Genomic DNA, 433,138 nt, shown 5'->3' with positions numbered 1-433,138 from the left:
GCCGACCCGGATGCGGGCGAGGCGGTATTTACGGCCGAGACTGTCACCGACGGCAACTACGGTACGTTCAAGATAGGTACAGACGGTACCTGGAGCTATGCGCTGAACAACGGTTCGGCGGAGGTGCAGGCACTGACCGAGGCCAGTGATCCTCTTAATCGCGAGTTTACCGTCACTACTGCCGACGGCACCGAGCACACGGTGACCGTGACGATTAAAGGGGCTGGTGATGCTCCTGAATTTATCAGCGGGACGAACAACTCCCACGGTTTGGATGATCAAGGTCAGGCTGATGTGGACAGCTACCACTTTACGGTGGATGAAAATGTCGCGAGTGCCGAGATCGGCCAGGTTTCAGCCTTCGATCCGGATGCTGGCGACAAGTCGAGTTATACCCTGACCAATCATACTGATCTGTTTGAAATTGACAATGAGAGCGGAGTGATCAGCCTGAAAAGCGGTGTTTCGCTGGATCATGAAACTCTAGATAGTTACGAGTTGACTATTGAGGTCAGTGATAAAGATGGTCTTAAAGATACCGCAACCGTTAATATTGCTGTTGGTGACGTCAACGAAGCGCCTGTGGTGGATCTTGATGGTTCTAATACCGAAGTAACCTTTGTCGACTCTCGCGGTGGTTATAATAATGCTGTGGGTATCTATACCCTCGACGAAAATGGTAATCCGACCGAGCCGAAAATCATTCTGACAGATGCTCATGGCGGGCAGGACGGTGATGTCTTGGCGACGTTGAACGAAACGGGTCAGGAGGTGCGTTTCTTCCTGATCGCCGATGGTCATGATTACTTTGATGCAAACTCTAATGCTGTATTGTCATTTGATATCAGCGGGGCGTTTCCGAAGCTGTTGGTCGATGGTGTTCCTGCGACCAAAGCGGTTTACTTCAGTGATGCCCAATTCAACACTTCTCCTGAGAATGCTTATGACCATTTCCGCGAAGTAACTGACGCTAACGGTACCACCATAGGTATCGAAGATCTGCCGCTGGAATGGCAACAGTTGTTACTCGATGGGAAGCATGGTGGTTTTGACGATGTGATCATCCGAACCGAAACGGTAAATAACGATGTAAATTATGAAACTCGTTATACCGAGAATGGTGAGAGCATTTCCATCGCTGATACAGATGTGACTGTTTCCGATGTTGATGGTGATAATATCCAGTCGATGCGCATTACCTTGACTAACCCTCAGGGCGGCGACAAGCTGGAGGTAGGTGATTTGCCTCAGGGCATTACCGGTACGGTCACGACCATCGACGGTAAGCTGGTTGTTTTGTTGAACGGTGATGCTTCGCCTCAGGATTATCAGGAAGCCCTGAAGGTGGTGCATTACAGTAATACTAGTGAAGCCCCTAATACGGCAGACCGTATGATAGAGGTAGTCGCTTCGGACGGACAGCTTGAGAGTGCCCCGGCAATAACGACTATATCTGTTGTTGCCGTCAATGATGCCCCTGAATTTATTAGCGGAACCAATAATACCCAGGGTTTGGACGATCAAGGCCAGGCTGATGCTGACAGCTACCGTTTCACAATAAGTGAGAATGAAGCAGGAGTCGAAATTGGCCGGGTTGCGGCTTTTGATCCTGATGCGGGGGACAAGTCGAGCTATACACTGACCAACCATACGGATCTGTTTGAAATCAACAGTGAGACAGGGATGATCAGCCTCAAAGATGGTGTTTCTTTGGATCATGAAGCTCTTGATAGCTACACCTTAAATGTTGAGGTCAGTGATGTCGACGGCCTGAAAGACACGGCGACAGTTGAAGTGTCTGTTAGTGATGTCAATGAAGCGCCAGATGCGGTTCAAGATCAGGGCATTACAATTGAGACGAAAACCCTGGATGAAACCAATTGGGATACAAGTGGCGATATTAAAGTTGACTACTATGTGATTGATACTACAACTGGTGAGAAAGTTGCAGATGCAACGAAAGCGGACTTCACTGGTGAAGGTTCTCATGAGTATGGTGTTAGTTCCGAATTGGATAATACTCAGTCAAATCCACCGGAAAACTGGACTAAGCAGTTAGCACATGTCGATGGTAAAAGTGAAGCGATGAGCTTTAGCTTTGAAGGCAACCAGCTCTCCAATCATGTTGATGTTTCTATTGGAAACCTATGGAAAGCCTGGGAGCACGAGCAGGGAGTATGGAAGGCATATTACCAAGGAAGCTTGGTTGCGACTGGTGTCTTTGATCGTAGCGATCTTGGTCCTGCAGAATCGGGCGGCAACGATCACCGTGTCTTAGGCATTGATACCGGAAATCAGTATTTTGACAATATTGAGTTTTCAGCGATTGAATACGGTGATGGTGTTCAGGGCTCGGATAGTTCGGATTATTTCATTACCAAAGTTGAAGCAAAACTAACAACGTTCGATCAGTCGTTTCAGACCCATGAAACAGGTTCGTTGGCAATTGATGTACTCGGTAATGATACCGATCCTGAAAATGACCAACTGACAATTATTGATTATCCGAAAGAGAGTTACGTCACTCTGCAGGATGGCAAGCTGGTATTTGATGCGGCCGAGTACATGAAGACACTAGCGGCTGATGAGCAGGATTTGAAAGCCGGTGAAGTCAGAAATGTAGAGTTTGAATATACCATTGAAGACGATCATGGTTTAACCGACACGGCCAAAGTGACAGTAACCTTGATTGGCGAAACTATTGCGCTTAATGACGGTAATGCAATATTGCATGAGTCTGGCTTGGCAACGGACAGTAGTGAGCATGTCGAAGGTCAGCTAACTGCTGATCTGGGCTCGGCTGAAACGGCAGAGTACCACTTTGATGCTGATCAGAGTTTTAACGGATTGACCAGCGGCGGCCAGGAATTACATTACGAAGTTAGCAGCGATGGTCATACCCTAAAAGGTTATGTTGGGGAAGGTGGCAATCGTGTTGAAGTGCTGGATGCTACTATTGATGGCGGTACAGGTAGTTACGATATTGAGCTGCTTACACCGCTTGATCATCAGCAGCAGGGACAGGATGAATTAACTCTTGATCTGAATGTTACCCTGACTGCGGGAGCCCAGACTGATAGTGCCGTATTGCATGTGGGTGTTGTTGATACCGTGCCAGAAGCGACGTCACAACATCATACGATTTCTGATATTCAGCCGCAGTCTAACTCCGTAGTGATAGCTCTGGATCTGTCCGATTCGATGGGCGATAAGGTTACCGGGCCGAATGGAGAGGAGATAACCCGCTGGCAACTGGCCCAAGACTCAATCAAGGCGATGTTTGAGAAATATGATGAACAGGGAGACGTGCAGTTCAAGATCACTACTTTTGCAGGTCGTCCGGAGAGTCAAACCTCGGACTGGATCAGTTCCACTGCCGAACTTGAAGGCTTCTTTAATGGGGTTTCTCCTTTTGGTCCGACTCCTTACTATAAGGCGTTGGATCAGTTGGGTGAGCTCTTGGACGACGTGAACAGTCAGCAGGTGATGGCAGGCTCAGACAGTCAGTTCTACTTTATTTCCGACGGTAAACCAACGGACTTCAGATATGATGACTGGACAAGGTTTCAGGATAATCGCAATACAATGATGGCAGGGCTTGACCCTGAGGATGTAGGCGGCCAAGTCCGTTACGATAATCTGTTGCGCGGTTATCCGCCGACTGAGGCAGAGCAGAAGCTTATGCTGGAAAGTGCAATGGAGAAGGAACTGACTGATCATAACCAACCGTTTGATAATATTTGGTCTCTTGGGGTCGGCAGTGGTGCATCACTCGAATATCTAACACCGCTGGCTACCGATAAAGGTTCGGCTATCGCCGTAGAAGATGATGCAAAGTTTGCTGACGTTCTTATTACTTCAGTTCCCGGTCAGCTTCAGGATGCAATTAGCTCTGTACATGGCGCAGAAGCGCAATGGGTAGAAACACTTCGCGTTGGAGATGATACTTATCAGTTTGATAAGGAATCTGGTACGGTTTCGAAACTAAATGCTGATGGTTCTAAGTTACAAATGTCTGATACGTCTCTACTTTCAGTGGAAACAGATTCAGGTCGCTTGGTTATGAACTTTGAGACTGGTAAGTATGACTATCAGGCGAAGAATGTTACTGGTAACCAGCAGGATACGTTTGATGTAACACTGATCGATGCAGATGGTGACGAGGTTGATAGCCAGATAGTTATTGATGTGCTGGATCGCGCTCCTGAATTTATCAGTCCGGACGATGCCAACCAGCAACACGGCACTGATGCTTCCGGAATGCCAACAGACGATAGCTTCAGCTTCGATGTTGCTGAGTTAGAGTCCGGCGTGATGGTGGGTAAAGTCGACGCTTTTGACCCTGATAGTGACGATAAACTGAGCTATGCGTTGGCTAGCGGTGATGCTGATAAGTTCGAGATTAACTCGAGTACTGGTGAGATCTGGCTGAAAGAAGGTGTTGAGCTTGACTATGATCAGCAGCAACAGTACCAGCTGAAAGTTGAGGTGAGCGATGGCAGCGATAGGGATTTTGCGGATGTAACGGTAAATGTTAGTGAAAACCACGCACCCGAAAGCCTGCCTGTTCACGGCTATGCCGAGGTTCAGGAGCAGCCAATCAACAAGATCACGGTGGTGTTTGATTCTTCATCGAGCATGGTATACACCTTTGATGGTACTAAAACAGGTTCAGATACTCCTGAGCTGAGACTTGAGTCTCGCGCTTACCTGGCGGCTGAAGCATTGCATGACATGGTCAGCAAAATGATCGATGAAGGCGGGTCATCCAATACATATATTCGACTGGTTCAGTTTGGTGGTATCACAGAAAAACAAGGCTGGTATGATCTTGCTACTGTCCAGTATTTAAGTAAGCCGCCGGAGCTGGGCGATCGCGATCCGATGGATTTGAGCTATCGGAACGAGCTAAATACTTATATGAATCGTTGGTGCTGGACTGAAGATAAAGGGCTGAATACCGACTACGCCAAGGCGATGGAAAGTGTGATGCAACCTGACGATGATAATGTGAGTAACGAAGATTTTAATTCCAGGATTAATTACCCGTGGCAGCCTGATGAAGATGAAAATGGAGATCCCATTTGGAGTTTTGACGTGGTTGAGCTTCCCGTCGAGAGTGTAGACACCATCTTTTTCATGTCCGACGGTGCGCCTAACCCCAAAGAGGGCTCGGTAGCTGAGGGCGATCTTAATGAGCGTTGGCAGCAATATGTTGCGGACAACAACGCAAAGGTCTATGGCATAGGTATCGCGACCGAAGGCAATGAAAAGGTGGATGAAGCATTACACCAGATCAGCGATGAAGTGGTATATGTTGGTTCGGGAGATGATCTATCCCACTACCTGAATCATTTTTCGCCAGAGCCTGTGGCCGGTCAGTTGCTGGCAGGCAGCCATGATGCGGACTCTGACGCCTTGACGGTATCTATTGATGCCAATGACTTCTCCTTGCTTGGTGCAGATCTGCATGGCGCTGATGTCAACGGACCGTTGGTAACTGATACTCAGCTTATTGAAGGTAAGCTGAATGTAACAACTGTATTCGGAACATTGGAAGTGGCTGCCAATGGTAGTTACAGCTTTACTCAGAGTGAGACTTCACCGTTGACTGACGGACAGCAGGCTGATCTTAAGTTTTTGTTTGAAGTTCAGGATGGCAAGGGCGGCGTCAGCGACAACGTCTTCACACTGACGTTGACTGGCGGAACCGGTGGTGATAGCAAGCCGATAGAGATCGAGCAGAATGCACAAAGCGGTGATGAGCAGGCTAATATTCTGACTGGCACCGATAATGACGACATTCTGCTGGGGCAAGGTGGTGAGGATACCCTCGATGGTGGTGTCGGCAATGATATTCTAGTTGGCGGCAGCGGTGACGATACCCTGATAGGTGGGTTGGGTGATGATATTCTGACTGGCGGTGAAGGCAGTGATATATTTACCTGGCATACCTCATCGCTGGGAGATACAACGCAGAATGATGTGATCACTGATTTTCAGTTGGATACCGATAAGCTTGATTTGAAAGATATTTTGCCTGACATTGCAGAAGAGAATCTAGATATGAATGCATTGCTTGGTCATCTCGAAGCGGGTGTGAACGAAGATGGTAACGTTAATCTGACGATAACCGAGGATTCAGGTCAACAGCAAAATATTCTGTTGGATAATGTGGATCTCTCGGCGTTGAGTTTAGATACTGGTGCATCTTCAAGTGATATTGTTAATCAGCTATTCCAGCATCAGGCGTTTAAAACCGATTAATCTTTGTTATTTATAGTTGAAAGCCAAATAGGCATGATAGAAGCCAGCAATCACTGATTGCTGGCTTTCTTTTTGGTTATTTTCAATCGGCAGATAGCAGATAATAGTTGTATCAGAGGGCATAAAAAAGCCGCAAGAAGCGGCTTTCGGTACCTGGCGTTGCAGGACAGAGTGTTAAAACGGATACCAGAATAGCTGCACTGACTGGTAGCGGTTTACAAACCCTAGAATGAGTACCGAGGCAATAATGGCCAACACCATAAAGTCAGCTTTTGCCATTGGTTTGAGGCTATACCATGAGCGCTTATTGTTGCGGCCAAAGCCACGTAATGTCATCGCACTGGAAATGACGTCAGCGCGATCCAGGCTTGAGAAAATCAGTGGGCCTAGGATCTTAGCGACATTTTTAATGCGAGTCAGTACAGGAGCATTTTTTGAGATATCGACCCCGCGTGCCTGCTGGGCATGCATAATATTCACGAAATCTTTCGTTACTTCCGGCAGGTAGCGTAATGTCAGGCTTACAGCATAGGCAATGCGGTAGGGTACTCCAAGCTTGTTCAGGCTGGCTGAAAACTCGGTAGGGTGGGTCGTAAATACAAACACCAGGGCTATCGGGAACATGCTGAAATATTTAAGTGTTACAGTCAGCAGGTAGAACAGCGTTTCTGTGGTGATGGAGTAATCCCCGGCCATGGCCACAAGTACTGTTTTGCTACCCATATACTCTACGCCTTGCTGCGGAGCGATCAGGTACATAAACAAGGCATTCATCAGCAAGACCGATGTCGTGCCTATCATCAGTGGCTTGTAGGTTACAAACGGGACTCTGCTAAGTTTCAGCAAGCCAAAACCAACCAGGATTAAACCGCAAATGACTCGGAGATCAAACGTAATGAGCACCATGGTCACCCAGCCCATGAACAAGATGAACTTGGTGATACCGTTAAGTGCATGCAAAGGTGAGCCAGTATCGGCATAGCTGATACCGAATTTGATTTTATTTGTTTTCATGCGGTTTTATTTGCCTCATGGTTGATGAAGCAACGGATAAAGTTGTCGATACGTTCGATACCCAGCTCTTTTGCCATAGTATAAAGGCTGGTTACCGTTAAATTGGCCTGTTCTAGCAATTCAGGTTGGCTGAAAATGGTATGGACAGGCTGATCGGCCAACAACTGACTATCAGCAATGACAACCGCGCGGTCGGTATATTCCAGTACCAAATGCATGTCATGCGAAATGATTAGGATAGTGAGTCCCAGCTTCTGGTTTAGCTCGCGGACGAAGGTCATCATTGCCGTGTAATGGTGGTAGTCCTGACCGGCCGTAGGCTCATCGAGAATAAGCAGTTCAGGCTCCAGTACTAAGATAGTGGCAATAGTAACTCGCTTTTTCTGGCCGTAGCTTAAGGCTTCAATTGGCCAGTGACGATATTTGCCCAAGCCGCAAAGCTCCAGTATTTCGTGAACTCTTTTTTCGACTATCTGTTCCGGTACTCCACGGTTGCGAAGCCCCGAGGCTATTTCATCAAAGATCATATGATGAGAGATCATATGATTAGGGTTTTGCAATACTACCCCAATATGCTGGCTACGCTCGAAGATAGAATTTTCGCTAAGATCACGGCCATCAAACGCAATGCTGCCATTGTCAGGATCGAGTACTCCCATGATCAAGCGGGTAATGGTTGACTTGCCGGAGCCGTTCTTTCCTAAAATCGAAACGAACTCACCTTTATTGACGGTAAAACTGACATTATCCAATGTCTTGCGTTGACCGTCGTATGAATAGCTAAGGTTGTTAACCGTGAGCAGGGGAGCGGTCGTGTTACTCTTGTTAGTGACTTCCTCTTGCTGATACCAGTTAAGTAGCTGTGGTTTGAAACTATTCATATCAAGTGTTGATAGGTGAGCGGGTCTATCTGCCGCTGTTACTTCGCATCCAGCAGCTTTCAGTGCTGAAAGATAGAGAGGCTCTCTGATCCCATGCTGGGTTAGTAACGGGCTGGCCAGCAATTCGTCTGGTGTCATGTCGGCGACAATCTCACCGCGTTCCATCAAGATAACTCGGTCGACATTGCGATGAAGCACGTCCTCGAGGCGGTGCTCGATAATAATGACCGTTTTGCCGGTCTCTTGCTGCAGCTGATCGATGATCTCGATGGTTGCTTTGCCAGTTTTTGGATCGAGGCTTGCCAGTGGTTCATCAAACAGCAGGATATCGACGTCATCCACCATGACACCAGCCAGAGATACTCGTTGCTTCTGACCACCGCTGAGATCGAACGGAGATAGGTGAAGCATTTGGTCCAAATCTACCATTTCCGCTGTCTGTTTGACGATACTGTGCATCTCGCCTTGGTCGACCATCTGGTTTTCAAGTGCAAAGGCGATATCCTCACCAATACTTAAGCCAACAAACTGGCCATCGGTATCTTGGAGAACAGTGCCAACTATATTGGAACATTGGTGAAGATCTATGCTGCGGGTATCATGTCCATTGATAGACAGGTGACCGGTTATATCACCTTTGACAGCAAATGGGATGAGTCTGTTAAGGCACTGGCCAAGTGTCGATTTACCGCTACCGCTAGGGCCAACGATGACAACCTTCTCACCCTTCTCGATCGTCAGATTGATATTTTTTAGGGTTGGCTTTTCTAACGCCCAATATTTGAACGAGAAATTAGAAAACTCAATTGTCATGCTTTAATAAGCCTCTTTCAGGTTGTAGCTTTGCTGTTTTCGCTTGGCAACGGCAGTCAGAATAAAATGGCCGACGACGGCAATGAGGAGTGTGTTTCCGGCAGCAATGATCGTGAGCTGAGCCAGAACTTTGGTAAACGGTTCAGCATAAAGGACGGCATCAAGGAAAGCTGAGCACCCATACCCGAGTACATTACCAGCAAAGGCAAGAACAACGAATAGGGTAAAATCTAGTTTGGAAAATTGGCCTTTTTCCAGTCGCTCTTTGGTAATTTTCGGGTACAGGCCTATCAGCATGCCGACAATGCCGGAACCCAGTACCCAGGTGATCCATACGCCCCAGCCGGCAAATAAATCAGTCACCCAGTGGCCGATGAAGCCGACCAGGAAGCCGACGAGCGGTCCAAATAGCACGCTGAATAAAGCCAGTACGGCCATCGCAGGCTTTAGTGTAGTGTTAGCAAAAACCGGGATACCAAACATAGGCAAGCCGCCTATACCGTATAACGCAGCGCCGATGGCAATAAGAACCACAGTCTTGGCAGAAAGATTCATGACATAACCTTTAATTTACTCTTTATGGGTATTTTCATTACCATGTCCACCTGAAAAGCTCTTATAGAGACAGACGGCCGCGATGCCAATCAACAGGAACAAAAAAACTGTGTTGGGCCTGCGCGTAAATATCCTTTTCATGAGCAAGAGCGGTTATGTGGGTAGACATAAGCGATGGCGATGATACATGAAGCCTACTAGGAAAGGAAAGCCTTACATCTAGACGTCTAAATGTTGAGCGTATTGTCGGCTTCTAAGTCGGGTTCGTTATTTGTAGGAGAAGGTTTCCGTATTGTGTATAGATAACGTGACAGGTTAATCGCAGAAATGATACATATTTTGCTTTATGCCATAAACAGGCCTGTATCTGTGATCTTTTTATTGGATGTAATAAGCTAAAATTGTACTGATTATTAGACATTGGTGTTGTTGTGATTCTAGCACATTATTTTATATGCTGTTTATATAAACCTCAGATATAAAAAGAAATAATCATCGTTTATTTGAAAATCATCCATAGTAACCCGGATTGTATCTATTCCTTATTAGTGCCATCAGTGATACTTTGCTATTAAGAACATACTCATTACAGTTACTGAAAGTCGATTTTTTTGCTGAATAGATAACCGTCTGGATATATTGAATTTTATACTTTATTTTTTTGCATAGATGGTAAATACTGCTGTACAGCATGATTGAGTTTCAAACTTGCAAAAAACAGTATTAGAGCCCATTTTGTCAAGCTATAACTTGGAAGGAATTTTGCGCTGATACACAGAAACAGCATCAGTTCAGATTTCAAGTTAGGGTAAAATTGGGTAAGATCAGTAATAGCTATCCCGCCAATTCCGGCTGGGTGCAGAGCCAAATCATATTGGAGATACAGCTTGATTAATGTATTCCTTGTAGATGATCACGAACTGGTTCGCACAGGGATCCGACGTCTTCTTGAAGATGTCCGTGGTATTAAAGTGGTAGGGGAAGCCGACAGTGGTGAGGAAGCCGTAAAATGGTGCCGTGGAGAGCATGCGGACATCATTCTTATGGATATGAATATGCCTGGGATCGGTGGACTTGAAGCGACGCGCAAGATTTTACGCTTTAATCCCGATGTCAAAATTATCGTATTAACAATTCATACCGAGAACCCGTTTCCGACGAAAGTTATGCAGGCGGGAGCTGCTGGTTATCTGACCAAAGGTGCCGGCCCGGATGAGATGGTTAATGCGATTCGTATGGTCAATAGTGGCCAGCGCTATATATCCCCTGAAATTGCACAACAAATGGCACTAAGCCAGTTTGCACCAGATTCTGAGAACCCTTTCAAAGATCTTTCTGAGCGTGAATTGCAGATCATGATGATGATCACCAAAGGCCAGAAAGTCACTGAGATTTCTGAGCAACTGAATCTAAGCCCTAAAACGGTTAACAGTTATCGCTATCGTTTGTTCAACAAACTGGACATCAACGGCGATGTTGAGCTGACCCACCTTGCAATTCGTCATGGAATGTTAGACACAGAGACGTTGTAGTGTCCGAACCTATTGACGAAAAAAGCTTTGATTCAATAAGCTTTCTGAAAACCGTTACTCATCAGCCCGGCGTATATAGAATGTACGATGGGGCTGATGAGGTCATCTATGTCGGTAAAGCCAAAGATCTGAAAAAGCGTTTGTCTAGTTATTTCCGAACCAATGTCGCGGGAGAGAAAACCCGCGCCTTGGTGAAGAATATACGCAAAGTGGATGTCACCGTGACTCACACCGAGACAGAAGCGCTGATCCTCGAACACAACTACATTAAATTGTATTTGCCCAAGTACAATGTTCTGCTGCGCGATGATAAGTCCTATCCTTATATTTTTCTCAGCGCCAGTGCCCATCCTCGTTTAACGATTCACCGCGGTGTGAAGAAACGCAAAGGGGAGTACTTTGGTCCTTACCCTGACTCAGGGGCTGTACGCGAAAGCCTTCACTTGCTGCAAAAAATATTTCCCATTCGTCAGTGTGAAGACTCCGTTTATGCCAACCGTAGCCGCCCGTGCCTGATGTATCAGATTGGGCGCTGTCTTGGCCCGTGCGTCAAGGGGCTAGTCAGCGAGGATGACTATAAAGAGCAGGTGAATTTTGTCCGTTTGTTTTTGCAGGGCAAAGATCGCCAGGTCATTGCCTCTATGGTTGAAAAAATGGAGTTGGCAAGTCAGCAGCTGGCCTTTGAAAAAGCAGCGGCTTATCGTGATCAAATTCAAGCATTGCGTCGGGTTCAGGAGCAGCAGTTTGTCAGTAATGACAGCGATGATGATATGGATGTTATCGGTATTGCCCACGAGCGGGGAATGGCCTGTGTCCATGCGTTGTATATTCGTCAGGGGAAGATCCTTGGCAGTCGTAGTTATTTCCCCAAAATGCCTAGCGATGCAGAGCTGACAGAAGTACTGTCTAGTTTTATCAGCCAGTTCTACCTCAATCAGGCTGAAGGCCGAGTTATTCCCGCTGTAATTTTGCTCGGTGCCGATTTAGGCGAAGAGAAAACCTTGATCGCAGGCACGCTGACAGAGCTGGCAGGCCGTAAAGTCGAGTTAAAAACACAGTCTCGCGGTAATCGTGCCCGCTATCAGAAGCTAGCACAAACTAACGCCAATACTGCACTCACCAGTAAGCTAAATCATAAAATGACGATTCAGCAGCGCTTTTCGGCATTGAGTAAAGCTCTGGAACTAACCACTCTCGATCGGATGGAATGTTTCGATATCAGCCATACCATGGGTGAGAAAACAGTCGCGTCGTGTGTGGTGTTCAATCAGGATGGACCGTTAAAGCAAGAGTACCGACGTTATAACATAACCGGAATTACAGGTGGCGATGATTATGCCGCTATGGCACAGGTTCTTGCGCGAAGGTATGGAAAACAATTAGATCCAGATAAGATTCCCGACATTATTTTTATTGATGGGGGTAGAGGTCAGCTCTCAAGAGCGTATGATGTAGTTAATCCGTTAATGAAAGAGTGGCCTAAGCGATCAATGTTAGTGGGTGTTGCAAAGGGAACTTCACGTAAACCCGGGCTGGAAACCCTACTTCTAGTAACGGGGGAAGAATTCTCTATGCCGTCGGATTCACCGGCTTTGCACCTGATTCAACATATTCGTGATGAAAGTCATAATCACGCAATTAGCGGTCACCGTGCTCAGCGGGCAAAAGTTAGAAAACGTAGTGCATTGGAAGATGTTGAAGGCATCGGTCCGAAGCGCCGGCAGGCACTATTGAAGTATATGGGTGGTCTACAAGAACTAAAAAGAGCCAGCAGAGAAGAAATCGCCAAGGTTCCCGGTATTAGTAAGTCCTTGGCTGAGAAAATTTATGACGCATTGCAACATAGCTAGCTTTGCGGCATCCTAATGAAGTCAATCATAAGAACTAAGAATTATGCGTTTAACGATTCCAAACATCCTCAGCTTCATCCGGCTATTGCTTATCCCATTTTTTGTGGTCACATTCTATCTGCCTTACACCTGGGCACCGTTTGCAACCGCACTTATCTTCTTTGTTGCCGGATTAACTGACTGGTTTGATGGTTACCTTGCTCGCAAGCTTAACCAGACAACCCGCTTTGGAGCCTTCATTGACCCGGTTGCCGACAAGGTGATGGTGGCAACTGCTATGGTATTGGTTGTCGAGGATTATCATTCTCTTTGGGTAACGATTCCTGCTGTGACAATGATTGGTCGTGAGATTATTATTTCTGCATTGCGTGAGTGGATGGCTGAGCTAGGCAAGCGCTCTAGCGTTGCAGTATCCTGGGTTGGCAAGGTGAAAACCGGTTCACAGATGTTTTCTCTACTTGTTTTGCTATGGCACCCAACCGAGTGGTTAGTCTGGGTCGGCTATATTGCTCTATATGTCGCAATGGTGCTGACATACTGGTCGATGTATATCTACTTGAAGGCAGCAAAAGACGATTTGCTGAATTCAGAAGATATCTGATTGAATGTGAAAATATTGTAGAAAAGCGGCTTTTAGAGCCGCTTTTTTGTATTTTGGTGGAAATTAAAGCAAACAGTTCCACTTTCTAACTTTTTCCGTGACAGTTTCCGTGGGTTCTGTAGAATAGCGACCATACCAAACAGGCTAGTCCTTAACGGTATAAATAATAAGCAACAACAAAATAAGGCGCGTTGGCAGAGTGGCTATGCAGCGGATTGCAAATCCGTGTACCTCGGTTCGACTCCGGGACGCGCCTCCATTTCATTTTGATGAAATGTTATTAGACCAGCCTAGAGCTGGTTTTTTTGTATCGGCTATTTGGCAAAGCTCCCTCAGCCTTTTTCCCTTCTATCGATTCCATGGAGTTGCTACTAAATATCTAGATCATTTCTTCGGTCGGCATCGATATATGGATGCTACTGAAGAGCTTAACGGATACATGATCTTAAGTCTTCAGCAACAGTTAAAAGGAATATAGCCTTACCATTTACTGTTTTATATGAGATGGGCGTCAAATTTAAAAGTGATACTTTGAAACTGAATTTGGAACACTATGGTCATTTCAATATGTTGCTAGTGAGTCTAACATTACAGAACCAGCAGTTATTTTAGCATTTAATTTGCATCCATCAATTAAAGTGATTTCATAACTAATTTCATGCTCTTCAGTCATTCCATTCACTTCAAAGTAGTCTTTCTTAACATGAAATCCAACAACTTTTCTTAAGTTTTCACCGTCATTGAAAAATATAATGCTGCTATTAACGTCTTTAATGGTTTTTAATAGCCTGCATACGTTTTCAATTGAATCCACTGTAAATGTTAGCATTGTTAACTCTTCTTGTTTATATGGTCTTATTTTGTGTCTATTTTTATTAGATAAATGATTTCAACATTTAGCGATATCCTTATCAATATAAAAGAAAGTGCATGATGAATTAATTTATACTTTTGTGTGTATAAGTTGTTAATATCTAATGTTTTTTTGTGCGTACTGGTTTGTATGTGATTGTACTTGCTTGTAGTGAGTGCGATAAATCACGGTTTTGTCGCAAACTTACTCAATGTTTTCTGATTACAGAACTTTTTCCTACGTTGCGATCACATTAGCCGGCGTAGAGCTTTGGCCGATGATTCAAAATGGGCAGCTCAGCGACCTATCTGAATTGGTATAAGCTTTACGCCCTAAACAATGCTAGTTGGTATCATTTTTGGTATACACAATCAATTGGTCGATATTTTGCAACGAACTTGTGAATTAAAGGTTATTTATTTACTAAATTACCCTCTATACACTATGGCTATTACAGCATTTGCGTGAATCGTATAGCGAAGCAATAATCCGACAGATAACAATAGATGCACTAAGCATATGGAAGCACACGGAGCCACAATGCAGCAGCCCTACAAGACATTGATTGAGCAACTACAACATCAAATTGATGATAAGCGGATTATCACTGATCCAACCTTAACGCTGGCCTATGGCACAGATGCCAGCTTCTATCGCCTAGTGCCCAAACTGATATTACAGCTTGATACGTTAGATGAGGTCGTTTTTGCTATAAAGTCATGCTATGACCTGAATATTCCTGTTACTTTTCGAGCGGCAGGGACGAGCTTGTCAGGACAGGCGCTGTCAGATTCTGTACTCATTACCCTGACGAATAACTGGCGTCACCACAAGGTCATTAACGATGGCGAGCAAATTTGGTTGCAGCCGGGTGTGATTGGTGCGGAGGCCAATAAATTCCTTACCCCGTATGGTCGCAAAATCGGACCTGATCCAGCTTCAATCAATACTTGCAAAATTGGTGGTATTGCGGCGAACAATGCCTCCGGGATGTGTTGCGGTACCGCGCAAAATAGCTATAAGACGCTGGCCGGAATGACCATTGTTTTGGCTGACGGTACTATTCTCGACACGCTTGATGCCGAAAATGTCGCACAGTTTAAACAAAGCCATCATGAGCTGTTGTCCGATTTATCCAATTTGGCCCAGCATTGCCACAATACTCCTGAACTTGCTGATAAAATCAGGCATAAGTACCGCCTGAAAAACACCACGGGGTACAGCCTCAACTCGTTGGTCGATTACGACGATCCGATCGATATTTTGCAGCATCTGCTGATCGGATCGGAAGGAACGTTAGGTTTTATTGCCGATATCACTTACAACACTGTCGTAGACCATGCCTTTAAGGCATCGGGGCTATTTGTATTTGCTGATATCGAGAAAACTTGTCTGGCTGTTAGTGAACTGAGCAAGACAAATGTTGCAGCCGTTGAACTGATGGACAGCCGCTCCTTAGCCTCTGTTGCTGATGAGCCTGGCATGCCTGAGTTTATCGCCCAGTTGGGGGCTAATGGCAATACCGAGGCGGCAGCATTATTGATAGAGCTCCATGCTGAAAATGCAGAGGAACTATCGCAGCAGAGTGAATCGCTGATGTCTCTCATCAACGCGTTCTCGCCAATTGAGCAGATTGCTTTTAGCCGTGATGCGAAAGTGTGCGCTCAGCTATGGGGGATCCGAAAAGGGCTCTTTCCTGCTGTGGGTGCCGTGCGTGAAACGGGCACGACGGTCATTATTGAAGATGTTGCCTTTCCAATCGAGCAACTTGCACCTGCTGTCCGTGAACTGCAGGAACTGTTCATTAAATATCACTACCACGAAGCGATTATATTTGGCCATGCGTTGGCTGGTAACCTGCACTTTGTATTTACCCAGGCATTTGATACTGAGGCAGAAGTAGAACGCTATAGTGCTTTTATGGATGCAGTGGCTCAGTTAGTCGCGGTTGATTACCAAGGCTCGCTGAAAGCGGAGCACGGAACCGGGCGGAATATGGCGCCGTTTGTTGAGCTAGAGTGGGGGGCTGAAGGTTATGCCCTGATGCAGCAAATCAAGCGTATTTTTGACAGTACCGGGATCCTGAATCCGGGTGTGATTCTGAATGATGATCACCAGTCTCATGTCAAAGATCTCAAAGAGATGCCGGCTGCCGATACCTTGATTGATAAGTGTATTGAGTGTGGGTTCTGTGAGCCAGTCTGCCCGTCACGTAACCTCTCTTTGACCCCGCGTCAGCGCAATACGATCTATCGTGAGATCAGCCGACTACGCCGTACTAATGAAGATCCGGCACGATTGGCTGACATGGTGAAGTCATTCAAGTACCAGGGCATTGATACTTGCGCGGCGACAGGGCTCTGTGCTGATCGCTGTCCTGTCGGCATCAATACTGGCGACCTGATGCGCAAGCTGCGTGAGAACCACTCCGGGATGGCGAAGAGTATTGCACGCTGGACGGCAAATAATTTTGACGGCATTACGGCGGTTACTCGAGTTGGTTTGAGCGCAGCAAACGGGATGCATTCGGTCTTGGGTAGTAAGAATATGCAGGCGCTAACTAAAGCTGCACATAAGCTATCAGGACAGACGATACCGCTTTGGACACCTCACATGCCAAGATCGGCGGGTAAGATGCCAAAGCCAGAGGCATTGGTCATCCATTCGGTGTCTAAGCAGAAGGTTGTCTACTTCCCAAGCTGTGCATCAAGAAATATGGGGACTGAGAAGAAAGCCATTGATCCACGTCCTCTTGCAGAGGTGACGATTTCGCTGCTGGCAAAAGCTGGGTATGAAGTCGTTCTTCCTGAAGACTTAAATAGCCAATGTTGCGGTATGCCATACAAGAGTAAGGGCTTTGTTGATACGGCGAATAGCAAAGCGAAGCAGCTTGAAGAGGCATTGTGGGCTGCATCTGAGCAGGGAACACTGCCAGTGCTAATGGATACCAGCCCTTGTGCAAGCTTGAGTAAAGATACCCTTCGTAGTGATATCACTATCTACGAACCGTTCAAGTTCGTGGCAGAATACGTCATGCCACGCCTTGATATTACTCCGCAGGAAGCCCCGGTGATGCTGCATATTACCTGTACATCACGTAGGAAAGGCTTGGCTGGTGTTATGCAGCAAGTGACTGAGGCTTGTGCCAAGCAGGTTGTTATTCCGGAAGATATTCAATGCTGCGGTTTTGCAGGTGACAAAGGCTTTACGACGCCGGAGTTAAATGAATCTGCATTGTCACCATTAAAAGCACAAGTGCCTGAGAATTGCCATGAAGGGTATTCGAATAGCCGTACCTGTGAGATTGGTCTGTCTGAGCATAGCGGGATTGAGTATCGTTCTATTTTGTATTTGGTTGATAAAGTGAGCCAGGTGCGTACTAACCGAAGTAATCAACTTTAATTACTAGTATTTAATTCTTACCCTAAAGAGCAAGTTGAATTGACAACTTGCTCTTTTTTATTACCGTTTTCCCCGATTATTTTATATCGCCAATGACAAGTCTTCTGTGTTAACAAGTGCTTTAATAACTCCTTTGGGGTATTTTTTGTATTTGTGTTCTTATGTTTTCTTTTATACTTTTTATTCATGATTTGTTTTATTTTTCTATATCGGCATGACGGTAATCGCGATTTATGACAGGTTGTTAGTGTTGCTATCTTTCAAATTTTTATATGTGTACTGCCTATATTTGAGATTGTTTTGTAAACTTACAACAATATTGTTCGTTATAATTGGTTTAATATCTTCTACTGCTTATTTAAAATAAAAAAGTGTACGTTTTATGTGTCTTTATAGTGGCTGTTTATGAAACACATTGTGTCAATTATCCGTTTAATGTGAATTTCTACTGATGTGGCTTGTTTTTAAGTGGTTGTATTTTATCGCTTTTGGTTTTTGTGCGTGGTGGGGTTTGGTTTTTGTTACCGGCTTTGTTGGTTTTTGGTTAACTTCTTGTCATGTTGCGAGTGGCTTTATTTTAAAAGCTCATTAGAATGTCTTTCCCATAATTATAATACTGTCAGTCAACAACAATATATATTTAACGTGTAGTTTACACGTCAAATTGATAGCAAGGTCCAAATTATAATACACATGCTGTTTAATATGGCGATAACTGGGCCTAATACATGGAGTAGATTTTAAATGACGTCCCTATTTTTATCGGTGATACCAATTGTTATTCTTATTTGGATGATGACAAAGAAAAATGGTATACCATCACATATTGCCCTGCCTATTACGGCTTTAATGGTTGGAGCACTGCAACTCTTTTACTTTGGTACCGACACTACCTTAATTAGCGCCAATGTTATTGCTGGTATGCTGTCGGCCATCACTCCTATTTCTATTGTTGCCGGTGCGATTTTACTTAATCGAATGATTTACCTTTCTGGTTCGGAAGATGTCATTCGTCGGTGGCTAGAAGGTATCAGTCGTAACCAAGTAGCACAGTTAATGATCATTGGCTGGGCGTTTGCGTTCATGATTGAAGGTGCATCTGGTTTTGGTACACCGGCTGCTATTGCTGCGCCTATTTTAGTCGGCCTTGGTTTCAATCCGTTAAAAGTGGCTATGCTGGCATTGGTAATGAACTCCGTACCGGTTTCGTTCGGTGCTGTGGGAACACCAACATGGTTTGGTTTCTCAAACCTGGGGCTGGATGATGCTACTTTGCTTGAAACGGGCAAGATCACTGCGTTGATTCACCTAGTTGCTGCATTCATTATCCCTCCAATGGCGCTTCGATTTATTGTCAGCTGGAGTGATATTCGCCGTAACTACCTGTTCGTATTAATCAGTACGCTATCTTGCACTGTGCCCTATTTCTTGCTGGCACAATGGAACTATGAGTTTCCTGCATTAGTGGGTGGTGCTACCGGTTTGGTGCTGTCAGTCATTGTTGCCCGAAGTGGTTTTGGCCTGGTAAAAACACAGCCAACTTCTGATGCCAAAGCATCGTCGCCAGTGGCGGCACGTGATGTATTCAAGGCAATGACACCTACTATTTTGCTCATTGTGATCTTGATTGTTACCCGTATAAAGCAGTTTGGTATCAAATCAATGTTGACGGACAGTACTGAGATGTTCAGCATTTCATTTGGTCCATTGGGTGATTTTAGCATTAGCCAGGCACTGATCTTTAAGCTGAGCCATATTTTGGGAACCGATGTTTCATGGGCATACAAAACACTTTATGTGCCTGCGCTAATCCCGTTCCTATTGGTTGTTCTGATTTCAATTCCACTATTTAGACTGCCAACAAGCGTGGTTAAGCAGATGTTTGCTGAAACCGGCATCCGCATTAAAATGCCGTTTGTTGCCCTTGTCGGGGCGTTGATTATGGTCAAGCTGATGATGACGGGCGGAGAGAATTCACCCATTATGACAACTGGTCAGGCGTTTTCGGATCTGATGGGAACCAGTTGGCAATATGTGGCGGCATATCTGGGAGCGTTGGGGGCTTTCTTCTCTGGCTCTGCAACAGTATCAAACCTTACCTTTGGTGCAATTCAGCAAACTATTGCTATCAATGTCGGCTTGCCACAGACAACTATTCTAGCGCTGCAATCTGTTGGTGGTGCGATGGGTAATATGGTCTGTATCAACAATATTATCGCTGTATCGACAATTTTAGGCATTGCTAACAAAGAAGGCTTTATTATCAAGCGAACCGTCGTACCTATGGTGGTTTACGGTATTGGTGCTGCGATAATGAGTACGCTTATTTAGGGGGAGAATGGTGCCACTTAAGTGAATAAAAGCAGTAAATAAATAATGTGGCCAGTAATGGCCACATTTTTTAAGCAATTAAAACTTATCTTCATGAAGGCGATAACATTGATAGAGGTGCTCGATGAATAGCTTGATCTTCGCGGGTTGGTGACGGGTGTAAGGATAGATGGCATAGATACCCAGACACTTCGCGACCTGATGCTGCAATACTTCAATTAGCCTTCCTTCTTGTAAGTCTTCGGCAACCAGAACTTTAGGCACATATACCAGTCCTTGGCCAATCAGTGCGGCACGTCTTAAGGCCGAGGCGTTATTGGTGCTGAAATTTCCTGCTACTTTGACGGTAAAAGGCGAAGAATCGCCTTTAAAAAGCCATTCTGTGGCACCGGTTTCCTGGTAGGAATATGCAAGGCAATTGTGATCCACAAGATCTTGATATGACGTCGGCTCACTCATGCGGTCAAAATAGGACGGTGCGCCACAGATCACCCAGTGGGCATCGACTAGTCGACGGGCAATAAAGCTAGAATCAGGTAAGACGCCGGTACGAATGGCAAGATCATAGCCTTCTTCAACGATATCAACAAAACGGTTGTCCAGATCCATATGAATCGTGATATCGGGGTATTTTTCGCTAAACTCGGCAATGGCCTGAGGCAAAATAAGCTCGCCTGAAATAGTCGGCACCGTAATACGTATACTGCCGGAAAGACTCTCACCCAGTCCGCTCATTGCGTCCTCGGCATTTATAACCGAGAGGTAAACCTCCCGTGCATGGCTGAAAAAAACTTCACCGGCTTCAGTCAAAGTGAGTTTGCGGGTGGTTCGATAAAGGAGCTGTACCCCAAGCTCCTCTTCAAGCCGGGTGATACGTTTGCTGACAACAGACTTGGTCAGGCCAACCTGCTCCGCAGCTTTGCTGAAAGAGCCTTGCTCGATAAGGTGAAAGAAAATTAGGAAGTCGTCGGTGTTTCGCATTATTAGTATACTTTTTGCAACAATTTCTAGTGTTGTTGAATTATAGCAATTAAATGTCTGACATTTAGCAAATGAATGAATTTGGGTAAGTGTTTTGCTTTGTTGATCACGTTACTGATGATTGGCTTAAAAAGCGGTGTTGCTGGAGGATAATAGGCTTACCAAACGGCAAGCCTTTTTTAGGACTAGGCAGTATTCCCCTCAGTGATTAACCATTTACAAACTGTTGCAATGGAACACGATCAGCCAATAGGCGCTTATATACCTGGTTACCAATCACACCGCCGATAATGCCGGCAAAGGCCGCAGCAACCACTGCCATAAATAGAGTTAGTGGATCATTGAAGGCGATAGATGCGAGTAGACCTGGAATTGGAGCGGCACTACCTGGGGCATCATTGACGATGCCGAAGTACGCGGCGATAGTTCCTGCCAGCGCACCACCGAGGAAGTTCGACATAAAGATAGGAACCGGGTTACGGGTAACGATATGGGCCTGAGTGAGGGGCTCAAGCATAACGCTAACCGTGTTGCTGGATTTTCCTAGCTTGAGGGTATGGAATATATAACCGTTGGTGAATGAGCCACCAACACACGCAATGGCCGCAATACCCATAGGCAAGCCGGTTAAGCCAAGCATGGCTGTTAATGCCATTGAGCTTAACGGGGATGTACAAACCATCTTGATTAATCCGCCAAGCAAGAATCCCATCGCCAGTGGTGATAGCAATGTAGCCTCTGTGATCATGTTGGCCAGGGTGCCCATCAGCATATCAAGGCCAGGGCTGATGAAGATACCCAGTAATCTTGCGAGCGGTGCCAAGGTCAGAACACCGACAATTACGTCGACACCTTCTGGTAAATATTTCTTAAACAATGGTGTTGCGAAAGAGAATAGGTAACCGGCGATAAATCCTTCGAGGATTCCCAGGTTGGCCATTGCCAAACCTGTGACGATCGCAAATACAGGTTGTACACCCATTCGCAGCATCACTAACGTTGCTGCTGCAACGCCGCCCATGCCACCGACCATGTTGCCGAAGTCAGCGAGATAACCGATACCGAGCAGGTTTCCCATTACATATTTATGGATAGCTTCGACCAGAAATGTGGCGATTGCCGCATCAGCCAGACCACTCATCGCTGCGCTGCCATTTGGCGCCTTGAAACTAAACACAGAGAACAAACCTAAAGCTGCTAACAGGGCAGCAATACCCAGAATAATTTCCATCTTATTTCCTTATCATTGTTTTTGAGGCGAACGCACGCAGAGCTACGCCCAAAGTAATAACTAAACGAGTGAAAGATAAAGCAGGAATTAACCGGGATCGGGTACTGTGATATTGAGATGGAAGTTGAGTTTTGCTGGAGAGAGCAGATAGTTCATGCTGTACAGACTGTCAGCGTGATATCTACCTCAGGGGTGGGGATGGCCCATACAAGCCGATAACTTTTTCTTTGCCAGTAAATGAATGTCCATAATGATCACCATTGCCGAGACGTTGTATAAGTTAATTTTTGATTCCTAACGATTAACCTAACATAACTCTGTTGTATGATTTTTGAACTGCTTCATGTTCTGTTGTGAAAGCGAGTTTATATCTATAAGCGGTGTCACACTGTATTCAAAAAAGTTACTAGGCCAGCGAAGTGTTGTTTTAATACGGGTGTATAAAAAGAGGAAACCAATCGACGACTTTAACCGATATAAAGCCTCGTGTGTTAGCCAGTGAAATAACACTTGGCATCGCCACTCACAATATGTTATTTTTCTGCGCAATCTCAGGGGGTAGTATAACTGAGACATATGCGTTGTGATGAATTCAAGCTGATTGTGTCACAACGTGCCGTAGGTACTGGCGAACCTATCGTCAGTAGAAGGGCATTAATAGCGCGGACCTGCCAGAAAGAGAGCAGGAGCATATTGAAGGAACCCAACAGTGAATATTCTAACATTGAAAACCCACCTCAGCTTTGTCTTACCAAACTGCAGTATTATTACTGAGCCTTGATATTTCTTATCTAAATTATTTCAGCTTTTTGCTGTAAACCTTTTATCTCATTAGTTTTTTTGCTAATGAAACCTTTGTGTTTACCGGCAGGAAAAAAATACCTGATACCCGATTTCTCATCGTATTGGTTACGCAATATTTTGCTAACTATATGGTATGCCATGAATAATGGTACGGATAATATCGCAGGTATGATCTGCCGAGCGTCATGATTTATATGACGTGTTAATTTTTGGATGACACCCATGAGTAATGTGTTTGATTTAGACGATATCAAGCTAGCCTCAAATGTACCTGTAGTACACGAGTTGTACGATTTGACACCTGATGAACTTCTGTTGAGTCAGGAGCATTATGAGTCGGAAGTTCGCTCATATCCGAGACGGCTGCCACTTGCTATTAAGAAAGCATCTGGTGCTCTGGTTGAAGATAGCCGCGGTCAGCTATTTCTTGATTGTTTGGCTGGAGCCGGAACGCTGGCGCTGGGCTACAACCACCCAGAAATCAACCAGGCAATAATCGAACAGTTAAACCAGGGCCTGCCGTACCAGACTCTGGATATTACAACACCGACTAAAGACAAATTTATCAAAGAAGTGATGAACTTCTTGCCTGATGATTTTGCCGCCAATGCCCGTATTCAGTTTTGTGGCCCTTCCGGTGCAGATGCCGTAGAAGCGGCAATCAAGCTGGCCAAGCAGACAACCGGTCGTAACGTCATGGCTGCTTTCCATGGTGCCTACCATGGTATGACGAATGGTACGATGGCATTGATGGGCAATTTGGGAACCAAAGAACGTCGTCAGGGTTTGATGTCTGATGTCCATTTCCTGCCGTTTCCCTATCGCCTGCGCTGCCCGTTTGGCCTGAAAGGTAATGAAGGGGCTAAACAGAGCATCCGTTATATCGAACGTATGCTCAGCGATGACGAGAGCGGCGTACAAAAGCCGGCTGCAATCATCGTCGAGCCCGTGCAAGGTGAAGGGGGAGTGATCCCTGCACCAGCGTTCTGGCTGCAAGAGCTACGCCGAATCACTAAGGAACACGGAATTCTACTCATCCTTGATGAGATCCAGTGTGGTATCGGTAAAACCGGCCACCGTTTCGCGTTTGAAGAATCAGGAATTACACCGGATATTCTTTGTCTGTCGAAGGCTATCGGCGGCGGCTTACCGATGTCAGTGTTGCTGTTTGATAAGTCGATTGATACCTGGCGTCCGGGTGAGCATACCGGTACGTTCCGAGGCAACCAGCTTGCCATGGCGACTGGTGCCAAGGCGCTGGAAATCATTCGTCGTGATTGTCTGGTTGAGCATGCTGAGAAAGCGGGTCAATATTTTCGTGAAGGCTTAGAGCGTATTGCCGATTATACCGACTGTATCGCCGAAGTTCGCGGTAAGGGCTTGATGCTGGGTGTTGAAATCGTTAAGCCAAACAACCAGAAGAATAAGTTCGGTGAGCCAGAAGCCGATCCTGAAATGACTATAAACATTCAGCGCGCAGCGCTGGAGCGTGGTTTGATCATTGAAAAAGGTGGACGTCAGGGCTCGGTATTACGTTTTCTGCCGCCACTGATCATCAGTTATGAGCAAATTGATTTTGCCTTGGATGCGTTGAGCAAGGCTATTCTTGCGACGGCGGGCCCGGCAAAGATTGCAGAAGCGAGTACTGAATCGGATCAAGAGTTGTGGCGCTCTTATTTCATCCGTACCGGTGAAGGTGGTGCGGACGAACTTGAAGTGGCACTGAACCAGACGACTCAGGTACTGAAGCAAGTCTTCGAAGCGGCCGATGCGCCGTATTCCGGCCTGGAGCCTCTGGTACTGAAAAACCTAATCAACAATATTGATTTGGATGACCAGCAGCTACCACTGGAAACCGTGATTGAGCAGACAGGGGAATTGATCGCCAAGAACTCTATCATGGTCCAACATCCTAACTGTATTGCGCATTTGCATACCCCACCTTTATTGCCTGCAGTAGCAGCCGAAGCCTTTATCAGTTCTTTGAATCAGTCAATGGATTCGTGGGATCAGGCGAGTTCTGCAACTTATGTTGAGCAGAAGGTCGTAGATTGGCTGTGTGGCGTATATGAGTTAGGCGAGCAGGCTGACGGCGTGTTCACCAGTGGCGGTACTCAGAGCAACCTTATGGGATTGTTATTGGCTCGTGACTGGGCGGCAGATACTATTTCTGGCCATAATATCCAGAAGAATGGCTTGCCGGAGTACGCAGGAAAGCTACGAATTCTTTGCTCGAAGAAATCTCATTTTACCGTACAAAAATCAGCATCGTTGCTGGGGCTTGGTGAACATGCCGTCGAATGTGTGGATACCAATCCGGACGGTACAATTAAGCTGGCTTCGTTGGTCACGACCATTGATGCTATGAAAAATGACGGCTTGATGCCATTTGCCCTTGTTGGAACCGCGGGTACGACCGATCACGGTGCGATTGATGATTTAGCCGGGTTAGCCGATGTTGCCCAGCAACATAACCTGTGGCTGCATGTCGATGGAGCCTATGGTGGCGCACTGATCCTTAGCCGACATAAAACCCGATTGCATGGTATAGAACGTGCTGACTCGCTCAGTGTCGATTTCCATAAGTTGTTCTATCAACCAATCAGCTGTGGTGCGGTATTGTTGAAAGACAAAGAGAATTTCAAGTACTTGCTCCACCATGCTGATTACCTGAACCGTGAAGATGATCTGCTTCCTAACTTGGTCGATAAGTCGATTGCAACGACGAAACGTTTTGATGCATTGAAAGTGCTGATGACGATGCAGTGTGTGGGCACTCAGGCGCTTGGCGCAATGTATGATCACCTACTGGGCCAGACACAGCAAGTTGCCGACCTGATCAATCAGTCTGCTGATTTTGAACTACTGGCGGATCCGGCTTTGTCGACCGTACTGTTCCGCTGTGTTGGCGATCACACTGTTGATATCGATCAGCTTAACAAGCAGCTTCGTATTGAAGCCTTGGTGAAAGGGGTGGCCGTGCTGGGCGAAACGGTCGTGGATGGCAAGGTCGCGCTCAAGTTCACGATCTTAAATCCGTGTCTGACAATGGCTGACTTCGAATCTTTACTAAATGCTATTAACCAGCTTGCACTATCGCTGGTTAATTAATTGATTTATTAACAGTAAGTGCTGTCTTGAACTTGCTGAAAAGCCGTTCAACCAGCACTGTTGTTCTGATTATTAACGGAAGAAAAAACGATGGCAATTCTACAAATTGGTGCTGGTGGTGTTGGTTGGGTTATTGCGCATAAAGCTGCTCAAAATAACAATGTACTGGGCGATATCACCATTGCATCTCGCACTGTTTCTAAGTGTGAAAAGATCATTGAATCGATTCAGAAAAAAAACAACCTGAAAGATCCTTCAAAGAAGCTGGAGTCGCGTGCCGTTGACGCCGATGATGTCGATGCACTGGTTGCACTGATCAAAGAAGTAGAACCTGATCTGGTCATTAATGCTGGTCCTCCGTGGGTTAACATGACCATCATGGAAGCGTGTTATCAGGCTAAGGTCTCTTACCTCGATACATCTGTTGCTGTAGACTTATGCTCAGAAGGCCAGCAGGTACCGCAAGCGTACGATTGGCAGTGGGGCTACCGCGAGAAATTCAAAGAAGCAGGTATCACAGGTATTCTTGGTGCCGGTTTCGATCCGGGTGTAGTAAGCGTATTTGCCGCTTATGCCGTTAAGCACCTGTTCGATGAGATTGACAGCATTGATGTAATGGATGTTAATGCTGGTGATCACGGTAAGAAGTTCGCGACCAACTTCGACCCAGAAACCAACATGCTAGAAATTCAGGGGGATTCTTTCTACTGGGAGAACGGTGAGTGGAAACAGGTACCGTGTCACACCCGTATGATGGAATTCGATTTCCCGAATTGTGGCAGCCACAAAGTTTACTCAATGGCGCACGATGAAGTGCGTTCAATGCAGGAGTTCATTCCTGCTAAACGTATTGAATTCTGGATGGGCTTTGGTGATAAATACCTTAACTACTTCAACTGCATGCGCGATATTGGTCTGCTGAGCCCAGAACCCGTTACGCTACAAGACGGTACAGTGGTAGAGCCGCTAAAAGTGCTTAAGGCAATTTTGCCAGATCCGACATCACTGGCACCGGGCTACACAGGTTTAACTTGTATCGGTACTTGGGTGCAGGGTAAGAAAGATGGCAAAGAGCGTAGTGTCTTCATTTATAACAATGCTGATCACGAAGTGGCTTACGAAGATGTTGAGCATCAGGCAATCTCATACACAACGGGTGTACCGGCTATTTCTGCTGCACTTCAGTATTTCCGCGGTACGTGGGCTGAAGCGGGTGTATTCAACATGGAACAGCTAGATCCAGATCCGTTCCTGGAAACTATGCCGGGCATTGGATTGGATTGGCATGTTCAGGAGCTGGAAGTAGGGCAGCCTCTGATCAACATCCTGAAATAATGCTGTAACCCCCTCCCAGCCTCCCCCTTGAAAAGGGGGAGGAGCATTAAAGGCTGCCACAATTGTTGCACTGATTGCTCTTGGTTCCTTTTCACTTGAAAAGGGGGAGGAGCATTAAAGGCAGCCATAATTGTTGTACTGATTGCTCTTGGTTCCTTTTCGCGTGAAAAGGGTAAAGGAGTATTAAAAGCAGCCATGGTTGTTGTCGCAAGTGCTCTTGGTTCCCTCCTCTTTTCAAGGGGAGGGTTAGGGTGGGGTTCAGGCACTGGAATTACAATGATGAAGCTGGTATTTCGATACCAGCTTTCTTTAGTTTTATGGGATCTGCAACATACGGACCGAACGATGAACAAGACTGAGTTAAAAACTCCCTTCTTCATGATTGATGAAGAAAAGCTGATCGCCAACCTTGAGAAAGCCAAGCTGCTGAAAGAGCTGTCAGGTGTGAAACTGGTATTGGCCTTGAAATGCTTCTCTACCTGGGGGGTATTTGACATTATCCAGCCCTACCTGGACGGTACAACTAGTAGCGGCCCGTATGAAGTCAAACTCGGCTACGAAACCTTTGGTGGTGAAACACACGCTTATAGCGTTGGATATAGCGAAGATGACGTCAAAGAAGTCGCTGAAATTTGCGATAAGATGATTTTCAATTCACAAAGCCAACTAGCAGCCTATCGCCATATTGTTGATGGTAAAGCTGCGTTAGGGTTGCGTTTGAACCCTGGTGTCAGTTATGCCGGGCAGGATTTAGCAAACCCTGCACGTCAATTCTCTCGTTTGGGTGTTCAGGCTGATCATATCGACCCTGCAGTGTTTGATACGTTAGATGGCGTGATGTTCCATATGAACTGCGAGAATAAAGATGTCGATGCATTTGTTGCGTTGCTTGATGCCATTTCAAAGCAGTTTGGCCAATATTTGGATAAGCTTGAGTGGGTGAGCCTTGGCGGTGGCGTATTCTTCACTTGGCCGGGTTATGAGATTGAGAAATTGGCGTTGGCGCTGAAAACATTTTCAGAGAAGCACAAAGTACAGCTTTATCTGGAGCCGGGTGAAGCAATCATCACTAAGACGACGGATCTAGTCGTTTCAGTGGTTGATATCGTTGAAAACGAAGTAAAGACTGCGATTGTTGACAGTGCGACTGAAGCCCACCGTCTTGATACCTTGATCTATGACGAGCCGGCATCTATCGCGGAAGCTAGCGAGAACGGAAAACATCAATATGTAATTGGTAGTTGTTCGTGTCTGGCTGGTGATCAGTTCTGTGTGACACAATTTGAACAGCCACTTAAAATAGGTCAGCGACTTCATATTCTGGACAGCGCTGGTTACACCATGGTGAAATTGAACTGGTTTAACGGATTGAAGATGCCTTCGATATATTGCCAGCGACAAAGTGGTGAAATCGAGAAATTAAATGAATTTGGCTACGATGATTTTAAGCGCTCGCTGTCACAGTGGCGTGTCAGTTAGTCAATGCTTGTGTTTCTATGAGTAAAGGTCGCATTGCGGCCTTTATCATTTGTGGTCATGCGATTATTTTACAGGTTAGCTATGTTGTCTAATTGAGCAGTTTTGGTGTGGTTTATCGCTGCTTTTGCTGCTTTTTAACCAGTTAAATAAAAATCGACAATTTTTCATTGACTCATTATTTAAAATCAGTAAATTACACCACGTACCGCAGCGGGGAGACCTGTTAAGCGGTAAGTCGAAAGACATTTGGCGCGTTGGCAGAGTGGCTATGCAGCGGATTGCAAATCCGTGTACCTCGGTTCGACTCCGGGACGCGCCTCCATTCTTTTAGAGAATGAAATGCGACACTAGCTCAGCTGGTAGAATGCAATCTTGCCAAGGTTGAGGTTATGCCTAGCTCCTCGAAGATCGGGAGTCTCATGTGTCGTTCCAAATAATTTGCAATATTGATTGTTCATAACCGAAGGTCAGTATTTAGATGGTGTTTAACTTTTCAGTTAGCGCATCGCAATCAAGAATTGCGTGCCCTGGTGGTGGAATTGGTAGACACAAGGGATTTAAAATCCCTCGACGTTCGCGTTGTGCCGGTTCAAGTCCGGCCCGGGGCACCATCTCCTTTTAGCCTTACCATAGAGGCAAAAGCAGAAATCAAATATGGCGCGTTGGCAGAGTGGCTATGCAGCGGATTGCAAATCCGTGGACCTCGGTTCGACTCCGGGACGCGCCTCCATATTGACGGCAAAGCCCCAGCAGAAATGCTGGGGCTTTTTTGTTTTATTCTAAATCCGGGTAAACAGAGAACAAAAGTGAATAAGGGGGACTCATATACCTTCTTGGTCTCAAATCAAGCTATACCTAGAGCCTTTTAGAATAGATGTGTGTTATACGAATCAAAACGGTGTTTGTTTTGAATCGGTTCAGAGGCCAATACGCTTCTCATTCGAATTGGGTTGCTTGTCGTTGTGTCTATTACATGTATTTGGTTGCCCAATGCATTTGAGTACAATATATCATTATCGAACTGGGTTGTGCCGGTCCACTGCCATCTTTGAGTTAGAGAAGGATAATCTTCACATGGTGCAAGGCGAAGCTGATTGTTGCTTGAATCCAAACAAAGTTCTGGATTTGAAACAAGGATATATTGCTTGCTTGGCGAATAGATAAATGATTGATTGATGTTGTTATTGCCACACTCTTCGAACGACAGTTTTCTATTGCTTTTAACTGTCACACAGCTAGCTTCCGAGTCACTACGTGAAAGAGCTGACAGATTTACTGTTTGAGCTCCTAAATATACAGGGTGATCCCAATTAACATCGATCGTAAAACTATCTTGATTGTCAATTAGATTGTATGCCTTTCCGTCTACCCTTATGCCTGAAGCATATCTTGCCCCCAAAACCCATCTGTTATGGCCAAGAAGTTCAATGCCTCGGGCATTTGAGCTTACCGTAATGACTGATGTGCCTTTGGTATCGTCTGTTCCAACAAACTGAGCTGTAAAATCTGGTCGGAATCCGTTTTTGTAAACAGAATCAAGTTTGTTGCGGTAGTCATAAGGGTTTTCTTCTTCGTCTGCACGTTTGATCATACATTCACCGTTAGACGTCAAAGAACACCATCCTTGCTCTCCAGCGTCGGCTCCTAGTCTGTCATTGTTATAGCTGACGGTAAGACTGGTGTTGCTAACACTAGTATCAAGAGTCGCAATACTTCCGCTTTTTATATGAATCGACTCAGAGACATTTACGCTAACGCTGTCAATTGGTGATTTTGGTAGCCTTTTAATTCCGAGTGTAACTTGAGTTTGCTTTTCCTTAGTTATATCTAGTTCTTGTTGCTGTTGTCTCTTCGGGAGCCAGTCGGCCATGCTTGAAGTGCCTGACGTTAGGCGATTATTGTCGATAGACACGGTCTGGGTTACTTTGTCCATATACTGAGCCATCGTGAAGAACCAGAATCGAGATATACCTTTTCTAATCTCCTCAACGTTATGGGCTACGTAAGATGTATCAAAGTTGATGCCGGACCCTTGATTTAAGGTCACATCGACGTACTTTTCTCTGTGACCAAAAGATGTAATTGGGCTCTGAGAGTACATAGAAACTGTGTAGATCAAGTCACTGGTTCCATAACCGGTTCGAAAACGTCGATGAATGGTTCGAACTAATCTTCCTTCTTGGTACTCGTGTGTCGTCTCTGGGGAGGTGAGTGCTATTGCCGAGCGTCTTGTCCGGACTAATGGCGCGGGATTTTCGGTAAGAATGTTGCTGTAAATATAGTTTTCGTCTTATTTATCAAAGGTATATATTTTTTCTTTATTGGGATCTAATGGATTTATCGCGATAACTATTGGAGAATTAAACCCAAGCCCTAAGTGCTCTGCGGTTATAGATGCTCTTTTATCTTCTTGCACCTCTCTTAAGTCAAAAACGGCTAACTCTTTACACTCTCGAATATTGAAGTTAGTGTCAGCTACAGTCAAAAGACATTCTGGTTTAAACACATCGTATACCGCAAAGTCGTCAGCTATCTCAGATGCAAACGAGGGGACTCCTAGGGATCCTATAATTAAAGCTATAGCTGTCGGTCTTGTTTTTATCATTTGGAATATCTCATTGGTTGTATTACGAGTTGTTATTAATTTATTCGTTAATAGGTGAGTTAATAATGTTGAACTAATCAATGAGTTGATGTCAATTTATATTTTTGTAAGTTAGATTTCGCTCCCACAGGAAGATCGTATTAATCAATTATGGACAAGCCATCGGTTATTTCGGGAATGCTCGGATAAGTTATATTTTTTTCGTGGTAAAGGTTCTTTTTGTACTCGACTAAGAGTAAGAAGGAATAATTAATGCGAGATTATAAAAGTTTATCTCATACGTGATTGGATTGTAGACACAGAATAGTATTTATTTTCAAGAAAAGACAGAAAGTAATATTTGGTGCGATTAGAAAGCACAACGGCAAGGGTGGACTCGAATATAGGAATTTGATGGAAGATTTTACACATCTTGGCTTTATCTTTGCTTTTGTTTTAAATCAATAGGTTAGGTTGCTTGGTGGTGGTGGGTAATTAATTAATTATTAATTAATTATTTTTTATTGCGGTAATTCGCTTGTAGGATGGGATGTTAGCCTCTCACAAAAAATAATAATGCTCTGAGGTGAAACTATTAGATAAACAGTTGCGGGTAGAGGTTAAAGTATCCGTTTTCTCGTACCTATATCTATACCGATAGACTATAAGATTGAGTTTAAAATGAAACGAAATACGAATTATATATGGCTGATGATAGCAGCTCTTACCATACTACTGTCAGGCTGTAATACGGATGAAAATAATAATTTTACTTCACAGTCGGCTAATAACACCAAGCTTGTGAGTGTGCAGTTAATGGCTGGAAGTATAACTGCGTTTGGAACAACGGGGCTCACCTTGCCGAAAGGAAATACAATAACGTTAAACGCTTTTGCTCGATATGACGATGGCAGTAGCGTAGATATTACAGATGAGGTGGTTTTACATACAAATAGTGATCATGTTTCTATAGCAAGTGGTAGTCAGGTAACAGGCGTTTCGCAGGGGGACTTGGAAATTTGGGCTACTTTTCAGGGTGTTTATAGTCAAAGCTTGAATCTGACTGTTAGTGATTCGGAGTTGGAGCGTATAATTATTACACCTTCAAATGATGAGGCTAATTTAGGTTGGAATTATATAATTGCTGGTAATTCTCTGCAATTGGTCGCGAAAGGTGTGTATGCGGATGGAACGTTAGCCGATATTACTAATAAAGTGAAATGGCGCACAAACGAAGATGTTGGTGTGACAATAACATCAAGTGGTTTGCTGGTCACATCTGCTGATGATATGCCAGCTGATAGTATGACGCTGCTCCCCTTTGTTGATGCCGTCGTTGGTGATATCGCCAGTAACCCGTTACCGGTAAGTATTCGCCGTGCCGTATTAACAGATATTAAATTGATGTCGAAAAAAGTAGCAACCAGAGATCAATCAGATTTTAGTTTGGCTATTGGTAATACTTTTGAATTTATTGCCTTAGGTATTTATGATGATGGTTCGAAAGCCGATATCACGAACCGTGTGATATCGCATTCTTACAATGCGGGTAACGGCGTCGGTTATCTACTTAACGTTTCGAAGAAAGGCCTTGTAAAAGCAAAAGAAACTGAAGGTGTTAATCGCATTACAGTATCGCTACTTGGTGTTGTGAGTAATTCTCTGACGTTTACGATTACATCGCCAGAATTGACTGCTTTTACAGTAACTCCTCACTCCACTTCTATCGCTGACCCAGTTCGTATTATTAAGAACACGGAACAGCAGTTTGTTGTAACTGGTACTTACAGTGACGGGACGGTAGCAGACATTACTAACCGTGTTAGTTGGGGCTTGGATTTTGCTGAAAATGGAATTGTATCACTGTCTACGACTGGTTTAGTCAGAGGTTTAATCACGGGCGCTGCTCAAATGCATGTAACGTTAGACGATGATATCAAAGCGAGTGATGATATTGGGGCGATAACGGTTTCTATCAAGGTGATTGCACCAACGCTGCAATCAATAGCTATCACTAATAATGATGGACATGAACTTGATGAGCTGAGTTTAGCTGTTAATGAGCGTCAGAAGTTAAAGGTGATAGCTACTTATGATGATGGTAGTACCCTAGATATCACTGATGTTGTTTTTTGGGGGACGACTTCTCATCATATCAGTTACATTCATCCGTATCGCGGTTGGGTAACAGCTTATCATGTTGGTGCTGATACAATTGAAGTGGATTATGGTGCGTTCAGAGACGAATTATTTGTTGAGGTAACTGCTGCTCCTTAGCAATTAATCCGGATTGGTATTACATCTCCATACATCGCAGGATGGTCTTGCTTACACTCCCATACTTAGCTGTCGAATAGAAATGGCATACTTGCTGTAGTTTGTTCGAAGAAGAATGGTGTTATGAGAAAAGTACTTGTCCGTTCCATGGTAATGGCAGCCATGCTAACCGCTGTATCTGGCTGTAATTCGTATTCTGCCCTGCAACCAAATAGCAGTAGTTATTTATCTGCACAGACGCTGGCGCTTGGAATCAATCAGGTGCCAGCAGCCCTTGCCGAAACGTATAGCCATCAACTTGGCTTCAATCGCTATACCAAGGTTAAGGCGCCCAACGGTAAAGCAATTCATATCATTGCACAGGACAAGCTTTCAGATAATCAGATTGTCAGGGCTCGTTCTGTGCTGGAGCATTTTCTTACACCTTATCCCGGCTCCGAATATGGTGCAGATAAAACAGCGGTTGCCAATATGATGACCGAAAACAATGCGACTTTACTGCTACTGAATGGGAGTGATGATGGTTCTAATCGAGCTGCTGAGCTTGATGGTCAGCCTCTGTATCAAAGCGAAATTCAGGTCGAAGGCCACCGTTGGTATATAGAGCAAAACTACGAGCATCGAGATGCGACTTTTGAGGAAATACTGCACTTGGTGCACGATACAGGTATCGGTGTTGATCAATATGAGCTCTTCTATGGGGCTTTGCCTGCCTATCAAGCAGAGATACGTAATGCACAGGTGTCGGCATTAGCGAGTAACCTTTGGGGAGTTGGCTCGCAAGCGTGGATCCAAGAGCTATGTGCCGAAAACAGCCTGTCCCAGGAGTATTTAGCCGCTGTTGTCGATTCCTATTATGGCCTGTGGGGAGCGTGGTCAGAAAGCAGTAGCTACGGCATGTGGGGGCTGTATGTTGCAAAAAATCGTTCTGAAATTATGTCAGAAGACAAATTGGGTGCGCAGTTAATGGACAACAAATTTTTTCATCCATATCTTACGTATAACGCAAGGATGGATGAGGGATTTAGCGGTGATTTCAGTTTGCGGATTGACCCGAGCAAACCTTATACCCATCACTCACAATATTTGAAAGATGTAACATTAACTGGAAGCCATGATTCTAATGTGGTTGTTAATGAACTTGATAATAACATTACGGGTAATCACGGATTCAATAAAGTCATATTCTCTGGTGAATTTGCTCAATATCGTATTTCGAGAAAACAAGAGGGCAACGTTGTTATATCTGATCTGGTTGATAACCGTGATGGGGTGAACACGCTGAATAAAATAGAACAGCTTGTTTTTGCAGATAAGATTTTGTCTTTGTAGTGCGAATTTATTACAGAATTCGGCCTTCATCTTCGTGTACTGCACATAGCGACTACTATTAAGGTAATCTCGGCTGGCTCCGTACCATGCAATAGAATGCTAAAAAATGGTGGAAATAGTCGGTGTGGTGTCGAAATGATGGAGAATCTTAAATGAGAAAAACACATATTATTCTAGCTGCTATGGCAATTGCATTTTCGTCAGCTTCATTGGCTGATCTCAGAGTATCGAGTATGTCAAACGGCGCTTGGGTAAAAGTGACAGACAATGGTCAGCCAGCCGCTAATGCCACGGTATCGTTGGTTAATGTTCCTCAGGTACGGCAAACATTCCAGACTGATGAAAATGGACGGGTCTTCCTGCCGATATCATTAAATAACTCGAGATCTATCAAATTCAAGGCCGTGACAGAAGAAGGAAATGTATACAGTCGCTTTGCATTCCACAGTGACAAAAATCGCTAACACCAACATAGTCATTTCTATTAGATTAGTGTCGGCATAAAGCGCGCTTTAATGTCGGCACTATTTCTTTTTTAGCTATTCGTGATGAATTAGGTATCAGTAGCGAATTCCCTCAACTTTAGTACCATTTTATAACTAACCAGATGATATCTTCAGGCAAAATCACCCTGATGTTAATTGGCACTCTATACTGCAAGGCAATGGATGTTTGTGGGAAGGGAAAAACCGTAGTTATGAAGACCATCATTGATTCGCGTTCACGTGTTAATAATATATTTAAGCCTTGGTTTCAACGAATGAGGTATCGTTCCCAAGAGAAAAGAATAATATTTATATTTGGCTGCCAACGTTCTGGCACTACATTATTAACTCATGTTTTTGATAGGATGCCATATTCTTGTGTTTTCGGTGAATATAGTCCGCTTAGTAGCAAAGACCCTTACCAACTTCGCTTAAATCATCTTGATGAAGTTAAAGCTATTATTGACTCATCACCAGCCCCGCTTATTGTGTGTAAACCACTGGTTGAGAGCCAACGCGCTTTGGAAATCTTGGAATATTTTGATAATGCGCAGGCAATTTGGCTCTATCGAGATTACATGGATGTCGCTAGCTCAAATTTAGTGAAATTTGGTCCTGATGAAGGTGCCAGAGAGAATATCAGACCTGTATGTGACTCTGAATTTGCGAATAGCGCTTCGAAAAATTGGCTGGCGGATAATGTATCGATAGAGTCGCAAAAAATGATAGAGCAATGTTATCACCCAAGTATGAATCCGGCGGATGCGGCGGCTTTGTTTTGGTACCTTCGAAACGAGCACTACTTTACTCAACAATTGGACTCTCATCCAAGAGTACATCTACTTAAATATGAACAGCTTGTCAGCCAGCCATCTGAATCATTAGCAAGACTTTTTGAGCTGATAGATATACCTTTTTCGCTGCCACAAAACATTATCAAAGATGTGCATACAGAGTCAGTCCGGAAGGGAAAGACATTGGAATTATCTCCAGACGTGTCAGTTCTCGCGAATAAGATGCTCGACAGGCTGTTAGGCATGAGCCAAGAGACTAATAAAATAGCGAGTTGATGGTTAGGTAAGTAAATGAAAAATTCCAGACCGTTTTGCCTTCCAGTCAATACCTGTTGGATAAACGCTTTTACCCGTACAGGCTGTTTGTCTTTATCTCGGTTACGAGCACACGCACTGAAAGACTTCCTGAAGGTTTTGGTTCCAGCGTGTGACAAACTTCTCCTGAATGTGGTCTCTTAGCCATTGTAGACCGGCATCGTCGTCCTGGTGTTTGTGCCACCACATTGAAACTGAGCCTCGGGGATTTCTATCGGGCTGTGGGTGACGGATAGCTTACCGCTTGCAACATGCTTGTAGGTTGCTGCTGCCGGCAAGATAGCGACGAGATCACTGGCGGCTATTCGGAATGTGCGTTGGGCAACTTTAGGGTCAAAGATATCAGGTTTAATGGCACGATTGAGGTTATGCAAAGGATCCCGGATCTGATCCCAGAGATTTTTGGCGTAAGTTGTTGGCTGGATATTACGTCCGTCTTTGAAGAGAGCACATTGGTTAAAGCGGGTTATCCGAGGTGCGGGTATCGTAATGGGGAAGCCTCTGTAAAGAGACTTCCCCATTTTTATAATTAAATACTCTCAACCCATTGATTAATGGCTGTATCAGCATCCAAGAGCGGGGTTATCTCTTGCAGCTCTTCCATATAAAGGGGAGGGCGCAGTTCTGCACTATTTAGACGTCCCTGACGTTTCATCAACGCCTTTACCGGAATCGGGTTTGCGGCACAGAATAGGCTACTGCCAGCTTGTTGCCATAAAGTTTTGAAGTCTGGTTCAGACTGGTTAGGGTCGGTATCAAAATCAAGGCTTTGCTGTACATAGCGTGCAGTGGCTTCTGGCCAGGCATTGGCAGCGACAGAGACCAATCCGCAGGCACCGGCTGCAATAAAGTCCACAAGCAGGCCATCATCACCACAGAAAAATTGAAGAGACGGAGCGGCAGTGTAATAGCTGCCGAAAGCCTCGACACTGCCACTTGCTTCTTTCACAGCCCATGTATTGGGGTGCTCAGCCAGTAAACCCAACACCTGATCGTCGAGTGCAACCCCGGTACGTGAAGGTACGTTATAGATCATGCACGGCCAGCTGCTGGCATCGAGCAGGCTGTTGAACCACTTCAATTGGCTCGCGGCTCCTGGTTTGGCGTAGAGCGGAACCGGAACTAGCAGTGCATCGATAGGGTAGTCTTTAAGAAAGTCCAACCATAGCATTTGCTGTTGTAGCTGGAAGCCGCCAACCCCGACCATAAGCGGAACAGAAAGCGACATTGAACAGATATGGCGGATCACGTCCTGTTGTTCGTTGTGTGTCATTGCCAATGCTTCGCCGGTGCTGCCGAGCAGCAAGATCCCGTTTCCTGCGCTTTCCTGCTCTTTGGCCAGCTGGCTAAGTGTTGTAAAATCAATAGACTCATCGGGCAGAAACGGAGTGATGAGGGCCGTCCATAACGTAGTCTGTTGTAAGCGTTCATTCCCTGCAACGGGAGTAGAATTGTGATTAGGCATCTCTCATCCGAATTTATTTATATCCGTGTAAGAGAGCTTGGTATTGCGAGGACGCCGAGGGCAATTAGCCATGAGAAAGGCGATAAAACACAAACACCAGAAGCTCTCCACCATAGGTGACAGCCCTGAGGATTCAGCCTCAGCAACCGATAAGTGTTACTTCCAAAAGCAATCTTACCTCGGCGTTAATCCCCCTTATCTGCGGTCACGGGTATTTGGATACCTCGCACAGACTCCCTGGTTAACGCACCTCTTCTGATCCCACCAATTAGGGATAACTTGATTCAACCATCTAACATGGCGATGTGTCAATAATGTTGTGAATATTTATGCAGGGAGATTTTCGAAGTTTTCATTCTTGGGGAGGAGGCGAGCTAGCAATACTGAAATTAAGAGGGCGCTACAAAATTTGTAGCGCCCAAATAAATCAAGCTATGGACGTGTTGGAGTGATAGTTAATGGCTCTAACGTTGATACTGCATTGCCACCTGCAGCCGGATGGTCAACATAAGAGGTGTCTTGCTGAAGCGTATAGTACACATCGACAAAATCATCATCGTTAACCAATAGTCCATCAGGGATTGCAGCAATGATCTTTCCTGTAATTTGAGGAATGATTGCGTAAGCTTGAACCTCCGGATCCGGGATCATTTTGAGCACTTCTTCAGCCACTTTCACAAGAAGCTTGGCCAGCTCTTTGTAGTCTGTACCGTCATCTTGTTCCATTAGGATCATGTCGGCAGCGCCCCAGCGATAACGAGACCAATGGATAACAATCTGGTTAGGGTAGTAATCTTTGTTATCGTAATCCAGATATGGCATTTCAACTAAATCGATCGTTGGCTTATCTCGGCTCGGATTAACCCCTGTCACGATTGCGTATACTTCAGCTTTGCCTGAAATCCACGGCTCTTCGTCATCTGATAAACGAATCTTCTTAATGGCTGTCGTTGAAATCGGTGCGGCAGGTTGGCTGCTAACACTGGTTTTAAACTGGGTTTGCTGTGTCTCTGCGCCGTAGCTGCGTAATTCCGTAGACTGGCCGAGTTTACTCATTTCAGCTTGCATGACCTGCAGCCCAGCCTTCAGCTCCTTGGCGCTATTGTTGTCAACAACAAAGACTGGTACATCAGGCATTTGCTGTACATCAAGCTGATGAAGCTGACCATAGACATCATAAGCTTCGATATATAGCCATGACTCGTCATCACCCTTAGGCTCAAAAGCAAACAAAGGACTTTTGCCATCTTTCCATTTTTGTACCATGGACTTGTCTGCAAGCCTTAGCTCAAGCAATTCATTGGTGTAGTTAGAGACACCTTTCATCGTCCTGATATTGGTGTCGGCTTTGTACATTTGTTGCGTAAAGGTTGATTGTGGTTCTTCAGTCAATAGTGTTGATAATGAAATACTTAGATTTTGATCGGAGATTTGTGATTTAAGAGTTTGTTCAATATCTGCGTAACTAACACTTAGCTGTTTGGCTAGGCTCTGTTTGTGCTGCGCAATGACTTCGGCATTTTGAGTCGGTGATTGATTGTCAGTCTTCTCATCTGACTGGCACCCTGCAACTGTCAAAGCTAACAATAAGCATATTGGTGTTATTTTTTTCATTGTATGCCTCTAAGGATTTTAAATTGTTAGTAGAGCTAAGGCTCTATAGCTAATAGTCCACCATGGCATACGGTGTTTCAATATAATTTCACGAACAGAGCGAAATATTGCCAGCAAGATCAAATATAATAAGCGATATAATAAAAATTGTTCAGTAAATCGGCGTTTTCGTATTCGGTTTATAGTCTGCCGTTAATTGTAATGACTCCTCATTAAAGTACGGTTGAAGTGCGTCTAATCTTGCTGTTCCTCTCAAATGCGGAGGGTAGATCATGTACATATTGATCTTTTGCAGGGGGTAATGCGGTAATATCTGGATTAAACGACCTGTTTTTAAGGCATCAGAAACTTGTGAGATAGGTTGTATTGTTATGCCTGCTCCTTCTAAGGCTGCATTGAGCATAGCTTGTCCACTGTTAATGCTTAGCCGTGATGATATTTCTGGAATGTAGATCTTTTCACCATCAATAAAACGCCATTGTTGGCTATTTTTGATCGGTGTATTTTGGAGGCACTGATGAGCGGCTAATTCTCGTGGGTGTTGTGGTATACCGAATTGTTCTAGATAACGTGGTGAGGCGCAAGCAATCAAAGAGTAGCTTTTTATTTTTTTCGCGATAAGGGATTCATAGCCTTGCGTGTGGTTACTAAAAATAATGTCATAACCACCTTCTAACAAATCGATAGACTGATTGCTTAGGCATATATCGATATTTATTTTGGGGTAATCATTTTGGAACCTTGCGATTATTGGAGCAAGTATACTGATTCCAAAATTGACACCCGCTGCAATGGTTAATTTACCACATGGTTCGTTTAGGGTGCGATGGACATCTTCCTCGGCAGCACGCAGTTCCGCAAGAATGTTTTTGCATCGGTGATAATACTGTTCGCCAGCAGGCGTCAGGCTCTGATGACGAGTGGATTTGTTCAGTAACTTGGTACCCAGCAATGTTTCGAGTCCCCGAACATGTTTGCCTACCATTTGGGCGCTGAGATTCTTCTCTTCGGCAACAGATGCAAACGACCCGCACTCTACAGCCCGTACAAAAACCTCAATACTCGTCAATCGGTCCATTATATCCTCCGTCTACTCTTTTCTTTTGCTTGATTAGAAACTGTCAGTTTCGTTTGTCTGCGTTATTTACCTATTTATTACTTATAAATCCGTGAGTATTATCACACTTTATATTCGCCCGTACATAGGCGTGAGTATTGGAATATTGTGATGAATATGAACAACTTTGCTTCAACTGTCCCGAGTGAAATTGCTTTGGGCGGTATCTATGTCCCCCCCCTGTTGGTCGCCGCATTGATTTGCTTAATACTAACATCGCTCACAGTACGCTTGCTGAACAAGTTGCGTTGGCATCGCTTTTTTGTGGTACCGCCTTTGGTCGAGTTGGCTCTGGCAGTCATTTACACTGTGCTAGTTGGCACATTCTTTATTCCATCGTAATAGTTTGTAGTGAGTATGCATGTGTTAAAACGTTTATTTTTGACAGCGGTTCTTGTGTTGGGCGCGATAGCCTCAATTGGTTGGAAGTATCAGAACTACCTCGAAAATCCTTGGACACGGGATGGGCAGGTTCGGGCGCAGGTCATTCAGATCACCCCTCGTGTTACAGGGCCGATAGTTTCATTGCAAGTTAACGACAACTCGATGGTCTCGGTAGGTGAAACATTATTTGAGATTGACCCGCGTACTTATCAAGTAGCTCTCGATCAGGCTAAAGCGAGCCTGGCGCAATCACAGGTCGGTTTGGCAAAAGCACAGGACGAAGCCAGACGCCGCCAGGCGCTACATAAACGCGATCCGGGTTCAGTGTCGGTATCAACGTTAATTAACCTGAAAAAGGCGGTGGAGAGCGCAAAGGCTGGGGTAAAAGTTGCCCGTACAACTGTTGCTCAGGCTGCATTAAATCTGGAGTTTACCCAAGTAAAGGCACCAACTGATGGGTTTGTGACTAACTTAACCTTACGCAATGGCAGCCAGGTTGTTGCTAATAAACCATCGATAGGATTGATTGATAGAAATAGCTTTTGGATTGAAGCCTTTTTCAAAGAGACTGATATTCGAGATGTTGGTTATGGCGAGACTGCTATTGTGACGTTGATGGCGTACCCAGATCAACCGCTAGAAGGAAAGGTAGAAAGTATTGGTTACGGTATCGCACACAAGGACGGGAGCACGGGCGTTGAGTTGCTGCCAAATGTTAATCCAAATTTTCAATGGATTCGACTCGCACAGCGGATACCTGTTCGAATCAAGCTTGATTCGGTTCCCGATAATATACAGCTACGGGTAGGGACATCAGCCTCCGTGATGATAATCAAGCACCCTCATGTTGAACATCAGTTAAACGGGGAAATCGATGGTTAGCGAACGTTGCAAGTTGCCGTTAAAAGTTGCTACGGCGCTGAGTCTGGCAATTGTTGGGGCCTTGTGGCTGGGGTGGGATAAGCCATATTGGGCCGGCTTTGCCGTTGTTGTGATGTCAGTGACAGAAACAACAGGACACTCTTTGCGAAAGGGGCGTCATCGATTGGTTGGAACATTGATTGGTGTTATATCCGCATTCCTTTTTGTCGGCCTTTTTGCTCAAGAGCCATTTATCTTCTTGCTTACTTTTACTTCATTTGCTGCTTGTTGTGTCTACCTGATGGCTAACCCCCGTACAGGTTATATTTGGACAATGACGCTAATAGTATGCACCTTGATTATCGTCATGGGGCATTTTTCCGCGGAGCTTACTTTTACTGTCGCCGTACTTCGTTTGCAGGAGACCATACTGGGGATTGTTTGTTTTACTTTGGTTTTTAGCTTGTTGTGGCCAGCATCCAGCAGGAAGGTATTGCACTCTACACTACTAAGCTTCTTTGTTGCCCAGCAGCGTAATATCGAGAAGACGGTCGCTGGCTTAGAGGGACGGGGAGAGCGAGGTCAGGGCCTTGGCTTTGGTGACGGGCTGAAGTTCTTGATTCGACTTGAGGATCTGCTTCCGGCAGCGATAGTTGATAGTTATCACATATCGAGTGAGGCTAAAACCTGGCAACTCTTCTTGGCGCAGAGTCGCGAATGGGCGTTACTTTGCGGCCACCTGTCAGAGGCGAGTGAATTGTTAGAACCTGCGATGGTAAATTCTGAACAGCAGGAGATTCAGGCACTGTTGATTCGGATTTCGTGTCGCTTTGCAAGTGCTGAAGCTGCACTTTGTGGGACAGTAACCAATGATAATCCGATACCGGAGGTGATCACGCTACGAGATAAAGCGATTTATGATCCCCAACACCATAGCGCGCTGCTGCAACTCGAACAGGTGCTAAATGCATTAGATCTGTTGAGCTGTAATATGCTAAAGACACTATGTGCAGCATTGACCCTTGATACTCTTGAAACTTTAGAGATGGCAGTGATTTCGAATCCGCACTCTCAATTTGCGGGGTTAGATCTTGAGCAGCTGTGCCAGGCGCTAAGAGCCTGGGTTATTATCTGGATTTGTATTGGGTTGTGGCTCTTTGTGCCATGGACTGGAGGATCAACAGTTGCGTTGATGGGGGTTATTCTTGGAAGTGCAATCGTATCAATGCCATTTTGCGATGTGAAAATGGTCTTTCGCAATATGGTTGGTTGGTCCTGCGTTATTTTGTTGCAGTATGTATTTTTGATGCCGCTCTTTTCCGAAGTTTGGCAATTGGCCGCATTCTATTTTTTGAACTGTTTGGCGATTTGGTATTGGTTCTCGAAACCTCAGCAAGTATTGTCCCGGATGTTAGGGACACAACTGTTGATTGTGATGACAATGGGCGCGATAAAATTACAGCCAGTGTATGATTTTCAAGGGGCATTATTGCAACTGTTCTTAATGAGTGTCGTGGTGTTGATCGTTTATTTCGTCAATTATACGTTGTTTTCCAGTCTTCCTGAGCGAGTCTTTTTACGTCATATTAAATGGTTATATTATCTGTTTGCTTGGCAATTGCGTCGGCTTAACTTTAAAGATAAAAAGGAGCATTGGTTTTCGCGTTGTATTGGGCTGATCTTTTTGGGGCAGAGCCCACTCCGATCTGTGATGCTGATGGAGCAGGCAATAGCTAGGATTGATTGGTCAAGGTACCCTGAGGTTGATAGAGAGCAGGTTACCGGAATTATCTCTAGGCTGTATGCCTTAACTTTACGATTAATTTCACTGCATGATGGTTATGTGGGCTGGGAACCAAAGAGTATTCCCCCGCAAGTGGCAACACTACTTGCAGACATTGTAACAAGCTTGTCTGATGTCATCGAATGTACTGGTGACATTGAATCTCTTCAACTGCATGAAGATAAGCTTGATCAACTGCAGGTTCATTTGCAGCAATGCGTTAAGAATGTTAATTCGGATTCTGTGTTATTGCTGTCTTTGAATACGGAACAAGTGTTGTACCTTTTTCGGGTATTAGCCGCAATTAAGCTGATCATTAGAGATATAAAACGACTAGATAAGCAAGTATCATCTGCAAAGCTCAGTGAGTTAGAGTATAACTATTTTTCACTTTAGCTTAAAAAAGTGGTAGTTCTGATATTATTTATTCCATTATATATTTAATATGAAAATTAGTTATTATTACAAATGCCATGAAACATTGCTTGTTTGCCAATGCTTATTTTTGAAAGTGTTACCTTGGGGTAATATGACCCGTTCATTGGAAAAGTTAAAGGTTTTACCAGATCTTACGTGCGTCATTATGACAAACAGTTTTATGTCCAAAAATATAAATCAGTGTGCCGCTAGCAAATCTTAGAGTCTGCTTAATCAGTAGTTCCATGTCAGCGGTAACCTGTAGTGTATTGTGTAATAGAACGCTATGTCTGAATATTGCATGTAGATAGCTTGGTTATACACGTATAAAACCTACTCCAACTGAGTGTAAAACAGCTTGCTGGGGACGTTTTTTAAGCGCTTGAGTAAAAAGACTAAAACTAGTAATTGACTCATCACAATAATCGAGTAAAGTACGCCTCGTTCTCAGGACGACACGTCCCAGAGAAAACAAATTTGCGATATGGAATCTAAAAGATTTTAGTTTCGGTATCTAGGATGGTGTCTAACTTAAATCAGTTACGAGCACCGCAATCAAGAATTGCGTGCCCTGGTGGTGGAATTGGTAGACACAAGGGATTTAAAATCCCTCGACGTTCGCGTTGTGCCGGTTCAAGTCCGGCCCGGGGCACCATCTATTCGCTCTGTAGAGCAAAAAAATATGGCGCGTTGGCAGAGTGGCTATGCAGCGGATTGCAAATCCGTGGACCTCGGTTCGACTCCGGGACGCGCCTCCATACAAAAGAAAGCCCAGCAGAACTGCTGGGCTTTTTTCGTTTGAGTTCGGTAAATGTTAAATTCGATTTTCTTACAGGTAGGCCACGTTCTAGCAGTTCGTTGTATTATTACCTATTTTCGAAATCCGTATTTGAAACTGTTCCGTATCTTGCTGAGTTACACATTCCCATTTCATTTTTTCGCACAGAGTTGATATTAGGTATAGTCCGATACCATAGCCATAATCACCGACTCCATTTTCAGGGTTAGCTTGCTTGGCTACTGGGTTGCTGACGGTTAAGCCAGTCTTAGGCTGAAAATCAATTCTGATCTTGCCGTCAGTACTATATTGCAGTGCATTTCTTATCAGGTTACGTACCACTATCTGCACCAGTACTGGGTTCGCTTCAATAAATTCCTCGTGCTCAAACAGGCTGAAAGTCACATCTTTATTAGCCGCTAAATATAGGTTGTTCTCAATTTCCAGTTGGATGATTTCATTTAGGTTGAGCCGCTGAGTGTTAAACGGGGCAAAATCATCAGACCATAACCACAGCAATACTTCGCTGGTGGCACACATATTGGTATTGGCTCGCTCAATCTTGTTGAGCTTATTGGCGAGCTTAGGATCTAGCTGCGATTTGGTTTTGTGGATTAACTCTAATGAAGCCTTGGTAATAGCCAGAGGCGTTCTTAGCTCGTGGCTTAAAACGCGTAGAAACTGTTTTTCTTTATCATTACGCTGATTGATTTCTGTTATTGAGTGACGTATTTGTTCTGCCGCTTCATTCAACTCATTAAAGCGAAAATCAGGAATGGGATCTACGCTTTTGGTGGTCTTGCTTTGTGACGAAATCTGATGGTTCCATTCGTGTAATGCTTTGATCGGCTTTATCACCGACCAGCCTAAGTTGCGTATTACCCCGATACTGAGTACGACAATAGCTAAAGCCAATAGTGATGCTATTTCGCCAATGCTCAGGCCGACCATTTCATTGTCGTGATCTTCATAATCAGTGTGCAGAATGAAAAGCAGTTGGTCCTCGCTGGAATTGTAGTAAGGCATTAAGTAGAAGAACTGATCATCCTGAGATTGGTAATACAGCTCTTTCTCCTTCCATGTCTGATTTCCAAAGGCTTGTTGGATAGGTTGGGGCAGAGCATCGTAGGTGGGATATACCGTGATAGATGCATTGCTGGCAGCAGGTGTGCCGTGTTCAATGTAGCATTCCGCCTCTAATACCATGAAGTAGTGGACGGAATCATCGAGACCCCAGTCGTAAACCACAGTGATCATGTAATAAAACACCAGCAAGATGGCTGAGACCAACAGGGCAATTTGCAGTGAGATATATCGGCTAATACTACGGTTTAACATTGAGCTTGATCCTCTGGTGCCGCTATCATCACTCCGCGTCCCCGAACTGTAGTAATAAGCGGGCTAACCTCTGGCGAATCGACCACTTTACGTAATCTGTAAATCAACATCTTGAGTGCGTCCTTGGAAGGCGCTTCGCCACCCCAGATGTGGTCTTCAATGTCGATTTTAGAAACAACAGCAGGACTGTGTTTGACGAGGATTTCAAGCAACTGCCATTCCGCTGCGCTTAGCGCCAATAGTTGACCTGCTCGGTAAGCTTGGCGTTCTCTTAGATCGAGAACTAAATCGGATATTTTTATCTTACTGCTCGGTGGCTGAGTTCGATGTGCCAGGACTTTGATGCGTGCAGTGAGCTCAGCTAGTTCGAAAGGTTTGACGAGATAATCATCGGCCCCTTTTTCGAAGCCAATGAGTTTATCTTCGAGCGTGTTGCGTGCAGTAAGCATCAGGCAAGGTGTTTGAATGTGCATGCTACGCAGGTTTTCCAGCAGCGTGAAGCCGTCCATTTTGGGCATCATTACGTCAGAGACAATGACTTGATAAGCATTTTCTTCGAGAAGGTTGAGTGCCATGGAGCCGTTATAAGCGATATCACATTCAATGGCTTCAGCGTTAAGATATTCAATTATCAGCTCTGCCAAGTCCATATCATCTTCTACAAGTAACATCTGCATTATTGTGGCTCCGTTTGATTAGATTACGGGTTGGTCGTTGGTAACACAGTGAATACCGCCCCCGGCGTTGGCAATATCGGAGGTCTCGATTAGGAAAACATCCCGGCCCGGATAGAAAGACTCAAGCTGGGTTTTAAGGCTCGCATTGTACTGTGTCTGTTCATCAGCCATAGCGGCAACAAACCCGTTACCGACCAACCAGTTAGGGTTGCCATCATAGCGCAGTACGTTGAGCCCGGCAGCCTCAGCATCGTTAACCAATAGGTCGTCAGTTTTGCTGTCATCAAGAACCGTTACGACGAGTGTGTTGTTATTTACAAATCTTGCCGTGCCGTCAATGTGGCCAGTGGTCCCTTCGCCGGGGTAGTGGCCGAAAGCCCAGATGATCGTGTGAACCCCCAGTTTTTCTTTCAGGATTGCTTCATGCTCTTGCTGAGTCATACCGGGGTTGCGGTTGTCCTGACAGTCCCAGTTGATCACTAGAATACCTTTTCCGTTAACCTCGACATTACCTTTTTCCAGTATGTAATCAAGATATTGTTCAGATTTGACATTGAGCTGTTTGGCGACATAGTCAGGAATGAGGTTATCTTTGGTATAACCTACATCGCCGCCGAAGTTGCCGCCCCAGGCGTTGAATCCCCAGTTTTGAACCCAGGTTCTGTTGCCGTCAGTGACATAGATGGGCCCATTATCACGCATCCAGGCGTTGTCGATGGGGACGACATGCCACTCGAGGTTTGCTTCTGCAACACCAAGGCTGGCCATTAGCTGCTGAGCTTGTTTTTTTTCTTCTTCGGTGCGAGTCAGCATGTGCACTGGCTGATACTTCTGGATAACAGAAACGACTCGTGCAAATGCCGGGCGCATATTGGTTTCCCATTGATCCGGGTACTGCATCCAAACTGCTGCTTGCGGCTCCCACTCAGCCGGAACACGTATGTTCGTCATTTTAGCTGAAGTGGCCGCGGAATTTGATGCTGGGGTTGTTGAGTCGGCTGAACAAGCCACTAAACCCGCTGTAGCACACAAGATAGCAATATTGAGAAGTTTGCGAGGAGAACTGAACATAAGCCTTTCCTTTTGTTTTATACCCAATGGACAATGCCATCTTAAGAAAGGCCGGGTAACGGGAAGGTAACGCTGAGCTGGATTTAACTGGCTTGGTAATTCATACGTGATGAATCTCTATTTTATAGAGCCAGTTAATATAACTGGTTGTAAATAAAAACCGCTCGTAACAAAAACGAACGGTTTTTTATATTAGCTATTATTCCTAGCGTATATTATCTGTTTCAAAAAGGTGTACTTAGCACTTTTCAATCGCAACTGGGATCCCGTGGCGGGCAGTTGAGCCAAATGTACTATCACGATACAAGCTGGCACCTTTACGGGTTGGATCGACGGCGTTGAAAGCATTGACCGCCATGCCGCCTCTTCTTTCTGAAATTCCCGCCAGAGTTTTGTCGTCTATGGTGATGTCGCTTGCGCCAAAGGCGGTATGGCCATATCCGAGCGGTACTGCAATACAGCCCTTCGCAACGGTACTGTCTGCCTGAACGGTTCCTTCAATTGAAGCGCCTTTGGGGGAGGTTAATCGTGCCTTGTCACCCGTCTTCAGCCCATATTTTTTCGCATCTGTTTCATTCATCTGAATAAAGTTAGATTCGCCTAAGGCTGTGATGCTCTTGAGTGTTACTGAATACGGGCTGCGTAGCTGATGCTTGAACGTCGAGAAGTAGAACGGGTATTCAGTCTCGTTCCAGAGCTCCCGAATAGCAGTTCCGTCCCAGAATCGTTGCTTATCAAATACTGGTAAGCCATCAAGGTATTCTCCAGAATGGAAGTTGGTAATATGTGCAAGTCCTTCGTTGTATATTTGGAACTGAGCATCCCACCTCATCATTTCGTTGAAGAATTCACCCTCGTATCGGTTGTCTATTGGGTAATAACGGCCGCCCCTGGTAAACAGGAACATGGTCGGTCCAATCTCCTCTGTTTTTAATCGCTTCGTTAGCAGGGGAAAAATGCGGTCAACGCTGGTAAAACTAACGTCATCTTTTGTCGGGGTAGGCAGTACCTCATCACTGTGTGCGAGGTTGGCCAGTACAGGAATGTAATAGTCTTCAGGAATGTGGATTGCTTTTACGTTACCTCTTGTATCCTTAAAAGCATTTTCACCAAAGCCATTCAGTTTGAGCTGTTTCGCAATATCAGTCAGGAATTGCTCCATGCATACTCGGTTGCCCTCGGCATTGAGCGGTGTTCTCGGGGTAATAATCGGGAAGGACACAACATCGCCCATTAACTCACTTCCCCATTGCCGGGAAGCTCCCCATTGTTCATATTGAGCCAGATCCGGGACAAAATAATCCGCGTAGATATTGGTCTCATTGAAGTAAGGGTCGGATGCGATGATCAGGCCCAGTTGTTTAGGGTCTTTGATAGACTCTTCTACCTGGTCTTTCAGACCTGAGCAGGCATAGAGAGGATTATTAGCCCACGCAATCCAGGCCTTAAACTGGAATGGGTTGCTATTGGCATGGGCAACGAGCAATTCTCCGGCATTGTCCTGAACAAAGGTTTCATTCCATGGCAGATCTGATGGGAACGGATTGATCCCTTTCTTAACTTTTTCTTTGTACTCATTGCTTTGACGATAGTCACCCGAACGTTCGGCGTTAAAGCCGCTGATATGTGCATGCTCAAAGGCCATCATGTCGTAGAGCGGTGAGGTGTTCTCAAAGCCCATGCTGCCGGTGTGCAGCATACCGCCCTTGGCGTTATGTGCACCGACAAGAGTGGCGAGCATGATCATGGCGAAGCCGAACTGGCCACCATCACTGGCATTACAACCTGTATTGGTCTCGATAGATACGCGACGACCGTGGGAGCTAAACTCTTTGGCAAGTTCGGCGATCTTGGCTTCAGATATCTGGCATTCGGCGGCGTAATCAGCCATTGAATATTTGTTAACGCGTTTTGCCAGTAGCGAGAAGGCGGTTTCAACCTGAATAGCCTGGCCGCCCTCCGTTGTTATTGTTCCACTAAACTTGATGTCACAGGGTTCTGTACTGTCTGACGTTGTCAGCTGCTGGCTCTTGGCATCAACCACCATCTTGGTTTCAGCATTGCCTTTACCGCAGACTTCGGCAGTCAGGAATTTGCGATACAAAGAGTGCTTTTTATCGGTAACAACCAGATACGGGGCGTTGGTATAGTTTATTTCGCCAACTTTGTAAGCTCCTTCCTGGCTACATGACGCCAGATACGATGTGTTATATCGCTCGGTGTTGATGATGTACTGCATCATGGCGTGCATTAAGGCGGTATCGCCACCAGAGCGAATAGGCACCCACTCACAATTATCTGGTGTCGATGAGGTGGTGAGCGAGCGGAGAATCGGATCGACAACCACATACCGGAAGTTAGGGTTTTGTGTCCGAGCATCTGCCAAACGTTTAGAGGCAGAGTTCAGGCTGATACCGCTAAGGCCGGGATTGGTGCCAATGAAAATCGCAAATTCACAGTGCTCAAAATCCGTAGTCGGAAGGGCGCCACTGTTGGCTCCGTCTTCTACACCGAGCGCACATCCTGCAACCTGCTGGTGGCCGCAGTATGAGTCTTTGTTGCCAAGGTTTGGTGTACCCCAAGACGCTTCTGAGAAACGTTTATAAAACGCCCACCGAGCCGGGTCTTCTGAACAGCCTGTCATTAGCAACTGGTTCTTCTTTGGACCAAAGTCCGGATAGTCTGGATTAGCCACGGTTTTGTCGTCGTGGATATCAGCCAGACCTTCTACATGGCCTTCACCAAATAGATTGCCACCTGCGACGACTTCGCTGATAAGCTGCTCATAGGAGATGGATTGCCAGCGGTTTTCGCCTCGTTTCCCCACTCGTTTCAGGCACTGAGTGACGCGGCGTGAGTCGGTAACGGCATCAGGGACAGCGTTGCCCCTGCCACAGAGTGTTGCTCGGTTTTCGTTACCCTGTTCACCGACCAATTGTTGCATCGCGTCCTGCGGTGGCACTTCCATAGCAACCGGATTGCCTGATTGGGTGGACAAAGCATAGGGGTTGCCACAAACACGCAGGATTTTATCTGTCTTGTTGTCGATACGAATGCGAGCACCGCAAACGTTGTAGCAGCCAAAGCATTTGGTAAATGCGAAGCGTTGGTTTGGGTTGTTGGTGAGTTTGCCATCTGGTCCCAGAATGAATTCTGGCTCTGCACTTAACGGTGAGTAACGGCTGATATCCTGGCTATTATTGTTAGCGGCCGCTGTCGCTGTACCTGCCATTGTGCCAGTGATTGCTGCGGCAGCACCGGTTTTTAGAAATTGTCTACGATCCATAATTAACGCTGCCATGTAAGTTCTGAATTTAGGTTATACGGCTGATCACTTTCTTTATCCGTTAGGCCAATGTAGAAAACGTTAGGCTGGGTATTTTTGTCTGATTGCAGAACTAACGCTTCATGCTCCTTGAGCAATTTGGATACGCTACTGTCGGGGTCTTTTAGATCCCCAAACACGCGAGCGCCCCCGGTACATGTTTCCACACAGGCGGGCAGGAAGCCCTTTGAGGTCCGCTGAATGCAGAAGTTACATTTGTCGACGGTTCCTGTTTTGCTGTTTGTGAAACGCACGCCGTCATAAGGGCAGGTGTAGACACAGAAATTGCAGTCGATACAGCCTGTGGAATCTACAACAACAATGCCGTCTTCCTTACGCTTAAACGTTGCACCTGTCGGACATACTTTGGTGCATACCGGGTTATCACACTGGTTGCAAAGTAACGGGAGACTGAGTACGTATTCTTTGCCATTAATCTCAGTGCTACTTTGAAGAACCTGGGTTCGATGTTCACTAGGTTCATTACCGTTTTCATGGCCGCAGGCTGTGACACAGGCTTTGCATCCGTTGCAGCGGCGCAGGTCGATCACCATCGCCAGTTTCTTGCTTTCTAGTTCTGTATTGCTGGCTACTACTGATGCAATGACGGGGGAGGCTGATACCAGTGATACGGTGGTACCGCCAGCGAGTAGCTTAATCGCTTTACGTCTATCCATTTTTAATCACCTTATTGTTTTTCTTTATTTACTGTCTTGTACCAGCGATTGTGATGCTGCTTTGCCCAGTTCTCATCGCACTTACCAGTGATCATGTTGCTTAAACCGCCTTCAGAAATGACGGTTGCCATGAATATATGAACAATGGCGAAAGCACCGATAGCCATAGCGGAGATAATATGAAGAGAAATAACAATCGGGGCATTTTCATGGGATGGCGCGACTTCTGGAAAAAAGAGCATAAGACCAGTAGAGGAGAGAACGACAAAGTTAATTGTAAATACCCAGAACCAGAGTTTCTCGCCGCCGTTAGCAAAGCCAGCTTCCGGGTGCTGTTTTGCTCCAAAATTAATGTAGCCACCCGCTTTTTTAAACCAGTCAATATCGTACTTTTTAAATAATTGTTTTTTCCACCACATAAGAATCATGGTGAAAGCACCAATCATAAATGGAAATACGGCAATTTCATGTAGTGTTGCTGATATCTTGACGGCCGTTGCCCAATTGCTACTACCTGGCTCGAAGATTACTTTTCCTGCACCGATTATTACTCCGGTTAATATCAAGATTAAACAAGGTATTGCACCTAGCCAATGTATAACAACACTTCGAGTTGACCAGCGTTGAATAAGCCTGCCACTAAAGCCGTTGTCTAGTTTGGACGTTCCGTTAACTAAGACAAAGAGTCCCATTAACAATGCGACACCCACGACACTGCCGACTAATAACCATGAAATGATAGATTGATTCGACAATATATCTAACCATATAGAAGATTGTTCCATGTTAAACCTTCACTCTTTCGTTTTATTTTGAAGTATTTGTTGTGATGTGTTTGAAAATATTGGCTTTTTAGTTTCATCTCTATTTCGAAAGCTTTTATCTGCGCCCTCTGATTTGAATGTATTGATACTGACAGCTTTCAACAGAGAATATCTAAATTACCAATGGTAACTTGTGTTTCGCTGTGATGTTACTACTGGTAAGTTGTGAAAAATGTGATTTTTCTAGTGTTTTTGTGATGAAATGCAATTGACTATGGCTAGTTGACTAATTTATTAGTTATTCTTTGATTAAAATCATATTGCGGGGTGGAGGTGGTAGGAGTGTGTTGAAATTTTAGTTTTCAAAATAGTTGCATGGTCGAATCAGCTGTAGAGTTGCTATGATGATGGCGGTTTATAGTAAGGCTATTTGCAGAGTGTCGCCTTTAAATGTTTTACTTAATAAGTATTTGATAAACCGCTTCATTTAAGTATGTCAATGCAACGTCTTTAGGGACTTGACCTGAAATCGCAGCATCACCTACCGATTCAATGAGCCCATAAACAGAGATTAGTTTTAAGCGATTTCGATGGTTTTCATCCGAAAGCGGTAGCTGAAAGATATCGGAATATGCTTTCACAAAGAAATCTTGAATATTTTTGGTTAGTTCAGCATTGTTCGGATAACACTTCAGCGCCGCAACGGTAAGCCCGTATATTTCAGAGTTTACCTGCATGCATTCAAAATAGGATTCACAAAGAATGGAAACAGTATCGGTGACTGACTGACTGCTCGATTCCTTCGCTGTTTGTATCGATTCAATTAAGCGGTTGTCAATGTCTTGGTAGATTTGCTTTAGTAAGTTTTCTTTTGTCTCGAAGTGGTTGTAAGCAACTGGTTTTGTTACACCAGCTTGTTCAGCCACTGTGGCTAACGTTAATGCTTCTGCGCCACGATCTTTAATAATCGAAACGGCTATTGATAAGAGCTGCTCTCTCCTTGCTGCTTTATCCATACGCTTTGACATGCTTTCCCCTAAAATATTTGATGATAGTGAGGTAAGCTCAGTTAACTTACTGATAATAATTATACTTTTCGATATCGGTGCTGACAAGAGTATCTTTGCTTTATGTCGGAATGGAGAGCACAGGCCAGTTACGATGATAATCAACTCTCGGAGTTTATCGTCAAAAGATTGAACGCTTTAGCCTTGGTTTTCTGCACATCCTTACATCACAACTTCTTGCTCTCATGAATGAATTTAATCGATTGCCTTAGCGTATATCGGGTTTGGTAGTGCATGCTTTAGTGGTATGCCATAGAATGCGTACCACTTATGAGATGATGTAAATAGACACGATGAAATTGTTTCCATTAAAGGAAGAGGCTTGCTAGGAATGTCATTTTATCTAGAGTATTTTGGAAGTTCATTTGGAAAGACATACACGATAGCTCTCGTAGTTCTTAACCTTTGCTTTTTCATTTGGAATTGTAGAAAAATTTGGGGGGCATTTAGTGATGAGTTTAGCGTGGACGGGATAATCACTTGGTCTGAGTATGGATGGTTTGCAAATAATGGGAATTTTAGAAAAGAAGGTTCTATTACATATAGATATGTAGTTGATGGAAAGTCATATGATGGAGAATACTCTATACCCTATAAGATTAGAAGGTATGGAGATGGAGGAAAAAGTGTAGTTGAAAAATACCCTAAGGGATCATCGATTCGAGTCTATTACTCAATTAAGAACCCAGGTAATCATGAAACGGAGGAACTAACCTGTTTCCTTGATAAAGCCATTCATGAGCTATTCTTTGTTGTACCTTTCTGGATTGCTGTTTTTACTGCGCCTGCAATGTTCTTCTATTACCTTGCTACATTTAGTTATTAGTCTTGAAGCTGATGAATACAAATAATTTAAAACCCTCGATATTTGTATTGTGTCAACTTGTCTCAGGACGGGACAAAGCGAGGGGTACTCATAAACAGATATGACTTAAATTCGAATCAGGATCGATAATTATAGTTTCCTGAGAATGTAAGGAGAGGGGGAGTTCTCCTTACATATTTCTAATATTTATTAGATTGCCTGTGATCTAAGCAACCTCTCTGATTGCCGATGAGCAACGAGGTCTTTTAGTTAACCCAAATAGATCCTTGGGGTTGTCCAACTGAGGTATAAGCTCAATTTGCTCGCCAACGCCAAGTTGTACCGCTAAATCGTAGACATAGCGGAGGACGGAGAAGTCTTCCAAGGCAAAACCGACTGAGTCAAAAATTGTAATTTGCTCTTCAGTATCACGCCCTTGCTCTAAGCCTGCAATTACCTTCCAGATTGGATTGACCTTATGCTCTGCAGGTAGCTGCTGAATATCACCTTCAACCCGAGTTTGCGGCTCGTGTTCGACAAAAATCTTACCCGCTTTGAGCACATCGAAGTGGATCTCTGTCTTACCCGGGCAGTCACCGCCAATACCGTTGATGTGCATACCGGGTTCAATCATATCTGGGGTCAGTATGGTTGCGTATGCTTTGTCTGCAGTGACAGTCGTGACGATATCAGCACCTTCGACGCAGGCTTTTGCCGATGAGGCTTTGATCACCGTAAGTTCAGGGTAGTCTTTTAGGTGTTCAGCCACCTTGTCCATTGCCTGATGGTCGATATCGAAAATACGGAGCTCTTTGATCCCGATAATAGTGTGAAATGCGATTGCCTGAAACTCGCTTTGAGCGCCACAGCCAATCATTCCCATCGATGTAGCATGTGGTTTGGCAAGTGCCTGGGCAGCCATTACCGATGTAACTGATGTTCGTAAGGCCGTGGAGAGTGTCAGTTCTGAAAGCAAGCGCGGGTATCCCGTCGATACATCGGAAAGTGCACCAAAAGCCATAACCGTAGACATACCAACATTGGGATTCGAGGGATGTCCATTGACATATTTAAATCCGTAGTTGACTCCGTCTGCAACCGGCATGAGCTCAATCACACCAATATCACTATGGGCTGCAGTTCGAGACGACTTATCAAATTCTTCCCAGCGGCAAAAATCATCTTTCATATAGCCCAGAAGTTCAGTCATAAACTCTTCTGTACCGTGCTGATCGACCATTGAACCTAACGTATTCACATCAAGAAATAACGTCATCCCTAACTCCATAAAAAAACAACAGGTTATTGAATGAGGAAAATTTTACTGCTCAATTGAGCCAACAAAAAGACACACTTATGTACAAAACTCCTGATAAAATTGACATAATGAGAGGCTAAAGTGGCGATATGTCAATTAAGAGCTAATGGGAAGTGTGCTGATGAACAATATGGATGATACCGACAGGAAACTACTGTCTTTACTGAGAAAAAATGCGCGTATGCCCGTGGTTAGTCTTGCTAAAGAACTACGTGTATCACGAGCTACGGTTCAAAATCGGATCAGCAAACTTGAGAGGGAAAGCATTATTCTTGGTTATACGGTGAAGTTAAAAGAAAACGCCTATCAGAATGTTGTAAAGGTGATTATGAGTATTTCCGTGGTGGCAAAAGATGAAAACAAAGTGCTGGAACAGCTTCACCGTTTCCCTGAAATCTTATCTCTCCACCATACGAATGGCCATTGGGATCTAATCGCTGAGATACAAGCCGAAAATTTGACTTTATTAGGATCGCTACTAGGACGAATACGCTCAATTGAAGGGATCGTTCAGACAGAAGCCAATTTGCTACTGGATTCTATTTTTTAACTTTATGGTGTGGGATGGATTGTGCGAGCTTAGAATGATGGTTAAGTAACTAAATCGATATGTATAGTGTTGGTTTTTTTATGCTGAAAATCTGCAAAAATGTTAATTTGTTCGCTGCTCGATACTTACCTAATTATATGTAATTACAGACAGTTACTTATCTTGTTTGGAAAATTTATGATATATTCATTCATCTTGGTTATGCGATTGATGTAGTTAATGGGATGTCCTTGTTGCTAAACGATATTCCAATAGATCAGCATTTGTCTGAATCACACATCTACAGAATTCATGTTACGCTTGTTCATTGATTAATAGTCAACCAGAGGCTTAATAAAAGCACGTTGACATACTGGTTGAGTTCAACGTCACTCAAGATGCCTTGAATGATTGTAAAGTTATTATCTGAGTGCATAGCTAATCTTATTTTAAATACTCCATGGAGTAACAATGATTCGCTTTGCCGATTTTCGTATACGTCCCAAGCTGGTGGGACTGCTGGTTATCACGGGTGTTATCCCTATGGTGGTAGCGGTGTATTTCAGTAGTCGCCTCGCTGCTGATGCCCTGATTCAAAAATCGTTTGATGGTTTGACAACAATTCAGTCGATTAGAAAGGGAAATATTGAAGATTTTTTCAATGAGCGTTTGGCGGATATCAGTGTACTCGCTGATTCTGAACGCGTTACTGAATTAATACAGCGCTTAAACCAATATGAGAGAGGTGCTGATACTCTGCCTACAGGTTCGTTGAATGTTCAATCTCATGAATACACTCAGTTAACCGAAAGTTATACTCCCCACTTTGAAGACTATGTTGAAGCTTACGGCTACAGCGATCTCTATATTCTTGATGCCGATCACGGCCATGTTATGTTCTCCCTCTCTGATACCAACATTCTGGGAACTAATTTAACCAATGGAATATATCGCCGAAGTGGATTGGCAGACGCATGGCGAAAAGTAACAAGCTCCGGAAAAGTTGCTTTTATAGACTTTTTACCTTACGGGCCTCTCGCTGGTTCTGAAACCTCCTTTATCGCACAGCCACTTTCTGATCAGCACGGAAAAATGAGCGGGGTTTTGGTGCTGCAATTGTCTCCAGAGCTTATTACTCGCATCGTCGATTCTCGTATTGGGATGGGGCAGACTGGTGAATCCTACTTAATTGGTGTCAATAAGCAGGATGGCTCTTATGAGTTCCGTAGCAACATGGAAACCATGGGGAACGGACGTCATGTGGTTGGCTATTCGGTAGATCCACCTCTTGATTATTGGCACAAAGCGGTAGAGACCGGTGTCGGCGGCGGGTTTGATACCTACAAGGATAGCGCTGGTGTGTCAGTACTGGTGAGCTATAACAAGGTCAACGCGCCGGGCGTTGATTGGTACCTTATTTCCAAAATGAATGAAAACGAGGTGATTCAGCCAACTCAGAGAATTTATCAGATCATGGTTGTTATTGGTGGTTTGTTGGTAGCATTGATTGCCCTTGCCGCTGTGTTCCTTTCTCGGGCTATCACACAGCCATTAATAGAGGGGATGCGTTTTGCACAAGCAATCGCGAAAGGTGAATTAACGACAAGCCTTACGCTGCCTCAGAAAGATGAGTTGGGGGATTTGGCCAAGGCCTTGAATAACATGGCGAATAATCTTCAAGAGCAGCATTGGCTTAAATCAGGAAAAGAGGCGCTTGATGACCAATTGCGTGGCGATTTGGAAACGGCTGATCTCGCAACCCGGTTCATTACCTTTTTTAGCAAACATATGGGCGCACAGTTGGGTGCTTTATATTTGTTGAATGAAGATGTTCTTGAGTTGCAGGCAAGCTATGCGTTTACTGACCGCCGGGGTAACTTCAACCGTATCAATTTGGGTGAGGGTATGGTCGGTCAGGCTGCCTTTGAAAATGAAATTATCACGTTTTCCAATATTGCAGATAATGTTCCTGCTATCAATTACGGTGCCGGGGAAGTGGCTCCGCAGCACTTCATGGCGATCCCTGTCACCATTGATAATAAGTTAATTGGGGCAGTTTTGCTTGGAACGTCAGAGCAATTTACCAAGCGGCACAAAGACTTTGTCGAACAGGTGATCCTCAACACCGGCATTATGTTCAATGCTGCTAACAACCGTCAGGTGATCCGCGAGCTATTAGAAAAAGCCCAGCGCCAGCAAGAAGAATTGCGGGTGGCCAATGAAGAACTGGAAGAGCAAACTTTTGCACTTAAGAAATCCGAAGAGGTGTTGCAAACCCAGCAGGAAGAGCTGCGAGTGAGTAACGAGGAGCTTGAAGAGCAGGCAAAAGTACTCAAAGAGTCTGAAGCGGAATTGCAGGCGCAGCAGGAAGAATTGCGAGTTACCAACGAAGAATTAGAAGAACGCACCAAGGCGCTAGAAGAGCAAAAAGGAGAAATGTCCTCCAAAAATGAAAAGTTAGTACAGGCGCAAGAGGTAGTCAAAGAAAAAGCCCGTGAGCTTGAAGTGGCAAGTAAATATAAGTCTGAGTTTTTGGCTAATATGTCCCATGAGCTGAGGACACCACTAAATAGTATTCTTATTCTTTCTCAGCTGTTTGCTAATAATAAAGACGGTAACTTGACGGATAAGCAGGTCGAATCTGCCAATGCAATTAACTCCTCAGGTTCTGATCTTCTCTCACTAATTAATGAGATTTTAGATCTGTCTAAAATCGAAGCAGGTAAGGTTGACCTCTTTATTGAAGAGGTGGGCATCGATAGTCTGATCAAAGATCTTAATCGGATTTACAAAGATATAGCCAAAGAGAAAGGCGTCCCGTTTGAGTTGAATATTGCTCAAAATGTGGCGAAATCGTTGCGTACTGACTCGCAGCGGCTACAGCAAATCTTACGTAATCTCCTGACTAATGCCTTTAAGTTTACACATGAAGGGGCTGTGCAGTTGGCGATTTCCCGTCCGGAACCACAGATGTGTAAGTCGCTTAATGCTGATCCAGATTCTCTGATCCAGTTCTCCGTTATAGATGATGGAATAGGGATAGCGAAAGAGAAACAAATTGCAATTTTCCAAGCGTTTCAGCAGGCCGACGGCAGTACCAGCCGTAACTACGGAGGCACTGGTTTGGGGCTGTCGATCACTAAAGAGCTGACGCATTTGCTGGGTGGAACTATCAACCTAGAAAGCCAAGAGGGGAAAGGGAGTATATTCTCCATTGTGCTGCCACTTTCGCATGAAGGTAAAGTTACCCATTCTGATGAGGTGTTATCTGACCTAGAAGCCATCATCGATACCGCCCCAGAAACTCAGCGAGCACAGCTCCCTAAGCGTTTAGCGCCTGAAGAGATGCCTGAGCCACATGATCCGGTGTCGTTATCACCTGTTAATGGAGGGGGGATGTTGCAAATGCCTCCTGTGGAAAGTGAATTCGTTGACGATGACCGTAAAGAGATAACATCTGATGTAAAGAGCCTGCTAATCATTGAAGATGACTGTGCTTTTGCCAAGATCATGCGTGATTTTGGCAGGGAGCGAGGCTTCAAGTGCATTGTTGCAGAAGATGGAGAGTCGGGGCTGCATTTTGCTGACTACTACAAGCCCAGTGCCATTATTCTCGATATAGGGTTGCCCGGCATTGATGGCTGGACAGTGATGGAACGTCTCAAGGACAACTCCGATCTGCGTCATATTCCGGTGCATTTCATGTCTGCCAATGACAGTACGCTGGATGCGATGCGAATGGGGGCTATTGGCTATCTGACCAAGCCTGTCGACATAAGCAAGATGGAAAAGGCCTTCGGAAAAATTGAAGACATTATCTCAAAACCGGTAAGTCGTTTGCTCGTTGTCGAAGACGATGATGTACAGCGCGAAAGTATCAAGGAGTTGATAGGTGACGGAGATGTCAGTATTACCGCGGTAGGCTCAGGCAAGGAAGCATTGCTGGAGTTGGAAAACGGTATGTATGACTGCATGGTGTTGGATCTGGGGCTTGGCGATATGTCTGGGTTTGAGCTGCTTGAGTGTATTCGTAAGAGCGAAACAGCCGCCCGTGTGCCGATCATCATCTATACAGGCAGAGATTTGACCCGTGATGAAGAGAAAGAGCTGAATCGCTATGCGGAGAGTATCATCATCAAAGGAGTGAAATCGCCAGAACGCTTGCTCGATGAGTCTGCGCTATTTCTGCATAGGGTTGAAGCTAACCTGCCGGAAGAACAGCGGGATATGCTCAAGATGATCCATGACAAGGAAGCCGTTTTGAACGGTAAAACGATGCTGTTGGTGGATGACGATATGCGTAATGTCTTTGCTCTTTCCAGTGTACTGGAAGAGAAGGGTATGGAGGTGCTGATTGCCAGAAATGGACTCGAGTGTCTCGATAAGCTCAAGGAGGAGAGCAATATCGACGGTATCTTGATGGATATAATGATGCCTAAGATGGATGGTTATGAAGCGATGCGCGAAATTCGCAAACAACGAGAGTTTGCTAAGTTGCCGATTATTGCGTTAACGGCCAAGGCGATGAAAGGTGACCGCAGTAAATGTATCGAGGCTGGCGCAAGCGATTATCTTGCCAAACCGGTAGATACCGACAAGCTGCTTTCTATGTTAAGGGTTTGGTTGTACTAATGTCTAACACAATAACTATTTCAGACGAGCAGTTGGAGATTCAGCTGTTGCTAGAAGCTATATTTCGTAAATATGGTTATGATTTCAGGAATTATGCTTTTGCCCACACGAAGCGAAGGTTGGAAAATAGGCGAGCAAACGAGGGGCTGAGAAGTTTTTCTGAGATGCAGCACCGAGTGATCCGAGAGGAGCCGTTTTTTAATAAGGTATTGCTAGACTTGTCCATCAATGTGACCGAAATGTTTAGGGACCCTTGGTTTTATCAGAAAGTACGCGACACCGTAATTCCTCATCTAAAAACGTATCCTTTTATTAAGGTATGGCATGCCGGGTGTTCATCAGGGCAAGAAGTCTATTCAATGGGCATTCTGTTGGAAGAAGAGGGCGTGAAGGACAGAGTTCAGATCTACGCGACAGATTTCAATGAGCGGATCCTCGAAAAGGCGAAGTTGGGTATTTACCCTATGGATCTTGTTAGGGAGTACACGGTCAACTACCAGAAATCCGGTGGCGTTGGCTCCTTCTCAGACTACTATACTGCCGACTACGACAATGTGGCGATGAATAGTTCTCTTAAGGATAAGGTGTTGTTCTCGCCCCATAACCTGGTAACGGACGGTGTGTTCGGAGAGATGAATATCATTTTTTGTCGGAACGTATTGATTTACTTCAACAGAGAGTTGCAGAACCGAGTACTTCAGTTGTTTTGCGATAGCTTATGTGCTGGTGGCTTTCTTTGCCTGGGCTCGAAGGAGAGTCTCAGGTTTTCTGATGTCGCAGATAAGTTTGAAGTAGTCTCTGAGCGAGAGAAGATATACCGCAAAAAACGGACACTATAGGGAAAAGGCAAATGGGCATAAACAGGCAATATCGGGCAGTTGTCATTGGTGTTTCAGCCGGTGGTTTGTCTGCACTAGATAAAATATTACCTGTTCTTAAGGGCTCATTCTCACTCCCTGTCTTGGTTGTTCAACATGTTAGCCCAACCTCTGAAAATTATCTTCCTATCCATTTCAGTCATCGCTGTTTGTTGGAAGTAAAAGAAGCTGAGGATAAAGAGTTGATAGAGGGGGGGGTTATTTATTTTGCACCGCCCAACTATCATTTGCTGGTTGAGCTCAACAGATCAATCGCGCTATCTACGGAAGAGCGAGTGAATTTCTCTCGCCCATCCATAGATGTGCTATTTGAAACTGCAGCAGATGCCTATTTAAATGAGTTAGTAGGGGTCGTACTGACCGGAGCCAACTCAGACGGTGCTGCCGGAATGGCCAAAATTAAGCAGTTTGGCGGGTTGGCTGTCGTTCAGTCTCCTGAAACAGCGGAGGCTGAAGCAATGCCAAGAGCGGCAATTGATGCAGTAGACGTTGACTACATTCTGCCTTTAAAAGAGATAGGTTGCTTTTTAAACACACTTTGTAAAATTGAATGATTATGGCTATTCCAAAGATACTGATTGTTGATGATAGACCAGAAAACCTGCTAGCGCTTGAGGGGCTGCTTGATAAGTTCCATATCGAGCTGATTAAAGCCAACTCAGGCGAAGAAGCCTTGGCACATACCTTGGATCATGACTTTGCGTTGATTCTTCTCGATGTTCAGATGCCGGGAATGGATGGCTATGAAGTTGCCGAGTTGATGCGGGGGAATAGAAAAAATAAGCACATCCCGATTATCTTCGTGACTGCTGCTTCTAAAGCCTCTTCTCATATTTTTAAAGGATATGAATCAGGTGCGGTCGACTATTTGCTTAAGCCTCTTGTTCCCCTCGTCTTTCAAAGTAAAGTCGGTGTGTTTATCGAGTTGTTTGAGCAAAAAGAAGCCTTACGAGAAAAAACACAGGAATTTGACCGTAAGTTGGTTGAACTTGAAGAACTGCAACAGCAGTTGGAGGAAACTAACGAGCAGCTATTGATGCTGTCGACGACTGATGGTTTGACGGGGTTATTAAATCGACGGCGTTTTGATGAAGTATTTAGTGAAGAGTGGAAGCGGGGGATAAGATCCCAAAGTTCTCTTTCTTTGATCATATTAGATATTGATGACTTTAAAGCCTATAACGATACCTACGGACACCAGGTTGGCGATGATTGCCTCAGAGAAGTGACACGTACGCTATCTAACATACCATTACGTGAGATGGACAAGCTGGCTCGAATCGGTGGTGAAGAGTTTGCCATTATACTGCCCGAAACCGATACTGAGGGGGCGATGCAGGCAGCAAAGCGTGTTAGGACGAGTATCGATAGGCTGGCTATCCCTCACAGCTCTTCATCTTCACATCAGCACCTTACGATTAGCGTTGGTGTCTCTACCGTGATCCCTAAGGCAGATCTTTCTTCACGCAAGCTGATGGAGGCCGCGGACATGGCCTTATATGAAGCGAAGCATAGTGGCCGGAATTGCTGTTGCAGTATGGCGGTAACTAATATGGTTGTGAATTCGTAGTCAGCAAAAGCTCTAGTTATCAAGATTAGGGCTTTAGTTCTTAGCTTGAATTCTATATCTCCATTTGTCGTCCACTTTGCAGCTCGTCTTGCTTATAATTCATTAGTATTCTGATTTACAGGCTGCTAGTTTATTGTTTTATAATCAATTTTTTGTGGTTTTTGGTCGTTCGAAAATTTTGAACAACTAAAGCTATTTTTTACGCTATCTTCATTTTGTTGCTATCTCTATAGTTACTTCAACAGCAAAAGCAATGAACCTCGTAAGGATAGCAATATGTCTAATGTTCTCGTTCTTAAATCAAGTATTCTCGGTGATTACTCTCAATCTAATGGCTTAATTGATCATCTGGTGAGCTCGATAGCGGGCAGTGTCTCTTCAGTAACAGAACGCGATTTAGCTGCACAGCCGCTACCGGTACTGGATGGTGAAATTGCGGGTGGTTTGCGCGGTGGTGTTGATTTATCACAGCGCCAGAAAGAAACACTAGACCAATCTGATCAGCTTATTGAAGAGCTGAAAGCTCATGACACCATTGTGATTGCGGCGCCAATGTATAACTTTCATATTCCGACTCAGCTAAAAAACTGGATTGATTTGGTCGCTCGAGCTGGCGTTACCTTTAGTTATACCGAAACCGGCCCTGTTGGCCTCATCACAGGAAAAAAAGCGGTAGTCGTTACAACTCGTGGCGGTATGCACAAAGATGGTCCGACTGATGTGATGATCCCATATTTAAAAACGGTGCTTGGTTTTATCGGCATTACCGATGTCGAAGTGGTTTATAGCGAAGCGTTGGCGATGGGACCTGAAATGGCCGAAAAAGCAATTGCTGGAGCAAAAGCTGACTTGGAAGACCTTTCCTTTGATGAAGCAAAAATTGATCAGGTAAAAGTAACCCAGCCAGAACAAACACCCGTTTGGAAGAAGCTACTAAGTAAGCTGGGGCTGAGCTAAAGATATCAAGCTCAGATATTGATAGATATCGTATTTATAATCTGCAAGACAAGTGGTGCTGGATTCTATTACGGTATCGAACGATAACTAGGCTAACTACATGCCTAATTATATATACGTTCAACTTACGTTTAGCTAATACACGTTAATCTTAGTCACAAGTTATTATTTCTTCTATGCATTATGCACTTTATCGCTTCGCATATAGAAATTAATGATAGCTACAATAATATAATTATGGGGAAAATAAGATGAAAAAAACAAATATTGTACTGTCGTCTGTAATGATTGCATTCTCTTCAATGTCATTTGCTGATATTAGTGTTTCTGATACACAAAATGGCGCTTGGATAAAAGTTACAGACAATGGTCAGCCGTCTGCAAATGCTGTCGTTTCAATTGAGAATCAGCCTCAAGTTAGAAGCACATTCCAGACTGATGACAGTGGTCGTGTATTTATTCCGCTTTCTTTAAATAGCTCTAGATCCATTAAGTACAAAGCGGTAACTGAAGATGGTAATGAATTTAACCGCTATGCATTCCATGGTGTTCAGAAGCGTTAATAAAAGACGATCTCGTTGTTATCAAAATCGCCTTTTCACGGAAGAGAAGGCTAGTTACGGCATTGCGAAAAAATATCCATTCCCGCGTTATACACTTCTGTTTCTACATCCATGATGCCTAGCATTGAATGAAAGATGTTGTCTTGAGAATAACTGTTTTGTGTTGCGGCTTGTTTAAGGCAATTAGTGTTAATATTTTTACTTTGCTTAAAGCCGTCAGAGAACCATGTCATCATCGGCACCTTAGTTTGATGATCAGGGGCAAGGCTATATGGCGTGCCGTGTAAGTACAAACCATTTTCGCCCAAAGACTCACCGTGATCGGAGATATAAAACAGTGCAGTATTATACTTACTTTCAAGTTTCTTTAGCTTGGCGATAGTTTGACTAATCACGAAGTCGGTGTACAAAATGGTATTGTCGTAGGTATTGACGATTTCATCCTGGCTACAGTTTTCGATATCGCTACGTGGGCAGTCAGGAGTGAAGAAGCGTTTCTGTTTTGGGTAGCGCTGATAGTAGGTTGGTCCGTGGCTTCCTATCAGGTGCATCGTAAGCATACGGTTACCTTGCATAGCTTCTATATCATCGTCGATGTTTTCCAGTAGTGCCATGTCATAGCAAGTATTTCCGTTACAAAGGTCATTCTTTACGTTGCGCTGTATTTCCTGCAGTGGGATATGCTTGGCGACATCTTTGTCTCCGCCGTCATTTTCTTTCCAGAGCAATGAAATGCCAGCCCGTTGCATGATGTCTAGAAAGTTATCCTGACTATTGGCAACTTGCTTGTCATAGTTGCGTTTTGGCATTGCCGAATACATGCAAGGAACGGAGACGGCTGTGGCTGTTCCGCACGAGCTGACGTCTTGAAAGGAGATCATGTCAAGATCGCGGGTATATTGGTTGGTTGGACGGTTATAGCCGTTAAGTTCGTAGTTCTTCGCTCGTGCTGTTTCGCCCAGCACAAAAACGAACAGGGTTGGTTTGAATTGTGCTGCAGCCATAGCTCTATCACTTTGCTTTGCGTCCAAACCAATTTGTTGGTATTCGATTGGTTCAGAGAAGTAGGTATTATTGATGTACTTAACCGCACTGTATACATAGTGGGTTGGAATGATCATTTTCTTTAGGTAACTATTGTTACGTCCTACTGAGCTATAGTCTTTATAGAAGAAAAAGGCGATAACCGCGATAATAAACAGTGATGCGATCATCGAGAGTGTTTTCATTAACACTAACCGAACTGGCCCTTTGTCATTTTTGATCTCAATTTTCCAAATGGCTAGCGCGGGGAGAATGCCCATCAAGGTTGTCCAGAGCAGGGAATAGTCACTGAGATATGATGTTGCTTCACTTGTGTCTGTTTCAAAGATATTCTCGATCATACCGTAGTCAAAAATTACACCATAGTTGTACATAGCGTAACTGACCATACTCGATATAATAAGGAGCAGGGTAAAGAAAGGACGTGAGAAATAGGGCCAGCTGAATAAGCTAAAGATAAAGTTGAAGGCCGCAAAAAAGAACAGAGGGATCGACAATACGAATCCGATCTTCACGCTTTCCAGTTTACTTAAAATGGAATTGAGTTCCGATAATATAGGAAAGTTCACTACGAGTGAAAAATAAAGTGCCAATATTAACGGTAAACTAATAAAGGAAATTTCTTTAAAGTACAATAAACGTTTAATTTTATTCATATTAATATTCAAACAATCTTCATAAGGTTTAAAGTAAAATAACGGTCCAAATCAGTGCTGCGAGAGCGAGTGTGATGAATACTGCCGCTGAACCAATGTCTTTTGCTCGTCCGCTTAACTCATGCCATTCAGAGCCTGTTCGATCCACGACGGCTTCAATCGCTGAATTAATAAGCTCGACAATTACCACTAATACGAGGCTGCCAATAAGTGCTATTTGTTCATATTTATCAACTGGTAATGAGAAAGTAACCATTGAAAGCAAGATCAGTAAGATGACTTCTTGACGAAAGGCTGCTTCGTATTTCCATGCTGCTTGAAGGCCTTTCATCGAATAACCGCTAGCATGAATAATACGGGTTATCCCTGTTGTTCCTGGTTTCATATTAATCTCAGTGTTTGTTATGCAGTCCATGGCGAAAACATCTATTCGCTAACAAAATGATTCTATAAACTGCGATGTGAATAAAAAGTGAAAATAGTAATCTGATACCTAACAAATTCTGTGGGTATTAAATGTGATAATGAATAATCAATAAATATGCAGTGTGTAAGCAGATGTCTGCGGATATTAGAAATGTATGCGCATGTAATGAGTGAAATTATTTATGAACTTAAATAACTAATAAATGTCTATTGTTAATGCTGCTAATTTTCAGCCCAACCTTTTGCAATTCACATATTCATATTAAGAAAACCTCATGTGCAACTAAGTGTTTATTTATTATGAAAGTATTGAGGTTATTTAAATCTAATTCACGGAATTATTACTCCCATCACTGTTTGTAAGGTATCGCTCTCTATATATTCACAGGCCTGTTGTTGAATTGTAATTTATGGAGAAGCAGATGATGGAACAGCAACGCCAGCAAGCTCAGCTCGACTTTGTAAGAAGCGGGCAGAATATTGAAATCGGTACCATGCAAGGGTTGCCGTTCACTTTGGAACAGCTCAAAGCAACGACTTCAGAATCAGACTATGTGGTAGAAACGTTCAATTCCGGCTTAACTGCCGTCGTTTACCACCTTAAGTTTGGTGAGCAGCATTGGACCTTAAAACAAAAAAGAGCGGAGAGTCTAGTAAAAAACGTAGATGGCCAGACTTCTTTTTTAAATGAAGTTCAGCGCCGCCGGGATCTTACTCTTGCAAAGAAAAAAGCTCCTGAAAGCTTCAGGCATATCATTGATACTCAATTTGCTTCTTATACTGACGGGATCATCCTGTCCCCGTGGATTGAGGGAGAGCTTCTGACTAATTTGACAGGCGATGTTTTCCGTCAGATCTTCACAACCATCGTTAACCTCGAGCTTAATGGTTTGTTTGAATGGGACTTTTGCCCTGGTAATATCTTGCTTGACAGTCAAGGAGAGATAAAGCTATTTGATTTTGGTTACATGTACACGTTTGATCCTCTAGTGCACTTTAATAGCAACGGGCAAGCTACACCGCTTTTTCATGGTATAGAGCGTTTTGAAACTCGCTTTCTATTCGATTATCTATTGAAAAATCCAGTTAATCTACTTTCTGGTGCTTTGTTCGATTTATACCGTGTCGAGAAACAATGTGCCTTGGCGGCTTACCAGCACAAGCTGCAACAGCTTGTTGAGCTCGATGCCGATCAGACAGTGATCATCCGTCAGGAAACCATTAATCAGCGTTGGCAGCATGCTCTTGCGGATGATGAAGCTTTGCAGGAGCTCTATCTGATTGAAAGCTACCGTTCAAATGTTCTAGATCTATTGGATGACTTGCATGGTAAATCTTGTAGTCTATATACGCTCAAGAAGGCTGATTTGGTGTTGCAGTTGGTTGAAAACCATTTTGAACAGTTGAAGGCAAACAATGCTTTCTTCTTTGGTGACGAAGAACTAGAGAAGAGCGAGCTACTTGCTAAGTTTTCTCTTTTTCGCAAGGATGCAGAAAAGTATCAATTAGGCGCAGTGGAAGATTAAATGGGTTAGAAAGCGAGAAGGATAGGCAGAAGGCGTATTTCGATTTTATTTCTTAGCAACCATGGCCTGATTCTTTCCGTTGTGTTTGGCTTGGTAGAGAGCTTGATCTGCTCGCATCAGGAGTTGTGTGACAGAATCGCTCAGGCCCGTTAACGCAGCGACTCCCATACTGATAGTAAATCCGCATTGGCTGCTGTTGGTCGTGATTTTCAGTTTAGCTATATCTTTGCCTAGGCGCTGCGCAATATGCTCGGCTTGTTCAAGATTGGTGTCTGGTAGTAGCAGAACAAATTCTTCTCCGCCCCAGCGTCCGATGATGTCACTTTGGCGGATATTGTTGCGGCAGGTAGCGGCGAAGAGCTTCAGGACTTCGTCACCTATATGGTGTCCGTGTTGATCATTGATGGACTTGAAGTCATCGATGTCGATTAGCACACAACATAATGGCAATGAGTGGACTTGGTGGTTGCGAAACTGTCGTTCAAGCAGCTCGGACATAGTGCGGCGGTTGACTAGCTCGGTAAGGCCATCATAATTGGCTCTGTGCTCAAGCTGCTCGCGTAGCTGATGCTGCTTGGTAATGTCCATTGTTGTTACTTGTATCACACGCTCACCATTCCAAGTAACCGGCCGGGATAGCAGGCCTAACCAGACAGTAGTCCCGTCGATTCGGTAGCATTTTGCTTCTTTTTTTATTGAAGACTTCTGGCCGGACAATAGTAAGTGGTTGTCATTATGTGCTGATTCATGAAACGTGGGATCGAATAATGGCATGATTGAGTCAATGGCAATCAATTCCCGCTCATCATTAAAGCCGAGAGTCTGCGCGTAAGCTTGATTGCAAAACAATGGTTTGAAGTTACGGTGGACAAGGATCCCTTGTATTGAGCCGTCGACAAGCTCACGGTATCGTCTTTCGCTGGCTTGAAGCTTTTTTAACGTTTCGACATGGTTGCTTAGGTCCACGACTGTGGTCTGCATGGCTGGTTCACCTTGCCAATCAACCACATGATCTACGGTTAAAACAATAAATTCGTTTCCTTCGTTGTCGATATTTCGATAGGTATTAATACCGGGCTTATTATGTCCGGACATGATCGCATCGTAGGTTTGGATTGCACTGTTGCGCTGGTGGGGGGCGATGAGGTACAACAAGCTGTCGAGATCTAGCACCCCATCACCAGATTTATGACCGAAGAACTGTGCATAGTTATCATCGGCATATAAGGGTTTGAAGTTCCTGTGGATCACGACCCCATAGTGGGCGTTAATCAGAAATTTATTATTAAATGTGGGAATAATGTGTACTCACATATCTGCTCAGCTAGCGGATATTCTTTATCTAGCTATCTCTATAATATTTAGAATCCCATTCATTGAAATAAAGTTCAAGTCGATGGACCTAGTAAATCCAATAATTTGAAGACCGTCATGAGATTTTATTAAATGTCGCCTGTGGTTCTGGATGACAGTGTATGAGAATCAGTGGTTTTACTGTTTTGCATCACAATGTTAGTTGGTAATCCAAACTGGATAGTCACTTATATTAGTAATGTGAAATAAATATTATATCAGCTCAAGGTTTTTATTTTTTTGTATCTCTCCCATCTTTAATAAGAACCTGATTTAGATGGGTCGGATAACTGCAATTAACGATTGGGATTGTTTCCTTTACATGTTTTTTTCTTCAGTATTACAAGAATTAGCAGAGGCCTATCTATTATTGAAATAATAAGAAGAAAGAGGATAGCTATCCTCTTTCAAACAGTTATATCATGGTAATTATGTTCAGAATTTATAGTCTACTGATAATATTACTTGTTGTGAGTAATCGATCTTCGTGTCGTTTTCATTGTAGTTTTGGTCTATGTAACGATAGGTGAGATCTGTTGACCAGTTTTCATTGACCTCATATATCGCACCGACTTGACCGCCCCAGGCAAAATCAGTTGAACTTGTTTTTTGAATTTTGCTGTCAGCAAAGCCCGCAGAAACACCGGCATAGATATCCACACGTTTCGACACTGGGTGGAGATAGTCGTACGACGCGAGTAGCAGATCTTGCGAAGACTTATCTATGTAACTATATGTACCCATTAGGCGATGGTGGTCGTTGATGATAGCACCACCACGTAATTGGTATGTACCATCCTCGCCATTTTGAGCAGATTTGCCTTCGATGTTGTCTTCCTGATAACCGACACCTGCACCAACAAACCACTCGGTGCTTGTTGCGTATACCGGAGATACCGCAACAGTGACCAATGCTAGGGTTGAGAGAATCGATAACTTCCTCATCAGTGAAGCTCCTAATTGTGCCGAGGCTCCAATAACAAATTGAAGCCTTCATCGGCTTCGAGTGAACTATTATTATGGCCTGAAAAGGAGATCCTTGCAGCTTCTAGGCTGGCCAACGAAATTCATAGAGCTGATAACAATTAGAGCTCTAAGTGATGTACGCCAACCGATCAGACTTCAGTTCATCATACCGATGTATGATGGTTTTTTGCTTAGTACCAACTTACTTTTATTGGTATTAAATGTGTTATTTTTTGTACCTTATTCATTCTAAACTGAATATCATGTCACTCAATAGCCCATAAGGTGAGCAATGTTATGACTGGTCAAGACGCGAAGCCGATGCATTCAATGCTGGTAGAGAGGTTTTTAAGTGAATTGAAACAGGCATCGACGCAAGGTGCGATATTGGATTTAGCCTGTGGTAGTGGCCGTAATGGACTGTATTTGGCCCGGCAGGGAATACCTGTAGTATTTGCTGACCAAGACAGTGAAAAGCTCAGCCAGATAGAGCAGGCTATTCAGGACGAGCAACTTGCAGCGAGAACGTGGTTGGTTGATTTTGAAACAGGACAACCACTTGCGGGTAGACAGTTTGGGGCCATCATGGTATTTCGCTATCTACATCGACCATTGTTTGAAGCAATCAAAGCTAGCATTGCTTACTCAGGGCTCGTCATCTATGAGACTTTTAATATAGGGCAGAGAGCCTATGGTAGGCCCCATAACCCTGATTTCTTGTTACAGGATAATGAACTGGTTGATGAGTTTGGAGATTGGCAGATCCTTCACCAGTTTGAAGGTGTAGTCAGCCAGCCGAACAGTTCTATTTCGCAGATTGTCGTGCGCCGGTGATATCACTAGAATCATGGTGAACAGTAGTGATAATAACGATGCTGGTTAACTGCCATCACGAAAGTTTTTGGCTATCCGACTAAAATATCCTTCCATATCTTTGATGGAGGCAACAGTGGAATGTTCGATCTTGTTTCGTGAAACGTTGAAATTATGGACGAGATTCTTCCCAGTTGCCTCCATAAAGTCGTTAGTCTCCATTTTGGCCAGGTGGCTTTGTAGTGCGGCGTGATCAAGTTCAGCTTTTGCCTGGCAGCTTGTTTTTTGAGCCAGCTTATCGAATGATTTGCTAATGTGTTGCCATTTGTCGTGTGCCTCCATGGCGGCGAGATGGGCTTGGAGAGCAGCGTCATCAGTTTTACCTGCAAGGTGATTGGAAGCTTCGCCAAGTTTATCGTTGATTTCCGAGAGCCGTGCCTTGGCGTGTTGCCACAATTGTTTGGTCTCTTCCGATAATTTTTCTGATTTGTCGTCAATGGCCTTGGTGATCTCACGAATTTTCTCGCGGGAGCCATCAATTTTATCACTTAGCTGGTTTTTCATAGTAACTCCACCCATTCACCGATACGTTTCTTGTGACCGATATAGACCTAAGCATCTTGAGCTAGCTTGGGTATAAGTATATACCCAAGCTTTGTCAGCGCTCTTCTATTTGATCTCTGAACGGGAGCCTGTTTGGCTATTCCATAGGGTTATTTGCAGCCTGCAAGGCAGTTCTTCTCATCAAGTTTGGCTTGATAGAGTGATATGTCCGTGCGTTTAATTAGCACTGCGATTCTCTGTATTATTTTTAGACAGCCTCTGTTCAGAAAAAGCTCGTATCATAATGATTATATTATGTACTAACTTTCTGCATTGGAATTGCAAATGTATAGCAGCGAAAAGGTTAAGCGGTTAGCTCGGGAAATATCTGAGAATGTGAAGAAAAAGCATTTGAGAAAACGCCTTCAATCGCCTTAGTTATATGCGATTTTCAAAGGTGTATCTGCAAAGAGGTATGTCTACAAAAAAAGCCAACAGCATGCTGTTGGCTTTTTTGATGAGATTGCTTTCTGGCTAGGCAGATTCGCAGGCAAGGTTGGTTTGCTTGCTGCGTTCTTGTTGCATTTTGGCCAGGAAGTAAATGTTGACGCAAGCAATAAAACCATTCGTTACAACAACTGGCATTGCATCAATCATGAATCCGTAAGTGGTGAACAGCACACAGCCAACGAAGTTTAGAACACGTAGCCATACGATGTCTTTCATCATTAGCGAGATTGCTACCATCAATGAAGATGCATAACCCAATAGTTCAACTGTGTTAAATTCCATAGTGTTTACCCTCTAGTTTTGCCAATCACCTCATCATGAGTCTGCTATCAATCAATGATTGATATAAAGGGGGAGATTCCTTGCCCCGAATGGTCTTGTATAAATTATGTTGTAATTATAACAACCATAAATGTGATGTTGAACCATCAAAATGAGGGAAAGGGAGCGTTAGCGATTACGCAAACGTTTTACCTGTTGTTTTATTACTCACACCAACACAGTTGTAACAATATGTTATGCTTGTTGTTTCTTACTGTTTAAATATGTGTGTCATTGCACTGCCGGTGGAATGGCCGATAAAGATAAGTACCGCGTATTATTTAGCATAGTCACGGCTGTGAAAAAGGTGTTACCGCTAATTCACTGTTTACTAAGCGTATAACCTTGCTGAAACCAAGATCTATACGAACTGTTAAAACGCGCAGTTTGTTAGGTAAAGGCGCAAATGAGCTGTTACGTTGTAACCTTTTTGATTCTGCATATATCTTGAGTAGCAGGATTGAATATGAAACAACGGTTAGGTTAACGGTTTGAAATTATTGGTTGTTTCTTCGTCATAATATCCGAGAAAACGGTGTGCAGATCTTTAGTGGTGGCTTCTTCATCAAGAACCAGTTTTGATTTGATATGTTCAAGGTGGGTTTTGACTAGATTCAATACCCTAGTTTTATCGCCAGACTCAATTGCATTAAGCAGACTATTGTGCTCCTCGAAAGAGCATTGACTTCGAGAACCGGCTTCATATAGGGCAATAACTAATGATGTCTGCGATACGATACTACGCTGAAAAGAAAGCAGTGGAGAGTTATTTGCCATATCGCCAAGTCGGATATGGAACTCACAGGACAAACGAATCCCGCGACCGAGATCTCCCTGCTCAAAAGCCTGATGCTCTTCAATGATAAGCTGACGTAGAGACTCAATTTGCTCGCTGGTGGCGTGTTCAACAGCTAGCTCGGTAATCGCTAGCTCAAGTACTTCCCGTGCTTTTAGTATTTGTTTGGCTTCTTCGACACTTGGTGAGGCTACAATAGCGCCACGGTTTGGTCTGATATTGACGATTTTCTCAACTGACAGACGCAGCAAGGCACGACGAATAATAGTACGGCTCACACCAAAAATCTCACCGAGTGCTTCTTCATTAAGCTTAGTATTCGATGGTAGACGCTGTTCTAGAATGGCATCAAAAATGTGTCCGTAGACGACGTCATCTTGTGTGAGACCCGTTTGAGCAGAGGCTGTTGTTTTCAGCCTTGGTTGTTTTATTTCAGACATTCTAACTACATTTCTCCTAGATGCTCACTCAGCAACGGTATATAGCGTATGAGAATATAAAATCATCATCGCCATTGCTCACTTGTTTTTTCTACAAGTTCGAGAATCAACGGCTAAAAGGTGAGTGAGTTGCTTTACTGTCACTATCGAGACAAGAAAGAAAGCACAATGGCTTTCTTTCTTGTTGAAGCGATGGTGCATACATCAGTATTACTTGTTCTTGATGCTATTTTCTTTAGCCTTGAGTGGCTGATCTCCTATGGTGGTTTTCCCCGGGCAAACTCTCTTAACCGGGCACTTTGGGCAGCCCCAAATGGCGGCGTAGGGACACAATGCACTTTCCTTGTTTTTTCTTGCCATGTTTACCTCTGTCACTTACTCACATTGGATGGGCCTTTTATCGGCCTCTGAGTTCCGCGATAAGCAAACGTTGGGTTAGCTTATCTTGGACACTGGTTGGCTTATCTAAACCAATTCGTTTCAACAATGGCTGTATTGTGTTATCAGGCCTTGGTGTTGTGATGGCATGCAGTATGCATTTGATTTTTCCAGCAGGTGTTGCTGTTTTTGCCTTAAGTGATTTTAGTGCTTTACCAAGCTGAAGCTCCTCGGCTGTGAAGCTACAGCCAAACGGGAATGGGCCGAATATATTTTGCTGGGTATATTTTTGGTAAAAACTCTGGATAGCCTGAGGAGTGTTGTTGCCAAACTCTACTGGGATTGTATAGTCTTTTGCGACTTTCCCTGCGGCTTTTGCTTGCTCAAGTAACTGTTGTTGGAAACGGGAATCTGCGATTTTGATTAGCTCTGTGTATACAACATGATCGGGTTTACCGCGCAAATCAGCAATACCGTATTCGGTAATGACAATATCTCGCAGCTGACGGGGAATGGTTGTGTGCCCATAGTTAAACATGATGTTCGACTTCAGCTTACCGTTGCGCACGGTACAACTGCGGAGCTTCATGATCGAACGTGAATCTGGTAATTGATGGGACTGCGCGACAAAGTTGTATTGACCACCCACCCCGCTGACTACCTGGCCATTTTCTAGCGCATCGGAAATCGCCGAGCCGTTTAGTGTGACCATCATTGCGGAGTTAACGAAACGCGCATGCTTGCGCTGGGCCTGCTTGAGTTTCTGGCTGCCAATGAAATGATCATAAAGATCATTGACATAGTTAACACTGGTCATGCAGAACTTCTTATGATCCTCGTCACTCATCTCATTCAGTGCATCGTAAAAATCTTTCGGACCAATGAAGAAGGCACCATGCATAACGGCACCACCGGTAAGCTTGTCGCCTAGGCAGAGTTTGGTGATCCACTGTAGCGCTTCTGTATCGCCCAAGTCGGCCTTCATTGTTTGCTGCTGAGCCTGCAGCTGTCCGTCGATAAATTCAACCGATTGACGGAATACACCAATACGTTTCAGGTAGCTCACATCCTGAGCGGTTAATTGCTGTTTAATTGCATCGTGTTCAAGCAATGTTAGTAAAGTAGAAACCGTGACATCCGTGGTTATTTTCTTTCTGTTGAGTAATGTCTGAACTGTCAGATCTTCAAACACTTCACGTTTTAATATCCCGGCCTCGTAGAGGCTGACAAAGCCATCGACCATCAGTTCACTGCAACCATACAGGCCTTCTTCAAATGTTCCGCGATCACCGACATGACGGCAAACTGGGAACTTTTCAGACACTTTCAGTTCATCCATGATTTGGTTGTATACACGGTTATTTTGGTGTCGAAGCAACGCGCTGTAGACGAGGGCGCTACTGAGAGAGCCTATCCCTATCTGTAGTGTTCCACCATCTTTTATTAGCGTACTCGCGTAAAAACCTATCATATGGTCTTCAGGTGAAATACTGGCGTGAGGGGCTGCAAATAAGGAGTAATCCTGATGTCCGGGTTTTAGATTCTGGTCGAGCACAAAATCAAAAACATTATCAGCCACTTCAGCATGGTTTTGCATGAAAGGCATGTTTGTATTTACTTCAGCCACCATTGCGACAGGAGTGCCATTGTCTTGCATCTCTTTCATAACCGGGGCAAAGTCTAGGGCCAGATCCGAATTACTGCCCAAACTATAGGTTGTCACTCCGTCAATGGTACGTTTGGCTACAAGCTGGGTAACGACATTGACGCCTTTGTCTAACAAATCACGGACTGCATGGGTGTAGTTGGTACTGGTGTAGTTCTGCTGTTGTGGGCTGTTCATAAAGCTGCCCGCTTTGAAGAAAAACTCACTGATGGTGATATTGGCAGGTACCGCTCCTTTTCTTAGGTCCATGATATAATCAATATCAGGGACACCATCGAACTCTCGCTCGACAAACGGTTTTAGAAAATTCCGCTCTAGTTTGCTTTTCCCTACCGGTTTTTCCAGTGTAATCCCGGTCTCGATGCGAAGGGTAATACTTGGATCGGCCTTGGCTCGCTGATACAACGCATTGATAAATGCAACAGATTTTCCTATTGCCAGCGGCGCTCCTAGTACAATTTCTTTACCAACAACATCAATAATATGATCAACCAACTTATCGGCATCAGAAAATGCTGTGGCTGGCGTTCTTTCCTCTGATGAGGAAGTAGTGGCAAGGTGGGTAGTAATACTGGTATCAACTAACTCTAGTACTGACATTTTGCATTCCTTGTTCGATATTTTTATTTGAGATAAGTATTTCTTATTATTATCGAGTAGTATTTTTAGCCTTAAGAATAGAGTCGTCACTCTAGTTTTATAATTTGAGGTTAGTTTTATTTCAATAAATTGAACTCAGTCACAGTGAACATATTTCGCCAAAAAAAAACACAAATGGGTAGAGAATTCTAATTTCAAGAGGGGGTGGCGTTAAGATGTTGAAAATTAAGAAAGGTTTTTGAGCTTAACAAATTGTGATCTTGCTATCAGTTAATTGAATGGATTAGAAAGAATGATCTAATTCTTATTGCTAAGCTTTGTTTTGGTTATAAATTTAATTTAAGACCCAACGAGATATTAATAGGGAATGAGTTATGATTAATCCAGTAAAAATGATAGGTAATATAAAATCAGTGGCTGATTTGGGTGAAACGTCACTGAAAAATGTCGTGTTTGCTAGCTTGGGTGTATACAGTAAAGGCATTGAGCAGGTTGGAATGGCCCAGCATTTAGTTACCAAACGTTTTAATGGTTTGGTTGAGAAAGGGCAAGAGGTTGAAACTGAAACAATGGATCGTGTTAAAATGACTCAGGCAGCCATTTTGAAACGTTCTGAATCTCAGTTTAACTATACTTTGAATAAAACGTGTGGACTTGACCGTAATCGCCTGTCTGATTTTGAAGAAAAGGTTGATCGACTGCAGCTTGCCGTAGAAAAACTGGCCAAAGAAGTAAAGTAGCAACTCGTGAGTGTTTTAGGTTCACCGATTATTGTTTTAGGTTCACCGATCATTGTTTGAGGCAGATTGGCCGCCTAGCAAGTTAGATAAGGAACATCATATGCCAAGTTTGTCTCTTCTTGACTTCAGTTTTATTGCCTTTGAAACGGCGAAAACACCAATGCATGTCACTGGGTTAGTGATTTTGGATCCACCAGAAGAACAGGTGACAACATTTGCCCAAGACTTATATAGTCACTTTTTGCAACAAACAGAGACTGTTGCCCCGTTTAACTGGAAGCTAAATTGGCCGCTGACAGGTAAGCCTCGTTGGGATGCCTTGCCTAACGTTAATGTTGAGGAGCATTTACGGATCACAATGTTGCCATCACCGGGAACGGAGCAGCAACTTCAGCAAGTCGTTGGCCGTTTGCATAGCCAAGTGTTAGATCGTAGCCGCCCTATGTGGGAACTTTGGGTGATCGGTGGGCTTGAGAATAATCGCGTAGCCATTGTAATGAAAATTCACCATTCAATGGCGGATGGTGTACGAGCGAGCCGTATTTTTACCGATAGCTGCTCACCTGAAATTGAAAACTCGTTTACCAAACCATTCTGGCAATGTGACTTGCGTAAGAGTAAATCTCAGCGTCGCGCAGAAACACACCTGACAGATATGGTGATGAAAACAGCGATGGCAGCATCGAAACAGATTTCACTGATCCCATCGATGTTTCGGCTTGGCAGCAAGTTGGCACTGAAGGCTGTGAAGCTTGCTGATTGTGATTTAAAAGTGCCGTTCACTGCTCCCAAGACACCGTTTAACCAGAGTCCGAAACGAAGCCGGGCTGTCAGTCTGGGCAATTTCTCCATTGGGAAGCTGAAGCATATCAGCCATATTACTGGCGCTTCCATGAATGACGTTTTATTTACAGTGAGTGATATCGCACTGAATCGTTATCTGGTCGATCGCGCCATGCCGTTGAGAAAGCCTCTGGTTGCAATGATGCCGATTAATCTGCGTAGAAAAGGCGATGCTGAATCCAAAGGCAACAAGATGTCGGTTGGGCATGTCGAATTGGGCAAACCCCACCTAAGCGCCTTGGAAAGGCTTGAAGCAATCCAGCATGCTACGCTTGATCTCAAGAAAGAAGCATTGAATATTTCACCTGATGCATATGTGAACTACTCATTGCTGGTCAATGGTGTGTCGCTGTTTAGCGGCAAGTTTGGTTTGAATAACTTTATTCCGCCAGTGAGTAACCTGCTTATCTCAAATGTTCCCGGTGCGAAAGAGAAACTCTATTTCATGGGAGCAAAAGTCCAAGAGCAATATCCGGTCTCGTTGCTCATGCCAGGACAAACACTGAATATTACTTTCTTTAGTAATGCCGATACAATGTACTACTCACTGGTGGCTTGTAATCAGTCGCTGCCTGGCTTCGAAGTTATTGCGGAGTATATGACAGAAGCGTTGGAAGACATCGAAGCCGAAGTGATGAGCGCTGCTGCATCGGCCGTTGCAGAGCAGTTTGAGTACCGAGAAGATGAGACTCTTGCGGTTGAGACTGCAGTAGAAGCTGCTCATTATTCATTAACGCCAGAAGATGAAGAATTCGAGCGTTTGTTTACTGAAAAACAGAAGAAAGTCGAAGAGCTAGAAAAACAATTGGCAAAACTTACTGAGATGCTTTCAGCAACCGTTGACGTTGACCCTCAGGCAGTAGCGAAAAACCAGGATAGTATTGAAGAGCCAGAAAATAAGAAAGCAGTGAATACACACTAATTACTGATTTTTCATAACAACAAAGGGCCATATAGCGATATGTTATATGGCCCTTTTGTTATTATATAGTGGTTCGTAACTTTTGATGAGTCGATACCGGCACAATGTTTTTAGTAACGTTATTATTCTTGTCTAGTAGCCCGAAAGGACTCTTATCGTACGTAATATTATTTGTTTAATTCATTACCATTCCCTATTTACCCCTTGTTGTTCTAATAGGTTCGGTTATGAATGTAAGTAAAGTTGCGTTGGCTATTTCGGCTGCCTTTATCATCTCTGGGTGTGGCAGCGACAGCAATGAAAATGGAAAAGTGGCACCTAAGCCTACTTTTCCTCCGGCAATTGAAAGCGAGTTGTTGTCTGTCACTGTCATCGATGGTTACCTTGAAGGATCCACGGTTTGGTTGGATAAAAAAGAGAACCAGAACTTCCTTCCTGATGGTGATGAGCCACGGGCTGTTACCAATAAACAGGGCGTTGCAGTTTTCAATGATATTGCCCCTGATAGTTTTGATAAGTATGTATTGGTGGCAAAAGCAACGGCGGGCAAGACGATTGATCACGATAATGGCAAGCCCGTAGCAGGTTCGTTTTATTTGACTGCCCCGTTGATGACCAGTGAAACGGCGCTATTACGCTCTTCTCAAGAGTCCAAATCGTATTCAAGCGTTATTACCCCTCTGACAACCCTTGTCGAAATGAAATTGAGACAGCCAGCATCCTCTGCCAGTGAGGCATCTATTATTGCAGCAAGTAAGCAGGTTGCTGAAGAGCTAGGCCTTAACGCCGATAATGCGCACATTGTGCTATCTGACTTTAAAAAGCTCTCATCTGCTGATGCTACCAAAGCTGAGCAGGCGGCAGTATCACTTGTTGTTTCTGGAGCCATGCCTGCGACAGTTGATGAGCTGTCTACACAGTTTGATTCCGTGTTGACTCACGCCAGTACAGTTAACAGTAGAGTGAAAGATGCTGCTGCCGACGAGTTGGTTATCCATGATGCCGATGCTGCTGATGGTACACGGGTAGTCAAAAAAACAGATAGCGATGGCGATGGTTTGATTGATGCGTTAGATGCATTTCCTGAGGATGACAGTGAGTGGTACGACACTGATGGTGATGGAAAAGGCAATAACGCTGATACCGATGATGATGGTGATGGCGTCGATGATGAAAAGGATACCTTCCCGCTAGAATCTTCCGAAGACACAGATACTGATACCGATAGTATCGGCAATAATGAAGATAGCGATGATGATAACGATGGTGTCTTAGATATTGATGATGCCTTCCCGTATGATCCTACTGAAGATAGCGATACTGATAAGGATGATATTGGAAATAATAAAGACACCGATGATGATGGCGACGGGGTGGATGATGCCCATGACCGTTTCCCTCTGAATGAAAATGAATCGGTAGATACTGATAATGATGGTATCGGCAATAACAGTGACGACGATGATGATGGCGATGGCTATGCAGATAACAAGGATAATGAGCCGCTGAGCAAGCTTGTTATCCCTGAAACGTTCAATGCCTGTCTTGAAACTCTGCCTGATTACCCAGAAGGTACAGCAGCACGCCCCGATGGATCAAATAGTCTGTTATACACTATTTCAAAGCTAAACAACGGCCAGACAGAGCGTAGTCAGTCAACACAAACAGAGCGTTATGTCGGTCAGCGCGTCGGATTGCCAGATGGTAACCTAGCGGAAAGAACTATTGATGTAACCCAGATTGTCACTCAAACACCGGGGGCACAAGCAGGAGTCTGGAATCCCGGCTTTGAACTATCTTACGTCGATGCTGATAACCAACAATATCTTGGCTATGAAGATGTATTCCGCCGCTGGTGGGGGATCAACCTTGCGACCAATGCGCCCAATGATATGAGGTTGAAGGAGAAGACAACGAGCTGGGTGGACCGCATTGACCATCGTTCTCCAGAAGCCGCAATAAGGCATGAGAAAATTTCTTCTGTCTATGTCGGAAAAGAAATCATTGATACTTTATTTGGACTTCGCGAAGCCTGTGTCGTACAGCATGATTCCGAGTTTAAGTGGAATGATGCTGGCAAATATTCAGTTGAAAGCGCTAAGCGTTATCTGGATAAAAACCGGATAGTGGTTAGAGAGGAGAAGGATAACCTTGAATATAACCTCAATAGCGAGGGGGAGCCAGAGAGTGAACCAAACTGGGGGTATACTGATTCTGTTAAAGTGCTGAACGGCATGATTCATCATGGGGTATTGTATGGCCAGGATCCTGTAACTAGCCATATTCCAGCAGATCAGCCTGTTACGATGGGACAGTGTTTGGCTGATCTCCCTGATGCCAATTATGAACGGAAGAAAAATGATAGCCTACTATTCGATATGTACCGCTCTAGTAGCAAAGTAGATGCGAACAGTAAAGAGGTTGAGACAACAGAGCAATATGGAACGTACGAACTCGTCCCGTTGGTAGACTCAGGGATATCTTGGCAAGGATATGAAGGTTTAGTTGAAAGTTTGCTAAAAGGTACATTCACAAGTGGTTATGCGTTCAGTGAACGGTATTTCGAGTATGCTAATGGAATGATGGCGGGCTTTGAAGGCCGTGAGAATGGCACTGATAATATCGCCTGGGGTCATAAAAACACCTTGAGTCAGCAGCGCTCAGTTGAGGGTTCTTATTTCATGCCGGAAGTTCATTATCATGATGCAAGTTTGCTAAACTCGACAGAGCAAAAAGCCAGCTTTAAGCAGGTGCAATATGTTGTTTTTGCAGGTGTAGAACAAGTTGTTGACTTCGCGTTAGATAGAGCTGTTCCAGCATGTAAATACTACTCTCGTTTGGAAACCACCTTCTATCAGGCTGATGGCTCGCCACTGTTGGATGAAGCTAACAATCCGATTAAGGATTTTATTGATGAGACGGTATGGCGGGATAACAAAGGGATAATTAATCGTGATCGTAAGACTCAAAAATGGGATTATGAACATTGGTATCGCAAGCCTGCAGTGAAGCAGTAATAATCGCATTCATGAAAAAAGGCCGCTAAGCGGCCTTTATTATTGAAGAAAATCAGAATCGCTTTATGCGTAAGTTGCCGCCAGATCAGCAACTTTATCGACATACTGCTGCATTGCCGTTTCTGCATCCATACCCTTCAAGCCTTCCCATGCTTCATATTTGGCAGCCCCTTTGAAATCAAACATACCTGGACGCTTGCCATGCACATCCCCATCTGTTGCTTGCTTGTACAGAGAGTACAGTGCCAGCAATTCTTCGTTTGACGGGCGCTTGGTTAGCTTTTTAACGTCCAATTGAGCTTGTTCAAAGTTTTCTTTTAGTTCAGCCATGATTTTATCCTTAAATTATAGTTACCTAGCCACACCCTTGAGACGAGTGTTTGTTGGATTACAGATGAATACCTTTCAGCAGTGCGGAGAATGCAATGAGCTCTGCCGAAGAGGCTTTTTCGCTTCTTTGTTCTTTCCCCTGATCACTTTCTTTGGAATCAGGGAACATTCGGAAACTGCTGTTCATTACGATTTCAGCCAGTTTCGGAAATAGTGCGTGTACCAAGGAGCCAAAAATACCGAGGTTGGTGGCAATACGTTTTGGCTTGTCGATAATTGCCGTTGCCAGCAGATCGGCGGCTTCTTCCGGTGTCAGCGTTGGTACTGACTTATATATCTTGGTGGGTGCAATCATCGGCGTTGCTACCAGCGGCATGTTGATGGTTGTGAAATTCACATTGAGATCTGAATATTCAGAAGCCGCACAGCGCGTGAATGCGTCCAGTGCCGCTTTTGAAGCAACATAAGCGGAGAAACGTGGTGCATTGGTCAATACCCCGATAGAAGAGATGTTGATGATGTGGCCGCCACCTTGCGCTTCCATACTTGGAAGTAGGCCTAAGGTCAGCTTCAATGAGCCGAAGTAGTTCAGTTGCATTGTTCGCTCGAAATCGTGGAAGCGATCGATTGAATTGGCAATTGAGCGGCGAATAGATCGTCCGGCATTATTGATAAGAATATCGACCTTACCATGAACGTCCAGCACATCTTTCACCAGCTGTTCAACCTGATCGATAGCGGAAAGATCACACTGGAACGTGTGCGCAACGCCACCACGTTTCTCTACTTCTAGCTTGGTGTTTGCTAGTTTCTCTTCATCGCGTGCTACCAGAATCATTTCAGCACCGTTTTCAGCCAGTTTGAATGCGGTAGCCTGTCCGATCCCTGAACTTGCGCCAGTGATCATGATGATCTTGTCGTTGACTCTTGCGCTCAGGCTACGATCGCCAGAGATCGCAGGATCAAGGTGGCGTTCCCAGTAATCCCAGATTGCAGGCGCATAGGTCGGTAGGCGAGGGCATTCAATACCGGAGCCTTTAAGTGCCATTTGTGTTTCACGGCAGTCAAATTCGGTCGGGTAAGTGAAGAATTTAAGTACTTCTGCCGGAATACCCAGGTCTTTCAACGTGACATCAGTAATTTGCTTAACTGTTGGTAGAGACATGATGGCATTTTTGACCTGATTCGGAACCAAGCCGAATAATCTGGCATCGAGTCGAAGCGCCATACGAGGGGCATGGCCAGCTTCGGCAAAAATATTCATTACTTCGCCAGAGCGGTAAGGTTTTGGGTCGGTAAGGTGGAAACAACGACCGTCAAGCTCATCTTTGTGGGCGATATGATCCAGCGCATCGACAACATAGTCGACCGGGACAATATTCAGGCTACCGCCTTCAAGGCCAATTGTTGGCACCCAAGCCGGTAGAATAGCGCGAACTCGCTGGATCATTTTAAACAGGTAATACGGACCATCAACACGATCGGCAACACCTGTTTTTGAATCACCGACAACCATACCCGGGCGGTAAATTCTGTATGGAATGGTGCAATGTTCGCGTACGGTCTTTTCTGCAAGATGCTTGGTTGAGAAATAGGGGTGATCGAGGTTTTCTGCCTCATCAAACATATCTTCGCGGAAATGGCCCTGATACAGCCCAGCGGCAGCAATTGAGCTGATGTGGTGGAAGCAGCCAGCATCCAATGCTTCGGCGGCTTCTATCGCATTTTGTGTTCCTTCAATGTTGACCGCTTCTTGTGCTTCGGCGGTCGCATTTAGATCGTAAATTGCTGCAAGGTGGAAAAAGTGCTGAATTTTCCCTTTTAATGCAACGGCAGTGCTTTCTGTCAAGCCGAGTTGAGGCTGTGTCAGGTCACCCATTATTGGCATGATGCGGTCTGTCGGAACATCCCATTCCATCATACAGGCTGTCAGTTTTTCTTGGGCCTTTTCATTCCGGCAGAGGATATAAATAGTTCCTTCGCGCTTGAGCAGTTTGGTGATGAGATTACGGCCTAAAAAACCAGTTCCACCTGTTAGAAAATATGCCATTCGCTCTCCTTAATTGACGGGCAATATTCTTTATTCCTTTAAGAAATATACGTTACACTGGTCAGAGTAGTTGTCTTTAATTAATGTTTAAATTTATTAAATAGATCACCTTTTTATTTTGCAAAAAGGTTCGTCTTTCAAATTAACTAAGGAAACAAATCCAAAATAGTTAAAATAATCTATGATTGAAAGTGTGATAAATAATCAATATCAATGACTGGGTATTTATAAACTGGCTGGCAAATCATCGCGACTAACTCGAGAGGATATTATGTATGATTTCATAATTGTGGGGGCAGGCTCGGCAGGGTGTGTACTTGCTAATAGATTGTCTTCAGATCCGACTATTAAGGTTTGCCTTGTTGAAGCTGGACCGAAAGACTCCAGTGTAATGGTTCATGTACCGCTTGGCATCATAGGTATGATGCACTCCAAGAAAATGAACTGGCGTTACTACACGGAACAAGAGCCTAATCTCAATAATCGACAGCTTTTTTGGCCGCGAGGTAAAACGTTGGGAGGTAGCAGTGCCTCCAATGCAATGTGTTACATACGTGGGCATGCCTGTGATTACGATGAATGGGCATCGCTAGGCAATAAGGGCTGGAGCTTCCAGGATGTATTGCCATACTTTAAAAAGTCCCAGAGTCAGGAGCGGGGAGGGGACAGCTACCATGGCGCTAAGGGGCCACTAAATGTTTCTGATTTAAGGATAAAAAATCCGCTTTCGGAGGCGTTTATCAAGGCAGCCAAACAGGCTGGTCATAAGTATGTCGAGGATTTTAACGGCGCTGAACAAGAAGGTGTGGGCTACTATCAGGTTACGCAAAAAAATGGTCAGCGATGCAGCACCGCTGTCGGCTATCTAAGGCCGGCAGAGCAAAGAGATAACCTAACCGTAATTACAGGCGCACTGACAACGCGAGTTCTGTTTGAAGGGACGAAAGCGACGGGGATTGAGTACCTTAAAGATGGAGAGAAGCATACGCTACGAAGCAATAGGGAGGTGTTGCTCAGTGGCGGCGCAATTAATAGTCCACAGTTGTTACTTCTTTCCGGTATCGGAAATAAAGAACAATTAAATCAACACAATATCCCTGTTGTGTGTGATCTTCCCGGTGTCGGGGAGAATATGCAGGATCACCTTGATGTGCTGGCTGTAACCCGTGAGCGTACCTTTCACTCAGTTGGAATTTCACCCATAGCCTTGTTACGATCTCTAAAAGGGCTCGTCGATTATGTGTTGTTTAGGAAAGGAAATTTCACCAGTAATATCGCTGAGGCTGGCGGTTTTGTGAAAAGCTCGCCGGACTTATCAGTACCGGATGTTCAGTTTCATTTTTCCCCTTGTTTTCTTGATAATCACGGCCTGAATTTATGGCAGACAGTCAGGCATGGTTACTCACTTCATGCTTGTAATCTGCGCCCTAAAAGTCGTGGGCGGTTAGCTCTAAGGGATAATGATCCGACCACGCCAGTGATCATCAAGGCGAACTATCTCGATAACGAAGATGACATTCGTATTATGGTGAGAGGTATTAAGCTGTCCCGTGAGATCTTAAAGCAGCCTGCGTTTGACCGCTTTCGCGGTGTTGAGGTATTTCCGGGCAAGGACGTCCAATCTGACGAGGAGCTTGAAGCATTTATCCGCCGCAAAGCGGAGTCCATTTATCACCCGGTAGGTACCTGCAAAATGGGGGGAGATAAAATGGCTGTCGTTGATTCTCGGCTAAGAGTGCGAGGTGTTACAGGTTTACGAGTGGTAGACGCTTCAATCATGCCGACGTTAATTGGCGGTAATACTAATGCACCAACAATAATGATTGCAGAGAAGGCGTCAGATATGATTTTGGAAGACTATATAAAGAAGTCTCTAAATGAAGAGCTACTAGCCGTAGAGGAGATATAATTATTCATCATCATAATTTCAGGCTGTAAATATATAGCCTGAAATTATTTTTTGATTAAATAGAAATTAGAGTGATTTTTCTAATTTTTATTGCCATACTTGTTTTGCATTTTTATGGTTATATTTTTTCTCCTTCGTTTATTCTACATAATTAACACTTCCTATTTCTCAATATAAAAAAACAGACTCTTCTCTAGTGGAATCGCTTGATTTCATTTTTTAGCTAATCAATGATGGTTAATAAAGATGGCTTAACAAAGGTGAAGTATGATTTCTAGGAATAACCTGAGTCAGAAATTTCAGACACTAATGGATGAGCTATCGTCAAAAGTGTCTGAAAATAGGGTGGTGGCTAAGGAGAAGCTTGGCGACTTCATCGAACACGGCCTACCGCCAGTTCAGAGTGAGGCAGTCATTGCCACATTGAATGGCATATTAGGGGATTACCTGGTTCAGCGTGATAGTCGCTTAAAACAGGAGATGGCCATTCGAGATCAGCAACAGACCTTGAGCCTTGAAGCCGACACGCTAAGCCAACAATTGCCTGAGTGTAATGATCGTATCGTTGTGTGTGTTCATGGCTGGTGTATGAATGATGTCCAGTGGAAGCGGAAGGATCATGATCATGGCCGTAGTCTGGCAAAATATGGTTATACCCCGATCTACCTACGCTACAATACCGGCCTGCATATTTCCGCTAACGGTGAGGAATTTGCATTAATGTTGGAACAGCTTATTGCCGCTTGGCCGTGCAAAGTGAAGGAGCTGGTGATAATTGGCCACAGTATGGGGGGGCTGGTCACCCGCAGTGCTTGTTATTATGCCCAGCTACATGAACTCAGCTGGTTGTCCACTCTTCGGACCTTTATTACCCTTGGTACTCCGCATAATGGTGCGCCATTAGCCCAGTTGGCCTGTTGGATTGATAACAGGGTTGCCGAAGCTCCATATTTGAAGATGCTAACCAAATTGTCTGAATTCCGTAGTAGCGGAACGAAGGATTTGAGCAGGGGCTTTGTCCGCCATGGAGACTGGGATCTAGGGGAAGGAGATGCCCATACTGTGTTGGCACGTCCGCTGCTGCCCCAAGGAGTGGTTTGTTGTGCGGTTGCGACTTGCCTCGGACAAAACCCAAATGATGAGAATAACCTGAAGCTGGGTGATGGCTTGGTACCGGTTTCCAGTGCGTTAGGTGAATCAACTGCTGAGCAGCGCGCTTTGAATTACCCCGAGGAAAACAAGTGGGTTGGAGTGGGTATTAACCATCTGGATTTGTTGACACACCCGCAGGTCACGGGAAAAGTCGAGCAGTGGGTATTGTCGAATTCGGCCGAAAATCATGATGAACTAACCTAGATATTCACATCACTGGCGCCTCGTTCAATGGGGCGCTGAATGACTCTTTCCGCATCTTCATTCCGGCTGGTTATAATATTTATATATGGATATTGTTATATATAGGTGGTCATATATACTGGCGGTAGTTTAATAATTATCGAGAAGATCATGAAGAAGAACATTCTCTTTCTTTGTACGGGAAATTCTGCCCGATCACAGCTTGCCGAAGCATTAATGCGTCATATGGCGAGCGATCAGTATCAGGTGATGAGTGCTGGTATGAAGCCGGAAGATGTCGATCCGCGAGTCCATCAAGTATTGGCTGAGCGCGGTGTATGTGCTGATAATTTGCAGAGTTTGTCAGCTATTGATATTCATGATCAACATTTCGATGTTGTGATTACCTTGTGCGATAAAGCCAGCAATGAATGTGCTCTGTTTGCGGATTCTGATGCCCTTATTCATTGGGACTTTAAAGATCCCAAGCCAATGGAAGGGGTCGAAGGTTTTCGTGACACCTTTGATGGCCTACAAACTCGAATTGCATTGTTCTTAATGCTTAACGGGGAAAACCAGCATAATGTTGTCGGACCGGTTGAGCTCTTCAAAATTATGAGCGATCCGCTGCGACTTCGAATTTTAATGCTAATTGAGGATGAGCAGGCACTTACCGTTGGAGATCTCACCAAGATACTGGACGTGAGCCAGCCGAAAGTCTCTCGTCACCTTGCCCTTCTGCGAGATGGCGGAGTACTTCAGGATCAACGTGAGGGGCTATGGATTTTCTATCGTTTGGCAGAGCAACTTCCGGTATGGATTCGTCATACGTTAGCAACGGTAAGAAACGGCAACCCAGGTATGATCAATCAGGAAAAACTAAAATTAACTCAAATCAAAGATCGAAAGAAACCTGGATTTAGCTTAAAAACACACAGCCAGATTGGTGCTTGAATCATCAAACAGTTATCTATTCAATGATTAGGAATGCAATATGTCTAATGCACATCCATTTTGGACGTTACCTTTAGCTGGTGGCGCGAAATTACTACTTACACCGTGCCCAGGAACCAAAGGGGCTAATCTGCAAGATTCACTGATGCAATTAAAAGATGCCGGAGCAACGGCTGTACTAACAGCATTAGAAATGGGTGACCTACCGGATGAAGGCTTGAATCAGTTGGCGGAGCAATGCAAAGCTTTAGAGCTGAAGTGGTTTCATCTACCAATTGAGGATGATTGTGCGCCTGGCGATGAATTTAATGCGAGTTGGCCACAGGCAAACAAAGCGGCACAGGTCATGCTTGATAATGGCGAGGTGCTAGTCGTTCACTGTATGGGGGGCTCGGGCCGAACAGGCTTGATAGCGGCTCGTATTATGCTTGATCGCGGTATCGGGCTAGATAGTGCGATTGAACAAATTCAGGCATTGCGTCCGGGCGCCTTTACGCGTCAGGCACATATCGACTATATCAAGCAGTATAAGTAATCAGCCACATACTGCTTTCTACTACTTCCCTATCTCAGCCCCACCTTGGTGGGGCTTGTTATCTCCCCATGCAGGCCTACCACATATTCCCCTTTGAGGCATTGGTAAGTCGTCGGTGCCATTTAGATTGCTGATCTTGGTATTTCTTCTAAAAAAGATCTAGCCAGCGGAACTAGATGTGGCTACTATATTTGAAAAGTCATATATATGATTTACCATATATTGCTTGTAGCGGTATCAAACTAGTACTCTCAAAAAAGGACAATAACAATGGCAATTAAAGTCGGTATCAATGGTTTTGGTCGTATTGGCCGTCTGGCGTTACGTGCTGCTTATGATTGGGCTGAAATCGAATTTGTTCAGATCAATGATGTTGCTGGTGATGCCCATACACTGGGACACCTGCTAGAGTTTGACTCGGTACAAGGTCGTTGGCATCACGAGGTGAAAACCGACGGCAACTCTATTGTAATTGGTGATCACAGTATCCGTTGTACCAAAGAGCGTGATATTGATGCGGTAGATTGGTCTGGTTGTGACGTGGTGCTGGAGGCGACAGGCGTTCATCGTAAAACATCATTATTGCAGAAATACCTCGATCAGGGCGTTAAGCGTGTTGTCGTTTCTGCTCCAGTAAAAGAGGAGGGAGTGCTGAATGTGGTTGTCGGTGTTAACGATCATCTGTTTGATGCTGAAAAACATCGCATAGTTACGGCCGCGTCCTGTACCACAAACTGTATCGCACCCGTGGTTAAGGTGATCCACGAGAAATTGGGTATCGAGCAGTCTTCATTTACTACCATTCATGACCTGACAAATACCCAGACAATTCTGGATGCGCCGCATAAAGATCTGCGTCGAGCTCGCGCATGCGGGATGAGTCTGATCCCTACAACAACCGGTTCTGCCACGGCAATCGTTGAAATTTTCCCCGAGCTAAAAGGCAAGATTAACGGTCATGCGGTACGTGTGCCGCTGGCTAATGCATCATTGACGGATATTATCTTTGATGTGAGCCGCGATACAACTGCCGAAGAAGTTAATAAATTATTAAAAGAGGCAGCAGAAGGTGAGTTGGCTGGCGTTCTTGGTTTTGAAGACCGCCCGCTGGTATCGATTGATTACAAAGGTGATCAGCGCTCAACAGTCGTCGATGCATTGTCGACTATGGTCGTAAACAACCGCATGGTTAAAGTTTATGCTTGGTATGATAACGAGATGGGTTACGCAACCCGTACCTCTGAGCTGATCCGTAAAGTCGGACTGGCATAACTGCTTTTTACTTGAAGATAAACGACCACACCAAGAAGAGAAATGGACATGATAGTTGCTTTTTCAAATCTGTCTAAAGATGTTCGTCAGTATATGTTGGTGACGTTCAATTACTGGAACTTCACCGTGACAGACGGTGCCTTGAGAATGTTGGTCGTCCTGCATTTTCATCAGTTGGGCTATAGTCCTTTGCAGATAGCATCATTGTTTTTGTTCTATGAGTTTTTTGGTGTGGTAACTAACTTGGTTGGTGGCTGGTTGGGGGCAAAGCTAGGTCTGAACCGGACCATGAATATCGGCTTGGCGATGCAGGTAGTGGCATTGTTTATGTTGGCCGTTCCAAGTGCCTACTTAACCGTTCCTTGGGTTATGTTGGCACAGGCATTATCAGGAATTGCCAAAGATTTAAATAAGATGAGTGCTAAAAGTGCCATTAAAACGTTGGTACCCAATAACCAGCAAGGTGCACTCTATAAGTGGATTGCGATATTAACTGGTTCCAAGAATGCGCTGAAAGGAGCCGGATTTTTTATCGGAGGCCTCCTGCTTGCGACAATTGGTTTTAAAGGTGCAGTGATTGCGATGGCCTCTGTCTTGTTTGTCGTGTTGTTTATGAGCCTGGCATGGCTTGAAAAGGGCATGGGGAAGGCCAAGAAAAAAGTGAAGTTTACTCACCTCTTTTCTAAGAGCAGCAGCATTAATATCTTGTCAGCAGCGCGTATGTTCCTGTTTGGTGCCCGAGATGTCTGGTTTGTTGTTGCCTTACCTATCTATATGGGGCAGGTGTTTGGTTGGGATCATACCTGGGTTGGTGGTTTCCTTGCACTCTGGGTGATTGCTTATGGTTTTGTTCAGGGTCTTGCTCCGCGGATCACCGGTAGGGCCAAAGGTGTTGTCCCTGACGGTAAAGCCGCGTTGAACTGGGCCGTTTTGCTATCCGTGATTACTGCGCTCGTTGCGTTTGGAATACAAACAGGATGGCAGCCTGAGATTACGATTGTTGCTGGGTTGCTTATTTTTGGCGCTGTTTTTGCGGTGAACTCATCATTGCATTCATACTTAATTGTGAGTTATGCCAAAGATGATGGTGTTTCGCTGGATGTCGGCTTCTATTATATGGCGAATGCGATGGGGCGCCTTATCGGTACTATTCTGTCAGGATGGCTGTATCAAATATCAGGTTTAGCCGCTTGTTTATGGGTCTCCTTTGCGTTTCTTGCAATAACGACATTAATCTCAATCCGGCTTCCTGCTCATCCTAAAGATCAGGTTGTTAACTAACCTGATTGTGAACAATAAGGGTTTTTGGCTAAAGTGTTTTTTCATACCTTAGGGGACGGCATGCCTCTTGACTATGCCCTGTAATTCCATAGGGGGATAAAGTGATACCAATCAATATTCTTAGATAATGGCATCAACACTTGTATAGTTTCCTTTAATAAACAGAACCCATGTTGTAAAGTCTCAGGCGTTTCGCATATATAACTAGGAAATATTCTTAGTCTTGCATTATCGTTCAGAGTGTTCTTAAACAAGTGATGAATAAAACAATAGAGAAATCTTTACAAAATTTACATGGAAATCAGTTGTTTGACCAAATCACTAATCTCCTGTTTGAACACTTATCACCCAAGCATTGCTTTATTGGTTGCTTTGATGATTCTCAGAATTATGCGAATACCCTCTCATATCGCGATGCGGGCAAGCTAAAAGATAACTTTACTTATTCGCTATTGGGGACGCCCTGTCAGGAGGTCAAGACGACGAGTCTATCTTGTTGTTACCCTTCTGATGTTATAGCCCTTTTTCCCCAGGATGTAGCGTTACAGGAATTAGATGCCGAAGCTTACTTGGGAGTGCCTGTTTTTGCCCAGAGCTGTGAGCCTGTTGGTATCATTGTCTGTTTGTTTGAAGAGCATTATGAACATTCAGAGGAATCGAAGGCCTGGTGTGATGAGCTCAGCTATTTTCTTGGTATGGAATTGAAGTATTCAGCATTATTGTCGAAACAAGAGAAACTACAGTGGGAGCTGGAGGAAGGCCAACGCGTTGCAAAGGTGGGCAGTTGGCACTGGGACTTAACATCACGCGCAATTACCTGGAGCCAAGAGGTTTACCGTATTTATGGTATTGAGGATACATCGGTAGTGCCGTCGCTCGAGCTGCTGTCTGAATTTATTCACCCGGAAGATAGAGAGTGGGTAATCAGTACCCTTAATAGTTCTATTGAATCGGAGTCAATTAGCTACAATCTAGTTCACCGGGTACAGTTAGCAGACGGTTCAATCAAGTATTTACGGAAACGCGCTGATGTCACACGTGATAGAAACGGTAAACCGTTGTTGATGCGTGGTACCGTTCATGATGTTACCGATGTCTATCAGATTTCAGCAAAACTGACCAAAACATCTCATAAACTAAATACGACATTCAACTCTGTTGAGGAAGGAATTTGGGAGTACGATCTCGTTACCGGCGAGTTTTTTACCTCTCCTAAATTTTGGAGCATTCTTGACCGGGAAAAACCGCAAAATGGTAGGGATTTTTCTGAGTGGCTAGACTGTATCCATTCTGAGGATCGTATCGAAGGGCTGAATTTTTTCCAGCGCTTTATCCAGCAAAATTTTACCAGTGTATTCCAGTTCGAATTTCGCTTGAGCGAAGAGCATTATCCGCAGTTTGATGATGGCAATGAGCGCTGGTTAAAACTAAAAGGCAGTGTGATTGCAAAGGACGCCAAAGGCTGTCCAATTCGTATTGCCGGTATTCAGCGAGATATCACGAATACTGTTGAAGCAAGGCGACAGCTAAGTCGCGCTCAGGTTGTCTTTGATAATACTTCTGAATGTATTTTGATCACTGATAAAGCCAACAAGATTATTTCCGTAAATCGAGCCTTCGAACAAACGACAGGTTATCGGGAAAAAGAGTTGTTGGGTTTAACGCCGAACGTACTGTCTTCGGGCCTTCATGACAAAGAATATTATCAGTCGCTTTGGTATAGCTTGAATACAAGTGGCCACTGGAAGGGAGAAGTTTGGAACAAACGGAAAAATGGCGAGATATATCCTGAAGAGATATCGATCAACGTGATTCGGGACAGCAATGATGAGGTTATCAACTATGTTGCTGTATTTCGAGATATTAGCCATTGGAAAAAAGCGGAAGAGCAGCTAACTTTTTTTGCTTATTATGATCCCCTTACCGGTTTGGTCAATCGTCGCAGCTTTATCCACCGTGTAGAGCAGTTAATTAATTCGGTGCATAAGAATAGCCACGTTTTCTCTCTGTTGTTTATTGATATGGATGACTTTAAGTCGATTAATGATCTGTATGGTCATGACTTTGGTGACCGGGTTCTGACACATATTGCCGATCGGTTGAAGAAATTATTCCATGAAAAAGACAATATATGTCGTTATGGTGGCGATGAGTTTTGTATTTTGCTGCCGAATATCGCAGCCTCAGACGCTAAAGAACGCGCTCAGGATATCGTTACGGCAATATCCAAGCCGCTGTACATAGAGGGCATAGAGATCAATACCACCGTCAGCATTGGTATATCAGCCTTTCCTGATAGTGGCTTGACTCACCATGCATTGTTAAAAAATGCAGATTATGCCATGTATAACATGAAGGGGCAGGGGCGGAACGGGTTTTGTGAATATGACGGCGAACTTCAGTCAGAGTACATTCAAAAACTTAAGTTACGCGATCGCCTGAAAAAAGCGATTGCCGAAGAAGCGCTAACGGTGCATTACCAGCCAATTGTGAATGCTCAGACTGGTGAGATAAATAAGCTTGAAGCTCTTGTGCGCTGGCATGATGACGTAGAGGGCGATATTTCTCCGGTAGCCTTTATACCTATTGCTGAAAAGTATGGCCTTATCAAGCAAGTGGGAGCGTTTGTCTTACATCAGGCCTGCCGAGATTTGAAAAAGCTGCATGATGCTGGTCATACTAGGTTGAGTATATCTGTTAACCGCTCGGTGAAAGAGTTCATTAACAGTAGTGATGAGCTACAAGTTTGGGAGGTGATCGAGCAATACGGGCTACCTGATAAATCTATAATTGTTGAGATTACAGAATCGACAGCCTCTCAGGAAAGCAGTGACATCCAAAGTTTGCTGGGCTACTTCAAACAGCGGGATATTCAGGTTGCTTTAGATGACTTTGGCACCGGCTATTCTTCGCTGAGTGCTGTGGTTGAATTACGTCCTGATATTATCAAAATTGACAGGGGCTTCATTAAAGAGCTCGGATCGAGCCAAGACAGCCTGACATTAGTTTCTCTGATCATCGACCTCAGCCATAAGCTTGGCATTAAAGTGGTCGCCGAAGGGGTCGAAACCAAGGCACAGCTAGATATCCTTCGTGAGTTAAAGTGCAAGTATGTTCAGGGCTTTTATTTTAGCAAGCCGGTTCCCCTCGATACATTTATGGCACAGCTGAAAACCCGCTAACTTTATTTGCGGAAACGATGGTGAGTTCATACTATACCCAAGCTACCCTGAAGTAGCTGATAGTTAGGATATAAATTACATGCAGGCAATTTGTTTTGACTTTGATGGCACCCTGGTTGACTCGGAGGTGTTCCATGCTAACAATTGGTCGAGTTATCTGGCTAAGCTTGGTAAAGAAATGCCATCGGCACTATTTTTGAGCGAATACGCAGGTGTTACCTGGGATAAAGTTGCCGTTGCATTAAAAGCGCGTTTTTCATTGGATCTTTCAATTGAGCAAATGCTTGTCCAGATGGAGCTACGTACGCGAGAAGCTTTGCAGCAAGGAACAATCCCTGCAAAGGTTGGGGCGGAAGAAATACTGCATAAATTGCATGGGCATTTGCCTTTAGCTGTAGTGACTGGTGCACCAAGAGTGTATGTCGAAGGGATTTTACATCGCCACGGCTGGCTTGATCTATTTGATTATGTTTTCTGTGGTGAAGATGTCGACAAGAACAAACCCGAACCAGATATTTACCATTATGCCTGTGAGACATTGGGCTTCCATGCCTCACAGGTGATCGCCATTGAGGACAGTTTCACAGGTGTGCAATCGGCCTATTCGGCGGGGTTGAAAGTTGTGTTGATCAATGAAGAGCAGCATGATTGGCTTATCACGCCTGACTACCATTTCGAGACAATGGTGCAAGCCCATTCAACGGTGGCTGATTTAATACATCTACCTCGCCATGCTGCGAAAGAATTCGAGGCCGTATACGGTTAGAGTTAGCGACAATTCGTATAGAATGGTGTTGTAGGCAAAATTTACAGGTTTAATTATGCAAAATGATGAGATCATGACTGGCGATATGCTGGTTGAAACGGTAGAAAATCAGCTAGCTGAAGGTAATCCTATCAAAGTTAAGGAAACCCTCATGCGCTTGGTAATGACGGGTACGCCAAGAGAAGAAGCTATTCAGATGATTGCTTGTGCATTGTCTGTTGAGGTATTTGACGTTGCAAAAAACGAAGGCAGCTTTGATTTGAAGCGTTATAGTGAAAACCTGAATGCATTGCCAGATATGCCTTGGGATTTTGAAGACTAATTAGTTGCGCTCTTTCATTTTCATAAAAGCCGCTTTTGCGGCTTTTTTTATATCCTCCAAACTGTGCTCCATGGCACAAAAATATCAATTAAATGTTTATTTTCTGTGATCTCCTGTTGCTATTTTGACTGGTGCTGGGGTTTTATTACATGTATACAATTCTGCTATCAAAGACCGAAATTCTGAATATTCCTCTATCTGAGGTGCTTCAAAATATTGAATTTACCCGTTATTTGCATGTTATTTCATATTTCTAGCTAGTCACTATGACTGCTTGCTGATGTCTTGGTGGTGATAACAACTGGTTTGTCTTTAAATTTTAGATTAGTGGTCTGGTTTGGGCTTTAAAGTTGAACTAATGTTGTGTGAGCTAAGTCAAAAACAGATTATTGTGCCACAGCAGAACAAAATACTAGATTCATTTGTTGTAAATAGGTTAAAAATTGGTGGCACATTCCAAGAGTTTTTCTTTATTGTGTATATAACTTTTAAACAAGGCAGCAAGGATACAAAGATGATTATTGGTGTACCTAAGGAAATTAAAGTTCATGAGTACCGTGTGGGTATGGTTCCAGCTTCAGTAAGCGAAGCAGTTGCACATGGCCATACTGTGTATGTTGAGACATTAGCGGGTACAGGTATCGGCTTCAGTGATCAGGATTTCATTGATGCAGGTGCTCAAATTCTTCCGACAGCAGAAGCTGTTTTTGCTGAATCAGAAATGATCGTTAAAGTTAAGGAGCCGCAGGCTGTTGAGCGTGCGATGCTTCGTGAAGGTCAAATCCTGTTTACCTACCTTCACCTTGCCCCAGATCCAGAGCAGACCATAGATCTGGTGAATAGCAAAGCAGTATGTATTGCATACGAAACAGTAACTGATGACAAAGGTCGCCTACCACTATTGGCTCCAATGTCAGAAGTAGCAGGTCGTATGTCTATTCAGGCTGGTGCGTTTGCTCTTGAGAAATCAAAAGGCGGCCGCGGTATGCTGCTTGCTGGTGTTCCGGGTGTTGAGCCAGCAAAAGTTGTAATCATCGGTGGTGGTGTAGTCGGTGCAAACGCAGCACAAATGGCAGTTGGCCTACGTGCAAACGTTGTTGTACTTGACCGTAATATCGACGTATTACGTAATCTAGATGCGCAGTTTGGCGGTTCTGTTCAGTGCGTATACTCAACTAAAGATGCTATCGAAAAGCACGTACTTGAAGCTGACCTTGTTATTGGTGGTGTACTGGTCGCTGGTGCTGCTGCACCGAAGCTGGTTACTGCTGAAATGATTAAGAACATGAAGCCAGGTGCTGCGATTGTTGATGTTGCAATCGACCAGGGCGGCTGTGTAGAAACTTCACACGCGACTACTCACAGTGATCCTACTTATATTGTTGATGATGTTGTTCATTACTGTGTAGCGAACATGCCTGGTGCAGTTGCGCGTACATCTACGTTCGCACTAAACAACGTAACGCTACCGTATATCCTGAAGCTAGCCGATAAAGGTTACAAAGCTGCGCTACAGGAAGACAAGCATCTACTAAACGGTCTAAACGTATACCGTGGTCAGATCACTTGTGATGAAGTTGCAGTTGCTCTGGATCTTCCATACGTATCAGCTGAAGAAGTACTTGCTTAATCACAGTAAGTTTTAAAAGTAATTCTAGAATCCCTGCTCAAGCAGGGATTTTTTTTGCCCCAAATGGCCCTTAACACGTACTAAAAGCTATCAACAGGAGGATGGTCTAGTATCAAAAGAAATGAGTATGCTGTAACAACTCAGCATATAGGCATGGATAGCACGTGTCTCGGCGAGGAATGTTGAGGGAGGGGAGGTGGCTACTGTATGAATGTAATCGCTTTAGTCATTTTTGCCTTTGTGCAAATTCTTTTCATCCCGTTGGCCGTTTTGGGATTGATACTGATAATTTATAAACAGGTTTATGTCAGTTGGCAATTAGGTGTCTCGTCGACAGCCGTTGAAGTTATTAACGGTCGCTGGATCATGCATATTTTTGGCTTGAGAGAAGATCGGGTTTCTCTGCAGCTTCATCGAGCACTACCGAATAATTCTGTATTAGGGTTGTGGTTGATCTTTTTTCCAAGTTACCTTCGTTACAGGATTTGCGGACGTACCTATGGCTATCCGGTGATCCCGCAACAGGAAGAGGAAGGTCTGTCGCATCTTGTAACGGCTCGTACCCTCTATTTTGACTTACTTATTGATAAGTACCGAAACAGTATTGAGCAGTTTGTCTGTTTGGGGGCTGGCTTTGATACGCGATGCTTCAGTCGACTTAAGTCTTGTCAGGTCCATTGTTTTGAACTGGATAAGGAAAAGACTCAACAACTTAAAATTGCTAGCCTCAGTAAAGCTGGTATCGATGCAAGCCATGTTACTTTTGTTCCTGTCGACTTTGCGAAACCGCATTGGTATGAAAAACTTAAACAGGCAGGATATGATTCGGCCAAGAGGACAATGTTTTTGTGGGAAGGTGTTACTCTCTATCTTAATGAAAAATCGGTTAGAACTTCGCTGCGAGAAATCCGACGACATTCCGCTATAGGTAGTGTTGTCCTTTGTGATATTTATGCAAAGAGTTTTGTTGAGGGAGAATATGCCTCCGGAATGAAATCGCCCCAAGTTGTGATGAAAGCCTCTGGTGAACAGTTTGGTTTTGGGCTGGAATTAAGTGGTGATGCTAAGTTGGAGCTCACTTATTTTATGGCAAGCGAAGGCCTACGGCTTCAAGACACTTATCTGATGGGGGCGAGAACAAAGAACGGTATATTTATGGCAGTACTTGAGGCGACAACTATACCTAGCGAGCTAATCCTGTAGTCAAGGAATTCTTACTGAAATAAGTATTTTTGGATAACTTTGGTATAAGAGGTATTAGTTGAATCATGGAATGAGATTTATCGATGTGGTGAATATGTCTTCCTACATTATTTTTTACAGTAAAGTACTGTTAAGAGATAAGGGCTGTTAATAAATATAACAGCCGCTAGTGATATTATATACAAGTGATCTCAAGATGCTCGTTGATATTACGCGTGTGCGTAAATAACACTACCACCTTTAATGGTATCAATAATTTGTCGAGATAAACCTGTTGGTAGGGCAGGACAACCCCAGCTACGCCCTAGGTACCCATTTCGCTTGATGAATGATTCTGTAGCGTATTTCGCCCCATGGATTACGATATAGCGTCGACGCGCATTGTCGTTTACACCGTGAGTCAGGCCATCAAGTTTTAATGAGTAACCATTACCGCCGTAGTATGTTGTATCTGTTAGGTACGTCCCTAAAGATGTCTGCCGAGAGTTAACTGTGTTTGAGAAGCGTTTGGCTTCTCTGCCACCGCTGTTTACACCATGCGAAACATATGTGTTGTAAACCAGCTTGTTTCTTTTCAAATCAATAACAAAAAAGCGTTTCTCTGTCGAAGGCTTACTGTAATCAATGATTGTAAGTAACTGTTTTTTTCTTCCTTTGGTATTATAGTAGGCGTTATAGCCTTCTTTAAATACTTGATAATCAATAATTCCTTTTAAATTTGCTTCTTCATATACATGGTTAATGACGACATCAGGGTTATTAACTTTACTATATGAGTTACTGTGAGTATTACTAGCAGATACTTGCAGCGGCAAATAGAAAAAAACCAAGATGAAAAGGTAAATTGCCTTCTTCATTGTTCTTCTTAAACACTCTATTGTTTGATTTATGACTAAGATGGCGAGACTTTACCATAAAATAATATAAAGTTTAGGCTTGAATTAACTAGGTAATGACAAGCATGAGTGCAAAAAAATCCGGTTTTATTTAGGTGGGAAAGAACGTTTATTTTTAATTACATAATGTTAGGTATGAACTTTATTATTATCACCCTATCTATGTCATGTTTGTGCAAAATATCCTAAAGATGAGAATGTTATTATTGATTACTTTATAATTCCCTGTTTTATAGACATAATATATAAAACCTTGTTTGGAAAGAATGAATTATCACCACTTGAACTGTTTGTCTGTTTTTTGAGCACAATATCGCATTTTTTCTGGCTGCTAGATAGGGCGTCAAAAAAACGATAAGCACGCCGGTGCATCATGTGACGTGATTTTGACGCTTGTTTTTGTGTGGCGCTGAAGTCTAACTGGTCGAAAAATGGTCAATTCAAATAAAAAAGCGCGGGAAACACCCCGCGCTAAGCTATAAAGCTAACAAGTGCTTAAATTTTGCACACTGTAGACCAGGTGCTATCGCTTCCGGGAACAGAATTTGTCCACCAAATTGCTTCGTATACAACGCCATTGTGAATAATTTTATCACCTTGGTTTGCGTGACTTGGGGTTCCAGCCCAATCTGCCTGTGGCCAGTTAGGGTAGGTGTTCAGCCCCGCTGTTACACATTGACCGCCATCACCACCGCCATTTCCGCCACCCGCTGAAATATCACCGATTGGCAAGCTTGGCTGTTCGAACTTAAAGGCATAATCCTTACCGCTCACGTTCACGCTGTAGTTTGCCGGACCTGAGATCGGTAGGTAGTAGACCATGTCTAGCTCATAGGTACCGCCTGCTGGCAGGCTCTTCCAGCTCGGTAGGCTAAAGGATACACGGTGCATTACACCATCAAGGCCACCAATGTTGTTGGCGCGGCTATGACCTGACGCTATGACCTTTAAACCGCCGCCTGATTGATCTTTTGCATTATCAGGAGCTGAAACCGGAATATCAAACTGGAATTCGGTTCCACCTGGTATCTCATAGCCGGTGTTGTTGGTGAAGGTAACCTTCGGATTGATTGGGTAGTTCTGGTCACCAACTTTAAAGCCACCAACTGCGACTGCAATATCAAGGGCTTCAGTCGGAATTGCTCCGGTAGCTATTTTGTTGCCATAGGGTGTTGCTGATTTGAACTTGTTGTAGATTGCCTTGGTCATGGTGTTACCCATATGGTATTCGCCATTTCCGGTTTTACAGGCATTTTCTGTTGCATCTATAGAGGTACGGTTTCCATTGGCGTCTAGCATATAACAGCTATAGTCACCTGCCAGTTCCCAGAACATGATGCCACCGATTTCTTGGTTCATCACATAGTCAGCTTTGGTGTTGATAGATTGTTCGTCCTCAGTTGATAGGAAAACCTTTTTTTCGGGGTTCCACAGCCATGGAGCAACCGCAACAGAATCATAATTACGGGTGTAGGTGCCTGTTAGTGGGTGGGTTGACGGTGTCAATCCGTATGCAGCGGTGTAAGAGCCGTAAATACCCTGAGCAAGGTTCATTGCGTGCCACATAGGGTTAGAGCCTGCCCCCATCTCGTTACCTGCCGCGCCTTTGTCATGCCATAGGTTATCAATACCCATTGCGCCATTACCGCAGTTATTTTTCTGTCCTTCGCCAGTTCCTGGGAGGCATTCAGCTTGATTAGGCAGTGGAGCAAGTCCCCATAATCCATTCTCGCCGCCATTTACACCTTGCCAGCCACGGGTATAGTACGGAACACCGATATTTATTCGACCAGCAGGCATCGAACCACGGAAATAGTGGTATGCCCAGTCAGTATTCAGGTAACCAATGCCACCGTACTGTGCTGTGTTATAGACGTCCCACATCGCAAGCTCTGAGTCTTTGCCAGTATCAAACAGCGCCGCGTTATGGCCGACATGTTCGTTCCAGGCGCCATGTAAGTCATAAGACATGATGTTGACGTAATCGAGGTATTTGGTGACATCAAAAGCCTCCATACCACGTAGCAAGTAACCAGAGGATGGGGCGGCAATGGTTAACATGTAGTGAGTACCGTCTTGTGCTGAGGCTTGGTCTATTTTCTGACGAAGCACTTTCATTAGCTCCTGGTAAGAAGCCCACAGGTACTGGCGTCGTGGTTCCATGAATGCTTTATCATCTGGGTTGCCGGCACCGGCCATTGACGTTGGGTATTCATAGTCAATATCAAGACCGTCAAACTTATATTGGCGCATCATTGCTACGGCAGAGTCGACAAATTTCTGGATCCCTGCGTGATTGATGCTGCCGTCGGCATTTGTGGTCATAGTATAGAAGCCACCATCAGCAACACGATTGCCATCGGCCCCGAAGTGACCGCCAGTTTCAGCCCAGCCACCAATAGAAATCAGGGTTTTTACATCATGCTTGGCTTTCGCTGTTGCGAGTGCTCCGAAGTGGCCTTTGAAGCCGAGCGAAGGATCAATCTCAACGCCATTCCATTCCATACCGACTGCCGGGTTGGTTGGATCGTTGACGTTGCCAATATTGACTTTGCCATCGGCGCCAATACTGACGAATGCATAGTTGATGTGCGTTAGCTGCTCCCAGGGGATATCTTTAACTAGGTAAGAGGTTTGCGGGTCATCACCGGCGCGCCAGCTGGTAAAGTAACCAATAACACGACGTGGGTGATCGGCACCCATTAGTTCACGGCCTTGATCGTCATAAACAGTACAGTATGGGACAGTGATTCCTTCTGTTTGGTAGAGTCCGTCAGGGCGACAGTCTTTGGCTACGCTGCCGCCATTTACGATTAACTGTACCGTTGGAGACTCAGAAGTTGCGCCAAGGTTGTCAGTTGCACGGGCATGAATACTGAGCGTACCAGCCTGCGTAGGCGTATAGACTAAGGAGAAAGGTGCTGCTGCCGAAGTTCCTACCAAGGTACCGTTGACGAAAAAGTCGACTTTATCAACAGTGCCGTCTGAATCAGTTGCCTGAGATGACAGTGTGACTGCTGTGCCAGCATTAACAGAGGTCGCGGAAATTGCCAGATCGACGAACGGTGCCGTATTGCCAGTGCTGCCTTCCTTGACAGTAACAGAGGTTGCAGACTCTGCAATTGCGCCATTATTATCAAATGCCTTGGCTGTTATTGTGTGACTACCAGCTGTCGCGGTCCAGTTTGTCATATAAGGCGCACTGGAAACGGTCGCGATAAGAGACAGGCCAACATAAAATTCGACTTTATCAATGGTGCCGTCAGTATCTGAGGCGTTAGCCGACACGGAAACCGTTTCACCAGCGGTAATATTGGCACTGCCTGAAGGTGAAGTTAGTGATACTGTTGGTGCTATGTTGCCGTTGGGGCTGCAGTCGTCGACGAAACTCCATTCGCCAGTGTTGGCTGTCGGGTTATTTCCCTGGCTCCACCAGTTGGCTTTATAAACCTTGTTAGTCTCCTGAACCTGAGTTCCGCCACTGTAGGCTTTAGTACTGTCCCATGCTTCAATTGTGCTGCAGTCCATTGCCGCCTGGGCGTTGAAGGCGAGTATGCATGAAACAGTGAGGGCACTTAACCTGAAAGTGTGCTTTATCACCTTTCCGTGTTTCAAATGATTCATTTTATCATCCTTAAGTCGTTGTTATATTATCGGTAATAATTAAAAATTCGGCGTATTTGCTCTTTAGATTCGCCGTGAAATAACTATAGAAAAATAACCTCGAAAGGAATCTATTATTGTCGATTTTTACATGGCAAATCGCAAAAAAATGCTGATGGTGTGTAAATAAAACAAGCTTGTTTTGCACCGAGAAGCAATTGCCGGAGGCGATTTGCAGCAATGGGTTAATATGGTTATAGCGAATGAATTTGCTGATTGGGTAAAGTTGGTAAAGTTGACGGAAGGTAGTGCAGTGTCATTTGATTTAGTTCCTTGCCTTTATCAACAAATACTCAAAGAGATGAAGGCTGAAACGTATTTAATGTTAATGAATTAAGCCGGCAAAAAGAAAGGCTCAGCGATGCTGAGCCTTTCTTTTACTACAAGTGTCAGTCCTGAGCCGTTATGACTGGTTGATGCTTGCTTTGAAGCGCTCACGTGTTGCTTCGTCAGCCTGGGAATACCAGTAGTTAAGCATATTCTCAGCAACATTTTTACCTTGTTGCTGGGTATCACCGACAGGGGCGATAGCTGGCAATGTGGTGATTGCTACAGCGGACTTAAGTGCGGCAGGCTTGTCTGTTAGGTTGTACTGCGCAATTTCCTTTTCTAGATCACGTCCGAACTGTAAACCGTGCTTCATGAGTTTATCTTGCTGAAAATCAATCGACTTCCCTTGGCCATCTGTAAGCGTCAGAGCAGGACTTTTGTTGAATCTCTGGGTATCTTGCGCCGTGCGAAGTTTTGGTAGTTCAAGGTGGTAAGTTGAATCTTGACCAGAAAACTTCATGATGACTACATCAGATTTGAACAGCTGGTGTTCTCCATTTTCACGGTAGCTATCTTGGTAACGGAACGCGACTTGGTTTTCTCCGTTGCTCAATAAAACGGGGTCGTTTCCGTCGGCTTCAAGGCCGTTGACTAGAACGAGCTCCGCGCTGTAGGGAAGTTCTAGTTTGACATTTGCAAGAGCAGAAAAACTTAACCCGCATGCGGCTAAGGCTAGAATGGCAGTACGAAATTTCATGTCGGTTCCTTGATGGTTCTATAATGACAGCAGTTTGGCGCTCACGGCCTGAATATAACCTGAATGCTGTAGCGTATAGCGCAAAGATTAATGTATAACTGATACAAAATTAAATAGGAAGTTGAAAAGTATATGGATATCACGCTTCTTCAAGTTATTTTGTTGTTGGTTACAGGTTTTTTGGCTGGCATTATCAATACGCTGGCTGGAGGAGGATCAAATCTGACGCTGCCGGCACTGATGGTCATGGGAATGCCTGCTGAGGTTGCCAATGCGACTAACCGGGTAGGAGTCGTGATCCAGGGACTGACTGCTGTCGTCGGATTTCGTAAGCACGGTAAATTAGACACATCTGACACTGTGCCCATTTTGATCCCGTCTGTCGTCGGTGGCTTGCTTGGGGCCGCGGGGGCTGCTTATGCCCCGCCAGAGTGGATAAAGCCGCTACTGCTTGGCACCATGTTGGCAATGGCTTTTATTATTCTGGTTAAGCCTTCTATTGTTGCACCCGAGCCGGGTACGCTTAGCCGAAAAGTGATGGAGACACCTAGCTCCTGGTGGGGATTAGGTCTTGCTGGTTTCTATGGCGGCTTTGTACAGGCTGGCGTTGGTTTTGTACTACTTGCGGCTCTCGCCGGTACGCTTCGCTATGATCTGGTTAGAGCTAACGCGTTAAAAATGTTGTGTACGTTAGTTTTTACCATCGTTGCGCTGGGACTTTTTGTTGCTGAAGGGCTGGTGATGTGGGTACCGGGGCTGATTCTGGCTTTCGGGACAATGTTTGGTGCAAACTTAGCTGTTAAAATGGCGATCAAAGCCAAACCTGAAACATTGAAATGGTTTTTGTTTATTATGACGTTATGCGGCTGTATTGCCGCCAGCCTGAGCTAGGAAAGAAAGCCAGACTTTAACGCCTGGCTTTCTAACGTCTACTATTTCACGTAGCAGGCGAAGCCTTTTAGGTAGAAACCTTCAGGATAGGCACTATCCAGAGGGTGATCAGCCGCTTGGCTGAAGCGTTCTATAAACTGGACTTCACGTTTTGCATCAAGAGCGGCATCAGCAATAATTTTCTGGAACAGGTTATTGTCCATCAAACCTGAGCAGGAGTAAGTCAGAAGCGTACCGCCAGGCTTGAGGATTTGCATCGCCAGCATATTGATATCTTTGTAACCACGACATGCGCCAACCAGCTGAGATTTAGATTCAGCAAATTTTGGCGGATCCATGATAACCACATCAAACTGTTCGCCGCGTTCACGGTATTCTCGCAGCAATTTGAATACGTCAGCATTCACAAACTCTGCATTTTCAACAGGAAGGTTGTTCATTTCTGCGTTGAGTCGAGCTGTATCCAGCGCTGGCTGAGATACATCGACATTGATTACTTCGCTCGCACCGCCTTTAAGCGCATATAGGCCAAAACCACCGGTATAACAGAAGCAGTTAAGTACACGCTTGCCATCAACATATTTGACAGCGGCCTGGCGGCTATCACGTTGGTCGAGGTAGAAACCTGTCTTGTGGCCTCCCGCGATATCAACATTGATCTTAACGCCATTCTCTTCGATGGTAACGAATTTTGGTGGTTCTTCGCCAGAAAGTACTCCAGTTCGTTGCTTCAGGCCTTCTTTCTTACGTACAGAAACATCAGAACGCTCGTAGACATTGCAGTCAGGATAGCAAATGTTCAGTGCTTCAATTAACGCTTCCTTCTGTGCTTCTGCACCGGCGCTTAATAGTTGGCATACTAAATAGTTCTGATAGCGATCGATGGTGATCCCTGGAAGACCGTCAGATTCAGCTGCGATTAGGCGGTAACCCGTAAGGCCGTCACGCTGTGCCAGAATATCTCGTAGACCTTGCGCGTTGTTTAAGCGGTTAACGAAGAAATCTACATCCACAGCTTCGTTTTTATTGAATGTCCATATCCGAACACGGATTTGAGATTGTGGAGAATATGCACCACGAGCCAACCATTCGCCCTTATGGTCGAAAATCTCAACGGTTTCACCAAGAGAAGGTTTACCTTCCATTCGTTGAATACCACGTGAAAAGACCCAAGGATGGCGGCGGCGAAGTGATTTTTCTCGGCCTTTTACCAGATAAATTGAAACAGTCATGACTTGCCCAGTAAGGAGTTCGGAATGGTCGCGTATTATGTTGTCCGTAAAGTGGAAAAGCAAATTTATCTTATGGCTAGCGGCAGGGTAAATGTACTTGATATGTATTGGTCGCGGCAAATATTTAGGTAGCTGTAAACAAAAAGGGGGCGCATAGCTGCGCACCCTGAGATCGCCACAGAGTATTAATTTAAGCTTTAAGACCACTCATTAATGATTCAAGCTCTTCGGCTTGTCGGTTCAATCGTTCTATTTGATTGGCCGACTGGGTTATCACGTTACAAATCTGGCTTGACTGGGAGCGAACTTGCTCGACGCTGGTCGCGATATTGTCAGCGACAGCTCCTTGCTGCTCAGCGGCGGCTGCGATCTCGGTACTGCGGTCAGAGATGAGCTGGTTACGTTCGGTGATCTGATTGATTTCACTGTCAACAGAGTCCATGAGCTGTTCGCTGCTACTGGCATTCTCAACCGTGTTCTTCATCACCCCCATGAGCTGTTGGCTGTTTTGCTGCAGGGATTCGATCATTTGCTGGATTTCGACTGTAGCGCTTTGTGTTCGGCCCGCCAGCGTTCGAACTTCATCGGCAACGACTGCGAAGCCTCGACCTTGCTCGCCGGCACGAGCAGCTTCGATGGCTGCGTTAAGTGCGAGTAGGTTGGTTTGTTCTGATATGCCATTGATGGTTGTCACAACATCATCGATTTTCGCCGCATTGCTATCCAGTTCAGTGACGGCATCAGATGCCTGACTGATATCGGAGCTTAGCCCTGAAATGGCTGAACGAGTTTGATTTACCTGAGCTCGGCCGTTTTCAGAGACTTGTTGAGCTTCTCGTGTTTGCTCCGAGGTTTCATGAGCATGGGTTGCCACTTCACGGATTGATGTCGCCATTTCTTCGGTGGCACTGGCCAGAGAGTCCAAGTGCTGCTGCTGTTCAGAAGAAAGTGACTCACTTTCATGACTACGCTGACGTAGATCGCTGCTGATTTGCTGCATCAAGGCGGTTGCCTGCTGTGTTGCCTGAACCAGTTTTTGTTCTCTTTTGCTAACACGGTCAATTGTGATTGCGAGAGTGCTAAATTCGTCACGGACTTTGAAGAAATTGAGGCGATTGGTTAAATCACCATCAGCGAGCGCTTGCAAAGCTTTGTTGGTCGTGAACATAGCACCGCCAATGAAGCTCATGATGTAGTACACAGCAACCAGAACAACAATCAGTATAATGGCTATTATGCTGATTTGAGCGGGAGATAGGTAGTTGAAAAGGTTAGGTATGCCATTGGTGGTGATTGAGTAATTCATACCCGGTACCACAGTCGACAGTTCGGCACTGCCGATTTGGAGATCGGTTTTGGCGAGCAAGGTGGAAGCATCAGATTGGCTAACCTTGTACTCAGACAACAATGCAGCGGTTGAGTTTAGTTGATTAGTCGTGATTTCAATACGTTGTTCACCTGCGGCATCAACTAAAATTGCACTGATACTTAGAACTGCAACGATTGGAAGCAGGAAGAGAATATAAAATTTTTCTTGTATTGTTATATGAATGAGATACTTATCGATCCATCGAAAGGCAACTTCTTTCATTAGGGCATCCTATGTTTAGCTGGTGGTATACCGCGGCTTATTGATAAAGCGCATACTAAGCATTTATCGGGATAGTTAGGAAATTCTTGAGGTGATCCATGTCGCAAATTTGTGTAAAAGCTATGATCAAGGGAATGGTGCAGGGAGTTGGATTTAGGTTTCATACTGCACATGAAGGGCTAAAGTGCGGGCTTACGGGTTATGCGAAGAATTTACCCGATGGCAGTGTTGAGGTATTGGCCTGCGGCCACGAAGAAAAGGTGAGCCAGTTATTGCATTGGTTGAATACAGGTCCGAGAACCTCAAGAGTGGACAGCGTGGAAGCTGAAGAGATTGAGTAGCGTCATATTGATGGCTTTGAAATTATGTAGAGCTAGAACCTAGAACCTAGAACTGAAAGCTCTGGCTCTAGGTGCCAGGATCTAGTCACCAGCATTATTGGTTTAGATGCATTTAACTGGCTTGGGTAGCCCAGCTAGCTTGGTGGCTTGCTTTGCCGGCCCTTTAGGAAAAAGCTTATACAGGTAGCGTGAGCTGCCCTTTTCTTCGCCGTATTTTTTAGCCATCGCTTTAACTAGCATGCGAATGGCCGGAGAGGTATTAAACTCTTTGTAGAAATCACGTACGAAGTGAACTACTTCCCAATGTGCTTCGCTAAGCTCAATTCCTTCTTCGTCAGCAAGAAGGGGAACAAGCTCAACTGACCAGTCATCAATATTTTTCAGATAGCCATGAGCGTCTGTTTCGATTTGTTTGCCTTCAAATTCAAGCATGGTGTGCCTCGATATTTTGAACGGGGCAAGAATAGTGATTAAGGCATAAGGCTGCAAGTAAAAGTATCAATTGGTGAGCTGAGATAATAAAAAAGCGCCTTTCAAGGCGCTTTTTTTCAACGAATTAATCGCAATGATTAATCATCACCACCCATGATACCGAGGATCTGAAGCAGACTCAGGAATAGGTTGTAGATAGATACATACAGGGTCACTGTTGCAGAGATGTAGTTCGTTTCACCACCACGAACGATGTTCTGGGTGGTCAGCAATATTGCTGCCGATGAGAATAGTACGAACATACCGCTAATAGCTAGTGAAAGCATTGGCATCTGCAGGAAGATATTAGCAATAACTGCCACCACAATAGCAACGAAGCCAGCAAGGATCATTCCGCCAAGGAACGATAGATCACGCTTGGTTGTTAATGCGTAAGCCGAACATGCCATAAAGGTTAATGCTGTACCGCCTAGTGCAGGAATAATGGCATGGCCCATACCAGCACCGATGTACATGTTCAGAATCGGTCCAAGGGTATACCCCATGAAGCCAGTAAGAGCGAACGTAAAGACGATACCTAAACCGCTGTCACGGTTCTTTTCCGTCAGGAACATCAGGCCGTAAAAGCCAACTAAAGTAATAATCAGGCCTGGGTGCGGAAGGTTCATTGCCATCGCGGAGCCTGCAACTACAGCTGACCAAACAAGGGTTAGCGATAGAAGAAAATATGTATTGCGTAGAACTTTGTTAGTTGAAAGTACGCTTTCGTAAGCTGAGCCACGATTGACAATACGATCGTTCATAAAACACTCCCCTCAGGGTTAGTTATGGTGATAGCTGATATGACATATATTGGGGTATTCGCTTATAAATGCAAGTCATCAATACACATTTAAGGGAATACTTATTGCTATACGCCTGCTGTAAGTAGTTGACACAGATAATACTTAACAATTCATTATCTTGGTTCTCTAAGTTGTAAATTAATGTTTCAACTCCTAGTTGGCTCACATAATTGGTAAATAGTACTGTGTGAGCTGGCGGTTTTGGCAGCGTTTGGAGTAGAGGAGAGTTGGGTTGTCGGATTTAGGTCACAAGGTTTGCTGTTGGTATTAACTTTATGTTGATTGAGCAGGGGAGATTGATCCCCCCTTGATATTTTGTGGCGGAGGTTATCGAATTGGTGGAGCGTACTGAATACCGCCATCACGCCAAAGTGCATTCACATCACGTCTTACCTTGAGCGGGGAGCTCATACCGACAGTGCGCTCAAAACTTTCGCTGTAGTTACCGACTTGCTTGATCACCTGGAAACTCCAGTCATCATTTAGGCCGAGTCCTTTTCCTTTCGGGCCGTCTAATCCAATGAGGCGACGAATATTTGGATCATTCGAGTTTTTCATATCATCAACGCTGATAGAGGAGACCCCTAAATCTTCGGCATGTAACATGGTATAGAGGGTCCACTTGACGATGTTGAACCATTGATCATCCCCTTGGCGAACCGCTGGTCCAAGTGGCTCTTTGGAAATAAGTTCGGGTAGTACAATAACAGAGTCTGGATCATCCATGCCTAACCGGTGTGCATAAAGTGCTGACTGATCGGTAGTCATCACATCACACTGGCCGGTCTTGAAACCGTTAACGGTTTTGTCTTCTGTATCAAATACGACTGGCGTGTACTTCATCTCGCGAAAGCGGAAATAGTCGGCAAGGTTCAGTTCTGTTGTCGTACCAGACTGGACACACACCGATTTACCATCAAGCTCTGTAGCACTGGAAATACCAAGATTTTTCTTAACCATAAAACCTTGCCCATCATAGTAATTCACGCCAGCAAAAATTACTCCCAACGCGGTATCACGGTGGAGGGTCCAAGTTGTATTTCGGACTAACAGGTCAACTTCACCTGATTGAAGGGCAGTAAAACGTTCTTTTGTGGTTAGCGGGATATATTTTACTTTTGTTTTATCGCCAATCGTGGCTGCGGCAACGGCCTGACAGAACTCTACATCTAATCCTTCCCACTCGCCGTTTGCATTAGGGTTAGAAAAACCGGGTAAGCCAGTGCTCACCCCGCATTGGACGTAGCCTTGTTTTTTTACCTTATCAAGGGTGCCTCCAGATTGTTCGGTGGTAGTTTTGTTACTGGAAAGTTGTTTCTCGAGGCTGGCAATTTTGTCTTCTAAAGCGCTAGCATCGACGTTTCCTGCAGCTGTTGTGAGCTGTTCAGGTTCAACTTGTTCTAGTTGTTTTTCGAGGGTCTGGATTTTAGCTTCTAGCGATTTGATCAGTTCTTTGTCCTGAGCACTATTACTGTCGCAGCCTGTGAGTATTAGTGCCAGAATCGAAATGGCCAGAGATAACTTTAGTGTTTGCTTCATAGTTATGTCCCGTCGTTCCAAATGAGGATAAAACAAAATTACGAGAATTATTTCTTATGTAGGTTCAATAAATCTATGCAATTCGTATCAATATTCAGTATAGGAATAGATTGTAAATCTTCTAGTAATCGACTTTTATTTCAGTTCTGGACAATGGGGGGGGTAAGAAATCGGGGGAGGAGGAAGTAGCTGGTGGCTAGCCGTTCGAATAGGCCACGTCGTCAAGGAAGGACGCGGCCCATTTAAGAGGGGTTTAGTTAGTTGCTATCACACAGGTCGTATACAGCAAAGCAAGAGGCCGATATTCATCCCGTTGTCCGCTACGAAGGTTTAAGGTTTCGATTTCACCTGAGTAAACACTAATCGTATTGCTCCAGTAACTGGACTTGATTGGCCAGTTGTTACGGAGAAGAAAATGTTGCCCGCGGGTCTGGAGCTCTTTTAGTTCTGCTGACGTTGGCAATCTTAGCCCGTATCGTTGACACCAGTTTTTAGCCGTTGCGAAGTTTACCTTTGACCAATATTCCCCGTGTTCACGAACGAACATCGGTGGCATCTCCTGAGTAGAGTTGATGTTTCTTGGTAAATGGTACTTTAGGTTGTTAAAGGTAAAAGAGTAGATGATGGAGTTTAATACAACCCTGTTTTCAACCAGAGTGCTCTTGGTAGTGCTCTCTTTGCTCTTTTTTACCTTTCGTTCTTGGGCTGGCTGAGATGGCTTCTTCTCTTGTGGCCGAGAAGAGCGGCTCGTGCTTACTTGGCCGGGAATAGTGACTTGTGAACGAGTTTGGCGAATAAACGTTTCACCAAGTTTATGGCGAGCAAGCTGATCTTTGGCTGTTCGTGCTTGTTCATGGTTCTGAAAGGGACCAATTAAGCAGCGGGACTTGCCGTTGTCGGGGATTAGGTAACTATTTCCCTGAAACAGTTTGTTGATCGTTGTTGTGGCAGTTTGATTGGGCAAAGACTGACCATAATGGCATTGTACCCAAAAGCTGCTGTCACCATGTTTGGGTTTACGTCCCCATAATCCGTTGCCAATGTCACACTGAGGGTTAAGGTACCGCCAACCAGATTCAACTTTCTCTACCCTGCAAGTTGTCGAGTTTGGGTCAGATGCATAGCTGTTAGATGAAAAAAGGGGAGCAAGGGCGAGTAAAAGCCAGAGTGGAGGCCGTATTTTTTTCTGACAGATCATGGTGCTTATAACTCGCAGTAAAAGTATTTCATTTCTATGGAATCATAGAAAATGTCATATTTAAGTGAAATATCAAATAAAAGTATAGGCATACGGCGTTTTTTTTCCGAATTTGAGGTCTAGAGCCAATAATTTACTTAGTCAGTGGTTGTCGAGTGGAATAGAGTACTGCGGTGATTGTTTTTTATTGTGTGATATTTCAGCAATATTAAGTCGTTAACTGCCATAATATCAACTGTTTGTGCTCACTTTGATCTGTTGTCATTTTTTTGTCAAAAAAGACTTTACAGGAAATTCTGAAATCCGTATTATTCACCGCACTTACGGAGAGATGGCTGAGTGGTTGAAAGCACCGGTCTTGAAAACCGGCATACGTTTGTAGCGTATCTAGGGTTCAAATCCCTATCTCTCCGCCACATTCTAGATGTTTGATTTGTTTTGAGCATCATACAGAATTGGAGCGGTAGTTCAGTTGGTTAGAATACCGGCCTGTCACGCCGGGGGTCGCGGGTTCGAGTCCCGTCCGCTCCGCCAACACAACGAAGCCTCAGCAGAAATGCTGGGGCTTTTTTGTATGTGTTGAATTTATGTGCGCCCTGCACTCGATGAGTTCTCGAACAAGCCTTGCTTGGACGCAAACAGGAGAGCTTTATATTGCTATCAGGGTTTTGCTTGTTTATAGCATCAATCATTGGATGTGCGTAATGCTGAAACTACGGATTCATAGTCAGGTAGCTGGTTTATATCTTCTACAATTTGACTATGAGTGATTAAACCGTGTTCATTTAAGCAGAATACAGCACGAGCTGTGAAACCAGAGAGCATCGGATTATCAATCTTAATGCCGAAATCCAATGAAAATTCACTTGAACTGAAACAAGAAGCGGCAGTGATATAATCGAGCCCTTCTCTTTGACAGAACCTGTTAAGAGTGAAAGGAGTATCAACCGAAATACAGATAACCTCAACATCTTTCATCCTATAAGCAAGGCGATTAAACTCCCGAACACTTTCGGCACAAATAGGCATATCGACAGATAGAAAGGAAAATAATATACACTTCTTTCCATAAAGATCAGAATGAGTGATTGTATCGAAATCATCCTTAGTTAATGTGAATTTTTTTGTTACTTGCCCTACATTAGGAAAATCACCCAACACATTAATGGTACTATCGTGAACATTATTATTCATTACAAACACACAGAGTTATACTTTAGTTATACTGTCACTACCCTCAAGCATACCTTTTAGCAGAGGACGACTTTATCGTCACAAACTTTAAAAGACATCTTAACGTCATTAGCCAGCTTTAATATATAGCCAATAGTTTCATAACTATATTGTCCGTTGCATTCAAAACAGTCAACTTTAGGTTCTAAATCTAAAACACGATGTGTTTCTGCTCCATCATCAAAGAGAAAACCGTTTTCAGGTTGCTTGGTTTCACTAATTAATATTGGCAATATTTTATTAATGGAGTCGACCGTAAAAGTTATCATTTATCATCCCCTGGATAATATCGGGCTGACATTGTCAGCCCGGAAGTTAAAATTAAGCTGAGGTTAAGTTAAAAGAATCCTAGAGGGCTTTCACTATAGCTTACTAATAAGTTCTTGGTATTCTGATAATGATCCAGCATCATTTTGTGTGTCTCTCTACCAATACCAGATTTTTTGTAACCACCGAAAGCGGCATGAGCTGGGTATGCATGGTAACAGTTAATCCATACACGACCAGCCTCAATGCGGCGGCCCATGCGATAGGCTTTGTTAGTGTCACGTGTCCACACGCCAGCGCCTAAGCCGTACTCAGTATCATTTGCTATGGCTAATGCTTCTGCTTCATCTTTGAAGGTTGTCACGGCAATTACTGGACCGAAAATTTCCTCCTGGAAGATACGCATCTTGTTATGACCTTTCAAGATAGTCGGTTTGATATAAAAACCTTCATCTTCATTAATCGCTTCGCCGCCAGCAAGAACTTCAGCACCTTCAGCCTTGCCAATTTCAATGTAGCTTAAAATCTTGTCAAACTGCTCTTTCGATACTTGGGAGCCAACTTGAGTATCAGTGTCTAGCGGGTTACCTTGCTTGACGGTTTTAAGACGCTCTAACAAGCGATCCATAAACTTCTCGTACATTGATTCTTGAATTAATACGCGAGATGGACAAGTACATACTTCGCCTTGGTTAAAGAAGGCAAGTAACACCGCTTCCAAACATTTGTCTAAGTAGCTGTCTTCATGTTGAAAGATATCTTCAAAGAAGATATTCGGTGATTTTCCGCCCAGTTCAACTGTCGACGGGATCAAATTATCAGCAGCGCATTTTAAGATATGGTTACCGACTTCAGTAGAACCGGTAAAGGCAAGCTTCGCAATTCGCTTGCTTGTTGCCAATGCATTACCTGCTTCTTTGCCGTAGCCGTTAACGATGTTGAGAACACCTGCTGGTAACAGGTCATCGATGATTTCCATCATCAGCAAAATAGAGACAGGTGTCTGCTCTGCTGGTTTAAGGACGACACAACAGCCAGCAGCCATTGCTGGTGCCAATTTCCATGCAGCCATCAATAAAGGAAAGTTCCATGGGATAATTTGGCCGACAACGCCTACAGGTTCTGGAAAATGATAAGATGCAGTTGTACTGTCGAGTTCAGCGGCACTGCCTTCCTGGGCACGAATACAGCCAGCAAAATAACGGAAGTGATCCACAACTAAAGGTAAATCTGCGGCCAAAGTTTCACGTACTGGCTTGCCGTTTTCCCAACATTCGGCAATAGCAAGGTACTCACTATGTGCTTCAATACGATCGGCAATTTTCAGCAAGATATTTGAACGATCGGTAACACTTGTATTAGCCCAAGCTTCTTTTGCGTTATGTGCGGCATCTAATGCCAACTCAATATCAGCAGCATCAGAACGAGCGACTTTACAAATCAACTGTCCATTAGCTGGTGAGTGATTGTTAAAATACTCACCGTTTACAGGTGAAACCCACTGTCCATTAATATAGTTGTCATATTTTTCTTTATATTTAACCGTGGACTGTTCTGTACCAGGGATTGGATATAGCATTATTTATCCTACACATATTAGTTATATGATTTTTATGCACTTGTATGTTTAGTCAGCAGGGTGAATAGCGATGATTGTCGAGACCATCAGGTTATGCCTGCAAATAAGAGGCTGAAAAACTGCTTAACTAATATATCTTAAATAAACAAGTGCATAATTTACCTACAAGCTTTTAACTTGCTGATGATTAGATTACAAGTAAGGAAGCTTCTTATCTAGTAAACTATCATTAAGTATAATAGTTGATAAAAATCAACCAGTTACAGTTGAGTAATTACTCTACAAATGTTGATTGCTAATATCAGGGTTCTTTTTTCGTAAGGGTATAAGAAGAAAGCATAAAAGATAAACGACAAGTAATGTCTATAGCTAATAATCAACATTGTGAGTGTGAAATAAAATGCATTTGGTGGTTTATTGGTTTAGTTTTAACATGTTAACTGGCTGCGTTGAAAAGGCTATGTAGCGCAGATATTATGTGACATAATAATAAGATATATGTATGATGTGTTGACTTATAATAAAATGCTTATATCGATCTCACTCACATTGATACCTTGTGCGATTTTTAATAAGTACGAATAGTGAAAGTTAAGTGAGATTACTTGATGTGGGTTTTTAATCCTAATAACAAGATGCAATTGAGCAATAGTTTGTCAGGAGCATCAAGAAGCATTAAGTCGACAGAGAGTCGGATACTGAGGTTGTTGCTTGATAATCAGGATAAAGCAGTCAGGAAGGACGAGCTTATTGCTGAGACGTGGAGTGACAGAGTTGTATCTGATTCAAGCTTGACGCAGGCAATCGCCCAGCTTCGATTGGCTCTGGGAGACAACGGTAAAGAGCAAAAAATCATTAAAACGCTTCCCAAAGAAGGTTATCAGCTAATTTCTGGAAGTGTTTGTTTTGAAACCAGTTATTTAACAAAACGCCAAGAAATAATATGTGATAATGTCGCTGAAGCAGACGACAATACGGCTAAGAATAACGTTAGGCCCCCTCAGGAAAAAGTTCAGACTGGATACAAATATCAGCGCTTGTTAATTCAAAGCAAAAGAATCGCAGTAAAAGCGCTGGCCTTCACTGTGTTTATAGTATCAACTCTAATTTTCATCTGGGCCGCCTCGATATACATGCAAACACAGGCGGTTTCAAAGCGGCCTTGGTCCGTCGAGATTAGTGATGGCATCAGCTTCTACATCGAGGATAGCCGGGCAAGCGAGATGCTATACAAAGAGTTGGTTGGAAAAATAAGGAAGAATATTTCCAGGGTGTTTATATCGAAAAATCATGAGCAGTTTTATGTTGCATGTGTATACACTCCAGATCAGTACCAAGACCGGCAGATCCTGAATCTGACGTTCACCATTAATTACACTACAGATCAAATTAGGAAGCATATAAATGAGAGTTGCCAGTAAACTGCTCATCAGTTATGCCATTTGCGCATTTATAGTTTTTGTCAGTATTGTATACAAAAGCAATAATAATCGACCTGATTTTTTGTATGGTAATGATCAGCCAATTATTTATGCTGATGGCATTACTTTTTTCGAAGGTGGTTATGATGCTTTTAAGGAACTTCATACAATCGAACTGCATCCGCTCGGTTTTCATACGATGAGATCGAGTATCACATCAATGAACGATATGGAGATCTTCAAAAAAGCCTATTCCGTTTACTTTTTCAACGACTCATTATTTTCAGTAAAATTCACTGATAAAGATGACGACTATACGTCAGACCAAGAACCTGATCTTACTGAGTCGCACCTCATAGAGTATCCTCAAAAGGAATTCTTTCAGATTGTTTTCCAGAATAAAGAACTGTTCTGTTATTCAAGCATGCTGACCGACTCGGTTCAGTGCGTAAAGTTGATTACCTGAAAGGGCATTTAAATGAAGATTATCAATAAGTTCCTTGTCGGTTATGCAATTTGTGCATCTGTCGTTCTCGTCGGAATACTATTTAGAAATCACTTGAGCCATCCACTGTTCATGGTGGGTAACCATGATCCTATTGTCTATGGTCATGGTACTAAATTTTCTGAGCACAGTGTTTATAGATATAGAAAGCTTCATACTATTGAACATGGTGTTTTAGGGCTTTATCAAATGAAAACCACTATCATGTCTATTGATGAACAGAAAACATTTAAAAAAACCTATGATGTTCATTTTTGGGATGATGAGGTGTTTTCAATTAAATTGACAAGCAAGGACAAAGACTTTACGGGTGAGGATGAACCAGATTATTCCGAAGCGCATATACTTGAATATCCTCAAGAGCAGTTCTTTCAGATTATCTTTCAGGATCGCGAGCTGATGTGTTACTCGAGCCTGCTTACTAATTCAGTAAAGTGTATTAAACTGTTTACTTGATCACCAACTTCGTTAATTCTATTTTCACTGGCATGTAAACCTACCGTTTATTCCCTGAAGATTAAATCAATTCATCCGTAGCTTGCAATGAACACCAATCGCATTAGAGTCATTACTCTACTTTATATTGTTGTTTAGTAGTGTGATTTTAACTTAAGTCTTTTTAGGTATGTTTATTAGGCCAAAGAAAAAATACCAGATAATATTTCACTGACGTGTATTAAAGAACGCAATCTATAAGCAGTACTTTAATTTCTATTTATTATAATAAATGACAGTGAAACCATGACTAAAATTTATCTAGCCGGCCCTGAAGTCTTTTTGCAAAATGCCACTGAAATTGGTGAATATAAGAAAAAGCTTTGTGGACTTTATGGATTTGAAGGGCTCTACCCGCTGGACAATGTTCTTGAACTTAACGCTAATAATCCACAGGAAAATGGGCTCATGATTGCAAGAGCCAATGAAAAGCTTATCCAAGAGGCGGACGCAATCATCGCTAACATTACCCCTTTTAGAGGTTGCAGTTGTGATGTCGGTACAGCCTATGAAATGGGATTAGCCCGAGGATTAGGCAAACCTGTGTTTGCTTATTCTAATGACGAGCGTTTTTTCCTGCAACGCAATATTGAAGAACTTCCTGGTGTTAATCGCCTGTCTGATGAACTATTTGTTGACCATCAACAAATGACACTGGAAAACTTTGGATTGATCGACAATCTGATGCTTGATGGTTCCGTTGAGGCACCTATTATTCGTCATCAGTTGGTTGATAAAGCTCAAAAGTACAGCGAATTACTAGGTTTTGAACAGTGCCTGAAGCAACTTCAGAAATATCTCGAATAAGCGAGCTGCTCTAATTTCACCTGAGAATCTTGGCTGGAGTACTTGTGAATATTAGCTGACAATTCGTTATCGGCTAATATCGTTATGATCCGGGACTTAAAAACACCATTGGGGTTATATGCTTAGCTTAGTCATAGCGGTGATGGGCGCGAATCCTGAATATCTTAGCTGTAGTTTTATGATTGAAGAAGGTCTGAGCTTGCCAATCTGAGTTTCATGTTATGAGAGATGCTATTCGTGGTGGTTTGTCGGGATCTGCAAGGCTATCGTTACCAACTAATACTCTCTGTGGGTAATTAGGGTTAGCTATTGTATCTTGCACTAGATTCTAGGGGCAGATATGGTTTCTGTTATTGCGTACTCAACCGTACCGGATAGTTAAAGAAAAGCCTGAGTCATTTAACTCAGGCTTTGATTTGGATATGAAGCGGTTTGCTATCGGGTAACATCGATATTGACAGTAGCTACGTTTGATAACGTGCCATTTTCATCCATTACTTGGTATGTGAATGAATTATCAGTATCTCGGAACGCACGGTAGGTGAATGTTCCGTCACCATTATCACTCAACGAGCCATAACGAGAGTTTGGTTGGCTGACAATGGTAACCGCGCTAGGATCAATTGGAGATGATCCAGTCTTATCATTTGCAAGAACATTGATGACGATAGGCCGACGGTAAGAACCAGAAACGTAATCATCTACTGCTTCTGGGGCTTCTACCGGTGTGGATGTATCATCAACGTGACCGCCATTGAGGAATGGCTGAACGGGAGGAAGATTTTTCGCTGACCGTCCGGAGGCACCTATAGCTGGTATTTCAAGCCATTTTTCAATAGCTCGACTTGAACCATCGTCCTGTACAGTATATTCATCTCCTATTGCGCCAGATGGAACGAATATCTGTGGCCGGTCAAAGGGGGCTTTTTCCCAGCGAACTCGGTCGTCTGTTAATGACTTCAAGAACGCGACAAGATCAGATTTTTCGTTTTCGGTTAACTCAAGTGAGCGAATATCTGGATCAAGGTTAGAGGTTGTGCTGTTACCGTCAAACCCTGTTGAATCCGATGAGCTATCACTGGTGCGGTTACCTCCGCGGTTATAAAAGTTAACAACTTGCTCTAGTGATGCCATGCCACCATTGTGCATATATGGGCCTGTTAGCTCAACATTACGGAGTCCCGGTACTTTAAACGCGCCAAAAGTAGCATCCCTCTCATACGGATCAACAGGTTTTCCAGGATCGACTTCAAAGGTGGCTGGATCAACTTCGAAGTTATCTGGTGCATCTATTCCTGCTTTCATCTCTTTTGCTTGAATAGTAAATGAAAGAGGGTTGCCCCATTGGTCTTTACCGCCGACCCCGAGATCCTCTTTAGTCGGACGAACACCAATGTTATAGAAGCCGTTATCATATAGGGCTACATCTCCGTCTCCCATCAACATTCGTTCAACGAGTCCTTCCTCCTCCTCTTCGCCAATTAAATGTGTGGCTGCTTTAGAGAGCTCTGGGCCGCTGTGACAGTTTGCACAATTTCCTTTACCAATAAAAATTCCCATACCGCGTAGTTCGGCTGCGTTTAGGGCTGATGTATCACCGTCCATAAATCGGTCAAACCGTGAATCATCAGAAATTAGTGTACTTTCATACATTTGAATAGCTAGTCCCCAAAATAGACTGAAGTTATTTTCCATGTGGCTATAACCATCAACGAGCTGTGAACTCATCCAGTACTCTTTGTTGAATGCGTCCATAATCATGGTTCGATAATCCGCTATCAGACCATTTGCCGGGAAAGCACTCATAGAACCAAGCTGGCTGTCTGAACGATCTACTTGTTGCAGACCCAATGGTTTCAAACCTAGCAGTTTTCTGCCGACATTTTTAAATGTCTTTCCACCACAGGCCATTTCGAAATCACTTGTTACAGGCCCAACGGCTTGGGAGGCGGCGCTTGAATTGATCAGGTTGACCGTTTTGGGGGAGAGTTTATTTGTTTTAGCGTTATAGTGTAAAACGTGTGCATTTTTATTCCTACGCCCAAAAGGGTCAACACCATTGAAGGTGTTGTTGGCTCGGCCGTCCCAAAAATTGCGAAAGTTAAAGATTGCATTGATAACTGTCGGTGTATTTCTTGGTTCAACTTTTCGCGTTGCTATGTGTGTAACGTTGAAGATATCGTGTTCGGTGGTACATTTTTCTTTACCGTCATTAAACTCGGGAGGGTAGTCATTACCTGAAAGGTCGATAAATGTAGAAGCGAAGACTCCTTGAGACGAGGTAACATCATTAGTATCAAACAGAACGTTTGAATCTCGATCGTCGGGGTTTTCATATTTTCTGAAAGGGAAATCAAACGCGCTGAGGGTGTAGTTAGGCCCACCTTTTCCACCGGATAGGGTAGAGTCAAATATCTCTCTAAGCGTTTCATCAGTATGATTCAACCCGGGGCTTAATTGATTTTTTACTCGGCTATCTGCACCTGCACTAAAGTGGCAGCTACCGCAACTTTGCCCTTGGCTACCAACTTGCATGTCCCAAAATAGTGCTTTACCAAGTTTGATCGCTGCTTTTTTATTTTTAATAAATTCCTCTAATCCTGGAACTGGTGCTGGTTGTATCCCCTTTAAAGAGCTTATTGGGAAGGGTTCGCCTGCTGGTTCTACTTCAGCATAAACAGGGCTACCTGAGAGCCCAATTATATACCCTGCTGTTACTATCGCACTAAGGCGTAAAGTTAAATGATTTCTTTTATATTTCATAGTTTACTCCTAGCTTCCATTCATGACTAAAAATGTGATCGAGTAACAATTCATCACTCGCAATTAAATTATGACAAGTTTGTTTGTTCTCATTTATTACTATTGTGATAAACGTAATTTCTATATGTGTTGGGGCGGGTAGTATTTAGCTTTAATGGTTTCACAATTCCGATATATTTATAATTAATTGTTTTTCTATGATTATTTGTAGGGTGGTGATGTGGTGTGCAAATTTGATGGATATTGTTAAATATGAGAAGTAAACTATTTTACGGTCTTCTGGTTCTGAATTGATTTAATTTGGTTTTTTTATTTGAGATTTTTTATAACAATGCAGATTTCAACTTTGGACTGGTGATTGAATTGTATTTTACTAAACGCTGATATGATAAATTGAAAAGCCCGATACTTTTTTACCGGGCTTTGTATTACTCTAGCTGTAAGTTCTTTTATAGGTTAGCGAGATACCTTAATCTCTACCATTGCTGGGTTAGAGTATAAGCCGTCTTTATCTTTAATCTGATAAGTAAAGCTTGTATCGGTATTTCGCATAGGGCGGTAGGTCACCTTACCGTCACCATGGTTTGTCAGAACGCCGTAACGCATATCAGGTGCTTTGACAATTTTGACTGATGTATAGTCGAGTGGAGCGCTACCTGCTTTGTCATTGGCCATCAGGTTGATGGTAATCTCATGAGGGTAGGTAGCTTCGGCATAGTCATCGTATGCTTCAGGCTCGTCAGCGCTTTCTTCCAAGAATCCTTTTAGAGGTGGAAGGTTTTCTGCATAACGACCGTCTTTACCAACACTAGGCACTTCTACCCACTGCACAAGTGCCTTACCTGTTCCATCATCCTGTACACTATACTCATCGCCAACGTGGCCGACAGGGATGAACAGTTGAGGGTGATCAAACGGTGCCTTTTCCCAGCGAACACGTTCATCAGTCAATGACTTTAGGAAGGCAACTAGCGCTTTCTTATCGTCATCATCAAGGTTAGGTAGTGGACCTAGGTTAAACACCAGATTTGATGCCGTACCACCATGGCCTGAACTATCTCCGATAGGATTGTTTGGATCCTTTCTGCGGTTACCACCACGGAAGTAGAAGTCGATGACTTCATCCAGTGTTGCTAGGCTACCGTTGTGCATATAAGGCCCAGTTAGCTCGATGTTGTGTAACAGTGGGATCTTAAATGCGCCGTCAATAGCTGTTCTTGCCGTTGGATCGACAGGCCCACTGATAAGGTCACCATCCGGAGCTTCACCATTTTGTGCCTGACGAGTAAATGACAGTGGATAGCCAAAGTTACTTTGTCCACCAAGGCCGAGATCATCAACTGTAGGCCTTACACCGATATTCATGAAACCTCTATCGCGGAATGCTTGAGCAAATGTCGGACCAACAGGCCCCTGGCTGACAACAGAATCAGTATTTCCAGTTAAGTGCAGGGTTGCTTGACTAAATGCCGGACCACCATGACAACCTATGCATCGGCCTGCATTTGGTCCACCAAAACTACTGAAGATTTGTTGACCTTGAAGCTCGAGATCGGTGAGGTCCTCACCCTTTTCAAATCTCGAATGTCCAAGAGACACCAGCGTACTTTCGTACATCTGGATAGCCAACCCCCAGAATAGCGAGAAATTTTGTTCAATCTGGGTATAGCCGTCTTCATCATGGCGTGGACTCATCCAATACTCTTCGTGGAAGGCATCTCGGATAAGCGTGCGATAGTCTGTTTTTAGTCCTTTACCTGGGTAGGCACTCAAATAACCTAATGCACTGTCATTTGGGTGAACTTCTTGCAAGCCTAAAGGAACCAAGCGGAGGAGTTTTTTAGCCATTGTTTTAAACGGCTTGCCATCACAGGTCATTTCAAAGTTACTGCCTGGAGGCCCTACAGCCTGAGAGGCAAGACTGGAGTTAATTAGATGTGTTTTTTTCGGGACAGTTTTACCGTATTTCCTATCGTAGTACATAACATAGGCCCCTTCGTTATGAGGGCCAAATGGGTCAACGCCATTAAATATATTGTTTGCTCGTCCATCCCAGAAGTTCCGGAAATTATAGACGGAGTTAATTACTGTTGGTGTATTACGTGGTTCCACACGCCTGGTATTCATGCCGTTAACATGGAATATATCTGTTAGGTTTTCACAATTCTCTTTGCCATCTTCGAACTCAGCGCCGTAATTGCTGCCATTGAGATCAATGAACTTAGCCAAAGATACACCTTGTGAAGAAATAACATCATCTGTTTCATAGGTAATATCAGAGTCTCGATCTCTGGGAATATCAAGTTGGAATAGCGGGAAGTCTTCTTTGGTCAGTTCATAGTTTGGCCCGCCCTTGCCTCCTGATGGCAGCTCGGGATATCCGTCATAGTTAAATTTATCTTGGTTCTCTACCTTAGTACTTAGTACTCCTGGACTTATTTGGTTTTTAGCCCGGATATCAGCACCCGCTGAGAAGTGGCAGCTGCCGCAGCTCTGACCTTGACTACCTGTTTGCATATCCCAGAAAAAGGCTTTTCCGAGCTTTATCGCAGCATCATAATCTTTGATATATTCTTCGATGCCGGGTACTGGGGGAAGGTTATCGGGTAGATAACTACTTGGCTTTTCGGGTGAAGCCGCCACAGCTTGTTGAATTGAAGCCGCAAGCAGGCCCGTTGCTGCGATAAATACGCCTAGCCGCGCGTGTTTTCGCACATTCTTATTTTCCATTGTTTGCTCCTGGAAATCCCCAATGGGTTGCTTAAAGTGTTTATAGTTAGATTTAAATATCTTTTGCTATTTAATAATGAACGGAATTGAGATGGTTGTTGTTATTAAATGTGGGAATTATGGGAGAAGGAAGAATGCAGAAATTAAAATATTATAGACTTTTATTAATAATGGTTAATAAATTTGAAATAGAAGACAATGTATTGTTGTTGAGCCATTATTGTTATAAGTCATTAATGCTAAAGATAATTAAAAACAAGATGGTGTATTAGTAGTAAGAGGATAAATAAAAAGTTACTGACACTAGCACTATCATAGTAGAAATTTCATTAATAAAAAAAGACATTATGACTAGGATTAGGTAACTAAATATTAGCTTAAGTGAAGCTAAATTCTACCTTATGCTTGTGTGAACTTTTTCTCTAATACTTGCGTATTCGCTGGTTTAGTAATAAAAGACAGAACGATAGCAATGGTCGCTACAACTAGACCAGAGCAAGACCAACGATAACGGTTACAAAGGGTTTTGTTGGTGGTTCTTGATGTGCAATCAGACTTGAGATAATTGGGGAAATATAATGGCTATATGCCTAAGTTTGAGCCCCCATTACTAGTGAATGGGGGGATATCTATGTGAGAGGTTTGGCTAGTGTCGCTGGCAACGAGTGCTGCCAGCTCGTTATCAAAAACGGTCAGTTGGTTAAGATGCTGTAGATTTTATCCTTCAATTGAGCCCGCTCTAGTTTTAGTTGGAAAAAATGAGAATCTTCAGTTGGGACACTATTTCCTTCTAACCCTCGTATTCTGTGGTCGAGTTTGTGGTACCTGTCTGACATCGCTTTAAAATTTTCGTCAGCCATTTTCAGCTGCTGGATTTTGTTCTGCATTTCAGGAAACTCAATGAAGAGTGCGTGATTTTCACCTAACATCTTAATACTCCATACGTTTTGTGTGTGAAGTTCTGCTTTTCTTTGATTGCCTTATGAACATACCAAGCTCGTTAACATCTGGGATGAATGAGCTAAGTTGCACATTTACTACCAAGCAAAGAATGATATTCCGTCCTACTAGTGCAAATCACGTAAATTTCTTTCTGGTTGGTATTACTAATAGGGTTTGTATTAATAATAGAAGGAAAAAGCGTTATTGAGGCAATCGAAGGCACTAAAAAAGGCCAAGTGACGTTGTCACTTGGCCTTTTTGCGATTTGAGTCAGGTTACTGGATGAAGCTGATATAGGCCTGCAAGACAATCAGGTTGGCAATATCAATAAAGAAAGCACCTACAATAGGTACAACCATGAAGGCCTGAGGTGATGGGCCGTTCCTTGATACCAGTGATCCCATGTTCATAACAGCTGTTGGCGTTGCGCCCATACCGAAGCCACAGTGGCCTCCAGCGATGATAGCTGCATCATAGCTCTTGCCCATAAGTCTGAAGGTGATGAAGTAGGCAAAAATCGCCAAGGTAACCGTTTGTACGGTTAGGATCAGCAACATTGGTAACGCAAGTTCGAGTAGTTCCCAAAGCTGTAGGCTCATCAATGCCATTGCTAAGAACAGAGACAAGGATATAGTACCTAGGGCGTCGACTGTTTCTTTGTTAACTTTGTAGACTTTTGTTGTTTCACATAGGTTAGTTATGAATACACCAATAAATAGCGCATAGACAAAGTCAGGGATGCGTAACCAGCTAATGCCACAACTATCAACAAGCTCTTTGACATGAGCTGCACCTGTTACGCATATAAGCAAAATGAAGAGGACTTCAATAGAGTTCTTTGCAGTAATGCGATCTTCTTCTTGATCACTGTATGTGACTAGCTCAGGATGTTTGATGTGATGATTCTCACCATCACCGAACTCAGATTTTAACTTGTGCTTATTGATCAGCCGTTGTGCAACAGGGCCGCCGATAATTCCACCCATTATCAGACCAAATGTTGCCGCTGCCATCGATAGCTCAAGCGTTTGCAGGCCAAAGTTACTCGAAAAAGTTTGAGACCATGCCGCACCTGTACCGTGCCCACCTGAGAGAGTAATTGAACCGACGATAAGGCCAAGAAGAGGATCAAGCCCCAATAGCGAACTTAGGCTGACACCAACTGCATTTTGAATCGTGATATATAGTGTGGCAATACCCAAAAACAGAAATACGCGCGATCCGCCTTTTGCTAGCAGTTTAAAACTTGCGGCTAGTCCAACAGTTGCGAAGAACATCTGCATCAAGGTGTCTTTGATGCTTAGCTTAAATGTAACATCGATACCCTGCTGATGGAGCACTGTAATAAGTACAGCGACAATAAGGCCACCAACAATGGGCTCTGGAATATTATACTTTCGTAGAACCTTAACTTTGCTATTAATAAAGTAGCCAAGAAAAAGCACGATAATTGCAATGAGCAGAGATTCTAGCTCGTTTATTTGAATTATTGAGTTCATGATTATGTCTTTTCATACTTTTTTTAGGCAGCAATTTTAACCCTTAAAAAGCCCCTTGCCTATATTGCAACTAGGGCTTCGATAGTGTAGGGCCACCATGTGGTAAACTGTGTTAATTGTAATAATAAATAAGGTCCTTATATCCAACTTGCTCTTGTTGTGTGTGTTTTGTTTGTATTTGTTTTTTGGCTTGTGATTATTAGTTCGGAGGTGTAAATAGTTTAATATGTTTGGTAGTTTAATGGGGTGGACGAATTTGATAATTACTGGCTGATTAAAACTCTTTATATACAATCACTTACATTGTTTCCTCTGTGTGAGGTCATTATCGGTGGCTAAACTTTAACCAAGCTGGTCATGTGAGAGTTTTGTTGATGGGTCTGTTTGATATATGAAAGAAGTATATATATTTCAAGGTGGTTGAAATGTGGTCTTTTGGGTTGTTTTTTCACCGGTGTTTTTTTTGAATCAGCGTTGAAAATATTTTAATAGATCGCAATATCGTTCCATTTATGCTGGTGTAGCTTGTTTTTCAAACTACTTTATTGTTCGAAAAACAATCAAAAAGTAAATGTTTTAATAAAATGACATTCGATTTTCAGGCGTAAAGTGAGGCTAAGAGGAAAAATCACAGAATACAGCGCTAAAGCGGTTTGTGTCAGAACCGATGTATATTAGCGCGATTGTGCTTTAGTTAAAAAACTTTTAAGAAGAGCGCTTTTTAAGCTTCAGCTCTTTTCTTAGTTGTTTGATGTAGTCGATGCGATCTGGGTTGGCTGGTGCTGAGTCAACTTTTAATTGATCAACTACCTGAGCTTCGTTTTCTGTAACACATCGCCCATTGATACGGACATGCAGTGACTTGGTATCTATGGTTGCTTGTTTTGATGCATCTTCTTGAGCTTTTGCGATGGCATCACGGGCGATACTCTGGTTTGTCGGCTCCTGCACTGCATATTGACGTCTAAATGTCGTTTTTGTTGCAGATTGAGGCTGCTTGTCTCGCTGTTTAATGAAATTATCTAAATGCTCACTAAAACTCATATGGCTACCTTAAGGCTATCGGTGTTCTTTGGCTCTATAATCCTGATTATATGCTTGAACATGTAAAGCAACAAATGCTATTCCCGATTATATATTTTTGTAAACTCGCCCACTGGCCTCACTCTGAATCATGCACCTTGAGGTCGTTTGGGTATATATCTGGCGCAGTAAGGTATTGCTGTTCGAACTCCTCCAATGGCATTGGAGCTCCAAAGTAAAAGCCTTGAAATTCCTCTACGCCAATACTGGCTAAAAACTGCTCTTGAGCTTCCGTTTCCACGCCTTCGGCCACGACGACCATATTAAGGTTATGTGCTAGTTCAACGATAGAGCGGGTAATGGTAATGTTATCTTTGTTCTTAGGAAGATCTTTGACAAACTCACGATCAACTTTCAGGATATGAACCGGGAAGCGGCTTAGGTAGGCTAATGATGAATATCCGGTCCCGAAATCATCGATAGCAATTTTAACCCCAAGTGCTTCCAGCCCCATCAGTTTGTTCAGCGCTGTTTTCACATCTGCCATGATCACGCTCTCAGTGATTTCAAGCTCGAGGCATTGTGGATCACAGCCGGTATCTACTATTGCTTTACTGACTGTTTCAACAATATTGGAGTTAAGTAACTGGCGTGCAGAAATATTGAGAGCGAAGTGGAATTGATAGTTTTCTTGCTGCCACTTCTTAAGCTGTCGGCATGCCTGCTGGATAAGGTATTCACCGGCTTCGATAATTAGTCCTGAGTGTTCAAGAATGGGGATAATATCAAGTGGTGATTGAATCTGGCCGTCCTCATCCTCCCAGCGAAGTAATGCCTCGACGCCACAGATATCATGAGTGATAGCATTCACTTTGGGTTGATAGTAAAGCTGATATCGTTGAGTGCCTATTGACTTCCTCAACTCAGATTCAAGCTGTATACGTTTGATACTGTCTAAGCCCATTTGTTGGGTAAAAAAGCAGAATCTGTTTCGATTTTCTTCTTTGGCGCGATATAAGGCAATGTCTGCATTCTTGAATAAGGTCTCCATGTTATTGCTATCATCAGGAAATAGGCTGATCCCCATACTGGCAGTGATAAAGAGTTCTTTGTTGTCGATACAAAGGGGTTCACTGATATGATTAATAATACGGTTAGCCATATTGACTATGTTTGCTGGCTCTACACCTTGCTTGATGATAATGGCGAACTCATCTCCACTTAATCGAGCCAGAAGATCACCCTCACGAAGTGAGCTGTTAATACGTTTAGAGATCGCTAGCAGGACTTTGTCCCCGGTATCATGGCTTAGAGAGTCATTAATCTTTTTGAAATGATCGAGATCGATCGTCAGTAATGCAATGCTGCTAAGATCTCGTTTGGCCTCTTCGATAGCCTTCTCGAGAAATTGTTGGAGTAGCGTTCTGTTAGGAAGTTCGGTAAGCAAATCGTAATGAGCAAGTTTGTGTAGTTTGCTTTCAAACAGTACGCGTTCAGTGATGTCTTTACCCATCGATATATAGTGACTTATCTTGCCCCGGTTATTTCTGATCGGAGAGATGGTTTTTTCTTCATAAAGAATACTATCGTCATCTTGCCTTCGTGCAAGAACTCGGTGGATAGTCTGGCCGTCTTTTAATTGTTCCTGAACTTTCCGCACATCTTTTTCATTATCAAGCGTTCGCTTAAGTAGGGTGGAAGACTGTGCGCCAATGATATCTTTGGATCTCACTCCCGTAAATTTTTCGAACGCCTGATTGACATATTCTATGATGCCGCGGTGGTTGGTAATGATAATAGAGTCATTACTTTGCTCCAATGCGCGAGACATACTTTTAAGCTTTTCCTCGCGCTCAATCCAGTAAGTTACATCTCTGAAGTTCAGCAATAATTCACTGCTGGAGCTATAGGTTGTTTCGGTAGCGATAAACTCAACATGTCGGGTCTTCAAACTATTCAGCTGGATGCGTATTTTAACCGGATTATGGTTGTTTTTTGCTTTATTCTCACGAACATCATTCACCAATTGCTTCATTTGTTCACGGTTTTTATGTCCGTTGATGAGTTTAAGCAGGTTTTTACCTTTGGCAGATTGCACATTTATATTGAGTATATGGCCCGCGGCTTTATTGATCGTATTGATAGTCATATCCGAGCTAATGGTAATTAACCCGTCTGGAGCGTGTTCAAGTACGGTTGAGTACTTAAGTGCCACATCCTCAATGTCTTGCTTTAGGCTCTTTTCGTGTCTCAGCATTTGTAACAGATGCCAGGCGAGAACAATGCAGCCAGATACCAGGGTCATGACTAAGAGGGTAAATATGGCAAATTTGACCATTCGTTGTTGAGAAAAGGCCAGCTCGAATACCGCTTCGTTGATATTTATCCGAGAGATAATAGTCCATGGAAGATCTGTACCATCAAAGGGTAGTGTAAAAAGCTCATCTCCTAGGAATTTGTTACCTGAAAAAAAACGGGTGAATGTATAAAGATATTCACCTTGTCTAACTTGGCCGTTTTCACTGAATTTGATTTTTTTCCACAGGGAAGGATGTGTCTGGAAGAAATCTTGGTCCTGTGTTTTTTGTCGCGATGGCATAAACTGCCAAGCGCTATCAGATGTAGGGCCAAGTAGCCAGTTCCCCTCGTTGTTGACTAGCCAGTTTTGGCCATCATTCCAGTTATATTGATTATCTAACTCAGCGAGGTAGTCATGCCCTAGATAGTTTAGCGAAATGAGCCAGCTCTCTCCGTTGACGGTAAAGTGACTTATGAAGCGCAACATAGGTTTGATCGGGGTTTCTATTTGGCCGTTTTCCATGTTCAAGTCAAATTGCGAAGTATAAAAAGTACCGGGGCTGATCTTGAGTGATTCCTGAACATAGGGGCGGTTGCTTTTATCCTGAAGCTGGTCTTTTGGAACTCGGTACGCCTGGCCATCTTTCATGTTGATGCGAATAACTTCAAGGCCCTGAACATTGATGAGTCGAATCTGATCATAATAAGCGCGGGTTTGAGTCATCCGTTTGAATGTATTGGCAAGGCTCTCTTGTTGTTGGGCTGAACTGTGTGAACTGATATTGAGCTCATTGGCTTTTTGGGTCAAATAACGTAGATCGTCAATAATGGGCGCAAAGTGGAGCCTGGTGATATGCAGCGCTGACTGGTGAAGGTTACGCTCTCTTTCCTGAATACGTTGCTCAAGCTGAGTGACATCTCCGTGGTAGATGTAAAATGCGGCCGCTGCCGTTATTGACAATAACGGAAATAGCAGGGCTAAAAATCGGAGAAAAGCTAGCTTCATATATCATCCATGATGTCATTTCACGCCTATCTGTTAACAGTATAGTGTTGTAATGAAAAAAGTCGCATATGAGACGGTGTGTTTCCCCATTTTTTGGGATGAAATATTTTGCAACGGTATGTTCCTAAGTGCCTGATAACGTTATAGGAGCGACTCTTGTAAAAAAGAAGTTGTTGATAAGTTAGTTACTACTGCAGTCACTATAAAATAGTGATTCTGGTTAACCTTAGGAGGAAATACTCCAATTTGGTCGCCAGATTATTGACTGCAAATAAAAGGAAACCCTTATATAAAATAAGGGTAAGTTATCAGGGCGGGTAACATTGACTCTTATGATATTGACTCATAATAATAAGTTTATATTGTTCCGAATTCTTATATGAGTCTGGGTGCATCTTTTTGCTTGTATATTTTGTGCCAAGTTAAAGTTTCTGAAATAAATAAGTGTACACCTTGGAACTTTTCACCTATTTTTCACCCTAATGATGCTATTAGGGTATATCTTTGGCGTGTCTAATGCAGGTGTGGTGTGAATAATAAACAAACAGGATTTGTTCGTCTTATATATGCAACGAAATATTCGTGGCTGGGATTGTGTGCTGCCTGGCGTTGCGAAGCAGCTTTTAGGCAAGAATTGGTGGCATTTTGCGTATTGTTACCTGCTGCGCTGTTGTTACCGGTAAGCGGGCTTGAGAAATTAATATTAATTGGCTCTGTGATCGCGGTTATTGTGGTCGAGTTACTGAATTCAGCCATTGAGGCTGTTGTTGATCGTATTGGTCTGGAAAAACATGAACTTTCCGGACAAGCAAAAGATATGGGATCAGCCGCTGTATTGCTGACTCTTATAATGGCGATATTAACTTGGGTGTATATCGTTTATTCAAACTTAGTTCTTTCGTAGCAAGTTTACTTACAGGAAGTAAAAATGACAGATATTGTCAAAAAACGATTGGGTATTCTCTATCCTATCGGTGCCGCCTTATTAATTTTCCTTTTTATTCTCTCCATATCTCGTGTTGGCTTAAGTTTATGGCACAGTGATCGTGTTACGGAAGCGAATGGATGGTTTAATATATTTCTAAGCGGGATACGCATCGATATTGCGACGCTGAGTTACCTGCTTATTTTACCCGGGTTATTGACTTGTCTTTTTGCCGGTAATGGATTGCTTGGCAGAGCATGGTTGTTTGTTCTGCGAGTTTGGTTGTTACTGGGTTTATGGCTGTTGGTATACATGGAACTGGCGACGCCTTCTTTCATTATGGAGTATGATGTTCGTCCTAATCGTCTGTTTGTTGAATACCTGGTGTACCCCAAAGAAGTATTTGGCATGCTCTGGAGCGGGTACAAACTCGAGCTGTTCATCGGTGCTGTTGTTAGTTTAGCGACAGTATTTTTTGGCTGGAAGTTGACTCGCCATTTGGTGACAGGTCTCGTATTTCCGCGTTGGTATTGGCGGATCCCTTTAGCTCTATTGGTTGTTGCAATGGGCGTTATGGGGGCAAGGTCAACCCTTGGTCACAGGCCGCTAAACCCAGCGATGGTCGCATTTTCAACCGATCCACTAATGAATGATCTGGTTCTCAATTCATCGTACTCTATGGTGTTTGCTGTAAAGCAAATGTCAGCCGAAGACAGTGCAAGCAAGTATTACGATAAAATGGATAACGACGAGGTTATCTCACTTGTGCGCCAGTCAACAGGGCGAGAGAGTCAAGATTTCGTTTCGAGCGATATCCCAACAATGGCCTATCATCCGGCAACATATACGGGCAAGCCAAAGAATCTTGTTATCTTGTTACAGGAGAGCCTTGGGGCAAGGTATGTCGGTGGTCTCGGGGGGATGCCGTTAACGCCGAACCTTGACGAGTTGATGCAAGAAGGCTGGAACTTCACCCGTATGTACTCGACCGGGACACGTTCAATACGTGGTATCGAGGCAGTTATTACTGGTTTTTCTCCAACGCCTTCGCGTGCAGTGGTCAAACTTGGTAAGAGCCAAACTGGCTTTTTCACAATTGCGGGTCTATTGCGGAGTAAGGGATACCATACCCAATTTATCTATGGGGGGGAAAGCCACTTCGATAATATGAAGAGCTTCTTCCTGGGCAACGGCTTTGAGGATATGCAGGACTTTCCGACATTCAAGAACCCTTCATTTGTTGGTTCTTGGGGGGCGTCAGATGAAGATTTGTATCAAAAGGCCCATGAGCAGTTTTCGAAGTTGAATACCTCAGATAAGCCATTTTTCAGCTTGGTCTTCACATCTTCCAATCATAGCCCGTTCGAATATCCCGATGGACGTATAACGCCCTACAACGAGCCAAAGCAAACGCGTGAAAATGCGGCAAAATACTCCGACTATGCATTGGGAGAGTTCTTCAAGCAGGCAAAGCAATCCTCTTATTGGGATGATACCGTGTTTGTAGTGGTAGCAGACCACGATTCACGTGCCTATGGCAGTCAATTAGTGCCTATTGATAGCTTTCATATTCCTGCCGTTATTTTAGGCGAAGGGATTGATGCTAAAGAGGATTCACGTTTGGCTAGTCAGATTGATATTCCTCCGACGTTGTTGTCACTTATTGGTGTTGATAGTTATAACCCGATGATAGGGCATGACCTGACACAAAACATTGATAGTAAAAATTTGCGGGCGATGATGCAGTTCTATAAAAACTTCGCATGGATGGACAATAACAATGATGTCGTTATTTTCCAGCCGGATAGGGATCCGAAAGGGTTCTCATATAATGCGAATACAACAGATTTAGTTGAACAGGAACAGCCTCAGCCTATGGTTAAGATGGCCCACGCGAATGCGCTCTGGGGTAGCCTTGCCTATCAGAATAGCTTCTATAAGCCTTTGGCTGAAAAATAGCACCTCAACACGTGGCAAAGCAGCTTTATCTGCTTTGCCACGCATTTTTATCGTTTTAATCCTCATTTCTTAAGCAATTCACAAACAGCCTCGCCGACACCTGCTGCAGATTGCGGGTTCTGGCCTGTCACGAGTCGACCGTCGATAACTACGTTGGCAGTCCAGGCTGGTTGCTCGATATAGTGCGCTCCATTGATTATCAGCTCGTCCTGTAGCGAGAAGGGCACAATGTCCGTTAGCTGCACGGCGTCTTCCTCTGCATTGCTAAAAGCGGCAACACGTTTATCACTAATAAGCAGAGAATCGTCTGAAAGCTTAAGGTTGAGAAGGGCGGCAGGACCATGACAAATAGCCGCGACAATACCACCTTGTTCGTAGATGGCTGCTGCTTTGTCCTGAACATCGGGATCATCGGGGAAATCCCACATGGTTCCGTGTCCTCCGGCAAAGACGATTGCCTGATAGTGACTCGGATCAATGTCATCCAGCGATGGGCTATTTTTTAAGAGAAGGGTTAGTTCTGGTGTCGCCATAAAGCGAACATTCAGATTGTCATCTTCATCCCAGCTCCGTGGGTCGACAGGTGTTTCGCCGCCCTGTATCGAGACGATGTCGACGTCGATACCACGATCGACAATAGCGTAGTAGGGGTGAGTGAGCTCTGATAGCCAGAAACCGGTCTTTTCATCTGTATCACCCATTTGGGAGTGACTGGTCAATACAATTAATGCTCTTGCCATGCTCCAGGTTCCTCTTCATGAATTGTGAAGCCTTGTTGGTGCTATTACGAAGTTTATACCCAAACGACTTCAAGGTGTTTGGGTGCTACCAATTGGTGCCTCACCAAAGGCAATCTGCTTATACGAAAAGATCGGGTTACTAACTGATGTCCATCGTGTTCAGGGTAACTTTGATATTAAACTGCAGGGGGAATATTTGCATAGTAAAAAGCCCCGAACCAGAGCTTTTCAATAAGCAGGTTCAGGGCTTTGCTTTATTTAACTCTCGTAAGAAGAGAAGATCAATTTACCTCAATCGGTCCACCAAACGATGTTACTGGCGGTACTTCACCAGTGAATTTCTCGAAGCTAACCAGACAGGTATTGGCACTGGTTGCCTGAGCCAGCTCAGACGACGGGATATCCTGAGTCAGGGTGTTTGGATCACCGTAAGTACAGATGGCTCCGACTTTTTCATTAAGCGGGCCATACCAAGCACCTTCTTCTATACGGATCACGCCGCGCGCATAGCTATCTGTTAGAACCGCACCGGCAAGAAGCTGGCCACGGTCATTAAATACGCGAACAATATCACCATCTTTAATGCCTTTGGCTGCTGCATCTTTCGGGTTGATGTAAACAGGTTCACGACCTTTCACGGCATAGGTTGAACGGTATTCTTCCGACTCACACATTTGGGAGTGAAGGCGCTTGTCCGGGTGACAAGATTGCATCCAGAACGGATGTTTGTCAGAACCCGGACCACCGTGAGAGCGTTCGCTTTTTTCGAACCACATTGGGTGGCCCTGACAATGTTCGTAACCGAACCGGTCGATTTTTCGGCTTGAGATCTCAATGAACCCTGATGGCGTTCCTAACGCGTTGATCTCTGGATCTTCGCGGAAGTCAGCATGACGAACCCACGGTTTGCCTTCACCAAAATCAAGTACACCTTTTTTCCAGAACTCATCAAACTCCGGCATGTCGAATGACGCCTTGTTCGCATCACGACAGTCTGAGTACAGCGAGCGTACCCATTCCATTTCATCCATACCACGGGTGTATTCCTTGTGGCGGCCGAAACGGCGAGACAGCTCGGTAAAGATTTCAAAGTCAGTTTTAGACTGATACAGCGGATCGACTAATTTTTGCATCGCAATCAGACCGCGGCCACTGTATGAGCCGTAAATGTCGATATCGTTACGCTCGAATTGGGTACAAGCTGGTAGCACGATATCAGAGAAGCGACAGGTTGCTGTCCAGGCGAAATCAACCGTCACGACCGTTTGCAGCTTCTGGAACGCTTGCTTCATACGGTTACGATCCTGGTGGTGGTGCCAAGGGTTGTTACCACTGATCACCATCATCTTGTAGTCAGGCAGGATGACCTTTGAACCGTTGTATTTGATTTCTTTCCCCGGCTCTAGCAGGCAATCGACCCAGCGAGCTACTGGGATGGTACGGCTGTAGCCATTAAAGTCGTTGTTATCCCATTTGGGTTTCTGGCCTTGGTCGAGATTACGCGGGAAACCACCCGGTGCAGCAAAGCCAGTTGAAGGCACACCGATTGAACTGTAATGGTGGCCGTATGATACACCGCCACCAGGCAGACCAATCTGGCCAACCATCGCTGCAATAACGGCACCCATCCAATATGGCTGCTCACCATGCTCCTGGCGCTGGATACACCAGCCAAACAGGATTTGGGTGCGACCGTTAACCAACATACGGGCAAATTCACGGATCTTGTCGGCATCCACACCACAGATCTCGGCAGCCCACTCAGGCGTTTTCTCGATGTTGTCTTTGGTCTTACCCATGAAGTAAGGCACAAATTCATCAAACCCGAGGCAATAAGTTTTAACAAACGCTTTATCGTAAAGATCTTCGGTGTACAGGGTGTGTGCAACTGCAAGCATGAATGCAACGTCAGTTTGCGGGTTAATGTACATATGGTCGTTACCTAGGTAACGCTGCGTTTTGTTCTTGACCGGGTCAACAGAAAGTACGTTGATGTCGCCGTTGGCAACTTTCTCTTTCAGTTTCTCAAGGTAGGCATAAGACTCGTGTGTTTCACAGTTCCAGCCAACCTGCAGGTTTTTAACCGGATCGGTTGCCCATAGTACGATGTTCTTGCTGTGATCAAGGATCTCAGACCAAGAGGTACCCTGCGCGTATACTTCGGTCGAGCCTAAGATATACGGAAGAATCGTTTGGCCTGCACCGGTCGAGTAATCGCCCACTTTGGTAATGAAGTTGCCGTGCATACCAACGGCGCGTTGCATGTGGCTGGTACAGCTGTGGAACTGACCAGTCTGGCGCCAGCCTGTTTGACCCGCGTGTAGTGCCCATGGACCGTAATCTTTTTGAACGCGTTCAAGCTCACGATAAAAAAGATCTAGTGCTTCATCCCAAGTCACGCGAATGAAACGGTTGTTACCGCGGGTTTCACCGCTGTATTTATGCTTTTTCAGCCAGTCTAGGCGTACCATTGGATAACGGACGCGTGATGGGCTATAGATAATCCCCTTAATACCGTTCATCATGTCGGTTGGGTGCTTATCAAGCTCCAGCGGTTTTATTTCCTGAACCTTGCCCGCATAGATATGGGCACGGAATGCTCCCCAGTGCGAGCCAGACATTTTCCAGGTACCGGTAGTTTCCGCAGCGGTAGCTTTTGCCGAAGCCAGCAGGCTCGGACCGATGACAGAGACGGCACTTGTGGTCGCAAGACCCTTAAGAAAACTTCTTCTGCTAACAGACATACTTAAAATACTCCATCAATCGCTTAGTGGTTGCCGTCAGAAAAATCTGATGAATGCTTTTGTAGATACTTCAGTACCAGCGATTTGCTGTCGGTATCGAAGTTAACGAATGCCATCATGCCGTTGAACATGCCAGGCCAAGTGTTGGCATCAAAGTGCGCTTCATCTGGCTGGGTGTGACACACTGAACAGTTAGTCTGGTAAGATTGTTTAGCCTGCTCCCAGATTGGCTGTACATCGTCAAGGAGGGCTTCTTTCTTCATCCAAAGCTTGGCGGTAACACGTTGCCAAGGCAGGCCAGTGAGGTCATCTTCTTTGCGCTCGAATTTTTCGACGATCTGATCGTTAGTTGCAGACTCTTTCAACAGAGAGGCAACCGCGATATTCATACCAAAGTCTTCCTGAATAACTCGGCCAAAGCCCTTGTCTTTACGCCAGCCAGAGACTTCAATTTGAATTGCATCGCCAGATTGGTCGATGACTTTCACTGAAGATGCTGGATTGAGTAGGCCGGCTTCCGTTGATAGGCTTTTTTCTTGATAAAGAGGTAGATGGCGAACACTGACGTATTCTTCGCCATTGGTAAATTTGGTGTTAGAAGCCAATTGTTCAAGCTGAGAAATCATGCCGCCAGTGCTGTCCATATTTTCTGGAAGGTGGTGGGCGATGCCTTTGTGGCAATCAAGACAGCTTTGATCACGCTCTTTTGCTTGTTTCATCTGGATACGTGCGGTCGGAGACATTTTCGTGAAGTCCATACCGTCGTAGTCGTGGCAGTTGCGACATTCCAAAGATTTGTTTGAGCTAAAGCGATCCCATTCGTGTTGAGCTAGGACAATTCGTCGGTCTTCAAATTTTTCTGGGGTATCAATAAAGCCGGCAAAGTGGGCAAACACTTCTTTACTTGCTTGGATCTTACGAGCGACTTTTGATGTCCAATCGTGAGGTACGTGACAATCAGGGCAAGTTGCACGAACACCTGAACGGTTCTGGTCGTGGATCGTACCTTCGTATTCAGGTGCGATATTTTCAGCGTGGCAGCCGACACAGAATTCTTCGGTATTGGTTGCTTCTAGTGCAGTATTAAATCCACCCCAAAAAATAATACCGGCGAGAAATCCGCCTAGTGTCAGTACTCCGAGACTGATATGGATACTTGGACGGGATAATGTCCGCCAAGTTTTAGTTAGAAATGATTTCATATTGGGTTCTCTTATTGTTGATTCTGGTTAATGTCGTGAAGGGATCAGCCGCCGTGACCTGGAGGACCAAGGAAAAAGATCTGCATCATCCAAACGAAGAATCCGTATCCACCCACAGTCATGACACTGAGAACCGGGAAGAGAACGACTGTAATTAAAAAGAAAGTTCGCCATTCAAGCTTTTGCTTGTCCTGGCTTGCTGTGCTAATGCCATTGTTCATAGAGCTACCTGTATAATTATTAGTTGAACAAAAAACAAAGAAGAGATTTTACAATTCTATTTTTAATTAGATCATAAAATATATTCGCAGTGATTCAATTAGCCCGGGCGTATTAATATATTTAATTGCTGGGTTTTTTGATCTTCAACGGAAAGATGAATAAGAATAAAATGGTTGTGTTTATATATGGTTTCTTATTAATAAATGTTAATAACATTATAAAATATAATCGACCTGCTAAATGTTTGTGGTTTGTTACTGTTGTTAAGAGGGTGTTGCAGTAGGGTTGTTTCTTACTGGTTGTAAACGGTGTTTATAACCTTGTGATTATGCATTAACGATATTAGTGATTTAACATATATTTCCAATTACCATAAAGGGCAGGGAATTATTAATAAGTGTTAATATGCATATTATGGAAAGAATAACAGATAATACATAGAATTAATGGTAATAAATCTCATTTGTTTTATTGGTTGGTGAAGTTTATTTCCTAATAAATAAAAAACCAGCCACAATTGTGACTGGTCGAAATAATATTGTATGCCGCCTATCGTGATATTAATGAGTCACTTCAAATGCCAGTGCTTTCTTTTCAACTCGACGAAAGGCGATTGTTAGAATTCCGTTTATGACTAAATAGAAAAGGCCTGCCACGCCAAAAACAACGAGTGTGTCATAAGTTTGAGCATTGATACGCTGAGCGTAGCCCATGATGTCCATGATGGTGATTGTGCTCGCAAGTGATGTACCCTTGAACAATAAAATCACTTCATTGGAGTAGGCCGGTACTGCACGACGGATAGCATAAGGCAGTAACACACTTAGCGTTGCTTTCTTATCCATACCTAACGCTTGGCAAGCGTGCCATTGTCCAGCCGGAATGGCATTAAAGGCACCTCGGAATAGTTGTGTGCTGTAGGCCGCTGTATTTAGCGCCAGTGCTAACATTGCACAGAACCAAGGCTGGCTAAGCCAGAGCCAGAAAACACTCTCACGTACCGCTTCAAATTGCCCTGGTCCATAATAGATAAGGAAAATCTGTACCAGTAATGGCGTGCCAGTAAATAGGGTGATTAACCCCCGGCTTAGCCAATGAACAATAGGGGTACGCAAGATCAATGTTACTGTCATCAACAGAGCCAGGGTACATCCAACCAATAATGATACCGCGGTTAGTTCGATACTGGTGACAAGGCCTTCGAACAGCTGCCAGACATGTTGTTGGTTCATGCTGAGGCTCCTTGTGCGTTGCCTAGTCCCTGGGAACTGAACTTTTTATCCATGCGCTTGACAACGCGTTGAGTGATCAGAGTGATCACCAGATAGATAGCTGCGGCACAGGCGTACCAAGTAAAACTTTCATGGGTTGCGGCAGCCGTTAACTGGGCTTGTTTTAGCAAGTCAGTAACACCAATCAGAGATACCAGCGCCGTATCCTTGAGCAGAACCAACCATTGGTTGGTCAGCCCGGGCAGTGCGTGACGAACTGCTTGAGGAAGAACGACACGGATAAAAGCACGTTGCTTGCTTATCCCCAGAGCACTGGCTGCTTCCCGCTGCCCATTCGGTACTGCTTTTAATGCGCCCCGTAATGTTTGTGCCGCATAGGCTGCGAAAATGAGCGAAAGGGCAATGACACCAGACAGAAATGGGCTGACTTCCACATAATCGCCGGTCAGAATGAACAGTACCTGAGTCGAGCCAAAGAATATAAACAAAACGACCAGTAGCTCCGGAAGGCCTCGCAGGATAGTAACCAGTGCTGTCGTTGGCCAAGAAAGCACACGATAGCGAGACATTTCGCCGCCGGCAAAGAATACAGCCAATACGAGTCCTACCAACAGACTGGCAAAAGCCAGCTGTATCGTCAGCCAGCCAGCCTCTGCCAGGGTAAGCGCATAACCTGATAACGCCATATTACTTACCGAAGTACTTGTCGAAGATTACCTGGTACTTACCGTTAGCTTTAACTGTTTTCAGTGCTGCGTTCAGTTTGTCTACCAGCTCTTGATTGTTCTTGTTTACGGCAATACCAAAACCATTGCCAAAATACTTGGCGTTGGTTACTTGATCGCCAACGTAAGTTAGTTTGTTGTTTTTCTCGAACCATTCAGTAACAACTGCCGTGTCACCAAATACAGAGTCGATACGGCCGTTTTGCATGTCAATAAACGCGTCTTGGTAACTAGCATAAGGAACCGCAGTAACACCATTCATTTGCTCTGTCAGGTAACTTTGATGAGTAGAGCCGTTTTGAACACCTATGCGTTTGCCGTCCAAGGCTTTTTTGCTAGCGAGTTTGCCCTCAATGGCGACAAATGCCGCTGAGTTTTCATAGTAGGCATCGGTAAAGTTAACTTGTTGCAAACGCTGCTCGGTAATATCAATACCAGAAATGGCTGCATCGTAACGACGGAATTTGAGAGCCGGGATCAGGCTGTCAAAAGGCTGATTATGGAAAGAACATTTCGCTTTGATCTCTTCACAAAGAGCGTTCGCTAGATCGACGTCAAAACCCTGAATTTGATTATTTTGATCTACATATTCAAAAGGGGCGTAAGTCGCTTCCATTGCAAACTTGATTTCTTCCTGTGCTGCAACCTGGGTTGAGGCCAGGCCGATTAGGGAAGCTAGTAAGATCTTTTTCATCGCGATACTCCGTGCGTAACTGTGCCCTGCATCGTTGATAGAAATGATGCAGAAGAAATTGGGTTGTCAGGTTATAAGGGTCAAGCTTTAAGACTTAAATCAGTGTGTCAGGTATTCGGCAAATTCCGGGGTAACAGGTTTGACGAAAGCCTCTTTGGTGCCATGTTCGATAATTCGACCTTGTTCAAGGTATAAAACATGGCTGGCAATTTTTCGTGCGAAATCGACCTCATGAGTCACGACGACCTGAGTAATCCCGGTCTCACTGAGTTCATTGATGATTTTGACGACCTGATTGGTTATCTCTGGATCCAGAGCAGCCGTAGGTTCATCGAAAAGCAAAACATCCGGTTTCATCATTAAAGCACGAGCAATTGCCACTCGCTGTTGCTGGCCGCCTGACAGCTGCAGTGGCCAGGCATTGATTTTATCGGCCAGCTGAAGGGTAGAGAGGATCGTCAACGCTTCCTGCTTTGCCGCTTCTTTATGCATTCCCGCCACTTTGACAGGTGCTTCAATCAGGTTTTCCAGTACTGTCAAATGAGGCCATAGGTTGTATTGCTGAAATACCATGCCAACTTTGCGACGTAATTTCAGTCCGTCTTTTTCTTGAACGGCTGAACGGAAGTCGAAGTTTTCATTGGCAATATGTAGTTCACCGCTGCTGGCGGTTTCAAGAAGATTCAGGATGCGTAGCAATGAGCTTTTACCGGCACCGCTAGGACCGAGTAATACCAAAGTATCGCCCTTGTCACAGCTGAAGTTCACATCGTGAAGAACCTGTGTGGTTCCGTAGAATTTGTTGATACTGCTTACTTGAATACTCATGCTGACATACTGCATTAATTGTCACTGGTTTTTTATATTACCCAAAGTGAGATCTTATGCAAGAAAAATGTATAAATAATCCAATGTGTTATATGTTTGTTTATTAAATGTTCATTCCGCGGTGTTTGTGACTGATAAAGCCAGTCTATTACAGAAGGCATGTTAAACAGAAACAAGCTGGGAGGAGAGGGTAGGAAGATGGGCGTGAGATTTTAGTCATTTTCGACAGTAAGGGGGCAATGTCTAGAGGCTGGTATAACAAGGCCACCCGAAGGTGGCCTAGAAGGATAAGACGAACAGGTATGGAATTTTATGCAGTTTGAGCGTGTTGTACTACTTGGCGACGAGCTTGTACAACCAGTGCATAGCCAATCAGAGCAATAAAGGCAGTCACGAACATAGAGGTGGTGACTGTGATCAACCCATGGCCAGAGAATGCCGACACGATGCCGCTTGCTGCGAAGCACACCATTGTCTGCAGGAAGTTAAGTAGCCCGGCAGCCGTTGCACTACAGCTTTTAAAGTCTTCCAATGCTTTGCTGATGATGATCGGGTAGATAGCACCGTTAGCAACTGCCAGCAGGCAGAAAGGCAGCAAGATTGGCCAGATGGTTGTTGGCTCAGTATTGACAGAAATCAGGAACATAACTGTTACGCTGGTAACAAACAGCTTAAGAATCCAAGGTAAAATTTGCTGGCTATCAAATTTGTTCAGCAAAGAACGGCAGCCATAACCACCAATAATAAACGCGACGGTTTGCGGTGCGTAACTTAGGCCGATATCAGCACCTGAATAGCCCATTGCCGACATTACAAACGGTGAGCCAGTTAGATAGGCGAAGAAAGCTGCAGAGCAGGCTGCAAAAATCATCATATTACCAATGAATTTTTTTGAGCTTAAGATTTGCTGGTAATCACGACGCAGCTGAACAGTCACTTTTTCCTGTTTCTTGTCCAAATTGGCGCTTTCAGGTTCTTTAAGTGTCATTATGGACAAAATTGCACCAAAACCAACAAGTGCGACAAAAATGCTGCGCCAGCCAAATTGGCCTTCAAGCAAGGCTCCCGCAAGAGGAGCAAGTGCTGGAGAAAGCGCAACAAGAGGCATAATGGTTGCAAATACGCGCTCAGAGACCTTGCCTTCATAGCGGTCAATAACCACAGCCTGCCAGATAACTGTTGCACTGCAGGCACCTAATGCCTGGGCAAAACGAGCCACTAGCATGAATTCGACATTAGGAGCAAAAGCACACAGTACCGATGCTGCACTGAACAAGATCATTCCCCCCATCAACACTTTAATGCGGCCGATACGGTCGGAGAGCGGGCCGTAGATCAGTTGGCCTAACGCCATACCCAATAGGAAAACACTTAGCGATAAACCTATAAGTGACTGTGATGTATCGAAATCTGACCGCATTGTTTCAAAAGCAGGCAGGTACATATCTGTTGCAAGATAACCAAGCATACTTAGACATGCAAACCATAATAGAGTGATTTTTGAAGGTTGTTTGTTCATAAAAGGAAACTTCATATGTATTACATTTGCGGCAAGTTTAATCTTGCTTTTCGTTGCTGTGAAACGGTAATATTTCAACATTGCTTTCAAAAAATTTGATTTGATATGTTTTCATACAACGATTTGCAAGTTATTGATGTTGTTGCCAGAAGAGGAAGTTTTTCGGCTGCGGCAGAGGAGTTGCATAAGGTTCCAAGTGCAATAAGTTACACGGTTCGGCTTATTGAAGAGCGTCTTGCTGTTGATTTATTTGTTAGATTGCACCGACAAGTACAGCTTACCCCCGCTGGTGAGTTTTTTGTCGAGGAGGCGCGGGATCTGCTCAAGCGGATGGAACAGATGAAATCGCAAACCCAGCGGGTTGCGAATGGTTGGTCGCAGAGTGTGTCGGTTGCACTTGATACTGTTGTGAGGGAAAGCCGGGTTAATACCCTGGTCAGAGATTTTTACCGTGAGTTTCCCGACGTTGAGCTGCACTTGTCGATGGAGGTATTTAACGGAGTGTGGGATGCATTGGCCGATGGCCGTGCAGATCTTGTTATTGGGGCAACGGCAGCGGTGCCGGTTAGTGGTTCGTTTGATTATCGGGACATGGGGACGCTGTACTGGAAGTTTGTTACTGCCCCCGATCATCCGTTGGCTGCTGCGGATAATGATATTGAACCCGAAGAACTCATGAAATACCCGGCAATATGTATTGAGGATACCTCCCGGGTGCTGCCCAAACGTGTTACCTGGGTGATGGATAACCAGCGTCGACTCATGGTGCCAAACTGGTACAGTGCCATTCAGTGCCTGAAAGCCGGGCTTGGGGTGAGTGTTGTTCCGGAGCATATGGCACAGCCTAGGATTGATGCCGGTGAACTGGTTGAGAAGCAGTTGGCAAATAAACCGCCGGTGAGCCCATGTTGTTTGGCCTGGAACAAGGAGAGCCGAAATCCAGCTATTGATTGGCTGCTTGAATATTTGGGTGACAGTGAGCAGCTTCACCGCGAATGGATGCGATAAGGTAGCCAAGAAAGCTCGCAGGATTTATCGTGCGAGCTTTCAAAATTTTGGTGAGAATATTATTCGCCTGTTGGCTCTTGTTGGCCTTCTTCTGTCGCGCGTTGATGCTCTTCCTGCTGTGATTCGGCATCTTGGTTTTGCGCCGCTTCGGCTTCCATCTTGGCACGGTCGGCTTTTGAGATGTAGCGAGGCTTGTTACTGCGATGAAGCTTCGCGCTTGTCTTCTTCTGCCTTTTTTTCAGGGCCTCGTTAATTTTTTTCTTACGGTTCATAGTTTCAGTGTTCGCTTGTCAATGTTAGGCGGTGATTGTAGCGGTATCTTGATTGAAGACAAGTAGAACGGTGGTTTATTCTTGTTTATACCCAAACTCCCTCAGTCAACTTACCCTATGGGAGTGAGTCCGGCATCTTGAAGAAGCGTGGGTATCGTCAGTTAGCTTGCTTGTTTAAGTGTTTGATAACCAGCAAAAATCCTGGTGCTGGTGGTGATCCAGCAAAGGGTGCCAAATATCCATGCGATAGTGGCAAAGTGCTGTGGCAGCAGACAAAATAGGATAAAACAGCTGATGGTCTCGGTGCCTTCGGTTAAACCGCCTATGTAGTACAGTGATTTTTGTTTATATACCGGACTTTCGATATTGCGTTTGCTTGCCATAATAGCAAAGGCCAGAAAGCTCGATCCCGTCCCAATAAATGAAAAGATCAAGAAGGCACCGGCAACCGCATTGGCATCGGGATTGGCGAGCACAAACCCAAATGGCACCATTGAGTAAAATAGGAAATCGAGGGTAATATCCAAAAAACCGCCGCAATCGGAGATCCCCTGTCGCCGCGCCACTGCACCGTCGAGGCCGTCGAATATCCGGTTAAGGAGTATAAAAGCAAGCGCCCAGAGGTATTCCTGCAATATCAGAGAAGGCAATGCAAGCATTCCGATAGCAAAACCAGCCAGTGTTATTTGGTTAGCCGTAATTCCCAACTTGTCTGGCAGGGCTGAAAATGTCTGTAAAGGCCATCGAATTACTTTGATGGCGTAGCGATCTAACATAGGAGTCCTCTTCCTTCTTGGGGGGATTCAGCCCATGGCCAGCGAAGTACACTGCCACCATCGGGAATATCGTCATCGTCATGGGTTACCATCAATGCAGGAACTTGTTGCTGTCTGATCTGTTCGAACACAAAGTCTCTAAATTCGCTGCGCAGGGCTTTGTCGAGCTTGCTAAATGGCTCATCAAGCAAAACCGTATGAGGCTCAGACAATAACATACGCATTAAGCTAATACGGGCGCGTTGCCCTCCCGATATTTCAGTCGGCATTTTGCCGGCTAACTCGCGCAGTCCAATTTGTTGCAGTGTTGCAATGGCCTTCTCTTTGCGAGCCGTACCTCGAATCGTTTTAGGTAAACCGAATGCAAGGTTTTCCCATATATTTAAGTGCGGAAACAAGAGGTCATCTTGGAATAAAATGCCGATACGCCGCTGGTCGGGGGCCATTTCAATCATACTTAGTCCATTAAGGCTAATGGTTCCCTCGAGTAAAAAGACAGGACTCAGGTGACCAGCGATGGCGCTGAGCAATGTTGATTTACCGCAGCCACTTGGCCCCATCAAAGTGAGAACATTACCAGGTTCAACAGTGAAGTTGACCGGCTGAAACAAGTGTTGTTCATTATTACTTAAAGTGAGGTTTTCCACAGATAATGTCATCTGGGCTTTCTCTCCGTTGTTGCTGAGTTCGTCGGGTAAAGCGAGCAGAGTAGCGATTTGCTGCGATAGCCATAGTGAAGAAAATAAAGGGCAAAACGCCCTGAAGCAGACCATATATCGCGCTGACGCGGCGATCCTGACCACTGCCAAGTGCCACGGCTTCTGTGGTTAGGGTCGATATACGGCCGGCACCAAGCATCTGGGTCGGTAAATACTGGGCGAGACTGACACTAATCCCGACAGCAAAGCCAAGCCAAATGGCCGGTAGCAAAAGCGGGCGTTTTACCCGCCACCAAGTTTGCCAGCCGTTTAGCCCTAGACTGCGTGCAGATTGGTCAAGACGAATGTCATAGTTTCGCCATGGGCCGTCCAACGCTAAGTATAAATACGGGAAGACGAAAAATAGATGGCTCCATGCAACCCAAAACCAATACCATTGCCCGGGAATGAAAAATGTTGTGATTTGAATACCAAACAACAGTGATAGCTGAGGCAGCACCATTGGCAGCGCAATTAGCCAGCTGGGTATTCCTCGCTGATACTGTTGGCGGTATTCGAGACAGGCAACGGCCAATATTAGAGAGCAAAGACTGCTAGTCAGAGCAAGGCTGATACTGTTGGCGGCAAGCTCAAAAAGTGACAAAGACTCTTGTTGCCAGAAGCGAAGACTATATCGACTAGGTAGCAAGTCTGGGAATCGCCAACGTTGGGCAAAAGACCAAAGTACCAATACAGGAATAACTAGAATTGGTATCAAGATAAAAGGGGCGTAGCTCGGAAAGTGCCGTTTAGGTCGCAGCAAGGCCATATTAGTGCTGTCGTTCGACCTTACTCTGCTTGGGCCATTAATTTGCCACTGGCGGCAGTATTGGAGCAGATACCACTCTGCAACACGGATGATCCCAAGGCTCAGTAAGGCGATCGCTAACAATACGATTGCACCGACCGCCGCCCGTGGTAGTAGTGTCAGCTCAGGTTCATTGAACCATTGCCAGACAAGAATCGAGAATGTTGGCGGCCTGGTTGGTCCCAGAATTAACGAGACGTCGACAACAGAAAGGCCATAGGCGGCCACCGCAAAGATTGGTAGTCGCATTCCCGGCAACCATTGGGGCAAGATGACCTTCAGCCAGCTTTCATTGTGATTATATCCCAGCCCGGAAGCAACGGCTTGAAGGCTATTCACCTTAATCTGCTGAAGAACAGAAATGCTCATTAGTAACAGAAATGGGGTTTCTTTTATGGCGAGAGCAAGCAAGAGACCAATGCCATATTGATCTTTTATCAAGCTGAATAAGCCATTGGTATCAAATCCAATTGATTCAAGCAGGCGGTAAAACCAGCCTGCGGGGGAAAACGTGAATGCGAAGCCGATGGCAAAGGCGACGTGCGGCATCGCTAGCATGGGCGAGAGGGAGTGCTCTACATGCTGCCAGCGGGGGCTATTCCAGTATTGTTTTAGGATCAGGAAGCAAAATAAAATCGCTACTCCTGTACTGCCAAGGCCTGTGAATAAAGTAAGCCATATGGACTGAGTCAGCCCGGGCCATTGGGCAACAGCGGCAAAAGCAGAAAGATTCGGTGTTGTTAGTCCTAAAGATGGTAGCCACGAAAACGCAGGAATAATGATACCCAAAATGCCTGGCACGAATGGCAGAGCGCAGAGGGCGAGGGTGAAAAGGTACAGCAAACGAATCATAAAAAACCTAGTGAATGGGTATTAGCACCGAAATATCAGGGCCAATACCCATACAATGTTAGCTACCGTAGCGCTTTTGCCACTCAAGTTCCAGCGCCGTAAGCCAGCTCGGGTGAGGCTCGGGAATGGACTTAAACAGCGAGAAGCCTTGAGAACCTCCATCTGCGAGCGCGCTCTGCTTCAAAACAGAAGGATCGCCCCAAATCGAAGAGTCCGCTTTGCGGACCTGTGCTTCAGGGCCCATCAGGAAGTTAATCGCAACCAAGGCCCCTTCTTTCGCCGACGCATTCCATGGAACGGCCAAAAAGTGAATATTAGACAGTGCCCCTTGGTTGAAGGCATAAGTTTGCGCGGATTCTACCAGATTACCGTGCTCTATGGCCGCATTTGCCGCATTGGGGTTAAAGGTAATTGCCAGCAACAGCTGTCTGTCATCCAGCAACTGGATTGTTTCGCTGGTGCCGGACGGGAAGCGTTTTCCTTCCTGCCACGATACCGGATGTAGCTGATCCAGATATTGCCATAGCGGTGCGGTAACTTGGTCAAATTTGGTTTTATCGGCTTTGGTATCAAGAGGCAGGTACAGTGCATCTTTATTGTCAGTTAGCTCGATAAGTGCGGCTTTCAGGAAGCTGCTGCCGTGAAATTCCGGCGGCTGCGGGTAACTCACCTTACCCGGAAAAGCTTTTGCCAAGCTCAACAGTTCGGTGAAATTTTGTGGAGGATTATTCAGTGTTTTCTTGTCGTGAATAAATACCAGCTGACCGACGCCCCAAGGTGCTTCAAGGCCATTCGTCGGCTCGGTAAAGTCTTCGTCTATAGGCAGAGACTTATCAACAAACTCCCAGTTTGGTAGTTGCTTGGTGAACGGTCCGTAGAGGAGGTTGCTTTGCTTCATCGAACGGAAGTTTTCACCATTGATCCAAACCATATCGACACTGCCGCCAGTATTTTTGCCTGCGGTCTTCTCCGCCAGCAAACGCTGGGTCGTTTCGGCAATATCGGCAACCTTCACGTGCTTGAGTGTCACACCGTATTGTGACTGAAGCTGACGGCCTGCCCAGCGCAGGTAGTCATTGATTTCCTGGCTGCCACCCCAAGCGTTAAAGTACACGGTTTGTCCCCGAGCTTTAGCAACAGTTTGCTGCCAATTGTCAGCCGCCGACACCTCTGTCTCGGCTTGAATGGTGGTCAGGCTCGAGGCTAGCGAAATAGCTACACCCAACAGTAATTTTTTCATGTGATCAAATATCCCTTTCTTCTTTTAATTCGGTATTGGAAGGCTTAGTACTTCCCTCTGGGCTGCGGTTCTCTTTGCGCATCCAGCCGTGATATTTCTCAACCCAGGCGAGCAGGCCTTTAGGGGCATTCGCCTGCTTCCAGACGCCCGCGGTATATTTTGCCGCCTCACTCATTGTCGGGTAGGGGTGAACAGTACCCAGGATCTTGTTCAGCCCTAAACCATGGCGCATCGCAAGGGTAAATTCAGCCAGCAGTTCGCCTGCATTGCTGCCGACGACGGTTGCCCCGAGGATTTTGTCTTTTCCTTTTGGCGTAATAACTTTAATGAATCCACGATCTTCACCATCTGTGATGGCGCGGTCAAGATCATCGATCCCATAAGTGATGACCTCATAATCAATACCTTGTGTTTTGGCTTCTTTCTCATTGATCCCGACCCGGGCAACTTCCGGCGATGTATAGGTTGCCGCTGGTAATACCGAGTAGTCCGTTTTGAATTTCTTGAATTGACCGAACAGGCCATTGACTGCGGCATACCATGCTTGATGTGCGGCGGCATGGGTAAGTTGAAATGGCCCGGCCACATCACCAACCGCGAAAATATTCGGGTATTCGGTCTGCAAGTACTCATTTACTTTTACTGTGCCACGCTCTGTCGTGGTAATGCCTAGCTCTTCAAGGCCAAATCCTTGCACGTTGGCGACACGGCCCAGTGCCAGCATCACGGCATCAAACTCGACAATAACTTGTTTCTCATCGCCGACATCAAGGTATGCCCGCTGAATATGGGTTCCGTCTTGTTCGGTGACAGATTCGAAGCGCATAGCCCGGTGGTTCAGTTTTATGTCTACCCCGTCATTATGCAGGCTTTGCCTTACAAGTTCGGAAGCTTCGTTATCTTCGCGGATCAACAGCTGCTCAGCCATTTCAACTAATGTTACATCACTGCCCAAACGGCTGAAACTTTGTGCCAGTTCACAACCGATTGGCCCGCCCCCGAGTACCAGTAGGCGCTTAGGTTGTGTTGTGAGCGACCAGATAGAATCGGATGTCAGGTAGTTGACCGTATTAAGTCCCGGGATTGCCGGCACTAACGGGCGTGCACCTGTGGCGATAACGATATTTCTGGTGGTGATCCGATCGCCATTGACTTCCACTTCCCACGGCGACAGGATTTTTGCGTCCCCTGCAATGCAGTTGACACCGAGTTTAGAGTAACGCTCTACTGAATCATGGGGCTCAATCTTGGCAATGACATTATGCACCCGTGCCATGACTTGTTTGAAATCGACTTCGGGCTTGCTGGTTGTAATACCAAATTCTTGAGCACGAGATATTTCCGCCATTGTATGAGCGGCCCGAATGATAGCCTTAGAGGGAACACAGCCAGCATTCAAACAATCGCCGCCCATTTTATGGCGCTCGATAAGCGTAACTTTAGCTTTTACCGCTGCCGCAATATAAGAGCTGACCAGTCCGCCTGCTCCTGCACCAATAACAACCATGTTCTGGTCGAATTGTGTCGGACGCTGCCAGCTAGCATATACGCGGCGCTGGTTGACTATGTTGATTATGAACTTGGCCACAAGGGGAAATATCCCCAGCAGGGCCAGAGAAATCAGAACCGGAGCCGAGATAATGCCGCTTAGTGAGTCAATTTCACCGAGTTGGGTACCTGCATTGATATATACCATGGTGCCGGCCAGCATCCCGACTTGGCTAACGAGGTAGAACATCCGTGTGCTAATCGGGGTTAGGCCCATTAGCAGGTTGATCACGAAGAACGGGAAGACTGGGATCAGGCGCAACGTGAACAGATAAATAGGACCATCTTTGGCTATCCCTGCATTAATTGGTGCCAAGCGGTGGCCAAATTTATTCTGCACCCAGTCACGTAAAATAAATCGGCTGAACAGGAAGGCCAAGGTTGCTCCGATTGTGCTGGCAAAAGACACTAGCAACAGGCTCCACCAAAAACCGAATAAGGCAGCACCCAATAGCGTCATAATCGCGGCGCCCGGAAGCGACAGAGCAGTCACGATGACATACAGAACAAAAAATACCGTGCTTGATAAGAACGGTTGCTGGGCAATGGTATCTTGCAGTGCAATTTGCTGGGCTTTTGCTTGTTCGAGGGTGAGGTATTGCCCAAGGTCAAAGGTGAACCATAGCCCGATAAGGCTGGCTATTGCTCCGAGTAATAGCAGTTTTTTTCTATCCATGATTTTACCTTTCATTATCGTCCGATGGGGAGGTAAATGATTTCTGTTGGGGCTTTGGTATTTCGTGAGGTTGAATAGGCAGTGAACAAAAATCTTGTTTCGGCACATCCAGTGCAGTGTTAAATTTTGCCGACAGATTTTGGAAAGCAATTAAAGCCGTTAGCTCAACGATAGCATCATCGTTATACCACTGCTTTAACTGCGTAATCATGGCCTCATCTACTTTCTGGCCAGTGATGGTGATAGCTTCGACATAGGCAAGAACTGCTTGCTCTTGCTGATCAAAAAGATCACTGAATTGCCAGTTGGCCAATGCTTTGATTTTCTCTACCGAGTCGCAACGCTCGGCTAGTTTCATACCATTGGCATCAACACAAAACTCGCAGTCATTGAGTTGTGATACACGAACACAGACTAAAGAACGTACAGTGGGCGTAACTGGTGACGATTTGCGATCCAGATAGCCAAAAAAACCGGCAACCAGCCAGAAAAGGGTAGGGCGGCGGCCCCAAAGTAGTGCTGGGTTCAGCACGTTGCCATAATGACGTTTTTGTAGCCAAAGAAGTGGCTGGATAAGAAAAGAATAGTGTTGCTTGGCTGGAATACGCACATGAGCCCCTTAATGATGCCTGTCTGCTGTAATATTATGCTACAGCGAGTATATCAATCTAATAGATACAATGTTCGAATAAAATACTAGATTGGTATGAGACAGAGACCGAATAAAAGGCAATAAAATTTCAGAAAAGCAAAAAAAATCTTTAGTTTCGATTAGTTGAGTGAAATATAAACAGCTCGGTTTTTCTGTTGTTTGACCATATCAGGCACCTCTGGCTGCTGTAGCAAGATATAACCCGATGCAAGTAGTGGCATTACTGCTAGCGCCATTGTTTTACCGATATGGTAATTGCGGTACCAGTATTTTCTTGAGCGAATTTTTAGTAATACACCCCATAGCAGCAGTATTATATTGAAACCAATCGTAAGGCTAAGCGTGTCATCTAGGGCATCTAACGGTGCAAATTGTCGGTATACCATAAACAGGGCCACAGTGGGCGGGATCAGGCTGATTACCACCAGAGCACGCATGAGCTTTGGCCACTTGCAAAACTTGTCTTTGAACATCTGGTCAGCTTGTCCAGGAAAAGGCTTGGAACAGTGCATGACAACCTCCTGCTTGAATGACAGCTCAATTCTACTTGTGGCGACTTTGAAGAAAAGTATATTGATTGATTTGTGAACAGCTTTGTGAGAAGTATCAATATTTGACGTTCTATGACAATAAATTGTCATCTGATGGGCAATAAAGTGATAATAAAAAGATATATGCACATAGAGCTATGCGCGTATATTTATTTCAATTGGGTGAGTATATTCGCGCAATAATAAATCGCGCAATAATAAAAAAGAGGTGCCTAAGCACCTCTCTTAATATGCATTACTAATTTAGGATGACGGTAGTTCAGATAGTAACTCAGAACGACGTCGTTGAGTGATTACCGACCAATGCTGGCCACTAACAGCGCCTTCCAAAGCCCATAATAACTCGATATTAACTGACTCTTGGTGGGTTTGCTGCAAGGCCTTGTAGGCATTCAGCGCGCCAGCTTCAAAGAGTTCGTCAACTGTGGTAATGCCGGCTTTTTTCAGCATGCGTTCATTGGCTAAGCGTAGGTTCGGCAAATCCTTAATACGATTTGGACCTGATTTGCTCTTGGTTTCTTTATCTTGCTTGGCGGCAGTGAAGGAACGCTTGGCTTGGCAAAGAATTTTATCAGGGGCATTCCACCATTCTTGCGGAATAGCGTAATGCTTAGTAACTACAGGAAAGCCGCGCTTTTTATACACATAAGGTGTAAGCCCAGCTAATTTAAATTCTTCTTCATTTTCAGCATTTGCGCGTAGATGCAACTTATCGTTTACAACTAGTGCAAACATTGTTTCACCCGCGAATATACCAAAACCGCCAAACATTGAGCGAGACTTCACATTCTCGAAACAACTGAATAATCGTAGTGATTCTTTAAGTACTGGTTTGTCCATGCTTCTTCTCGGTGAAAAATATCTTGAGTCACCTAACAACAGAGCGAGGATTTCAGATTAGCAAATTTCACAAAAAAGCTATGTCAGGAAAATGTCAGGATTCATGACATCACTTCTTGCTATATCCATCGGCAACCCCGCTACCATAAGAGACTTAGTTATAGCTAAACTAACTACTTTTAGGCCGGAAGCTTTGCGTCCCATCCTTTCGGATGGTTTGCCTTGTTCGTGACTTATTTAGCATATCTCAGATAGTATTTTTGAACTTGCTCCCAATTTTAAAAGTGTGATCTTACTTCAAATAATAGGTTGATTTTTTTGATTATCTGATGACTAGATGCCTTAAAATATTTACAACAAAAAAACCGATATCTAGTATCGGTTTTTCGTGGCGACTTGACTGTTTAGGCGTTCAAGTCTTTCACTGATTTACGAACAACAAGCTCTGGTGCCATTTCAAAGATACGGCGTTCATGCTCTTTATCTTTGACTCGTTCCATTAGGATCTCAATTGCCGTTTTGCCCAAGCGACGCTTAGGCTGGTGGATTGTAGTCAGAGGCGGAGAGAAATAGGGGGCCAAATCGATATTATCGTAGCCGATAAGTGAGATATCGTCAGGAACACGTAAACCAGCCTGCTCGAAAGTGCTAATTAATGCCATCGCCATAATGTCGTTGAAACAGAAGATGGCTGTTGGGCGATCTTCCATAGCGATGAATTTATTGGCCGCGATAACCGCGGACTCACACTCAAAGTCGCCGTCGAGCAACCACTCTTCGTTGACACTAAGCTGCGCTTCATCCATCGCTTTATAAAAGCCTTTCAGGCGCTCACGGCAAGTTGATTTGTCAGGGTGACCAGACAGACAACCGATTTTTTTGTGACCGTGCTCTATAAAGTATTTAGTTGCAACATAGCCGCCAAGTTCAGCATTATCCTGAATCTTATCGGTTTGCGGGCTTTCCGGGCCCCAGTCCATGATAACCATCGGTAGATCTTTTTTGCGCTCAAGCAGTTCCAGTAGCTTTTCGTCTAAGTCTGAGCACATTACCAGTAGGCCATCAACCCGCTTTTCAGCGAGCATGCGCAAGTAATCGCATTGCTTGGCGAGATTACCTTCGGTATTACACAGGATCAGTGTGTAACCTTCGCCGTAGCAATACTCTTCCACCCCATGCACAACTTCCGCAAAGAATGGGTTGGTAGATTTAGTGACTAGCATACCGATTGTACGGGTAGTGTTGCACTTTAGACTTCGTGCAACAGCACTTGGCGCATAATTCAATTCGTCTACGGCCGCTAATACTTTTTTCTGTGTTGCTTCTGCAACAAAGCGTGTTTTGTTGATCACGTGGGAAACTGTTGTGGTTGATACACCAGCCATACGTGCAACATCTTTAATCGTTGCCATATTTATTCTTCTAATAATTTAAGTTCAGAGGTCAGAGGCGACCATTTCATAATCACTTGTAATAAAAGTACCAAACAGAGTAATAATCTGACTCTATTCAGATTATTATTCTGTTTGGTACCGCGTCTAAAACGCCAAAAAGCCGCTTCATTTACGGGCGGCTTTTTTCTCTCGTCTTCTACTAGACGTTGCATTGTGTAATCGCTTGCGCTCACATTCTACTGAGTGTAGCGCACAGTGCAACGTTTCTGTGTCTCAACCCTAAAATTCTTGATAGATATCAACAAACTCAATGCAATTTTATATCAATTAGGTGCATATTAATCATCATATAATTTTTGAAAACCTTGCAGGTGAGGCATAAGCCTGAATGTAGCCGTCATCGATAGTAATTAGACGATAAGTATATTTGCTGCCAAGTTAAGGTTATAGGTCGTCATTATAACTTGATAGGAAAATATTGGAGAAACGTAGCATGAATCAAGTAAAGCAAGAGCGCCTTCAAAAACGTCTCGGTCCTGAAATTAAAGAATTTCGTGAATCTTGCCTTACCCTGCAATTAGCAACTGTGGATGCTGAGGGTAAACCTAATGTGAGCTATGCGCCGTTTGCTCTGTTGGAAGACGGCTATTATGTGTTGATAAGTCAAATTGCCAAACATGCTCGCAATTTGCTTGAGAATCAGCAAGTTTCTTTGATGATGATCGAGGACGAAGGGGGAGCAAAGGAAATTTACGCGCGTAAGCGTCTGACATTTGAGGCAAATGTTGCTGTGGTTGAACGAGATAGTGCGCGTTGGTTTAACGCGGTTACAGAGTTAAAAGTACGCTTTGGAGAGATTGTCGGTGGTCTGAGTGGGCTGGAAGATTTCACCTTGTTCTGTCTTGAGCCGACCCACGGTTTGTTTGTAAAGGGCTTTGGTCAGGCTTTTCAGGTCAGCGGTGATGATTTGGTCGATTTTATCCATTTGCAGGAAGGGCACAAACTACTCAAAGATGGCAGTGAAACTATAAAACCGACTGAAGAGCTGTAATTGTCGCACCCAAGCAACTTCACTCTGAACCTTGAAGTGGCGAGGGTATCGTCAGGCCTTTGTTCGTTTAGGTCGTTATTGCGGACTCTAGCGGAAAGGCTTGATCCGGATCATCGTAATACGAGGGCTCGCTTGCTGTACGAAAAATTCGTGTGATAATTATTGTATTAACGTCAGAGATATCGGGTTACATTTATGTCCAGTGATAATAAAAGTGGTGTGCGCTTTGCGTATATTGCAAGTTTTCTAACGCCATTAACCTTTATGATTTCAGGCATTGTTGCCGTAATTTATTCGGCTTATAAGCTGAATAAGGGCACCGATGAACTGACATATAGTCACTACTACACCATTATTCGTACCTTCTTTTTATTCTTTACTTTTTTTGTGGTGTTAGGTGTGACGGCTGCAACGACAAGCGGCATGGTAGCCGGTGCGGAATACTGGGTGCGGAGTGATTTTCTCGATAAGGCGCTTAGTGCAATCCCGATTGTCGGCCTTATTATCGCCGCGATGGCCATTGTGAAATGGTTCTTCAAGCATATCCAGGGGATGAAACTGCTTAGCCAGAACAAAGCGATAGAGCTATAACCATACTTGCGAGGTTGATTAAATCCGAAACGAGTGATTGTTTCGGATTTTTTTTGTCAGATCATTCTTGTTGAAATAAGCTGTTCCAAACAGTACGGGGCTATATTTAAATTAGAATGAATTATGAACCAGTAGATGAGGAGGGGATCTCATGGCTGCAGAGTCAACTGGTCCCAGTAAAGCGAGGACTCAACAGACTCATCGCTCTTTGAGTCAAGGTAAACACATGAGTATGCATGAAGGGATCGCACCATGGTGTGATTGCTGTGTTTGCGAAGCTGAGCCATATTGGGTAGAGGTGGCCGAAGAGTTGGGAATTAATCTGAGCGATTATGAGGATGATTATAAATAATTTCTTTCTGTGTAAAAAACTCTCCGCATCAGATTTGTTGCGGTGAGATATAGTCTTGGTGGTACAAGCTGCCACCCACATTGTTCAGGTTGCTTTTTATAATCATCGATTTTAATTTAGAAAGTATGATGCTGATAACTCTGTTCGCTTACCTTCTATGTTGTTGCTGTAAATATTTTATTTACGGCCGCTTCCGTGTATCTATCACATAGCAAATCAATCACAAAGCTATCGCACGATTACCTAGGCCGTTGATGTTTACATCCACGGCCTTTTTCTATTTATAAGGATATGATTTATGAAACAGCCGACACTCCAGCTCTTCAATACGCTGAATAGGACATTGAGTCCGTTCCATACGATTGACCCAAAGAAGGTTGGGCTTTATGCATGTGGCCCAACAGTTTATGACTATGCACATATCGGTAATTTACGTACCTACTTATTCGTAGATATTTTAAAGCGTGTGCTACAAATTAACGGGTATCAGGTTAATCATGTAATGAATATAACTGATGTGGGTCATTTGGTTTCAGATGGTGACAGCGGTGAAGATAAGATGGAAAAAGGGGCACGGAAACAACACCTGTCGGCCTGGGATATTGCCACATTTTTTGAAGATGCCTTCTTCGCAGATCTAGAACGGCTTAACATTATCCAGCCTTCCATCACTTGCCGTGCAACCGACCATATCCAAGAGCAAATTTATTTTATTCAGTCGCTTGAAGAAAAAGGCTATACCTACCAAACCAGCGATGGTCTTTATTTTGATACTGAAAAACTATTTGATTACGGGAAACTTGCCCGACTAGACAAACACGGTTTGGAAGCGGGGATTCGTGTCGATATGGCAGAGAAAAGGCATCCAACGGACTTTGCTCTATGGAAATTCAGTGGCCGACAGAAAAGGCAAATGGAGTGGTCAAGTCCATGGGGAGATGGCTTCCCTGGGTGGCATATTGAATGTTCGGCGATGGCAGAGAAGTACTTAGGAGAAATCTTTGATATACATATCGGTGGTGAAGATCATATTCCTGTCCACCATACCAATGAAATAGCCCAATGCCAGGCCAAGAATGGACAGGTACAGGCAAATTTTTGGATGCATGGTTACTTCTTGAACCTTAACAATGAGAAGCTCTCTAAGTCTGGCGTATCGCTGCGTTTAGAAAGTCTAATTGACCAAGGTTATGAGCCTCTGGCTTATCGCTATTTAACCTTAACCAGCCACTATCGTAGTCATCTCAGCTTTACATGGGAAGGGTTGGCTGGTGCACAGAAAGCACTCCGTCGATTAAGAGAGAGAATCACAGTTATGCCTGCTGGTGGTGCTGTCGACGATCAGCTCAAAGCTGAGTTTCTTGCTCGTATCAACCGTGATTTGAATATGCCGCAAGCGTTAGCTTTAGCATGGAAGGTTATCGATAGTGAAATAGAACCAGCCAACAAAAAAGCAACGCTGCTCTATTTCGATCAAATATTTGGCCTCGACCTTGGTAGGGAAGAGCAAGTAACAATTCCCACTCAAGTTCAGCACCTTGCTGAGCAGCGTAAACGAATGAAGCAGCAAGGTCGATACAGTGAAGCCGATGCAATTCGCGAGCAAATTCTAGCTTTGGGGTATCAAGTAAACGATAGTGTGGATCAGTCGTGTGCTATCAAGCCGCGTTAATGAAGCGTTATAAAAAGCCGCCATTAAAGAAGCATGGCGGCTTGTATCAGGCTATTTGGACTTAAAAGAGTATTCTGGATGGCGCTTATTCAGTTCACTTCTTAACATCCCGTTATGACCTACGGTAACGTGACAAGAGACACACTGGATAGGATCCCCTGACGCTAACTGGTTTTTATAGTGAGCATGTGTTTGTAGCGATTTGGGGTTTTCAGCGTCTTTTCTATCCAATAGCTCCTGATGACAGCTTAAACAGCCGCTGTCAAAAACAAATCGTTCTCGTTCCTCCCTGCGAGCTATCCAGTCAATTTCATCTGTATTAGTGAAGTTTTCGACAAAGACGTCGTTAATTCCATGTTTGGTTTTATCCAGCATGTAACTAACAACTGAATCTTGCGGAAGGTGGCAATCGACGCACTGAGCCACAAATCCATGGCTGTTGTTACCTCCATGTACATCAAGCTTAAAGGTATTCGCCATAGGTTCCATCGAATGACAGGAACCGCAAAACGCTGCATCACCAGTGCTATGGGCGATTTCCGCTGTAACAAGGCTGGCACCTGTACCAAGTAATCCACCTATAGCCAGCAGGATCACAATAAACCATTTTTTATTCATAGTGTCTCCTTATGGCACTTTACCCATCCAAGAGGTAGTGGTGTGGCAGTCTGCACAAAGGTTTGTGGAAGGTTCGTGTTCTGCGTGGCACTCATAGCAATCGAGAGATAACCCGTCATGGAAAGAGTTGTGTGGGTTCGTGTGATTGGGATCCATAAACTGAAGCCGATCAGCTACCTTCTTTGCACTGCCATGGCATGACAGACAGCTTTCTGATTCTAGCGGCTCAAACTCTTCTGGATCATTACCCTGATGGCACATGACACAATCGAACTTTAGCTTTTGATGATGAGGTTTTAAGGTGTACTCATCGGCCAATGATTTCCAGTCAGGCTCAGCATCGGCGTACACCCAAGAAGCAGTTACTGTCAGCAGTAACGTCAACATTGCAGTTAGGATGTTTTTCATAAGCATTACTTTTTTTCGAATGAGGGGTGGCTTTCGCCACCCAGTTTGAGGCTTATGCCCAAGGTATTGTTTTTGCTGCATTTTCGCCAGCAACTATACCGAACGTACCGCAGTCGATGGTTGAGCATGCCGTCAAACGGATATAGCCGTAGGTTCCAGCCGATGCTTCTCCACACACGAATGCACCTTTAATCGGTTCACCAGTTACCACATCGATCGCTTCTGCACGTGGAGAGATCATTGCTCCCCCCTGTGCATAGTTGTAGCGAGGGTTAAGTTGCATTGCATAGTAAGGAGCCTGAGAGATAGAAGATGCGCCTTTTAGCACGCCTTTTGGTTTATGGAACTCGTCTTGATCCTGTGCCATATTTTTGTTGTATTTATCAACATTGGCTTTCAGTAGGTTGGTATTCATTTTGAAGTTATCTGCCAGCGCCTCTAAAGTGTCGAACTTCCAGATAGTACCGTTAATACCGTTTTTGCCATCTAGAGATAGGTGGAAACGCTGCTGGTCATGGTAATGCTCTGCACCTTTTTGGTCATAAATCAGTACCGTGTGTTCACCATCAATGTGGCGGCGTTCTTCCAGAATTGCCATACCAATGGCTTGACGGTCATTGTTGTTGTACTCATCAACAAAACGCTCTCCAGTGCGAGGGTTTACCAGGATACCCCAGCGAATGTCCTCTGTCGGAATAGGGAAAGCAAAACGAAACAGGGTCATATGGATTGGTTTAAACCCTGCACTGATCATCGCTTTGATTGCGCCACCCGTGGCACCAGGTTGAGTGGTTGACGCTGCGTTATACATAGTGCCGACTTCGTCACCACGGAACTTACGGTCTTGGTTATAGCCACCTGTAGCCATAACCAGGCCACGTTTGACTTTGTAGTATTTTACTTTACCCGAGCTGTTGAGCTCTGGATTATCATTGTCACCCAGATCATCATGTTTTCTGCTAAAGCGATATTTCTCGCGGACTTTAACGCCAATGACTCGACCTTCATCATTTCTCAATATTTCGTCAAGTAGGATCTTTTTGCGAATCTCAACATTTGTCAGTTGAGTCTTACAGTAGCCTTGTAGCTTTTTGATGACCTCGGTACCACCGCCCTGGGGCCATACGCAGCGAGCTCTTGAGTGACCGCCTAACTTCTTGACGCCAGTTCCGCCACCGATCGACATGTCATACTCAACACCATGATCTTTAAGGAAGTTGTAAAGCTTTAACGTCCCCTTTGCGGCTACTTCGGTCAGTTCTCTATGGTTGTAGCCTTTTGCTTCTCGTTCTATATCTTTTAGCAGCAACTCCCATGAATCATCGGTTATCCCGATATTTTTTTGAAGATCAGAACCAACAACTGCCATGTTCAGACCAGAGATCAGAGATGAACCACCCAGCCGTGACATTTTATCTGCGACAACGACTTTTGCGCTAGCATCGGTTTCCGCTGCACGAATAGCGGCAATCATTCCGGCCATGCCAGAGCCAATGACCAGCACATCCATTTCGTCATCCCACTGGATATCATTAGGATCAGTGGCAGCAAAAGCTGCTGACGAAAGGCCAAGGGCAGATACCGGGGCCATGGCTGCTGCACTCAACCCCAGTTTTAAGAAATTACGACGTGAACTATTCTCAGACATGACTTTTGCTCCATGTACACTGCTGCGTACTTTTGTTCTTAAGAAGATATGGAGCATTGTGCGCAGGCAGGGTCTTTACCTCTATAGTGGTAAACCGCAGTTTCTCCTGATGATTGATCTACAGCAAAAAAGCTTTCTATCAATATGAGAGGCTAAACACAGATTTGAACAAACGGTTGCTAAGGCTACGCTATTGAAAACAAAACTTCTGGTACTCGCAGTAAGCTTGTTTCTCAGTTTCTCTACTTTTGCCGAACAGAAATTGGTGAGAATTGGTGTGCTCGCATTTAACGGGCCTGCATATACGTTAAAGCGCTGGCAGCCAACTATCGACTACCTTAATTATGCATTGCCGGAATATCACTTTGTGATAGTCCCTGCTGACATTCCGACTCTCGATAATTTGGTAAGCAGTGGCCTGATTGATTTCACGTTAACTAACGGCATTAAGTTCCTGATGTATAAATACAATCACCAAGCCGTGAAAATGCTTAACCTTAACCCATTCCATGGGGAAGCCAAACACGCTATCGGTTCCGCTCTTATTGCACGTGCGGATGAGCCAGAAATTGCAAACCTTAAAGCGCTGCGTAACCGTTCAATTATATCGGTGAGCGAGAATGCCTTTGGTGGCTTTAAGGTTATGCTTAGGGAGTTTTTATCAGAAGGGGTGGAGAAGGGAGATCTCAAAAAACTGTCGTTTATTGGTTACCCGCAGCAAAACTTGTTAACTGAAGTGCTAAAAGGTGAAGCGGACTTTGCTATCGCCCCGACTTGCTTATTAGAAAGAAAAGAACGGGATGGCACTATCCCCGCGAATGCATTAAAAGTGATGCGTCGGCAGACTCCGGAATCTGCATTTACTTGCCATACATCCAGTCAACTCTACCCAAACTGGACACTCGCGCGCATGAAGCACGTACCTGCAGACTATGCTAACCATATTGCCAGAATACTACTCACGATTCCTCCGGCGAGCCAAATTGCAGTTTCTGGCCTCTATGGTGGTTGGTCTGTGCCAATTGATGACAGCGCTATCTATCAGTTAATGGATGATATTGGACTGAGTATCCAGCCTTCGTACCTGATCCGTATCTGGATGCAATATCGTGGCTGGTTCATGGTTTCCATTGGTTTGTTATTACTGTTTGTCTGTTATCACCTGCGTGTTAACTACCTTGTTCATGTCCGTTCCGCCCAACTTCGCAAAGAGATTGAGCAACACAAGCAAACCGCTAACCAGTTAGAGAAAGAGACGAATCAACTCTACAAAGCACAGCGTATCTTATTAAGTGGCGAGTTGGCCTCTGGTGTAGCCCATGAACTTAATCAACCGTTAATGGCAATCAGTACGTATGCTACAGGCTGTAGAAAGAGAGTCGAACGCTCAGAGCTCAACCAGCAGCAGCTCTTGACGGCGCTGGAGAAAATTGAGCAGCAGACACTGAATGCCAGCGAAATCATCCAGCGAATGCGCAACTTTATGAAAATCCATAGTCATGAAAAAGAGCATATCTCAATTGAGTCACTGCTTAACAATACATTGCTGACTTTTCAGCACACCCTTAAACGCCAGAATATTCACCTGATCACAGATATCCACGATACGCATATTTATATCGATCCTGTATTGATCCAGCAAGTGATTGCCAACCTGATTCAAAATAGTATCGATGCGTTAAAAGCATCTCCTCATGACAAGAAGAAGATTGCCATACGTGTCAATTATGATGAGCAGGCCTTAAGTATTGAGCTTTCAGATAATGGTTGTGGTATTTCTGATGAGCAGCTAAAGCAGTTGTTTATGCCTTTCCAAAGCAGTAAAACTGAAGGGCTGGGGCTTGGTATGGTGATATGTAAGCGGATTATCGAGTCACACAATGGCACTATTGACGCACAACAACAAACACTGGGGACGCGTTTCTTGATAACTTTGCCGTTAATAACAGAAGAGGAATAACTATGTCTTGTCCGGTTTATTTGGTCGACGATGACCTTGCCATTATCGATTCGGTATCTTGGTTATTGGAAGGGGAAGGATTCGATGTACATGCGTTTCAAAATGCTGAGAGCTTCTTAAGCCAAGTCGAAATGGCTAATCCCGGTGTCATGTTGTTGGATATTAATATGCCAGGTATTGATGGTCTGGAGCTGCAAAAAAAGATATGCGAACAACAAACATGTTTGGTTGTTGTATTTCTTACCGGGCACGCTAATGTGGAAATCACCAAACTGGCGTTTAAACGTGGTGCCAATGACTTACTGCAAAAGCCTGTTAATGGCGAGGAGCTTTGCAATGCGATCGTACAGGCACAGGATCTGGCCCTTAGCCTTTCAACGTCAAGGCAGAGTAGTGCCGATTTGGAAGCGAAGGTCGCCTCACTGACAGAGCGAGAGAAAGACCTTATTCCACTCATTATTCAGGGAAAAACAAATAAAGTTATTGCCGATGAACTGTGTATAGCATTACGAACGGCCGAAATTCATCGCCATAATTTATTTAAGAAGATGGGGGTGTCGTCGGGTATTCAACTTGCCTTCGAAGGGCAAAGGATCCTTGACCTATTAAGCTAGAACAGTCTCGTGGGTTGTATGGGCGTTTTATAATTACCGAATTTTAAACAGCCTTGCGTAACCTGTCAGGTTCTTCAGGCATATGGGCCAGATCCTGACAGATTACTACGGGAGACTTTATATTACTGAATAGCCTTTACCAGGCTACTGAGTTCTTCGACTAGCTGCTCAGTCTTAGGATCTTGAGCTTTCATTGCTACCAACATATCTTTTTGTAGTTGATCTTGCATCGCCATCAGCTCTTTATCGGCAATGATTGCCTGGCGTTGTTCTGCCATTTTTTGCTTAGCTGCGGCAAATTCTGTTATTAGCTCACTACGCTCTTCTTCGCTAAGAGAAGCATCTTTTACTTGCTCTTGGATCTCTTGTGCCTTGGCGATGAACTCTTCTGGTTCATAACCAATTTCATCGGCTTTTTTCTTGAATTCCCCTTCGAGTTGCTTGGCCTGTTCTGCCAGTTCAGGGTTTTCTTGTAGGGTTTGCTGTCTGATGCTCGTTAGGTCGCGTTGTATCGCATTTATACGATTTACCGTCTCTTTTTGCGCGGAAGGAGAATTTGCTGTTACGTTACTGGCGTTTACCTGCGGAGCCAATAGCATCATAGATAAAAGAACCAGAGGCAAAGACATTTTAATAAACCAGCTCTTCATTGACGGGGATTGTTTCATTAGCGTTTCGATATTATGCATTGCTGATATCTCTTTGTGGTCTGTGTTGCACTAATCTATCGAAGCTGAGAACGGCAAATGTCAGTTAAATGTCATGAAAGCTGTGCGTTAGCTGAACAGGAAGCGGGAAGGAAATAGACGAGGAATGTCGGTAGAAAAAAGCCGGCAATCCATTTGCCGGCAACATGAGATAGCGAGTTCAGCCTTGGTGATGGCTGATTGGATTATTGTTCTTCGCCCGCAAGAAATGCGGAGTCTAACTGACAGAATGCCACCAGCAGATTGACTGCTGCAGTATAAAAACCAAACTTGTCGCGTGAACTACATGCCTGAGCAAACGCCGGTAACCAGTTTAGTAGCATTGACTCGATGAACTTATGCTGCGCCTGCATTACATCTTCCGCTTTTTGCTCGTTTTCTTGGTGGTTGGCAAGAATGATCAGGTTACCCATGAAATCCAGCTCGACAGCAACGTGATCGGCAGGCTCATTGAATTCTTTACGCTGGGCAATATTATAGTCAGCCATCAGCTTGTTCATGTCTTGCGCGGGCTTATCGTTGAGTAGACCGCTTTCACCTACATACATAGATGCGTAGGGAAGGGCGCCAGTTTTAGGTGTGCTTAGGAACAGGCCACAAAAATCAGCGGCAAGTTCAAGCTGCGCATCTTCGCGGGTTTGTAGGTTATTCAAGGCTTCGCGAAAAGCTTCGACTGGCTGTTTCAATTCCGGTGTCATACCGAGGCCAGATAAGAAGGTGAGCATCTCATCGCCATGGTACTCTGCTATATCGTCTTCTGTCAGTTCTCGAGAGAGAAGAGAAGACATCCACCAATAAATTTCTGCACGTTGTTCGTTGAAAGCAATAAACTCTTGCATGGGTACTCCAGAGTAAAGCGTACCGGCTTATAAGGTTTTTATCCTGCCGGCTTGCATAAAACATATTCAGATAGAACATTGGGTTAATCAATTATTATATGTGAATAGGCTCTTTTGGGGGGAATAAAAGGCAATGAAAACGAGGACATTACCCTTTTTTTCCTCAATATTGCCAGAGACGTATTCGTCTCTGGCAATCAATTGGTTCGTAAGCTTATGCCAGATCCATCGCCGGGAATAACGGGTTAATATCCGTTACTTGTTCCGGACCGTTGAAGCCAGTTACTGCCGGTACTTTGCCGGTATATTTTTCAATCTCAACCAGTGCAGAAGCCGCCGATGTTGCCTGGGCCAGTTTTGATGAGCCGACATCCTGAGTCAGAACGTTTGGATCGCCGTAAGTACAGATAGTTCCGGCCTTACCACCTTCTAGCGGGCTATACCATGCACCTTCGTGGATACGACAAACACCTGATTTGTAGTCGTCAGTAACAACGGCACCGGCAAGAACTTCACCGCGGTCGTTGAATACGCGTACGATGTCGCCAGATTTGATACCACGTTTTTTGGCATCTTGGGTGCTGATGTATACCGGTTCACGGTCTGCTACTGAGTAAGTTGCACGGTGATCTGTAGACGAACAAAGCTGTGAGTGCAGACGGTGGTTAGGGTGCGTACTTTGCAGGTTCAACGGGAACTTGTTTGAACGAGGACCGCCGTGGCTGCGCTCATTCTTCTCGAACCACATTGGGTGACCCTGACAATCGTCGTAACCCATATCTGCAATCGTCTTACAGTAGATTTCGATCAGGCCAGAAGCAGTACCCAATGGCTCCAGATCTGGTTCCTTTCGGAATGATTCGTGACGGATCCAGTCTTTGCCTTCTGGGAATTCAATGAAACCTTCGCCTTCCCAGAACTTCTTGAAGTTAGGCATGCGCACACCAATGCCACGACCTTGAAGACGTGCACCGTTATAGATTTGCTCAATCCATTCCATCTGAGTTTTACCGCCAGTGAATGCTTCTTCACGGTCATAACGGCGGCATAATTCACGGAAGATATCGAAATCGTCTTTTGCTTCGAACATTGGCTCAACCACTTTAGGCATAGCAATAATACCTGCGTTTGAGTGGTTACCGTATTGCTCGATATCGTCGCGCTCGTGCGTGGTTGTTGCAGGAAGAACGATATCGGCAAAACGACATGTTGCCGTCCATTGGTGTTCAACAGAAACAACGGTTTCCAGTTTACGCCATACCTTGATCATCTTGTTACGATCTTGGTGGTGGGTGAACGGGTTGTTGCCACAGAATACAGCCATTTTCATCTCAGGGAATTTCACATCGTGACCGTTCCACTGGATCGTTTTTCCTGGGTTCTCAATACAGTCAACAAAACGTGCTACCGGGATGTAGGTTGAGTAACCGTTGAATGAACCATTGTGAATAGGGTCAACACCTGTCACACCGCTAAAGCCTGACATTAGAGGGCCGTTTGAGGTGGTAGAACCGGCATCATTGTAGTGCCAGCCGAAGCCGAAGCCGCCGCCAGGTAGGCCGATCTGGCCTAGCATTGCTGCAACCACAACAAGCATCCACGCGTACTGCTCACCGTGCTGCATGCGCTGTAGACACCAGCCGCCGATGATCTGAGTACGGCCGGAAGCCATTTGGCGAGCCAAGGCACGAATCTCATCAGCTTCAATGCCACAGATTTTTTCTGCCCACTCAGGTGTCTTCTCTACGCCGTCTTTCTCACCGGTTAGGTAAGGAACGAATTTAGCAAAGCCTGTCGTGTAGTCTGCAATGAAATCCTTGTTGTACAGATTTTCGGTATACAGAGTATGGGCGATAGCTAGCATCAACGGTACATCGGTCTGCGGGTTAACTGCGATTTGCTCACCGCCAACCGCTTTCTGAGTCTCAGAACGAACCGGGTCAATGTAGATCACCTTGATTTCGTTGTTCTTCACTTTTTCAGCCAGTTGCTGATAGTAGGCATACGGACTGTGATCCGGTACTAGCCAGCCAACCTGTAGGTTTTTAATTGGGTCAGAGCCCCAGATAACGATAGTGTCAGAATTCTCAAGAACAAGCGGCCAGGATGTCTGCTGCTCGTATACTTCCATTGCACCCGCAACGTAAGGAAGAACAACCTGCGCGGCACCTGTGGAGTAGTCCCCCATTTTACCAAGGTAAGTACCGTGAAGGCCAAGTGCTCGGCTCATCATGGTACCGGCCGAGTGTAGTTTACCCACTGACTGCCAGCCTGTGTGGCCGCCATATAGTGCACTAGGGCCATAGTTGTTCTGTACACGCTCCATTTCGTGGTAGAAGAAATCTAGCGCCTGAGACCATGGCACACGTACGAAGCGGTTATCGCCACGCTGAGATGTGTCAGATTTGAAACCGTGCTTCAGCCAGTCGATACGTACCATTGGGTACTTTACACGTGCCGGGTTGTAAACTACCTCACGAACACCGTTGATCATTGTTGTTGGGTGTTGGTCTTTCTCGAAAGGAACCGTATCTACCCAAACGCCGTTCTCAACTTTAGCGCGGAAAGCTCCCCAGTGAGATCCAGAAAGTACATTACCGGTGAAGCTTGCTTTGGTGTCTGCAGCAGCCATTGCCTTGCGTGGTGCTAGTAGGCTAGTACCTACGACAGTCGCTGCACTTGCCGCAACCATTCCAGACAGGAAGCGACGGCGTGAAACGCCTTTATTTAGAATTTGAGTCGCCATAGAGGAAATCCTTAAATTAAAATTCTTTTGCAAAGGGCGGGGTAGGGAGTGATTGTGTTGATCAACCCCGCCTCTCAGGAATTAGTGTGCGCCAGCGCCACCGGTGTCTTTACCGTGGTTCTGTAGGTACTTCAGCAGAGTACGTTCTTCGGTCTTGCTAAGACGGTAATAGGCACTCATTGCATTAAGGCCGGAGATCCAACCGTTGGCTGTGAAGTGCGCTGGGTCTGGAGCGGCGTGGCATGCATTGCAAGTTGATCCGTAGATGTCTTCTGCGTAGTTCCAGATTGGCTTGATATTGTCGATCATGTCAGCTGTTGTGATCCAAGCCTCAACAGAAACGTGCTGCCATACAATGTCAGTTGCGCTGTCAGTTTGCTCTTCGATTAGCTGTTCAGTTGCCTTCACATCACCACGGATAGTTGCCTTGAAAACACGTTTACCCATGTATTCAGTCATTACGCGGCCTTTACCTGCTTTCTCTAGCCAGCCGTCAACCTTGATTTTCAGCATGTCATCTTTACGCTCAAGCACCGTTACTTCTGATGCAGGAAGTAGCTTACCTTCAGCTTTACCGTTGGCATCTGCGGTGGCGTATAGATCTTTCTCACCCAGAGAATATAGGGTCTTAGATGCTGCACCTTGTGTGTTTGCTGTTGATTGCAACTCTTCGAAATCTTTCTGGAAGCCACCAGCCATGTTAGGAAGTTCGTGGGCAATACCTTTGTGACATTCGATACAGTTCATGTCAGCGGCTGCCGCTTTTTTCATTTCCATTGCTGCTTTTGCAGACTGCTTGCTGTGATCCATATCGTCATAAGAGTGACAGCTCTTACAAGTTTTAGAGTTCTGGCCGCTCATACGAGCCCAGACGGCTTGAGCCATTCCTAGACGTTCATCTTCGAATTTTTCAGGGGTGTCAATCTTACCGGTCACGAAGTGGTGGTAGAGATCTTTAGCCGCTTCTAGTTTGCGGAAAACTTTGCCTGGGAAGTCTTTTGGCTGGTGACAGTCTGTACAAACAGCTTGTACGCCTGAAGCATTTTTGAAGTGAACAGATTCTTTGTATTCTTCGTAGTTCTGTTCCATGGTGTGGCAAGAGGTACAAAATTCGATAGTCGAGGTGACTTCAAAGCCCTTGTGGACCACAAATGTGCCCGCAAGTGTAATACCGATACCGACTAACACCAACGCAAGGATTGGATACTTGCTGCTTGGTTTAATCAACTTTTGCCAAAGTTTTTTCATAGTGGAAGATTCCATAAAAGAATGAGTGTCTACCGTAAATAACGGTGACGTATAATTTTTTATGGTTTAATCTTAATTCCGCGATATGAATAAGGATATGGGTGGCGGTTAACAGAATAGTCGGCTTTATGACAAATTGTTAATAACCGCGTGTTGTGCTACCGTTTTAAAGACTGCCGAAAATAAATAAAGAGATAAAAATGAGTCATCACGTACTTGTTGTAGAAGATGAGATTGTTACCCGTACAAAGCTTGTTGGGTATTTTGAAAATGAGGGTTATAAAGTCAGCCAAGCCGAGAGCGGTGATCAAATGCGTGAGATCATGGCGACTGAAAAAATTGACTTGGTAATGCTTGATATTAATTTGCCTGGTGAAGATGGCTTGCTATTAACCCGAGAGCTGAGAAGTCGCTCCGAGGTTGGTATTATTTTGGTAACTGGCCGTACCGACAGTATTGATCGTATTGTTGGTTTGGAAATGGGTGCAGATGATTACGTAACCAAACCATTTGAGTTGCGTGAGTTGCTGGTACGCGTGAAAAACTTGTTGTGGCGCATGTCTTTAGTAGAAAAAGCGCGCGATGAGACCATGGTTGAATTGCAGGAAGACAGCATTATTCGCTTTGGTGACTGGCAGTTCGATATCAATAAGCGAGCACTGACCCATAACGGCGTTCCAGTAAAATTGACCAAGGCCGAATACGAGTTGTTAGTAGCGTTCTCCTCTCATCCAAATGTTGTTCTTAGCCGTGAACGTATATTAAACATGCTTAGCCACAGAGTTGAAGCTCCCAATGATCGTACCATTGATGTACTAATTAGAAGAATGCGCTCGAAGATGGAAATCGATCCTAAGAACCCACAGATTTTTGTCACTGTTCATGGTGAAGGTTACATGTTTGCTGGTGATTAATTAGTACATATATTTACAATAACTATTCAAATGCTTGCTGTGATTAACTGACATATTTTGAAATAATTAAGCCGACATACGGGGTATGTCGGCTTTTTTATTGGGAGCTTATTGATGTTTTTATTGATCTCGCTCAATGGATGTTAATTGTTGTTAACAAGTTGGTTGTGAACTATTTGTATTTTTTATTGAGGCTGTTGATGTTTGTGTGGCTTATATTTTAAGAATTGATACCCCAATAGTGAATTTTTAAATAAATTTATATGTCATTAGTTGAAATAAATTCAGATTTTTTCACTTTTTGACGTGATGATATTTTGTCTTGCAGAGCTTAGGGAAAGCATTTTATTGATGACAGGCTAAACAATAGACAGTTGAGTGGTTAAAATGTGGGCGATCATGCCTGTTGATAAAAAAAGCCGGTGTGTATTACCGACTCTTTTTTTAATTTCAGCACTAACTATTAAGTAAGGCGGTCATCGTTCGCTTAAAATTTTCTCGGTTAATGAAATTATTTCCGGATAACTAACCTCACTTTGAGGCGCTAGTGCTTTTTGCTCGCACAGAACGTCTTGTAAAATTTTGTCAGTGGTCAGTGGGTTCGCCAGTACTACCCTTAAAACGGTTGTAATTTTTCTGTCCCATTTATCTGGGGTGATCCGTGTGCGAGATACAAACGATTTACCTGATTCACGTTGTCTTTTTTGAATGAATTTGGTCAGATCGTTAAGTGCATCCAGTAGTCGTTCTCTTTGCGCCGGCGTGGCGATTTTTAGTGCACGCTGAGTTGCTTCAGGAACGTAACGATATGTCAGCAGACATAACTCGGGTTCAGAGATCAGTTCGAAATCAGGATGCGAGTTGATTAACTGCGCAAAGTACTTGGCCTTCTCGATGCTGTTATTAATCAGCAATTCATAGCCCGGACGGCTAATAATATTCATGCTGGCAAATAGCAGCATTGCCATACCGCTTCGTGAGCCTTCCAACGTGTGGCTACCAAGGTCTTTTGAACCTTTACGAAGTATGTATTCGGCATGATGCTCAATGGCTGTCATCAATGCCGGATTTTTGAAAATGACCATGCCTGCACCCATTGGAACATAGAGTTGCTTATGGGCGTCAATGGTAACTGAGTCTGCGCGCTCGACTCCTTTTAGGAGTGAGCGATATCTGTTCGACATCAATGTTGCACCACCCCAGGCGGCATCAACATGGAAATGGCAACCGTGCTCTTGGGCAATATCAGCAAGTTGGTCGAGCGGGTCGATATTGCCTGTTTCGGTTGTGCCTGCCACGCCAACAATTGCAAAGGGTTTGATGTTGCGGGCCTTGAGCGAAGCAAGCGTTTTGTTCAGTTCATCTAGGCAGATTCGGTTATTATCGTCTGTCTTGACCGAAATGACGTTTTCGCGGCCAATACCTAAGACATCAGCTGCTTTTTTCAATGAATAGTGACCACGTTCTGACACCAATATCGCCAGATCATCGTAACCGTAGTGTTTCATGGCGCGGTACAGTCCTTCTTGTGCTACCCCACGGAATTTACCATCAGGCTTTAGGACATTGTTGCGGGCAACCCACAAGGCTGTGATATTGGCAACAGTACCACCGGAGCAAAATGCCCCGAGGGAATGGTTGGCGCTGTGCATCCACTGTTGGTAAAACACTTCTTCTTCATTGAAGATCAGGTTATGCAGCATCCCCAGTACTTGGCGTTCAAGTGGGGTGAATGCTTTCGATGTTTCAATTTTGACCAGGTTCTGGTTCAAACCAATCATGATCTTTGACAACGGCATCAAAAAGTACGGTAGTGCCGATGTCATATGACCAATAAAGCTCGGCGCAGAGGTGTGTACTGACTGAGCCACGAGCTTGTCTAATAAGAAATGTGTGTGTTCAGAGACGAAAGCCGGATTTTCCGGGATATCGGCCGATAAGAAATCTTTCTCGATTTCAGCAAGCGGCTTTTCTCGGGCCGCAATGTGCGTCTGTAGAAACGCATTGAGGTTTTCCGATATTTCTTTCTCAATTCGACCTAGTGTCGAATCAGGTGCCTCTGGCACTGTAAATATGCGATGCAGCGACTCTTCGGAAGCATCGGCTTGTCTGTTATCAACTGCCATATTTAGCTGTTACTTAAGGTGAAAGTTGGCAAATTGTTGCTAATTTAATGCAATTTGCGACGCTTGTCTCGAAAAACTTGACTACAAATCACTGTTCAACATAACAGTTTTCCGAGAATGAGGACCAAAAACTGGCTGTATTTGACCAGCTTATAGTGCATGTCAGAACTTATAGTTGATACCCGCACTGAAGAGTAGGGCATCTTCGTCATAGAAGTTAATATTGGAATTGCTCTCATTATAACCAGCTAACGATACGAGCCCCCAATTTTCCCAACCAAACGGTTCCTGGTACTCATAGGCGAGGAATACACCCCAACGATTGTCTTTCTGACGTTCACCAAAGATGGGATTGGTCTCATCAAATTCTGCCAAATCATAGCTCAGTGTCAATGCGAGGCTGGAACTCGGTAGCAGTTGAATGATACCGATTTCTGCTCCGTATGTATTATTGGCCATAGCATCACCATCTGCGGCAAGACGTGTATAACTCACGGCACTTCGCAGCATTTGATCTTGGGTGATAAGTTTGAGGTAGCTAAGTTGGGAGAAAAAAATGTCCCCTTCGCGTATTAACAAAGCTTGGTCTTCAGCACTAAGGTTGTGTTGGCCACTCTTCTCTGTATCTATTTCTTGCTTGCCGCCTGATAGCTCTACAGAGAAATTGGACCCCAGAATACGATTATATTGCAGGCGTAGGCCTTTAATGGTGCTATCCGTTTCGGTGCGCGACTGATTGGTCACGAAGGGATCTTCCCAGGTATCGCTCGAGAGCAGACCGGGTACATAACTGACGCTAATTTGACCGTTGTCGGGGATACGTTGCCGATAGCCCAATTCGACATGAAAACGTCCCAACGCTATATCCGAACGACTGGTACCAAAGTACACCTGTTTGTCAGCTTGCTGAAAGGTGTAGCTAACCGTACCTAGCGGGCTTAAGAAGCCCTTGCTTTGAGCTCTTCCGTTGTTGGTGAGATCCGCCGTGACGTTGTTATCGGTATTAAACTGCGACGTTGTCTCTGTATAGCCTGCCAGAAATGAAATATCGCCACCGAAACCTGGTGTCCACTCTTTGCCTTGGTTGGCAAATGCTGTTGTAGAGACAATACTGGCGACTAGACAGAGTCTTAAAGGCTTCATGAGTTTGCTCCTTGCAAAAGCCACAAGATTTTAAGGTCATGACTTTATTGATAAAAAAGCCACTTATACGCCAATCTAGAATACGCTATGTCATTGAAAGGTTAAATAACTAATTTGAAATGAAAACTTCATCGAGGGAGTAATTGTTGTTAATGAGTACAATCTTAACACCGAGAAAACCATAGCAATCCCGGTGGTTAACGTTGGAGGTTATTTACAGTCAATGGCAGCAATAGCTGTCATTTTTTCATTGTATGCATTTAAAGGTTTGTCGATATTACCCGGATGAGTAAGCAGATCTGCGAATGCACTACGTAATTCATAGTTTTTCTCATGCGGTTTGCTCTGACGATCGTCAAAAGATTTTTTAGCAAAGTGGCCAAGCTCGTTATCCTGTTGGGCAAGGGCCTTTACGTCTTGTTGTGTCAATTTTAGCCATGTTTCAATGGGCTGTTCGAGATCAAGCTGATCTTTGTCATTGGCCAAGTACCAATCAACGGCTTCGCGATTTAGCTCAAAATGGTGTTTGCGACCCTCAAGGAACCATTGGCCAACTTCTTCAAGGTTTTGATCTTTCTTAACAGCTAGGTCAACCAGGCTTTGATACCAAGATAGAGAAGCATCAACATACTGATGGTATTTATCACTTTCACAACTGGTGGGTGCCGCGAGTACAGACGACGGGAGTAGAGCGAGAGAGAGTAAAATAGCAGGTAACTTCATTGCCTTTCCTTGAGTGCGACTTTTGTTAATTATATTTACTTTGTGCATCTGATTGTAACGATATGATAGAGATAAGGAAAAGGATTCTTTACGAGAATGAATCACGGTTTGCAAAGTTTCTGTCCAAACCTTGAATTATGTATCTTGGCCATAAAAACGATAGAGGCTCCGAAGAGCCTCTATGAAATTATGTTTAACGAATAGTTGCTACTGGCTTTGTTTTTGCTTTTTCATGGCTACAGAGATGCAATATGCTGCTCCCCCCCATGTAATGCCCAAACCAAACAACATCATGATAATTGCACCGAATGTCATAGTTATGCCTCCTGATGAGATTGTGGTTTAGATGCCAAGTTGATAAGAACAGCAACAACAAACATTGCAGCTACCAGTCCCCAGCCTAGCATCAGCAGATCTGACATTGCGTAGCCACCGTAACCATCGTTGAAAGTGTTCACCAAGTTTGTTGTCAGAATAATAGCCAGCATTGCAGGGCTCAGGAAGCGGATACATACTTCAAACCATTTGCCGATACTGAACTCAGAGATGTTGTTCACATAACTGCGTACATCAGCAACCTTGAATAGCCAACCAATAACCGCCAGTTCAATCAAGCAGCTTGTTAGCAGCGCAACGTTGTTGATGAAGTAATCTACCAGGTCAAGCAGCAGTAGACCGCCGTTGGTTGCAAAGGCCATCGAAACAACAAAACCGGTACCACACACGATTGAAGCCGCTTTCTTACGTGACCAGTTTAGTTTGTCGATAATGGCTGCTGTTACGGCTTCGATAATCGAAATGTGCGAGCTTAAACCTGCTACAACAAGTGCAAGGAAGAACAGTGGGCCCAGAATATACGGAGCTGGTAACAAGTTAATTGCCGCTGGTATGGTTACAAATGCCAGACCGACCCCGGCAGACACCACTTCAGTGATCGGTTTGGCTTGCTCTTGAGCCATGTAGCCAAGTACACCAAAGATCAGAACACCCGCAGTGATTGAAAAACCACAGTTGATCAATACAGTCATGAATGCGTTGTTGTTGATATCTGATTTTTCTGGCAAATAGCTAGAGTAAGCAATCATGATGGCAAAACCGACACTCAGGGTGAAGAAGATTTGACCGTAGGCTGCAGACCATACCTTGGCATCCAGAATTTTGCTGAAATCAGGTTGGAATAGATAGTTAAGTCCGTCTAGCGCACCAGGTAAAAAGACGATGCGGGTAATCAAGCCAATAACCATTAGGAACAGCAATGGCATCATGATCTTGCTTGCTCGCTCAATACCACCTTTTACACCAGTAAAGATAGCTGCGAACGTGATTGCCCAGGCAATTGCCATTGGAATTGCAATATGAAGTTGTAGGCTACCCAGTTTACTCGGTGAGTTGTCACCCAGCTTTAGATACTCGCCAAAGAAGAAAGCATTGGTATCACTACCCCAGCTTTGATTGAAGGAATAGCTTAGATAAGAAATTGCCCAACCGATAACTGCAACGTAATAAACAGCAATAATCGCAGCAATAAATACCTGAAACCACCCCAGCCACTCTAACTTACCGCCCATTTTAGAGAATGCACGGGGTGCAGCACCACGAAGTTTATGACCAAGACTGAATTCCATAATCATAAATGGAATACCGGCAGTTAACATGGCGAAAAGGTATGGAATAAAAAATGCGCCGCCGCCGTTCTCGTAAGCCATGTAAGGGAAACGCCAGATGTTTCCCAGGCCTATTGCTGACCCTACTGCTGCTAGGATAAATCCTGCGCGAGAGCCCCATTGTTCGCGTTTCATAAACATCTCCTTATGTACTGCAATACTCTATGAAACAAGTAATTCAAAGTTAATTATTCTAGGTTTTCACTTCCTGAAACGTGGGATCTGGATTGAAAAACCACGTTAATAGCTTGAGATTAACCATAGAAAAAATGTAAAGCAATAGACTATAGGTTTGTTAATGACGTGGTGCCTTAGTGTTAACTCTTGCGTTTTCTGCGAACTGCTACACAAAGATGTAGGAAGGTGGAACTCTAGGCAGATGAATAAACTGCCTATTAAAGCTTGGCTAGGTGTAAATATTATTTTTTCCGGTTGATGATATTGACTGATAAATCAGCAAAATATAGCGGTTAAAGGAGGGAAGGTTCTAGAAGGCCAGATAATCCAGCCTTTAGAACAAATACTCAGAAAGAAAATGTAATGCCGACATTCGTTTGAAACTGAGTAAGCCATTCCGAATCAATACTGATAAGGCAAGTTTGAGCCCCTGTTGGGAGCTGGCAGATAGCAGAAGTATCGCCGTCAATGAGATTGGCAAGCCATCGAGCCTCAAAAACAAGTCGCGTGCTACTGTTGATGTGATATTCGATACCGCCCAGGAGCCCTGCGGAGAACAACAGATCATCCTTTGACCACTCTGCATCAACGATAGTACCGCCGAGACTAGCTCCAAAGAAAGAATCCCAGAGGGTAAAGGTGTTATATCGAATAGCACTTTGAAGGTGAACATAAGTGAATGAGCCGTCACCCTGAATATCTGTATATTCATTGGGCTGGTGGCTAACAAACAGTCCTACACGCCCTAAGTCCATATCTGTTTCTAAAGCCAATGCAATGTGGGGATCACTTTCAGTTCGGATTTCAATACCGTTTTCATCAGTGATCCGGTCAGAAAAACTGTAGCCGACATAAGGGGTAAGGTAGATAGTATTCTCAGCAAATACGGGGGTTGAAACGAAAGTTACAAAGGCAGCGCCAATGAGAGTTGCAATTATCGATAGCTTCATTATTTGACTCAACTCCTCTGATTCAATGTATATCTAATTGTGACAGTAATCTGAAAATGCTGCTTTTTAATTAGTCATAAGCTTGAACTGCCCCTAAACTAAAGTTAAGGCTATGTTAAAACATTGCAGTTAGTAGGGATACAGGTATGGAATTTGATTTAAAACTAGCTCTTTTCAGTGTTACAGTCGTGATGACAGTTATACTGAGTTTCGGAATCATCGCAATTACTGCGTAACAGGTTAATAATTTGGTGTTTTTCATAGTGATGTTCCGGTTCAGTTAAACTAAGGATGGTACACTGTCGACAGTGAATTCTCGTGTTCTTAGATGTGAGTGGACTATGGTGAATCATCTGCCGTTTAGTTTAAGTGATTTCGATCTACAACTTGTTAACACCTTCTCGTCGCAGTTGCTGAGTGCAAAAAAGAAGAAGATTGCGCTAGTTGTACAAGGGGGAGGGCAGCGGGGCATTTTTACCGCGGGCGTTTTCGATGCATTCCTTGACGCTGAATTTGACCCTTTTGAGCTGTATGTCGGGACATCTGCTGGAGCCTTGAATCTTTCCTCTTATATTAGTCGTCAGCCCCAGTTCGGCTATCAGTTTATTGCCAATTACACTACTGACAATGAATTCTTCAATTTATATAAATATTTGAGTAAACAAAAGTCGATGAACTTAGACTGGGCGTTGCAAACCGTTGCGCCCGGTGGGTCACTGCAGCTTGATATCGCAACGGCTCGTCAGGTATTAAGACACAGAGCCGCACTGGCTTGTGCAACCCGTAAAGACACTCTTCAGGATATTTATCTGCCAATGTTCCAGAGTGACTGGCGTGAAGTACTTCGGGCATCTTGCGCGATTCCTGTTATTTATAATCAACCTGTTAATTTGCGTGATCTTGAATGGGTGGATGGAGGTGTCAGTGCCGCGGTGCCAGTCAAAGAAGCGTGGCAACGTGGAGCTGATCTTATTGTCGTTGTGCGAACCGAGCCGGTGCAGACGTTGGATGGGGAAACCAGTCCCTTTAATGATTGGCGGGAAAAAATTGAAACGGTTTTGCCTGACTATATTGAGAAGCTGAGCCTGAATGAATCGCTGGACAAGGTCAAAGCAATCCGAAGCGATCTTACCCAGCGTCTTGAGCAATGGAAGTTATGGAATGACAAACCGTCGGGTAAACCCGAGATTCATTCACCTCAACTTCAGCCGCTGGATCCTAATGGTGATAGTAGCCAAATTATCACGCCACGAAGCAGCAACTGGAGATTATTGTCAGCAGACAACATTGAGCGTTTTTTATCAATAGCCGGAAAAGGGAAAAGTGCTGAGATCATTGAAATGCTTAACCGTTACTATCGAACTTACGATGAACTCAACGGTTTTTTGCTTAACCCGCCCGATGGCCTGAAAGTGATCCAAATTACGCCGGAGCGGCCGCTACGAAGCCGAGCTTTGCTAAGTGATAAAGATGATCTTGAGATGGACTACCGGGAAGGAAAGGTTGTGGGGCGCCACTTCATTGAACACTTTGCGGAAATTCTCAATGAAACGACGGCACTAACACCAAAGCATTAATCTCTACAGAATCTAGCCTTGGGAAGCAGAACAAAAAAAGGAACGCCGCGGCGTTCCTTTTCATTCGGTTCAGAAAGGTCTGATTATGCCAGAACCTTCTGTAGCCAAGGCCAGCCTTGTTTCTTGCGGCTTAGCGTGTTTTCCATCATTAGAAAATCATTTTCTGCAAACTGATCAAGGATCGCATTCCACTCGCCTTTGTACAGTAGGCGTGTGGTGCTGGTTGTGATGTCAGTCAGCATAAGTGCGGCCATTGCCAGGCCTTCTTCGTCACAGCGACGCTGTAGGTCAGCATTTAGCTCGTCGATCATGCTATCTACTTGCTCAAGTGTTGCAAGTTCGATTTGGCCGACAACAACGTCACGATCGTTAAATGGGTAAGCCTTCAGATCTTTATCAACCAGTTGAGCCGCTGATAGACCTTGGATGTCAGTTTTCGCGATAAGAAGTTCTTTGATGAACAGGTCCAGATCTTCAACACCAGCAAGAGGAGCAAGTTCTGCAACTGCATCCTTGTCTTTTTGTGTGCATGTTGGAGAAGCGAAACCAACAGTATCACTTAGAATTGCAGACATCATTAGTGTTGCAAGTTCACGTGTGACTTCAGTGTTTTCCATCTTGAATAGATTGAACATGATGGTACAAGTACAACCTACAGGCCAGATCCATGCTTCTAATGGGTTAACCGTCATCACATCGCCTAGGCGGTGGTGGTCAACAATACCGACGATTTCTGCATCGGCAATATCGTCAGGTGCTTGCGCAAGATCTGAGTAGTCAACAAGCCAAACTTTTTCGCCAGCAACGCCTGTGCACATTTCTGGTTGATCAACACCTGCTTGAGCTAGGATGTGCTGAGTTTCGCGGTTAAGTTCGCCTTGACGGACCGCTTTAGCTTCTAGGCCACGTGCTTTAAGAAGCTCTGCAGCAACTAGTGCTGAACAGATGCTATCGCTATCAGGGTTTTTGTGCCCAACTACTTGAATCATGTTGTTTCCTTTACTGCGTCGAGTACAGCTTCACATGCTGTAAGACTGAATAAAATAGATCTTCCTGAGAGCGATGCTCAAGATCAGGACAGAAATAGTAAACCGGGCAATTTTAGAGCTTTTAAAATAAATAACAATTGAAGTTGCGTAAAAAAGGTGAGGTTGCTTAAATCCCCGCCTAATTCACGATGCTGTAGGCTGTTTTGGCTCATATCGGTGATTTTGTCCTGACAAAGTATTTCACGACATTTTGTACCATTTATGTAATAGCCAGGCTTTAAATAGTTGTCACAATCTAATTCTCTGTCATCAAAGTTAATTGTGACTGTTCCAGCAAAGAGTGCGCAGGGGCACACCCTAATATCAGATGATTATGATGAACGCCCGGCTTTTGCCGGGCGCTTTCGTATTTGGTGATGAAGTGTATTATTTACAGTATGTTACCAATGGTTAGTTTTGGGTTCTTGCTATACCATCTGGCACATAGCAATAAGAAATTAAGTCAATCATTGATAAAGGGAGAGTAAAGTGCAGTTAGCTTATTTCGTTGAAAACATGTTATGTCGGCAGCACCAGTTTGCCTTGCCCCTTGACTATGCCAATCAAGACGGAGAAAAGGTAACGGTTTTTGCCCGGGAAATCGTATTAAAAGAAAACCAAAATGCTGAGCTGCCGTGGCTTGTTTATCTGCAAGGAGGCCCCGGTTTTCCATCCCCCCGTCCCGATGCTAACAGTGGCTGGTTAAAGCGGGCACTGCAGCAGTATCGAGTTCTATTACTTGATCAGCGTGGAACTGGTAACAGCCAGGTTATCAGCGCACAAACACTGACAGGAAAAACGACTCCCGAACAGGTGGCCTATCTTGCCCAGTTCAGGGCAGACAACATAGTACGTGATGCTGAAGCTATTCGAGAGCAACTCGGTGTTGAAAAGTGGGCATTGCTGGGGCAGAGCTTTGGTGGTTTTTGTACGTTTCATTATTTGTCATATTTTCCTGCAAGCTTGACAAGAGCCTATATCACGGGCGGGATCCCGTCATTAACACGTCATGCTGATGACGTGTATCGGGCGACTTACAAGCGGGTACTGGATAAAAACAAGGCATTTTTTAGCGAATTCCCTCAAGCACAGCTGATGTGCAATCAGATTGCCGATCATTTACTTGCCAATGAGGTCAGGTTACCAAACGGCCAAATCTTTACAGTTGAACAATTCCAGCTTATCGGGATTAATCTCGGTCGAAGCGGTGCAAATGTGGCAATGTATTACATGCTTGAGGGGGCTTTTGTCGAGGTCAATGGTACGCTTCAACTAAGCTATCGTTTCCTCAATGAGATGCTTGCGGAGCAGTCTTATCTGACCAATCCAATCTATGCCATTTTGCATGAAGCGATCTATTGCCAAAATTCAGCTTCGCAATGGTCGGCCCATCGTATACGTTCAGAATATCCGCAGTGTCAGCATGAGCTGGGTAAAGATTTTTGTTTTACCGGCGAGATGGTATATCCATGGATGTTCGATCAGCTGGAAACCCTGAAACCGTTGAAAGCTGCAGCCGAGCAACTGGCTGATAAATCTGACTGGCCTTCGCTATATGATCTTGAACAGTTGGCTAACAACGTTGTTCCTGTCGCGGCTGCCGTATATGTCGAGGATATGTATGTTGAATTTGACTTTAGCCGCGAGACGTTAGCGCAGACTGCGAAGACAAGTGCCTGGATGACCAATGAGTATGAGCATAATGGCCTGCGTGCAGATGGTGAGCATATTCTGGGTAGGTTGATTTCTCTTGCTGATGAACTTGAGCAGCGCGAGTGAGTGATGGTCGTTATTTACCGTAATTAGCTTTTTCGACATTAAAGTTGTATATATATTGCAACTTTAATGTCAGGGGTATAAAAATGAACGAAAAAACAGGAACCTTTAGACTTTTGGGTCTACTACTCCCTGTTGTACTTAGCTTTTGGTTACTGGCTGCGCACTTTTTACGGAGCGGGAATCTGTTGTGGTTTGGGCTACTGCTTGTACTCCCGTTATTGCTCGTTGTGAAGCGTTCATATATCGCGCGTAGCATACAGTTTGGCCTGTTGGTTGCGACAATAACCTGGGTGCAGATTACCTATCAGATGTTGATGAGCAGAATGATGATGGGGGATGACTGGCAACGAATGGCGATCATTATGGGAGCCGTTATATGTTTTACGCTTCTTTCGGCATGTACTTTTCTGCACTCTGAACTTGAACGTCGCTATGGCCTGAAATAAGTGCTTTTTCAATTGTTGCAACTAGAGGCATAATGAGATGCGCTCATAATTGTTATAATATAACAATTTATATTGTTAGTAGCGGCCATACTAATAGTGACAGCCTGGCTGCTATTGCAACAAGAAGTGCTGTAGTGCTGTTTTAGTGCAATAATTTTAGATATCATCTAAGCAACAAAAGGAATGCTCAAATTCCATACAAGTACTTTAAGATCAAAGTATTATGTGGGTTGGGTATATAGTAAGGTTACAGAAGTACTTAGGAACAACATGGTTAATGTACGGGCGCGAGTGCCTTTCAAAGTCGGCTTGAACAGTGATATTGAAGCCGACCTGCTTTCTTTTAACGGGCTTGAGTCAGGCAAAGAGCATGTTGCCCTGATTTTTCAGGACGCTGATAAACAATCTGAGCCTCCATTGGTTCGGATGCATTCCGAATGCTTGACTGGTGATGTTTTCCATTCTTCGCGTTGTGACTGTGGTGAACAGCTTGACGAAACACTGAATAAAATGGGTGAGCAGGGCGGTGTGTTACTGTACTTGCGTCAGGAAGGGCGAGGTATCGGTTTGTACAATAAAATCGATGCATATGAACTTCAAAGTCAGGGAATGAACACTTATGAAGCCAATAACCACCTAGGTTTTGGTGATGATTTACGTGATTTCACAGAAGCCGCTCTCATGTTGAAATCGTTAGGCATTTCCGATATTCGCCTGATCACCAACAATCCCAAAAAGATTAATGAGCTGGAAGCGTTGGGTATCATAATTTCTGAAGTTGTTGGTACCAAGGCTCATGTTAAAGACGGTAACGAGAGTTACCTACGAACAAAAGCAAGCCGCGGTAAGCACCGTTTTAATTTTGATTGATTTGACCAATCCTCTGTCTCTTGATCACTGCTGTGATCAAGAGATTATACCTCTGCCGTTTTATTTTACCCGCATCAAGCAAGCCTTCCTTGTTCTAAATGAATAACTTGATCTGCTAAATTCTCAGTTTGCAGCGCAGAATGTGAAACCATCACGATAGTATATTGGGTCGCCAGTTGACGGATAAGTGTCTCAACTTGAGTTGTTGTTTCGGGATCCAGTGATGCAGTCGGTTCATCAAGTAGCAATATTTCCGGTTCAAGGGCAAGAGTCCGCGCTAGGCACAGGCGCTGTTGCTGACCGCCGGAAAGTGAACAGGCCGACATATCTAGGCGATCTTTTACTTCTCCCCACAATGCTGCTTGAGTGAGTGCTGTAGTTGCTCTCTCTTGTGCGGCTTCTCCTTTGAGGTGACAGACCACACTAAGCGGTAGCAGTAGGTTCTCTAAAATGGTGCCGGGCAATAGTTGAGGATGTTGAAAGACCATTCCGACTTTACGGCGAAGATCTGGAAGTTGGTGTGTTTTCAGGTTGTTTACAGAAAGTGATTTCCCGCTAAGAGACAAGGTAATATCTCCCTGGGTATAACAGTTATCGAAGCAATCATTGAGTCGGTTAAGCGCTCGCAAGAGGGTCGTTTTGCCAGAGCCTGAAGCTCCTGTCAGCATATGAATTTGATTTTTATACAGGTTAACACTGATATCGGAAATTATGGGCTGCTTGTCAAAAACAATATTGAGATCGGAGATTTCTCCAGCCAGTGAAGGAAGTATTGTTTTTTTCATATAGTAGTTACTTTCATCCTATAGTCGCCTTAATATCATGGTTGCTCTTGTATTAGTGTTGCCGTGAAGAGGTACGTAGCAAAAAGTTTGATACGGAAAAGATTGTGGCAGTGAGGCATAACAAAGTGAGAGCTGCTCCGAAGGCCATTTGGAGCTCTGCATCACTCTGGTATTGGGCACTGTAATAGAAAATCGTAAAAGGCAGTGCTTCGTAACGTTCAAATACCCCGCCGGGCAAACCAGCATTTGCAACAACGCCTGTTAGCATTATTACGGCGGTATCTTCTGCAGCTCTGCCTGCAGCCAGCATAATACCGCCAGATATTCCTTTAGCGGCTTGTGGTAACAGCACCATCCGTAAAGCCTGCCAGCGTGTCATACCAAGAGAAAGAGCAGTTATCTCAAGTGACGGGGGAAGGGCATTTAAAGTGGTTCGGGTTGCGACGGCTAAGTATGGGATGATCAATAATGCAAGGCTCAAAGCAGACAGCACTAAACATGTGTTAGCGGAGGGGAGTAACCAGTTTCGTAGAAACAAGATTAGGGTAAAACCGAACAGTCCCATTAAAATAGAAGGGATACCAGCGAGGATATCAATACCAAAAGCGACCAGTCGACTAAATCGTGAGTCTGAACTTGTGGCGAGCCATATACCTGTTGCCAGACCTGGAATTAAGGCAATGGATAAAGCGAAGGTAACAACTGTTATTGTTCCGATACAGGCTGGCCAGATCCCATCCCATATAGGCTCAAGACCGAATATTGCCTTTATCGTATCGGCATCACCAAAAAAAAGCGAGAGGCTAAAGGCCGGTGCACCTCGGCTAAGAATAAAACCAAGTAACGCAGTCAGACAAATGAGTAATCCGATAGTGCAACATAGGCACCATAGGTGGAACAGTCTTGCTTTCATGACATGTCCTTGGCGAGTGTTTTACTCTGAGAAAGTGCTATTTTCCTGATCAGAAGCGTGACCGTCATGCTGATCGCGAGTAAAAAAAGTCCTGCCGCAAACAGTGAATTATAGGTAGAGCTGCCATTTTCAGTCGCTATGACTAATCCAATATGGGCGGTTAGTGTTCGTATTGAGTCAAGTACGTTGCCAGTTAGCTGTGGTGCATTGCCTGCTAACATCAGCGGAAGAAGCGTATCGCCAATGGCTCGGCTAAAACCAAGCAATGCGGCAGTGGCCATCGCTTTCGTCGCGTTGGGTAGAATGAGATACAGTACAGTTTGTACATCGGTGAATCCCATCGAAATGGCGGTTAAATGTAGTTGGTTAGCTAACGGACGGCAATGGGAATCTAGTACCAAAACCATTACGGGCAAGATTAATAGTGTAACCATCACAGCGGTCGCGAGTAGGCAATACCCAGAACCATATCGAAAGGTCTCTCGTAGAAGGGGAACTAACAAAAATACGGCAGCAAGACCATAAACAACTGTTGGGATCCCTGCCATCATTCTCACTATTCGGCGGATCCATAAGGACACGCTTTTATAGCGTTCGAGCAAGCAGAAGCTTGTGATGCCAATGGCGATGGGAAAAGCGAGTATAAGGGCCAGCAGTGCAACCATTGTTGAGCCGAATACCATTGGCAGGATGCCATATTGGCCCTGTTCGGGTTGCCAGCTCAGCGAGAAGACTGAATCCCCCACACTGAAAAAAACAGGTAGGGCAAACCAGAGCAAGAAGCCAAAGAGTATGGTCATCAGAATGAATACTGTTGTAACTAACATCAACAGTATTCGTTCTGCTGTTATTGTCGGAGCCATCGTTTATTGATTGCTGACAGGAATATAGCCAGATGAACGAATGTACTCAGCACCTTGCGGGCTGAATATATAATCAACAAATACACGAGTTAGCCCTTGTGGATCGCCTTTGGTATTCATATACAGTTTACGTACAACTGGGTACTGTCCGGATGCACAGGCCTCATTGCTGGGATGGACATTATCAAGCATTGGGGCTTTGACAGTCTGGTCGATATAACCGACGCTGCTATATCCAATTGCAGCAGGATCACGGGCAATGGCAGTTTTCATCGCTCCATTGGATGGTACGACATTGGCATAACCGGCTAGTGCTACGTTATTCAGTAGCTTTTTGGCGAAAACGGCGCGGGTACCACTGGCTTCATCGCGAGTAAAGATGTTGATAGTTCGGTTATCGCCACCGAGTTGGTTCCAATTGGTGATCTTTCCCGAGTAAATATCTATGACTTGCTGGCTGGTTAACGCTTCAATAGGGTTTGCTGGGTTGATGATTGCTGCTACACCATCAATGGCGAAAGGAAGCGAAACGAGCCCATGTTTTGCTTCGCTTGGCTTGAGTGGCCGTCCTGTATTTCCAATATCTACCAGCCCTTTGGCAACTTGCTGGGCACCGACGCCTGAACCGCCTCCTGCAATGGTGATCCTAATGTCGCCATTTGTCTTCATGATAGACTTTGCAGCCTGTTTCATTACTGGAATATGTGCCGTACCACCGGAGATGTTAATGGTGCCCGACAGACCGTCGAATTTGTTTAGATCTGTTGCCTGAGTGAGAGAAGGAAGAAAACACGCACTACAGATTAGTAATCGAATAAAACCAGATTTACACCACATAATATCTCCATTTATTTTGAGCTGCTGTATCAGTGAGGTATTGAGCGTATAACGCACCACTGAGTGATACACATCGATTTGATGAAGTCGGAGATATTATGAATGAAGACCCATATTATCCATTGATTTAAATCATAATTTTCAGTTAGGGATATTATGGTCAATAGACACGTTCAAAAAATCCTCAAGGAAAATTGAGGATTTCAGTCTTTGTAGCGTTGAATGGTTAGGGGGCTATCAGCGCTCCCCCAGAACTTCAAAGTCATCATATTCCAGCTTTGCAGTGCCATCAGGCTGGATGATCCAGTGTTCTTCATGAACGGCTCCGAAGGCTTTGTTCATCGTCCACTCAGAGCGAAGGATGAAACAATTACTGTCCTTTTGCTCCCAGCTTGTATTTTGATATTCGACACTGGCATAACCCGAATCGATGATTTGTTGCCAGAAAGCGCGTATTTCTTCAGTGCCGGTAAATGTGCCGAATGGACGGGCATGCATAACGGCATTGGCCGTGTATTGGGCAGCACAACCAGCAGCATCTTGTTGATTGAATGATTTTTTCCATAGCTCAATGCCTGTTTTGAAGGTCTCTGGTACTCGAGTTTCCATTGTCTTTACCTGCTTTTTTTCAGTTATTGTTGATGAGTTAAGCATAAAAAAGATATTGGCAGTGAAAAACAGAGTAATATGTAAATACTGTTTAATAAAACTGAACAATGTTATGAACTATCTTCGTCATATGTCTGTGTTTGCCAAAGTTGTTGAGTGCGGATCGATAAGTGCGGCCGCCGAAGATCTGAGCTTGTCGAAATCGGTGATCAGTCAGCATCTGAAAGTGCTTGAGCAGGAATTGGGTATCACGCTGCTGAAAAGGACGACTCGCAGACAAACCCTGACAGCTGCCGGGGCTGCATTTTACGAGAAGTGTCAGCAGATGAACCAGCTAGCACAGGAAGCATGGGAAGGAGCAAGGGAAAGCCAGTTGACTCCGACAGGTTCGATAACGATCACTGCGCCGCATGCATTGATGGGGAATATTGTTGCGCCGGCAATCGGTGAGTTAGTGTCTGTGTATCCTGCGATCATTCCTCATCTAGTCGCTGATGATGGGCGGATTGATATTATCGAACACGGCATTGATCTTGCCGTCAGGGTTGGTGAGTCAGCCTCGAGCAGCTATCGTCAACGACGTATCGGTCAGTTTAGAGATATATTGTGCGGATCCCCGCAGTATATAAGTCAGTATGGCGATGGATTAGATTTTTCAGATGACTTGTCTGAGAAGATGGCTGTTTGTAACTACGTGGCAAATGTCTGGCAGGGTAAGTACGTAGTACATCACCTTCACCATCAATCCCAGTCTGAGCCGGTAACATTAATGATGCATCCAACTCGTTTTGCTGACTCCTTACCGACGACGCTGGCACTCATCGAGGCTGGTGCGGGGCTGGGCATTGTCCCTGAGTTTATTTTTAGTCAGCGCCAGCATGTCGGCTGTCTGGAAGAGGCGATTCCGGGGTCCTACCTTGCGCCAACCTCTGTTTATGCAACGCATGCTTTTAATAGCTCTATGCCTCTATTGGTACGGCTTTGTATTGAAGCTATCGAGTCCCGGCTGTCAACCCCAGCGTAAGCGTCAATGGACGCTATAGCCATCGTTGATATAAATATCTCGAATAATATCAAATGTAAATCAATTAGTTTTTCTAATCCAAATCATAATAATGTTTCGTGCTAAGTAGCACGCTAATTCCTTGCCTGATAGTAGTTTCCCTATTACTATCACCGTTCATCAAACAGAGCTTGAACCTAATATCTGATTAAACCTAGTGTTTAGTTTTACCTTGAGGTTAAGCCTGGTGTTTTATTCTGCTCTTGGTCGGTATTTCTCTAATTCACGACAAGTATTCTTTATTTTATTCTGTGATGAGGGACGGGTTGTGGTTCAGCAATTTTCTTCTGCTAGCATGGCGAAACTGTTATTTTTAATAATCATTCTGGCTGCGTCTGGTCAGATGACCCAAACAATGTACGTGCCATCGATCCCGGCTATGTCAGAGTTCTTTGCTGTTAAGTCTTCTTATCTGCAAGCGGTAATGGCTGCGTATTTAATACCCTATGGCCTTTCTCAGTTTTTCTATGGGCCGCTATCGGACCGGATTGGTCGCCGACCGGTAATCATTATCGGTATGGTCATCTTTTTGATTGGTACGCTGGGAGCCTTGGTGTCTCCATCGTTTGAATTGTTCTTGCTCGCCAGCTTTGTGCAGGGGCTAGGGACAGGTTGTGGCGGTGCAATGTGCCGTACCGTTACACGTGACTGCTATGATGGAGCAGATTTACACCGAGCCAATAGCCTCGTGAGTATGGGGGTGATTTTCTCACCGTTAATTGCCCCTGTGCTGGGCGGATATTTGTCTGCGGCATTCGATTGGCAAGCCAGTTATACCTTTTTGCTGATTTTCGGTGCAGTGGTGACGCTGGCAATGATGTTTATGTTTACAGAAACACTGCCAGTTGAGAATCGTCGCTCTGAGCGTGTTTGGGTGAGCTATCGCTATGTATTGGGTAATCGTCGTTTCCAAGGTTATGTTCTTTGCCTGATTGCTACCTTTGCCGGGATTGCGGTATTTGAGGCTGCTGCAGGGGTATTGCTTGGTAGTGTGTTAAATCTGGACTCTAAAACAGTGAGCTGGTTGTTCGTACTGCCTTTGCCTGGGTATCTGGCGGGATCATGGCTGTCATCAATGTTGGTTAAACAGCTTGGCAATGTTCGGGTTATGTATCTGGGGATGCTGGCAATTATTGCAGGAGCATTGGCCATTTTGATCCCGGGTATGGCTGGGTTAGTTACGGTAAGCTCATTAATTGGCGGTGCATTTATTTACTTTATTGGCGCTGGGATCTTATTTCCGGCGGCAACAACGGCAGCGATTCAACCTTTTCCACATCATGCCGGTACGGCAGGGGCCGTTCTTGGGGGGCTTCAGAACCTAGGTGCGGGGCTGGCTACTTTAGCGGCATCACTGATGCGTGCCGAAGATCAGTACAGCCTGGGTGCTGTGATGACGGTAATGGCGGTACTTGTAGTGCTCAGTCTGCTGTGGGTGCGACGTAGCTACCAACAAGATACGCCAGTATTGGCATAACATGCATTTGTAGCTAAACAAAAGGCGGAGCATTTGCTCCGCCTTCGTTTATTGTTCTTTTACTCATTGTTCTTTGTGTGGGGTTTAATCTCGCTTCCAAAGAATATGGCAGAATTTGTTCTCCGGATCGCGGCTAACAAGCATGCGGGCAAATACATCGTCTAGCTCATCGTTTTCTTCGTTTACTAAGCCGATTCGTACTTCTGCAAAAACCTCTTTATCGACATCAAAACCGACATGCTCAGCCCAGTCGTCTTTGGTTTCGACTAACTCTGCAGCGCCGCGGTCTTCAAATTGTGCCGTGAACAGAATAACGTCTGCAGGCTCTAGGCTGTCAGCTGCCATTTCAAGAAAAATGTCGTAAGCCGCATCAATAACGTCGTCGTAAGAAATCAGGTTTGAAGTTTCCATGAACTACATAAATCTCTGGTATTGTGTGAAACTGCATTATACCCGCCGATAAGATAAATTGGTAATTGCGTCCAATAAAGAGATGTAGCAACTAGTTGTTGTATTCAATATGCACTTGCGGTGCCGAGCTTTGGTTGTGGTATAGCATACTTTCGAGCTTGGTAAAGAAGTCTTCGAATGGCATAGGTCTGTCGAAATAAAATCCTTGGCTGGATTGAATGCCCAACTGTGCTACACGTTTGGCTTGCTCGATGGTTTCAACACCTTCAGCGACAAGTGAACATTGAAGTTTGTGCCCCATCTGGGCAATGTTGCCAATGATAGAGTGGGTAACAGCATCTGTAACGGAAGAGGCAACAAAAGTGCGGTCAATTTTCAGAATGTCGAAACTCAATGCCTGCAGCGTCGATAACCCCGCATAACCAGTCCCAAAATCATCCAGAGCCCAACGAACGCCGACTTCGCGTAGCTTTTGCATACCTGTTTGTAATGCACTGATTTCGATATTGGCGAAGGTCTCTCGTTCGGTAAACTCTAGCGTTACATTTGTTTGCAATGAATGGTGGGTGTTTATCATCTCTATCAATGAGTCGACATAACTTTCGTTAGCGATCATCGATGCTGTGACGTTAATTGATAGATAGCAGTCCGGCGAAATAGAATTTATTTTTTCTTTTTCACTGGCTGCCCGCTCGAGCAATTGAAGCGTAATTTTGTTTATTTGTCCTGATTGCTCAGCAGTGGGTATAAACTCAGCTGGTGAAATGATTTTATTGTTAGGCTGAAGCCATCGAACCAAGAGCTCTGCACCTAGCCATTCACCACTTTGAGAGTTGACGATTGGTTGATAAAATCCAACGAATTCTCTTCTGTCAATTCCGCGTTGAATATCAATATGTAGCGAGGTACGCCAATTGAAAAAAGCATGACCAAGTAAAGTGAGCAGCCCAGAAAGACTAAGAATAATTAGTGTCGCATAAGGTAACTGGTGAAGGTAAATATTGATGAGCATTTCATTGGTATAACCAGACACGACTGAAAACGGATAATTTTTCGAGTGTAATGATCTTGAGAATAGAATACGGCTAGTTTGGTTTTGCTCACAACGATATGAAAGATCATTTTGGTTATCTAACATGCAGCCGTATAAATACTGTTTCTCAGTTAGTTGATTAACCCAAAAATCGATGAAGTTGATATCGAATAATACCCGAAACCAACCGTTATTTACAGGTATCATGAAAAAAACACCATCGATGTTCCTTCTCTGGCTCCTCGACCGATAAATAACATAATTATCATTGTCAGTTATAAATTCTAAATGCTGAGAATTTAAAGGTATTAGTGGCACGGTATTTCTGTCACCACATTGAAACTGGCCGTTTTCAATATACGTAACTTCTTTTAAAATACTTGAGTTGAAAACCATTTCCTCGAGCTTTTTTCTGCTCTCATTACTGCATGGATAATATATATTACTAAGCGATGTTAATTGGTTATCAACTTGTGTAAGGATCTTATCCATACTTTCGGTCAAGTAAGAAACGGTTTCAACCGAACGTTTTTTAGCTTGATATCTCACCCAAGTGATATCAATAAGAATACCGAGAGTGACAGAGAGTAATAGTAGCTTAATGATATGATTTTTTTTCATTTTGATAAAAAGCTAAGATAAGATTAAAAGAAAGGCTGAGAGGATATATTAGTTCTTTTACTTTTAATATAAGAATTAAAAAATTATTAATATAATTCAACTTTAGTCATTTTATTGGCATGTTTTAAGCTGGAATGCCGGATAATTGTCATTCTGTGCCTGACTTTCTTGAATTGTTTCAAGGTAGATCCGTGTCGGACAGTTACTCGGTAATTCAGCTTTAGTTAGAATGTTCGATCTGTAAAGCAATGATTTGATAGAATGTAGATAACAAATCGTAAAAAGGAAAAATGTGTGGCGAGAGCTCTTCCTGTGCTTGATGGCGAAACGCCTTTTCAACAAGACTATATGCCAGTCTTACTGGATGTGATAAAGCAGCTAAAAGCCGGTTTGGTCGATTCTCTTCATAGTGTTTATGTATTTGGTAGTGTTGCCCGTCGAGAAGCCAAAGCTGGTATGTCTGATCTCAACCTGACAGTCATTGTGCAGCGACCGCTTACTACGTCAGAGCAATCGGTTCTGAGTACTATTCGGTGGCGGATTACTTCCCGGTACTCGGCTGTTTCGGATGTTGAGCTGAAAGTCGGTGTTATTGGTGAAGTTCTGTCGGTGGGAGCTATTTTTACCTGGGGTTTTTGGCTCAAACATTGTTGTATCTGCTTATATGGTGACGATCTATCGACGCGTTTTGGTGGTTTTGAGCCAAGTTGGGATATTGCAAAGTCATTGAACGGCGATATCAAGGACGAATTGAGCAACTACCGTAAGAAAGTCATGGCTACCAAAGTTGTTCAGAATTATTTGGACTATTGTGAGTATATCGGCAAAAAAATGCTGTGGAGCTGTTTTTCTTTGGTCATGCACCGGGAGCAGATGCTGGCACTTTCCATCGAACAATGTGCTGAGGTTTTTCTGAAATACTACCCTGAGAAAGAGCAGGAAGTTGAGCGCTTATTTGTTTTGGTGAGCCGGCAGCAGGTACCCAAAAAAGCGACTCTGTTTATGATAGATTCTTTTGGCGGGTGGATAGTGTCCGAGTTTGATCGAATAGATCGTAAAATTGGTTAATCTTTTATGAGGTATTTTTGCAAACTCAATCAACGGGCTTTGTACTGACAAGGCAGAGCCGAGATGTACGCGGCCAAACTGAGATCGTGTTATGGACGAAAACTGATCAGGGGCCATGCCGCTTGGTTGTCCAAGGGGACAAACCTGTTTGTTTTGTTGCAAGCCATGATCAGCCTAATGCTGAAGGTATTCTTCGTGCTGCCAATATATCTGTAACCTGGCGCTCATTGCCGTTAAAGAGCTTTCAGCATAAACCAATGTATGGCTGTTATAGCCAAACTGTCCGAGATAGTCTGCAATTGACCACGTTATTGCGTGGAGAAGGCATTGAAGTTTTTGAGGCTGATATTCGGTTGGCAGACCGTTACCTGATGGAGCGATTCATTCGTGGCGGTATTTCATTTACAGGCAGCAGTCAGCCAAAGGCTGGCTATATTGAATACCAGCAGGTTAAAGCGAAAGTGGCTGATTATGTCCCTCAGCTTTCAGTTGTTTCGCTAGATATAGAGTGTTCTGAAAAAGGGATTCTCTATTCGGTTGGCTTGCACAGTGAGCTGGATAGCCGCGTCATCATGATCGGTGAGCCAACAGCTGATGACACCGAGTACAGCTGGGTACAATGGGTCGATTCCGAAAAAGATCTGTTGCTTGCCTTGGAGTCTTGGTTCATCCAGTTCGATCCCGATCTTGTTATTGGCTGGAATGTGATTGATTTTGACTTTCGACTGTTGCTCAAACGTGCAGAGTGGAACAAGCTCAGCTTACGGATAGGGCGGGGGAAACAGCCCCCGCATTGGCGTCAGTCGATTCAGAATCCCAACCAAGGTTTTATCACAATACCGGGACGGGTAGTACTTGATGGGATCGATACGCTAAAAACGGCCACGTTCAATTTTCGATCCTGGTCTCTTGAATCGGTGTCGCAAGAATTACTGGGTGTGGGTAAGCAGATCCATAATGTGCATGATCGTATGGGTGAAATTAACCACATGTTTCGTCACGACAAGCTTTCCCTTGCCCGCTACAACCTGCAGGACTGCAAGTTGGTCTCGCGTATTTTTGAACATACGCATTTATTGGACTTTGTTATTGAGCGCAGTCGTTTAACCGGGGTTGAGCTGGATCGTATTGGCGGCTCGGTGGCTGCATTTACCAATCTATACCTTCCGCAGCTTCACCGGGCCGGTTATGTCGCTCCAAGTCTGGATAGCGAGAATTGGATTGCGAGTCCCGGTGGCTACGTGATGGACTCTAAGCCCGGTTTGTACAATTCGGTACTGGTACTGGATTTTAAATCTCTTTACCCATCAATTATTCGTTCATTCCGGATCGACCCGATGGGGTTGGTCGAAGGCCTGCAACAAGAGCAGGGCAAAGATGATGATCAGGCTATTGCCGGTTTTCGTGGTGGGCGCTTTCATCGAGAAAAGCACTTTCTCCCTCAGATGATCGAAGATCTCTGGCAGGCACGCGATCAGGCCAAACGCGATGGTGAGAAAGCGTTCTCCCAAGCGATCAAGATCATCATGAACTCATTCTATGGTGTTTTGGGATCATCCGGTTGTCGTTTCTTTGATCATCGTCTGGCATCTTCAATAACCATGCGCGGGCATGAAGTACTGTCTCGAACAAAAGACATGATTGAAGAAAAGGGCTATACCGTCATTTATGGTGATACCGACTCTGTCTTCGTGCACTTAGGGAGAAGCCATAGCCAAGATGATGCTGATTCTGTTGGTAACCAGTTGGTTGTAGATATTAACGCGGCATGGACTGAACATCTTCGCGAGGACTACAACCTTGATTGTTATCTAGAGCTTGAGTATGAAACGCATTACCACAAATTTCTAATGCCAACTATTCGGGGATCAGAGACGGGTTCTAAGAAGCGCTATGCCGGGCTGGTGGTCGAAAATGGCAATGAGAAAATGGTATTTAAGGGATTAGAAACTGTCCGGACAGACTGGACACCGTTGGCGCAGGAATTTCAAAAAACGCTTTACGATATGGTTTTTCATGATCAGGATGCTGATGAGTATGTTAGGGAATATGCGAATAAAACGTTGGCAGGTGAACATGATCACCTATTGGTGTACCGGAAGCGTCTGCGCAGAAACCTTAACGAATATCAAAAGAACACTCCGCCGCAGGTGCGTGCCGCCCGTATGGCCGATGAGATGAATGCCAAGCTTGGTCGTCCTTTGCAATATCAGACCAAGGGAGTGATTGAGTATGTGTTTACCACCTCGGGTGCCGAACCTCATGAATTTAGACAAAGTCCGATTGATTATAACCACTACCTTGAGAAGCAGCTAAAGCCAGTTGCAGATGGAATTTTACCGTTTGTTGGTAAGCATTTCGATGACATTACTGCGCCGCAAATGGGGCTTTTTTAGCAAGGGCGAGTTGTAAGACGGGGACAGCGGAATAGACAAAAACGCGCTAGAAAGCGCGTTTTTTGACTTTGTTAGCCAAACTCGATCAGTTGAAGTACTCGATGTTTACGACTGCCGATTTTACTGCATAGATTGGATCAAAATTGATTGCACCGCGGTTAGGTGTGCAGATTTTATATACATCGCCACAATCAAAGATGGTCAATATTACTTCATCGGTCCTAAAGACCGAAGGGAGTGGTTTGCCGATCTCACAGTCACAGATGCTGCCTTCGTGTTCCCATTCAAGCTTGAAGATCCGCTGTGCTTGAGCGGGAGCTGCGACGTGGTTGGCTATTGATGAAAAGACAGATTCGGCCTGTGCCGGACTTGATGCCGATGGTACAAAAAAATCCATGGTTCCCTCCTGGTACTCGTAGATAGACTAAAATGCACACTACGCTAATAAATATTCAAGCTATCACTCCTGATACCCCTGAAAACAGTAACAGAACTGGAGACAGTTTGGCAACTCAGTTGAATATTCAAGCACTTTGATGTGTTGTAATGAAAGTTATGCTTTGCTAGTTGGCTTATCTCACTCGGAGAAACAAAATTGGACGTTGTAAAAGGTTCTGCTTATTATCAATTGAGGTATTAGATGCGGGGGAGGGAAGAATGGAGCAACTTGATTTTTTCTCAATTCCTAGCCCATGTATTGGGGTGTGTCAGGTTAATGAACGCGGATACTGCAAAGGCTGCATGCGAAGCCGGGACGAGCGTTTTAACTGGCAAAAAATGACCGCAGATCAACAACGCAATACTATACGTTTATGTCGTCAGCGTTATTTAAGGGTGATGCGAAGAAACAAGGCTCATCAGGAGAAGCCGCTGCCTGAGCAAGAGTTGAGTTCACAGCAATCATTATTTGATGATCAGGATGTTTGATAGGTGATTCATAACAAACAGATGAAAAAAAAGCGCCTTGAAGGCGCTTTTTTGAAGAGTATGAACCCGCGATTAAACGCGTTTGAAGTCCATGTGCTCAACTTTTGGCTTGTACGCGTGACGCTGGATGTCTTGTGGCTTAACCTTAACTTCTGTACCGTCGATCACTAGAGTGATTTCTTCGTAGAACTCAGGCTTGTCCATCTGGTTGATAACATCGCTGTGCTTCAGAGTGATTGCAATCGGAGCTGCTTCGCCACCGTAAACGATTGCTGGGAAATGCTCTGTGTGACGTAGACGGCGGCTCGCACCTTTACCTAGGTCTGTACGTACTGTTGCTTCAAATTTCATCTTAAATACTCTTTAAGTTAACTAAGTCGGACAATATGAGTAATGCGACCTTACTCAATGTCCTAAATTGAGCGCGGATACTAACATCCGAATAAGTTTCCGGCAAGATAAATCAGGGAAAAGTGTTTTAAATACCTATATTAGACGCAGTTAACGCATTTCAGGTCTTTGCTAACCCTCGTGGTTAACGGCCTATTGATTATTTATATCAATAACGCCGAGTCATAACTCACACCATCGTTACTGATAAATGTATAAGTATAATTGCCTCGAGAGCCTACAATATAAAACAAACCGCAAAGAGAGATGCGAGTTATGAACAGGTTTTATGTAGGTTCAGAAGTTGGAGTATTACACAGTGTTCTCTTACACCGTCCAGAAAGAGCCCTCACTCACCTAACACCATCTAACTGTCAAGAGCTGTTATTTGATGATGTTCTGTCTGTAGAACGTGCGGGAGAAGAACATGATGTCTTTGCCAATACCCTTCGCAATGAAGGGGTAGAAGTGTTGCTATTGCACGAAATGTTATTAGAAACCCTGGCTCAGCCTGAAGCTCGTGAGTGGTTACTGCACACCCAGATTTCCCCGTACCGTTTAGGGCCAATATTTGCTGATGACGTTCGCAGCTACTTATCAGAATTGTCTTTTGACGAGTTGGCTTCGAACCTGATTGGTGGACTGAACTATTCTCAATTGCCAATTAAATCAACTTCTATCATGCAGGGAATGCACAATGATAGTGATTTTATTATCGAACCGTTGCCGAATCATCTGTTTACTCGTGACACCTCATGCTGGATTTACGGAGGCGTATCAATCAACCCGATGGCAAAACCAGCACGCCAACGGGAAACCAACCATCTGCGCGCTATTTATCGCTGGCATCCGCGGTTTGCCGGACAGAACTTTATCAAATACTACGGCGACGAAGAGAAAAGTTACGATAACGCTACGATTGAAGGTGGTGACGTACTTGTGATTGGCAAAGGAAACATACTGATCGGTATGTCCGAACGCACCACACCGCAGGGGGTGACAAACTTAGCGGCTAATCTACTCCAGCATGGGCAAGTTGAGCAGGTGATTGCCTTGGAACTTCCTAAACACCGCTCGTGTATGCATCTCGATACCGTCATGACTCATATGGATGTAGATACCTTCTCGGTGTATCCGGAAGTGGTACGCAAAGATATCAAATGCTGGAGTCTGACCGCAGGCAAGCCAGGTGAAGTCAAAGTTGTAGAGAAAGGTTATTTCATTCACGTCATTGAAGAGGCTTTAGGCTTGGATCAGTTAAACATCATAACTACCGGTGGTGATAGCTATGAAGCCGAACGCGAACAGTGGAATGATGCTAATAATGTATTAGCCGTACGCCCTGGTGTGGTTATTGGTTATGAGCGTAACGTATACACCAATGAGAAATACGAAAAGGCCGGTATTACCGTATTGCCCATTCCTGGTAATGAGCTGGGGCGTGGCCGCGGAGGCGCTCGTTGCATGAGCTGCCCACTGTATCGCGATGACATTTAGTTTGTGTTGTTGAGAACATTGTCGGATTCCATTGAAGCAATAAGGCCACAACCATTTTTTGAGTCAGAATAATCGCTTGTATAGGGTTTCATGACACCTTGCGGTGTTAAGGAAAAGATAATGGATAAGAATAATGCGAACCAAGATGATAAAGGCAAGTTTTTCACTAGGTTTAAATTCCCCTCAGCCTATACCATTCTTTTCTTCTTGATTGCAGTGATGGCATTACTGACGTGGATCGTACCCGCAGGCCAGTATGATCGGGTGATGAGCGAAGAACTCGGACGGGAAATCCCAATAACCGGTACTTACAAGCAGGTTGACAGCAACCCACAAGGTATCGTTGATGTGCTGATGGCGCCTATTGATGGGTTGTATGATCACGAAAGTTATGAAGCCGCAGCGATTGATGTATCCCTATTCATTTTGATAATTGGCGGTTTTCTTGGCTTGGTGGCGAAAACGGGGGCGATTGATGCCGGCATTGAACGGGTCACGACTCACCTCGAAGGTCGCGAAGAATGGATGATCCCCATTTTGATGGCTTTGTTTGCTGCCGGCGGAACAATTTATGGTATGGCGGAAGAGTCATTACCTTTCTACACACTATTGGTACCGGTAATGATGGCTGCTCGTTTTGACCCGGTTGTTGCAGCCGCGACAATTCTGCTCGGAGCCGGTATCGGAACCCTGGGGTCAACCATCAATCCATTCGCAACAGTTATCGCTGCTAATGCAGCCGGGATCCCGTTTACCGATGGGATCGGGCTACGCATAGTTATCCTGGTGGTCGGCTGGCTTATTTGTGTGGGCTACGTTATGCGCTATGCCAAGATGGTGCGTGCCGACCACAGTAAGTCCATCGTTTTTGATAAATACGAAGAAGACATGGAGCACTTTCTGGGTAACAAGGAAGGTCAGGACATACTGGAACTGACTACCACTCGAAAAGTGATCCTAATTATCTTCGGAGCGGCTTTCGGTGTAATGATCTACGGTGTGGCGGTATTGGGATGGTGGATGGCTGAAATTTCCGCGATGTTCTTAGCTGCAACGATTATTATTGGCCTTGTTGCCCGTATGAGTGAAGAAGAGCTAACCACAAGTTTTATCGAGGGGGCTCGAGACCTATTGGGTGTTGCCCTAATCATAGGTATTGCTAGGGGGATTGTGGTGGTGATGGATCGCGGGATGATCACTGATACCATTCTCAACACAGCAGAACATGCCGTTACAGGCTTATCAGCCATTGTATTCATAAATGTTATGTACTGGTTGGAAGTTTTATTATCATTCCTAGTGCCATCTTCATCCGGCCTGGCCGTTCTGACAATGCCCATTATGTCGCCGTTAGCTGATTTTGCCGGCGTTAGCCGTGATTTGGTTGTCACTGCTTATCAGTCTGCATCTGGCATTGTCAACCTGATAACTCCGACCTCGGCGGTTGTTATGGGGGGCTTGGCCATTGCCCGTGTTCCCTATGTCCGCTGGGTAAAATGGGTGGCACCGCTACTGTTGATCCTGACAATCTTTATCATGGTAATGTTAAGTATCGGAGCCATGCTTTAAATCTCATCAACTAGCCCCAAAACCACAACGCTGTCGCATGACAGCTTAATTTTACGTTTGTATGGGCTCAGTTCGGGATAGATCTTAGCTGTTATGTAGAATATCTCTATTTTACAGGTTCGAACCATCAGGCATAACACTGATATAAATCAGTATTAATGAACCTAAAAGAAGGTGAACACTATGACCAGGCAAACGGTTGTTGTCGCATTAGGCGGTAATGCTCTGTTGCGTCGTGGCGAACCACTCGAAGCCGACATCCAGCGTCGTAACATAGCCAAGGCTGCGAAAGCCATTGCTGAAATTGGCAAAGAGTATAATGTTCTACTCGTTCACGGTAACGGCCCGCAAGTTGGTCTGCAGGCTTTGCAAGGGCTGGCCTATAAAGAAGTCGGGCTTTATCCGTTAGATGTTCTGGTCTCCGAAACTCAGGGGATGATCGGCTACATGCTGATGCAGGAGCTTAAGAATTTATTACCGGAACAACCCATTTCCTGCATGTTAACCCAAATGAGCGTCAACCCGGACGACCCTGCCTTTGCCGACCCGAGCAAACCTATTGGGCCAGTTTATGATGATTTCGAAGCTCATGAACTGGCAAAAAAACACCACTGGATAGTGAAGCCTGACGGCCAATATTTCCGGCGTGTAGTACCGAGTCCGAAGCCAACCGGCATTATTGAAAATGATGCCATCAATACCCTGATAGGCCATGAACACCTTGTTATTTGTACTGGAGGCGGAGGCATTCCGGTTGAATACATAAATGGCAAACTAGTCGGGGTGGAAGCGGTAATAGATAAAGATATGTCGGCAGCCTTCTTGGCAAAGCAACTCAAAGCCGATGCCTTGCTAATTCTGACCGATACGGATGCGGTCTATCTAGACTGGGGAAAACCAGGCCAGAGAGCACTGCATAAAACTACCCCCGAAGAGCTAGCTCAATATAAATTTGATGCCGGTTCTATGGGGCCTAAAATTGAAGCCTCCTGCGAGTTCATCAATCAAGGCGGTAAGTTAGTGGGGATCGGCGCACTTGAAGATGGCCTGCGTATTCTAAAAGGAGAAGCAGGCACAAATATTAACCCTAAATAACATGACAACTGTTCATTGAGTCGCTACTAAGGCTATTTGCAGGTAGTTAATTGAGACTTATGAGGATAATCTTATGGCTTTCAATCTTCGCAATCGCAACTTCCTAAAACTTTTAGATTTTACACCTTGTGAAATTCAGCATCTTCTAGAATTGTCTGCAGAGCTGAAAAAAGCAAAATACTCAGGTTATGAACAACCAAGGCTAACAAGAAAAAACATTGCATTAATTTTTGAAAAATCGTCAACGCGAACCCGCTGTGCATTTGAAGTGGCCGCTTACGATCAGGGGGCAAAGGTTTCTTACCTGGGGCCATCTGGGTCACAGATTGGTCATAAAGAATCGATGAAAGATACGGCTCGTGTATTAGGCCGTATGTATGATGGCATCGAGTATCGTGGTTTTGGCCAGGAAATCGTTGAAGAGCTAGGTGCATACGCTGGTGTCCCGGTGTGGAATGGCTTGACCGACGAATTCCACCCGACTCAAATATTGGCCGATTTCCTGACGATGCAAGAACATAGTCGTGGTAAGTCGCTACATCAAATTACATTTGCATATTTAGGTGATGCACGAAACAACATGGGTAACTCCTTGATGGTTGGTGCAGCGAAAATGGGGATGGACATTCGTCTGGTTGCCCCCAAAGCATTTTGGCCGGAGACCGATTTGGTCGCACAATGTCAAGATATTGCAAAACACACCGGAGCAAAAATCACTTTAACGGAAAATGTGAAAGAAGGAGTAAAAGGCTGTGACTTCTTATACACCGACGTTTGGGTTTCCATGGGAGAATCAAAAGATGCATGGGATGAGCGCGTAAAACTCATGACCCCCTATCAAATTAATATGGATATCATCAAGGCAACGGGTAACCCTCATGTGAAGTTCATGCACTGCTTGCCTGCATTCCACAACGATGAAACCACTGTGGGTGCAGAAGTTGCGGAAAAATACAACATGAAAGGCCTGGAAGTGACAGAAGACGTATTTGAATCAGAGTACTCGATTGTATTTGATGAAGCAGAAAACCGCATGCACACAATAAAAGCCATTATGGTCGCAACGCTTGGAGACTAATTAAACATTGGCACCCCAAAATATGCGGGTTACTTGCATTTATTTGACCAAGAATAAAAGAGGCATAACCTACGTGAAATTATTGAGTAGTCTGTCTCTACTCGTTGGGATTGCAAATACCATGTGGTGTTTATTGTCACTCTAAAATTACCTATCATGCTGCTTGTTATACATATATCCCTCACTGTAAGTGAGGGATATATTTGGTGCGCTGAGTATGGTGGCGAGGGGGAGGAGTTCATGGCTGATACTGTTTGTCAGAGCATGAGTCAAAATGGTCAGCAAATCTGATTTCTTGCTCGCAGTTAGTCCTTTTGATATTGGTCTATATCAAACAGTTTGTCACGAATAGCCCAGAAGCGACCGCTTTTGCGGGCTATGATGATCTCCGGCGGTCGCAAGCGGTGTTCGTTGTTGGCGACTTTGGTCGGGGCTGTATCCGTAAACGGACGGTGTCGGTCGACCAGATGCGGATTGATAAATTTTTTCAGAAAGCTATCTTTTTGGGTTTTGGTCGCCAGCGGCCAGACTTCACTGATCTCGGCCTCTTCGTCACTGGAGTAGATGACTTTGAGCTGGGGTTTTCCGAATTTGTTCTTGCCGGGTTCCAGACGCAGATCTGTGCATTTCATGATCATGGCATCTTTGAGCTTCAGTGCATCGCGGAGCTTTTTGTCGGGATCGACCATGACAGCATTGCACTGGTGGCAGCGTCGGGCGGCGATATCATTGTCTGCGCCGCATTCCTCACAGTACTTGGCCCTGAATCGGTAGCCACACTCCTCGCGCTCTCCATCGTCATCCTCAAAATAGCCCTGACAGCGACGGCCGTAGTGCTCGATGAGAAAGCCTTCAGGGTCGAGTTTGCCCCAGAAGCTATTGTTAAAGCCGCAGGCTGGGCAGGGGACCATGATCACTTCGCTGTCACTGTTTGGTTTGGGCTCGCCAACTTCCGGCTGGTAGAGATCGTAGCAGTTTCCTGCGTATTCCAAAATCAGGCAGTCTTTCTTCCCTTTGAACAAACGTAGGCCACGACCAACAATTTGCTGGTAGAGGCTGATAGATTCTGTCGGGCGCAGGATGGCTATCAGATCCACATGTGGTGCATCAAACCCAGTCGTGAGTACCGATACGTTGACCAGATACTTGATCTCCCGCTGCTTGAACGCCTCGATGATTCGATCCCGTTCATCGAGCGGAGTATCTCCTATGACCAAGGCGGCATTTTCATTGGCAAGGTAGCCCATGATTTCCTGGGCATGATTTACCGTCGAGGCAAAAATCATTATGCCACGGCGGTCTTTTGCATATTCAATGACCTGCTCAATGATCATCGGGGTTGCCCGTGACGACTTTTCGATCACGCTATCGAGATCGGCCTCGCGATAGTTACCGTTTGAGGAAGGGGTGAGGCTGGAAAAATCATAGCCCATAACCGCCATATCCATCACCTTGGGCTCGGTCAGGAAGTTTTCATCCAGCAGGTAGCGGATTGGCAGCTCAAAGATACAGTCTCGAAAGAAACGGTCCTGTTCAGTGCGGACCTGACCGCGGGTATGGTACTTGTAGATCCATCCCATCCCGAGGCGGTAAGGGGTCGCCGTTAACCCCAGGATCTTGATGCCCGGGTTAATCGCCTGCACGTGGCTGATCACTCTTCGGTAGGCACTGTTCTCATCATCGGGTACACGGTGGCACTCATCGATAACCAGTAAGGAAAACTCATTGGCAAATTGGTCGAGGCTATTGACCATTGATTGGACAGAGGCAAAGACAACCTGGCGGTCAGTTTCCTTTCGTCCTAATCCAGCCGAAAAAATTGAAGCCTTGAGGCCATAGCTTTCGTATTTACTGTGATTTTGCTCTACCAGCTCTTTGACGTGAGTCAGAACCAGTACCCGCCCTCGCGCAATGCGTGCGAGCTCTGCCACGACAAGGCTTTTACCCGCCCCGGTCGGCAACGCCAGTACGGCAGGGGTACTGTGTTTTCGAAAGTAGTGAATGGTCGCTTTAACGCTGTCTTGCTGGTAGGGGCGGAGGGTATACATATTAAATACTACTGATGGACATCAAAAGATGAGCCAGTTTGCTCTCGGGGCTAAGAGTGTACCTGAAATCAGCGGTAGATGGCGATAGGGAGAGCGCTCAATGTTGTCGGCCCACTTGCTAAGTGAGCCGGATTGGGCGGTATCGGTAGAGTCCGTAAGAAGCCATGTTGTATCGAAGCTATGTCGTAAGGAAGCTTTCTTGTTAAGAAGCAATGTGCAGCGGCATGTCTTCTTGTTTGATCACTTTGGTCATCATACAAAACTGACGACGGGGGACAAAACCGTGTTTTTCGTAGAAGCTTCTGGCTCCTGCGTTACCGATGTTCACCTCGAGTGACAAGGCATGTACACCCGCCTCGGTGACGTGTCGTTCGATCATCGGGATCAACGCTGTCCCGATGCCTTGTTGTCGCCATTCGGGCTTGAGGTAAAATTGGTCAATGAGACCAATACGTCCGCCATATTCGAGGCTGAAGCTATAGCTAACGGTGATATGGCCGGCGATCATTTTCTCGCCTTCTTGTTCGATTTCTATAAACCAGGCCTGACCGAGCTCTGGATTGCTGATCAGCTGGTGGACAGCTTTACTCGTTTGTTCGATCTTCTGAGGGAGAACTTCGTATTCAAATAGCTCCTCAACGAGTTTGAGTAGCATGTCTGTTGATGACAAACTTGGCGCAACAAGTGAGATGTTCATAGTACGACCTTTGTTGTTAGGTTTTTTCATCAAATCCGTTCTGATGATACTGTATGTTTATACGTAACCTATGTGTAACATGTTCATAATTAAAGACCACGAAAAACCAGAAATGTTCTATTTTTTGTAGCTTAGTTCGTGTTTGGTCGAAAAGCTGGATCATTCTCGCAGTTGCGGAAATTAGCGACATAAAAAGATTGCAGTCTGCCATGCCTGTGTATCTATGTCCGTCTCGATAAAATTGGTATGATACGCGTTTTTGCACCATGCGGAGCCAGTAATGAGGCTTGATAAATTCTTAAGTACCACTTTGGGTATCACCCGTAAAGAAGCCGGTAAGCTATTGAAAAACAAACAAATTGAAGTGAACGGCGAGATCGTGAAAAACGGTTCATTGAAAGTGACGGATGACTGCGACGTAGAGTTCAACGGTCGCTCTCTGAGCCTTAGCGGACCAAGGTACTTCATGCTTAATAAGCCGGAAGGCTTTGTTTGCTCCCATGTTGACGATTACAACCCTACGGTGTTTGTGTTGTTCGACGAGGTAAGCCCTGAGAAGCTGCATGTAGCGGGGCGTCTAGATGGTGATACAACCGGGTTAGTGTTGTTGACGGATGATGGCCAATGGTCGCACCGTATTACCTCACCACGTCATGAGTGTGAAAAAGTGTATTACGTCGAGTTGGCCGATCCGTTACCGGAAGAGACCGTTCAGACTTTTGCCGAAGGGGTACAGTTGCGCGGCGAGAAAGATCTTACACGTCCGGCTAAACTTGAAATCCTCAATGAGCGCGAAGCCGTGATCACAATCTCGGAAGGGAAGTATCACCAGGTTAAGCGGATGTTTGCCGCGGTGGGCAACAAGGTTGTCGGGTTACACCGCGAGCAGGTTGGCAGCATTGAGCTAGATGAAGATCTTGAGCCGGGCGAATACCGTCCGCTGACTGATGAAGAGATAGCCTACTTTCTGAAGTAAAACAGAGATAGATGATAGGGCGGTTTATCCGCCCTTTTTTGTGTCTTGGAGTTCGGTATCAGAACACAGTTAAACAGAAACAGATAAATTCCCACTAGGAAAGAGTTATATACCCAAATTCATCGTACAATATCCGGCTACCTTTTGATCCTCCAGTATTGAGAATTTATGACGACACAAGACAGTGAAAAGCTGAGCTTGCAATTGATCCTTATTTTGGGCGCTATTGCTGCGTTGACCCCGTTGGCAATAGACATGTACCTCCCCGCAATGCCAAGTATTGCAAGAGATTTGGCCGTCTCTCCGAGTGCAGTACAGACAACTCTGACGGCCTATACAGCAGGGTTTGCTGTCGGACAGTTATTACATGGCCCCTTGGCCGATAGTTACGGCCGTAAACCGATACTTATTATTGGTGTGATTCTTTTTGCCATCGCCGCCTGTGTCAGTGCGACAAGCCAAGGTATTGTCGAGTTGACCTGGGTGCGTGCCGCTCAGGGTTTTGCTGGTGCATCGGCCGCAGTCATTATTCAGGCTCTTGTCAGAGACATGTTCGAGCGAGAAGAGTTTGCCCGCACCATGTCGTTTATCACCCTGGTAATGACAATCGCTCCGCTTGCCGCTCCTATGATTGGGGGCTATCTGTCGATTTGGTTTGGCTGGCGTTCTATATTTTGGGTGCTGGCTCTGTTTGCCGCGATTGTTATCGTAGCTGTGCTGGGGAAAATTCCTGAAACGCTTCCTGTCGAAAAGCGATTGCCGTTTCATCTGGGCTCTACGCTAAGAAACTATGCCCGAATGCTCACAACACCGGCAGCGGTTGGCATGATCTTTTGTAGTGGTTTCTCTTTTGCCGGGATGTTTACCTTCCTTACTGTTGGATCGTTTGTCTACATTGATCTGTACCACGTCAGTACAGAGCACTTTGGTCTGCTGTTTGGCCTCAATATTGTTTGCTTGATCCTGATGACCAGTATTAACGGCCGGATGGTGAAAAAGATGGGCTCGCACTGGATGCTGCGTTTTGGCCTGATTATTCAGCTAATCGCCGGTATTGGTTTGGTTTGTGGCCAGTTATTCCAGCTTGGCTTGTGGGGTGTCGTTGTCCCTGTCATGCTATTTGTGGGTACCATTTCAATTATTGGTAGTAACACAATGGCTTGCTTGTTGGCCAAGTACCCGCATATGGCGGGAACGGCATCATCACTGGCAGGTACGATGCGATTTGGGACAGGAACCGTGGTAGGCGGTATGGTTGCTATGATGCCAGACGCAACAGTTTGGCCGATGGCATTGACCATGGCGACATGTGCAGTATTATCGGCTGGATTTTATTGGTTTATGTCCCGAGACGCTTAAGGAACCACATGGCAAACTTTTATCAAGAAATCTATAGATTGGTCTCTGACGGGCTTCAGGATTTGGGCGAATCCCTGCAATCAGGTAAGACGCCTCACAATCCGGTGAGTGAAACACACTTTCTGAGTGCCTGGGTAACCAAGGCTATAAAGCAACAGCGTTATGATCACTGCTTGGCCAAAACATTGCTGGCTTGGCAGCAGCAGGCCCGTAGTATGGGTAAAAATGCCAAACTGAAGCAGCAGTTTGAACATATTCATCAAACGTTTGCCGGTATTCCCCGCAACGAAGATGTTGCTAGTGTAACGACTCGCGAGCAAATCCAGTCACTGTATACGTTGTTGGAAGAAGCTGATTGGCTAGTGACGACAGAATATGAAGTGAACAGGAAAGTAACGCACCATACTGACGGTCAGGCTTCGCTGGTGGTATGTTCGAAGCAATATCAGGAGGGGATCTCCGAGCAGGGTGAGGTGATTAAGCCAATATCGCTATACGTTCGTGGTGATGCACAGTTCATTGTCGATACGGCCTATAAAGCAGGCTTGTTAATGTATAAAGTCACGGACTACAAGTCGAAAGTGAAGTATCACGGCGAGTACATTATTTATCCGCACAATGGTGGTTCACACTTACCTGAGTTGCCGACGGCTTCATAACGTGTACTGACTCATACGATCTGACATTTTGGCAGGCAATACTCGACCAGAGTTTATTCTTCGCCTGCCATTTTCAACTTAGAGGTTAACTGATATCTGTGCTTTAGATGTAGGGTATTAGTTTTTCGATGCATGGGACAAGTTTATCAGTGTACAAGGGAAGCAGAACTCTATCGACACTGTATTTACTCCCCCAAAAACCACTCAACCTCCCATTTTTAGATGTAAGCATTACCCAGCCAATTCCAGCTTCAAACTTACCGAGCTGCAATGATTCTATATCACTGTTTTCATTTGCTTTCTGTTGAGCTTCTTTAAGGACAGTAACAAAATTTCTAGCTTGGGATTTATTTAAATTCATATGAACCGAATTAACAATATACTCATCATATGTTCTCAGTGATATCCGCTTATCTCTTCTGTTGTCATAGTAAACGTGAGTTTTGTTACTATAACCTAATGAGCAAATTTTCAGATCACCCTTTCCAACACTATTCAATCGGTTGATTTTGTCAGCTAATTCTTTTGTCTTTTTTTGTTCTGCCTTAACACGCTCCTGATCTATTTTTGCAAATTCTAATTTTCGCGCCTTAGCTACATTACTACTATAAGTACTAAAAGAGTCACAACCTATACTTTCAAATATGTAGCCATCAGACTTTAAGTTGTATGCTGTTGCAAAGCTAACACCCGTCTCTTTTTCAATCTCATCTTGAATTAATGCCACACCAGTATCAAAACACTTCAAAGCTGAAAGTTGTAAGCCAGCTCCTGTCATCATTGCAGCATTGAGTGAGGGAAGTGACTTTGCGGATTCCTTTTCAGCTACACTTGTTGATTGACAAGCTGTGAGTAACATAGGTAGTAAAGCTAAAGCGATTATGTTTCTCATAAATACCTATTTTGATATAAATCAACGATGCTACAAGTTACATATTATTTTATCTGTGAGCCAATTCTCGTTTTTTTGTTGAACTTCTAATCATATTTTTATATCCAAAAAAGCTGATTTAGAGATTAAAAATCTCATAAGAAATTGTTCCGAAGCTGTTTGGGTTGATTGGCAGCAGACTTCATGGACACTCACTTTTTCTGAAATTCTCAATTTTAACAAATAGGGTTGATGATGAATGCTAATTCCCGAAAGCAATCATCTACCATCCAACTCAAACGCATAACCTCTAGCAGTTTGCATTACCAGAGGTGTGCTGGCGGGGCGATGTAATACACCTTTTTCCTAGTGCCCGTCGAAAGGGGGCAACCTATAAGCTACTCGTTTTATCGTTCAATTATTAGAAATTGGGCAAGCAAACTTGGGTTGAATGCATATTATTATTGGCCGCATTCCATGCGTCGCACTAAAGCCACATTAATCTATGCTAGGACAAAGAATATCAGGGCAGTGCAACTATTGTTGGGTCATTCGAAGTTAGATAACACAATCTGTTATCTTGGCGTTGAGTTTGAAGACGCCCTGAGACTTTCAGAACAAACCGACTGCTAGATATGGTAATACAGCTTTTCGAGGTGACTGAATAGCAGTAGCATGGATAGGTTTCAGCTTAATTTATTGGTTGCAGATCTAGCGACAACATAAAGATATTTCTGTCAGTTATTTTGATTATGGAGCCCATGATTTCGCAATCCCCTATAGTCTTCCCTTTTTTTGCAAACAGAGAAACCCTAAAGCAACTGGCCAACATCTAATCAGGATCCCCATTCTGTGCTAGAATGCACCGCTTGGGATTGAGCAAAAGCCATTAATCACCTATATCATGTTCGTTTATATGGTGCGGCTAGCCAATCAAGTAGTAGTTGGATATGGAGTTGGTCCTTATATTCGTTTATTCGGATATGTGAACATCATAATTTATGAGTTTTAAATCAAAAAAGTACAGTATTGATTCTACTGATTATCAAGTTGGTCAAGATAACATCAGTAAATGGGGTATGGATGTCCATAATACAGTTTTCGTAGCCTCAGTCGGCTTATCTATTCTCTTCATTGTTACCCTTCTCGCATTACCGCCTGCAGATGCAAAAGCAGCTATTGATTCTATTAAGGGTGCTGTGCTGTCAAATTTTGACTTCCTCTTTATGTGGGGAGCCAACATCTTGTTAGTTTTTGCCATTATTTTAGCGTTTTCACCTTTAGGTAAAATTCGCTTAGGTGGTGATCACGCAACTCCGGATTATTCCAAAGCGTCTTGGATTGCGATGCTATTCGCTGCAGGTATGGGTATCGGACTCATTTTCTGGGGTGTTGCAGAGCCAACGGCGTTCTTTACCAACTGGTTTGGGACACCACTGAATGCAGAACCTTATACAGAAGCTGGTCGTGAATTGGCATTAGGCGCAACAGTCTTCCACTGGGGCTTACATGCATGGGCTATCTATGGCATGACCGCACTTTGCCTTGCCTACTTTGTTTACAATAAAGGGTTACCACTCTCAATGCGCTCTGTGTTTTACCCATTGTTGGGTGATCGCGTTTGGGGAAAAGTGGGTGACGTGATTGACGTATTAACTGTATTAGTTACTTTGTTTGGCCTAGCGACTTCTCTTGGTTTAGGGGGAACGCAAGCGGCTAGCGGTATCAGCCATGTATTCGGAATGGAAAATAACATTTATCTTCAGCAGTCCATTATCATATTGATTATGGGTTTGGCAATTATTTCTGTTATACGCGGCATGGATGGCGGTGTTAAGTTTCTAAGTAATCTGAATATGGTTATTGCGTTTGTATTCCTTGGTCTTATTGCTGTCTTGAATTTCACTACAGTGTTGGATTCTTTGGCTACCGCAGTGACGGGGTATGTGAAAAACATTCTTCCGTTAAGCCAAACCTCCGGCCGTGATGATACAACTTGGTTGCACGGTTGGACTGTGTTCTATTGGGCATGGTGGGTAGCGTATGCGCCTTTCTTTGGTATGTTTGTAGCTCGTATATCTAAAGGACGAACCGTTCGCGAGTTTCTTCTTTGCGTATTGCTTATCCCGACGTTGGTAACAACAGCTTGGATGTCTATCTTCGGTGGTGTTGCTATTGAACAGGTGATGGATAAAGTAGGAAAACTAGGTCTTGACCAAGGCATTGCGGATGTCTCTCTCAGCTTATTCTATATGCTAGATGCTTACCCGTTCGGAGATGTTCTATCCGTTATTGCTGTAGCACTGATTATCGTTTTCTTTGTGACAACGTTAGATTCGGGCTCTATCGTAATTGATGGCATGACCGCGGGTGGTAAGTTAGAAGTACCAGTTAAGCAGAAAGTAGTTTGGGCAGTTATCTCTGGTGCTATCGCAATGGTTATGCTCTGGATTGGTGGTACTCAGTCTATTCAAGCTCTGCAATCAATCACTATTATTGCTGCAATGCCGTTTACGATTATTCTTCTGTTGGGCAGTGTGAGCCTGTTTAAAGGGTTATTGACGGAAGTTGATAAACTTCAGGTATCGGCTAACCAATCACGTTAGTTAGTCGTTAGGTTAATAATTAGATTTACAATAAAACTCTCTGGTACTTCGTGCCGGGGAGTTTTTTATTTAATTAGAGGAGAGAATTAGAGCCACAATTGAGTGCGATTGTGTTCAGAAATGACAGAATAAACTCAACAACGACTTGTAGTCGTTGTTTTGAGATTCTTCGATTTATACCTGTAGGCACTATTTTGAAAGTGGTAGCCGTTTGATAATAATGATTAACAGATCACTTTTACACGACCAACATCACCATTGTCTAAGCGGACTTTTATTCCGTGAGGATGATTTGGAGACTTCGTTAAAAGGTCTTTTACAATACCAGAGGTTAGTGTTCCGCTTCGTTGATCTTTTTTAAGGACAATTTTCACTTCTAATCCAGGGTGAATATTGGCTCGAATGGTTCCACTCATTTTCTCTACCTTATTATTCGGTATATCGCTGATTGTGACTAATATCGTGTCAGCAAGTATCAACTGACACGATGTTTATTGGTATATCGTTGCTTGTTTGGTTATGAATTTCTCAACCAGACATCAGAGTTACCAAGTCCTTTCTTTTTACGCTTTTTCTTACCCGTGCCTTCCGGTTTTGCCATCGGCTTGTTTGCCTCTAACATCTCTTGGGTAATGGTTTCATCGAGTTCATAGCCTTCTACCTGTTCACGTTCAAGGCGGATTTTGTTCTTCTTCTCGATAACTTTGAAATGATGAAAATCTTCATAATCAATCAGCGATAGGGCTAGGCCAACTTCACCAGCACGGCCACTTCGGCCAATGCGGTGCATGTAGTCTGATGGGCTTCTTGGTAGATCAAAGTTGATCACCACCGGCAACTTTTCAATATCTAAACCACGGGCCGCGATATCCGTTGCTATTAATACATCAATCTCACCCGACTTAAACGCTTCAAGTATACGTGTACGATAGCCCTGGCCTTTATCACCATGAAACACTTCGGCCTCAATGCCACGCTTATAAAGTTTATCGGCTAAGTGCTCACAGCTGTTCTTGGCATTTACGAAAACAAGTGCTTGTCGCCATTGATGCTGTTTGATCAAATGCGCTAACACCGCTGTTTTTTCGCCTTTATTTACGTTAAAAACACGCTGTACCAAGGTGCTGGCATCATCACTTTGTAGTTGTATTTCAACGGGGTCGTTAAGCAGCTCTTGAGTTAAAGCCTGTACTTGCTCAGGGAACGTCGCAGAAAACAATAGCGTCTGCTTCTGTTTTGGCAATTGACCCAACAGTTCAGATAGCTCTTCAGTAAAGCCAAGGCTTAACATACGATCGGCCTCATCAAGCACTAAGGTCTTTACCTTATCTAGCTTAATCGCATTACTTGAAATTAAATCGAGTAATCGGCCTGGCGTTGCAACCAAAATATCGGTGCCGCCACGTAGTGCAAGCATTTGAGTATTTGCAGATACACCACCAAAAACAGCCACCGTTTTAATTGCACCGTTAAAGTGAACTGCGTATGACTTAATGCTGTCAGCAACCTGTTTAGCCAGTTCACGCGTTGGCACCAAAATAAGCCCAGTAACATAGTTACCTTTGCCGCCCTTGGTATTATCTGTGTGTTTTTGCGTAAAAAGATCCTGCAACATTGGCAGTGCAAAAGCCGCCGTTTTACCCGATCCTGTATTTGCACCTGCAATTAAGTCTCGCCCTGCTAACACACTTGGAATAACTTGCGCTTGAATAGGTGTAGGTTGTTGGTATTCCAGCTCTGTTAGTCGAGCTAACAAAGGTTGAATTAAGGCAAGTTCAGTGAAGCTGGCTGGCGTTGTGGCAGTAGTCATTGGGTAATAAAGGCTCTAGCTAAAATAATGGCGAGCATCTTAGCGTATTTGAGCCCTGTGAAGTAGCACAATGATAAGTCTAATGTTCAATGAATGCCTATGGTGATGCGGGTATAGGCTGTGAATATGGATCATCAGCATGCATTCTGGTCAATTGCTCAATTCCTTTGATAACGACACCTTATTGCGTAACCGATTTACCTTCCTGCGCTTTTGCCTTACAGCGCTTGACCAAGGCATGAGTCATGCCTTTGAAGATAAACAGATGGGCGGGCATCATGGCAAACCAATAGAGCAAGCCGGAGAAACCCGCTGGATGCCACCAGGCACGAATGTCTATTTCGCGGTATTCCCCTTTGTCTTCTATCGTAAATTCAAGCCGACCCAGCCCCGGCGCTTTCATTCCGAACAAAAGGGAGAGAAAGCGATTGGGTACAATCTTTATCACTTTCCATGAATCAACCTTATCACCAAGTTGAAGCTTGTCGGGATCACGGCGGTATCGTTTGAGCGCGTCGCCACCGATGGCAAAATCCATCCATTCACGTATTCGCCATAGGTAATTAGCGAAAAAGTAGCCTTCCTTGCCACCGACAAGCTGCACTTGACGCCAAAGCTGCTCGCAGGTGGCATCAGTTTTAAGCGTGTAGCCAGCGTGCTTGGGGTAATAGCCGTAGCCTGTTTGCCAGCGGGCTAGGGCATCTGGATCAAAGCCCCAGATTTCATTGCGTACGACTTCGCTTTCATGGCCGAGGCACTCTTCGACAGCTTCGTCGTAGGTGAGCAGGTATTGCGGGATCAGCGATTGAATAGCACTGCCGTTTGCAGCAAGATCAAAACGTAGCCCACCTATGAGCGCACGGGCAATATTGGTAGGAACCGAGGTTATAAATTTTAGCCAGTAGGCCGCCATCGATGGAGTTAACAAGGGAAGCGGTAAGATGCGGACTTTTTTCCCTGCGTGGGCCCCCAGTTTACGCATTTGGGTTTCATATGTGATGGTTTCAGGACCGGTAACGTCCATGATCTGGTGTCGGCAAGGGTTAAAGTGGAGTAGTTCAAGCAGGTAATGAAGCAAATTACGTAGCGCAATAGGGGAGTTGTAGGATTTCACCCATTTAGGGGCGATAATAACGGGTAAATGGTAGACAAAGTCCCGCATCACCTCGAACGCAGCTGAACCCGGCCCGACAATGATCCCGGCCCGTAACTCGGTGGTTGGAATACCACTGTCACGCAGAATTTCCCCGGTTTTCTTTCTGGCGTCCAGGTGTTTGGATTTCCCTTGTTTGGCCTGAAGCGCACCGAGATAAATAACACGCTGCACAGTACTTCGCTTGAGGGCCTGGCTGAAGGTTCTGGCCGCATGTAATTCAATATCAATAAAGTCATGCCCGTGATTCATTCCGTGAACCAAAAAGAACACCGCATCAACATTTTGCAATAATTCATCTAGGTTGGAGCGAACATTTAAGTCGAGCTCTATCAGTTCGATGTTGGGAATGGCATCCCATCCACGCTTCTGTAGCAGGTCGAGATTTCGACCGGTTGCTTTTATCTGGTATCCGCTGTTTGCAAGCTCAGGAACCAGGTGACTTCCAACATACCCCGAGGCCCCTACAACCAGAATTGTTTTTATCATCTATTACATGCTCCCTGCTGTAACGTTTTATCAAAGTTCGTATATAAGTCTGTTAATGAAGGCTATCTGAATAATATGCACTGCTAATAGAAATGTAGCGGATAAAATTCAAACTGTCTGTGTCGTATTTTTCTTAAGGTATTTGGAAGGGATCGAGCTCATCTTAAATTCTGTTTCATATTAAAAGTAAAAATGTGCTCGTAATTTGTTGTGGACACCGACTTCAATTACAGCTTTTTGTTCACTTGTCTTACAATTACCATGAGAGTGGGTATATGCCATGGCAATGCACTCGTAAGAATGAATAACTAACTTGCTTAATAATAATGGTAGAATAAGGGGAATGGCTGAAATGACATAAATTAAGCAGGTCGTGCGCACCTTATTCATTCGAAGTATCTTGATTTTCAAGTTGTTGTGATTGGCGTGTAGGCGGATTGTTTAAATTGTGGGTGGTTTGTAACGCATTGCATTTTTATTTCCAAATGAGACTTTTAAAGTACTTTCTCGAATCCGGGCTTTGCTGTAAATTTCACTTTCGGAAAACACCTACAAAAATTTGGGGATTTAGATGTTACGACTAGTGGAGCTCTGCAAAGGCTACCAGGATGGCGGTGAGTATCACTCCGTCTTGCAAGGTGCAGAGCTGGAGCTAAAGCAAGGTGAGCAGTTGGCCCTGATGGGGGAAAGCGGCTCGGGCAAAAGTACCTTGCTTAATTTGATTGCAGGTTTGGACACGGTAGATTCTGGTGAAGTCTGGTTAGGTAAAACACCCATCCATGCGATTTCCGAGCGCGAGCGTACTGCCTTTCGTCGTAACAACATTGGTCTCGTTTTTCAGCAATTCAATTTACTCCCCACTTTAACTACTGCTGATAATATTCGTTTCTGCCGCCAGCTAAAAGGGCTGGAGGAGAAGCCAGAATTATGGCGTCAGATTATTTCGGCGCTTGATCTCATGCCGCTACTCGGGCGGTACCCAGAAGAAATGTCAGGTGGTCAGCAGCAGCGAGCTGCCATTGCCCGTGCGCTTTACATGGAGCCGGATATATTGTTGGCCGATGAGCCGACAGGCAGCCTTGATGAACGAAATGCCGGTGCGGTAATACGTTTGCTCGTCAACCTTACGCGTCAGCTTGACTGTACATTGCTATTGGTCACACACAGTAAACAAGTCGCAGAGCATATGAATGGCTGTATTCGACTTCAGGGAGGCCAGCTTCATGTCAAGCCCCGTAGCTAAAGCGCTTTGGGGGCATTATAAGCGCCACCCTTTCCAGATTGTGTTGGTATGGCTTGGCCTGACATTAGGTATTGCCTTGCTAGTTGGTGTTATGGGCGTTAACCAGCAGGCCAGAGAAAGCTACCGTCAGGGCGAACAACTTTTTTCTAATCCTTTTCCGTATCGAATTCGCCATAACCAGCCAGCAATTAAAGTTCCCCAGGGCTTCTATATTCAGTTACGTCGGGCGGGCTTTAGCCAATGTGTTCCGATGGATCAGCACAGGATTGTTACTGACCAAAACCGAGATTTTGAAATTGTCGGCATCGATCCCATTGCCATGTTCTCGAATTTCAAAGATCAGGTCACGAGTCAAAACCAAAGCCAGATGATGTCGCTGATGCGTCCGCCTTATCCAATCATGGTGGGAGAGCAGCTTGCAAGCTACATGGGTGTGGTAGACGGCCAGTTCTTAACCTTAGAGCACGGAAAACAGATTGGTCCACTGAAGGTTGTGGACGAAGAAAGGATTCAAGGCCCAAGGATGATCGCAGACATGTCACTAGTGCGTGACCTGCAACCCGGCACGGGCCTGACCGCAATCTTATGCGGTAAGATGTCACCGAAACAACTGTTAGCCCTTACCGAGCAATTACCGCCGGCTTTGAAACTGGAACGTCATCAAAGTGCGACCCTTGAGCCCCTGACCGAAGCATTTCACTTAAATTTGTTTGCAATGGGTATGCTGGCCTTTGTTGTCGGCCTGTTTATCTTCTATCAGGCGATGTCTCTGTCTTTGTCTCAGCGTCAGCCTTTGGTTGGCTTGCTTCGTCAGGCCGGTGTTTCCGGTTCGCAGTTGGCGAAAGCGCTATTGTTAGAGCTTTTGGTGTGGATCACCCTCGGCTTGGTCGGCGGCAACTTACTTGGACTGCTGCTTGCTCAGCAGCTGCTGCCTTCTGTGGCGGAAACATTAAATAGCTTATATGGCGCGAATGTTAGCTTATCTGTGAGCTGGCATTGGCAATGGGGCCTGGCATCATTGGCTATCGCCTTGTTCGGTAGCCTGTTGGCTTGTGGCTGGCCACTGATCCGGTTAATAAAAACTCAGCCAGCGCGTCTATCTACCCATATGTCTCTGGTTCGCTTTAGTGGCCGTGAATTTGCGTGGCAGGCACTTTTCTCGTGTATGTTCATTGGCGCGGCAGCGGCTGTGTATCAGCTTCCGCATGGCCAGATGGCAGGTTTTGTCCTGATTGCATTTATCCTGATCGCTTCTGCGCTGAGTATGCCGTTCTTGTTATGGCAACTCTTTCAGGGCCTCGGGCAGGTAGTGCGCTCGGCGCGGTTACGTTGGTTCTTTTCCGATGCAGCAGCAAGCCTTAGTTACCGAGGGGTAGCGGCAATGGCGTTTATGCTGGCACTGGCATCAAACATTGGTATGGAAACGATGGTCGGCAGTTTCCGTAGTACGACCGAGGTGTGGCTAGACCAGCGTCTTGCGGCTGATATTTATGTCCGTCCTTCTCTGAATGTCGCTCCACGGATTGCCAGCTGGCTGGATAGCCGCGATGAAGTGAAACAGGTCTGGTGGCAGTGGCGCAAAGAGATATTGACAGAAGCGGGCACGCTACAGGTTGTCAGTATCGGCGGAACCCGAGAGGAGCAGCAGGCCCTTTCGATTAAAGTTGCGATACCCGATTATTGGCAGCGTTTGCATCACCAGCGGGCTGTACTTGTCAGCGAGTCAATGGCACTCAAGCAGAACTGGCATCCCGGCGATGAAATAGAGTTACCCGCTCCGATGAACAAGCGCTGGTTAATCGCTGGTGTCTACTACGATTACGGTAACCCCTATGGCCAGGTTATTCTGTCTCATAAACGCTGGCAGGACTATTGGCCTTATAAGGGGCAAGTTGGTTTGGCTGTTCACCTGAAACCGGATACAGACAGTATGGCTGTTATGAAGGAAATGGGTGAGCGGTTCCACCTGTCACCTGAGCGGGTTCGTAATAATGTCGAACTCATGGCGCAGGCAATGCGGGTGTTTGATCGTACGTTTATTGTTACGGCAACCCTGGGTAAATTGACGTTATTTATTGCAGTTTGCGGTCTGTTCTTTGCCACGGTAGCCGGTGAAATCTCGCGTCAACGCCAGTTTGCGCTGTTGCGCTGTATGGGAATGACGGGACGAGAGCTTGCAGCCTTGGGAGGCGGGCAGTTGTTGATGATAGGTGTACTGACGGCAGTGATTGCATTGCCTCTTGGACTGGTACTGGCCCAGCTGCTTATTGATGTTGTTTTGAAATATTCTTTTGGTTGGACAATGCCTGTACAGTACTTCCCGTATGAATATCTGACTTCTTTGGGGTCTGCATTAGCCGTTTTATTGATCGCGGGGGCCTGGCCGGTTTGGCGTCTGGTTAAACGTTCTGCCATTCTATCGTTACGGGAGGCTTTTTGATGCTGTATCAATTTGCTAGCCGTGGATTGGCAATGTTCACGTTGTTGTGCTTCATGATGCTAACGGGTTGTGACTCTGTCGAAACCCAATCAAACTCCGCCGATATACTCCGTCAGGGAGCGGAGGGAATCTATCAGCCTGTTGTCCCCGGGAAAAAATGGGTGTTTCCACAAGATCACCTCGGTCACCCTGACTTCAAAGCTGAGTGGTGGTATCTCACTGCAAATCTCGAGTCAGAAAGTGGTGAAACGTTTGGTGTTCAGTGGACACTTTTTCGTTTCGCGTCTGGGAGTGAAGCTGGCAATGGATGGAAAAGCCCACAAAGGTATATGGCTCATATCGTAGTAACCAGCAAAGATAAAGTCTGGTATGCCGAACGCTTCGCCCGTGGCGGGATCGGACAGGCGGGCGTGACGGCAAATCCTTACCGAGCGTGGCTAGACAACTGGTTATGGCGTTCTTATGGTGATTCGCCTTTTCCGGGCACACTTGAATTTTCTGACGGAGAAATGGCAGCCGATCTCGATATTAGTAACTTAGGGAAATTGATCTTTCAGGGTGATAACGGTTACAGCAAGAAGCACCCGACAGAAGACATAGCCTCCTATTACTACAGCGCGCCTTTCTTGGCGCTTAGCGGTACGCTAGAGCTAGACGGGAAAACCTATAAAGTGAAAGGTGATGGCTGGTATGATCGTGAATGGAGCAGTGAAGGCCTATCAGAAAAACAGCAGGGCTGGGATTGGTTTTCAATTCATTTAGATGACGGCAGCGCCTTAATGGTTTATCAGATCAGAGAAGAGAATGCCGAGTCGTATTACTTTGGTTCTTTAAGCTGGCCAGATGGTAAAACAATCGTATTGCAGCCTGAAGATATCAGGTTAACGCCAATATCTTTAGCAAGATACCAAGGGAAACAATTCCCACTTAAGTGGCGAATTGAGGTACCGACACAACAGATACAACTTGAAGTGAATGTTGTCCGCAAGGAGCAGTGGTTGCCATTTGTCTTCTCATATTGGGAAGGGCCGATAAGGGTCAAGGGCAGTCATTCAGGACAGGGATTTATGGAATTAACCGGTTATTAATCGTGAAACTCATCCGGTTTGCCGTAAAAGATAGGACGAAAAAGTGGTACAAAATATAACAGTGGATGAACAGGCGCTATCTCAGCGATTGATGAACTATCGTCGAGAGTTTCATCGATACCCTGAGTCGGCGTGGTGCGAGTTTTTTACCACCAGCCGGATTGCAGGTTTGCTGCAGTCGCAGGGATATGAGCTTTTCTTTTCTGACTCGATCATTGCCCATGACACGATCATGGGTCGAGACGACGCCAATGTTGTCAAAGCTCAAGAGCGTGCTATCAGCTGGGGAGCTGAGCTTGAGCACCTAGCCCAAATGAATGGAGTAACCGGCGTCGGTGCCATATTGGATACGGGGCGTCCGGGGCCAGTAATCGCACTGCGTTTTGATATTGATGCTGTTGATGTCATGGAAAATCAGGATGACTCTCACCGGCCACGCTTTCTCGGATTTGCTTCGCTTTCACCAGGCGTTGCTCATGCCTGTGGACATGATGCCCATGCCGCTATAGGTTTGGGTATTGCAGAAACGTTGGCAGCAAACAAAGGTGTCCTTTGCGGTAAGATAAAGCTGCTTTTTCAGCCAGCAGAAGAAGGGTGTCGCGCCGGTAAAGCGATTGCCGAAAGTGGCTGGCTGGATGATGTCGATTATTTCTTTGCTGCGCATATTGGTATGAATGTTCCTAGCGGTACCTTGGTTTGCGATCCTCAGCATTTCTTATGCAGCTCAAAGTTCGATTTACATTTTTCTGGCAAACCCGCCCACGCAGGTATCGAACCTAATGCCGGTCGCAATGCTCTTGCTGCTGCGTGTACGGCTGTTACTCAGATGCTCGCAATACCTCGCCACCGTGATGGCATGACTCGCCTTAATGTTGGCCAGCTCCATGCTGGTGACGGGCGTAATGTGGTTCCTGCCAATGCCGTACTGATGGGGGAAACCCGTGGTGAGAACCGCGAGTTAAATAGCTATATGTATCAGCAGGCTGAACAGATAGCTCAGGCTGCTGCCATGATGCATGGCGTCAAGGTTGAAATCAAAGCGCAGGGTGAGGCTATCGGTCTGCAAAATGATCAGGAAATGGTTGAGTTGCTGGCTAAGCTTGGCCCCTATAGTGGTTTCTCCGAAGTTGTGCGTGAGAAAGATTTTGGTGCAAGTGAAGATGCCGGTTATTTAGTTGATCGGGTACAGACTAATGGCGGCAAAGCGATATATTGTTTGGTCGGCTCGGACTTAACGGCGGGCCATCATAACGGTGATTTCGATATTGATGAAAGTCGCATGTTGCCAGCCGTCAAACTGTTCTTGAATGCTATAGAGTGGCTGCAACCCAAAATTGTGTAACTTTATAATGACAACGTCACGCCTGTGACGTTGTCACTTTATTGCTGGGTGCGATTGTTTCGATTGTCTCTTCCTAACCTTAACTTCTCTTAACCTTATCCATAGAGTGTTATATCTAAGACACTTTCTTCGCTTAGGCTGCAAGATATTCATCTAGTCTATACAGATTGAATGAATATGTGCGGGGTAGGCGATGGCCGAGGAAAGCGCAGAACCTGCAAGACAGTCTGGTTCTGGAATTTCATCTCTCCATATTAACAATTGGCTTTTTCCTTTTTGCCTCAGCGAGAAGTTTAAGTTTGCCACTCGAGTTGCAATAAGCCTTACTCTTGCGTTCCTGATCCCGATGGCCCTTGGGTGGCCGCAACCATCGACAGCGGCAACGACAGTGATGCTGATTGCTTCTACTGGCAGCCGCAGAGAATCTCTTGCAAAAGGCACACTCAGAGTTTTAGGGACAATCGTAGGTGCAGTTATTGGTTTGGTGCTGGTCGGTTTTTTTGCCCAGGACCGGATGCTGTACATGCTTTCGGTGTCATTGATCGTTGCTGTGGTTTTCTATATTCGCAGTGCCTATCTTGCGGACCCGACGCTGTTCATGTTGACGGGTGTGATGATCCTGATGATGTTTAACGGTGGGGATGCGGAAGGTGCATTTTTATATGGCCTTGATCGCACTTATATGACTGTTTTTGGAGTCGTGGTTTATACTTTGGTTGGCGTTTTTGTTTTTCCGCCGCAGGTTGAACAGAATCTACGTCAATTGGCAGATGAACTTGGCAATATTCAGTCCCGGCTATTTTCAGTGATTAGCCAAACGACGGTAGAAAAGCCCATAGCTTCAAGTTCTGGTGATAAAATAGAGCCCGACACGGTAGAGAGTGAAAAATCCTCTCAGCCAGGCGTTGCCGAACTGATCCCGGCTCTGTATGCAGCCCAAGATGCGCTGGAATCTCGCTACAATACGATTAGTACTGAGTGCAGTGAAATATCAGCCTATAAAAAAGAGTGGGATTATGCGCTGTTGTACTATCGTCAGATCACCGAATTACTGCTTTTTGCAGCGAAAAGTCAAGATCAGCTAGCGACTCAGTCGCATCACTTTATCGATAACTATCAAGATCTGGTTGAAGATATATCGCAACTGTTCCAGCAAATTCCGTCAGCATGGGAAAGAAAAGAAGGAGGCGTGCATCTAGAGAGTACGCCTGTTATCTATAATTCGGATAAGCTTCAGGCGGTGAGTCATCTGGTACGCGGTACCACAATTACCAGCGGCTTCTTATTTAGCAAACTTGATGAAAAATTAACTTGTCTAATCAGTGCGGTGAGTTGTATCGACTCGGTAACAGGCAGAATGACCACCCATGAGGTGTTGCCGAAAGGGTCGCCGGTTTTTAATTGGTGGGATGCCGAAAATGCCAAATCAGCAATTAAAGTGGTGTTGACGTACTGGCTGACAGGTATAATTTGGATATTGTTTAATCCCCCTGGTGGGTACAATTTCGTCATTTTTTGTACTTTGTTTGTTTCTATTCTTTCTTATTTACCCATTCATCCCGTCTTATTATTAATACTATTTTCATTAGGGTTTATTTTTTCAGTTCCTGCCTATGTATTCATTTTGCCACAGTTGTCTTTGGGATCTGAACTCGCCGTGTTTATTTTTATCTATACCTTTGTCGGGTTTTATTTATTCAAGGGACCGATCACTATTTTTTTTCTGATCGGGATGTTTACCTTGGGTATCAGTAACGACATGATCTATCACTTCGGTATCATTTTGACAATCGTAACTTTGTTTTACCTTGTCGTGTTTATGGTGGTTTTCTCCTATTATTTTCCGTTCTCATCACGCCCAGAACATCTGTTTTTGGTGATGCGAGAGCGTTTTTGTCGTCATGTATGTGGAGTCATAACCTGTCATCAGAAAGAATCACCTTCCTTTTGGTATCGGTGGAGGTTGGGGTGGCACCTGGCAACGATGAAAGTAACAGTACGTAAGCTGAAGGTATGGGGAAGTAAAGTGAATACAGCATATTATGAGCAACTTGCGGCTGAGGATATTACTGCATTCTGTGGTCAGTGCGAGTTACTTTGCCATCATCTTTTGACCTTGACAGAGTCAGAGCTGCGGTTGAGGAACAACCCGCTGGTGATGAAAGCCAGAGCAGAATATAAGGATAAAGTGATCCCAGAGGTTGCCCATCAATTAGCATCTCTAAATGTGAACAAGTCAGTAAATGCCGACAATGATGAAGCATTATTATGTGCAAATGAAAGTTACAAGATGCTTGAAAAACAATTGGATGGTTTTTTCGAGAAAATAGAATGGTCCGATTATTCAAAATCAGACATTGCCGGTTTTTATATTTTCCTAAACTTGAAAGAAAGTATATTTGATTCGTTGATTCAATCTAAGGCTTCAAGTGATGTGATTCACTGGAAGCAATTCACTCAGAGTAGATTTTAGGGGGAGCAGTGCTAAAAGTTACCAATGCTTTTATAGCGATGTTCTCTGTTGGCGTTCTGACTGCATGTTCTGTTTCTGGCCCTGACTTTGAGGGCGTAGAAGCCGCGGATTTACCGCAGAGTTGGACCGGACAAGATAACTGGATCGGAGGAGACAGTTTGCAAAGTGGCTGGAAGACTGCACGTTGGTGGATGCAGTTTAAAGACCCTGTGCTAGACAGATTAGTCGGGCAGGCTTCGAATCAGAACCTAGATTTGGAATCTGCGGGGCTGAGAATAGTTCAGGCCCGCGCGGCACTTGGCGTTGCTGACTCGTTTCGATATCCACAACGACAAACGGTATCGGGGAGTTTAGCCAAAATTTACCAGAACGAAAATACGTTCGACAATGCAACCGTCAGCTTTGATGCTGGCTGGGAGCTGGATGTCTGGGGTAAATATGCCAGAAGTATTGAATCGGCAGAAGCGAGCCTCTATGCCTCTATAGCCTCTTACCATGACATTTTGGTGAGTATTACGGCCGAGGTGGCAAGGAATTATGTCAACTATCGCACGTTTCAGGAAAGGGTATTGCTGTCCGAGCGCAATATTGAAATTCAGGCTCGGGTGGTCAAGATCACCGAGGTCCAATTTGATTCTGGCAATGTGACAGAACTTGATGTCCAGCAGGCCAAAACCCAGCTTTATACTACTAAGTCTGCGCTTCCCGGATTGAGAATAGGCATGATGCAGTCGCGCAATGCGCTAGCTGTATTGTTGGGTGTATTGCCTCAGGAAGTTGAGCAATTACTGTTATCTGCGTCTATTGATGCCAAGATAAAGGCCTTCGATGAGAAATATGGTACCAGCCGTTCGCAACAAAAATTGATTGGCTATGATCAATACTCATTGATCCCTTATCCGCCAGTTGTGGGTACTCTCATTGATGCCTCCTTAGTACTCCGTCGACCTGATCTACAGCTTGCCGAGTTTCAGGCCCATGCACGAAGCTCCCAAATTGGTGTTGCTGAAACAGAGCTTTATCCCAAGTTCTCACTGTTTGGTGCGATTGGGATCAACAGCACGGTGAAAGCCGGTAATGATTTTAGTTTCAGTGATTCATTAACACTGTCGCTCGGCCCTTCTTTTTCCTGGAATATTTTCCAATATGGCCGGCTAGAAAATAATATTCGCCTCGAAGATGCCCGTTTTCAGGAGTCGCTGACGAACTACAACAAGCGAGTATTGCTTGCGGTACAGGAAGTGAGCAATGCACTCGAAGCCTATCAGCTGAACAAGGAACAAAAGTCGTTGGCATTTAACTCGGTCAATGCGTCTGTTCGTGCGTTCAATATCTCCCTGACACAGTATGAAAATGGTCAGATCACGTTTGAGCGTTTGCTGAGCTCGGTAGAGAAAATGACTCGGAGCGAAGATACCTATGCCCAAATCAAAGGTAATGTCGCCAACCAGGTTGTCGCGCTCTATAAGTCATTGGGTGGTGGTTGGGAAGCAAACTCGGGTAAGTATTTAAATGCTGAGCAAATAGAGCAAATGCGGGCGAGAACCGATTGGGGGGATATGTTAGATGACCCCGTTTTACCACCATTATTACCCGCTCCAGTGATTAAAGCCGAATTACCTTTCGGCGATAGTGATAACGCTGAAGTGGCAGACCGTCAGGGTGAACAATAATGGAGATGCCTCATGAGCTGGCTGTTGGTGATGTGTATTTTTCTCCTTTCTTGTTAGTCGTGATTTATGCCGTGATTGCTACTTGGGTATCTGTGGCAGTGTTGAATAAAACCCGATTGTCCCGGTTGATTGTCTTTCCGTCGGTGACGTTTCTGGCAATAGCACTGCTTTACGTAGTCGCTATTGACGCCTTTTTCCTACGATTCTAGGTGTGAAGATGAAGACGATAAAAAAGCTAGTCGTTGTCGCGCTTAACATCCTAATCATTGGGGGAGCGATGTACTTTGGCTATCAAAAATATGAAGAATATTTCACCAACCCCTGGACTCGAAATGGTCAGGTACGAGCAAACGTGATCAAAGTGGCTCCGCGAGTATCAGGCCCCGTTGTTTACGTAGCCGTTCGGGATAACCAGCTAGTGAGAAAGGGAGAGCTGCTATTTCAGATTGATCCGAGCACTTATGAGGTTGCGCTTTCCAAAGCTGAAGCCTCACTGGAGCGGGCAGTCATTAGCTCTCGGGGTAAAAAAATCGAATATGACCGGTTGCTGGATATCAGGGCAAAGGATAAAGGAGCGGTGTCGCACAAAGATCTTGTCCGTCGTCAGATAGCCTATGAAGAATCACTGTTGCAAATCAAGGTCTCGGAGCAGCAACTCAATGCCGCCAAGCTGAATATGGCATTTACTCAAGTATTTGCCTCTGTGGATGGCTATGTCTCAAACCTTGATATCAAAGAAGGGACTCAGGCTGTTGCCAACCAGCCTCTGATTGCGCTGGTTGATGTTAATAGTTTCTGGGTATTTGGCTATTTTCGCGAAAGCCAGCTAGAGAATATCAACATAGGAAATCCTGCCAGAGTGACCCTGATGGCCTATCCGGAGCAACCGATAGAGGCTGTGGTTGACTCGCTGGGTTGGGGTATCGCACCGAAAGACGGCAGTGTGGGGTACAACTTGTTGCCAAACGTCAATCCGGTCTTTCAGTGGATTCGGTTGGCACAACGTATTCCGGTTCGCATTTCGCTCAGGCAATTGCCAGAAGGTGTCGACCTCCGATTCGGGCTTACGGCATCTATCATGGTGATGAAGGATGGTGAGCAGAAGTAGTTGTATCTAGGTCGATTGGCATTGTTGAAATGAGCAGGAGGCGAATACATGGGCAAAAGAATCAGTGAAAAGAATAATTTCTACTATTTGACGGCGGCATTGGTGGTTTTACTGGTCAGTTCGTCACTGGAGCAGGTGCTAAAGATTGGCTTTCTGGATTTGGTACTGCAAGGCGTAACGGTATTGAATTTCGTCGTTTGCCTGGTAAGCCTCCGTTTTGACAAGCACTGGTACAGGTTCCTCCTGTTGATAGCCATTTGTTGGGGGCTGGTTTCGATAACCAAGGTTATATTCCCTCTCCGTCAAATCGATACCTTGATTCTAGTGCTAATGTTCACATTTTTTTTGGGCACATTTAAATCGATTGCTCGGCAAATATTGTTTACCGGCAGTATCGACACAAACAAAGTCGTTGGCTCGCTAGCTCTGTTCTTGTTGCTGGGATTAATGTGGGCGATAGCGTATTTGCTGATCCTCGAGTTTTCTGCAGACTCGTTTACAGGGATGGTGCAATTACCATGGGGAGAGAACTTTTCGAATGCCGCCTATTTCAGCTTTGTCACTCTGACGACATTGGGCTATGGCGACATAAGCCCGACTTCACCGGTTGCACAGGTTATCGTTTATCTTGAAGCGATAGCGGGTGTGTTCTACATGGCCATCGTTGTGGCCAGTCTGGTTGGCGCCAGCCAAACTAATCAGGAAAAGAACGATGGATAAACAAATTGAAAAGCATCAAAGCAGCGTTTTTATCAATAATATGGTTGAATCTTCGATCCGGATTGGCTTGTTATTTGTGCTGCTTATCTGGACTTACGATATTATCAAGCCCTTCGTTATCCCTGTTTTGTGGGGGGCGATTATCGCAGTTGCGTTAATGCCACTGACTATCAAGTTGGGTAATGTATTGAATGGTAAGCGCGGGCTTGCTGCCACTCTTTTGGCTTTGATTGGGGTTGTTCTGCTTGTTACTCCTTTCGTGATGGTCTCTGGATCAATCTATGACGGCGTCACCCATTTGACCGAGGTGCTGCAGCAGGGTGATGTGAAAATTCCCGGGCCGACACAGCGGGTTGCCGACCTGCCGTTAATTGGCGGTCAGCTTTATGAAGTCTGGGCCTTGTTTGCTTCCAATATGGAAAGTGCAGTTGCCCGCTATAGTGAAGAGATTAAAGGGGCGGTGGCTGCGGCTGCGGGATTCTTGGGGAGTAGTCTGGCGACTATGGTGATGTTTGTTATTTCACTGTTTATAGCTGCAGGGTTTATGGCACACGCGGAGTCAATGTCAAAAGCTGTTCAGACAGTCTCTGTCCGAGTGGTTGGTAAACACGGCGAAGAGTGGGCTAATTTAACGGCGGCAACCGTTCGCAGCGTGCTATTGGGAGTTGTCGGGGTCGCCTTTATACAGTCTGTGTTGGTAGGGGCTGCCTTCTTTGTCTTTGGTATTCCTGCTGCCGCATTGCTTACGTTTATTGTGTTTGTGTTTGGTATCGCCCAGCTTCCAGCGACATTGGTAGTATTGCCCGTTATTCTTTACGTTTTTTCGGTTCAGGATACGACACCTGCAACAATATTTTCTGTGTGGGTGATACTGGCAGGCTTGTCCGATAACTTCTTGAAGCCATTACTGATGGGGCGTGGGGTGTCTATTCCGATGCCTGTGATCTTGTTCGGCGCTATTGGGGGGATGATTTCAGCAGGGATCATTGGTTTATTTCTGGGCGCAGTGATCTTGGCTATTTGGTATGAATTATTTACCACCTGGTTAAAGCTTGATCGGGACAAAACCTCTGAATCAACAGAAGGTGAACTGGAACAAAAAAGCGCAGTCGGAAAATAATTGGTGAGATTGACGATAAGCTGTTTTTTTAAAGTTTAAATTAAAGAGTCTAAAGTTATGATTTTAGACTCTTTTTTGGTAGTTATTTACGTTGAGGCACTGTAGTGCTTTTATTGCTGGTAATATCAATCAATCAGTCTTAGAGCAAATGAGTAAGGGGCAGGAAGTAGTAAATTGAATATTTGCTCTATACTGAATCAAGAGAGATGTCGCAGGATAGGCATTGAGCAATAGCTTAATAAGCAAAAGGAAGTGAAAGGCGATGGGTATAATATTTGATAAGGCCAGACGACTAATCAACAAATTAGAAGGGATCACGAATACTTTTACTTTGCCTAAGGTAAGAGAAAACGAGGCCAATACAAGCCCGCCGTTAACCGAGAAGTTCGGAGAGCTGGACAATAAAACGATTTTTATCAGTGGTGGCTCACGGGGAATAGGGTTTGCCATCGCGAAACGGTGTGCAGAGGCTGGCGCGACTGTGATTATCGCAGCAAAAACGACTGAGCCTCACCCTAAACTGCCAGGTACAATTTATACCGCAGCAGATGAGATTAACCAGATGGGTAAAGGCAAAGCAATTCCCATTGTGCTTGATATTCGCGATGAGGAGGCAATTAAACAGGCTGTTGAACAAGCGTGTGAGCAAACCTCTGGTATTGATGTTGTTATTAACAATGCCAGCGCGATCAATTTAGAGAACACCGAGAATACACCGAGTAAAAAGTTTGATCTGATGTTTTCGATTAATGTGCGAGGCACATATCTACTGACTCAGGCGTGTTTACCCTACCTGAAAAAATCGGATAACCCTCATATCCTAACGCTTTCGCCACCGATTAACCTTAAACCCGAATGGTTTAAAAACTACGGTGCCTATACGGCATCAAAATATGCAATGTCGATGATGGCACTGACTTTTTCTGAAGAGTTTAAAACCTATGATATTGCATCGAATGCACTCTGGCCGAAAACGGCAATTGCAACCTCTGCGATATTGAATATGGCAGGAGGAAAATTGTTAGAAGCGCGCTCACGCCAGCCAGAGATAATGGCTGATGCTTGTTTTGAAATTATTACCCGGGATGCCAAGCACTGTACGGGGAACTTCTTTATAGATGAAGAGGTGCTTAGGCATCAAGGCGTTACTGATTTTACCGATTACGCCTGCCATCCCGGCGGTAGCCTACAACGCGATCTATTTTTAGATTAAGAGTTTACGCTATGATTTTTCGTCTGATCATCGTTTCGTTCATCTTTGGTTCAAATAAGAACTGGTATATCGGAGTAGATAGATAGGAGTAGGTATATAGATGTGCTAACGAGGAAATACTTGAAGCGATGAATCCTTTTTTTAAGAAAATCTATCAGTATATCAATCCTCTGGTTAACCCGGATCTCGAGCCAGCTGCTTCTAAATGGCAGTCACAACTGCCTACCATATGGCTGTTGGGTAAAACGGGGGCAGGGAAGTCATCGCTTGTTCAGTCAATAACGAACAATTCAGCAATTGCCGTTGGTAATGGTTTTCAACCCTGTACCCAGTCTTCAGCTATTTATCGCTATCCAGATACCAATCCATTGTTAGCATTTCTCGATACACGCGGGTTGGCTGAAGCTAGCTATGATCCTGAAGAAGACATTGCTGCCTGCCAGCACCAGAGTCACGCGTTGCTGATCGTGATGAAAGCCGAAGAGCCGGAACAAAGCGATGTGTTAAATGCGTTGCGAAAGATACGAAAGTCAGGCGCTATCAAGCAATTATTGGTTGTTCATACGGGGATTTTGTCACTGTCAGATACCGATGAACGTGACAGGGCTATCGGTTACAACCAGTCTCAGGTTGAGAGTGCATGGCAGGGGGCGTTGGAATCAGTGATGGTAGATTTTTCTCCTGAACATGGTAATCCTGCCGGGCTTGAGGCACTTCAAATAGCGCTGGAAGAGATGTTACCAATCCTCTATTTGCTGGTTGATGAAAAAGCGCACCAGACCCGAGAAGAAGCCAATTTCAGCCAGTTAAAACGCGAAGTCATGTGGTATGCGGGAATCGCGGGTGCAAGTGATGCCATACTGGTTGTTGGATTGGTCTCGGTTCCGGCAATTCAAGGGAAAATGCTGCATAGCCTGGCAAGCCAATATGGGATTGAGTGGGATAAGCAACGGTTTAGCGAATTTGCCGGTTTGCTTGGAACCAGTTTTGCGATTCAGTACCTGTCTAAGCTAGGACTTAGGCAAGTTGTAAAGCTAATACCTTTCTATGGTCAAACCGTCGGGAGTGCAACCGCAGCAGCGCTGAGTTACGGTTCAACTTACGCAATAGGGCGGGCAGCATGCAAGTATCTCTATTTTATCAGCCGGGGAGAGCCTGTTTCTGAGCAAGAAATTAAGCAAGCCTTCCAGCAAGCGCTCAGTACTGTGAAGGGATTGCATGAAAAGAACGAGAAATAGTATTGAAGCTTTGGCACAGGTGTCGAAAGGCGTTGTGCCGCTGCTAGCTGCCTCATTGTTTATACCTGTATTGATATTGGCCGTTATTGGTGTAGTGAGCCTGATACAGGATGGCCGGTGGTTGTTATTTGCTGTACTGGTAGCAATATCGTCCGTTGCTGTCATCATTCCCTATGTGCTGTTTAGAAACCTCCGTAAAGCGGATGAACAGGCGCTAGAGACCATACCTGATTACGATGTTGAGCCCTCCGGCCAGTGGAGTGAGTTTGATAACAACACATGGAAAGCTCTTAATCAACGTATTGATACGTTGTTGAATATAAACTCTGAATGGGATGGGTTGCGCGATCATGCGTTGGTGCTGGCAATGGAAGTGGCGGAAAAATACCACCCAGACAAGCGGTCAAAAGAGCTTGCGTTTACCGCACCTGAGTTCTTGTTAATGGTTGAGGAGGTCAGCCATCGCTATCGTCATTTCTTACTCAATCATGTGCCCTTTGCGGAGAAGATCCGCCTCACCACATTGAAACAGGGTTACCAACAAAAAGATAAATTAGGTAAGGCGAAACAGGTTTACGATATCTATCGTGTTTTTCGGGCAATGACACCTGCGGGGTTGGTTGCCGAGGCCAGAGGACAAATCCTTGGTCGCATTTTCGATGAAGTGAGCGATGAGGTTCAGGCCAAATTAAAACGGGTACTGCTGCAGGAAGTGGCCTCTGTTGCCATTGATTTATACAGCGGTCGTTTTGCAGCCAAAGACAGTGAGCTTGGGGTAAGTTCAGTCTTATCGTCTGATCAAGAAAAGCTAGTTGCAGAGGTTGAGCCTCTCCGTGTCGCGGTTATAGGCCAGATCAGCGCCGGTAAATCGTCGTTGATCAATGCAATCATCGGTAACATGGTCGCAGAGGTGAGTGCTCTGCCTTCAACAGATTGCCAGATGCTCCATCGTTGTGAAGTGGAGGGAGTAGACTGGGTTCATTTAGTTGATCTCCCGGGGATTGATGGTAGCCCGGAAACCAATGCATTGTTGCTCGAGCAAATAACCAATAGCGATTTGGTTTTTTGGGTGCTGAAAGCCAACCAGTCAGCCAGACAACTTGACGTAGCATTGAGGCAAATGGTTGAAGCGTTCTACCGTGATGAGAAGCAGCGAAATAGAAAGAAACCGAGGATATTGGCACTGCTCAGTCAGGTCGATCGGCTACAGCCTGTCAGTGAATGGCATCCACCATATGATGTAAATAACCCGAGTTCAGCTAAGGCTGAGACCATTAAAGCAGCACTCTTCTATAACCAGCAACAGCTAGCACCAGATGAGATCATCCCCGTTGCGGTTTGTGACGACAAAGCAAATTATAACATTGAGCAAATTGCTGAGATTCTTCTGTTTAACTATGAGAACGGCATCAACACTCAGCTCAATAGGCGCCGGTTGGAGCATCAAAAAATTGATCTTGTTGATCAGGTAAAACGCCTCTACCGGTTGGGTGAAAAGGCCTTTCGGCATGGTAGAGGGAATACGGCTTCATAGTTCGCTACTGCCCATGTGAATTAGTACCGCTAATAAAAAGAGATTTTTGGTAATGTCTAACCTTCCTCTTGACTCAGAGGAAGTTGCGTTTCTAGCCACTCGATAAACGATGAGATTTTGGGTCTATGTTGTTGCCCGTTCAAACAAATAAGATCGTATCCTCGTCCAGAGTTTACTCGTTCAAAAGGCGCGACCAGTTCTCCACTTTCTAGGCTTGAGCGTACCAACGACTCACGCGCCATCCCGATTCCCATGCTGTTTTTCGCAGCAGTCATCGCCATGTCTGAATGGTTAAAGAGGTATGTTTTCTCCATTACATTAAGTGACTTGAGTGCTTCATTTTCTTGGTTTTCTAGCCATATCTTCCACTCTTGATTTGGCTCACTCGCTTCTAATGATTCGGTGCAGTGAATGAAGGTCGCTGACTCTAGTTGACTCATAAGGTGCTCATTGTCAGCGAAGTGGGCATTGAAGTATTTAGGGCTGCATACTGGTACCAGTACCTCGTCAAACAGCCTTTGATGATAAAACCCCGGATGCTCGCTAGCGCTGTAGTAAATCGCGATGTCCACAGGCTCATGCTGGAAATCAAGCCGGCTGGCCTTAACCCTGAGTTTGACATTGAGGTTTGGATACAAGCGCTGAAACTCAGAAAGCCTAGGTAACAGCCAGCTTTGTGCGAAAGTTGGCGCTGCACCGATGTAAAGTTCACCACGTAATTCGTTGAATTTAATGTCTTCTAGCTCAGAGAATATGACGTCAAAAGATTGGTTGATCGCGTGCAGTAATCGTTCCCCCTCTCGGGTCAATTCCAGACGTCGAGTCATGCGCACAAATAAGCGAAAACCAAGCTGCTCTTCCAGTGATTTGATACGTTGGCTCACCGCACCCTGCGTGATGAACAATTCTTCTGCCGCTTTGGTGAAACTCAGGAATTTACCCGCAATAGCAAAGGTGTACATGTTAGCTAGCATCTGCTGTTTTTTATTCATAATTCACGTGCCATAAATTAGCTGAGCTAATTCATAGCGAGTTTTATTTGGTTTGTATAGCCAGTAGCGATGCTTTTAAATTACAAATATCTTATCTATAACGAGAAACATTACTATGAAAAAAGGTCTAAAAATCACCGTCATTGGTGCTGGTTCAAGCTACACTCCTGAGCTAATCGAGGGCTTAATCAAACGTAATCATGAGCTGCCAATTGGCGAACTTTGGCTTGTGGATATCGAAGATGGCTCAGAGAAAGTGAGCATCATCGGCGATCTGACTCATCGAATGCTGGCGAAAAACAATATGTCGCACATTGAGGTCCATGTAACACTGGATCGTAAGCCAGCTCTGAAAGACGCAGATTTTGTTTGCTCTCAATTCCGTGCTGGATGTCTTGAAGGTCGTATTCGTGATGAACGTATCTCGCTCAAGTACGGCATGATTGGTCAGGAAACCAATGGTCTTGGCGGGTTTGCCAATGCTTGCCGAACTATTCCTATCGCACTGGAAATCTGCAAAGAGATGGAAGAGCTCTGTCCAGATGCGTGGTTGCTCAACTTCACCAACCCATCTGGCATGGTGACAGAAGCTATTTTGAAACACACCAAGGTAAAAGCCGTGGGTTTGTGTAACGTTCCGGTGATTATGCAAAAAGGCATCGCGCAAATGCTTAATGCGGAAGAGCAAGATTTTGTGCTGCAAGTGGCAGGGCTTAACCACTTTATTTGGGCTCGTCAGATCTTGCATGAAGGTCGCGATAAGCTGCAAGATGTGGTCGAAGAGATCTTGTCTGGCAGCGACCCATTGGTGCCGCAAAATATCCCGCCATTTGAGTGGCCAGCAGAGTTGCTGCGCAATATGGGGATGATTCCATGTGCTTACCTTCGTTACTACTATACCAGCGAGGACATTATGGGTCAGGAGATAGAAGAAGCGAACGGAGAAGGCACGCGCGGGGAAGTGGTTAAGGCGATGGAAAAACGTCTGTTTGATATCTACCGTAATCCGGAGCTGAATGAGAAGCCGAAAGAGCTGGAAAAACGCGGCGGTCAATATTACTCAGAAGCGGCATGTGAACTGATGAGCTCCATCTATAACGATAAGCGTACTATCATGCACGTAAACACCCGCAATAACGGCGCAATTGATGGCCTGCCAGATGACTGCGCGGTAGAAGTTAGCTGTATGATCACCAAAGCCGGGCCCGTGCCATTGAATGTCGCGCGCTTCCCATCAGACACATTATGCCTGATTCAATTGATGAAAGAGTTTGAATCACTGACGGTGGAGGCTGCTGTTACTGGCGATCGAAATGCGGCACATCGTGCTCTGATTCTAAATCCCTTGGTCACAACAGGTACGATTCTAGAAAAAGCCCTAGAAGAGACTATTGAGGCGAACCTAGATTACATGCCTCAATTCCGCTAGGACATAAATCCGAATAGGGGCGGTTTAAAACCGTCCCCTAATTTAAGCTGTGGTATTACTGACTCTCTTTCATCGCTGAAATGACTGACGGATCATTGAGTAGGTTAAACAACAGGCCTTTTGCTGATGCTCTCTGAGAATCGGATAAGGCCTTTTTGGGATTTTCTCTGGATTGTGTCAGTATGTTTTTGATGAATTTGCTGTTAGTTCCGGATAGTTCGTATACAAACCTGAGAGTGTCTAGTAATTCATCCTGAGGCAAACTATAAACCGCCATCTCACAACCAAGGTTATCCATGGAAAGTAAGTTGTTAACTACTACTTCACGCTCAGCCTTGAACTTTTCTTTGGCTTCATAGGCATCAATCAAAATCTGCACTCTATCGGCAATAGCTACTGGTATTTCCATTGTTTTAGTTTTATGAGTCATTACTGATTCTCCTGTTCTAACTGGGATTCAATCACTGGGTCATTGAATAATGCCGATACTGAGGGTGGGATTTTCCTATATTATTGGCAATATAGCTATGGTTCATTCCTGAGAAATTGAGACTATGAATCATCTATTTTAAGGTCAATGTGGAGGTATCGAATCAGAGACGCTGCCGTGGGGTGAAAATTTTCAAGTCTAGAGCAAGTGATTTACTCAAGTTCTATGTGTCAGGTTGGAGTTAAACTTTATCCCAGTCATCAGATTTTCTTACGATAATGTCGACAATTTCTGCAAGTTCTTCTCCTTTTGGTGTCAATCCGTAATACACCGTTACAGGAACAGTTTCTTCTTGTCTTCGCCAAACAAATCCTTCTCCTTTTAACAGTTTTAATCGTTCACTGAGTACTTTGCTAGAAACGAGAGCGAGTTGTTTCTGTATTTGCCCAAAACGCATTTCATGATGCTGACCAACTAACCAAACGATATGCGCGGTCCACTTTGTAGAGATCAACGTTAAGTATTTATCTGCACTACAATAGCCTTCGGGTTGTTTCCCTTGATTATTCATATTCTCCTCCTTTTTCCGTCATCATATCGAGCTTGCACTCAGTTGACACACCTAGTCGGTTGGTTACTCATAGGTAACTAGTTACTTTTAGGTACCTAATTTCTTTTAGTAACTTAAGTAAATATTATCACTCTATCTTCACCGAACAGTCAAACTAAGGATATATTATGAAAGCAATATGGTTTGTTGCCTTAAGCACTCTATCTTTTTTCTCTTTCGCATCGATAGATTACAAAAAACCGCAAACACCTAACGAGTTACACCAGCTATTTGCAGAGTATTTTTCAAATAAAGATATTACTGGACTGGGTACGCTATTCCATGACGATGCTGTATTGGTCTTAGATACTGAAGGTAACCTTGCTATAGGTAAAGAGGCTATCAAGCAGGCTTTAAAAGGTTATATGCAAGGTGACGTTGAAATTATTACACACGGCGCTTCTATTCACATCAATGGTGACACCGCACTTATCCGCTCTGACTGGGAAATTACTAATGTACAAACAGGAATGGCACTTGAAGTGATGAAATATACTGATGGTGGGTGGCTTTATGTCATTGATAACCCGAATGGCTTCTAGATCTTCGCAACGGTGCTTTCCCCGGGTTACCTTAGAATTATAACCAGGATGATGTGCAAATAATGGCCATTTGATCTGGGATGGATACCTGTTGGATACAGGTTAATCAGTGATATGAGCTACTAGTGGTTTTTTCCGTAACCAAATAATTTATGTATTGCTAAATTAGCAATATCATTGATACAGTTTTGTTGTTCAACGAGTTACCTATGTGCCTCGCTTCTTTACGATCGCCAAGTTAGTATCGTCGCGGGGCGTTTAATCGATTAACAGGAGATAACATGCTGTATTTTTCAGATTATGAACTCGATACCTTTTTGCTGGAAGATGCTTATCGGGGGGATTTAACGACCCGCAGCCTGGGGATCGGGCAACATAAGGGCAAAATGGTATTTAAGAGAAAACAAGCGGGTCGGGTAGCTGGGGTAGAAGTAGCGCACGCTTTGCTGACCAAGCTTGGCCTTCAGCCCGTAATACATATAGCAGATGGTGTTGACGTCGATGCGGGTACAGTTTTGCTTGAAGTCGAAGGGAAAGCTGAACAGCTGCACACTGGCTGGAAAGCAGCTCAAGTGGTGCTTGAATGGTGCTGTGGTGTCGCCCAGTACACTGCTGATATGGTTGCACAGGTTCAGCTGGCCAACCCGAATGGTGTTGTCGCCTGTACCCGAAAAAGTATTCCGGGAACCCGTAAGTTAGCCACAGCCGCGGTATTGGCTGGTGGGGGCCATATTCATCGTGCGGGTCTTAGCGAAACGTTATTGGTTTTTACTAACCATCGCCGCCTATGCCAGGAACCTGAAAACTGGCAGCAGCATGTCGTTCGGTTACGCCAGCAGGCTCCTGAAAACAAGATTACCGTAGAAGCAGATACTCTCGATCAAGTTGCTGAGCTAGTAAAAGCGGCACCGGACATTATTCAGCTTGATAAGTTCTCTGTGGCTGAGGTGCTTCAATCACAGCAACTGTTAGCCAAGTCCGGTCAACAAACAATGTTGTCTGTTGCTGGTGGGATCAATCGTAATAATGCAGCGGAATATGCGAGGACAGGAGTAACCTTGTTCATTACATCAGCCCCATATTATGCCGCTCCCGAAGATATTAAAGTAATTATCACACCAATTTAGAGGCTATTTTCGTTGCCTGAAGCAATCTATCCATTATAGATGACCGCCATCGAGCATATTCTTCAAGGTTCATTACGCAAAAGTTACTGGCATATGCCATGAATTAAGTGTATAAATGGCATATGCCATTTATAAAGGGCCGCTACTATTGCAGCAATACTCTTTTATTATCGCATTTGCTCAGATAGCTGAGCCTTGTTCGCACAAGTAATAATTTGGCTCCTGAGACAGTCCGGGAGCCTTTTTAACATCAGTATTATTTCAAAATGGATACATCATGTCTTCATCTGTAATGACAGAGCCTTCTGAGGCGATATCCCATGAAGGTATTTCGCCAATAAAAAGAAGAGTGGCCTATTTACCCATTACATTATTTTCAATAGTCATGGGGCTCTCCGGGTTGGCCATTGCCTGGCAAAAATGTTTTCCTAGCTCATCAGTTGCATACGTGCTTTCTCTTTCCATCGGTCTTTTTGCCTCTGTACTCTTTATTATTCTATTAGGTCTGTACGGTTGGAAAACCCTCCGCCATATAGATGAAGTCCGAACTGAATTACATCACCCTGTGCGCCTAAATTTCTTCCCGACGATTTCGGTTAATATGTTGCTACTCTCTGTATTTTGGCAATCAACGTCTATGCTAGCCATAACGTTATGGACTGCAGGTATGTTGTTACAGTTAGTATTAACAATTTATGTAATGAGTAGCTGGCTCAATCACAGCCATTTCACCATTGAGCATGTCAATCCCAGCTGGTTCATTCCAATGGTCGGCAATATTGTGGTTCCTATAAATGGGATATATTTAGGTTATGAAGAGATCAGCTGGTTTTTCTTCAGTGTTGGGCTGTTATTCTGGTTGGTACTGCTGGTTATTGTGATGTATCGTCTTTTATTTCATGAACAATTACCACTTCGCCTGATACCAACATATTTCATTTTATTAGCGCCTCCTTCTGTTGGCTTTATCTCTTATACTGGGCTGGTTGGTGGATTAGATAACGGAGCCCGATTACTTTATTACTGTGCACTATTTTGGGCGATGTTGTTGGGTTGCAATGCGATACGCTTCTGGCGTGTGCCATTTGTTCTCTCATCTTGGGCTTTCTCTTTTCCTCTAGCTGCTCTTTCCATCGCAACCATCAAGATGGCTGAGCTTAGTCAACAACCGTATTTATGTTGGCTGGCACGTTTGTTGGTGATACTACTGTCAGTTATTGTGAGCTGGCTAGTACTTCGAACTATACAAGCTGCACGACAGGGAAAGATTTGCACTCAAGAATAATTGGCTGATTTGCGACATTACAAAAGGTTGGATACCAAACAAAAACATGAGTGAAGCATGAATAATCCAGAAAAAAGATTTTTACAGAATGAGATAGAGAAATTCGACTTATTCAAATCAACGCGTCTCTTGGATAAGGTGAGTAAACGGAAAAGCCACCAACACTGTATGCTATGTGGCACACAATCAACGTTTGGTTTAAAGCTCGATTTCTATAATGATCAAGAGGGTGCTGTTTGGGCAAAGGCTAAAGGAAGTATTCATCAGCAAGGTTATCAAGGCATTTTGCATGGCGGGTTTATTGCTGCATTACTTGATGCAGGTATGTGTCACGCGATTTTTAACCAAGGTGTTGAAGCTGTAACCGGTGATATTAATATCCGCTACCTTGCAGAGATCCCCCTTACTGCGGATATTGTTATTCGAGGGGAAATAAGCTCTTCCTACTTAACACTCTATAAAGTTGAAGCCAGTATTTTTGTTGATCAACAGCTTATGGCAACAAGTACAGCGCGATTTATGAAACGGGAAGAGAGGCTTTGTTGAGTCACTCAAACAGCGTACATTTTTTATTTACGTTGAACTCAGTTACCATGGTTAGCCGTATTGATGTTAGAAAATTTACAACTCATTCGATTCGCTATCAGTCCGGTTTGTGTATATAGGGCGTTATTATGACAGATATAAAGCAGTTATTTGCAAATAATCTCTCTTGGTCGGAGAGCATTAAGGAAGAAAGGCCAGAGTTTTTTTCTCATCTGGCAGAAACACAATATCCGGAATATCTCTGGATTGGTTGCTCTGATAGCCGAGTTCCTGCAGAGCTTCTTACCGGTTTGGGTTCCGGAGAACTGTTTGTTCATCGTAATGTTGCCAACCAGGTCGTCCATACTGACTTGAACTGCTTGTCAGTGGTTCAATATGCCGTTGATGTGCTGAAGGTCAAGCATATTATTATTTGTGGCCATTACGGTTGCAAAGGGGTAACGGCTGCTATTGAAAATCCGCCATTGGGGCTGATCAATAACTGGCTATTGCATATTCGTGATCTACGCTTAAAACATCAAAGTGTCCTGGGGGCATTATCACGCGAAGAGTTGGATAATAAAATGTGTGAGATAAATGTTGTCACACAGGTCAATAACTTGGGTAATTCTACTATTATGCAGCAAGCTTGGGAGCGTGGTCAGGACATCACTATTCATGGCTTGGTATACGGGACCGACAATGGCGTTCTGAAGGATCTCGGCGTCACCGCATTTTCTCGGGGATCTCTCGAAGCTACCTATCAAGCCGCCATGTCAGCACTGTTATCACCGCCAGAATCATGAGTCATGGTTATAGCCATTGATATCTGTGCCTCTCAAAAATCACTACAGTTCATCCCAAAATGAACTGTAGTGATGTGATATTTTAAACTACCCGGAAATATCTCATTGTTGTTTGCAAATTAGCCGCTAATTGGCTCAATTCGATACAGGCTTGGGCTGTTTGATTCGCCCCTTCGGCAACTTCGGTTGACGAAAGGTTAATATTTTCGATATTGCGGCCTAACTCTTCAGCTACTGAATCCTGCTCGCTACATGCACTGGCAATGTGCATGCTCATTTCGGCAATCTTGGAAACATTATCCTCAATGGAGTTGATTTTGATACCGGTCTGCTGTCCCTGTTCCACACTAAGGGTGATCATATTGCAGCTTTGGCTGGTGGCTTCTTTCGCTTCGTGGGCACTTTTTTGTAGCTTATTAATAATAGAAACAATTTCGCCCGTCGAGTCTTGTGTGCGTCCTGCGAGAGTGCGGACTTCATCAGCGACGACAGCAAAACCTCGACCTTGGTCACCTGCTCGTGCGGCTTCAATTGCTGCGTTTAGGGCCAGAAGGTTTGTTTGATCTGCGATATCACGAATAACATCAACCACCATACTAATGTTGGCTGATTCCTGTTCTAGTTGATGTACCAATGTTCCCGCGTTCTGAATTTCGTCAGAAACCTTCAAAATAGAATCGACACTTTGCTGTACTTCTTCACTACCTTGCTTGGACTCATTACTGGCTGATGTCGCAGCACCTGAAGCCTCTTCAGTATTATTGGCTACATCGGCGACTGTCGCTTTCATCTGATCCATTGCCGTTGCGACCATCGTAATTTCGTCTTGTTGCTGTTTCATGCCCTGAGATGACTGCTCAGATATGGCGCTAACTTCTTCGACTGCAGTATTCAGCTGCGTCACAGCTGCAATGATATCTTCAACCAATTGGCGTAGTTTATCCTGCATCTTAGTGCTAGAGTCCGCTAGCATACCAAGCTCATCATTCCCGATGACTTCACGATTGAGTCTGTGTGTCAGGTTTCCTGATGCAATTTCTGCGGATAAAGTCATAACCTGATTGAGTGGAACGCAAATTTGGCGGGTCAGGAACAGATTGATCAATACCATGAAAATAACAAGACCGATAATGCAACCTATAGTTAATGTTTCCATGCTATCAGTACTTGCGATCATCTCTTTACTGCTCAAATCAACAAAGCCAACATTCATCTGCCTCAAGGTATCGATCTGAGATTGCAACTGCTCATACTCTTCCAGCGAGCCAACAAGAATCGGCTGTGCATCATCAATCCGGTTATCAGAGACAGCTTTATTAAAGCTAGCCAAGACGGTTTGATAGTTAGCCCATGCTTTTTTAACTTTGTTAAATTGTACTCTATCTTCTTCGGCGGTTATTGTTTTCTGATACTCAGAAAAAGCCCGCTCTATTTTTTCATTCCTCTCAATCGTTGTTTGTATACTCGCCTTCCTTTTCTGTACAGAGCTGTAAGTTAAAAGGGCATATTGTGTGCGGCGCACAGTATTAACGTCATACTGAATGTCGCTGCTTAATATAACACCAGGAAGGGCTATTTCATCAAAGGTTGTAATCCCATCCTGAACAACTTTCAATTCGCTTAGAAGATAAGCACCAAAGGCAACAATCACAAATGAAATAACCGCAAATATTGCAGCGAACTTTTTCCCTATAGATAAATCTTTATACATATTAAACCTTAATACCCGCTGTTATATATTGTGTGTGGTGAGCCACAACGCTCACAATGGAAGAGCTTCACTTTTAAAATGATTAAGTAAAAATCGATGCAGATAATATCACTGCAAAAAAGGATGTCATACCGTATAGGGAAAATTTACAGTTTAAACTGTAATGGAGTCTTTACACTAATCGAGTGATAAAAGGGGAGTAGGGTTTACATTGGAATCATATTCTATACTTTGAATAGACATTTATATGACTCACTATCCCTTATTTTTTGTTTTTTATGCAAGTTGGTTTTAATGATTTTGTTGTATGATGTTGATAATTATAACTTTCCTGCCGGTGCCTTTAGTGTTCTGACGTGTTGTTTAAATCGATTTTTCTGCGCGCGAAACATTCATTACTTTTGGTTTATTCACCTGAGCTTATGGCTGCATATATTATTTAAATTAGAGGTGATTTAAGGGGACGGTGAAAGTATATAAACTTTATGCAAGCATAATGTAGCATAATGTAGCATAATAAATATGCACATTAAAATTTCACATCTGAATTGTGATATTTGAGAGTACCTTTTATTTTGTTTATATTTTATTCGTTGGTTTCTCTCTTATGTTCTAACCCGGTATTATCTAGTGCCGAAATGACGATATTGTCGAAATGACTTTTTTGTCGTAGGCATTATCGGTGAAAATAGTCAGTTGCCGTTAACGGTAGGGCGTAGGGTCTATATTCTCCTTTCCCGGACTTAACCCTCGCTCAATGGCAAGCTGTTTTCTTTCCGCGAGATTGACCATATCTACTTCTGTATAGCGGCCGTATTTTATTGAATAGAAGCATTTTACGATGGGTTGTAGAAAGGATGCTTCATTGGACTCCCATACTAAACCTACACGCCCATCGGACAATTCAACCAGTGAGCCCACCGGATAGACGCCGACATCACGAATGAATTCATTCAGTAAGTCAGTATCTAATTGATAAGGTGTCATAGATTTGAGAATTTTAAATGCTGCGGCAGGGCTCATTGATTCTTTGTAGCAGCGGGTCGCGGTTAAAGCATCATAAATATCGACAATGGCGCTCATTCTACCGACCAGTGATATTTCATCACCATACAACCCCTTAGGATAACCGCTTCCATCAAGCTTTTCATGGTGGAGGAGGCTTACCTGACGACTCATATCTGAAAGCCCCGGAATGCTATCTAATATTGGTTCAGAGAGCACTTGGTGTAATTTCATATGTTCAAACTCTTCAGGTGTTAATCGAGCAGGTTTATTGAGTACCTCAAGTTTGACCTGGGTTTTGCCTATATCGTGTAATAGCCCGCCAATGGCCAACTGTTTGAGCACCTGTTGATTTAAACCTAAGTGCCGCCCAAAGCTCACCATCAGGAAAGCAACGTTTAGGGAGTGCTCTAGCAAATAGCTGTCTTTATTTCGCAGTGCAGCGACACAGTGGATGGCGTCAGGGTTACAGCGAATAGAATCGACAATACTTTCCGACAGATCGGCGATGGGGGCAATATCAATGTTTTTCCCCTCATACAGGCTGTCGATGGCCTTGCTCAGTAAATCCTTTGATTTAACTAAGATAGACTCAGCACGCTTGCGCTCTACTTCCATCGATATGCTTTTTGATGGTTTCGGGTTGCGCTGATTGATGTCAGGTACATAGCGGTTCAAGTCTGACTGTTCGAAGTCAACCCAAACTGTTTTTATGCCGTTGGCTTTGATCTTATTAATTAAGTCACTAGAGTGGATTCTACCCGGCTTGCTGACACGTAACCGTCCTTTGGCGTTTTCTAGCTCAACGACAAATAATCCTTTGCAGAGGTATTTAACTGCGACTGCCTGAATCATACTTGGCTAACCACCATCACTGAATAGTCCAAGCAGCATGTTAGCTCAAAAAACATGAACAGTTACATTGATATGAGGGCAATTATTCGAAACTGAGACTTATACGTCAGATAGGTTATGAACCCGGATTTATAAGAGAAGGGCTAAATACCATTTACCAGAGTTTCACTGTTGTTTTCTTAGCCAGCTAGGGAATAGAAAGGGAGAAGTAATAACCTTCTCCCTTAATGGGGTGAGGTGTCAATATTGCGTATGAAATATCACAATGCTTTACTAACTACCTCACCATTATTGCTTCTTAGTAAGACAAACTGGTTTTCTTCTCTAGTAATTGCCGCTGTGGGTTTATTTCAACATACTCGATGATGTGACGATAATTTGCGCGATCATAATCGATATTTTCTATGTCTGCTTTGTTAAGCGTGACAATTAAGATATGTCGTTCTGGCATCGAGTCAGTGATTGTCCCTCCCATTTGGGTTACTAAAGACCTCGCTTGTTCTTCCATAGCGGGTTTATATTTCAGGTAATAGCTTGCTTGGCTACTTTCCTTACTTTGCTCTACCTGCTTATCAGAATCAGGAGCAGGCATACCAATGTTATAGGCCTGAACCGGAATGCTTGATAATAGCGCTAAGCCAGTTGCTAACCCGCAGATAGGCTTTATTCCCGAATATAACCGTGAAGCATGTTTTTTTTGCATATGCCAACCTTATTTAAAGTTGATACGCCAGCTATTTAGTGTCCCCGTATCACGACGAGCATTATCATAGACTTTAAGCTGCCAAGTCCCCTTGGATTCGATACCAGTATAGTCAACCGTATATGATTTAAGGATGTTATTGCTTGAGCTGCCGCTGTTGTTGTGCAGTACGACACTTTCACCTGTTGGGGAAATCAATTTAACATTAAGGTCACCGATGTAGGTATGAGTAACGTTAAGATCAACTGTCAGTACACCTGCATCACCGGTGCGTGTTACGTTAATTTCACTGGTTATACCGTAACGGGAGTTATCTGGAATTGCGGTTGCCTGAGTATTTTCAAAACTCTCAGCCCCTGAGCCATTTCCGTCAGGACCATTACACCCTGCATCTAGATACTCTTTGGCTGATACCGCATTGATTAGACCAAAGCCGGTTCGGTTATCACGACCTGCCACATCGATGTCTTCTGCTGTCGCTTTGATCGCCTTACGAAGCTGACTGGCTGAACACTGAGGGTGATAGCTCCAAACCAATGCCGCAACACCTGTCACGTGCGGAGTCGCCATGGATGTACCGTTATAGTATTCGTAGTCTTGATTGATAGAACTATCGACAGTTATTGTCTGACCGACGGAATTTGCCAGTTCCAAACCAAGGGCGCGATCGACAGATACCGAAACAAGGTTGTAGCTGCCGTTCGTATCAACAAGGAATGGGTTTTGCAGGCCCGCAAGCTCAGTATTACTGTAAACGATAGCGGCGGATGCACCGGCATTATAACAAGCTTTGACTGCATCAACTTCAGGGTAGACGCCTGATTGCTGGTTGCCAATACGTTCAGTCAAACAGACTTTTCCGGCCATATTGCTACAGTTATAGACCCCGGATGAGGTATCGCAACGAGCAAGCTGGGCGGTAACAGAGCCGGGAACAGGTGTTGGTTCATAGTTACCATTTATATTTACTAAACGGTTATGAGGAACAACGCCGCGATTGAAGTAACTCTGTCCTGCTAAGGTAATATCGGCAAGGCGGCCTTCACCTAATGTGACAGTCGATAGAATGGCCTCACCCGGCGCTGCAATTTCAACCTGATTGGTGGCTTGAGAGAAATCAGCATGATGTTTTTGGTTATCGACGGCGGCAACAGACATGACCGAGTCATATGAAGCCGGATAGCTATGAGCAGTATTTCCGTCATTACCTGCAGCGGCAATTAACAGCACACCGTTGTCGTAATGGGTTTTTAGCGCCGCTTCTTCAGTTCGGCTAGAGTTACTGCCACCTAAGCTCATATTGATTACATTGGCGTTATTGGCAACACAGGTATCGATGGCTTTAACTAGGCCAGAGGAGTAGCCCCAACCTGATTCGTTGAAAACCTTCACGATGTGCAAATTCACATTTTGGTTGGGTAATACACCCACCACACCTTCAGTGTTGGAAATAGCCGCTATAGTACCGGCAACGTGTGTACCGTGAGCGTTATGTCGGCCAGGCGAAGACCAGCTGCCAGTGCCACTGTCATTGGTACCGTTTACCTGGTTACCGCTGAGATCGTTGTGTGCAAGATCGTAGCCTGAATCAATGATACACACGGTGCGGTTACCGGCATTGCTGTCATCAAGCAGCGTTGCACCCACAAACGTTTGTCCCCATGGCAGGCTCTGCGAGAGCAGGTGCCGAGGAGGATCAACTTCAACATAGTCAATCTCAGGGTTGTTTTGCAATGCTTGTATTGCTTCTTTATCTAGTTGAGCACTATAGGTAGATTCAGTGCCAAACTCTTCAATATTGTCGGCACTTAAGCGGTCAAGCAGTGAGCGCTGGGCGACACGACCGCCTGAAAATTCAGCGCTTTCACTTCTTAGCGAAAGCCCATTTTCCTGCTGGTCTTTGAATTTTACAATGTATTTAACTGGGATATTCGGTTTGTCAAAGGTAGCCAACGTATTCGCAGTTGCGGTTGAACTGATGCCAGCAGCAAGAGCCGCTAGTGGTAGGAGGCAACTGACAACTGTAATGTTATAGTTCTTGTTCATTCGCTCTTTCCTTTTATGAGCATTTTTAGATGATGTTACCCAATGCTTTTTATTCATTTCCTGTGAATAAACACATTTGGTAGGCAACGTGTTACATATAGCCTCAAGTGGTCGTAGAAGAAAAAAATAATCGCAACAGATGTTAAAAAGCTGGGCAGATATCAGATTATCAACTGCAACGGTTAACATTGATTTGGTGAATATCTTGTTATGGCTTTATTTTGCAGCAAAATAGACTGAGATTGTATGCCGTAATTATGACTAGATAGTTAGCCGTCTTCGGGTGGAAAAAGCAGATATCGGCCAAATTATCTCGTTGTATGTATATTTACGTTGAAGAAAACAGTAGAGAAGTGCTTAAGTTGTAATCGAATACATGATTGCTTTTGGGGTATATACAGCTTGTTGATGCTTTTACAGAGAGCTATATCAACCTTTTCGCTATGCGTAAGAGTTATGTTTAAGCCTGTTGTGTATTATCTGAAACTGAAATCAGCGATGGATTGCTGAGGAGGCATGAATAAAATCCTTGTGATTTTTATTGGCTAAGCCTTGGTAGTGTTTGTTGTATCTCATTTGGTTAGGTTTATTGCTGCAAATGGCATAAAGGTACGTGTTTATGAAAAAAATAATATTAATTGTTGTCTGCATAATGTTTGCAATTGCTGCAATAACAAGTATCTCTTCGACATCTTATATATCTCATCAAGAAATCGATAAGATCATTTTGAAAAAGTCCCAGGCACAAGCTGAATTGCTTGCCAAAAATGTGGAATATGTTTTGAGTACATCTTCGCAGCCATTGGATGATTTACAAAAAATGGTCCAGTCGCTTAAAAGTCGCTCAGATATTAGTTACGCAATCGTAATAAACAAGAATGTTCAGGCTGTTGCCCACAGTGACACTGAAAAGTTAAATAAAATATATGACGATAGCTATACCGTAGATGGCGCAACAAGAGGAAAACCACAATATTCCAAGTGGTATGCCGATGTACAAGATGTCTGGGTATACGACATTCTGTCTCCAATTTATGTCAACGGTGAATTGTACGGTACTTTTGATATCGGTATTCCTATCACTGAAGTCAGTGATGCGGCGAAAGGTATTGTGATAACTCAGCTTGTTGTCATTTTAAGTATCTTCTTTATCTGCGGTATTGTTCTTATGTGGCTGCTGGGCAAGTTGTTAAGACCGTTATCAGGATTACAGCATGCGCTAGAAAACATTTCGAAAGGTGATGGTGATCTTACTATCCGATTACCGGTACGTGGTAACGATGAAATTGCCCACATTTCGACTGCTTTCAATATTTTTGTTGGAAAAATCAATGAGATCATTGCTCAGGTGGTCAATACAGGTGTTGACCTAGGCCATTCGGCAACAGAGCTTCGGAGCCAGTCTCAGCAAGCACTAACGCGAGGCCACGAGCAAAGCGAGCAATCTTTATTGGTTGTCACTTCGATGAATGAAATGATCGCAACTATTGGTGAGATTTCACAAAATGCTGCTGGTGCGGCAGAGTCTGCTGAGAATGCCAATATCGAAACTCAGGAAGGGCAAAGGATATTACAAGAAGCAACCAGCACAATTACTGATCTTGCCACCCAAATGAATGATATGGCCGGGGTGATAACTTCTCTTGCCGACAGAACACAGTCTATTGGCTCTATTCTTGAAGTGATTCGAGGTATTTCAGAGCAAACTAACCTGTTGGCACTTAATGCTGCCATCGAGGCTGCACGTGCTGGTGAGGCCGGTCGAGGTTTTGCTGTCGTTGCGGATGAGGTAAGAAACCTGGCGACTAAAACAGCACAGTCAACCAATGAAATTCAAACCATGATTGACCAGTTACAGCATGAAGCCAAAAATGCTGTTGATGCGATGGACAGTAGTAAATCATTAACTGTAGAAGGCTCTCAGGCAACGGAAAAAGCTCAGCACGCTCTTGAGTTAATTTCAGCACAGGTCACGGCGATACTTGATTTGAATACGCAAGTTGCTACTGCAACCGAGGAGCAATCGAGTGTTGCCAATGAAATTAACATTAATATGGATACAGTGGATAGCTCGGTCAAAGTTGGGCTAACAGCCAGCCAAGAACTAGAACGATCCAGCCAGACTTTAGCAGAGCTAGCCCAAACGTTAGACCGTCATGTCGGTTCTTTCAAAATTAGCCACTAGATATCTATTCGTTAATTACTAACTAGTCATTGTGTATAAATAAGCCCCTTTTTAGGGGCTTTTTTTATCCACTTAAAGGTCGACATTTAATTAACGGCGCTTAATTTTACGTGGCACCACTTCAACTCCAGTCCGGTAGCGTCCGGCTGCGGCATTGAGCGCTAGCTCCAGTGCATTGTCGGCAATTAACTCAAACTGCTGTGGCAAAGACTGAATTTTGATTGGCAGGAAATCCAGCAGGCGGTTATCACCAAAGGTGGCAAGGTGCGTTTTTTTCATTAATTCGGGATTGGCTAACAGGCAGTCTAAAATCCCCTCGAATAGGGTATATGATGTCGCCAGTATGGCATCGGGCAGGGTGTTGTCATCAATCCATTGCTGGACTTGTTGTTGGCCTTGCTGTTGGCTGAAATGATCGCCATAGGTGACCAGTGTTTCAAGGCTCTGGTGCTGGGTATGAATGGCTGAATAGAAACCTTGTTCACGCTCTTTTGAGACCCCTAAATCCGGGACCGCGCCGACAAGGCCAATACTGCTGATGTTTTTTGCCAGCAGACTTTGTGTTAACTCGAAAGCACCTTCCAAATCTTCGCTGATCACACTGGCAAACTCTTCGTCATCTAACGCTCGGTCAATGGCTATGACAGGCACGCCACTGGCCTGGATCTTTTTATAGAAGGTATGATCGCCCGGTAGGGCACTCGCAACTAGCAAAGCATCGATTCGTCTGCTTAATAACGTTTCTGCCACTTTCATTTCTGTTTCAATATCATCGTCAGAACAGGAAATGATCAGCTGGTAGCCCGCTTTACGGGCATCTCGCTCCAGTAATTTTGCGAGCTTCGCATAACTGCTGTTCTCAAGGTCGGGAATGATAAGGCCAAAAGACCGGCTGCTTCCGGCACGCAGTGAGGTGGCTGCATGATCCGGCCGGAAGTTAAACTTATTAACCACAGCCATTACTTTTTGCTGTGTCTTTTCACTGATCCGGTACTTTGTTGCTTTGCCGTTGATGACATAGCTTGCCGTCGTTCTTGACACGCCAGCTAGCTTGGCTATTTCGTCTAACTTCATTATTGATTCTTAGTCTTGAGTAGAATTTGTGCGCCTGATCATATATTCGCAAATGATCTGACACAGAACAATTGCAATATTAGCTGAAACCATTCAGCATGTCAGCTGAAAGGTTTCAGCAAAGCTATCTAAATTTCCCAGAGTTCTGCTGAAGCTTTTATTTTCAGCAAAAGCTGAAACGTTTCAGCTTTTGCGGGTGTTTACTAGAATTAAAGACGTGTAGATAGGGCGAAAGGGGGTTTTCGCCAAGTCAAACGAATACTGGAGTGAGTACATGTTGTCACTATCAAATAACGATATTCAGCTAAAGCAAGCGGCAGCTGACAAACAACAAGCTATCAAGGCATTGGCTGCGGGTTTGGAGCAGCAAGGCTTGGTTGAAAGCGGCTATGTCAACGGCATGCTGAATAGGGAAGCGCAAAACTCAACGTTTCTGGGAAATGGTATTGCCATTCCTCACGGTACAACAGACACCCGTGATTTGGTCAAACAAACAGGTGTGCGGGTTCACCATTTTCCGCAAGGTGTGGATTGGGGAGACGGTAAAACGGCGTATCTAGCGATTGGCATTGCTGCTAAGTCGGATGAGCATCTCGGGATCCTTAAGCAACTGACCAAAGTACTCTCAGCTGACGGCGTGGAAGAAAAACTCAAGCATTGTGACAGTGCCGATGGCTTGATTGCGATTTTGAACGGTGAGGAACAGATTGAAGCTGAGCTAGATGCTGGGTTAGTTCAATTAGCCTTTCCGGCGACGGACTTAATTCAACTGACAGCAGTTGCTGCCGGGTTGATAAAGAACCGACAGGCTGCCGGTAACAACAGTGTTGCTGATGCCATCGCGACTGGTGCTAGCTACCTTGGACAGGGCTTGTGGTTGGCCAAGACAGATAAAGAGGTGAGCAAGACTGCGCTGGCTTTTGTTACACCTGCTGAGGTATTTGAAGAGCAGGGCAAAGCGGTTAAAGGCCTGTTGATGGTGGCGGCCTGTAACGGCGCGCACTTGAACAACATGAACTACCTGGCTCAGCTTTTATACAAGCAACAAGCAGACAAGCTGTTTACCGCAGATGCAGAGAAGGTTGTTTTACTTTTAACTCAGGAACTTATCGAAGGAAATAGCGACGTATTTAAGATACGCAACCCGCATGGCCTTCATGCCCGTCCAGGGGCAATGCTGGTGAGTGTTGCCAAGAAGTTTGATTCAAATATTTTGGTTTCTAACCTCAATGGTGATGGTAAGGCAGTGAACGCAAAAAGCTTAATGAAAGTCATAGCCCTCGGTGTAAAGCAAGGACACGAACTACAGTTTACGGCCCAGGGCGATGATGCCGATGCAGCACTCGAGGCTATCGGACAGGCCATTGCTGATGGTCTGGGTGAGGGTAAGTAATGAGTGCTCATAAAGAGATGAATGATCTTAACGTGAAGGCCAACAGCAATAAGCCGAAAGTCGTGACAGTCACCTTGAATCCGGCACTGGATTTGACCGGTAACCTAGATTTGTTAACGGCAGGTACGGTGAACTTGGTTGAAAAAGGAAGCCTCCATCCTGCTGGCAAAGGGGTGAACGTTGCCAAGGTGCTGGCTGAACTGGGGGCAGATGTAACCGTTACCGGTTTGCTTGGGGCTGATAACCAGGAACCGTTTTGTCAATTGTTTGAAACTTTGGGGGTTACTGATCAGTTTATCCGGGTCAACGGTGCCAGCCGTATTAACGTGAAGCTGGTCGAGATGAGCGGGCAGGTCAGTGACATCAATTTCCCCGGCGTAGCTGTTTCCGATCAGGATATTCAGCAGTTCGAACAAACACTTTTTGCTTTGGCGGAAAGCCACGATGTGTTTGTGATTGCGGGTAGCTTGCCGCAGGGGATCAGTCCGGAGCTTTGTGCTAGTTGGGTTACCCAGCTACAAGAGCGTGGTAAGCATGTGTTTTTTGACAGTAGCAAGGCCGCACTAACTGCTGGTCTCAATGCAGCACCATGGTTGGTTAAGCCTAATGACGAAGAGCTTTCAGATTGGGCAGGGCGTGAACTGTTGTCAAAGCAAGATTTAACAGAAGTTGCAGAGCAGCTGGCACAGAAGGGGGTTGCGAATGTTGTGGTCTCGTTAGGTGCGGAAGGTGTGATGTGGCTAGATAGCAATGGTTGGCTTGGTTCTCAGCCGCCGAAAATGAATGTTGTGAGTACTGTTGGTGCAGGTGACACGTTAGTCGCGGGTCTGTGCTGGGGGCAACTCAATAACTGGAATAAACAAGAGACACTGGGTTTTGCCACAGCACTATCAGCATTGGCGGTGAGCCAAGTAGGCGTCGGAGTTGACGATCTCGATGCGGTACTGATGGTAAAAGAAAGTGTCCAATTATTACATAGCGACGTGAATGCGAACATGGAACAGAGGGTATCATGATGAAAATTGCAGTTGTAACAGCTTGCCCTAGTGGTATTGCAAACAGTGTTATTGCCGCAGGCTTAATGGAAAAAGCCGCAGCAGAACTCAAAATGACGGCCAATATTGAATGCCAGTCGACAGTCATGCCGGTTAAAACACTAACCGATACACAGATCAAAGAAGCGGACTGTATTGTCATCGCAGCAAACACGGCTGTTGATACAACCCGCTTTAAAGGCAAAAAGGTCTATCAGTCAGGTATTGATGCTTGCCTCGCCGCACCGAAAACTTATCTTGAGCAAGCAATTGCGCAGGCGAAAGTTTTGACTAATGTTCAGGCTGTTGCGTCTGCTAGTGTGCCATCCGCAGCGGAGAAAACCGTCTCTAAGAAAATCGTTGCGATCACCGCTTGCCCAACAGGTGTAGCACACACATTCATGGCGGCAGAAGCGCTGGAAGGTGAAGGCAAACGCCAAGGGCATACTATCAAGGTTGAAACTCGTGGCTCTGTTGGCGCGAAAAACCAGCTCACTGCAGAAGAAATTGCAGCGGCTGACTTGGTTGTGATTGCGGCTGATATTGAAGTCGACCTGTCTCGTTTTGACGGCAAGAAACTGTATAAAACCAGTACCGGTCTGGCATTGAAGAAAACAACACAGGAACTGGATAAGGCGTTTTCCACTGCCACTATTTATAAGCACGAAGGCGGAGCTTCTGCAGGCGCCGGGCAGGCACAGGAAAAGACCGGAGCCTATAAGCATCTGATGACAGGCGTTTCTCATATGCTACCGCTTGTTGTTGCAGGTGGTTTGGCCATTGCGCTGTCGTTTGTTTTTGGTATCGAGGCCTTTAAAGAAGAGGGCACCTTGGCAGCCGCGCTAATGACTATCGGTGGTGGCTCGGCGTTTGCCTTGATGGTACCGGTATTGGCAGGTTTCATTGCATTCTCGATTGCAGATCGTCCGGGTCTTGCTCCGGGTCTGATTGGCGGTATGCTGGCAAGCTCGACTGGTGCAGGCTTCCTCGGTGGTATCGTTGCGGGTTTCCTTGCCGGTTACAGTGCCAAGTTCATTGCTGATAACCTCAAGCTGCCTCAGTCAATGGAAGCGTTGAAACCGATTTTGATCATTCCATTGCTATCAAGCTTGGTTACCGGTCTTATCATGATCTATGTTGTAGGTGGTCCGGTATCTGCGGCAATGACTGGTCTGACTGACTTCCTGAATAATATGGGCTCTGCCAACGCGGTACTGCTGGGTATTATTCTTGGTAGCATGATGTGTTTCGATCTCGGGGGCCCTGTTAACAAAGCAGCCTATACATTCGGTGTTGGCTTGTTGGCTTCCCAGACTTATGCGCCTATGGCTGCAATTATGGCAGCAGGTATGGTACCGGCGCTGGGCATGGGACTGGCTACGTTCTTAGCTAAGCGGAAGTTTAATGCCAGTGAGACTGAAGCCGGCAAAGCATCTTTTGTCTTGGGTCTGTGCTTTATCTCCGAAGGCGCAATACCGTTTGCAGCGCGTGATCCAATGCGTGTTATCCCAAGCTGTATGGCGGGCGGTGCGCTAACTGGTGCACTATCAATGCTGTTCGGTGCAAAACTGATGGCACCACACGGCGGTTTGTTTGTTCTGTTCATCCCTAATGCTATAACGCCGGTACTGATGTATCTGGTTGCTATTGCTGCCGGTACTTTCGTGACAGGTGCAACTTATGCCTTCCTGAAGAAATCAGATGAAGAACAGCTAGTTGCTGCAACTGCTAAATAACTGTTTTAAAAAATGAAAGCCCCGGCATGAAAATCATGCCGGGGCTTTTGCCACCGCTGCCTACGCATTGATTGGGCTTGTCCTGATCAGGTAGACCGATCAACAGAGTTCATTTTCCCCATCGGTGGCACAAAGTGCCAAAGCACAATAGAACTCTAAAGAACAAACACATCTATTATTGGTTGTAGGCTTTCCTTGCGTTTACGAAACAGTGTTACCACTGTAATAGCGCTCATTTTTATTATTTATTGTTATAATCCCCAAATTATTATTGTTTTTTTATAATTATTATTTTTCTTCTGCTGCTACTAGCAGGTTTTCACCATCGGTGACCAGTAAATAAGACTTCCCCGGATCTAAACTGCATAAGCTTATAGTTTCGGTTGCAAAAAATAACTCACCGCTACAATTTTCAATAGTCATGTATGGGGTTATTTGACCTTTTTGAGCTTCAATCGAAGATATAGCCGTCGAGATTACCTGTACTCGCGTATTTGTATGGCTGAATATTCGTACGCTGTATTTGCCTTCTTGATTGGAAGGTTGCTGTTTGACGGTAGAAAGAACCAGCTCGTCATTGTCGGGCCAAGCGATTGCCCAAAGTTTGTCTGAACGGCTTAGCATGACTTCTAACGATTCCCCTGTCTCTGATTGAGTATTGGTATCCCAAATACCAATATCGAGCATCAAAGGAGTCGGTGTTGTCCAGCTTATTGTATGGCGGGCCATTTCCGTATCGTTGTTGGTAGCAACTTTCGTTGCGCTTTCAAACAGGGGATCAGCACTGCCAGTTTGTTTAACAAAGTAGTCGACGGACTTGCTTGCTGTATTGACGAAATCAATGTCCACTTGAGACGGACCGCCAAGTTCACTTTCGGGTGTCAAGTCTTGCTCTGAATAGCTGTCTCCACCACATCCTGTAATATACATAACAGCAATAATTGTTAGCGCTGGCCTAATCATGTTAGGAACCTCTGTTGTAATTATTTGTGAAGCTCAAAGTAAGCATATTGCAAGAATTGGTGATTTTTTGATGAATCACAGGGAGAAAATTGAGTTTTTAATAAGTGACTGAATATTAGGCTTAATTAATCTCTCAAGAGTGAGAAAATATGATGAGACATAGGTAAGAAGTGAAAATTGGCTCGTTTTTTATCCTATTTGAGTCATTGGAACAAAGATGAAGTGAGGAGTGAGGCAAGCTCGCCATATAGAGACGGCAAGCTTTCTCAACACTTCGATCCAAACAGAAAATAGTGACTGAATTACGCTGTTATTTCGCACAGATTAAAATGTTTCTCATTAGCACATTCGTCGTTTCAGACCGCTCATATCGAGTAACCGAGTCGAGATTTCTTCCACCGACAAAGAGGTCGTATTGAGGTATGGAATTGCTTCTCGTCGGAACATACTTTCGACTTTATTTAGCTCCGACTCGCATTGTTGCTGGCTGGCATAATCACTGTTTGCATAGCGCCCGTTTCGGATCGCAACCAGCCGTCCTGTTTCGATGGTAAGGCCGTAAGTTTTATAGCGAAAAGGTTCAATAGCTTGGGGTAATTTTAGGCCCGTCATGTCTTCGGCGATGAACGGGTAGTTAACCGCTCGGATGCCGAACTGCATGGCGAGATACAGGCTGGTCGGGGTTTTGCCGCACCGCGACACACCGAGAAGGATGATATCAGCCTGCTCAAGATTATTCAGCGAAACGCCGTCATCATGGGCGAGGGTATACTCGATAGCGGCGATACGATCCTGATAGCTGGCAGCATCTTTATTGATGCTGTGCATGCGTTGTAGTTTTGGCATCGGCTCCATATCGAGATCATGCTTGAGTGGTTCGACAAGCGCATTCAATACGTCGTAGAGATTAGCCGAACACTGCTCGATGATAGCTTTCACTTCCGGGATGACAACCGAGTAAAAAACCAAAGGCTTTATGCCTGTTTCTGCCTGGATTTTGTTGATCTGTTTTTGCACATTCAGGGCGCGATCGACTGATTCGATGAAAGGAAGGGTCGTTTGTCGGGTCTCAATGGGAAATTGACCCAAAACCGCATGACCAAGTGTTTCAGAAGTAATCGCTGTACCATCAGAAACGTAAAACACATCACGAAAATTGGATTTGCGCTGCATAAAAAGTTGAATCCTTAAAAAATATCTGTAACGTTAGGTTCATTAATACTTATAACAATAACCTTACAGGGTATCCATTCTTCTATTACATATACTATGTAATGAAGAATACCTAAACGGGAGCACATTGTACGCAGTATTTTTTTTACTGCGAACGCAATCGTTTTCGTTGAGAGGTTGCCCACATAAACAGTTGAATCCAATTGAAGGAGAGTTGCCGTGCAACAGAATGTTGTTTGGTATGATGCTTTATCAATGAACGATGTTGATAAAGTCGGTGGAAAGAATGCATCACTGGGTGAAATGGTTGCGAACCTTGCCAGTGCGGGCGTAAAAGTGCCTAACGGCTATGCGACAACGTCACATGCATTTAACCAGTTTCTTGATGCGAACGATCTGAATGATCGAATTCATAATCTGCTTGATAAGTTAGATGTTGATGATGTTAATGCGCTGCAGCAGGCTGGAGAAACTATCCGTAATTGGGTTCTAGAAGCGCCGCTTCCGGCCGAACTGGAACAGGAAATTCGCAGTTGTTATAGCGAGTTGGGTGAAGGCGATGAGATGCTCTCTGTTGCTGTACGCTCATCAGCAACCGCAGAAGATTTACCTGACGCCTCGTTTGCGGGCCAGCAGGAAACTTTCCTAAACGTACGTGGTATTGATGCCGTTATTGAGGCTGTGAAGCATGTGTTTGCATCTCTGTACAATGACCGAGCGATTTCTTACCGTGTGCATCAGGGCTTTGAACACAAAGGCGTAGCATTGTCAGCGGGTATCCAACGTATGGTGCGTTCGGATGTCGCTGCATCGGGTGTTATGTTTACGCTCGATACAGAGTCTGGCTTTGATCAGGTTGTGTTTATCACCTCCTCTTGGGGGCTGGGTGAAATGGTGGTACAAGGCGCTGTTAACCCTGATGAATTTTATGTGCACAAGCCAACCCTTCAGGCGGGAAACCCTGCGGTTGTTCGCCGTACTTTTGGCTCGAAGCAAATAAAAATGGTTTACGCAACGGGCAAAGAGCTGGGCACTCAGGTCGAGATAATCGATACCACTGATGAAGAGCGTAATCAGTTTTCTCTTACTGACGCCGAAACCGAGTCACTGGCCAAACAGGCCATGATCATCGAGAAGCACTACGGTCGTCCTATGGACATCGAGTGGGCGAAGGACGGCGTAACGGGTGAGCTGTTTATCGTGCAGGCACGTCCTGAAACCGTCCGTTCTCGTGACGATGCTCAGGTGATGGAGCGATTCCATCTTAATGGCTCAGGTAAGGTGCTTACTGAAGGTCGTGCAATCGGCCAACGTATCGGTGCAGGTGCCGTTCGTGTTGTGTCTGATTTGAGCCAAATGGATCAGGTACAGGCGGGTGATGTGCTGGTGGCTGACATGACGGACCCTGACTGGGAACCTGTGATGAAGAAGGCGGCAGCGATTGTGACTAACCGTGGCGGCCGTACTTGTCATGCCGCAATTATTGCTCGCGAACTGGGTATTCCGGCTGTCGTAGGCTGTGGTAATGCCACTGAACTGCTGGCAACTGGTCAGGAAGTTACTGTTTCATGTGCACAGGGCGAGACGGGCTTTATCTACGAGGGTGAGCTGGAGTTTGAGGTTCGTCGTTCAGCTGTCGATGGTTTACCGACACTGCCTCTGAAAATCATGATGAATGTCGGTAACCCTGACCGTGCATTTGATTTTGCCTGTATTCCGAATGAAGGCGTTGGCCTTGCTCGCCTTGAGTTCATCATCAATAAGATGATTGGTATTCACCCGAAAGCACTGCTGAACTATAGCGAGCAGTCTGACGAGCTGAAAGCCGATATTGATCAGCGTATTGTTGGTTACAAAGATCCTGTTGAGTTCTATATCGAGAAGCTTACCGAAGGGATCTCGACACTGGCATCTGCCTTCTGGCCAAAACGCGTTATTGTTCGTATGTCTGACTTTAAGTCGAACGAATACCGTAATTTGGTTGGCGGCGTTCACTTTGAGCCGACGGAAGAAAACCCGATGCTTGGCTTCCGTGGTGCATCGCGCTACATCTCGCCGAAATTCGAAGACTGTTTTGCACTCGAATGTGAAGCCATCAAGCGTGTTCGTGAGCGCATGGGGCTGAAGAATGTCGAAATTATGATCCCGTTCGTCCGTACTGTAAGCGAAGCGGCTTCGGTTATCGATCTGCTGGCGAAATTCGATCTTCGCCGCGGTGAAAATGGCCTGAAAGTTATCATGATGTGCGAACTACCGTCTAATGCCATTCTGGCTGACGAGTTCCTCAAGTACTTTGATGGTTTCTCGATTGGTTCGAATGACATGACACAGCTGACATTGGGCCTTGACCGCGACTCGGGTGAGATTGCTCATATGTTCGACGAGCGTAATGACGCGGTTAAAGCGATGCTGGCAATGGCGATTAAAGCGGCCAACAAAGCGGGTAAATATGTTGGTATTTGCGGGCAGGGGCCATCGGATCATGAAGATTTGGCTGACTGGCTAATGGAGCAGGGTATTGACTCGGTATCACTTAACCCGGATACCGTTGTTGAAACTTGGCTGCACCTGGGCAAGAAAACAAGCTAAGTTGCTTGTATAAGCTCAGTTAGTCGCAAATGAAGTAAAGCCTGCATCTCCTCTGTGTTTTAAACATCAAGAGGGTGGTGCAGGCTTTTATGCGCTTGGTGATCATTAACAAGACGCCGCTGATAATAAAAACTGCATTTATGGCAATGGATAACGGAAGCACGTAGAATACGCCCCTTCAAAATATGCAATGTTTAGATAAGTGGGTTATGTCGCGATGAGAAATCAGTTTGAGTTATTGGCACCAGGTGGCGATATTGAGTCGATAAAAGCGGCGATTGCGGCAGGGGCCGATGCGATATACTGCGGGTTGGATCACTTCAATGCCAGAAATAGAGCAACAAATTTAACATTTGATAACTTAAATGGCGTCGTCAGATTAGCGCACGAACATGACTGCAAAATATTCCTAACCTTAAACATCATCATTTTGGAAAGCGAAATCCCAACGATCATTCGGTTGCTGAATAAGCTGGTAAATACCAAGATTGATGGTGTAATCGTTCAAGATTTAGGCCTGTTTTATATATTAAAAGAGCACTTTAAAGATCTTGATGTTCATGCTTCAACCCAGGTAAATACTCACAATGACGGCCAGATATTTTTCCTGAATAAATTGACGGCAAGTCGCGTTAACTTATCTCGAGAGCTGAATATTAAAGAGATTAAGCACTTGGCACAGGTTGGGCGTGAACATAATGTCCTAATGGAAGTGTTTGTGCATGGTTCTTACTGCATTGGTTTCTCTGGGCTTTGCTACATCAGCTCGGTTCGCAATGGGAACTCGGGTAACCGTGGCAGGTGCAGCCAGCCATGTCGTGATCAGTACCAGACGACACAGGCAGGTAAAGACTACCCGCTCAACCTTAAAGACAACTCTGCTTACTCCGATCTTAAAGAGTTAGCGGATGCCGGTGTTTATTCGCTGAAAGTCGAAGGGCGCATTAAGAAGTCACATTACGTCTATACAGTTGTAGATAACTGGCGGAAACAGATTGAAAACTATTGCAATGGCAGTGAGTTGCTTAGTGATACCACCGAGTTATATACGGTATTTAACCGTGATTTTTCTAACTCCTTCCTGAAGGGAGATATCAATAAAAATATGTTTATTGATAATCCTCGTGACCACTCTGCTAAGCACTTCTCCAAGGTATACAACTGTAAAACAGATGAAGATCTCAAGGCGGTCAAGAAGAAACTGTATGATGATAAAACGGATATTATCTCGACGGTTTCGGATAAAATAAAAGACTTCAATATTGATAAACAGCCACTAACGATCACCGTGTCAGGTAATGAAAACAGTCCATTGAGAGTGTCAGTCACCACACCTGATATGTCATTCGATGTCTATTCAGACAGCAACCTGATCCATTCAGAAAAAAATACGATTACACATGATGGCATTGAAAAGTTGCTTAACAGCCTGAATAACGCTGAGTACTATATTGACTCATTAGCAATTGAGCATATTGATAATGGGCTATTTGTGCCATTCAAAGAGCTGACCGCGATTAAAAAGCAGATAGTCTTTACCTTGAACGGCTCGAAGGCGCGTATTTCGCCGGTTGAAATGCCTGTATTGAAAAAACAAGGCCAATTTCAGACAGAGCCGACGTTGTCAGTGTTAATCTCCACGAAGCAGGATATCGAGCTGTGTGATACCACATCGGCAGATATTTACTATCAGCTGCCTGAATCGGTTCATAGTGAGCTAACTCCATTGGTTAACATCTTTTCTGAAAATGAAAAGCTGATCCCTTGGTTCCCGTCCATTCTCATTGGTGAAAATTATACGGCAGCCGTTGAGTTCCTCGATCAGGTGAAACCAAAACTTATTGTGACTAACAATACGGGGATTGCGTATGCCGCGTATGAGAAAGGCATTGACTGGATCGCTGGCCCTTACCTAAACATAATGAACTCTTTCAGCCTTCTGTGCATGAAAGAAGAGTTCAATTGTGTCGGCTCATTCATTTCTAATGAAATCAACCAAAAGCAGATTAAGCCGATTGTCAGACCAGAAAACTTCAAGTTGTTTTATAGCATTTATCATCCAATTTTGCTGATGACCAGCCGTCAGTGCCTATTCCATCAGACTGTTGGCTGCAAAAAGAAAGCCTTTGATACGAAATGCCTTAAGAAGTGCAAGAAGTCCGCGTCGATTATCAACCTGAAAGAAGCATCATTTGTTCTTGATAAGCAGAAGGGCGATCATAATTCGCTATATAGCGAATACAACTTCCTAAATACGGCGATCCCGACTGATCTAGACGGTGTTTTTTCCGACTTCTTTATTGATTTAAGAGATATCAATACGGAAACTTGTATCAAGGAAGACAAAGCAAGCGTTGTACAGCTTTTCCAGAACCTTATCGTTGGAAAGCCAGATGCGAAAGTGGCATTAGAGCAAGCCATTTATCCAACAACCAATGCGCAGTATAAGAAAGGGTTGTAGGTAGTTCAGAACATCGTGATTTAAAAAAGCAGAACGGCACCACTTTACGAGGTGCCGTTTTTTAAAAAGCTTTAAACATTTTCTTGTATTGCAAATCATTTTTGAACGATTTGTTCCTTGAACCAGCCATTATAATATGGTGCTATTTAGCTCCGACTTAATTGTCCTTATCGTTTTTTTAAGCTCTGATGATAAGTAATATCCTGTCGCAAGTGATATAAAGTATGTCATTAAATAGCTTGGATTTACGCCCTGGTTCAGCTCGTTCAAAAACAACGATAATATAACGCCACAAACAAAAGTGAGTATCCAATAGTTGGCACGAGCATGTGTTAGGCTATCCCTTAATTTGTCTGCAGTCATAGCGTTACTCCTTGTTTTTGAGTCGTTGTTTCTTTTTGATTTAATAATTATGTTGCCTTTATACCAATAGCTCTAATCGTTTGGGCTTATAGTTTCAATAGGCTAAAGCTATTAACTCAAGAGGGCTTTAGCTGATGCTCATTTTTTGGCTAAGCTTCATAGATCACTAGAAGCGAGTTAGGGGCAATGATGAAAAAGCAGCTGAAAGTTGTGGTAACTGGTGGGCCGGGTGGCGGTAAAACCACAGCATTGGATCTCTTCCGTAGAGAGTTAGGCAATAAGATTGCCGTTGTCCCCGAGGCTGCAACAGTGCTCTTCTCTGGTGGTATACCGCGCTCTGACAATGAGCAAATGGTTAAAATAATTCAGAAAACGATTTTTCAGTTGCAGAAGAACCTGGAAGAAATTCATAAAAAGCAGTTTCCGGATAGGTTGCTGGTTTGCGATCGCGGGTCACTAGACGGATTGGCCTATTGGCCAGGTACGGAAAGTGATTTTTTTAAGGGTATAAACTCAACGTTTGAACATGAAATCGCTCGCTATGATGCTGTGATATTTTTTGAATCAGCGGCCATCACCGGACATGATATTAGCAGTAACAATCCGGTAAGAAACGAGTCTTCTGATCAGGCCGCTGAATTAGATGTAAAATTGCAGAAAATCTGGTCTAGGCATCCTCATTTCTATTTTGTTGGCAGCTCTGAGTCATTTGTCAGGAAAATCATGTTTGGAATTATGACAATAGAGAATGTGATAAACATGCACCGTAGACCGTAGACAAAAAAGGCAATTTCTATAGGAAAATATCCACTGTTGAAGCCAGAGGGGCCCAATGACGGCAAATCCCTCCTGAACCAGATTTCTCGCTTATCTACCCTTGACCTGTCTACAGCTTTACAGTTTATGCTTGGCAGCATAAATAACGAGAGGACAGAACAATGAACTATTGCCTGTATGAGCAAAGCCAGACTGAAGATATTATTGGCCTATTTACCCATACTTTTTCAGATTCAGAGGGTGAAGAAGAAGGTAAATTGATTGGTGATTTAGTCGCAGAGTTGATCAATACAACTGATGGTAACGACCTATATATTTTTGTCGCCACTGAAAATGACAGCGTTGTAGGTAGTATTTTGTTAACGCGTCTGAGTTTTGAATCTGCTAGAGAGATTTTCTTGTTAGCGCCCGTGGCGGTACAGACTGATTATCAGGGGAAAGGCATTGGTCAGGAGCTGATTAAGGTTGGCTTACAGACTATAAAGCAGCAAGGTGCAGAGCTTGCTTTCACTTATGGCGATCCTGCTTTTTACGCTAAGGTAGGGTTCCGGCAGGTAACAGAAGAACAGTTTAAAGCACCAATGTCTCTAACTTACCCGCATGGTTGGCTAGCTCAATCACTGACAGAACAAGAATTAACTCCCATTACAGGTAGTTCAGCATGTGTTCCGGAATTCAACAAACAAGCGCTATGGTAATACACCAGACAGTAAGGTTTTTAACATGTATCGGATATCTCAACTGGCAGAAATGCTCGGATTATCAAGGACCACTCTGCTTTATTACGAAAAGCAGGGGGTGATCCAGGGGAAACGGCTGGACAATGGTTACCGAAGTTTCACAGATAAAGACTTACAGCGGCTGAAGCTGCTGCAAAAGCTACAGGCTGGTGGCCTAACGCTGAAAGAGTGTCTGGCATGTCTGGATGAAAAGGTTGAGCGCGATATTCTGGTGGAGCGCCTGCGTCAATTGGATGAAGAGATAGCTCAGAAGCAGAAGTCACGTCAGTTGCTAGCGGCTCTGCTGGGTGAAAGCAGCCTGACAGACTGGCATCAAACGCTGGAGCAGCAAGCACCCGAGGCGCATTTAGAGTGGCTGATCAAACAAGGCTTCGATGAGAAGCAGGCATTGAGGCTGAAATGGTTGTCGAAAGATATGAATAATCACGAACAATATATGCTGGACTTTAACCTGATCTTCAAAGATCTTGAGCGATGGGGGCCCGGTTCTGAAGCCGACACGCTTAGGGCGCTAGCTAAGGTGCCACATAGCCCGCAGTCAATTCTTGAGATTGGTTGTGGTCAGGGGAGTGCAACTCAGATATTAGCAGAGCATAGCTCGGCTAACATTACCGCCGTAGACAATGAAGAATTTGCGCTGCAATCTCTGGTGAAGACGTTGAAAGAACAGGGTACTGGCGATCGGGTCGCGACTGTCTGTACCAACATGGAAAAGCTGCCATTCGAGCCGGATAGTTTTGATCTTATCTGGTGTGAGGGCAGTGCTTACATTATGGGTGTCAATAATGCGTTGAAAGCATGGCGTCCTTTGTTACAAGATAATGGGATTTTAGTTCTCAGCGATTTGGTCTGGAGTGTTGAGTCGCCAAGTGAAAAGGCGTTAGCTTTTTGGCAAAAGGAATATCCGGATATGACCACAGCCGCTCACCGTATAGCGCAGGCAGAACAAGCTGGTTACGAGGTAATAGGCAGTTTCGCGCTAAGTGATGAGAGTTGGCTGGCTTATTATGCGCCGTTGGAAGATAGAATAGACGCACTTGGATCTCAACGGCAAGGCTCTATGGCTTTAGAGGATCTTCAACGTGAACTTTCTGCTTTTCATCTGCGCGCTGGTGAGTTTGATTATCAGATGTTTATTCTCAGAGCTTGTAACTGACCGTATTCGGCGGATTAGTTAGCGTGTAATCTGTCAGTTCTCATACCAGTAGGATTGCCCCTCGCTCTGTAAGCTGATTTTACAGCTTTATCTGGTCGGTGAGCGCTACTCTCCTTGGTTGGTAATCGATGAAGGAAAAGGCTATAAAGTCAAAGGTGAGGTATACAGTGTTACCAGTGAAGTACTGGCTGAGATGGATAGGCTAGAACGAATTTCAGAACCAGATGGCTACCGGAAGGTTACAATTCAGGTTCTTTGCATTGAGTCTGGTGAACTTTTAAAAGCTTACGCATATGGGAAGCCAATAGTTCAACTGAAGAATGCCGATATTCGCAAAAAGTTAGCAGGAGAATATCTTCTTGAGCATTCAGAGTTGTACCGTAGCAGAAACTGACTCTTTTTTCGTAGTTATTCCTAAGATTAACACCAAACATGAAGTATCTATTCATTAGTATGATTAGCGAGTAAAATACCCCTTTAGCAATAAAGAGTTAGTAACAAGTACCATGATAATTATTAGAAATTACGAAAGAAAAGATGCGTCAGTGACATGGGGGCTGAAATTCCAAACTATCCGAAATATCAACATCCGTGATTACTCTTTAGAGCAGGTAAAAGCATGGGCACCTGATAACTTTGATATGGATGTTTGGCAGAAGCGAATCGATGACATGAATCCTTTTGTTGCAGAATTAAACGGTGAAGTTGTTGGCTTCGCCGATTTACAACAAGATGGCTATATTGATCATTTTTTCTGCCATGCAGGATACCAAGGCATTGGCGTAGGTCGGGCGTTGATGGAGCATATATTCGCGATAGGGACCTTGAACGGTGTCACACGCTATTACTCCGCAGTTAGTCGAACCGCTCGGCCATTCTATGAGCGTTTTGGTTTTTCTGTAGTAAATGAGCAGCACGTAGACATTAATGGGCAGTTGTTAACCAACTTCGTAATGGAAAAAGTCGGTTAGCAGCTCTAAGTATAGGATATTGTTATCTATGCTTACTTCCACCCTAACTTATGAGTACAGAATCGGAACAATATATCCGAGTTATTTTGTTAACTAGTAATATAAGTCTATTGAGATTAATAATGATACGTGAAGCGAAACCAGAAGACTGTGTAGACTTGGCAGTATTATCCCTTCAAGTTTGGTTACATACATACGCGACAAAAGGAATTAGAGAAAAAATTTCCCGTTTCGCATTAAATACGTTTACTGAGAAATATTTTCTCGACCTTCTTAATAGTTAGGAAAATAAGGTACTGGTATATATCAGAGCATTTCAAGGTTCGGGTATTGGTTTTTACCAAAAGCTAGGTTTCAAGATTATTGGAGAGCTTTATAAGAACCACGTATAGTGGATTACATATTAAAAAGGCCACATTATGTGGCCTTAGTTAGTCTTATATAACTTATTGGTGATGCGTTATAAAGTAGGATTAACGCGCCAATAGTGGCTTAGAGCGGTAACTCCACATACCATAGGTACGTAGGGCATCCCTATAAATACCAAGAAGCTCTTTATCACTCGCTTTTTCTAGTTTTTCAAGTGGCTTATCTGGGTAGGCTACTGTATCAAAGGTGATATTTTTAGGGCCTGTTTTCCAGCTAGCGATCTCAAATAAAGTTTGTCCTCTGCGTACATGGCTGGCTGAGCTGATTATGGTTGCATGATCGATGTTGTGGCGGGCCAGCGCGTAACTGCTAAACAATGCATTATCTACTGTACTAGTGGCGTAATTTTCTTCAATGATTCTGTCTGCGCTGATCCCTTTCTTGATCAACCAATCAGCCATAAGCCGGCCTTCTGTTTTGTGGTTTTTAGGTACGCCACCAGTCAAAACAATCAAAGAGTCGGGGTTGTTTTTTGCAATTGAAAAAGTAGTCTCAAGGCGTTTGATCAATACATCGTGCATTGAACCATCTGGGTTCAGTGCGTATCCCAATGTAACTATCGCAGTATTGCCTTTGTAGTTATTTTCAGGCTTATCTTTCAATGGGGTATTAATCACACGATCAACGGTATTAAAAATACGCGTTATGTCAGCTTCTCTGGCTGGGTTGAGCTTGGCAATTTTTGCCATATGTTCATTCGATGCAGCTACATTACCTTTAAATTTTTGCCAGATAGCAAGATAAGAATGCAAGTCGACATGATCTGGTGCGACTGTAAGTGCATGTTCAAAAAGGTCAATCGCTCGATCAACATTCTTGTTATAGATTTGAGCATTTGCTGCAGAAATCAGAAGATCAGTACGGTACGGTTCTAGCTCATAAGCTTCCAGTAGGCGGTTAGTTATGATCTCCATGTTACTTGGCATCTTGGCGGTAAAGCCTGCATGAGAGATTCGGGAAGGAGACTTAAAGGCTTTTAGGGCGTCTTCGAGGAGCTGGTCAACTACTTGTCGTTTGGTGACAAACTGAGAGTATTCAACTTTAGCTTGTACCGTTGGCTCATTGGCTGCAACTGATGCGGGAGTGGCAGATAAAACTAGAAGTCCGCCAAGAGCGATAGCAATCATATTTTTTTTCATGAATGTAACCTATTTTTGTAAGTAGATGTTTCTGTTTTTTTTTATTATAAATTTAGGTCGCAAAATAATAGTGATAGATCGCACATTATGATTGAAATACTCCATTTCCTTATGTTTAATGTGGTTTTGATCACGTATCTGTAAGCTTCTAGGTGTTCAAAAGTGATGTTGGTTTTCCTTGTGAATTAACGCCATGGCAAAGTTGGTTACTATATAGGGCTGCCAATAAGTGGATGCAAACAGAAAGCAGTTAAATAACTCTGTGAGACAGTTCAGGGTATTCGCATCTATTCGACTGAAAGCGAGTTTGATTATCAGGTGTTTATTATGATACTGCGGTAGGTAACTACGAATAATAACATGTATATGATATATATTATTATTCGTATTAGTAGTGTTGGTGGTGATGGCAGGTATGAGTGATTTTGATTTTTTTGTGCTAGCTCGGGCATTGCATGTATTTGGGGTTGTGATGTGGATAGGAGGCGTCGCGTTTGTAACGACGGTGCTCATTCCGTCACTGAGAAGAATGCCAAATGTAGCAAATCGCTTGGATCTGTTTGAACAACTGGAAGGACGATTTAGTCTTCAGGCGAAGATCACCACAGTGATAACCGGTGCGTCGGGATATTATATGCTGGAGGTGATGAATGCTTGGGATCGTTATCTACTACCACAGTTCTGGTGGATGCATTTGATGACCTTCGTATGGGGAATATTTACGCTGGTACTGTTTGTGTTGGAGCCTTTAGTGCTTCACCGGTGGTTTCACCAACAGGCGAAAAAGGACAGTGAAAAGGCGTTTGTCAGGTTGCACCGGATGCATCAAGTGCTGCTTAGCCTAAGTTTGATTGCGGTTGTTGGCGCTGTTGCTGGTGCTAATGGGTATCAATTTTAAACACGAAACCTGTCAACACAAAACCCGCCAAATAGACGGGTTGTGCTGTCGCTTGGTACTAGAAATCTGTTAATTGATATTAGAAGCTTGTGAATTGCTATTAGAAGCCTTCAAGTACAACTTTACCGATTGATTTACCCGATTCGATATAAGCATGGGCTTTCTTCAGGTTTTCTGCATTGATCTGACCAAAGTGCTGGTCAAGGGTCGTCACAATCTCACCATTATCAATAAGCAAAGAAACCGAATTTAACAGTTGGCGCTGTTTATCCATATCGGCTGTCTTAAAGAGAGATCGGGTAAACATCAGCTCCCAGTGTAAAGACAGGGATTTTACTTTCAGCTTCATGATATCCAGTGGCTCTGTCGGATCGTCGATAAGCGCAAGTTGTCCCTGTGGTGCCAGTGCCTCGATGATTTGATTGTAATGGGCCTGAGTTTGAGTCAGGCTGATCACGTGGGTAACGTCAGCAATACCAATTCTGCTTAGTTCCTCGGTTATAGGCTTTGAGTGATCAATAACATGGTCGGCACCGAGTCTGGTTACCCACTGTTGGCTTTCTGGGCGAGAAGCGGTTCCGATGACTGTCGCATTTGTGAGCTTAACTGCAAGCTGAGTGAGGATTGATCCTACACCGCCAGAGGCGCCGATGATCAGTAAGCGTGTGTCGGCGGATTTCTCTGCCTGATGCTGAAGTTCGAACTTCAAACGGTCGAAGAGGAGTTCCCACGCGGTAATCGCCGTCAAGGGCAATGCGGCGGCTTGAGTATCAGATAGTGTCTCGGGTTGTTTGCCGACAATGCGTTCGTCAACAAGGTGATATTCGGCATTTGTTCCTGAGCGGGAGATATCACCGGCGTACCAAACTTTATCGCCAACCTGGTAATGCTCGACATCTTCACCAACGGCTGTCACTTCGCCGACGGCATCCCAACCAAGTACCTTGTATTGACCTTCAGCAGGCCCGGCACTCGATCGGATCTTGGTATCTACCGGGTTGACTGAAATGGCGTTGACCTTTACCAGTAAGTCTCGGCCCGTAGCCGTTGGTTTCGGTAGCTCGAAATCAACGAGTGCGTCTTGCTGGTCAATACTTTTGGGTGCTAGATATCCGATGGCTTTCATGACTCTTCTCTCTCTAATAACTGGTGATAATGTCAACTTATACGGCTGGAACGAGGAGCCGCCTCTAGTTGATTGCTGTGTTGATAATAGAAAAGAAAGCGCTAACCAAAAACAGGGTAATGGTTTAAACTTTTTCAATGTTTTTTTGAAAATAACACGTGCTATGAATACGTCTGATCTGGAACTTTTTATTCGAACAGCCGATTGCGGCAATATCACTGCCGCTGCTGGTCAGTTAGATACCAGTCCTGCTGCGGCAAGTGCGGCTTTGAAGCGACTTGAAAAACAGTTAGGTGTCGAGCTCTTCATTCGTTCGACCCGTCAGTTACGAATTACTGCGGAAGGTGAGCGTTTTCTACTTCATTGTCGTCAGGCGATCGACTCCCTTGAGTATGCCAAGGCATCTATTGCTGAGATGCAGGGGGAAATAGCGGGAGAGATCCGTATGTCGGTATCGTCAGATCTTGGACGTAACCTGGTATTGCCATGGCTCGATGATGTGATGGATGATAATCCACAACTCAGCGTTCAACTCAGTATTGGTGACTCGCTGGCTGATTTTTATATGGACCGGGTCGATGTGGCTTTGCGTTATGGGCAGCCGGAAGATTCTTCGATGGTTGCCTTTCAGCTGGCTACGGTGGAGCGTATTGTGTGTGCTTCCCCTGAATACCTTGAACGCCACGGTGCGCCACAGACGCCGGAAGAGTTACTGCAGCATAATTGCCTGCTGTATCGGCTTGGTGATCAAATCTATAGCCATTGGGAGTTTATTAAGAAGCCAACTGAATCGTCGGAAGAGTTGGTGCAGAAAATCAAAGTCAATAGTAACCGTCTCTGCAATGACGGCGATATAGTGAGGCGCTGGGCGGTGGCTGGCAAAGGTATTGCGCTCAAATCTCGATTAGATATGTCTGTGGATCTTAAAGCCGGGCGGGTAATTGAGTTGATGCCTGACTATAGAGTAAAGCCAACGAGCCTATGGTTGATCTGCCCAAGTAGAAAGCAAGTCACTCCCGCAGTGTTGTTACTGCGGGATATGTTGCGTGAAAAATGCGAGACGTTGATCGGAAGCGATCGTGCGACTCTATCACTGATTAATGACGAGTGAACGCTTGATTCTATGGTTGGTTAAAAGTGACAAGATGGGGAGATGTGGGTGGTTTGGGAAGAGTTGTCGGGGAGGAACCTATGTCGCTAGAAATGAAAAATGCCGCCTAGTGAAGCGTAGGCGGCAAAGAGCAAGAGGGGATCTTATAGTTATTATTTAGCAGTGTTATTTTGCTTCAGGGTAGGTCTTGTAACGAACACCCATCATTTGTTCCATACAGTGGACAACCTGACAGCTATAGCCGAATTCGTTGTCATACCAGATGTAAAGTACACAACGCTTATCTTGGGCAATAGTTGCCGCACCATCTACCACACCAGCATGACGCGAGCCTACGATATCGGTGGATACGATTTCCGTTGACTGGGTGTAGTCAATTTGACCGGATAGAGGTGAGTTTAGTGCCATTTCACGTAGATAAACGTTCAGCTCTTCGGCTTCAACATCAGAATCAAGGTTCAGATTGGCAATCGCCATGGAAACGTTCGGAGTAGGGACGCGAATAGCATTCCCTGTTAGTTTTCCGGCGAGTTCTGGCAGTGCCTTGGCAACAGCTTTGGCAGCACCTGTTGAGGTCAGTACCATGTTCAGAGCCGCAGAGCGACCTCGACGTTCACCACTGTGGAAGTTATCGATTAGGTTCTGATCGTTGGTAAACGAGTGAACGGTTTCGATATGACCGGACTGAATGCCGTACTTGTCATTGACCGCTTTTAGGATCGGGGTAATGGCGTTGGTGGTACAGCTGGCTGCTGAGATGATTTGGTCTTCATCCAGGATAGCGGATTCGTTAACGCCGAATACGACATTTTTGATATCGCCTTTGCCAGGTGCTGTCAGCAGTACTTTTTTAGCACCGGCACATTCCAGATGCTTGCCTAGGCCTTCAGCGTCGCGCCACATCCCAGTATTGTCAACAATAAGCGCATTGTCGATACCATAAGTTGTGTAGTCAACTTCAGCCGGACTGTTAGCGTAGATTACCTGAATGTAGTTACCGTTGACGATGATCGCTTTGCGCTCTTCATCGACAGTGATACTGCCGTTGAACTGGCCGTGAACAGAGTCGCGGCGTAGTAGGCTGGCTCGTTTTTCAAGATCGCCTCCTTTGCCGCCACGAACTACAATTGCACGTAGTCGTAATGGGTATCCTTGACCGCTTTTATCAATAAGCAGACGGGCGAGTAGGCGACCAATTCGGCCGAATCCATAAAGAACAACGTCTTGAGGCTCAACTGATTGTGTACTGTTAAGCGATTCGATTAAAGCAGTACCTAAAAAGTCGACCAGGTTGCTTTCGTCTTCTTGGTTTTTCCAGTATTCGTAAGCCAGCTGGCCGACATCAATACGGCAAGGGGACAGGTCAAGATCTGTTAGCGCCTGAATCAGCGGTAGCGTTTGAGAAGGAGAAAGTTCGCTACCGGTGTAACGACGGGCGACTCGATGCGCTTTAACGATATCGATTACAGAGGCATTGACAATTTGGCGACCGAACAGAAGGATTTCAACGCCTTTCTGACGGTATAGTTGGCCAAGAAGTGGTGAGATGGATTCTGCATTGGTTTGGCTAGTTTGCCAGTCTAGAAGATATTTTTCCGGACTCATCTTTACTTAGGACCTTTCACGTTAGGGAAGAAAAACAGGACTGCATCCTGTGAACTTTTATCGTTGTTATGGGGTGCAAGTGTAACGTTTGCGTCGTTTTTATCCTAGTAAAATTAATGACTTGGAAGTGTGATCTTTGTCAGGTTGATTTTGCGATCTTTGTCATATTTCCAGTGGATTGTTCTGCTTAATCTTTGTTGTTAGCGAATACTTATTTTTTAACGATTTATTCACTTTTTACGGTTAATTCAAACAATTAAGTGCCTTACATACGAAAAATTACCTAGTTTAGTTGTGCTCCTTAAAAAAAAGTGGGGGTGTTGCGAACATCAGCCAATAACAACTTGGTTTCTGCCACTGTTTTTAGCTGTGTAAAGTGCCTTATCAGCCCTTTGCAAAATCGTTTCGAACGAGTCCCCTTTGATGAAGTTGGTGACACCGATACTGGCGGTAATGCTGTCAATGTTACTAACACTCAGTTGGCTGATTTTATTTGTCAGTCTTTGGCAGACAATGAACGAAAAATTAGCCACGGTATCGGGCAATACAACTAGAAATTCTTCCCCTCCCCAACGGTAAACGCTATCGTTTGGCCTGAGTAGCTCTTTTAGTGTTTGGCCAACGGCACATAGCACTTCATCCCCAGCTTGGTGGCCATAGGTATCATTAATATTTTTGAATAAGTCGATATCTAAGATGGCGATTGCCAAAGGCTGGTAATCCATATTGTAACGTTTAATGTGAGCTAGCACGTCGCGGGATGCAGCCCTACGGTTCGGCAGGCCCGTGAGTTCGTCGGTGTAGGCATGCGCTTGCAATATTTTTGAGGCCGCCTGTAATTCCTTATTGCGATTGTCTAAGTCTTTTGTTCTTTGCTGTACGATAGATTCCAATTCTTGGTTGAATTGATGAAGTTTGTGTTGGGCTGCGATGCGCCGTTTAATATTGAATGTAAGCACTGAAATAACGATAAGCAGAAAGAGAACAAAGGCGATCGCACTGTTGATTAATCTTGTGTGTTGCTCATAGAGAGAGACAGGTCGATTGATTATGGTGCTGTTTATCGGTAAATGGTTTAAATCGATATCAAAACGTTTTAATTGGTTATAGTCGAAAGAAGGTGAATAGTTGGCTGTATCCAAGGCATTGATGTTGCTCAGCGGGACTCCATCGAGAATTTTTACGGCTAGTTGGGCTGCACTCCGCCCTTGATCGTAAGGGTTATTCATCATGCCACCTAATCCGCTATAACCGATAATAATCGTCCCCCACATACCATAGACGGGTACCTTGCTCTTGCGTGTTAAAATTGGCAGGTGGTGCTCATATGAAAAATAAGTCCCCAATTTATCCTTGTGGATAGCTAGCATGAGAAAAACCGTGTCTGACTCAGCACTTTCAGCCTTTTGGTAGAGTTCATCTATAGAAAACTGATCCCAAATATCTAGGGTAACATGTTGTTTTTCAGGATCGGTTTGCCATTGTGATTTGATCTGTCGGGCTCGTTGTCCCATGTTTAAACCAAGGCCTGTGGTATCGCTCAGCATAATGATCCGTTTTGTTTGAGGTTGAACCTGTAAAATAAGTTCAAGGTTACCTTCAATCTCCATTCCCTCTTCGATACCAACAATGTTTCTTTTGCGCTCTAAAGTCTCAGGGGCAAGAATGTTAACGCCGCTAAATACAATAGGTTTATCAGGAAACAAGCTGTCTCCGTGCTCTAGCATAAAATTATAAGCATGATCATCAGTTGTGATTATGATATCTGGCTCGTATCTCTGGTATTTATGCTTCAGTAGATTAATGAGCTTTGCATGGTAAACAAGATCGTCGACAAATCTTCTTTTATCCATGTATTCAGTATGAAGGTTTTCTGTACTGACAGAAGTTATCAGTACATCTTTAATGCCCTGTGTTAGTTGGCTCGTCCACTGATATTGAGGATGATAGGAATTAATGAGAAGGACTACTGGTTCATCTCTCGCGGATGCCAACAAAGGAGTAAACCACAGAAAAAATAATAATGTCTTTGTTGTCATCTTGGCTTTGACCTTATCGAAATTGCAGCTAAGGGTTTATATTTTCTATAAGTATAGGTTTAGTAAGCGCAGTTTCGGCTGGCAGCATCCATGAAATGGTGAGAATAGCTGCCATCCATATGAGAGTTAACTACGTGGGCTTAGTGAGTGTTATGCGGGGTAGATAGCCCCTAGGCAGGTTAGCTGCTTTGCACCTGTTACTTCGGGTAAGTTACCGGGCAACTGGTGAATAGTTCGGTAAGCTAGCCAGGCGAAGGCCATCGCTTCCATATTATCGATATCGACGCCACGATCAGCTGTTGTGAGTACCGTCCACTTTGGCAGTAGCTCAGTTAATCTGGCCATGATCAGCGGATTATGCGCGCCACCGCCGCATACTAACAACTCGCCAGGATTTTCCGCTCTGACATCATTGGCAATGGTGACGGCAGTTAATTCAGCCAGCGTACGTTGTATATCTTCTGGGCTCAGGTTGAATGCCTTAAGGTGGCTATGCAGCCAGTCAAGATTGAACAACTCGCGCCCCGTACTTTTTGGCGGGGCAAGCGCAAAATACGGATCACTCAGTAGTGAGTTGAGTAGCTTGGCATTCACTGTACCGGATTGTGCCCAGGTCCCTTCATTGTCGTAGCGCTGGTCTTTGTGTTTATTGATCCAGGCATCCATTAGCATGTTGCCGGGTCCTGTATCAAAACCTGTCACTGGTTTGTCCGGGCTCAGTACCGTGATGTTAGAAATACCGCCGATATTGAGAATAACTCGGGTAAGATCGGGTTGGCCGAATAGCTGCTGGTGAAAAGCAGGGACAAGCGGGGCACCTTGGCCGCCATAGGCCATATCTTTGCGGCGGAAATCAGCAATAGTCGTTATACCTGTTTTTGCGGAGATAATATTGGCATCGCCGAGCTGCATAGTGAAAGCATATTCGGTCTCTGGAGAGTGAAATACTGTCTGTCCGTGACTGCCTATTGCCGCGACAGTGGATGGATCGACATTCGCCTTGTCCAGTAGGGCTATGACTGCATCGGCAAAGAGGTGCCCGAGACGATGATCGAGTTCACCAATTATCTGCAAGTTGGTGGGTTGACCCAAGCAAACATCCAGCAGGGATTGTTTGAGATCTTCACTCATAGGGAAAGCATGTTCACACAGTAGCTGTATGTTGCCGCCATCAATATCGACCAATACAGTATCGACACCATCCATGCTGGTACCGGACATTATTCCGATGTAACGTTCAGATCCCATTGCTGCCTCGGCTATGCGCTTGATATTGATTAAAGACCGTTATATTTACACGTAAGTGCGAAACTCGGCAAATTCTATTCGCTCAATAAGACAGATACAGATTAAAACACCGGCTAACATGAGATTAGCCGGTGTTGGACGTATGAGGTATGCGAGGGGCATTAACTCTTGGTGAGCAACAAGCCTTCCTTTCCGGCTAAGGTGAGCGAAAGTATACCTTGTTTCACCTGCCATTCATCTTTGGTAAGGAGGTCGCTTAATACCGCATCTTCGATGCCCAGCTGCCAGACTGGGACTTCGATGGCTTTGGCATTCTCACTGTTGTTCAATAGGCAAAGTGTCAACTCATTGTCTAGAGTACGAGCAAAAGCCAGCTGTTTATGTTCGGCAACCAACCACTGAATGCTGCCTTGTTGTAGAGATTTATTGTCTTTGCGGATAGTTGTCAGCTGTTTGACAAAGCTTAACATCGGGTGAGGTTTTTCGGTTCGCTCCCATGGGAAACATCGTCGGTTGTCCGGGTCCTGTCCTCCCTCCAGTGCTACTTCGGTACCGTAGTAAATACAAGGTGCGCCGACATAAGCAAATAGCATTAATAGCGCAAGCTGCATCGTCTCATGGTCGTTGTCCAGCATTGTCAGGAAGCGCATTGTATCGTGACTGTCCAGCTGGTTAAGCTGGGACAGCTGATTTAGCCATGGAATTTTGCTACGGGCTTCATTGAGCCAATCAACCAATTCTTCGGCATCTATTTGACAGCTGTGATAGGCGATATCCTTCTGAGCAAAGAAAGCACGAAGCGGATGGGCAAAGCCGTAATAATTCATCGCCCCATCTTCTTGATCGCCCTGTAGCCAACGGCTTGCTTCAAAAAAGTGCTCACCGAGTACGTAGCAGTCAGGATTCTCTGATTTAGCGGATTCCCGGAATGCCTTAACGTAGTGGGCATTGTTGGTTGCACCGGCACCTTCGCCCAGCATGTGGATTACATCAAAACGCCATGCATCGATGTTGTATGGAGGGCGCAGCCAGTGCTTGATAACAGCATCTTTCCCTGCGTAGATGTAGTTTTGTACGTCGGGGTTAGAGAAGTTTAACTTTGGTAGACTGGAAATACCGTTCCAGCCGATGTAATCGTTGCTGTCTCCACTAAATTGATAGTAGTGGCGGTATTTTGAATCCGGATGATTATAGGCGCCGACTTCTTCTTGGTTACGCTGATACATGTCGAACCACGGGTGATTAACCGATGTGTGGTTGTACACGGCGTCTAGCATGATTTTCATATTGCGTTGGTGAAGATCAGCGACCATCTCGGCAAACTGGGCATTGGTCCCGAGATGCGGGTCAATGTTCTCATAGTCTGTTGTATCGTATTTGTGGTTGCTTGGCGCAGTGAAGATGGGATTCAGGTATAAGGCAGTAATACCGAGATTTTCAAGGTAGTCAAACTTGTCATGGATCCCTTTAAGGTCGCCGCCATAAAATTCATTTGGACCGTTGTTGCCATGCGGCGAAACAGGTTCTCCCCATTCCTTGGCGATAGTCGGGCGTTCATTGCCTTTTAGACAATACTCATCGGTTTGAACATTGATAGTCGGATCGCCGTTTGCAAAGCGATCGGGGAAAACTTGATAGAAAATCTGTTCTTTTACCCAGGCTGGAGGCTGGTTATGTTTGTTGTACTTGAAGTGAGCTTCTTTGCCTGGGATTCGGGGAGAAATTCCGTTACCGTGTAACCACCACTGGCGGCTGTTTTGCATAATTTTGAAGCAATAGTGGGTTACTGATGTATCGGTGTTAAGCGGAATTTCGCCGTGCCAATATTGAAGCCGACCATGTGTTTCGCCGCGTGTCATGTCGACAAGCATCTCCTCGTTGTCTGGTTCGCAGCGAACGAAGATAGCAGAAATGAGTATGTTTGATTCACTGACGAGAGTCAGCGTCATGCTGTGCTGATTGGGGGTCACCCAAAAGGCATCTTGTCCGTGATATATGTAGGGTGTCTTCATCATTGTTATAACTTGCCAGTTGGAAGATCATGAGTAACAAGATACTGCTTCTGGCACAAAAATAAATCCACCTCCGTCAAGAAATGCTCCGGCGTAGATGGGGGCGTAGAATCTCCTTTTTGATTAGATTGCACAGCGGCTTTGGCGGGATGTCATTTCTTGCTGGCGCAGCGGCATCTTGTCGACAAGATCGGTGAGGTGGCTCCAGTTGGTAACTTCGCCCCAGCGGTATTTTTCGAGGCCGTCTTTGCCGATCAAAATGGCGGTATGGGTATCTTGGGTGATGTTGTATTTCTGCTCCAGAAAACGAATGTCTTTCGGGCTGAACAAGTCCGCAGGTTGGTTAAAGCCATCTCTGGTAATAATGATGGTTACGATGTCCCTTTCTTTAAGGAGGCAACCATTCATCAGAGTTTGTTTCATGAAATCCTGAACATAGCGATCTTTCTCTGGAGCAAAGAACAGAATACTGCGGTGGTTCCAGTGAAGGGAGCCTGCTGGATATGAGGCAACAAAAGAGGAAAAGAGAATTAGGGTTGAGTATAAGCAACAAATCAGAGCTTTCATGGTAGCTCTCCTGATCCCGGTTATACCAAGATGGTATTGTTGTATTGGCATTTATATAAACGGCAGCATTGTCTGATTGGATCAATAAGGTGTCTGCCGATTAGTATTAAACCTAAAACCACTAAAATCAGTATAGTCTATGGTTTTAGTGGTTAGTCGCGGTTGCTCTGTGCTGCGTAGGCCCTAAATCGTAGGGATTGAGATCAATGTACGGTGTACTGGTATAGATGCTCTGATACGTAATCAATGAAAACTCGGAGACGTGCAGGCATAAATTTTGTCTGGGCAAATTGGAGCGCTATGTCACCTTGGTAATTGCCTTTGATTGTCCAGTCACTAAGCACTTCTTTAACTGTTCCGTCTTGTAATGGTTTTTTGATTACAAAGTCAGGGAAAATACCGATTCCCAATCCGTCCAATACACCTCTCAGGCGCATTTGCGAATGGTTGACGGCATAGCGGCCGGTTACCGGTATTGTGTGAAACTCATCATCTTTAACAAAATCCCAGATATGATCCGTAGCAGTTTCGCCAAGGAAAATGCAATCATGCTGCAGTAAATCTGTCGGGACGATAGGGGTGCCTCGTCGAGCGAGATAGTCCGGGCTAGCACACAGGCTCAGGCTAACCTTGCCAATTTGTTTCAGTACCAGGCCTTCAGAGGGTTTTTCGGTTAGGCGAAAAACGACATCAATCCCTTCCGAGACAAGATCTATTTCACCGTCAGACGCTTTGAGCTTGAGCTGTATATCCGGATACTTTGTTAGAAAGGGAGTAACCAGAGGTTGCAGTACAATACTTAAAAAAGCCTTCGGGGCTGCGACGGTAAGAGCACCAGAAGGCGTAGCGTGCTCAGAGCTTGTAAATTCAACAATTTGTTTGGTTGCCTCGATCATCGCACAGCATTGATCGTAGATCCCTTTACCCGACTCAGTAATAACGAGTTTACGAGTCGTTCTTTCGAGGAGCTTAGCCGATAGTGTGTGTTCAAGACGAGATAGCTGTTTGCTCAATGCCGAGGGGGTGACACCTAGCTTTTTGGCGGCGGCGGTAAAGCTACCCTCATCAACAACAATCTTAAAAACAGCCAGTTCTGGCATAAGGGCAATCAGTTTATTTGTGTCCATAGTTCAATAGTCCTTTTCCAGTTCAGGGGATAATAGTCTGAATGCGCTTGAATTAGAATGGTTGGAGTTCAAACATCCTGTTAATTGAACATTTTTTCAGGCAGATCTCCTAACCTGATTATATGGATTATTGTCTGGTGAATGCCGCTCCGGCATGCATTCACGGAAGTCATTATTGAGAGGAATATCATGTCCGCTGCATTCTACGACCAAATCAATCAGCAAATAGAACAAGTAAAAGCTGAAGGTTTATATAAATCTGAACGTATAATCACATCTGCACAAAAAGCTGCGGTTTCTATCCAATCGGGTGAAGAAGTTCTTAACTTCTGTGCGAACAACTATCTTGGTCTTGCCAACCACCCTGATCTTATCGAAGCTGCAAAAGCGGGTATGGATCAGCACGGTTTCGGTATGGCGTCTGTACGCTTTATCTGTGGTACTCAGGATTCTCACAAAGAGTTAGAGCGTAAGCTTTCTAATTTCCTGGGTATGGAAGATACCATTCTTTACACGTCTTGCTTTGATGCCAATGCTGGGCTTTTCGAAACGATTTTGGGTGCAGAAGACGCAATCATTTCTGATGCGCTGAACCATGCATCTATTATCGACGGTGTCCGACTATGTAAGGCGAAGCGTTTCCGCTACTCAAACAACAACATGCAAGAGTTGGAAGAGCAGCTGATCGCAGCCAATGAAGCGGGTGTTCGTCATAAGCTAATTGTTACTGATGGCGTGTTCTCTATGGACGGCGTCGTTGCTAATCTACCGGCAATTTGTGATCTTGCTGATAAGTACGATGCACTGGTTATGGTTGATGACTCTCACGCTGTAGGCTTCATGGGGGCAAACGGCCGTGGTACTCATGAATATCATGATGTGATCGATCGTATCGATATCATCACTGGTACGTTGGGTAAAGCGATGGGTGGTGCATCAGGTGGTTATACTGCTGGTAAGAAAGAGGTGATCGACTGGCTGCGTCAGCGTTCTCGTCCGTACCTGTTCTCTAACTCAGTAGCCCCTGCAATTGTTTCTGCATCTATTCGTGTACTAGATCTACTTGAAGAGAGTGGTTCTCTACGTGATCAGCTATGGGACAACGCATCTCACTTCCGTGCCCGTATGGAAGCGGTTGGCTTTACCATGGGTGGGGCGGATCACGCGATTATCCCAATTATGTTAGGTGACGCTAAAGTTGCTGCTGAGTTCGCTGAGCGTGCTCTTGCGAAAGGCATCTATGTTGTTGGTTTCTCTTTCCCTGTTGTACCAAAAGGGAAAGCGCGTATTCGTACTCAGATGTCTGCGGCTCATACTCGTGAACAGCTAGATAAAGCTATTGATGCGTTTATTGAAGTCGGTAAAGATATGGGTATCATCTAAGCGCTCCAGTGCCGTCATTACTTGAAATATCCAAAGCAGGGGCGAGTAGAAGTACTCCAATAAAAATAGTAGTAACTTGCTCCTGATATTTTCAATCCAATACAGAATTTGTTGAGATAAAGGTCATGAAAATTAAAGCTCTTTCTAAGCTAAAGCCTGAAGAAGGCATCTGGATGACAGAAGTTGAAAAGCCTGAGCTAGGCCATAACGATCTGCTTATCCGTATCAAGAAAACAGCGATTTGTGGTACCGACGTTCATATCTACAACTGGGATGAGTGGTCTCAAAAAACGATTCCTGTACCAATGGTTGTTGGTCATGAATACGTGGGTGAAGTTGTTGGTATCGGCCAGGAAGTTCGTGGCTTCGAAATCGGTGACCGTGTTTCTGGTGAAGGCCATATCACATGTGGTCACTGTCGTAACTGTCGTGGTGGCCGTACTCATCTTTGCCGTAACACCACGGGTGTTGGTGTCAACCGTGAAGGTGCATTTGCAGAATACCTTGTTATTCCAGCATTTAACGCATTTAAGATCCCTGATGAAATTTCAGATGATTTGGCTTCAATTTTCGACCCGTTTGGTAATGCTGTACACACTGCATTGTCTTTCGATCTTGTTGGTGAAGACGTACTGATCACCGGTGCTGGCCCGATCGGTATTATGGCAGCTGCAGTCGCGAAGCATGTTGGTGCTCGTCACGTAGTGATCACTGATGTTAACGAGTACCGCTTGGATCTTGCTCGCGAAATGGGTGTTACCCGTGCAGTGAACGTTGCTAAAGAAAAGCTTGAAGATGTTATGGTTGAACTTGGCATGACAGAAGGCTTTGATGTTGGCCTTGAAATGTCAGGCAACCCGTCGGCATTCAACAGCATGCTGGCAGGCATGAACCACGGCGGTAAGATTGCACTGCTGGGTATCCCACCGTCAGATATGGGTATCGACTGGAACCAAGTGATCTTCAAAGGTCTGATCATCAAAGGTATCTACGGTCGTGAAATGTTTGAAACTTGGTACAAGATGGCAAGCCTGATCCAGTCAGGTTTGGATCTGAACCCTATCATCACGCACCACTTCAAGATTGATGACTTCCAAAAAGGCTTCGACGCCATGCGTAGCGGGCGTTCCGGCAAGGTTATCCTTGACTGGGAATAACCCGCTATTTGGTTAGTAAAAAGCGCTGTTAATCAGCGCTTTTTTTGTGCTTGCAGGCTTATGGTAATTTCTTTGCGACCGGCTCAAGAGTGTCCGAGTTTGTTTGTTTATGGTCAGAGGTCGAAGAAAATAGAGACGTAAGTGTCCAACGTGAAGAGATTACATTGGGGAATATCTTCATGCCCACCAAGAAAACCAACATGAGGAAACTAAATAGTCCGCCAACTATTAACTGTCCCCATAAGCTGAGAACGGGCGAAATTACTAGACTGGCGCCGTACAATGTTGCACCCACAACAACGCATGTTAACCAGCCTGAATGACGATAAGGCAGTGGTAGGAGCGATTGGCTGAAATAATAAAAAAGTAATAAGCGCGTCGTATAAACACCGGCTAAAACAAATACTGCAGCCCATATGTCGAAATGAGGTATCAGCAACCAGTATCCAGTAATTGCAATTGCTGAACATAGCCATTGGATCCACATTTGGCATTGGCTAGAATTACCACTGAAGCAACCGAGGTTTAACAGATCACTGGCGTTTTTTAGCGTATTGACCAAGAGTAGGCCAACAACAACTTGTGCTGCGAGGTGATATTCTATTGGCAAGAAAAGATAGATGAAACTTGGTACGGTCAGCATCATGGTTACTGCGATAAATATTCCGATATTTGTTCCCAGCATTGCGTTGTCGGCACATTGCTGAGGCCCCTGATCATGTTGCAACATGCTGATCCGGTTTGGAAACCACCAAAGCGTAAAAGGCTGCATTAACAAGCCTAATATCATGGCAAATTTAGCTGCAATAGCATATATCGCGAGTGTTTCCACACCAACTTTATCGGCAAGCATCCAGCGATCCAATCCAGTAATCGCAAACAATCCAATGTTGCTAAGTACAAATGGCGTACTGTATTTGAGCAGTTGTACCGAATTTCCCAAATGGCCGAAGTTTGTCATCTGATCCCATTGGAACCTGAGTAGACAAACAAGCAGCAGCACACTGGAGCAGGCTCCGGCTATCAATATGGCATCAATGCCCAAGCCGGCTTCTAACATTGTAATAATGAGTAAAGCCTGAACAATGGCCTTTAACACGTTGAATATGCAAAACCTTTTTGCTAAAGATTCCATTCGCATTAGAGTCAGCGGGATGGCAATCAACCCTTCCAGTAATGTCGGAATTGCAATAAGAACTATCTGATATTGCTCAAACTGGTGTGGTAATCTTGCAAGCAAAAAAGGCATTAACATCCATATCAAGAAGCTTCCTGAAATGGTGACGAATACGCTGAGGGTGAAGCAATTGGAAATAAGTTCCTTGCGCTGCTTTCCTTTGCTGGGCCCGACAAAGCGATACAGAGATTCAATCATGCCAAAACCAATTATGATGGTGCCGATATCGGCCAGTAACACCAGAGATTCAAGGGAACCATACTCATGGGGAGTTAGCTTGGAGGTGATGTAGGGCATCATGAGTAATGAAACTCCCTTCATCATCACAATTCCGATGCCGTAATACGCCGACTGTTTTAAAGCACTCATAATAAACCTTATATTGCTTTATCTATGACCCAACGTCTTTCAGGCGCCATTTATTCACCATATGGAAGAAAGCTGACTTTATTGGCACTGATTACTTTGTCCTTTGGTTGGTAGTAAGCACTTTTTTAAGTTACCAAGGGTGTTTTTCACTCGTCTCATCTGAGGGTAAATAATCAGCGAATGTAAGTCGTACAAAAGTGCTGAAAATAGATCGCCTCTTGTTCTAAAATAATCGGCATATCCTTCCTTCAGTCGAGCCTGTGCCTGAGACATCGCTTTTTTGCTGATGATCGTGTCACGCTGTTGATAATCGGATATTATTTTTGAAAGGGATTGCAGGTTATTCAATCGTTTTGAGTCTGTTTGCGTGATAGATCCTTGTCTCATGAGGTAGCCGGTGTATGGTTTCATCACTACGGCAACGCTGAAATGTTCGCAAATGGTTAACCAAAATTGCCAATCCTCACCATAGCTTATTTCTTCGTTGAACAGACCAGCTTTGGAAAAAACTGATTTATCAACCATAACGGTTGATGTGCCAATAATATTGTTAGCGAAAATTTCATTTAGAGGGTTATCAATAAAGTAGACGCTGTCATGCGTATCTTTTCTCTTATTCCAATACGAAAAACAGTCAATGATCTTTTGATATTGCTCGTCGAGATGGTCATAGTTGGTAAAACTCATCCCTATATGCTTATTTTTCCTATGAACCATTACCTGTTGGGATATTTTCCCTTGGTACCAATAATCGTCGGCATCAAGAAAGGCAACATACTGACCTTTTGAGTGCGTTATGGCTATATTTCTTGCCGCTGCCGCCCCAACGCCATGAGTGGTAATAACAGTAACGTTGCTATGTTCATTACTGAGATTCGCCAAGTAGGCGGCACTACCATCATTACTGTTATCATCAACAATTATAATTTCTATGTTTTGATAGTCCTGAGAAAGAACACTCTTTATAGCCTTTGGTAAAAATGTCAAACAGTTATATGTAGGTATTACAACAGAGACTTTTTCCATAACAATTAACCTTTTGTTTATATGGTGAAGGAAAAGGCAGTTTTCATACCTAAAGTTCACTGTTAGAGAGGAATACTATTAAAAAGGTGAAATTCAAAGGCGGCTGAATTTATTCGTTTAAAATCAGTGTAATAAGTGGTTATTCTTGATTGGTAAAAGTAAGCAACTCAATATTCATTATTAATCTAACGTTTATTGGCGAAGATTGATGTGCCAATTGCTTCAAATTTCTCATCTGCATTGCAGATTGCAAGTGTTGGGGGGGAAGGGTAGGAGTTAACGTAGGTACAGTTATTGCTTTTGTATTGTAAATACTCGAATAGAGAGTTTTATAATGAAAAAAGTTGCTTTTGTTGCTCCAACATTTCCTGTCTTGAGTGAAACATTTATTCGGACGGAAATAGATTCACTAAAAGCATGCGGTCATAAAGTGTGTGTGATGACTTTCCACAAGCATCTTTCAGCACACAAGTTTAATTATCCAACCTATGAAATTGGTCAGTTTTTTAGCCTGAAATTTATAACAAAAATATCCCCTCGTAAGCTTTATCAGTGCATTAGGTTTGTGAGATGTCAAAAAGCTTTGCCGAAACGGTCATTATTCTTCCACAGTATTAAATTGGCATCTCAACTAGCTCAGCTCAATGTTGATCATGTACATGCCCACTTTGCCCAGCATACGACGTCTCATAGTATTGCCGCGGCCAAGCTTATAGGCATCTCATGTTCTTTTGTTGGTCACGGCCATGACATTTACGAGTTCCCCTTTGACGTGCCATTAAAACTCAAGAGCAGTGATTTTGTAGTTGCTGTCTGTAACGACATGAAAGAGGACTTAATAAAGCTTAGCCGTGACAATATAAAGCTCCTTCACTGCGGGGTAAGAACGTCACTTTTCAAACCCCAGTCAAAACTGAAACATGATAAAATACGGCTGGTGTTTGTGGGCCGGTTAGTCGAGCCCAAAGGAGTGACTTATTTGCTTCAAAGCTTGCAAGGGCTTTGCGCAAAGTATCCAATCGTTCTTGATATCGTTGGAGATGGTGAGTTATCAACGGAACTCAAGCAGCAAGCTTCAACTCTGGGTATCGCTTCTTATGTTAATTTTCTGGGCCCAAAAGAACCGAGTTGGATCCAGGAAAATTTGCCTCAATACGATTGTCTTGTTGCTCCTTTTTGTATAGCCGAATCCGGACTTGTTGATACAGGGCCCTTGGTTCTGAAAGAGGCGATGGCAGTTGGGTTACCTGTTATTACAACGAAGATTATGGGATGCAAGGAAATTGTTACTCCCGGGACGGGGTTGATGGTTAATCAGAAGGATGTAACTGCGCTAGCGCAGGCCATTGAAAGGTTTGTTTGTCTTCCTGAGGAAAAGCGTATCCAGATGGGACTGCAGGCCCGACGAAATGTTGAACAGAATTTTGATGCAATCAAGCAGGCGAGAACACTGTCGGGGTGGATAGAGGGTACCGCACATTAATTCTAGATTCACCGGCTATCTATTATCAGGAGCATAGCGATGTTTTCGCTATATGCTGGCACTTAATCGGTGGCCATAAAGTGGGGGAATCATAGTGATATAGTTCACGATTCCTGTTATGATGCTCGTCAATTTCGTTGCTAAAGTCGCCTAATAATGGCGGCTTTTTTAATGCTTGATACATAAATCATTATTGGAACAGTACTTTGATTTCTACCGCTAACATTACAATGCAGTTTGGCGATAAGCCATTGTTTGAAAATATCTCAGTTAAATTTGGTGAAGGTAACCGTTACGGTCTTATCGGCGCGAATGGCTGTGGTAAATCGACATTCATGAAAATCTTGGGTGGCGAGCTTGAGCAGTCGGCTGGTACTGTTTCAACAGATCCTAACGAGCGTATGGCGAAACTAGGCCAGGACCAGTTTGCATTTGAAGAATACACTGTTGTTGATACCGTCATTATGGGTCATAAAGAACTGTGGGAAATCAAAGAAGAACGTGACCGTATCTACTCGCTACCTGAAATGTCTGAAGACGATGGTATGCGTGTTGCGGATCTTGAAACTGAATTCGCTGAAATGGACGGTTATTCTGCTGAAGCTCGTGCAGGTGAGCTGCTACTTGGTCTTGGTATTCCTGAAGATCAGCACTTTGGCCTAATGAGCGCAGTTGCACCGGGCCTTAAGGTTCGTGTTCTTCTTGCTCAGGTTCTGTTTGCAGATCCTGAAATCATGCTACTTGATGAACCAACGAACAACCTGGATATTCACACCATCAGCTGGCTTGAGCAGATCCTGCTAGAGCGTAACTGTACCATGATTATTATCTCGCACGACCGTCACTTCCTAAACAGCGTATGTACCCACATGGCTGACTTGGATTACGGCGAGCTTCGCCTGTTCCCAGGTAACTACGATGAATACATGACAGCTGCAGAAGGCGCGCGTGAACGTCTACTTGCTGACAACGCGAAGAAAAAAGCTCAGATTGCCGATTTGCAGACATTCGTAAGTCGCTTCTCTGCTAACGCGTCAAAAGCGAAGCAGGCGACTTCTCGTCAGAAGCAGCTTGATAAGATCCAGCTTGATGAAGTTAAAGCATCGAGCCGTCAATCACCGTTTATCCGTTTTGAACAAGAGAAAGAATTGTTCCGTAATGCGCTAGAAGTCGAAAACTTAAAGCAAGGCTATGGTGACAACATCTTGATCAATGGTGTGAAGCTGTTGGTTGAAGTGGGTGAACGTATCGCGATCATCGGTCAGAACGGTATTGGTAAATCAACATTCCTAAATACATTGGCTGGCCAGATGGAGCCAATGGAAGGTATGATCAAGTGGTCAGAAAACAATAACATTGGTTTCTACGCTCAGGATCATAGTGCTGACTTTGAAGAAGATATGACACTACTTGACTGGATGGGTCAGTGGAAGAAAGAGGGTGACGACGAGCAGACAGTTCGCGGTATCCTTGGTCGTATGCTGTTCTCTCAGAACGACATCAAGAAGTCAGTTAAAGTGATTTCTGGTGGTGAACAAGGACGTATGCTGTTTGGTAAGCTAATCATGCAAAAGCCAAACATCCTGCTGATGGATGAGCCAACCAACCACATGGATATGGAATCTATCGAATCGTTGAACTTGGCACTTGAGAACTTCAAAGGTACTTTGATGTTTGTTTCTCACGATCGCCAGTTTGTATCATCGATTGCGACACGTATCATCGAAATCACTAAAGATGGCGTTGAAGACTTCCGTGGTACCTATGAAGAGTACCTACGCAAGCAAGGCCTTTTAGGTTAATTAAGATCGAACTGATGAGCTACTGATATCAATTCGATTCAGTGAAATAGATGATGGCCGCCTTATTTGGCGGCTTTCTTATATTTGTTTTAGAGTGGTATTGCAGCGCAAAGCGATATTGCAGAATGATAGGAATAAGGACTAGAAATGAAGATCTGGGTAGATGCGGACGCTTGTCCGAATGTCGTAAAGGAGATTTTATTCCGTGTTGCTAATCGGGTAGGGGTTGCTGTCACCTTAGTGGCAAACCATCATGTGAGAGTGCCGCCATCACCGCACATCAAGTCAATTCAGGTGGAGCAAGGTTTTGATGTTGCGGACAATTATATTGTTCAGCAAGTTGAAGCCGGAGATTTAGTGATTACGGCAGATATTCCTCTTGCCGATGAGCTAATCACCAAAGGTGCCCATGCCTTGAACCCGCGTGGTGAGATGTACACTAAGGATACGATCAAACAGCGCCTGCAAATGCGCGACTTCATGGAAACCATGAGAAGTAGCGGAATTCAAACTGGTGGACCTGCACCGCTGAGCCAATCCGACCGACAAAACTTCGCAAACAAGCTTGATTCTTTTGTTGCTAAAAATCATAAGAAATCATGAGTTAAAAGGGTGGCGGCAAGCGTTGTTACCCTCTATTTCCTAAAACTTTCTGAGCCAATCGTCGGAATGATGCTAGGTTTATGGCTATAGCTGTTGATGTAAATCCCGCAGATTAGCTGAATTTTTTTATAATCTCAGCTTCAGTCATTACCGGGCAATCACTGTCAAAGGTGTAATAATCAGGTTTTAGATCAATAAAATACTGCATCGACATTTGTAGCTCTGCATTTTTATCAATATCTAGTACGCCAAGTAAGATGTTGTAACTTCCTGATTGATTCATCTTGAAATACAAATGTGTTCCACAACTACGACAAAACCCTCGTTTTGCCCAAGGAGAAGACGAGAATTCTGAAAGATATTCATTCCCTTGAATTTTAACATCTGTTCCGCATGGCATCGCAAGTTGCGGTCCGCCATTCCATTTTTTACATGTATCACAATGGCAGACAATGAAATTATTCTGAAGCTTTTGTATTTCCAGTCTTACTTTCCCACAGAGGCAGGTCGCTTCATGATAGTCTTTGTTCATATTAAAATTGCCTTTAGAGCATAGCGCCTGTAAAAATGTGCACCATATTAAACCGTGAGTGTGAACTGTGTGCTCCACTTACTTTGTTATAGCTCAATTTACTGCAAACCCAACAGAGTAAACAATGATGGGATAACAAATACAGCAAATACATTCCAACAAATGTGCGCACCACAGACAATAATCAGTGCATATATATTTCCAATTCTCATGCGGACATATTCATATGTTAAGGCTAGAGCAAGCCCAAGAGCTATCACTACAATTGCATTTAGAATCGAGTTATGCAGATGGATCAAGGAGAATAAAAAAGCAGAACCTATAATGGAGAAACTTGGGCTACCTGTTGCGTGGCGAAATACCCCTTGTATAAACCATTGAAAGATAAGAGTTTCAGTAATTGGTGCATCAATTAGCAGAAAAAACAATGCAGCTGAAATTTCATCCTCACTAAAAGTGGGAATAACTTCAGCAGTATCATTGGAAATGAAGTAACTTATAAAGATTAAGGTTAGTGCCCATAATATAGCTAATCCATAAACACGAAATATAAACAGCCTTTTATTTAATCCTAACGTGTTATAGGTTATGTGATTAATGCTTTCTAGCAAGTTAAACCTCCATGTTTAAGTGAGCGTAGTGTTAGGTGAAAGATTGTATTCAACAAGCCGTGATCGTGGATTTTCCTGCATATTTAAAATTCACGATAAAGACATATGAACACTGTTCTTACTTAACAAGTGCCAAATTGTATAATAAATCATTCTCGCGTAAATTTGATGCATGTCACGAATTCTTGTTACTAATATATGAAGTAGCACCAAAACCAGATTGTACTATGTTTCCTTATGTAAAAATTGGCATGTTGGGGTATCTTTGTCAATTACGAAGGCAGGGGACGCCAAAGCGATCCCTCAACGTATTCATCCACGTTTTTATGACCAACCTCCCTGTTAGGTCTGTATTATTTAAATAATGCTGTTTGCCTTATTCAAGCTGACTCGGTTGAAAGTTTCACGTATTTGAATCAGCTCGAACAAGTGTATTCCTTATAGCTCTCCGCGTTCTACAAGGACTTCTTTTACTGCGAACATGCCATTCAGTGCAGCTGGGAATCCTGCGTACACTGACATTTGCAATACTGTCTCCTTAATTTCATCAGGCGTACAGCCAACATTTAATGCCGCATTAATATGCACCTTTAGTTGTGGCTGGCAGTTACCTAAAGCTGTAAGGGCTGCGACAGTGGCAATTTCTCTAGATTTCAAATCTAAGCCATTTCGTGAATAAATGTCCCCGAAAGGGTATTCAATAGTATATCGAGCCAACTCTGGACAAACATCTTGTAAACTCTCGATGACGTTATGACCAGCTTTTCCATCGATCTCACTTAACTTCTCAAGTCCAATTTCGTATCTACTTTTGTTCACTTACTTGCTCCTCGTGAGTCACTACAATGTGATGTATGAAGCAAGGTTACAAGTTAGAGTTAACTCTAAGTCAAGAAACTTCTATAGCTTTGTAGAAATCAATTTTCGTCTCTAAAGCGTTTAAATGTTGGAGTTGATTTTCAATCTGGGATTGTAATTTATGTCTATGCTCTTCGAGTAACGTCTTACGAGCCGTGATCGTACTTTCTCCCAGTGCGCGTAAGTTCGAGTAGTGCAAAATAGTATCTAACGGCATGGCCGTTTCTTTGAGTCTGATTATGAAGTTAACCCAGTCCAACTCTTTGGTTGTGAAAACGCGGTGGCCACTTGAATTTCTTTGAACATTGTTCAAAAGACCGATTTTCTCATAATACCTGAGAGTATGAGATGACAGTTTTGTACGTTCAGAAAACTCTCTCATGTTCATAAGTACCCTCCCGGATTTAATAACTTGATCGGATATGACAACGTGAATGGAAAAATTCATGTCATACTGATGGGTATTACGGCCACCTTGATTGCTCGTTAGCTAGCTTCGTACGACTTTGGTTCCGGCAATTCGGTCATGCAGGCAACGTCGTTGCTTACCAAAAATGAAAAGCACATTAACCAAGCCAATTATTCCACCTATGAACGGAATGTATGAACAGAGAATATAAGGAAAGTATCGTTTAACGAGTATATCTTTTCTACTAGCCTGTGCTCCATCAAGATACACAACGTGTATATTCAGTAGTTTTTTCCCTATGGATTGCCCCTTTGTTTCTAATAGCTTCCAATTGATGACACAATAGAAACTAATACCAAGGAAAGCTGTTAAAAATTGCACTGACAACGGCGCGGCAACAGGTGGAACTTGATCGATTCCGTCAAATCCGCCCATAAAGTAAAACAGCGGCAATGTTGCGATCATGACGATGAGCCCATCGATTATGGAAGCACCTAACCTTGACCATTTAGTTGCTAGTTCTAATATTTCTTGGTTGGTTTCGTTTTCATTTTGCGTTTCTGTCGACAGATTTTCCATTTTTTCTCCATAGAGGCAAAGATTATACTCAGAGCACCAAAGCCACAAATCATTCCATTTCGTAATATTTCCGAAGCAAAGACGGTGTTCTCAGGCTTTAGAAGATTTCATAATTGTATAATAAGCCTATTACGCATACAGTTGATATATATCACTGTTTATGCAGGCATTTGGTGAAATGCTGCATGAATTTTGTCCCAGCGCTATGAGTTGGGTTTGCTCGAATATCTCTTTGTTATCAAGGTTTGATACAACATATGAACAATCTGTTTACGTATATAAAGGCTATTCATGGCCATGAAACGAATGCTTTAATTGCTAATGAGCATATGAGGAAAAATAGTTACACTGACGATGGGGTTGAAATCAATGAAATGGAAACTACGTACTATTACGATAATGGCGTTGTAATACGGTATAAGATTGAGCGAGACAATGTGCCTACCGAGCAATTGTGCGAGGAGTGCTGGATAAGTTACGAAGTACTTGATTCAGGGCTGCAACAGATCACTCCTGTGCGTAAAATATTCTACAATTCATGTCAGGAAAGTTTTTGGTTAAAGATGCAAGCATCGCAGACGGTGGCAAGCATTTAGTTTATGTCCTATAAAATGGCGAATTATGGTTTGTGTATGCATTTAGATAAATTTATAGAAAGGGATTACCCGCAGTTAATCAGCTGGATATCTTCAGAAGAGTTCAATTATCTATGGGGTGGGCCTGTATATAAATATCCTTTAACAATAAAGCAGATTACTGCACATGTAAGCAAAGCCGAAGTTACGCCATTGATGCTAAGGGACAATGAATTAGAGATTGGCTATATTGAACTACACAGAGAATCGGAATCTACTTATCGTCTTTGCCGCGTATTGATTGCTGATGAATCAGTACGGGGCAAGGGTTATGGAAAAGTTCTTGTTAATTTGGCCATTGATCACGCGAAAAAAGCATTCAATGCTACGACTATCAACTTAGCAGTCTTTGAGCATAATCAAAATGCGGTTAACTGTTATCAGTCTCTTGGGTTTAACGTGATTAGGAAAGAGGCCGGTTTGCGATCATTTAACGGTGATCGTTGGAATCTATTGTACATGGAACTTAATAATATCTGAAAAATTGTTAAGCAGCCCGAAAGGATTATAACCAATTGATTAAATGGCGATGTCAAACTATCTTGTTTTTTTGTTCTGATGTTGATTTCTTATCCGTTCTTGTTAATTATTATTAATATCGCTATAAACGATACAATAACGAGAGAAAGATATACATTCTGGTTTAATGTTATATGTGGTGTGTTAATGTTGGTTTTGTTATATCTACATATGCAAACTGAGGTTGTCTTTGGCAAGGACTTGCTTGATAGTTGGTACAGAAATAATCCTGAATGATGATCTTATGAATAGCGTAGCCACTAAAATGTAGCTACGCCATATTGATTCTTATGATTTAAAGGCAAGGATTGCCCCATAGGATATTAGCCCTGCACCACAGGCTTGGTTTAACCTCTTTTTTATCTTCATTATTCGAGCCTGGAGTGTATTCGATCTAAATAAGTTACTTGGCAATGCTTATCAGTCATTTGCCACTTTTATTTTTGCTTCCAGGCGGCTGTCGATGGGCTCGGTGCGGCAATTGGTTCCTATCCGTTAGTTGTTGATGACTTGGAACGTGGTAACCTCGTTGCTCCATTCGGATTTGTTTTGTCGGGGCATAACTATATGGTGCTTAGTCAAGAGGCAACATCAGACGATAAGCTTGAGCAGATGTTTATACATTGGCTACAACATAATCTACAGCAATGTGTTCCAACAAATGACCTGAATCATTGTTCGTAAAGGTTTAGGTATCACCTTTCTGCCATTCAGATAACATGGAGCTTAGTCTTCATTTCAAATAGAGCCTTGGCGGTTTATGGAATACATAACACTTACGAAGGAAAGTATCGATTCAGAGCATATTTGCTGCGCCTTTTCAGATAAGAAATGTGCAAAGAGCTACGAGCTTAAAAAACGCTGGCTCGAGGCTGAGTTTGACAATGGTTATGTATTTCGTCGCCTTGATGAACGGGCTAAAGTATTTATCGAATATGGGCCAGCTGAAAAAGCTTGGGCTCCAGTTACAGCTCCCAATTATATGATGCTGGGATGCTTTTGGGTGTCCGGAAAGTATAAAAAGCAAGGGCATGGTAAAGCGCTGTTAAACGATGCTATTGATGATGCGAAGAGCCAAGGGAAAGAGGGTTTAGTCACTATTGTTGGAACGAGGAAGTTTCATTTTATGAGCGACGCCAAATGGCTGTTAAAACAAGGATTTGAAGTTTGCGATACACTCCTATCTGGCTTTATGCTTGTCTCATTAAATTTTGATAATGCTGTCAATGTGCCATATTTCAACCCATCGACCAAAGATAACTCTCTGGCTGATAACGAAGGTTGCGTAGCTTTCTACTCAAACCGTTGTCCTTATTCAGAATATCATGTCACGGATTCGCTAGTTATAACATGCAAAAAGCGTGGTATACCGCTGAAAATCATCAAAATTGAATCTATAGAACAAGCCCAGTCGGCACCGACACCGGCGACAATTTTTAGTCTGTATATAGATGGGGAATTTATAACGACAGATATCAGTGTATGTATGGATACTCGATTTGATAAAATAGTCGGCAAAAATAGCTTGTCACTAAGGTAAATGTGCAAACCAAGTAAAGTAGAGGCTCACTCTTTGAGAGTGAGCCAGAAAACCACAATTTCTCGCATTACTTTCCTTGAACTTAGCCCGCGAGGCTCATTCTGAATTCCGTATCGTGAGGTAATTTGGGTATATAAGCGTTATCTGACGTTACTGTTAGAAGTTTTCTATACTAAATTCACGCACTGCTTTCTCTTGCGTATTTTCGTTTATTGTCCAAACCTCAACAGCTCTAGTTGTTCCTCCAGCTGTTTTACAGATTAGTTCTGATACTAAATATGGGGTGCGGAGATCTTGATAGTAAGCTTGGCCAGAAGTGACAAAGTAATCGCTTATGCGGTTAGTAACTCGGTTGCTATCGCCAAGTAATAATGGTGTTGTTCCGACGTTATTTCCAGCCACACATTCACCATCGCCAACATGATTGTTAAATAGAACCTGGCTGGCGTAGTTTAGCTCCTGGTAGTAACTAGGATTATATCTACTAGCAGGAACAAGGTTTTCAGGCTTTAGCTGGCTTTCCCATTGAATATTAGGAACCGCTGGGATTTTATGATGAATAGTATATTTTTCACCATTGCTATATTCGCAATTAAGGCGTAAAGATTTCTCTTTTTTTTCAAGCCCAGGAGGAATACTACCGGTAATAACTTGGTTAGAAGCGTAAAAGTCTGAAATTAATTGGTCGGTGGCTTCATCGTAAACTGCTGCCTGAGGGCAGGATACATAATCTTTAGTGGTGTAGTGAATTTGCATCGAATAAGCACTTGAACTAAGCGTCGTCATTTGTTGTACAGGTCCGGAACTGTAGATAGTAGTACGCTCGGCCTTTGTGTCTTCATCATAAATTGTTTGTGCTGCTTGTGTACTAAAACACATGGCTGCAATAGCAAGTAGACAAGTTCTTTTCATGATAGCTCCTTATCATTGATGCTCATAGATAAAATAGAAAAAGCAATGTGAAACGTATCATGTTAATCACCAAATTGGCTTTATTATTAACATACTGAATTAGTAACTGGAGGGCAGATCTTAGTTTTTGGGGAAGAGTGGAATTATAGGTGATTATAGACTTTATTTGTGATCTTGATTTGATTTTTAATATGTTGCCTGTGGTGGTGTTATTATGAATAATAATTTAAAGGTTTTTATGGTCATAAGTTAAAGGGAGTATATTGCTTACAGTGGTATGTGATGACATTTGACTGTATTATATAAACGTCGTCGATGTTATATTCACTGATGGTATTATTTGCTTTTAAAATTAGATTGTCGTTATCTTCTTAGCTATAGAACCGCCATCAGTTATAGTTCGATATTTTAATCAGGTTTTGTTGTTTCTAGCTCAGATATTTCAATTCCATTGTTACTATTGTTTTCATCCATATTCTCTTTCTCTTGTTTTTCTTTCTCTTTTTCGGCTGCTTCCTCTTCTAGCAAACGTTTTGGTGTTGACTTTTCTTTTACTGCTATCCGATATGCTAAAGCATGATTAAAGTCGGATTTTTTATCATTAATCAATGCCGCTAATGCTTTGCTGTCAACGAGGCTAAGTTTTCCCATCTCTTTGGCTGTCCGTTCTGATTTTCCAACGATTGTATCATCAGGCAGGTCAACCATCACAGTTGCAGCTTCCGCAAGGGCTGCAGCATATTCATCGAGAACATTTAAATCATAATCTGATATTTTCATATGTTTGCGTATTTCAAGCGCCCAATTTAGCTCAAGAAATGGAATACTAGAGCCGTTACTTGTACCTTTTTTCTTGTCTTTTTTTTGGGGAGAAGAGTAGCTAATATCTTTTAAAAAATATACGAGTGATAGATATTTGTCATGTTTAAGTTGTTTTTGGCCAATATACTCAGGTAACTCCTTGGCTTTGATTTTTTCGCCTTTTGTATTGAATAACCATACTTCTTTGTCATTGTTCATTTCAGGCCAGAAGTCTTCGCCAGTTTCATGTAGATTGTGGGCTATTTTTACCATTACGGGGACACTGGTGCCGCCGTTAGGCATATCCCAAAATGTAGAGAGGGTATGGTGGCCTTTGGTTAAGTATAGAGTGCCTGCCTTGGGGCCAATAACGACGGTGCTAAGATCATTGGTGTGCGTGCCAGGCTTGTCAATGCAGTTATAGCTGGATGCGTCTGTCGGTTGTGATTCTTCATTCCACTTCTTAATACCTTTTGCTCCGTTGGCTTTACACAGGTCGTTGAACATACTTTTGAGATCTTCATGATAGCGGTTAAGCTTGGCAAACTCTTTGTCAAAGCTGAGTACAGGCTGTGTGGGAAGTAGCTGATCCAACGTGACGGTAATGACATCGCCATTGCTCAGCTTGTCATAGGTTATTTTCTCAGCGCTTGAAAAGGTGGCAAGAAGGGGCACGCAAGAATATATACACAGCAAAAAGGTGTCACGAAGACTCAGCATAGATCAGGTCTCTCGGGCAGTAACTGACAACAATGAGTCTAGCAAAGAGTGATATGCGAGGAGTGTTTAAGAAGTAATAAAACAAGCCTGATCCTATCGGTGCTTAGGAACTCGATCAGGCTTGCTGTTGGATGATTTAAATGCCTAATTCATCGAGTAAATCAAAATCAACGGTGGATGCTGATTCTTGCTTTTGCTTATCAGCTTGTTCCCTTTTGGCATTTTCAATGATGGTATCAGGATCGATGTCATCATGTTGTTCAAATTCTTCCAGCTGGATGAACTCTGTCTTGTCCATTGCTAGCTCAAGGTAGAAAATGTTGTTTTTCTCCGTTGTAAAGCTAACACGACGTGCTTGTGGTCGATCCAAATTCGTATCGACAGAAAGCAAGATCTGCTTGTTGAGCGCAAGCATTTTTGGCTGATTTTGAGTAATAGAAATCTGCAGCTCACGACGGATTTTGCTGGTGAAGTCACCAACAGCTTGGTTCATTAGCTCACCAAGTACATCCGCCACTTCGTCTGAAGAGTGGTGAATGGCTAAATCTTCTTGTTGAATGCCCATCTTGAGCATGTAGTTTTGGTATATCTCCAAAGCGGCTTGTTGCGAAAAGTTATTAACTACCAAGCCAGTAAAACCACCGTCAAAAAGGACGAAACAACCAATATCCGGCTTTAGGCTGGTTTTATTGATTTTTTGAACCATTGCTGAGTAACCGACTTGGCTATCAGTGGCTGTTGATAATACGTTTGAAATGGACTGACAAAGTTTTAGCAGAATGTCATCTGTAGTGATGGTTTTCGTTTTTTTCATTGTGTACTCGGATACCTAGCTTGCATTTATCGGCAGTGTGTCATTAATCGTTATTAAATGCACAACTCTAAAGGGAGCGAATTGATATGGCTCACTGTTTTAAAACATTAAGCGCAAAAAAGTGCATATGCTGCTGTGTTCAACCGTTAAACAGGCTTCAATGGGCATAATTGGTGGGTAGATACTTAGGCAAAGCGCTTTTCTAAATAGCTAATGATGTCGTTAGACTCGTACATCCATTCGACTTCTCCGTTGTTACCTTCAATTCGAAGGCAAGGCACTTTTCTATGGCCCCCACCGTTAATCAGTTCTTGTTCCCATTGTGCCTGTTTTGCATCTCTTGTAGCCAGAGGCAGGTTTAGACGCTTAGCGGCACGGCGAACTTTAACGCAGAAAGGGCAGGCATCAAACTGATAAAGATGGATTTGAGCAACCGCATCGTCAATTTCTTTTTGTTCAAGTTCTGAACGCTTGACAGACTTTGGAGAAAACAGGGCGTTAAGCAGCAGAATAACTCGGCCTAATATCCAACGAATTACTTTCATAGAAGGCGTATCCTTGTAGTTATGATTTAGGCTTGGAATTGTATTATAACTGGTGATATTTGATAACCAAAAAATCACAAAGGCAGCGATTCATTTGGATAAAAATCATTTTATAACCATGTGAATAATATGGATAAATGGAATGGCAAAATATTTCTGGGCAATTAAAGCGCGGCATTTATTTGCTACTATTTCGACAAGAAGCATATCTAGGTTGTCGCCATTTGATGTCTACATTGCCCATTAATGTTTAGAGATTGAATCGAAAAGGGTTTTAATTGAGCCAATAAGTGTTAGTGATTTATGTTAGAGGAAAAGACGATCCAGCTCACTTATTAAATAAATTTCATACTCTGTGATTATGATTCTCATGAATATTGATTATTATTAGTCAGTCCATGGAAAATTAAGGAAGATACTCAACGTGGTAAGGAAGCAGAACATTCTTATCTGTGATGACTCGCCTGTAGTGCACAGAGCAATGTCCAGAATGTTATCTGGGCAGGATGCTGTGACACTGTTTTTTGCCGAGAACGGTAAAGAGGGGCTTGAATGTCTTACAAATCAAGATATTGATGTTATGTTTCTTGATTTGACGATGCCTGTTATGGATGGTTTTGAAGTTTTGCAGGTATTGTCCGCTCGCGAGCATGAGACTAAAACGATCATTTTGTCTGCTGATGTCCAGCGTCAGGCAATGGAACGTTGTATCGAGCTTGGAGCACACCACTTCTTACCAAAGCCTTTTGATCCTGAACACCTCATGTCTGTTTTAAATAAACTTGGCATTTATGTTGTGGAAGGGCTGGATAATTCTGTCCCCCACCAAGCTGGTGATGAATTCATTCAAGCTTTTAAAGAAGTTGCCAATGTGGCACTCGGTCGTGGTGCTGCCATTATCTCTGATCATTTTGGCGAGTTTATTAAGATGCCATTGCCGAATGTTGCAAAGTTATGTGCTGGTGAACTGGAGATGGCTATTGATGATATCAAGCAGCAGAGTGAATCAGTGGCGATTGCTCAGCGTTTTGTCGGTGGCGGAATTCATGGCGAAGCCTTAGTTTGCTTGCGTGGTAAAGATGTCGGTGTGTTCGGAGCGCGATTGGGTTTCAGTCAGGTTGATGAACATAAGAGTGAGATTGTTATTGATATCGCCAATCTTATGGTGTCTTCATTCTTGGTTTCACTGTCTGAACAAATGAACATTCCTTTTTCTGTACGTCAGCCAATTGTTTTAGAAGATTATATGGTATGGGGTGACGGTGAGTGCATCAAATCAGAGCTATTCACTGTTGAATATACTTATGAGGCTGATTCATTAGACTTGGAATGTGATGTTTTATTTATGATGGATAATAGCTCAACGCTGGTTATCAAAAAAATAATGGAAACTCTACATTGAATCAGGTAACACTTGCTGATTTTCACTTAACCATGCAGGTAATGGATAATATAGATGCTGGTGTGGTGATCATTGATAAAGAGTATAACGTATGGGCGTGGAACACGTTTATGCAGGCGTACAGCGGCATTACTACAGAGCAAATTATGGGCAAAAATTTGTTCGACGTGGTTGATGATCTGCCCGTAGACTGGTTAAAAAATAAAATTGCATCCACATTCAAACTGCGGATGCGATCGTTTAGTTGCTGGGAAGATAGGCCAAGCATTTTTAACTTCTCTAACTTTAGCCCCGTTACTGCGGGCTCTGCTCTGATGTTTCAGAATATGACACTGACACCGCTTAAGTCGCTCAATGGTGAGTTGTCTCATATCTGCTTAACGATTACAGATGTGTCTGATATTGCTAAAAATAAAACACACCTTCGAGAATCAAACGAACAGCTCACGCACCTTAGCATGACTGATCGGCTGACCCAACTCTATAATCGCGGTCACTGGGAAGCGTGTCTGGCAGAAGAATTCGAGCGTTGCAGAAAGGCCAACATTCCATCCACATTGGTAATGTTAGATATCGATCACTTTAAGAAAGTAAACGATACATTTGGACATGTAGCGGGCGATGGCGTGATTCGAAAAGTGTCTAGTTTGTTGCGGCGAACCAAAAGACATAGTGATATTGCCGGACGATACGGCGGGGAGGAGTTTGGTGTGATCTTACCGGGTACGTCTGCTGATCTTGGGCTTTATTTCACTGAGCGTTTACGTCATCGGATCGAAGATGCATCTGTGGCGGTAGATGTGAGAAGCATCAATGTGACTATCAGTATTGGTGTCTGTGAATGGGCGCCTTGGATGCCGAGTTATGAGAAGTGGTTGGAACTATCAGATAGCGCGTTGTATGAATCAAAGCAAAATGGCAGAAACCAAACCACAGTTTACTCGAGAGAGCTATGCCAAGAGCAGGATAAGGAATTGAAGGCTGTCAGCTGTTAAGAGGGATTCGTCTTGGTGCAATGTCCCATTCTCTTTGATCAAGAGCAAGAACATCCGTTGACAGTGTTGTAATTTTTTAGATTATTCTTAAAATTGATGAAAATTATTATTAATCCAAAGAAATATTATGGTTGTTGAGTCTGAAGGCTATCACGCGCTTATAGAATATTTTACCGAACATTTGTCTTTGTTTGAGAATGCAAACAAAGATGGTTGTAGCGAGACGGTAGAAGATGTAGTGACTGACATGATAGCAACGAATCTAATGGCAGTATTCTCACAAAATCCTGATCTTGAAGCTGATTTTCGCTTTAAGTTGATGCAGGAAGCCGATGCGGTCGTTGAAGATTTATCTGAAGTACTGGCGGGAGCTTGGCGTTGTTGTCCTACCAATGAACAGATTGCATTTCTTGAAGATTACATTGGGTTAGTGAAAAACTTATTTGATAGTGCAATTAGTATTGAAGAAGGCTAATTGAGCAAGAATTGATTTCAAAGGGCAGCGCAAGCTGCTTTTTTTACGCCTGCAATTTGTCGAAATATAGCCTGATAAATTAAATACCCTTCTGATTTTATTGATAAATCAAAAACCTGAAATGATAGCGTAACAATCCATAAGTAAGTTACCGAGTAGCAAATTGGCTGAGATAGCCAATCAGCAACAGACACTTCTGTCCCGATATCAGTTGTCGACGTGAGTTCGCTTGAAGGCCTCGGGAAGACTCTGGGTAAGTTTTGATTGCAACAAATACAAGCGCCAGTAAAATGCTGGCGTTTCTTGTATTAGGTAGAGCTGCTATGCGTATCCACGCGGTACATAATTTATATGAAGAGCGTCTAGCGCGTTCTACACGTCCGTTTCGGGCCAGAGGCTGTAAGGTTGAACGCTGTAGTTACTGTATGCTACGGGAGCACCTGTGTATTTGCTCCGAAAAACCGGTGATCAGCTCCAATGCAGCTTTCTTACTGGTGATGTATGATGACGAGGTGCTAAAACCAAGTAATACCGGCCGACTCATAGCGGATTTGTTTGAAGATACTTTTGCTTATATTTGGTCCCGGACAGAGCCAAATTTAGCAATGCTGGAGCTACTGGACGATCCTCAGTGGCAGCCTTATGTTGTATTTCCTGCAGAATACGCTCAGCCTGAACGTGTCGCTGAGAAAGTGGAGGTAGGTACCGATAAGCGGCCGCTGTTTATCATGTTGGATGGTAGCTGGGCGGAAGCGAAGAAAATGTTTCGTAAGAGCCCGTATTTAAACAAGTTTCCAATTCTTTCCATTAGTCCTGACAAACCGTCGCGGTACAAGGTCAGGGAAGCATCGAAGGAAAACCAGCTTGGAACGGCTGAGGTTGCTGCTCGGATTATTGATCTCTATGGCGAACAACGTAATGCTGATGTGCTGGATCTGTGGTTTGATGTTTTTCGTGAAAATTACCTAACGGGGAAAATGAACCGGGTATTACCGGATGACTCGGCATTGAAGCTGCTGAAACAGTATATTGCTGCCTAATGAAGACGGTTATTATCGTACTTTTGGTAACTTTATAACAGCTCGCTGTCATAAAATGTAACAGCTTGCTGTTTCTTTCAGCAAACGCGAGTCATGCTGATGGCTGAGCCTACTAAATTCGTGATGTGTCACAGTCTGTAGGTGTAGATTTGTGGATAATTTTTTCAGTTATGTTTTTTTATGATTTTTGCGGAGTGTGCAGGATGTACTACGGCTTTGATGTAGGCGGTACCAAAATTGAGTTTGGTGCATTTAATGAGAAACTGGAGCGAGTAGCGACAGAACGAGTACCGACTCCGGGTGATGATTACGACAAATTAGTCGACACTCTTGTGGATATAATCAAAAAAGCTGATCAGAAATTCTCTTGCGAAGGCCATATTGGTATTGGTATTCCAGGAATGGAAGATGCTGAAGACGGTGCATTGCTTACCTCTAATGTTCCTGCTGCGAAAGGACGTACGCTACGTAAGGATCTTGAGCACAAACTTGGCCGTAGTGTCACTATTGACAATGATGCAAACTGTTTTGCACTGTCAGAAGCGTGGGATGAAGAGTTACAAGGCGAAAAATCTGTACTGGGGTTGATCCTTGGTACTGGCTTTGGCGGTGGTTTGGTTTTCGATGGCCACGTCTTTTCCGGCAAGAACCACGTAGCCGGTGAGTTAGGCCATACGCGTATGCCAATTGATGCATGGTTCCATCTTGGCGAAAATGCACCGTTGTTCACATGCGGCTGTGACAACAAAGGCTGTATTGATAACTACCTTTCAGGTCGTGGCTTCGAGCAGCTATACACGCATTATTATGGCGAAGAAGTAAAAGCCGTTGAGTTGATCAAACGCCATGCAGATGGTGATGAAAAAGCGGTTGAACATGTCGATCGCTTTATGGAAATGCTGGCAATCTGTCTGGCGAATCTATTTACCGGCCTTGATCCTCATGTTGTCGTGCTGGGCGGCGGTCTGTCCAATTTTGAGCTGCTATATACTGAGTTGCCTAAACGTCTACCTAAGCACTTACTCTCTGTCGCACGTGTACCAAAAATTGTTAAGGCGAAATACGGTGATGCTGGCGGTGTACGTGGTGCCGCATTCTTGAATATTAAATAATCACTGTTGTACATTGATTGAAAGAAAAGCACTGCCGAGCAGTGCTTTTTTTATATACCCAAACACCTTGAACTTGCTTGGGTATATTTTCCCTCAAATTTTGCTAAAATCCGCGCTCTTTAGTACAGAACCGGAAAAGCATAATGTCATTTCAAGCGTTGGGGCTGCAAAGCCAGCTAATTGATACCGTTACCGCCCTAGGCTTTCAAACGCCAACCCCCGTCCAGCAACAGGCTATCCCTGAAGTGCTGGCTGGTCATGACATTATGGCTGGAGCTCAAACCGGGACCGGTAAAACTGCCGCATTTGCTTTACCGTTGTTACACCGTTTGATGGATACCCCTGAGCGTACGGTTGAGAGTCCTGATAGCCCTGAAAAAGCAAAGATTCAGATCCGAGCGTTGATATTGACCCCAACCCGTGAGCTTGCCCAGCAGGTATACGACAGTGTAGCCTCCTATAGTGAGCACACTTCAATTAAATCGGCAGTGGCGTATGGCGGAACTAGCATGAAAGCTCAGGTGAGCGCGATTCGTGCGGGTGCAGAGATATTGGTCGCCACCCCGGGACGCTTGCTTGATCATGCCCATGTAGGGACAGTTGATTTGTCAATGGTGGAATACCTGGTACTTGATGAAGCTGACCGAATGCTGGATATGGGTTTTATTGATGATATCAAGCGGATCATGAGGCGGATGAAAACAGCACGTCAGACGTTATTTTTCTCTGCCACTTTCTCGAAGCAGGTAAAAAAACTAGCCTACGATATCCTCGATGATCCGAAGTTAATTGAAGTTACGCCTTCTAACAGTGCCGCAGTTACTGTTGAGCAGATGGTATTTCCAGTTGATAAGCACCGTAAGCGGGAATTGCTCTCTTACCTCATTGGCTCAAGAAACTGGCAGCAGGTACTTGTATTTACTAAGACAAAGCAAGGCTCTGATGAACTCGCCAAAGAACTGGGTTTAGATGGTATCAAGGCTGTTTCGATTAACGGTGATAAGAGCCAAGGGGCGAGACAGCGCGCATTAAACGATTTTAAAGGCGGCAAGGTGCGTGTATTGGTTGCAACTGATGTTGCGGCGCGCGGTTTGGATATCGAGCAGCTTGAGTACGTAATTAACTTCGATATGCCTTTTAAAGCAGAAGATTACGTTCACCGTATTGGGCGTACGGGACGTGCTGGTCAAACAGGGCATGCTATTTCCTTAATGAGCCTGGATGAGGAGTGGGCCTTGAAAGCGATTGAAGAATTGCTTGATACGCGATTGCCTCAACAATGGCTGGAAGGCTATGAACCTGATCCAACGATTGAGCTTTCGGAAAATAAACGACGAGGACGCACGGCAGATAAGCGTAGGGCAAAAGCTAAGCAGAAAATCCACAAGAATCGTGGTCGTCATATCCGCTAATGTGGCGTGTATGCGTGAGTATTAGAATCATTGCTCGTTAACAAATAGGCTCATATAAAGCGTTTGGATATAAAGGGTGTCATTGTTACCGTTGACACCCTTATTTAGCTACTTTATTTTGGGGATGTCAGTTATTGAAGATACACATCAATAGTAAAATCAACAGCAAAGGCTCCCTATGTCAGAGATTCCAACGCGTTGCCCATGGGTCGATACGACTAAACCTGATTATATCGCTTACCATGATCTTGAGTGGGGCGTACCATTGCATGACGATAATCAAATTTTTGAATTCCTTGTGCTCGAATCAGCCCAAGCGGGCCTTAGCTGGTATACCATCTTAAGGAAACGGGAAAATTACCGGAAAGCGTTTGCCAACTTTGATCCAACAATTATTGCAACCTTTGATGAAGCGCAAGTTGAAAAGCTAATGGGTAACGCGGGCATTGTCCGCAATCGGCGAAAAATTGAGGCGGCAATCAATAATGCTCAGCGATTTCTTGACGTACAGGCAGAATTTGGCAGTTTTGCAGATTATATCTGGGGCTTTGTTGGTGGAGCGCCAAAAACAAACCATATCGAGTCTTTGTCTGACTATCCGGTTACTACTCAAGAGTCTGATAAGCTCGCTAAAGATCTTAAAAAGAGAGGCTTTAAGTTCCTTGGCTCTACCACTATCTATGCGCATATGCAGGCAACTGGCATGGTCAATGATCACAGCATCGATTGCTTCCGCCGAGCCGAAATTATGGAAGCAAACGCGGATAGCTAACTATCTATAAGCCCATATACAATGGACTTTGTTGTCCAACATCTTTATTTGGGTATCGCAACCCTAAAGAGGATTGAGTAGAGCATAGGTACGACACCAAGCGTTAGTACCGTTGCACCGAGTAGCCCAAAGATAATGGCGATAGCCATTGGCTCCCACATTACACCGCCTCCGATCCAGAGCGGGATCATCCCGGCGACCGTTGTTGTCGTCGTCAGTAATATTGGCCTAAGCCTTCGTTGTGCTGCGGTACAGATAGCTTGATATGGTGTTATTTATCACTGCTGCAATTAGGAGCTTTTTGAATATTGCGTTGGCTTCTCCGGATGATTCTGCCATAACGCCAAGCTCCTAGCGGTAGCCAATCGGCGAGTGTTGTGCGTATTGTTTGAGTTGAAGGATTTGGGAAGTGAATGCCTTGAGGTGTTAATGTTTTATGTTTTTTTTCAGCCCCCAGGAAGAGGCTGAAAGGTTGTTATGAAACTGAGATTCGTATTTTCACCAGCTAGGCTGGTTTCCTGTTCACACTATGATCTATTGCATTAGCAAGAAGCTCAGTCGCCGTTTGTCGGCACTCAGATACACAGGCATCAGATTCAGCAAGAGGCGTGGTGCGCGAGCCCCATTTAATCACACTTGCTCCCCAAGTTAATCCGGCACCGAAAGCGGCGGATAAAATCGTATTACCTGGCTGGATCCGACCTTGTTCAACGGCCTCGCATAGCGCGATAGGAACCGTTGCCGCCGAGGTATTGCCATATTTGTTAATATTAACGAATGCTTTTTCGATGGGAATACCAGCATGATCACACAGAGCTTCAATTATCCGTTTGTTAGCCTGATGGGGAATGACGATATCAATATCGTCACTGTTAAGCTTGGCACGTTCAAGCACTGTTCGTGCGGCGGCATCCATACCTCTAACGGCCCGGCGGAAAATCTCACGTCCGACAAAATCAAAAACGAAATGACCAGAATCAGGGTTGTATCTGTCCATACCTGTGCCGAATTCAGGGATTGCTAATACGGCCCGTCCTTCAGGGTCGCAGCCTAACTGTGCATCCAACAGGCCACAAGCCTGCTCAGTGCGGCTTAGTACGACTGCGCCTGCACCATCACCGAATAGTACGGCCGTATCACGCTGGCTCCAATCAAGATACCAAGATAAGCGCTCTGCGCCGATCACTAATACATGATTGTAGTTACCAGCCTGAATCATACGTGTAGCGGTTTCAAGCCCGTATAAAAAACCTGTACAGGCAGCATTCATATCAAATGCAGCTGCTTTACCCGCACCAAGTTCTAGTTGAACTTTTGATGCAATGTTCGGGATTAGGGTATCTGGCGAGCAGGTGGCAATAATAATTAAATCTAACTCGGTTGCATCGAGGCCTGCCGCAGCCAGTGCGCGAGAGCCTGCAACTCTCGCCAGTTCTGACGTATTAACATGGCTGATATGACGAGTTTCAATGCCTGTTCGTGTCCGTATCCATTCATCAGAGGTTTCAACGAATTGGCTTAGTTCATCATTGCTTAAAACTGTTGGAGGCAAATATTTACCCCAGCCGGTGATTTCTGCGTAGTGCATAGGCCGTCTCTTCGAAAGCGTGTAATTGCTGATTGTTTCGACTGTAGCAAACTCATGCAGGCTTCGGTAGTTTGTTGAGTGATTTTTACGAGCTCAATCATGAGCTTATCTATGCATATCTGTAGTCGGACCTATTCATTGTGTGAATATCTGAATTTGTCGGTTCACGATTAGAGGTTTATTGTTCAAATGGAATATTGCGATTAAATTCAACAGATACATTCTGGTATGATTAGGATCACTTGCATGGAATAACAATAAGGTAGTAGTGACGATTATGATCCGTCTTGGTGTGATTGGTACGAATTGGATTACGGACAGCTTTATCGAAGCTGCGATGAAAACAGGAAAATATCAGTTAACGGCCGTTTATTCCCGGCAGTTGGAAAAAGCGCAGCAATTTGCGTCAAAATACGGTGTCAATAAGTGTTTTGATAGCCTTGATGAAATGGCTTCTAGCAATGAGCTGGATGCGGTCTATATTGCTAGCCCTAACTCCCTTCATGGGCCACAGGCAAAACAGTTTATTGATCATGGTAAGCACGTTATTGGTGAAAAACCGTTGGCTTCAAATTATGCAGAAGTGGAAGCTCTCATTACAGCTGCAACGGATCAAAACGTCGTATTGTTTGAGGCCATGAAAACAACGTATATACCTAATTTTCTGCGCTTACGAGAATCGTTGCCGAAACTAGGAAAACTGCGCAAGGTTTACTTTTCCTACTGTCAGCTATCTTCCCGTTATGGGAAGTACCTTAATGGCGAAAACCCTAACACTTTTAATCCGGCTTTTTCCAATGGCTCGCTAATGGATATTGGCATCTACCCATTGAGTGCGGCGATTGGCCTATTTGGTGAACCGAATAGCTTTACAGCGCAGGGCGTATTGCTCGATTCGGGTGTGGATGCACATGGTACGATCGTACTTCACTATACTGGCTTTGATGTCGTTATCAGTCACTCAAAAGTTAGTGACGGGCTGATCCCAAGTGAATTGCAGGGCGAGCAGGCGACCATGTTGGTTGACGGAATCTCTGAATGTAAATCTGTTATGTTGCATCGTCCGGGTGAAGCCGCCGTAGACTTGAGTGTTTCACAGGAAGAAAACGTGATGTATTACGAGGCTGTTGAGTTTTCCCGTTTGATTGAACAGCAGCATGTGTCTCATTCTGGGCTGGATAGAGCCCGTATTGTCAGTGCCATTATTACCCAGGCCCGCGATATCATTGGTGTGCGTTTTCCGGCAGATGAACAAGCGTTAGTCTGATTCTGGTTTGGTGCAACACGACTTAACGACAAAATAAAAAAGGTGGCCACGAATGGCCACCATAAAAGGGAACGTTTCTTAATTGTTAGAATAGTGCAGGGCTAATAATTACCAGAACATCCATGCAAACGCTGAGAGAGCACCGATACAAGCGATATTTAAGTAGATACCGGCTTTCATCATCTCGCTTTGTTTAATATGGCCAGAGCCGAAGACAATCGCATTTGGTGGAGTCGCAACCGGTAGCATGAAGGCACACGATGCAGCAATCGCAATCAGTGCTGACAGGATAACCGGTGAGACACCGAGCGCTTCTGCCACAGTCGCAAATACAGGAACGAGAAGGGCTGCACTTGCTGTATTACTGGCGAATTCTGTCAGGAAAACAACAAAAGCGGCTACAACCAGGATAGTGAAGAACAATCCCGCTTGTTCCAGGAAGCCACTTAGGCTGTGAGCAAGAAAAACACTGGCGCCCGTTGCTTTCAGAACATTGCTCAGGCAGATACCGCCACCGAACAGTAGTAGCACCCCCCAGTCTGTCGACTTCTCAATATCTTTCCATTGAACAACTCGGGATACGCCCAGCAATACAATTGCAGTAAGTGCAACGAGAGTATCGAACTTGCTGAATCCACCTAAGAAAGCGTTAATTGGCTTGCTGAATATCCACAGTGCGACGGTAAGACCAAAAATTGCTAGTGTTATTAATTTACCGTTGTCCCACTTAACCGGTTTATGGTCGAGCTCAAATGTATGCTTTAGATTCGGTTTAAGCATGAAGTACAGCATTGCAACGGTGATAGGTAACAAGATCATCGAGACTGGTAGGCCAAAAGCCATCCATTCAGTAAAGCTGAGGCCAACTTCTGCTGCTGCTATGGCATTTGGAGGGCTACCGACGACTGTAGCGATACCACCGATACTTGCACAGTAAGCAATGCCGAGTAATACAAATACGTAGGTGCCGCGCTCGCTTTTTGCGTTAACTTTGTTCAGTACTCCAAGTACCAAAGGGAGCATCATGGCTGTTGTTGCCGTGTTGCTGATCCACATTGATAGGACTGCAGTAACACCGAATAGCATAAAGACAGCAACGGACATTCGGCCTTTGGCGATAAGGAGTACTTTATCGGCAATGGCTTTGTCTAATTCTTGTTTATGCAACGCTGCAGCGAGGGCAAAACCACCAAGGAACAAGAAAATGATTGGGTTGGCAAAGTTGCTTAGTGCCTGTGGTGTTTTGAATATTCCAAATGCGACAGCCATGATCGGAACAAGTATTGCGGTAATACTCACGTGAACAGCTTCGGTTAGCCACAGAACGGCCACGAAGACCAGAATGCTTAAGCCGATCACAACGTCTTTTTCGAAGGGGAGGCTATTTAGCAAAATGCTAAATAGGGCGATGTCTGCCAGTAGAATGATACTATTCCGGTCAAACAGCCATTTTTTCAGTGTCAGGGTTAAGGCTGTCATATGCTTTCCTTTCGCTGGTTATAATTATGTGTGCAACTCTGTGTACACATGTCATTTAAGATGGATGTTACAGGTTCTTTGGTAATTGTTAACCAATGGGTGGGTGAATGTTGCGCTTTTGGCTCTGTAATTATCTTTTTTGTGAGGTTATTGTCCGCGAATGTGTAGGAAAATACCCATGAGAAAGCAGCCAGAGAATTGTGCTGTTAATGATTAGGTGAAATATATTTCATGGATGAATCAGCTGTGGTTAGAAGTACATTGTCGGTATTGCACTGTCATTGCTCAAGGCAAGTATTCAAAATGCCCCTGGCAAATACCATGGTGCCAAAGTATTGCTGTGTGGAATGCGCGCAGCTGTTGATTGCGTTTGATTGTGAATCATCACAGCAAGGAACATATTTATTGTAAATTTGTGCTTTTGTTCACAGATGTAGTAATGGCGATATAAAACATTTAGCTGCAAATTTATGCCTTCGGTATCATAAATACAAAGGGAATTGTAAATATATAAAATAGAATAATATTATAAGGCTAGGTCATTATGAGTTCTAAAACGCAGGGGCTGCGTAAGCGTGTGCACAGTGAGGCACAGGCACATCTAAAAGATGTGCGAATGAAGTTTTTAAAATCCTATATCGAGAAGGAAGTAAAACAAAAAGTTGACTAAGAATTCACTTCCTCTTCTTTCAGCATAACATCTGATGAGTTGTTAAAAGCCACTGTCGAACCGCAGTGGCTTTTTACTATGAAGTAAAATGTTATTGAACGTCTTACCCGTTAGGTTGTGTTTTGTCAGTCGTTTGTTTTTCAAGGGCAGGATTTTCGAGAACAGGCCCTTCAAAGATCAGCTGCTCGGTGGTTATAGGTTCTTTGGGGCCCAGAAAGCGTGGTTGAATATCTAACAGATAGAGATCGACTATAGCCTTCACTCTTGCAAGGATTTCGCGTACACGTATTTTTAGACCTGCCATTCCTCTAGGTTCAGGCACGGCAAGGCAAATGGCATCGATATTGTTGCTTTGAGCAATGAATAAAGCTCGCTCACAGTGAAATTTTTGAGTAATGATAACGAAGTGATCAGCTTCAAAAACACTTTTAGCTCTGACAATGGAATCGAGGGTGCGAAAGCCTGCATAATCAAGAACAATGTCTTTGTCTGGTATTCCCGCTTTTAACAAATCACGTTTCATCGTCCATGGTTCGTTGTATGAGCGATGGGCGTTATCGCCGCTTAGCAGCAAAATATTTACCTTGCCAAGCTGATACAGCTCGAGGGCTGCTGACATACGGTAGTCGTAGTATGGGTTTAGGGTTCTGGCGATGTACTTGCTTGTTCCCAGTACCAAACCAATTGAGCGTGATGGGATGTGAGACGCTTCGATAAAAATACGATCAGCTGTTGACTCCGATATCCAACGGTCAATAAGTAAGCTCGTTCCGACGAGAACGATACAGAGAACTGCAGAAATACGAAAGAATGAGAGCAGTTTCATAAAAACCCAAGTGTAACCTATAAATACTACCGCTGATAATACCCTAATATCTTGAAAATGTTATGTAAAAATCCTGTCAACTAGTCCAAGGTCAGTACAATGAGTAGACATTGCTGATTGAAATGTCGAAGAGTTGAAAATATCATCATAATTTGGTGACCTCAAGATACCCTATCAATTCATCATGTTCGCTATCGTTTAGGATAGCTTGGTTTCAATAACAAAGTGCGGAGTAAGTTGCTTGAATATATTTCTTTTATAATGGGGTGGAAAAAGGAAGAGAGTAGTATCACGCTCCCATATTTAATGATTAAGGATATATTACCCATCTTATATGTCGGATGTTGTTATATCAGCGACAAACATTGAACCAAGCATGAGTTTAACAGGGCTTACACGGACTGGCTGAGGTCTAAAGTAAGCTCTTTCATTTGCCTTAATTGTTTTTATATCTTTAGTCTCGTAGATTGCTGATATAATAAGATTAAGTGTAAACTCTGTACAGTTTTGAAAGTCCAATGTAAATGGGTTTGCAATTAATGAGTAATTTGAATTATACAATTCTTTATACGTTGTTGATGATATTTGGTTAAATAAAGAGAATTATGGCAAATGAAAGGATAAAGGCTTTCACTGTTTTCATCCTATCATTCCAATATTTTTTGAGCACTTGGCTTAGATACTAATGCTTCGCTTGGCTACTATGATTCTCACAGGCAAAAGAGTTGGTTGTCCATAGCATTGTGATCGTTGCCGTAATAGTTAATGCCTTTAATACTTTCATGTTAATTTCCTTTTAGTAATAGTGGTATAAAAATGGCGGCTTGTTCCTAGGTGCAAAATTCAAACACAACTATAAATACAATTTTAAATAATTAGGAATGAATAAACCCTCACTGCTTTTAATTTTTCAAATGCATTTGTTGTGTATTTTGGTAATTAAGGTTGTTTGTTTTCCTGTTCTCTATTACCTGTGTTTAACTCTATTAAATATATACGAGTTCATTTGCAAATCAATAATCGAATACTGTTTTTTGATTTTTGTTACATTGTTGATGTATGAGTACAACAACAGCGAGAGCTTTTACTCAGGTAGATGATGTGGTGCTTAAAATTTAGAAAGAGGACTTTGCCAAGATGAGCACACAAAGCAGATTTTATTCACTATCAAAACGGCTTTGTGTACTGAGTGATCTTATTTAAATGCTAGCTTAGTTAAAAGCCACTGTTCTATGCTTGCAGCGGTAGATGTCTGCAACAACAGATGTCGGGTTTACGCCGTCAGAATCGATAATTTTGGTTATATGGAATCGATTTCCACCTAGCATATAGGCTTCGTTTGCAAGCTCAATCTCCAGACTATCTGGTGATGTTTTTTCTACCACATGAGTCGTTAATATTTTGCAATCATTATTTTCAATTTCAGAAAATGCAATTGGCTTAACGCTATACGCACCGGGAAGTAATTGGACATTACCCGCAGGTTTCATTGTGTAAGGTGTACCACATTTGTATAGTTCAGCCATCACGCTACTTGGTCGGCCTTTGCGTGTTTTAAGAACGTCAGAAATTCGATAGCGGTTGCCACCAGAAAGGTATGTTTGATTTTTTAATATTGGAACTACGTTGTTTGGATGGGAGTCTTCAAGCGTATATACTTCGATTAACTCACATTTTAGTTGAATAGCGCTAATTTCCGTTATTGGCGTTACTTCTTTAGCTTCTTGTTTTACGGGGATTTTTCTAGTTACGCAGCCACTTAATGATAGAACGACTGCTAATCCTATAACTATATTTTTCATACAAAACCTGAATTAAAACAAAGGCCTTATAATATATATTTTATGTAAGTGTGGGTAGTTATAATTAGGCATATTCACAAGAGGACTACTGATGCAATTGCCAGTACTAACACTTGGTTAACAATGAGTGACGTTGCAAGATAACTATCTATCACTGTGATAACTAACGCCTACACGAATGTGGACTTCTGAGTTGCTCATTACATTGATTACTGAGTGAGGCCGGGGTTAATGGGATAAAAAAGCCCGCATGCAGCGGGCTTAGTATTTAGTATCAATTAGAAAGAAGTACGCTTGTAACGGCGGTACTCAGACTGCCAGTAATTAGCAGCGATCTTCTCTTTGATTCGTTCGTCTGTGTTTTTTGGCGCTTTATGTTGCTCGACCGCTTTTTTGGCAACAGCAAATGCAATCTGGTGAGAAACCTTTTGGATATCTTCCAGTGGCGGTAGCAAGGCACCTTTACCGTTGATTGCTAATGGTGAGCATTCAGCCAAAGCGCGGCTACTTTCCATTAGCATTTCGTCGGTGACACGGTGAGCGCCGACAGCCAGCACACCAAGGCCGATACCTGGGAAGATATAGCTGTTATTGCACTGTGCGATCGGATAGGTATTGCCGTTGTGCAATACAGGCTCGAATGGAGAACCGGTTGCAACTAATGCATTACCATCAGTCCAGCGAATGATATCAGCAGGTGTAGCTTCCACTCGGCTTGTCGGATTCGATAGCGGGAAGATAATAGGGCGCTCGCAGTGCTGGTGCATTTCACGAATAACATCTTCACTGAATAGCCCCGGTACACCAGATACACCAATTAGAACGGTAGGCTTGGCGTTGCGCATAACATCCAATAGTGAGATGTTATTGTCCTCAGCTTCCCATTTATTGATTTCATTACGTGGCTGAACAAGCTTCTTTTGGAAGTTGATCAGGTTAGGCATGTCGTCTACCAGCAGACCCCAGCGGTCAACCATGAATACTTGGCTACGAGCCTGCTGATCAGAAATACCTTCAGATACCATTTGAGCAATAATTGCCTCGGCAATACCACAGCCCGCTGAACCTGCGCCAAGGAAAGTAACACGCTGTTCAGACAATTTGTTGCCTGCCGCTTTACATGCAGCCAATAGTGAACCAACAGTAACGGCAGCGGTACCCTGAATATCATCGTTGAAGCAGCAGACTTTATCCTTGTAGCGCTCAAGTAGAGGCATTGCGTTTTTCTGGGCGAAATCTTCAAACTGGATAAGCGCTTCCGGCCAGCGCTGTTTCACTGCCTGGATAAATTCATCAACAAAGTTGTCGTACTCCTGGCCGGAGATACGAGGGTGGCGCCAGCCCATATACATAGGATCAGAAAGACGCTGCGGGTTATTGGTGCCTACATCAAGTACAACTGGAAGCGTGTATGCTGGGCTAATACCTCCACATGCGGTATACAGGGAAAGCTTACCGATTGGAATGCCCATACCGCCGATGCCCTGATCGCCAAGGCCAAGAATTCGTTCGCCGTCGGTAACAACAATCACTTTTACATTTTGGCGAGAGGCGTTATTCAGCATATCTTCAATGCGATCGCGGTTAGGGTAGGAGATAAACAGACCACGACCACGACGGTAGATATTGGAAAAGTCTTCACATGCCGCACCCACTGTCGGGGTGTAGATGATTGGCATCATTTCAGTGATGTGATTTTCAACTAGGCGATAGAACAGAGTCTCGTTGGTATCTTGGATGTTTCGTAGGTAGATGTGCTTATCCATATCTTTATCAAATTTTTGGTATTGTTGATAAGCACGTTCGGTTTGTTCTTCGATGGTTTCAATAGCTTCTGGAAGTAGACCTTCCAGGTTGAAGAACATGCGTTCTTCGACAGAGAATGCACTACCTTTGTTTAGCAGAGGTGTTTCTAGCAACGCAGGGCCTGCGTAAGGGATATATAAGGGTCTTTTATCGTTTTTCATGCAATAGACTCTGTTTTTAGGGGTTGGTAGTTATCAATGAAAATTGTATACAACGTTTCCATTTAGGGGCTAATCGTATGCCTATAAGCGAGTTATTTCAAAGGCTGTAGGGATTATTTTCGAGAAAAGGATCATGTTTCTCTCTTTTTGGGGGGATTTCCCCCATCCCTTGTCACGTATGGGTTGAAAACAATATGCTGACTAAAATTATCAGTTAGGAAGTCATGCTGGTTATATGAGCAATTAGAGTGTTTCTTAATGTTGCTGATGGTGGCTGCATAAGAAAATAGCGCCAATTCTGATGCTTGTTTGTTTATTAAGGGAAGTCGATGATGGATGTTCAACTATTTCATTTTGATTGATGGCCTACAAGGATCTTTGTCTGGTGTTATTAATGATTGGCGGAGGAGTTGTCTACAGAGAAATTGGTTGTGATTCGATAGTGCCAATTAAGTTGAGGTTCATCATTGGGACTTGAGGGCACATGTATGATTTTAGACCTGGCTTGAAGCTCTTTCCCCATGATGAATTGATTGAAAGTAAGTATGACAAGGAAGTCAATTGCTGACAAAATACCATAAGAATTGGATTTAGCAGCAGAAACCGTACATGTCGCAGACGTTACCCATTGACTCCCTCAAAGAAACATTCCTTTCCCAGCTAACGCAACAACATTTGGTTGTTGAAGCCGAAACCGGTTCGGGTAAGTCTACCCGTTTGCCGCTTTGGGCAGCAGAAAAAGGCAGGGTGTTGGTTGTCGAGCCAAGGCGTGTTGCCTGTACGTCGTTAGCCGAATATGTCGCCGAGCAGATGGGCGAGTCGCCAGGGGAAAGCGTTGGGTATGCAATTCGTTTCGATAACCGATTCAATGATAATAGTCGTATTGTGTTTGTTACTCCCGGCGTTGCCCTGCGTTGGTTGAGTGAAGAGCACCTCGCGGCATTTGATACTGTGATTATCGATGAGTTTCACGAAAGGCGTTGGGATACCGATTTACTGCTGGCATTGATGATGAAGCTGAACAAGCACCGGCTGGTGGCGACATCTGCGACGATGGATGGGCAGCGCCTGTCGGACTACCTTGGAGCACATCGGTTGCAAGCACAGGGCAGAAATTATTCTGTCGAAGTGGCCCACCATGCTTCTGATAGCCGCAATATGCCGGATATAAGAGGGATCGAGAAGAAAGTCAGCGAAGCAGTAGTAAATTCATACCAGCAGCACCAAGATATTCTGGTTTTCCTGCCGGGGCGCAAAGAGATTGCGCAGTGTGAGTCCCATCTAAAACAAATTTTCAAAGAACAGATTGCATTAGGGGAGATGGATATTATTCCTCTTCATGCTTCTGTTTCTGACGAGGAAAGGCATAGAGCATTAACTGAAAGTGACAAGCAGCGTATTATTCTGGCGACTAATGTAGCCGAGACATCGCTAACTATTCCGGGGGTGACGCTGATCGTTGATACGGGCCTTGAACGTCGTACACACCAGCGAAATGGCCGAACGGTACTGGGTCTTCATGCTATCTCGCGTGCTAGCGCCGAGCAGCGTAAAGGGCGTGCTGGGCGAGTCAGCGAAGGCTGTTGTATTCGTCTGTATGGCAAGGCTGCACCGCTTGAGGTACTGACACCACCAGAGCTGCATCGCGAGGAATTGGTTGAGCCAATGTTGGCAGCAGCCTGCTGTGGGTTTACTTTCGAAGAGCTAGCTTTTATAGATAGTTTACCGCACCAAACTCTCGATAAAGCCAAAGAAAAGCTGCTACAAATGCGGGCAATTGACGAGCAGGGAAAAGTGACCGCTCACGGCCAGCGGCTGTATCCGCTGCCGATTGACACCCTGTTTGCACACCTTATTACGGTAATGCCAGACAAGGCGAGCCAAGAAGCGATGGTTGATCTCTCAGCTGCGCTCAGTGTGCCGCAAAGGCTGTGGCAATTACCTAGCGGTGAAGAGAATCGTGAAATGTTGACGAGCTGGCAGCCTGTGGCTTGTGATGCTCTGACACTCGTTAAACTGCTTCGTGAACCGATACCCGATTTTGCCAATGTTGATGAAAGTGTATTAAAAGATGCTCGGCAGCTATCTGAACAAATTCGCGAAGCTTTGGAGTTACCTCAACTTGAAGTAGCAACGTCTATACGGCGGGATGCTTGGCTGCTAGCAGTAATGAAAGCCGTCCCGGAGATCGTGTATGTCAGGCGGGTAAAGCGTCGGCAAGCACTGGGGAATGGCTACAACGAGGTTGCAATTGGTCGTGATAGTCGGTTTGCTGAAAGTGCCGAGGCTGCAATTGTATTTGATCAGTTTGCACTGCCGGGTAAAGGCGTAAAACAAACGTTGTCTCTGGCTACCTGCATGTCTCCGGTTAGCTTGGATCAACTTAGCGCATTGGAGTTTGGCGAAGAAGTGCAGGGCAAGAGCCAGATAACTGATGATCATTGTTTGGTCGAAATACAGCGGGTATACGCAGGGCGTATTATCAATACGCAATGGCAACAGCCTCGGGGTCAGTCGGCTCGACAGGCGTTGGTTGAGATGATAATAGCAGGTTCTGCTCTGCCGGGACTAGCCACTAAAATTTCAGCTGATATTCACCAATGGAACCTTTATGTAGCGCTCGGACGATATCAGCAAGGTGTATGTTCACGTCCGGCAGCTCAAGTTGATACGACTGAATGGTTAAGTGAACAGTTGGAAGCTCTTGGTGTTGAATCGGCGGAAGATTTAGAATTGTTTAGCGTGGATGACTTTGTGTTTGACGGTATTCCGGACTGGGAGCGTGAAGAATTCGATCAGGCGTTTCCTTATCAGGTTGTACTGACTGATTTAACCATGCGGATTGAATACCATATTGCGAGAAAGTTGGTTACTGCCGTTCATGCTAGCGGAAAGCGGAAAACAGATCCAAAACGCTGGGAGCTACCACGCTGGCAAGGCTGGAGAATTCAATACCGCAAAGCAAGCAGAACGATAGATATTAAGTAATGTTCCTAAGTGAGTACAGCTGAAGCGGCCTGGTACTTAGGTACCAGGCCGATAATGATATCATTGAGTGGCAAACTGTTAAATCTACTGATCTTGTGCCGAAAGCTTTGCCCGGATGAACTCTGAATGGTCAACATATATTAATTCGGCTACCTGACGTATGACGGCTTCTTCCTGCGGGTCGATAACCTTATCGGCATAGGCGACCTGCCACATTGCCTCGATTAACTGATATCGCTGTTCAGGCATCAAGGTGCGCAGTTTTGTGGTGAACTCGTACAGTGAAACGGATTGGCTGCTTTGCTGTCGCGCTTTATCGAGTAAGGAATTTGCGTGGCGTTCATCAATATCTAATAGATTTACCAGTAGGTGAGCTTTGGCGGACTCTTCCCGGGGATCGATTTCATAGTCTGCATTTGCAACTTCACATAACAGTGAAGCCATCGCGAGATTCATTGCGGGTGTATCTACAGCTCCTCCATCTGTCCCCTCATGCATAACCTGGCGGAATAGTGTACGTAATTGTGTGAACATGCGGTGCCTCTTGCTAATACAATATTATTACTCATATCTATGGCTGAACGTTCAATAAATCAAGATAGGGTTTATTGATTAATATATTTACTGAGACCTCGGAAAGTGCAGACTTGTTCCGTAAAAGTCGTTTCAACGAGAGAGTTAAATATTTAAAGCCTAATACTTAAACCGCTGGCGGAATTCTCTTGGTGTCAATGAACTCCATTTCTTAAACCGGGTACTAAAGTTGGCTGGGTTCGGATAACCACTTAACTCGCAAATATGCTGGATTGGCCATTCAGTTGAACTGAGTAAACGGGCTGCATACTCCATTCGCAAACGAGTGAGGTGAGACATAGGTCCATGGCCATAGTATTGCTGACATAAACGATGAAAGTGAGCTTCTGAGCAAGGGTGAAGCGCAGCTAACTCCGAGACTTGCCAGTTGCGATGAAACTGTTCCTGTGCTCGCGCAAAGACTTTTTCTAGCCGCTGAAGTGACGTAGGGCTAGACGTTGGCAGGCGATGCGACACGAGCAACCTGATTTGCTCGACTAGGTTTTCCCCCAGTTCGTGTCCGACAGGGTAAGGCAGTGACATCGATTGATGAAGGCAGTCGATTGATTTTCTCAGTAAGTCGGCACAACGGGTGTCACTGTAGGTAATATCATGCGGTAGAGTGTTTTCCCATATCCCTCCGGATGCGAGCATCACCCAGGCTACATCCCAGCTTTCTGTATTGTTATCGTCAAGTTCGATACCAAATCCGTTTTCATGGCCGGGAGGGACATATATCACGCTGTTGGGGATGAGCTGCCATTTCCGTGATGGCGTATCTAACCATCCTTTGCCACAGCAAGTAAAAAGCAACATATGCATATTCGGGTTACGACGGTAAATAGTGAAACTGTCACGGGCGTAATTTATTCCGCACTGGACTATCTGGTGCTTTTCCAGGGCGACGAGCTGTGCCTGATCAACGATGGTCGAGCGGCATTGATCAGAAATTTCAAAATACTCAGGCCATCCCATGACGGTATATTCCCCCCTTCAAAAATTTTGATAGCTTTGCAAAAGTTTACAAGAGGCTAGCATAAGTTGTTTTTTGTCTTTGAGCGTATGATCTCTATTACATTAGAAAAATAATAAAAGGAGGCAAATATGCACAACTGGCGAACTTCTGCTGACAAAGACTTCTGGCAAAAACCTGGCGCTTGGCGATTCCGGTTTCAATGCAATCTATGCTATTTGCCATCCTGGGTTTGGTGGATGTCATGATGGTGTCCAAACTGGGCGAGGCACAGGTGGCCGCCGTTGGTGTGGGTAACCGGATCTTCTTTTTTAACCTGCTGTTGATCGTTGGTGTGAGCGGGGCGGTTGGCGTGCTGGCTGCACAGTTTTTTGGTGCAGGAAAAATGGATGGAGTTAGACGCACATTGCTGCAATCGTGGGTATGCGCCATTGTATTTACGGTACCATTTGCACTGTTGTATCGTTTTTCTCCGGCAGAGCTGGTGAGCTTTGTGACTGATGATCCGGTGTTCGTTGAGCATGCAACTAGCTATTTGTTCGTGTGTGGTTGGAGTATCATATTTACTGCGATTGTCGTGCCGCTGGAATCGGCGTTGCGGGCAGTAGGCGAAGCTAAAATGCCAACTGTCGTTGGTTTGATTGCCGTGCTGGTTAATGCGGCCTTAAATGCACTTTTGATATTTGGCTTATACGGTTTTCCTGAAATGGGAGTCGCGGGCGCAGCTCTGGGTACGACGATTTCTCGCGGCATACAAACAGTGATTTTACTTGTTGTCACTTGTTGGAAGTACAATGCTATTTTGCCAAAGGTTTCTGATGTTGATGCCGCAGTGGCCCCAAGAGCGCGAAGAAAGTATCTGTCGGTTGCCTTACCTATGATCATTCATGATGGCGGTTGGGCGATGGGTTTATTGGTATATAACTATATTATCGGTCAGCTTGGTGTCTCTGAACTGGCAATTATCAGTTTGTTATCGCCGATTGAAGGAGTGCTGATTTCGGGGTTTATCGGATTTGCTGTTGCAGCCTCAACCATTCTTGGCCATGAACTGGGCGCAGAGAATTACCAGCGAGCCTGGCATCAGTCTTGGTTGTTCGTTGGCTTGAGTGCCTCAATGGCATTATTCGTCGGGATCACCGTGTTAATGTTCCATGATGGTGTCGGTAGTTTGTTGGCGAAAATGGATACTCCGAATTTAGAGATGGCAATCAACGTTACATTGATAATGGCTCTCGGGCTGTTTCTTAAAGTGTATAACATGGTAGGAATCGGCGGCGTGTTACGTAGCGGTGGCGATATTCGCTACAGTATTTTCATTGATTTGTTTGCACAGTGGGCCGTTGGTATTCCGATTGCAGTGATTACCGGCCTGGTACTTGGCTGGCCACTACACTGGGTAATGCTGGCGATATTAAGCGAGGAACTGGTAAAGGTGCTGTTGACAACGCATAGAATCAGAGGACGCCACTGGTTAACTAACTTAGTGAATGATGAGCCGATGCCTGAAAATGATGAGTGCATTGTTTCAGCCTAGGGGTTACTTGTGCACCAGCTTAGTGAAAATAGCAAAGGGAACCTAGGCTAAGGTTCCCTTTATTAAAGCTGCAGCCAGCCTCGTATGGGTTAACTATCTAAACAACTACTTATCCAGATTGGTATGATTTCGTTTTGCACTGGTTAGAAACGAGCATTGATAAGCGGGAAAACAGGAATATCTTTGCTAAGAAAAGTACCAGATTTGTCGTAGTTGATTAGGCCGATTTGTACGCCTTTCTCAATGCGATCGGTCGCATTAATGAAGCCAAACTGTAGGCCATTAAGGCGACCGGTATAGTTGAATGCGCCCAATTGCAAGCCAGTAAACTGGCCTGCATTGTAGTTAGCAAAGCCAAGGTCGGCTCCCTTTACATTACCATCATTCCAGTTAGCTAGGCCAAGTTTCACGCCTGTAGAACTACCTGTCACACGGCTAATGCCAAAGAGAAAACCGACACTGAGGCCTGAAAAATTTTGAGTTTCGGATATGCCAAGAATAGGAATATCAAGGCCGGTAACTTGTGAAGTCTTTCCGTGAAGAATTGTTACACGAACACCTTTTACGTTCCCTGGCGGAAAGTTGGCGTCAGGAACAGAAAGCTGAATTGCTTGTTCAGCAAAAGCTGGGGCAGATATGGCGACTGTCAATAATAGAGCGGATACGGTTGTTTTCATGAAGGATGGCTCATAGGTATAGTTATTAGTTTGGATTGTAAATTGTATGCAAGGTATACCAATGTAACAACAATTTGAAGCCAACGTCGTATTCTGTCTGATTGGCTATTGTGCATGTTCAGTGTCTTAGGAAGAAAACCATTTTGATGACTATCGATGAGTTTATCCCGCCGTAACGGATCGATTTGTGGTAGGATCCCGCCAGTTTTTTTTAATACCAAGCTGAAATATCAGGAATTCCTTTGACTCAGTCGAATACCTCTCAGTCAGACGTTTTGAATAGTGAGAAAACGTTAAAAGCCGCGATTAAAGATTGCATGATCCGCGATCGTTTTCGTCTGCACAAGCGCGTGCAAGGTGCGGCAAGAATCAAAAACGAGCAAGCCAAGCATGCTGTTTTCGATGAAATAGCATTGGATATTGCAAAATCAATGCAAACCGTTGAATTGCGTAAAACCCAACGCCCAAAAATCACTTATCCGGAACAGCTCCCGGTCAGTCAGAAAAAAGACGACATTGCCGAGGCTATCAAGAACAATCAGGTTGTAATTGTGGCGGGTGAAACCGGCTCGGGTAAAACCACTCAGCTGCCAAAAATCTGTATGGAGCTAGGACTGGGCACAAAAGGGATGATCGGCCATACTCAGCCGCGTCGCCTTGCTGCCCGTACTGTTGCCAACCGCATCGCCGAAGAGCTGCAGTGTGAGCTTGGCTCGTATGTCGGCTATAAAGTTCGATTTAACGACAAGGTGTCGGAGCGCAGCCAGGTCAAATTGATGACCGACGGCATCTTGCTGGCGGAAATCCAAAATGACCGTTATCTGAACCAGTACGATACCATTATTATCGATGAAGCCCACGAGCGAAGCCTGAATATCGACTTTATTCTCGGCTACCTGCGTGAGCTACTGCCCAAGCGTCCTGATCTCAAAGTCATCATTACCTCGGCAACTATTGACCCGGAACGTTTTTCAAAGCATTTCAAGAATGCGCCGATTGTTGAAGTATCAGGTCGCACCTATCCGGTAGAAGTGCGTTACCGTCCGGTATCGGAAGATGGTGATGATAGCGACCGTGATCAGCTACAGGCTATTTTCGATGCTGTCGACGAGCTGTGTGACGAAGGGTTAGGCGACATCCTTATCTTCATGAACGGTGAGCGTGAGATCCGTGATACGACTGATGCTCTGCAAAAACGTAACTTGCGTGATACCGAGGTATTGCCGTTGTATGCCCGTCTGTCGGCTGGAGAACAGAATCGGATTTTCCAGTCACACAGTGGACGCCGTATCATATTGTCTACCAACGTAGCCGAAACGTCTCTGACCGTACCGGGGATCAAATACGTTATTGATCCGGGTACTGCTCGTATCAGCCGTTACAGTTACCGAACCAAAGTACAGCGTCTGCCCATTGAAGCAGTATCGCAAGCGAGTGCGAATCAGCGTAAGGGACGTTGTGGCCGTGTTCAGGAAGGGATCTGTATTCGCCTTTACTCGGAAGAAGACTTCCTTTCTCGTCCTGAGTTTACTGATCCTGAGATCCTGCGAACCAATCTTGCTTCGGTTATTTTGCAGATGACAGCCATCGGGCTGGGTGATATTCAGGCATTCCCGTTTGTCGAAGCGCCAGATAACCGCAACATTCAAGATGGTATCCGCCTGCTTGAAGAGCTGGGGGCAATTAATCCAAAGGCCACCGATCCGCGCAAGCGCTTGTCTGTTATCGGTCGCCAGCTGGCACGTTTGCCGCTTGACCCTCGTTTGGCCCGCATGGTGCTTGAAGCGCCGAAGCAGGGTGCATTGCGTGAAGTGATGATTATTGCCTGTGCGCTGTCGATTCAGGACCCACGTGAGCGTCCGATGGAGAAGAAGCAGGCATCGGATGAAAAACATCGTCGTTTTTACGACAAAGAATCTGATTTCATCACCTTCGTTAACCTGTGGGACTATGTTCAGGAGCAGCAAAAAGCGCTTTCTGGGAACCAGTTCCGCAGACAGTGCAAGAAAGATTACCTTAATTACCTGCGTATTCGCGAGTGGCAAGATATTTACTATCAGGTTACTCAGGTTGTTAGAGATCTCGATTTGCGTATCAATGATCAGGAAGCCAGTTATGCGGGTGTTCATACGGCACTGCTATCCGGAATGCTCTCGCACATTGGTTTGAAAGATCAGGAAAAAAATGAATACCAAGGCGCTCGTAATGCCCGTTTTAATATTTTCCCGGGCTCCGGTATTTTCAAGAAGCAGCCTAAATGGGTGATGGTTGCAGAACTGGTTGAAACCTCCAAGCTATGGGGGCGCGTTGCCGCTAAAATTCAGCCCGAGTGGATTGAGCCTTTGGCCGGACACTTGATAAAGCGTAGCTATAGCGAGCCACATTGGGAGAAAAAGCAGGCGGCAGTGTCTGCTTTTGAGAAAGTGACCCTGTATGGCATCCCTGTTGTTGCTAAGCGTAAAGTGAATTATGGTGCGATTGATGCGCAGCTTTCGCGTGATATTTTCATTCGTTCCGCCCTTGTTGAGGGTGATTGGGAAACCAAGCATAAGTTCTATCACCAAAACCGTAAGTTGTTGCGGGAAATTGAAGAGCTTGAACATAAATCACGTCGTCGTGATATTCTGATTGACGATGATGCGCTGTTTGAATTTTATGATCAGCGTATTGACCTCACCGTGGTTTCAGGACGTCACTTTGATAGCTGGTGGAAGAAAGCGAGCCGCGAAAACAAAGATCTGCTGAACTTTGAACGTGAAATGTTGTTCAAGGGAGACGCCAGTCATGTTACCGATTTGGATTATCCAAACTTCTGGCATCAGGAAAACCTGAAGCTCAAGCTTAGTTATCAGTTTGAGCCGGGCGATGATAGTGACGGTGTCACTGTGCATGTTCCGTTGCCAATTCTTAATCAGGTAGAGCCTGATGGATTTGACTGGCAGATCCCAGGCCTGCGACACGAGCTAATTGTTGCACTGATCAAATCACTACCCAAACCAGTTCGTCGTAACTTTGTTCCGGCACCGAACTATGCGGATGCATTCTTAGCTAGGGCAGAAGCAATGGCAATGCCATTGTTGGATTCACTGGAAAAAGAGCTGAAGCGTATTTCCGGTGTTACCGTTTTGCGTGAAGACTGGAATCTGGAGCAAGTTTCTGATCACTTAAAGATAACTTATCGTGTAGTCGACCACCGCAATCGTAAGTTGAAAGAAAGCAAAGACCTATACAGCCTGAAAGATGGATTGAAGGAGAAAGTACAGGAGACGTTGTCTCAGGTCGCCGACGATGACATTGAGCAGGAAGGCCTGAAGACATGGAGCTTTGGTAAGTTGCCAGAGCGTTATCAACAAAAGCGTGGTGGCTTTGAAGTGAAAGCCTATCCGGCGATTGTTGATAACAAGGATTCTGTTGGCATTAAGCTGTTTGAAACAGAAGAAGAGCAGCAGACAGCAATGCAGCAAGGTCAGCGTCGTTTGGTATTGTTGAATGTACCGTCGCCAATTAAGTATCTGCATGCGAATTTACCGAATAAGTCTAAGTTGGGTTTGTATTTCAACCCATATGGTCGAGTGCTGGATCTGATTGATGACTGTATTGCCTGCGGTATTGATAAGCTGATCGAAGAGAAGGGCGGTTTGGTATGGGAGCCTGAATCGTTTGAAGCGTTGAAAGAGCATATTCGTGGTGAGCTGGGCGATACGGTAGTAGAGATTGCCAAACAAGTCGAAGCTATCTTGACCACGGCATTTACTATTAGCAAACGCTTGAAAGGTCGTGTTGATTTAACAATGGCTTTTGCTTTGTCAGACATTAAAGCACAGATTGACGGCTTGATATTCAAAGGCTTCGCAACAGAATGTGGCTGGAAGCGACTGCCTGATATTTTGCGTTACATGAAGGCGATTGAACGTCGAATGGAGAAGTTGCCAATTGATCCAAATAAAGATCGAGTGCACATTCTTAAGGTTGAATCAGTAGTCTCAGACTATAAAGAGCTATTGAATAAGATCCCGAAAGGGCAGCCAGTACCGCAGAAAGTGAAAGACATTCGCTGGATGATTGAAGAGTTGCGCGTAAGTTATTTTGCGCAACAGCTTGGTACACCTTATCCAGTTTCGGATAAGCGGGTAAGAAATGCGATTGCAGAATGCTGATTAATTAAACTCATCATTGAAAAAAACGGAGCTCAGGCTCCGTTTTTTGTATCGGGATAGAGCCGAAAGAGGAGAGTGTTAATATAAGACTTAATATGTGGTTGGTATTTTGGCTGTTATTTCTTTGAAGCTTTTTGTTATATTTAGCTGTTTAATTATTTTTATATTAGCGCTTATATATTGCTATAAGGAATATTGGAAAATATTTGTGCTTTCTGTGCCATAGTTTTAATTAAAGTATTTTGTATGCGACAGTGGCGTATGCTAGGTTCCTCCCTTACAAATATTATGGTTATAGAAATTAACTTCTGTATTTAAGTTATTTACAAATTCTTCTATGTGGTCAATAGCTTGGCTAGGGTAGTGACGTTATCAAATTTGATAGTTTCTCTATTCGGTGATTGAAGAGGAAAATGTAGTAAAGGGATTCCTATGCAGTTTTCGAGTATTAAGCAACAGATCATGTTGTTTGGCGGAGCTAGTTTGCTCGCGGTAACTATAGCAATGCTTGGTTACAGTTATTATAACGGTGATAAACTCATGCAAGAGTTGGATGAGTTAGTATTACATGATGCTGAAACGGGCTTAAAAGAACAACTAAGTTTGTCAGCTCAAGTAGAAGCTGGAAAAATCAATGTTGTTTTCAATCAGGCAATGGAAGTTGCAACCAGTTATTCCTCAGCTTTCAGTGGCGAAGATCCAAATATATCGCGTCATAGTGTTACTCAATTACTAGAGAATACTATCAAGAACACGCCAAATATTATTGGTATTTACAGTGGTTGGGAAGTCAATGGATTTGACGGTCAAGCAAGCCGTTATAAGGGAACGGAACTAGCCCAGTCAAATGGTGAATTTAGTCCATACTTTAACCGCTCTCCTTCTGGCGAAGTAGATGTGGAAGCAACATTTCCTTTTTATTCAACTCGCCTGACCAATACTGGGATCCGTGAGTCTGAATGGTATTTATGCCCAATGGAAACGAAGCAGGCTTGTGTGATAGATCCTGCAAGTTATGAGATTCAGGGCGTATCAACTTTGATGAGCTCATTTGTTGCGCCTGTTTTGCGTGACGGCAAGTTCGCAGGAATGTTCGGTGTCGATTATTCGCTTGATTTCCTACAGTCGTTGGCGTCAAGTGCCAGTCAAAATTTGATATCAGGTCACTCGCGGGTGATTATTTTAAGTGCGCTAGGGATTGTCGGTGCGGACAGTGCCGAGCCTGGTAATATCGGCAAGATGCTATCAGATACTTCTTTGCAAGCGTTGATCACGGATCGTCGCCTTGGTGAAACGGTAACGTCTGGTAGTAACTTGATTGCTGCCGAGAGCTTTGAGACCGTAGGCACTAATACGGAATGGGAAGTGATTGTTGTTGCGCCTCAGGAGATAGCTTTAGCGAATGCCCAAGCTATTGTTGATACCGTTGTTGGACATTTCTCAAGTAATCTGACTGGGCAAATGGTCGTCGGTTTTATCTCGGCTTTGCTTGGCTTAGTGATGATGTGGTTTGTATCGCTATCAATCGCTTCTCCAATTAGCGTGTTGGTTGCACGTGTTAAGGCGTTGACTCAGTCTGGTGGTGACTTAACACAACATATCGATATTGTTCGCAAAGATGAAACGGGTCAGTTGGCTAGCCACTTGAATACCTTCATTTCCGATGTACGAGGCATTGTGACGGATGTGGCCGGTTCCGTTGGTTCGCTCTCGCAGAGTGTAGTGGCGACAGCAGAGGCAGCGACGCAGAGCCAAGCGCAGATAATGGCTCAGAGTTTGGAGATTGAGCAAGTTGTCGCAGCAACCAATGAGATGTCATCGACGGCTCATAGTGTCTCAGACAATGCACAGGAAACGGCTGATGCGGTGTCTCTAACCCAACAATCGGTCGCTCAAGGGCAGGATGTTGTTGGAGAAAATGCGGAAGGCTTGCGTGAACTTGCGAAGAATGTTGTTGAGGCAACGCAAGTGATTGAAGAGTTAGAAGTTCAAACCAATAACATTGGTAGTATTTTGGAGGTGATCCGAAATATCTCCGAGCAAACAAATCTGCTTGCATTGAATGCTGCGATTGAAGCTGCCCGTGCTGGTGCGCAAGGCCGAGGTTTTGCCGTAGTGGCTGATGAAGTGCGCAATTTAGCAACCAAAACGGCAGACTCTACAGATGAAATTCAGCAAATGATTAATGGTCTGCGGACAAGCAGTAAGCAAGCCGTTGATACGATGAAGATAAATCGGGGGTTGAGTGATAAGTGCATGTCTCATGCAGAAGAGGCTGTGAAAGCTCTTGAAGAAGTGAGCGTACAAAGTGGCAAGATCCAGGATATGGCACATCAGATTGCGAGTGCTGCCGAAGAACAAGCTGCTGTTACCGAGGAAGTAAACCGTAGCATTGTCGCTATTAATGAAGCGGCAGAAAATATCGGGAGAGGTTCGCAGATGGCGCAGGAAGAGAGTAACCGAGTTGCTGGTTACACGAATGATGTCAGTGACAAAATCAATTTCTTCCGGTATTAGAATCATGTTGATCAGTTAAGGATCTTAAGTGATCGTTAAGTGGCATTAGGAGCGGCCTCGAATTATTGTTTGAGGCCGCTCGGCGAAAGTGTGTCAGTAGTTTATTGATTTTTCTTGGATATAAAAACGGAGCCATGAGGCTCCGTTTTCAATATTGTTACAGCTACATATTGTTATTGCTGCGAATTAACGCTCCCAGTATGCCTCTTCCAGGCAGTCTTCACGTTCTGGTAGCCCGCGGGATAGTCGCGGAGCATGTTGAGTTAGAACTTCGTAACTGACTCGGTTAGAGTACTGGCAAATCTGAGAGAATGATGAATACGTCAAGAATTGACCAGTATGCTTGCCTGAGTTCGGTACATTCTCTTTGTGGTAACGGTTTGCAGACATATCGTGCAGAAGAGCAGACAATGCAGCATCACCAGCACCGTTGGTATTTTTGATCTCAACCGGTCCGCCAAGGTATGGCGCAATGTGAGAATAGACTCGAATAGGGTTCTCGCAAGCTGATTTTACCATCGGACGGCTAAACTCAAACTTGTTAAAATCGGCGATACGGCCCGGCAGTAACGGCAGCGTCGATTCACGCTTTAGTGTTTCGTCGGTATATCCGGCCATGTACAAGCCAACAGGACCTGCGGTACAAAGTACCATATCAACCCACTCAAGAGCTTTGTCAGCAGCAATCAGAGGGTCTTTTTCACCGGTCAGGGCTTCGGCTTCTTCTTCATTCATCGCAACACAGGTTACGTGTTCTTTTAGAAACTCGATCCACCATTCCTGCAAACCTTCTATAACGTATTTGGTACCCAAGGTCAGAACAACCGGCACGTTGTATTTCTTGGCGTGCTCGATAGCTTTTAGCGCCGATTCTTTCATTGGTGCGCCAGGCTTGCCGCGCACAAGGTACGATGAAAGCACTAACGCGGAAGCGTTTTCAAACGCGCATTCAGGGATGTTTTCCGGGTTAAGCTGGTTCATTTCACCTTCATTGATAGCAAACGTACGTTCGCCGTCTTCGGTGATTAGGGTATAGCAACGACCGATAGGACCATCAACAGGTTGCAAATAATCAAGATCCATCCGGCATGATGTGTTGCACAGGTAACGGTAAGCATAAGAACCGATTTTTAAATCTTGACTCATCACACCTAGCAGGATCGACTTATCGTCAGCCAGTACGGAGTAGTTGTGCAGAGTGTTACCGATGGTATCGCCTGGGTATTCATGGCTGATCAGATTGCGCTCTTTTAGCTCCTGGTAAAGCAGTTCTGCTTTATCTTCGTCAAGAACCAATGAGTGGCCTTTACTTAGAGAGTGACGCTGCAGAAAGTCATCGTCAATACGCGCTTCAATATCAACAATGGTTTGACCGACACCAACTAAGTGGGTTCGAGATAGCGGATTTTCTTGCTGAATTTGAGCAACTAATGGATCGCGGGCATTAACTGGAAAGTAATGCTTTGATTTACGCTGACCAGGGAATTTCATGTGTGAAGGCTATCGGTTTTAGGGGATTTTGTTTCATTCTATCACAAAAATGCGATTTACATCCCACTTCATTACAGGTTGATGAAGAATTTGATTCTTTTGCTTCTTTTTTGAACGCAAAAGAAGAGCGAGTAACCATTAAGGTGTATAAGCCATTGTTGCTATGTGGATTAATCTTCAAGAAAATCAAAGACAGCTGCATTTGAGCGCAGCTGTATAACTGTGTGTTTTAAGTTATCCCAGTAGTTTGGGATCATGAGCTCTGTTACCGCCGACAGGACGGTTTACCGAAATAGAGCGCCCCCTTTTCATGCCTTTTTCATAATCGTCGGTAAGTGCTTTCATTGCTTCCTGCAGCTGTTTTTTGAAGGTTTCTCGGTCGATGTTCTCAAACTCTTTATCAATATAATTACTCATGCGCTTGTCATGGTCATCATCGGTATTGAGTTCGGGAAGTTTCTCAAGTGCCCCTTCAATCCAACCCGCCAGGAATGAACCAACACGACGAGTTACTTCCGCGGAGCTGGTACCGGTACCTGCAAAACTGTTACGGAACTGGCCTGTTTGTTGGTTCATTTCGCGATAAACAACATCGAAAGCAAAAGCCGCAAAGATGGCACGTTCCGCAACCCCGATGAACTCGGCCTGTTTCAGCCCCTTGTAATTGGTGAGTACGCATTCGACACCAAACCGACGATTGATCCCTCGGATAATTTTGAGGATCTGTTGATTGATATCGGTAGGCAGAAGTGTCGAAGACTTGGTTTTACCCATCTGAATGAATTCAATATCGTCTTGTTCCAGACCGTACTTGAGCATCAGACGATGTGCCATTTTGATCGCTTGTGCGGCTTCATTGACGTTCGCAGAGTTACCCAGCTCTAGGCATTTAGCTATTTTCTTCAGCGCCTTTCGCTTCTGTTCAGACATCCAATCACACTCATTCAGAAAAGGGGCACGTATTTTAACGCTTAATATGAGTTAGTACAATTATCAACGTGGTAAAACGAAGCTCATTTGGATCGCAGTCTGCTAGTTCTGATATTCCATCTTACTACCAAGTCATGTATAAAGGCGCAATGAAAATACCTAAGCGAATACAACCTTTGGTTGATGATGGTTTGGTGGACGAAGTTCTACGCCAATTGATGAGTGGTAAAGAGGCGTCAGTGTACGTTGTGCGCTGTGGTGACGATATTCGGTGTGCCAAAGTTTACAAAGAAGCAGATAAGCGCAGTTTTAAACAAGCAGTGCAATATCGAGAAGGCCGGAAAGTACGTAATAGTCGCCGTGCTCGTGCGATGGAAAAAGGCTCCAAATTTGGCCGGGATGAGCAAGAAAAAGTTTGGCAAAGTGCCGAGGTAGATGCACTGTATGCACTTGCGAGTGCTGGCGTGCGTGTGCCGCAACCTTATGGTTGTTTTGATGGTGTATTGTTGATGGAACTGGTAACTGACGGCGAAGGTATGGTTGCTCCGCGCCTAAATGATGTCAACCTGACGGCTGAACAGGCCTTGAAAGGTCATGAAATTATTATTCAGTTTGTAACTCGAATGCTTTGTGCTGGTTTGATTCATGGTGACTTGTCTGAGTTCAACGTGCTGGTTGATGAATCAGGCCCCGTTATCATCGATTTGCCTCAAGCAGTCGATGCTGCCGCGAATAATAATGCGAAGTGGATGCTTGAGCGTGATGTTAATAATATGACCGTATATTATGGCCAGTATGCACCGGAATTACTGGGTACCCAGTATGCAAAAGAGATGTGGGCATTGTTTGAAGCGGGAGAGCTCACGCCTGATACTGAGCTGACCGGTGAATTTGATGAGAGTACGGAAAAAGCGGATGTCGATGGTCTGATGGAAGAGATCAATGCGGTGATGGAAGCTGAGAGGCTGCGTAAAGAACGTTTGCTTGAGGCTCAAACATTAGACTAGTTTAATACCCGCGCCCTAAACGTAAATTTATGGCGCGGTAAATAGATAATCTAACCTAGGATTAGTTCTGAATCGAGATCAGTTAAGATCATTTTTTGGATATTGAAACCCATAAACATCAGAATAAGGCACCAGTTTAAGAAAGGGAGATTACCTTTGTCTAGGTTGTCCTGAAACTGCCCTGGCTTCCAATTGAAAATACCGGCTAAATCATCGGCTGACAATTTTGTAAATGTCTCCTCACCAATAATCCTACGTAGTTGCTTTGCTGTTGGTTTAACAAATTTATTCGCGGGTAAGAATGCGTCAGGTTTAAATGCGCGCATGACCTTACGGGCATCGACGGGGTAGGGCTGGCCATTATTTTGAATGTTTGGATGGCCAACTAGTCCGAGAAGAAAACACCAGCATGGGTACGGAATTGTCGATATTTCATCAGGTTCCCTTTTATAGCGGGCTGTCCAGTCGCAAAGCTTTCCTTCCGACAAACCGGTTAACTTCACCAAAGCTGCTGATTCATAACCATTTTCACGCAACAAATTTAATACTTCTGCGACTTCTGATACGAAGGGCTTTGTCCAATTGTTAGCGGCAGTTAAGGTATTTTCTCTAATCATTATTTAAGCTCTTTTTTTTTGAGCCTATGCTAGCTCACTGAAACCATTTAACGATGTCGAATCATACTGGTAAACGCCTTAATGTCAAAAGCATTCCCCCAAATGACCATTAATGTGTTGTAATTAGAAGTAATAGTTTCTACAGCATTGCGAATGAAGCAGGCTGATTAATATTTAAGTTATTGAATAATGAATAATAAAAGTAGTGTTCAATCATCTGGTTACCAATCAATTGATGTTCCTTTCGAGTATCGTCATACATGCTGGTTTTGTGGCGAGCCTTACTATGAGTCTTATTCATTTATGGCATCACCAAACTACGATCGGCAGCAACTGCCGATAATGGTACCGTGCTGTCAGGAATGCTATACCTTTTGTCATTCAATAAAGGTTAGTGGTTTGGATTTGCTACGCGATAAAGTGAAAGAGAAGCTGCATCGCAAGTATGAGAAACACCTGCAAATTGGCGCGAATTGGACAAAAGAGGAACTTGAGGATTCAGAGTTTGAGGGAAAAGCCCTTGAAGGTTTTCGAGAAAGTGCTTGGAAAATGTTTGAGATTGCCAAGTACCGTGTCAATTATTCCGGCTGGCCACTGACTATTGATGGTTTACCTGTTATGGGTATAACAAGTAGTTTTCAGGTTGAATTTAACGGCATAATTTACCCCAGTTTGGTGCAGGCCGTTGTACAGCTGGCCAAGGCGTATAATATCCCTCAGCCATATCTTGAAGATGTGGTAGAAGTTGTTGGTCGTAACCGCTTGGCATATGCTCTTCGGTTTGCCAAAACGACATATGGTTATTCTGCAGAAGAGCGGGAAGCAAGTATAGTCAGTTTGAAAGTGATGTTGGCAGAAGAGAGTGCACAGTCAAGGGAAGAGACTAAGCCTGCGTTAGGTATTGATGTGGCAGTGTCTGAAATTACAGAGTTGATACTGAGCCGCACCATGATTTCGCCTCATGCGATTCAATGGGTGCTGAAAGAAGGAATTTCAACGTTAAGTCAACTTGCTGAACATGAGGATGCTTTCTTTGAGTACTTCACGCAAGAATCAGAACTTGTGGCCTTTACTTATTTCAATGGGATACAAGTGTATTTAGATAAACGTGAGACAGATTGTGAGTGGGCAATGAATGAAGACCCTAATCGAGCTCTGTTTGGAAGGATAGCTTAGCTAGAAACGGGCAGAAGAGGGTATCTTTTCTGCCCGAAATATAGTTAATTCACTATCTAGTGATTGTTGGTTATATATCTTGGTTAAGGCTTATTGATTATGACGAGCCCATACCATCGTTTTCCCTTTTTCATCAAAGGCAACAACGTTGAATGGATCCTGTTGATCTTTATATTCCATCCCTGGTGAACCCATCGGCATACCAGGAACGGCAAGACCAATCATCCGAGAAGGCTTAGAGTCGATGAAACGCTGAATGTCTTCTGCAGGGACATGCCCTTCAAAAGTATATCCTTGAATTTCTGCGGTATGGCATGATGCGTACTCAGGACGAATGCCCAGCTCAATTTTTTTGGCTGTCATATCTTGTTCAAGTACCACGTCCAGTTCAAAGCCGTTGTCTTCCATGTGTTTTACCCAGTCTTTACAGCAGCCACAGGAAGGGGATTGGTAGTTAGTTCCTTTAATCGTTTCAGCGATTGTGAATGTGCTGGTTACCAGTAGGGATAGGGCCATAATGTGATTAAGTTTCATTGATAAATCCTGTTTTTCTAATGATAAAAATTCAATTGAATTAGATGTCGTGAAATGCTTTGAGCAAGCTGGACTAAATGTGGCTTGCTCGGTCATTTAGGACAAAACAGGTGGGCGTAGAATCACATCGTAGAAGAATTGGCGTTCACCCACAGGCTCGGTAAATACTTGACCGGTAGAAGGAACAGATATTTGGGATGAATGAGAGAGAATTGCAAACTGAACGTTGTTGGCATGACACTCGTGATCAATGCAGCAGCTTGGGGTTGAGTTATGCTCATCGATCTCGTTAACATTACACATTGTAACGTAGCTTTGAGAAAGAGAAGCCAATTTTTCGCAGCATGACATTGCCGAGGTCATTCGACAGTTATCACTTGTTGGTTGTGCCTTCCTGTAGGTTGAATCAGCACTCACAGATGATGTAAGCACTGTGAATAGCATTGCAAGCATCATGATTTTTGAAACGATCTGCTGCAGCCGTTGCATGCACTACCTATAACTTAAACAAGTAAACCAACACTGTGAGTATATCTATGTTTTGTTTGTAGTCAAAGTTTTGCGGTTGATTTCTTAACCTTAACGTTGTTCTGACATTTGCCTTTGGTATTTGAGTTTTAATCAAAGGATAAAGATAAAATGACGCGAAGGTTTATGGGTATGCAGTACACAGAAAAAGACCGACAAGTATTACACGACACATGGATGAGCTATAAGGCAAAGATGCGGGTGACCCAAATTGAGATGGCAAAGAGGCTTGGGCTCAGCCAGTTGGTGTTTTCAGATATTTTACGGGGTCAGGTGCCGCTAGAGCACAGTTTTGTCAACCAGTTTTGCGATTATATCGGTGTTGACCCTGCAATAACGTTACCATCGTTGAGACGGCAAGTTGGTGGAACGTTACCAAATTCAGTGATGCTGACTAATACCTACATCGTTGATGGCAACATCAAGAATGTTAGGTATAGCGGAAACCAGATTATTGTTGAATATGAACATAATGTTCAAACATATTGAGATTGTTTTGTCATAATAATACCTTTCATACCAAAAGCCCCGTTATAATCAAAGCCTTGCACTACTCGTGCAAGGTAACTCTTATCCCTCATTAATCCCTTTGTAATCTTAATCAAGATTATTGTTGTTTAGACTTTTAGTTAGTCTTAAATATAAATAATACAACTTTTTTAGTAGATGCTTTTTGATAAATTTAATAATTAAACTCCAAGTGCTGAAAAAGCATGAGTTTGATTATTAATATTAAGAATAATAAATGTCCTTAAACATTAGACGGTTATGGTTAAAATCATGAATATTTTCTTTTGGCGTCTTGATGTTTTAACACTATGTTCTAGATTTAAAAAGTCTTAGTAATAAGATATTTATAGTAAGGGAATATTAAGATGGCTTGCAATAAATATAATGATTTAATTTTCATCTGTGATTCCAGTTTACAATCCTCACTATTTAGAGATTACCTTGAGAAATCACTGGATATCTCTATAAAAATGAGCACGATTGAGGGTTTGTCTGGATTGGCTATCCCATCTAAGAGCTCCGTACTCATTATCATTGATAACACACATATTGATGATGAGTCATTAGATTTGTATATTAAATTTCTTATTGAAAAGTCGGTAAGTGGTAACGAAGTATTAATTAACTCACCAAACAATGTTGCTGTTAATGTCATAGCAAAATGGCCAAATATGGTTGGGGTTTTTTTTGCTGGGGATGGCATGAATGTTGTTGCCAAAGGAATGAAGAAAGTACTTGAAGGAGAGTTGTGGTTAAGCCGCAAGCTTACTAATGATCTTATTGCTTCGTACCGAAATAAGGATGCCATTGTCGCGAAATCGACGGCGAACCTAACGACAAGAGAAAAAGAAATAATGCAGTTGCTTGTGTTAGGCGCATCAAATGTCCAAATAGCTGAAACATTATTTGTCAGCGAGAACACTGTAAAGACGCATCTGTATAACGTGTTTAAAAAGATCAATGTCAAGAACAGGATGCAGGCTTTTATGTGGGCAAAAAACAATCATTACAATGACTTGCCATTATGAAGCTAGTAATTATCGCACTATTTCCAGTGTTGTTGTTACCGGCATATTTAGTGGAGGCTGAAGAAGGAAAACCACTCGAAAATGGCCCTCCACTAGAACAGAAAAATGGCACTCTTGATGATTTGAAAGAAATTAGTGGTGTGGTGATAGATCGCACCATGACACGGCTGGGAGAGGATTTTTATTCTCTCTTTTCTCAAAAGTTAAATGATGAATTTGAAGATTTGGAAGAGAACCTTACAGTAAAAGAGCGCCCTACAGCTCTGTCGGGAAGCATTATTACGGTTCTTCACCGACAAGCAATTATCTACCGTACGGCAGTATCCCCTGGGCGAGATCAAATAGAAGCAAAGGTGGATGATGCAATTAAAACGGTTAGTTCTTATGTCGTGAGGTGGCGTATAGAGCGATATTTAAAAGATACCTTTGATGTTGATTATGACGAAATATAAGAGGACTAATCATGAAAGGGAGCATACTCGCCTTAGCTTGTCTGATAGCAATATCGGCTAAGGTCTCGGCGTCAGAACTGGTCTATACGCCGATTAATCCCAGCTTCGGTGGTAATCCACTAAACAGTGCTCATTTGTTGGGAGTAGCCAATGCAATTAATGATCATAAAGCACCGGATGATGGTTTGCTTGATGAACAGTCAGACTTGGAGCGTTTGGCAGCCAGTCTAGAGTCTCGCTTGATAAGTCAGTTATTGTCTGATGTCGGTAACGGAAATACTGGTCAGCTTGTTACAAATGATTTCATACTGAACATTGTTGATAACAACGGTAGTTTGGTTATTCAAATAACTGATAAAGAAACAGGTGAATCGTCGACAATTCAGGTGAGTGGTCTGGTACCGGATTTATAGGGAGAAGGTGGATGAAAGCGCTAGTTTGGGGGAGCTTGCTGCTCTTATTATCCGGATGTTCGATGTCACTTGAGACGCCGGAAATAAGCAAAGAGCCAACATTGATGGCAAGAGGGGGAGCATATCAAGACCTTGTTTCGTTACCGCTGCCTAAAGGAAAAGTATTCGTATCGGTCTATGATTTTAGGGATCAAACAGGTCAATACAAGCCACAGCCTAACAGTAACTTTTCAACGGCTGTCCCGCAGGGAGGGGCTGCACTGTTAACGACTGCACTACTGGATTCCAAATGGTTCATACCGCTTGAACGAGAGGGTTTGCAAAATTTGCTGACCGAGCGAAAAATTATTCGAGCGGCTCAGAAAAAGGATGAGATCCCGACTAATCATGGTGTTCACCTACCTTCATTAGCTTCTGCAAATATTATGGTTGAAGGAGGGATAGTGGCATACGACAGTAATGTAAGGACAGGAGGTGCCGGGGCTCGTTATCTAGGTATTGGTGCTTCGGGTCAGTACCGAACGGATCAGGTTACCGTCAATGTCCGAGCTGTTGATGTGCGTAGTGGGCGTATTTTGCTTAGTGTTACAACCAGTAAAACTATCTTGTCGAAAGAACTTCAAACTGGTGTATTTAAGTTTATAGATTATAAAGACTTACTGGAGGCTGAGCTTGGCTATACAACTAACGAGCCAGTTAACCTCGCGGTAATGTCAGCGATAGATGCAGCTGTCGTTCATGTGGTTGTTGATGGTATCCAGGCTGGATTGTGGGAGCCGCTTCGTGACGCTGACCTTCAGCACCCTATTATCCAAGAGTATATGCTACGTTCGAAACCTATTATCTAATCATTTTCCCCTCATGATATTTGAAGCCCTCATTGAGAGGGCTTTTTTATTTGGTCTCAGTTGATCTTTTACTTATTCTTAATATTTTATTCTCAGTTATGAGATAATAACTGTTGCTTGACAAATAATTAAGATACTAATAATAAAGACATTTTTATTATTACTGTTGCAGTGGCAATAACTTAATTGTTTTTATTAATATGACCCTGAAAGTGATATCAATAAAATCAAAGCCAAAATATAATCGATTAAGTTGTTGACTTTTAAGTTTTTTATGATTAGCACTCAAACTATTTTATTAATATCTGTAACCTTTATTCACCTCTAACGATTAGAGTAAGAAGTTTTTAATCTCAATAAAAGTATTAACTGTGAGATAAGAGTTTCATGATTAGGTTCATGGAACAATGCCTAGAAAATTCGATACTGAAATTACAAATTGAATGCATGGCTGTGAAAATGAAAAGTTACCAAATGCTCATTATTCCTCTGTTGGTATCTGGTGTAACAGGTATTAGCTTTAACGTATATTCTACTGACCTTGCGCTAAATGAATTAGGTAAGCTATCTGAGTTACAGTTAGGCAACGACAACATTGCAAATGTTGAGCAAAATGGAGCGTACCATAGTACAGCAACTATCGTACAACAGAATAAATACAACGGACTGGGTAACGCAGCTAAGATCAAGCAAAGTGGTAGTCGTAATGATGCCTATATTGCTCAGAAAGGAAGTGGTAACAAGGCATATATCGATCAAAATGGCGATGATAATTATGCAGCAGTCCTCGAAGATGGTTTTGATAATACTGGAGTGATTCTTCAGTATGGTAGTAATAATAAAGCAGCAATAATACAAAAGGGAAGTAATAATCGAGGTGAGATAGCGCAATATGGAAATGACAATAAAGCGTTAATCGTCCAAAAAAGTAACGTAAGATATTTTAAATCCGATATTAACCAGACTGGTGGTCAAACACATGTGATCATCAATGGTATGAACAAAAGCATTACTGTTCGATAACACAATTAAGGAATTGTCATGAAAAATCTAGCTCTATTAATTTCAGCAGCTCTTGTTTCAACATCTGCTGCAGCTACGGGATATTATAGTGATAACAAATCGACAGTTAAAATTAAGAACAACAGTGATGGAAACCATGTCACAGTGTATCAGGCGTCTCCAAGTAGTTATGATGGTAATACGTCAGATGTATTAATAGACTATGATTCAGATTATAACTACGTTACTGTTAATCAATATGGTGAAAAGAATACTTCAGATGTAGATATTAACTATAACTCTGATAATAACAGTGTTTATGTCAGACAATCAGGTTACTACAATAATTCTAAGGTTGGTATACAGAACTACGCAGATGACAATACTGTAGGGGTATATCAAGATGGAAACTGGAATTATTCTGATGTAAATATTGATAAAGGTGACTGGAACAACGTACATGTTGATCAGTATGGTGATTACAACATGTCTAATGTTGATATTCTTGGCGAAAACTCAGATTACAACTATGTTTCTGTAAGTCAAGGCGGCGATTACAGCAAGTCTGATGTGTTAATCAACGATTACTACTATGGTCCGACAAGTTATAACACAGTATACGTAACTCAAACAAATAATGATTACTCAAATGTTGAGATTACGAAAGGATCTTCGTACAACACGGTTTATGTAACTCAATACTAGTTTAATTAAACGTGTAGATTATTGATGTATAGTTCGCTGTACCCTATGGGTGCAGCGAGTTTTATTTATGGTCATTATGGTTGCATGTAATAACAAGTCAATTAAGTCTTAATCTGCAATTGAGCGTTTTTGGTATAAGCTGCTGTATTTAATGGTTATTTTTGTGGTGGTGCTTTTTTACTAAAAAATGAAATGTCTGTTCATCAATAATCAGTAGAATGTTTTTTCTTCATATTAATAAAAGTATTATGTATAAGAATTTATTTTCATGATTAGGTTTATGGAAGAATATCTAGAAAGTTCGATACTAATAATACGAATTAAATATGTTGACCTGTTAAAAATTAGTTCTTCGATAGACCTCTTTCAGGTGCTAAAAATTATTTTTAATAATGTAGGCCTTGCGCTAATTACAGAAACATTTACTGATGATATTTTGTAATTGTTGGTTAAGAAGGAATTATCAGTACTCAAGCAGTCGTGACCAACAGATAATATAGATGAATAATTAAAATGGAATTATAGTCAAGGATAGATAAGTTGAGTTCTTAATAAAAATTATATTGTACGATAACACAATCTAAGGAATTATCATGAAAAACCTAGCTCTATTAATTTCGGCAGCACTAGTCTCTACATCTGCAGCAGCAACCGGTTATTACACGGATAACAAGTCTGATGTGAAAATCAAACACAATAGTGATGGTAACCATGTCTCTATTCATCAAGTATCACCAGGTAACTATAAAGGTAACAGGTCAAAAGTTAAGATCAGTTACGGTTCTGATCATAATGATGTAGATGTCTCGCAGTATGGTAAAAAGAACAAGTCTGGTGTTTATATTAAACATAACTCAGACCATAATTATGTAACTGTTGGTCAGAAAGGTTATCGTAATAACTCTAAGGTGAATATTGGTTATTACGCTGATTATAATGATGTCGATGTTTACCAAAAAGGTGCTTTCAATTATTCAACGGTAAGCATTAAAGGTGGTGACTGGAATAGTGCTGATGTGAAACAGAAAGGAAATGGAAACTACTCTACTGTTGATATCCTTGGCGAAAATGCTGATTATAATGATGTTACTGTTAAGCAGTATGGTGACTATTCTAAATCTACTGTGCTAATCGATGATTACTACAATGGTGCAACTAAACACAATACTGTTCTCGTTAAACAGTCTAATAATGATTACTCTCATGTTGAAATTACAAATGGTTCATCGTACAACACTGTTTATGTAAATCAGTACTAACTAAATGAAAGTAAGAAACATCACTGCTCTTTTATTCGCTGCATTCCATGTGAATGCAGCGTCTTTTCCGCCTTTAGGTATCACCTGCGATATTGGAGCTGATACGGTTAAGTTGATTGTGAAAAATGATAGTCGCAACTATGTGCAATTAAAAATCGTATCTAGCAATAATAATGTCATGGTATCAGGGGGAAGCGGTAATAGTACTAGCTCATTAACGTTGAGTAAATCACAGTTTCCCGTGACGCTAGAGAGCAGCCAGACCGATCCATTAGTGATTAATAGGGATTGTGATATGGAAATCAAAAACGCTTCATAAGAAGCGTTTTTTGTTTTCGAACGTTACGGGTTAGTTTTCATCGTCCCATTCAGGTACGAATAAGTATAAAAATCCCGCGCATGCGATAGATGCGAGTATATCCGTTGGCCAATGCATCCCTAGCCAAATTCGACTTACCCCTACACCAGTTGCCCAAAGAATGAGAAGACCAGCACCTGCGAACTGACGCCTTCGGTAGAAAAAACCTCCCCAGAAGACCACACAGACAGCGGCAAAAATAGTGTGTCCGGAAGGTAAGGAATAGTTAGTCTCTCCCTGCCAATGTGATGTACGCCAATTGCTGACATTCGTTGTGGCTAATTGAACGGCTTTTTCCTTTTTGTCATCACTTAGCTGATAAAACTCGTTGGCGGAATGAACAATACCTAAGCTTTGTAGTTGATAGGTATAGGGCCTTGGAATTTCAGTGATATGTTTCAATGCTGTTTTGGCGACGAAACTCAGTACTAGCAAAATCGCAAATTGTATCCCGAGTTTTACTATGGCTTGTTTGGGTAACTTCAATAGCAGCGGAACGATGGACAGAGTGCAAACGGTGATTAGAAACCCAGGGCTACCAGCAGAGGCAGTTAACAGCGTGAAAGTTAGGCCTGTGGTATCTGCTACGTTTTCTGTTAGATCCGCGGTGGAGAAAAACATCAGCACGCCAGACATAACAGTGGCGAAAAAGAGTAGGGTGATATACCCAGGAACTTTTTTAATAAGAAAAGAATTGGTTAGCATTGTTGTTCATGATGAAAGTTGTGGAGAAGTAGTTTACCAGAGGATAAAGCCTTCAAAGTGAAAATAATGTCATTTTATGTTTGAACAGCATTCTTATGCAATAAAACCATTTGAACTCTAACGAATGCTCATTCACTGAAACATGTTATGAACAACAGCTGTAGACACGTAATTTTGAGTTTTTCCCCTTCAGGCAACTCTAATTTTTGCTACGAATCACAGTTTTTTTTGCAATCCAATGACATTTTTTTCTGGTTAAATGCCTCATAAGCTGATAATGTGCCGCCCCTCACAGTAACCGTGAGAATATTATGCACTGCAATACACATAAAGTTGGCGATAAACTGGTTCCAGCTCTAACGATTGGCTTCATCAGTTTTTTCCTACTTTCCTCTCTCATCGACCTGTCACTCGTTACCAGTGTGATTCAGTCAATGTTTTCTTCAGTGACTTCACAATTTGGGTACGTCTGGCAATGGTTGATGATTATCAATTTTGCTGTGGCAGTGCTTATCGCTGTAACCCGATACGGTAAGATACGTATGGGCAAGCAAGCGAAACCAACTATCGGCACTTTCCGCTGGTTGGCAATGATTATGTGCACCTTACTTGCCGGTGGCGGGGTTTTTTGGTCTGCCGCAGAACCTATCTATCACTTTATGACGCCTCCTCCGAGCTTTCCTGATGTGGCTGGTTCTACTGTCGAGGCTGTAACCCCGGCACTGAGCCAGAGCTTTTTGCACTGGGGATTTTTGGCTTGGGCGGTGTTAGGCACACTCGCTACAATTGTTTTAATGTATGCTCACCATCAGGGTGGCGTAAAACTGCGTCCGAGAGCACTATTGTACCCGCTATTGGGTGACCGATTAGAGAACCATTGGTTTGGCTCTGTTATTGATGCTTGCTCAATTATTGCGGTCGCTGCCGGTACGATTGGTCCGATTGGATTTCTGGCCTCACAGCTAGGGTATAGCCTTGAATCTGTGATGGGGATAGAAAACACTGTCTCTAGCCAATTAGGTATTTTGGCTGTAGTGGTAGCGGTTTATTCAGTTTCTGCCTTTACGGGGATGGATAAAGGGCTGCAATGGCTAAGCAGGCTGAATGTAGTAGGTGCTTTTGCATTACTACTGGTTATGCTGGTGTTTGGACCGACTCAGTTTATCTTCGAACATTTTGGTTCGGCGTTTTCACTGTATTTGGAGCAGTTGCCTGAAATGAGCCTTAATGCCGAGGCTCCAGAGTGGAATTCATGGTGGACATGGTTCTTCTGGGGTTGGTTTATTGGCTTTGCTCCAATGATGGCTATTTTCATTGCACGTATTTCCGAAGGACGCAGCATTCGAGAACTGATCCTGACTGTTGCGATTGGTGCACCTATCGTGACTAACTTCTGGTTTACCGTTCTGGGTGGTACTGGTATTTTCTTCGAGCTTCAGTCTCCGGGAAGTATCTCCGGACCACTTAACGCTGCTGGTCTTCCTGCTGTACTGTTAGCATCACTGTCTCAGCTTCCATTCAGTAGCTTGCTGGTTCCTGCGTTCTTGGTGTTGACTACGACATTTGTGGTGACAACAGGGGACTCAATGGCATATTCAATCTCAATGGTTGTGTCGGGAGATAACGAGCCGAAGAAATCTCAGCGTCTATTCTGGGCGATTGTGATGGGCTGTGTGGCCGCAGTATTGCTTGTGGCCGGAGATGGTGGGTTGAATGCATTGCAATCATTTATTGTGATCACTGCCGTTCCCGTATCTTTGCTGGTTGCGGTGACGTTAATTACGGGACCTATGGCCGTGATGAAAATGCGGGTACATGAGAAGAAGAAAGCTCAAGTTTGGCAGCCGGAATGTGCAAGCTCAACTATCTAAGTTGAGGTGATATTCCAGCAGCTAGAAGAAACACTCCCTCGGGAGTGTTTTTTTATGCTGGTCGGTATCATTACGCAGGTTAGGATCTAGCCAGCGTAATGTAAGGTCAGCTTTCTTTCTGTTCCTGATTCTACTTATGAAAGTTAATTAAACGTCGCTCTTCAAGTATCCCTGATTCAATACTCCCACAAATTGGAAGGTGCGAATTGTGTCTTACAAATGTGGCTTAGAGGGGGAGATGTATCATTCCAGCTTTGTAGAGAAGGCCGTTAGCTCTGTCTTGTTTCAGCAAGACCGGACCGTCGAGATCGACGATTTCTGCATGCGTGGCGACAGGCAATACTGCTTCCATCGCTAGGGAGCTGCCAACCATACACCCAACCATGATTTTGAAGCCTAATGCCCGCGCTTTTGTTTCAAGTGCGAGGGCTTCGGTCAGGCCTCCGGTTTTGTCTAGTTTAATATTAATCACTTCATAGCAGCCAATCAGGTTGTCGAGGTCGTTACTAGTGTGACAGCTTTCATCGGCACATAATGCAATGGGATGATTGATACCCAGTAACTTATTGTCCATCCCTTTAGGGACGGGTTGTTCAATCATTCTGATATTAAATTGAGTCAGTTGCTTGAACAGCTTATCAAGATCAAGTTCCCCCCAGGCTTCATTGGCATCGAGAATAATATCGACATCGGGGGCACTCTTGCGTACAGCTTTGACGCGCTCGATAATAAGTTCATGGTTTAGTTTAATTTTGACCAACTTGGTGCCCAGCTCGCATAACTCCATTGCTTGCTTGGCCATTGCTTGCGGCGTATCAAGGGACACCGTCATCGCAGTAACGATTTCGGGTTTGATCGCAAACACTTGAAGAGGAAAGGCGGCTTGATACTCAAGACGCCAAAGGGCGCAGTCTACAGCATTCCGAGCTGCCCCCGCAGGCAAGTATTGCGGCAGGTTGGCTCTGGTTAATTGGATCTCAGGGAGCTGATGATTGAGAGAATCGATTTGCTTTATCACAGACTCGACGCTTTCACCGTACCGCGGATAGGGCGTACATTCTGCTGTTGCTGATTGGTCATTGTGCTCGATAGCGACAGTGACGACATCCTGATGAGTTCTTGTCCCTCGCGAAATCGTAAACGGGCGTGCTAAAGGGAACTGTTCGTGTTGTGCGCTTAGAATCATGTTATTCCCTTATCTTAGATAGAATGTAACTTGTCTACGATAGTTGAGACACCAAAGCGGACCGGGTCGGTAACGGGTAGCCTGTATTGCTGTTCCCACTGCTGACACAAAACAAGGGCATCCTTTTCACCTATTGAAGAGGTATTGAGGCAGATCCCAATAACAGTGGCTTTTGGGTTTGTAAGCCTGGCTGCAATTTGGTTGGCTTCAAGGGTTACTCTTATTGAGGGAACTTCCATATGCGGCAAGTGGCGAATATGAGCCCGCCCGATTTCATGACATAGCACCAGGGCATCAGGCTGGGAGCCATGTAACAGTCCAAGGCTGACACCGGCAAAAGAAGGATTGAGCAGTGAGCCCTGGCCTTCGATAACATCCCAGTCATGGTCGGTAAAATCAGGACTGATCGCTTCGGCTGCGCCAGAAATAAAATCCGCGACAACGGCATCCACCGAAATGCCTGTTCCTGAAACTAGAATACCGGTTTGTCCGGTTGCGCAAAATTGGCTATGAATCCCTTGCCGGTTCATCTCTTTTTCAAGAGCAAGGGAGGTATACATCTTCCCCACAGAACAGTCTGTTCCTACAGTGAGCAGGCGCTTTCCCTTACGTGGTTTACCTGTTCCGACTTTCAGTGGCAGATCATAATGACGAACGTCATATAGCTGATTGCCGTGAGCATTTGCAGCTTTGGTAAGCGCTGGAAAACTGATAAGTCGTTGGTGCATGCCAGAAGCAATATTGAACCCCAGCTCAATTGCTTTTTGCAGGGTTGCTAACCATGTTTGAGGAATGAATCCGCCAGCATTTGCAGTACCAACCACTAACGTTTTTGCCCCAAGTTCTTTTGCTTCAGTCAAAGAAAGATCGGGTATACCTAGCGATACAGTTTCTTTACTCAGCCTCAGTTGGCCGGTACACAGTTGCGGCCGCCATTGCAGGATCCCTTTTGCAGTTTTAGCGGAAAGGGGATCGGTGACATCACCGAGAAACAGTAAATAAGGTTGTGGAATATGCATAGTGCTTCCCTGTACAGGCTCAAATGGTATTGGTCACTCTAAGGAACGTATTGCCGGATGCCGAATACTTATTTATCCGTAGGGTATAAACGAAGGTTATACCCTAGGAATGCGCAATGAGCTGGCTACTGATTCTATGTAATGGCTATTTATTTTTTTGGTTATCTGGCTTCTTGGGGGCTCTAGGCTTGAGTAGTTTTCTGATAAGAAGTGCGTAAGCAATCATTGAGACAATAGGGAAGAAGTAGTCTGCCATCTTAGCGTCCTCAGCAAGTAATCGTAGGTGTTGTGTTATTGCAGGCACGTTTCAATTCATAGTATAGAAGGGATGCGAACGGCTGAAGCGTTAGCGGGTAAGCATAGATACGAATTTTTCACCGGTCACCGAGAGTGGGCTGTGGTCGGCATACAGTAATGATACGGAAAATTGCAATGCAGGCTCGAGGCGTTTCTTCTGCAGTTGGCTGGCAAAGAGGTCTGCTGTCCAGGGATCGACCACTGCGATACCGGCTCCATGTTCGACCAACTGTGCTGCTGCACTGTATGATCTGACCGTTATTTGGTGGCGATAATCAGACGCATACTTTTGAATCTCTTGATTTAATAGACTACCAAGCGGATCGCGGGTATCTAGTCCAATTATGTCTTGTGACGCTGTCACGACATGTTGGAGGTTGAATGCTTCGTTGTTATCTGTGTCTGGCAAGCTATGATACGCATGTGGGTAGAGTAATACCATTTTTTCAGTGAAAAGCTGTTGGCCTGATATCGCAGGTGGTACTTCATCTCCAAAGCAGACAACCAAATCCAGTTGGTTCTGTAGTAAAGCGGCACACAGAGCCGTTCGGTTATCTGTACTTAGCTCAACCGAGATATCACTATTCTTACACAGCTCACTGATCACAGGCGTTAGCAGCGATGTTGCCAAAATAGGTGGTGCTCCAACTCTTAGGTGCTGGTTACCTTTTTTGACTTTATTAGTGAGGGAATGAAAGCAGCCGAGCTGCTGGTAAATTTTCTCGGCTTCAGGAAGTAATTTGCGCGCTTCATCTGTCGCAATTAAACGACCTTTTATACGTTGAAATAACGCAAAACCTAGCTGCTGCTCAGTATGCGAAAGTACGCGAGTAATGTTGGGCTGAGATACATGGAGTAGCCTGGCTGCACCGGAAACCGTTCCTGATTTCATGACGGCGTAAAACACTTCGATTTGCCTGAGGTTCAAAATAGACTCCTGTCAGTTGACTACTCATCGAATATAACGCTTCGTCCTATAAGATGAAACCTGGAGTTACAGTAAAATAATTAGTGATTGGGATAAAGATGATGTTTTGTATGAGAGAGCAGCTTGGTATTACTTTACTAGCCTTTGTGGCTAATATGAATAATACCAAGCAGGATATTTTTAGGGCCAAATTGTCATCTTAAAGCCATGAGTACTTACCATTCAGAGCTACTTTAGCGCTTTAGATGAAATAGGTACCATGATATGGCGATAAGGGGTATCTTTCCACATGATGTATGGGCCGCCAGCGCTTGGGTCATCGGTTAATCCCTTAAGCATTTCTTCCGGCACGATGATCATCAAGTGGGCTCCCATTTCGACATAATCATCCGCTTTTTTGGGGTCGGAATGATAAGGGTCAGAGTTACTGACGCCTGCTCCGATGTCACCTTGAAGCATGTATGAAATTCCGATGCGATCTGCCTTGAAATCTTTCTTGTTCACCATGGCATCTAACATTTCCATCCATACAGGATCGTTACACATTGGCATGCCGTCATTAGGGAATGTATTTGGGAGACAGATCCAGCTATTGGTACCTTTAGATAACACTCTACCGTTCGCGACGACTGTCGCATTATCACTGATTTCTGCGGGCGCGGCTGATTTTGCCCTTGCAATAAGTGCATCAACATCCTCTTCGGCTACACTGTTCATTATTCCAACTGAGCTTGTTATTGCAGCAAGAAATAATTTTGGAATTAAGTGCTTAATCATGTTCATTTCTCCACTACTTCTATGAATGGCACTACTGTGCCAATGCAATATCAGTAAAAGACAACATAAAGTATAGGGGGGTTGGGGAGAAACTAGATTTGATATGGATAAATAAAATGCCGACACAGAGGTCGGCATTTTTAGATTCTTGCAGGCTTAAGAAGGCTAAGCGGCTGCTAATAAAGCTGTAAAATCATCTTTGCGTTGGTTGAAGCGGTTAACCAAATCATCGATATCATCTTGGCAGTATGGCTTAAGGCCACTCATAACCATGCGCTTACGGCCAGTGCCAACAACTTCGTCATTCTCTTTAAAGCAGAATTGTAGTGTGACGCTGCCACGTTTGCCGTCAACATCAATTTCTGAACCCGTGAGCTCGACAGTTGGCGCTGTCACATCAAGGCGTTCAAAGTCTAACTCCATACTCTCATAAATAACCAAAGGACGAGTTGGATTAATCATGATTTGCTTGGATTCCATTAGGGGAACCATGATATGCGGGAAGTTCATACCCGAAAACTGAACATAGCTCTTGGTTACTTGTTCAATCAATGCTTGGTTCAGAGTGGTATCACCATCTCTTATGATGTGTAGGTACTCTTTACCGCTGCCATCAACCATTGATAGGTCAGTGCTCGATTTTTGATCGACACTGATCGCAACGCCATCATTGATCATACCCGCGAATTCGAAACGCATTTTCTGGCTCAGGCCTACTTGGGAGAGAACAACAGAGAAAAGCAGGTCACCCGGCACACAGAAACGTTTGTTATCTTCGTCATGGATAGGGTTGAAGTCACCGGCGACTTTTTTCGCGAAATGACTGGCTTGCTCACGTGTGAAAGAAAATTCACCGTTCTGTTCAGAGTAATACGATTCTAAAAACATGCTTAACTTATGAATACCTTAGTTAATCAAACTATCGACTATTCTACATGAGAAGTTCAGAGTAGATGGTCTAGCCAGTGAGAAAACAGTAAATATTGACTGTCAGGAGGAAAAAACATAAGCCCAACTGGCTGAATACACATACACTTTTGGGGGGGATTATGCCGCTTATGCGATCATAAACTTAATGCGATTATAGTTTGTGGCCTTGATAGATGGTGGAAAAGTTCCGTTTTTTAAATACAGCGACTAATTCTGTAGGAAAGAACAAAATGTTGTCTAGTTCATCGAGTGGTACCCATTCGTAGCCAATCTGGGCTGGGTCTAGATTACTGGGTTTGCCTACAAAGATGGGTGACTTGCCCTCAACAAAAATTTCTAGTTGATGGAAATGTTCGGGAAGGTAAGGCGTCGGATAACGGTTCGAAATAAGATCTCTGATGCATAAGACATCTCCCATGTGTGCTTGTAAGCCTACCTCTTCCATAAGCTCTCGGTGAAAAGCATCTACCAATGTTTCACCATATTCTACGCCGCCTCCTGGGGTAATATACCAAAATCCGCGCTCGTCATAATGCTTGCAAAGCAAAATGTGATCCTGGTTATAAAATACTGCACGTACTGATAAACGAGGTCCCATAAATAGCCCTTTTTTCGGCTTCGGATCATTGCTCTGACAAATGTGTTATAAAAAACATGACATTTATGATGCAACGGGAAGCATAATTATGTACTATCCTTCCCACTTAAAAAAGGCAAAGCAATAGAATCATTTGCATTTGTCTATTAAAAAAGAATTATCTGGCTAGGTTACTTTATCTGAGCGTAAAAAATGTACTGAAAGTACAAACAACCATCTTCTAGACGTGTAGAAGCTCAGGACAATAAAGTAGCACGGAAGCTGCAAACAAAAAAAAGCACTCAGTAAACGGTGGATTCACCGTTTTCTGAGTGCTAATAAATTGCAGTAAATCAATTAAAATAGGGTCTTAGGACTATATACGTCCCAGAAGAGGGATGACCCTAACCACCTCACCTATTTCAACGTTTGGTTGTTTTGGCACAATTTCAATCAGACAGTTGGCCTCGCTCATCGAGCGCAGGATCCCGGAACCTTGTTTCCCTGTCGTTTTCACAGTCAAACGGCCGTTGGCATCTAAGCTATAGATACCTCGGCTGTACTCGGTACGTCCTGGTCGCGAGCGCAATCTCTCTGTTGCCACGGCGTTGAATACCTGAGGCTGCCAGTTCTCCATTCCCTGAATTTTGCGGATAGCGGGTTCGACAAACTGTAGGAAAGTCACCATCACTGCAACCGGGTTACCTGGCAAGCCGAAGAAAGGTGTTTGCTGAATTTGGCCAAATGCCAATGGTCGACCCGGACGCATGTCTATTCGCCAGAAATTAATCTGTCCTAGTCTGTCCAGTACCGTTTTGATGTAGTCGGCATCACCAACAGAAACACCGCCGGAAGAAAGGATAAGATCGGCTTGTTGACTAGCTTGTTGCAGCGTCGCTTCCAGGGCTTCCTCGCTGTCTTCGATAATCCCAAGATCAATAACTTCACAACCAACTTTGGTTAGCATCGAGAGCAGGGTATAGCGGTTGGAATCATAAATACAGTTGGCTTTTTGTGCTTCGCCCGGATGTTGTACTTCATCACCGGTTGAGAAAATTGCGACTTTCACTGGTTGATTAATGCCAATTGCATCAATACCCAGTGAGGCAACCATACCTAGCTCTGGAGCTGTCATTTGGGTACCTGCAGCCACGGCTGTTTGACCTATTGCGAGATCTTCACCAGCCTGACGAACATTTTGACCGGGTTTAATAGGCGCTTTGACTGTATCAAAAGTGACGATGTCACCTTTTTGTTGCGCTAGTTCACGCATGATAACCGTATCAGCATTGGCTGGGACTGGGGCACCTGTCATGATGCGAACAGCTTGCCCAAGCTCAAGCGGTTGATCATAACTATGGCCAGCCAATACGTGGGCGACAACGGTATAGCTATCGCGGTCAAGATTATCGCCACGGATCGCATAACCGTCCATCGCCGAATTGGTATGCTGAGGAACATTGACCGGCGATAGAATATCTTTTGAGACAATTTGTCCCAGAGCTTGTTCCAGCGGCACTTTTATTTGGATCTTCGATGGGACGATTTGTTCCAGAATCAGCGTGCGACCTTCATCAACAGACATCATCTCAGATGGGTTAACATCGCTGCAGCTGAAGCTTTCATTTTTATCTTGGGTGGCGAAGCCGACAACAAAATCAGTCAGCTGATCGAGGTTATTGATATCGAGCTGAGGCAATTCAGTGGATGCGTTGGTGTTTGAGGCTACGGCAATGATATTGCTGTCGTCTGGATGCAGCCAAGGTTTGCCGATTTCCTCGCGATGAAGCTCAACTTTTGGAAAGTCGAGTTTCTTAAAGCCTTCGACCAGAATGAGATCGAGCTGGGTTTGATCGAGTTGGGCAATGAGTTGAGGCAGGGTTGCTTCTTCTTCTGGAGTTTCAGTTACCAGCGCACGGCGATAGCGAGATGATATCAGCATTTGGCCTGCACCTGCTTTTCGCAGACGGTAGCTGTCTTTGCCTTCTTGGTCGATATCGAAGTTGTGGTGTGCATGTTTGATTACGGCAACACGAATGCCTCGTTCGACAAGTTTAGGCAGCATGGCTTCAAGCAGCGTCGTTTTACCGGTGCCGCTCCAGGCTGCAAAGCCTAGCAGGGGCAGGGATGCATAGATCTGACTCATAGTTCCTGTCCAAATTTTTGTAGTTCTTGCGGTGTATTCAGGTTGACGAAGGCATTAGGCTGATCGCTGAAATCGACAGTAATCATATTGCACTGTTTGTATAGCAGAATGATTTTGCGATCGCCGTTTGCAAGGAAACGTTCCAGCTTCGGTAGGATCCGTCGGTTTAATAAAGTTACGACGGGTTGAATATGTTCGCCATCATGCGCAACGGCTATATCAGTGTCGCTCTGACAAGCCTCCGCCATGCGAGAAATGAGATCGGCAGGCAACTGCGGGCAGTCACAAGGAACAAAGCCAATCCATTCATTGTTCAAGTGGTGCAGGGCGGCATGCATCCCGCCTAGAGGACCTGGATAGTCCTGGATATGATCACCAAATACCGAACCATAGGTTTTATAGCGTTCTTGGTTGCGGTTGGCGTTGATCGTAATCGATGATGTTTGTGGCTCGAGAGTGTCGATGACATGTTCGATCATTGCTCGGCCAGCGAGTTCAACTAGTCCCTTGTCATTTCCCCCCATACGGCTGGCTTGTCCACCAGCCAGGATCACCCAGCTTGTATTTTCAGGCGTAGGCATACTCATTGTTATCCTCGTCGACGAGCTGTAGGTCTGCCCGTTCTATTAATTTTGTATTGGTGATGGTCCACTGACGACGACATAAGGCGGTCAGGGCATTTTTCTGGTGACTGGTGATAACTAAGCTTGTACCACGCTCAATCAAGTCTTCGGCAAGGACAACCTGACGCTCGATAGATTCTTGATCAAGGCTGGCACTCGATTCATCCATGAGTAACACTCCTGGCTTCAATACCCAGGCCCGTGCCATTGCCACTCGTTGGCGCTCACCACCAGAAAGGACCGATATATGTTCATCGGCCAAGGTTTCTAACCCTACCATACGAAGGGCATTGATGGCTTCTGTTCGACGTATCTGACGGTTACTAATAGTAAATTTCAGGCCATAACAAACGTTATCGAATACGGTTCCATCAAACATGTAGGGGGTTTGATGCATATAAATGACACCGCCCTGAGTTCGTCCCTTGAACAGTCTTGTTAACAACGATGTTTGTTGTAAGTTCACTTTTCCCGTTGTTGGTTTTTGTAGTCCGGACAGAATCTTGAGCAAGGTGGTTTTTCCAACGCCATTATCACCACTTAGATAAATAGCCTCTTGGGGGCCAACGCTGAGCTGAGGAATATGAAACAGCAGTCGATCTTTGAAGCGGATCGAGAGGTCATGAGCCTGAATGGAGATTTGTGACATCATCTGCTCCTCAGTTTAATTGGTACGCAAGTGGGCTTTGCCCCGCGCAATAGATAGAAAAAAGTTTAGACCGAGTGCTAGTAGTAGTAGCACCATTCCTAAGGCAACACCTTGTGCAAACGCTCCTTTTGAGCTTTCAAGCGCTATCGCGGTGGGAATATTTCGGGTTGAGCTTAAAATATTACCGCCTACCATCATCGAACAGCCGACCTCGGTAATAATTCGGCTAAATGCTGCAATTACAGCTGCCAATAGCGGAAAACGGCTTTCCCACATGAGGCTGAGGAGCGCTCTTGGAATGCTTGCTCCCAGTGTAAGTGATGTTTCCCAGGCCCTGCGATCACTGTTTTGAAATGCGGCATGCATCATTGAGACAAGGATCGGAAAGCAAATTAAGATCTGGCCAAGTATCATTGCCTGTTGGGTAAACAGCATTTTCCAGTCTCCTAACGGCCCGGAGCGAGACAGTAGCATATAAAGCAGCAAGCCAATAACAACGGTCGGAATAGACTGAAAAGTGTTAAATAGAGATAGGATCAGCCAGCGCCCAGGGAACTTGCCATAGGCGAGGGAAAAGCCAATGAGCAATGCTGGCAATAGCACAATGCTTATTGCCAGCAAAGAGACGGAGAAAGAAACACCAACAATGCCCCATAAGGCAGAATCACCGCTCAGCAAAAGCTGAACGGCTTGTTGGGTGGTTTGCCAAATATCCATTTATTGTGCGATAGCATCCGCGACAAAAAGCTGCTCGCCATGTCGCTTATAGTTATTGATCATTGTTTGTGCTTTTGGATTTACCAACCAGTCACTGAATGATTTTGCGCCCTGGTAGTTAACATCAGGGTAGCGGCTTGGGTTCACCAGGATGACTTGGTATGGATTAAATAGACGCTTGTCACCTTCAACCACAATTTTCAAGTCAAGTTTGTTTTGGTATGCCAGCCAGGTTCCACGGTCTGTCATGGTATAAGCCTGAAGTTCAGACGCCATGTTTAACGTTGGGCCCATACCCTGTCCAACAGCCTTATAGCCACCGAAGTTGGGTTCAATTGAAGTTTGTGCCCACAGATTTAGCTCTTTCTTATGAGTACCTGAATCATCGCCGCGTGAAACGAAAGTGGCGTTGTAAGACGCAATCTTGGTTAGGGCGTCCGCAACATCTTTGTCACCCGCAATTTTTGCAGGATCGGTGTCAGGGCCGACAACAACAAAGTCGTTGTGCATCAGTTTGCGTGGTAGTACGCCGTAACCTTCTTCGACAAAGTTAGCTTCAGCTTTCGGCGCATGCGTCATTACCAGATCAACATCACCATTTTGTCCCATACGGAGAGATTTACCCGTGCCAGCCGCCAGAACTTCAACGCTGTAGCCGGTGTCTTTTTTAAATACAGGTAGCAGATAGTCAAGCAGACCTGAATGATAGGTACTCGTCGTGGTGGCAAGACGAATAGTCATATCTTCTGCGGCCTGAACTGCACTTGCAGAGGCAAGGGAAAGGATAACAAGAGTCGTTTTTAAAAATTTCATAGGTCTTCCTGACTTAATGTCAATTAAGTTAATACGAAGTCGCTGTTGCCTGTAAGGCAGACAATTTTGTCGTGTCTGTCGTGGCTAAAGCAAATCAGGTGCCAATTTTTCGAACGCAATGAGGTTAACGCAAAAATATACTGCAAGTGAATGATTTAAAACATATATTGTGATCAAAGGTACAATTGGATTAATTATTATTGTAAACAGTTTTGACATTGATTATCGATGTGGGACAAAATGTCGCATTCATTGTCCGTCGGTAATAACCATTTATGTCTGAATCCGTTGTTTCTTCTTGGTCTGCAGTGTCGGTGCTTGTCGTTGATGACGAGCCGGGTATGCGAGCTATCCTTAAAAAAGCTCTGAGCAAGAAATTTGCCCAGGTGGATACCGCTGGCAGTATCGAGGAAGCCGAAGAGCTTCGCAAGCGATGTCACTTCGATCTGCTCATTGTGGATATCAACTTGCCAGGACGCTCGGGGATTGAATGGCACGAAGCGTTCGATCCCTCGACTCGTCGTAGCGATGTTATCTTCATGACGGGTTATGCGGACTTGGATACTGCGATTCAGGCACTCCGAGCAGGTGCCTCTGATTTTATCTTGAAGCCATTCAACCTTGATCAAATGATGCAGTCGGTGAGTCGGTGTATCGAGCGGCGTATGGTCGAAAGACAGAACTTTGCTCTACAGCGAGACGTTGAGCGCACCTATCCGGTAGATATTATCGGGGATGCGCAGCGAACCTTGATGATGAAAAAAATGATTGCCCAGGTTGCCCCTTCTTTGGCTGCCGTGTTGGTAGAAGGCGAATCGGGAACGGGTAAAGAATTGGTTGCGCGGGCGCTTCATCAGCTCAGTAAGCGGAGTGGACCTTTTGTGCCTCTGAACTGTGGTGCAATCGCACCGGATTTACTTGAAAGTGAATTATTTGGCCATGTATCTGGGGCATTTACCGGAGCCAAGAAAGGGCGAGAGGGTTTATTTCGTGTAGCCAATAACGGAACCCTGTTCTTAGATGAAATTGGTGAGATGCCACTCTCGATGCAGTCATCGCTATTGCGTGCACTTGAGCAAAAGGCGATCCGTCCTGTCGGTGCCGAGCGTGAAGTGCAGGTGGACGTACGTATTGTGGCCGCCACCAACCGAAACCTGAAACAGGAAGTTGAAGAAGGGCGCTTTCGTCGGGACTTGTACTATCGGTTAAATGTGCTGACTATCGAGCTTCCCGCATTACGAGATCGCCTAGAAGATATTCCCGCTCTGTCTCACCATTTTACCCAGCAATTGGCGAAAGACTTAGGCGTCAAGCCCGTCAGTTGGACTCATGAAGATATTCAATCTATGCAGGCCTATGACTGGCCGGGCAATATTCGTGAATTGCGTAATATGATGGAACGCTGCCTGTTGTTAGGAAAACCACCGGCGGAGTACTGGCGGGAGCTGGCTGGTGATGCGCCGTTACCGATGGTTCCCCAGACATCGAATTCTGCACCAGATGTGATAGAAGATCTGGCTGGATCAGAGGCTTCGTTAGCTCGCGGGGAAAGACCTTGCTCCTGCTACGATACCCACAATGAGGAGCAATTCTGCTATCCAACGAGCTGGACACTGAAAGAAGTCGAAAAATCTCACATTATGCAGGTCGTTGACTCGCATGATGGTAACAAGTCGGCAGCAGCCAGACAGCTAGGTGTTGCACGAAAAACCCTTGAACGGAAATATAAAGACTGGGCTGATGAAAGCGCCTAAATAGGAAGACACATTAATGAAACAGCTTTTGACGATGTGGATCCGCCGTTTTCGTACCATGGTGCGCTATCGGTTACTGTTCCTGACCTCGGTGCCGATTATTATTACTTTGCTGGTACTTATTGCGCTGACCATGTACTGGACCGTGATGTATACTTGGCAGAATGCACTGAAGAATGTTCGAGCAGATCTGGCGGTAGCGCACCATAGTATGGAATTGCTGCAGAAAGAGCAGCGCATGCGTTTGACGGCGTTATCGGAGTCTTATGATTTTCAGTATTTGCTGCGAAATGATGAGGCCAAGCTTAGCGAATGGGTTCGACAACAGGCTAGCCGTTATGATCTCGATTTTGTTGTTCTTCGCCCTGCTTCGGCATTAGGCGAGTTTTCCAAGGCCAATCGCCATTTGCTCATGCTTGGTGAAGAGCAGACCTTTTTCCAGCAGTTGGACGAAATGGCGCTGGAGAATTTGAATTCTAATTTACCGGCTCGGGCCCAGATCCCGTTGCTTAGCGAAGGGGAGACGGAATCAAAGGGGCTGGTAAGCAGAAGTCTTATTCCTGTTTTCAATGAGCAGAATAATCTGCAATGGATTATTGATGGCGGAATGTTGCTCAATAGCAGCACTTCTTTGGTTGATAGAATCCGGGATTTGGTCTATGCCGCAGATACATTACCCGAGGGGAGCATCGGAACTGTTACCTTGTTTATGGATGATATTCGAGTTAGCACCAATGTACCGTTAGACAGTGAACAGCTTAACGGGCGTGCAATTGGGACGCGTGTATCAGACGAAGTCAAACAAGCAGTACTGCAAAAGGGGCAGACTTGGGTAGACAGGGCCTATGTTTATGATGATTGGTATGTCTCGGCCTATGAGCCTCTGCATGATCATGATGGTCAAATTATTGGAATGCTCTATACCGGCTATCTTGAGTGGCCGCTTATTCGAATCTATCTGACAAATATTATTGAGCTGGGGCTCGGCATTGTCATTGTGTTGCTGATTTCCGGAGGTGTTGTTTACCGAGGCGCTCGTGACTTGTTCCGCCCAATAGAGAAGATCCATCAGGTAGTTAAAGCCGTACAGTTTGGTGTGGACCGACGAATTGGATCCCTGGAGCTGACGCATGACCATGAACTGGAGATATTGGGCAGACAGTTTGACAGCATGCTGGATCAACTTCATCAACGTAATGAAGTGATCAAACAGGCTTCAATTGAGTTGGAAGACAAAGTTAAGGCGCGTACCCATAGTCTGCGTGAGAAAACCGAAGAGCTTGAACAGCACATTAAGTTGCTGAACCAGGCACGTAGCAAGCTGGTCGCCAGCGAAAAACTGGCTGCACTGGGCGAACTGACAGCTGGCATCGCCCATGAAATAAACAACCCTACCGCGGTGATATTGGGTAACGTTGAATTGCTTCAGTTTGAGTTGGGGGACGATACCGAGCGTGTTCAAGAGGAACTGGGAGCTATTCATGAGCAGATTGACCGGATCCGAAATATCACGCGTAGCTTGCTGCAATACAGCCGACAGGGTGGGGTACAAGATGAGGTCACCTGGCAGCATTTAAACCCAATTGTTGAAGAAAGTCTGACACTGGTGCGTTCGGGAACTAAAAAGCATGCTATCCAGATCGAGGCGTGTTTAGAGGCGAAATGCTGCGTAGAGGTTAATCGCCATCAACTATTGCAGGTACTTGTGAACCTGCAAATGAATGGTGTCCACGCAATGGATGATGAAGGTTTACTCAAAATCAAGACAGAAGACTGGATAAATGAGCATGGCCAGCCTGTCGGTGCTGTCGTTCATATCAGCGATCATGGCTGTGGGATCAGCAAAGAGAACATTGAACGTATATTCAACCCATTCTTCACTACTCGTCGAAGTGGCACAGGCTTGGGCCTTTCAGTGAGCCAGGGCATCATCAGCGAGAATGGTGGAGATATTTGTGTTCAGTCTACACCGGGTGAAGGTTCGACATTTTCTGTCTATTTGCCAGAAAAAGTAGCCGTTAATAATGGTCTTCAGCTTGCTGAGATAGAAGAATGAAATGAAGGTCAGAGATAACGGGTCATAATAAAAAAGGCATGTGTTTTCATGCCTTTTTTATTTAGTCAAGATAACAAAAATATGCAAGAATTCTCATTGCTATGTAACCTCAGTGTATAAAACTACATCATAGATAGCCCAACTATCATAAATGCCACGGCTGTTAATATCGAGCGACCAATAATACCCATTTGAGTTGGAATGATCATTTCAGTATGCTGCATATAAATCCTTTTATTAACAAAATAATGACACAATGTTTATTGTGAAACTAAGTATAGTACAAGTTTCATATTGTTGAGAGATGGAATGCTGACTGCAGGTATTTCTTCGATAAAGGTGCAATCACCAGATGAAATTTAGCCTGACCATATTTGTTAGTCCTATAATTGGGTAAAGCATAAACATGGTGGCTGTTATGAAAATTGCATTTCTATTGTTCGGTGTACTTCTTCAAGGTGTCGCTATATATATCGCTTTTTTTAGTAAGCTGGTGGGTGATATTTACCTGGCAACCCTAGTATCAGTATTATCTATCTGCTGCTTGATTACCATAAGGAGCTTGATTGCACCTGTTTGTTTATTTGCTGGAATTCTGGTTGGTCTATCACTCTCCCATAACGAATTAGATCTTCAGGTTCTCACTGATTTGGAGCAGCAGCTACAGCCGATAGTTCAAGCAGAATTTGAAGCTATTCAAGACGTGTGGAATTCATCAGTTCGCCTTGAATATTCAACAGTTGATGAAGGAAAGCATGTTGCAGAGACATCTCTTGCTGATGTGTCAATTAAGGTTGCGGAATAAGCAGCTGCTGGCCGGCAATGATGATCGAAGCCGACATGTTATTGGCATTCATTATTCGCGCAACTGTCGTGTTATTAAGCAGGGCGAGCTCACTGAGAGAATCACCAGGCTGAATGTGATGAATAGTAAACTTGCGCTTCACATGCTCATAGTTTTTTTTGTTGCTATAAAAGTTTTCTTTGGTTTGATTAGGGATCAGTATTTTATTTTCTCTACCTGGGTAGGTATACCCACTTGTATAGCCAGGGTTTAATTGATAAAGATCCAGGCTGGTAAGTCCGGCGTGACTAGCAATCAGGTCGAGTTTAATTCTGCTGCTTACGACTACTTCGGTGAGTACTTGCGTAGGTTCAATGCGAGCAAGCTTTAAATTATGATCATACCGGTGCTGGACCAAATCGGCCATAGCCAGCAGCTTTGGTATATAAAGACGAGTTTCTTTTGGTAGTTTTAATGACCAGAAATCGGTAGGTAATCCCTTGGATGTATTTGATTTGATCGCTCTTCTTACTCGTCCTTCGCCAGTATTGTAAGCGGCTATTGCATGTAGCCAGTTACCGTTGAATTTCTTATGCAGGTACTCAAGCAGGTCTAAGGCAGCAACTGTAGAGGTGACAATATCGCGTCGGCCGTCATAGCCTTTTAAGTACTCGAGGCCGAATGTTTTCCCTGTTGGCACAGTAATTTGCCATAGTCCCGCGGCTCCCCGGTGGGAGTGTGCGAATTGGTCGAATGAACTTTCAATGAACGGCAATAGCACGAGTTCGATCGGCATGTCTCGTTGCTCGACCTGCTGATAGATATAGAACAGAAATGGCTTTGCTCGCTTGGTGACAGTATTAATATGATGAGGGTTAGTTAAGTACCAGTTTTTGTAGTATTCAACTCGCTTTTCATTTGGTACAGGAATATCAAAAGATTGGCCCAGAATATCCCACAGATCAGGTGGGCTGGTAGTTAACTTATTTTTGGATTTGTTATCTGCTTTTATACTAGGTAAGCTTGTTACGGTATGAATACTTATATTTAAATGATTATCCACTTCACAACGGCGGTAGAATGAGTCAGGAAGCTTTTTATAGTTATCAACAGTAGGGTTAGGTGCTTGCTTGGATGATATCTCAACCTGTGAAAGCCCCTGACAACCAGTTATAAAGACAGTAATGAACAAAATAATATAATACTTCATAGTAATATCTTTAATGATTACAAACCAAATGTATTTTTGTTAAATGTGATTATTTTGACGTGAAAATAATCATATCACCTTATATTTATAGCAGCATAAAAGTGATGACACATAGATAAATCGCCATTTATCAGAGTTATCTAATAAATGAGACAGTATATGACTTGACGGTGAGAATTAGACATTCAGTATTTATATTAAACTTGTCGTTAATAAGACGCGCTTTCATTCTCGTATTTTGTATGGAAATGTGGGCAAATAGGAGCAATAAAATGTCGGAATTCTATTCCCCCAAAGGTACGGTATTAAAAATCAGATGTAGTACTTACTGGCATTATGGTATTTCGGATGGTAACGGGTGCGTAGTGCATAATTCGAAAAAAAGGCGGCGGGTTCAGTTGGATACATTGGATGACTTTTCTGAGGGCAGGGAAATTGTTGTCAGTACAATTTCCAGTGCAGACCCAGAGGAAGCCTACCATTATGCTAGTCAGCAAGTAGGAAGAACCTATAACTTGTTTAGTCAGAATTGTGAGCAATTTGTCCGTGAAGCCCATGGGTTGCCTGCTGAATGTACACAGTTTCAGCAGTGTCTGGTTGCCTTCGCCGGAAGCTATATCGTGTTAAATGCGGAAGCGCCAGTCTTGAAAGTTGCTGGGATGGGGTTGTTGTTAGGTGCGCTGTTTTCACCAACAGAGCACCGTCCTTATGGACGGGCTGTGAGAGGAGCAAGGCTTGCTGTCGGCGGTACAATGTGGGTATCTCAGTTGTTCAGAAAACTAAATATTTTATGAGTGGGGTTGATTATCCACTATTGGATCTTCACCACAGAAATAAAAATCGCACGCAGGTATGTTAATAAGAAGTAATCGAGTAAATACACTAAATCGAGTGAGCTTCTTTGTGACTATTTTTATTGAACGTAACCATGATTTTCCTTTAGATGATATCACTGTTCTATCGGAACAAATCGCTGGAGAACTTGAGCAGGAATATGGACTCACTTGGTCTTGGCAAGAGAATAAGTTACTGATTAACCACGCTTCAGCAAGGGGTTTTTTGTATTCCGAAGAGGGAAAGATAACGATAGAGCTTAAACTTGGTTTTGCAGCAAGTCTATTCTCGGCGAGTATTGAAAACCATATTTCTGAACGTCTGGATCAACTTTTACTCCCTAATTAATTGTTTTTATTACACTATCAAGAGCCTCATCACGAGGCTTTTGTTGTATTCCCACCCTGCAAAATGCCCGCCTATCAAAAAGTTTGATCTAGCACACGATAAATTATTGTTTTAGTAAGAACATTCTAATTGAAATTCTTATTCTGTAGTTAAGCAGTCAGGCAATACCCACTGGCTGACAAGTTGTCACAGAGATAAGGAGGGCACACTCATGGGCATCTTTAAACAGACTGCGGAAGAATCTAAAAAAGAGCAGATTCGTGACGCTATGGTCTATAACATCTGGTTAGCTGGTTTGGGCGCTTATGCAAAAAGTGCAGATGAAGTGAATCAACTGTCGGATAAAGGAAAAAGTTTATTTGACGAGTTGATTGAACGTGGTCGGGCTGTTGAATCCAAAACTAAAGAGCGCGTGCATACTGCTCGTAGTCATACTTCGGTTGCGATTGAAGAGCGTGTTCACACAATGGTTCAGAAGTTAATAGGTGTTGACAATGAGCGCCTAGATCGAGTCGATGACAAGATTGATCAACTTACTTCAAATATCGAAGCTTTACTGGCTCGACAGCAAGAAGTAGCGAAACCGGCAGCGAAGAAGGCGGCTCCCGTGAAGTCTGCTGATAAGCCAGCAGCAGCGCGGACAAAAAAACCAAGTGTTGCACGTCGTAAGCCTGTAAAGGCAGCAACACCCGTAGAGAAAAAAGAACCAGTGGCTGAGAAGAAACCTGCTTCTGAGCCGGTAAAGCCACAAGCCGTGGCAGCTAAGCCTGCAGAAGAGAAAAATCCTGCAGCTGAAGAGAAAACGGTTTAAAGATCAAAGAAATATGCACCGATAGTTTAAGAGCTGTTGGTGCATGAAAATACACTTCTTAACAATCCAGCGTGAGTACGCAGGGGGATATGATTATGAGCGATAACACAGTAGTTAAAGCGGCAAAAAATGTCGTAGAAAGCGGTGAAGGCGTTGCACGTAATATCTGGCTAGCAGGTTTAGGTTTATACAGCCGTAGCCTAGAAGAAGCGCAGCAACTAAATGAAAAAACCAATCAGAAATTCGACGAGCTCGTAGAGCGCGGAAAAGAAGTCGAAATTGAAGCGAAAGAATGCATTGGTAAAAATGCAGAAAAAGCGACTGATGAAGTAGAAGCAGGTATGAATGACCTATTCTATCGCCTCAGTGGCGTAGACCGTGAAAAGCTTGAGCGTATGGATGAAAAAATCGACAAGCTAACTGTAGCGGTTGAGAAATTGGCAGAAGCAGAGTAACTGCCAATGCAGGGTTACGATCAATAAGCCAGCCAGACGATAAAGTAACCCTGTTAGGCATAACTGCCTTTCCCAGTCTGTAGGTAGTTTGCCTTTTAGGTTGCGCGTGGGCCATGCACGCGCACCTTTTTTAAGTGTATGGCATAGCTAGAATTAAACAACGATTTTCACTATTTTAGACATATTTAATTGCAGTTGTTTGGGAAATTGAGCGATGTTTTTCTGCCATATGTTGACCAATCGGGATGTTTAATCCTAAGTTTGTTACTGAATTGTAATAAAGGTGGCGTTTATGGATAGTTGGCGAAATAGGGCTTTCAATAAGGTTTTATTTCGGATCATGCGGCAGCGACTTGCTAGTTGTAATTCAACACAAGAAATGCGTGATTTGATCTTAAGCATTGATAACTATGGTGCATTCATCTCGGCCCCAAAAGGGATGGAAGTCATCCCCACTAAGTTTGCCCATATTCCTTGTGATTGGGTCAATATGCCTCATAGTAGCGGCAGTAAAATTATTCTGTATTTTCACGGAGGAGGTTTCTGCTTCCACAGTCCGAAAATTCATGGTGCCTTTTTGGGCCGTTTAGCGAATGCGACGAAGTCTCGCGGTTTGATGGTGAATTATAGTTTGGCTCCAGAAAAACCTTATCCGTATGCTCCTGATGAGTGTTTTGCTGTTTACCGTGCTTTGCTGATACAAGGTTATCTACCGCACCAAATTATATTGGCTGGTGACTCCGCTGGAGGTAATTTAGCTTTAACAACGTTGATCAGGTTACGAGACGCCAAGCTTCCGATGCCTGCTGGTGCGATACTGATGTCGCCCGTCTCTGATATGGCTGTGACCGGAGAGTCTGCATTTAAAAAATGTAAAGATGATCCTTTTTTTGATTTGAGTACGCTCTTATTGATGCGGAATAACTACATCGGTAATCAAAATCCCTGTGATCCTGATATTTCGCCATACTATGCCAATCACCATGATTTGCCACCGATCTTTGTTACCGCAGGGACCGAAGAGCTGTTGATGGATGATGCAATACGTCTCGCCGATAAAATTGGAAAGGCTGGGGGTGATGTCACCATCAATGTGGTGAAAGGTGTTCCTCATGTGTATCCGTTGTTTTATCAATTGAGCGAAGCCAGGGAAGCTATCAAGTTAATGGCTGGATTTATCAACGAAAAATATAAAGCGGCAAAGTCTGAACAAAAAAAAGCAAGCTAGTCCGAGGTTAGGGGGCGCGTGCGAAGCGACGACGAAAGTCTCTCGGTGTCAGGCCGGTTATTTTGATAAAGACTTTCCGAAACGCACTAATGTCCTCGTAGCCAACCTGACTGGCAATAGAATCAATACTCTCAGTTGTTGATTCAATCAAGTTGCACGCTTTTTGGATTCGCGTTCTTTGTAGGTATTCAGTGGGTTTTAGCCCGGTAGCCCTAACAAAGCGGCGTAAGAATGTTCTCTCTGAGAGAAAGCTCACTTCAGATAATGTAACGATAGAAATAGAGTGATGAAAGTGAGTTTGGATATAGTGCTGTGCCTTAAGCACAGGCTGATCACCGTGTCCGCGTTTGGGAGAGAAGCTCTGATAGTAACGTTGTTCTCGCCCTCCGGTATCAACCACCATACTTTTCCCTAACAGGCGCATGATACTCGGATGTGAGAATTGTGCGACCAACTCCAAGCCTAAATCTACCCATGACATCAAGCCTCCGGCAGTAATGATATCGCCATCGTTAATCAGTATTTTCTCGCTATTAAGTACAACCGCCGGGAAGTCGGTGGACAGCTGCTCCGCAAGTTCCCAGTGGGTTGTCGCCTCCCGGGCGTTCAGCAAGCCGGTAGAAGCTAAAATAAAGGCTCCTGCACAGGCAGAACAAATGATTGATCCGGCCTGATGGTGAGATAAAATCCAATCTTGAAGTGCTTGGTCAGAAGTATGGTAGGCACTTTCAGACAGGCTGGGCGGAATGATTAGTACCTGATAACTCGAATGATCATTATCTATAGAATCGACAATCTTCGCTTCGAAAAGAGTATCCATGTTCTGCTGGTTGCCAATACGGTTTGCTAGCTCAAACAGTTCGGCAAGGCCAAAAACGGCAGATTGCAAGGCGCCAGTATAATTAAGGATCCCAATATGTGTGGTGTGTGGGTTCATGGGTTATTTTGTCAGCTCAGCCAGTTTGGTACGTTGGTAATGTTCGGCAGTGTCAGAAATATTTCCGCTTTTTCCGGTCTGAATCCATTTTTTAATTCGTCCCGCATCTCCGATAGGGGTGAGCTTGCCATAAGCGTCGAGCATCACCATCAATAGCTTCTTGCCATCAATATTTGTGACCATGGTCAGGCAGTAACCGGCGATATCCAGGTAGCCTGTTTTGCTTAGTTCGACATTCCATTTTTTTCCACGCGCTAAAGCATTGGTATTGGTGTAGCCAAGTTTGTATCTGGGTTTTTTGAAATAGGCGGTATGGACCGGGGTTGTACTGTATTGGCGGATCTTAGGGTATTTGTAGGCAGCTTTGACCATTTTGGTTATGTCGGCGGCAGTAGAGACATTATTCGGGCTGAGTCCGGAGCTGTCAACAAAGTGGGTATCATCCATTCTTAAGGACTTTGCTTTTGCATTCATTGCTTCAACAAAAGCGGTATAGCCGCCGGGATAGTTGTCAGCCAAGGCGGCAGAGGCGAGGTTTTCAGATGACATCAGGGCGATATGAATGGCTTCACCACGGCTAAGCTGAGATTCCATCCGAATACGCGAATAGCCGTTGTAGATCCGTTCTTTGTCTGTTTTGTCGAAGGTGATCTTTTCTTTAAGGGATAACTCGGCATCCAGCACGACCATCGCCGTCATGATCTTGGTGATTGACGCGATAGGCATAACGATATCAGCGTTTTTTTGAAACAGCGTTTTGCCCGACTTGAGGTCGGTAACATAGGTACTGACTGAGGCCGTCTCGATCTTGTTCGGATCCAGCTTGGTTACATCCGTTGTGTTGGTTGCGGCAACTGCAGCGTTGCAGCTACCTATAAAGGCTAAAACAAGCAGTAACACTCTACCCACAATGACTCCTTGGCGTAGACGGTATAAGCAAAGTTGACAATATTCACTTTATTCAGCGTTGGTGCAAGTCATGATTGTGTAAAACAAGCGTAGGCCACATTATTATGATTTCAAGCCTGCGGAGGATAGGTTTCTGTGATGGATTTTCAGGCTTTGCTGGCTGTCGATGGTTTGTTAATCGGATATTTGTTAACGTACTGAATCATAAGGAAGTAAATAATAAGGAACCAATGTGAAACAACAACATATTGAAGATTACCTAGCTAAGTTTCCTGGGTCAGAGGGAAGCTATCCGTTTGGTCCCGAGGCATTGGTCTATAAAGTGATGGGAAAAATGTTCGCGTTGGTGGCTATTCATCAGGGAGTGCCTCAGGTGACGTATAAGTGCCAGCCGGCAGATGGCGAATTGCTTGTGAGCCAGTTCGAGGGGATTATACCGGGCTATCACATGAACAAGCGCCATTGGATCACGGTCTCACTGAGCAGCGATGTTAATGAAGCAATGCTAACTGATTTGGCTGATAAGTCCTACCAGTTGGTTGTTAGCAAGCTCAGAAAGGTTGATAGAGAAGCGCTTAATTGAAATACCTCAAGAACTCTTTGTGCTATGTCGCAGACAATAACACCGAAGTTGTTGGTGTCTGTGTGCTTAATGCTCGAGATGGTAATAACATTGAACTGTTCAATAGTGCTGTTAGTCCCGAGGTGCAAGGCCTGGGAGTAGGGAAGGTCTCAGCACAAGGATATGCTTAGGCTGGTTCTTGTCCTGTAATTTTTATCGTCATTCTATCTGGTGAGTTTGAAGATGTTTGGCGTGCCCAAGTTGTTGAGCACGCCGTAAGGTAGTGTAGGCCCAAAGAGGAAAGATATTTGTGGTACTAGAAGTTGTACGTCAAGCTAACTGGCATCGAGATATCCTGAATCGTCGACTCCTGATGACCCTCAAATTTAGCTAGCACGGCATATTTTCCTTTCGAAACCTTAACGCTGACCTCGCTGCCTTGACCTACTGGCAGCCCATCTAGGAAGAAACTCGCTGGCTTGTTGCTGATAAGGGTTATATTGAATGACTCAACGCCTACTTCTTTGACGATCTGGGCATCAATATTCTCATTGTATTGGACAAAGAGATTGAAGTTGGCCTTGTAATCGACATTGCCATCATAGTCCATCAGTGCCGAGTCAACCTTGAAGTTGTTGGTGGTGCTGGTGACATCAATTTGGCCAAAGCGCGTTTCGACGGCATCGTTGATTAGCTTAGACGTTGTCTGTTTGCTTTCAAAGCACGCACGGATTGACTGGTAAGGAGAGCATTGTAATTTGCCAGAAACCGAGACGGGAATGGGGTTGGCGAATTCTTTTTTAAGCCTGGTTACGACACTGTCCCTGATATCAAGAAGCTTATCATTGTAGATTTTCTTTGATTCTCTGAGTGAGCTATTGAGTAGGGATATTTTATCGTTGTGCTTTTTGATTTGAGCAGAATTTAGCTGAATTTGTTGTTTGTTCTGCTTAATCTCTTTCGATGTTTTTTTCATTGCCGCGAAGTAGAAATCGGTTCTTTCTTCGGTGCCAGATAACATTTCTTCGCTAAGTCGTCGCTGATATTCTTGGTACAACTGCTTATCTTTGATTATCGTTGATTTCTGTTCTTCAATCCGAGATGAAAGCGTAAAAATGCTGCCGCTGATCTTAGTGAGTTCTTTTAGTTCGGCTGTATTGTTGTATTGAGCTTTGATCTGTTTAACTTGCTCAGCTTCGCCCTCTGTGAGCAGTGAGTTGGCATGACTGAAAAATGACAGGCTGATAGTAGCGAAAAGCATAGCTTTTTTAAACATGGGACGATTAACCTTCGGCAAATTATTTACATCAAACTCAGACATGCCAGGGTCTTTGTCATGAGCGACACATCTAACAACAAGATTAAATCATTAGATAATTAATCGGGCTCGATGTCACTAATTTTATGTTTTAATCATACAAAATTTATACATTTATCAAAGTTTATTGAAGAATTGTGTACAGATACAAATCCATATGCATATTGCATTGATTTATTTAAAGATACTTCGAGTGGGTGTCTGTCAATAAATTGACATGGCTATTAGGTTGAGCCTGTAGTTGGTGATGTTTTATGAATTGATGCGGCATATAATAACGCCACATATATTATGTGGCGTTATTGTTTCGATTAAGACAACATGCTCAAACGTGTTAGCTCACAAGCTCATCAAGTAGATCCTGATGAGTATAAAATGGCGAGTCGGCTGATTCGGTCAAATAGGGCTCTACCATCGAAATCAGGCGAAGTACTCCGGCTCTGATTAATTCGGTTTCGCTGTACTTGTCATCGAGCAATGTTTGATAATTAAGCCAGTTCAGGCTGACCAGCAATAAATTATCGGCCAGCAATGGCAGGCTCTTTTCATCGCACTTTAGCTTGCCCAGGCTGATAAGGTGTGCCAGCATTTCACTGCTGAGGTGGCGTAACTTTAAGATCAGTGTTCGTATTTTTCGCTTGATCTGCGGACTCTGACCGTTGAGGTTGTCGAGGTTTCTAAACAGGAAGCGATAATGTGTAAACAGCGCCATAATGGTGTGCATAAATGGCCAGTAATCATCAAAATCTTTTACCTGTTTCGGGTATTCATTGCTTATGGTAACGAGCGAATTTTGTAGCTCGGTCACTAGTGTCGCAATAATTTCATCCTTGCCCCTGAAGTGATAGTACAGGTTACCCGGGCTGATCCCCATTTCGGTGGCAATAATCAGCGTGCTTACCTGTGCAATACCGTCACGGTTAAACAGGTCAAGGCTAACTAATAAAATCCTGTCGCGGGTTTTCATTGTATCTTCCTTGTTTTGCTTAGGTAGCTGAACAGTATTGGTACCTGAACAGCTACACATTATATCAGCGGTGAGTTCTAGTCCTCTGCAACAAGCTGTGGCAGTGTTTCACATAGAAACTCATACTCTTTTTGCATCTGCTGTTTAATATCATCACAGATGAAAGAGACCAGGGTGCTGCCAATCAAAGGAACAGATGACTTAACGGTAACTGACACATTGTTTTGAGTGGTTACACCCGCACGATCTGCTGGTTCACTGAACATCATCTGTCCAGAAATCTTAGCTGGAACACCTATGATCTCAACATCCATATGACACAATAGTTGTTCGTTTTCTTGCCAATGCCAGCTTTCTTTTTGCTTAATAGTATTAAAGCTGCCCAAAATGCTTTTTAGGACACCGGGTACATTTGCAGGTACTTCTCGCTGAGTTTCAACGGTAAAGCCGTCATCCGTTTCTTCGAGCTTGTTTACAAGGACTTTTCTGGCACCCAGTTTTTGGTATTTATCAGTGATGAGTTCATCTTCACTGAAGTAGCGCAACAGGGTATCCAGATTTTCCTTGTAGTCATGAATTGCAGTAACTTGCATAGTACGTCCTTACATGTGTATTTCACGGATGATGCTCGACAGTGCCATGACATCAGCACTATCTTGTTTCGGATCTGAATCATGTTCCAGACCGTCCGATTCCGGTGCCATGTTAAAGCCGGTACTCATAACGAGCTCACCAATTTTTGGATAGACGCCATGAACCAGTGCGGCAAACAGACCAAGGCGGTTTGCAATGCGTTTGGGCTTTTCAATAATAGCCTTGACGATCAGTTCGGATGCTTCCTCTGAGGTCAGCAGTGGAATACCGCCTTCAGCCTTGCGGTAGTGATCGGCGATCATCGGTGTTTCGACCAAAGGCATATTGATGGTGGTAAAGTTGACACCTTGTCCGCACAGCTCGGCACCGGCAGTTCGGGTGAACGAGTCGAGGGCAGATTTCGAGGCTGCATAAGCGGAGAAACGAGGCTGATTGGTCAATACGGCAATAGAGGAAATGTTGATGACATGCCCAGACTTTTGCTCGACCATTTTAGGCAACAGACCCAATATCATTCGTAGTGAGCCGAAGTAGTTAATCTGCATAGTACGTTCGTAATCGTGCAATCGTTCTGTTGAGTGCATGATAGAGCGACGGATCGAACGACCGGCATTGTTGATCAGGATATCGACCTTGCCGTGATCACGCTTGATTTCTTCCAGAACTTGTTGGCTTGGCTCATCTTTGCTCAAGTCACACTGGTAGATATACGCACGGCCACCGCGGCGCTCAACTTCATTGCGTGTTTGCTGCAGGCGTTCTAAATCACGGGCAATCAGTACTAACGTTGCATTGGTTTCTGCCAGTTTCAGTGCGGTGGTATAGCCGATACCGGAAGATGCACCAGTCAGAGCGATAACTTTGTTATTAACACAGCCTTTGAGGGTTCTATCGATATGCAGCGAAGGATCAAGGTGACGTTCCCAGTAGTCCCAAATATTATTGGCATAGTCAGGCAGGCGAGGGCAGCTAATTTCGCTGTCTGATAACGCGTTCAATGTATTGGTGCAATCAAATTGCGTTGGGTAGTTAAACATTCCCACAGCATCTTTTGGAACTTGTATTTCCTGGCTTAGCGCATCGAGGAATCGCTTAAGCACAGGCAGGTGGCTCAGTTGGCTCCAGAAGTTGTTAGGCACCATACGGAACAAGCGCATATCAAGGCGCATTGCCATCTTAGGAGCGTGACCTGCTTCGGCAAACATATTGATGACTTCGCCGGCACGATAAGGGTCGGGATCCACGAGGTGGAAGCATTGTCCCTCAACATTGTCTTTGTGAGAAATATGGTCGATACAATCAGCCACGTAGTCGACAGGGACGAGATTTAGGCGGCCGCCTTCCAACCCCAACAGTGGCATCCACTCAGGTAGCGAGCGACGTAGCCGTTGAATGATCTTGAAGAAGTAATATGGTCCGTCTACTCGGTCAGCCTCACCTGTTACAGAATCACCGATTACGATACCTGGGCGGTAAGCGCGCCATGGAATCGTCGCGGTTTCCTTAACGAGCTTTTCAGCATCGTGTTTGGTAGAAAAGTAGGGGTGATCAAGGCCTGTAGCCTCGTCCAGCATATCCTCACGGAACCAGCCACGGAACTGTCCAGCAACAGCAATTGAGCTGACGTAGTGGAAACAACCTGCGTTAATACGTTCTGCCAGTCTGAGCGTATTTTCTGTGCCATTAATATTGGCACGCATCATTGCTTCTTCTTCCGCTTCAAGATCGTAAATCGCAGCGAGATGGTAGAAGTTGGTGATCTTACCGGTTAGCGATTTGATGTCGTCGGCGGATAGTGCCAAGTTCGGCTCTGTTATTGAGCCTCGGTAACTATGGAATTTGTTTTTGGGAAGTTGATATTTTTCAATAAGAGATTGAAGTCTTTCTTCGCATGCTTCGCTAAATGACAGTACGTAGATTTCTCCAGGTCTCTTAGCCAGACGTCTTAAAAGTTGAGAACCGATAAATCCAGTTGCGCCGGTTATGAATGAATTCATGACCACTCCTTACGCTAATTATATTTTGTTTAAACACAGAGTAATTTTTACTGGTCGGATGACCAAGTCTTAGTGTGCACCTAGTGGCACAAAACTTAAAGCATAACAGGCAGAAATAGGGCATAGATCAATATTCCACGAAGGAATTTTTCATTTTAGAGTAATTGCTCACATATTGAGCCGAAATATTTTTGAAATGTTAATTTTGGAATGATTTATTGTGTGTATTGTTACTAACTTGAGTGTTGGTTTTGCTTATGATTCTCAGTAAGCAACTTGTTAATCCTATAATATTCAAACGCGTTTTTTATGAAGATATGTGTGGCTTAGCTAATATTGCTGAAGGTTATATATTGGAAAGATTGGGTAGGCGTTATGAGCGCTTTGATAGCATTGCCTAGTTCGCTAGGTTTGCTTGATTGGTATTGATGGCTTATCTTGAGGGGGAAAACAAAGGCAATGAATGCTTTTGCCATCAAATGAAGCAGCTGTAAGCATCAACGTGCGCACTTGTATCATATCTATGCTCATGTCTATGCTCATAGCGAGAGAGCCTTGGCTTTCTCGCTATACACTAGTCGTTATACGTCACTTGTTATATATCATTATGTTATCGAAAAATGAATAACTGTGTTAATTCGCACTCCATACTTGGGTGCCAGTTCGTTGAAAGTTATACCCTTGGAGCTGGTCCCCTTTAGCCTGTGTTTCAGGATCAGACAGCGCCTGCATTAATTGTTGCTGCAGCGCTCGGAAGTAGATGTTTTTGGGGATGACTAACTCGAAGGCTTCTCGGCAAAGCGGGATAAACCCTAAGCCAAACTCCCCGGCAGTACTTTGACTTGCGCACCCAACATCGGCCTGACCACGAGCTATGGACGAGGCAAGCTCACGCTCGCTATTGCAGACATCGGCTTTGGTTAACATGTCTAAGTTGTAAGCATGGCCATGAAGCCATTCTCCAAGCGCTCTCATACTTCCGGCGCCCTCCTGCCTTAGTGCCCATCGCCAGCGAGAAGCTAGTAATTCATGTGGGTTTAGCGAGCGGGCATTGACACTATCGGCGATCTCATGACTCACAACCAATCCTTGTTGGCGTTCAAAGGCATGGATCAATACCCAGTTCTTATGCCCGGGGTATTGTTGTAGCAATGCTGGATGTCGGAGATAGGCTTCATCAGCATGGCCCCAATGAATTGCACACATATCCACATGTCCCTTGCTTAGCATCGACAAGCCCTGGCGGGTACCTGTTGACGTATAACCCACAAGAGCAGTACTACCCAGCTTATTGGCCATATTGCCGACAATCATCTGAAGCAGAGGATCATCTGAACCTGCAATAAGAAGGCGATCATTAAGAACACCATTATGACAAGATTCAAGTAGCCACTTATCGAGCATTGCTTTGGGAAATAGCCACTTTCCTGTCACCTTGGTGGCTGGTAGCAATCCATCGTTGGCTAGGGCATAAACTTTCTTTTCGTTAAGGTCGAGGTATTCTGCGACTAGTTTGGCATTCATGAACTCGGGGAAGCTGGTGGTCATTTACGCATTGCCTCCGATGTGCTTTTTATTAGCAGGGCTCTGATTGTTTTCACCTTTTACATCCAAAATCAGATTCTCTTTGCCGTTGTAGACCTGAAAACGATGGCCTTTTGCACGGGCAACCATGGTGATGCCAAGTTTCTGAGCCAGTTCATAGCCCATTTGCGTGGCGCCAGAACGAGACAGAAGAACCGGGATCCCCATTTGGGCGACCTTAATCACCATTTCCGAAGTGAGACGACCGGTGGTGTAGAAAATCTTGTCTTCACCTGTTTCACCTTTCAGCCACATCTCGCCTGCCAGTGTATCAACGGCATTGTGTCTGCCCACATCTTCGACAAAAGACAGAATGTCAGTGTCTTTACAGACGGCGCAGCCATGCACGGCACCTGCCGCTTTGTAGGTTTCGTTATGATGCGTGAGTGATTCCAACAGTCCGTATAGTTTCGACTGGGGAATCTGAGGTTGGGGGAGTGTAATGCCTTCGAGTTTCTTCATTACATTGCCGAACATGGTGCCCTGACCACATCCTGATGTAACGGTTTTCTTGCCGAGCTTCTTTTCCAGCCCGTCGGTGTTCTCCTTGGTGATGACTGCCGCCGAGTTGGTCTCCCAGTCGATAATCAATGATTCAATCGCATTGATGTCCTCGATAAATCCCTGGTTTTTCAGATAGCCGAGAACTAACGCCGAAGGTCGCTCACCAAGGGTCATCAAGGTTACGACTTCAATCCAGTTTAGGTAAACCGTTAAGGGGTGCTCGCAGGCGATTTCTTTTTCCATCATGTCGCCGTACTCGTCCATAACCTGAACGGTCATAGTCTGATTGACGGATGATTTGGTTTTAATGATTTTTGGCAGTTGGGTCATCAGAAATTCCTGCTGATTCGAAAACGGTCTAATAGTGTCTATGCTCAATAGTGTTTAACGGCTGACACTCAATTTCAAATATCGTTAATAACCCCAAAGTCTAGCAAACTTCATTCCAACTATAAGAGGCAAGAGTATTGAAATGAGAGGTTTAATTGAAGTTGGTCTGATATTTGCTTTGTAAGCCATATTCAAGAGTACACGAGCAATGACTAAGGAGCGAATGTGCCAGGTTTACGTAAAGATGAATCCATATGGCCAATAGCCTTTCGTTTGGCCTTTGAAGAAAAGCAAATCGGTCGCTGGCCGACCTTGTCTTGGTCTATCGAAGATGTGTGTCTTTATGATCAGGACAAAAAAGATGAAGTTGCCCAATCTGAAGGTGGGCACATTCTTCCACTAGAACTTTACCGCGATGAGCGCACCGAATATCGCTTTAATTTGAGCTCTCAAGACCCGCACTTATTCATTGTTTGCGAAGAAGAGAATGAACAGCTTTCCCCCTTATTGGTAACGGCTGCACAAAGTGTTGCCGGTAGCTATATGGATGGTGATTACCAAGTACTGCATATTCAAATACCGCTTCAGGTACAGGCTTGGATGGAAGCGTTTATTGGTCGTCATGGCGAGTTGATCGAATTCAGACGCAAACGCTGTAAAAACAAGAACAAAGACCAAAAAGGGCGCTCCAGTGGCAACTAATTTTTTGCAACGGTGGTCAAGTCGTAAACTCGCTGTCAGGGAAGAAACGGCTGAAGTGGAGGCGGATGCTCTATCAGTACAAGGCGACACCGAACCGGTTCAACTCTCTGATATTTCAGAATATACAGTCGAGGAGGTCGGGAGTTTTTCTTTCAAGCCTTCCACTGAACATGAGGTAGAAGCAGAGTCAGAAATATCTGTTGAAGCCGATGAGGCATGCGAGCAAACAGTTCTCAAGGAAGCGGTGTCCGAAGAGACTAGGCTGACGTTGAAAGATGTTGCCAGTGTGACTTTTGAGGGTGGGGTAACGTCGTTTATGAAAAGCGGTGTTGAAAAGTCGGTAAAGAAGGCGGCATTACGTAAGTTGTTCCATTCTGATGAATTTAATTATGTCAGTGATATGGATGACCACACTGAAGATTTTTCCAATGTCCCTACCTTGGATTCCAGTGTGACCAAACAGCTTCGAAACTGGGTGAATCAGGCGTCTGAAAAGCTTGAGGAAGCCTCGGAAGAAATTGCTCAGGCAGTGATTAATGAGCAAGAAAATAGGAATGTGGTAGATGCCGAGTCATCAGAACTTTCAGCAAAAACCGAATCAACAGAGCTAGAACCTCATGAACTTGAATCTAAAGAGATAGAGGCATCTATCCCTACCTTGTCAGAAGATCTTTCTTCTTTCGAGTCTGATGTCTTATCGGAAAGAAGCTAGTTTTCCGTAATTAATAAAAAAGAAAAGCCGGATGTTGTTAAAAACAAGGCGGCGAAATTGAAGTTGGGACAAAAAGGGAATAATACCCTTAAAAACAATCGGGACATTTTGGCGCAATGCATGTAAGCCGCTGGGACAAATTGTCCCTTGATGGGTTGCCCAAACTGCCTCCGCCTGACTTTAGTTCCCTATAGGTCATTTTATTCCGTAAAAAGTTGGTTCGGTTATTGCTCTTATAAAGGGTATGAAGCGTCCTGTTTTTAAAAATTCTTTATAAAACAAGGTACTTCAATCGGCACTGACTGACGGTGACGAGTAGACAGGAATAAGAATGTTAAAAAGTACACTAGAAGCATTTTCTGACAACCTATTTTCAGACAAGAACGGACAAGCCCGACAAACTGCGATTGCAGGAACCGTCGAGCTGTCAAACCTGATCCCACCTACGGTTTCCTATGAAAGCCGCGGCAACGTGTTGTTGATTGGTGAGCAGGAAACGATAACAGCGTTAGCACCTCAATTTTCAGCATTGAATTCGGTGACGCTGTTAGTCACAGAAAAGGCGACAGAAAGAACAGGTGAAAAGGCGGGTACAGCAGCGAACGGTGACAACATGTACTTCAGCGATCAGGTAGCTGTTAAAGGCTACCTTGGTGCGTTTGAAGTGACTTGTCGATCTGACGCTAACCTAGCAAAAATTGCGATTGGTCGTGATTGCTTTGATCTTGTGGTCGATATGACCGCTGAGGGGGTAGTGACAACGGAAATTCCAGCGCCTGGCTATTATGGTGTTGGTGCTGGCAAAGCAAAATTGGCGAATGTAATTGAAGATCTTCCAGCTATGTTGGGAACCTTTGATAAGCCAAAGTATTTTCGTTTGAATCCTGATATTTGTGCCCATTCATCGCGTGGCGTGAGCGGTTGTGATCGTTGTGTAGATGCGTGCCCGGCGGGTGCACTATCCAGCAATGGTCATGCCATTGAAATTAATCCGTATCTTTGTCAGGGAGTGGGAACCTGTGCGACGGCTTGCCCTACAGAAGCCATTAGCTACGCATTACCTGATCCCGATAATACTCAGCATTTTGTTCATCGACTATTAAAGCGTTACCTGCAAGAAGGGGGTGAAAAGCCAACACTTCTTTTGTTTGGAAATCGTGATGAGCAATCTGTGGCAAACGCGCTATCCACTCTTCCTTCCACTGTTATTCCGGTGGCACTGGAAGAGTTGGCAACCGTGGGTATTGATACTTGGTTTAGTGCCTTGGCATATGGTGCTCATCAAGTGCTTCTAGCTACGAATACCGCTTATATTCCTGCCACGATTGATCGTGTTCTTACTGACGAACTTGCGATTGCTCAGAATTTTCTGACTGAACTGGGTTATGAAGCTGAACGTATTGCGTTATTTGATTTAGCTTCTGCTGAGTCATTCAAGGCTTTCGATGCGGCATTGCTTCCTATCGCGGTTTCTTCTGCTGAGCGAATCGAAGGCACGAAACGTGAAAAGCTCTTTGCTGTTCTTGAATTGCTTTATCACGCCGCTGAAGAAAAGCCTGAGCGTTCAGATGTACCTGAAAATGCACCTTACGGTTCGGTGGAATGCCAGTCCAATGATTGCACTTTATGTATGGGGTGTGTGGCGGTATGTCCGACACGTGCTCTGCATGCTATTGGCGAACGTCCGGGATTGTTGTTCATCGAAGAAGATTGCGTGCAATGCGGTATGTGTGAAAAGGCCTGTCCTGAAAAAGTGATTGCGTTAAAGCCGGGTCTTAACTGGAACAAAGCATCACGTCAGGAAGCTCGTGTTGTTTATGAAGAAGCTGCTGCGTGTTGTACCAGTTGTGGAAAACCATTTGCACCGGCATCTATGGTGAAAATGCTAACTGAAAAGTTACAAGGTCACTCGCAATTCCAGGGAGATGCCATTCGCCGGTTGGCTATGTGTGAAGACTGTCGTGTTCGTGATGTCTTTTCGAAGATCGAAGACGATCCTGAAAGCCAGTTAAGGGTGTAAGGAGCTAAGTATGGGGCAACAAATGGAACAACAAATGGTTAATCAGCCGCAACACGAAGAAATGTCACTGCGTATCGAGATCTACGCCATGCTTGCGCATTTGATGCGTCAGGCTCCGGATGAAAACGTCCTGAATTGGCTTGCAGATCTAAATGTAGATACGTCAGAGCACCGAACTACCGAAATGGCAGCTGCTTGGCCATTAGTCAAACTGGCGGCTAAAAAAGCCAACCTCATTGCTGTTGAAGAAGAATATCAAGATCTGTTCATTGGCATTGGTCGTGGTGAAATTGTGCCATTTGGCTCTTGGTATCTGACGGGATCTTTGATGGAGATGCCTTTGGCCCATCTACGTCGTGATTTGGCTCAGCTGGGTTTTCAGCGAGATGAGTCGGTCAAAGAGCCGGAAGATCATATTGCCGCATTGCTTGAAGTGATGGCTATGCTGGTGGAAGGAGGCGATGAGCACCTTCAGAGAACTTTCTTTAACCGCCATATTGCTACGTGGTTTGAGCGCTTGTGTGCCGATATGAAAGCGGCTGAAAGTGCTGTGTTCTATTGCGCGGTGGGCGAGCTGGCGTTGCAGTTTTTAACGGTAGAGAAAACGCGTTTTATTGAAGCGAATTAGAATTTTCTGACTTTGCTTTTTGTTACGACGTAATTAGAAAAAAACATAAGAATCGATTCCTGATGAACATTGTTTGGTCATCTGGAACAACGATAAAGGAGCAAGCTTTCATGAGTGAGCAAAATAAACCTATTCATAATGAAACTAATCAAAGCCGTCGCCAATTGTTGAAAAACATTGGTTTGACCGTGGCTGCTGGTGCTGTTGCGGCTGGTACAACAACTGTTGCTCAGGCAGCAGCTGATAAACCGGAAGAAAAAAACGAATCGAAAACAACAGGCTATCGCGAAACTCAGCATGTTCGTGATTACTACGAAACCTTGTAAGGCGGAGCAATAAATGAAACTGACTAAACGTTCCGACAAAGTGAGCAAGGACGAAAACCAGCTTGGTATTTCTCGTCGTTCCTTTATTCGTAATTCATCACTGGCGGCGGCTGGTGGTGTTGCTGGTGCCAGCATGTTTGCACCGGGCATGATGAAAAAAGCAGAAGCAAAAACGGTTGATCCGAAAGCGCCTGTTGAAATTAAACGTACCATTTGTTCTCACTGTTCTGTGGGTTGTGGTATTTACGCTGAAGTACAAGAAGGTGTCTGGACTGGCCAAGAACCCGCTTTTGACCATCCTTTTAACGCTGGTGGACACTGTGCTAAAGGTGCTGCGTTACGCGAACACGGTCATGGTGAGCGTCGCGCTAAATACCCAATGAAATTGGTTAACGGCAAGTGGAAGAAACTTAGCTGGGAACAGGCCTTGGAAGAAGTCAGCCAGCAAGTGCTGAAAATCCGTGAAGAGTCAGGTCCCGATTCGGTTTATTGGTTGGGTTCGGCGAAACACAACAACGAACAGGCCTATCTGTTCCGCAAGATGGTGTCGCTATGGGGCACCAACAACGTTGACCACCAGGCGCGTATCTGTCACTCAACGACGGTTGCCGGTGTTGCCAACACCTGGGGCTACGGTGCGATGACCAACTCATTGAATGACATGCATAACTGTAAGTCGATTCTGTTTATTGGTTCGAATGCAGCGGAAGCTCACCCGGTAGCAATGCAGCATATCTTGATCGCCAAAGAGCGTAACAGCTGTAAGATAGTTGTTGCTGATCCGCGCCGTACCCGTACGGCGGCAAAATCAGATCACTACGTATCACTGCGTCCGGGCTCTGACGTGTCGTTTATTTGGGGCATCCTGTTCCATATCTTCAAAAATGGCTGGGAAGACAAAGAGTTCATCCGTCAGCGCGTTTGGGGTATGGATGAGGTTCGTGCCGAAGTGGCGAAGTGGACACCTGCAGAAGTTGAACGTGTAAGTGGTGTGCCTGAAGCCGAAGTCTACAAAACTGCGAAGATGCTGTCTGAGAATCGCCCGGGCTGTGTTGTCTGGTGTATGGGGGGTACTCAGCACACCACCGGTAACAACAATACCCGTGCGTACTGCATTCTTGAACTTGCCCTTGGCAACATGGGTAAACCTGGTGGTGGTGCCAATATTTTCCGTGGTCACGATAACGTACAGGGTGCGACGGACTTTGGTGTTCTGTCAGACAACCTACCGGGTTACTACGGCCTGTCTGAAGGCGCGTGGAAGCACTGGGCTGGCGTATGGGATGTCGATTACGAATGGCTGAAAGGGCGTTTTGATCAGGCTGACTATCGCGGCAAGAAGCCAATGAACAACGCCGGTATCCCGGTATCACGCTGGATCGATGGCGTATTGGAAGACAAAGCCAATATCGAGCAGAACGATAACATCCGTGCCATGTTCTACTGGGGACATGCGGTGAACTCGCAGACCCGTGGCCCTGAAATGCGCACAGCTATGAGCAAGCTGGACATGATGGTTATCGTTGATCCGTATCCGGGCGTTGCGGCAGTAATGAATGGTCGTACTGATAATGTGTATCTATTGCCAGCTACTACCCAGTTTGAAACAACAGGCTCGGTAACGGCGACAAACCGTTCGATTCAGTGGCGCGACCAGGTTATTGAACCGCTGTTCGAATCTAAGCCTGATCACGAAATCATGTATCTGCTGGCGAAAAAGCTTGGCCTTGCCGATCAGCTGTTCAAGCACATCAAGGTTGAAAACAACCAGCCGGTGATTGAAGACATTACCCGTGAATTCAACAAGGGTATGTGGACCATCGGCTATACCGGTCAGAGTCCTGAGCGCCTGAAAGCACACCAACAGAACTGGCATACCTTCCACAAAACGTCACTTGAAGCTGAAGGCGGTGTGGCTGACGGTGAAACATACGGTCTGCCTTGGCCTTGTTGGGGGACGCCTGAGATGAAGCACCCAGGTACCCATATTCTTTACGATACGTCCAAGACGGTAGCGCAGGGCGGTGGTAACTTCCGTGCTCGCTTCGGTGTTGAGCGTAATGGTGAAAGTCTGCTTGCTGATGATAGCTTTTCACTTGGTTGTGAGTTGGAAGATGGCTATCCGGAATTTACCCACAAGATGCTGAAGCAACTGGGATGGTGGGATGAACTGACGGCAGAAGAAAAAGCGGCTGCAGAAGGCAAAAACTGGAAAACTGACGTTTCGGGCGGCATCCAGCGTGTTGCTATCAAGCATGGCTGTATTCCTTACGGTAACGCCAAAGCGCGTGCCGTTGTCTGGACCTTCCCTGATGCTGTACCGCTTCACCGTGAGCCGTTGTATACACCTCGTCGTGATCTGGTTGCGGATTACCCGACCTGGAATGATAGTGAAGCGATGTTCCGTCTACCGACCCTGTACAAGTCAATCCAGGACAAAGATGTATCAGGTGAGTATCCAATTATTCTCACGTCTGGCCGTCTGGTTGAGTACGAGGGGGGTGGTGATGAAACCCGTTCTAACCCTTGGCTGGCAGAACTGCAGCAAGAGATGTTTGTTGAGGTTAACCCGAAAGATGCCAACGATCTTGGCTTCCGTGACGGTGATATGGTTTGGGTTGAAGGTGCCGAGAAGGGCCGTATTCACGTTAAAGCGATGGTAACTCGCCGTGTGAAACCGGGCCTGGCATTCATTCCGTTCCACTTTGGTGGCAAGTTCCAGGGTGAAGACCTGCGTGGTAACTACCCTGAGGGTTCTGCACCGTTCGTTTCTGGCGAATCGGCAAATATTGCAACCACATACGGCTACGATCCTGTTACTCAGATGCAGGAAACCAAAGTAACCCTATGTAAGATCTCTAAAGCGTAAGGAGTCATTCTGATGGCACGTATGAAATTTCTTTGTGACTCTAAACGTTGTATCGAGTGCAACGGTTGTGTTACCGCCTGTAAAAACGAAAACGATGATGCGCTTGAGTGGGGCATCCAGCGCCGCCGAGTCGTTACCCTAAACGATGGTGAGCCGGGTGAAACGTCAATTTCTGTTGCTTGTATGCACTGTAGTGATGCCCCATGTATGGCGGTATGTCCGGCAGATTGTTTCGAGCAAACCGAAGACGGCATCGTACGCCATAACAAAGATCTGTGTATCGGTTGTGGTTACTGTTTGTTTGCTTGTCCGTTTGGTGCGCCTCAGTTCCCTAAACAGGGCGCGTTTGCCGAGCGTGGAAAGATGGATAAGTGTACCTTCTGCGCAGGTGGACCGGGTGTAGAGCCTGGTTCGCATGAAGAGAAGCAGAAGTACGGTTCTAACCGTATTGCAGAAGGCAAACTACCGATGTGTGCATCGCTATGTTCGACCAAGGCACTTTTGGCGGGTGATGCGGCTAAAGTGTCCGACATCTACCGTGATCGGGTTGTCGCACGTGGTGCCAAAGAAGCCGGTTGGGCGAGCACTGATGATCTTGCCTATGATGCAGGCAAGGTACGCAAGGCCTAATCATTGCGGCAAATCCAGTGTATTGATGTACTGAACGGCTTCAGCCCGAATACGGGCTGAAGCCATCGTTAGGTAAAAACTGTTTTATCAAACAGTTGGGAGTTTTAATGACTAAGCGAATTCAACGCTGGTTTACATTACTGGTTACTGCATTCACGCTGGCGTTTTCGCTGTCAGTGTTAGCCAGCAATGAAACCAGTCAAAACACTGATAATACGCGCTTGGGCGAGTCTGTGATTCAGAAAGAAATCGTAGGATTTGCTGGTGCCGACTATTGGCGCATGGTCAAGGATGGTCAGGAAGGGTATACCACATCACAGTCACCGGAGCACGGAGTGCTGATCTCCATACCGGGACAGACGTGGTTCATTCTCAAAGAGAAGTGGATGTCACCACTGGGGGCATTGGCTATTTTCGGTAGCCTGGCGTTGGTAGCATTGGCTTATGTTACTGTTGGGCCGCTAAAGCTGAGCAAGCCGAAAACAGGCCGCAAGATCAAACGCTGGAGCCGCATGGATCGTGCGTTGCACTGGAGCATGGCTTTTACGTTTCTGACTTTGGCATTCAGTGGTCTGACGCTGGTCTATGGTAAGCATTTTATCAAGCCGGTTGTGCCTAGTGAGTTGTGGGGTTGGATAATTTATGCAGCCAAGCAATACCATAACTACATTGGTCCGATTTTCGCTATCTTGTTACTGACTGTGCTAATCAAGTGGTGGCGCAAGAGCGTCTTCAATATGGTGGATGTGAAGTGGTTCATGAAAATGGGCGGCATGGTTGGCAAGCATAAAGGGACTCACCCTTCTGCGGGATTTTCCAATGGCGGCGAGAAGGCGATTTTCTGGCTGTTGATCTTCTTTGGTATCTTTATCACTGTTAGTGGGTTCATTTTGGACTTCCCTATCTTTGATCAAACCCGCCGTGATATGGAGCTGTCGAATCTTGTTCACATGTTCTCGGCGCTGATACTGATCTGTGGTTTTGTTTTCCATATCTATATTGGTTTATTTGGTATGGAAGCAGCACTGGATGGGATGATCACCGGTGAAGTCGACGAGACTTGGGCTAAAGAGCATCACGACCTGTGGTTTGACGAGGTAAAAGATTTACCTGAAAACCAACCGGGTTATGACGAAAAGCTTGAAGCGACAAAGAAAGGCAAACCGACGCAGGAAAGCCTGTAACCGTTAAGCCTTGCTTGTAAGTGATTGAAAGAGAATCAAAGCCGATGGGGAGCTCTTCATCGGCTTTTTCATATCGATGCATTTTATGTCGATACTTTTTATATGGACAATAACCTTAATGCACTATAACTTTATATTTATAATTACCGGACATTAGACTAATGTCGAATACTTTGACCTTATAACCATATGAAAACAATGGTATAAATAGCTTATACAAGCTGATAAAGGACGTATCTATGCTTTTCCCGTATCGTAATATCGTTATTTTGACCGGCGCTGGCATTTCAGCTGAATCGGGAATATACCCGCACCTACCCAACCTGTAAAAAATGTTACCTCCCAGTATTAATGCGGGTTGTAGGCTAGGTAACAAAAAATAGAGCCATGACTAAAAAAATGGGTGATTTTAATTTTAGATAGAGTAATTTTGTTACTCACATAGGGTAGGAGTTGTATCAATGAATTTTCCTTATCGTCATATTGTAATCTTGACTGGGGCTGGAATCAGTGCTGAGAGCGGCATTGAAACATTTAGATCTGGTGCAGATGGTTTATGGGAAAAACATAAAATTGAAGATGTAGCGACACCAGAAGGCTATCATCGAAATCCAGTTTTGGTCCAAAATTTTTATAATAAGCGTCGTCAGCAACTAGAAGGTGGAACCGTAGCCCCAAATGCAGCTCATTTGGCATTAGCCAAATTGGAAAGAGAGCTTGAAGGTGAAGTTACTGTTGTTACACAGAATATTGATAACCTTCATGAGTTAGCTGGAACAAAGAATATTATTCATATGCATGGCGAACTGCTTAAAGCCCAGTGTAATCATAGTGGCCAGAGTGTTGCTTGGAGTGGAGATATCTCCCTTGACGACCATTGCCATTGTTGCCAGATTCCGGCGCCACTCCGCCCTAATGTTGTCTGGTTCGGAGAGATGCCGATTGGAATGGATCGTATTCATGATGCATTGGTGAAGGCTGATCTGTTTATTTCCATTGGTACATCAGGTGCGGTATACCCAGCTGCTGGTTTTGTTCATGAAGCTGCAATGCATGGTGCACATACCATTGAGTTGAACCTTGAACCGAGTGACGTTGAAGATGAATTTGCTGAAAAACGTTATGGTAAGGCGTCTGTATTGGTTCCAGAGTTAGTCGAAGAATTACTGAGTGCCCTCGACTGATTCATAAACGATCTGAAAATGTGGCAGGCAAATTACTGTGCCTGATTGGGAGCCAACATACAATCAACTGGATTAGTCTGAATGCAATCTGTCAGTTTCGTTTCCTTGATGTGACTAGATCTCACATCTTGCCGAAATCGGTTCTGCCCCATTATCAGTTATAACAACAACACCTCTAGTTAACTCAATGACGAATATTTAGTATCTGAGCTTATTCGATACAAGCTACAAATGGGTATTTCTGCGGTCCGGGTTAGCACGCAGAAAGGCAAAAAATCAAGGCGAAGTGGTTACCACAAAAGACAGTGGTTATGTCTAGTTATGAGTACTTACTTACGACTAACCTAACTTCTCAGAGTAACAACAAGAACAATTTTCTCGATATCAGCAAAGGTCATTTCCATGAAGTAATAGTTTGTTGTTGAATTTTTTTGATTTTTGCGTAAAGCTAAGATCTCACTAAATTCGCTTGCAAACTTTCACCAATTAGAATGATGAGAGTTAGGCTCACATAGTCAACTTAACGGTATGATGATCAGAAAATTAAATTTGGTAGAATCTAAATAATATTTGCTCATTAGACTGTGTGTTATCTAAAATGCTGCACGATGGGCTTTGGGGAGTCTGAGAAGAAAGAATGGACATATTAACGTTTATAAGTGAATTAATTAGGACTGTAATTTGGCCTGTTGTTATCTTGATTTTAGGCTTATCTTATCGTACGAAGATAACTGAGCTATTGCCATCTTTGAGTAAAATCAAAGCTGGACCAGTAGAAGCAGAGTTCGATTTAGAAGTAAGAAAATTATTAGGTGACTCTAAAGAGATTATTGCGAGGGGTCCAATTGGAGAAACTGAAGAACTTTCTTCTGAAGAACAGGAATCAGATATTTCCTTAGCGAAAATTTATACTGGAGGAGAAGACCCTACGACGATGGTTTTTGAGGGGTGGAAAAGTATTGATGGCGCACTTTGGCGATTAGGTAAAGATGCTGGAGTTATCGTAGATCCGATGGATAGCATGAACAGTGTTTTTCGTACAGTAATTTCTACTGAACTCTTAACGCTCGAGACGAAAAGACTCGTAATCGAACTATATGAAATGCGTAACAGAGTAGTGCAAGCGAATATTAAACCCTCACTTAATGCCGCTAGAGATTATATACTGGCAGTCGAGCAGTCTGTTAGACTAATTGAAAAGCAGAGGGAAAGTGTTAAAAAAGTGGGTAACGTAAAATACTAGCAAGTTAGTACAGGTGACGTTATGGTCTATGTTTCGTTTTGACGTGGCTATGCCACTTCATTCCAAAAACTCCACCACGCCAAAGCGCAACAGACAAAGTTGTCAATATACCAAGAGAGGCAGGGTGAGAGCATGAATGCTCAGTTTTTATCCAAAGCTAAATCAAATCTACTCATCGGTACAAAATGTGAACAGCAGTAACCAAAAATACCGTTAAATTTTGTTGGGAATTAACCCTATAACCGATCTGTAAATTTATGGTGATTTACGTTTTTAACAAAAAATCAACTCACGCTCTCGCCCTGCCAAGAGAGGTTATGTGAATAAGGTCATTGTGACATTTTGTATCGATGACGTACTTCTGTCCAAACAAAATAAAAACAGACCAATTGTATGATCTGTTCTTAACATGTAAAAATGCCTGTTCAGCTATATATTACAGCGAGATCGATATAGCTTTCTAAATGTATCGATTGCTATTAAGTTTGATACTTAATATCAAAGCAGCATCATAGTGTCTATTGCTGTGTGTCCCTTAAAGCAATGATCTCGATAATTAATTTAATTAAATTGTCGGCATCAAATTCTTCAGCTCCCAATTTTGAATAAAACTCTTTTATAATTGCTGATATGTTTGAATCGTTTTGAATCTCTGGATTTAGCTCTGTCCAAAGCTGTTTTGCCATGTATCCAGTACTACCTATGGGTAGTAATAAAAGCCCTTTTTCTTTCGCAATCTCGTATTCTTCACGCATACCATTTGAGAGAACAATGCCATTATCCGATTTTTTGTTACCAAACAAAAACAATGCAATACCTGCATAATCGATCATGTCTTCACGATATTTGGTCCATAAATAGTTTAAAAGATGCTCACCTTCCGTAGATTGAGGGAAAGGCCGTAATACAAGCTGGTCTTCGACTTTTGCTTTTGGATTTTGAAAAGTTTCCTCAAGGACACCAGAAATTACAGAACTACCAACACCGAGTCCGAATCCAGAAACAACGCGTAGCCCTCTTTTTACTAGGCTTCTACTTAGATTGTAGACAAATTCCAGTGCATCATGTTCTTTTAAATCACCATACTCGCTAGCTGCTCCTGAAATAAAGACAGTTCTAGACTTATATTTTACTTCTAGTTTTCTGAGAAGGTCAGTAATTTCTTCAAAGTCATCTATGAGAATGGTTTTTATATTAAATCTCTCTAAGTCTTTGACAAAAAACTCTTGCTTTCTTTGTCTATACTCAAAGTCTACCACTTCCTCATCTTTATCTTTTTGAACATTTCGTATAAAGCAGTAATGTCTTCTTTGATTGTTTTCATAAGCAACTCGAACTCTGCTTAGGATATAGTCCAAGTTTGGATCGGTAAAACTGAATCCTATGAATATAAAGGTTTTTGAAATAAGATCACTCTTGAGGTTAGCTAAGTATTGCTCCATTTTGACGTGATATCGCTCATAATCATCTTTTGTCAACACTGCTTGACTAGGATGTTCGACATCACCGTGCATCTTATATACAACAGCATCACGTTTCGGTTTAGTAGTCGATAAATGTTCTTTGGTATGCTTTACATCAGCAATTTTCCCAGATTTGTCGAGAGCTGTTTCAATTATCTTGTCGTAATTGGTAGTCCAGTAAGTACGAATTGGTAGTCGACAAAGAATTCTGTGGTTCTCAGTTTCAATTGATTCACGTGAGAATTCCTCTATAAGCCTTTGATTTAATTGGCTTCTATTATTTGCGTTGTCATTACAATGGAACTGAGCGAGGGCTACGAGATCATTTTCTTTATCTACATCTAAGCCTAGTTCATAGGCGATAGGGCGTAGAAGTTCTGCCCAATTCACGAAACCCACTCCAGCTGACATTCCTGCACCCGAAAAAACTGCTACATTTTCTTCAGCGAGTTCTTTTTCTAGATCTCTTAAGAACGCTTGTTTTTTAAAGTTCATTCGTAGTATTCCACTTTTATATGAATTTTGGAAAGATAAAGAAAGTTTCTATAAAGATATCGGTGAATAGTTGAGCGATCCCATTATCACCTTCTTATATTCAATAGAGCTCTCCAGTTTCCTGATCAACACGCTTATAGAAATCAGAAAATTGACATGGATCGGAAATGACTAAATTTCTATCACTTCGATACTCTAGATCTATCTCTTTTATAAGGTTAATAGCGGGTACAGAGTCATCTAAGCGAATTTTCTTATAGTCTCTAATTCTATGATATCCAATAGACTCTAAATCTACTGCAACAGCCCTATCACCGAAATAATAGAAATGCTCTGAAATCAATACTTGATCAGAGCTAGTATCGCGCTTCAAATTGGTCATATTGAATGAACCATCAGCATTACTATGATGAGAGTCTTCTTGTATCCATTCACTGTTGCCACCTTGATGGTAGATATTGTCACCCAACATCTGTACGTGACTCCCATTTCGAGCTGGCTTTTTGATAGAGAACCTAGGATCTGTCCAATAATCATGAAAGCTAATTTTTTCAGTAACTTTCATCAACAGAATACACTTCTTTTGAACTGATTTTAATTTAGCCCCACCAATACCTAAAATCCAATCACCCACGTCAGCAGATTTCCTAATTCTAGGTTTGCATGTGGCCAGCGTACAACTGCCATGGAATGGGTTAGGGGCAAAACCGAAGTCTCGTGTTATCGCATAGGCATAAAGGTGGGAGTCAGGTTCGATTAGCATACGACATTCTCCCCTTGAATTTTATCTCGCTCTGTACCATCGGGATTTTGAAAGCTAGTGTTCCCCTCCAGTGCGTTGATAATGGAGTCCCCCCTCCAACCTACGATAGAGGTTGCGTATTTCTCTAGATTTTCCGGCAGCTTGACATCCTCTTTTAAACCATTCTCATATACGCCTATGATTGGTTTTCCAAGCTGGTGAGCAGCTTTAATTTCCCAGTTTACCCAAGGTCTTGTATGGGTCTCTTTACCGATAACAACTATAACTTGACTAGCCCATCTCATTTTCATTCTAAGCAAACGTGCTATTGTTCTATCACTAACCTTTTTTTCCTCTACACGTCTTTGGTTTTCTGGTTTCATTCGTACAGAGCTATTTCGTAGTTGATAACCCTTTGCAGATGCTAAACGTGCAACTCCATCAACGCTAGCATCGTCTTTGTGATGATGACTAACAAAGACGTTTTTCTTAATTTCTTTAGTCATTTATAAACCTTCATAAGCTACTAGTTAAATCAAAATAACCTCAGATTATTATTCTCTGGGTAGTGATATTTTTGTTTTGGCCTTTTGTTGCTAAACTTGGTTCGGCACCGTTTATCTATTTCACATGCGCCACTGTTTTCCATATCCATTAGGGTGTAAGTTCTTTCTTCTTTAGGTAGAAAGTGGAAAATTTCATCCATGTTCCATTTTTCTTTGTAATTCTCTGCGATTCTGTGTTGATTTATAGTGAACCAAAATAAACACTCTTCGCTATTCATTCCGTCTTTGTTAGAAAAAATCCAATTTATCCCTCTTTCACATCCGGGTCCTGCCACAACAAAGTTCATTTCCGTAAACGGAAAGTTTACTATGTATGTAAAGTCTATAAATATCTGATATGCAAGAAATTTACCTATTCCGGGGAATGATTTTAGGTGATTAAAGACTTCGAGTTGATTCGTCGCTGATTTAACGCCTTTTACTATTTTTTCTTGGTTGTAAAATACAAACTTTATCATCCTCAGAATCATGTCTGTTTCAGTTCTACCTTCCTTTGCTTCCAAATATCTTCCAAAGTTAACCTTTGGTCCTCCTAAGATATAAGCTGCACTAAAAAATACATAGTCTGGATTGATTAAAGATATACTGTGAGTCTTTTCTCTGATTATCGTATTGATATAATCTATACTCATACTGGAAAAATCAAAAGGAGCATTAATTTGTTCTAAGGTACTACTTTTGTTTATTACTCTAAACAAGAATGAATTTAGCAACTTGTTTTCATATGTTACATGATTATTATCAATTACATTCTTTAATAACCATTTTGTTTCTCTATCCCATGTTCTTTTAGTGTTTACAAACTTGTATTTCTTCAATATTTCATCATTTGTCCAAAATGGGGGGAGATTAAGAATCTCTTTTTTATAATATATAGATGTTCGCTCCCTTTGATGATGAAACCATTCCTTGATAACATTTTCATTCAAAGTAGGATTAGCGAGTTTGATTTTTCTTTCTCGTACATTACAAAAAAGCTGATCATTTTTATTATTCACAACACAATACCTTATCAAAGAAAGATTTGAATCTGATTATTCCGTTCGTGTCATTATTAAATTGATAATCTGCCTTTGATTTGTTCTCAATTACATGCTTATCAATATCATATTTTTCATAATTATTATCTTTCCTATTTATATGAACTATAGTGAAATGGTTTTCCTTACACCATAAAAACTCTTCATTAGATCTTATGTCAGTGATTATTATATTACTTTTTGATTTTCCGCTTTTTTCTAAGAGTTTTATCTCATCTGAAAGCATTCTAATGAATATTTTTTCTTCAATTTTCCGTAGGTTGTTGAGATTCAGCCATATATCTCGTGGTGAATGATGGATTGATTCTCCAGTAGAGAGAGTAATATTTAGTGGTAGCATCTTTCTTTCAGAAGGGTAGTCTTCTTCCATCCATGGATAAATATATTTACCTAGTTTCTTAAGTTGATCACTAAATGATAATCTAATAAAGTTATGATTTGATATTAAGTAGTCTGCTAAAAAATCTTTTCCGCTACCGGACACACCCATAAATGCGATTTTCATCTACTTACCTTAGTCATACGATTGAAATGATTTGAATCTACACTTAAGTTAAAATCATCACTAAATTTGGTTTTTAATACGATTGGTTGATTAATCTTTTCTTGATAAACATATGATAAAGTTGCTTCTGCATACCCCCAAAGCAAGTTTTCTTTAGTTTTTAAAGAATGATTATTGAATATGCATTTCAACTCCGCAATGGCATCGCTAAAATTATTTATCTCTTCAGGTTTCGCTAATATTTTTCCCTCTAAAAATGAAACTATTTCTTTAAACATGCTTTTTGTGCTTGATAACGATTTTGGAAATTCGATTTCATCATTATTAATTTGTTTTGTTATTTGTTGTTCTTTTTTTCTAATTATTTCCTCTGCTTGTTGAAGTCTGTTTTTGTATATATGTAGGTTTGTTACTGATTGATGCAGGTAACCTAATTCTAATTGACTGTCTACTTCTCTTTGTAAAATGTAAAGAACCATTTCTTGAAGTAAACTAAATTCAAAGATATTTATATTACTTACACCAAATATAAGATCCCCACTTCTTTGAATAACTTTAATGTTTAGCTTTTTGTCTGGAGTGATAAAAAAATGTATGAGATTGTTACATGGTATATCTAAACTATTCTCTAAGTTGTATACATTTTTTAGGCTTTCGCTCGTGTCTCTTTCTGGCATGTATAAGCTAATGACAGCACGTCTAGTAAAGATTCCTTCTTCTTTGAACTGTTCTATAACATTTTCTAATTGCCCATAGGCGTATAGCCTCTCTCCATAAGCTGCCCGCCAAGTGACACCATCATCTGAATACTCTGGTGCTCTTGGAAGGAAAAAAGTCAGATATGGTTTTATCCTATTGTCGCCAGCTAGAAACCACATTGTTTCCGCGAAAGTGGAGAATATGTTGTTTTTTCGCCCCACTAGACTTAGGTGTCTTGATCTCGGATTCTGTAAGATCATACTGACATCATAGATACTTACTGCATCTCCATTCCTAGTAGATACATTAACACCTTCAGTGAGCACTTTTTCTAGGACCTTCATTATTACATCGTTAATTGTTTCTCCGTAAACGACGTGCATAAACAAAACCTCATGCTATGAAATAAATGCAATCTCAGTCAACAAAGTTTCTTCATGGATTTAGCAGTATCGCAACATGAGTTAGAAGGCTTGCTGCTAATTCAAAATGATTTTCTTCTATCGCGTGCCACAAACTTTTTGAAAGCTATTCGCTAACTAGCGCTGACAGTTTCATGCTCTACTGTTATCATATACGTACGGTCAAAGTTTGGGAATAGATCAGTTGCATAGTTACCAGCTTCTTATCACATAAATTAATCACTTAGCTACCAAGCAGTGCAAGTTCAGGTTTGAAGTTGTCATGATTGTTAAATTAGAGTGATGGGAATGTTCCTGCGTTGTTGCGTGACTATATGGTTGCCTTTGGGGCTAAGAACTTGATGTCTTAACAAATCATACAAACAATGATCATTATATTCACAAGCATTTTATTGTGAGCATTAGGACTTCATATAGAGCTGATTTTCGTCGGGAGGGGAAGTCACTAGAGGTATTAATGTTGTTCAATGTTAAATAAACTCAAGGGTATATTTATTTCGTAAGAATCTCAAAGGACTACTTCGTGAATCTAGACAATAATATACTTTGCTATGTTTGTACCCGATCTTCCTCGGACATCCAAGTTATCCGCTTTTCTTTGACCAAACTCTACTTATCTTAATTAGGCGTATTCGCTCAAAAGCTCTAAGATACTGATGTCCAAATATAAGCTATACAGCCAGAAAGTTGGCTGTATGTTTTGGTAGTAACCCATTTACTAATCTATTCGTTTGAGTATGAATCACCACAATTCATTTTGAAATGAATCTGCTATTTCTCGGATGAGATTCTCGGTAACACCGGAATAACCATCTGTTTTAATATACCTGCCAGCAAAACTAGACAGCTGCATGTCATATAGGCTTAGGTTACCTACAACTCGCCAATCAGTATTAACTCTAAAGGCATGAGCTAGCATTCTTCGAATAGGATTGGAGTCATTTAATCTTAGTTTTAAACTCTGGTCTGAAGCTAAGTACTCTCGTTTAATTCCTTGCTTTATCAAAAATTTCCGATTAAATAATGTGCCGAGAGGATACAAAAGTACTTTTGAGTTCATACAAAAGTCGTTTAATAACTCAATCCCTTCGGGGTCAAGTATCAATTGTCCTAGAAAAGAAGTATGACTCATAAAGAGTGAATTCTCTACGATAGAGCGAACTCTTGGATTTTGGTCTAAGTAATCAAGAGAAAGAAGAAGGCTACCCACGTCAAAATACAGGACTTTCAACTTATGATAACCAATCGCTTTTGTTGATTTATTCAATTTATTACCTCTTTTTAGATAGTAATTATTGCACTATTAGACAACGGAATAGAGAGCTAAGATATAGCTCTCGGAGTACAAGGGTAGAGTCACTTCAAGCATAATGGTTGAAGCAGCTAAATAACTATCGTTTGCGGTACTTGAAGTAAAGTAGAGTACCGAGTGAACCTAGAAAAAAGCCAATGATAATCCCGACCCCTATTGATTTAATCAAAAGGACACTATTAGTTAATAAAGTCTCCACGCAATTTATTCCTTGATTTGAGTTTTAACAGTTAATTTGCGCGAGTTTGGTTAACAGTTTGATGACATTATAACTTGGTGCTATATAACCGAGCTCAACGCGTGAGTTAAGTCTTGAATATAAGTACTCGAAAGTTTTACAGCCCGGGCCAACATTCATAGAGTTCAAATAGTAGTTTATTCGTTTTAGCCCCGGTTTAGGTACCGGACACTCATCTTCTACTTTTTCATTCTCTGTCCATAGAAGTTGGCAATAACCCAACTGTACAAACTCAGCGACAATAGTTCGAAAATCCTCAAAGTCATGAACCATAAAGGCCAAAAGGTCTTTCGTACTTTCCATTGTCTGACAACAAATTAGATCCAAGAATCCGGTTTCCATTTCATATGTAACGTATGGACTATACCCATTCAATGGTTCCAAGTCATAAATACGATCTTGGTTTAAAGCTCTTGAGACTGATTGTGACAGGTGTAGCTGACAATTGGCTTTGGCAGTACTAGCGCAATCGTGACACATAACTTCTCCTTGCTAAGGTTTAGTTCATATATATAAAACACTACAGCTCTTATGGCAAGGGGAGATTTGGAGTCAAATGTTTTTAAAAACAATGACTTACTTGTTGTTGCAATACCAAGTTGAGGGCTGCCGCCCGTATGTAGGAGCTTTCATTTTATTCATTTTTTAAGTTTGTCTCCCTATCCTGATGGGTGAAATGACCAATGGATTTTCTACTTGTTTTGATACAGCTTTGGGACTGTGAATAAATGAACCAAAGCAAATCTATGGCATTGATTTTTAAGACTTAAATTTAAACGTGCGTGTAACGAAATTATTTTTTTGGAGAAGGATGGGGGCGGGTACTAATTGCCCGGAACATTAAGTGGCTTGGTCGGCATGCAATCTGCCAATTCTTTAACTGTGATAGATCGCTCTAACATGCTAATGCCACATAAAATGAGTTAGTTCCAATTTCTGAGTGAGTGTCTTTTGACCAAGTTTTCTGTAAGTAATATTCGTGATTGGCTTTCTGGTGAGTTAGATACATTAACAAGACTATCTGAACTGTTAAGGATTGAAGTCGGTAAGGAAGAATCACCTCATAGAAGAGGCACGTTGGGCCTAGTCAAAGAATCTGTCGATACAGGTATAGCTAATTTGTAACTGCTTGCCGATCTAAAAAAGCAGTCAAAAGTAGTCTCAGTGTGTATGATTATATTTTTCGAGCTGATACAATCATATTTAGTAATTTTTCTGGATTCATTGTGCATTTGATGAATTCAGTTACCGATTTGGGCTTTAGCCCTAACCGTCCAGTTGGGTCGTAGTCGCCGTGTAAACTGGTTAAAATCAGAAAAGGCTACGGGTCTTCACTCCATCGCCCAACTCAACAAGAGAACGATGGGACTTGAGATAAGGAGGCTTAATGCATCTAAGTTATCAAGGGAAAGACCTGCTTTCAGAAAGGATGTGGGCTTTTGGAGCTCTTGTGAGTGTACTTACTTTTTGTGGTGCGCATGTTCTGAGCGCCTTTATTGCTGCAATAATTGCAGTAGCATTTCTAAGTATGTTAGCGTAAAAAAAGGGCAGGCCCGCCTAGCGGGCTAGTTCTTTTATTGTACTATTCGTGTCTTTCGGTTCTTTCTTACAAGCTAATTTTCAGCAAGAGCATTGCCCTTACGCTAGGTTTCCAGTAAAGAGCGTATTAGAGTGAACGGTATCGTCTGTACTTGAGCGATAAACTACTCAGTTTGAGATACATGATCTTATGATAATGACAGTTATTAGGTCATTAACCCTAACTTAGTTATGTCCAATTGTGAGCTACGATACCAGCAAGTCAACTGTCCGATCTAGTCGTGACTTACAGCGAATGTGTAATATCGAGTACGAGTTATTACAAATAAACTCCAAACAAAACACTTTGACCCTATTTAAACTTCACTCATTACCTTTTCCGAAAGCTGCATCGATTACCTCTCCAGTATCTGTGTCGATATTACGCCCCCCATGCAAATTGATATTCGCTAGGTCAATGTTCTTTCGCAACTGATAATCATAATCTCGATATAACTCTGTTAGCTTTGCCATAATGATTGCATCGATGTCCTTTTGTTGAACTTCATCCTTATCTTTAATCTGTTCCTCAAGTCGGACAATCTTTTTTTTCAGGCGATCGATCGTTAATTGTCGATTTGATTCTTCTTTGGCCTCCTTTAATTCATTCTTAACATCAGTGATCTTTTGGTATAGGTGAGGGTAGTGCTTCCAAATATTTGTGTGTGTCGTACCAGCACGTCGAGCTACGGCACTAACGTTTATCTTTGCACCCTCAGATAGCATCTGTTCGAGAGCATCTTCTATTGCTTTAGCCGTGCTATTCTTTTCGTTATTCATGATTTAGTTACCTTTTCTGCCTGCCTGTTACCATTTTCTATATCATCAATTATGTCACGTGCAGTAGAAGCGGTAATACGCCAACTGTCTGCCATTAATTTATATGGACGTTGTTGCTCCGTGGTCGCCTGCTCATAGATCGCCAGCTTGTTCAAGGCTTGATTTTCCATGGCACGCCAATGCGGGAGATGTTTCTTATTTACAATGTAATTGCCACACAATACGCAACCGACAGGTACTGCTGCATTTTTAATTTTGCAGTCAGTGCCACCAGTACAATATCCATGTGGTAGGCCGCGAATATTCTTGAGGTTTCGGGTTAAAAAGGCTGAATATTCAGTGATATCTTTGAAATGGATTTGCTTCATAAATTCTGTCTTAGGTTTATCACTCACCTCATCAGGTACTTTCATTTCTATCACCAAAGAATTTGCAGATTTAATCAAACGTTTTCCTCCGCCTCCAGATAACTTTCCTTCCTGAGCATCTACTGCCAAAGCTAATGCTATCTGCTGAGTCATTTGGGTCTCAAAACCTTCGATAATAGAAAGAATTTCATCGATGGTTTCTATACCGCGTTCTGAATAAACCATAGTCATAGCACTGGCGAGGTGCTTGAATTGATATTTGATATCATCTAGGTCACCCAAATTGTTAGCTATGATAAACCACGCGAATGTATGCCGAAATTGGTGAGCTGTAAAATTAAACTCATCACCTATACGATATGGGGCACCTCGGTTTGAGCCACCTACCGATTTAAAGTTGCACCCTAAATGATTTAATTGAATGATGTCAGCTTCTTCTATAGCAATAGAGAAAGTTTTCAAGTTAAATCCATTACCTTCAATCCAACTATCACGAAGTTTTGGTTCTCGGAATGCCAAAGTTAAAGTATAGGCTTTAATGCCAAAAAGGTATTTATCTTTTAAGCCATATTCTAAGTTGTGCTTAGTGCTTTCTGGGATGATGTCAGAAAAATTATGCAAAAGTGCCTCAGCTCTCTTGTGTAAACTTTTATTATATCGTTCGAGTAGACAGACTGCATTGTATACGTCTTGGTTTCCAACCCAGTTAAGAGTAACAGGTGTTGGAGATGTTTTTTGCAGTATTGATTTAATATGGTAAATTGGATTATCGGGGTCTTTACTTTTTGTTGCTGCACCGAATTCTAGATTTAAGGCTTCTTGCTGCCTCATCCCCGTAAATGCTAAAACATAAACCAATACATATATTTCAAATTTATAAAATTGTTTAAAGAGATTTTTTAAGTGTTTGTATTCACCATCATTTATACAGTTACGTGTTATCGAGACAAGTCTCGTATTCGGTTTCCAGTTATTGATTGCTTTATTTTCTATGGAATTTATTAGGTTTGCGTTAGCCTTTTCCCATTCAGGTAGAGCTATTTCTACTCTTTTTATAGCTTCACCTGCCTTTTTGATTAGTTTTTTTAGCACTCCTGTAGGTATCACTGGGTGTGAGTGGGAAAAACCATCTATTGATGGCGTTTCGAGTGCAGCTACTGCATCAGTAAACGTGTAATAAACAACACTATTTATTAGACCATACTTATAAATAACCTGAATTGATTCCAAAAAATTCTGACCTGTCCTATTAGTCTTGAGGATATCCAGCCCTCCGCTATCAGTGCCTATTGTTAGAAATTTGTCAGCTAAATTTCTTAAAATTAGTTCAGGAACGTTATTAAGCTCTCGGAATGAACGATAACCTATATCATATAGGTACTTTTCTAAACGTGTTAGAAATTTTGAATATCCGTATAATGTATTCCAAGCTAAACCGTCACTACCAAGAATAAAACCAATCTTGTGAGCGAGTAATATCGCAGACTTAACTTCTATACCGAATGATTTTTCACCAGAAAAAATGATATTCTTTTCTCTTGTTTTGAACCAAGATTCATCTCCGAAACTAACGATACGATTCATGTGCTTTCTAACACCAGAAGACTGCCATAAGGTCGCGTTATTTAACTCAGTAATATCATCATCACTAAGTTGATTTAATATAATATTCCCCTTTGCATCGACACTATGTAAGTGATCTATCAGTTCTGTAATTTGAATCATTATCAACTCTCTCTAAATATATCAGAAGTTGTACTTGCTAACTTCCAGTCAGGGTGTATTCCTCGTTCTGCTAGGAGTTTCTCACCAGCCTCTCGGCAACCTGATGTCAATTTATCAAGGTCAATCAAAATATCGTTTACTCTTTGAGTTAGTAGTCTGTGATACTCTTTTTGTGCCCCCACTTCAGCTACATCATCAATGCTGGCAGCCATATCTTCTAACACAAAATCTCTATATGATAATAACCTCCAAGCATGCTCTGGGTCAGCAACACAGCGGTAATGTTCACACCAAAGGCAGGCGGAGAAGTCGGCACAATACTTTGCTTTTTCAAGCCCGAACCGTTTAATTAATCCGTGTGTTTGTCGGTTGTAGGCTGCTGCTTGTGCATCATTACCTTGTGACGCGCACCCTCCGTTGGGTACTTGCTGCCAATACTCTGAGCTTTCAGTGACAATTTTAATATTGTCAGTGATTGGTCTACCATGAAAGTAGTCACCCATGACCGTAATAGCTTTGCTTAATGTTCGCTTGCTTTCACCTGCTATAAATCTAAGATAACTTCGTTGAAAAACTTCAAATGAATGCTGTCCTGATTTTTTGTATTTGGCAAAGTCTTTTTCTACTCGACGATAGAGAAAGTTCAATCCAGTTTTGCGGATTTTCCTGCTTCCGAATCCAACTGAGCAACCTGCTTTGATTAATAGCTTATTTACATAGTGGTACAGTTCTTTATTTGTTGCTAGATTAATAACTCCATCATCTCCAACATATATCATTAATTTGTTTTTAAAAGGGTGATCCGCTGGTAATGTTCTCCTTATTGGCTCACTTATGGTGGTAGCGAGATAAAGCAATTCTTTAATAACTGCTTTAATCGATTTGCCAACTTCAATTCCTTCATCAGCGAGTTCATTAGCGGTTAGGTCAAATTTATGCCATTGAGTTAGATAGCCAGCTCTCTTTTTTAATAGACGAACAAAATATGTTTTCTGACCAGCGATTGGGCAGTTAACCTCAACAATGTCTGTAGTTTCTAACGTGAGTACTGGGGACTGATTCCATCCAGTTTTAAGTAGAATTCTTGCAATGCGAAGATATAGAGTATTTCGCTGATTTAAATTACCTTGAGCTAATAAAACTTCAATATGATATGCCAACTCGATGACTTCTTCTTTCGTATAGTCGGTGTCTGAGTCATCTCTTTGATCGTATAGTTTATATTGAGTCACTTTCACGGGATACACATCAATAACATCAAAGCCAGCGGCCTCGATAACCCATTTTAGACCTCTTTGATAACTATCGGCGGTTACAGGACTATACTTTCCCGCTTTTGCTTTTACCTGTAAATATTCAAGGTAAACTTTTAGGACACTATGATTACCTTTAACAAATCCAGATAACCCTTCATTTGATAGCCATTCCCGTTGTTCGTTCGAAAGATTAACTGGAAATTTCATCACTCGCTGAAAATGGCTAATTCGACTTAAGATGGTTACATTGTCAAGAGCATCCGCTTTGAGGCTGTTCCGTGTTGATAGGTATACAGTTTTCAGATCTCTAGCCAAAGCAGGGTAAGTATTAAATAAATCACCTATTTCTATGTAGTCATATTCACCAATAGCTGTTTCGCTTGGGGTTTTGATGTAATAGTCAGGTGAATAATCACGTATATCTAAATTTGTTTCTGAAAAATACTTTACACATGAATATAGTGGTGAATATGAACTAATAGCGTCACGTCGTTCTCGTTGCGTTATTACTTTCTCTTTTAACTCCGAGAACCAAAGAAGTAGTTCTCCATTATTAGCTAAGAACCCTTTAAACCCATCACTTTTGAGAATGTTTATTTGGGCTGAATTTAGTGATTCTTTATGAATGTGAAAAGTCCGGCCTAAATTAATAAAATTCCTAATATGTGCAGGAACCTCTTTAGCCGTTTTAGGTTCAATATCATCAGTTAGTTTCTTCCCTATATAGTGGTTAGCATATTCTTGTGCTTGTTTTACTAAAATTGGGGCTACTCTGCCTAGTCGGGTTACGTTAATCTTCGTATTTCCAATATTAAGCCAATATTGCTTTCCTTCATCAATTTTAGTTAGGTAAATAGGTGAAAAATTTTCAGGTGAAAGCCTGCGAAAAATATAGATAAGAGCCTTTTTTTCTCCTTTTTTTAGTTTTTCATTTGAGAGTGCTTTATTTATTAAGCCTTTTTCACCACTCAAGGCAGTGATACCTGATTTGAGTAGTATGTTATACACTTGAGGATCTTCTGCAATCACTGCAATGGCACTAGCGGCATCTCTTGTAGTTCTCTGTACATGGTATGGGCTGCTGTGATCGCCTAATATATCATTTGCTATTTTCTTGAATTCCCACATTAAATCAACTGAAATGCGATACAATGGAGTAATGACAGCATTATTCTCTCCCTCAACTTTAACCATACTAGGACGTAAAATTTCTTTGTTACCTACTTTAAAATTTCTCATCGCGAAGCCGATAAAGATTGTGAGGTCGCTACTGATTTTTGATTTTGAGCTAGTATTAGCGTGGTTTCCAGCTTTTTCTGTGGCGGACTCGAGCCGAGACCATAACTGTAAGTCATTTAATGCATTTAGACCTTTTTGCTCAATTAGTTTTGCATCACTATTTGATAAGTGAGAAAGTATTTCAGGTAGTGCCTTCGATAATTTTTCTGCGCGAGATTTAAACTGACGACGTGAACCAACCTTTATATTATTCAGGATAAAGTTTAAGTCATATTTAAGTTTTAGTGACCAATGAGAAATTTCTTTTATGGAATTATCAGAAAGTACTATCATACATAACTTCCTGCATCTCAATTTTTGCTTGCATTAATTTCTCAACACCTTCGTAAATCTCCTGTACCCATGGTTCCATTACGTTGCCATAAGCCTCATCCGTTGCAAAGTTGAGATATTTTTTAGTAGTTTCAAATGAGTTATGTCCCATTGCTCGCATCAAGCGAGTTTTGACGGCACTTTCTTTCATTCCTTGTTCTAGTAGGTATTTGGCATAGTAGGTTCCAAATGTAGCACGGAGGTCATGAAATGTGCGTTTGATCACGGGTCTATCTTGTTTTTTCTGATTTCTTCTGACCTTATCAATGATATTACTAATGGATTTCTCGGACATTCGTCTGTTTTGTCTACCTATAAATAGTGGAATAGGGTGACTTGGGTTATTTATTCCGTACTTTGTTTCCCAACGCAAAACTAGACGTGCGTTTCTATCTGTATTGATGTAGTTCCACATTTTACACATCAGGGAGCGCGAAACATCAAGGTATCGATCTTTATTACCCTTAGAGCCATAGAGTTTCATCTTAAAGATTTGCTTCGAGTGTTCCTCAGGATTAACTATATCTTCTCGGTTTAAGCGTGTTATGTCTGATGCTCGTAGACCTAATTGGTATCCGAGATCTACAGCCAAAGCATAAGTAGGATTATCTAAGACAGTACTACTCAGCAATGAAGCTAGTTCTTTCAAGGAGTATGGCTGAAGTGATTCATCTGGAGAGGAATCAGGTTGTATTATCTTTTTGGGCAACTCTAAACCTGAAGTGAAATATGGAATACCCCCTTTTTTTGTTGGACCTTTACCCATGCCGAAAAGTAAGTCCCCAAGTTCATCATTCTTGCAATTTTTAGGGTAATAAGTTTTCTCTTTAAGCTCGAACGGGAGACTTACGATATGATGGTATTTCCAAGCCCATTCATAAAAGTACCTGACAACATTAATACGCCGCACAGCCGTCTTATAGCTCAGTTGGCGCTTTGTTACCTTATCTATAAGTGAACTCCGATATTTCCATACAGGCAGCTCTTCTAAAGTACTTTCAGCATCATTTAAAGGTTCTGATAGTGCGAGCTTCCAGTCAATATCGTTATCAATCAACCATTGCAAGAAACTTAACAAATCTTTGGCAATACTCTCGATAGATTTTAATGTTAACGAGCTTCCACGAGCACTTTGTCTAGTGCTTTCAGACTCTGCCAGCGTACTGCGTCCCTTTGTTTTGTTTTTCTTGACGGCGAACTCACCAGTGAATCGATGTATTAAATGCAGATTCATTGCTAGGGTATCGTCCAACCTGTTGAAACAAATCAACAGTGGGAAGTTTTCGATAAAGCGATTAGATGCGTATGAGAATTGTCTGATTTCTATTCCATCGTTGAGCTTTTCCTTGAGGATTTCACCTGTATCATTATCTACGACAAAGCTGGGGCGTGTTCCCAAATTAATTGTTGTTTTTTTGATTCTGGCTGAATGCATTGCTCTCTAATCCAATCTTAAAGCTCTCACATTAACCATAGGCTAGGGTAACAAAAATACAAATATTTATTAGGAGGGGTGCTCGGAACAAAGTTAGGTGGGGGTAGGCATCCGTACCTTCCGCGATCAAGACGGGTTGTGGGAAAATCATCATATTGAAGATGTCGCGACACCAGAAGGATACCGTCGAAATCCATCTCTTGTGCAAGATTTCTATAACCAACGTCGCCAGCAACTGGAGAGCGGAACAGTTGCTCCAAACGCTGCCCATTTGGCTCTGGCCAAATTAGAGCGTGAACTTAACGGCAAAGTGACTGTTGTAACTCAGAATATTGATAACCTTCATGAAGCTGCAGGAACAAATAACATCATCCACATGCATGGTGAACTGCTTAAAGCGCAATGTAGCAGCACAGGACAGAGCATAAGTTGGAGTGGGAATATATCATTGGATGATCATTGCCATTGCTGCCAAATGCCGGCGCCAATGCGACCAAACGTGGTGTGGTTTGGTGAGATGCCTATTGGTATGGACCGCATTCATGATGCCCTGATGCAAGCCGATCTCTTTATCTCGATTGGTACCTCTGGTGCTGTATATCCTGCTGCCGGTTTTGTTCATGAAGCGGCAATGCACGGAGCGCATACGGTTGAGCTAAACCTTGAGCCGAGTGAAGTAGAAAGCGAGTTTGCAGAAAAACGTTACGGCCCGGCTTCCGTGCTGGTACCGGAATTTGTGGACCAGATTCTTTCTTAACAATTTTCTTAGTTAGGTAGCGCAGGGATCAAACTAAAAGCCCACAGTTGCTTAGTGCTACCGTGGGCTTTTTGTCTAAGTGATATTTATATCTAGGCCGTTAAACTGCCGTTGCTCGTGCTGTGATTTTTGAGCGTACTTGGTCGTAAGCCCAGTTATAGATAATCGAGTAAACCAAGAAGAAAATCACAATACCAAGATCAAGAATGAGCACTGTCCAGAAATCCATTTGTAATACCCACATTAACAGCGGGATGGTAACCAGGAGTAAACCTGCTTCGAAGCCAATTCCATGTGCTATACGCATGCCTATTTTTCGTGACAACCGGTCATGACCAAAAACACGATCGAAGCCTAAGTTGTATACGTAGTTCCACATCATCGCTAACACTGATAAGGCAATAGCAACACCTCCGACGACAGTAGGATTGTGAGCGGTAAATAGTGTGGCTGCACCCATTAAAATACATAGTGCAAACGCCTCAAAAAGTAGGCTATGTAAAATACGTTCTTTAACTGACATCGTTTAATACTCATGGAGGATAATCTATGCGGCTAATGTATCTTAATATATGATTAGATCTAGTTAGTTACTATCATAATTTGTGATGCTATGTATAACCTCGATCAGCTAAATATGTTTGTAATCGCCGCCAAAGTGGGTTCGTTTTCTGCCTGTGCAAGAAAGTTAGGAAAAGTCCAATCGGCTGTAAGCCAGGGGATTTCCAACTTAGAAATTGACCTAGACGTGACCCTTTTTGACAGAAGTACCCGCAAACCTAGCCTAACCGATGAGGGGAAGCACCTGCTGACCTTCGCCGAAGCAATCTTACAGCAGGCTTATGAGCTTGAAAGTGCCTCAAAAGCATTAACCAATAATGAAGAAACCCAATTAACGCTGGCGATTGAAGATAGCCTTCAAGTGGCTCGCTTTTACACCATTATCGAGCAGTTTTCGCTTCGTTTTCCTGCAACATCGCTGAATATCATGACCATGTCCAGCAGTGATATTATCCAGTATGTTCTTGCTGGTAAGGCGAATATTGGAATCATCTTGAGCGATATGACGTTCATTAAAGAGGCCGATATTTGTTATATCGGTAACTTGTCTTTTGTCCCAATTGTTTGCAAAAAACATCCTTTAGCAAGCTTGAGCAGTGTTTCACCACCAGATTTGATTCCACATCGTCAGTTGATGATTAAGGGAGTCAATGGCACTCATCAGGCGCATTTGCAGCCTTTTTCGTCGCAAGTATGGTACGGAAATGATTACCGGACATTACTGAAAAATGTCGAGAGAGGGTTAGGGTGGACTTATATGCCCAGGCATCTTGTTGAGCAAGACACTTCAGATCAACTCCATATATTACCGGTGACATTTGATCATAAAGACTGGTCTATTCCGGTAGAGTATATATCACCCAAAGACTGCAGCATGGGGCCGGCAGCAAAGTGGCTAAGCCGAGCCATTAACAGCCTATTGGACTAAGGGAGAGCTAGAGCGTTTACATCAATTAAATTTAACTACTGATGCTATATTTTCGCAGTTTACTCTGCAGTGTTGTTCGGGGGATTTTTAACTGCCGGGCCACTTCGCTATGGTTGCCTTTACACCGTGTTAGGGTATTGACCAATAGTTTCTTTTCGTAACTAGCCAGATGTTCGACCAACGATTCTTCTGGTTCCCGGCTGTCTGCCGGCCTCCACGTTTGATGAGCGGGTACAGACTCGAACGAAATCGATTGCTCTTGTATTGAGCCCAAGTGCAATGTATTCAGTACATTGTCACTTGATTGCGAGCACGTCAGCATGCAACGCAGTATCACATTTTCTAACATCCGTACGTTACCGGGCCAGGGGCGGGACTCCAGCGACTGGATAAAGTCCGGGGTATAGCCGGTTATAGCAGTTTTGAGTAGCGGATTATGCTTGCGGATAAAGTACTCAACTAGGTGCGGGATATCATCCAGCCGTTGTTGTAGCGGGGGAAGCACCACCATGCAGACACCAAGACGGTAAAACAGATCAGAGCGTAGCTCTTTTTTCTGTATCGCCACTTCGGGCTGCTCGTTCATGGCTGCGATGTAACGAATAGATACGGTCTTTTCATGGTTGCCACCTAAAGGACGAAAGGCTCCGTCCTGGACAACCCGCAATAACTTACTCTGCACTTCTATTGGCATAGAGTTAATTTCATCTAAGAAAAGCGTACCGCCATCAGCCAGCTCAAGTAATCCCTTTTTGTTTTCCGCACCGCTAAATGCCCCTTTGACTGTACCAAACAAGGTACTCTCGATTAAGGTTGATGGGATTGCACCGCAGTTGATTGTCACCATTGCTACATTGTTATGGCTGCTATTGAGATGAATATGACGGGCTACCAGCTCTTTCCCGGTACCGGTTTCCCCTGCGATCAGAACCGGAAGCTGTGTCTGGGCGAAGGTTTTTGCATCCTTGAGTAGCCGCTTGAATTGTTTGTTTTCGGTGACAATTTGCAGGCTTTGCTTTGTCGGCGGCAGGCTTTCCTTCAATGTTTCTGTCAGTTGGATCACGTGATCCGTTAATTCCCTTAAATTGCTAATATCATGAACCACTTCAATCACGAACATCGTTGTGTTATCAACATCGAGAATGGGAAAAGTCGATGAGGTCATAGTCATCACCTTACCCGATGGTGCCTGATAACTTTGGGCTTTGTTCCAGATAGGTACACGACAACGTAGCACTTGAAGCATCGAACTTGAATTTCGGGAAAGGGTCGGAAACACATCCAGTAACTTGCGGTTGAGAACCTTACTTGCGGCGATGCCGTCCAGCTTAGAGCTCACCTCGTTATAAGCAACGACCGTCTCTGATGCGTCGATGATAATGTAGGAGCTAGAAATACTGTCAAACACCGTCATCACCTGGCTGAGCAATGAGAGTACCTTCGCTGGGTGTTTCTCCATTTTGCCTATCTCAAACTGACGAATTATCGTCATATTAAACCATGTGATTTTCACAAATTTAGCGAAACTCTTCACAGATATATTAAATAAATTAGCTAGTTATCTTATTTTGCCGAAATATCATCACTGATGATATTTCGGCATGATTTATCGGCAAATCCAACCTCTATGAATTTCTAATGGATTGATTTAACAGTGCTTTTAATAGTTATGTCAATATGGCACGGTTCTCGCTATGGACTGTTCACCGGTTTTAAAGATGAATATAAAAAGGACTGATTATGTTTAATTACATTATTGCGCGTACCCCATGTAAAGCATTGATTGATGGCATTTCTTCGGCGGACGATGGTAAACCCGATTACGATCTCGCGATGAAACAGCACCTCGCGTATTTAGATGCTTTAAGAAAATGTGGTGTTGAAATTTTATTGCTTCCCCCGCTTGAGGATTACCCTGACTCTGTCTTTGTTGAAGACCCGGCACTTTGCACTAAACATTGCGGCATTGTGACTCGTCCGGGTGCCGATACGCGCCGCGGGGAAATTGACTCGATTGAGCCGGCGCTACGCCGTTTTTACGGGGATAAAATTGAACACATCAAAGCGCCTGGAACCCTCGATGCCGGTGATGTGATGATGGTCGGTGATTGCTTCTATATTGGTAAGTCGGCTCGGACCAATGAAGAAGGCGCCTCCCAATTGATCACGATACTGGAGAAATATGGTATGTCTGGTCATGTCGTTCCGTTGGAGGAGGTGCTCCACCTCAAAACCGGACTGGCCTATCTGGAAAATGGTAATCTGCTTGCCGCCGGAGAATTCATCAATAAGCCGGAGTTCGCCCATCTCAACATTATCGAGATCCCCGAAAGCGAAAGCTATGCTGCCAACTGTATCTGGGTGAACGGTACCGTCATTATGCCAAGCGGTTATCCGGCCACAGAGAGTAGAATCCGCGAGCTGGGGTACAGGGTGGAAACAGTGGATACTTCGGAATACCGCAAAGTTGACGGTGGCGTAAGCTGCATGTCGCTACGCTTTTAACCCGCTGTTGGGGAGGGCAGGGATGCCCTCTCTTGTTTAGGAGAAAGCATTATGACAGACAAAAGCGTACGGAAGCTGGGATTGCTGCCAATGACAGCCCTTGTAACAGGGGCGATTGTCGGTAGCGGGATCTTTAGTTTGCCGCAAAACATGGCTGAGGGAGCCGGGGCTGGGGCTATTATTATTGCCTGGGTTATCACTTTTTTCGGTATGGTTACTTTGGCAAAAATTTTCCAGTGGTTATCGATTAACCGGTCTGATATTGAGGACGGTGTATATGGTTACGTGCGGGAAGGATTTGGCGACTACCTCGGGTTTAATGCTGCATGGGGGTACTGGATTTCTGTTTGGGTCGGCAATGTCGGCTATCTGGTCGTAATGTACAGCGCGCTGGGCTCATTCCAGCTTTTCGACTTCTTTGGTAATGGCAGTACATTCCCTGCCATGGTTTGCAGTATTATTACCTTGTGGCTGCTACATTTTTTTGTATTACGTGGTGTTAAGTCAGCAACCACACTAAATGTCATTGTTACTGTCGCCAAGATTATCCCCATTCTGCTATTTATCCTGCTTGTTGCTCTAGCGTTTAAAATCGATACGTTTAACATCGATTTTTGGGGCACACCAGAGCTTGGTTCGATAACCAGCCAGGTAAAAAACACCATGCTCTATACCGTCTGGGTGTTTTTAGGCATAGAGTGCGCGACCGTATATGCTTCTCGAGCGAAAAACATGGAAGTGGTCAGCCGGGCAACGATTTTGGGTTTTCTGATCACCATCACCTTACTTATTTGTGTTTCCCTGCTGTCGCTTGGGGTGGTACCACAAGCCGAGCTTGCCGGAATGAAAAACCCATCAATGGCACAAGTTCTGGAATACGCGGTCGGTCCCTGGGGCGGTATGCTGATAAATATCGGCTTGATTGTTTCTGTCGGCGGGGCGTTACTGGCTTGGACTATGATCTCCAGTGAGATGTTATTCTTGGCTGCCAGAGGGAAACACAATACAGCTCCGTCGGTGTTTGGCAAACTTAACGACAATCAAATCCCCAAAAATGCGATGCGGTTAACCAACAGCCTGATCACACTATTTTTGATTGTTAATTACCTCAATGATGCCGGGTACAATATTTTGATCCAACTCGCTTCATCGATGGCGCTGATCCCATATTTGCTGTGCGCGGCCTTTGGCCTGAAAGTTACCATGGAAAATAAGCAACGCTCGGCCTCTTTAGTGCTGATGATGTCAATCGGTTCTGGCTATGGTTTGTGGTTGATCTATGCTGGCGGGATGAACTATCTTCTTCTGTCACTGTTACTCTATGCCTGCGGTTTACCTTTTTACTTATATTCAAGGAAAGAACAAGGGGTAACTTTTCTCAGTAAACCGATTGAAAAAGTTTTGGCTATGATGGTACTCGCCGGGGCTGTATTGGCGTTGGATCTGATCATGTTCAACACGCTGACGCTGTAATATCTAATAAGTGCAGATGTGTTCTTGAGTATCTTTACCGTGAAAAATAAAAAAACCCAAGCAGCAGCTTGGGTTTTTGACTGTGTAGTTTGCTCTAAAATCGCTTATTGTGTTTTGCGATTACTACTGACCAGCTTTAAGCTTCTGGTAGTATTCTTCGTAGAGCGTATTAGCCGTACCTACACTGTTCTGCCACTCACCTGCATCCAGAACTTCTTGAGGTGGGTAGATGTTTGTGTCGTTAACAAACTCTGCTGGCAGCAGTTTTTTCGCTGAAGCGACAGGGGTCGGGTAGCCAATTTCTTGAGCGACTTTCGCTGCATTTTCAGGACGCAGTAGGAAGTCGATCATCTTGTGGGCTGCATCAACGTTTTTAGCTCCTGCTGGAATCGATAGGCTGTCCATCCAGAAGATCGCACCTTCTTTTGGCCATACGATTTCGATAGCTGCACCTTCTTGGCGAGCCATGTAAGCAGAACCGTTCCACAGCATACCCAGAGAAGTTTCGCCAGCCATGTATGGGTTGGCAGGGTAGTCTGAATTGAACACCAATACGTTCGGCATCAGTTTTTTCAACTCTTCGTATGCGGCTTTTATCTCTTCAGGCTTTTGCGTGTTGGCTGAGTAGCCAAGTTTGCGAAGTGCAATGTGGAAGAACTCGCGAGCATCATCCATCATCATCAGCTGGCCTTCCCACTTGGGATCCCAGAAATCACTCCAAGAACTGACTTCGGCTTTGTCCATCATTTCGGTATTCACCCCGATACCGGTTGCACCCCAGATATAAGGGATCGAGTAGTCATTGCTTGGATCAAATGGTTTTTGTAGGAAGTTCGGATCTAGCTCATCAAAGTTTGACAGCTTGGAGCGATCAATTTTATTCAGCATTCCCTCGTCACGCATCTTAGATACGTAATAAGTTGAAGGAACAACTAGGTCATAGCCTTCGCCATGGGTTTTTAGCTTAGCGTACATGGTTTCGTTCGACTCATAGGTCGAATAAATTACCTTAATACCCGTTTCTTTCGTGAACTGTTCCAATACTTCGCTTGGGATGTATTCAGACCAATTGTAGAAATACAGCTCTTCATCTGCAGCAGTTGCAATATTTGAGAACATTGCCATTGCGCAGACACCACCGGCCATTAAAGAAGACCATTTTTTCATTTTGTTGTGCTCCTAACTATCAGGATGTGTCGAGAGTTATCTCTAGCGAATGCACTAAACAACGTGTACACCTTTAATCAATTAAGGGCATATTACTGTTTGGTACTAACCGCTTCTCCTACATGTAAAAAGAAATCAAATGTACTCCAGGGAGCCATCTTTATTCATTTATATATGGTTATAAACAGGGGAATTAAAAGGAGATTATAGCAGATGGGGTAGTGATAAAGGCAACCAAATATTACCTGGTTGCCTTGGATGTGGAATTACTGAGCAGCTTTAAGCTCTAGGAAGTAATTTTCGTAGCAAATATTCATTTCACTGACAGCATCCTGCCATTCACCGCAGACCTGTCATCGCTATCACATGGGGGATGGAGTAGTCGTTGTTAGGGTCAAAAGGCTTGTCCAGATAATTCTTATCAAGCTGTTGGATATGAGTTAGATTTGATTTGTCGATTGATAAAAAACAAGTGATTAATCGGCTGACTAATCACTTGCAGTATCAGGCCCAAGGCCAATTAAAAAACTGATTTAAATTATTTTATCTTTTCTCTGGCTAGCAGCTGCGAGCATATAACCAAGAACAGAGACACAATAAGCATAATTGTAGCAAGCGCATTCACTTCTGGTGAAATACCGACTTTTACCATTGAATAAATCTTCAATGGCAGGATTTCGTACGCAGGCCCTGTTACAAAGGAGCTAACAATCACATCATCCAAAGACAAGGTGAAGCTGAGCAGCCAGCCGGCTGCGACCGCTGGTTTTGCTAGCGGCAGAATAATTTGCTTCAGGATCACCCACTCACTGGCGCCAAGATCGCGTGCAGCTTCTAGCATCTTCACATCAAAGCCTTTCAAACGGCTGTACACAGTAACAACCACGAAAGGCAGGCAGAATGTGATGTGAGAAAGTAGCAGCGTCAGGAAGCCCAATTCCGTACCGACCAGGATAAACAATGCTAGTAGCGAGATCGCCATGACAATATCTGGTGACATCATAACCACAAACAGCATGCCGTTGACAAAATGCTTGCCCCGAAATTGGTAGCGGAATAAGGCTACTGCGGTCAGGCTTCCGATAATGGCTGCTGCAGTAGAAGAAAATACCGCAATATTGAGCGAGTGCCAGGCTGCCTGCATCAAGCTGTCATTATTGACCAAATGTTCATACCACTTGGTCGTAAAGCCGCCCCATTTCATACCAAACTTACTGGCATTAAAGGAGTTCACGATCAGAATAATAATTGGTGTATACAGGAAGGCATACACCACAGTCATCAGGCTGAGTTTAAACACGCGTCCCATTATTCCAGTTCCACTTTTCGGTTAAGCAACTTACCTGCTCGATAGTAGGCATATAACATTACAGCCATCGCCATGGTCAGAGCGATACTCGTCGCAGCGCCGAATGGCCAGTCTCGAGCATTGAGTACCTGACTCTTAATCACATTACCAATCAATAGGTTCTTTGCGCCGCCCAGCAGGTCGGAGACATAGAACATGCCAAGTGCAGGCAGCAATACCAGCAGACAGCCAGCGATAATTCCCGGCATGGTCAGCGGGATGATTACTTTCATAAACGTCTGTAGCTTATTGGCGCCAAGATCACGCGCGGCTTCGATATAGGTGTGATCGAGCTTTTCTATTGCCGAGTAGAGCGGCAGTACCATAAACGGTAGCAGAATATAGACCAGTCCAACCATTACCGCATACTCGGTGTACATAATGCGGATTGGTTTGTCGATAATGTCCAGGTAGAGCAGGGCATTATTGAAAACGCCGCGAGTACCCAGCATGATCTTCAGACCATAGGTTCGGATCAGGGAATTGGTCCAAAAAGGAACAATTACCAGAAATAGCATAAACGGACGCCATTTCTCCGGCATTTTGGCAATCGCGTAAGCAAATGGATAGCCGATGACCAGGCAAAGCAAGGTAGCCACCAGCGCCATATAGAACGAGTGCAGCATGACTTTGGCGTAAAGGGGATCGACTAACCGAATATAATTATCGAACGTAAACGTCATTTCGATCAGGTTCGCATCATCGCGGGTCAGAAAACTGGTGCCGATAATCATCAGGTTGGGTATAAATACAAACAGCAACAGCCAACTAACGATAACAGTGATGATGATGTTCTGAAGATTAAGCTTCTTGTTCATCTGCAAGTACCACTTCCCAACTTTCCACCCAGGTAACCGCGACTTTTTGGTCTAGCGAATGATCAACATCAGGATCATCTTCATTGAAGAATTCGCTAACCATCACAGACGTGCCAGATTCCAGCTCAACAACTGAATCTAATGTCATCCCTTTATAGGTACGATCGCGCACATAACCGATAATGCCATTTGCCGTTTCGCCATTATTGATTTCTTCAAGGCGGATATCTTCCGGGCGCAGTAATACTTTAACCTTGTCACCATTGTTTACCGGCAGTTTGCAATGCAGAAGAGACGAACGACCTTCGACATTAGCTAAAATACGTTGCTCGTCCAGACGCTCTTTCACCGTCGCATCAAAGACATTAATCTCGCCAATAAAACGCGCGACAAACAGGTTTTTTGGCTCTTCGTAGATTTCACGAGGTGAGCCGTCTTGCTCGATATTTCCATCACGCATAACAATAATACGATCAGACATCGACAGGGCTTCTTCCTGATCGTGAGTCACGAAGATAAAAGTGATCCCCAGTTTGCGCTGTAGCTGCTTGAGCTCGATTTGCATTTGTTTGCGTAACTTGTAATCAAGAGCAGACAAAGACTCATCAAGCAACAGCACTTTTGGCTTGTTGACAACAGCACGGGCAATCGCCACTCGTTGTTGCTGGCCACCTGAAAGCTGATGGGGTTTGCGAGAGGCAAAACTCTCTAGCTGCACCATACATAGTGCTTCCATTACTCGAGGTTCGATTTCACTCTCGGCAACTTTCTGCATACGTAAACCAAACGCAACATTGTCGAACACTGTCATATGCGGGAAAAGTGCATAGCTTTGAAATACAGTATTGACGTGGCGGTGCTCGGCTGGGATCTCGGTAACGTCTTTATCGGCAATAATCACCTGGCCAGCATCTGCATTTTCAAAACCGGCAATAAGGCGCAATACAGTTGTTTTACCGCAGCCCGAAGGACCAAGGATAGTCAGGAACTCACCATCGTTAACGTTCAGATCGAGACCAGTGATGATTTGCTTTCCATCAAAACTCTTGCTCAGCCCTGTCAGCTGAATCACTGGTTTTCTAGTTGTTTGTGCAGCGTTCAATTCTACGTTATCTCCACCTAGGGGGTTCACGTTGTCACCCCAACATAAAGGCTAATTTTAGGAGGCGCATAATAGACCTCTAACTTGGTAAATTAAAGCGTTTTTTCATGGTTTTTTTGCTATATATTGGGCCTTCAATTTTTGAGTGAGCAATGATTAGATTTAGCATTGCCAAAAATTGGATTTTGTCCCATAAAACAATGACCATAACTTGCCAGTAACTCATTGTCGCGTTGACAAATATCGCGGTTTATTTTTTTGCCTTGTGGGGTTGCTCAATAACTATAGCGGGTTTGAATGTAGCGTAATGCTTGTGAAGGACTTGATTGGGCTGCGATATGAGTTTAACCGTTTAAAATTTCAGTGTTTTTCATAAATGTTAAACATTTTATCCTCACTTCGATTTTTATATGCTGGCCAGCTAGCGTACAATCACGGCTCTATGATTACAGATTCGTTGATGAAAACAGAATGAATAACAAAACTTTCCATGTCGGTGGCTCGATTGATAAAGCCATGAAGGGTGATACTGAACTTCAAGCTTTCGCAGTACTTCAGGAAGCCTGGAAGGTAACGGGCAAGAATTTCATATCTTTTCTCCCTGCCATCATTGGTCTTTTTCTGGCGCAGGTAGCGCTGTTGATGATTGGTTTGCAGGTACAGCTCGGTGATGCCGCACTTTTCTTTGATGCAATCATCACCGGTGGCGAAATCTCTGCAGATGTCGTGCAGGCTGGATACATGGCGAACTTTTGGTCAGATGTCTTGAGTGCACCGCTGTATGTAGGTGTCAGCCTTATGGCGCTGAACCATGCGGTTGGCCTGCCAACCAAACCAAGCCACCTTATTAAAGGTTTTCCGTTCGCATTGGTTTCTGTTGTCACCATGTTGCTGACGTCTTCATTGCAAGGTGTCGGAAATGCTCTTTTTCCGTTGGTTGGTTTGTTCCTGTCTATGGGCTTTAGCATGGCTATTATTCTCGTGTGCGAGAAACGTATAACGCCGCTTAAGGCGATTCAGTATTCATTGGTAGCGACAGTGAAGAAGATCATGCCGATGACGGCCATTTATCTCGCTGTGCTTATTCTGTTCTTCATTTCCTTCGCGACTGCCGGTATTGGCTTGATTTGGACGATTCCGTTCTTCTTCAATGTTAAAGGGATCATCTATCGTAACCTGTTCGGCATTACCTTGCAGGTAACAAACGTGAAGAAAGGCAGCGATGACGACAACTCGACAAAGGATGACTCTAAGGTTTTTGACGCGTGATAAAAACAACAAAAAAACTTGCGCTATTGGCGCTGTTCACCGGCTTGGCAGCTTGTGGTGAAACACCATCGAAGAATGAATTTATTGAAGGGATTGACGACACGGAAATTAAGGCTGCATTTTCATCAAAGCCTGATTTTCGAGCGATTAAAGATGTAAATGAGAAGAAAGCGACTTTCTTTAATTTTTTAAGACCTGCCGTTGAACATGAAAACAAGCGTATTGAGCGAGAACGACAGTTTTTGCTGGCTGTTCAGTCGAAGCTTGAATCTGGCGAGAAACCAGATAGCGAAGAGGGCGAGTACGCAGTCAAGTTAGGCAAGATGTACCAAATTGCGCTTGAACGAGACAGTGCTACTGATAATGCCATCAATATCGACGAGAAGTGGCTTGGCAATATGTTGAAGCGAGTCGATGTATTACCCGAAGCCCTTGTATTGAGCCAGGCAGCCAATGAATCGGGGTGGGGAACATCACGCTTTGCTGTTGAAGGTAATAACTATTTTGGTCAATGGTGTTATCGTGCGGGTTGCGGTTTAGTGCCGGCATCTCGAACAGAAGGTGCCTCCCATGAAGTGGCCGTTTTTGATTCTGCCTATTTGTCGGTACAAGCTTACTTTATGAATGTGAATCGAAATCGTGCTTATGCTGATTTACGTGATATTCGGGCCGCACAGCGTAGTGCCGGACAGCTGATTGAAGGCACAAAGCTTGCTGAAGGACTAAGCCGCTATTCAGAACGTGGTCATGCGTATGTTGATGAAATACAGGCCATGATCAAACATAACAATAAATATTGGCGCCAAGGATAAAGGATGAAGTTAACCCATTGGCTTTTAGCTGGCATGTTCGCCACAGCATCTGTCTATGCTCAGGACGCTTCTGCCCAAAACATTGAAATGCGTTACAGCTCGCTTTACGGCAAGCTGAAACAGAATGTCAAAGAAGGCCATGATGATGTACGAATTGCCTTTTTCTTGTTAAATCAGGAAAACGGTAATGTTTGTACAATACATAAAGGGTCGATGCGAAAAGAAAAGCATTACGAAGAGTTGGTGATCCCCGAGAATAACGAACTGGTTGTTCCGGTAGATTCTAATCTTCGTCAGGCAAACCCTGATGTGACGTTTGTGATTGACGACGGTATTACTTGCGATCTTTCAATGCAAGTTATTGCCAACAAAGATTATGGTCAGAGTATTAACCAAGCCGAAGTCGCAGCGCTTACCCCGCAGATGGACAATTTGCTGTCGGGTTTAGGTGGTATGTTCTCGAATTGGTTTATGCCGGAAGTCGGTGGGGTTGTCGTCCACTTTGCGAATGATGTGAGTGAGCCTGTTCGCCTTTCTAATGGTAAGACGATTACCGTTAAAGACAGTAAGGTTGTAATTAAGCTTGCAGATCTTACCGAGGGTGAAGAAATCCAATTCCCTCAGCGTGCGGTGAAGGTAACTCCCTGGATTCCGCAAGAAAGTTAACCCTCAAGATAGTTAATTGTTGATTCCGAAATTCATGAACTCATTAAAAATCAGGCTAAAGTACTTTAGCCTGATTTTTTTGCCTATCTAAGCGAAGCATTACGCCGATATCTTCAAGTCCTTTTGCGTTAACCAAAGAAGTGTCTACGACTTCCAGCCGCAAGCGCGTGATACATGATGTCACTGACGTTAGGTTGTCTTTACCACCAACGAAATCAAGAGTTAACTTCGTTAACTGCTCGTCACTGAGTGAAATCTCTTCCTTTACATCTTCTGTACGTCCCGGTGTTTGTACGTCAAATTTACGAATGACGAAACGAAAGACAAAGTAATACAGAACAGCCATAGGTATACCGACAATCACAGCAGCGAAGTAATTAGTTTCAAAAAAATCATGGGCAACACTCGGTTTTTTGCACTCACTGAATACGGTGGCTAATAACAATCATTGGGATAAGAATTGACAGCTGAAAATGTGATTTTGCATATGAAAAGTATGGGGTATAGCGATATAAACCTATACTCATATGTATATTAATTGGCTGTAAAGCAATGTGTGTCTCAATATTGGAATAAATTTATACAATTCACTGAAAAACTGATTCATCGCAATTCATTTTGCTGCAGAGTCCCCGATACTTGCTCGGTACTTCTGAGGCAAGCGTTACATGAATTTCGCCTCATCAATGAATCAGCACTTCTAATCACCAATACTAATGAGTGGGACATGGATAAATTAATTGAGAGATTTCTGCGTTATGTAAGCTTTGAGACTCAATCTAACTCATCAGTCGCCCACTGCCCGAGTACTGAAGGGCAGCGAGTGCTAGCTGAGCAGATAAAACAAGAGCTTATTGAACTTGAGCTTTCTGATGTCGAACTGGATGATAACGGCTATTTGACGGCACGTCTTCCAGCAAACGTTGACCATGATGTGCCTGTTATTGGCTTCATTGCACATATGGATACAGCACCAGATGCATCAGGCAAAAATGTTAAGCCTCAGATTGTTGAAAACTACCAAGGTGGTGATATTGCCCTCGGTATAGGTGATGAGGTGTTATCACCAATTCAGTATCCTGATCTGAACAAGCTTCACGGCCACAATATTATTACTACAGATGGTACAACACTGCTGGGTGCTGATAACAAGGCTGGTATCGCTGAAATCATCACGGCTATTGCTTATCTGAAGGCTAATCCAGAAATTAAACACGGTGAAATCTGCATTGGGTTTACACCTGATGAAGAGATTGGCCGTGGTGCAGATCTCTTCAATGTTGAGAAATTCGGTGCTAAGTGGGCTTATACTATTGATGGCGGTCCTGTTGGTGAGCTGGAGTTCGAAAACTTCAATGCATCATCTGCTGATGTGATTTGTCACGGTGTAAACGTACACCCAGGCACTGCGAAAGATAAGATGATCAATGCGATGAACATCGCGGCACAGTTCCAGTTGATGATGCCTGCAGATGAAACGCCTGAGTGCACCGAAGGCTATGAAGGTTTCTATCACCTGGTTGCGATGGAAGGTGGCGTTGCTCGAACAGAACTGAACTACATCCTTCGAGACTTTGATGGTGAAAGTTTGGAACGTCGTAAAGCCTTTATTCAGGCGAAAGTAGACGAGCTAAATAGCAAGCTGCAAAAAGGTCGTGTTGAGCTGAAGAACACTGACAGTTACCGTAATATGCGTGAAATGGTTGAACCTCATCCGCACGTCATTGAACTTGCTAAAGAGGCAATGATTGAATGTGATGTACAGCCTCTGATTAAACCAATTCGCGGTGGTACAGACGGCGCTCGTTTGTCATTCATGAACTTACCTTGCCCGAATATCTTCACTGGCGGCTATAACTTCCATGGTATTCATGAGTTTATTACTGTTGAAGGTATGGAACAGGCTGTGAAGGTGATTGTTAAAGTGGCAGAGAAGACTGCAGTTCGCTATCAGTAATCGAAGCGAGTAGGGTGCTAAAAAAGTGCACCCTTTGATTACACTGTCTAGTCCTAAAATAAAGCTGGAAGCTTACGCTTTCAGCTTTATTGTTTATGAAGATGTATGAAATATAAGATTATGGGTTCATCTCATACTGGTCTTTGGTTTCGTAGACATAGTTATCCAATACTCGCTGATAGCGTTCATTGTCCACATTTGGTCGTTTAATCATACGTTCACAAATCTTCTGTTGAACCAGCGTTGTGCTAGATTTGGCACTAAGTTGTAGCGCAAATTTAGAAAAATCACGGATGATTGCGTCAAAGATTTGCTCCACAATATCATCATCAAGATTTATCAGCTTGGCTTCTTCCAAGATTAACTGCCCGTATACTACTAGTGTGAATAGTTCTCCCAGATTTAATAGAAAATCGAAGTCTTTTGTCTGCTCCTTGGTGGGCTTACCAAGCAACAATAGGATCTTCAATAATCTGATCTGCTTCTTAAAGATATTCACATTGGGTAAATCGACACCATTATAGATTTCGCGATAATCATGGAAGCGTGTTTTTCCTAATCCTTTGGTTGCCCCTTGATTAAATAAGAAGTCGTCATTGCCTGCCTGGTCCATCTTTGGCGTTTCTGCGAACTTACCGGGCTTAAAGAAATAGTTCCCCATGAATTTCAGAATTAACGCCATGTTGACGTGGACAGTCCCTTCAAGCTTGGGTAGGGCGCGTATATCCCTGACGGCCATCTCGAAGTACATGTTTTTCTCAAAGCCCTTAGCTGCCATTATATCCCACAGTAAGTTCATGACTTCTTCACCTTGGGTGGTCACTTTCATCTTTACCATTGGGGTAAACAACAGGTAGCGCCGGTCATCCGGTCCAGCAACCCGCATATAGTCGATGGCTCGCTGGGCAAATAGTTTCATTGCCGTTAGGCGGGCGTAAGCTTCGGTGAACAACAGTTTGATATGGACAAAATCAGTCACATAGTGATCAAAAAGATACCGGTGAGAAGCGTGATTAATGGCTTCATAGAAGGAGTGGGTGCAGATGCCGATTGATGCCCAGCCAAGATTGAATTTGCCAATATTGACAGTATTTAGTGCCATGTCCCAGGCATCTCGTCCTTTTGCCAGGATATCTTCTTCGCGGATGGGGTAGTCATTAAGGCGGTATTCCGAGACATAGTTTTGAGAGTTAACAACATTTTGAACTAACTCATAATTGTCATGCTGTGAGTCCACGACAAAGAAGACGTATTCGTCGGAATCAGAAAGCTTACCGAAGGTGGAAACGAGAGCCGCCTTATTACCGTTTCCAATGTAGTATTTACTACCGTTGGCACGATAACTGCCATCTTGCTGAGGTGTCAGGAACATATCACTGGCATAGATATCTGCGCCATGTTCTTTTTCTGATAAGCCAAAAGCAAATATTCCCCCTTCATTTAACTTACTGGCGGCTTTCTGTTTGACGTGCTCGTTGTCACTAATCCAGATTGGTCCAAGTCCTAGAATACTAACCTGCCAGGTATACCAGTGAGCAAGCCCGTAAAAGCCAAGTATTTCGTTGAGGGCACAGTTACGGTATGTATCCCAACGAGTATTTTCACTACCATAAGCATCGGGAGTCAGAAAGGTCGCGAATAGTTTTTCTTCCTTCACAAACGACAAAAAATCCGCATACCAAAGGCGCTCGTGATCATCGTTTTTAAGCTTGGCCTTACCGCGTTGTTCAAAAAAGTCGATAGTTTTCTTTACTAATTTTTGTGACTCTTCGTCGAGGTGACCATAACTCTCGGTTTTCGGGTTAAGTAAAACGCCTTGCTTCCTAGCCGGTGAGTGACGCCTGTCTGGCTGCTTCTTAATAAAGAGGTTTTTGGGCAGGTTTAACATTTTCATCGGAGCTCTCCCAGTCGCTGTTAGATTCTGCTTCCTTAAAATATCTATGTTACATAGTGTTAACCTTTATTAAGGGTAAACCAAGGAATGTTCTTTTTCATGAGTAATTACTCTATTGTGGGGGTAGTCACATCTTGATGAATTGTCGTTTTTCAGAACGGAGCGTTCTACTCGCAATATATTTGAAATAGCTTTGTGTATTAATGTACATTTTCACTATAATTGTATATAAATGAATGAGTGATTATTAAGTGAGAGGTGCTTATGAACGCATCCCATGCAACGCAGGGACAGGCTCAGCCAGAGGCTGGTAATACCGTGTTACCTGTCATTTTCAATATTCTCGATAAATGGTCATGCACACAGGCTCAACAGGTGGCTATTCTCGGTTTAACTAGCCGTTCAACACTGAATAAGTACCGTAATCATCCAGAATCAGCCAAGGTTTCGAAGGACTTGTTAGAACGGATGAGTTATATCCTGAATATCCATAAATGTTTGAGGATCATGTTTACCGCCGAAGATAGCGTATATCAATGGGTACAAAAGCCTAACTCTCATCCGTTCTTTGCAGGACGTTCAGCGATGGATATTATGAATCAGGGTAAAGTGGTTGATTTGTATCAGATAGCTTCTCGTCTTAATGCTTGGCGTGGTGGGAAATCGTAGATGAGCTATCCAGTAAAGCACTTTAGCGAACAGCATTGCTATCGCCTGATTCCTTCAAAATATCCGCCAATCAATCTATATGAAGATGTTGCTGAGCCAGGGCAGCTTGAAGCAATATTTGCAGTAGAAGCGATCACAAACCCACGGCTTTCTGAAGAAGTGGGGAATTTTGCCCAGATCCCGCTTGAAGATCGCTTGGTAGGGATCCCGCATTGTAGTTATGTTATGGCGGCTTTTACCCATGTCAGCCCCGATGGCGCTCGCTTCAATACCGCAGACTATGGTGCTTACTATGCGGCGCCGGATGTGAATACTGCGATAAAGGAAACGGTGCATCATATGGAACGGATAATGGGTTATACCCAAGAGCCTGCCCAGGATGTCCAAATGCGTTGTATCGATGCCTGGTTTAATGCGCAGCTAGTCGATCTTACTGAGCAGCAATACCTTGATTTGAATATCTATCATCCGACAAATTACTCCCACTCACAAATGCTTGCTGATGAAGTAAAGGGGCTGAAGGGAGACGGTATTGTTTATCAATCCGTACGCCACCAAGGCCATGATTGCTATGCGCTCTTTAAAGCGAATTTGGTAACGAAGGTTTGTCAGACCAAGCACTTTACGTATAAGTGGAATGGCGTATCAGTGAATTCTGTGTTGGAAATTAATTTAGTGTAGTAGGGAGAAGGCAAAGGCTGATAGGCAGCCTTTACCCGACAATAATTTTTTACTTCAGATAACGCTCTACAAGGTGCGTTCTGAAGTGTTCCGCATTAAGTCGTTCACCGGTTGCATCAATCAATAGCTGATCGGTTGAAAGGGTTGAGGCTTTCTTCCATACATGGCGGTCAAGCCAGTTGAAAATTGGTTGCAGGTTGCGGCCACGGATCAGATTTTCCACATTCATTTCTTTGCGCATGGCAGCCATAAACTGGGCGGCATACATAGCGCCCAAGGTATATGACGGGAAGTAGCCAAAGCTGCCGTCTGTCCAGTGAATGTCCTGCATGCAGCCATCGGTGTAATTACATTTTGTTGTCAGACCCAAATACTCCATCATTTTTTTATCCCAAAGCTCAGGGATATCAGCAACCTCAATATGACCTTCAATCAAGTCACGCTCAATCTCATAGCGAAGAATAACGTGTGCTGGATAGGTTACTTCATCGGCATCAACACGAATATAACCGGGTTTTACACGGGTGTTTAATAGCGTTAGGTTTTTGCTGCTCAGTGCAGAGTCATCTCGGCGTTCAAATGCATCAGAGGCTAGAGGGGCAAGAAGATCAAAGAATGGTTCGCTACGGGATAGCTGCATTTCGAAGAATAGGCTTTGCGATTCATGAATGCCCATTGAGCGAGCCTCACCTACGGGTAAGCCGCGCCATTGAGCGGGTAAGCCTTGTTCATAACGAGCATGGCCTGTTTCGTGAATTACCCCCATTAACGCAGAAGTGAAGTCTTCCTCATCGTAGCGGGTTGTAATACGGACATCAGTCGGGACACCACCGCAGAAAGGATGCACACTAACATCGAGTCGGCCGTGTTTGAAGTCAAAGCCAAGCTTGGTCATCACCTCGAGGCTCAGCGACTTTTGTTGTTCAGTCGGGAAAGGACCAACAGGTGTAAGAACCTTTTCTGCATTTTGTTTCTCCCGAACTTGTTGGATCAAGTTGGGTAACCAGCTTTTTACGTCACTAAATAGCTTATTTAGCTCTTTGGTGGTCATTCCTGGTTCATAGATATCAAGTAGGGCGTCATACCGGCTTAAGCCTGTCGCTTCTGCTCGAATTTGAGCTTCCTGGCGGGAGAGCTCAACCACTTTTTCTAAGTTTTTACTGAAAGCATGCCAGTTATTTTCAGTCCGTTGCGAACGCCAGGCATGTTCACACTTAGAGCCAGTCAGTGACTGCTTTTCAACTAGATCTGCTGGTAGTAGATTACTCATCTGCCAAGAGCGTTTCATTTCTTTCAGGCTAATGACTTGCTCTTTAGTTAATGATTCAGCTTCAGCATGTGCAAACCATTCTGCCAGGTGAGAAGCTGTTGCAAGCTCATGGTGCATAACGGCAAGCTCAGCCATTGCTTCTGAGCGGGCTTCATTACCGCCTTCTGGCATCATTGAAGCTTGATCCCAGCCACAGATAGCATTGAGATGAGCGAGTTTTGAGAGCTTCTGCTGATGTCGCTCTAATTTTTCGTAGAAAGTCATTACCTATCCTTATGTTGACCACTACCTGGTAGATAAATCTCCTGCCAAGCATTGCTATCTAGCATAAAAGTTTTTGAAGGCTTTAGACATGGTATGAGTATAAAAAATACAATTTTGCTGAATAAATTGGGCGTAGCAGCATGAATGCCATGCAGCAGCAGACTTTTATCGATACTTTTTGGATTATTGTTCTTGCTTGATATTGAATAGATTCAAGTATAAAGCATTGAATTGTTGTGAATCAGCGTCATTTTAAACCTCAATTAAACGGAAGGAACATGACATCTACGTTATTGGGAGGCAGTATTCAAAATGACCGAAATCACTTCAAGGCTGCTGAAAACAACAGGTAGGTGTGATATTGGTAAGTGTTAGTGACAGGCGATATGTGTAACTAAATTTACAATATCGTAAGACTTCGTAAAGGTCGCAAGCATTGATAATGCTGTTCGTTATACTGCTTGCATCATCAAAGAGGGCTAGTTACATCATCATGCAAAAGAATTCTACATTTTATGCTGTACTTGCAGGTGCAGCGTTGTTCTCGTCCGCTACGTTTGCGGCTCCTACCGTCATTCCTGACGCTCCGACACTCGGTGCGAAGGGGTATGTATTGATGGATTACCATACCGGTCAGGTGCTTGTCGATAAAAATGCTCACGAACAGCTTAATCCAGCAAGCTTAACAAAGCTGATGACCAGTTATGTTGCCGGGCAAGAAATGAAAAACGGCAATATCAGTAAAGACGATCGTGTTGTGATCAGCCGTAATGCGTGGGCTAAAAATTTTCCTGACTCTTCGAAGATGTTCATTGAAGTTAATACAGAAGTGAACATGATGGATTTATACCGAGGCTTGATTATTCAGTCAGGTAATGATGCCAGCGTTGCGATTGCCGAACATGTTGCCGGCTCGGAAGGTGCGTTTGTTGGTTTGATGAATTCATGGGCAAAGAAACTCAATATGAACAACAGCTCTTTTGCAAACCCACATGGGCTGGATAGTAATGATCTGTATTCAACGCCTTATGATATTGCGCTATTAGGCCGTGCATTGATCACTGATTTACCTGATATCTATTCTCTTTATAGTGAGCGGTCTTTTACTTATAACAAGATAACGCAACGGAATCGAAATGGTCTATTGGCAGATAGAAGTCTGAATGTAGACGGTATGAAAACCGGTTACACCAGCGGTGCTGGCTACAGCTTAGCAAGTTCTGCCACTCAGGGAGACATGAGATTGATCTCTGTTGTTATGGGGTCGAAAAGCGCGAAAAGTCGAGAAGCTGAAAGTAAGCAGCTTCTTAACTACGGCTTCCGATTTTTCGAGACCGTATCACCACATAAGCAAGGTGATGAGGTACTGAATGAGCGCGTGTGGATGGGGGCTGCAGATACTATCTCGTTAGGTACGAAGGAAGACTCTTATGTGACATTGTCGCGCAATGATGCCAAAAAACTGGCTGCCAATGTTGAGTTAAACGATGATTTGGTTGCCCCGATCAATAAAGGTGACATTGTCGGGAAAATTTTCTATCAGGTTGATGGGGAAGATATCTATGATGTTCCTTTGATTGCTTTGGAAAGTGTAGAGGAAGGAGGTTTTTTCAGTAGAATGTTTGACTATATTAAATTGTTTTTTACGGGCTTGTTTAAGTAATGCACGTGATGAATTCTGATCTTAAAAGAGCCGCAGATAGCGGCTCTTTTTCTATAATTAAATGTGATCAGAAAAGGGAGAATAGTATGGCTAGTATGAGTGATATTCACGATGCTATTAAGGCTGCAGATGACGAATTTGAGCGTATCTTCAGGCAAGGGGATGCTGCTGGTATCGCGGCCCTTTATACAAAGAAAGGACAGTTTCTGCTTCCTAATAGTGACTTTGTAACAGGCAGAGAGGCAATCCAGACAACATTTCAAGCTCTCATGGACTCGGGTGTCAAGGCGGTCAAGCTAGAAGCACTTGAAGTTGAAGGGTACGGTGATACGGCCACTGAAGTTGGTAAATATGTACTAGAAGATGGTAGTGGTCTGGTGCTTGATAAGGGGAAGTTCGTTGTTATTTGGAAGCAAGAGGCAGGGCAATGGAAACTGCATCGAGATATCATTAATTCCAGTATGGCCGCTCCGCAATAATCGTATAAATTAGGTAGCCGGGGCTCTTTCTCCCTCGCTACCTAAAACATGGTGGACATCGAGTGTTCCAACCTAATACAAAAATCCGTATAATCCTCGCCCTACAAAGAATCCCTCTAGGAAATCTACAGTCGGTATAATCGACAGTGTGAGAAGTCGCAATGAATCAGAATGACATAAGAAAAGAGACACTTGAATTCAACAAACTCCAAAAACGTCTAAGGAGAAATGTTGGAAATGCCATCATCGACTACAACATGATTGAAGAGAATGATGTTGTCATGGCATGCATAAGTGGCGGAAAAGATTCATTTGCGATGCTGGATATCCTTTTGAATCTTCGAAAAGCTGCTCCAATCAAATTTGATGTTGTTGCTGTAAACCTTGATCAAAAGCAACCAGGTTTCCCTGAGCATATTTTGCCTGAGTATTTCGAAAGTCTGGATATTCCTTACTACATCGTAGACAAGGATACCTATTCAGTTGTTAAAGAAAAAATACCTGAAGGTAAGACAACGTGTGGTCTCTGTTCAAGACTGCGTCGAGGTACGCTGTACTCGTTTGCAGAAAAAATTGGGGCGACAAAAATTGCTCTCGGGCATCACCTAGATGATATCGTTGAAACTATGTTCTTGAACATGTTCCATGGTTCACGTCTTAAAGCAATGCCACCTAAATTGCGTTCTGATGATGGTCGTAACGTTGTAATCAGACCATTAACATATTGCCGAGAAAAAGATCTGATCAAGTACGCGGAGCATAAAGAGTTCCCAATCATCCCTTGTAATCTTTGCGGTTCTCAAGAAAACCTTCAGCGTCAAAGTATCAAAGCTATGTTGATTGACTGGGATAAGAAAACGCCAGGCCGTGTGGAGAGTATTTTCAAGTCAATTCAGAATGTTAGTCCAAGTCAGCTAGCTGACAAAGAGTTGTTTGATTTTGTTAACCTACCACTAGATCGCGAAGGTGAAAGGGCTGAGTATGCCTTTAGTGAAGCAATGGTGTCATCGACGAACATCGATGAATCTATGTTCATTGATGTTACTAATGTCTAAACTTGGATTAGTACAAATATAGAGATATAAAGGAAGGCGGCAATTAGCCGCCTTCTTATTGCCACTATGATCACTTTGCCCTTGAGTTTTAATGCTCGTTTTGAGGAAGTCCATCGTTTATTTCATAATAATCTCCCTTTTCTGCAACAAAGATATGCTGCCCAAGGGTTGTTTCTGTCGGTGTATCAAATGAGCCTAAAGCAATACCTATCCAATGATGCTTTTGAGTATCAAGGGGATCAAAGAACAAAGATGAGCCGCATTTAGAGCAAAATCCTCGCCTCACTTTTTCGGATGAGTGATACCAAGAAATGTTTTCTGAACCATTAATTGACAATGAACTACGTGGTACTTCACCACTTGCCAAAAAGTGCCCTGTCCATTTTCGACACTGGTTACAATGACAAGCATCCGTCGTTTCAAAAGCTCCTGAGACTTCAAATTGAACAGCACCACACAGACATGATCCTTTATACTTATTCTCAGTCATCTGTACTTCCTTTTATTAATGTCTGTATTGCATCCACTAGGGTATAGAAATAGCTCAAATACTTCTTGGTTCTCAATGGCCATTTGTTACTGGGATGGTGTTGGGCATGCATCTGAATTCCACGGGCCAAACGAATCTATACCGTGATCAACAAAATCAAATTGTAAGCCTATGCCATTTTCTCGTATTGATACATAAAAGGGCTCTGTTCCGTTACACAGCTTATCAAAATACTTTCCTCCAATTCCTGTACCAAAAACAAAGCGATCATCATCGTTAGTAATGGTGAATTTCAAGAGTGATTGCTTTTCTATAAATTCAACTTTTGTATCAGAGTCATTTTTGTTGGATTCTTGTATGTAATTGTGTAGAACGTTAACCATTTCTTTAGAGAGTGTATTTGGCTTATAAGTGTAATCTTCGCTGCGACTATTAGTACAACCTGACAGAATTAAGCTTCCAGCAATAAAAGTGGTCGTTATTATTTTTTTAAACACTAAAGTGTCCTTTCGGTAAGTGAAATGTTAATAGTTGTTATCATGATTACTTACAATTTTATACTATAGGTCCTGTTCATTATCTTCCTGCTATCACAGAGGCACGGAAGATTTGCGATCTCAGGTTATTAGCAATAACCTCATTGTATATTTATCTACCTTTACATAAATTCGACATATGTCACTATTTTTGGAAATCGGATGAAAAATTTCACAGTGATGTTCAAATTTTAGTGTTCTAGATCTGACTGATCGTTTCTTAATGACGTTCATAGCAGGTAAGAGGAGTCAAATGGAGGGGCTAGTTGCTTTTAGTATAAAACTTGAAGTCTTTCCCATTTATATACGTTCATTAATTATTCTAAATCATAAGAGTGTATATTTTTCGATAATATAACTGCCTAGTGAAAATGCATTTTGCATAACCTTGCTGTAAATTATGAGGCATATATGAGCATTTTTTTTGACCGCCATTTGAACGATGAGATTGATGACAGAAAGATTATTTCCATTGTTTGTGGGGGAGGGTTAACATCAAGCATGCTGGCACAGAGAATGCAGAAATTTATTGATGAGTCTGAATTGCCTTATTATGTGATGTATTCAGGTATTCCATCTTTAGAGGATGCTGACTTTTTAAGTTTATATGCGGATAAGATTGAGGTGGTATATATATCACCTCAAGTTCATCACAACTACACCTTAGCAAAGGAATGCATGGCACCTTTCAATATTCCGGTGTTTAAGATCGATGGAAAAGTTTTTGGTACCATGGACTACAGAGTAGTGGTTAGTGATGCCTTAGCCTGTATTAGTCAGCGCAATAAAGAAGCAGAATAGTTGTTTTTTAGTATATCTGCCACTGAAAAACACTTAGGTGTCAATTTTGCCTATAACTTATTGTTTCTGAACGCAAATATAGCGTATTCGATACTCTTTCTGGCCATGTTGTGCATGGCTTACACTATCAAGGATTTCACCTTCTTGTAATTTATTGAACTGAGCGAAGCTATTTTCCAGGTCGAGTTTTGAAAAGAAATGAATCAATTTTCCCGGTTTTACTTCAAAAGTATTGGCTTCAACTTCAGCTCCATTTCTGAAGTAATCATCATGTTCTGACAATACGGTGAAAAAAAGAAAGCCGCCTGGTTTTACAAGTTTTTCGCATTTTCTAATGAATTTATCACGATCGCCTTTAAGGAACAAATGGAGTACATCAAAGCAGAAAACAGCATCATATTCCTCTTCCGGCAATTGTATCTCGAAAATCGAACTGTTCAATAATTTCAACGACGGGTCGTATTTCTGAGCTAACCTACATGCTGTAGATGATATTTCGACACCCGTAACATCAAAGCCCGTAGAGGTAAATACCTTACTATTTCTCCCATAACCAACACCAGGTATTAAGATGCTTTTGATTTGTTTTTCTTTAAATATTGATAATGCGATGTTAGTTGCAATGCTCGGTTCATCTCCCCAAATATAACTGTTTTGTCCAAACTGTTTATCCCAATATTTGACTTGTTCCAAGAGTCGATCTCCTTGTTAGTGTGTTGGCTTTCGAAATTAAACCGTGTGATTAATCAGGTTTGAGATAACACTGCGTTCTTCGCGCAAAGATACTTCAATGACCTGTTTTTGGCTTGTAACGTCAACATCAATTTCTATTGTTGCAAGTGTATGCTCGTCACCTAACCGGAGCAGATAATTTCCGCTTGGTGAGCAAACTTGACTACATCCTCGATATTTACCGGTCAAGGTTTTCGTTATGTCTGCTCCAACTCGATTGCATGTCACGACATACATACTATTTTCGATAGCCCGGGCCCGTGAAATTTGGAGACTTTGCTCACCACCAAAATTTGAAGGGTGGAGTAAGACATCAACGCCTAATTCTGAGTATTTTCGGGTAATCTCAGGAAACCAAAGATCGAAACATATCGCGATACCAAATGTAATGCCTTGATGCTCAAAAGTGATAAGTTCTTGGCCGCGTGAGAAATACTGCTTATCTATCGTTGTCTGGCTGATTTTTCTATACTTCGTCTTCAGTCCGTTGCCATCAACGACTGCGACAGTATTGAAATATTCGCCGCCGATACTCTCAGCAACACCTGCAACGATTAGAGTGTTATATTTCTTTGCTAAAAGGTGTAATGACTCAATAGTTTCACTATCACCATAATTTTCAGAGAGTTCATGTATTTCACTGGCTTCGTTGAATATATAGCCGGTAGAAAACAGCTCCGGTAACAACACAACGTCACCGATTAACTTTGCTGTTGCGAGTAAATCGGTAACACGGTTGATGTTCTCATGTTTGTTCTTATAACTTACATCCGTCTGAATGATTGATATCTTCATAATCCCTCTGTGAATAACGACCATCGATTTATTCTATATCACAGCAACGACATGCAAACTAGATGCATATCAATATTTGAAGAGGTTAATGGGAAGAGGATATCAAGTTCATGACGAACGATGTTCTGAAGATGCGAAGCCTGGCATTCGGACATAAGAGAAAACAGCCTCCGAGGAGGCTGGGCTGTTTGGTCTTTGTACGGTTAGTTCTCAGGGTGAGGACTTAGCGGGCTAACATAGCCTTCAGGCTTGAGGGCCAATAAGTCACAGTTTAAGCTATCAATGGTATGCTCGGCGGTGTTACCAATAAATACGGCAGAGAGTCCGGTACGGCCAGTTGTTCCTAAAATAACGAGCTCAGCATCAAGATCTTCCGCTACTTTTGGGATCACATCTTCTGGTAGGCCTTCTATAACATGCGTCTGTTCTTCAGGTAGCCCATGCTTGTGGCGCAGCGCTTTCATTGATGTGAGGTGATGGCCCCGAACTGCGTCGCTGTATGAAGCAGGATCAAACTCAGGAAGTTCAATCGTAATATTGACGGGTGTAGCTGGGTAGGCATTCACCAAATTAACTTCAGCCCCGAGTAATTCTGCGATTGTTATTGCTTCAGACACGATCGCATCGTTAAGCTGCTCGTGAGTTTCGCTGTCGGCTGCTAGATTAACACTGGCAATAACCTTTCCGTTTTCTGGCCAGCTGTGTTCTTTGACCATTAGAACTGGGCACGGGCATTTACGCAATAAATGCCAATCAGTTGGCGTGAAAATAACAGAGCCAAGCTTGACGTGATCATGAGTTGCTTTGATCAGAAGATCATGATGGTTACTGAACACTTCTGCAATGATGGCTTCATAAGGCCTGTTATGCCACACCACGGTGATGTCAATGTTAAAGCCATCATCAACATATTGACGTGTGATATCTTTTAGCCATTCTTCTCTCTGTATCACCACACCTTTACGCATGGCTAGCCGTTCGTCGGAAGAGAGCATTGATGTCATTTCATAAGAGAAATCGTAGATGGCTAAAAATAGGGTGATTTTTACTTCTTGCGATCTTTTGGCGAGATCGACAGCGCGAGACAATGCTGGCTGGTGATCCTGAGCCGGATCGGCAACAACGAGAATATTATTGTACTTGGTCATAATTGCCCCCTTACACAAACCGTGTTGGCATCAAAACCAGTTTCTGATCCCTTAAGTAAGGATACTATCTATTGCCCTGAATACCATTTAAAGCAAATAGATAAATCAGATTGGCCTATTAACTGTAACGTATAGAAGGCGTTATGGGGAGTTTAGAAAGGGGGTAAATATAAAAAAAGTGATACGGCTCATGCTCGTATCACTTTCTTTGCAATAGATAAAACGCTTATGTTGCGTTGTTTCTGCTCACACCAGCAAGACGAGCCAATTCTTCATGGTCAAGGATGGTAATATACTTTCCTTTGACACTAAGCATCTCAGATTTTTGGAATCGTCCTAACAGGCGGCTGATAGTTTCGACAGTCAGACCTAGATAGTTACCAATATCACCGCGAGTCATTGTTAGACGGAACTCTCGAGGTGAAAAGCCACGTTGCGAGAAACGAAGCGATAAATTGTAAAGGAAGGCTGCCAGGCGTTCTTCTGCGTTCTTTTTAGAAAGCAGTAGGATCATCTCCTGATCACCTTTAATTTCATGGCTCATCAAACGCATAATTTGCTGGCGAAGTTTTGGCATTTTCCCGGACAAGTCATCAAGAATCTCAAACGGAATTTCACAGACCATTGAAGTTTCGAGTGATTGAGCAAAGCTTGGGTGCATCATCTCGTTGATCGCATCAAACCCTACCAAATCTCCCGCCAAATGAAAGGCTGTGATTTGCTCATCACCTTGCTCAGTGATGGTGTAACTTTTAATGGTGCCAGAACGAATGGCATAGAGTGATTTGAGTTCATCACCCGCTTTAAAAAGCTCTTGTCCTTTTTGGATAGGCTTTTTTCGCTCAATAATTTGATCTAGCTGATCGAGCTCAGACTCATTCAAAGTAAATGGAATACACAACTGACTAATACTGCAATCCTGACAGTGGATTGCACATCCGCCTGACTGGATACGTTTGGTTGTAAGTTTGTCTGAAATCATAAGCCTGTCTAACCAATTTGATGTAGGTCAATATTTTAACATATTATGAAGCAATATGACGAGTATTAAAAAGCCTACAACATTTGTTTGATTGCGATATAACCAGTATGTACCCCATAGAGCAATAGCATCAAGGCACTGGCACGTTTGAAATAGAGGTTTCTGAGAAAATTTTGCAACTGTTGGGCCATTGAACCCACAGCTATCATTGCCGGGAGTGTACCTAAGCCGAAGGCAAGCATGACTGCAGCACCAGAGAGTGCGCTACCAGAAACGGCTGCCCAACTAAGGGTTGAGTATACAAGTCCACAAGGTAACCACCCCCAGAGTAAACCGAATGGTAATGCCGCAACTGGTGACTTCAGCGGAAGTAATGATTTTGCTGCAGGTGACACAAAACGCCAGAGAGACTGACCCAAGCGCTCGATTTTAGTTATGCCTTGCCACCATTGGCCAATATAAAGCGCTAGCAAAATCATCATGATAGCAGCAAACAGCCGCAGAGAGACGAGTCCGGTCGAATATCCACCAAAGGAAGCAATACCGGCAAAGGCACCGCCGATGATTGCACCCGCTATCGCATACGAGATAAGGCGGCCTGTGTTATAGCAGAGTAGGTAAGGCCACCGTTTTGCCTGTTGCTGACCGGGCATCCCCAATGTCAGGGCTGCGGCCACTCCGCCACACATCCCAAGACAATGACCAGCCCCCATCAGACCAATGATAAATGCCGCGTAAAAATCGATATTCACGATGCGTTTTCACTCTCTTGGTTTTTTCGTTTGAGCTTGATTCTGCCCAGGTTCATCCTCGTCAAACAAGATGTCATAACCCTGACGCTCTAGATCTTCAAACTGTTCACTTCTGACGGCCCAAAGAAAAATGCCCACAGCGATACAGACAAAAACGATCGCAATTGGTATTAACAAGTAAAGACTAGCCATTTTCTTTTAATAACCTTAAAGAATTTGAAACAACAATGATCGAGCTTGCCGACATTCCTACGACTGCAATGTAAGGAGCGACAAAACCAGCAACCGCAAGCGGTAAGATAACGAGGTTGTAGCCTAACGCCCAAGCTAAGTTTTCTCGAATGATTCTTCTGGTCTTTAGCGCTAACTCTCTAGCACGTAAAATTCGTGATAGCTGATCACCTAGCAATACCATATCCGCCGATGATTTGGCAACATCAGTACCTCCTCCCATTGCAACAGAAAGGTGGGCACCAGCCAGGACAGGAGCATCATTGACACCGTCTCCTATCATAAGGGCAACATTGTCCCTATCGAGACTGCGGAGGTATTCAAGCTTGCCTTCTGGCGTTGCTCCAGCAATTAAGTTATCGACATTTAGCTTATCAGCGACAATCTGAGCACTGGCTGAATGGTCTCCGGTTAACATGGTGACCTTGATACCTGATGCCTGGAACTGTTCAATAAGCTCCTCGCTGTCTTCGCGGATTGGATCATCGAGCCTAAAGCCGGCGATAAGCTGGTCATTGCAAGATAGCCATACCTGAAAACGGTTGTCGCATTGTTTCAATAGAGCTGGTTTTTCAGGGTGATTATCAAGGACAAAGGTAGCCTGACCTATTCGCCACTCGTTACTATCTATTGAGCCTTTCAACCCACAACCAATGATATTCTTTACGTCATCAAATGCTTTGCTGTTGTCTCGATAGCCACTAAAGGCTCTTGCTATCGGATGATTGGCAAAGCGTTCCATTTCTGCGGCATAAGCCAAAGCATCGGCTTCAGACATTTCACCAAAAAGCTGTGTTTCGACAAGGCGAATATTACCTTCGGTAAGAGTACCTGTTTTGTCGATAACCAACTGATTGACTTTACAGAGAGTTTCTAACACATGTCCACGGCGTAGCAAAATACCAAGGCGACCAAGGCTCGATGTAGAACAGGTGAGGGCGGTTGGTGTCGCTAGCGAAAGTGCACAAGGACAGGTTGCAACAAGAACAGCCAATGTGATCCAGAGAGCATCTCCCGGTTGCTGCTGATGCCAGTATAACCAGGTACAGGCAGAAATAAGTAAAATGCCGGCAACGAAGTAGCGGGCTACGATATCAGCCACCTCAGCTACTTTGGGCTTTGAAGATTGGGCCTCGTCCTGCAGGCGTACAATATTGGAGATAAGCGAGTTTTGTCGGTCTTTAGTGACGCGTAGTGTTACGTTCCCGTCACCGTTAATTGTACCAGCATAGACTAAATCACCCTGTGTCCGGGGAACCGGCATCGGCTCTCCGGTCAGCATTGATTCATCAATTGCTGTTTCGCCAAGAATAACTTTACCGTCGGCAGGGAGGCTTTCACCTGGCAGAACTGTAATGACGTCGCCGACTTTTAGGGTTTTGGCGGCAACTTGAGATCCGTCCTCAAGGGTGGCCATGGCTGGTATCAGTTTCAGCAAGTTGGCACTGGCCGCCGCTGCTTGCCGGCGTGCTCGCATTTCAAGAAAGCGCCCTAAAAGAAGGAAGAAGGTGAACATCGAGATTGACTCGAAGAAAACTTCGCCTTTGTCCATTACGGTTGCATAAAGGCTTGCGACATAGGCAAAGAGCAGGGCAATAGAAACAGGAACGTCCATTCCAAGAGTTAGGGCTCTTAGATTACGCCACGCATTGAGATAGAAAGGCAGAGCAGAATAGAGCAGTACAGGGGTGGCAAAAATGAGGCTGACCCAACGTAGATAGCTTTTAAATTCCGCATCGAGATCGCCAAAAATCTCAAAATACAGTGCTATAGCCAGCATCATAACCTGCATTGTTGCAATACCGGCGATACCGAGTCGGTACAGATAGTTTTTCATCATTCGATGGTATTGCTGTTCTTGAGCGTCAGCTTCGAACGGAGCTGCCTTATAGCCAAGCTGATGGATCACTGAAAGAAGGTGACTTAGTTTCGCTTTGGTTGGATCCCAAGTGAGCAGGGCGCGATGAGTTGTCGTGTTTACTCGTATGGAGATAACACCGACTTCACGTTTAAGTTGTTTTTCAATTAGCCACGCACAGGCCGCACAAGAAACACCATCAAGAGAAAGAGAAACCTCTTTGCTGTCATCAAATTCACGAACAAATTCCTGTTGGATTTCTTCGTGATCATAGAGCAATAGAGATTGAAGTTGCTGAGGGACTAAGTCGGCTTTCTCGGCTGGAGCCGTTCGGAATTCATAATAGGAGGAGAGGCCGCTTTCAACGATTGTTTGTGCGACCGCTTCACATCCCGGGCAACACATATCACGAGTTTTGCCCAGTATTTCAACTTGATGTTGGCAACCCTGTGGAACAGGATCGCCGCAATGGTAACAGTCTTTTGTCATTCCTTGATCTGCCCGTACAGCGAAATCGGGTCGGATGTTGGTAGGTTAACGCGTCCTTGTAACATCCAGTCGCCATCAAATGGTTCTACTTCAACAAACCAAGGGCCTTCTATCTGCTCTGGAGAGCTGAAACGATAAGCACCGCTTAAATCAGCACTGACCATTTGGGTAAAGTCTTTATTGGCCAGGGTGCGGTGTGTAAAAGTGACACGCAAGTTAGGATTGCTCTTAAGATCACCTTTATCAAAATTAACTACGATATTGGTATCGGCGACGCTGACAGATGCTTTTAAGTTAAGTGCATCGGCAACCCGGAGACGAGAGAGATCTAAATTAATCGCCTTGCCTTTCTTGTAATAATCTTCTGCTACAAGGTCGACTTGATTCTGAGAAAAGATGTAAACAGCTGTCAGGCTGTACACTATTGAAATAGCAGGAATGGCGAAAACGAACCAAGGCCAAAACTGCTTATACCATGGTTTACGCATAATGATTACCTTTGAAGCTTTGATGAAGAGAGCCCCTGAAGTTAACAGGGGCTAGGTTTTATGTCTCAGTCTTTATTACTAATTTCTCAATCAATATGTAACCAAGCATTAACCATCTTATTACTTGTCAGTGTTGTTGCTCAAACCCCAGACATAGGCAGAAATTAGCTGAATTTTCTCTTCACCCAAGATATCTTTCCATGCTGGCATTACGCCCTGACGACCGTGAGTAACCGTGGCTTCTACTGCGCGACGAGAGCCGCCGTATAGCCATGTGTTATCTGTTAGATCGGGTGCACCAAACGCAGGGTTACCTTTACCATCTGTTCCGTGACAAGCTGCACACATAACGAAGCGTTGCTTACCAGCAGCAGCATCTTTTGC

365 protein-coding genes, 9 tRNA genes, 6 pseudogenes and 2 riboswitches (1 of these 382 running past the window's edge) are annotated in these 433,138 nt (G+C 44.1%); of the genes and pseudogenes, 187 read left to right on the top strand and 193 right to left on the bottom strand.

Going from position 1 to position 433,138, the window contains the following annotated elements; translation table 11 throughout:
- Window positions 1-6,267 (top strand): cadherin domain-containing protein (locus EDI28_RS06270; protein ID WP_128782928.1); only part of this gene is annotated, 6,267 nt, incomplete at its 5' end.
- Window positions 6,268-6,441: 174 nt separating this feature from the next.
- On the opposite strand, the gene EDI28_RS06265 is transcribed toward EDI28_RS06270, so the two are convergent.
- Genes EDI28_RS06265 through EDI28_RS06255 form a run of 3 tightly spaced genes read right to left on the bottom strand, consistent with a single transcriptional unit; the run spans window position 6,442 to window position 9,530 of the window.
- Entirely contained in the window at window positions 6,442-7,281 is an 840-nt protein-coding gene (locus tag EDI28_RS06265; protein ID WP_128782927.1) for an energy-coupling factor transporter transmembrane component T family protein, read from the bottom strand.
- A complete protein-coding gene (locus EDI28_RS06260; RefSeq protein ID WP_128782926.1) occupies window positions 7,278-8,975 on the bottom strand; it encodes an ABC transporter ATP-binding protein in 1,698 nt (565 codons plus the stop codon). Before EDI28_RS06260 ends, EDI28_RS06265 begins: the two co-directional genes overlap by 4 nt.
- 3 nt (window positions 8,976-8,978) lie before the next feature.
- Entirely contained in the window at window positions 8,979-9,530 is a 552-nt protein-coding gene (locus EDI28_RS06255; RefSeq protein WP_128782925.1) for an ECF-type riboflavin transporter substrate-binding protein, read from the bottom strand.
- A gap of 887 nt (window positions 9,531-10,417) precedes the next feature.
- Here EDI28_RS06255 and uvrY point away from each other — a divergent pair.
- The 5 genes and pseudogenes from uvrY to EDI28_RS06230 all read left to right on the top strand — a co-directional run.
- Window positions 10,418-11,062, top strand: coding sequence for a UvrY/SirA/GacA family response regulator transcription factor (uvrY, locus tag EDI28_RS06250; protein WP_128782924.1), 645 nt, complete (start codon window positions 10,418-10,420; stop codon window positions 11,060-11,062).
- Window positions 11,062-12,912: an excinuclease ABC subunit UvrC gene (uvrC, locus tag EDI28_RS06245; RefSeq protein ID WP_267900000.1), complete on the top strand. Its 1,851-nt coding sequence runs from the start codon at window positions 11,062-11,064 to the stop codon at window positions 12,910-12,912. The genes uvrY and uvrC overlap by 1 nt, the downstream gene beginning before the upstream one ends.
- Before the next feature lie 43 nt (window positions 12,913-12,955).
- A complete protein-coding gene (gene pgsA, locus EDI28_RS06240) occupies window positions 12,956-13,513 on the top strand; it encodes a CDP-diacylglycerol--glycerol-3-phosphate 3-phosphatidyltransferase (protein ID WP_128782923.1) in 558 nt (185 codons plus the stop codon).
- Window positions 13,514-13,698: 185 nt separating this feature from the next.
- Window positions 13,699-13,772 (top strand) — tRNA-Cys (locus EDI28_RS06235).
- A gap of 93 nt (window positions 13,773-13,865) precedes the next feature.
- Window positions 13,866-13,991 (top strand): annotated as a pseudogene (locus EDI28_RS06230) (IS1595 family transposase); the annotation flags it as partial.
- A gap of 84 nt (window positions 13,992-14,075) precedes the next feature.
- Here the strand turns inward: EDI28_RS06230 and EDI28_RS06225 are convergent.
- Complete coding sequence (locus EDI28_RS06225; RefSeq protein ID WP_128782922.1) at window positions 14,076-14,342, bottom strand: hypothetical protein; 267 nt, start codon at window positions 14,340-14,342, stop codon at window positions 14,076-14,078.
- Window positions 14,343-14,906: 564 nt separating this feature from the next.
- Here EDI28_RS06225 and EDI28_RS06220 point away from each other — a divergent pair.
- The gene (locus tag EDI28_RS06220; RefSeq protein ID WP_128782921.1) at window positions 14,907-17,768 is read left to right on the top strand and encodes an FAD-binding and (Fe-S)-binding domain-containing protein; all 2,862 of its coding nucleotides are present in this window, start codon (window positions 14,907-14,909) and stop codon (window positions 17,766-17,768) included.
- A gap of 744 nt (window positions 17,769-18,512) precedes the next feature.
- The gene (locus EDI28_RS06215; protein WP_128782920.1) at window positions 18,513-20,099 is read left to right on the top strand and encodes an L-lactate permease; all 1,587 of its coding nucleotides are present in this window, start codon (window positions 18,513-18,515) and stop codon (window positions 20,097-20,099) included.
- 78 nt (window positions 20,100-20,177) lie between these two features.
- Here EDI28_RS06215 and EDI28_RS06210 read toward each other — a convergent pair whose 3' ends face one another.
- The gene (locus EDI28_RS06210; RefSeq protein ID WP_128782919.1) at window positions 20,178-21,080 is read right to left on the bottom strand and encodes a LysR family transcriptional regulator; all 903 of its coding nucleotides are present in this window, start codon (window positions 21,078-21,080) and stop codon (window positions 20,178-20,180) included.
- Between the two features lie 208 nt (window positions 21,081-21,288).
- Window positions 21,289-22,311, bottom strand: coding sequence for a PTS sugar transporter subunit IIC (locus EDI28_RS06205; protein WP_128782918.1), 1,023 nt, complete (start codon window positions 22,309-22,311; stop codon window positions 21,289-21,291).
- A 1,026-nt stretch (window positions 22,312-23,337) separates the two neighbouring features.
- On the opposite strand from EDI28_RS06205, the gene EDI28_RS06200 reads away from it, so the two are divergent.
- The 7 genes from EDI28_RS06200 to EDI28_RS06175 all read left to right on the top strand — a co-directional run bounded on the left by EDI28_RS06200 (window position 23,338) and on the right by EDI28_RS06175 (window position 29,770).
- On the top strand, window positions 23,338-26,226 hold the full coding sequence (locus EDI28_RS06200; RefSeq protein ID WP_128782917.1) for a pyridoxal phosphate-dependent class III aminotransferase: 2,889 nt from the start codon (window positions 23,338-23,340) through the stop codon (window positions 26,224-26,226).
- 90 nt (window positions 26,227-26,316) lie between these two features.
- Window positions 26,317-27,561 carry a carboxynorspermidine synthase gene (locus EDI28_RS06195; protein ID WP_128782916.1) on the top strand — a complete coding sequence of 415 codons (1,245 nt, stop codon included), beginning with the start codon at window positions 26,317-26,319 and terminating at the stop codon, window positions 27,559-27,561.
- 345 nt (window positions 27,562-27,906) lie between these two features.
- On the top strand, window positions 27,907-29,040 hold the full coding sequence (nspC, locus tag EDI28_RS06190; RefSeq protein WP_128783011.1) for a carboxynorspermidine decarboxylase: 1,134 nt from the start codon (window positions 27,907-27,909) through the stop codon (window positions 29,038-29,040).
- Window positions 29,041-29,288: 248 nt separating this feature from the next.
- A tRNA-Cys gene (locus tag EDI28_RS06185) sits at window positions 29,289-29,362 on the top strand.
- 19 nt (window positions 29,363-29,381) lie between these two features.
- Window positions 29,382-29,472: transfer RNA gene (locus EDI28_RS26870), tRNA-Gly, on the top strand.
- A 92-nt stretch (window positions 29,473-29,564) separates the two neighbouring features.
- Window positions 29,565-29,651 (top strand) — tRNA-Leu (locus tag EDI28_RS06180).
- Window positions 29,652-29,696: 45 nt separating this feature from the next.
- A tRNA-Cys gene (locus tag EDI28_RS06175) sits at window positions 29,697-29,770 on the top strand.
- A gap of 135 nt (window positions 29,771-29,905) precedes the next feature.
- On the opposite strand, the gene EDI28_RS06170 is transcribed toward EDI28_RS06175, so the two are convergent.
- Window positions 29,906-30,910, bottom strand: a complete 1,005-nt coding sequence (locus EDI28_RS06170) for an RICIN domain-containing protein (RefSeq protein ID WP_164918476.1) — start codon at window positions 30,908-30,910, stop codon at window positions 29,906-29,908.
- Window positions 30,911-31,330: 420 nt separating this feature from the next.
- Window positions 31,331-31,645 (bottom strand): hypothetical protein, encoded by a 315-nt coding sequence (locus EDI28_RS06165; RefSeq protein WP_128782914.1) that lies wholly within the window; start codon window positions 31,643-31,645, stop codon window positions 31,331-31,333.
- 660 nt (window positions 31,646-32,305) lie between these two features.
- On the opposite strand from EDI28_RS06165, the gene EDI28_RS06160 reads away from it, so the two are divergent.
- The 4 genes from EDI28_RS06160 (at window position 32,306) to EDI28_RS06145 (ending at window position 36,788) form a co-directional block, all read left to right on the top strand.
- Window positions 32,306-33,901 carry a hypothetical protein gene (locus tag EDI28_RS06160; RefSeq protein ID WP_128782913.1) on the top strand — a complete coding sequence of 532 codons (1,596 nt, stop codon included), beginning with the start codon at window positions 32,306-32,308 and terminating at the stop codon, window positions 33,899-33,901.
- A 123-nt stretch (window positions 33,902-34,024) separates the two neighbouring features.
- Window positions 34,025-35,233, top strand: coding sequence for a hypothetical protein (locus EDI28_RS06155; protein ID WP_128782912.1), 1,209 nt, complete (start codon window positions 34,025-34,027; stop codon window positions 35,231-35,233).
- 152 nt (window positions 35,234-35,385) lie between these two features.
- A complete protein-coding gene (locus EDI28_RS06150; RefSeq protein WP_128782911.1) occupies window positions 35,386-35,697 on the top strand; it encodes a carboxypeptidase-like regulatory domain-containing protein in 312 nt (103 codons plus the stop codon).
- Window positions 35,698-35,930: 233 nt separating this feature from the next.
- Window positions 35,931-36,788, top strand: coding sequence for a sulfotransferase family protein (locus tag EDI28_RS06145; RefSeq protein WP_164918475.1), 858 nt, complete (start codon window positions 35,931-35,933; stop codon window positions 36,786-36,788).
- A gap of 179 nt (window positions 36,789-36,967) precedes the next feature.
- On the opposite strand, the gene EDI28_RS06140 is transcribed toward EDI28_RS06145, so the two are convergent.
- The 4 genes from EDI28_RS06140 to EDI28_RS06125 form a co-directional block, all read right to left on the bottom strand.
- Entirely contained in the window at window positions 36,968-37,348 is a 381-nt protein-coding gene (locus EDI28_RS06140; RefSeq protein ID WP_128782909.1) for a hypothetical protein, read from the bottom strand.
- Window positions 37,349-37,356: 8 nt separating this feature from the next.
- Window positions 37,357-38,292, bottom strand: coding sequence for a 4-hydroxy-tetrahydrodipicolinate synthase (gene dapA / locus EDI28_RS06135; RefSeq protein WP_128782908.1), 936 nt, complete (start codon window positions 38,290-38,292; stop codon window positions 37,357-37,359).
- Window positions 38,293-38,384: 92 nt separating this feature from the next.
- Window positions 38,385-38,555, bottom strand: a riboswitch (Lysine riboswitch).
- Window positions 38,556-38,724: 169 nt separating this feature from the next.
- Entirely contained in the window at window positions 38,725-39,906 is a 1,182-nt protein-coding gene (locus EDI28_RS06130; protein ID WP_128782907.1) for a DUF3103 domain-containing protein, read from the bottom strand.
- Window positions 39,907-40,057: 151 nt separating this feature from the next.
- The gene (locus EDI28_RS06125; RefSeq protein WP_128782906.1) at window positions 40,058-40,984 is read right to left on the bottom strand and encodes a LysR family transcriptional regulator; all 927 of its coding nucleotides are present in this window, start codon (window positions 40,982-40,984) and stop codon (window positions 40,058-40,060) included.
- Window positions 40,985-41,134: 150 nt separating this feature from the next.
- Between EDI28_RS06125 and EDI28_RS06120 the strand changes: the two genes are divergently transcribed.
- From EDI28_RS06120 to EDI28_RS06100, 5 genes are all read left to right on the top strand, one after another.
- On the top strand, window positions 41,135-41,365 hold the full coding sequence (locus tag EDI28_RS06120) for a DUF1656 domain-containing protein (RefSeq protein WP_199287369.1): 231 nt from the start codon (window positions 41,135-41,137) through the stop codon (window positions 41,363-41,365).
- Between the two features lie 21 nt (window positions 41,366-41,386).
- Entirely contained in the window at window positions 41,387-42,289 is a 903-nt protein-coding gene (locus EDI28_RS06115; protein WP_128782905.1) for an HlyD family secretion protein, read from the top strand.
- A complete protein-coding gene (locus tag EDI28_RS06110) occupies window positions 42,282-44,447 on the top strand; it encodes an FUSC family protein (protein ID WP_128782904.1) in 2,166 nt (721 codons plus the stop codon). Before EDI28_RS06115 ends, EDI28_RS06110 begins: the two co-directional genes overlap by 8 nt.
- A gap of 589 nt (window positions 44,448-45,036) precedes the next feature.
- Window positions 45,037-45,123, top strand: a tRNA-Leu gene (locus EDI28_RS06105).
- Between the two features lie 29 nt (window positions 45,124-45,152).
- Window positions 45,153-45,226 (top strand) — tRNA-Cys (locus EDI28_RS06100).
- Window positions 45,227-45,315: 89 nt separating this feature from the next.
- Here the strand turns inward: EDI28_RS06100 and EDI28_RS06095 are convergent.
- From EDI28_RS06095 to EDI28_RS06065, 7 genes are all read right to left on the bottom strand, one after another.
- On the bottom strand, window positions 45,316-46,584 hold the full coding sequence (locus EDI28_RS06095; RefSeq protein WP_128782903.1) for a histidine kinase dimerization/phospho-acceptor domain-containing protein: 1,269 nt from the start codon (window positions 46,582-46,584) through the stop codon (window positions 45,316-45,318).
- Window positions 46,578-47,261, bottom strand: coding sequence for a response regulator transcription factor (locus EDI28_RS06090; RefSeq protein WP_128782902.1), 684 nt, complete (start codon window positions 47,259-47,261; stop codon window positions 46,578-46,580). Before EDI28_RS06090 ends, EDI28_RS06095 begins: the two co-directional genes overlap by 7 nt.
- Before the next feature lie 18 nt (window positions 47,262-47,279).
- Complete coding sequence (locus EDI28_RS06085; protein ID WP_128782901.1) at window positions 47,280-48,332, bottom strand: agmatine deiminase family protein; 1,053 nt, start codon at window positions 48,330-48,332, stop codon at window positions 47,280-47,282.
- Window positions 48,333-48,570: 238 nt separating this feature from the next.
- Window positions 48,571-51,633, bottom strand: a complete 3,063-nt coding sequence (locus tag EDI28_RS06080) for a tetrathionate reductase subunit A (protein ID WP_128782900.1) — start codon at window positions 51,631-51,633, stop codon at window positions 48,571-48,573.
- Window positions 51,621-52,334, bottom strand: coding sequence for a 4Fe-4S dicluster domain-containing protein (locus EDI28_RS06075; protein WP_128782899.1), 714 nt, complete (start codon window positions 52,332-52,334; stop codon window positions 51,621-51,623). The genes EDI28_RS06080 and EDI28_RS06075 overlap by 13 nt, the downstream gene beginning before the upstream one ends.
- 11 nt (window positions 52,335-52,345) lie before the next feature.
- Complete coding sequence (locus tag EDI28_RS06070) at window positions 52,346-53,119, bottom strand: formate dehydrogenase subunit gamma (protein ID WP_128782898.1); 774 nt, start codon at window positions 53,117-53,119, stop codon at window positions 52,346-52,348.
- A 434-nt stretch (window positions 53,120-53,553) separates the two neighbouring features.
- Window positions 53,554-54,126 (bottom strand): TetR/AcrR family transcriptional regulator, encoded by a 573-nt coding sequence (locus EDI28_RS06065; RefSeq protein ID WP_128782897.1) that lies wholly within the window; start codon window positions 54,124-54,126, stop codon window positions 53,554-53,556.
- Between the two features lie 370 nt (window positions 54,127-54,496).
- On the opposite strand from EDI28_RS06065, the gene EDI28_RS06060 reads away from it, so the two are divergent.
- On the top strand, window positions 54,497-54,991 hold the full coding sequence (locus EDI28_RS06060) for a DUF3592 domain-containing protein (RefSeq protein ID WP_128782896.1): 495 nt from the start codon (window positions 54,497-54,499) through the stop codon (window positions 54,989-54,991).
- Between the two features lie 205 nt (window positions 54,992-55,196).
- On the opposite strand, the gene ocd is transcribed toward EDI28_RS06060, so the two are convergent.
- Complete coding sequence (ocd, locus tag EDI28_RS06055) at window positions 55,197-56,246, bottom strand: ornithine cyclodeaminase (protein ID WP_128782895.1); 1,050 nt, start codon at window positions 56,244-56,246, stop codon at window positions 55,197-55,199.
- A gap of 163 nt (window positions 56,247-56,409) precedes the next feature.
- Between ocd and EDI28_RS06050 the strand changes: the two genes are divergently transcribed.
- From EDI28_RS06050 to EDI28_RS06020, 7 genes are all read left to right on the top strand, one after another.
- Window positions 56,410-56,838: an Lrp/AsnC family transcriptional regulator gene (locus EDI28_RS06050; protein ID WP_199287368.1), complete on the top strand. Its 429-nt coding sequence runs from the start codon at window positions 56,410-56,412 to the stop codon at window positions 56,836-56,838.
- 450 nt (window positions 56,839-57,288) lie between these two features.
- Entirely contained in the window at window positions 57,289-61,449 is a 4,161-nt protein-coding gene (locus tag EDI28_RS06045) for a response regulator (protein WP_128782894.1), read from the top strand.
- Complete coding sequence (locus EDI28_RS06040; RefSeq protein WP_128782893.1) at window positions 61,449-62,288, top strand: CheR family methyltransferase; 840 nt, start codon at window positions 61,449-61,451, stop codon at window positions 62,286-62,288. The genes EDI28_RS06045 and EDI28_RS06040 overlap by 1 nt, the downstream gene beginning before the upstream one ends.
- Before the next feature lie 11 nt (window positions 62,289-62,299).
- Complete coding sequence (locus EDI28_RS06035; protein ID WP_128782892.1) at window positions 62,300-62,881, top strand: chemotaxis protein CheB; 582 nt, start codon at window positions 62,300-62,302, stop codon at window positions 62,879-62,881.
- Window positions 62,882-62,883: 2 nt separating this feature from the next.
- On the top strand, window positions 62,884-63,897 hold the full coding sequence (locus tag EDI28_RS06030; RefSeq protein WP_128782891.1) for a diguanylate cyclase domain-containing protein: 1,014 nt from the start codon (window positions 62,884-62,886) through the stop codon (window positions 63,895-63,897).
- Window positions 63,898-64,173: 276 nt separating this feature from the next.
- Window positions 64,174-64,854 carry an FMN-dependent NADH-azoreductase gene (locus EDI28_RS06025; RefSeq protein ID WP_128782890.1) on the top strand — a complete coding sequence of 227 codons (681 nt, stop codon included), beginning with the start codon at window positions 64,174-64,176 and terminating at the stop codon, window positions 64,852-64,854.
- A gap of 251 nt (window positions 64,855-65,105) precedes the next feature.
- Window positions 65,106-65,417 (top strand): copper chaperone PCu(A)C, encoded by a 312-nt coding sequence (locus EDI28_RS06020; protein ID WP_128782889.1) that lies wholly within the window; start codon window positions 65,106-65,108, stop codon window positions 65,415-65,417.
- Between the two features lie 50 nt (window positions 65,418-65,467).
- Here EDI28_RS06020 and EDI28_RS06015 read toward each other — a convergent pair whose 3' ends face one another.
- Together EDI28_RS06015 and EDI28_RS06010 are read right to left on the bottom strand one after the other, a co-directional pair.
- Window positions 65,468-67,117, bottom strand: a complete 1,650-nt coding sequence (locus tag EDI28_RS06015; RefSeq protein ID WP_128782888.1) for a phosphoethanolamine transferase — start codon at window positions 67,115-67,117, stop codon at window positions 65,468-65,470.
- A 28-nt stretch (window positions 67,118-67,145) separates the two neighbouring features.
- Complete coding sequence (locus EDI28_RS06010; RefSeq protein ID WP_128782887.1) at window positions 67,146-67,502, bottom strand: diacylglycerol kinase; 357 nt, start codon at window positions 67,500-67,502, stop codon at window positions 67,146-67,148.
- Window positions 67,503-67,965: 463 nt separating this feature from the next.
- On the opposite strand from EDI28_RS06010, the gene EDI28_RS06005 reads away from it, so the two are divergent.
- Window positions 67,966-69,069 carry a protein kinase family protein gene (locus EDI28_RS06005; RefSeq protein WP_233353281.1) on the top strand — a complete coding sequence of 368 codons (1,104 nt, stop codon included), beginning with the start codon at window positions 67,966-67,968 and terminating at the stop codon, window positions 69,067-69,069.
- Between the two features lie 45 nt (window positions 69,070-69,114).
- On the opposite strand, the gene EDI28_RS06000 is transcribed toward EDI28_RS06005, so the two are convergent.
- Window positions 69,115-70,320: a sensor domain-containing diguanylate cyclase gene (locus EDI28_RS06000; RefSeq protein ID WP_128782885.1), complete on the bottom strand. Its 1,206-nt coding sequence runs from the start codon at window positions 70,318-70,320 to the stop codon at window positions 69,115-69,117.
- Window positions 70,321-70,857: 537 nt separating this feature from the next.
- Window positions 70,858-71,367 (bottom strand): porin family protein, encoded by a 510-nt coding sequence (locus EDI28_RS05995; RefSeq protein ID WP_128782884.1) that lies wholly within the window; start codon window positions 71,365-71,367, stop codon window positions 70,858-70,860.
- A 318-nt stretch (window positions 71,368-71,685) separates the two neighbouring features.
- On the opposite strand from EDI28_RS05995, the gene EDI28_RS05990 reads away from it, so the two are divergent.
- On the top strand, window positions 71,686-72,222 hold the full coding sequence (locus tag EDI28_RS05990) for a methyltransferase domain-containing protein (protein ID WP_128782883.1): 537 nt from the start codon (window positions 71,686-71,688) through the stop codon (window positions 72,220-72,222).
- 45 nt (window positions 72,223-72,267) lie between these two features.
- Here the strand turns inward: EDI28_RS05990 and EDI28_RS05985 are convergent, their stop codons facing one another.
- The 3 genes from EDI28_RS05985 to EDI28_RS05975 form a co-directional block, all read right to left on the bottom strand.
- Window positions 72,268-72,765, bottom strand: coding sequence for a hypothetical protein (locus EDI28_RS05985; protein WP_128782882.1), 498 nt, complete (start codon window positions 72,763-72,765; stop codon window positions 72,268-72,270).
- A gap of 513 nt (window positions 72,766-73,278) precedes the next feature.
- On the bottom strand, window positions 73,279-73,536 hold the full coding sequence (locus EDI28_RS05980; RefSeq protein ID WP_128782881.1) for a YgjV family protein: 258 nt from the start codon (window positions 73,534-73,536) through the stop codon (window positions 73,279-73,281).
- Window positions 73,537-74,058: 522 nt separating this feature from the next.
- Window positions 74,059-74,811, bottom strand: coding sequence for a GntR family transcriptional regulator (locus EDI28_RS05975; protein WP_128782880.1), 753 nt, complete (start codon window positions 74,809-74,811; stop codon window positions 74,059-74,061).
- 120 nt (window positions 74,812-74,931) lie between these two features.
- Between EDI28_RS05975 and EDI28_RS26865 the strand changes: the two genes are divergently transcribed.
- Window positions 74,932-75,222 (top strand): hypothetical protein, encoded by a 291-nt coding sequence (locus EDI28_RS26865; protein ID WP_164918474.1) that lies wholly within the window; start codon window positions 74,932-74,934, stop codon window positions 75,220-75,222.
- On the opposite strand, the gene EDI28_RS05970 is transcribed toward EDI28_RS26865, so the two are convergent.
- A complete protein-coding gene (locus tag EDI28_RS05970; RefSeq protein WP_128782879.1) occupies window positions 75,209-77,455 on the bottom strand; it encodes an acetyl-CoA hydrolase/transferase C-terminal domain-containing protein in 2,247 nt (748 codons plus the stop codon). The genes EDI28_RS26865 and EDI28_RS05970 overlap by 14 nt on opposite strands.
- 374 nt (window positions 77,456-77,829) lie before the next feature.
- Here EDI28_RS05970 and EDI28_RS05965 point away from each other — a divergent pair, with 374 nt between their 5' ends.
- From EDI28_RS05965 to EDI28_RS05955, 3 genes are all read left to right on the top strand, one after another.
- Window positions 77,830-78,195 (top strand): phasin-related domain-containing protein, encoded by a 366-nt coding sequence (locus EDI28_RS05965; protein ID WP_128782878.1) that lies wholly within the window; start codon window positions 77,830-77,832, stop codon window positions 78,193-78,195.
- Window positions 78,196-78,295: 100 nt separating this feature from the next.
- Window positions 78,296-79,960: a wax ester/triacylglycerol synthase family O-acyltransferase gene (locus EDI28_RS05960; RefSeq protein ID WP_128782877.1), complete on the top strand. Its 1,665-nt coding sequence runs from the start codon at window positions 78,296-78,298 to the stop codon at window positions 79,958-79,960.
- Between the two features lie 227 nt (window positions 79,961-80,187).
- Window positions 80,188-82,977, top strand: a complete 2,790-nt coding sequence (locus EDI28_RS05955; RefSeq protein ID WP_128782876.1) for a hypothetical protein — start codon at window positions 80,188-80,190, stop codon at window positions 82,975-82,977.
- A gap of 63 nt (window positions 82,978-83,040) precedes the next feature.
- Here the strand turns inward: EDI28_RS05955 and EDI28_RS05950 are convergent, their stop codons facing one another.
- Both EDI28_RS05950 and EDI28_RS05945 read right to left on the bottom strand, forming a co-directional pair.
- Complete coding sequence (locus tag EDI28_RS05950; protein ID WP_128782875.1) at window positions 83,041-83,307, bottom strand: acyl-CoA-binding protein; 267 nt, start codon at window positions 83,305-83,307, stop codon at window positions 83,041-83,043.
- A gap of 58 nt (window positions 83,308-83,365) precedes the next feature.
- Complete coding sequence (locus tag EDI28_RS05945; RefSeq protein WP_128782874.1) at window positions 83,366-85,357, bottom strand: SDR family oxidoreductase; 1,992 nt, start codon at window positions 85,355-85,357, stop codon at window positions 83,366-83,368.
- A 271-nt stretch (window positions 85,358-85,628) separates the two neighbouring features.
- On the opposite strand from EDI28_RS05945, the gene EDI28_RS05940 reads away from it, so the two are divergent.
- The 11 genes from EDI28_RS05940 to EDI28_RS05890 all read left to right on the top strand — a co-directional run bounded on the left by EDI28_RS05940 (window position 85,629) and on the right by EDI28_RS05890 (window position 99,746).
- Window positions 85,629-87,266, top strand: coding sequence for a GMC family oxidoreductase (locus tag EDI28_RS05940; protein ID WP_128782873.1), 1,638 nt, complete (start codon window positions 85,629-85,631; stop codon window positions 87,264-87,266).
- A 267-nt stretch (window positions 87,267-87,533) separates the two neighbouring features.
- A complete protein-coding gene (locus tag EDI28_RS05935) occupies window positions 87,534-88,622 on the top strand; it encodes a PGAP1-like alpha/beta domain-containing protein (protein ID WP_128782872.1) in 1,089 nt (362 codons plus the stop codon).
- Between the two features lie 147 nt (window positions 88,623-88,769).
- Entirely contained in the window at window positions 88,770-89,555 is a 786-nt protein-coding gene (locus EDI28_RS05930) for a metalloregulator ArsR/SmtB family transcription factor (protein ID WP_164918483.1), read from the top strand.
- 40 nt (window positions 89,556-89,595) lie between these two features.
- Window positions 89,596-90,090: a phosphatase domain-containing putative toxin gene (locus tag EDI28_RS05925; protein ID WP_128782870.1), complete on the top strand. Its 495-nt coding sequence runs from the start codon at window positions 89,596-89,598 to the stop codon at window positions 90,088-90,090.
- A gap of 270 nt (window positions 90,091-90,360) precedes the next feature.
- Entirely contained in the window at window positions 90,361-91,362 is a 1,002-nt protein-coding gene (locus EDI28_RS05920) for an ArsJ-associated glyceraldehyde-3-phosphate dehydrogenase (protein ID WP_128782869.1), read from the top strand.
- 48 nt (window positions 91,363-91,410) lie between these two features.
- On the top strand, window positions 91,411-92,643 hold the full coding sequence (gene arsJ, locus EDI28_RS05915) for an organoarsenical effux MFS transporter ArsJ (protein ID WP_128783008.1): 1,233 nt from the start codon (window positions 91,411-91,413) through the stop codon (window positions 92,641-92,643).
- A gap of 305 nt (window positions 92,644-92,948) precedes the next feature.
- The gene (locus EDI28_RS05910; protein ID WP_164918473.1) at window positions 92,949-95,825 is read left to right on the top strand and encodes a sensor domain-containing protein; all 2,877 of its coding nucleotides are present in this window, start codon (window positions 92,949-92,951) and stop codon (window positions 95,823-95,825) included.
- 79 nt (window positions 95,826-95,904) lie between these two features.
- Window positions 95,905-96,591 (top strand): HAD family hydrolase, encoded by a 687-nt coding sequence (locus EDI28_RS05905; RefSeq protein ID WP_128782867.1) that lies wholly within the window; start codon window positions 95,905-95,907, stop codon window positions 96,589-96,591.
- Between the two features lie 55 nt (window positions 96,592-96,646).
- A complete protein-coding gene (locus EDI28_RS05900) occupies window positions 96,647-96,913 on the top strand; it encodes a hypothetical protein (protein ID WP_128782866.1) in 267 nt (88 codons plus the stop codon).
- Between the two features lie 514 nt (window positions 96,914-97,427).
- Window positions 97,428-98,543: an alanine dehydrogenase gene (ald, locus tag EDI28_RS05895; protein WP_128782865.1), complete on the top strand. Its 1,116-nt coding sequence runs from the start codon at window positions 97,428-97,430 to the stop codon at window positions 98,541-98,543.
- Window positions 98,544-98,750: 207 nt separating this feature from the next.
- Window positions 98,751-99,746 (top strand): class I SAM-dependent methyltransferase, encoded by a 996-nt coding sequence (locus tag EDI28_RS05890; RefSeq protein ID WP_128782864.1) that lies wholly within the window; start codon window positions 98,751-98,753, stop codon window positions 99,744-99,746.
- Window positions 99,747-99,955: 209 nt separating this feature from the next.
- Here EDI28_RS05890 and EDI28_RS05885 read toward each other — a convergent pair whose 3' ends face one another.
- The 3 genes from EDI28_RS05885 to EDI28_RS05875 all read right to left on the bottom strand — a co-directional run bounded on the left by EDI28_RS05885 (window position 99,956) and on the right by EDI28_RS05875 (window position 105,332).
- Window positions 99,956-100,603: a murein L,D-transpeptidase catalytic domain family protein gene (locus tag EDI28_RS05885; protein ID WP_128782863.1), complete on the bottom strand. Its 648-nt coding sequence runs from the start codon at window positions 100,601-100,603 to the stop codon at window positions 99,956-99,958.
- A gap of 534 nt (window positions 100,604-101,137) precedes the next feature.
- Window positions 101,138-104,266: a chitinase C-terminal domain-containing protein gene (locus EDI28_RS05880; protein WP_128782862.1), complete on the bottom strand. Its 3,129-nt coding sequence runs from the start codon at window positions 104,264-104,266 to the stop codon at window positions 101,138-101,140.
- Window positions 104,267-104,708: 442 nt separating this feature from the next.
- Window positions 104,709-105,332 carry a YccT family protein gene (locus tag EDI28_RS05875; RefSeq protein ID WP_128782861.1) on the bottom strand — a complete coding sequence of 208 codons (624 nt, stop codon included), beginning with the start codon at window positions 105,330-105,332 and terminating at the stop codon, window positions 104,709-104,711.
- A gap of 132 nt (window positions 105,333-105,464) precedes the next feature.
- Between EDI28_RS05875 and EDI28_RS05870 the strand changes: the two genes are divergently transcribed.
- Window positions 105,465-106,223 carry a sulfite exporter TauE/SafE family protein gene (locus EDI28_RS05870; RefSeq protein WP_128782860.1) on the top strand — a complete coding sequence of 253 codons (759 nt, stop codon included), beginning with the start codon at window positions 105,465-105,467 and terminating at the stop codon, window positions 106,221-106,223.
- Window positions 106,224-106,264: 41 nt separating this feature from the next.
- On the opposite strand, the gene EDI28_RS05865 is transcribed toward EDI28_RS05870, so the two are convergent.
- Complete coding sequence (locus EDI28_RS05865; protein ID WP_128782859.1) at window positions 106,265-107,455, bottom strand: class I SAM-dependent methyltransferase; 1,191 nt, start codon at window positions 107,453-107,455, stop codon at window positions 106,265-106,267.
- Between the two features lie 190 nt (window positions 107,456-107,645).
- A complete protein-coding gene (locus tag EDI28_RS05860) occupies window positions 107,646-109,046 on the bottom strand; it encodes a methyl-accepting chemotaxis protein (protein ID WP_128782858.1) in 1,401 nt (466 codons plus the stop codon).
- Window positions 109,047-109,144: 98 nt separating this feature from the next.
- On the opposite strand from EDI28_RS05860, the gene yccX reads away from it, so the two are divergent.
- Window positions 109,145-109,387 carry an acylphosphatase gene (gene yccX, locus EDI28_RS05855; RefSeq protein WP_128782857.1) on the top strand — a complete coding sequence of 81 codons (243 nt, stop codon included), beginning with the start codon at window positions 109,145-109,147 and terminating at the stop codon, window positions 109,385-109,387.
- Window positions 109,388-109,489: 102 nt separating this feature from the next.
- Here yccX and tusE read toward each other — a convergent pair whose 3' ends face one another.
- From tusE to EDI28_RS05835, 4 genes are all read right to left on the bottom strand, one after another.
- Window positions 109,490-109,819 carry a sulfurtransferase TusE gene (gene tusE / locus EDI28_RS05850; RefSeq protein WP_128782856.1) on the bottom strand — a complete coding sequence of 110 codons (330 nt, stop codon included), beginning with the start codon at window positions 109,817-109,819 and terminating at the stop codon, window positions 109,490-109,492.
- Between the two features lie 137 nt (window positions 109,820-109,956).
- Window positions 109,957-110,622, bottom strand: coding sequence for a Bax inhibitor-1/YccA family protein (locus EDI28_RS05845; RefSeq protein ID WP_128782855.1), 666 nt, complete (start codon window positions 110,620-110,622; stop codon window positions 109,957-109,959).
- Window positions 110,623-110,991: 369 nt separating this feature from the next.
- The gene (locus tag EDI28_RS05840; protein ID WP_128782854.1) at window positions 110,992-112,203 is read right to left on the bottom strand and encodes a transporter substrate-binding domain-containing protein; all 1,212 of its coding nucleotides are present in this window, start codon (window positions 112,201-112,203) and stop codon (window positions 110,992-110,994) included.
- A gap of 253 nt (window positions 112,204-112,456) precedes the next feature.
- Entirely contained in the window at window positions 112,457-113,167 is a 711-nt protein-coding gene (locus EDI28_RS05835) for an adhesion domain-containing protein (protein WP_233353280.1), read from the bottom strand.
- A 559-nt stretch (window positions 113,168-113,726) separates the two neighbouring features.
- Between EDI28_RS05835 and EDI28_RS05830 the strand changes: the two genes are divergently transcribed.
- Together EDI28_RS05830 and EDI28_RS05825 are read left to right on the top strand one after the other, a co-directional pair.
- Window positions 113,727-113,817: transfer RNA gene (locus EDI28_RS05830), tRNA-Ser, on the top strand.
- A 41-nt stretch (window positions 113,818-113,858) separates the two neighbouring features.
- A tRNA-Asp gene (locus tag EDI28_RS05825) sits at window positions 113,859-113,935 on the top strand.
- Window positions 113,936-114,085: 150 nt separating this feature from the next.
- Here EDI28_RS05825 and tpx read toward each other — a convergent pair.
- From tpx to exaC, 3 genes are all read right to left on the bottom strand, one after another.
- Window positions 114,086-114,595 carry a thiol peroxidase gene (tpx, locus tag EDI28_RS05820; protein WP_128782852.1) on the bottom strand — a complete coding sequence of 170 codons (510 nt, stop codon included), beginning with the start codon at window positions 114,593-114,595 and terminating at the stop codon, window positions 114,086-114,088.
- 56 nt (window positions 114,596-114,651) lie between these two features.
- Window positions 114,652-114,903, bottom strand: a complete 252-nt coding sequence (locus EDI28_RS05815) for a hypothetical protein (protein WP_128782851.1) — start codon at window positions 114,901-114,903, stop codon at window positions 114,652-114,654.
- A 68-nt stretch (window positions 114,904-114,971) separates the two neighbouring features.
- Entirely contained in the window at window positions 114,972-116,480 is a 1,509-nt protein-coding gene (gene exaC / locus EDI28_RS05810; RefSeq protein ID WP_128782850.1) for an acetaldehyde dehydrogenase ExaC, read from the bottom strand.
- 608 nt (window positions 116,481-117,088) lie between these two features.
- Between exaC and EDI28_RS05805 the strand changes: the two genes are divergently transcribed.
- The 4 genes from EDI28_RS05805 (at window position 117,089) to EDI28_RS05790 (ending at window position 119,708) form a co-directional block, all read left to right on the top strand.
- Entirely contained in the window at window positions 117,089-117,901 is an 813-nt protein-coding gene (locus EDI28_RS05805) for a transcriptional regulator (RefSeq protein WP_233353295.1), read from the top strand.
- Window positions 117,885-118,367 (top strand): hypothetical protein, encoded by a 483-nt coding sequence (locus EDI28_RS05800; RefSeq protein ID WP_128782848.1) that lies wholly within the window; start codon window positions 117,885-117,887, stop codon window positions 118,365-118,367. The genes EDI28_RS05805 and EDI28_RS05800 overlap by 17 nt, the downstream gene beginning before the upstream one ends.
- A 12-nt stretch (window positions 118,368-118,379) precedes the next feature.
- Complete coding sequence (locus EDI28_RS05795) at window positions 118,380-118,862, top strand: hypothetical protein (RefSeq protein WP_128782847.1); 483 nt, start codon at window positions 118,380-118,382, stop codon at window positions 118,860-118,862.
- A gap of 285 nt (window positions 118,863-119,147) precedes the next feature.
- Window positions 119,148-119,708 carry a nucleoside 2-deoxyribosyltransferase gene (locus EDI28_RS05790; RefSeq protein WP_128782846.1) on the top strand — a complete coding sequence of 187 codons (561 nt, stop codon included), beginning with the start codon at window positions 119,148-119,150 and terminating at the stop codon, window positions 119,706-119,708.
- A 435-nt stretch (window positions 119,709-120,143) separates the two neighbouring features.
- On the opposite strand, the gene EDI28_RS05785 is transcribed toward EDI28_RS05790, so the two are convergent.
- The 6 genes from EDI28_RS05785 to EDI28_RS05760 all read right to left on the bottom strand — a co-directional run bounded on the left by EDI28_RS05785 (window position 120,144) and on the right by EDI28_RS05760 (window position 131,969).
- Window positions 120,144-122,471 (bottom strand): cytochrome c peroxidase, encoded by a 2,328-nt coding sequence (locus EDI28_RS05785; protein ID WP_128782845.1) that lies wholly within the window; start codon window positions 122,469-122,471, stop codon window positions 120,144-120,146.
- A gap of 456 nt (window positions 122,472-122,927) precedes the next feature.
- Window positions 122,928-125,201 carry a cytochrome c peroxidase gene (locus EDI28_RS05780; protein ID WP_128782844.1) on the bottom strand — a complete coding sequence of 758 codons (2,274 nt, stop codon included), beginning with the start codon at window positions 125,199-125,201 and terminating at the stop codon, window positions 122,928-122,930.
- A gap of 692 nt (window positions 125,202-125,893) precedes the next feature.
- Complete coding sequence (locus EDI28_RS05775) at window positions 125,894-126,130, bottom strand: HP1242/YdcH family protein (protein WP_128782843.1); 237 nt, start codon at window positions 126,128-126,130, stop codon at window positions 125,894-125,896.
- Between the two features lie 288 nt (window positions 126,131-126,418).
- A complete protein-coding gene (gene gltS / locus EDI28_RS05770; protein ID WP_128782842.1) occupies window positions 126,419-127,642 on the bottom strand; it encodes a sodium/glutamate symporter in 1,224 nt (407 codons plus the stop codon).
- A 705-nt stretch (window positions 127,643-128,347) separates the two neighbouring features.
- A complete protein-coding gene (locus EDI28_RS05765) occupies window positions 128,348-128,686 on the bottom strand; it encodes a hypothetical protein (protein ID WP_128782841.1) in 339 nt (112 codons plus the stop codon).
- A 118-nt stretch (window positions 128,687-128,804) separates the two neighbouring features.
- Window positions 128,805-131,969 (bottom strand): sensor domain-containing protein, encoded by a 3,165-nt coding sequence (locus EDI28_RS05760; protein ID WP_128782840.1) that lies wholly within the window; start codon window positions 131,967-131,969, stop codon window positions 128,805-128,807.
- A 529-nt stretch (window positions 131,970-132,498) separates the two neighbouring features.
- Here EDI28_RS05760 and EDI28_RS05755 point away from each other — a divergent pair.
- Entirely contained in the window at window positions 132,499-132,873 is a 375-nt protein-coding gene (locus EDI28_RS05755) for a diacylglycerol kinase (RefSeq protein WP_128782839.1), read from the top strand.
- Window positions 132,874-132,897: 24 nt separating this feature from the next.
- Entirely contained in the window at window positions 132,898-134,853 is a 1,956-nt protein-coding gene (locus tag EDI28_RS05750) for an LTA synthase family protein (protein ID WP_128782838.1), read from the top strand.
- Between the two features lie 62 nt (window positions 134,854-134,915).
- On the opposite strand, the gene EDI28_RS05745 is transcribed toward EDI28_RS05750, so the two are convergent.
- From EDI28_RS05745 to punC, 9 genes are all read right to left on the bottom strand, one after another.
- The gene (locus EDI28_RS05745) at window positions 134,916-135,593 is read right to left on the bottom strand and encodes a type 1 glutamine amidotransferase domain-containing protein (protein WP_199287366.1); all 678 of its coding nucleotides are present in this window, start codon (window positions 135,591-135,593) and stop codon (window positions 134,916-134,918) included.
- A gap of 281 nt (window positions 135,594-135,874) precedes the next feature.
- Window positions 135,875-138,337, bottom strand: coding sequence for a trimethylamine-N-oxide reductase TorA (gene torA, locus EDI28_RS05740; RefSeq protein ID WP_128782837.1), 2,463 nt, complete (start codon window positions 138,335-138,337; stop codon window positions 135,875-135,877).
- Between the two features lie 23 nt (window positions 138,338-138,360).
- Entirely contained in the window at window positions 138,361-139,539 is a 1,179-nt protein-coding gene (torC, locus tag EDI28_RS05735; protein ID WP_128782836.1) for a pentaheme c-type cytochrome TorC, read from the bottom strand.
- Between the two features lie 44 nt (window positions 139,540-139,583).
- On the bottom strand, window positions 139,584-139,760 hold the full coding sequence (gene torE, locus EDI28_RS05730) for a trimethylamine N-oxide reductase system protein TorE (protein ID WP_128782835.1): 177 nt from the start codon (window positions 139,758-139,760) through the stop codon (window positions 139,584-139,586).
- Between the two features lie 561 nt (window positions 139,761-140,321).
- Window positions 140,322-140,993, bottom strand: coding sequence for an arginine ABC transporter permease ArtM (gene artM / locus EDI28_RS05725; RefSeq protein ID WP_128782834.1), 672 nt, complete (start codon window positions 140,991-140,993; stop codon window positions 140,322-140,324).
- Window positions 140,990-141,679 (bottom strand): arginine ABC transporter permease ArtQ, encoded by a 690-nt coding sequence (artQ, locus tag EDI28_RS05720; protein WP_128782833.1) that lies wholly within the window; start codon window positions 141,677-141,679, stop codon window positions 140,990-140,992. The genes artM and artQ overlap by 4 nt, the downstream gene beginning before the upstream one ends.
- A 1-nt stretch (window position 141,680) precedes the next feature.
- On the bottom strand, window positions 141,681-142,412 hold the full coding sequence (locus tag EDI28_RS05715) for a lysine/arginine/ornithine ABC transporter substrate-binding protein (RefSeq protein ID WP_128782832.1): 732 nt from the start codon (window positions 142,410-142,412) through the stop codon (window positions 141,681-141,683).
- Window positions 142,413-142,511: 99 nt separating this feature from the next.
- Complete coding sequence (artP, locus tag EDI28_RS05710) at window positions 142,512-143,240, bottom strand: arginine ABC transporter ATP-binding protein ArtP (RefSeq protein WP_128782831.1); 729 nt, start codon at window positions 143,238-143,240, stop codon at window positions 142,512-142,514.
- 310 nt (window positions 143,241-143,550) lie between these two features.
- The gene (punC, locus tag EDI28_RS05705; protein ID WP_128783006.1) at window positions 143,551-144,759 is read right to left on the bottom strand and encodes a purine nucleoside transporter PunC; all 1,209 of its coding nucleotides are present in this window, start codon (window positions 144,757-144,759) and stop codon (window positions 143,551-143,553) included.
- A 105-nt stretch (window positions 144,760-144,864) separates the two neighbouring features.
- Between punC and punR the strand changes: the two genes are divergently transcribed.
- Window positions 144,865-145,767, top strand: coding sequence for a DNA-binding transcriptional activator PunR (punR, locus tag EDI28_RS05700; protein WP_128782830.1), 903 nt, complete (start codon window positions 144,865-144,867; stop codon window positions 145,765-145,767).
- A 59-nt stretch (window positions 145,768-145,826) separates the two neighbouring features.
- On the opposite strand, the gene EDI28_RS05695 is transcribed toward punR, so the two are convergent.
- From EDI28_RS05695 to purR, 10 genes are all read right to left on the bottom strand, one after another.
- Complete coding sequence (locus EDI28_RS05695) at window positions 145,827-146,039, bottom strand: DUF2986 domain-containing protein (RefSeq protein ID WP_128782829.1); 213 nt, start codon at window positions 146,037-146,039, stop codon at window positions 145,827-145,829.
- A gap of 161 nt (window positions 146,040-146,200) precedes the next feature.
- Window positions 146,201-146,815, bottom strand: a complete 615-nt coding sequence (locus EDI28_RS05690; protein ID WP_128782828.1) for a CDP-alcohol phosphatidyltransferase family protein — start codon at window positions 146,813-146,815, stop codon at window positions 146,201-146,203.
- The gene (locus EDI28_RS05685; RefSeq protein WP_128782827.1) at window positions 146,809-147,474 is read right to left on the bottom strand and encodes an ATP-binding cassette domain-containing protein; all 666 of its coding nucleotides are present in this window, start codon (window positions 147,472-147,474) and stop codon (window positions 146,809-146,811) included. The genes EDI28_RS05690 and EDI28_RS05685 overlap by 7 nt, the downstream gene beginning before the upstream one ends.
- Window positions 147,440-149,173, bottom strand: coding sequence for an ABC transporter permease (locus EDI28_RS05680; RefSeq protein ID WP_128782826.1), 1,734 nt, complete (start codon window positions 149,171-149,173; stop codon window positions 147,440-147,442). Before EDI28_RS05680 ends, EDI28_RS05685 begins: the two co-directional genes overlap by 35 nt.
- Before the next feature lie 58 nt (window positions 149,174-149,231).
- Entirely contained in the window at window positions 149,232-150,413 is a 1,182-nt protein-coding gene (locus tag EDI28_RS05675) for an ABC transporter substrate-binding protein (protein WP_128782825.1), read from the bottom strand.
- Window positions 150,414-150,417: 4 nt separating this feature from the next.
- Window positions 150,418-152,637: a dihydrolipoyl dehydrogenase family protein gene (locus EDI28_RS05670; RefSeq protein ID WP_128782824.1), complete on the bottom strand. Its 2,220-nt coding sequence runs from the start codon at window positions 152,635-152,637 to the stop codon at window positions 150,418-150,420.
- 4 nt (window positions 152,638-152,641) lie between these two features.
- A complete protein-coding gene (locus tag EDI28_RS05665; protein ID WP_128782823.1) occupies window positions 152,642-153,247 on the bottom strand; it encodes a carboxymuconolactone decarboxylase family protein in 606 nt (201 codons plus the stop codon).
- A 161-nt stretch (window positions 153,248-153,408) separates the two neighbouring features.
- A complete protein-coding gene (locus EDI28_RS05660; RefSeq protein ID WP_233353279.1) occupies window positions 153,409-153,801 on the bottom strand; it encodes a hypothetical protein in 393 nt (130 codons plus the stop codon).
- A gap of 282 nt (window positions 153,802-154,083) precedes the next feature.
- Window positions 154,084-154,680 carry a TfoX/Sxy family DNA transformation protein gene (locus EDI28_RS05655; RefSeq protein ID WP_128782822.1) on the bottom strand — a complete coding sequence of 199 codons (597 nt, stop codon included), beginning with the start codon at window positions 154,678-154,680 and terminating at the stop codon, window positions 154,084-154,086.
- Between the two features lie 127 nt (window positions 154,681-154,807).
- Window positions 154,808-154,912, bottom strand: a riboswitch (cyclic di-GMP riboswitch).
- A 172-nt stretch (window positions 154,913-155,084) separates the two neighbouring features.
- Complete coding sequence (gene purR, locus EDI28_RS05650; protein ID WP_128782821.1) at window positions 155,085-156,092, bottom strand: HTH-type transcriptional repressor PurR; 1,008 nt, start codon at window positions 156,090-156,092, stop codon at window positions 155,085-155,087.
- Between the two features lie 475 nt (window positions 156,093-156,567).
- On the opposite strand from purR, the gene hutZ reads away from it, so the two are divergent.
- The 4 genes from hutZ (at window position 156,568) to cysS (ending at window position 159,740) form a co-directional block, all read left to right on the top strand.
- Window positions 156,568-157,125: a heme utilization protein HutZ gene (gene hutZ / locus EDI28_RS05645; RefSeq protein WP_128782820.1), complete on the top strand. Its 558-nt coding sequence runs from the start codon at window positions 156,568-156,570 to the stop codon at window positions 157,123-157,125.
- A 195-nt stretch (window positions 157,126-157,320) separates the two neighbouring features.
- Window positions 157,321-157,716, top strand: a complete 396-nt coding sequence (locus tag EDI28_RS05640) for a hypothetical protein (RefSeq protein WP_128782819.1) — start codon at window positions 157,321-157,323, stop codon at window positions 157,714-157,716.
- Between the two features lie 226 nt (window positions 157,717-157,942).
- Window positions 157,943-158,068: a hypothetical protein gene (locus tag EDI28_RS27520; protein ID WP_267899999.1), complete on the top strand. Its 126-nt coding sequence runs from the start codon at window positions 157,943-157,945 to the stop codon at window positions 158,066-158,068.
- A gap of 298 nt (window positions 158,069-158,366) precedes the next feature.
- Entirely contained in the window at window positions 158,367-159,740 is a 1,374-nt protein-coding gene (cysS, locus tag EDI28_RS05635) for a cysteine--tRNA ligase (protein ID WP_128782818.1), read from the top strand.
- A gap of 51 nt (window positions 159,741-159,791) precedes the next feature.
- On the opposite strand, the gene EDI28_RS05630 is transcribed toward cysS, so the two are convergent.
- The 3 genes from EDI28_RS05630 to EDI28_RS05620 are packed head-to-tail and all read right to left on the bottom strand — an operon-like array spanning window position 159,792 to window position 162,414.
- Window positions 159,792-160,358 (bottom strand): cytochrome c3 family protein, encoded by a 567-nt coding sequence (locus tag EDI28_RS05630; protein WP_128782817.1) that lies wholly within the window; start codon window positions 160,356-160,358, stop codon window positions 159,792-159,794.
- A 9-nt stretch (window positions 160,359-160,367) separates the two neighbouring features.
- Window positions 160,368-160,766: a cytochrome c3 family protein gene (locus tag EDI28_RS05625; RefSeq protein WP_164918472.1), complete on the bottom strand. Its 399-nt coding sequence runs from the start codon at window positions 160,764-160,766 to the stop codon at window positions 160,368-160,370.
- Window positions 160,767-160,818: 52 nt separating this feature from the next.
- Window positions 160,819-162,414 (bottom strand): FAD-dependent oxidoreductase, encoded by a 1,596-nt coding sequence (locus EDI28_RS05620; RefSeq protein WP_164918471.1) that lies wholly within the window; start codon window positions 162,412-162,414, stop codon window positions 160,819-160,821.
- A 193-nt stretch (window positions 162,415-162,607) separates the two neighbouring features.
- Between EDI28_RS05620 and EDI28_RS05615 the strand changes: the two genes are divergently transcribed.
- Window positions 162,608-164,374 carry a sensor histidine kinase gene (locus tag EDI28_RS05615; protein WP_128782814.1) on the top strand — a complete coding sequence of 589 codons (1,767 nt, stop codon included), beginning with the start codon at window positions 162,608-162,610 and terminating at the stop codon, window positions 164,372-164,374.
- Window positions 164,375-164,376: 2 nt separating this feature from the next.
- Complete coding sequence (locus EDI28_RS05610) at window positions 164,377-164,988, top strand: response regulator transcription factor (protein WP_128782813.1); 612 nt, start codon at window positions 164,377-164,379, stop codon at window positions 164,986-164,988.
- A gap of 122 nt (window positions 164,989-165,110) precedes the next feature.
- Here EDI28_RS05610 and EDI28_RS05605 read toward each other — a convergent pair whose 3' ends face one another.
- The 4 genes from EDI28_RS05605 to torC (EDI28_RS05590) all read right to left on the bottom strand — a co-directional run bounded on the left by EDI28_RS05605 (window position 165,111) and on the right by torC (EDI28_RS05590) (window position 170,528).
- A complete protein-coding gene (locus EDI28_RS05605; protein WP_128782812.1) occupies window positions 165,111-165,677 on the bottom strand; it encodes an OmpH family outer membrane protein in 567 nt (188 codons plus the stop codon).
- Window positions 165,678-165,880: 203 nt separating this feature from the next.
- Window positions 165,881-166,534 (bottom strand): molecular chaperone TorD, encoded by a 654-nt coding sequence (torD, locus tag EDI28_RS05600; RefSeq protein WP_128782811.1) that lies wholly within the window; start codon window positions 166,532-166,534, stop codon window positions 165,881-165,883.
- Between the two features lie 214 nt (window positions 166,535-166,748).
- Complete coding sequence (gene torA, locus EDI28_RS05595; RefSeq protein ID WP_128782810.1) at window positions 166,749-169,280, bottom strand: trimethylamine-N-oxide reductase TorA; 2,532 nt, start codon at window positions 169,278-169,280, stop codon at window positions 166,749-166,751.
- A gap of 81 nt (window positions 169,281-169,361) precedes the next feature.
- Window positions 169,362-170,528: a pentaheme c-type cytochrome TorC gene (torC, locus tag EDI28_RS05590; protein WP_128782809.1), complete on the bottom strand. Its 1,167-nt coding sequence runs from the start codon at window positions 170,526-170,528 to the stop codon at window positions 169,362-169,364.
- 200 nt (window positions 170,529-170,728) lie between these two features.
- Here torC (EDI28_RS05590) and torR point away from each other — a divergent pair, with 200 nt between their 5' ends.
- Window positions 170,729-171,442 carry a two-component system response regulator TorR gene (gene torR, locus EDI28_RS05585; protein ID WP_128782808.1) on the top strand — a complete coding sequence of 238 codons (714 nt, stop codon included), beginning with the start codon at window positions 170,729-170,731 and terminating at the stop codon, window positions 171,440-171,442.
- Window positions 171,443-171,918: 476 nt separating this feature from the next.
- Here torR and panP read toward each other — a convergent pair whose 3' ends face one another.
- From panP to EDI28_RS05555, 6 genes are all read right to left on the bottom strand, one after another.
- Window positions 171,919-173,568: a pyridoxal-dependent aspartate 1-decarboxylase PanP gene (gene panP / locus EDI28_RS05580; RefSeq protein WP_128782807.1), complete on the bottom strand. Its 1,650-nt coding sequence runs from the start codon at window positions 173,566-173,568 to the stop codon at window positions 171,919-171,921.
- 162 nt (window positions 173,569-173,730) lie between these two features.
- The gene (locus tag EDI28_RS05575) at window positions 173,731-174,711 is read right to left on the bottom strand and encodes a DUF2860 domain-containing protein (protein ID WP_128782806.1); all 981 of its coding nucleotides are present in this window, start codon (window positions 174,709-174,711) and stop codon (window positions 173,731-173,733) included.
- A 210-nt stretch (window positions 174,712-174,921) separates the two neighbouring features.
- On the bottom strand, window positions 174,922-175,434 hold the full coding sequence (locus EDI28_RS05570) for a hypothetical protein (protein ID WP_128782805.1): 513 nt from the start codon (window positions 175,432-175,434) through the stop codon (window positions 174,922-174,924).
- A 207-nt stretch (window positions 175,435-175,641) separates the two neighbouring features.
- Complete coding sequence (locus tag EDI28_RS05565; protein ID WP_128782804.1) at window positions 175,642-175,749, bottom strand: MetS family NSS transporter small subunit; 108 nt, start codon at window positions 175,747-175,749, stop codon at window positions 175,642-175,644.
- A gap of 2 nt (window positions 175,750-175,751) precedes the next feature.
- Window positions 175,752-177,233 (bottom strand): sodium-dependent transporter, encoded by a 1,482-nt coding sequence (locus EDI28_RS05560; protein WP_128782803.1) that lies wholly within the window; start codon window positions 177,231-177,233, stop codon window positions 175,752-175,754.
- A 389-nt stretch (window positions 177,234-177,622) separates the two neighbouring features.
- Entirely contained in the window at window positions 177,623-178,225 is a 603-nt protein-coding gene (locus EDI28_RS05555; RefSeq protein WP_128782802.1) for a hypothetical protein, read from the bottom strand.
- A gap of 146 nt (window positions 178,226-178,371) precedes the next feature.
- Here EDI28_RS05555 and cydH point away from each other — a divergent pair, with 146 nt between their 5' ends.
- Together cydH and EDI28_RS05545 are read left to right on the top strand one after the other, a co-directional pair.
- Window positions 178,372-178,461: a cytochrome bd-I oxidase subunit CydH gene (gene cydH / locus EDI28_RS28085; protein ID WP_128782801.1), complete on the top strand. Its 90-nt coding sequence runs from the start codon at window positions 178,372-178,374 to the stop codon at window positions 178,459-178,461.
- 105 nt (window positions 178,462-178,566) lie between these two features.
- Entirely contained in the window at window positions 178,567-179,802 is a 1,236-nt protein-coding gene (locus EDI28_RS05545; protein WP_199287364.1) for a patatin-like phospholipase family protein, read from the top strand.
- 83 nt (window positions 179,803-179,885) lie between these two features.
- On the opposite strand, the gene EDI28_RS05540 is transcribed toward EDI28_RS05545, so the two are convergent.
- On the bottom strand, window positions 179,886-180,791 hold the full coding sequence (locus EDI28_RS05540; protein WP_128782800.1) for a manganese-dependent inorganic pyrophosphatase: 906 nt from the start codon (window positions 180,789-180,791) through the stop codon (window positions 179,886-179,888).
- Window positions 180,792-181,319: 528 nt separating this feature from the next.
- Here EDI28_RS05540 and EDI28_RS05535 point away from each other — a divergent pair.
- The 3 genes from EDI28_RS05535 (at window position 181,320) to EDI28_RS05525 (ending at window position 183,925) form a co-directional block, all read left to right on the top strand.
- Window positions 181,320-182,609: an alpha/beta fold hydrolase gene (locus EDI28_RS05535; protein ID WP_128782799.1), complete on the top strand. Its 1,290-nt coding sequence runs from the start codon at window positions 181,320-181,322 to the stop codon at window positions 182,607-182,609.
- Window positions 182,610-182,692: 83 nt separating this feature from the next.
- Window positions 182,693-183,055 carry a hypothetical protein gene (locus tag EDI28_RS05530; RefSeq protein WP_128782798.1) on the top strand — a complete coding sequence of 121 codons (363 nt, stop codon included), beginning with the start codon at window positions 182,693-182,695 and terminating at the stop codon, window positions 183,053-183,055.
- A gap of 270 nt (window positions 183,056-183,325) precedes the next feature.
- The gene (locus EDI28_RS05525) at window positions 183,326-183,925 is read left to right on the top strand and encodes a GTP cyclohydrolase II (protein WP_128782797.1); all 600 of its coding nucleotides are present in this window, start codon (window positions 183,326-183,328) and stop codon (window positions 183,923-183,925) included.
- Between the two features lie 74 nt (window positions 183,926-183,999).
- On the opposite strand, the gene EDI28_RS05520 is transcribed toward EDI28_RS05525, so the two are convergent.
- The 5 genes from EDI28_RS05520 to EDI28_RS05500 all read right to left on the bottom strand — a co-directional run bounded on the left by EDI28_RS05520 (window position 184,000) and on the right by EDI28_RS05500 (window position 187,932).
- The gene (locus EDI28_RS05520; protein WP_128782796.1) at window positions 184,000-184,710 is read right to left on the bottom strand and encodes a phosphate ABC transporter ATP-binding protein; all 711 of its coding nucleotides are present in this window, start codon (window positions 184,708-184,710) and stop codon (window positions 184,000-184,002) included.
- 52 nt (window positions 184,711-184,762) lie between these two features.
- Window positions 184,763-185,623: a PstA family ABC transporter permease gene (locus EDI28_RS05515; RefSeq protein WP_128782795.1), complete on the bottom strand. Its 861-nt coding sequence runs from the start codon at window positions 185,621-185,623 to the stop codon at window positions 184,763-184,765.
- A complete protein-coding gene (locus EDI28_RS05510; RefSeq protein WP_233353278.1) occupies window positions 185,620-186,450 on the bottom strand; it encodes a PstC family ABC transporter permease in 831 nt (276 codons plus the stop codon). The genes EDI28_RS05515 and EDI28_RS05510 overlap by 4 nt, the downstream gene beginning before the upstream one ends.
- Before the next feature lie 39 nt (window positions 186,451-186,489).
- Window positions 186,490-187,323: a phosphate ABC transporter substrate-binding protein gene (locus EDI28_RS05505; RefSeq protein WP_128782793.1), complete on the bottom strand. Its 834-nt coding sequence runs from the start codon at window positions 187,321-187,323 to the stop codon at window positions 186,490-186,492.
- Window positions 187,324-187,560: 237 nt separating this feature from the next.
- Window positions 187,561-187,932 (bottom strand): nuclear transport factor 2 family protein, encoded by a 372-nt coding sequence (locus EDI28_RS05500; RefSeq protein ID WP_128782792.1) that lies wholly within the window; start codon window positions 187,930-187,932, stop codon window positions 187,561-187,563.
- 112 nt (window positions 187,933-188,044) lie between these two features.
- On the opposite strand from EDI28_RS05500, the gene EDI28_RS05495 reads away from it, so the two are divergent.
- Together EDI28_RS05495 and emrD are read left to right on the top strand one after the other, a co-directional pair.
- The gene (locus EDI28_RS05495) at window positions 188,045-188,956 is read left to right on the top strand and encodes a LysR family transcriptional regulator (protein ID WP_233353277.1); all 912 of its coding nucleotides are present in this window, start codon (window positions 188,045-188,047) and stop codon (window positions 188,954-188,956) included.
- A gap of 334 nt (window positions 188,957-189,290) precedes the next feature.
- Window positions 189,291-190,472: a multidrug efflux MFS transporter EmrD gene (emrD, locus tag EDI28_RS05490; protein ID WP_164918482.1), complete on the top strand. Its 1,182-nt coding sequence runs from the start codon at window positions 189,291-189,293 to the stop codon at window positions 190,470-190,472.
- Window positions 190,473-190,556: 84 nt separating this feature from the next.
- On the opposite strand, the gene EDI28_RS05485 is transcribed toward emrD, so the two are convergent.
- Together EDI28_RS05485 and EDI28_RS05480 are read right to left on the bottom strand one after the other, a co-directional pair.
- The gene (locus tag EDI28_RS05485; protein WP_128782790.1) at window positions 190,557-190,883 is read right to left on the bottom strand and encodes an HI1450 family dsDNA-mimic protein; all 327 of its coding nucleotides are present in this window, start codon (window positions 190,881-190,883) and stop codon (window positions 190,557-190,559) included.
- Window positions 190,884-190,974: 91 nt separating this feature from the next.
- Entirely contained in the window at window positions 190,975-192,537 is a 1,563-nt protein-coding gene (locus EDI28_RS05480) for an EAL domain-containing protein (protein ID WP_128782789.1), read from the bottom strand.
- Window positions 192,538-192,831: 294 nt separating this feature from the next.
- Between EDI28_RS05480 and EDI28_RS05475 the strand changes: the two genes are divergently transcribed.
- Window positions 192,832-193,605 carry a nucleotidyltransferase domain-containing protein gene (locus EDI28_RS05475; RefSeq protein ID WP_128782788.1) on the top strand — a complete coding sequence of 258 codons (774 nt, stop codon included), beginning with the start codon at window positions 192,832-192,834 and terminating at the stop codon, window positions 193,603-193,605.
- A gap of 17 nt (window positions 193,606-193,622) precedes the next feature.
- Window positions 193,623-196,001: a DNA polymerase II gene (locus tag EDI28_RS05470; RefSeq protein ID WP_128782787.1), complete on the top strand. Its 2,379-nt coding sequence runs from the start codon at window positions 193,623-193,625 to the stop codon at window positions 195,999-196,001.
- A gap of 85 nt (window positions 196,002-196,086) precedes the next feature.
- Here EDI28_RS05470 and EDI28_RS05465 read toward each other — a convergent pair whose 3' ends face one another.
- On the bottom strand, window positions 196,087-196,398 hold the full coding sequence (locus EDI28_RS05465; protein WP_128782786.1) for a hypothetical protein: 312 nt from the start codon (window positions 196,396-196,398) through the stop codon (window positions 196,087-196,089).
- A gap of 260 nt (window positions 196,399-196,658) precedes the next feature.
- On the opposite strand from EDI28_RS05465, the gene EDI28_RS05460 reads away from it, so the two are divergent.
- Window positions 196,659-196,928, top strand: a complete 270-nt coding sequence (locus tag EDI28_RS05460; RefSeq protein ID WP_128782785.1) for a DUF1289 domain-containing protein — start codon at window positions 196,659-196,661, stop codon at window positions 196,926-196,928.
- Window positions 196,929-197,000: 72 nt separating this feature from the next.
- Here EDI28_RS05460 and rplY read toward each other — a convergent pair whose 3' ends face one another.
- On the bottom strand, window positions 197,001-197,279 hold the full coding sequence (gene rplY / locus EDI28_RS05455; RefSeq protein ID WP_128782784.1) for a 50S ribosomal protein L25: 279 nt from the start codon (window positions 197,277-197,279) through the stop codon (window positions 197,001-197,003).
- A gap of 315 nt (window positions 197,280-197,594) precedes the next feature.
- On the opposite strand from rplY, the gene arcA reads away from it, so the two are divergent.
- From arcA to argF, 4 genes are all read left to right on the top strand, one after another.
- Entirely contained in the window at window positions 197,595-198,815 is a 1,221-nt protein-coding gene (gene arcA, locus EDI28_RS05450) for an arginine deiminase (protein ID WP_128782783.1), read from the top strand.
- Window positions 198,816-198,935: 120 nt separating this feature from the next.
- Window positions 198,936-200,384: a YfcC family protein gene (locus EDI28_RS05445; RefSeq protein WP_128782782.1), complete on the top strand. Its 1,449-nt coding sequence runs from the start codon at window positions 198,936-198,938 to the stop codon at window positions 200,382-200,384.
- A gap of 183 nt (window positions 200,385-200,567) precedes the next feature.
- Window positions 200,568-201,479: a carbamate kinase gene (gene arcC, locus EDI28_RS05440; RefSeq protein ID WP_128782781.1), complete on the top strand. Its 912-nt coding sequence runs from the start codon at window positions 200,568-200,570 to the stop codon at window positions 201,477-201,479.
- Between the two features lie 73 nt (window positions 201,480-201,552).
- Window positions 201,553-202,557 (top strand): ornithine carbamoyltransferase, encoded by a 1,005-nt coding sequence (argF, locus tag EDI28_RS05435; RefSeq protein WP_128782780.1) that lies wholly within the window; start codon window positions 201,553-201,555, stop codon window positions 202,555-202,557.
- 305 nt (window positions 202,558-202,862) lie between these two features.
- Here the strand turns inward: argF and radD are convergent, their stop codons facing one another.
- Both radD and EDI28_RS05425 read right to left on the bottom strand, forming a co-directional pair.
- On the bottom strand, window positions 202,863-204,605 hold the full coding sequence (gene radD / locus EDI28_RS05430; RefSeq protein ID WP_128782779.1) for a DNA repair helicase RadD: 1,743 nt from the start codon (window positions 204,603-204,605) through the stop codon (window positions 202,863-202,865).
- 202 nt (window positions 204,606-204,807) lie between these two features.
- Entirely contained in the window at window positions 204,808-205,302 is a 495-nt protein-coding gene (locus EDI28_RS05425) for a GNAT family N-acetyltransferase (protein ID WP_128782778.1), read from the bottom strand.
- Between the two features lie 280 nt (window positions 205,303-205,582).
- On the opposite strand from EDI28_RS05425, the gene rsuA reads away from it, so the two are divergent.
- The 3 genes from rsuA to EDI28_RS05410 all read left to right on the top strand — a co-directional run bounded on the left by rsuA (window position 205,583) and on the right by EDI28_RS05410 (window position 208,296).
- Complete coding sequence (rsuA, locus tag EDI28_RS05420; RefSeq protein WP_128782777.1) at window positions 205,583-206,278, top strand: 16S rRNA pseudouridine(516) synthase RsuA; 696 nt, start codon at window positions 205,583-205,585, stop codon at window positions 206,276-206,278.
- Between the two features lie 168 nt (window positions 206,279-206,446).
- On the top strand, window positions 206,447-207,637 hold the full coding sequence (locus tag EDI28_RS05415; RefSeq protein WP_128782776.1) for a Bcr/CflA family multidrug efflux MFS transporter: 1,191 nt from the start codon (window positions 206,447-206,449) through the stop codon (window positions 207,635-207,637).
- Window positions 207,638-207,645: 8 nt separating this feature from the next.
- Window positions 207,646-208,296 (top strand): DUF2913 family protein, encoded by a 651-nt coding sequence (locus tag EDI28_RS05410; RefSeq protein ID WP_128782775.1) that lies wholly within the window; start codon window positions 207,646-207,648, stop codon window positions 208,294-208,296.
- Between the two features lie 103 nt (window positions 208,297-208,399).
- Here the strand turns inward: EDI28_RS05410 and EDI28_RS05405 are convergent, their stop codons facing one another.
- Window positions 208,400-209,188, bottom strand: a complete 789-nt coding sequence (locus EDI28_RS05405) for a hypothetical protein (protein WP_128782774.1) — start codon at window positions 209,186-209,188, stop codon at window positions 208,400-208,402.
- A 338-nt stretch (window positions 209,189-209,526) separates the two neighbouring features.
- Here EDI28_RS05405 and EDI28_RS05400 point away from each other — a divergent pair.
- A pseudogene (locus tag EDI28_RS05400) lies at window positions 209,527-209,800 on the top strand (tyrosine-type recombinase/integrase); the annotation flags it as partial.
- Window positions 209,801-210,168: 368 nt separating this feature from the next.
- Window positions 210,169-211,773, top strand: a complete 1,605-nt coding sequence (locus tag EDI28_RS05395) for a BCCT family transporter (RefSeq protein WP_128782773.1) — start codon at window positions 210,169-210,171, stop codon at window positions 211,771-211,773.
- Between the two features lie 224 nt (window positions 211,774-211,997).
- Here EDI28_RS05395 and EDI28_RS05390 read toward each other — a convergent pair whose 3' ends face one another.
- From EDI28_RS05390 to EDI28_RS05380, 3 genes are all read right to left on the bottom strand, one after another.
- The gene (locus tag EDI28_RS05390; RefSeq protein WP_128782772.1) at window positions 211,998-212,189 is read right to left on the bottom strand and encodes a YwbE family protein; all 192 of its coding nucleotides are present in this window, start codon (window positions 212,187-212,189) and stop codon (window positions 211,998-212,000) included.
- A 101-nt stretch (window positions 212,190-212,290) separates the two neighbouring features.
- Window positions 212,291-213,583 (bottom strand): DEAD/DEAH box helicase, encoded by a 1,293-nt coding sequence (locus tag EDI28_RS05385; protein ID WP_128782771.1) that lies wholly within the window; start codon window positions 213,581-213,583, stop codon window positions 212,291-212,293.
- Window positions 213,584-213,764: 181 nt separating this feature from the next.
- On the bottom strand, window positions 213,765-215,225 hold the full coding sequence (locus tag EDI28_RS05380; RefSeq protein ID WP_128782770.1) for a DUF2867 domain-containing protein: 1,461 nt from the start codon (window positions 215,223-215,225) through the stop codon (window positions 213,765-213,767).
- Window positions 215,226-215,796: 571 nt separating this feature from the next.
- Here EDI28_RS05380 and EDI28_RS05375 point away from each other — a divergent pair.
- From EDI28_RS05375 to EDI28_RS05315, 13 genes are all read left to right on the top strand, one after another.
- Window positions 215,797-216,468, top strand: a complete 672-nt coding sequence (locus EDI28_RS05375; protein WP_128782769.1) for an ABC transporter ATP-binding protein — start codon at window positions 215,797-215,799, stop codon at window positions 216,466-216,468.
- Entirely contained in the window at window positions 216,449-218,908 is a 2,460-nt protein-coding gene (locus EDI28_RS05370) for an ABC transporter permease (protein ID WP_128782768.1), read from the top strand. The genes EDI28_RS05375 and EDI28_RS05370 overlap by 20 nt, the downstream gene beginning before the upstream one ends.
- On the top strand, window positions 218,908-219,996 hold the full coding sequence (locus EDI28_RS05365) for a lipocalin-like domain-containing protein (RefSeq protein ID WP_128782767.1): 1,089 nt from the start codon (window positions 218,908-218,910) through the stop codon (window positions 219,994-219,996). The genes EDI28_RS05370 and EDI28_RS05365 overlap by 1 nt, the downstream gene beginning before the upstream one ends.
- Before the next feature lie 43 nt (window positions 219,997-220,039).
- Window positions 220,040-221,338: an amidohydrolase gene (locus EDI28_RS05360; protein ID WP_128782766.1), complete on the top strand. Its 1,299-nt coding sequence runs from the start codon at window positions 220,040-220,042 to the stop codon at window positions 221,336-221,338.
- A gap of 193 nt (window positions 221,339-221,531) precedes the next feature.
- On the top strand, window positions 221,532-223,811 hold the full coding sequence (locus EDI28_RS05355; protein WP_128782765.1) for an FUSC family protein: 2,280 nt from the start codon (window positions 221,532-221,534) through the stop codon (window positions 223,809-223,811).
- 38 nt (window positions 223,812-223,849) lie between these two features.
- Complete coding sequence (locus EDI28_RS05350; RefSeq protein WP_128783002.1) at window positions 223,850-225,484, top strand: TolC family protein; 1,635 nt, start codon at window positions 223,850-223,852, stop codon at window positions 225,482-225,484.
- A gap of 5 nt (window positions 225,485-225,489) precedes the next feature.
- Complete coding sequence (locus EDI28_RS05345; RefSeq protein ID WP_128783001.1) at window positions 225,490-225,693, top strand: DUF1656 domain-containing protein; 204 nt, start codon at window positions 225,490-225,492, stop codon at window positions 225,691-225,693.
- Between the two features lie 17 nt (window positions 225,694-225,710).
- Window positions 225,711-226,592, top strand: a complete 882-nt coding sequence (locus tag EDI28_RS05340; protein ID WP_128783000.1) for an efflux RND transporter periplasmic adaptor subunit — start codon at window positions 225,711-225,713, stop codon at window positions 226,590-226,592.
- A gap of 48 nt (window positions 226,593-226,640) precedes the next feature.
- Entirely contained in the window at window positions 226,641-227,312 is a 672-nt protein-coding gene (locus EDI28_RS05335; protein WP_128782764.1) for a potassium channel family protein, read from the top strand.
- On the top strand, window positions 227,305-228,432 hold the full coding sequence (locus EDI28_RS05330) for an AI-2E family transporter (RefSeq protein WP_128782763.1): 1,128 nt from the start codon (window positions 227,305-227,307) through the stop codon (window positions 228,430-228,432). The genes EDI28_RS05335 and EDI28_RS05330 overlap by 8 nt, the downstream gene beginning before the upstream one ends.
- 262 nt (window positions 228,433-228,694) lie before the next feature.
- On the top strand, window positions 228,695-229,645 hold the full coding sequence (locus tag EDI28_RS05325) for an SDR family oxidoreductase (RefSeq protein WP_128782762.1): 951 nt from the start codon (window positions 228,695-228,697) through the stop codon (window positions 229,643-229,645).
- Between the two features lie 128 nt (window positions 229,646-229,773).
- Window positions 229,774-230,883 carry a YcjF family protein gene (locus tag EDI28_RS05320; protein WP_128782761.1) on the top strand — a complete coding sequence of 370 codons (1,110 nt, stop codon included), beginning with the start codon at window positions 229,774-229,776 and terminating at the stop codon, window positions 230,881-230,883.
- Complete coding sequence (locus tag EDI28_RS05315; RefSeq protein WP_128782760.1) at window positions 230,864-232,417, top strand: GTPase family protein; 1,554 nt, start codon at window positions 230,864-230,866, stop codon at window positions 232,415-232,417. Before EDI28_RS05320 ends, EDI28_RS05315 begins: the two co-directional genes overlap by 20 nt.
- 56 nt (window positions 232,418-232,473) lie before the next feature.
- Here the strand turns inward: EDI28_RS05315 and EDI28_RS05310 are convergent, their stop codons facing one another.
- Window positions 232,474-233,409, bottom strand: coding sequence for a LysR substrate-binding domain-containing protein (locus tag EDI28_RS05310; RefSeq protein ID WP_128782759.1), 936 nt, complete (start codon window positions 233,407-233,409; stop codon window positions 232,474-232,476).
- 115 nt (window positions 233,410-233,524) lie between these two features.
- On the opposite strand from EDI28_RS05310, the gene EDI28_RS05305 reads away from it, so the two are divergent.
- The gene (locus EDI28_RS05305) at window positions 233,525-234,838 is read left to right on the top strand and encodes a 6-phospho-beta-glucosidase (RefSeq protein ID WP_128782758.1); all 1,314 of its coding nucleotides are present in this window, start codon (window positions 233,525-233,527) and stop codon (window positions 234,836-234,838) included.
- A 55-nt stretch (window positions 234,839-234,893) separates the two neighbouring features.
- On the opposite strand, the gene EDI28_RS05300 is transcribed toward EDI28_RS05305, so the two are convergent.
- Window positions 234,894-235,268 carry a hypothetical protein gene (locus EDI28_RS05300; protein WP_128782757.1) on the bottom strand — a complete coding sequence of 125 codons (375 nt, stop codon included), beginning with the start codon at window positions 235,266-235,268 and terminating at the stop codon, window positions 234,894-234,896.
- 241 nt (window positions 235,269-235,509) lie between these two features.
- Window positions 235,510-235,839 carry a winged helix-turn-helix transcriptional regulator gene (locus tag EDI28_RS05295; RefSeq protein ID WP_128782756.1) on the bottom strand — a complete coding sequence of 110 codons (330 nt, stop codon included), beginning with the start codon at window positions 235,837-235,839 and terminating at the stop codon, window positions 235,510-235,512.
- Window positions 235,840-236,006: 167 nt separating this feature from the next.
- Here EDI28_RS05295 and EDI28_RS05290 point away from each other — a divergent pair, with 167 nt between their 5' ends.
- The 5 genes from EDI28_RS05290 to can all read left to right on the top strand — a co-directional run bounded on the left by EDI28_RS05290 (window position 236,007) and on the right by can (window position 240,163).
- Window positions 236,007-236,420, top strand: a complete 414-nt coding sequence (locus EDI28_RS05290) for a YybH family protein (RefSeq protein ID WP_128782755.1) — start codon at window positions 236,007-236,009, stop codon at window positions 236,418-236,420.
- 281 nt (window positions 236,421-236,701) lie between these two features.
- Complete coding sequence (gene modD / locus EDI28_RS05285; RefSeq protein ID WP_128782754.1) at window positions 236,702-237,547, top strand: ModD protein; 846 nt, start codon at window positions 236,702-236,704, stop codon at window positions 237,545-237,547.
- Between the two features lie 277 nt (window positions 237,548-237,824).
- Window positions 237,825-238,832 (top strand): SLAC1 anion channel family protein, encoded by a 1,008-nt coding sequence (locus EDI28_RS05280; protein ID WP_233353276.1) that lies wholly within the window; start codon window positions 237,825-237,827, stop codon window positions 238,830-238,832.
- Between the two features lie 57 nt (window positions 238,833-238,889).
- Entirely contained in the window at window positions 238,890-239,378 is a 489-nt protein-coding gene (locus EDI28_RS05275) for a PaaI family thioesterase (protein WP_128782753.1), read from the top strand.
- 128 nt (window positions 239,379-239,506) lie between these two features.
- A complete protein-coding gene (gene can, locus EDI28_RS05270; RefSeq protein WP_128782752.1) occupies window positions 239,507-240,163 on the top strand; it encodes a carbonate dehydratase in 657 nt (218 codons plus the stop codon).
- 82 nt (window positions 240,164-240,245) lie between these two features.
- Here can and EDI28_RS05265 read toward each other — a convergent pair whose 3' ends face one another.
- The 4 genes from EDI28_RS05265 to EDI28_RS05250 form a co-directional block, all read right to left on the bottom strand.
- Window positions 240,246-241,874: a methyl-accepting chemotaxis protein gene (locus tag EDI28_RS05265; RefSeq protein WP_128782751.1), complete on the bottom strand. Its 1,629-nt coding sequence runs from the start codon at window positions 241,872-241,874 to the stop codon at window positions 240,246-240,248.
- A gap of 702 nt (window positions 241,875-242,576) precedes the next feature.
- Window positions 242,577-243,734: a cyclic di-GMP phosphodiesterase gene (locus EDI28_RS05260; RefSeq protein WP_128782750.1), complete on the bottom strand. Its 1,158-nt coding sequence runs from the start codon at window positions 243,732-243,734 to the stop codon at window positions 242,577-242,579.
- A gap of 298 nt (window positions 243,735-244,032) precedes the next feature.
- Window positions 244,033-244,437 carry a hypothetical protein gene (locus tag EDI28_RS05255; protein WP_128782749.1) on the bottom strand — a complete coding sequence of 135 codons (405 nt, stop codon included), beginning with the start codon at window positions 244,435-244,437 and terminating at the stop codon, window positions 244,033-244,035.
- Between the two features lie 9 nt (window positions 244,438-244,446).
- Window positions 244,447-246,483: a S8 family serine peptidase gene (locus EDI28_RS05250; RefSeq protein ID WP_128782748.1), complete on the bottom strand. Its 2,037-nt coding sequence runs from the start codon at window positions 246,481-246,483 to the stop codon at window positions 244,447-244,449.
- A gap of 619 nt (window positions 246,484-247,102) precedes the next feature.
- Here EDI28_RS05250 and EDI28_RS05245 point away from each other — a divergent pair.
- On the top strand, window positions 247,103-248,668 hold the full coding sequence (locus EDI28_RS05245) for a methyl-accepting chemotaxis protein (RefSeq protein WP_128782747.1): 1,566 nt from the start codon (window positions 247,103-247,105) through the stop codon (window positions 248,666-248,668).
- Window positions 248,669-248,758: 90 nt separating this feature from the next.
- On the opposite strand, the gene cra is transcribed toward EDI28_RS05245, so the two are convergent.
- On the bottom strand, window positions 248,759-249,742 hold the full coding sequence (gene cra / locus EDI28_RS05240; RefSeq protein WP_128782746.1) for a catabolite repressor/activator: 984 nt from the start codon (window positions 249,740-249,742) through the stop codon (window positions 248,759-248,761).
- A 274-nt stretch (window positions 249,743-250,016) separates the two neighbouring features.
- Here cra and fruB point away from each other — a divergent pair, with 274 nt between their 5' ends.
- From fruB to fruA, 3 genes are read left to right on the top strand one after another with little or no spacing between them, the layout of a single operon-like run.
- Window positions 250,017-251,135: a fused PTS fructose transporter subunit IIA/HPr protein gene (gene fruB / locus EDI28_RS05235; RefSeq protein WP_128782745.1), complete on the top strand. Its 1,119-nt coding sequence runs from the start codon at window positions 250,017-250,019 to the stop codon at window positions 251,133-251,135.
- Window positions 251,135-252,151, top strand: a complete 1,017-nt coding sequence (pfkB, locus tag EDI28_RS05230; protein ID WP_438942779.1) for a 1-phosphofructokinase — start codon at window positions 251,135-251,137, stop codon at window positions 252,149-252,151. Before fruB ends, pfkB begins: the two co-directional genes overlap by 1 nt.
- The gene (gene fruA / locus EDI28_RS05225; RefSeq protein ID WP_128782997.1) at window positions 252,151-253,905 is read left to right on the top strand and encodes a PTS fructose transporter subunit IIBC; all 1,755 of its coding nucleotides are present in this window, start codon (window positions 252,151-252,153) and stop codon (window positions 253,903-253,905) included. Before pfkB ends, fruA begins: the two co-directional genes overlap by 1 nt.
- Before the next feature lie 288 nt (window positions 253,906-254,193).
- Here the strand turns inward: fruA and EDI28_RS05220 are convergent, their stop codons facing one another.
- On the bottom strand, window positions 254,194-254,868 hold the full coding sequence (locus tag EDI28_RS05220) for a hypothetical protein (RefSeq protein ID WP_128782744.1): 675 nt from the start codon (window positions 254,866-254,868) through the stop codon (window positions 254,194-254,196).
- Between the two features lie 339 nt (window positions 254,869-255,207).
- Window positions 255,208-256,041 (bottom strand): posphoenolpyruvate synthetase regulatory kinase/phosphorylase PpsR, encoded by an 834-nt coding sequence (gene ppsR, locus EDI28_RS05215; RefSeq protein ID WP_128782743.1) that lies wholly within the window; start codon window positions 256,039-256,041, stop codon window positions 255,208-255,210.
- 219 nt (window positions 256,042-256,260) lie between these two features.
- On the opposite strand from ppsR, the gene ppsA reads away from it, so the two are divergent.
- From ppsA to EDI28_RS05180, 7 genes are all read left to right on the top strand, one after another.
- Window positions 256,261-258,630 carry a phosphoenolpyruvate synthase gene (ppsA, locus tag EDI28_RS05210; protein WP_128782742.1) on the top strand — a complete coding sequence of 790 codons (2,370 nt, stop codon included), beginning with the start codon at window positions 256,261-256,263 and terminating at the stop codon, window positions 258,628-258,630.
- A gap of 217 nt (window positions 258,631-258,847) precedes the next feature.
- The gene (locus EDI28_RS05205; protein WP_128782741.1) at window positions 258,848-261,091 is read left to right on the top strand and encodes a peptidase U32 family protein; all 2,244 of its coding nucleotides are present in this window, start codon (window positions 258,848-258,850) and stop codon (window positions 261,089-261,091) included.
- A gap of 552 nt (window positions 261,092-261,643) precedes the next feature.
- Window positions 261,644-262,231: an AAA family ATPase gene (locus EDI28_RS05200; protein WP_128782740.1), complete on the top strand. Its 588-nt coding sequence runs from the start codon at window positions 261,644-261,646 to the stop codon at window positions 262,229-262,231.
- Window positions 262,232-262,392: 161 nt separating this feature from the next.
- Window positions 262,393-262,929, top strand: coding sequence for a GNAT family N-acetyltransferase (locus EDI28_RS05195; RefSeq protein ID WP_128782739.1), 537 nt, complete (start codon window positions 262,393-262,395; stop codon window positions 262,927-262,929).
- 25 nt (window positions 262,930-262,954) lie between these two features.
- Window positions 262,955-264,127, top strand: a complete 1,173-nt coding sequence (locus EDI28_RS05190) for a MerR family transcriptional regulator (protein ID WP_128782738.1) — start codon at window positions 262,955-262,957, stop codon at window positions 264,125-264,127.
- 73 nt (window positions 264,128-264,200) lie between these two features.
- A complete protein-coding gene (locus EDI28_RS27625; RefSeq protein WP_128782996.1) occupies window positions 264,201-264,521 on the top strand; it encodes a gamma-glutamylcyclotransferase family protein in 321 nt (106 codons plus the stop codon).
- A gap of 112 nt (window positions 264,522-264,633) precedes the next feature.
- Complete coding sequence (locus EDI28_RS05180) at window positions 264,634-265,098, top strand: GNAT family N-acetyltransferase (protein ID WP_128782737.1); 465 nt, start codon at window positions 264,634-264,636, stop codon at window positions 265,096-265,098.
- Between the two features lie 473 nt (window positions 265,099-265,571).
- On the opposite strand, the gene EDI28_RS05175 is transcribed toward EDI28_RS05180, so the two are convergent.
- Window positions 265,572-266,666: a YdcF family protein gene (locus EDI28_RS05175; protein WP_128782736.1), complete on the bottom strand. Its 1,095-nt coding sequence runs from the start codon at window positions 266,664-266,666 to the stop codon at window positions 265,572-265,574.
- A 415-nt stretch (window positions 266,667-267,081) separates the two neighbouring features.
- Here EDI28_RS05175 and EDI28_RS05170 point away from each other — a divergent pair, with 415 nt between their 5' ends.
- Window positions 267,082-267,564: a hypothetical protein gene (locus EDI28_RS05170; RefSeq protein ID WP_128782735.1), complete on the top strand. Its 483-nt coding sequence runs from the start codon at window positions 267,082-267,084 to the stop codon at window positions 267,562-267,564.
- A gap of 100 nt (window positions 267,565-267,664) precedes the next feature.
- Here EDI28_RS05170 and EDI28_RS05165 read toward each other — a convergent pair whose 3' ends face one another.
- Window positions 267,665-268,690: a zinc-binding alcohol dehydrogenase family protein gene (locus tag EDI28_RS05165; RefSeq protein WP_128782734.1), complete on the bottom strand. Its 1,026-nt coding sequence runs from the start codon at window positions 268,688-268,690 to the stop codon at window positions 267,665-267,667.
- Window positions 268,691-268,853: 163 nt separating this feature from the next.
- On the opposite strand from EDI28_RS05165, the gene EDI28_RS05160 reads away from it, so the two are divergent.
- Entirely contained in the window at window positions 268,854-269,801 is a 948-nt protein-coding gene (locus EDI28_RS05160) for a LysR family transcriptional regulator (protein ID WP_128782733.1), read from the top strand.
- Window positions 269,802-269,966: 165 nt separating this feature from the next.
- On the opposite strand, the gene EDI28_RS05155 is transcribed toward EDI28_RS05160, so the two are convergent.
- From EDI28_RS05155 to EDI28_RS05130, 6 genes are all read right to left on the bottom strand, one after another.
- Window positions 269,967-271,406: a glyceraldehyde-3-phosphate dehydrogenase gene (locus tag EDI28_RS05155; protein ID WP_128782732.1), complete on the bottom strand. Its 1,440-nt coding sequence runs from the start codon at window positions 271,404-271,406 to the stop codon at window positions 269,967-269,969.
- Window positions 271,407-271,735: 329 nt separating this feature from the next.
- Window positions 271,736-273,445 (bottom strand): ABC transporter substrate binding protein, encoded by a 1,710-nt coding sequence (locus EDI28_RS05150; protein WP_128782731.1) that lies wholly within the window; start codon window positions 273,443-273,445, stop codon window positions 271,736-271,738.
- Between the two features lie 150 nt (window positions 273,446-273,595).
- Complete coding sequence (locus EDI28_RS05145; RefSeq protein WP_128782730.1) at window positions 273,596-274,693, bottom strand: anhydro-N-acetylmuramic acid kinase; 1,098 nt, start codon at window positions 274,691-274,693, stop codon at window positions 273,596-273,598.
- A gap of 161 nt (window positions 274,694-274,854) precedes the next feature.
- Entirely contained in the window at window positions 274,855-276,705 is a 1,851-nt protein-coding gene (gene malZ, locus EDI28_RS05140) for a maltodextrin glucosidase (protein WP_128782995.1), read from the bottom strand.
- 123 nt (window positions 276,706-276,828) lie between these two features.
- Window positions 276,829-277,272 carry a DUF4174 domain-containing protein gene (locus EDI28_RS05135; protein WP_128782729.1) on the bottom strand — a complete coding sequence of 148 codons (444 nt, stop codon included), beginning with the start codon at window positions 277,270-277,272 and terminating at the stop codon, window positions 276,829-276,831.
- 203 nt (window positions 277,273-277,475) lie between these two features.
- Window positions 277,476-278,399, bottom strand: a complete 924-nt coding sequence (locus EDI28_RS05130) for a LysR family transcriptional regulator (protein WP_128782728.1) — start codon at window positions 278,397-278,399, stop codon at window positions 277,476-277,478.
- Window positions 278,400-278,588: 189 nt separating this feature from the next.
- On the opposite strand from EDI28_RS05130, the gene EDI28_RS05125 reads away from it, so the two are divergent.
- Window positions 278,589-279,782, top strand: a complete 1,194-nt coding sequence (locus EDI28_RS05125; protein ID WP_128782727.1) for a glycine C-acetyltransferase — start codon at window positions 278,589-278,591, stop codon at window positions 279,780-279,782.
- Between the two features lie 125 nt (window positions 279,783-279,907).
- Window positions 279,908-280,939, top strand: coding sequence for an L-threonine 3-dehydrogenase (gene tdh, locus EDI28_RS05120; RefSeq protein ID WP_128782726.1), 1,032 nt, complete (start codon window positions 279,908-279,910; stop codon window positions 280,937-280,939).
- 58 nt (window positions 280,940-280,997) lie between these two features.
- Here the strand turns inward: tdh and EDI28_RS05115 are convergent, their stop codons facing one another.
- A complete protein-coding gene (locus EDI28_RS05115) occupies window positions 280,998-282,485 on the bottom strand; it encodes a lipopolysaccharide biosynthesis protein (RefSeq protein ID WP_128782725.1) in 1,488 nt (495 codons plus the stop codon).
- 78 nt (window positions 282,486-282,563) lie between these two features.
- On the bottom strand, window positions 282,564-283,511 hold the full coding sequence (locus tag EDI28_RS05110; protein WP_128782724.1) for a glycosyltransferase family 2 protein: 948 nt from the start codon (window positions 283,509-283,511) through the stop codon (window positions 282,564-282,566).
- A gap of 334 nt (window positions 283,512-283,845) precedes the next feature.
- On the opposite strand from EDI28_RS05110, the gene EDI28_RS05105 reads away from it, so the two are divergent.
- The 3 genes from EDI28_RS05105 (at window position 283,846) to EDI28_RS05095 (ending at window position 287,399) form a co-directional block, all read left to right on the top strand.
- Entirely contained in the window at window positions 283,846-284,994 is a 1,149-nt protein-coding gene (locus EDI28_RS05105) for a glycosyltransferase (protein ID WP_128782723.1), read from the top strand.
- A 206-nt stretch (window positions 284,995-285,200) separates the two neighbouring features.
- The gene (locus EDI28_RS05100; protein WP_128782722.1) at window positions 285,201-286,796 is read left to right on the top strand and encodes an ABC-F family ATPase; all 1,596 of its coding nucleotides are present in this window, start codon (window positions 285,201-285,203) and stop codon (window positions 286,794-286,796) included.
- Between the two features lie 147 nt (window positions 286,797-286,943).
- Entirely contained in the window at window positions 286,944-287,399 is a 456-nt protein-coding gene (locus tag EDI28_RS05095; RefSeq protein ID WP_128782721.1) for a YaiI/YqxD family protein, read from the top strand.
- 112 nt (window positions 287,400-287,511) lie between these two features.
- Here EDI28_RS05095 and EDI28_RS05090 read toward each other — a convergent pair whose 3' ends face one another.
- The 5 genes from EDI28_RS05090 to EDI28_RS05070 all read right to left on the bottom strand — a co-directional run bounded on the left by EDI28_RS05090 (window position 287,512) and on the right by EDI28_RS05070 (window position 290,388).
- On the bottom strand, window positions 287,512-287,931 hold the full coding sequence (locus tag EDI28_RS05090; protein ID WP_128782720.1) for a GFA family protein: 420 nt from the start codon (window positions 287,929-287,931) through the stop codon (window positions 287,512-287,514).
- Window positions 287,932-288,029: 98 nt separating this feature from the next.
- Window positions 288,030-288,542 (bottom strand): CPBP family intramembrane glutamic endopeptidase, encoded by a 513-nt coding sequence (locus EDI28_RS05085; RefSeq protein ID WP_233353274.1) that lies wholly within the window; start codon window positions 288,540-288,542, stop codon window positions 288,030-288,032.
- A gap of 438 nt (window positions 288,543-288,980) precedes the next feature.
- Window positions 288,981-289,361 (bottom strand): carboxymuconolactone decarboxylase family protein, encoded by a 381-nt coding sequence (locus EDI28_RS05080; RefSeq protein WP_128782719.1) that lies wholly within the window; start codon window positions 289,359-289,361, stop codon window positions 288,981-288,983.
- A gap of 70 nt (window positions 289,362-289,431) precedes the next feature.
- Window positions 289,432-289,788: a MerR family transcriptional regulator gene (locus tag EDI28_RS05075; RefSeq protein ID WP_128782718.1), complete on the bottom strand. Its 357-nt coding sequence runs from the start codon at window positions 289,786-289,788 to the stop codon at window positions 289,432-289,434.
- A gap of 102 nt (window positions 289,789-289,890) precedes the next feature.
- The gene (locus tag EDI28_RS05070) at window positions 289,891-290,388 is read right to left on the bottom strand and encodes an RDD family protein (protein ID WP_128782717.1); all 498 of its coding nucleotides are present in this window, start codon (window positions 290,386-290,388) and stop codon (window positions 289,891-289,893) included.
- Window positions 290,389-290,645: 257 nt separating this feature from the next.
- Between EDI28_RS05070 and EDI28_RS05065 the strand changes: the two genes are divergently transcribed.
- From EDI28_RS05065 to EDI28_RS05045, 4 genes and pseudogenes are all read left to right on the top strand, one after another.
- Window positions 290,646-290,984 carry a hypothetical protein gene (locus EDI28_RS05065; protein WP_128782716.1) on the top strand — a complete coding sequence of 113 codons (339 nt, stop codon included), beginning with the start codon at window positions 290,646-290,648 and terminating at the stop codon, window positions 290,982-290,984.
- A 36-nt stretch (window positions 290,985-291,020) separates the two neighbouring features.
- Window positions 291,021-291,503, top strand: coding sequence for a GNAT family N-acetyltransferase (locus EDI28_RS05060; RefSeq protein WP_128782715.1), 483 nt, complete (start codon window positions 291,021-291,023; stop codon window positions 291,501-291,503).
- Window positions 291,504-291,974: 471 nt separating this feature from the next.
- A pseudogene (locus EDI28_RS27275) lies at window positions 291,975-292,226 on the top strand (LysR family transcriptional regulator); the annotation flags it as partial.
- Between the two features lie 76 nt (window positions 292,227-292,302).
- The gene (locus EDI28_RS05045) at window positions 292,303-293,082 is read left to right on the top strand and encodes an N-acetyltransferase (protein WP_128782713.1); all 780 of its coding nucleotides are present in this window, start codon (window positions 292,303-292,305) and stop codon (window positions 293,080-293,082) included.
- A gap of 156 nt (window positions 293,083-293,238) precedes the next feature.
- Here the strand turns inward: EDI28_RS05045 and EDI28_RS05040 are convergent, their stop codons facing one another.
- The 4 genes from EDI28_RS05040 to EDI28_RS05025 all read right to left on the bottom strand — a co-directional run bounded on the left by EDI28_RS05040 (window position 293,239) and on the right by EDI28_RS05025 (window position 296,874).
- Window positions 293,239-293,994 (bottom strand): hypothetical protein, encoded by a 756-nt coding sequence (locus tag EDI28_RS05040; protein WP_128782712.1) that lies wholly within the window; start codon window positions 293,992-293,994, stop codon window positions 293,239-293,241.
- 408 nt (window positions 293,995-294,402) lie between these two features.
- The gene (locus tag EDI28_RS05035; RefSeq protein WP_128782711.1) at window positions 294,403-295,515 is read right to left on the bottom strand and encodes a ParB/Srx family N-terminal domain-containing protein; all 1,113 of its coding nucleotides are present in this window, start codon (window positions 295,513-295,515) and stop codon (window positions 294,403-294,405) included.
- A 136-nt stretch (window positions 295,516-295,651) separates the two neighbouring features.
- Window positions 295,652-296,329 (bottom strand): DUF3334 family protein, encoded by a 678-nt coding sequence (locus tag EDI28_RS05030; protein WP_128782710.1) that lies wholly within the window; start codon window positions 296,327-296,329, stop codon window positions 295,652-295,654.
- Between the two features lie 185 nt (window positions 296,330-296,514).
- On the bottom strand, window positions 296,515-296,874 hold the full coding sequence (locus EDI28_RS05025) for a glutathione S-transferase N-terminal domain-containing protein (protein ID WP_128782709.1): 360 nt from the start codon (window positions 296,872-296,874) through the stop codon (window positions 296,515-296,517).
- A gap of 481 nt (window positions 296,875-297,355) precedes the next feature.
- Here EDI28_RS05025 and EDI28_RS05020 point away from each other — a divergent pair, with 481 nt between their 5' ends.
- The 7 genes from EDI28_RS05020 (at window position 297,356) to EDI28_RS04990 (ending at window position 304,082) form a co-directional block, all read left to right on the top strand.
- Window positions 297,356-298,276 (top strand): response regulator, encoded by a 921-nt coding sequence (locus tag EDI28_RS05020; RefSeq protein WP_233353273.1) that lies wholly within the window; start codon window positions 297,356-297,358, stop codon window positions 298,274-298,276.
- Window positions 298,273-299,271 carry a sensor domain-containing diguanylate cyclase gene (locus EDI28_RS05015; protein ID WP_128782707.1) on the top strand — a complete coding sequence of 333 codons (999 nt, stop codon included), beginning with the start codon at window positions 298,273-298,275 and terminating at the stop codon, window positions 299,269-299,271. Before EDI28_RS05020 ends, EDI28_RS05015 begins: the two co-directional genes overlap by 4 nt.
- 127 nt (window positions 299,272-299,398) lie before the next feature.
- Window positions 299,399-299,746, top strand: coding sequence for a DUF3802 family protein (locus EDI28_RS05010; RefSeq protein WP_128782706.1), 348 nt, complete (start codon window positions 299,399-299,401; stop codon window positions 299,744-299,746).
- 323 nt (window positions 299,747-300,069) lie between these two features.
- On the top strand, window positions 300,070-300,786 hold the full coding sequence (locus tag EDI28_RS05005) for a tRNA-uridine aminocarboxypropyltransferase (RefSeq protein ID WP_128782705.1): 717 nt from the start codon (window positions 300,070-300,072) through the stop codon (window positions 300,784-300,786).
- Window positions 300,787-300,989: 203 nt separating this feature from the next.
- Complete coding sequence (nagK, locus tag EDI28_RS05000; RefSeq protein WP_128782704.1) at window positions 300,990-301,898, top strand: N-acetylglucosamine kinase; 909 nt, start codon at window positions 300,990-300,992, stop codon at window positions 301,896-301,898.
- A gap of 143 nt (window positions 301,899-302,041) precedes the next feature.
- Complete coding sequence (locus EDI28_RS04995; RefSeq protein ID WP_128782703.1) at window positions 302,042-303,310, top strand: DEAD/DEAH box helicase; 1,269 nt, start codon at window positions 302,042-302,044, stop codon at window positions 303,308-303,310.
- A gap of 178 nt (window positions 303,311-303,488) precedes the next feature.
- Window positions 303,489-304,082, top strand: coding sequence for a DNA-3-methyladenine glycosylase I (locus EDI28_RS04990; RefSeq protein ID WP_128782702.1), 594 nt, complete (start codon window positions 303,489-303,491; stop codon window positions 304,080-304,082).
- A gap of 44 nt (window positions 304,083-304,126) precedes the next feature.
- Here the strand turns inward: EDI28_RS04990 and EDI28_RS04985 are convergent, their stop codons facing one another.
- Window positions 304,127-304,339 carry an efflux RND transporter permease subunit gene (locus EDI28_RS04985; protein ID WP_267900002.1) on the bottom strand — a complete coding sequence of 71 codons (213 nt, stop codon included), beginning with the start codon at window positions 304,337-304,339 and terminating at the stop codon, window positions 304,127-304,129.
- Window positions 304,340-304,587: 248 nt separating this feature from the next.
- Window positions 304,588-305,670 (bottom strand): ketoacyl-ACP synthase III, encoded by a 1,083-nt coding sequence (locus EDI28_RS04980; RefSeq protein ID WP_128782700.1) that lies wholly within the window; start codon window positions 305,668-305,670, stop codon window positions 304,588-304,590.
- Window positions 305,671-305,947: 277 nt separating this feature from the next.
- Here EDI28_RS04980 and EDI28_RS04975 point away from each other — a divergent pair, with 277 nt between their 5' ends.
- Window positions 305,948-306,937 (top strand): Gfo/Idh/MocA family protein, encoded by a 990-nt coding sequence (locus tag EDI28_RS04975; protein ID WP_128782993.1) that lies wholly within the window; start codon window positions 305,948-305,950, stop codon window positions 306,935-306,937.
- Between the two features lie 108 nt (window positions 306,938-307,045).
- Here the strand turns inward: EDI28_RS04975 and EDI28_RS04970 are convergent, their stop codons facing one another.
- Window positions 307,046-308,416: an SLC13 family permease gene (locus tag EDI28_RS04970; protein ID WP_128782699.1), complete on the bottom strand. Its 1,371-nt coding sequence runs from the start codon at window positions 308,414-308,416 to the stop codon at window positions 307,046-307,048.
- 544 nt (window positions 308,417-308,960) lie between these two features.
- Between EDI28_RS04970 and EDI28_RS27515 the strand changes: the two genes are divergently transcribed.
- A complete protein-coding gene (locus EDI28_RS27515; RefSeq protein ID WP_267899998.1) occupies window positions 308,961-309,086 on the top strand; it encodes a hypothetical protein in 126 nt (41 codons plus the stop codon).
- A gap of 103 nt (window positions 309,087-309,189) precedes the next feature.
- Here the strand turns inward: EDI28_RS27515 and EDI28_RS04965 are convergent, their stop codons facing one another.
- From EDI28_RS04965 to EDI28_RS04950, 4 genes are all read right to left on the bottom strand, one after another.
- Window positions 309,190-309,912 (bottom strand): SanA/YdcF family protein, encoded by a 723-nt coding sequence (locus tag EDI28_RS04965; RefSeq protein WP_128782698.1) that lies wholly within the window; start codon window positions 309,910-309,912, stop codon window positions 309,190-309,192.
- Between the two features lie 330 nt (window positions 309,913-310,242).
- The gene (locus EDI28_RS04960; protein WP_128782992.1) at window positions 310,243-310,497 is read right to left on the bottom strand and encodes a DUF2145 domain-containing protein; all 255 of its coding nucleotides are present in this window, start codon (window positions 310,495-310,497) and stop codon (window positions 310,243-310,245) included.
- Between the two features lie 626 nt (window positions 310,498-311,123).
- Complete coding sequence (locus EDI28_RS04955) at window positions 311,124-311,714, bottom strand: DUF1471 domain-containing protein (RefSeq protein WP_128782697.1); 591 nt, start codon at window positions 311,712-311,714, stop codon at window positions 311,124-311,126.
- 278 nt (window positions 311,715-311,992) lie between these two features.
- Entirely contained in the window at window positions 311,993-313,681 is a 1,689-nt protein-coding gene (locus EDI28_RS04950; protein WP_128782696.1) for an NAD-dependent malic enzyme, read from the bottom strand.
- 609 nt (window positions 313,682-314,290) lie between these two features.
- On the opposite strand from EDI28_RS04950, the gene EDI28_RS04945 reads away from it, so the two are divergent.
- Window positions 314,291-316,669 (top strand): helicase-related protein, encoded by a 2,379-nt coding sequence (locus tag EDI28_RS04945; protein WP_128782695.1) that lies wholly within the window; start codon window positions 314,291-314,293, stop codon window positions 316,667-316,669.
- Between the two features lie 84 nt (window positions 316,670-316,753).
- Here EDI28_RS04945 and EDI28_RS04940 read toward each other — a convergent pair whose 3' ends face one another.
- Window positions 316,754-317,203, bottom strand: a complete 450-nt coding sequence (locus EDI28_RS04940; protein WP_128782694.1) for a tellurite resistance TerB family protein — start codon at window positions 317,201-317,203, stop codon at window positions 316,754-316,756.
- A gap of 159 nt (window positions 317,204-317,362) precedes the next feature.
- Window positions 317,363-318,217, bottom strand: coding sequence for a helix-turn-helix transcriptional regulator (locus EDI28_RS04935; RefSeq protein ID WP_128782693.1), 855 nt, complete (start codon window positions 318,215-318,217; stop codon window positions 317,363-317,365).
- Between the two features lie 129 nt (window positions 318,218-318,346).
- On the opposite strand from EDI28_RS04935, the pseudogene EDI28_RS04930 reads away from it, so the two are divergent.
- Window positions 318,347-319,752 (top strand): annotated as a pseudogene (locus tag EDI28_RS04930) (MATE family efflux transporter).
- Window positions 319,753-319,895: 143 nt separating this feature from the next.
- Here EDI28_RS04930 and EDI28_RS04925 read toward each other — a convergent pair.
- Window positions 319,896-320,429 (bottom strand): LA_2272 family surface repeat-containing protein, encoded by a 534-nt coding sequence (locus tag EDI28_RS04925; RefSeq protein ID WP_128782691.1) that lies wholly within the window; start codon window positions 320,427-320,429, stop codon window positions 319,896-319,898.
- Between the two features lie 275 nt (window positions 320,430-320,704).
- On the opposite strand from EDI28_RS04925, the gene hrpA reads away from it, so the two are divergent.
- Together hrpA and EDI28_RS04915 are read left to right on the top strand one after the other, a co-directional pair.
- Window positions 320,705-324,586 carry an ATP-dependent RNA helicase HrpA gene (hrpA, locus tag EDI28_RS04920; protein ID WP_438942782.1) on the top strand — a complete coding sequence of 1,294 codons (3,882 nt, stop codon included), beginning with the start codon at window positions 320,705-320,707 and terminating at the stop codon, window positions 324,584-324,586.
- A 432-nt stretch (window positions 324,587-325,018) separates the two neighbouring features.
- Window positions 325,019-327,103: a methyl-accepting chemotaxis protein gene (locus tag EDI28_RS04915; RefSeq protein ID WP_128782689.1), complete on the top strand. Its 2,085-nt coding sequence runs from the start codon at window positions 325,019-325,021 to the stop codon at window positions 327,101-327,103.
- Between the two features lie 186 nt (window positions 327,104-327,289).
- On the opposite strand, the gene EDI28_RS04910 is transcribed toward EDI28_RS04915, so the two are convergent.
- Window positions 327,290-328,594 carry an inosine/guanosine kinase gene (locus EDI28_RS04910; RefSeq protein WP_128782688.1) on the bottom strand — a complete coding sequence of 435 codons (1,305 nt, stop codon included), beginning with the start codon at window positions 328,592-328,594 and terminating at the stop codon, window positions 327,290-327,292.
- 234 nt (window positions 328,595-328,828) lie between these two features.
- Window positions 328,829-329,524, bottom strand: coding sequence for a DUF2786 domain-containing protein (locus EDI28_RS04905; RefSeq protein ID WP_128782687.1), 696 nt, complete (start codon window positions 329,522-329,524; stop codon window positions 328,829-328,831).
- 149 nt (window positions 329,525-329,673) lie between these two features.
- On the opposite strand from EDI28_RS04905, the gene EDI28_RS04900 reads away from it, so the two are divergent.
- Window positions 329,674-330,531: a PA4780 family RIO1-like protein kinase gene (locus EDI28_RS04900; RefSeq protein ID WP_128782686.1), complete on the top strand. Its 858-nt coding sequence runs from the start codon at window positions 329,674-329,676 to the stop codon at window positions 330,529-330,531.
- Between the two features lie 50 nt (window positions 330,532-330,581).
- On the opposite strand, the gene EDI28_RS04895 is transcribed toward EDI28_RS04900, so the two are convergent.
- Window positions 330,582-331,148 carry a hypothetical protein gene (locus tag EDI28_RS04895; RefSeq protein ID WP_128782685.1) on the bottom strand — a complete coding sequence of 189 codons (567 nt, stop codon included), beginning with the start codon at window positions 331,146-331,148 and terminating at the stop codon, window positions 330,582-330,584.
- A gap of 189 nt (window positions 331,149-331,337) precedes the next feature.
- On the opposite strand from EDI28_RS04895, the gene EDI28_RS04890 reads away from it, so the two are divergent.
- The gene (locus tag EDI28_RS04890; protein WP_128782684.1) at window positions 331,338-332,324 is read left to right on the top strand and encodes a hypothetical protein; all 987 of its coding nucleotides are present in this window, start codon (window positions 331,338-331,340) and stop codon (window positions 332,322-332,324) included.
- A gap of 90 nt (window positions 332,325-332,414) precedes the next feature.
- Here EDI28_RS04890 and EDI28_RS04885 read toward each other — a convergent pair whose 3' ends face one another.
- Both EDI28_RS04885 and EDI28_RS04880 read right to left on the bottom strand, forming a co-directional pair.
- Entirely contained in the window at window positions 332,415-332,858 is a 444-nt protein-coding gene (locus EDI28_RS04885; protein ID WP_128782683.1) for a DUF411 domain-containing protein, read from the bottom strand.
- A gap of 96 nt (window positions 332,859-332,954) precedes the next feature.
- Complete coding sequence (locus EDI28_RS04880; protein WP_128782682.1) at window positions 332,955-333,347, bottom strand: hypothetical protein; 393 nt, start codon at window positions 333,345-333,347, stop codon at window positions 332,955-332,957.
- A gap of 171 nt (window positions 333,348-333,518) precedes the next feature.
- Here EDI28_RS04880 and EDI28_RS04875 point away from each other — a divergent pair, with 171 nt between their 5' ends.
- From EDI28_RS04875 to EDI28_RS04835, 9 genes are all read left to right on the top strand, one after another.
- Entirely contained in the window at window positions 333,519-333,875 is a 357-nt protein-coding gene (locus tag EDI28_RS04875; RefSeq protein WP_128782991.1) for a helix-turn-helix domain-containing protein, read from the top strand.
- Between the two features lie 386 nt (window positions 333,876-334,261).
- On the top strand, window positions 334,262-334,924 hold the full coding sequence (locus tag EDI28_RS04870; protein ID WP_128782681.1) for a LuxR C-terminal-related transcriptional regulator: 663 nt from the start codon (window positions 334,262-334,264) through the stop codon (window positions 334,922-334,924).
- The gene (locus tag EDI28_RS04865; protein ID WP_128782680.1) at window positions 334,921-335,376 is read left to right on the top strand and encodes a curli production assembly/transport protein CsgE; all 456 of its coding nucleotides are present in this window, start codon (window positions 334,921-334,923) and stop codon (window positions 335,374-335,376) included. Before EDI28_RS04870 ends, EDI28_RS04865 begins: the two co-directional genes overlap by 4 nt.
- 11 nt (window positions 335,377-335,387) lie before the next feature.
- A complete protein-coding gene (locus EDI28_RS04860) occupies window positions 335,388-335,789 on the top strand; it encodes a curli assembly protein CsgF (protein WP_128782679.1) in 402 nt (133 codons plus the stop codon).
- An 11-nt stretch (window positions 335,790-335,800) separates the two neighbouring features.
- A complete protein-coding gene (locus EDI28_RS04855; protein ID WP_128782678.1) occupies window positions 335,801-336,637 on the top strand; it encodes a CsgG/HfaB family protein in 837 nt (278 codons plus the stop codon).
- A gap of 459 nt (window positions 336,638-337,096) precedes the next feature.
- Entirely contained in the window at window positions 337,097-337,660 is a 564-nt protein-coding gene (locus tag EDI28_RS04850; protein WP_164918469.1) for a hypothetical protein, read from the top strand.
- Window positions 337,661-337,678: 18 nt separating this feature from the next.
- Window positions 337,679-338,344, top strand: a complete 666-nt coding sequence (locus tag EDI28_RS04845) for a hypothetical protein (protein ID WP_128782676.1) — start codon at window positions 337,679-337,681, stop codon at window positions 338,342-338,344.
- A gap of 593 nt (window positions 338,345-338,937) precedes the next feature.
- On the top strand, window positions 338,938-339,603 hold the full coding sequence (locus EDI28_RS04840; RefSeq protein WP_128782675.1) for a curlin repeat-containing protein: 666 nt from the start codon (window positions 338,938-338,940) through the stop codon (window positions 339,601-339,603).
- A 4-nt stretch (window positions 339,604-339,607) separates the two neighbouring features.
- Window positions 339,608-339,922 (top strand): hypothetical protein, encoded by a 315-nt coding sequence (locus EDI28_RS04835; protein WP_128782674.1) that lies wholly within the window; start codon window positions 339,608-339,610, stop codon window positions 339,920-339,922.
- Between the two features lie 30 nt (window positions 339,923-339,952).
- Here EDI28_RS04835 and EDI28_RS04830 read toward each other — a convergent pair whose 3' ends face one another.
- Entirely contained in the window at window positions 339,953-340,666 is a 714-nt protein-coding gene (locus EDI28_RS04830; protein WP_128782673.1) for a phosphatase PAP2 family protein, read from the bottom strand.
- 311 nt (window positions 340,667-340,977) lie between these two features.
- Between EDI28_RS04830 and EDI28_RS04825 the strand changes: the two genes are divergently transcribed.
- Window positions 340,978-342,537 (top strand): BCCT family transporter, encoded by a 1,560-nt coding sequence (locus EDI28_RS04825; protein WP_128782672.1) that lies wholly within the window; start codon window positions 340,978-340,980, stop codon window positions 342,535-342,537.
- Window positions 342,538-342,763: 226 nt separating this feature from the next.
- On the opposite strand, the gene dgcA is transcribed toward EDI28_RS04825, so the two are convergent.
- The 11 genes from dgcA to EDI28_RS04770 form a co-directional block, all read right to left on the bottom strand.
- A complete protein-coding gene (gene dgcA / locus EDI28_RS04820; RefSeq protein ID WP_128782671.1) occupies window positions 342,764-343,723 on the bottom strand; it encodes an N-acetyl-D-Glu racemase DgcA in 960 nt (319 codons plus the stop codon).
- Window positions 343,724-343,737: 14 nt separating this feature from the next.
- A complete protein-coding gene (dgcN, locus tag EDI28_RS04815) occupies window positions 343,738-344,742 on the bottom strand; it encodes an N-acetyltransferase DgcN (RefSeq protein WP_128782670.1) in 1,005 nt (334 codons plus the stop codon).
- 346 nt (window positions 344,743-345,088) lie between these two features.
- Window positions 345,089-345,967 (bottom strand): LysR family transcriptional regulator, encoded by an 879-nt coding sequence (locus EDI28_RS04810; RefSeq protein ID WP_128782669.1) that lies wholly within the window; start codon window positions 345,965-345,967, stop codon window positions 345,089-345,091.
- Between the two features lie 228 nt (window positions 345,968-346,195).
- Window positions 346,196-346,684, bottom strand: coding sequence for a hypothetical protein (locus EDI28_RS04805; protein WP_233353271.1), 489 nt, complete (start codon window positions 346,682-346,684; stop codon window positions 346,196-346,198).
- A 225-nt stretch (window positions 346,685-346,909) separates the two neighbouring features.
- The gene (locus tag EDI28_RS04800) at window positions 346,910-347,632 is read right to left on the bottom strand and encodes a DUF3581 domain-containing protein (RefSeq protein WP_128782667.1); all 723 of its coding nucleotides are present in this window, start codon (window positions 347,630-347,632) and stop codon (window positions 346,910-346,912) included.
- 193 nt (window positions 347,633-347,825) lie between these two features.
- Complete coding sequence (locus EDI28_RS04795) at window positions 347,826-348,272, bottom strand: NUDIX domain-containing protein (RefSeq protein WP_128782666.1); 447 nt, start codon at window positions 348,270-348,272, stop codon at window positions 347,826-347,828.
- Window positions 348,273-348,627: 355 nt separating this feature from the next.
- Window positions 348,628-350,397 carry a bifunctional molybdopterin-guanine dinucleotide biosynthesis adaptor protein MobB/molybdopterin molybdotransferase MoeA gene (locus tag EDI28_RS04790; protein WP_128782665.1) on the bottom strand — a complete coding sequence of 590 codons (1,770 nt, stop codon included), beginning with the start codon at window positions 350,395-350,397 and terminating at the stop codon, window positions 348,628-348,630.
- Window positions 350,394-350,978: a molybdenum cofactor guanylyltransferase MobA gene (gene mobA, locus EDI28_RS04785; RefSeq protein ID WP_128782990.1), complete on the bottom strand. Its 585-nt coding sequence runs from the start codon at window positions 350,976-350,978 to the stop codon at window positions 350,394-350,396. The genes EDI28_RS04790 and mobA overlap by 4 nt, the downstream gene beginning before the upstream one ends.
- Window positions 350,965-351,669, bottom strand: coding sequence for an ABC transporter ATP-binding protein (locus tag EDI28_RS04780; RefSeq protein ID WP_128782664.1), 705 nt, complete (start codon window positions 351,667-351,669; stop codon window positions 350,965-350,967). The genes mobA and EDI28_RS04780 overlap by 14 nt, the downstream gene beginning before the upstream one ends.
- A gap of 15 nt (window positions 351,670-351,684) precedes the next feature.
- Window positions 351,685-352,386, bottom strand: coding sequence for an ABC transporter permease (locus EDI28_RS04775; RefSeq protein WP_128782663.1), 702 nt, complete (start codon window positions 352,384-352,386; stop codon window positions 351,685-351,687).
- On the bottom strand, window positions 352,387-353,199 hold the full coding sequence (locus EDI28_RS04770; protein ID WP_128782662.1) for an ABC transporter substrate-binding protein: 813 nt from the start codon (window positions 353,197-353,199) through the stop codon (window positions 352,387-352,389).
- A 275-nt stretch (window positions 353,200-353,474) separates the two neighbouring features.
- Between EDI28_RS04770 and EDI28_RS04765 the strand changes: the two genes are divergently transcribed.
- The 3 genes from EDI28_RS04765 to EDI28_RS04755 all read left to right on the top strand — a co-directional run bounded on the left by EDI28_RS04765 (window position 353,475) and on the right by EDI28_RS04755 (window position 357,814).
- Window positions 353,475-354,953, top strand: a complete 1,479-nt coding sequence (locus EDI28_RS04765) for a sigma-54-dependent transcriptional regulator (RefSeq protein ID WP_128782661.1) — start codon at window positions 353,475-353,477, stop codon at window positions 354,951-354,953.
- A 16-nt stretch (window positions 354,954-354,969) separates the two neighbouring features.
- Complete coding sequence (locus EDI28_RS04760; RefSeq protein ID WP_233353270.1) at window positions 354,970-357,009, top strand: sensor histidine kinase; 2,040 nt, start codon at window positions 354,970-354,972, stop codon at window positions 357,007-357,009.
- Between the two features lie 418 nt (window positions 357,010-357,427).
- Window positions 357,428-357,814 (top strand): hypothetical protein, encoded by a 387-nt coding sequence (locus tag EDI28_RS04755; RefSeq protein WP_128782660.1) that lies wholly within the window; start codon window positions 357,428-357,430, stop codon window positions 357,812-357,814.
- On the opposite strand, the gene EDI28_RS04750 is transcribed toward EDI28_RS04755, so the two are convergent.
- The gene (locus EDI28_RS04750; protein ID WP_128782659.1) at window positions 357,798-359,003 is read right to left on the bottom strand and encodes a transglycosylase SLT domain-containing protein; all 1,206 of its coding nucleotides are present in this window, start codon (window positions 359,001-359,003) and stop codon (window positions 357,798-357,800) included. The genes EDI28_RS04755 and EDI28_RS04750 overlap by 17 nt on opposite strands.
- A 272-nt stretch (window positions 359,004-359,275) precedes the next feature.
- Between EDI28_RS04750 and EDI28_RS04745 the strand changes: the two genes are divergently transcribed.
- From EDI28_RS04745 to EDI28_RS04725, 5 genes are all read left to right on the top strand, one after another.
- Window positions 359,276-359,797: a lecithin retinol acyltransferase family protein gene (locus EDI28_RS04745; RefSeq protein ID WP_128782658.1), complete on the top strand. Its 522-nt coding sequence runs from the start codon at window positions 359,276-359,278 to the stop codon at window positions 359,795-359,797.
- A 109-nt stretch (window positions 359,798-359,906) separates the two neighbouring features.
- Window positions 359,907-360,185 (top strand): polyhydroxyalkanoic acid system family protein, encoded by a 279-nt coding sequence (locus tag EDI28_RS04740; RefSeq protein ID WP_233353269.1) that lies wholly within the window; start codon window positions 359,907-359,909, stop codon window positions 360,183-360,185.
- Between the two features lie 211 nt (window positions 360,186-360,396).
- Window positions 360,397-360,996 (top strand): phasin-related domain-containing protein, encoded by a 600-nt coding sequence (locus EDI28_RS04735; RefSeq protein ID WP_128782656.1) that lies wholly within the window; start codon window positions 360,397-360,399, stop codon window positions 360,994-360,996.
- A 95-nt stretch (window positions 360,997-361,091) separates the two neighbouring features.
- Window positions 361,092-361,451, top strand: coding sequence for a phasin-related domain-containing protein (locus tag EDI28_RS04730; RefSeq protein ID WP_128782655.1), 360 nt, complete (start codon window positions 361,092-361,094; stop codon window positions 361,449-361,451).
- Window positions 361,452-361,743: 292 nt separating this feature from the next.
- A complete protein-coding gene (locus EDI28_RS04725) occupies window positions 361,744-362,679 on the top strand; it encodes an alpha/beta hydrolase (protein WP_128782654.1) in 936 nt (311 codons plus the stop codon).
- 7 nt (window positions 362,680-362,686) lie between these two features.
- On the opposite strand, the gene EDI28_RS04720 is transcribed toward EDI28_RS04725, so the two are convergent.
- Both EDI28_RS04720 and pbpG read right to left on the bottom strand, forming a co-directional pair.
- Complete coding sequence (locus EDI28_RS04720; RefSeq protein ID WP_128782653.1) at window positions 362,687-363,616, bottom strand: GlxA family transcriptional regulator; 930 nt, start codon at window positions 363,614-363,616, stop codon at window positions 362,687-362,689.
- Between the two features lie 3 nt (window positions 363,617-363,619).
- Window positions 363,620-364,525 (bottom strand): D-alanyl-D-alanine endopeptidase, encoded by a 906-nt coding sequence (pbpG, locus tag EDI28_RS04715; protein ID WP_128782652.1) that lies wholly within the window; start codon window positions 364,523-364,525, stop codon window positions 363,620-363,622.
- Window positions 364,526-364,757: 232 nt separating this feature from the next.
- Between pbpG and EDI28_RS04710 the strand changes: the two genes are divergently transcribed.
- Together EDI28_RS04710 and EDI28_RS27620 are read left to right on the top strand one after the other, a co-directional pair.
- Window positions 364,758-365,108, top strand: coding sequence for an MmcQ/YjbR family DNA-binding protein (locus EDI28_RS04710; RefSeq protein ID WP_128782651.1), 351 nt, complete (start codon window positions 364,758-364,760; stop codon window positions 365,106-365,108).
- Entirely contained in the window at window positions 365,105-365,278 is a 174-nt protein-coding gene (locus EDI28_RS27620) for a GNAT family N-acetyltransferase (protein WP_128782650.1), read from the top strand. The genes EDI28_RS04710 and EDI28_RS27620 overlap by 4 nt, the downstream gene beginning before the upstream one ends.
- A gap of 125 nt (window positions 365,279-365,403) precedes the next feature.
- Here the strand turns inward: EDI28_RS27620 and EDI28_RS04700 are convergent, their stop codons facing one another.
- The 6 genes from EDI28_RS04700 to fdhD all read right to left on the bottom strand — a co-directional run bounded on the left by EDI28_RS04700 (window position 365,404) and on the right by fdhD (window position 372,381).
- A complete protein-coding gene (locus EDI28_RS04700; RefSeq protein WP_128782649.1) occupies window positions 365,404-366,363 on the bottom strand; it encodes a hypothetical protein in 960 nt (319 codons plus the stop codon).
- A gap of 376 nt (window positions 366,364-366,739) precedes the next feature.
- The gene (locus EDI28_RS04695; protein WP_128782648.1) at window positions 366,740-367,372 is read right to left on the bottom strand and encodes a TetR/AcrR family transcriptional regulator; all 633 of its coding nucleotides are present in this window, start codon (window positions 367,370-367,372) and stop codon (window positions 366,740-366,742) included.
- A 77-nt stretch (window positions 367,373-367,449) separates the two neighbouring features.
- Window positions 367,450-367,965, bottom strand: a complete 516-nt coding sequence (locus EDI28_RS04690; RefSeq protein ID WP_128782647.1) for a DUF2505 domain-containing protein — start codon at window positions 367,963-367,965, stop codon at window positions 367,450-367,452.
- A 9-nt stretch (window positions 367,966-367,974) separates the two neighbouring features.
- Entirely contained in the window at window positions 367,975-369,963 is a 1,989-nt protein-coding gene (locus EDI28_RS04685; protein ID WP_128782646.1) for an SDR family oxidoreductase, read from the bottom strand.
- 633 nt (window positions 369,964-370,596) lie between these two features.
- Window positions 370,597-371,511: a substrate-binding domain-containing protein gene (locus EDI28_RS04680; RefSeq protein ID WP_128782645.1), complete on the bottom strand. Its 915-nt coding sequence runs from the start codon at window positions 371,509-371,511 to the stop codon at window positions 370,597-370,599.
- Window positions 371,512-372,381, bottom strand: coding sequence for a formate dehydrogenase accessory sulfurtransferase FdhD (gene fdhD / locus EDI28_RS04675; RefSeq protein ID WP_128782644.1), 870 nt, complete (start codon window positions 372,379-372,381; stop codon window positions 371,512-371,514).
- A gap of 225 nt (window positions 372,382-372,606) precedes the next feature.
- On the opposite strand from fdhD, the gene EDI28_RS04670 reads away from it, so the two are divergent.
- The 10 genes and pseudogenes from EDI28_RS04670 to EDI28_RS04625 all read left to right on the top strand — a co-directional run bounded on the left by EDI28_RS04670 (window position 372,607) and on the right by EDI28_RS04625 (window position 383,879).
- Window positions 372,607-373,083: a DUF3305 domain-containing protein gene (locus EDI28_RS04670; protein WP_128782643.1), complete on the top strand. Its 477-nt coding sequence runs from the start codon at window positions 372,607-372,609 to the stop codon at window positions 373,081-373,083.
- Window positions 373,073-373,795, top strand: coding sequence for a DUF3306 domain-containing protein (locus EDI28_RS04665; RefSeq protein WP_128782642.1), 723 nt, complete (start codon window positions 373,073-373,075; stop codon window positions 373,793-373,795). Before EDI28_RS04670 ends, EDI28_RS04665 begins: the two co-directional genes overlap by 11 nt.
- A gap of 331 nt (window positions 373,796-374,126) precedes the next feature.
- A complete protein-coding gene (locus EDI28_RS04660; protein ID WP_128782641.1) occupies window positions 374,127-375,815 on the top strand; it encodes a 4Fe-4S dicluster domain-containing protein in 1,689 nt (562 codons plus the stop codon).
- 10 nt (window positions 375,816-375,825) lie between these two features.
- Window positions 375,826-376,443, top strand: a complete 618-nt coding sequence (locus tag EDI28_RS04655; RefSeq protein WP_428431628.1) for a TorD/DmsD family molecular chaperone — start codon at window positions 375,826-375,828, stop codon at window positions 376,441-376,443.
- Window positions 376,444-376,553: 110 nt separating this feature from the next.
- Window positions 376,554-376,769: a twin-arginine translocation signal domain-containing protein gene (locus tag EDI28_RS04650; RefSeq protein ID WP_128782987.1), complete on the top strand. Its 216-nt coding sequence runs from the start codon at window positions 376,554-376,556 to the stop codon at window positions 376,767-376,769.
- A 13-nt stretch (window positions 376,770-376,782) separates the two neighbouring features.
- Window positions 376,783-379,638: a formate dehydrogenase subunit alpha gene (locus tag EDI28_RS04645; RefSeq protein ID WP_128782640.1), complete on the top strand. Its 2,856-nt coding sequence runs from the start codon at window positions 376,783-376,785 to the stop codon at window positions 379,636-379,638.
- A gap of 12 nt (window positions 379,639-379,650) precedes the next feature.
- A complete protein-coding gene (gene fdh3B / locus EDI28_RS04640) occupies window positions 379,651-380,268 on the top strand; it encodes a formate dehydrogenase FDH3 subunit beta (protein WP_128782639.1) in 618 nt (205 codons plus the stop codon).
- A gap of 233 nt (window positions 380,269-380,501) precedes the next feature.
- Window positions 380,502-381,452 (top strand): annotated as a pseudogene (locus tag EDI28_RS04635) (formate dehydrogenase subunit gamma); the annotation flags it as partial.
- A 461-nt stretch (window positions 381,453-381,913) separates the two neighbouring features.
- Window positions 381,914-382,636 (top strand): Sir2 family NAD+-dependent deacetylase, encoded by a 723-nt coding sequence (cobB, locus tag EDI28_RS04630; RefSeq protein WP_128782637.1) that lies wholly within the window; start codon window positions 381,914-381,916, stop codon window positions 382,634-382,636.
- Window positions 382,637-383,273: 637 nt separating this feature from the next.
- On the top strand, window positions 383,274-383,879 hold the full coding sequence (locus EDI28_RS04625; protein WP_128782636.1) for a hypothetical protein: 606 nt from the start codon (window positions 383,274-383,276) through the stop codon (window positions 383,877-383,879).
- A 518-nt stretch (window positions 383,880-384,397) separates the two neighbouring features.
- Here the strand turns inward: EDI28_RS04625 and EDI28_RS04620 are convergent.
- The 7 genes from EDI28_RS04620 to EDI28_RS04590 all read right to left on the bottom strand — a co-directional run bounded on the left by EDI28_RS04620 (window position 384,398) and on the right by EDI28_RS04590 (window position 391,078).
- Window positions 384,398-385,837: an SIR2 family protein gene (locus EDI28_RS04620; RefSeq protein WP_128782635.1), complete on the bottom strand. Its 1,440-nt coding sequence runs from the start codon at window positions 385,835-385,837 to the stop codon at window positions 384,398-384,400.
- A 100-nt stretch (window positions 385,838-385,937) separates the two neighbouring features.
- Entirely contained in the window at window positions 385,938-386,600 is a 663-nt protein-coding gene (locus EDI28_RS04615; RefSeq protein ID WP_128782634.1) for an Nmad2 family putative nucleotide modification protein, read from the bottom strand.
- A complete protein-coding gene (locus EDI28_RS04610) occupies window positions 386,594-387,085 on the bottom strand; it encodes a TIR domain-containing protein (protein WP_128782633.1) in 492 nt (163 codons plus the stop codon). The genes EDI28_RS04615 and EDI28_RS04610 overlap by 7 nt, the downstream gene beginning before the upstream one ends.
- Before the next feature lie 29 nt (window positions 387,086-387,114).
- The gene (locus EDI28_RS04605) at window positions 387,115-388,143 is read right to left on the bottom strand and encodes a nucleotide kinase domain-containing protein (RefSeq protein WP_128782632.1); all 1,029 of its coding nucleotides are present in this window, start codon (window positions 388,141-388,143) and stop codon (window positions 387,115-387,117) included.
- On the bottom strand, window positions 388,136-388,690 hold the full coding sequence (locus EDI28_RS04600) for a P-loop nucleotide/nucleoside kinase family protein (RefSeq protein ID WP_128782631.1): 555 nt from the start codon (window positions 388,688-388,690) through the stop codon (window positions 388,136-388,138). Before EDI28_RS04600 ends, EDI28_RS04605 begins: the two co-directional genes overlap by 8 nt.
- Window positions 388,687-389,733, bottom strand: coding sequence for a thymidylate synthase (locus EDI28_RS04595; protein ID WP_233353268.1), 1,047 nt, complete (start codon window positions 389,731-389,733; stop codon window positions 388,687-388,689). Before EDI28_RS04595 ends, EDI28_RS04600 begins: the two co-directional genes overlap by 4 nt.
- Before the next feature lie 820 nt (window positions 389,734-390,553).
- Window positions 390,554-391,078 carry an McrC family protein gene (locus EDI28_RS04590; protein WP_128782629.1) on the bottom strand — a complete coding sequence of 175 codons (525 nt, stop codon included), beginning with the start codon at window positions 391,076-391,078 and terminating at the stop codon, window positions 390,554-390,556.
- 1,670 nt (window positions 391,079-392,748) lie between these two features.
- Here EDI28_RS04590 and EDI28_RS27270 point away from each other — a divergent pair.
- Window positions 392,749-392,901 (top strand): hypothetical protein, encoded by a 153-nt coding sequence (locus EDI28_RS27270; protein WP_233353267.1) that lies wholly within the window; start codon window positions 392,749-392,751, stop codon window positions 392,899-392,901.
- A 362-nt stretch (window positions 392,902-393,263) separates the two neighbouring features.
- Here EDI28_RS27270 and EDI28_RS04585 read toward each other — a convergent pair whose 3' ends face one another.
- The 4 genes from EDI28_RS04585 to EDI28_RS04570 are packed head-to-tail and all read right to left on the bottom strand — an operon-like array spanning window position 393,264 to window position 400,114.
- Entirely contained in the window at window positions 393,264-393,719 is a 456-nt protein-coding gene (locus EDI28_RS04585; protein WP_128782628.1) for a hypothetical protein, read from the bottom strand.
- The gene (locus EDI28_RS04580) at window positions 393,716-395,812 is read right to left on the bottom strand and encodes a site-specific integrase (RefSeq protein WP_128782627.1); all 2,097 of its coding nucleotides are present in this window, start codon (window positions 395,810-395,812) and stop codon (window positions 393,716-393,718) included. The genes EDI28_RS04585 and EDI28_RS04580 overlap by 4 nt, the downstream gene beginning before the upstream one ends.
- Before the next feature lie 2 nt (window positions 395,813-395,814).
- Entirely contained in the window at window positions 395,815-398,640 is a 2,826-nt protein-coding gene (locus EDI28_RS04575) for a hypothetical protein (RefSeq protein WP_128782626.1), read from the bottom strand.
- On the bottom strand, window positions 398,624-400,114 hold the full coding sequence (locus tag EDI28_RS04570) for a tyrosine-type recombinase/integrase (protein ID WP_128782625.1): 1,491 nt from the start codon (window positions 400,112-400,114) through the stop codon (window positions 398,624-398,626). The genes EDI28_RS04575 and EDI28_RS04570 overlap by 17 nt, the downstream gene beginning before the upstream one ends.
- A 97-nt stretch (window positions 400,115-400,211) precedes the next feature.
- Here EDI28_RS04570 and cobB (EDI28_RS04565) point away from each other — a divergent pair, with 97 nt between their 5' ends.
- Window positions 400,212-400,871 (top strand): Sir2 family NAD+-dependent deacetylase, encoded by a 660-nt coding sequence (gene cobB / locus EDI28_RS04565; protein ID WP_128782624.1) that lies wholly within the window; start codon window positions 400,212-400,214, stop codon window positions 400,869-400,871.
- A gap of 100 nt (window positions 400,872-400,971) precedes the next feature.
- On the opposite strand, the gene EDI28_RS04560 is transcribed toward cobB (EDI28_RS04565), so the two are convergent.
- Complete coding sequence (locus EDI28_RS04560) at window positions 400,972-401,394, bottom strand: PACE efflux transporter (RefSeq protein ID WP_128782623.1); 423 nt, start codon at window positions 401,392-401,394, stop codon at window positions 400,972-400,974.
- Window positions 401,395-401,484: 90 nt separating this feature from the next.
- Between EDI28_RS04560 and EDI28_RS04555 the strand changes: the two genes are divergently transcribed.
- A complete protein-coding gene (locus EDI28_RS04555) occupies window positions 401,485-402,360 on the top strand; it encodes a LysR family transcriptional regulator (RefSeq protein WP_128782622.1) in 876 nt (291 codons plus the stop codon).
- 31 nt (window positions 402,361-402,391) lie between these two features.
- On the opposite strand, the gene EDI28_RS04550 is transcribed toward EDI28_RS04555, so the two are convergent.
- Window positions 402,392-403,852, bottom strand: coding sequence for a sigma-54 interaction domain-containing protein (locus EDI28_RS04550; protein WP_233353266.1), 1,461 nt, complete (start codon window positions 403,850-403,852; stop codon window positions 402,392-402,394).
- Window positions 403,853-404,100: 248 nt separating this feature from the next.
- Between EDI28_RS04550 and ddaH the strand changes: the two genes are divergently transcribed.
- Together ddaH and EDI28_RS04540 are read left to right on the top strand one after the other, a co-directional pair.
- Window positions 404,101-404,865: a dimethylargininase gene (ddaH, locus tag EDI28_RS04545; RefSeq protein WP_128782621.1), complete on the top strand. Its 765-nt coding sequence runs from the start codon at window positions 404,101-404,103 to the stop codon at window positions 404,863-404,865.
- A gap of 51 nt (window positions 404,866-404,916) precedes the next feature.
- Entirely contained in the window at window positions 404,917-406,338 is a 1,422-nt protein-coding gene (locus EDI28_RS04540) for a basic amino acid/polyamine antiporter (protein ID WP_128782620.1), read from the top strand.
- Between the two features lie 123 nt (window positions 406,339-406,461).
- On the opposite strand, the gene EDI28_RS04535 is transcribed toward EDI28_RS04540, so the two are convergent.
- The 5 genes and pseudogenes from EDI28_RS04535 to potA all read right to left on the bottom strand — a co-directional run bounded on the left by EDI28_RS04535 (window position 406,462) and on the right by potA (window position 410,773).
- Window positions 406,462-407,505, bottom strand: coding sequence for an extracellular solute-binding protein (locus EDI28_RS04535; RefSeq protein WP_128782619.1), 1,044 nt, complete (start codon window positions 407,503-407,505; stop codon window positions 406,462-406,464).
- Window positions 407,506-407,850: 345 nt separating this feature from the next.
- Window positions 407,851-407,964, bottom strand: a pseudogene (gene potD, locus EDI28_RS04530) (spermidine/putrescine ABC transporter substrate-binding protein PotD); the annotation flags it as partial.
- Between the two features lie 79 nt (window positions 407,965-408,043).
- The gene (potC, locus tag EDI28_RS04525) at window positions 408,044-408,814 is read right to left on the bottom strand and encodes a spermidine/putrescine ABC transporter permease PotC (protein ID WP_128782618.1); all 771 of its coding nucleotides are present in this window, start codon (window positions 408,812-408,814) and stop codon (window positions 408,044-408,046) included.
- A complete protein-coding gene (gene potB, locus EDI28_RS04520; protein ID WP_128782617.1) occupies window positions 408,814-409,671 on the bottom strand; it encodes a spermidine/putrescine ABC transporter permease PotB in 858 nt (285 codons plus the stop codon). The genes potC and potB overlap by 1 nt, the downstream gene beginning before the upstream one ends.
- Window positions 409,655-410,773 (bottom strand): spermidine/putrescine ABC transporter ATP-binding protein PotA, encoded by a 1,119-nt coding sequence (potA, locus tag EDI28_RS04515; RefSeq protein WP_128782985.1) that lies wholly within the window; start codon window positions 410,771-410,773, stop codon window positions 409,655-409,657. Before potA ends, potB begins: the two co-directional genes overlap by 17 nt.
- Window positions 410,774-411,244: 471 nt before the next feature.
- Between potA and EDI28_RS04510 the strand changes: the two genes are divergently transcribed.
- Genes EDI28_RS04510 through EDI28_RS04500 form a run of 3 tightly spaced genes read left to right on the top strand, consistent with a single transcriptional unit; the run spans window position 411,245 to window position 413,520 of the window.
- A complete protein-coding gene (locus EDI28_RS04510; protein ID WP_128782616.1) occupies window positions 411,245-412,042 on the top strand; it encodes a hypothetical protein in 798 nt (265 codons plus the stop codon).
- On the top strand, window positions 412,039-412,854 hold the full coding sequence (locus tag EDI28_RS04505) for a glucosaminidase domain-containing protein (protein ID WP_128782615.1): 816 nt from the start codon (window positions 412,039-412,041) through the stop codon (window positions 412,852-412,854). Before EDI28_RS04510 ends, EDI28_RS04505 begins: the two co-directional genes overlap by 4 nt.
- Window positions 412,855-412,857: 3 nt before the next feature.
- A complete protein-coding gene (locus tag EDI28_RS04500) occupies window positions 412,858-413,520 on the top strand; it encodes a DUF2987 domain-containing protein (RefSeq protein ID WP_128782614.1) in 663 nt (220 codons plus the stop codon).
- 55 nt (window positions 413,521-413,575) lie between these two features.
- Here the strand turns inward: EDI28_RS04500 and EDI28_RS04495 are convergent, their stop codons facing one another.
- Window positions 413,576-413,866: a PTS transporter subunit EIIB gene (locus EDI28_RS04495; protein ID WP_128782613.1), complete on the bottom strand. Its 291-nt coding sequence runs from the start codon at window positions 413,864-413,866 to the stop codon at window positions 413,576-413,578.
- Window positions 413,867-414,247: 381 nt separating this feature from the next.
- On the opposite strand from EDI28_RS04495, the gene pepT reads away from it, so the two are divergent.
- Window positions 414,248-415,477, top strand: a complete 1,230-nt coding sequence (pepT, locus tag EDI28_RS04490; RefSeq protein WP_128782612.1) for a peptidase T — start codon at window positions 414,248-414,250, stop codon at window positions 415,475-415,477.
- A 118-nt stretch (window positions 415,478-415,595) separates the two neighbouring features.
- On the opposite strand, the gene EDI28_RS04485 is transcribed toward pepT, so the two are convergent.
- Window positions 415,596-417,371, bottom strand: a complete 1,776-nt coding sequence (locus tag EDI28_RS04485; protein ID WP_199287362.1) for an acyl-CoA dehydrogenase family protein — start codon at window positions 417,369-417,371, stop codon at window positions 415,596-415,598.
- Between the two features lie 264 nt (window positions 417,372-417,635).
- Here EDI28_RS04485 and EDI28_RS04480 point away from each other — a divergent pair, with 264 nt between their 5' ends.
- Both EDI28_RS04480 and EDI28_RS04475 read left to right on the top strand, forming a co-directional pair.
- Window positions 417,636-418,040, top strand: coding sequence for an MbcA/ParS/Xre antitoxin family protein (locus tag EDI28_RS04480; RefSeq protein WP_128782611.1), 405 nt, complete (start codon window positions 417,636-417,638; stop codon window positions 418,038-418,040).
- Window positions 418,041-418,721 carry an RES family NAD+ phosphorylase gene (locus tag EDI28_RS04475; protein WP_128782610.1) on the top strand — a complete coding sequence of 227 codons (681 nt, stop codon included), beginning with the start codon at window positions 418,041-418,043 and terminating at the stop codon, window positions 418,719-418,721.
- 49 nt (window positions 418,722-418,770) lie between these two features.
- Here EDI28_RS04475 and EDI28_RS04470 read toward each other — a convergent pair whose 3' ends face one another.
- Window positions 418,771-420,255 (bottom strand): carboxypeptidase M32, encoded by a 1,485-nt coding sequence (locus tag EDI28_RS04470; RefSeq protein ID WP_128782609.1) that lies wholly within the window; start codon window positions 420,253-420,255, stop codon window positions 418,771-418,773.
- 493 nt (window positions 420,256-420,748) lie between these two features.
- Here EDI28_RS04470 and EDI28_RS04465 point away from each other — a divergent pair, with 493 nt between their 5' ends.
- The 3 genes from EDI28_RS04465 to ttcA all read left to right on the top strand — a co-directional run bounded on the left by EDI28_RS04465 (window position 420,749) and on the right by ttcA (window position 423,452).
- Complete coding sequence (locus tag EDI28_RS04465; RefSeq protein WP_128782608.1) at window positions 420,749-421,918, top strand: D-alanyl-D-alanine carboxypeptidase family protein; 1,170 nt, start codon at window positions 420,749-420,751, stop codon at window positions 421,916-421,918.
- Window positions 421,919-422,004: 86 nt separating this feature from the next.
- Window positions 422,005-422,397, top strand: a complete 393-nt coding sequence (locus tag EDI28_RS04460; RefSeq protein ID WP_128782607.1) for a YybH family protein — start codon at window positions 422,005-422,007, stop codon at window positions 422,395-422,397.
- A gap of 161 nt (window positions 422,398-422,558) precedes the next feature.
- Window positions 422,559-423,452 carry a tRNA 2-thiocytidine(32) synthetase TtcA gene (gene ttcA, locus EDI28_RS04455; RefSeq protein ID WP_128782606.1) on the top strand — a complete coding sequence of 298 codons (894 nt, stop codon included), beginning with the start codon at window positions 422,559-422,561 and terminating at the stop codon, window positions 423,450-423,452.
- Between the two features lie 88 nt (window positions 423,453-423,540).
- Here the strand turns inward: ttcA and EDI28_RS04450 are convergent, their stop codons facing one another.
- Window positions 423,541-423,942, bottom strand: a complete 402-nt coding sequence (locus tag EDI28_RS04450) for a GFA family protein (protein WP_128782605.1) — start codon at window positions 423,940-423,942, stop codon at window positions 423,541-423,543.
- An 86-nt stretch (window positions 423,943-424,028) separates the two neighbouring features.
- On the bottom strand, window positions 424,029-424,439 hold the full coding sequence (locus EDI28_RS04445) for a hypothetical protein (protein WP_128782604.1): 411 nt from the start codon (window positions 424,437-424,439) through the stop codon (window positions 424,029-424,031).
- Between the two features lie 450 nt (window positions 424,440-424,889).
- On the opposite strand from EDI28_RS04445, the gene EDI28_RS04440 reads away from it, so the two are divergent.
- Entirely contained in the window at window positions 424,890-425,279 is a 390-nt protein-coding gene (locus EDI28_RS04440; protein ID WP_128782603.1) for a PTS sugar transporter subunit IIB, read from the top strand.
- Window positions 425,280-425,336: 57 nt separating this feature from the next.
- Here the strand turns inward: EDI28_RS04440 and EDI28_RS04435 are convergent, their stop codons facing one another.
- From EDI28_RS04435 to ccoP, 9 genes are all read right to left on the bottom strand, one after another.
- Window positions 425,337-425,972 carry a class I SAM-dependent methyltransferase gene (locus EDI28_RS04435; RefSeq protein ID WP_128782602.1) on the bottom strand — a complete coding sequence of 212 codons (636 nt, stop codon included), beginning with the start codon at window positions 425,970-425,972 and terminating at the stop codon, window positions 425,337-425,339.
- A 36-nt stretch (window positions 425,973-426,008) separates the two neighbouring features.
- The gene (locus EDI28_RS04430; RefSeq protein ID WP_128782601.1) at window positions 426,009-426,806 is read right to left on the bottom strand and encodes a carbon-nitrogen hydrolase family protein; all 798 of its coding nucleotides are present in this window, start codon (window positions 426,804-426,806) and stop codon (window positions 426,009-426,011) included.
- A 203-nt stretch (window positions 426,807-427,009) separates the two neighbouring features.
- On the bottom strand, window positions 427,010-427,954 hold the full coding sequence (uspE, locus tag EDI28_RS04425) for a universal stress protein UspE (protein WP_128782600.1): 945 nt from the start codon (window positions 427,952-427,954) through the stop codon (window positions 427,010-427,012).
- A gap of 226 nt (window positions 427,955-428,180) precedes the next feature.
- Window positions 428,181-428,936, bottom strand: a complete 756-nt coding sequence (fnr, locus tag EDI28_RS04420) for a fumarate/nitrate reduction transcriptional regulator Fnr (RefSeq protein WP_128782599.1) — start codon at window positions 428,934-428,936, stop codon at window positions 428,181-428,183.
- Window positions 428,937-429,010: 74 nt separating this feature from the next.
- Window positions 429,011-429,688 (bottom strand): sulfite exporter TauE/SafE family protein, encoded by a 678-nt coding sequence (locus EDI28_RS04415; RefSeq protein ID WP_128782598.1) that lies wholly within the window; start codon window positions 429,686-429,688, stop codon window positions 429,011-429,013.
- A gap of 9 nt (window positions 429,689-429,697) precedes the next feature.
- Entirely contained in the window at window positions 429,698-429,880 is a 183-nt protein-coding gene (ccoS, locus tag EDI28_RS04410; RefSeq protein WP_128782597.1) for a cbb3-type cytochrome oxidase assembly protein CcoS, read from the bottom strand.
- Window positions 429,873-432,266 (bottom strand): heavy metal translocating P-type ATPase, encoded by a 2,394-nt coding sequence (locus EDI28_RS04405; protein ID WP_128782596.1) that lies wholly within the window; start codon window positions 432,264-432,266, stop codon window positions 429,873-429,875. The genes ccoS and EDI28_RS04405 overlap by 8 nt, the downstream gene beginning before the upstream one ends.
- A complete protein-coding gene (locus tag EDI28_RS04400; protein ID WP_128782595.1) occupies window positions 432,263-432,754 on the bottom strand; it encodes a FixH family protein in 492 nt (163 codons plus the stop codon). Before EDI28_RS04400 ends, EDI28_RS04405 begins: the two co-directional genes overlap by 4 nt.
- Before the next feature lie 120 nt (window positions 432,755-432,874).
- A protein-coding gene (ccoP, locus tag EDI28_RS04395; protein WP_128782594.1) for a cytochrome-c oxidase, cbb3-type subunit III crosses the window boundary here: on the bottom strand, window positions 432,875-433,138 show its 3' portion. The gene runs 717 nt beyond the window's last position; the window shows 264 of its 981 coding nt (coding positions 718-981); its start codon lies beyond the right edge, outside the window — the gene reads right to left on this strand; its stop codon occupies window positions 432,875-432,877.

This window comes from Photobacterium chitinilyticum (assembly GCF_004104355.1).
GTDB classification, from domain to species: domain Bacteria; phylum Pseudomonadota; class Gammaproteobacteria; order Enterobacterales; family Vibrionaceae; genus Photobacterium; species Photobacterium chitinilyticum.
The sequence above is the reverse complement of the archived record's forward strand: the minus strand, read 5'-3'. Positions and strand labels throughout refer to the sequence as shown.

Excerpts from the sequence above, each read along its gene's own strand:
- EDI28_RS04750 (WP_128782659.1), bottom strand. The coding sequence starts at position 359,003 with ATGAAGTATTATATTATTTTGTTCATTACTGTCTTTATAACTGGTTGT.
- fruB (WP_128782745.1), top strand. The coding sequence starts at position 250,017 with ATGTTGTCACTATCAAATAACGATATTCAGCTAAAGCAAGCGGCAGCT.
- EDI28_RS05150 (WP_128782731.1), bottom strand. The coding sequence starts at position 273,445 with ATGACAACAAAGACATTATTATTTTTTCTGTGGTTTACTCCTTTGTTG.
- EDI28_RS05390 (WP_128782772.1), bottom strand. The coding sequence starts at position 212,189 with ATGAGTGGAACCATTCGAGCCAATATTCACCCTGGATTAGAAGTGAAA.
- gltS (WP_128782842.1), bottom strand. The coding sequence starts at position 127,642 with ATGAACTCAATAATTCAAATAAACGAGCTAGAATCTCTGCTCATTGCA.
- artQ (WP_128782833.1), bottom strand. The coding sequence starts at position 141,679 with ATGGCGTTATCAGGTTATGCGCTTACCCTGGCAGAGGCTGGCTGGCTG.
- tusE (WP_128782856.1), bottom strand. The coding sequence starts at position 109,819 with ATGCTTGAATTTGAAGGCAAACAAATCGAAACAGACGCTCATGGCTAT.
- EDI28_RS04945 (WP_128782695.1), top strand. The coding sequence starts at position 314,291 with ATGTCGCAGACGTTACCCATTGACTCCCTCAAAGAAACATTCCTTTCC.
- EDI28_RS05165 (WP_128782734.1), bottom strand. The coding sequence starts at position 268,690 with ATGAAAGCCATCGGATATCTAGCACCCAAAAGTATTGACCAGCAAGAC.
- EDI28_RS04905 (WP_128782687.1), bottom strand. The coding sequence starts at position 329,524 with ATGTCTGAACAGAAGCGAAAGGCGCTGAAGAAAATAGCTAAATGCCTA.
- EDI28_RS05010 (WP_128782706.1), top strand. The coding sequence starts at position 299,399 with ATGGTTGTTGAGTCTGAAGGCTATCACGCGCTTATAGAATATTTTACC.
- EDI28_RS05985 (WP_128782882.1), bottom strand. The coding sequence starts at position 72,765 with ATGAAAAACCAGCTAAGTGATAAAATTGATGGCTCCCGCGAGAAAATT.
- EDI28_RS05680 (WP_128782826.1), bottom strand. The coding sequence starts at position 149,173 with ATGATTCGTTTGCTGTACCTTTTCACCCTCGCCCTCTGCGCTCTGCCA.
- EDI28_RS05760 (WP_128782840.1), bottom strand. The coding sequence starts at position 131,969 with ATGAAGCTAGCTTTTCTCCGATTTTTAGCCCTGCTATTTCCGTTATTG.
- EDI28_RS04440 (WP_128782603.1), top strand. The coding sequence starts at position 424,890 with ATGAGCATTTTTTTTGACCGCCATTTGAACGATGAGATTGATGACAGA.
- EDI28_RS05425 (WP_128782778.1), bottom strand. The coding sequence starts at position 205,302 with ATGAACATCTCACTTGTTGCGCCAAGTTTGTCATCAACAGACATGCTA.
- torR (WP_128782808.1), top strand. The coding sequence starts at position 170,729 with ATGAGTCATCACGTACTTGTTGTAGAAGATGAGATTGTTACCCGTACA.
- EDI28_RS04790 (WP_128782665.1), bottom strand. The coding sequence starts at position 350,397 with ATGAGTCAGATCTATGCATCCCTGCCCCTGCTAGGCTTTGCAGCCTGG.
- radD (WP_128782779.1), bottom strand. The coding sequence starts at position 204,605 with ATGTATACCCTCCGCCCCTACCAGCAAGACAGCGTTAAAGCGACCATT.
- mobA (WP_128782990.1), bottom strand. The coding sequence starts at position 350,978 with ATGCCTACGCCTGAAAATACAAGCTGGGTGATCCTGGCTGGTGGACAA.
- EDI28_RS05280 (WP_233353276.1), top strand. The coding sequence starts at position 237,825 with ATGTCTTCATCTGTAATGACAGAGCCTTCTGAGGCGATATCCCATGAA.
- EDI28_RS05880 (WP_128782862.1), bottom strand. The coding sequence starts at position 104,266 with ATGAATCATTTGAAACACGGAAAGGTGATAAAGCACACTTTCAGGTTA.
- EDI28_RS04685 (WP_128782646.1), bottom strand. The coding sequence starts at position 369,963 with ATGAATTCATTCATAACCGGCGCAACTGGATTTATCGGTTCTCAACTT.
- EDI28_RS06090 (WP_128782902.1), bottom strand. The coding sequence starts at position 47,261 with ATGCAGATGTTACTTGTAGAAGATGATATGGACTTGGCAGAGCTGATA.
- purR (WP_128782821.1), bottom strand. The coding sequence starts at position 156,092 with ATGGCAACGATTAAAGATGTTGCACGTATGGCTGGTGTATCAACCACA.
- EDI28_RS04720 (WP_128782653.1), bottom strand. The coding sequence starts at position 363,616 with ATGAACCCACACACCACACATATTGGGATCCTTAATTATACTGGCGCC.
- EDI28_RS04450 (WP_128782605.1), bottom strand. The coding sequence starts at position 423,942 with ATGACTGAGAATAAGTATAAAGGATCATGTCTGTGTGGTGCTGTTCAA.
- torC (WP_128782809.1), bottom strand. The coding sequence starts at position 170,528 with ATGAAAAAACTTTGGCAAAAGTTGATTAAACCAAGCAGCAAGTATCCA.
- torA (WP_128782810.1), bottom strand. The coding sequence starts at position 169,280 with ATGGCGACTCAAATTCTAAATAAAGGCGTTTCACGCCGTCGCTTCCTG.
- EDI28_RS04725 (WP_128782654.1), top strand. The coding sequence starts at position 361,744 with ATGGATAGTTGGCGAAATAGGGCTTTCAATAAGGTTTTATTTCGGATC.
- EDI28_RS05775 (WP_128782843.1), bottom strand. The coding sequence starts at position 126,130 with ATGTTAGGTGAAAATCACGCACTCTTCATTGAGTTTCCTGAAATGCAG.
- EDI28_RS05110 (WP_128782724.1), bottom strand. The coding sequence starts at position 283,511 with ATGGAAAAAGTCTCTGTTGTAATACCTACATATAACTGTTTGACATTT.
- EDI28_RS06255 (WP_128782925.1), bottom strand. The coding sequence starts at position 9,530 with ATGAATCTTTCTGCCAAGACTGTGGTTCTTATTGCCATCGGCGCTGCG.
- EDI28_RS04660 (WP_128782641.1), top strand. The coding sequence starts at position 374,127 with ATGTTAAAAAGTACACTAGAAGCATTTTCTGACAACCTATTTTCAGAC.
- potC (WP_128782618.1), bottom strand. The coding sequence starts at position 408,814 with ATGGGACGCGTGTTTAAACTCAGCCTGATGACTGTGGTGTATGCCTTC.
- EDI28_RS04700 (WP_128782649.1), bottom strand. The coding sequence starts at position 366,363 with ATGTTTAAAAAAGCTATGCTTTTCGCTACTATCAGCCTGTCATTTTTC.
- cobB (WP_128782637.1), top strand. The coding sequence starts at position 381,914 with ATGAATTTTCCTTATCGTCATATTGTAATCTTGACTGGGGCTGGAATC.
- EDI28_RS05750 (WP_128782838.1), top strand. The coding sequence starts at position 132,898 with ATGACAGATATTGTCAAAAAACGATTGGGTATTCTCTATCCTATCGGT.
- argF (WP_128782780.1), top strand. The coding sequence starts at position 201,553 with ATGGCTTTCAATCTTCGCAATCGCAACTTCCTAAAACTTTTAGATTTT.
- artP (WP_128782831.1), bottom strand. The coding sequence starts at position 143,240 with ATGAGTATTCAAGTAAGCAGTATCAACAAATTCTACGGAACCACACAG.
- EDI28_RS04495 (WP_128782613.1), bottom strand. The coding sequence starts at position 413,866 with ATGGCTGTTCTGTATTACTTTGTCTTTCGTTTCGTCATTCGTAAATTT.
- EDI28_RS05095 (WP_128782721.1), top strand. The coding sequence starts at position 286,944 with ATGAAGATCTGGGTAGATGCGGACGCTTGTCCGAATGTCGTAAAGGAG.
- EDI28_RS04865 (WP_128782680.1), top strand. The coding sequence starts at position 334,921 with ATGAAGCTAGTAATTATCGCACTATTTCCAGTGTTGTTGTTACCGGCA.
- torA (WP_128782837.1), bottom strand. The coding sequence starts at position 138,337 with ATGTCTGTTAGCAGAAGAAGTTTTCTTAAGGGTCTTGCGACCACAAGT.
- EDI28_RS05105 (WP_128782723.1), top strand. The coding sequence starts at position 283,846 with ATGAAAAAAGTTGCTTTTGTTGCTCCAACATTTCCTGTCTTGAGTGAA.
- EDI28_RS04510 (WP_128782616.1), top strand. The coding sequence starts at position 411,245 with ATGAATAACAAAACTTTCCATGTCGGTGGCTCGATTGATAAAGCCATG.
- EDI28_RS06060 (WP_128782896.1), top strand. The coding sequence starts at position 54,497 with ATGTCATTTTATCTAGAGTATTTTGGAAGTTCATTTGGAAAGACATAC.
- EDI28_RS05945 (WP_128782874.1), bottom strand. The coding sequence starts at position 85,357 with ATGGCATATTTTCTAACAGGTGGAACTGGTTTTTTAGGCCGTAATCTC.
- EDI28_RS05320 (WP_128782761.1), top strand. The coding sequence starts at position 229,774 with ATGAATCCTTTTTTTAAGAAAATCTATCAGTATATCAATCCTCTGGTT.
- EDI28_RS05785 (WP_128782845.1), bottom strand. The coding sequence starts at position 122,471 with ATGAAATATAAAAGAAATCATTTAACTTTACGCCTTAGTGCGATAGTA.
- EDI28_RS05375 (WP_128782769.1), top strand. The coding sequence starts at position 215,797 with ATGTTACGACTAGTGGAGCTCTGCAAAGGCTACCAGGATGGCGGTGAG.
- EDI28_RS04655 (WP_428431628.1), top strand. The coding sequence starts at position 375,826 with ATGGGGCAACAAATGGAACAACAAATGGTTAATCAGCCGCAACACGAA.
- EDI28_RS04915 (WP_128782689.1), top strand. The coding sequence starts at position 325,019 with ATGCAGTTTTCGAGTATTAAGCAACAGATCATGTTGTTTGGCGGAGCT.
- EDI28_RS04690 (WP_128782647.1), bottom strand. The coding sequence starts at position 367,965 with ATGCAAGTTACTGCAATTCATGACTACAAGGAAAATCTGGATACCCTG.
- EDI28_RS05075 (WP_128782718.1), bottom strand. The coding sequence starts at position 289,788 with ATGAACATGAGAGAGTTTTCTGAACGTACAAAACTGTCATCTCATACT.
- punC (WP_128783006.1), bottom strand. The coding sequence starts at position 144,759 with ATGAACAAACAACCTTCAAAAATCACTCTATTATGGTTTGCATGTCTA.
- EDI28_RS05295 (WP_128782756.1), bottom strand. The coding sequence starts at position 235,839 with ATGAATAATCAAGGGAAACAACCCGAAGGCTATTGTAGTGCAGATAAA.
- EDI28_RS05980 (WP_128782881.1), bottom strand. The coding sequence starts at position 73,536 with ATGGAATTTAACACAGTTGAACTATTGGGTTATGCATCTTCATTGATG.
- EDI28_RS06160 (WP_128782913.1), top strand. The coding sequence starts at position 32,306 with ATGAAACGAAATACGAATTATATATGGCTGATGATAGCAGCTCTTACC.
- EDI28_RS04755 (WP_128782660.1), top strand. The coding sequence starts at position 357,428 with ATGAAAATTGCATTTCTATTGTTCGGTGTACTTCTTCAAGGTGTCGCT.
- EDI28_RS06265 (WP_128782927.1), bottom strand. The coding sequence starts at position 7,281 with ATGAAAACAAATAAAATCAAATTCGGTATCAGCTATGCCGATACTGGC.
- dapA (WP_128782908.1), bottom strand. The coding sequence starts at position 38,292 with ATGCCTAATCACAATTCTACTCCCGTTGCAGGGAATGAACGCTTACAA.
- EDI28_RS04795 (WP_128782666.1), bottom strand. The coding sequence starts at position 348,272 with ATGGGACCTCGTTTATCAGTACGTGCAGTATTTTATAACCAGGATCAC.
- EDI28_RS06045 (WP_128782894.1), top strand. The coding sequence starts at position 57,289 with ATGATTCGCTTTGCCGATTTTCGTATACGTCCCAAGCTGGTGGGACTG.
- emrD (WP_164918482.1), top strand. The coding sequence starts at position 189,291 with ATGGCGAAACTGTTATTTTTAATAATCATTCTGGCTGCGTCTGGTCAG.
- EDI28_RS04895 (WP_128782685.1), bottom strand. The coding sequence starts at position 331,148 with ATGATTAGAGAAAATACCTTAACTGCCGCTAACAATTGGACAAAGCCC.
- EDI28_RS05675 (WP_128782825.1), bottom strand. The coding sequence starts at position 150,413 with ATGAAAAAATTACTGTTGGGTGTAGCTATTTCGCTAGCCTCGAGCCTG.
- EDI28_RS06195 (WP_128782916.1), top strand. The coding sequence starts at position 26,317 with ATGGCAATTCTACAAATTGGTGCTGGTGGTGTTGGTTGGGTTATTGCG.
- EDI28_RS04560 (WP_128782623.1), bottom strand. The coding sequence starts at position 401,394 with ATGTCAGTTAAAGAACGTATTTTACATAGCCTACTTTTTGAGGCGTTT.
- EDI28_RS05345 (WP_128783001.1), top strand. The coding sequence starts at position 225,490 with ATGCCTCATGAGCTGGCTGTTGGTGATGTGTATTTTTCTCCTTTCTTG.
- EDI28_RS04800 (WP_128782667.1), bottom strand. The coding sequence starts at position 347,632 with ATGTTTTTAGAATCGTATTACTCTGAACAGAACGGTGAATTTTCTTTC.
- EDI28_RS05255 (WP_128782749.1), bottom strand. The coding sequence starts at position 244,437 with ATGCAAAAAAAACATGCTTCACGGTTATATTCGGGAATAAAGCCTATC.
- EDI28_RS04480 (WP_128782611.1), top strand. The coding sequence starts at position 417,636 with ATGAACGCATCCCATGCAACGCAGGGACAGGCTCAGCCAGAGGCTGGT.
- dgcN (WP_128782670.1), bottom strand. The coding sequence starts at position 344,742 with ATGCATATTCCACAACCTTATTTACTGTTTCTCGGTGATGTCACCGAT.
- EDI28_RS05500 (WP_128782792.1), bottom strand. The coding sequence starts at position 187,932 with ATGGAAACTCGAGTACCAGAGACCTTCAAAACAGGCATTGAGCTATGG.
- EDI28_RS05515 (WP_128782795.1), bottom strand. The coding sequence starts at position 185,623 with ATGAAAGCAAGACTGTTCCACCTATGGTGCCTATGTTGCACTATCGGA.
- EDI28_RS05035 (WP_128782711.1), bottom strand. The coding sequence starts at position 295,515 with ATGCTGAGTCTTCGTGACACCTTTTTGCTGTGTATATATTCTTGCGTG.
- EDI28_RS05180 (WP_128782737.1), top strand. The coding sequence starts at position 264,634 with ATGATAATTATTAGAAATTACGAAAGAAAAGATGCGTCAGTGACATGG.
- EDI28_RS05875 (WP_128782861.1), bottom strand. The coding sequence starts at position 105,332 with ATGAAATTTCGTACTGCCATTCTAGCCTTAGCCGCATGCGGGTTAAGT.
- rsuA (WP_128782777.1), top strand. The coding sequence starts at position 205,583 with ATGAGGCTTGATAAATTCTTAAGTACCACTTTGGGTATCACCCGTAAA.
- EDI28_RS04990 (WP_128782702.1), top strand. The coding sequence starts at position 303,489 with ATGTCAGAGATTCCAACGCGTTGCCCATGGGTCGATACGACTAAACCT.
- EDI28_RS05045 (WP_128782713.1), top strand. The coding sequence starts at position 292,303 with ATGGAATACATAACACTTACGAAGGAAAGTATCGATTCAGAGCATATT.
- EDI28_RS06120 (WP_199287369.1), top strand. The coding sequence starts at position 41,135 with ATGAATATGAACAACTTTGCTTCAACTGTCCCGAGTGAAATTGCTTTG.
- hutZ (WP_128782820.1), top strand. The coding sequence starts at position 156,568 with ATGAATCAAGTAAAGCAAGAGCGCCTTCAAAAACGTCTCGGTCCTGAA.
- EDI28_RS05370 (WP_128782768.1), top strand. The coding sequence starts at position 216,449 with ATGTCAAGCCCCGTAGCTAAAGCGCTTTGGGGGCATTATAAGCGCCAC.
- EDI28_RS06140 (WP_128782909.1), bottom strand. The coding sequence starts at position 37,348 with ATGGGGAAGTCTCTTTACAGAGGCTTCCCCATTACGATACCCGCACCT.
- EDI28_RS04860 (WP_128782679.1), top strand. The coding sequence starts at position 335,388 with ATGAAAGGGAGCATACTCGCCTTAGCTTGTCTGATAGCAATATCGGCT.
- fdhD (WP_128782644.1), bottom strand. The coding sequence starts at position 372,381 with ATGACCCAACTGCCAAAAATCATTAAAACCAAATCATCCGTCAATCAG.
- EDI28_RS05655 (WP_128782822.1), bottom strand. The coding sequence starts at position 154,680 with ATGGACAAACCAGTACTTAAAGAATCACTACGATTATTCAGTTGTTTC.
- EDI28_RS05155 (WP_128782732.1), bottom strand. The coding sequence starts at position 271,406 with ATGAGTCCGGAAAAATATCTTCTAGACTGGCAAACTAGCCAAACCAAT.
- EDI28_RS05445 (WP_128782782.1), top strand. The coding sequence starts at position 198,936 with ATGGATAAGAATAATGCGAACCAAGATGATAAAGGCAAGTTTTTCACT.
- EDI28_RS05395 (WP_128782773.1), top strand. The coding sequence starts at position 210,169 with ATGAGTTTTAAATCAAAAAAGTACAGTATTGATTCTACTGATTATCAA.
- EDI28_RS04600 (WP_128782631.1), bottom strand. The coding sequence starts at position 388,690 with ATGAAAATCGCATTTATGGGTGTGTCCGGTAGCGGAAAAGATTTTTTA.
- EDI28_RS05605 (WP_128782812.1), bottom strand. The coding sequence starts at position 165,677 with ATGCATAATATCGAAACGCTAATGAAACAATCCCCGTCAATGAAGAGC.
- EDI28_RS04935 (WP_128782693.1), bottom strand. The coding sequence starts at position 318,217 with ATGGGATGGCCTGAGTATTTTGAAATTTCTGATCAATGCCGCTCGACC.
- EDI28_RS05545 (WP_199287364.1), top strand. The coding sequence starts at position 178,567 with ATGGTGAATCATCTGCCGTTTAGTTTAAGTGATTTCGATCTACAACTT.
- EDI28_RS06065 (WP_128782897.1), bottom strand. The coding sequence starts at position 54,126 with ATGTCAAAGCGTATGGATAAAGCAGCAAGGAGAGAGCAGCTCTTATCA.
- EDI28_RS05540 (WP_128782800.1), bottom strand. The coding sequence starts at position 180,791 with ATGATTCAAGTAGTTGGGCACAAAAACCCTGATAGCGATAGCATCTGT.
- EDI28_RS05030 (WP_128782710.1), bottom strand. The coding sequence starts at position 296,329 with ATGAAAAAAACGAAAACCATCACTACAGATGACATTCTGCTAAAACTT.
- EDI28_RS05640 (WP_128782819.1), top strand. The coding sequence starts at position 157,321 with ATGTCCAGTGATAATAAAAGTGGTGTGCGCTTTGCGTATATTGCAAGT.
- EDI28_RS04550 (WP_233353266.1), bottom strand. The coding sequence starts at position 403,852 with ATGACGATAATTCGTCAGTTTGAGATAGGCAAAATGGAGAAACACCCA.
- EDI28_RS04400 (WP_128782595.1), bottom strand. The coding sequence starts at position 432,754 with ATGCGTAAACCATGGTATAAGCAGTTTTGGCCTTGGTTCGTTTTCGCC.
- EDI28_RS04880 (WP_128782682.1), bottom strand. The coding sequence starts at position 333,347 with ATGCAACGGCTGCAGCAGATCGTTTCAAAAATCATGATGCTTGCAATG.
- ddaH (WP_128782621.1), top strand. The coding sequence starts at position 404,101 with ATGTTTAATTACATTATTGCGCGTACCCCATGTAAAGCATTGATTGAT.
- EDI28_RS04470 (WP_128782609.1), bottom strand. The coding sequence starts at position 420,255 with ATGACTTTCTACGAAAAATTAGAGCGACATCAGCAGAAGCTCTCAAAA.
- EDI28_RS04975 (WP_128782993.1), top strand. The coding sequence starts at position 305,948 with ATGATCCGTCTTGGTGTGATTGGTACGAATTGGATTACGGACAGCTTT.
- EDI28_RS05325 (WP_128782762.1), top strand. The coding sequence starts at position 228,695 with ATGGGTATAATATTTGATAAGGCCAGACGACTAATCAACAAATTAGAA.
- EDI28_RS05920 (WP_128782869.1), top strand. The coding sequence starts at position 90,361 with ATGGCAATTAAAGTCGGTATCAATGGTTTTGGTCGTATTGGCCGTCTG.
- EDI28_RS05625 (WP_164918472.1), bottom strand. The coding sequence starts at position 160,766 with ATGAAAAACATCCTAACTGCAATGTTGACGTTACTGCTGACAGTAACT.
- EDI28_RS04460 (WP_128782607.1), top strand. The coding sequence starts at position 422,005 with ATGGCTAGTATGAGTGATATTCACGATGCTATTAAGGCTGCAGATGAC.
- EDI28_RS05555 (WP_128782802.1), bottom strand. The coding sequence starts at position 178,225 with ATGAAGCTATCGATAATTGCAACTCTCATTGGCGCTGCCTTTGTAACT.
- EDI28_RS05510 (WP_233353278.1), bottom strand. The coding sequence starts at position 186,450 with ATGTTAGTTACAACAGTATTCATTCTGATGACCATACTCTTTGGCTTC.
- yccX (WP_128782857.1), top strand. The coding sequence starts at position 109,145 with ATGTCGCAAATTTGTGTAAAAGCTATGATCAAGGGAATGGTGCAGGGA.
- ccoS (WP_128782597.1), bottom strand. The coding sequence starts at position 429,880 with ATGGCTAGTCTTTACTTGTTAATACCAATTGCGATCGTTTTTGTCTGT.
- EDI28_RS05495 (WP_233353277.1), top strand. The coding sequence starts at position 188,045 with ATGAACTATCTTCGTCATATGTCTGTGTTTGCCAAAGTTGTTGAGTGC.
- EDI28_RS05505 (WP_128782793.1), bottom strand. The coding sequence starts at position 187,323 with ATGTGGTGTAAATCTGGTTTTATTCGATTACTAATCTGTAGTGCGTGT.
- EDI28_RS05790 (WP_128782846.1), top strand. The coding sequence starts at position 119,148 with ATGACTAAAATTTATCTAGCCGGCCCTGAAGTCTTTTTGCAAAATGCC.
- EDI28_RS05805 (WP_233353295.1), top strand. The coding sequence starts at position 117,089 with ATGTGGGTTTTTAATCCTAATAACAAGATGCAATTGAGCAATAGTTTG.
- EDI28_RS04735 (WP_128782656.1), top strand. The coding sequence starts at position 360,397 with ATGGGCATCTTTAAACAGACTGCGGAAGAATCTAAAAAAGAGCAGATT.
- EDI28_RS05060 (WP_128782715.1), top strand. The coding sequence starts at position 291,021 with ATGCATTTAGATAAATTTATAGAAAGGGATTACCCGCAGTTAATCAGC.
- EDI28_RS05620 (WP_164918471.1), bottom strand. The coding sequence starts at position 162,414 with ATGTCTGAGAATAGTTCACGTCGTAATTTCTTAAAACTGGGGTTGAGT.
- EDI28_RS04500 (WP_128782614.1), top strand. The coding sequence starts at position 412,858 with ATGAAGTTAACCCATTGGCTTTTAGCTGGCATGTTCGCCACAGCATCT.
- dgcA (WP_128782671.1), bottom strand. The coding sequence starts at position 343,723 with ATGATTCTAAGCGCACAACACGAACAGTTCCCTTTAGCACGCCCGTTT.
- EDI28_RS04535 (WP_128782619.1), bottom strand. The coding sequence starts at position 407,505 with ATGAAAAAATGGTCTTCTTTAATGGCCGGTGGTGTCTGCGCAATGGCA.
- EDI28_RS04900 (WP_128782686.1), top strand. The coding sequence starts at position 329,674 with ATGAAAATACCTAAGCGAATACAACCTTTGGTTGATGATGGTTTGGTG.
- EDI28_RS05745 (WP_199287366.1), bottom strand. The coding sequence starts at position 135,593 with ATGGCAAGAGCATTAATTGTATTGACCAGTCACTCCCAAATGGGTGAT.
- pepT (WP_128782612.1), top strand. The coding sequence starts at position 414,248 with ATGGATAAATTAATTGAGAGATTTCTGCGTTATGTAAGCTTTGAGACT.
- EDI28_RS05685 (WP_128782827.1), bottom strand. The coding sequence starts at position 147,474 with ATGACATTATCTGTGGAAAACCTCACTTTAAGTAATAATGAACAACAC.
- EDI28_RS06035 (WP_128782892.1), top strand. The coding sequence starts at position 62,300 with ATGGGCATAAACAGGCAATATCGGGCAGTTGTCATTGGTGTTTCAGCC.
- EDI28_RS06170 (WP_164918476.1), bottom strand. The coding sequence starts at position 30,910 with ATGGCCGACTGGCTCCCGAAGAGACAACAGCAACAAGAACTAGATATA.
- EDI28_RS05630 (WP_128782817.1), bottom strand. The coding sequence starts at position 160,358 with ATGAATAAAAAATGGTTTATTGTGATCCTGCTGGCTATAGGTGGATTA.
- EDI28_RS04875 (WP_128782991.1), top strand. The coding sequence starts at position 333,519 with ATGCAGTACACAGAAAAAGACCGACAAGTATTACACGACACATGGATG.
- EDI28_RS05205 (WP_128782741.1), top strand. The coding sequence starts at position 258,848 with ATGAGAAATCAGTTTGAGTTATTGGCACCAGGTGGCGATATTGAGTCG.
- EDI28_RS05865 (WP_128782859.1), bottom strand. The coding sequence starts at position 107,455 with ATGACTGTTTCAATTTATCTGGTAAAAGGCCGAGAAAAATCACTTCGC.
- EDI28_RS06260 (WP_128782926.1), bottom strand. The coding sequence starts at position 8,975 with ATGACAATTGAGTTTTCTAATTTCTCGTTCAAATATTGGGCGTTAGAA.
- EDI28_RS04465 (WP_128782608.1), top strand. The coding sequence starts at position 420,749 with ATGCAAAAGAATTCTACATTTTATGCTGTACTTGCAGGTGCAGCGTTG.
- EDI28_RS04770 (WP_128782662.1), bottom strand. The coding sequence starts at position 353,199 with ATGAAATTTTTAAAAACGACTCTTGTTATCCTTTCCCTTGCCTCTGCA.
- cysS (WP_128782818.1), top strand. The coding sequence starts at position 158,367 with ATGAAACAGCCGACACTCCAGCTCTTCAATACGCTGAATAGGACATTG.
- EDI28_RS05905 (WP_128782867.1), top strand. The coding sequence starts at position 95,905 with ATGCAGGCAATTTGTTTTGACTTTGATGGCACCCTGGTTGACTCGGAG.
- EDI28_RS05715 (WP_128782832.1), bottom strand. The coding sequence starts at position 142,412 with ATGAAAAAGATCTTACTAGCTTCCCTAATCGGCCTGGCCTCAACCCAG.
- EDI28_RS04805 (WP_233353271.1), bottom strand. The coding sequence starts at position 346,684 with ATGAACAGTGTAGCCGAAGAGGATGTTGATGCACTTATTGCAAGGGCA.
- EDI28_RS04645 (WP_128782640.1), top strand. The coding sequence starts at position 376,783 with ATGAAACTGACTAAACGTTCCGACAAAGTGAGCAAGGACGAAAACCAG.
- arcC (WP_128782781.1), top strand. The coding sequence starts at position 200,568 with ATGACCAGGCAAACGGTTGTTGTCGCATTAGGCGGTAATGCTCTGTTG.
- EDI28_RS05940 (WP_128782873.1), top strand. The coding sequence starts at position 85,629 with ATGTATGATTTCATAATTGTGGGGGCAGGCTCGGCAGGGTGTGTACTT.
- EDI28_RS05900 (WP_128782866.1), top strand. The coding sequence starts at position 96,647 with ATGCAAAATGATGAGATCATGACTGGCGATATGCTGGTTGAAACGGTA.
- pfkB (WP_438942779.1), top strand. The coding sequence starts at position 251,135 with ATGAGTGCTCATAAAGAGATGAATGATCTTAACGTGAAGGCCAACAGC.
- EDI28_RS05925 (WP_128782870.1), top strand. The coding sequence starts at position 89,596 with ATGTCTAATGCACATCCATTTTGGACGTTACCTTTAGCTGGTGGCGCG.
- EDI28_RS05415 (WP_128782776.1), top strand. The coding sequence starts at position 206,447 with ATGACGACACAAGACAGTGAAAAGCTGAGCTTGCAATTGATCCTTATT.
- EDI28_RS06020 (WP_128782889.1), top strand. The coding sequence starts at position 65,106 with ATGAAAAAAACAAATATTGTACTGTCGTCTGTAATGATTGCATTCTCT.
- EDI28_RS05670 (WP_128782824.1), bottom strand. The coding sequence starts at position 152,637 with ATGGATAGAAAAAAACTGCTATTACTCGGAGCAATAGCCAGCCTTATC.
- EDI28_RS06155 (WP_128782912.1), top strand. The coding sequence starts at position 34,025 with ATGAGAAAAGTACTTGTCCGTTCCATGGTAATGGCAGCCATGCTAACC.
- EDI28_RS05115 (WP_128782725.1), bottom strand. The coding sequence starts at position 282,485 with ATGAGTGCTTTAAAACAGTCGGCGTATTACGGCATCGGAATTGTGATG.
- EDI28_RS04760 (WP_233353270.1), top strand. The coding sequence starts at position 354,970 with ATGAAACAGCTTTTGACGATGTGGATCCGCCGTTTTCGTACCATGGTG.
- EDI28_RS05870 (WP_128782860.1), top strand. The coding sequence starts at position 105,465 with ATGGATATCACGCTTCTTCAAGTTATTTTGTTGTTGGTTACAGGTTTT.
- tdh (WP_128782726.1), top strand. The coding sequence starts at position 279,908 with ATGAAAATTAAAGCTCTTTCTAAGCTAAAGCCTGAAGAAGGCATCTGG.
- EDI28_RS05335 (WP_128782764.1), top strand. The coding sequence starts at position 226,641 with ATGGGCAAAAGAATCAGTGAAAAGAATAATTTCTACTATTTGACGGCG.
- nspC (WP_128783011.1), top strand. The coding sequence starts at position 27,907 with ATGAACAAGACTGAGTTAAAAACTCCCTTCTTCATGATTGATGAAGAA.
- tpx (WP_128782852.1), bottom strand. The coding sequence starts at position 114,595 with ATGAATAATAATGTTCACGATAGTACCATTAATGTGTTGGGTGATTTT.
- EDI28_RS05695 (WP_128782829.1), bottom strand. The coding sequence starts at position 146,039 with ATGAACCGTAAGAAAAAAATTAACGAGGCCCTGAAAAAAAGGCAGAAG.
- EDI28_RS05405 (WP_128782774.1), bottom strand. The coding sequence starts at position 209,188 with ATGAGAAACATAATCGCTTTAGCTTTACTACCTATGTTACTCACAGCT.
- fruA (WP_128782997.1), top strand. The coding sequence starts at position 252,151 with ATGAAAATTGCAGTTGTAACAGCTTGCCCTAGTGGTATTGCAAACAGT.
- EDI28_RS06095 (WP_128782903.1), bottom strand. The coding sequence starts at position 46,584 with ATGTTAAACCGTAGTATTAGCCGATATATCTCACTGCAAATTGCCCTG.
- EDI28_RS04555 (WP_128782622.1), top strand. The coding sequence starts at position 401,485 with ATGTATAACCTCGATCAGCTAAATATGTTTGTAATCGCCGCCAAAGTG.
- EDI28_RS04830 (WP_128782673.1), bottom strand. The coding sequence starts at position 340,666 with ATGCTAACCAATTCTTTTCTTATTAAAAAAGTTCCTGGGTATATCACC.
- EDI28_RS04825 (WP_128782672.1), top strand. The coding sequence starts at position 340,978 with ATGCACTGCAATACACATAAAGTTGGCGATAAACTGGTTCCAGCTCTA.
- EDI28_RS05410 (WP_128782775.1), top strand. The coding sequence starts at position 207,646 with ATGGCAAACTTTTATCAAGAAATCTATAGATTGGTCTCTGACGGGCTT.
- EDI28_RS06110 (WP_128782904.1), top strand. The coding sequence starts at position 42,282 with ATGGTTAGCGAACGTTGCAAGTTGCCGTTAAAAGTTGCTACGGCGCTG.
- EDI28_RS05385 (WP_128782771.1), bottom strand. The coding sequence starts at position 213,583 with ATGACTACTGCCACAACGCCAGCCAGCTTCACTGAACTTGCCTTAATT.
- punR (WP_128782830.1), top strand. The coding sequence starts at position 144,865 with ATGTTTTCATACAACGATTTGCAAGTTATTGATGTTGTTGCCAGAAGA.
- can (WP_128782752.1), top strand. The coding sequence starts at position 239,507 with ATGACAGATATAAAGCAGTTATTTGCAAATAATCTCTCTTGGTCGGAG.
- EDI28_RS04850 (WP_164918469.1), top strand. The coding sequence starts at position 337,097 with ATGAAAAGTTACCAAATGCTCATTATTCCTCTGTTGGTATCTGGTGTA.
- EDI28_RS05005 (WP_128782705.1), top strand. The coding sequence starts at position 300,070 with ATGCGTATCCACGCGGTACATAATTTATATGAAGAGCGTCTAGCGCGT.
- EDI28_RS05200 (WP_128782740.1), top strand. The coding sequence starts at position 261,644 with ATGAAAAAGCAGCTGAAAGTTGTGGTAACTGGTGGGCCGGGTGGCGGT.
- EDI28_RS04835 (WP_128782674.1), top strand. The coding sequence starts at position 339,608 with ATGAAAGTAAGAAACATCACTGCTCTTTTATTCGCTGCATTCCATGTG.
- EDI28_RS06145 (WP_164918475.1), top strand. The coding sequence starts at position 35,931 with ATGAAGACCATCATTGATTCGCGTTCACGTGTTAATAATATATTTAAG.
- EDI28_RS04610 (WP_128782633.1), bottom strand. The coding sequence starts at position 387,085 with ATGACTAAAGAAATTAAGAAAAACGTCTTTGTTAGTCATCATCACAAA.
- uspE (WP_128782600.1), bottom strand. The coding sequence starts at position 427,954 with ATGACCAAGTACAATAATATTCTCGTTGTTGCCGATCCGGCTCAGGAT.
- modD (WP_128782754.1), top strand. The coding sequence starts at position 236,702 with ATGCTGTATTTTTCAGATTATGAACTCGATACCTTTTTGCTGGAAGAT.
- EDI28_RS06165 (WP_128782914.1), bottom strand. The coding sequence starts at position 31,645 with ATGATAAAAACAAGACCGACAGCTATAGCTTTAATTATAGGATCCCTA.
- EDI28_RS06070 (WP_128782898.1), bottom strand. The coding sequence starts at position 53,119 with ATGGAACAATCTTCTATATGGTTAGATATATTGTCGAATCAATCTATC.
- EDI28_RS05090 (WP_128782720.1), bottom strand. The coding sequence starts at position 287,931 with ATGAACAAAGACTATCATGAAGCGACCTGCCTCTGTGGGAAAGTAAGA.
- pgsA (WP_128782923.1), top strand. The coding sequence starts at position 12,956 with ATGCGTTTAACGATTCCAAACATCCTCAGCTTCATCCGGCTATTGCTT.
- EDI28_RS05190 (WP_128782738.1), top strand. The coding sequence starts at position 262,955 with ATGTATCGGATATCTCAACTGGCAGAAATGCTCGGATTATCAAGGACC.
- EDI28_RS06025 (WP_128782890.1), top strand. The coding sequence starts at position 64,174 with ATGTCTAATGTTCTCGTTCTTAAATCAAGTATTCTCGGTGATTACTCT.
- ocd (WP_128782895.1), bottom strand. The coding sequence starts at position 56,246 with ATGACGTTATTTCTTGATGTGAATACGTTAGGTTCAATGGTCGATCAG.
- EDI28_RS06075 (WP_128782899.1), bottom strand. The coding sequence starts at position 52,334 with ATGGATAGACGTAAAGCGATTAAGCTACTCGCTGGCGGTACCACCGTA.
- EDI28_RS06010 (WP_128782887.1), bottom strand. The coding sequence starts at position 67,502 with ATGAAACCAGGAACAACAGGGATAACCCGTATTATTCATGCTAGCGGT.
- EDI28_RS04765 (WP_128782661.1), top strand. The coding sequence starts at position 353,475 with ATGTCTGAATCCGTTGTTTCTTCTTGGTCTGCAGTGTCGGTGCTTGTC.
- EDI28_RS06225 (WP_128782922.1), bottom strand. The coding sequence starts at position 14,342 with ATGCTAACATTTACAGTGGATTCAATTGAAAACGTATGCAGGCTATTA.
- EDI28_RS05315 (WP_128782760.1), top strand. The coding sequence starts at position 230,864 with ATGAAAAGAACGAGAAATAGTATTGAAGCTTTGGCACAGGTGTCGAAA.
- EDI28_RS04980 (WP_128782700.1), bottom strand. The coding sequence starts at position 305,670 with ATGCACTACGCAGAAATCACCGGCTGGGGTAAATATTTGCCTCCAACA.
- EDI28_RS04855 (WP_128782678.1), top strand. The coding sequence starts at position 335,801 with ATGAAAGCGCTAGTTTGGGGGAGCTTGCTGCTCTTATTATCCGGATGT.
- artM (WP_128782834.1), bottom strand. The coding sequence starts at position 140,993 with ATGAACCAACAACATGTCTGGCAGCTGTTCGAAGGCCTTGTCACCAGT.
- EDI28_RS05885 (WP_128782863.1), bottom strand. The coding sequence starts at position 100,603 with ATGAAGAAGGCAATTTACCTTTTCATCTTGGTTTTTTTCTATTTGCCG.
- EDI28_RS04775 (WP_128782663.1), bottom strand. The coding sequence starts at position 352,386 with ATGGATATTTGGCAAACCACCCAACAAGCCGTTCAGCTTTTGCTGAGC.
- EDI28_RS06030 (WP_128782891.1), top strand. The coding sequence starts at position 62,884 with ATGGCTATTCCAAAGATACTGATTGTTGATGATAGACCAGAAAACCTG.
- EDI28_RS04910 (WP_128782688.1), bottom strand. The coding sequence starts at position 328,594 with ATGAAATTCCCTGGTCAGCGTAAATCAAAGCATTACTTTCCAGTTAAT.
- EDI28_RS04730 (WP_128782655.1), top strand. The coding sequence starts at position 361,092 with ATGAGCGATAACACAGTAGTTAAAGCGGCAAAAAATGTCGTAGAAAGC.
- EDI28_RS05860 (WP_128782858.1), bottom strand. The coding sequence starts at position 109,046 with ATGAAAGAAGTTGCCTTTCGATGGATCGATAAGTATCTCATTCATATA.
- EDI28_RS05570 (WP_128782805.1), bottom strand. The coding sequence starts at position 175,434 with ATGAAGTTACCTGCTATTTTACTCTCTCTCGCTCTACTCCCGTCGTCT.
- EDI28_RS05365 (WP_128782767.1), top strand. The coding sequence starts at position 218,908 with ATGCTGTATCAATTTGCTAGCCGTGGATTGGCAATGTTCACGTTGTTG.
- EDI28_RS27515 (WP_267899998.1), top strand. The coding sequence starts at position 308,961 with ATGAGTTCTAAAACGCAGGGGCTGCGTAAGCGTGTGCACAGTGAGGCA.
- potB (WP_128782617.1), bottom strand. The coding sequence starts at position 409,671 with ATGAACAAGAAGCTTAATCTTCAGAACATCATCATCACTGTTATCGTT.
- EDI28_RS05660 (WP_233353279.1), bottom strand. The coding sequence starts at position 153,801 with ATGCACTGTTCCAAGCCTTTTCCTGGACAAGCTGACCAGATGTTCAAA.
- EDI28_RS05265 (WP_128782751.1), bottom strand. The coding sequence starts at position 241,874 with ATGTATAAAGATTTATCTATAGGGAAAAAGTTCGCTGCAATATTTGCG.
- EDI28_RS06220 (WP_128782921.1), top strand. The coding sequence starts at position 14,907 with ATGCAGCAGCCCTACAAGACATTGATTGAGCAACTACAACATCAAATT.
- EDI28_RS04950 (WP_128782696.1), bottom strand. The coding sequence starts at position 313,681 with ATGAAAAACGATAAAAGACCCTTATATATCCCTTACGCAGGCCCTGCG.
- torE (WP_128782835.1), bottom strand. The coding sequence starts at position 139,760 with ATGAACAATGGCATTAGCACAGCAAGCCAGGACAAGCAAAAGCTTGAA.
- EDI28_RS04585 (WP_128782628.1), bottom strand. The coding sequence starts at position 393,719 with ATGAATAACGAAAAGAATAGCACGGCTAAAGCAATAGAAGATGCTCTC.
- EDI28_RS06005 (WP_233353281.1), top strand. The coding sequence starts at position 67,966 with ATGATGGAACAGCAACGCCAGCAAGCTCAGCTCGACTTTGTAAGAAGC.
- EDI28_RS04925 (WP_128782691.1), bottom strand. The coding sequence starts at position 320,429 with ATGAAAACAACCGTATCCGCTCTATTATTGACAGTCGCCATATCTGCC.
- EDI28_RS06125 (WP_128782906.1), bottom strand. The coding sequence starts at position 40,984 with ATGGACCGATTGACGAGTATTGAGGTTTTTGTACGGGCTGTAGAGTGC.
- EDI28_RS05195 (WP_128782739.1), top strand. The coding sequence starts at position 262,393 with ATGAACTATTGCCTGTATGAGCAAAGCCAGACTGAAGATATTATTGGC.
- EDI28_RS05530 (WP_128782798.1), top strand. The coding sequence starts at position 182,693 with ATGAACGAAAAAACAGGAACCTTTAGACTTTTGGGTCTACTACTCCCT.
- malZ (WP_128782995.1), bottom strand. The coding sequence starts at position 276,705 with ATGAAGACACCCTACATATATCACGGACAAGATGCCTTTTGGGTGACC.
- EDI28_RS05520 (WP_128782796.1), bottom strand. The coding sequence starts at position 184,710 with ATGAAAAAAACAATACTTCCTTCACTGGCTGGAGAAATCTCCGATCTC.
- EDI28_RS06015 (WP_128782888.1), bottom strand. The coding sequence starts at position 67,117 with ATGAATAAAATTAAACGTTTATTGTACTTTAAAGAAATTTCCTTTATT.
- EDI28_RS05460 (WP_128782785.1), top strand. The coding sequence starts at position 196,659 with ATGGAGCAACTTGATTTTTTCTCAATTCCTAGCCCATGTATTGGGGTG.
- EDI28_RS05355 (WP_128782765.1), top strand. The coding sequence starts at position 221,532 with ATGGCCGAGGAAAGCGCAGAACCTGCAAGACAGTCTGGTTCTGGAATT.
- EDI28_RS05560 (WP_128782803.1), bottom strand. The coding sequence starts at position 177,233 with ATGAAACGCGAACAATGGGGCTCTCGCGCAGGATTTATCCTAGCAGCA.
- EDI28_RS04845 (WP_128782676.1), top strand. The coding sequence starts at position 337,679 with ATGAAAAATCTAGCTCTATTAATTTCAGCAGCTCTTGTTTCAACATCT.
- EDI28_RS04995 (WP_128782703.1), top strand. The coding sequence starts at position 302,042 with ATGTCATTTCAAGCGTTGGGGCTGCAAAGCCAGCTAATTGATACCGTT.
- fnr (WP_128782599.1), bottom strand. The coding sequence starts at position 428,936 with ATGATTTCAGACAAACTTACAACCAAACGTATCCAGTCAGGCGGATGT.
- EDI28_RS05330 (WP_128782763.1), top strand. The coding sequence starts at position 227,305 with ATGGATAAACAAATTGAAAAGCATCAAAGCAGCGTTTTTATCAATAAT.
- EDI28_RS04650 (WP_128782987.1), top strand. The coding sequence starts at position 376,554 with ATGAGTGAGCAAAATAAACCTATTCATAATGAAACTAATCAAAGCCGT.
- EDI28_RS05795 (WP_128782847.1), top strand. The coding sequence starts at position 118,380 with ATGAAGATTATCAATAAGTTCCTTGTCGGTTATGCAATTTGTGCATCT.
- EDI28_RS05960 (WP_128782877.1), top strand. The coding sequence starts at position 78,296 with ATGCCAAGTTTGTCTCTTCTTGACTTCAGTTTTATTGCCTTTGAAACG.
- EDI28_RS05525 (WP_128782797.1), top strand. The coding sequence starts at position 183,326 with ATGGTTAATGTACGGGCGCGAGTGCCTTTCAAAGTCGGCTTGAACAGT.
- EDI28_RS05025 (WP_128782709.1), bottom strand. The coding sequence starts at position 296,874 with ATGAAAGTAATTCGTTGGATATTAGGCCGAGTTATTCTGCTGCTTAAC.
- EDI28_RS06210 (WP_128782919.1), bottom strand. The coding sequence starts at position 21,080 with ATGCGAAACACCGACGACTTCCTAATTTTCTTTCACCTTATCGAGCAA.
- EDI28_RS04965 (WP_128782698.1), bottom strand. The coding sequence starts at position 309,912 with ATGAAACTGCTCTCATTCTTTCGTATTTCTGCAGTTCTCTGTATCGTT.
- EDI28_RS04745 (WP_128782658.1), top strand. The coding sequence starts at position 359,276 with ATGTCGGAATTCTATTCCCCCAAAGGTACGGTATTAAAAATCAGATGT.
- EDI28_RS05175 (WP_128782736.1), bottom strand. The coding sequence starts at position 266,666 with ATGAAAAAAAATATGATTGCTATCGCTCTTGGCGGACTTCTAGTTTTA.
- EDI28_RS05170 (WP_128782735.1), top strand. The coding sequence starts at position 267,082 with ATGAGTGATTTTGATTTTTTTGTGCTAGCTCGGGCATTGCATGTATTT.
- EDI28_RS04970 (WP_128782699.1), bottom strand. The coding sequence starts at position 308,416 with ATGACAGCCTTAACCCTGACACTGAAAAAATGGCTGTTTGACCGGAAT.
- EDI28_RS04595 (WP_233353268.1), bottom strand. The coding sequence starts at position 389,733 with ATGAAGGTCCTAGAAAAAGTGCTCACTGAAGGTGTTAATGTATCTACT.
- EDI28_RS05250 (WP_128782748.1), bottom strand. The coding sequence starts at position 246,483 with ATGAACAAGAACTATAACATTACAGTTGTCAGTTGCCTCCTACCACTA.
- EDI28_RS05995 (WP_128782884.1), bottom strand. The coding sequence starts at position 71,367 with ATGAGGAAGTTATCGATTCTCTCAACCCTAGCATTGGTCACTGTTGCG.
- torC (WP_128782836.1), bottom strand. The coding sequence starts at position 139,539 with ATGAAATCATTTCTAACTAAAACTTGGCGGACATTATCCCGTCCAAGT.
- EDI28_RS05260 (WP_128782750.1), bottom strand. The coding sequence starts at position 243,734 with ATGATTCAGGCAGTCGCAGTTAAATACCTCTGCAAAGGATTATTTGTC.
- EDI28_RS04540 (WP_128782620.1), top strand. The coding sequence starts at position 404,917 with ATGACAGACAAAAGCGTACGGAAGCTGGGATTGCTGCCAATGACAGCC.
- EDI28_RS05990 (WP_128782883.1), top strand. The coding sequence starts at position 71,686 with ATGACTGGTCAAGACGCGAAGCCGATGCATTCAATGCTGGTAGAGAGG.
- EDI28_RS27520 (WP_267899999.1), top strand. The coding sequence starts at position 157,943 with ATGAGTATGCATGAAGGGATCGCACCATGGTGTGATTGCTGTGTTTGC.
- EDI28_RS05965 (WP_128782878.1), top strand. The coding sequence starts at position 77,830 with ATGATTAATCCAGTAAAAATGATAGGTAATATAAAATCAGTGGCTGAT.
- EDI28_RS05485 (WP_128782790.1), bottom strand. The coding sequence starts at position 190,883 with ATGGAAACTTCAAACCTGATTTCTTACGACGACGTTATTGATGCGGCT.
- EDI28_RS04580 (WP_128782627.1), bottom strand. The coding sequence starts at position 395,812 with ATGATTCAAATTACAGAACTGATAGATCACTTACATAGTGTCGATGCA.
- nagK (WP_128782704.1), top strand. The coding sequence starts at position 300,990 with ATGTACTACGGCTTTGATGTAGGCGGTACCAAAATTGAGTTTGGTGCA.
- EDI28_RS05350 (WP_128783002.1), top strand. The coding sequence starts at position 223,850 with ATGTTCTCTGTTGGCGTTCTGACTGCATGTTCTGTTTCTGGCCCTGAC.
- exaC (WP_128782850.1), bottom strand. The coding sequence starts at position 116,480 with ATGCTATATCCAATCCCTGGTACAGAACAGTCCACGGTTAAATATAAA.
- EDI28_RS05040 (WP_128782712.1), bottom strand. The coding sequence starts at position 293,994 with ATGAAAAGAACTTGTCTACTTGCTATTGCAGCCATGTGTTTTAGTACA.
- EDI28_RS05935 (WP_128782872.1), top strand. The coding sequence starts at position 87,534 with ATGATTTCTAGGAATAACCTGAGTCAGAAATTTCAGACACTAATGGAT.
- EDI28_RS06205 (WP_128782918.1), bottom strand. The coding sequence starts at position 22,311 with ATGGAAATTATTCTGGGTATTGCTGCCCTGTTAGCAGCTTTAGGTTTG.
- EDI28_RS06080 (WP_128782900.1), bottom strand. The coding sequence starts at position 51,633 with ATGGCAGCGTTAATTATGGATCGTAGACAATTTCTAAAAACCGGTGCT.
- EDI28_RS04430 (WP_128782601.1), bottom strand. The coding sequence starts at position 426,806 with ATGAAGATATCAATCATTCAGACGGATGTAAGTTATAAGAACAAACAT.
- EDI28_RS05950 (WP_128782875.1), bottom strand. The coding sequence starts at position 83,307 with ATGGCTGAACTAAAAGAAAACTTTGAACAAGCTCAATTGGACGTTAAA.
- EDI28_RS06085 (WP_128782901.1), bottom strand. The coding sequence starts at position 48,332 with ATGTTCAGTTCTCCTCGCAAACTTCTCAATATTGCTATCTTGTGTGCT.
- EDI28_RS05160 (WP_128782733.1), top strand. The coding sequence starts at position 268,854 with ATGAATACGTCTGATCTGGAACTTTTTATTCGAACAGCCGATTGCGGC.
- EDI28_RS05275 (WP_128782753.1), top strand. The coding sequence starts at position 238,890 with ATGAATAATCCAGAAAAAAGATTTTTACAGAATGAGATAGAGAAATTC.
- EDI28_RS05610 (WP_128782813.1), top strand. The coding sequence starts at position 164,377 with ATGTCTTGTCCGGTTTATTTGGTCGACGATGACCTTGCCATTATCGAT.
- EDI28_RS27270 (WP_233353267.1), top strand. The coding sequence starts at position 392,749 with ATGCATCTAAGTTATCAAGGGAAAGACCTGCTTTCAGAAAGGATGTGG.
- EDI28_RS05780 (WP_128782844.1), bottom strand. The coding sequence starts at position 125,201 with ATGGAAAATAAGAATGTGCGAAAACACGCGCGGCTAGGCGTATTTATC.
- EDI28_RS04570 (WP_128782625.1), bottom strand. The coding sequence starts at position 400,114 with ATGCATTCAGCCAGAATCAAAAAAACAACAATTAATTTGGGAACACGC.
- torD (WP_128782811.1), bottom strand. The coding sequence starts at position 166,534 with ATGCAAGAGTTTATTGCTTTCAACGAACAACGTGCAGAAATTTATTGG.
- EDI28_RS05020 (WP_233353273.1), top strand. The coding sequence starts at position 297,356 with ATGTCCAGAATGTTATCTGGGCAGGATGCTGTGACACTGTTTTTTGCC.
- EDI28_RS04695 (WP_128782648.1), bottom strand. The coding sequence starts at position 367,372 with ATGAAAACCCGCGACAGGATTTTATTAGTTAGCCTTGACCTGTTTAAC.
- EDI28_RS04575 (WP_128782626.1), bottom strand. The coding sequence starts at position 398,640 with ATGATAGTACTTTCTGATAATTCCATAAAAGAAATTTCTCATTGGTCA.
- EDI28_RS04625 (WP_128782636.1), top strand. The coding sequence starts at position 383,274 with ATGGACATATTAACGTTTATAAGTGAATTAATTAGGACTGTAATTTGG.
- EDI28_RS05975 (WP_128782880.1), bottom strand. The coding sequence starts at position 74,811 with ATGTCTGAAATAAAACAACCAAGGCTGAAAACAACAGCCTCTGCTCAA.
- EDI28_RS04870 (WP_128782681.1), top strand. The coding sequence starts at position 334,262 with ATGGCTTGCAATAAATATAATGATTTAATTTTCATCTGTGATTCCAGT.
- rplY (WP_128782784.1), bottom strand. The coding sequence starts at position 197,279 with ATGAAATTTGAAGCAACAGTACGTACAGACCTAGGTAAAGGTGCGAGC.
- EDI28_RS05955 (WP_128782876.1), top strand. The coding sequence starts at position 80,188 with ATGAATGTAAGTAAAGTTGCGTTGGCTATTTCGGCTGCCTTTATCATC.
- EDI28_RS04680 (WP_128782645.1), bottom strand. The coding sequence starts at position 371,511 with ATGACCACCAGCTTCCCCGAGTTCATGAATGCCAAACTAGTCGCAGAA.
- EDI28_RS05800 (WP_128782848.1), top strand. The coding sequence starts at position 117,885 with ATGAGAGTTGCCAGTAAACTGCTCATCAGTTATGCCATTTGCGCATTT.
- EDI28_RS05125 (WP_128782727.1), top strand. The coding sequence starts at position 278,589 with ATGTCCGCTGCATTCTACGACCAAATCAATCAGCAAATAGAACAAGTA.
- EDI28_RS05130 (WP_128782728.1), bottom strand. The coding sequence starts at position 278,399 with ATGGACACAAATAAACTGATTGCCCTTATGCCAGAACTGGCTGTTTTT.
- EDI28_RS04840 (WP_128782675.1), top strand. The coding sequence starts at position 338,938 with ATGAAAAACCTAGCTCTATTAATTTCGGCAGCACTAGTCTCTACATCT.
- ald (WP_128782865.1), top strand. The coding sequence starts at position 97,428 with ATGATTATTGGTGTACCTAAGGAAATTAAAGTTCATGAGTACCGTGTG.
- EDI28_RS05300 (WP_128782757.1), bottom strand. The coding sequence starts at position 235,268 with ATGACTCATAAAACTAAAACAATGGAAATACCAGTAGCTATTGCCGAT.
- EDI28_RS04620 (WP_128782635.1), bottom strand. The coding sequence starts at position 385,837 with ATGAACTTTAAAAAACAAGCGTTCTTAAGAGATCTAGAAAAAGAACTC.
- EDI28_RS05245 (WP_128782747.1), top strand. The coding sequence starts at position 247,103 with ATGAAAAAAATAATATTAATTGTTGTCTGCATAATGTTTGCAATTGCT.
- EDI28_RS05220 (WP_128782744.1), bottom strand. The coding sequence starts at position 254,868 with ATGATTAGGCCAGCGCTAACAATTATTGCTGTTATGTATATTACAGGA.
- EDI28_RS06050 (WP_199287368.1), top strand. The coding sequence starts at position 56,410 with ATGAACAATATGGATGATACCGACAGGAAACTACTGTCTTTACTGAGA.
- EDI28_RS05890 (WP_128782864.1), top strand. The coding sequence starts at position 98,751 with ATGAATGTAATCGCTTTAGTCATTTTTGCCTTTGTGCAAATTCTTTTC.
- EDI28_RS05845 (WP_128782855.1), bottom strand. The coding sequence starts at position 110,622 with ATGAACGATCGTATTGTCAATCGTGGCTCAGCTTACGAAAGCGTACTT.
- arsJ (WP_128783008.1), top strand. The coding sequence starts at position 91,411 with ATGATAGTTGCTTTTTCAAATCTGTCTAAAGATGTTCGTCAGTATATG.
- EDI28_RS05970 (WP_128782879.1), bottom strand. The coding sequence starts at position 77,455 with ATGTCAGTACTAGAGTTAGTTGATACCAGTATTACTACCCACCTTGCC.
- EDI28_RS05765 (WP_128782841.1), bottom strand. The coding sequence starts at position 128,686 with ATGAGTTTTAGTGAGCATTTAGATAATTTCATTAAACAGCGAGACAAG.
- EDI28_RS05145 (WP_128782730.1), bottom strand. The coding sequence starts at position 274,693 with ATGGGATCTGAACGTTACATCGGAATAATGTCCGGTACCAGCATGGAT.
- panP (WP_128782807.1), bottom strand. The coding sequence starts at position 173,568 with ATGGCAGTTGATAACAGACAAGCCGATGCTTCCGAAGAGTCGCTGCAT.
- EDI28_RS06150 (WP_128782911.1), top strand. The coding sequence starts at position 35,386 with ATGAGAAAAACACATATTATTCTAGCTGCTATGGCAATTGCATTTTCG.
- EDI28_RS04885 (WP_128782683.1), bottom strand. The coding sequence starts at position 332,858 with ATGAAACTTAATCACATTATGGCCCTATCCCTACTGGTAACCAGCACA.
- arcA (WP_128782783.1), top strand. The coding sequence starts at position 197,595 with ATGAACAGGTTTTATGTAGGTTCAGAAGTTGGAGTATTACACAGTGTT.
- EDI28_RS05565 (WP_128782804.1), bottom strand. The coding sequence starts at position 175,749 with ATGACATTCGGTGCAATTATCATGATGTTGTTTGGTTTGGGCATTACA.
- fdh3B (WP_128782639.1), top strand. The coding sequence starts at position 379,651 with ATGGCACGTATGAAATTTCTTTGTGACTCTAAACGTTGTATCGAGTGC.
- cra (WP_128782746.1), bottom strand. The coding sequence starts at position 249,742 with ATGAAGTTAGACGAAATAGCCAAGCTAGCTGGCGTGTCAAGAACGACG.
- EDI28_RS05575 (WP_128782806.1), bottom strand. The coding sequence starts at position 174,711 with ATGAAGCCTTTAAGACTCTGTCTAGTCGCCAGTATTGTCTCTACAACA.
- EDI28_RS05465 (WP_128782786.1), bottom strand. The coding sequence starts at position 196,398 with ATGGATTTTTTTGTACCATCGGCATCAAGTCCGGCACAGGCCGAATCT.
- EDI28_RS05480 (WP_128782789.1), bottom strand. The coding sequence starts at position 192,537 with ATGAAAAAAAATCATATCATTAAGCTACTATTACTCTCTGTCACTCTC.
- ppsR (WP_128782743.1), bottom strand. The coding sequence starts at position 256,041 with ATGCAGCGCAAATCCAATTTTCGTGATGTGTTTTACGTTTCTGATGGT.
- EDI28_RS05310 (WP_128782759.1), bottom strand. The coding sequence starts at position 233,409 with ATGAATAAAAAACAGCAGATGCTAGCTAACATGTACACCTTTGCTATT.
- EDI28_RS05305 (WP_128782758.1), top strand. The coding sequence starts at position 233,525 with ATGAAAAAAGGTCTAAAAATCACCGTCATTGGTGCTGGTTCAAGCTAC.
- EDI28_RS04940 (WP_128782694.1), bottom strand. The coding sequence starts at position 317,203 with ATGTTCACACAATTACGTACACTATTCCGCCAGGTTATGCATGAGGGG.
- EDI28_RS05380 (WP_128782770.1), bottom strand. The coding sequence starts at position 215,225 with ATGATAAAAACAATTCTGGTTGTAGGGGCCTCGGGGTATGTTGGAAGT.
- EDI28_RS06200 (WP_128782917.1), top strand. The coding sequence starts at position 23,338 with ATGAGTAATGTGTTTGATTTAGACGATATCAAGCTAGCCTCAAATGTA.
- EDI28_RS05815 (WP_128782851.1), bottom strand. The coding sequence starts at position 114,903 with ATGATAACTTTTACGGTCGACTCCATTAATAAAATATTGCCAATATTA.
- EDI28_RS04485 (WP_199287362.1), bottom strand. The coding sequence starts at position 417,371 with ATGAAAATGTTAAACCTGCCCAAAAACCTCTTTATTAAGAAGCAGCCA.
- EDI28_RS04405 (WP_128782596.1), bottom strand. The coding sequence starts at position 432,266 with ATGACAAAAGACTGTTACCATTGCGGCGATCCTGTTCCACAGGGTTGC.
- EDI28_RS05840 (WP_128782854.1), bottom strand. The coding sequence starts at position 112,203 with ATGAAGCAAACACTAAAGTTATCTCTGGCCATTTCGATTCTGGCACTA.
- EDI28_RS06040 (WP_128782893.1), top strand. The coding sequence starts at position 61,449 with ATGTCTAACACAATAACTATTTCAGACGAGCAGTTGGAGATTCAGCTG.
- EDI28_RS06130 (WP_128782907.1), bottom strand. The coding sequence starts at position 39,906 with ATGAAAAAAATAACACCAATATGCTTATTGTTAGCTTTGACAGTTGCA.
- EDI28_RS05065 (WP_128782716.1), top strand. The coding sequence starts at position 290,646 with ATGAACAATCTGTTTACGTATATAAAGGCTATTCATGGCCATGAAACG.
- EDI28_RS05070 (WP_128782717.1), bottom strand. The coding sequence starts at position 290,388 with ATGGAAAATCTGTCGACAGAAACGCAAAATGAAAACGAAACCAACCAA.
- EDI28_RS04615 (WP_128782634.1), bottom strand. The coding sequence starts at position 386,600 with ATGCTAATCGAACCTGACTCCCACCTTTATGCCTATGCGATAACACGA.
- EDI28_RS05135 (WP_128782729.1), bottom strand. The coding sequence starts at position 277,272 with ATGAAAGCTCTGATTTGTTGCTTATACTCAACCCTAATTCTCTTTTCC.
- cydH (WP_128782801.1), top strand. The coding sequence starts at position 178,372 with ATGGAATTTGATTTAAAACTAGCTCTTTTCAGTGTTACAGTCGTGATG.
- EDI28_RS05690 (WP_128782828.1), bottom strand. The coding sequence starts at position 146,815 with ATGTTAGATCGCTACGCCATCAAAGTAATTCGATGGCCTTTACAGACA.
- EDI28_RS04890 (WP_128782684.1), top strand. The coding sequence starts at position 331,338 with ATGAATAATAAAAGTAGTGTTCAATCATCTGGTTACCAATCAATTGAT.
- ttcA (WP_128782606.1), top strand. The coding sequence starts at position 422,559 with ATGAATCAGAATGACATAAGAAAAGAGACACTTGAATTCAACAAACTC.
- EDI28_RS04475 (WP_128782610.1), top strand. The coding sequence starts at position 418,041 with ATGAGCTATCCAGTAAAGCACTTTAGCGAACAGCATTGCTATCGCCTG.
- EDI28_RS06215 (WP_128782920.1), top strand. The coding sequence starts at position 18,513 with ATGACGTCCCTATTTTTATCGGTGATACCAATTGTTATTCTTATTTGG.
- EDI28_RS04955 (WP_128782697.1), bottom strand. The coding sequence starts at position 311,714 with ATGAAAAATATAGTTATAGGATTAGCAGTCGTTCTATCATTAAGTGGC.
- EDI28_RS04780 (WP_128782664.1), bottom strand. The coding sequence starts at position 351,669 with ATGTCACAAATCTCCATTCAGGCTCATGACCTCTCGATCCGCTTCAAA.
- EDI28_RS05290 (WP_128782755.1), top strand. The coding sequence starts at position 236,007 with ATGAAAGCAATATGGTTTGTTGCCTTAAGCACTCTATCTTTTTTCTCT.